This window comes from Knoellia tibetensis, assembly GCF_048606415.1.
Classification (GTDB): domain Bacteria; phylum Actinomycetota; class Actinomycetes; order Actinomycetales; family Dermatophilaceae; genus Knoellia; species Knoellia tibetensis.
Genome location: NZ_JBMBWF010000001.1, coordinates 1 through 456,056 on the forward strand (window position 1 = coordinate 1; position 456,056 = coordinate 456,056).

Genomic DNA, 456,056 nt, shown 5'->3' on the forward strand with positions numbered 1-456,056 from the left:
CCACACTTGGGCGTCAAACCCGGCCTACCGACCGAACCGACCACACTTGGATCTTCGCGGGGCGCCTACCGTAGCAGCCTCTCGGCCGCGTTCCAAACCCGCTTCTCAGCAGGTCCGTGACGGTGGGTCACTCCCAACACTCGCACACTCTCGGGCGTGCTCCGTCCGGCCTCTTGCGAGGACCGAAGTCGTTGGGGTCAGACCCAGGGACCGGCCTACGTCGTGCTGGCCGTGAGGCCTGCACCGTGGTGTCCGTTCCTCCCTCTCGGGCTGACGTCGAGAACAGTAGACGACGTTCTCGCGCATCTCCAAATCGGCCTCGCTCAGGCCCTTCGGGCCCCCTCAGGCCCGTCGGCCGGCGGCCATCGACTTGCGCCCGCGGCGCAGGATCGCGACCGAGCCATGCAGGAAGTGCTCCTCGGCCAGCGCGAACTCGGGGTCGGTCACCTTCTCGCCGTTGACCGAGGCTCCCCCGTCGCCGATCGCCCTCCGTGCGGCGTTGCGCGACTCCACGAGACCGACCGCCACGAGGGCGTCGGTCATCGACATCCCCGGGCTGACCTCACCGCCGGGCAGCTCGGCCGTCGCGTCACCGAGGGTGCGTGCGTCGAGAGCCGCGAGGTCGCCCTTGCCGAAGAGTGCCTCGGACGCCGCCTGGACCGAGGCCGTCGCCTCGGCCCCGTGCACGAGGGTCGTCACGTCCGCGGCGAGCGTGCGCTGGGCAGCGCGGCGGAACGGCTCCTCCGCGACCTGTCGCTCGAGCTCGGCGACCTCCTCCTGCGTGCGGTCGGTGAAGATCCGCAGCAGCTTGACGACGGAGGCGTCCTCCACGTTGAGCCAGTACTGGTAGAACGCGTAGGGGCTCGTCATGTCCGACGACAGCCACACCGCGTTGCCCTCGCTCTTCCCGAACTTGTTGCCGGCGGCGTCGGTCACCAGGGGCGTCGTCAGTAGGTGCACCGACTCCCCCTCGACCTTGTGGATGAGGTCCGAGCCGGCGGTGAGGTTGCCCCACTGGTCCTGACCACCGGTCTGGAGCGTGCACCCGTGCGTGCGGAACAGCTCGAGGAAGTCGAGCCCCTGGAGGATCTGGTAGCTGAACTCCGTGTAGGAGATGCCCTCGTCGGAGTTGAGCCGGGCGGCCACGGCGTCCTTGCGGACCATCTGGTTGACCCGGAAGTGCTTGCCGATGTCCCGCAGGAAGTCGAGCGCCGACATCGGGGCCGTCCAGTCGAGGTTGTTGACCATCGTCGCCGCGTTGTCCCCCTCGAAGTCGAGGAAGGGCTGGACCTGCTGCTGGATGCGCGCAACCCACTCGGCCGTCTGCTCCTTGGTCTTGAGGACGCGCTCGGAACTGGGCCGGGGGTCGCCGATGAGCCCGGTCGAGCCGCCGACGAGGCAGATGACACGGTGGCCGGCGCGCTGGAGGTGGCGCAGCACGATGAGCTGGACGAGGTTGCCGAAGTGGAGGGAGGGCGCCGTCGGGTCGAAGCCGCAGTAGGCGGTGATCGGCCCGTTCATGAGGGCCTCGCGCAGCGCCTGCTCGTCGGTCGTCTGCGCCACGAGGCCGCGCCACTGGAGTTCGGCAAGGATGTCGTTCACGGGCGAAAGCCTGCCACGGGGAACTCGGTGGACGGTGCAGCACGTCGCCCTGTGGGATGGGCGGCATGCCTGCGCTCTTCGACGGTGAGACCCCGGTGACGGACGCCCTCGTGCGATCGCTCGTCGACGAGCAGTGCCCCCGCTGGCGCGACCTGCCACTGCGTGGCATGACGACCTCGGGCACCGAGCACGCGACCTACCGCCTCGGCGACGAGCTCCTCGTCCGTGTCCCGCGCAACGGCGACGCCGAGACGGGGCTGCGCAAGGAGGTCGACTGGCTCCCCCGGCTCCAGGGGCGCCTCCCGCTCGAGGTGCCGGTCGTCGAGCACGTCGGCGCACCCCGCGAGGACTACCCGCACGCGTGGAGCGTCAACCGCTGGATCGAGGGCGCTGACGTCGCCGGGCGCGTTCTCGCCGGGGACATCCCTGCGGGCTGGGCCGACACGCTGGCCGAGACGATCGCGGCCCTGCAGGCCGTCGACCTCCGCTCCATCCCACCCGAGCACTGGCCGCGGGGCTCCAGGGGTGGTCACCTCAGCGAGCGCGCCGACGGCCTCGACGACTCCGACGACGTCGTCTCGGGTCCGCTCGACTCCTCGCACATCCGGCAGGTCGTCGACGACGCCCTCGCTGCCGGCGTCCCCGACGACCGCTGGGTGCTCCTGCACGCCGACCTCATCCCCGGCAACCTCGTGGCCCGCGGCGACGAGCTCGTCGGGCTGCTCGACTTCGGGACGCTCACCACAGGCTACGCCGCCACCGACCTCACGCCGGCCTGGTGGGTGCTCGACGCGCCGGGACGGCGACGCTTCCGCGACCTGCTCGAGGTCGACGACGTCGCGTGGGCGTGGGGTCGGGCGTGCGCCGCCATCCAGGGCTGCTTCGCGCACTGGATCTATGCCCCTCGCGGACACGGCCTCGCCCCGCTCGGCGCCCGCGCCGTCGGCGAGGTCCTCGCGGACTGACAGACTGCGGCGCATGGGTGAGCGGACGGCATACGAGGGTTTCATCGCGGGGCTGCCGAAGGCAGAGCTGCACGTGCACCACGTGGGGTCCGCGCTCCCGGAGACGGTCGCGCGCCTCGCGCAGCGGCACCCGGACTCCGGTGTGCCACAGGACATCGAGGCGCTGCGCGACTTCTACACGTTCTCGGACTTCGAGCACTTCATCGACGTCTACCTCGCCGTCGTCTCGCTGCTGCGCACCCCGGAGGACATTCACCTGCTCACCTACGAGGTCGCCGAAGGCCTTGCGGCACAGCGGGTTCGCTACGCCGAGCTGACGATGACGCCGTTCACGAGCGTGCGCATGGGCATCCCGATCGAGGCCTACACCGAAGCGATCGAGGACGCGCGCCGGGCCGCCGAGCGCGACCACGGGATCGTCCTGCGCTGGATCTACGACATCCCCGGCGAGGCGGGCCTCAGCTCCGCCGACGCCACCCTCTCGTATGCCGTGGAGCACGGTCCCGAGGCCCTGCTCGGCTTCGGCCTCGGTGGCCCCGAGGTGCCGCGGCCGCAGTTCCGCGAGCACTTCGAGCGCGCGCGTGCCGCCGGGCTGCGCTCGGTCCCCCATGCCGGCGAGTCCACCGATGCGCAGTCCGTCTGGGACGCCCTCGACGCTCTCGGGGCCGAGCGCATCGGGCACGGCATCCGGTCGGTGGACGACCCGCGGCTCATCGAGCGGCTCGTCGCGGAGCGCATCCCGCTCGAGGTCTGCCCGACGTCGAACATCGCGACGCGGTGCGTCGAGCGGCTCGAGGACCACCCGCTTCGTGCGCTGCGCGACGCCGGCGTCGTCGTCACCGTCAACAGTGACGACCCGCCGATGTTCGGCACGACGCTGTGCGACGAGTACGCCATCGCCGGCGACCTGCTCGACCTCGACGAGTCCGGCCTTGCCGACCTGGCCACGACCGCGGTGGACGTGAGCTTCGCCCCCGACGACGTCAAGCGTCGCGTGCGCGACGAGATCATCGCGTACGCCGGCGCGTGACCGCCGGGCGGTAGTCGCTCACCGTCGGCTCGCCGTCGATCCAGAAGCGGTACGGGTATGCCGTCCCGTCGCCACCGAGACCACTCACCCCCACCCGTGGTCCGGTCCTCACCCGCGCGGGGTCGACCGGCTCGTCGGGCGCGGCGAACGACACCGACCCGTCGGCGCAGACGTCGATGCCGTCGTGGGCGCGGTCGATGGCCAGGGTCCGGGTGAGCCGCGCCGGGCCGCGCGCCCAGTCGCGCTCGCGCAGCCCCGGCCGCCGGGCTGCCGCGACGTCGTGGCCCGCGACGACCTCACCGGCGCGGAGCAGGACGGCCTGGGCCACGCCCTCCTGGCCGCAGACCGCGTTGGCGCACCAGTGCATGCCGTAGCTGAAGTAGACGTAGAGGTGGCCGGCCTCACCGAACATCACCTCGGTGCGTGGCGTCCGACCGCGGAAGGCGTGCGAGCCCGGGTCGGCGCCCTCACCGGCATACGCCTCGACCTCGGTGAGCCGGACGCTCACGCCCTCGTGCGTGAGGAGGCAACCCAGCAGCTCGGGCGCGACGACGAGCGCCGGCCGGGCGAAGAACGAGCGCGGGAGGCTCACCGCACCACGGGCAGCGACGAGGACCACTCGCGTGCGGTGTCCCGCTGGGCCGAGGCCCGGGCCAGCTGCTCGGCCACGCGGGCCGGGGCGGTGCCACCCTTCGCGTCGCGCGAGGCGAGCGACCCCTCGACGGAGAGGACGCCGCGCACCGCCGGCGTGAGGTGCTCGGAGATGGCGGACAGGTCGTCGTCGGTGAGGTCCCAGAGCTCGATGCCCCGCGACTCGCAGACCCGCACGCACTCCCCCGCGACCTCGTGGGCGATGCGGAAGGGCACGCCCTCACGCACGAGCCACTCGGCGATGTCGGTGGCGAGCGAGAAGCCCTGCGGCGCAAGCGACTCGAGGCGCTCGGTGTCGAACACGAGGGTGTCGACCATGCCGCTGAACGCGGGCAGGAGGACCTCGAGCGTGTCGAGCGAGTCGAAGACCGGCTCCTTGTCCTCCTGGAGGTCGCGGTTGTAGGCGAGCGGCAGGCCCTTGAGGGTCGTGAGCAGACCGGAGAGGTTGCCGACCAGACGGCCGGCCTTGCCGCGGGCGAGCTCGGCGACGTCGGGGTTCTTCTTCTGCGGCATGATGCTCGACCCCGTGGAGTAGGAGTCGTCGAGGGTGACGAACCCGAACTCCTTGGTCGCCCAGAGGATGACCTCCTCGGCGATCCGTGACAGGTCGACAGCGACCATCGCCGTGACGAACGCGAACTCGGCGACGACGTCGCGGGCGGCAGTGCCGTCGATCGAGTTCTCGACCGAGCCGTCGAAGCCGAGGTCGGCGGCGACCGCCTCGGGGTCGAGGCCGAGCGAGCTGCCGGCGAGGGCGCCTGACCCGTAGGGGCTCAGGGCCGCCCGCGCGTCCCAGTCGCGCAGGCGCTCGACGTCGCGCAGCAGCGGCCACGCGTGGGCGAGGAGGTGGTGGGCGAGCAGGACCGGCTGGGCGTGCTGGAGGTGGGTGCGGCCGGGCATGGCGACGTCCGGGTGACGCTCCGCCTGCGCGACCAGAGCGTCCACGACGTCGATGACGAGACCGGCGAGAGTCCGGGCGTGCTCGCGGAGATACATCCGGACGAGGGTCGCGACCTGGTCGTTGCGGGACCGGCCGGCACGCAGCCGACCACCGACGTCGGCGCCCGCGCGCTCGATGAGGCCGCGCTCGAGGGCGGTGTGGACGTCCTCGTCGTCGGGCCCGGGGACGAACGCACCGGACTCGACGTCCGCGGCGAGCCGGTCGAGGGCGCCCAGCATCGTCGCGAGGTCGCCGTCGTCGAGCAGGCCGGCCGCGTGCAGCACGCGTGCGTGGGCGCGCGACCCGGCGACGTCGTGCAGCGCAAGGCGCCAGTCGAAGTGGGTCGAGCGCGACAGCTCCGCGAGGGCGTCGGCGGGTCCGCCGGTGAAGCGGCCTCCCCAGAGGCTGAGGCGGTCCGAACCGGTGTCGCTCACGCGTTCTCCTTGCGGGTGTAGGCCAGCAGGCGGGAGGTGACCTTGCGGGAGGCCGCCGCGCCCGTCGTGATGACCATGATGGTGTCGTCGCCCGCGATCGTGCCGACGACCCCGGGGACGCTGGTGTGGTCGATGGCGGACGCCAGGAAGTTCGCCGCGCCGGGCGGGGTGCGCAGGACGACGAGGTTGCCCGACGCCTCCGCGGTGACGAGCAGCTCGTGGCAGCGCTGGGCGAGCCGGTTGGACGTCTCGACCTCGTCGGGTGCGACGCGGACGGTGCGGTCACCGCCCTCTCCGGGGACGGCATACACGAGGTTCTTGCCGACGCGGACCTTCTCGGCCCCCACGTCGACGAGGTCGCGCGACAGGGTGGCCTGCGTGACGTCGATGCCGTCCTCGCCGAGGATGCCGAGCAGCTCGGTCTGCGAGCGCACGGGGCGGCTCGAGAGGATCTCGACGATCCGCCGCTGCCGACCCGTACGGCTGGACGACACGGTCACCGTCGCTCCCCTCCGCTCTTCTCCAGGAGCCACGAGAGTACGGCCTTCTGGGCATGGAGCCGGTTCTCGGACTCGTCCCAGACGACGGACTGGGGGCCGTCGATGACGGCGGCGTCGACCTCGAAGCCGCGGTAGGCCGGCAGGCAGTGGAGGAAGACCGCGTCGGGCTTGGCCTGCGCCATGAGCTCGGCGCTCACGGCGTAGCGGGCGAAGGGGCTCGCCGAGCCCTGGCGCGACTTCTTCTCCTTCTCGAAGCCCATGGAGACCCACGTGTCGGTGGCGACGACGTCGACCCCCGTGACCGCCTCGACCGGGTCCTCGACGATCGTCACCGACCCACCGGTGGTGGCAGCGATCTCCTGTGCGCGGGCCAGGAGCGGCGGTGAGGGCTGGTAGCCCCCCGGCGTGCCGATCCGGACGTGGAGCCCGGCGGTCGCGCCGCCGAGGAGGTAGCTGTGGCTCATGTTGTTGGCACCGTCGCCGACATAGGCGAAGGTGAGCCCGGCGAGTCTGCCCTTGTGCTCCTTGATCGTGAGGAGGTCGGCGAGGACCTGGCAGGGATGGAACTCGTCGGTAAGCGCGTTGACGACCGGCACGCTCGAGTGCGCGGCCATCTCCTCGATCCGCTCCTGACCGTAGGTGCGCCACACGATGACCTTGGCCTCGCGGGTGAGGACTCGCGCGACGTCGGCGATCGACTCGCGCACGCCGACCTGCGCGAGCTTGCCGTCGATGACGAGCGGGAACCCGCCGAGGTGCGCGATCGCCGCGGCGAAGGACACCTGGGTGCGCAGGGTCTGCTTGTCGAAGAGGACGGCGACGACCTCGGGGCCCTCGAGGCAGCGGTCGCTGAACGGCCGCGCCTTGATGGCCGCGGCGCGCTCGAGGATCTCCGCCTGCTCGGCGGGCGTGACGTCGTCGTCGCGCAGGAAGTGCCTCGGGGTGGTGCTCATGGGTTCGTCTCCTTGACGGCGGCGGCAGCTGTGGCGATGAGGGAGGGCAGGGCGGCGACGAAGAGGTCGAGCTCCTCGCGCGTGACGACGAGCGGTGGCACGAGCCGGACCGCGTCGGGCGCGACGGCGTTGACGAGGAAGCCGGCGTCGCGAGCGGCGGCGGCGATTCCGGCGGAGAGGTCGGAGCGCAGCACGATCGCGCGCAGCAGGCCGCGACCGCGGACCCCGGCGATGTCCGGGTGGTCGAGCGCGTCGACGGCCGTGACGAGGTGCTCGCCCATCGCCCGCACGTGGTCGAGCAGCCCCTCGGCCTCGATCGTCGAGAGGACGCTGAGCCCGGCGGCGGCGACGAGGGGGTTGCCGCTGAACGTCGAGCCGTGCTGCCCGGCGGTGAGCAGGCCGGTGACCTCGGGCCCGAAGGTCACGAGCGCACCCACGGGCAGCCCGCCGCCGAGCCCCTTGGCGAGGGTGATCGCGTCGGGCACGATCCCGCTCTCCTGGAAGCCGAACCAGTCGCCCGTGCGACCGATGCCGGTCTGCACCTCGTCGATGACGAGCAGCGCACCTGCCGCGGTGGTGATCTCGCGGGCCGCACGCAGGTATGCCGGGTCCGCGACGACCGCTCCCGCCTCACCCTGGACGGGTTCGAGGACGACGGCGGCGGTGTCGGTCGTCACGGCCGCCCGAAGTGCCTCGATGTCGTTGAACGGCACGTGGGTGACCTCGGGGATGAGCGGCGCGAAGGGCTCGCGGTAGGCCGCCTTGTGCGTGAGCGCGAGGGCGCCCGTCGTGCGTCCGTGGAAGGCGCCCTCGGCGGCGACGAGCCCGGTGCGGCCGGTGCGGCGCGAGAGCTTGATCGCGCCCTCGACCGCCTCGGCGCCGGAGTTGGCGAAGAAGACGCCCGAGCCCTCCGGCGCACCGGCGATCCGCAGCACCTGCTCGGCGAGCTCGACCTGCACGCGCGAGGTGTAGAAGTTCGAGATATGCGCCATCTCGGCGACCTGCTTCGAGACGGCAGCGACGAGGGCGGGGTGGTTGTGTCCCAGGGCGTTGACGGCGATGCCGCCGACGAGGTCGAGGTAGCGCTTGCCGTCGGTGTCCCAGACCCACGCGCCGTCGCCGCGCTCGAGGACGAGCTGTGGACGGCCGAAGACCGGGATGAGGGAGGTGGCGTAGCGGTCGAGCACCTCGTCCTGCGTCTCGGTGTCACCGGGTGCGTTCATGCGTCCTCCTCGATGAGGGTGCCGATGCCCTCGGAGGTGAAGACCTCGAGGAGCAGGGAGTGGGGTTCGCGACCGTCGATGACGTGGGCCTGGGGCACACCCTCCTCGACGGCGCGGATGCAGGCCTCGAGCTTGGGGATCATGCCGGCGTCGACCTCGCCGAGCAGCTCGCGCGCCCGGCTCAGCGGCAGGGTCGAGAGGAGCGAGGACCGGTCGGGCCACGCGGCATACACGCCCTCGACGTCGGTGAGGACGACGAGCTTGCGCGCGCCGAGCGCGGCGGCGAGCGCCGCGGCGGCGGTGTCGGCGTTGACGTTGAGGACCTGGCCCTCGTGGTCGAGGTCGGGCGCGACGGTGGACACGACGGGGATGCGGCCGGCGTCGAGGAGGTCGTGCACCGCCCGGGTGTTGACCGACACGACGTCGCCGACGAGACCGAGGTCCTCCTCGACGCCGTCGACGACGACTCCCCTGCGGCGGGCGCCGAAGAGGGCGCCGTCCTCCCCCGAGAGGCCGACGGCGAGCGGACCGTGCTGGTTGAGCAGTCCGACGAGCTCGCGCCCGACCTGGCCGGTGAGCACCATCCGGACGACGTCCATGACCTCGGGGGTCGTCACGCGCAGGCCCGCCTTGAACTCGCTCTCGAGCCCGAGCCGGTCGAGCATCGCCTTGATCTGCGGACCGCCGCCGTGGACGACGACGGGACGCAGGCCGGCATACCGGAGGAAGGCGACGTCCTGCGCGAACGCGAGCTTGAGCTCGTCGTCGACCATCGCGTTGCCGCCGTACTTGACGACGACGAGGGCACCGCGGAACCGCTCGAGCCACGGGAGCGCCTCGACGAGGGTGCTCGCCTTGAGCCGGGTCAGGTCGTCGGTCACGTCGGTGGTCCTCACGTGCTGTAGGCGGAGTTCTCGTGGACGTAGTCGTGGGTGAGGTCGTTGGTCCACACGGTGGCGGTGGCCTCGCCCGCGTGCAGGTCGACGACGACCCGGACCTCGCGCGGGCCGAGGTCGACGAGGTCGCGGTCGTCGCCGACGCCCGCTGCCCGGCACACCTGGACACCGTTGATGGCGACGTCGAGCGTCGTGGGGTCGAAGGCCGCCTGCGTCGTGCCGACGGCCGCGAGGACCCGGCCCCAGTTGGGGTCGCCGCCGAAGACGGCGGCCTTGAAGAGGTTGCTGCGGGTGACCGAGCGGGCGACCTCGACGGCGTCGGCCTCGGTCGCGGCGGAGCGCACCTCGACGGCGATGTCGTGACTCGCACCCTCGGCGTCGGCGACGAGCTGGCGGGCGAGCGAGGCGCAGACCTCCGTCACCGCGGCGGTGAGCTCGTCGGCGTCGACCGCCACCCCGGAGGCGCCGGACGCCATGAGCACGACGGTGTCGTTGGTCGACATGCACCCGTCCGAGTCGACGCGGTCGAAGGTCGTCGAGGTGGCCGTCCGCAGCGCGGCGTCGAGGGTTGCCGCGTCGGTGACGGCGTCCGTCGTCACGACGCAGAGCATCGTCGCGAGCCCGGGGGCGAGCATGCCGGCGCCCTTGGCCATGCCGCCGACGGACCAGCCGTCGCGGGTCGTCGAGGCCTGCTTGGCCACCGAGTCGGTCGTCATGATGGCGTGGGCCGCGGCCTCGCCGCCCTCGCGGCCGAGCCCGTCCGCCGTGAGCCCGACGCCGGCCTCGATGCGGTCCATCGGGAGGTACTCGCCGATGAGCCCGGTCGAGCAGACGACGACGTCGAGGGCGCTGCACCCGAGGGCGTCGGCGACGAGCTCGGCGGTGCGATGGGTGTCCTCGAAGCCGCGGGCGCCCGTGCACGCGTTGGCGCCGCCGGAGTTGAGGAAGACCGCGTCGGCCCGCCCGTCCTGGACGGCCTGCCGCGACCACGTCACCGGCGCCGCCTCGACGCGGTTCGACGTGAAGACGGCGGCGACGTGGTGGTCGGGTCCGTCGTTGACGACGAGCGCGACGTCGGAGGAGCCTGACGCCTTGAGGCCGGCCGTCGCCCCCGCTGCCCGAAAGCCCTGTGCCAGCGTGACGCTCACGAGTCGGTCCGGCCGGTGAGGACGGTCGGGGTGACGATGAGGCCGGCCTTGCGCCACGCCTCGGACGCCGTCGTGATGTGCTCCTCCGGCACGAGCACCCAGTCGGTGTCGAAGGTCGACATCGCGAGGACGCTGATGCCGGCCGTCACGAGCGGCGCGAGGATCTCGGCCATGACGCCGACCGCGTCGAAGGCGAGCGGACCCGCGACCTCGACCCCACGGAACGGGCCCTCGGTGAGGACGCCGTCGGGCACGAGCTCGGCGAGACCGACGACCGAGGTCTCCTGCGGCGTGCGGGTGAGGGAGGAGAACGGCCCCTGGGTCCAGTCCCACGACACCTCTGCGCCACCGTCGAGGCGCGCGACGACGAGGGGCTCGGGATGGGTCATGAGGTGCAGTGGCATGGCGCTCACGGCGCCACCCCCGATCCGAGAAGGCCGGTCGCCTCGGGCAGGCCGGCGGAGAGGTTGAGGCACTGGACGGCGGCGCCGGCCGTGCCCTTGGCGAGGTTGTCGACCGCCGCGACGGCGACGACGCGACGGGTGCGCTCGTCGAGCGCGACCTGGACGGTGACGTGGTTGCTGCCGACGACCGAGGCGGTCGCCGGCCACGCGCCGGGCTCGAGCAGGTGGACGAAGGCCTCCCCCTCGTATGCCGTCCGCCACGCCTCCCGGACCACCTCGGCCGTGGTGCCGGGTGCCACTCGTGCGGTGCACGTCGCGAGGATGCCGCGCGGCATCGGCGCGAGGGTCGGCGTGAAGGAGACGGTGACCGGCGCACCGGCGGCGGACGTGAGGTTCTGCTCGATCTCGGGGGTGTGCCGGTGGACGCCTCCGACGCCGTAGGGCGACATCGAGCCCATGACCTCGGACCCGAGCAGGTGCGGCTTGAGGGCCTTGCCCGCGCCGGACGTGCCGGACGCGGCGACGACGACGACGTCGTCAGGCTCGACGACGCCTGCCGCGAGCCCGGGTGCGAGGGCGAGCGAGACGGCCGTCGGGTAGCAGCCGGGGACGGCGATCCGGTCCGCTCCGGCTAGCGCCGAGCGCGCCTTGTCGCCGCCCGCGAGCGGGAGCTCGGGAAGACCGTAGGCCCACGACCCGGCATACGGGGTGTCGTAGAAGGACGTCCACGCCTCGGCGTCACGGAGCCGGAAGTCCGCACCGCAGTCGATGACCGTGGTGCCGCCACCGAGCGCCGAGGCGACGGCGGCCGAGTGGCCGTGCGGCAGGGCGAGGACGACGACGTCGTGCCCCCCGAGCACCTCCGGGGTCGTGTCGTCGAGGACGCGGTCGGCGAGCGCGAAGAGGTGGGGGTGGATCGAGCCGAGACGGGCCCCGGCGTTGCCACCCGCGGTGACGGCACCGACCTCGACCTCGGGGTGCTGGAGCAGCCACCGGAGGACCTCTCCCCCGGCGTACCCGCTCGCACCGGCGACCGCGACTCTCAGCATGTGCATAGTCTTGCATGTCGTCACAACTGTATGCAATTTCGCCACTCGCGTATCAGCCTCCATCGTGCTCTCTCCTCCCCCGTGACGACGCCACACCGGGTGACGTCGACGACCTGAGGGGGAAACAACCATGGCTGGTGTCAACGACGCCATCGGCGCGGCCACGCGCCTGGGCGAGATCGGCTTCGTCGAGTTCACGACGAAGCTCGTGAGCGACGTCTTCGACACGCTCGTCGCCTCGAACCTGCGTCAGCAGCAGGCGTTCATCGAGCTGCTCCAGGCGACGAGCAAGTCGCTCACGGCCTACGTCAACGAGACCAAGGACGACATCGGCCCCGGCGAGATCATGCAGGTCCTCACGGCCATCGCGCCGAGGAACACGGACACGCCGCCGACGAGCGACAGCCCGACCGCGGTGACGAGCGGCGGCAAGCTCAGCGCCGACGAGGCGGCTGCCATCAACACGGCCCTGACGATCACCGACCCGGACACCAACGCCGTGTCAAACGACAAGGCCGCCAAGGCCGGCGCCCTCGACGACAAGGCCATCGACGCCCTGCGCGAGGCCGTCGCGCAGCGGGTCGCCGCGAACAAGTACACGCTGCTCAAGGAGATGGTCAAGCTCGGCATGCTCCGGCTCGTCGTCACCGACGGCACCATCGAGAGCGGGCTCAACTTCCACACCTACGGGTCGGACTTCCTGCGCAACAACTCGAGCCGCTACTCGAGCCAGCAGTTCCAGCTCAAGGCCACCGCGCAGACCGGCAGCATCCTGTCGGCGTGGGTCAAGGCGTCGGCGAGCACGGCCTACACCTCGGTCAACGTCAGCACGAGCAACACCTCGAGCGGCTCCAGCTCGGGGGTCGACGTCACGATCACCGGCGGCGTGAAGATCAACTTCAAGACCGACTACCTGCCGCTCGACACCCCCTGACGCCCGATCCCGAACGGAGCCTGAGCCATGCCTGACAGCGATGTCTCGGACGTCGGCTTCGCGGAGTTCGTGGCGGTCCTCCTCGTGGAGACGCTCGACTCGATCGTCGCCTCCCATGCGAGCCAGGAGGACCGCCTACGGGCCCTCGACGCCGCCGCCGACGTCACTCCCGAGGAGGTCGCGGCGACCTCGATCACGGCGGGCATGGTCGACCTCACGCTCGTCGAGGTGCTCCCCGACGGCAAGGGAGGCACCACCGTCGTCGTCGGGGGTCCCGTACCCTCCCAGGGGACGTTGGAGGAGCTCGGCGCCGCGGTTCCCGACCGCGACAACGGCCTCACGAGCGGCGACGTCGGTGCCATCCGCAACGCCGTCGCCCTCTTCCTCGCCCGTCGCCACCTCGAGTCGGTCCAGGAGGTCCGCAGGAAGGGAGTGCCGCGGGTCGTCGTCGACGGCGGGACCCTGCGGGCCAAGCTCGCCTTCAGCACGACCCGCACCCGTACCACCACCCCGCCGCCGGCGCGGGCGACGGCTCCCGGCCTCTCGCCGTCGGTGACGCGCTCCGTCCTCGGCGGGCTGCCCGCCAGCCGTATTGGGGACCTCATCGGGCCTCGGGCCACCGTGCTCCGGCCCGAGGTCCTCGACGGCATCCGGGACCTGCGGCTGCGCGTCCGCCCGCCGGCGGCCCCGACCGAGCCCGGTGGGCCCACCGAGAAGGCCGACGTCTTCGGCGAGATCGAGATCCGCTTCCGGACGGAGGCCTGACGTGGGTCCGGCCGAGCTCGCGGCGCTCGTCGCCCGCGAGGCCGACGCCGGGGTCGCGGGTGCCCTGCGTGCCGTCGACGCCGCCGGAGTGCTCACCGTCGAGCGGGTCGTCGGCCGCATCGGTTCGCGTCCCGCGTCGGCAACCGTCGCGTGGGAGGACGTCGTGTGGCAGGCCGAGGTCGTCATGCTCCCCAGCGGGAGCGTGCGCGACGAGGAGACGCTGCCCGGTCCACCGTCGGGAAGGGACGCAGCCGACGTCGTGGCCTCGCTGTCGGTGCGGGCCCTGCGTGGCGTCGGGTCACGCTGGTCGGACCTCCTCGCCGAGCGTGGGGTGGTCACCATCGGCGACCTCGCGGCCACGACACCGGCGACGGTCGCGGAGTGGGCGCGCCTGCGCGACGGCGGGTATGCCGTCCAGCTCGTCGCACGTGCCCGCACCTGCGCGGGGCCGTGGCCCTTCGTCGACCCGCACGACACCCGTACGCTGCTCGCGGTGTCCGAGGCGGACCCGGGTGACGTCACCGGGTGGCCGCCGGGCAGCCGCGCCGACGCCCACCTGCTCTGGGGGACGTGCCTGCGGCTGCGCGCGGCTCTCGACGACGACGTGCTGGCCCGGCTGCGCGTCAACGGCAGCTGACGGCGTCAGCCCAGCGGGTCGTCCTGCCCCCAGGCGATGAGCCCGAGGGTGCGGTCGCGCTCGCCCAGACCGGCCTCGGCCCGGGCGACGAGCGACTCGACCGTGTCGACGCCCGCGCGCACCAAGCGGCCGCTCCACGCGTCGAGGTCACCGCGTGCCATCACGAGCACGAGCGCGCTCACCTCGTCGGGAGAGGTCCACTCGGTGCGCCCGCGGTGCATCTGCATCGAGAGCGTCATGTCGGTGCGCACGACCCCGGGTGCGAGGTCGAAGACGAGCGCGGTGCGTTGCGGCCCGAGCCCGAGCTGCGCGGTGATCCGCGACAGCGCCGCCTTGCTGAGGTTGTATGCCGTCGCGCTGTCGGCGTTGCGGTAGGCCGCGCCTGACGTGAGGTTGACGATGCGGCCCGTTTCCGGCGTGAGGTGCGGCAGGACCGTCCTCGTCACGAGGTAGGGGCCGCGTACGTTGGTCTCGACGGTGCTCCACCACTCGTCCGGGTCGCTCTCGCCCAGCGGCACCTCGGCGTCGATTACCCCAGCGTTGTTGACGAGCAGGTCGACGTGACCGTGGCGGGCCACGACGTCCGCGACCCAGGCCTCGACCGCGGCGCGGTCGGTGACCTCGGCCGTGGAGCGCGAGCCGCGCTCCACGGCATACCCCTCGTTCTCGAGGGCCGACGCGAGGTGGGCGCCGATGCCCCGGGAGGCTCCGGTGACGACCGCCACGGGCGCGCTCACCGCTGGACCGCGCCGGTGCGGGTGGCCGCCGCGGCGACCGCCGAGTCGCGCAGGCCCGAGACCTCGTCGGTCGTGAGCGTGCGGTCCGCCGCCCGGAAGGTGAGGCGGTAGGCGAGGGACTTGCGCCCCGGCTCGAGCTGGTCGCCGTGGTAGACGTCGAAGAGGGCGAGCGACTCGAGCGTGGGGCCGGCGCCGTCGCGCAGCGCCGCCTCGACCGACACGGCCTCGACCGCCTCGTCGACGACGAGCGCCACGTCGCTCTGCGCCATGGGGAACGTCGTCAGCGTGCGCGCCTGGACGGTCTCCTCCGCAGCCTGGGTGAGCACGTCGAGGTCGAGCTCGCCGGCCACGGTGCGGGCCGGGAGCCCGAGCGCGGCGACGACCTTGGGGTGCAGCTCGCCGACGTGCCCGACGACGGTGCCGTCGGCGAGCTCGACGCGGGCGCAGCGGCCGGGGTGGAACGGCGCCGCGGTGTCGCGAGCCGTCCGCACCTCGACGCCGAGCGCCTCGCCGAGCACGCGGGCGAGGTCGATGACGTCGGTGACGTCGGCCGTGCGTCCCGCGCCCCACCAGCCGGCGCGGTCGCGGTCACCGGCGAGGAGCAGCCCGATGTGGCGCGGCTGGCTCGGGACGGCGGCGCGGATCGCGTCGAGCACCTCGTCGGACGGGCGGACGCCCACGTCCTCGGTCGGCGCCGGGCGGCGCTCGCCGTCGTGGTCGACGACGAGGCCGATCTCGAAGAGCGCGACGTCGCGGGTGCCACGGGCGACGTTGCGCCGCAGCGCGTCGACCATCGTCGCGAGCAGTCGGGTGCGCATGAGCGGCTGCTCGTCGGAGAGCGGGTTGGCCAGCCGCACGGAGCGCGCGACCTCGGCGTCGACGTCGAGCCCGAGTGCGGCATAGCGGTCGGCACCCACGAAGGGCGCACTCCACACCTCCGACAGGCCCTGGCCGGCGAGGACGTCGGCGACGGTCCGCCGGACGCGCTGGCCGTGCGTGAGGCCCGAGCCACCCGGCGGGGTGGGCAGGACCGACGGGATCTCGTCGTAGCCGTGGATGCGGGCGACCTCCTCGACGAGGTCGGGGGCCGTGGTGAGGTCGGGTCGCCAGGTCGGCGGGACGACGGAGAGCACGTCCGCCTCGCGGGTCACGGTGCAGCCGACCTCTTCGAGGATCCGCACGACGTCGGCCTCCGGGTAGTCCACCCCGGCGATGACCGACGGGAAGCCGACGGGCATCGAGACGGCGGCAGGGGCGTCGGGCGTCCCCACGTCGGTGACATCGTCGTCGGCCACACCGCCGCCGTGCTCGACGAGGAGGTCGACGGCGAGCTGGGCGGCTGCCGCTGCCAGCGCGGTGTCGACGCCGCGCTCGAAGCGGCGCGAGGCCTCCGACGGCAGCTTGTGGCGCCGGGCGGCGCGGGCAATGCTCACCGGATCGAAGTGGGCGGCCTCGATGAGGACGTCACGCGTCTGTGCGCCGACCTCGGTGGCGGCACCGCCCATGACGCCGGCGATCGCCACCGGCCGCTCGCCACCACGGTCGGTGATGAGCAGGTCCCCGGTGTCGAGGGCGCGGTCGGCGTCATCGAGGGTCGTGAGCCGCTCGCCGGAGCGGGCCCGGCGCACGACGATCGGTGCCTCCAGGGTGGCGAGGTCGAACGCGTGGAGCGGCTGGCCCAGACCGAGCATGACGTAGTTGGTGACGTCGACCGGCAGCGAGATCGGGCGCATGCCGGCCTCGGTGAGGCGGGTCGCCATCCACGGCGGCGTCGGGGCGGCGACGTCGATGCCGCGCACGACACGCGCGACGTAGCGGTCGCACCCATCGCGGCCACGGATCGGGGCGTCGTCGCGCAGCTCGACGGCGAAGCCACCGTCGGTCGGCTCCGGCGCCCTGGCGTCGAGGTCGGTCACCGGGTCGGTGAAGGACGCACCGGTGGCGTGGCCGTACTCGCGAGCCACCCCACGAACCGAGAAGCAGTAGCCCCGGTCGGGCGTGACGTTGACCTCGACGGTCTCGCGGTCGAGGCCGAGGAGCGGGATCGCGTCGGTGCCGGGGGTGAGGCGGGCGAGCAGGTCCGGGTCGCCGGCGAACCGGCGGTCGAGGACGAGGATGCCGTCGTGGTCGTCGCCGATGCCGAGCTCGCGCTCGGAGCAGATCATGCCGGCCGACACGTGGCCGTAGGTCTTGCGGGCGCTCACCTCGAGGGGCCCGTGCGGGGTCGTGAGGACGCCGCCCGGGAGGATGACGACGACGAGGTCGCCGGGCTCGAAGTTGTGGGCGCCACAGACGATGCCCTGAGGCTCGCCGGTGCCGTTGGCGTCGCCGACGTCGACCGAGCACCAGTTGATCGTCTTGCCGTTCTTCTGCGGCTCGGGGTCCTTGGAGACCACCCGGCCGACGACGAGGGGGCCGGTGACACCACCGGTGTGCAGGCCCTCCTCCTCGAGGCCGACGCTCACGAGGTCCGCGGCGATGTCGACGCCCGAGGCGTCCTGCGGGACCGCGACGTACTCACGCATCCACTCGACGGGTACGCGCATGTCAGATCTCCCTTCCGACGCAGAACGGTGCACCAGCGCGGGGTGCCCGGATCCCCTGACCCAGCATCAGATCTCCCATCCGAACTGCGCGTCGAAGCGGACGTCGCCCTCGATCATGTCCCGCATGTCGCTCACGCCCGTGCGGAACATGAGCGCGCGGTCGATGCCCATGCCGAAGGCGAAGCCGGTGTAGCGGTCGGGGTCGACGCCGCACGCCGTGAGGACGTTGCGGTTGACCATCCCGCAGCCACCCCACTCGATCCAGCCGGTGCCCTTGCAGGTGCGGCAGTCGGGGTCCTCGCCACGGCAGACGAAGCAGCGCAGGTCCATCTCGGCGCTGGGCTCGGTGAACGGGAAGTAGGACGGGCGCAGCCGCGTCGTGATGCCGTCACCGAAGAGCTCGCTCGCGAGCCGGTCGAGGGTGCCCTTGAGGTGGGCCATCGTGATGCCCTCGTCGACGGCGAGGCCCTCGACCTGGTGGAAGGCCGGCATGTGGGTCGCGTCGAGCTCGTCGGTCCGGAAGACGCGGCCGATCGCGGCGACGTAGACGGGCACGCCGCGGTCGAGCAGGGTGCGCGCCTGCACCGGGGACGTGTGCGTGCGCAGGACGAGGCCGTCCTCGGGCGGGTCGACGTAGAACGTGTCCTGCATCTGGCGCGCGGGGTGGTCGGCGTCGAAGTTGAGCGCGTCGAAGTTGAACCACTCGGCCTCGATCTCCGGTCCCTCGGCGATCTCCCAGCCCATGCCGACGAAGAGGTCGGCGATGCGCTGCGACATGAGCTCGATCGGGTGGCGCCGGCCCAGCGGGCGTCGGCCGGTGGGCAGTGTGACGTCGACGGCCTCCTCGGTGAGGATCCGCTCGTCGCGCTCGGCCTCGAGCTCGAGCTGGCGCGCGGCGAAGGCCTGGTTGACCCGGCCGCGTGCCTGGCCGACGCGCTTGCCGGCCTCGGCCTTCGCGCTCGGGGGCAGCGCACCGATCTCGCGGTTGGCGAGGGCGAGCGCCGACTTGTCTCCCTGGTGGGCGGCGCGCAGCGCCTTGAGCTCGTCGAGCGACGTCGCGCCGGCGACGGCCTCGAGCGCACTCGCCACGGCGGAGTCGACGGCCTCGGGGTCGAGCACTGCGACCTCCACCGGGTCGTAGTTCGTGTTGGGTCCTGACATGGGTTCCACTCTCGTCACGGGCGCGACGAGGTCGCGCCGGAGGGGCTGGGACGGCTGGGGTCGCGGCCCTCGGGCAGTGGTGGACGCCGTGCGCCCGGTCGGCCGGGGCTCAGGCAGGCGTCACCGCACCCGAGGGCACGGTAAATCGGCGCACGGCACGGGGGGTGCGGGAGCCTGCGGCGGGCGACATGGGGCCAGCCTATCGCGCGGGCGCCGAGCGTCGCCGTCGGGTTTGGGCGGCCACGGCCCCGAGGACGGCGACGACGAGGCCGACGGCCGCCGGCGCGACGAAGCCACCGGCTCCCCCCGCCCGGTCGATGGCCACCCCGGCGAACGGGGCCCCGAGCGCACCGCCGAGGGTGAGCGCGGACCCGTGCCACCCCATCGCCTCGCCCCGCGCGGAGGCCGGCACCATGCGGCTCGCCTGGTCGACGCTCGCCGTGATCGTGGGCGCACAGAACAGGCCGGCGACGAACCCGAGCCCGCCGAGGGCGAGCGACCCACCGGCGAGCGCCATCGGGAAGGTGACGAGGGCCAGCGCCGCGAGCAGCCAGAAGGTCGAGATCGACCGGCTGAGCCCGCCGTAGACGAGGGCGCCGACGAGCGAGCCGAGACCCCAGAGGGCAAGGACGAGGCCGATCGCCGTCGGCTGGTCGAGCTCGCGCATCCGCGCCACGATCCCGAGGTCGGTCCCGGACAGGACGAACGTCGCGCACGACGCCGCGAGGCAGACGGCCAGGAAGGGCAGACCGAACCAGTCCGACCGTCGCGGCCGCCCGGCCTCGTCGGCCTCGTCGGCCTCCCCCCGCAGCACGGGGTCGACGAGCCAGAGGATCGCGCCGCCCACGACACCGAGCATCTGGATGACGAAGAGCACCCACCGGGTGTCCCAGTGCGCCGCCGCCCAGATCGACACCGCGGGACCGACGATGAACGAGATCTCGACGGCGACCGAGTCGAGCGAGATCGCCGTGCGGCGCTCCGTCGGCGGGACGGCCGCGATGACCGCCTGCCGGATGATAGAGAACGTCGGGATGACGAAGAGACCGGCGACCCCGGCGAGGACGAGCAGCGGCAGGTAGCCCACCCACGGCGCGACCGACCAGCAGACGAGGGCGACGAGCGTGGACGGCAGGACGACCCTCCGCAGCCCGATGCGGTCGAGGAGCCGGCCGCGCCACGGTCCGCTCACGGCGATGGCCACGGTGGCAACGGCCGCGAGGAGGCCCGCCGCGGCATACGACTCCTCGAGCGTCGTGACGACGTGCACGGTGAGCAGCACGCCCGCCGAGAAGACCGGGATCCGCACGAACGCCCCGAGCACGAGGGCCGACCGCAGACCAGGGCTGGCGAGAGCGGCGCGGTAGGGCGCCACCGACACGACCGACACGACTCTCCTCCCGGCCGCACACCCCTGGCACCGCCCGAAGGCAAGGGTAGGTCGTCCCCTGGCTCCCCCGGCGACGCGTCCTCCCGGGGCCCACCGGAACGGAGCGACCGGACCGAGCGGCTAGACCATCTCCCCCGGGAAGAACGCCCGCACGACCGCCCCGCCACCGGGTGCGTCGTCGATCTCAGCCCACCCGCCGTGGGCCTCGACGACACCGCGCACGATGTAGAGGCCGAGCCCCGTGCCACCGCCGCTCGGCCCGTGCCAGAAGCGGCTGAAGACCGCTCGGCGCTGCTCCGACGGGATGCCGGTGCCGTCGTCGCTCACGCTGAGCATGACACCGGGACCGGTCGGCCCCTCCCACGGCGCCGCCTCGAGGGTGACGCTGGCTGCGCGGTGGCGCACGGCGTTCTCGAGGAGGTTGGCGAGCACCTGGTCGAGCCGGTCGGGGTCGGCATAGATCTCCTCGGCCCCCTCGGCGACGGTGACCGTGAAGTCCTGCGCGTCCTGCCCGGCGTTGACGTGCCGCTCGACGTGGCGGGTGAGGATGTCGCGCGTCACGAGCGGCACCTCGTGGATGCGCAGCCGGCCGGCGTCGATCCGCGAGACGTCGAGCAGGTCGGTGATGAGCCGGGTGAGGCGGTCGGCGTCGGCGTCGATGGCCTCGAGCATCGTCAGCCGCTGCTCCTCGGTGAACTGCGACCAGCGGCGGCGCAGCGTCGAGGTGAAGCCCTTGACGCCGGTGAGCGGCGAGCGCAGCTCGTGGGCGATCGTCGAGATGAGGGCCGCGTGGTCGAGCTCGGCCCGTCGCCGGCCCTCGGCGTCGCGGAGCGAGACGAGGACGGCGGTGAGCGGCCCGGCCCGCCCGCTGCGGAGGTAGCGAGCCGTGACGAGCAGCTCGAGCCCGCTCGGCAGCTGGAGCAGCTTCTCGCGGTGGCCGGTGCGGGTACGCAGGCCGTTCCACGGGTCGGTCATCGCCCACCAGGACTCGCCGTTGCGGGTCTCGAGCGGCAGCGCCTCACGGATGTCCTGTCCGACGAAGGTGTCCGCCGGGAGCCGCAGCATCTGCGCCGCGCGCGGGTTGACCGACGTGATGACCCCGTCGGCGCCGGCTGCGACGAGCCCGTCGGGGAGCATCGCGGCGGCGGCCGCGGCGACCGGGTCCGGCACGGTGAGGACGTCAGCGACGGGTGGCGTCTTCGGGTCCATGACCACATCCCACCACGTCAGGGCCGGCGAGTCGCCCCAGATGACGCAGCGAGGCACACTGTGGCGGCCATCGCGAGGTTGAGCGACTCGACCCGCTCCGAGATCGGGACGCGGACGACGTCGGTGCAGCGGTCGCGGATCTCGGCGGGCAGCCCCCACGCCTCGTTGCCCATGACCCACGCGTGCGGGGTGCTCGTGTCGACGTCGGGCAGCAAGGTCTGGCCGACCCCGTCGGCCGCGAACGTGCGTATGCCGGCCGTGGCCAGCGCGTCGAGCGTCGCCACGACGTCGAGGCCGGCGACGACGGGCAGGTGGAAGATCGAGCCCACCGTCGAGCGGACGACCTTGGGCGCGAGGACGTCGACCGAGCCGTCGGTGACGAGGACCGCGTCGGCGCCGAACGCGTCGGCGCCCCGGATGACGGTGCCCGCGTTGCCGGGGTCGCGCACGTTGCTCAGCAGGACGAGCAGCCGCGGACCGGACGCGAGGACGTCGTCGAGGGTGACCGGTCGCGAGGCGACGACGGCGAGCAGCCCCTGCGGGGACTCGGTGTCCGACATCGCCTCGAGGACGGCGTCGTCGGTCTCGTGGACCCGGATCGAGGCAGCGCGGGCCGCGTCGACGAGGTCGGCGTGCCGCTCGAGGGCCGCGGTGGTGACGTAGAGGTCGTCGATGGAGCTGCCGGCATACCGGATCGCCTCGCGCACGCCCTGGGGACCATCGACGACGAAGCGACCGGTCCGCTCACGCACCGAGCGCCGGGAGAGCGATCGCACTGACCTGACCCGATCGGATCGGACGTTCGTCAGCACGGCTCTCCCGGCGCTTCGACAGGACGCAGCTGTGCGTCCCTGGGGTGGCTCAGGCGGAGGCCTTCTCGGCGACCGGCTGCGCGGGGACGTTGGCCTTGGCGACCTCGACGAGGGCGGCGAAGGCGGCCTCGTCGTTGACAGCGAGCTCGGCGAGCATGCGGCGGTCGACCTCGATCTCGGCGGCCTTGAGGCCCTGGATGAGGCGGTTGTAGGTCATGCCGTTGGCGCGAGCCGCAGCGTTGATGCGCTGGATCCACAGACGACGGAAGTCACCCTTGCGGGCGCGACGGTCGCGGTAGGCGTAGCCGAGGGAGTGGGTGACCTGCTCCTTGGCCTTGCGGTAGAGACGGGACCGCTGTCCGCGGTAGCCGCTCGCGCGCTCGAGGACGACCCGGCGCTTCTTCTGGGCGTTGACCGCCCGCTTCACGCGTGCCACGTGAGTACTCCTTGTTCAGTCTTGGACGTTCGGGGTTTCGGCTCAGATGCCGAGAAGCTTCTTGACCTTCTTGACGTCGGCCTTGGAAACGAGGACGTCCTTGGAGAGGGCGCGGGCCTTCTGCGGGGTCTTCTCGTGGAACTTGTGGACGTGACCGGCCTGCTCGCGCATGACCTTCCCGGAACCGGTGACGCGGAAGCGCTTCTTGGTGCCGCTGTGGGTCTTGTTCTTCGGCATGGCTGCCGATCTCCTTCGCTGTCGGTGCTGCTGTGGTGCTGCTGTGCGGAAAACGTGGGGGTCGCGCCCTACTCGGCGGCGACCGTGTCCTCGGCCGGGGCTGCCTCGGTGGAGGCCTCGGCGGGCGCCTCGGGGGCGGCCTCGGCCGGTGCCTCGGCGGGAGCGGCTTCGCTGTCCTTCTTGCGGCGCTGCTCGGCGCGGGCCTCGGACTTCTTCTTCGTCGGCGCCAGGACCATGATCATGTTGCGGCCGTCCTGCTTGGGCGCGGACTCGACCGTGCCCAGCTCGATGACGTCCTCGGCCAGCTTCTGCAGGAGGCGGTAGCCGAGCTCCGGGCGCGACTGCTCGCGGCCACGGAACATGATCGTCACCTTGACCTTGTCACCGCCGCCCAGGAACCGGACGACGTGCCCCTTCTTGGTGGCGTAGTCGTGCGGGTCGATCTTCGGGCGGAGCTTGATCTCCTTGATGACCGTGTTGACCTGGTTCTTGCGTGCTTCCCGGGCCTTCATGGCGGCTTCGTACTTGTACTTGCCGAAGTCCATGAGCTTGGCGACGGGAGGCTTGGCCATCGGAGCCACCTCGACCAGGTCGAGGTCTGCCTCGGCGGCGAGGCGCAGGGCATCCTCGACGCGAACGATGCCGACCTGCTCGCCGTTGGGTCCGACCAACCGCACCTCCGGAACCCGGATGCGGTCGTTGATACGAGGCTCGCTGATGTCATGCTCCTTGAGATCGAGGACGTCGAGTGGTGCGCGCCGGACATGAGAAGGGGCTCCTCGTGCCGCGCACGAGAAGCCCTCATCCGTCCACCGGTGCCACGGCATACACGAATGCCGTGACCGTGGTGGAGAAGAACCCGGCGACCCTGAGGTCGTCGCGGGTGGAAGCGAGCTTCACTTGCGCACCGCGTCCCGAAGGACACAGCCGGTCAGCGCACAAGGTTAGCAGCAGGCCGCCGACGGGCGAAATCGTCGTATGCCGGCCGCCTGCCTGCCGTGGAGGCCGCACCTTCCGATCCGGTCGGGAGGGACGGTCAGCGGATGCGGAAGGCGAGGCCGTCGATGCGCGCCCGGAGCTCGCCGTCGGTGGCGAGCCGCTCCCCCACCCGGGTCGCGACGGCCTGGACCTCGTCGCCGGCGAGGCCTTCGCGCAGCTCGAGGACGACGCCGAGGACGCCCTGGCCTGCTGGGGCACCCTCCTCGACGTGGTGCGAGACGACGTCGGGCTCCTCGGCGACGGCGCGCGCGACGCCGATGGCGACGAACTCGTCGAGGTGCGGCGGCAGCCACGACCGCTCCTGCGCCAGGGCCCACACCATCGAGGGGCGCAGGACCCGGGTCTGCGGGCCGGCCACGTCGACGACGACGACGTCGCAGCGCTCACTCACCGCGGCCTGGCCGGCGCGGGCCGCCGTGACGGGCACGGGGCGGGCGGCGGGGTCCCAGGCGGCGAGGGCGTCGAGGCTGCTGAAGACCGGCAGGGCGCGTTCCCCGTCGGGAGCGACGAGGGTGACCGCGGCCATGCCGGTCTGCTTGTCGACGGTGAGACCGCCCTCGGTGGCCGTCTCGACGGGCTCGGCGACGATCGGCACGAGCAGCCGGGACTCGCGCAGCGCCGCCATGAGGGCGGCGGGGTCCTCGTTCTCAAGGGCCGCGGTCAGCGCCGGAGGAGCCGAGCCGTCGTCGCCCTCGAACCCGGTGAAGACGAGGTCGCGGGTCACGGGCGGCCCGCGACGTCGAGGGCTTCGGGCAGCGTGAACGCGCCGCGGTAGAGCGCCGAACCGGTGATGGCCCCCTCGACGCCCTCGGGGACCATCGTGCGCAGGACGGCGATGTCGTCGAGGGTGGAGACTCCTCCGGAGGCGATGACCGGGCGGTCGGTGCGCCCGCAGACGTCGCGGAGGAGCTCGACGTTGGGTCCGGCGAGCATGCCGTCCTTCTTGACGTCGGTGACGACGTAGCGGGCGCAGCCCTCGCGGTCGAGCCGCTCGAGCGTCTCCCACAGGTCTCCGCCGTCCTGGGTCCAGCCGCGGGCGGCGAGGGTCGTGCCGCGGACGTCGAGCCCGACGGCGATGCGGTCACCGTGCTCGGCGATGGCCGACGCGGTCCACTCGGGGTCCTCGAGCGCGGCCGTGCCGAGGTTGACGCGGCGGCAGCCGGTCGCGAGCGCACGCTCGAGCGTCTCGGCGTCGCGGATGCCGCCGCTCATCTCGACCTGGATGTCGAGGGTGCCGACGATGGAGGCGAGCAGCTCGGCGTTGTCGCCGCGCCCGAACGCGGCGTCGAGGTCGACGAGGTGGAGCCACTCGGCGCCCTGCTCCTGCCACCGCAGGGCGGCCTCGAGCGGCTCGCCGAACTCACCGCCGCTGCCGGCGACCCCCTGGACGAGCTGGACGGCACGGCCTCCGGCGACGTCGACGGCGGGCAGGAGCTGGAGGCGGGGGGAGGTCATGGCACCTTCACGTTCTCGGGGGTGGGGCTCGGGGTGGTTCGGGGGGGCCGGGTCAGAGCGAGCGGACCCAGTTCTCGAGGAGCTGCAGCCCGGCCTCGCCCGACTTCTCGGGGTGGAACTGGGTGGCCGAGAGCGGGCCGTTCTCGACGGCGGCGACGAACCGGTCGCCGTGGGTCGCGGTCGTCACCCTCGGCGCGACGGCCGCGAAGTGCCCGGTGGGCTCGGGCAGCGTCCAGGACCGGACGGCATACGAGTGAACGAAGTAGAAGCGCTCCGACTCGACGCCGGCGAAGAGCGTCGACCCGCTCGGGACGTCGACCTCGGTCCAGCCCATGTGCGGGACGACGGGCGCCTGCAGCCGCTCGACCATCCCGGGCCACTCCGACAGGCCCTGCTGGGCGACGGCGCTGGGCTCGGTCGAGGAGTCGAAGAGCGCCTGCATGCCGACGCAGACGCCGAGCACGGGCCGCCCGCCGGAGAGACGGACGTCGATGATGCGGGGAGCGTCGGCGGCACGCATCCCGCGCACGCACGCGTGGAAGTTGCCGACGCCGGGCAGCAGCAGCCCGTGGGCGTCGAGCGCGCGCTGGCGGTCTGCGGTGAGCTCGACCGTGGCGCCGACACGCTCGAGGGCCCGGACCGCGCTGTGGACGTTGCCGCTGCCGTGGTCGAGGACGACGACCCTGCGCCCACTCATAGGTCCTGCTCCGCTCGGTGGGCCGACTCCTCGGCGACGAGCGCGTCGAAGGCGGCGATGGATCTGGGGCTGGGGTCGACGCGCACGTGGCTCTCGTCGGCACCCTCGCGCAGCAGGTCCTCGCCGGGCAGCCCGAGGAGACGCATGAGGCCGACGAGGACGTCGAGCGGCTCGCCCCCCGGGTCGGCGAAGTGCTCGGTCACCTCTGCCGGGGTCGTGCGCGAGCGGGCGCCCGCGACGTCGACCACGAGGGCCGCCGGGAGCGCGGGCAGGTCGGGGGTTCGGCGCACGCCGACGCCGGGCTCCCACACGAGCCAGCGCTGCTCGAGCCGCCACCCGCGAGTCTGCACGGTGACGACCGCGCAGCCGTCGATGACGAAGAGCCCGATCGCCGGGCGGTGCCGCGTGGGCACGTGCCGGGCCGCGAGGATCTCGAGACCGACGTCGTAGGGCGCGACGGCGCGCGCGCGGGCCTCGGCGAGGCACACGCCGGTCCAGCCCTGGAGGGGGCAGACCCGCACGGCCGCGAGCCCGCGCCGCACCCAGCGCGCGGACGCGGCGGCGCTGCCGCGCACGAGGACGAGCCCGTGCCCGGTCAGCGGGGTCTGGTCGTCGACCATCGGCTCAGAGCGCACCCTTGGCGCTGGGGATGCCGACGACGCGCGGGTCGCGCTCCACCGCCGCACGCAGCGCGCGAGCGACCGCCTTGAACTGGGCCTCGACGACGTGGTGGGGGTCGCGGCCACCGAGGACGCGCACGTGCAGCGCGATGCCGGCGTGGTAGGCGAAGGACTCGAGGACGTGACGGGTGAGCGAACCGATGTAGTTGCCGCCGATGACGGCGTACTCCTGGCCCGTGGGCTCGCCGGTGTGGACGACGTAGGGGCGTCCGGCGACGTCGACGACGGCGTGCACGAGCGCCTCGTCGAGCGGCACCGTGGCGTCGCCGAAGCGGGAGATGCCGCTCTTGTCCCCGAGGGCCTCGCGGAGCGCGTCGCCGAGGACGATCGCGACGTCCTCGACCGTGTGGTGCGCGTCGACGTCGACGTCACCGGTCGCCTTGACCCGCAGGTCGATGAGTGAGTGCTTGGCGAAGGACAGGAGCATGTGGTCGTAGAAGCGGACCCCGGTGCTCACCTCGCCGACCCCGGTGCCGTCGAGGTCGAGGGTGAGCTCGACGCTGGACTCCGAGGTGGATCGCGTCAGCGTCGCGGTGCGGTTGCTAGTCACGGCTGTCCTTCCAGGTGGTCGGGCCCGAGCGCGGCGACGGCGTCGAGGAACGCGGTCGTCTCCTCCGGGGTCCCGGCGGTCACACGAAGATAGTGGTCGATCCCGACGTCACGGACGAGAACCCCCCGGTCGAGCAGGGCCCGCCACGTCGCGGCGCTGTCGCGCAGCCCTCCGAAGAGGACGAAGTTCGCGTCGCTCGGCACAGGGTCCAGCCCGAGCCCGGGCAGCGACTCGACGATCCGGTCGCGCTGCTCCTTGATGGCGTCGACGGTGCCGAGCATCGTGTCGGCGTGCCGCAGCGCGGCCCGCGCGATGGCCTGTGCCGGCGCGGACAGGTGGTAGGGCATCCGCACGAGGCGGAGGGCGTCGACGAGCTCGGGGTCGGCCGCGAGGTAGCCGAGGCGCCCGCCGGCGAAGGCGAACGCCTTGCTCATCGTCCGGGTGACGACGAGTCGGGGCCGCCCCTCCAGGAGCGTGAGGGCGCTCGGGGTCCCGGCGCGGGCGAACTCGGCGTAGGCCTCGTCGACGACCACGACCGCGCGCGGGGCCGCGTCGTGCACGGCCGTGACGACGTCGAGCGTGAGGGCGGTGCCGGTCGGGTTGTTGGGCGAGCAGAGGAAGACGACGTGGGGGTCATGCCTCTCGACCTGCTCGACGGCCGACTCGACGGAGAGGTCGAACGCTCCCCCGCCGCGACGGTCCTCGGCGCCGACGCCACGCATCCCGTCGACCCACGTCGAGCCGGTCGTCGCCGTGATGATCGGGTGCATCGAGTAGGCCGGGGTGAACCCGAGGGCCTCGCGCCCCTGGCCGCCGAAGGCCTGGAGCAGGTGCAGGAGAACCTCGTTGGACCCGTTGCCGGCCCAGACCTGCTCGGACCGCAGGCGCGTGCCGCTACGCGAGAGGTAGGCGGCGAGGTCGGTCCTCAGGTCCGTGAACTCGCGGTCCGGGTAGCGGTTGAGCCCCGGAGCGACCGCCGCGACGGCGGCGACGATCTCGTCGACGACCTCCGGTGGCACGGCATACGAGCTCTCGTTCGTGTTGAGCGCCACCGGCACGTCGAGCTGGGGCGCGCCGTATGCCGTTCTGCCCCGGAGGTCCTCCCGGAGCAGCTCCTCGATGGCGCTCATCGAAGCTCGGGGAGGCGGGCGATGACGGCGTCCCCGTGCGCGGGCAGGTCCTCGGCCCGCGCGAGGGTGACGACGTGAGCGCCGACGTCGCGCAGCGCCTGCTCGGAGTACTCGACGACGTGGATGCCGCGCAGGAAGGACTGCACCGACAGGCCGCTCGAGTGCGTCGCGCAGCCGCCGGTGGGCAGGACGTGGTTGGAGCCGGCGCAGTAGTCGCCGAGGCTCACCGGCGACCACGTGCCGACGAAGACCGCACCTGCGTTGCGGACCCGCGCGGCGACGACCGCAGCGTCGGCGGTGTGGATCTCGAGGTGCTCGGCGGCATAGGCGTTGACGACGTCGAGGCCGACCTCGACGTCGTCGACGAGCACGACGGCCGACTGGCGCCCGGTGAGCGACTCGGCGACGCGCTCGGCGTGCTTGGTCTCCCCCGCGCGCCGGACGACGGCCGCCTGGACGGCGTCGGCGAGGTCGGGGCTGTCGGTGACGAGCACGGCGGCGGCCAGCGGGTCGTGCTCGGCCTGGCTGATGAGGTCGGCGGCGACGTGCTCGGCGTCGGCGGTGGCGTCCGCGAGGATGGCGATCTCGGTGGGACCGGCCTCGGAGTCGATGCCGATGAGCCCCTTAAGCAGGCGCTTGGCGGCGGCGACCCAGATGTTGCCCGGTCCGGTGACGAGGTTGACCGGGTCGAGCGGCTCGTCGCCGTCGAGGCCGTGGGCGAACGCCGCGACCGCCTGGGCGCCACCCATCGCCCAGACCTCCTCGACGCCGAGCAGCGCGCAGGCGGCGAGGATCGTCGGGTGCGGCCAGCCGTCGTGGTCCTTCTGGGGCGGGCTGGCGACCGCGAGCGAGCCGACCTCGGCGAGGAGCGCCGGGACGACGTTCATGACGACGCTGCTCGGGTAGACGGCGCGGCCACCGGGGACATAGAGGCCGACGCGGTCGACGGGGACCCACCGCTCGCTGACGGTCCCGCCGGGCACGACGGTCGTCGTCGTCTCGGAGCGGCGCTGGTCGGCGTGGACGATGCGGGCGCGGCGGATCGACTCCTCGAGCGCGGCGCGGACGTCGGGGTCGAGCCCAGCGAGGGCCGACGCGACGACGTCCGCAGGGACGCGCAGCGACGTCGGCCGGACACCGTCGAACCGCTCGGAGGCGTCGAGGACGGCCTCGGCACCGCGCGCGGCGACGTCGTCGCAGATGGGACGGACCGTGGCGACGGCGGCCTCGACGTCGAGCTCGGCACGAGGAAGCGTGGCCCGGAGCTCACGGACTCCGGGCGCGCGGCCTCGCAGGTCGAGAACGGGGATCATGCGCCCCAGTCTATTTCGTGCTCCGAGGTGCCCCGGCGGCTGTCCGCCCGCCGACCGTCGGTCAGCCCGGCCTCCACCGGGGCTCGGCCCCGGCGGCGCCGGCTACGCCTCGTAGAACGTCTTCTCGGCAGCGTGCCGAGCCCGGCGGGCGACCCGGCGGTAGCGGTTGGCCAGCTCCTGCCCGGACTTCGGCGGCAGCCCCATGATCCGGGCCATGCCGTCGGCGTCCTTGTGGTCCGACGGCACCGAGTCGACCGCGCGGCCGCGCGAGAGCAGCCCCGCGTTGCGCATCTGGGACGCGAGCCGCCAGGCCTCTTCGAGGGCCACCGCGTCCTCGGCATCGACGAAGCCCGCGGCCCGAGCGGCCTCGAGCGCTCCCATCGTCGAGGTCGTCCGCAGCGCCTCGTGGTCGTGCGCGTGCTGGAGCTGGATGAGCTGGATCGTCCACTCGACGTCGCTGAGCCCGCCGTGACCCAGCTTGAAGTGGGTCTTGCGGTCGGCGCCGCGCGGCAGCCGCTCGGACTCCATCCGGGCCTTGAGTGTGCGGATCTCGCGGACCTGCTTGGCGTCGAGCCCGCCCTCGGGCCAGCGGAGGGGGTCGATGAGCTCGACGAACGCGGCGCCCAGGTCGGGGTCGCCGGCGACGGGGGCGGCGCGCAGCAGCGCCTGCGCCTCCCAGACCAGCGACCAGCGCTCGTAGTAGGCGCGGTAGGACTCGAGCGAGCGGGTGAGCGGACCGTTCTTGCCCTCGGGCCGGAGGCCGGCGTCGACCTCGAGCCGCGGGTCGGGAGCGGCGACGCCGAGGAGGCGGATGAGCTCCTTGACGACCTCGAGCGCCTGCTCCTGGGCCGCCCGCGAGTCCGCGCCCTCGACGGGGTCGTGGACGAAGAGCACGTCGGCGTCGCTGCCGAAGGACGACTCCCCGCCCCCGAGCCGGCCCATGCCGACGACGACGTGACGGCTCAGCGGCGGCTTGCCGCTCTGCTCCTCGACGTTCGCGAGGACCACCTCGAGGGTGACGTCGACGAGGGCGCCGTTGAGGTCGGCGAGTGCGCGACCGAGCTCGTCGAGCCCCACCTGCCCGAGCAGCGAGGCGACCGCGAGCCGGAAGAGCTCGGAGCGCCGCACGGCACGCGCGGCGAGCACCGCCGGCTGCGGCTCGTCCTTGCGCTTGGCGGCTGCTCGCATCCGGCCCTGCACCTCGTCGCGGGTCCGGGGACGCAGCCCGCCCGAGTCGCCGAGGAACTGCACCGACTCCGGCCCCTGCTCGAGCAGCTCCGCGGCGTAGCGGCTGCGACCGAGGGTGTGCGCGAGCCGCTCGGCGGCGCTGCCCTCGTCGCGGAGCAGCCGCAGGAACCACGGCGTCGTGCCGAGCTCGTCGCTGATCCGGCGGAAGGCGAGCAGCCCTGCGTCCGGGTCGGCCTCGTCGGCGAACCAGCCGAGCATGACCGGCAGGAGCTGGCGCTGGATCGCGGCCCGCCGACTCACGCCGTCGGTGAGCGCCTCGAGGTGGCGCAGGGCGCCCTTGGGGTCGCGGAAACCGAGGGCGGCGAGCCGCTCGCGGGCCGCCTCGGGGGTGAGCCGCACCTCGTCGGGCCCGAGCCGGGCGACCGCCGAGAGCAGCGGGCGGTAGAAGATCCGCTGGTGCAGCCGGCGCACCTCCCGCGCGGCGGTGCGCCACTGGCTGACGACCGCCTCCTCCGGGTCACGCTGGTGCCCGAGCGCGCGGCCGAGACAGCGCAGGTCGGACGAGGACGTCGGCATGAGGTGTGTGCGCCGCAGCCGGTGCAGCTGGATGCGGTGCTCGAGCGTGCGAAGGAGCCGGTATGCCGTGGCGAGGGTCTGCGCGTCCTCGCGCCCGACGTAACCGCCCTGGGAGAGGGCGGCGAGCGCCGTGAGGGTGGTCCCGGAACGCAGCGACCGGTCGGCCCGGCCGTGGACGAGCTGGAGCAGCTGGACGCTGAACTCGATGTCGCGCAGGCCCCCGGGTCCGAGCTTGAGCTGGCGATCGGCCTCGCCGGCGGGCACGTTGTCCTCGACCCGGCGGCGCATCGCCTGCACGTCCTCGACGAAGTTCTCGCGACCGGCCGCCTGCCAGACGAACGGTGCGACCGCCTCGACGTAGGCACGGCCGAGGGCACGGTCGCCCGCCACGGGGCGGGCCTTGAGCAGGGCCTGGAACTCCCACGTCTTGGCCCACCGCTCGTAGTAGGACACGTGCGAGTCGAGGGTCCGCACGAGCGGGCCGTTCTTGCCCTCAGGGCGCAGGGCGGGGTCGACCTGCCACAGCGAGCCGGCGGTCGTCGCGCTCGAGCAGATGCGGATGAGCCGGGTCGCGAGGTCGGTGGCGACCGCGAGCGCGGCGTCCTCGTCGGCGCCGTCGGTGCCTTCGGCCGGCTCGGCGACGAAGATGACGTCGACGTCGCTGATGTAGTTGAGCTCGCGCCCACCCGTCTTGCCCATGCCGATGACGGCGAAGCGGCAGCGGTCGGCGGCGTCACCGACCTGGGCCCGGGCGACGACGAGCGCGGCCTCGAGCGCCGCCTCTGCGAGGTCCGCCAACGACGCCGCGACCTCGGGCAGCCGCGCCTGGGGGTCGGGCCGGGCGACGTCGAGCGCGGCGATGCCCAGGAGCTGCCGGCGGTACTCCAGCCGCAGGGCGTCCTCGGGCGTCACGCCGGCGGCGGGCTCGCGGACGGCCCCGGTGAGCAGCTCGATCCGCTCCTCGACCTCGAGCGGGAAGGCCTCGGCGACGGACGTCCAGTGCTCGGGCCGGGCGACGAGGTGGTCCCCCAGCGCCGTCGAAGACCCGAGCACCGCGAGCAGCCGGTCGCGGGCACGACCCGGCTCGCGCAGCGCCGCGACGAGGTCGTCACGGAACGCGTCGTGCGCCGGCGCCGCCACGGCGTCGAGGAGCCGGACGAGGGCGAGCAGCGCCTGGTCGGGGTCGGCGACCCTCGACAACGACACCGCGAGCCCGTCGGACTCGACGCGCTCCCTGTCCTTGATGAGCGGCGCCAGCGACCGGTCCCGGAGCAGCGTGTCCGCGCGGCGGGGGTCGGAGAAGCCGAGCCGGGTGAGGTCCCCCGGGAGGGACGGCATACGGGCGGTCATGGTGCGCGCCTCACAGGCGCGGGAGGTACCGATCGAGCTCGAACGCGGTCACCTGGCCGCGGTAGTCGGCCCACTCGGCACGCTTGTTGCGCAGGAAGAAGTCGAAGGTGTGCTCGCCGAGGGTCTCGGCGACGAGCTCGCTCTCCTCCATGACCTCGATGGCCTCGCTGAGCGACGCGGGCAGCGGCTTGATGCCCATCGCCTTGCGCTCGGAGTCGGTGAGCCCCCAGACGTCGTCCTCGGTCTCGGGGGCGAGCTCGTAGCCCTCCTCGATGCCCTTGAGCCCGGCGGCGAGGAGGACGGCGAAGGCGAGGTAGGGGTTGCACGCGGAGTCGACCGAGCGCACCTCGACCCGGCTGCTCTGGCCCTTGTTGGGCTTGTACATCGGGACGCGCACCATGGCCGAGCGGTTGTTGTGGCCCCAGGTGAGGTGCGCCGGGGCCTCGCCGCCACCCCAGAGCCGCTTGTAGCTGTTGACCCACTGGTTGGTGACCGCGGTGATCTCGGCTCCGTGGTGGAGCAGGCCGGCGATGAACTGCCGCCCGGTCCTGCTCAGCTGGTAGGGCGCGCCCGCCTCGTAGAAGGCGTTGCTGTCGCCGTCGAAGAGCGACATGTGGGTGTGCATGCCGGAGCCGGGGTGGTCGGCGAGCGGCTTCGGCATGAAGGAGGCGTAGATGCCCTGCTCGAGCGCGACCTCCTTGATGACCGTCCGGAAGGTCATGATGTTGTCGGCCGTCGAGAGCGCGTCGGCGTAGCGCAGGTCGATCTCGTTCTGGCCGGGGGCGCCCTCGTGATGGCTGAACTCGACGCTGATGCCCATCGACTCGAGCATCGTGATCGCGGCCCGGCGGAAGTCCTGTGCGGTGCCGTGCGGCACGTGGTCGAAGTAGCCGGCCTGGTCGATCGGGGTCGGGGTCTCCCCCGGGCGCCAGCCCTTCTCGAAGAGGAAGAACTCGATCTCGGGGTGGGTGTAGAAGGTGAATCCCTGGTCGGCGGCGCGGGCGAGGGTGCGCTGGAGGACGTGGCGCGGGTCGGCCATGCTCGGCGACCCGTCGGGCAGGGTGATGTCGCAGAACATGCGGGCGGTGCCGGGGCTCTCACCACGCCACGGAAGGACCTGGAACGTCGAGGGGTCGGGCTTGGCGAGCATGTCGGCCTCGTAGACCCGCGCGAAGCCCTCGATGACCGAGCCGTCGAAGCCGATCCCCTCGGCGAACGCCCCCTCGAGCTCGGCCGGCGCCACGGCGACGGACTTGAGCGCACCGAGCACGTCGGTGAACCAGAGGCGGACGAAGCGGATGTCCCGCTCCTCGATGGTGCGGAGCACGAACTCCTGCTGACGGTCCATGCTCGGCATCCTATGGGGCGGGACGGCAAGGGCCCCGGAGCATCTCGCTCCGGGGCCCTTGTCTCGCAGTGTGGGTCAGCTCAGGGAGGCTGCACCCACCCTTCTTCGGTCAGGTCACTTGAAGGAGACCTGCACCTGCAGCTGGTTGCCGTCGGCGCTGGACTTGTTGACCTTCATCACGGTGCCGGAGCCCGCGACCTTGACCGAGCTCGACGGATTCTTCGCGTCCCAGTAGCGGTTCGGGTCCGAGTCGTCGAAGGTCGGGATGCCGGCCGAGGACTTCACGGTCGAGGGGACGCCGTTGCGGTGGAAGGTGACCTCGTCGGTGCGCTCGAGGCCGAAGGTGGCGTCGAACGGCTGACGACGGTTGCCGAGCAGGTAGCCACCGGGGAAGGTGACCGGCGCCGGGCGGGCGTCGACCGGGAGGGACTGGCCGCCACCCGGGTGGGCGGAGGTGTTGTTGTCGCCGAACTCACCGTCGACGTACCAGACGAGCATGCCGTTCTGGTAGGGGAAGCGCTCCACCCAGTCGGGCTTGGTGTTCGAGAACCCGAAGTTGTACGGACCCGTCTTGAGCGTCGAGTCGTAGCCGGTGTAGTTGCGGTTCTCCGCGAGGTAGTAGTGGCTGACGACCTCGGAGGTCGAGCCACCCATGCGGGTGAAGCCGTTGGCGGTCCAGCCGTTGTCGCCGGACTCGACGTCGTCGGACAGGACGGTCGCGCCGTCAGCGGTCACGGTGATGTCGTCGAGGAACGCGCCCTCGTAGTGCAGACCACCGTCGGTCGCGTAGCGGAAGCGGAACTGGACGTTCTTGCCGGCGTAGGCGCCGAGGTCGAACGACTTCTGCGTCCAGCCGGACAGGCCCTCGTTGCCCTCGGGTCCGTCGATCGGCGTGCCGACCTGGTTCCACGTCGAGCCACCGTCGGTGCTGACCTCGCCGTAGAGGTAGTCGTAGTCGACCTCGATGTTGTACTGCATCCAGGCCGCGACGGAGGCGGAGGTCTTGCCGGTGAGGTCGATCGAGCGGGTCAGGGTGTTCTGGAGGCCGTCGGCCGCACCGCTCCACCACTCGGTCGCGCCGGAGCGCGGCGTGTTGTAGTCCTCGGTGACCGTCTTGTCGGGCAGCGGGACCGCGATGGCCTGGAAGTCGGACTTGCTCGCCGGCTTGTCGGCCGGGCCGAGGTTGACCGTCATCTTCTGGCCGAAGGGGACGACCTTGTAGTCGAGCCAGCCGAGCTGGAGCTTCTCGAGCGGACCCATGTAGCCCGGCTTCGAGCCGATGTCGACGGTGCCGTCGTTGAGCCACGAGCCACCGGACATGAGCGTCCAGAAGCCGGTGCCGTTGTCGCCACCCTGGGTGTCGTAGTAGTCCGGCAGGCCGAGGTCGTGGCCGAACTCGTGCGTGAAGACGCCGAGGCCGCCGTTCTCGGGCTCGGTGGTGTAGTCACCGATCCAGATGCCGGAGCTGCCGAGCTGGACACCGCCGGCCTTGTTCTGCTCCGGGCCGGTCTTGCCGATGTTGGTGGAGTAGGCGTACCAGCGGTGGCTCCAGATGGCGTCCTCGCCCTGGGCACCGCCACCGGCCTCCTCGCCCGCACCGGCGTGGATCGCCTGGAAGTGGTCGATGTAGCCGTCCGGCTCGTTGAAGTTGCCGTCGCCGTCGAAGTCGTAGCGGTCGACGCGGTCGAACTGCTCGAGGTAGGTCTTGATCTGGGCGTCGGTCTTGCCGGCGGCCTTCTCGGCGTTGTACCAAGCGGTCGCCGAGTCCTGGATGAACGGCCAGGCGCCCTGGGCGTCGCTGATCTTGTTGCTGCCGTAGCGGGCCTCGTTGTAGGGCACCTTGACCCAGTCGGAGACGTCGCCCTTGGCGAGGAACTTGCCGTTGGACTGCTTGAGGTAGAAGTCCTTGAACGACTCGCCCTCACCGAACATCAGGTCCTGGTAGTGCTGGCGGTCGAAGTCCTCGGTCCACTCGGTCGAGTTGTCGTCGGTCGCGCCACCGTCCCAGTTGCGGTCAGGCTCGGGGATCTGGTTGCGGACCGGGCCCGGGGTGCCACCGGTGGTCGGGTGGATCTGCGTGCCGAACTCGGAGAGGATCGTGAAGATGTCCTCCTCGCGCTCGACGGGGTAGGACACGTAGCGGTCCTGGGCAGCCTTGGAGCCCTTCGCGGCCTTCTTGTTGCCGGCCAGCTTGATGACGCGCTGGCCACCGCGGGTCTCGGTCGTCGCCTCGCCCTTGACGAGCTTGTCGACGGCCTCCTTGCGCAGGGCGCGCGCGGCGTCGCCGAGCGGGTTGGGCAGGTCGTCCTGCTTGTGGGCCTTCGAGGGGCCGTCGGCAGGTGGGGCGGATTCGGTCGCCTGGGCGCCCATGGGCGCAAGGCTCACTACCAACGCCGCGCCAGCAAGGGCGGCGAGGGCACGACTGTGTCGTGTGGTCACTGTTCCTCCGGGTGTGATCGCCAGCCAGGGGTCAGGCGGGCCCATGCAGAGAAACATGTGCAATCCGATTGCACAATGGTTTGTGCGGTTCTTTTTACCTGCCTTTTACCTTCCACGCACGAGGCCTGTCGGGCAGCGCACACCTCCACCTCACCCCTCACGGTCTCTGACAGGATCGCCCCATGAGCGATCAGCCGACTCCCGCCGCGGAGACGACCAACCCCTACGGCACCGGAGCGCAGGCCGCCCCGCAGAAGCGCATCCGCGTCCCCCACCTCCAGAAGATGAAGGAGACCGGGGAGAAGTGGGCGATGCTCACGGCATACGACATGTATGCCGCCGAGATCTTCGACGAGGCAGGCATCCCCGTGCTTCTCGTGGGCGACTCCGCGGGCAACAACGTCTACGGCTTCGAGACGACCGTGCCGGTCACCGTCGACCACCTCGTCCCGCTCTGCCGCGCCGTGACGTCGGCCGCCCGGCACGCCATGGTCGTCGCGGACCTGCCGTTCGGCTCCTACCAGGCGAGCCCGCAGCAGGCCCTCGCCACCGCGACCCGCTTCATGAAGGAGGGCATGGCCCACGCGGTCAAGCTCGAGGGCGGCAAGCCGATGGTCCCCGAGGTCGAGCTGCTCGTGCGCGCCGGCATCCCCGTCATGGGCCACATCGGCTTCACCCCGCAGAGCGAGCACGTCCTCGGCGGCTACCGCGTCCAGGGGCGGGGCGACGGCGCCGACCGGCTCCTCGAGGACGCCCTCGCCCTCGAGCAGGCCGGCTGCTTCGCCGTCGTCATGGAGATGGTGCCCGCGCCGCTCGCGGCCAAGGTCACCGAGGCGCTGCGCATCCCGACGATCGGCATCGGCGCCGGCCCGCACTGTGACGCGCAGGTCCTCGTGTGGCAGGACATGGCCGGGCTCCGGGGCGGCCGCGCCCCGCGCTTCGTCAAGAAGTACCTCGACATGCGCACCGACCTCGGCAACGCCGCCCGCAGCTATGCCGCCGAGGTCGCCTCCGGCACCTTCCCCGCCTCCGAGCACTCCTTCGAGCAGTAGGCGGGAAAGCGAGAACGAGAGGCGGTATGCCGGGTGCGCACCCGGCATACCGCCTCTCGTTCTCGCCTGTGCCGCAAAGGCTCCGGCGGTCAGTCCTCGGAGTTCTCGCCCTCCCAGGCGCGGTCCTCGGCGTCCCACTGCTCGGTCTTCTCGCGGGCGGAGGCGATGGCGTTGCTGGCCTCGGCCTCGGTCTCGTAGGGACCCATGACGTCGTCGTTGCGACTGCGGTTCTCGTCGGTCTCGACCTGCTTGGTCTGGATGTTGTACCAGTACGCCATGTCGTCCTCCTCGGTGTCGCGGTCGGCGCTCTGCCTAGACTCCACCGTATGCCGCTGACGTACGGAAGTGTCGCTCCGGGAGAGGTTTCCGCGCGGCGGCCCGTCCCCTCCTCGATCGAGCGACCGGAGTACGTCGACAAGGCCACGCCGGACAAGAACCTCTCCCCCGAGGTCAAGGACGCCGAGACCATCGAGCTCATGCGGGTCGCGTGCCGGCTGGCGGCGCAGGCGATGGAGGCGGCCGCCGCGGTCATCGCCCCCGGCGTGACGACCGACGAGATCGACCGCGTGGGCCACGAGTTCCTCCTCGACCACGGGGCCTATCCCTCGACCCTGGGCTACCGCGGCTTCCCGAAGTCGCTGTGCACCTCGGTCAACGAGGTCGTGTGCCACGGCATCCCGGACTCGCGCCCGCTCGAGGACGGCGACATCGTCAACATCGACATCACCGCCTACATCGGCGGGGTCCACGGCGACACCGACGCGACCTACCTCTGCGGCGACGTCGACGAGGAGTCCCGGCTGCTCGTCGAGCGGACGCGCGAGGCGATGATGCGCGGCATCAAGGCCGCGGTGCCCGGCCGGCAGGTCAACATCATCGGCCGGGTCATCGAGAGCTATGCCAAGCGGTTCGGCTACGGCGTCGTGCGCGACTTCACCGGTCACGGCATCGGGCGCTCGTTTCACTCCGGGCTCATCATCCCGCACTACGACGCGGCGCCGTCCTACGACACCGTCATCGAGCCCGGCATGACCTTCACCATCGAGCCGATGCTCAACCTCGGCACCGAGGCGTGGGACATGTGGGACGACGAGTGGACCGTCGTCACCCGCGACCGCCGCCGGTCGGCCCAGTTCGAGCACACCATCCTCATCACCGACTCCGGCAACGAGATCCTCACCCTCCCCTGACCGCACCACCGACCCGACGGACGAAGGAGTCCCCATGAGCAAGAAGACCGGTCTGCCACTGGGCATCGACGTGGGCGGGAGCGGCATCAAGGGCGCGCCGGTCGACCTGGCCAAGGGCGAGTTCGCGGCCAAGCGCAAGCGGATCGACACCCCGGAGCGGTCGACGCCCGACGCCGTTGCCGATGTCATCGACCAGATCGTCGACCACTTCGACGACGTCCGCGGCGACTCCCCCATCGGGATCACCGTGCCCGGCGTGGTCACCCACGGCGTCGTCCGCTCGGCGGCCAACATCGACAAGTCGTGGCTCGACTTCGACGCCGAGCCGATGCTCGAGAAGAAGCTCGGCCACGACATCGTCCTCGTCAACGACGCGGACGCGGCCGGTGTCGCCGAGCTCCACTACGGCGCCGCCAAGGGCCAGAAGGGGCTCGTCATCCTCACGACCCTCGGCACCGGCATCGGCACCGCGCTCATCCACAACGGCACGCTCATCCCGAACTCCGAGCTGGGCCACCTCGAGCTCGACGGGTTCGACGCCGAGAAGCGGGCTGCGTCGTCGATCAAGGACGTCGAGGGGCTGAGCTACCCCGAGTGGGCCGAGCGGCTCCAGCGCTACTACAGCCACCTCGAGAACTTGCTCTGGCCCGACCTCATCGTCGTCGGCGGCGGGGTCTCGAAGGACCACGAGGAGTTCCTGCCGCTGCTCGAGCTGCGGACCAGGATCGTGCCCGCGGTGCTCGAGAACAAGGCCGGCATCATCGGCGCCGCCCACCTCGCGCAGGAGTACCACGACTCGCACTGACGCGGCTGGGTCGGGACCGTCACGGTTCGCGAACCGTGACGTGGCTCGCGAGCCTGGTCGAACCGGCTCGCGGGCAGCTCCGTGGTTCGCCAACCGCTCCCTGAGTGGTCAGCGCTGGCGCGCGAGGACCATCGCCTTCTTGGGGACGTTCTTCTCGACCGAGTACTTCGCCTTCTTGCCCGTGGTGAGCTGCTCGGCGTAGCCCATCTTGCTCAGCCGCATGAGGACCACCGGACACGCCTTGCAACGAGGCTTGTCCTTGCAGCACTTCTTCTTCGCGGCGACCTTGGGCACCCGGCGAGAGTAGGTGAGCCTTACCTATCTCTCCAAACCGGGTCCACGACCCGGGCGCGTCGCCGGCGGCCGTCAGCTCGTGGCGAGTTCGACCGCGCCCCGAGCGGCCAGGTCGCGGATCTCCGTGTCGGTGCCGCCCAGGGAGTCGGCCTGCCCGAGGTAGAGCCGGCGGCCCTCGGCGCTGAGCAGCGCGTCGTGGATGGGTACGGCGACCGGCGGGTTGAGCCGCCGGAGGAAGGCGGCCATGTCACGGCTGGCCTGCCACGGGGCGTTGAGCGGGAAGGCGACGACATCGACCTCGCCCGGGTCTCCGTCGAGGCTGTCGCCGGGGTGGTAGATGCTCGCCTCCCCGAGTGCCCGCAGGACGACCCCGACGTTGGGGATCCGTGGGATGTCCTCGTGGATGAGCGCGTGGGTCTCGCCGACGGGGAGGAGCGACACCGGCCCCACCTTCGTCGGCTCCATGCGCACCTCGGCATCGAGGCCGAGGCCCGAGAGCACCTCGGCGCTGCCGGGGTCGGCGAGCAGCCGCGCCGACCTGTTGTGCCCCATGAGGATCGGCAGCCGACGCTGGTCGAGGTGGTCGGCGTGCTGATGGGTGACGACGACGGCGGAGAGGTCGCGCAGCTGCTCGAAGCCCGGCGTCCACCCACCGGGGTCGACCAGGATCCGCTCACCGGCGATCTCGACGAGAAGGCACGCGTGTCCGAGGTGCGTCAGTCTCATGCACTCACCGTATGCCGGGGCCGCGGCGACGGTGGGGCGGACGAGTCAGTCATAAGCCGGGTTCTGTCGCGTGGCCGGTTGCCCGGGTCACGCTGACGGTCATCCATCTCGGACCACTGTTGCCAGTGGCCTCCAGCGCTCTACCCGTGTGCTCGGGCGGGCCGCCCTCGAACGCACACTGTCTGAGCTTGCTCCGGGTGGGGTTTACCTAGCCGGCTCCGTCACCGGAGTCGCTGGTGGTCTCTTACACCACCGTTTCACCCTTGCCGCCCGGCCGGAGCCGGGAGGCGGTCTGTTCTCTGTGGCACTGTCCCGCGGGTCGCCCCGGGTGGCTGTTGGCCACCACCCTGCCCTGTGGAGCCCGGACTTTCCTCGAAGCGGTTGCCCGCGTCGCGACCGTCGGACTGACTCGTCCGCCCGCACATCATACGTGTCGTATGCCGGTCGCTCACGCGACCGTGAAGCGCACCTGCCCGGTCGCGACGTCGGCCGACTCGAGCCGCACGTCGACGGTCGCACCGAGCTCGGCCTCGCCGGTGGCACGAGCGACGACGGGGACGTCGAGGAGCTGGACCTCGAGGGCCTTGTCGTCGCGGTCGACGACGACGGCGGAGAAGCTCTCGCCGACCCTCGGGTGAAGGACGGCGGCCTCCACGGCGTCGGCACACATGCGCTCGGTCGCACCCGCGCGTCGGTCGGACTCCTTCATCGTCTCGGGCAGCGTCGGCAGCGCCTCGCGCACCCACGACGGGACCTCGGCGCCGCTGCTGATCGCCTCGCAGATGACGAGCCCGAAGCGGTCGACGAGGCGACGCAGCGGAGCCGTGACGTGCGCATAGGCGTCGGCCACCGCGGCCTGCTCGACCTGCTCCGGCACGTCGCCGTCGAAGGGCGTGTAGCCGGCACCGCGGAAGAGCGAGGTGGCGTCGTAGATGAGGGCCAGGTGCTTCGGGTTGGTCCGGTCGAGGCTGCGGAGGAAGTCGCCGTAGGACTGCTCGGCGGGCCACGGCGCGCCGAGCGCCTTGGCCTGGCGACGGAAGCGGGCGACGGCGTTGTGCTCGGCCTCGGGCATCGTGCGCAGGATGCCGACGCGCGCGTGGAGCATCATGTCGGCGGCCGCCATGCCGGTGAGGAGCGAGATCTGCGCGTTCCACTCCTCGACGGTGCGTGGGGGCCGGAACTCGAGCGTGAAGTCGCCGTCCTCGCCGAGGTGGACCTCCTGCTCCGGCATCGGCAGGCTCGCGCCGCCACGCAGCTGTTCCTGGCGGATGCGCTTCTCCCCGATCTCGCGCAGCAGCGCCCACCGCTCGTCGTCGGTGCCTGCGTCGACCAGCTCCTGCACCGCGACGTAGTCGAAGCGCTCGACCGAGCGGACCATGGCGCGGTAGACCTCGGCGCTCGTGCCCTCTCCCTCGGCGTCGAGCCGCATGTCCCAGACGAACGCCGGACGCACCTCGCCCGGCAGGAGGCTCGCCGCGCCCTCGCTCATCACCGTCGGGTGCAGCGGCAGCCGCTTGTCCGGGCAGTAGATCGTCTGGCCCCGGCGCCGAGCCTCGGTGTCGACGGCGCCGCCGGGCGCCACGAAGGCCGGGACGTCCGCGATGGCGTAGCGGACGCGGTAGCCGTCACCGTCGCGCTCGAGGTGCATAGCCTGGTCGAGGTCCATCGAGCTCGCCGGGTCGATGGTGAAGAACGGCACCGCCGTCTCGTCGCGCTCCGGCAGGTCGACGGGCGCGGAGACGACCTTTTCGGCCTCGGCCGTCACCTCGGGAGGGAACTCCTCCGCGACCTCCAGCTCGGCACGGATCGCCGCGAAGCGGGCGAGCAGCGCCTCGCGAACGGCTTCGGAGGTGGTGGCGTCGGTCGGCGGGAGGCTGATCTGGCGCTGGCGCATGCCCGTCAACCTACCCAAGCGGTGCCCCACATAGGGTGTCCGCGTGCTCATCCTCCTGCCGCCGTCGGAGTCCAAGGCCAACAGGCGCCGGGGCAGGCCGGCCGACCCGTCCACGTGGTCGTTCCCCGAGCTCGCCGCGACGCGTGCGCTCGTCGCGCGGCACCTGCGCGAGGTGAGCGACTCCCCCACTGCCACAGCCGATCTCGGCGTCTCGCCCGGTCTGTCCGACGAGGTAGCCCGCAACCTCGTCCTCGACTCGGCCCCCGCCACGCCGGCCGCCGAGGTCTACACCGGCGTCCTCTACGACGCGCTCGACCTCGCCTCGATGGACCCCGCGGCACGGCGTCGCGCCAACGCCTGGCTCGTCGTGGTCTCGGCCCTCCACGGCGCCGTGCGTCCCAAGGACCGGATCACGGCCTACCGGCTGTCGATGGACGTCAACCTGCCCGGCCTCGGACCCGTGGCCTCCGCGTGGCGACCGGTCCTCGACGGCGTGCTCGCCCCCGCCGCCGGTCGCGAGGTCGTCGTCGACTGCCGGAGCTCGACGTATGCCGTCGCGTGGACTCCCACGGGCGAGGTCGCCCACCGCTGGGTGCAGGTCCGGGTCCCCGGCGCGAGCCACATGGCCAAGCACACCCGCGGACTCGTCGCCCGCCACCTCTGCGTGACCGGGCAGCGGGTGCGCACCCCGGAGCGGCTCGCCGCGGTCGTCGGTGAGGCGTTCGACGTCGACCTCACCCCGCCCGCCCGTCGCGGGCGGCCGTGGGTGCTCGACGTCACCGCTCGCTGACGCCCCACTGGTTGCGACGTCGCAGAGCTGCGAGCGCCAGCGAGTGACTCTGCGACGTCGCAATCAGTCGGTGGTGGGCGTGCCGGTCGCGACGAGGGTAGAGCGGCGGCCGGGCCCGCGGTGCAGGCGCCACATGCCACACCGGACGAGCTCGTCGAGCTCGTCCACGAGCAGCCGGGCGACGGCCCCGGCCTCGGCGTCCTCGGCCGCCCGCTCGGACGCGTCCACGACGAACCGCAGGTGCAGCCGTGGCTGCGGGTGGCCCGTTCCCACGCCGGCGACGTCGAGCAGCCGGTCCTCGACGACGTGCGTCTTGGCGAGGACGGCCTCGGCCGCGGGCAGGACGGCCTGCGGAGCCACGCCGGCACGGACGTCGAGCACGTCGACCGTGACGCGATAGGACGGCATCGGCTAGGGCAGCGCCCCGGCGAGGGCGGCCTCGACGTCGTCGACGAGGTCGAGGACCGACTCGAGACCGACCGAGATGCGGATCGTCCCGTCGGTGATGCCGACCGCCGCCCGGGCCTCCTCGGTGAGCCGCCGGTGGGTCGTCGTCGCCGGGTGGGTGACGAGCGACTTCGCGTCGCCGAGGTTGTTGGAGATGTCGACGAGCCGCAGCGCGTTCATGACCCGGAAGGCGACGTCCTTGCCTCCCTCGACCTCGAAGGTGACGACGGTCCCTCCCCCCGTCATCTGGCGCAGGGCGAGCTCGTGCTGCGGATGGCTCTCGAGGAAGGGGTGGACGACCCGGACGATGCCGCGGCGTCCCTCGAGGTGACGGGCCAGCGTGAGGGAGTTCTCGGCCATCTGCCGCACCCGGATGCTCATCGTCTCGAGGCCCTTGACGAGGACCCAGGCGTTGAAGGGCGACATGGCCGGGCCGGTGTGGCGCATGAGGTTCTTGACCGGGCCGTCGACGAACTCTGCCGGGCCCAGCACCGCGCCGCCGAGGACGCGCCCCTGCCCGTCGATGTGCTTGGTCGCGGAGTAGACGACGACGTCGGCGCCGTGCTCGAGCGGGCGCGAGAAGACCGGCGTCCCGAAGACGTTGTCGACGACGACGGTCGCACCGGCCGCATGCGCGAGCGTGGAGACCGCCTCGATGTCGACGAGCTCCTGCATCGGGTTGCTCGGGGTCTCGAAGAAGACGGCTGCGGTCGGCTCGGACAGGGCCGCCTCCCACTGGGCGAGGTCGGGCCCGTCCACGAAGACCGCCTCGACGCCGAACCTCGGGAGGATCTCGTCGATGATGACGAAGCACGACCCGAAGAGGGCGCGCGACGCGACGATGCGGTCACCCTTGCCGCACAGCGCGGCGAGGGCGACCCAGACGGCGGACATCCCCGAGGACGTCGCGTAGCAGGCCTCGGCCCCCTCGAGCTGGCGCAGCCGCTCCTCGAACATCGAGACCGTGGGGTTGCCGTAGCGGCTGTAGATGAACTTCTCGATCTCGTCCTTGAAGGCCGCCTCGGCCTGCTCGGCGGACTCGTAGACGAAGCCCGACGTGAGGAACATCGCCTCGCTCGTCTCGTCGAAACCGGTGCGGGACAAGCCTCCTCGCACGGCGAGGGTCTCGGGGCGGAACGAGCGCCCGGTCTCCTCGCTCACCTCAGCCCTGCTTCCACGGGAGGCCGGCGACCTTCCACCCGGACACCGTCCGGTGGCCCTGCGCGTCGTGAGGACCCTCGAACCCCTCGAGGACGTTGTATGCCGGCCCGAGACCGGCAGCCGTCGCCGCCTCCGCGGCCGCGACCGACCGGACACCCGAGCGGCACACGAAGTAGATCGGCGTGCCCTCGCCGACACCGGCGGCCCGAAGGTCGTCGACGAAGCCGTCGTTGACGCTGCCGTCGGGGTAGCGCTGCCACTCGACGAGCACGGGGAGGCTGCCGTCGTCGAGCAGCGGAACCCCGACGTAGGCCCACTCGGCCCGGGTGCGCACGTCGACGAGGACGGCGTCCTCGGAGGCGGTCACCGCGGCATACGCCTCGGTGGGGGTGACGTCACCGGCATAGGTCATGCGCGCCAGCCTAGGCTCGCGCCGTCGTGCGGTCGCGGGTCGTTCAGAGACCGGACTCGGGGGTGCGCACGAGGATCCGGCGGCACTCCTCGCAGCGCAGCACCTCGTCCTCGGGGGCGTCCTTGATGGTCCGCAGCTCGACGGGGTTGAGCTCGAGCTGGCATCCACCGCAGCGACGCTGGCGCAGGGCCGCGGCGCCGGTGCCGCTCGTCGCGCGGATCTTCTCGTAGAGGGCGACGAGGTCGTCACCCACCTCCTCGACGACGGTGTCGCGCGGGGCGGCGACGGCGGTCTCCTCCGCCGCGAGCTCGGCGAGGCGCTCGTCGCGGGCCTTCTCGAGCGTGGTCAGCCGTTCGGTGAGCTCGGCCCGGCCGCGCTCGAGCTCGGCGACGTCGGACTCGATGGCCTCGGCCCGCTCCATGACCTCGAGCTCGACGTCCTCGAGCTCGCCCTGGCGGCGGGCGAGGGACTCGAGCTCGTGCTGGATCGCGGTGAGGTCCTTGGCCGTGCCGACACCGGAGTCGAGCCGCTGCTGGTCGCGGGTCGCGCGGTCGCGGACCTGCTGGACGTCGGCCTCGGCCTTGCGGATCTCGCGCTGGACGTCACCGAGCTCCGTGCGCGACCGGACGAGCTGGTCGTCGAGCAGGCGGGCCTTGCCCTCAAGGTCGGCGATCTCGGCGAGCTGCGGGATGGTGCGGCGCGCGTGGTCGATCTGGGACAGGCGCGTGTCGAGGGCCTGGAGGTCGAGCAGCCTGGACTGGCGGGTCGGGTCGGCCTTCACGCGGTACCTCCGAGGTTCTCCGCCCCGACCGTGAAGGTCCACGGGTCGGTGCGCACTGTGCTGATGTCGATGTCCACCCTAAGCGCAGCGCCGAGGGCGTCCCGCAGGGTCGTCAGCCAGACCGCCTCGCTCGACCAGTGACCGGCGTCGATCAGGTAGGGCGCTCCCCCGCGCGCCTCCTCACGGGCCTCGAGTGCCGGGTGGTGGCGCAGGTCGGCCGTCACGTAGACGTCGGCGCCGCTCGCGCGCACCGCGTCGAACTGGTCGTCCCCGGCGCCGCCGAGGACGGCCACCGTCTCGACCGGCGCGTCGGCCGGGCCCGAGACCCGCAGGCCGCCGGCGGCGGGTGGGAGGACGGCATACAGGGTGGTGGCGAACGCTCCCAGGGTCGTCGGCGAGGCGAGCCGCCCGACACGACCGAGCGGCTGGTCCTCGACGACCGCGAGCGGCCGCGTGTCCTCGAGCCCGGCTGCTGCGGCGAGGGCCTCGCAGACACCCGTGGCCGCCACGTCGGCATTGGTGTGCGCGACGTAGAGAGCGATGTCGCCCACGACGAGGCCGGTGACGCTCGCGCCCTTGGCGCTCGTCGTCGCGACCGAGTGGATGCCGCGCAGCAGGAGCGGGTGGTGGGTGACGAGGAGGTCGGCGTGCAGCTCGCGGGCCTCGTCGATGACGGCGAGCGTCGGGTCGAGGGCGAGCAGGATGCGCTCGATCGGCTGCTCGGGGTCGCCGGTCACGAGACCGACCTGGTCCCACGACTGCGCGGTCGCGGGCGGGTAGAGACGGTCGAGGACGTCGACGACGTCCCGCAGGGTGGCGGTCACGTGGGCCCGGCCGGCCTCGAACCGACGACACCCGCGGTGTAAACGCGGTGCTCTACCAACTGAGCTACAGGCCCCCACACGGCTCCCGGCCGTGTGCGGTCGCCCATTGTGTCAGGACTCGGTCAGGCCCGGGCGAGGGCGTGGTGGTAGCCGCTGAAGTCGCGGCGCTCCCCGATCCCCGTGACGAGGGACCAGCGGATGACGCCGTCGGGGCCGATGAGGAAGGTCCCCCGCCGAGCGACGCCGGCCGTCTCGTCGAAGACGCCGTAGGCGCGGGCGACCTCGCCGTGCGGCCAGAAGTCGGAGAGCAGCGGGAAGAAGTAGGCGTCGCGGTCGGCGTAGGCGCGCAGCGAGAACATCGCGTCGCACGAGACGGTGAGGACCTGGACGTCCTCGGTGACGTAGGCGCCGAGGTTGTCGCGGATCTCGGTGAGCTCGCCGGTGCAGATGCCCGAGAACGCCCACGGGAAGAAGACGAGGAGCACGTGGCGGTCGCCGAGGTGGTCGGCGAGCGAGACGTCCTGGCCGTTCTGGTCACGCAGCGTGAACATCGGGGCCTGCTCCCCCACGGGGAGACCGGTCAGCACGTCGTCCATGACGAAGAGTCTGCCGCAGGAGGTGTCAGCGCCGCCCCTTGGGGGCGACGAGCTTGGTCGCCCGCCAGTCCGGCGACGCGTGGAACGCACCGGCTGTGTGGAGACCGGCGGTGGCTGCGGCCTCGTCGATCTCGGAGGGGTCGACCGCGCCCTTGTCGCGGTTCTTGGGGGTGAGCGCGACGACGAAGCCACCCTCCTGGAGCACGCCGACGAGGTCGACGAGGGCGTCGGTGAGATCGCCGTCGCCGGACCTCCACCAGAGCAGGACCGCGTCGGTCTCGCCGGTGTAGTCGTCGTCCTCGAGCTCGGACCCGATGACGTCCTCGACGGCGAACCGGAAGTCGTCGTCGACGTCCTCGTCCCAGCCGAGCTCCTGCACGATCTGCTCGGCGACGAAGCCGAGGCGACCGACGGTGCCCGAGCCGTCGGGCCCGGGTTCGGCGGCAGGTGCTGCGGGGGTGTTCACGGTCGGCTACCTCTCATCGTGCGGTGCTGGGGGCTCTAGTTGACTAGGAACGGCGTCCGTCGTGCAAGCGGTTCCAGAGATTTGCCGTGCGGCGCGCGACCGTCCCGCCTCGTCACGCAGCAGACCGGTCGCCGTGCCGGCCTCCAGGTGCTGGACCTGCACGGACACCGGACCGGGCGTGGAGACAAGGGTGACCGTCGCGAGGTCGAGGCGCCGGTCGATCGGCCCCTGCGAGAGCGTGAGCGACTGGACCCGAGCGTGCGGCATGACCGACACCCGTCGCCAGAACCGTCCGGTGCGGACCATGAGCGAGTGCGCGGACACGGCGAACCCGTTGCGCCGCCAGCTCAGCGGGTCGAGGATCCGGGCGCGCTCGGAGACCGTCGTCCACCCGGCCTCGCCGCCCTCGCCGAGCGCGGCCTGCCGGAGGTCGTCGGCCGAGAGCGCGGGGTCGAGCAGGGCGAGCACCTCGAGCGCCTGGTCGAGCGTCCCCACGGGCAGGACGGTCGTGTCGTCGTCGCCGGAGCCGCCGGAGGGGTCCTGACCGATGCCGGCGACGTTGACATGGACCCGCCACCAGCCGACGGGGCGCCACCACAGCGGCTGCACCATGCCGACCGCCTGGATGCGGTGCAGCGGGATCGTCGTCGTGCGCTTGTCGGTGAGCCCGTGCTGGACCCGGGCGGCGGTGCCCGTGTCGCCGAGGCGGAAGTTGCCGTGCTTGAGCAGCTCGCCGACCCGGTTGACCGCGATGCCGAACGCGAGCGGGCCGAGAGCCGGCAGGGCGATCGCCGCTCCCGTGAGTGCCTCCAACGTCGATCCGTATGCCGCGAGCGCCACGCCCGCGGTCACGAGCGCCACCGCGCCGAGAAGGATCGTGCCGCCGTGGAGGATCGTCGCGACGAAGAGACGGGAGTTCGGGACGCGCAGGACCTCGCGCCCCTCGTCGGGGTCGAGGAGGCCGGTCGCGGGGAGGCCGGGTGCGACCTGGCCGGGTGCGGCCTGGCCGGGTGCGACCTGGCCGGGTGCGGCCTGGCCGGGTGCGGCGTGGCCGGGTTCGGCGCGGCCGACGGCGGCCGCGCCGCCCTCGGCGGCCGAGGTCGGACCGGCCTCGTCGCGGCGCCCGGCGAGGGCGAGCAGCTGGCGGCGCACCTCCTCGGCGCGACGCGCGCCGAGGAACGCGAGCCTGAGGTGCGAGTCGCCTCCGCCGGCGGACTGGACGATGACCTGTGAGAGACCGGTGATCTGGGCGAGCAGCGGCCGGCTGATCTCGATGGCCTGGACGCGCTCGAGCGGGACCTGGCGGTGCTCGCGGAAGAGCCAGCCCTTGCGCAGCTCGATCTGGCCTGCGGCGACGCGGAACTTCGAGAAGCGCCACGTGAGCCAGCCGACGAGCCCGATGACGGCGAGCACCGCGACGATCGCGGCCGCGGCGGCGAGCGAGTGGTCGAAGAGGAAGGCCAGCCCCTCGCGCAGGCCGCGCTCAGACCCCTCGTCGCCCTCGCCGCCACCGCCGAGACCGCTGAAGAGGTCGTCGACGAACTGGGAGCCGGCGTAGCCGAGAATCGCGACGCCGACGAGCCCGCCTCGCAGGATGGGCGAGAGCGGGTGGAGGTGCTGCCACTCGTGCAGCTCGGGGACGCGCGGGTCCGCAGCCCGCACACCCGGGTCCGCATCCGGCATACGCGGGTCGGCATCCGGCTCACGCGGGTCCGCCACCGGCATACGCGGGTCGGGGTCCGGCATACGCGGATCCTGGTCCGTCACAGGCCTGCTCGCTGCGCCTCGCCACGCGAGGCGAGGCGACCCCGCAGGGCCTCGGCCTCCTCGAGCGGGAGCCCGGGCAGGGTGCCGCCGCTCTGGGGCGAGGCCGTGTGGAACTCGCACGACGCGATGCCCCGCGAGCGCATGAGCGGACCGGACTCGACGTCGATGTACTGGAGGCGGCCATAGGGGATGCTCACGAGCGACCGGAAGACGCGGCCCTTGCGGATGACGATCTCCTCGGGCAGCTCGATCCACGAGATCGCCGAGACCTGACGGCCGATGAGCCACGCGCCCCATGCGAGGACGGCGGCGGCCACCGCGGCCCCGATCCAGAACCACACCGAGAGCAGGACGGCCAGCACCGCGAAGGCGACGACGAACGGTACGAGGCAGGCGGTGAGGGTGATGAGCCGCACGGTGCGCAGGGCGGGGCTCACGGGGCGCCACGGCAGCTCGTCACCTCGGAGGGTGACGGCGTCCGGGTCGAGCGCGGAGGTCATGGCCACAGCCTGCCAGCCGACCCACGTGTGACGACGGCCACTCCCGAGTGACAGGATGGTCGGGACGACCTCTTGGTCGAATCCGCAAGCAGAAGGGACATCGTCGTGACGTTTCGCGAGGAAGCCGGCCCGATCCTCAATGGCCTCCCGAGCAGCCTCACCGACATCGACCCCGAGGAGACCTCGGAGTGGTTGGACTCGCTGGACCAGGTGATCGACGAGGGTGGCCGCCAACGGGCGCGATACCTCATGCTGCGTCTCCTCGAGCGCGCCCGCGAGAACCAGATCGGCGTCCCGTCCCTCACCGCGACCGACTACGTCAACACCATCGACCAGGAGCAGGAGCCCTGGTTCCCCGGTGACGAGGAGGTCGAGCGGCAGTACCGCCGGTGGATCCGCTGGAACGCCGCGGTCATGGTGCACCGCGCCCAGCGACCCGGCGTCGGCGTCGGTGGTCACATCTCGACCTACGCGTCGGCCGCGACCCTCTACGAGGTCGGCTTCAACCACTTCTGGCGGGGCCAGGACCACCCGGGCGGTGGCGACCAGATCTTCTTCCAGGGTCACGCCTCCCCCGGCATGTATGCCCGCAGCTTCCTCGAGGGCCACCTCGGCGAGACCGACCTCGACGGCTTCCGCCAGGAGAAGAGCCACCTCGTCGACGGTCGCATCCGGGCCCTGTCGTCCTACCCGCACCCGCGGATGATGCCGGACTACTGGCAGTTCCCGACGGTGTCGATGGGCATCGGCCCGATGAACGCGATCTACCAGGCGCAGTTCAACAAGTACCTCCACAACCGCGGCATCAAGGACACGAGCGACCAGCGCGTGTGGGCCTTCCTCGGCGACGGCGAGATGGACGAGCCGGAGTCGCGTGGCCTGCTCCAGCTGGCAGCCACCGAGGAGCTCGACAACCTCACGTTCGTCGTCAACTGCAACCTGCAGCGGCTCGACGGCCCGGTGCGCGGCAACGGCAAGATCATCCAGGAGCTGGAGGCGTTCTTCCGCGGCGCCGGCTGGAACGTCGTCAAGGTCATCTGGGGCCGCGGGTGGGACCCGCTGCTCGCCGCCGACCGCGACCACGCACTGCGGCACATCATGAACACGACGACCGACGGTGACTACCAGACGTTCCGTGCCAACGACGGCGCCTACGTCCGCGAGCACTTCTTCGGGCGCGACCCGCGCACCCGCAAGATGGTCGAGGGCCTCACCGACGACCAGATCTGGCACGACCTGCAGCGGGGCGGCCACGACTACCGCAAGGTCTACGCCGGCTACCAGGCCGCGGTGCACCACACCGGCCAGCCGACGGTCATCCTCGCCCACACCATCAAGGGCTACTCGCTCGGCAAGGGCTTCGCCGGCCGCAACGCGACGCACCAGATGAAGAAGATGACGGTCGACGACCTCAAGGGCTACCGCGACGTCCTGCGCCTGCCGATCACCGACGCGCAGATCGAGGAGAACCCCTACCAGCCGCCGTACTTCCACCCGGGTGAGAACGACCCGACGCTCCAGTACATGCTCGAGCGGCGGCGCGCGCTCGGTGGTCAGATCCCGGAGCGGCGCAGCAAGTACACCCAGGTGACGCTGCCGGGCGACGACGCCTACAAGCAGGTCAAGAAGGGCTCGGGCAAGCAGACCATCGCGACGACGATGGCGTTCGTCCGGCTGCTCAAGGACCTCATGCGGGACAAGGAGTTCGGCAAGCGGATCGTGCCGATCATCCCCGACGAGGCCCGCACCTTCGGCATGGACAGCTTCTTCCCGACGCTCAAGATCTACAACCCGCACGGGCAGAACTACACCCCGGTGGACCACGACCTCATGCTCAGCTACCGCGAGTCCGAGCAGGGCCAGATCCTCCACCTCGGCATCAACGAGGCCGGCTCGGTCGCCGCGTTCACCGCCGCCGCGACGAGCTACTCGACGCACGGCGAGCCGATGATCCCGATCTACATCTTCTACTCGATGTTCGGGTTCCAGCGCACGGGCGACTCCATCTGGGCCGCCGCCGACCAGATGGCCCGCGGCTTCCTCATCGGCGCCACCGCCGGGCGCACCACGCTCACCGGAGAGGGCACCCAGCACGCCGACGGCCACTCGCCGCTGCTCGCCTCGACGAACCCGGCCGTCGTCGCCTACGACCCGGCCTTCGGCTACGAGATCGGGCACATCATGCGCGACGGTCTCGAGCGGATGTACGGCGAGACGCCCGAGGACCTCATCTACTACCTCACCGTCTACAACGAGCCGATCGTCCAGCCGGCCGAGCCCGAGGGCGTCGACACCGAGGGCATCCTGCGCGGCATGTACCTCCTCGAGAAGGCCGACACGTCCGGCTGGACCCACACCCCGGCGCGCGCCCAGCTGCTCGCGTCCGGCGTGGGCGTTCCGTGGGCGCTCGAGGCACAGCGGCTCCTCGCCGACCACTGGGGCGTCGCCTCCGACGTCTGGTCGGTGACGTCGTGGGGCGAGCTCCGCCGCGACGGCCTCTCGTGCGACGAGGAGGCCTTCCTCCACCCGGAGAACGAGGCCCGCGTGCCCTACGTCACGCAGAAGCTCAAGGACGTCGAGGGCCCGGTGCTCGCGACCTCCGACTACATGCGCGCCGTCCCCGACCAGATCGCGCAGTGGGTGCCTGGCGAGTTCCACTCGCTCGGCACCGACGGCTTCGGCTTCGCCGACACCCGTCCCGCGGCCCGTCGCTTCTTCCACGTCGACGGCCCCTCGCTCGCGGTCCGCACCCTCCAGGTGCTCGCCGCCCGCGGTGAGGTCCCGGCCGACGTCCCCGGCAGGGCCGCCGAGAAGTACCAGCTCCTCGACGTCCGCGCCGGCACGAGCGGCAACGAGGGCGGCGACAGCTGACCCTCACCCATCCAGCCGCCTGCGCCCGTCACCCTCCGTGGTGGCGGGCGCAGCCGTTTCCCTCCGTATGCCGTGCCACGCCTCCCTCGGTGCCGTCTCGCGCCCCCGCCCGGCCAGCCACGCCTGTCTGTGCGAGCCAAGGATGGCGGGCTCGCTCGCCAACCGTTGGCTCGCTCGGGGGCGCGGGTCAGAGCCAGCCGCGGTCGCGGGCGTGCACGGCCGCCTCGCCCCGGGTCGAGGTCCCGGTCTTGGCCATCGCCGACGAGAGGTGGTTGCGGACCGTCCCTTCGGACAGGTGCACCGCCCGCGCCACGACCGCGACGGGTGCGCCGCCGAGGGTGGCGCGCAGGACGTCCTGCTCACGGGGCGTGAGCGGGTTCGCCCCCTCGATGAGCGACTCCGCGGCCAGTGCGCCGTCGACGACCCGCTCCCCAGCATGCACGCGCCGCACCGCGGCCGCGAGCTCCGAGGCCGGAGTGTCCTTGACGACGAACCCCGAGGCGCCGGCCTCGAGCGCCCGTCGGACGAACCCGGGGCGGCCGAACGTCGTCACGACGAGCGCGCGCGTCGACAGGCCCGACGCCGCGATGGCCCGGCAGACCTCTATGCCGTCGAGCCCGGGCATCTCGACGTCGACGAGCGCGACGTCGACCTCGTGCTCTCGCAGCAGCCCGAGCACCTCGTCGCCGCGACCGGCCTCGGCGACGACCGAGAGGTCGGGCTCGAGGCCGAGCAGGGTGACGATGGCGCCGCGCACGAGCGCCTGGTCGTCGGCGACGAGGACGCGGATGACCGCTCCCGGGTCGCTCACAGGGTCACCTCGAGCCTCGTGCCCGGCCGCGCGTCCTCGACCCGCAGCACTCCCCCGGCCGCGTCGACCCGCTCGCGCACGCCGCGCAGGCCGTTGCCCTCGCGGAGTCCCGACGCGCCCCGGCCGTCGTCCTCGACGGTGAGGGACGAGGCGCCCAGGGCCACCCGGCATACGGAGGCTCCGCTGTGGCGCACGACGTTGGTGACGGCTTCGCGCAGGACCCACGCGAGGACGACGCGGTGCCGCGGGTCGACGACCGTGAGGTCCTCCGGTAGGTGCGCCGCGATGCCCGCGGCCTCGAGCACCCGTGCGGCAGAGGCGATCTCGTCGTCGAGGCGGGCGGAACGGATGCCACCCACGGCGGCGCGCACCTCGGCGAGCGCCTGTCGGCTCAGCGCCGCGACCTCGGCGATCTCGCGTCGCGCACGCTCCGGGTCGGTGGTGACGAGCCGCTCGGCGACGTCGGCCTTGAGGCTCATCGCCGTGAGGGTGTGACCGACGACGTCGTGGACGTCACGGGCGAGCCGGTCGCGCTCGGCCGAGACGGTGAGCTCGGCGGCGAGCTCGTCGTGCAGGATGCTGCGCCGCTCGATGGTCCGGACGACGGCGGTGACGACGGCGACGAGGATGACGATGCCGGGGAGGTACCACGTGTCGGACAGCTCGCTCGAGACCGAGGTCAGCAACACCGTGAGCCCCACGACGACGACGGCGAGACCGACCGCCGCCCACATCGGCAGGACGAACATCGCGAGCGCGACGAGGTAGGGCCCGCCCCCGACTGAGGCCGCCCCGACGATCAGGTGGATGAGCACGCAGATCGCGACGAGCACCGCGAGGTGGGCAAGACCGCCACGGACGACCTCCTGCTCCGAGCGGGCGCGACCCAGCGCGCGGAACCCGTGGATGTAGACCGCGGCGAAGAGGGCGAAGAGGACGACACCCGTGACCACGCGCGGCCGGCTCGCGCCGCTGTCGACCACCCCGGCGACCGGGAAGGCGAGGAAGACGAGCCAGACGCCGCCCATGACCCACCCCCAGCGCTGCCAGGGGTGGGTCGGTGTGCCGGCCACGCCGCTCACTGCCGCCCGCGGCTGCGCCGCACGAGCCAGGTGGCGAGCACCGCGAGAATCGTCGTCCACGCCGCCACGTTAGCCACTGACATCCACAGGGCCTCACGGACCATCGTTCCGTCGCCGGCCACGACGAAGCCCTCGGTGAGCGGGTAGCGCGCGAGCGAGACGTAGCCGTAGAGCGGGGTGAACCGGGCGATGTCGAGGAGCACACCGCTCAGCGGGAAGAAGATGTTGCCGAGGAAGCCGAGCACGACGAGCGAGCCAGCGGCCGCCGAGACCGCCGCCTCCGACCGGAACGCCAGCCCGAAGACGAGGCCGTAGAGCGCGAAGAGGACGGCGCCCACGACGAGGATCACGGCGCTGCCCAGCCATGCGCCCACCGTGCCCTCGGCGCCGGTGAGGAGCCCGAGGACGTAGACGACGAGGATCGGCAGCGCCGCGACGGCGAGCGCGACCGCGGCCTTGGTCGCGACGTAGGTGCCGTCACTGAGCGGCGTGAGGCCGAGCTGGCGTCCCCAGCCCTGCATCCGCTCGACCGCGGCCGTGCCGCCGATGCCGACGGTCGCGGTGACCGCGCCGTAGGCGGCCATCGAGATCATGACGTAGAGGGCGACGTTGCCATTGCCCGCGTTCTCCTGCGAGTAGCCTGCGCTCGCCCCGAAGAGGAGGTACATGAAGCCGGGGAGGCCGACGACGAAGAACATCGTCACGAGGTCGCGCAGGGTCCGGCGCAGCTCGATCCATGCGTATGCCGTCCGCTTGCCTCGCGTGGCCGTGATGGCGCTCATGCCGCTGCCCCTTCGGTGACAGGGGTCGAGGACCCGGCGAGCGCCGAGGACCCCGTGAGGGCGAGGAAGGCCGACTCGAGCGAGCCGGTGGTGATCTCCACGTCCCTGCCGCCGAGGGTGGTGAGCAGCATCCGGGCGACTGCGTCGGAGTCCGACGTCGTCACCCTGAGGCGGTCGCCGTCGACGCGGACGTCGTGCACCGTTGCGAGGGTGCGGAGCTCGGCGCCCGCGCGGTCGACGACCTCGGGGGCGAGCCGGGCGGCGACGGTCCGGCCGAGCGCCGTGGAGCGGATGACGTCGGCGGGACCGTCGGCGACGACCCTGCCGCCGGCGACGAGGACGATCCGGCTGGCGAAGTCGTCGGCCTCCTCGAGGTAGTGCGTGGCGAAGACGACCGTGCGCCCCTGCGCGGCCTCGTCGTGCATCGCGTCCCAGAAGGCGCGGCGCGCGGCGACGTCCATGCCGGCCGTCGGCTCGTCGAGGACGAGCAGCTCGGGGTCGGGCAGGAGGGCGAGGGCGAAACGGAGCCGCTGTTGCTCGCCGCCCGAGCACTTCGAGACCTTGCGCGAGGACACCGCGGTGAGGCTCGCGCGGCGGAGGACGTCCTCGACCGGGGCGTGGACGGCATACGTGCTCGCGATGAGCTCGACGGTCTCGCGCACGCTGAGGTCGCGCAGGAGTCCCCCGGTCTGGAGGACGGCCGCGATGCGGCCCGCGCGCACGGCCTCGCGCGGTGACCCGCCGAGGACCCTGACCTCGCCCGAGGTCGGGGTGGTGAGGCCCAGGAGGAGGTCGAGGGTCGTCGTCTTGCCGGCGCCGTTGGGCCCGAGCAGCGCGACGACCTCGCCGCGGTCGATCGTGAGGTCGACGCCCCGGACCGCGCGGACGGTGCCCGCGCGGCCGGGGAACGACTTGGTGAGGGCCGTCAGCTCGACGGCTGGGTGCTGTGGTGAGGACATGCCCCAAGGCTCCGCCGGCGAGCACGGCCCGCGACAGTGCCGGACGCCACGACCTCGCCGTGACATCTGTCAGGGGTCAGCGAGCGAGGAACTCCGTGCGGGCCGCCACGCAGATGTCGGGCTGGTCGCAGAAGACGCCGTCGACGCCGGCCTCGAAGTAGCGCGTGACCTCGTCTCCCATGCGGCCGTGCGTGGCCGGGTCGGTGCCGACGCGGTAGTCGACCGGGAGGAACTGGTTCTCGGCGCGGAAGGTCCACGGAGTGACGTCGAGCCCGACGCGGTGGGCGTCGGCGACGATCGTCGTCGGCGTCCCGAGGGTCCCGTCGCTGCGGCGCGGGATGACCCGGCTCTTCTCGACGCCGAGGCCGTCGATGTCCTTGGCGAGCTGCTTGAGGCTCGCCGGGGCGATGAGGTCGGTGTAGCTGCGCGGGTCGCCCTGGGCCTCGAGGTCGTAGGGCCGGCCGCTCGCGCTCACGAGGAAGACGAGGTTGGCCTTGTAGCCGAGCTCGTCGTCGAGCCGGAGGAGCGGGGTGAGCTCGAAGCTCTGCACCCACACGGCGGCGTTGGGTCGGTTGAGGCCGAAGGCCTCGAGCTCCTCGACCACGGCGACGTCGGGGTCGAACCCCGCCTCGTGCAGGAAGGTCGAGTGCTTGATCTCGGGGATGACGCCGATGGTGCGGCCCGTCTCGGCGCTGAGCTGCTGGCGCAGGGCGAGCACCTCGCTCAGCGTCGGCACCTCGAACTGCCCGTCGAAGCTCGCGCTCTCGGTGCGGACGGTGGGCAGGCGTTCCTCGGCGCGCAGCGTCTTGAGCTCGGCGAGCGTGAAGTCCTCGACCCACCAGCCCGTGATCGGCTTGCCGTCGAGCTGCTTGGTGACCCGGCGGTCGGCGAACTCGGGGTGCGCGGCGACGTCGGTCGTGCCGCCGATCTCGGGCTCGTGGCGGTCGACGAGGACGCCGTCCCTGGTCATGACGAGGTCGGGCTCGATGTAGTCCGCGCCCTGCTGCACGGCCAGCCGGTAGGCGGCGAGGGTGTGCTCGGGGCGGTAGCCGGACGCACCGCGGTGGGCGTGCACCAGGGGCTCGGTGAGCTTCGCCCGCCCGTTCGACGAGGGTGGTGCGTCGGCTCCGGCAGGCGCCGTCGTGGCGACGGACGGGAGGGCCACACCGGCCGCGACGACAACGGAGATCAGGGGTCTCATCATGTCCGCCAACGTAGGGCGGTTGGGGTGATCCCGCCTGTCGAGGACGTGGACGCGAGGTGACGGGCGCGCGTCCGGCGAGCCACGGCATCGAGCGGATTTGTGGTTATGCGCGCGGCTGTATAGTCTTGCAACGTGTCCAAGGTCCTCACCTCCCTGCCCGTCGGCCAGCGCGTCGGCATCGCCTTCTCCGGAGGTCTCGACACCTCCGTCGCCGTCGCGTGGATGCGCGAGCGAGGCGCCGTTCCCTGCACCTACACGGCCGACCTCGGCCAGTACGACGAGCCCGAGATCGACACCGTGCCCGACCGTGCCGGCGACTACGGCGCCGAGGTGGCCCGGCTCGTCGACTGCCGCAGCGCGCTCGTCGAGGAGGGCCTGTCCGCGCTTGCGTGCGGCGCCTTCCACATCCGCAGCGGCGGCAGGACCTACTTCAACACCACTCCGCTCGGCCGCGCCGTCACCGGCACCCTGCTCGTGCGGGCGATGCAGGCCGACGACGTCTCGATCTGGGGCGACGGCTCGACCTTCAAGGGCAACGACATCGAGCGGTTCTACCGCTACGGCCTGCTGGCCAACCCCGACCTGCGGATCTACAAGCCCTGGCTCGACCCGGCGTTCGTCAGCGAGCTCGGCGGCCGGCATGAGATGAGCGAGTGGCTCACGCAGCGCGACCTTCCGTACCGCGCGAGCGCAGAGAAGGCCTACTCGACCGACGCCAACATCTGGGGCGCGACGCACGAGGCCAAGACCCTCGAGCACCTCGACGAGTCGATGGAGATCGTCGAGCCGATCATGGGCGTCAAGCACTGGGACCCCTCGGTCGCCATCGAGTCCGAGGACGTCACGGTGCGCTTCGTCCAAGGTCGTCCCGTCGCGATCAACGGCGAGGACCTCGACCCCGTCGCCCTCGTCGACCTCGCCAACACCATCGGTGGGCGGCACGGCCTCGGCATGTCGGACCAGATCGAGAACCGGATCATCGAGGCCAAGTCGCGCGGCATCTACGAGGCGCCGGGCATGGCGCTGCTCCACATCGCCTACGAGCGGCTCCTCAACGCCGTCCACAACGAGGACACGATCGCGAACTACCACGCGGAGGGTCGCCGCCTCGGCCGCCTGCTCTACGAGGGCCGGTGGCTCGACCCGCAGAGCCTCATGCTCCGCGAGGCCATCCAGCGCTGGATCGCGTCGGTCGTCTCCGGCGAGGTCACCCTCCGGCTGCGGCGCGGCGACGACTACTCGATCGTCGACACCCGGGGCGAGAACTTCAGCTACCACCCGGACAAGCTGTCGATGGAGCGCGTCGAGAACGCCGCCTTCGGCCCGCTCGACCGCATCGGGCAGCTGACGATGCGCAACCTCGACATCGCCGACAGCCGGGCCAAGCTCGAGCTCTATGCCGAGCAGCCGGTCGACCAGGGCCAGCTCCTCGTCGAGAACGGGACGCTCTTCGGAGACCTGCCCGCCGGTGGCTACGACCGCATCACCGACAACCCGGCGGCCTCCGGGCCGGACGACAACGCCCTCGACGCGGCGGCCATGGAGTTCGGCACCGACTGACCGACACGCCTGCTGTGCTCGAGCGGAGCCTCTGGCGTCCGCCGACGCACACGAGGCATGCTTCGGCCATGGACAACCGACGGATCCTCGATCGCGTCGTCGCGACGCTCGGCGTGCTGGGGCTCTTCGGGGTCCTGCCCTTCTTCGTCGCCGCCGGGCTGGCCGCTCCACTCTGGGCCGTCGTGCTCCTGCTCGCCTTCTGGCTCGTCCTGCTCGTCGTCGCGATCCGGCAGTTCACCCGCCGGCCGTGGCTCGTCCTCGCGCTGCCCTTCGTCGCCGCCGCCGTGTGGTGGCTGACGATGACGCTCGGGGAGTCGGTCCTCGGCTGGCAGGCCTGACCTCGCACGACTCAGGGCCACGCGGCAACCCGAGAAGGTCACGGGACGGTATACGTGTTGTGCACGGCATACAAATAGACTGCCCTCGTGGCCACGACGCGAACACGCCCCTCGGCGGCGACCCGGCGCCGGGTCGAGCGCGCGGCCGGCGACCTCGGCGCCGCCGCCGTGCAGCAGATGGAGAGCTCGCACGGGTGGTACAGGGCGCTGCCACCCGAGGAGCGGTCGTGGGTCGGCCTCGTCGCGCAGGCCGGCATCCGCTCGTTCATCGAGTGGTTCACCGGCAGCCAGGACCAGGCCCACGTCACCGCCGACGTCTTCGGGACCGCGCCGCGTGAGCTGACCCGCTCGATCAGCCTCGGCCAGACCCTCGACCTCGTCCGCACGGTCGTCGAGGTGGTCGAGCGCGAGTCGATAGGGCTCGCGGCCGGGAACGACGAGGTCAAGGTCCGCGAAGCGGTGCTGCTCTACTCCCGCGAGATCGCGTTCTCGGCGGCGGAGGTCTACGCCCATGCCGCCGAGGCCCGCGGCGCGTGGGACGCCCGCCTCGAGGCGCTCGTCGTCGACGCGGTCATCCGCGGCGAGGCCGACGACTCGATGCAGTCGCGCGCGTCGGCCCTCGGCTGGGGCACGACGAGCGACGTGTGCGTCATCGTCGGGTCCACCCCGAGCACGGGCGCCGCACAGGTGGTCGACCAGCTCCACCGTGGCGCGAAGCGGCTCGGTGTCGAGCTGCTCGTCGCCATCCACGGCCGGCGCGTCGTCTGCATCGCCGGCCGGGTCTCGGACGCGCTCGAGACCGCGTCCCACCTCGGCAGCCACTTCGGCGCCGGCCCGATCGTCGTCGGTCCCGTCGTCCCCCACCTGTATGCCGCCGGGCGCAGCGCGCGGGCCGCGCTCTCGGGCCACACGGCCGCCCCCGCCTGGCCCACGGCGCCTCGGCCGGTGCGCAGCGACGACCTTCTCGCGGAGCGGGCGCTCCTCGGCGACCTGCCCGCTCGGGCCTCGCTCGTGTCGCGGGTCTATGCACCGCTGTCGGCGAGCGGTGGCGGCAACCTCCTCGAGACGGCGGCGGCCTACCTCGACGGCGGTCTCGGGCTGGAGGGCACCGCGCGCACCCTCTTCGTCCACCCCAACACGGTCCGCTACCGCCTCGCCAAGATCGCCGACATCATCGGCTACGACCTCACCGACCCGCACGACGCGCAGACCGTGCGGCTCGCCCTCGCCTACGGACGAGTAGCCCCCGAGCCCGCAACGCGCGTGACCCGACCCTCCGCCCGCGCGTTGTAGGAACCCTACAGAAGTCTGCGGCGAGGTTCGTCGCCGCCACTCGCCCCCCGAGGGTGCCCGGGCGGACACGCTGAAGGGGTGCTCGTGATCGTCTGCCCTGGACAGGGCTCCCAGACCCCCGGCTTCCTCACCCCCTGGCTCGCCATCCCCGGCGTGCGCGAACGGCTCGGCTGGCTCTCCGCCGTCGCCGGCATGGACCTCGTCAAGCACGGGACCGAGTCCGACGAGGAGACCATCAAGGACACGGCCGTCGCCCAGCCGCTCATCGTGGCGTCGGGCCTCGTCTCGCTCCTGGCACTCTTCGAGCACCCGGCCGACGGGTTCCGCCTCGTCGGTGCGGGAGCCGGCCACTCCGTCGGTGAGATCACGGCCGCCGCGGCAGGTGGGGTCATCTCCGCCGAGCAGGCCATGGTCTTCGTCCGCGAGCGCGGCCGCGCGATGGCCGAGGCCAGCGCCGTCACCCCGACGGGCATGAGCGCCGTCATGGGCGGCGATCCCGACGACGTCGCGGCGACGATCGAGCGCCACGGCCTCACCCCCGCCAACATCAACGGCGCCGGACAGGTCGTCGCCGCCGGCACGATGGAGCAGCTCGCCGCCCTCACCGCCGAGCCGCCGGCCAAGACCCGCGTCATCCCGCTCAAGGTCGCCGGCGCCTTCCACACCCAGCACATGGCGCCCGCCGTCGACGTCCTCGCCGGCTACGCCAAGGCGATGTCGACCCACGACGCGCGCGTGCCGCTCGTCTCCAACCGCGACGGCGCCGTCGTCCACAGCGGCCGCGAGGTCCTCGGGCGCCTCGTGAGCCAGGTGAGCAACCCGGTGCGCTGGGACCTCACGATGGAGACCTTCAAGGAGCTCGGCGTCACCGGCATCATCGAGATCCCGCCGGCCGGCACCCTCGCCGGGCTCGCGAAGCGCGTCCTCAAGGACGTCGAGATCCTCGCGCTCAAGAGCCCGGACAACCTCGAGCAGGCGCACCGCATGGTCAAGGAGCACGCCAAGTCCTCCGGTGTCGCCCAGGACCCGACGTGGCGTCTCGTCATCAGCCCCGCCAAGGGCATGGTCTCGTTCACCCACAGCGAGGTGGGTACCGCGGTCGAGGCCGGCAGCGTCGTCGCGACCGTCGGCACCCTGCGCGACACCTACGAGGTCGTCGCCCCGCACGGTGGCCGCGTCGTCGAGTGGCTCGTCGAGGACGGAGACCCCGTCTCTCCCGGCCAGCCCGTCCTCCGCCTCCACCCGAAGGAGGGCTGACATGGCCGGCACCATCTCCCCGTCCACCGGCGCGGCCCACGCCCGGATCGCTGGCGTCGGCGCCTACCGCCCCCGGCGCGTCGTCCCCAACTCCGAGATCGTCGACGCGATCGACTCCTCGGACGAGTGGATCCAGGAGCGCTCCGGCATCAAGACCCGGTACTTCGCCGGCGAGGGCGAGAGCATCATCGACATGTCCGAGGCCGCCACGCGCGACGCCCTCGAGATGGCCGGCATGGAGCCCGGCGACGTCGACGCCGTCGTCCTCGCGACGGTCTCGCACCCCTACCAGACCCCTGCCGCCGCGCCGATGCTCGCCGACCGCATGGGCATGGACAAGCCGGTCGCCTTCGACATCTCGGCCGCGTGCGCGGGCTACTGCCACGGCATCTCGATCGCCAGCGACATGGTGCGTGGCGGCAGCGCCCGCAACGTCGCCGTCATCGGCGTCGAGCGCCTCTCGGACTTCACGAGCCGCACCGACCGCGGGACCGCCTTCATCTTCGGCGACGGTGCGGGGGCCGCGATCGTCACCGCGTCCGACTCCCCGGGCATCGGTCCGACGGTGTGGGGCTCCGAGGGCGACAAGTGGGACGTCATCGCGCAGAACGAGAGCTGGATCGACGTCCACGAGCAGAAGCTCGACTGGCCCACCATCGGCATGCAGGGCCAGAGCGTCTTCCGCTGGGCCGTGTGGAGCATGGCGCCGGTCGCGCAGCAGGCGCTCGACGCCGCCGGTGTCACGGTCGACGAGCTCGACGCGTTCATCCCCCACCAGGCCAACGTCCGGATCATCGACGCCATGTGCAAGCAGCTCAAGGTGCCCGAGCACGTCGCCGTCGCCCGCGACATCGTCGACTCGGCCAACACCTCCGCGGCCTCCGTGCCGCTCGCGACCGAGCGCCTCCTGCGCGAGGGCCTCGCCCCGCGCGGCGGCCTCGCCCTCCAGATCGGCTTCGGAGCAGGCCTCTCGTATGCCGCCCAGGTCGTGACGCTCCCCTAGGGACTCCCGCGGTCCACGGGTCACCTCGGACCACAGCACCACTCGCACCACGCACCACCCCACAGCGTCCGCACCCGGCGGACCGAACGATGAAGGAGCAGCAGACATGGCTCAAAGCGAGCAGGAGATCCTCGCGGGTCTCGCCGAGATCGTCAACGAAGAGACCGGTCTCGACCCGGAGAGCGTCCAGAGCGACAAGGCGTTCACGGACGACCTCGACATCGACTCGCTGTCGATGATGACGATCGTCGTCAACGCCGAGGAGAAGTTCGGCGTGCGCATCCCCGATGACGAGGTCAAGAACCTCCGCACCGTCGGCGACGCCGTCTCGTTCATCCAGTCCAACCAGAGCTGACCCGCTCGCCCCTTCGACTTATTGCGCTTTTGTGCGCCGCATGCAGCGGCACACCCACCGCGGAGCGCGCACAAAAGCGCAATAAGTCGACCCGTCCCACGCCAAGGAGTCATCGAACATGAGCACCGAACGTCGCGTCGTCGTCACCGGACTCGGAGCCACCACACCCCTCGGTGGGACGATCACCGACACGTGGGACGCCATCCTCGCCGGGACCCCCGGCGCGCGGCCGCTCACGGAGGACTGGGTCGAGCAGTACGAGCTCCCCGTCAGCTTCGCCGCCACGATCCACACCTCCCCGGAGGAGGTGCTGACCAAGGTCGAGTGCCGCCGGATGGACCCGAGCGCCCAGTACGCCATGGTCGCCTCGCGCGAGGCCTGGGCCGACGCCGGAAGCCCCGAGGTCGACCCCGAGCGCTTCATGGTCGCGATCGGCACCGGCATCGGCGGCGTCCACACGCTGCTCAACCAGTGGGACAACCTGCGCGAGAAGGGCGTGCGCCGGGTCTTCCCGCTCGCCGTCCCGATGCTCATGCCCAACACGAGCAGCGGCAACGTCTCGCTCGCCCTCGGCGCACGCGCAGGAGCACACACCGCAGTGTCGGCGTGCGCCTCCGGTGCGGAGTCCATGGGGCTCGCCGTGGACCAGATCCTCTCCGGTCGCGCCGACATCGTCATCGCCGGTGGCACCGAGGCCGCGATCCATCCGCTTCCCTTCGCCGGCTTCGCGCAGATGCAGGCGCTCTCGACCCGCAACGACGACCCGGCGCACGCGTCCCGGCCCTACGACACCGGCCGTGACGGCTTCGTCATGGGCGAGGGCGCGGCCGTCATCGTCCTCGAGTCCGAGGAGCACGCCAGGGCCCGCGGAGCCCGGATCTATGCCGAGCTCGCGCCCGCCGGCATGTCGTCCGACGCCCACCACATCACCGCACCCGAGCCCGAGGGCGCCGGCGCGTCCCGCGCCATGCGTGAGGCGGTCCAGCGCGCGGGCCTCACCCCGGCTGACATCGTGCACATCAACGCCCACGCCACCTCGACCCCGGTCGGCGACGTCGCCGAGGCCAACGCCATCCGCCGTGCCTTCGGTGACGCCACCGACGGCATGTGCGTCAGCGGCACCAAGTCGATGACCGGCCACCTCCTCGGTGCCGCCGGTGCGCTCGAGGCGCTCTTCACGATCCTCTCCGTGCACCACCGGATCGCCCCCGCCACGATCAACATCGAGGACCTCGACCCCGAGATCTCCCTCGACGTCGTGCGCGGCGAGCACCGCAAGCTGCCCGAGGGCGACATCGCCGCCCTCAACAACTCGTTCGGCTTCGGTGGCCACAACGTCGCCCTCGCGGTGAAGAGCATCTGATGGCGCACCAGCCCAACGAGGCCTCGGCCACCGCTTCCGCAGCGACCAAGCCCAAGCCGGACCGCGCCACCGACCCGCGCAACCCCCGCCTGCGGCTCGCTGCGTTCTTCGACGAGGGCTCGTTCGAGCTCATCAGCCCCGAGGACGACTCCGGCATGCTCGCCGCCGTCGGCACCTGCCGGGGCACGCGGGTCGCCGCCTTCTGCTCGGACGCGACGATCATGGGCGGCGCCATGGGCGTCGCCGGCTGCAAGGTCATCCTCGCGGCCTACGAGCGCGCGCTCGCGGACGGCATACCGGTCGTCGGCATCTGGCACTCCGGAGGCGCGCGGCTGCCCGAGGGCGTCGTGAGCCTGCACGCCGTCGGCGAGGTCTTCGCGATCATGACCCGTGCCTCGGGCAAGATCCCGCAGATCTCGGTCGTCATCGGCGCGGCCGCCGGCGGCGCGGCCTACGGACCGGCGCTCACCGACATCGTCATCCTCGCCCCCGAGGGCCGGATCTTCGTCACCGGCCCCGACGTCGTCCGCTCCGTCACGGGCGAGGCCGTCGACGCGCTCCGCCTCGGCGGGCCCGAGCCGCACGGCCGTCGCAGCGGTGTCGTCCACGTCGTCACCGAGTCGACCGAGGAGGCCTACGAGCGCGGACGGCAGCTCTGCTCGCTGCTCGCCGACCAGGGCACGCTCGACGCCACGGGCATCGAGGACATCGACCTCGAGGAGACCTTCCCCGAGTCGGCCAAGCGCGCCTACGACGTGCACCCGGTCGTCGACAACGTCCTCGACAAGGGTGCGGACTCCGTTGAGCTGCACCCGCGCTGGGCGCCCAACATCGTCACGCAGCTCGGTCGCTTCGGCGGCCGCACCGTCGGCGTCATCGCCAACAACCCGATGCGCCTCGGTGGTTGCCTCGACTCACCCAGCGCGGAGAAGGCAGCCCGGTTCGTGCGCATGTGCGACGCCTTCGGCGTGCCGCTCATCGTCCTCGTCGACGTGCCGGGCTACCTCCCCGGCGTCGGACAGGAGTGGGACGGCGTCGTCCGCCGGGGCGCCAAGCTGCTCCACGCCTTCGCCGAGGCCACGGTCCCCCGCGTCACGCTCGTCACCCGCAAGACCTATGGCGGCGCCTACATCGCGATGAACTCGCGATCGCTCGGCGCGACGAAGGTCTTCGCGTGGCCGACCGCGCACGTCGCCGTCATGGGCTCGGTCGCCGCGATCCGGATCCTGCACCGCCGGCGTCTCGCCGAGGTCGACGACGCCGAGCGCGCCGCCGTCGAGCAGCAGCTCGCCGACGAGCACGACCTCATGTCCGGCGGCCTGCCGCGCGCCGTGGAGATCGGGGTCGTCGACGAGATCGTCGAGCCGACCGCGACCCGGTCGGCGCTCGCCAAGGCCATCACCGAGGCCCCCCAGCGCCGCGGCCAGCACGGCAACATCCCTCTGTAGGCCGAGCACAGCACGAGGCCCGCTCCCCCTGTACCGGAGCGGGCCTCGTGACGTGTGCGGGTTGTCGGCCGGTTCAGCCGACCTGGTGGAGCCAGCGCACGGGCGCCCCGTCCCCGGCATACCGGAAGGGCTCGAGCTCGGCGTCCCACTCGGTGCCGAGCACCTCCTCGAGCATCTCCTCGATCGCGTCGGGCGAGCCCTGCGCCAACATGAGGATCTCCTTGAGCCGCTCCTCCCCGACGACGGCGTCGCCGCTCGCGGACGTCGTGGCGTGGTGGATGCCCAGGCTCGGCGTGTAGGACCAGCGCGAGCCGTCGCAGCCGGCGCTGGGGTCCTCGGTGACCTCGTAGCGCACGCCCTGCCAGCCGCGCAGCGTCGAGGCGATGTGGGCGCCGGTCCCCTGCTCCCCGATCCACGACCACTCACCGCGGCGCAGGCCGGGGGCGATCGGCTGCTCGGTCCAGTCGATGACCACCCGGGAGCCCGTGGCCTTCTCGAGGGCCCAGGTGATGTGCGGGCACAGCGCTGCCGGGGCCGAGTGGATGAACACCACTCCCCGGGTCGACACACGTCGCGTCGCGACAGACATCCTGGCCTCCTTGGTGTGCAAGGGACGTCTTCCCCAACGCCTTCGCACGTGTCCGGAGGCAACAGATCTGTATGCCGGCCAGCTTGCTATGAGGGCGCCTTGCGCGCCGCTGTTTGTCGCCTCACGAGAGAACTCGTGAACCGTGGGTCACATCATGCCGCACGAACCCCAGCCGCACCACCACGAACACGCGTCACCATGTGAGAAGCGCCCGGAGGACCCGGGAGCCGTTGAGCGCGAACCCTATAGTCCTTTCGGGTCATTTGCTCGCCAAATGACTGATCCGAGTTGCCCAAGGGAACGTCCACCTTGACTATTGGCCTGCCTGACCCGTTCGGGTCACCCCCTGCACCACACCTAGGAGCGCCCTCGATGGGATCCCGCCAACTCGTCTCCCGCCCAGCCCTGGCCGCCCTCGCCGCCACCCTCACGAGCCTCGGTTGCGCCGTCGCCCTGTCGGCCGCGCCGGCAAGCGCCGCCAAGCCGTCGCCGCCCCCGCCCCCGTCGGCCGACGCGCTGCCGACCTACTCGACCTCCGTCGTCGGCATCAGCCCGCAGGCCGCCGCCAAGCCGACCTCCTCCGGCAAGACGATCCGCAGCCTCACCTCCGACGGCGGCAAGTTCTACGTCGGCCACGGTGACTACCTCCAGAACTCCGGGCCGACGAAGGTCAGCACCTTCGACCCGGCGACCCGCACCTTCGCCGAGTCGGGCCTCACCGCCCCGACGGAGGAGATCACGACCTTCCGCAAGATCAACGGCAAGCTCTATGCCCCCTGGACCGACCCCACCGGGACGGCCACCGCCAACCAGGGCTTCTCCACCAACGCGAGCGGCACCTGGACCAACGAGTTCAAGGCACCCGCCGAGCACGTCTTCGACGTCGCCACCCTCAACGGCACCGACCTGTGGATGGTCGGCTCCGCCCGCTGGGGCACCGGTGGCGGCGCTGCTGCCTACCGGTCGACCGACGGTGGCAAGACGTGGGCGCTGGCGATGAAGGACACGTCGGCGACCTACGGTGGCTACGAGCGCTACTACTGGGCAGCCCCCCTCAACGGCAAGATCTACATGCAGGCCCGGGACGTCTACGGCGGTGCGCCGCTGCGTGCGTTCGACGGTCGCAGCTGGACCACCCAGAGCCTCACGCCGTGCACCGCGGTCGAGGCGCGCGCCGTCGAGGTCTTCGCCGGCAAGATCCTGTGCCCGAACTACCTCAAGGGCCTCGTCGCCTTCGACGGCAAGACCGCGACCACGGTCCTGCCGCAGGCGCTGGGCAACGTCCTCGACTTCGACATCCCGGGTGACGGGTTCGTCTACGCCCTCACCCCGACCGGCATCTTCCGCAGCTCCGACGCGATGACGTGGACCGGCCTCGCCCGCACGCCCGACCTCTCGTGGTCGATCGGCGTCCACAACGGCACGGTCTACCTCGGCCAGCGCCTCAACGCGACGATCGTCAAGGTCGACGGCCTCAACGTCGCGACGGCGACGCGGACGGCCACGACGACGAGCTCCTGCAGGGGCAACTCGAAGAACTGCTGACCCACATGCACGAAGGAGGGGCCGGTCCGTCTCGGACCGGCCCCTCCAATATGCGCGGGTGGGGCGGCTGGGGCTTGAACCCAGGACCGACGGATTATGAGTCCGCTGCTCTGACCGACTGAGCTACCGCCCCGTGAAGCCGAGCCGAGCCTACCCGCGGGCGCTCACGGGACACGCACCCTCCGGGCCTCGCGCACACGGACCGGACGGTGGACGGCATACGAGCGGGTAACCGACCGGCAGCGTTGCGAATCGGTGTCGCATCGGGCCAGTCACGCGTGGCAACAGGCACATGACGGTAGGTTTCGCCCCATGACTGAGCCCCTCGTCGTCCTCAAGGACGTCCAGAAGCACTTCGGCGACCTCCACGTCCTGCGCGACATCGACCTGGAGATCGGCAAGGGAGAGGTCGTCGTCGTCATCGGGCCGTCAGGCTCGGGCAAGTCGACGCTGTGCCGCGCGATCAACCGGCTCGAGACGATCGAGTCCGGCACGATCACGATCGACGGCAAGACCCTGCCCGAGGAGGGCAAGGAGCTCGCGCAGCTGCGTGCCGACGTCGGCATGGTCTTCCAGTCGTTCAACCTCTTCGCGCACAAGACGATCCTCGACAACGTCACGCTCGGCCCGATCAAGGTCCGCAAGCAGAAGAAGGCCGAGGCCGAGAAGCGCGCCATGGAGCTGCTCGAGCGCGTCGGAGTCGCGCACCAGGCGCAGAAGTTCCCCGCCCAGCTCTCCGGTGGCCAGCAGCAGCGCGTCGCCATCGCCCGCTCGCTCGCGATGGACCCCAAGGTCATGCTCTTCGACGAGCCGACGTCCGCGCTCGACCCCGAGATGATCAACGAGGTCCTCGACGTCATGGTCGGCCTCGCCAGGGAGGGCATGACGATGATCGTCGTCACCCACGAGATGGGCTTCGCCCGCAAGGCCGCGAACCGCGTCGTCTTCATGGCCGACGGCCAGATCGTCGAGGAGAACACGCCCGAGGAGTTCTTCACCAACGCCAAGAGCGACCGGGCCAAGGACTTCCTCGGCAAGATCCTCACCCACTGATGTCAGTCCCACACAGGAGGAAAACAATGAAGGTTCGTCAGATCGGCGCGGTTCTCGCGGCGTCGGTGCTCACGCTCGGTCTCGCCGCCTGCGGCGACAGCGCCAACGACTCGGGCTCCGGCTCCGGCTCCGGTGGTGACGCCAGCGGCGGCACCGGCAAGGCCGTGAAGATCGGCATCAAGTTCGACCAGCCCGGCCTCGGCCTCAAGAAGGGCGAGGACTACGCCGGCCTCGACGTCGACGTCGCGAAGTACGTCGCCAAGGAGCTCGGCAGCGGCGAGGGCGACATCACCTGGGTGCAGGCCCCGTCCGCCCAGCGTGAGACCCTCATCTCGACCGGCCAGGTCGACATGATCTTCGCGACCTACTCGATCACCGACAAGCGCAAGGAGACCGTCTCCTTCGCCGGTCCGTACTTCGTCGCCGGCCAGGACCTCCTCGTCCGCGGTGACGACAGCTCGATCACCGGTCCCGAGACCCTCACGGGCAAGAAGCTCTGCTCGGTCACCGGCTCGACCTCGGCCCAGAAGGTCAAGGACAAGTACCCCGGTGTCCAGCTCCAGGAGTTCGGCACCTACTCCGAGTGCGTCGCGGCCCTCGTCTCCAAGGGCGTCGACGCCCTGACGACGGACAACACCATCCTCGCCGGCTACGCCTCGCAGGACCAGTACAAGGGCAAGCTCAAGGTCGTCGGCAAGACCTTCTCCGAGGAGCGCTACGGCGTCGGTATCAAGAAGGGCGACACCGCCCTCTGCGAGAAGATCAACACGGCGCTCACCAAGATGGTCGACTCCGGCGACTGGCAGAAGGCCGTCGACGCCAACCTCGGCCCGGCCGGCTTCAAGGTCGACACCGCGGTGAACCCGCCGAAGCCGGACGCCTGCTCCTGATCCTCCCCTCGACCACGGCACCTCGGGTATGCCGTCCGCTCACCCGGGCGGACGGCATGCCTGAGTGCCGGAACGACCACGGCAAGGAAAGGTCTCTGCATGGGTGAGATCCTCAGCAACTACGACGTGCTCGCCGCGTTCTGGGGCACCATCAAGCTGTCGCTCCTCGGGACGTTCGGCGCGCTGGTCCTCGGCACCATCGTCGCCATCCTGCGGCTCTCGCCGGTGCGGGTCTTCCAGTGGATCGGGACGTGGTACGTCAACACCTTCCGCAACACCCCGCTGACCCTGCTCATGGTCTTCAGCATCCTCGGACTGACCTTCATCCTCGGCATCCAGCTCAACTCCGAGGACATCAGCAGCAACGTCTTCCGCTGGGCCGCAGTGATGCTCTCCGTCTACCACGGCGCCTTCATCTGCGAGGCACTGCGCTCCGGCGTCAACACGGTGCCGGCGGGCCAGGCGGAGGCAGCGCGAGCGATCGGGCTCACCTTCGGCCAGAGCATGCAGCACGTGCTGCTGCCGCAGGCCTTCCGTGGGTCGATCGCCCCCATCGGGTCCACGATCATCGCCCTCATCAAGAACAGCACGGTGGCCGCGGTCATCGGCGCTGGGGAGGCAGCCAACCTCATGTCGACCGTCATCGAGAACGAGGGCAGCCGGTTCAGTGTCTTCCTCGTCTTCGCGATCGGCTTCGTCCTCCTCACCCTGCCGCTCGGACTGCTCTTCACGAGCATGTCGCGGCGTCTGGCGGTGAAGCGATGAGCGCCCAGTCCGTCCTCTTCGACGCCCCGGGCCCCAAGGCCCGTCGCCGGCACGCGATCCTCGCGGTCGTCGGCGGCGTGCTGGCCCTCGTCGCGCTCTATGTCGTCATCCGCAAGATGCAGACGGCCAACCAGCTCCAGGGCTACATGTGGGAGCCGTTCTTCACCGACCGGTCGGTCTGGCGCGACTACCTGCTCAAGGGCCTCTGGGGCACCATCAAGGCCGCCCTCATCTCCATCGTCTTCGCTGCCGTCTTCGGCCTCGTCTTCGGCGTCGGGCGACTCTCGACCATCGCCCCCGTGCGGTGGGTGAGCAGTGTCGTCGTCGAGTTCTTCCGGGCCGTCCCGGTGCTCATCATGATGATCTTCGCGTTCGGGGTCTACACCCGCAACGGCGTCTTCGCCAACGACGTCAACCCGCTCGCGGCGGTCGTCACGGCGCTGACGCTCTACAACGGGGCGGTCATCGCCGAGCTCGTCCGTTCCGGCGTGTACTCACTGCCCAAGGGACAGGGCGAGGCAGGTCTCGCCGTCGGCCTGACGACGGGTCAGGTGCTGCGCTCGATCCAGCTGCCGCAGGCCCTCACCGCCATGCTGCCGGCCCTCATCGGCCAGTTCGTCACCATCCTCAAGGACTCGGCGCTCGGCACGGCGATCACCTACACCGAGCTCCTCACGTGGTCCAAGACGCTGGGGTCGGCCTTCACCAACACGGTGCCGGCCTACATCGTCGCGGCGATCCTCTTCATCACGATGAACTACCTGCTCTCCCGTCTCGCGGTCACGGTGGAGAGGCGGCTCAACCGCCGTGGCAAGACCGCCGGCGGCGCACACACGACGGCCGTTCCCGCGGCTCCCCTGCCGGGAGCCGGCGCGACGACCTGACGCCGGCCGCTCGGCCTCCGACGGAGGTGCGGCACGACGAAGGGCCCGGATGCTTGGAGGGATCCGGGCCCTTCGTCGTGAATGCTAGGACAGGCGGGCGCTGGCGCGGTCCAGGTCCGCGCCGGAGACCGTGGTGCGCGCCCGCCCGTGCTCACCGAACCAGTCGAGGAGCAGGATGGTGGCGTCGTCCTTGAGGTTGTGCCCGGTGGCCGCGAGAACCCTGTCGGCCATGTACCGGGCGGCCTCGCGGGGGTGCAGGGCGGAGGTCTCACCGATGACCTCGGTGAGGTCGAGACCGGCGGCGTTGCGATCGAGCATGCCGTCCGTGACGATGACGAGCCGGTCGCCGGGCTCGAGGTCGAGCCGGGTGCTGCGGTAGCCCGTGTCGGCGAAGAGACCGACCGGCAGGTCCGGCGGCAGGTCGACGGCCTCCACCCTGCCCTTGCGGGCAAGGTAGGGCGGCACGTGGCCTGCGTTGACGAGCTCGAGGGCCCCGGTCTCGAGGTCCAGACGTCCCGCCACCCCGGTGACGTAGTCGTCGGCCCCATGCTTGTCCGAGTGCTCGACCAGGGCGGCGTTGGCAGCCGCCACCTGGTCGAGGAGGGAGACACCCCGACGGCGGGCACCACGCAGGGCACCCACGCTCAGCGAGGCCGTGAGGGCCGCCCCCACGCCGTGTCCCATGGCGTCGGTGACCGACAGGTGCAGCTCGTCGCGGGCCAGGCTGTAGTCGAAGCTGTCGCCGGCGATGTCGCTCGCGGGCTCGAGCCAGGCGGCCAGCGTGAAGGCACCGGCCTCACACGTGCGTGACGCGGGCAGGAGGCGTTGCTGGATCTCGGCGGACAGGCTGGACGGCCTGCTGCGCTGACCCCACTCGAAGAGGTCGGTGTGCCGTCGGTTGGCGATGACGACGAACCCCATGAAGTGCGCCAGCTGTCCCGCTGCCGACCGGGTGTCCTCGTCGGGTTCCGACGGCAGGAGCAGCTCGAGCACACCGATGACCTCTCCCCGCTCCGTGATGGGGGCCAGCAGCGTCCACATACCCGCCGTGGGACCATCCTCGGCACCGTCGGGAGCCACCACCTGGACGGCCTGCGTACGCACCGCCTGCTCCCCCGGCCCGCCGTCCAGGGGCAGCACGGTGGCACGCTCCGCGCCGGCCTGACGTTGGTTGGGCTCCAGCGGTTGGGTGTCGCCTGGGTCGGCGTCCTCGGCGAGCGGCACGTGGGCGAGTCGGACGAGGGCACGTCCCGACAGGTCGGCGACGAGGAACGAGACCTCGGTCGCACCGAAGGCCTCACCCAGCTCCCGCGCCACGGACTGGACCGCCTCGACGGGCGAGGCTGCCTCGGCAGCCTCGAGCAACCTGCCCAGTCTCCCCATCAACATCACGTCAGACACGTGGGCAGCATAAATGAGGTCGTCCGCGCCGGCGCGGCTCTCGAGCGACACCGTCATGGCCGCCGACGCCGACGTCGAACCACGTCGTCCCCCCTTCGCGGCGGTGCGCGCCGGCCCCTCGCCCCGTGACCTCCACGACAGCGCGAAGGGCCCGGATCCAGTGCGGATCCGGGCCCTTCGTCGAGGTGCTCCCCCGGTTGGACTCGAACCAACAACCTGCCGATTAACAGTCGGCTGCTCTGCCAATTGAGCTACAGGGGAATGCAATGCATCGGTGCTGACACCGGCGCGGCCACCCGGGGGTGGCGCGCTGCGCAACGATAGCAAAGGGTGGGGCCAGTCACGAAAACGGCTCCCCACCCTGCCGCGAGGGCCGGGATCAGTCGAGCCCGACCTGCTCGCGGAGACGGTCGAGGGCCGCTCGAGTCTGCTCGCGGACCCCCGGGTCGCTCGCCCTCACACCGCGTCCGAGGATCGTCTGACCGAGAAGCGCCTGCGTCTCGAGGTCCTTGCGGACGACGACGCGGGCGCGCCGCTTCTCGCCGAGGTCGACCTCGTCGGAGAGCACGACGCTGGCCTGCACCCGCTCGCGGAAGACCTGCGGGAAGGTCGACGGCAGCTCGACCTGCCACACCGTCGCTGGCGCCCGGTCGACCCACTGGACGGTGAGCCGCCGCGTCTGGTCGTCCCACGAGCCGGTGTCGACCATGTGCCACGGACGGTCGAGGACCACGGAACCGTCGCGGACGGCATACACGTGGGTCGTGGTGGCGACGACCCACGTCGTGGAGCGCTCGTCGTGGCCGAGGCTGAGCACTTCGCTCCCCCGGTCGCCGAGGGCGCCGGCCACCTCGACCGGCACCTCGGGTCCGCGACGACCGAGTCGGGGAAGCCTCACGTCGTGAGCCGATCGCGCAGCCGGGCCCGGCTCATCTCGAGCTCGATGAGCTTGCGGGAGCGTTCACGGATGGCCTCCGGTTCCGGTTCGGGTGAGTTCTGGAGCCGACGGATCGCTGCGGTCTCGTCGGCGATCTGGCGGGTCAGGCCGGCGTCATGGACGCCGATGACGAGCGAGTCGAGGTAGCGCTGGGGCGGCAGGCCCGTCGTCGGGTCGACCTTGGTCGGCAGGGGCGCCACGCTCAGCTCGGCGAGCAGCCCGCGCACGGCGAGCGGACCGGCCTCGGCGACGGCGGCGGTCCACCCGGCGGTGGAGAGCTGCGAGGCGCGGGCCGCGACGGTCCGGACGCCGTCGAAGATCGCCGCGTGCGCGGGCGCGGTGAACGCCACCGTCGGCAACGCGTCGATCGTCTCGGTGCTGAACCGCGTGGGGTACTGCAGCAGCGCCTGGAGCAGCTGGCGCTCGGTGTTGACGACAGGGTCTCGCAGGTTGGGCGCGGGCATCGCCGCGGCGTCCTCGCGCGCATCGGGCTCGGGTACGTCGTCGGTGGACGCGGGGGTGCGCTCGCCGGGTCGGCCGGGAGCGCCGGCCGAGGCGTCGCGGGAGGCGATGCGCCCGGCACGCTGCACCTCGCTGCGCACCTGCTCGACCTCGACACCGAGCATGCCGGCGACGGTCCGCATGTACTCCGGCCGCAGTGACGAGTCGCGGATCGAGTTGATGATCGGCGCGACGGCCCGCATCGCCTGGACGCGCCCCTCGGCGGTCTCGAGGTCGAAGCGGCGGATCGTCGTGCGGACCGCGAACTCGAACATCGGGACGGCGTCCTCGACGAGCGCCTTGACCGCTTCGTCGCCCTTGGCGAGGCGCAGGTCGCACGGGTCCATGCCGTCGGGTGCGACGGCGACGAAGGCCTGCGAGGCCCAGCGCTGGTCCTCGCCGAACGCCTTCATCGCGGCCTTCTGCCCGGCCGCGTCGCCATCGAAGGTGAAGACGACCTTGGCCGGGGCACCGTCGGTCTCGTCACGCATGATGCGGCGCAGGATCTTGATGTGGTCGACGCCGAAGGCCGTGCCACACGTGGCGACAGCACCCTCGACGCCGGAGAGCTGCGCGGCCATGACGTCGGTGTAGCCCTCGACGATGACGGCCCGGCGCTCGGTGGCGATCGACTTCTTCGCGGCGTCGAGGCCGTAGAGGACCGTCGACTTCTTGTAGATGGGGGTCTCGGAGGTGTTGAGGTACTTCGCGGCGATGCGGTCGTCGTCGAGGAGGCGACGCGCGCCGAACCCCACGGTGTCGCCGGTGACGTCGCGGATCGGCCAGACGAGGCGTCCGCGGAAGCGGTCGTAGAGGCCGCGGCTCCCCCGTCCCGAGAGCCCGGCGGTGACCATCTCGTCCTCGGTGAAGCCCTTCTCGCGCAGGTGGCGGGTGAGCTCCTCGCCGCCGCGTGGGGCGAAGCCGACGCCGAAGCGCTCGGCGACCTTGCTGTCGAAGCCGCGGTCACGCATGAAGTCGCGCCCGGGTCGCGCGTCGGGACGGCCGATGAGGACCGAGGCGTAGAACTCCTCGGCGACGCGGTGGGCCTCGATGAGCCGCGAGCGCCGACCGAGCCCGCCCTCGGAGCGGGGACCCCCGCCCTCCTCGTAGCGCAGCTCCATCCCGATCTTCGCCGCGAGCCGCTCGACCGACTCGGCGAAGGTGAGGTGCTCAACCTTCTGCACGAAGGAGATGACGTCGCCGCCCTCGCCGCAGCCGAAGCAGTGGTAGGCGCCGACGGCCGGGCGCACCGTGAAGGACGGAGTCTTCTCGTCGTGGAACGGGCACAGCCCCTTGAGCGAGCCGACACCGGCCGGGCGGAGCGTCACGTGGTCACGCACGACGTCCTCGATCGAGGAGCGCTCCTTGACGGACTGCACGTCGTCAGCGTTGATCCGCCCCGCCACGCGCACCTCCGGTCCTCGTCCGCTCCTGTGAGGGCTTCAGTATGCCGCGTGCCCACCCGGGCGCGTGGCCCCGTCCCCAAGCCGGGAGGGCCGGTCGGCGTGCGACCGAGGTCGGGGGGTCGCAGCGACCGTGGTGGCGCGGTCGCACCGGAATCGCAGCGGATTCGCAGCGTCGGCGCCGAGGGTGGCGGCACTGCCCCGGTCGGACCCGGGGCGAGCGTGCCCCCGGACCGTCCGGGGCGCGCACCGGAGGGGGAACCGCCATGGACAGGACCATCACGCTCGACCGCCGCAGGTTCGCGGCGCTCACGGCCGCGGCCGGCATCGGCCTCGCCAGCGCCGCCGCCGTCGGCGCTCCGAGCGCCCACGCCGCGCAGAACCCGAACAGCGTCTGGGTCGGCACCCACAACTCGCACTACGGCGACGGCAGCTTCCCCGCCTTCGCCGGCGTCATCGGGTGGCAGGAGGTCAACGACCCCGTCGACCGCGACAAGATGCGCAACCGGCTCGGGGCGGAGTACTCGCACGCCGTCTTCAGCGGTGCGGCGTCCGCCGTGCCGATCTCGTGGAACTCGCGCTTCGCCAAGGTGGCGCAGTCGTCGCAGAAGACCCACGACGGCGAGGCCGGCGTGACCCCGGCCCGCTTCGTCAACGCGGTCGTGCTCAAGAACAAGCAGACCGGCAAGAAGTTCGTCTTCGTCAACACGCACTTCATCTCCGGTGCCTGGAACGGCAAGCACCCGGACCGGCAGGGCCGCTGGCTCCGGCACCTCGACATCCTCAAGTCCGAGATCACCCGCCTGCGCCGGCTGCACAACGCGCCGGTCGTCGTCGTGGGCGACTTCAACCGCAGGCGCGCCGTGAACCTGCCGGGGCTGCGCATGCTCGACGTCAAGGACGTCGCGGGCTACACCATCGACCAGATCTACGTGCCCGACAACGCGGTGGCCACGAAGTCCTACCAGCTGCAGGAGTTCGGCTCGGACCACCACGCCTACAAGGCGCGGGTCGACTGGTGACGCATGCGGGTGCACGGGTGACCCGCGCCCGGGAGGGACGGGCGCGGGTCACCCATGCATCCGTGGGTCCTGCGACGGGTCGGCATACATCGCGGGGCAGCCGTCGACCCCGGCGTCGGGTCGCAGCTCCCAGTGCCAGGGCTCGTTGCGGTAGGTCTGGCACAGCCCGTAGCGCGCACCGTGCCGCGCCAGCCACGCCGTCACCCCGGGGCCACCGAGGTCGACGGCGTCACCCGACACGTGCGGCGAGGTCTCCGGGGTGGCGACCCACCGGGCCGCCTCGCGCCACGAGCCGTGGTCGTCGACGGCCTGTCTGAGCAGCTCCTCCTGTCGTGCGGCGGAGCGCCAGCCGCTGTTGACGACGACGGTGAGGCCCTCGGCGGCCGCGTCGATCGCGGCCGTCCGAAGGGCTGAGCGCAGGTCGTCGTCGAGGTTGAGGATCTCGGGAGTCCTCGCGTCGAACGCCGTGCGCACGGACGGCCCCGACCCCACGGCGACCTCGGGAAGGTCCGTCGAACCCGTCCCGGACACCGACAGCGGCCGTGCCTGCGCGTGCCCCGCCCGCCACCGTGTCGACGGCAAACCGGTGGCGAGAGCGGTGGCCGCCAGCAGTGCGCCGACGGCGACGAGGAGGACGGCGCGCCGAGTGCGGCGCAGGGATGGCGCGGCGGGTGCGGGCGTATGTGGCGAGAGCATGACGTCGACCCAACGCGGTCGCGCGTTGCCCTGCCGTATGCCGTTCTGCATACGTCCGCGATACGTCCCGGCTCGTAGCATCGTCGCCATGCGCGTGCTGGTCGTCGAGGACGAGCCCCTGATGGCCGATGCCATCCGTGACGGCCTGAGGCTGGAGGCCATCGCCGCCGACGTGGCCCACGACGGGGACACCGCCCTCGAGCTGCTCGCCGTCAACGCCTACGACATCGCCGTCCTCGACCGTGACGTCCCCGGGCCGTCGGGCGACGAGGTCGCGGCGAGCATCGTCGCCTCCGGCGCCCAGACACCGATCCTCATGCTCACGGCCGCCGACCGGCTCGACGACCTCGCCTCGGGGTTCGAGCTCGGCGCCGACGACTACCTCACCAAGCCCTTCGAGCTGCGCGAGCTCGTCCTGCGGCTACGGGCGCTCGACCGGCGCCGCGGGCACCTGCGGCCGCCGGTGCGCGAGCTTGCCGGCCTGCGCGTCGACCCCTTCCGCCGCGAGGTCTTCCGTGACGGACGCTACGTCGCGCTCACCCGCAAGCAGTTCGCCGTGCTCGAGGTGCTCGTCGCGGCCGAGGGTGGCGTCGTCAGCGCCGAGCAGCTGCTCGAGCGGGCCTGGGACAAGAACGCCGACCCGTTCACCAACGCGGTCAGGATCACCGTCTCGGCGCTGCGCAAGCGGCTGGGCGAACCGTGGCTCATCGCGACCGTCGCGGGTGTCGGCTACCGGATCGACACCGGCACCCCGGACGCGTCGGGGGTACCCGGCATACCTGGCCCGAGCGCGGGCGACGACCGGACGACGCGGTGACGGGCGTGGACCGGCGACCGGGGACGAGCGTGCGCCTCCGGCTCACCCTCAGCTATGCCGGCTTCCTCATCACCGCCGGCGGGCTCCTGCTCGCCACGGTGTGGGTCTTCCTGCTGCGCTACGTCCCCGACGGCGGGCGTCCGGGTCCGGGACCGTTCAGCCCGTCGCGCAGCGACCTCGTCGAGGCGTTCATGCCCAGGGCCGCCCAGGCGATGGTCTTCCTCCTCGTCTTCGGGCTCGTCGGCGGGTGGTTCCTCGCCGGGCGGATGCTCGCCCCGCTGTCACGGATCACCGACGCCACCCGGCTGGCGGCGGCGGGGTCGCTCTCGCACCGGGTCCGCCTCGAGGGGCCGCACGACGAGTTCCGCGAGCTGGCCGACGCGTTCGACGCGATGCTCGCGCGGGTCGAGGCCCACGTCGGTGAGCAGCGGCGCTTCGCGGCGAACGCCTCGCACGAGCTCCGGACGCCGCTCGCCGTGACGCAGACCCTGCTCGACGTGGCACGGGCCGACCCGGACGCCGACCGCGACGCCCTCGTCGAGCGGTTGCGCGCCGTCAACACCCGGGCCATCGACCTCACCGAGGCACTGCTCGTGCTGAGCCGGGCCGACCAGGGAGCCTTCCCGCGCGAGGACGTCGACCTCTCGCTCCTCGCCGAGGAGTCCGCCGAGGCGCTGCTGCCCGTCGTCGAGCAGCGCGGGCTCACCCTCGAGACGGCGGGGGGTGCGGCGCCGACCACGGGCTCGCCCTCGCTGCTCCAGCAGATGACGACCAACCTCGTGCACAACGCGGTCGTGCACAACATGTCCCCCGGCGAGCACGGCACCGTCCGGGTCACGACCGGCGTGACCGGCGACGGCGCCGAGCTCGTCGTCGAGAACTCCGGACCGGTCCTCACCCCCGCACTCGCCGCCACCCTGGTCGAGCCGTTCCGGCGTGCGACCGACCGGGTCCGCAGCGACCACGACGGCGTCGGGCTGGGGCTGGCCATCGTGCGGAGCATCGTCGCCGCACACGGCGGGACGCTCGACGTCGCGCCACGCGCGGGCGGGGGCCTGCGGGTCGTCGTGCGCCTGCCGCAGCGCTGACACCCTCGGACGTCCGGAAAGAACGTTCCGATGGGGTGTCGTATCGGGGCGATCCCGTTCGTGGAGAGGATGACCGTCCACCCTGAACCGGAAGGACACCAACATGCGCACCCTCATCGTCTCCGAGTTCATCTCCCTCGACGGTGTCGTCGACTCGCCCGGCGGTGGCGACCACCCCCACGCGGGCTGGACCTTCAAGGACGTCGAGTTCGACGAGGCGGCCTACGAGATCAAGGGTCGCGAGCAGGCCGACGCCGGCTGCCTCCTTCTCGGCCGCCAGAGCTACGACGAGTTCGCCCCTGTCTGGCCGACGATGGAGGAGTTCGCCGACTACAACGCGATGCCGAAGTACGTCGTATCGAGCACGCTCACCGACCCCGAGTGGAACAACACCACCGTCCTGCGCGGTCTCGACGACGTCTGCGCGCTCAAGGAGTCCGACGAGCCCGGCACGGTCCTCGTCCACGCGAGCCCCACGCTGGCCCAGGGCCTCGCGGCCGCCGGGCTCGTCGACCGCTACCACCTGCTCGTCTTCCCGGTCGTGCTCGGCAGCGGCAAGCGTCTCTTCACGACCGACGCCGAGAAGGCGCGCCTCAGGCTCACCGAGCACGCGGCATACGGCAACGGGGTGCAGCTCAACGTCCTCGACGTCGTGCGCTGAGACGGCGCCCGCTCAGCACCAGCGGCGGTGCAGCTCGAGCGCGCGGACGTCGGTGAGGGAGGCCACCTGGTCGACGACGACGCGCAGGGCTGCACCGTCGTCCGTCGCCGCCTCGTGGTCGGCGAGCAGGTCGGCGTCGAGACGCGACGGGTCCTGCCGGAAGGCGGCGACGAGGTCCGCGATGACGGCTCGCTCCCCCGCCATGAGCTCGACCCGCTCGGCGACGTTCATGACGAAGTGCGCCGCGACCGCCTTGAGGACGGCGCACTCCGCGCGCGTCCCGACGGGGACGACGAGGTCGGCCTCGTGCCGCACGAGCGCACCGGCCCCGTGGTGCTCCCGCGTCGCCTCCTCCACCGAGTGGACGAAGCGGCCGATGATGCGTGAGGTCATGTCCTTGAGACCGGCGAGGTCACCGCGACTGCCCTCGTATGCCGTCGGCACGGTGCCCGTGGCGAGCAGCCGTTCCAGCGCGCGGCCGAGGTCGTCGCGGTCGAGGTCGACGGCATACGAGGCGGTGGCCACGTCGAGGACGACGTCGACGTCGGAGGCGTCGCGCAACCGGCGGGGGTCGAGCCGGCCCGAGGCGATGGCGTCCTCGACGTCGTGGACCGAGTAGGCGACGTCGTCGGACCAGTCCATGACCTCGGCCTCGAAGGCGCGGCGGCCCTCGACCGCACCCTCCCGGAACCACGCGAAGACGGGCAGGTCGTCGGCGTAGACCCCGAACTTCGGTGTAGGCGACGGCGCCCCGCCGCGGGCCCACGGGTACTTCGTCGTCGCGTCGAGGCTCGCCCGGGTGAGGTTGAGCCCGGCCGGACGGCCGTCAACGTGGAAGCGCTTGGGCTCGAGCCGGGTGAGGATGCGCAGCGTCTGGGCGTTGCCCTCGAACCCGCCGATGCCGGCGGCGATCTCGTTGAGCGCGGTCTCGCCGTTGTGTCCGAACGGCGGGTGCCCGAGGTCGTGCGCGAGGCAGGCGGTGTCGACGACGTCGGCGTCGCAGCCGAGCGCCGCCCCGAACTCACGCCCGATCTGGGCCACCTCGAGGCTGTGGGTGAGCCGGTTGCGGACGAAGTCGTCGCTGCCCGGTTGGAGCACCTGCGTCTTGGCGGAGAGGCGACGGAGAGAGGCGGAGTGCACGAGCCGGGCCCGGTCGCGGGCGAAGTCGTCGCGGTCGGCCCGCTTGTGCGCAGGGTCCTCGGCGACCCAGCGCTCACGGTCACGCGCGGTGTAGGTCACGCGCACGACACTAGAGGGTGGTGGGCCGCACGCTTAGGGTTGCACCCGGCGCGGGACAGCAGTCCCCGGCGACGCAGAGGCAAAGGGACCAGAGGTGACGGTGCAGGCACGACTCGCGCGAGCGATGGCCGCGGCGGCCGCCGTCGCGCTCCTCGCCGGGTGCTCCGGGGGCGGCGACGGCGAGGGCTCCACCGACGGGTCCGGCACGACGGACGCGCCCCGCGAGGCCAAGCCCGCGGACACCACCGGGCCGATCAAGGACGCGGCGCTGGCCGCCGGGTCCGTCGCCGTGACGCGGACCGTCCGTCCGGGAGACGCCGACCACGGGATCACCCAGGAGGAGATCGAGGTCGAGCTCACCGAGCCTCCCTCGGGACGCGTCCTGCACGTCGGCGAGGAGATCTGGACCCTCGCCGTCGTCGACGGCGTCGGCTACCTCAAGGACCAGAGCGAGCGGAAGTCGACGAACCGATGGCAGCGGCTGTCGGCAGCCCAGACGACCGAGCGGCTCCAGGACGTCACGCTCGACGGGCTCCTCGGCGTCGTCGACCGGGCGTCCCGGATCACGAAGACGGAGAAGGCGACCGTGGCCGGGACCCCGGCGACCTGCCACTCGCTCACCCTGTCACCGGGTGCCACGGCCGGCGCCGACGACGGACCGGTCCCCCAGTCGGCGCGGATCTGCGTCGACGGCGACCGCCGGCCCCTCGAGCTCGTCGTCACGGCCGGCGACGAGGTGACGACGTCGACGTTCACGTCGTGGGGTCTCGCGGTGGAGGCCCTGGCGCCGCCGCCGGCCCTCGTCGACGGCGACTGAGCCGACCCTCGCCTACCGGGTCGTGGAGCGGGCGGCCTCTGCGGCGGCCGCGGCGCGCTCGACCCACGCGGGCGTCGTGCCGTAGCGCTGGCTGGGGATGAGCCGGCCGTGGGCGCTGTCGTCGATGAGCTGGGCCAGCCTGCTCTCGCGCGTCTCCTCGCGCTTGGCGGTGGCCACCCAGTTCTCGGCGACCCGACGGTAGGACGGGGTCGCGACCTCCCAGAACGCCGCGGCGGCGGGGTCGGCGAGCAGGCGGGCGCGCTGCTCCTCGCCCAGCTCCTGACGCGTCTCGGAGGAGTAGCCGCTGTCGCCGGGCCGGCGGCGCTCGAACGCTGCGAGGCCCGCCGGGCGCATGAGACCGGCCGCGGTGAGCCGCTCGACGTGGGCGATGTTGACCGCGCTCCAGACGCTCGACGCCTTGCGCGGCGTCCACCGCTGACGGCGTGAGTCCTCGTCGATCCGCTGCGAGATGCTGTCGATCCACCCGAAGCACAAGGCCTCGGGGACCGCGTCCTCCCACGTGAGGCCGCGGTCTTCTACGTGCTTCTTGTGCAGGCCCATCCACAGCTCGGTCGCGCTCTCGTGGTGCTCCTCGAGCCAGGCCCGGAACTCGGCCGCGTCGCGGAAGAAGAGCGCCGGACGCTCGGCCGAACCACCCGGCATACCGATGTCAGCCATGGGCGCCAGTCTCGCAGCGCCCACCGACAGATGCACTGCGCGACGTCGCGACCCGTAGGCTCGGAGGGCTGGCCGGACAGAACAGACGTCGTGGAAGGAGGTGTGCGTTGAGCGTGGCCGAGACCCTCGTTGCCGGGCGCTACCGCCTCGTCAGGTTGATCGCGACCGGTGGGATGGGCACCGTCTGGGAGGCAGTCGACGAGCGGCTGGAGCGGTCGGTGGCCGTCAAGCGGCTGCACACGCTGGTGGGTGTGCCCGAGGCCGAGGCTCAGGTCGCCAAGGACCGTGCCATGCGCGAGGCCCGCATCACCGCGCGGCTGCACCATCCGCACGCCGTCACGGTCTTCGACGCCGTCGAGCACGAAGGACAGCCCTGCCTCGTCATGCAGCTGTTGCCGTCGACCCCGCTGTCGGCGGTGCTCCGGAAGCAGGGTCCGCTCCCGGTCGACCGCGTCGCCCGCATGGGGCACGAGGTTGCGTCCGCGCTCGCCGCGGCCCATGCGCTCGGCATCGTTCACCGCGACGTCAAACCCGGCAACGTCCTCATCACCGACGACGGGGCGTCGCACATCAGCGACTTCGGCATCTCGCACGCACTGGGTGACGCCACGCTCACCCGGACCGGGATGCTGCACGGCACACCCGCGTACCTCGCACCTGAGGCGGCCCGCGGGGAGGATGCGTCCTTCCCGGCCGACGTCTTCTCGCTGGGCTCCACGCTCTATGCCGCCCTCGAGGGGTCCCCGCCCTTCGGTGCCGACGAGAACTCGATCGCGCTGCTGCACAAGGTCGCGGCAGCGGACGTGCCCGCACCCACGAACGCCGGGCCGCTCACCGGCTTCCTCCTCGACATGCTGTCGCCGGACCCGGCGGCACGCCCGACGATGCGCGAGGTCGCCGACCACCTCGCCCGGCTGCCCGACGAGGACGTCGCCCACGCGGCACCACCGATGGCGCCGACGACCGTCCTCCCCCGCCGCGACGAGCCGGATGACGTCCTGCCGTGGTTCCCGGCGGAGCCGGACGGGACCGCCGCGGTGACCGGCGGGACGGCGACGACGGCGGGCGGACCTGCTGCGCCGCGGGAGCCTCGGCGCCGCGGCCGCGCCGTCCTGGTCCTGACCGCTGCCGCGGTCCTCCTCGCCGTGCTGGCGGCGGCACTCACGGGCAACCTCCCCGGCAGCTCCGACCGCGAGGCCGGCGACGACGCCCGCGACGCGTCGCCGAGCACGTCGGCCACCTCGGCCACCCCGTCGACCTCCGCGAGCCCGTCGCCCACGCGGTCGGAGCCTTCACGGACCCCGACGACCCGGCCAACCCCGACCACGCCGTCTCCCAGCGCGTCACCCAGCGCTTCACCCAGCGCTTCACCGCCGGCGAGCCGGTCGCAGCAGCTCTCCTCCGCGATCACGGGCTACTACGCCCTGCTGCCGGACGACACGGACGCGGCGTGGTCCCGGCTGACCGCCGGCTACCAGCGGAGCCCGAGCGGCGGCCGGGACTCCTTCGAGTCCTTCTGGAGCCGCGTCGACGACATCCGGGTGAGCGAGGTCCGGCCCCGACCACCGGACGAGGTCGAGGCCACCCTGCGCTACGTCTACGAGAACGGCCGGGTCGACGTCGAGCGCACGAGGTTCCGTCTCGTCGAGGAGGACGGGAGACTCAAGATCGCCGGCTCCGAGGTGCTCTCCAGCGGTCCGGGCTGACGCGGCGCCCGTGCCGACGACCGGGTCGGGGCGCCGTCGCCGAGCGCCCGCGTGGTCAGCCGCCGGAGACCGAGAGCTCCGCGTGCGCGATCTGCGCCCGCTGTGCCTCGTCGAGGTCGCGCGACCGCAGCCAGTTCTCCGGCAGCGCGACCACCCTCGGCGACCCGGCCCGGCCCCGCTGGCCCTCGGCCGGCTCTCCCGGCCACGGGGCGTCGAGGTCCATCGTGCCGATGAGGTCGTCGAGCGCCTGGAGGCTGTCGACGAGCGCGAGCTGGTTGCGCACGGTCGAGCCGGCCGGGAAGCCCTTGAGGTACCACGCGATGTGCTTGCGGATGTCGCGGCAGCCGCGCAGCTCGTCGCCGTCGTAGAAGTCGACGAGGTAGCCCGCGTGGCGGCGCAGCGTGTCGGTGACCTCACGCAGGCCGGGCTGGACCCGCGCGGTCGTCCCCGCGAACGCGGCCGCGAGGTCGGTGAAGAGCCACGGCCGGCCGAGGCACCCGCGGCCGACGACGACGCCGTCGCACCCGGTCTCGGCGACCATGCGCAGCGCGTCCTCGGCCGACCAGATGTCGCCGTTGCCGAGGACCGGCACGCTCGTCACCGCCTCCTTGAGCCGGGCGATGGCGGACCAGTCGGCCTGTCCGGAGTAGGCCTGTGACGCGGTCCGGCCGTGCAGGGCGACGGCTGCCGCGCCCTCACCCTCGGCGATCCGCCCGGCGTCGAGGTAGGTGATGTGGTCGGCGTCGATGCCGATGCGCATCTTGACGGTGACCGGCACGTCGTAGGGGGCGGCCTCGCGCACGACGTTGCTGACGATCCCGCGGAAGAGCTCGGTCTTCCACGGCAGCGCTGCTCCCCCGCCCTTGCGCGTGACCTTGGGGACCGGGCAGCCGAAGTTGAGGTCGATGTGGTCGGCGAGGTCCTCGCTGACGAGCATCCGCGCGGCGAGGCCGGCCGTGGCCGGGTCGACCGAGTAGAGCTGCACCGACCGCGGGTGCTCCTCGGGACCGTGGCTGATGAGCCGCATCGTCTCCGGCGTGCGCTCGACGAGGGCGCGCGACGTCACCATCTCGTTGACGTAGAGGCTCGTCGCCCCGCTCGCCCCACCCGCGGCGGCACCGGCCGAGCCGTACTCGCGGCACAGCCGCCGGAAGGCGCGGTTGGTGATGCCCGCCATCGGCGCGAGGACGACGGGCGACTCGATCGTGTGACGCCCGATCTGCAGTGGGGGCAGAACGGGCGCGTGGGTGGTCTCGGCTGGAGCAGTCATGACCCGTCGATTCTCCCACTGGTTGACTGGCGCCATGTCCACGCTCCTCACCCCCGCCCAGCTCGCCGCCGCGATGGAGGCCGACGAGGTGCGGGTGCTCGACGTCCAGTACTCCCTTGCCGGGGACGGACCGTCCCTGTATGCCGTGGCGCACGTTCCCGGGGTCCCGCACCTCGACCTCGACGCGGTCCTGGCCGGGCCGCCCGGTGCGGGCGGGCGGCACCCCCTGCCCGACCCCGACGTGCTCGAGGCCGGCCTGCGGGCGGTCGGGCTGCGAGAGGGCGAGAGGGTCGTCGTCTACGACCAGCAGACGTCGCTGGCGTCGGCGCGCGCATGGTGGGTGCTGCGGTGGGCCGGTGTCGCCGATGTCCGCGTCCTCGACGGCGGCCTCGCCGCGTGGCAGTCGGCAGGGCTGCCGGTCACGGCGGACGTCCCCGAGCCCGAGGCCGGCGACGTCGTGGTGCGGCCGGGCTCGGCCCCCGTCCTCGACGCGGACGGTGCGGCCCGCGTGGCTCGCGACGGGGTCCTCCTCGACTCTCGGGTCGGCGAGCGGTTCCGTGGCGAGACCGAGCCGATCGACGCCGTCGCCGGGCACATCCCCGGCGCCCGCAACGCCCCGATGGGCGAGCAGCTCCAGCCCGACGGCCGCTTCCGGTCGACCGACGAGCTGCGTGCCTACTTCGCTCGGCTGGGCGCCACGGGCGACGGCGAGGTGGGAACGTCGTGCGGCTCCGGTGTCACCGCCGCCCACACGGCGCTCGCGCTGCACCTCGCGGGTGTCGACGCCACGCCCTACATCGGGTCGTGGAGCCACTGGATCACCGACCCCGAGCGCCCCGTCGAGACCGGACCGAGCTCCTAGGGCGCGAGGGCGACGGTCGCCGCCGGGGTTCCCGGCGCGCTGCCGTCACGGCCGGGCAGCGTCGCCACCCGGAGGAGAGCGCCCGTGGTGGCGTTCCATGACAGGAGCTCGGTCGTCCGCCAGCGCACCAGCACCTCGTCGCGGTAGGCCCAGCCGAGCACCTCGCAGCATCCGACGGACACACCCTCGCTCAGCGGGGCGATCAGGAGCCGCGGCGCACCGCCGTCGGCCACCCCGTCGGCGCCGCCCTCGGTGCCCGGGAGTGCGAGCACACCCTGGAAGAGTCGCTCGGGCCGCCGCTGGTTCGCCGCGAGCGCTGCGTCGCGACCGAGGAAGCCGCCGGTCGCCAGACGACCACCCGGCCCGGTGAAGGTCGAACCCCACACGTCGCTGAGCACGCCCGGGCCGCCGCGGGTGGCCATGTTGGAACCCTTGTCGTCGAAGGTGCTGATGCGCACGTTCTCACCACCCTCGACCGTGATGCGTTGTGGACCCGGGAAGGACGAGAGGGACAGCCGGTGCACCTGGCCCGTGACCCGGTCGACCCGCCAGCGCGCCGTGTCGGACCACGCAATGACCGACGTCGGTGTCCAGCCGGCCTGGTCGAGGTGGCGGTCGGCGACCGGGTGGGTGCGCAGCTCCCCCGTGTAGGCGTCGAGCACGACGACCCTGCCGGGCTGCAGGAACACGACGTGCCGCCGGTCCTCCGCCACCGCGGTGACCTCGAGCGGGGCCGTGACGCGGCCCGCCTCGTCGACGTTGGCGACGAGCGGCAGGGTGTCGACGAGGACGAAGGGGTCGTCGAGCGTCGGCCGCACGAGCACCGCCCGGAAGCCGTCGGACTCGTGGCGCAGGAGCACCGCCCGAACCGGGGCGCTGCTCGCGCCGATCTCGCTCAGGGTGCGCATCCGCGTGCGCGGTCCGAAGGAGAGCACCTCGGACAGGGCGAGCTGGCCGCGGGTGAGGTCGTCGACGCTCGGCAGCCGCGCGAGCTGCTCCTCGCTCGGGCCGACCTGGGCCAGCGTGCCCAGCAGCGCGAAGGTGGAGCCGTCCCAGGCGGACGTCGCGCCGACGCTGCCCGAGGCCGAGGGGGTCGCCGTTGGTCGCGGCACGACCGTCCGCCCGGCACCGTCCGGCAGGGCTACGACGGCGGCCACGAGGACCAGGCCCGCGGCGACCGACCCGGCCCACCCGCGCCAAGCACGCCGTCGCCGCCTCCCGGCGGCGAGCCGAGCCCGGTCGACGTAGTCACGGTCAGGGACGAGCGAGGCCGCGTCGACGAGGACGTCGCGGGTCACCGGCGGCAGCTGACGCCGCAGCGACGCGCGCGACAGCCCCAGCACCTCGGCGGCCTCGACCTCTCCCCTCTCCTCATAGCGAAGGAGCACCGCGAGCGCCCGCTGCCGCCGCGTCAGGGCCGCGAGCTCGGGCGGCAGGCCAGGTCCCGCACCGGTCCCGTCGGACCGGCCGACCCGTCGCAGCATCGCCGCGCGGTAGAGCCGGCGTCGCACGAACGTGTCGGGGTCCTCGTCCCGGAGGCGGCGCCACTGCCCCAGCAGCGCGCCGAACGCGTCCTGCGTGACGTCGTCGGCCAGGGTGACGTCACCACAGACGAGGTAGGCCGCACGCACGAGCTGCTCCTGCCGGGCGCGGACGTAGTCGGCGAACTCGTCGCCGTCCTCGCGTGGTGGGCCGCTCACCCTCCCACTGTCCAACGCGCGAGGCCGCACGCAAAGGGGCGGCGGGCACACGGCATACGAAAACCCCCCGACCGGATGGTCGGGGGGCTTCGACGAGAACGAGGTCTCGAAGGTGGTCCTTGGGTCAGAGACCCTTGACCTTCTCGGCCTGCGGGCCCTTGGGGCCCTGCGTGACGTCGAACTCGACCTTCTGGCCCTCGGAGAGCTCGCGGTAGCCGCTGCTCTCGATCGCCGAGTAGTGGACGAAGACGTCAGCGCCGCCACCGTCCTGCTCGATGAAGCCGAAGCCCTTTTCGCTGTTGAACCACTTCACGGTGCCGGTTGCCACTGGTGTTGCCTATCTGTGTGTTGCGAGCGCTCCCGTGTGGAGAGCTCAGGTGCCGCCTTGAAGGCAACGCGACAACGGTATCAGCGAGAGGGTGTCGGCGTCCCATCGTGCGACGCGTCGGGATCGGCCGGGCTCAGGACGAGGCGCGCCGGAGGAGCTCGCCGAAGTCGGTGACGTCGTCGAACCGGTCCGTGAACCCGGCCTCCCGCTGCTCCTCGTCGGCCGGGAGGAAGCCGGACCGTCCGGCGGCAGAACCGGCCGCCGACCCGAGGAGGGCGGTGACGAGCTCGGCGGCCGCGCGGTCGACCCGGCGGTCCAGGCCCGGCGTGCCGAAGTCGTCCGTGGCCGCCATGACGCCGGTCGGCACGACGGAGGCGTGCAGGTAGGAGAAGAGCGGGCGCATCGCGTGGTCGAGCATGAGCGAGTGGCGTGCCGAGCCGCCGGTCGCGGCCACGAGCACCGGCTTGCCGTCGAGCGCGCCCACGTCGAGGTTGTCGAAGAACGACTTGAACAGGCCACTGTAGGAGCCGGAGAAGACCGGTGAGACGGCGATGAGCGCGTCGGCCGAGATGACCTTCTCGATGGCTCCGGTGAGCTCACCGGTCGGGAAGCGGGTGAGCATCTGGTCGGCGATGAGCCGGGCGAGCGGGCGCAGCTCGACGACCTCGACGACGACCTCCTCACCGTGGGCCGTGACGTGGCGCGCCACGGCCTCGGTGAGGCGGTCGGTGAGCAGCCGGGTCGAGCTCGGCTCGGACAGGCCGGCGGTCACCGCGACGATGCGACGGGTCATCTCAGACCTCCACGGGGGTGCCGTCGAGCGCGACGAGGCGCTCGGCGTGACGGGGTGCGGTCGCCGGCACGTGAGCCGGACGGCGTGCGTCGGCGATTCGGCGCAGCTCCGGGACGACCTCGCCGCCGAGGATCTCGATCTGCTCGAGGACCGTCTTGAGCGGCAGGCCGGCGTGGTCCATGAGGAAGAGCTGGCGCTGGTAGTCCCCGACGTGGTCGGCCATCGTGGCGTAGCGCTCGATGACCTGCTGCGGCGAGCCCACGGTGAGCGGCGTCTCGCGGGTGAACTCCTCGAGCGACGGACCGTGGCCGTAGACCGGGGCGTTGTCGAAGTAGGGGCGGAACTCGCGCACCGCGTCCTGGCTGTTGGGGCGCATGAAGACCTGGCCGCCAAGGCCGACGATCGCCTGGTCGTGCTTGCCGTGGCCGTGGTGCTGGTAGCGGCGGCGGTAGAGGTTGACCATCTGCTTCGTGTGCGACAGCGGCCAGAAGATGTTGTTGTGGAAGAACCCGTCGCCGTAGTACGCCGCCTGCTCCGCGATCTCGGGGCTGCGGATCGAGCCGTGCCAGACGAACGGAGGTATGCCGTCGAGCGGGCGGGGCGTGGACGTGAACCCCTGCAGCGGGGTCCGGAACTTGCCCTGCCAGGTCACGGACTCCTCGCGCCACAGCCGGTGCAGCAGCGCGTAGTTCTCGATGGCGAGGTCGAGGCCGTCACGGATGTCCTTGCCGAACCACGGGTAGACCGGGCCGGTGTTGCCGCGGCCCATCATGAGGTCCATCCGGCCGTCGGCCAGGTGCTGGAGGTAGGCGTAGTCCTCGGCGAGACGCACGGGGTCGTTCGTCGTGATGAGGGTCGTCGACGTCGAGAGGACGATGCGCTCGGTCACCGCCGCGAGGTGCGCGAGGAGCACCGGCGGGTTGGCCGGCGCGGCGAACGGCGGGTTGTGGTGCTCACCCGTCGCGACGACGTCGAGGCCCACCTCCTCGGCCTTCCTTGCGATCGCGACCGTGGCCTTGATGCGCTCGTTCTCCGAGGGCGTCACGCCGGTGGTCGGGTCCATCGTGACGTCCCCGACGGTGAAGATGCCGAACTCCATGCCACTCATTCCTTCGACTGGGTTAGTTGACGATTCATCTACCTGAACGGGAGTACCCGCGTCAACATTCCCGCCCGCCCGCAGCGCCCGTGCTCCGCCCTTGCGGCAGCCGTGTGGACCGCGCGGCGGGCAGCGCGCGGCGGGCAGGCGCGGGGCCCGTTCAGTCCGCGGAGGAACCGGTCGAGGGCTCCGGGAGACGTTCCGCGGCGCCGACCCGCAGCCTTGCGATCCGGCGACCGTCCATCTCGAGGACGGTGAGCGTGCGACCGTCGACCGAGACGCTGTCGCCGACGACCGGGATGTCCTGGAGGTGCTCGAGGACCAGCCCCGCGACGGTCGAGAAGCGCTCGACCGCGACCTCGGTGCCGGTGAGCTCGGCGTAGTCGGCGAGGTGCATGCCGCCGTCGATCTCGGTCGTGGCGTCGAGCGGGAGCTCCCCCGTGGCGGGCTGCGAGGCGCCCGGGCCGTCGCCCTGGGGGTCGTACTCGTCGCGGATGTCGCCGACGAGCTCCTCGACGATGTCCTCGAGGGTGACGATGCCGTCGGTGCCGCCGTACTCGTCGACGACGAGGGCCATGTGCACGCCCTCGCGCATGCGGGTCAGGGCCGCGAGCACGCGGCCGCTGCTCGGCAGCACCGTGATCTCGCGGACGAGCGGGGCGATGGTCGCGCCGCCGTCCCTCCCACCGGCCCCGGCGGCGTCGTCGGCCGAGAGGATGTCGCGCACGTGCACGAAGCCGAGGATGTCGTCGACCGAGTGACGGCGGGTCACCGGGAAGCGCGAGTGCGGCGTGCGGGCGATGACCTCCCGCGCCTGGGCCAGGGTCGCCGACGCGTCGAGGAAGTCGACCTCGCCGCGGGGCCGCATGACCTCCTTGAGGTTGCGGTCGGTCGCCGCGAAGACGTCCTGGAGGATCTGCCGCTCGTCGGCCTCGAGGTCCTTGTGGTGACCGACGAGGTGGCGCAGCTCCTCCTCGCTCATCTCGTTTCCGGCGGCGTCGGGGTTGCCACCGAGGAGGCGCACGACGGCGTTCGTCGATCGCGAGAGCAGCCAGATGACCGGCTTCATGAGCGTCGCGAACCGGGACAGCGGAGGGGCGACCGCGAGCGCGATGGCAGGGGCGCGCTGGAGTGCCAGCCGCTTCGGGACGAGCTCACCGAAGACGAGCGAGAGGTAGGCGATGACGAGCGTCATGAGGACGAGTGCGACCGACCCGGCTGCACCCTCGGGCAGTCCGGCCCGCTCGAGCAGCGGGGCCACGTCGGGAGCGATCGTCGTCGCGCCGTAGGCCGCCGAGAGGAAGCCCGCCACGGTGACGCCGATCTGGACCGCGGCAAGGAAGGTGTTGGGGTCGCGCGCCAGCCGGGCGACCTTGGCGCCCCGCGCGCCGCTGCGCTCCATGGCGCCGAGCTGGGTCTCACGCAGGGAGACCAGCGCCAGCTCGGTCGCAGCGAAGACTCCCCCGACGAGGACGAAGAGGAGCACGAGCCCGAAGGCGAGCGCAGTGTCCTGGTTCACCGGAACCTCCTCGCGACGCTCTCACGGAGGTTCCGGACGGTACTTCGAGGGCGATCCATGCGCATATCCTACGGAGGCAGCTGGACGTTTCCTGTGACCCTCAGGCGTCCTCGGCGTCCGCCGCAGCCACGGCTGCGCGCGCGGCGTCGAGCCTCGACTGCGCGTCGACGACCGCGCGCCGGGCGGTGCGAGCCGCCTTCTCGGCCTCGTCGAGGGCCTCCTGCGCGGCGGACATCTCGGCCTGCGCCTCCGCGAGCTCGGTCGCGGCCCGGCGCCGCTCCTTCTCGAGGGCCCGCGCCCTCGCCTTCGCCTCCTTGGCCTCCGCGACCGCTCGGGCGAGCTCCTCCTCGGTGAGCTCGTCGTCGTCGTCCTCGTCGGCGTCGGCGTCCTCGTCACCGGCGCCTGCGTCGTCGCCTTCGGTGCCCCCCGCCGGCGGAACCCCGCCCGCCAGAACCGAGACGACAGACCCCGAGCTCGTCACGCCGACCGCACCCGAGAGGTCGACCTCGCCGAAGCCGCTGTAGCTCAGCGCCCGGGTGAGCTGCCCGGACGCCACCGCCTCCGACGCGCTCTCGTCGGCGAGCGCCGCGATCGCCGAGGCGCGCACCTCCTCGCGCGCCGCCGGCGAGAGACTGGCCCCCTCCGCCTCCGCGGCGTCCGCCACCGTCTCGACGTATGCCGTGAGCGCGGCGTCGCGCTCCCCCCTCACCGACGTGAGGGTCGCCGTGTCGAGCCGGGACTGGGCGGCGCGCATGCGTGCACCGAGCCCGACGAGGTCGGCGAGGGCCTTGGAGTCGCCGCGGGGCACGAGGTTCATGGCCCAGGCGGGCAGCGTCGGCTTGCGCAGCGCGACGACGGCCTTGGCCGCGACCGGGCCGGCCGCCGCCTTCACCTCGGCGGCGAGCGCCTTGCGGGAGGAGACGAAGTCGGCGAGCGGGACGGCATACAGGCGTCGTGCGGCATCGGCGACGGCCTCGTCGACCGCGCCCTCGTCGTCCGTGTCAGCCATGAGCCGACGATAACGGCCGGGGCGACAGCGGCGTCAGGAGTGCGGCGCCGGCTCCGACGGTCGCGCCGTTCCGCGGTCGACCGCGAGGTGCCAGACCCACATGAGGCACCCGAGGGCGACGATGACCAGGCTCGTCACCGCCAGCGTCGTCACCGAGCCGGTGACGAGCGGGGTGAGGAAGGCCGCGACGACGGCGTTGGTGGCGAGCGGCATGACGCCGGCCACGGAGGCCGCGGCTCCGCGCACGTGCGGGAAGAGGTCGAGCAGCGCCACCTGGATCGTCGGGAAGGCCGCTCCCGTGCCCACGGCGATGAGGCTCGGGCCGACGACGGCCCACGGGAGGGAAGGGCCGAACGCCGCGGCGAGGACGACGTTGACGACAGCCGCGAGCGCGGACAGGGCGAACGACACCGTGATGAGCCGGCGGGCGCTCACCCGGCCGGCCGTGCGACCGCTCACCCACGAGCCGATGATGACGCCGCTGATCATCGGGACGAAGAACTGCCAGAAGTCGCTTTCGCCCTTGCCGAGGAGGTCGACGACGAAGATCGCGGCACCGCCGATGTAGATGAACTGCCCCGCGAAGACGAGGGTGATCGCCCACCCCATGCGCTCGAACCGCCCGTCGCGGGCCACGTGGACGAGGTCGCGCAGCATTGGCCCGACCCGCAGCGGACGCCGCCGCTCGTGCGGGTGGGTCTCGGGCACGACGACGAGGACGACACCGGCGAGCACGAGGGCGAAGGCGCCGATGAACCAGAAGATCGTCGGCCACGGCCCGAGCCCGAGGAGGAGGCCACCGATGATCGGCGCCACCGCCGGCGCGAGACCGAAGATCATCATGACGCGGCTCATGACCCGCTGCGCTTCGGCGCCGTCGAAGAGGTCGCGGATGATCGTGCGGCCGATGATCGTCGAGCCACCGGCCGAGAGGCCCTGGAGGACGCGGAAGAAGAGCAGGACCCCGAGGTTGGGCGACAGGGCGCAGCCGATGCTTGCGAGTGTGTAGGACGCGAGCGCCCCGACGACGACGGGCTTGCGCCCCACGGCGTCCGACAACGGTCCGTGGAAGGGCGTCATCACCGCGAAGGCGAGCATGTAGGCGCTGACGACGAGCTGCATCTCGTCGATGCCCACCCCGAACTCGCCCCGCATCTGCGCGAACGCCGGGAAGGGCGTGTCGATCGAGAACGGCCCGAGCATCGCCATGCCCGCGAGGACGAGCGTGAGGAGCAGCCCGGCGTGGCGCCGGGAGGCCCTCTCGGGACGGGCGCTCCTCAGCACGTCATGCGCCGACCCGGCGCGGCAACCGCATCAGCAGCCGACGAGACGCTGCGCGAGGTACCCCTCGACCTTGTCGAGCGAGACCCGCTCCTGGGCCATCGTGTCGCGCTCGCGGATCGTCACGGCGTCGTCCTCGAGGGTGTCGAAGTCGACGGTGATGCAGAACGGCGTGCCGATCTCGTCCTGACGGCGGTAGCGCTTGCCGATGGCGCCGGCGTCGTCGAAGTCGACGTTCCAGTTCCTGCGCAGGGTGGCGGCCAGGTCGCGGGCCTTGGGCGAGAGGTCGGCGTTGCGGCTGAGCGGGAGCACGGCGGCCTTGACCGGCGCCAGGCGGCGGTCGAGGCGCAGCACGACGCGCTTGTCGACGCCGCCCTTGGTGTTGGGGGCCTCGTCCTCGGCGTAGGCGTCGACGAGGAAGGTCATGAGGCTGCGCGAGAGACCGGCCGCCGGCTCGATGACGTAGGGGGTGTAGCGCTCGCCGCTCGTCTGGTCGAAGTAGACGAGGTCGGTGCCCGAGTGCTGCGAGTGCGTCGACAGGTCGAAGTCGGTGCGGTTGGCGATGCCCTCGAGCTCGCCCCACTCGCTGCCGGCGAAGTTGAAGCGGTACTCGATGTCGACGGTGCGCTTGGAGTAGTGCGAGAGCTTGTCGGCCGGGTGCTCGTAGTGGCGCAGGTTCTCGGGCTTGATGCCGAGGTCGACGTACCAGCGGGTGCGCTCGTCGATCCAGTACTGGAACCACTCGTCGTCGTCGCCCGGCTTGACGAAGAACTCCATCTCCATCTGCTCGAACTCGCGCGTGCGGAAGATGAAGTTGCCGGGCGTGATCTCGTTGCGGAAGCTCTTGCCGGTCTGGGCGATGCCGAACGGCGGCTTCCTGCGCGAGGTCTGCATGACGTTGAGGAAGTTGACGAAGATGCCCTGCGCGGTCTCGGGGCGCAGGTAGTGCAGGCCCGACTCGTCCTCGATGACCCCGAGGTGGGTCTTGAGCATCATGTTGAACTCGCGCGCCTCGGTCCACTGGCCGCGGGTGCCGCAGTTGGGGCAGGCGATCTCGGTGAGCGGGATCGAGTCGGGGTCGACCTCGGGCTTGTCCTCGCCCTTCTTCGCGTTGGCCTTGGCGGCGATGGCCTCCTGCATGTGGTCGACGCGGAAGCGCTTGTGGCAGCTGAGGCACTCGGTGAGCGGGTCGGTGAAGGTGCCGACGTGGCCAGAGGCGACCCACGTCTCGCGCGGCAGGATGATCGAGGAGTCGAGGCCGACGACGTCGTCGCGACCGATGACCATGGCCTTCCACCACTGGCGGCGGATGTTCTCCTTGAGCTCGACCCCGAGCGGCCCGTAGTCCCAGGCCGAGCGGGTGCCGCCGTAGATCTCACCACTGGGGAAGACGAAACCTCGCCGCTTGCAGAGGTTGACGACGGTATCGACGGTGGAGGTCTCCTTGGCCATGCGCGCAAGGATACGGTCCGCGAGGAAGCGTTCCCGCACCGGTTTCGGCGCCGGAGTCGCCGGGCGCGCGACCTCCGCGCCACGCCGCTCCCGTAGGCTCTGCGCTCGTGCCCAGCCTTCGCGAGTCCCTCGAGAACGCGAGCGCGCCCGCCCTGCGGACGATCGCCTCGCTCCCCCGCGCCGTCCCCTTCCTTCTCATCCTCGGCCTCATGGTCGCCGGGGCGCTCATCCCGGGCTGGGGCTGGGTCCTCCTCGCGATCGTCACGCTCTTCCTCGCGTGGCTGCTCGTCCTCGGCTGGCCGCGGCTCACGGCGCCCGAGCGGCTCATGCGGATCGCTGTCGTCGCCATCGCGCTCGCGATCACGGTCACCCAGGCCGTCCCCCGCTAAAACCCTGTTTGACAATCATTCTCAACTGAGTTGAGAATGATTGTCATGAAGCGACCTCTCGCCGCCCTGCCCCTCCTCGGCCTGCTCGCCCTCACCGGCTGCGGCTCGGGCGCGGACGCTGGGTCCTCCGGCTCGGAGGGGAAGGTTGCCGTCACCGCCGCCTTCTACCCCCTCGCGTATGCCGTGGAGCGCGTCGGCGGTGACCGCGTCACCGTCGCGAACCTCACCAAGCCGGGTGCCGAGCCGCACGACGTCGAGCTCACTCCGAAGGACGTCGCCGGCCTCGCCGAGGCCGACCTCGTCGTCGTCGAGAAGGGCTTCCAGCCGGCTGTCGACGAGGCCGTCGAGCGCGTCGACGGCGACCGGGCGCTCGACGTCTCGACCGCGGTCGACCTCTCGATCGAGGCGACCGAGGACGGGCACGACCACGGCGGCGAGGAGCACGCGGACGAGCACGGCTCGACCGACGGAGCGGTCGACCCGCACTTCTGGCTCGACCCGACCCGCTACGCCAAGGCCGCGAAGGCGATCGCCGACAGGCTCTCGGAGGTCGACCCGGCCGGCGCGACGGCATACGGGCAGAACGCGGACGCGTTCGTCGCGGAGCTGACCACGCTCGACGAGGAGTTCCGGACCGGGCTCGCGAGCTGCGCCAACCGCGACCTCGTCACGGGGCACGTGGCGTTCGCCTACCTCGCCGACCGCTACGACTTCCACCAGTCGGGCATCGCCGGCCTCTCCCCCGACGCCGAGCCCAACGCGGCCGCTATGAAGGAGATCGTCGAGCACGTGCGCGAGCACAAAGTGACGACGATCTATGCCGAGACGCTCGTCGGCCGCGACCTCGCCGACACGATCGCCAAGGAGGCGGGCGCGACCGTGGCCGTCCTCGACCCGATCGAGGGGCTCACCGAGGCGTCGGCGGGCAGCAACTACCTTGAGGTCATGCGCTCCAACCTCGCGACCCTCAAGAAGGGGCAGAGCTGCCGATGAGCGCGGGCACCCTCATCTCCCTGCGGTCGGCCTCCTTCGGCTACGCCGACCGCAAGGTGGTGGACGGCGTCTCCCTCGACCAGGGACCCGGTGAGGTCATCGCGCTGCTCGGCCCCAACGGCTCGGGCAAGACGACGCTCGTCAAGGGCCTCCTCGGCCTGTCCGAGCACCTCGGCGGGGAGGTGAACCTCTTCGGCACACCGCTCGCGCAGTTCCGCGAGCGCCCCCGCATCGGCTACGTCCCGCAGCGGCACTCGCTGTCGACGTCGGTGCGTGCGACCGTCCGCGAGGTGGTCGAGATCGGCCGCCTGCCGCTGCGCCCCTGGTGGCGCCCGTCCGGCGCCGAGGACGCCCGGCTCGTCGACGAGGCGCTCGACGCCGTCGGCCTTCGTGACCGCGAGCGCGAGGACGTCGCCGCCCTCAGCGGCGGCCAGCAGCGCCGGGTGCTCATCGCCCGGGCGCTCGTCGCCGAGCCCGAGGTGCTCGTCATGGACGAGCCGACGGCCGGTGTCGACACCGACAACCAGCGCGTCCTCGCCGAGGTCCTCGGGCGCCTCGCCGCCCGCGGCACCTCGATGCTCGTCGTCACGCACGAGCTCGCTGCCCTGCGCGACGTCGTCACGCGCATCGTCTGCATGGACGGCGGGCACGTCGACTTCGACGGCAGCCCGGGCTCCTACGCCCGCGGCCACCGCGGCCACGAGCTCGGTGACGGCCACCACCACGAGTCCCCGTCGCAGGACCACCCCGCTCCGGGCATCGGGGCGATCCTCACCGACCCTCTCCCCGCGAGGGAGGTCCAGCCGTGAGCGGCCTGCTTGCCCTCGACTTCATGCGCCAGGCGCTCGTCGCCGCGGTGCTCGTCGGCCTCGCCGCGCCCCTCGTCGGCGCCTTCCTCGTCCAGCGCCGGATGTCGCTCATCGGCGACGGCATCGGGCACGTCGCCCTCGCCGGTGTCGCCGTCGGCATCCTCACCGGCTCGATGCCCGTCGTCACCGCCCTCGTCGCCGCGGTCGCCGCCGCTGTCGGGGTCGAGCTCATCCGGGCCGCCGGCCGCACGAGTGGTGACATCGCCCTCGCCGTCATGTTCTACGGCGGCATCGCGCTCGGCGTCGTCCTCATCTCGAAGTCGAGCGCGACGTCGCCCGCCAACCTCACCGGCTATCTCTTCGGTGCCATCCTCACGACGAGCCGCAGCGACATCGTCGTCTTCGCCGCCCTCGCCGTCGTCGTCGTCGCCGTGACGTGGGTGCTGCGGCAGCGGTTCTTCGCGGTGGCCAACGACGAGGAGTACGCCCGCGCCGTCGGCCTGCCGGTCATGGGCTACAACATCGCGCTGTCGGTGCTCACCGCCGTCACCGTCGTCGTCTCGATGCGGGTCGTCGGGCTGCTGCTCATCACCGCGCTCATGATCATCCCCAACGCGACCGCCCAGCTCGTCTCGCGCAGCTTCCGCAGCAGCCTGCTCTGGGCCTCGCTCGTCGGTGTGCTCGCCAGCGTCGGCGGGGTCGTCACGTCGTTCTACGCCGAGACCCCCTCGGGCGGCACGATCGTCCTCCTCGCCATCGGTGCCTTCCTCGTGGTCAGCGTCGTCTCCGGTGCCGTGGCCCGGGCCCGGCGGGCCGCGCACGAGCGGGCCGAGCGGCACGACCACGAGCACGGACCCGCCTGCGGGCACCCGGCGATCCCGCACGACGGCCACGTCGACTACCTCCACGACGGCCACCGGCACGCGCCGCACCGCGACCACTACGACGAGCACGACGAGCACGACGACCACGACGGGACCGGCGACCACGACGCACCCGGCCAGCAGGACCACGACGAGCAGGAGGTCGCGCGATGAGCCCCGCGCACACCGAGACGGCGGCCGGGACCGCTGCACGCCGGCCGACGCGACAGCGGGCGGCCCTGGCCGAGCTCATGTCGAGCACGACGGAGTTCCTCTCGGCCCAGGACCTCCACGCCCGGCTCCAGGAGCGTGGCGAGTCGGTCGGGCTCGCGACCGTCTACCGCAACCTCCAGGCGATGGCCGCCGACGGCGACGTCGACGTCCTGCGCACCGACGACGGCGAGTCCGTCTACCGCTCGTGCGGCACCGACGCCCACCACCACCACCTCGTGTGCCGCGAGTGCGGACGCACCGTCGAGGTCGAGGGCCCCGCCGTCGAGAGGTGGGCGGCCGAGGTCGCCCGCCGGCACGGGTTCAGCGACGTCACCCACACGATCGAGCTCTTCGGGACCTGCACCTCCCACTGACCCACACCCCGACTGGTTGCGGTGCAGAGCGGTCGAGGTAGCAGGACCTGCCGGGGGCCGGGCGCCGGGGCGGCGTGTCGTGCTATCTCGACTCGGCCGAGGTCCCGTCCGGGCCCGCCGTCGTGGCGGCCGCGTCGACGGCGCCGCCATAGCGACGGTCGCGGTCGGCATAGATCTCGATGGCCCGCCACAGGTCGCGACGGTCGAAGTCGGGCCACAGCGTGTCGAGGAAGACCATCTCGGCGTAGGCGCTCTGCCAGAGCAGGAAGTTGCTCGTGCGCTGCTCCCCCGAGGACCGGACGAAGAGGTCGACGTCGGGCATGTCGGGCTCGGGCAGGTAGCGGGCCAGCGCCTTCTCGTCGACGTTCCTCGGCTTGAGACGCCCGCGGGCCACGTCCTCGGCCAACGCCCGCGCGGCGTCGCCGAGCTCGGCCCGCCCGCCGTAGTTGACGCAGAAGTAGAGGGTGAGACCGGTGTTGTGCTGGGTGAGCTCCTGGGCGATCTCGAGCTCCTTGATGACCGAGCTCCACAGCCGCGGACGCCGGCCCACCCAGCGCATCCGCACGCCCCACTCGTGGAGCTGGTCGCGGCGACGGCGGATGACGTCGCGGTTGAAGCCCATGAGGAAGCGGACCTCCTCGGGCGAGCGCCGCCAGTTCTCCGTCGAGAAGGCATAGGCGGACAGATGCGTCACACCGGCCTCGATCGCGCCGGCCACCACGTCGAGCAGCGCCCCCTCGCCCGCCTCGTGACCCTTGGTGCGCGGCAGCCCGCGCTGGTTGGCCCACCGGCCGTTGCCGTCCATGACGATGGCGACGTGGCCGGGAACCTGTTGAGCCGGGAGGGACGGGGGCTGCGCGCCACTCGGGTGCGGGAAGGGACGGCTCGTCACCGCTCCACCATACGGAGCGAGCGCACACCGCGTTCGAGGTGCCACTGGAGGAACGCCGTCGTCAGGCCGCTGCCCTCGCGGCGGTGGCGGAGCTCGGAGCCGTCGGCGATCATCCAGTCCCCCGCGAGCAGCGCCGCCAGTAGGCGGAGCGTCTCCGGCGCGGGCGCGCTCGAGCCGGGCGGACGGCATACGGAGCACACCGCGCCACCTGAGACGACGTGGAACGCGCGGTGTGGACCCTCGGCGCCGCACTTGGCGCAGTCGTGGAAGCTCGGCGCCCAGCCGGCGATCGCGAGCGCGCGCAGGAGGTAGGCGTCGAGGACGAGGTTGGGGTCGTGCTCCTTGCCGGCGAGCGAGCGCAGCGCACCGGTGACGAGCAGGAACTGCTGGAGCGCCGGCTCGCGCTCCTCGGTGAGCCGGTCGCACGTCTCGAGGACGGCGTTGGCCGCGGTCCACGCGTCGTAGTCGCGGGCGCAGACGTCGCCCCACGACTCGATCGTTTCGGCCTGCGTCACGGTGTCGAGGTTGCGCCCCTCGTAGCACTGGAGGTCGACGAGCATCCCCGGCTCGAGCCGGGCACCGAAGCGCGACTTCGTGCGCCGCACACCCTTGCCGACCGTGCGGACCTTGCCCAGGCTGCGCGTGAGGACCGTGATGATGCGGTCGGCCTCACCCAGCTTGTGGGTGCGCAGGACGATCCCCTGGTCACGGTAGAGCGGCACACCCCATTGTCTCCCGAGCCTCCGACAATCCCTGTATGCCGTGCCGTCCCGGCCGTCTCCCGCCTCCGCGAGCGTCCGGCATACATCGTCCGGGAATGGCTCGCCACCGGGGCGGAGGGGTAGCGCTCCCCATGTACGCGTGACACCCACGCTCCTAGGTTCGGGTGCGGCAGCAGCCGACCGACACGCGAGCGAGGGGAACACGACGATGTGCGAGCAGCACCACGAGCAGGGACCGGACGAGGCGTTCGCGGAGAGGCCCGATGTGGGGAGGCGGGCGCTCGTGCGCGGCGCGGGCGGCCTGATCCTCGGCGGCGGCCTCGTCGTCGCGGGGGCCGGTGCGGCACAGGCCGCCACGTCGCAGAACGGCTGGCCGGCGAGCAGCAGCCCGAGCGCGATCGGCATCACCGGGCTCACCGTCGTTGGCCACGCGTTCCCGTCGGGTGTGCGCGGCGGGCAGGTGCACACGATCCTCGGCTACGTCGCCCGCCGCTTCCACAACGAGGTGGAGGCCCTCGTGACCCCCGGCAACTGGGGCTACAACTACCGCGTCATCTCCGGCAGCACGAGCCTGTCGAACCACGCCTCCGGCACCGCCATCGACGTCAACGCGCCGCGACACCCGCTCGGCGCGTCGGGCACCTTCAGCTCGACCCAGGTGAGCCGGATCCGCTCGATCCTCAACTCCTGCAACGGAGTCGTGCGCTGGGGCGGCGACTACTCGGGCCGCAAGGACGAGATGCACTTCGAGATCAACGTCCGCCCCGGTGACTCGAGGATCGCGCCGCTCGTCGCGAAGATCAGCGGCTCCCCCGCCCCCTCTCCGACGATCGCGTGGTCGACCGTGCGCTCGGGCGCCACCGGCTTCCGGGTCACGGTCATCCAGCACCTGCTCCGCGCCCGCGGCCAGTCGCTCACCGTCGACGGGGTCTTCGGGTCGGTGACTGTGAGCCGGGTCAAGGCCTTCCAGTCCTCCCGTGGCCTCTACGCGGACGGGATCGTCGGACCGAAGACCTGGGCGGCGCTCGTCGTCACGGTCCAGAACGGATCGACCGGACAGGCGGTCGTCGCGGCGCAGAAGGCCCTCAGGGCCCGCGGTTACTCGCTCACCGCCGACGGTGTCTTCGGCGCGACCACGCTCGCGCGGACCAAGGCGTTCCAGACGAGCCGCGGCCTCGTCGCCGACGGCGTCATCGGTCCGCGTACCTGGGCCCTGCTCACCATCTGACGCGACCCGTGCGAGAGGCCGGCGCGTGCAGACGCGCCGGCATGCCGCCGGGTCTAGAACAGGTGTTCGATCTGCGCTAGGCTCGGTGCCATGGACGCCGTCCTGCAGCACTCGCTCTTCGACACCGGGGACTCCATCGAGCTCGGCCCGGTGACGCCGACGCGCACCCTGCTCGACCGCGGCGCCTGGGTCGACTACCAGCCGAGCTGGCTCACCGGCGCCGACCTGCTCTTCGACGCCCTCCACCACGACGTCCCGTGGAAGGCCGAGCGACGCGAGATGTACGAACGCGTCGTCGACGTGCCGCGCCTCCTCAAGTTCTACGAGGAGGGCGAGGCCCTCCCCCACCCCACGCTGACCCAGGCGCGAGATGCGTTGTCCGACAGGTATGCCGGCGAGCTGGGCGAGCCGTTCGTCAGCGCCGGCATGTGCCTCTACCGCGACGGCCGCGACTCGGTCGCGTGGCACGGCGACCGGATCGGCCGGGCGCGTGACATGGACACGATGGTCGCGATCCTCTCGGTCGGTTCCGCGCGCTCGCTCATGCTCCGGCCGCGTGGCGGCGGCGCCTCGATCGGCTTCTCGCTCGGCCACGGCGACCTCGTCGTCATGGGCGGTTCGTGCCAGCGCACCTGGGACCATGCCATCCCCAAGACGAGCAAGCCCGTCGGACCCCGGATCTCGATCCAGTTCCGGCCCCGCGGCATCCGCTGACCCGCGGCCCGGGCACCCCGTTACCGCTCGACGAGCGCGCCGCTCCGGGTCGTGCCATCCTCATCGTGTGAACAAGTCACGTTTGCTCCACGTTGGCCGCAAGCTTGTTCCTACGTCATCGGGGTCGGGTGGGATCGGGGGCATGACCTCCCTCCCGCGCCCTCGCGCGCGCACCGTGCTCGTCGCGTCCCTCGCCGCTCTCCCCCTCGTCGTGGCAGCGCCGTCCGCGCATGCCGCTCCGGACGGCCCGGGCGCCGATGGGCTGGCCCCGGTGACGAGCGGCGTCGACCCGGGTGCAGGGCGCGTCGCCGCCGGCAGCTCCGACACCACCGAGCCCAGGGTCCTCGCGCCCGCCGCGGTGCAGACGCAGGACCGGCTCTGGCTGCGCGACGTCACCCGCCCGGTGGCACCGGCCGTGAGCCTGCGCTCCTTCGAGTGGCTGGACGCCGGCGGGTTCATGCGCGGCGACCTTCTCGAGGTCGACCTCGCCGCAGGGTCGGTCAAGCCCGACTACATCAACAACGGCCAGGTCGCCTCCACCAGCCCCCTCACCGAGCAGGCGGACCCGCGACGGGTCGTCGCGGCGGTCAACGGCGACTACTTCGACATCAACAACTCGGGCGCTCCCCAGGGTGGCGCCAAGAAGCTCGACGGCACCGTCGTCAAGGGACCCAACCCCGGCCACAACCTCGCCGTGGGCGTCGGCGCCGACAACCTCGGCCGGATCACGTCGATGTTCCTCGAGGGCACGGTGACCCTGCCCAGCGGTCCGGTCAAGCTCGACGGGCTCAACCAGTTCGCGATCCCCACAGGCGGCATCACGGCCTTCACCTCGCAGTGGGGCGCCTACACCCGCACCCGCGTCACCGGGGGCGCCACCGAGGTGCGCGAGGTCGTCACGCGCGACGGCGTCGTGGAGTCGGTGGCGACGAAGGCCGGCGAGGGTCAGCTCGCCGACGGCCAGGTCGCGATCGTCGGCCGCGGGGAGGGCGCCACCCGCCTCGCCGCGGTCAAGGTTGGCGACCGCGTGGGTCTCGAGTACGCGCTGCGCAACGACGGGGCCAACCTCGCCATGGCGATCTCCGGCAACACCATGCTCCTGCGCGACGGCGCGGTCCTGCCCCAGACCGACAAGGCGATCCACCCGCGGACGGCCGTCGGCTTCGACGCCGACGGCTCGACGATGTTCCTCCTCACCGTCGACGGTCGGATGGCGGACTCGCGGGGCATGACCTACGCCGAGACCGGCGCCTTCCTCAAGGAGGTGGGAGCGGACGACGGCATCAACCTCGACGGCGGCGGCTCGTCCACGCTCCTCGCCCGCGAGGCCGGTGAGGACGACCTCGACGTCGAGAACCAGCCCTCCGACGGCTACCTCCGCTCGGTGCCCGACGGCATCGGCCTCGTCGCCGACGGCGGCTCCGGCGAGGTGCGCGGCCTACGCCTCGTCACCACCTCGGACGAGGAGAACGAGCAGCTGCGCCGCGTCTTCCCCGGGCTCACGCGGCAGCTGACCGGTCTCGGCCACGACGAGACCTACGCACCGGTCGACGCGCGGCCGGCATACCGGGCGACGAACGGCGCGACGGTCACTTCGACCGGTCTGCTGCGCGCCGCGGCCCCCGGCGCGGTCGTCGCGACCGCACAGATCGGGAGCGTCAAGGAGGACCTCCCCCTCACGGTGCTCGGTGCGCTGCAGCGCACGAGGTCGAGCGTCGACAAGGTGTCCATCCTCGACCCCGCCGAGCCGGCGACATTCCGGATCGTCGGAGCCGACGCCAACGGCTTCGAGACGCCACTCGAGACCGGCGACGTCACGCTCGACTACGACCGTTCGCTCGTCGAGGTCACGGGCAGCGGGGTCGACTTCACCGTCCGGGCCAAAGAGGGTGTCACCACCGGTGCCGTCGTCGTCAGGGCCACCGCGGGCGGCGTGACGACGCACGTGCCCGTCGCGATCGGCTCGGTGAGCACGACCCTGGCGAACTTCGACGACGCCGCGTCGTGGCGGTTCACCCAGGCCCGCGCCGCCGGGTCGGTCGAGCCCGCGGCGGGCCGCGAGGACGCCACCGGCCTGCGGATGAGCTACGACTTCACGAAGTCGACCGCGACCCGCGTCGGCTACGCCCGGCCGCCGACGCCGATCACCATCACGCAGGGCCAGCCGCTCGCGCTCGGCGTGTGGGTGCTCGGTGACGGCAGGGGCGCCTGGACCTCCTTCGGCATCAGCGACGGTGAGGGCAAGGCCGCCTCGCTCTACGGGCCCTACGTCACGTGGACCGGATGGAAGTACATGGAGGTGCCCGTGCCCCAGACGCTGCCCGGGCCCATCACGCTCAACTTCGTCGCCACGATCGAGGTCGGCGCCTCCCGCTCCTACACCGGCTCGGTCGTCTTCGACGACCTCACCGTCAAGACGGCGCCGCCCGTCACCGCACCGAAGGCGCCCCTGCTGCAGGACCCCGTGGTCCAGCAGCACACCGCGCTGAGCACCTCGGGCGAGCAGTTCACGTATGCCGTGATGTCGGACGGGCAGTTCACCGCCGACAACCAGTCGCTCGTCCCGGCCGTGCGCCGCACGATGCGCGAGGTCGTCGCGAGCCGGCCGGACTTCGTCGTCATCACCGGCGACCTCGTCGACACCGGCTACCCGGCCGACTTCGCCCTCGCCAAGAAGGTCATCGACGAGGAGCTCACCGCCAAGGGGCTGCGCTGGTACTACCTGCCCGGCAACCACGAGATCTACGGCCCGGGCTCGACGAGCAGCTTCAGCACGGTCTTCGGCGAGACGCACCACAGCTTCGTGCACAAGGGCACGCGGTTCGTCCTGCTCGACTCCTCCACCGGCACGCTGCGCGGTGGCGGGTTCGACCAGTGGCAGATGCTCCGCTCGGCGCTCGACGACGCCGAGGCGAACGATGACGTCCACGGTGTCGTCGTCGGCTGGCACCACCCGCCGCGCGACCCGAGCCCGGTCAAGGGCTCGCAGATGACCGACCGGGTCGAGGCCGAGACCGTCGAGCGCTGGCTCTCCGACTTCCGGATGTCCACGGGCAAGGGCGCGCTCTTCGTCGGCGGCCACGTCGGGGCGTTCTCGGCCGGCCGCGTCGACGCCGTCCCCTACGTCGTCAACGGCAACTCCGGCAAGGCCCCGTCGACCTCGCCGGCCGAGGGCGGCTTCTCGGGCTGGACGACGGTGCGCATCGACCCCGAGGCGACGCGCACCCCGGCGCCGCAGCTCTTCCGCGTCGACCCGACCCGCCCCGGTCCGCACCCGTGGGCCCGGGTCCAGGTCCGGCCGCACGTCGACTCGCTCGCGGTGTCGGTGCCCGGCGTCGCGGTCGGTGCGACCACGGCCGTGACGACGACCGTCACCCAGGGCACCCGCTCGTTCCCGCTCGCCTACCCGGTGAGCGCGAGCTGGTCGGGGTCGGCCGTGCACGTCGGCCCCGGGAACCCGCCCGGGAGTGCCGTCGCGTCCTACGACCCGGCGACCGGCAGGCTCACCGGCCTGCGCGCCGGCACCGGCTCGCTGAGCGTCACCGTCAACGGCGTCACCCGGGAGGCCGCCGTCACCGTGGGGTGAGCGGACGGCATACCCGCTTTTGCTCCCCATGAGGGAAGGTTCGGGGTCCGGAGGGAACACTTCCCTCCGGACCCCGAACCTTTCCTCCGGTCGGGTCGCGCCGAGCCGCGGGGCGTCAGGCCGACGCGGCGTCGCGCTCGGCGCGGTTGACCGCCGAGAGCACCGCCGTGAGCGAGGCGCGCACGATCGAGGAGTGCATCCCGACGCCCCAGAGCACCCGGTCGCCGACGGCGCACTCGACGTAGGCCGCGGCCTTCGCGTCGCCACCGGAGGACAGCGCGTGCTCCGAGTAGTCGAGGACCCGCACGTCGACGCCGACCGACGCGAGGGCGTCGATGAACGCCGCGATCGGGCCGTTGCCGAAGCCGTCGACGGTGATCTCCTGGCCGTGGTCGAGCATGACCGCGGTGATGTGGTCACGGCCGTCGCCGGCGCTGACGAGCGTGTGGCTCACCGGGGTGAACCGGCCCCAGTCGTTGCGCTTGCCGGGCTTGGCCGGGAGGTACTCGTCGCGGAAGATCGACCACAGCTCCTTGGCCGTGACCTCGCCGCCCTGCTCGTCGGCCCGGCGCTGGACGACCTGGCTGAACTCCACCTGGAGCCGGCGAGGCAGGTCGAGCCCGTGCTCGGCCTTGAGCAGGTAGGCCGAGCCGCCCTTGCCCGACTGGCTGTTGACACGGACGACCGCCTCGTAGGACCGCCCGATGTCGTGCGGGTCGATCGGGAGGTAGGGCACGCCCCAGTCGAGCTCGTCGACGGTCTTGCCGGCGGCGCGGCCGCGGCGCTCCATGTCCTCGAAGCCCTTCTTGATGGCGTCCTGGTGGGAACCGGAGAAGGCCGTGTAGACGAGGTCGCCGCCCCACGGGTGCCGTTCGTGGATGGGCAGCTGGTTGCAGTACTCGACGGTGCGCCGGATCTCGGCCATGTCGGAGAAGTCGACCTGTGGGTCGATGCCCTGGCTGTAGAGGTTCATGCCGAGGGTGACGAGGCAGACGTTGCCGGTGCGCTCCCCGTTGCCGAAGAGGCACCCCTCGATGCGGTCCGCGCCGGCGAGGTAGCCGAGCTCGGCCGCCGCGACGCCCTCACCGCGGTCGTTGTGCGGGTGCAGGCTGACGACGACGGACTCGCGCCGGTCGAGGTGACGGATCATCCACTCGATCGAGTCGGCGTAGACGTTGGGCGTGGCCATCTCGACGGTCGCCGGCAGGTTGACGATCATCTTGTGGTCCGGCGTCGGGTCGATGACGGCGATGACCTCGTTGCAGACGCGGACGGCGAACTCGAGCTCGGTGCCGGTGTAGGACTCGGGCGAGTACTCGTAGTAGACCGTCGTCTCGGGGATCGTCTCCTCGAGCTTCTTGCACAGGCGCGCGCCCTGGAGGGCGATGTCGATGATCCCCTCCTCCGGCAGGTCGAAGACGACCCGCCGCTGGAGCACCGACGTCGAGTTGTAGAAGTGGACGATCGCCTGCTTGCTGCCCCGGATCGCGTCGAAGGTCCGCTCGACGAGGTGGTCACGGCACTGGGTGAGCACCTGGATCGTCACGTCGTCGGGGATGTGCCCGCCGTCGATCAGCTCGCGGCAGAAGTCGAAGTCGGTCTGGCTCGCGCTCGGGAAGCCGACCTCGATCTCCTTGTAGCCCATCTTCACGAGGAGCTTGAACATGCGCATCTTGCGCTCGGCGTCCATCGGGTCGATGAGCGCCTGGTTGCCGTCGCGCAGGTCGACCGCGCACCAGCGCGGTGCCTTGCTCATCACCTGGTCGGGCCACGTGCGGTCCGGCAGGTGGACCGCGATCTGCTCCTGGAACGGCACGTACTTCGTCGCCGGCATCCCCGAGGTCTGCTGCGGGTGGATCATCGTCTCTGCTTCCTACTCGTCAAGGGTGCTCAGCCGGGCACAGCGAGCTCCGCGACGAGGAGGGCCGATTCAGGCCTCGCCGCGGCAGAGAAGGAGGAGTCGCGAGTAGCGCACACCTCGAGTATGCCGTCCGCCCACCCGGGTGCGTGGCCCCGGTCCGCAGTGTGGTCACCCCACGCTCCCTTGCGTCCGCAACTGTGGTGGCCAGCGCGCCATCTCGCCGGACGCAAGCAGGGGTCGTGCCGAGTAGGTTGCCGGTCATGATGATCCGCCCGGCCACCCTGGCCGCGATCAGGGACGGTGAGGTCGACCTCGCGTTCCGGCGCTGGGACCGGCCCCGCGTGCTCGTCGGCACCCGGCTCCGCACCGGCGTCGGCCTCGTCGAGGTGACCTCCGTCGACCGCGTGGTCACGTCCCGGATCACCGCCGGTGAGGCCCGGAGGGCCGGTGCCCCCTCGCTCGCCGACCTGCTCCGGATGCTCGAGGCGAAGGCCGACCGGCCCGTGTGGCGGGTCGGTCTGCGCCACGCCGGGGCCGATCCGCGAGAGGCGTTGCGGGTGACCACACCCGACGCAGCCGAGCTCGAGGGCCTGCGCGCCCGGCTCGACCGGCTCGACGCCGCGTCGTCCATCGGGCCCTGGACCCGGGCGACCCTCGCGATCATCGACCGCTCCCCCACGGTCCGGGCGCCCGAGCTGGCCGCGGAGCTCGGCCGCGACACGCCCAGCTTCAAGCGCGACGTCCGCAAGCTCAAGGAACTCGGCCTCACCGAGTCGCTCGACATCGGCTACCGGCTCTCACCACGCGGAGCCGCGGTCGTCGACGCCGAGTCCGGCGACGGCCCTCGCGTGCGGGAACCGAGGCCGAGCGGCACGCCGATCCCCCGCATCGGCGCGGCCGCGACCCGCGCGCTGCGTGCCCGCGACGTCTGGACGCTCGAGCAGGTCCGCGACCTCCGCAAGGGCGACCTCGCCGAGCTCAGTGGGGTCGGTCCCGTCGCCCTCCGTCGACTGGGCGAGGCCCTTGCCGATCGCGGCTGGTCGTTCGCCGACTGTCCCGAGTGACCCTGCCCGTCGTCAGCCGCGGCAGCGGACCGAGAGACAGGTGACGCAGCCCTCGAGCTTCTCGAACTCGCTGATGTCGACCGTGACGACGTCGAGCCCGCGTGCACTGAGCAGCTCGGCGGTCCGGGGTGCGCTGGCCGCCATGAGGACCGTCGACTCGTCGAGGAGCACGACGTGCGCGCCACCCTCCTCGGGCATCCCCTCGTAGGCCGGGAACGCGCCGGGCCAGTCGACGACCGGGTCCCAGCCGATGACGGTGCCGTCGGGCAGCGCGGTCACCGCGGACTTGAGGTGCAGCGCGCGCTCGACCGTGACGGCCTGCGTCCGCATCCCGACGGTGGCCAGGTGCCCCGCGAGCTGCTGGATCCCGGCGCCGTTCGTGCGACCACCGAGCCCGACGTATGCCGTGTCGCCCACCTTGAGCACGTCGCCGCCGTCGAGCGTCCCCGGGCCCTCGACCCGGGCGACGCGGTAGCCGAGGTCGCGCACGACCGCCTCGACGGCCTCGACCTCGGGCTTGCGCTCGTCGGCGCCGGGGTTGGTCAGCACGGCGAGGTCGCCCGCGACGACGACGGCGTCCTCGATGAACACGGCGTCGGGGCAGTCGTCGGCGGCGGGGACCTCGACGGTCTCCCAGCCGGCTGAGCGCAGGCACCCGGCATACGCCTCCCACTGCTCCCTCGCGAGGTCGAGGTCGACGACCGACTTCTCGAGGTGGGTGACGAGACCGTCGGCGAGGCGGGGACCGGGACGGCGGACGAGGGCGGTGCGGCGGGTCACGCAGCGACCCTACGTGGGCTCAGGCGGTCTGCGGCGCCGGGTCCGGCAGCCGGTCGTCGAGCTCCTCGATGGTGCGGGTTCCGGGGATGGGCGAGCCGAGGAGCCAGAGGACCGACAGGGTGCCTCCGACGGCCGCGACGACCATCGTCGGCCTGATCCCGACCCACTCACCGAGCAGCCCACCGAGGACGGCACCGAGCGGGCGGATGCCGTAGTTGACCGTCGAGAACGCCCCCACGACCCGGCTGCGCACGGCGTCGGGAGTCACCGCGGTCTGCAGCGCGTTGAGCGGGACGTCGAGGAGCATGACGCCGAACCCGGAGACGAACTCGACGAGCCCGAGGACTCCCATCCGCACCCACAGCGGCCCGCCGGCGAGCGTCAGCAGGGCGAGGGGTGCGCTGAAGAGGACGGCGCCGACGCAGATCGTCCGGCCCACGCCCAGCCGACGGGTGACGCGACCCGCGAGCACGGCGCCGAGCACCCCGCCGGTGGCACCGATGCCGAGGGTGAGGCCGATGGCGCCGGCGGACAGCTCGAGCTCCCGGCTCGCGAAGAGGATGAGCAGCGCCGCGGCGACGAAGTTGAAGAAGTTGATCGTCGAGACGCAGGCAAGCGAGGCACGCAGGTAGCGGTGCCTCAGCACGAGCCGCATCCCCTCGCGTGCCCGGCGCAGGAGGCTCTCGCCGCTCGGTTCGACGGGCCGGTCCTCGACCTTGACCCGGCCGATGAGGACGGCCGAGACGACGAATGACAGCGCGTCGACGACGAGGGCCACCGGCGCGGTGAGCGCCTGGATGAGCGCGCCCGCCAGCGCGGGCCCGCCGACGAACGAGACCGACCGCGTGGAGCTGAGCAGCCCGTTGGCCTCGACGAACTGGTCACGGCGGACGAGGGAGACGAAGAAGCTCGGGTAGGCCGTCTGGTAGAGCACCTGTCCCAGGCCGGCGACGAGCGCCACCGCGAAGAGCTGGCCGAGGGTCACCGCGCCCAGCCAGTGGGCGACCGGCAGGCTGAGGAGCACTGCGGCACGCAGGAGGTCGGCGACGACGAGGAGCCGGCGCTTGCGCGTCCTGTGGTCCACCCACGAGCCGATGAGGAGCGAGATGACGTTCGGCGCCCAGACCGCGGCCGTGAGCAGCCCGACCGTCGGTGCGCTGGCGTGCAGGGTCGTCACGGCGAGGAACGGGATCGCCAGCTCGGTGATCCGGTCGCCCACCTGCGAGATGCCCTGCCCGGCCCAGTACGTCGCGAACCGGCGGTCGCGCCACAGCGGCGTGGCCGCGCTCATGATTCGCCTCCCGAATCGTCGGCAGCGGTGGTGTCGGGGGCGCTGGGGAGGACGTAGCGCAGGAGCCGGACCCGCCGGGCTCCCTCGGCGACCTCGCCGCCCGCCTTGCGCAGGACGTAGGGAGCGAGCAGCTCCTCGATGGCTGCCTCGACCTCGGCGAGCTCGTCGGCGGTGATGGCGACCGTGGTGTTCGACAGACCGGCCGACCGGCGCCACTCCGGCTCGAGCAGCGGCTCGGCGTCACGGGCCCACTCGTCGGGCAGCCCGGCGGCCTGGTCGAACATCACCCTCGACAGCAGCGCAGCCGCGGAGTCGTCGTCGCCGCCCCCCGCTGGAGTGAAGCGGATGCCGGTGCCGGCGGCCTCCCACCACCGCTGGCGCCCGTCGGACTCGACGTCGGCGTCGCGCACGAGACCGTGCTCGGCGAGGTGGCGCAGGTGCCAGCTCGTCACCGACGGGGTCGCACCGACGAGCGGCGCGAGCGCCGTCGCGGTGCTGGGGCCGTGGCCCTGGAGGCGGCTGAGGATCGCCAGCCGGACGGGGTGGGCCAGGGCTCGCATGCTCCGGGGGTCGAGCTCGATGTCGCCGTAGGGGTTCGTCATGGACTGCTCCGCCACTGGTGTCTATATGAGAGAACTCTCTCGATAGAACTCTCTCACATCTGGGGCCCGGTGGCGACCCCCGAAAATCCCGAGACAGCGACCCGGCCGCTCGGGCACGCTCACCGTCATGGACCTGAAACCACTCCCCGCCGGGCTCGAGGGGCTCGTCGCGCGCCCCCACACCGTGGGCGACGCGCAGGCGGTGTGCGACCTCGTCGCCGCGACCGAGGTCGTCGACGCCGGCGAGGCGGCGATCGAGGTCGAGGACATCCAGGGCGACTGGGCCCGCAGCAGCTTCGACCTCGCCACCCAGAGCATCGGCGTCTGGGACGGCGACCGGCTCGTCGCCGCCGCCGAGATCTTCAAGGGCCGTCGGGCCGACGCGGGCGTGCACCCTGACCTCCGCGGACGCGGGCTGGGCACGTGGCTCGCAGACTGGGTCGAGGACTGCGCGCGGTCGACCGGCTCCCGGCTCGTCGGGCAGACCGTCCCCTCCTCGAGCAGCGCCGAGGACTTCTTCCGGGCCCGGGGCTGTCGCGAGGGCTGGACCTCGTGGGTGCTGCAGCTGCCGTCGGGCACCGCGATCGAGCCCCAGCCCCTGCCGCCGGGCTACGCGCTGCGCGAGTTCGCCGGCGGGGAGGACGGCCGGACGACGTTCCGGCTCATCGAGGACGCGTTCAACGAGTGGCCCGACCGCGACCCGTCGAAGTATGACGACTGGGCGCCGCGGGGCCCGCTGCGTCCCGGGTTCGAGCCGTGGCAGATCCGCTTCGTCACCGACGCCGACGGCACCGACGTCGGCACGTGCTACACGATCCTCGCCGCGGACACCGGCTACGTCGACGCCATCGCCGTGCGCCGTGACCAGCGCGGGCTCGGTCTCGCCCGCGCCCTCCTCGCCGACGCCTTCGCCCGGGCCCGCGAGCACGGCGCGAGCGTGAGCGAGCTCTCGACCGACTCGCGCACGGGCGCGCTCGGGCTCTACGAGCACGTCGGCATGAAGGTCACGCAGACGTGGCGGCACTGGATGACCGACCTCTGACCTGCTGGCTCCGGCGGGTCGGCGCGGTCAGCCGGGGGTCGGGATCCCGAAGGTCGTGCCGTGGTCGGCGAACTCACGCACCGTCTGCGTCATGACGCCCGAGATCGACAGGGTCGCGGTGTGCCGCACCGGTGTCCAGTCCTCACGGACCCACACCGTCGCGGTCGTCGTCGTCGCACCCGACAGGTCGAACCGCGCCGTGCACTCGAGCCGCACGAGTCCGGTCTGCTCGGCACCGTCCCTCAACGTGACCTGCTCGCGCTCGGCACCGACCCGCCACGACGGACACTCCCCCACTCCCTGCGTCATCCCCTGCGGCGAGAACGCCACGGTCGCGAACTCCCCCGTCGCCGCCGCGAGCGCCTGCTCCTCGTCCTCGGAGTTGAGCACGCCCGGCACCCACCGGCCGTCGACCAACGAGAACGCCGAGCCGTCCGCGACGACGACCACGCGCCCGTCGGAGGCCGCCGTCCGCAGCCGGTCAGTCGGCGACAGCTGGACCTCGGCCTCCATCTCGGGCGGTCCGCTCGTCCACGCGCGCACCGACCCGTGGGCGGCGAGCGCGTCCCGCCAGCACGTGGCGAGCGCCGGACCGGGCAGCGTCGAACCCGCGTCGACCGCCAGTGCCGCGCACGACTCCGGCACGGCGTATGCCGTCCGCCCGCCTCCCCCGTCCGCCGCACCTGCCGTGGCGGTCGCCGACCTCGACGCCGAGGGACCCGACCCGGACCCGTCGGAAGGGTCCGAGGTGCAGGCCGTGAGGGCGACGAGCAGCGTCAGCCCAGAGGCAATCGGCCGCAGGCGCAGAGTTCCCGCCCGGCGGACGGGCATCGGCGAGGTCACCGGCGCCGGAGGAGCTCCTCGGCGACCTGCACGGCGTTGAGGGCCGCGCCCTTGCGCAGGTTGTCACCGACGACGAAGAGGACGAGCCCCTTGCCCTCCGGAGCCGCCTGGTCGGCGCGGACCCGGCCGACGAAGACCTCGTCGCGACCGGCCGCCTCGAGCGGGTTGGGCACGTCGGCGACGACGACGCCGGGCGCCTTGCCGAGGAGCTCGAGGGCACGCTCGGGCGAGATGTCGTCGTCGAACTCGGCGTGGATCGCGAGCGAGTGGCCGGTGAAGACGGGCACGCGCACGCACGTCCCGCTGACCCGGAGGTCGGGTGCGTGCAGGATCTTGCGCGACTCGTTGCGGAGCTTCTGCTCCTCGTCGGTCTCCAGCGACCCGTCGTCGACGATCGAGCCGGCGAGCGGCACGACGTTGAAGGCGACCGGGACGGCATACACATTGGGGTCGGGGACGGCGACCGCACGTCCGTCGAGCGCGAGGTCGGCGGGCGAGCCGGCGGCATACGCACCGCGCAGCTGGCCGTCGAGCTCCTGGACGCCCTTGCCGCCGGAGCCGGAGACCGCCTGGTAGGACGCGACGTGGAGCCGGACGAGGCCGGCGACGTCGTGCAGCGGCTTGAGGACCGGCATCGCGGCCATCGTCGTGCAGTTGGGGTTGGCGACGATGCCCTTGGGGATGGTGTCGAGGTCGTCGGGGTTCACCTCGGCGACGACGAGCGGCACGTCGGGGTCCTTGCGCCAGGCAGAGGAGTTGTCGACCACGATCGCGCCGGCCTCGGCGACGCGCGGAGCCCACTCCTTCGACGTCGAGCCCCCGTTGGAGAACAGCGCGATGTCGAGCCCCGAGAAGTCCGCGGTCGCGGTGTCCTCGACCGTGACCTGCGTGTCCTTCCACGGCAGCGTCGTTCCTGCCGAGCGGGCGGACGCGAAGTAGCGCACCTGCTCGACCGGGAAGTCACGCTCCTCGAGGAGCGCGCGCATGACATTGCCGACCTGACCGGTCGCACCGAAGACACCGACTCGCATGGCCCCGATTCTAGGAGCCATGCGAGTCGGGTGCGTCGGCCGCTCAGGTCGTGGGCGTCGACCCGACCACGACGTCCTCCGTCTCGGCCTCGTCGTCCGGGGTGCGGCCGGACCCGTTCGTGCCGCTCGAGGAGCCGGGCAGGGTGACGAGCTCACCCACGCCCTCGCCGGGCGCGGCCTCCTCGAAGGTGAGGGTGAAGTCGTCACCGTGCTCGGTCACACCGGCGACGACCGCCTGCTCGACGGCCGCGACGGCATACGCACGGCGGACGACGAGCGGGTCGCTCGCGAGGTCCTTCACGAGCGAGACCGCGAGCCCCACCATGACGAGCACGAAGGGCAGGGCCGCGACGATCGTGATGTTCTGCAGGCCGGACAGCGCGTCGGCGCCCCCGACGAGGAGCATGACCGCGGCGACCGCACCGGTGGCGGCGCCCCAGAAGATCACCGTCGGGCGGCTCGGCACGAGGGTGCCGCGCTCGGAGAGCGTGCCCATGACGATCGAGGCGGCGTCGGCGCCGGAGACGAAGAAGATCGCGACGAGCAGCATGACGAGGATCGACGTGATCGTCGACAGCGGCATGGTCTCGAGCATCCCGAAGAGCGTCGCCTCGGGCGTCTCGGCCCCGGCGAGGTCGGTGCCACCGCGCTGGGTGGCGATGCCCGCGCCACCGAAGATGGCGAACCAGACGAGCGAGACGAGGCTCGGAACGAGGAGGACGCCGGTGACGAACTGGCGGATCGTGCGGCCGCGCGAGATGCGCGCGATGAACATGCCGACGAACGGGGTCCACGAGACCCACCAGGCCCAGTAGAAGATCGTCCAGCCCGACAGCCAGGTCTGCATGGCGTCGCCACCGGCGGCGTCGGTGCGGGCGGACATCATCGCGAGGTCCTGGAAGTAGCTGCCCACGGCGGTCGGCACGAGGTTGAGGATGAAGACCGTCGGACCGACGACGAAGACGAAGACGGCGAGGACGAGCGCGAGCACCATGTTGGTGTTCGACAGCCACTGGATGCCCTTGGAGACACCGGAGACCGCCGACAGGATGAAGCACAGGGTCAGGACGGTGATGATGGCGACGAGGACGCCGTTGCCCGTGCGGTCCAGCCCGGCGACGATCTCGAGGCCCGAGCCGATCTGCAGGGCGCCGAGGCCGAGCGAGGCAGCCGAGCCGAAGAGCGTCGCGAAGATCGCGAGCATGTCGATGACGCGGCCAGCCGGGCCGGAGGTGCGGCGCTCACCGAGGAGCGGCGTGAAGGCCGAGCTGATGAGCAGCGAGCGACCGCGGCGGAAGACGCCGTAGGCGACGGCGAGGCCGACGACCGCATAGATCGCCCACGGGTGCAGCGTCCAGTGGAAGAGGGTCGTCGCCATCGCGGTCTGGACGGCCTGCGGGTTGCCCTCCACACCGGTTCCGGGAGGCGGTGTGACGAAGTGCGACACCGGCTCCGAGACGCCGTAGAACATGAGGCCGATGCCCATCCCCGCGGAGAACATCATCGCGATCCACGAGACCGTGCGGAACTCGGGCTGCTCGTCGTCGCGACCCAGCGGGATCCGGCCGAACTTGCCGGCGGCGAGCCAGATGACGAAGACGACGAAGCCGGAGGCGACGAGCGAGAAGAGCCAGCCCATGTTGTGGACGACCCAGCCGAGTCCGGCGCTCGACGCCGAACCGAGGGTCTCGGTGCTGAGGAAACCCCAGGCGACGAAGCCGATGGCGATGAGGGCGGTGACGCCGAAGACGACGGTGTCGAGCCTCTGCGGCTCCTCGGCGGCGTGCTCCGCGACGTCGTGGTCGAGGGCGGGGTGGGGCGGCTCGTCGCGCAGCGGTCCGTCGAGGATCTCGCGCTCTCCCGCGGCGTCCCCCGGCGCGGTCGGGCCTGTCTTCATGAGTTTCGTGGTCACGGGTGATTCGGCGCGGACGCCGCTCCTTCGTTCGTTCTCGTCAGCTACGTGTGCGGCATGTATGCCGTGTGGTTCCGGTCAGGGTGCAACCTGCCCACCATGCCGAAGGTGACCCCGCGGTCGCAAACTGGACGTGCGGGCGAGAACGTGTCTCCGGAGTCCTGCGGACTCAGAAGCCCAGTCGCTGCAGCTGCTTGGGGTCGCGCTGCCAGTCCTTGGCGATCTTGACGTGGAGGTCGAGGTGGATGCGCTGCCCGAGCAGCTTCTCGATGCCCTGTCGGGCCGTGGCTCCGACGTCGCGCAGCCGCGAGCCGCCGCGCCCGATGATGATCGCCTTCTGCGACGAGCGCTCGACGAAGACGTTGACGCGCACGTCCATGAGCGGCTTGCCCTCGGGCCGGTCGGCGCGCGGCACCATCTCCTCGACGACGACCGCGATGGAGTGCGGGAGCTCGTCGCGCACTCCCTCGAGCGCTGCCTCGCGGACGAGCTCGGCGATCATGACGACCTCGGGCTCGTCGGTGAGGACGTCGTCGGGATAGAGCGGTCCCGGGGACGGCGGCAGGTAGCTCGCGAGGACGCTCGCCACCGTGTCGACCTGGTCGCCGCGGGTCGCCGAGCAGGGCACGATCTCGGCCCATTCGCCGAGCTGGTCGATGGCGATGAGGTGCTCGGCCAGACGCTGGCGGTCGACCTTGTCGGACTTGGTCGCGAGGGCGACGACGGGCGTGCGCCTGGCCTGCCGGAGCTCGGCGAGCTCACGCGCGATGAACTGGTCGCCCGGGCCGATGCGCTGGTCCGCGGGGAGGCAGAACCCGACGACGTCGACGTCGAGCAGGGTCTCGCGGACGAGGTCGTTGAGCCGCTCACCGAGCAGGGTCCGTGGCTTGTGCAGGCCGGGCGTGTCGACGAGGACGAGCTGGCTCGTGGGCGCGGTGACGATGCCGCGGATCGTGTGCCGGGTCGTCTGCGGCTTGCTCGACGTGATGGCGACCTTCTCGCCGACGAGCGCGTTGGTCAGCGTCGACTTGCCCGCGTTGGGGCGGCCGACGAGGCAGGCGAACCCCGCGGCATACGGCCGTTCCTCGCCCGCGGAGGGCGAGGAGGCCATCGGGCCGGGAAGCGCGCCCGCGGGCGCGGCGTCGGGTGCAGCCTCGGCTGCGGCGTCGTCACTCATGGGTACTCCCGGTCTCGGCTGGCTCCATCATGTCGTGCTGCGCCGGCACGACCCGCTCGACGATGACCGTCGCGATGCGGTGCCGGCGTCCGGCCATGCGCTCGGCCGTGAGCCGCAGCCCCGCGACCTCGCAGGTCGAGCCGAGGATGGGGACCCGGCCGATGGTCTTGCCGATGAGCCCGCCGACGGTGTCGACCTCGTCCTCGTCGATCGTGACACCGAGCTCCTCCTCGAGGTCGTCGATGTCCATCGTGGCGTCGACGCGCCAGCGCCCGTCCCCGAGGTCCTCGAGGTCCGGCGTCTCGCGGTCGTACTCGTCGGCGATCTCGCCGACGATCTCCTCGATGATGTCCTCGATCGTGACGAGGCCGGCGGTGCCGCCCCACTCGTCGACGACGAGTGCGAAGTGCGTCTGGTCGCGCTGCATCTCGCGCAGCAGGGCGTCGACGGGCTTGGACTCGGGGATGAAGGGCATGGGTCGCATGAGGTCGACGACCGGCGTCGCGGCGCTCGTCGGGTCGGCGGTGACGCGACGCACGACGTCCTTGAAGTAGAGGAGGCCGAGCACGTCGTCGGAGTCCTCGCCCGTGACGGGGATGCGCGAGTAGCCGCTGCGGAGGAAGAGGTTCATCGCCTGCTTGGCGACGCGGTCGCCACCGATGGTCACCATGTCGGTGCGCGGCACCATGACCTCGCGGGCGAGGGTGTCGCCGAGCTCGAAGACCGAGTGGATCATCTGCCGTTCCTCGGCCTCGATGAGCGAGGACTCCCCCGCGAGGTCGACGAGGTCACGCAGCTCGGACTCGCTGTCGAACGGCCCGTCGCGATAGCCACGGCCGGGCGTCACCGCGTTGGCGAGCAGGACGAGGAGGCGCGCGAGCGGGCCGAGCACCCGGCGCAGCCAGATCGCGACCGGGGCGGCGACGAGCGACACCCGGGAGGCGTGCTGCCCGCCGAGCGTCCGCGGCGAGACGCCGACGAGCGCGAACGAGACGACCGCGAGGACCGCGATCGCGATGAGGAGCGGCTTCCACGTGCCGTCGACGACGCGGTAGACCGCGGTCGTCACGAGGACGGCGGTCGTCATCTCGGCGATGACCCGGACGAACGAGAGGACCGAGAGGTATGCCGCGCTGTCGCCGACGACCTTGGCGAGCGCACGCGATCCGGGGCGCCCCTCGTCGAGCAGCTCCTGGGCGCGCACGCGCGACATGCGGTGCAGCGCGGCCTCGGCGGCCGAGAGGACGAAGGAGAGGACGACACCGACGACGGTGAGGACGACGAGCCGGGTCATGACCGCCGCCCAAGCGTTCCCGGCACCGAGCGGGCGCCGGGACTGGCTGGGTCAGGCACCGGGACGGCCCCTCGTCGCGAGGAAGGTGAGGAGGAGCTGGCGCTGCAGCTCGAACATCTCCTTCTCCTCCTCGGGCTCGGCGTGGTCGTAGCCGAGGAGGTGCAGGATGCCGTGCGTCGTGAGGAGCAGGAGCTCCTCCTCGGTCGCGTGCCCCGCGGTCGCCGCCTGCTTCTCGGCGACGCTCGGGCACAGGACGATGTCGCCGAGGACGCCCTCCTCGGGCTCCTCGCCGTCGTGTCCGGGCCGCAGCTCGTCCATCGGGAAGCTCATGACGTCCGTGGGGCCGGGCAGGTCCATCCACTGCACGTGCAGCGTCTCCATCGCGGCCTCGTCGACGAGGCGGAGGCAGAGGTCGGCCTGCGGGTGGACCTTCATCTCGCTCATGACGTAGCGGGCGCAAGCGACGAGCTCGAGCTCGTCGAGCTCGAACTCGGTCTCGTTGAGGACGTCGATGCTCACGCGTCACCCTCCGCGGCCTCGGGGGTGATGTCGCCCGCGTCGTGGGTGGCCTTGTGGGGACGGCGCGTGGCGCGCTTGGGCGAGCCGCCGGTACGCGGCTGGTGCCGGGCGTCCCACCGTCCGTAGGCGTCGACGATCTCGCCGACGAGACGGTGGCGCACGACGTCCTGGGCGCTCAGCTCGGCGAAGTGGACGTCGTCGAGGCTCTCGAGGATCTCGCGAACGACGCGCAGCCCGCTCTGAGTGCCACCGGGCAGGTCGACCTGGGTGACGTCGCCGGTGACGACCATCTTCGAGCCGAACCCGAGGCGGGTGAGGAACATCTTCATCTGCTCGGGCGTGGTGTTCTGCGCCTCGTCGAGAATGACGAACGAGTCGTTGATCGAGCGACCGCGCATGAACGCCAGCGGGGCGACCTCGATCGTCCCGGCCGCCATGAGCCGCGGGATCGAGTCGGGATCGACCATGTCGTGCAGCGCGTCGTAGAGCGGGCGCAGGTAGGGGTCGATCTTGTCGTTGAGCGTGCCGGGGAGGAAGCCCAGCCGCTCCCCCGCCTCGACGGCCGGACGGGTGAGGATGATCCGGTTGACCTGCTTGCCTTGGAGCGCGGCGACCGCCTTGGCCATCGCGAGGTAGGTCTTGCCCGTGCCGGCGGGTCCGATGCCGAAGGTGATCGTGTGCTCGTCGATCGCGTCGACGTAGCGCTTCTGCCCCAGCGTCTTCGGGCGGATCGTGCGGCCGCGCGAGGAGACGATGTTCATCGTCAGCACGTCGGCGGGGCGCTCGCTCGTCTGGGCGCGGAGCATGGCGATGGAGCGCTCGACAGCGTCCCGGTTGAGCGGCTGGCCGCCGTCGATGACGGCGAGGAGCTCGTCGATGACGCGCTCGACGAGCGCGACCTCGGCACTCGGGCCGGAGATGTGGAACTCGTTGCCGCGCACGTGGATCGCGGTGAGCGGGACGTTGCGCTCGATGGTGCGCAGGAGCTCGTCGCGCGGCCCGAGCAGGGCCACCATCGACACGTCCCCCGGGATCGTGACGGTGTGAACCGGCGTGTGCTTCGGCGAGCTGTCGGAGGTGGGCGTATGCGGTGCGTCAGTCATGTCGTCGCCAAGTCTACGGTTCGGCTCAGCCGGGAGGCCATTTCATCGACCGCCCGCCGAGAAGGTGGAGGTGGGCGTGGAAGACGCTCTGCCCCGCGCCCTCACCCGTGTTGAAGACGAGCCGGTAGTCGCCGTCGAGCTCCTCCTGCTCCGCGACCGTCCGCGCGAGCAGCACGACGTCGGCCAGCTCGTCGGCCGAGGCCTCCGCCAGCTCGCCCGCGTTGGCGACGTGCCGGCGCGGGACGACGAGGACGTGCGTCGGCGCCTGCGGGTCGAGGTCGCGGAACGCGAGGCTGTGCCCGCTCTCGCCCGCGACGTCGGCCGGCACGCTCCCGGCGACGATCCTGCAGAAGAGGCAGTCCGGGTCGGTGGTGGCGGCGCTCATGCTCCGACAGTAAACCGAACGGCCTCCTCGGGCGTCTTCCCGGCGTGACAATGACCTCCGTGGGCACCCGACGTGACGCCGCCGCGCGCGCCGCCGCCGATGACGGCGTGTCGAGCCTGTATGCCGTCCACTGGGCTCCCATGGTCCGGCTCGCCTGGCTCTTCGTCCACGACGACCTCCTCGCCGAGGAGATCGCGCAGGACGCCTTCGTCGCGCTCCACCGGAAGTGGAACGAGGTCGAGGAAGGCCGCGGGCCGGCATACCTGAGGCAGTGCGTCGTCAACGGTGCACGGTCCGCCCTGCGGCACCACAAGGTCGAGCAGCGCTACCTCGACTCGCTGCGGGAGCGGCGCAGCCAGCCGACCCTGGTGAGCGCCGAGGACGCGGCGATCTCGGCGGCCGGGACCGCGGAGGTCTTCCGGCGGCTGCAGCGCCTGCCCGCGCGACAACGAGAGGTGCTCGTGCTTCGCTACTACCTCGACCTCAGCGAGGCCCAGATCGCCGACGCGCTCGGCATCGCGCCGGGGTCGGTCAAGGCCCACGCCCACCGCGGCCTCGCCGCCCTGCGCACCGAGATGGAGGCACGGCCATGACGACGCACCAGGACGAGTCGCAGACCGAGCGCGAGCTGCGGGCGGCGCTCGACCAGAGGGCACGCGAGATCCGTCCGTCGTCGCGCCTCGACGCCATCCTCGACGAGGCGTCGGGTCCCGGGCACGGCACCGTCCGCAGGAGCTGGTGGGCGGTCGCCGCGGTCGCGGCCACGGCGGCCCTCGTCGGCGGCATCGTGTGGGCCGCCCGCCCGGACGACGACGGGACGCTGCCCGCCACGCCGGCGCCGACGACCTCGGTGCCATCGCCCTCGGCCAGCCCTTCGCCCACCCCGTCGTCATCGTCCTCGGCGTCGCCGTCGGCCTCGCCCTCGGCAACCGGCACCCCGACCGGCACGGGGACGGCGACGCTCGGGATCTACGTCGTGGGCAGCAACGGGGGTGAGCAGGCCCGGCATGGGCTCGTCCGGGAGTTCTCGACGCTGCCCATGCCCGAGAACGCCACCGAGTCGGACCGGGCCACGCTCGCGGTCGTGGAGTCGATCCGGAGCACGGATGAGCAGTCGGACCCCTGGAGCGGAGTGGCCCTCGACAGGCTGGTCGTCGAGCGTGGGCGGATCACGATCGAGCTCACCGGCCCCGGAGGGACCGCACCCGACGCGCGGCGGGCCGAGCTGGCTGTCTCGGCGCTGGTGTGGACGGCGCAGGCGGCCGTTGGTCGCGGCGACCTGCCGGTGACCGTGCGCACGCCGGGTGGGCAGCGCCTCTTCGGACACCTCGACCCTGCACGCGTCTGGACGCGTGCCAGCACGCCACCGGAGTTCCTCTGCGATCTCTGGGTCGACAGCCCGGCCCCGGGCGCGTCGGTGCGAGCCACGCAGCCGGTCGTCGTCCGCGGACAGGCCGTCGCGTTCGAGGCGGCCCTCGAGTGGGACCTCCGGCGCGGGGCGACGGTCGTCAAGGACGGGTTCACCACGGCGTCGATCGGCGCGCCATCACGGGGCACGTTCTCGGTGGACCTGGGCCGGCTCGACGCCGGCACCTACACGTTCCGCGCGTTCACGACGTCGGCCGAGGACGGGTCAGTCTTCGCCGAGCGGTCGGTGACCTTCACGGTCCGCTGACCGACGTGCGGGTGTTAGCGCCAACGCGCAGCGGCACTGAGGACGGCCAGGGCCGCAGGGCCGGCGCTCGACGAGCGCAGCACCGTGTCGCCGAGCCGGACGACGTGGGCACCGGCCGACCTGAAGGCCTCGAGCTCGTCCGGCGAGATCCCGCCCTCCGGGCCGACGACGAGGAGGACGTCGCCCTCCCCGGGCAGCTCGAGCGAGGCGAGCGGCACGTCGGCGTCCTCGTGCAGGACGTATGCCGTGGCGCCCGTCGCGATGCGGTTGGCCAGACCGGCCGTGGTGACGACCGGGGCGAGGTGCGGGCGGCGGGGCCGGCGGGACTGCTTGGTGGCGGCGACGAGGACGGCGTCCCACTTGCGCCACGCCTTCTCGCCGCGGTCGCCACGCCACTGGACGATGCTTCGACCGGCCTGCCACGGGACGACCTCGTCGACGCCGAGCTCGGTCGCGGCCTCGATGGCCTGGTCGTCGCGGTCGCCCTTGGCGAGGGCCTGGACGAGGACGAACCTCGGGGAGGGCTCGGGCGCGGCTGCGACCTCGTCGACCCGCAGCGCGAGCTCGGCCCGGTCGACCGACTCGACGGTGCCCGTGACGACGCGGCCGGCGCCGTCGGCGATGCGGAGCTGCTCGCCGGTCTGCGTCCGGCGAACGGTGGCGGCGTGGCGACCCTCGGCACCGTCGAGCACGACGACGTCGCCGGGTCCGGTGGCGTCGAGCGACCCGGCCGGCACGAGATAGAGCGCGAGGCTCATCGCCCGCTCCCCCTCACGCCGCCTCGCCCACGCGCCACCCCAGCCCCGGCACACCCCGACTTCTTGCGCAGGAGCGACACGGAACGGTTCGAAACGACCCGCAGAGTGTCGCTCCTGCGCAAGAAGTCGGGCATCAGCGGGCCTTGAAGGCGTCGCGCAGCTTGCCGAAGATCGAGCCGTCGGTCGGGTCCGCGATGCGACCGGTGGGCTTCTCCTCGCCGCGCAGGGCGGCGAGGCGTCGGAGCAGGTCCTCCTGCTCCGAGGTGAGCTTGGACGGGGTGGCGACCATGGCGTGGACGATGATGTCGCCGCGACCGGACCCGCGCAGGTGGGTGACGCCGAGACCCCGGAGGCGGATCTGCTCGCCCGACTGGATACCGGGACGCACGTCCAGCTCCTGCTCGCCGTCGAAGGTGTCGAAGGGCACCGTCGCGCCGAGCGCGGCCGCGGTCATCGGCAGCTCGAGCGTGGCGTGCAGGTCGTCGCCCTGGCGCTGGAAGCGCTCGTCGCGGCGGACCGCGACCTCCACGTAGAGGTCACCGGCTGGACCCGCACCGGGACCGACCTCGCCCTCGCCGGCCAGCTGGATGCGCGTGCCGGTGTCGACACCGGCAGGCACGCGGATCGTCAGCGTCCGGCGGGTGCGGACCCGGCCGTCGCCGGAGCACTCGTAGCAGGGCGCCTCGATGACCTGGCCCGTCGCCTGGCAGTTGACGCAGGGGCGCGAGGTCATCACCTGGCCGAGGAAGCTGCGCTGCACGCTCTGGACCTGGCCCTGCCCCTGGCAGACGTCGCAGGTGCGGGTGCCGGTGCCGGGCTGGGTGCCCTCCCCGTGGCAGGTGGAGCAGCCGACGGCGGTGTCGATCGTCAGGTCCTTCTCGGCGCCGAACACGGCGTCGACGAGGTCGAGGTCGAGGCGCACGAGGGCGTCCTGGCCGCGGCTCTGGCGCGAACGCGGACCGCGGCCCTGGGCCGCACCGGCCCCGGCACCGAAGAACGCGTCCATGACGTCGCTGAACGAGAAGCCCTGGCCGAAGCCCGCGGCACCGGCGCCCGAGTAGGGGTCGGCGCCCATGTCGTAGCTGCGCTTCTTCTCCGCGTCGGAGAGCACGTCGTAGGCCTGGGAGACCTTCTTGAACTGCTCCTCGGCCTCGGGGCCGGGGTTGACGTCGGGGTGGAGCTTGCGGGCCGCGCGACGGTAGGCCTTCTTGATGTCGTCGGCAGTCGCGTCACGGGCCACGCCGAGGTCGGCGTAGTAGTCGTTCACTTCGGTGGACGTCCTTCGCTGGGGGCTGTTCGGTTCAGGGGAAGCGGCACAAGGTGCAAGGTCCGGGAGTCACCCGGTCATTCCGCGAGGATGCGGCTGACGTAGGTCGCGACGGCGCGTACGGCCGCCATCGTCGTCGGGTAGTCCATGCGGGTCGGGCCCACGACGCCGAGACCGGCGACGAGGTCGGAGCCCGCGCCATAACCCGAGGTGACGAGCGAGGTCGTCTGCAGGCCGGCATACGGGTTCTCCGCACCGATGCGGACGGCGACGGCCGAGCCCTGCTCGGTCACGGTGCCGAGGAGCTTGAGGAGGACGACGTGCTCCTCAAGGGCCTCGAGGACGGGGCCGATCGAGCTCGGGAAGTCCTCGCCCGCGCGCACGAGGTTGGAGGTGCCGGCCATGACGACCCGCTCCTCGCGCTGCTCGACGAGGACCTCGGTCAGCTCGGCGGCGATGGCGGCGAGGAGGCCGCGCGCGGCGGGGTCGACCTGCGTCGGCAGCTCGCCGAGACCGCCCGCGGCGTCGGCGAGCGTCTTGCCCACGGTGGCGCCGTTGACGTCGGAGCGCAACGAGGCGAGCATCCGCTCGGTCTCGGGGTCCGCCAGGTCCATGCCGGTCTCGAGGACGCGCTGCTCGACCCGGCCCGTCGTCGTGATGAGGACGACGAGCAGGCGCGAGGCGCCGAGCGGGACGAGCTCGATGTGGCGGACCGAGGACCGGGTGAGCGAGGGGTACTGGACGACGGCGACCTGGCGGGTCAGCGACGCGAGCAGCCGGACGGTGCGGTCGACCACGTCGTCGAGGTCGACGGCCCCGTCGAGCAGGGTGCTGATGGCCTTGCGCTCCGGGCCGCTCAGCGGCTTGACCGTGCTGAGCCGGTCGACGAAGAGCCGGTAGCCGGCGTCCGTGGGGATGCGGCCCGCGCTCGTGTGGGGGGCTGCGATGAGGCCCTCCTCCTCGAGGACGGCCATGTCGTTGCGCACGGTCGCGGCGGAGACGCCGAGCGAGTGGCGCTCGAGCAGGGCCTTGGAACCCACTGGCTCGGACGTCTCGACGTAGTCCTGGACGATCGCCCGCAGCACCGCGAGCCGACGGTCCTCACTCACGCGCGACACCTCCTCCCGTTGCTGGCACTCATGCTTGGTGAGTGCCAATTCTACGTCTACCCTCGCGCAGGTGACTGATCGCTACGGCTCGGACGTGCTCGCGGGTGACTGGAAGGCACCGCGTGGGGGCCGCTCCACCCCGCTCGCCGCGGAGAACGGGATCGTCGTCGAGGACGTCGAGACCGGATGGGTCGGCGCCGTCGTCCGCGTCGAGAAGGCCGGCGGCATCCACGTCGTCCACCTCGAGGACCGTCGCGGCCGCACCAAGGCGTTCCCGCTCGGGCCGGGCTTCCACGTCGACGGCCGGCCGGTGACGCTGACGAAGCCCGAGGCCGCGAACAGCGCGCGGCTCGCCGAGGCTCGCCAGGCCGCGTCGCGCACCGCGAGCGGCTCGCGCACGGTCCAGGGCGTCAAGGCCAAGGTCGCGAGCGCCTCGCGGATCTTCGTCGAGGGCACCCACGACGCCGAGCTCGTCGAGAAGGTCTGGGGCCACGACCTGCGTGTCGAGGGCGTCGTTGTCGAGCCGCTCGACGGCGTCGACGATCTCGAGGCCGCGATCCGCGACTTCTCCCCCGGCCCCGGCCGGCGCATGGGCGTCCTCGTCGACCACCTCGTGCCCGGCACCAAGGAGACACGCGTCGTGGAGGCGGCCTCGCGGCTCCAGCCGTTCGCGCCGCACGTCCTCATCGTCGGCCACCCCTACGTCGACGTGTGGCAGTCGGTCCGGCCGGAGCGCCTCGGCATGGCGCAGTGGCCCGTCATCCCCCGCGGCACGTCGTGGAAGCACGGCATCTGCGCCCACCTCGGCTGGCCGCACGACACCCAGGCCGACATCGCCCGCGCGTGGAAGCAGATCCTCGGCACCGTGCGCTCCTACGCCGACCTCGAGCCCTCGCTCCTCGGCCGGGTCGAGGAGCTCATCGACTTCGTCACCGCGCCCTGACGGTCGCCCGACCTCGTGCGTCTGCGGATTCGGCGGTGTTCGCCGCCGTTTCCGCAGACGCGACCAGCGCGGTATGCCGGCTGCGCGCCGTGAGTGGGAACCGCGCGTGGGCCCCGGGCGCGCCTCCCACGGCAGGGTCGCCCCTGACCGCACCCTGAACGCACCCCGAAGTGGGGATCAACGAGCGCTGCGATGGGTTTGACTGGGTGACAGCACCCCGTCCCCTGAAGGAGGACACACCATGAGCACCACTCCGGACCCCGAGTTCCACGGACAGCACCGTCCGGACCCGACCGCCGACCCGTCGGGTGAGCGGCCCGCCTCGCAGGCGCAGGCTCCGCAGGGGCAGGTCCCGCCGCCCCCGCCCTCGTCGCAGGGATCGGCCCCGCCCCCGCCGCCCGGTCACGGCCACTCCCAGCCCACGCCGCAACCGGCCTACCCACAGGGCGGGTACCCGCAGGGCGGCTACCCGCAGACGGGACAGACGCACCCCGGCCAGGCCACGGCATACGGTCAGCAGGTCCTCGACCCGGCGCAGCAGCGGCAGTGGGGCATGTTCGCCCACCTCGTGCCGCTCATCGCCATGGTGCTGAGCGCCGGCCTGCTCGGCTTCGTCGGATCGCTGGTCATCTACGTGCTCTACAAGGACCGAGGCGACTTCGTCCGCCAGCACGCGGCGAACTCGCTCAACATCCAGATCCTCACCGGGATCGTCCTGCTCGTCTCACTGCCGCTCATGCTGGTGCTGGTCGGCTTCCTCACCTACTTCGCCGCGCTCGCCGTGGCGTTCGTGCTCCACATCATCGGGGCACTGCGCGCCAACGAGGGTCAGCTCTGGACGCCGCCGATGACGCCGTCCTTCGTCAAGTGAGCCGCTGACTCCGACGTGACCGTCGGTCGACGTAGCACGACACGCCGTCCGGGAGCCTCCCGGGCGGCGTGCCCTGCTCTCTCGACCGGCTCAGACGCCGCCCTTGAGGAGCAGGCCGCCGTCGACGACGACGAGCTGTCCGGTCATCCACGCCGCATCGTCCGAGAGCAGGAACGCCACGACCCCGGCGATGTCCTCGGGCACACCGAGCCGGCCGAGCGGGTAGCCCGCTGCGACCTTCTCCTCGCGTCCCTCGTAGAGCGCCGTCGCGAAATGCGTCTTGACCACGGCCGGCGCGACGGCGTTGACGCGCACCGACGGCCCGAGCTCGACCGCGAGCTCCTCGGTGAGGTGGGTGAGCATCGCCTTGCTCGCGCCGTAGAAACCGATCCCGGGTGCCGCGCGCACGCCCGCGACCGACGAGACGTTGACGATGGCGCCGCCGCGCTCCTCGAGGCCCGCTTTCACGGCCTTCTGCACCCACGACAGCGCCGCGATGCAGTTGACCTCGACGATCTTGCGGGCCGCGTCGAGGTCGAGGTCGACGAGCCGTCCGTATGCCGGGTTGATCCCGGTGTTGTTGACGAGCAGGTCGAGCGGTCCGAACCTCTCGGACACCGCGGCGAGCACCTCGTCCTGGTGGTCGGGGTCGTCGGCGCGACCGGCCACGGCCATGGCGACATCGGGTCCGCCGAGGGACTCGACCGCCGCGTCGAGCGCGTCCTGCTTGCGCGCGGTGACGCAGACCCGGGCGCCCTCGGCGACGAGGCGCTCGGCGATTGCGAGGCCGATGCCCCGGCTCGCTCCGGTGACGATCGCGGTGCGGCCCTCGAGCCGGCGGCTGTGCGTGGCAGTCATGCGCGCCACCCTACGAGCGACGGTTCAGCACGGACGCAGTGACAGCACCTGCGCCCAGATCATCATCGAGGCGAGGGTGCCACTGACCATCGTCACGGCCGCGGTCACCCGGCGGGCCGCGGTGAGCGCCAGGCGCCAGCCACCGACCATCCGCAACCCCCGTCGTGCCAACCACCTGCGTCGCAGGACCAGCACCACGACGGGAGAGACGAGCAGCCACCAACCGAGCACCGTGCCGATCCCCCGCAGCAGCCCGTCCCAGCCACCGTGGAAGGCGTACTCGCCGTAGAGGAAGTATCCGGTGTTGAGCAGGTAGAGCGCGGCGAGGGGGAGGCCGGTCCGCCAGCTCCAGTCCGACACGTTCGGGCGCGCCATGAGGACCACGAACATGATCGCCGCGACACCGCAACAGGCTCCAGCCGTGAGCATCGTCCCGAACACCCACTCGGGCGTCGTCGTCCCCAAGCACCCCCCGTCCTCCATGCCGCGCACTCTCGCACGGCACGAGGCGGTCAGGAGGTCATTCGGGACAGCCGACTTCAACCATCGTGCCGATCGACAGGCCGAAGGAGGCCACGCACACGAGCACGCTGAAGGAGAGCGCCACTGCCGTCGACCATCGGGCCCTGCCGACCCGTGACCGCTCGGCGGGGGTGAGCGGACGGGCATCCGCCATGGCAGCGAAGCGCAGCTCGCCGAGTGTCACGGCGGGCTGCAGGGCCTTCGCAACCGCCGGTACAACGACGACGACTGCCGCCGCCATCGCGGCGCCGGCCCCGACGAACGGCCAGTCCCCTCGCCGAGCGGCTGACAGCAGCAGCCACGCCCACACGACCAGACCCAACGCCGCGGCGCCATGGTCACGGAGGACGCCCTTCCACCCCGGCTTCGACGGCTCCTCCGCGACGGGCCTCGACGACGGCAGGACGCCCGACCACAGGCCGATCGTCACACCGACGAGGAGGAGGGACAGGACGCCGCTGCCGAGGGCAAGTGGGAACCACCACCACTGACCCGCGCCCTCGTCGCACGCCCCCATGCCGGGAAGTGTGCCAGCCGGCGACCCCGCCGCGAGCCGGTTCGGTCAGGAGGCGAGGCCGAGGAGGCGGCGGACGACGGTGTCGGCGAGGAGCCGCCCGCGCAGGGTGAGGACGACCCGACGGTCGCGGACCGCGGCCGCGCCGTCGACGAGCCCGTCGGCGACGAGACCCGCCACCGCACGCCGCCCGACCTCGTCGAGGTCGTCGACGACGAGCCCGTCGCGAACGCGCACCCCGAGCAGCACGCGCTCGTCGCGCACCTGCTCGTCGGTGAGCCTCTCGCGCCCGGCCGCCGGCGAGCCACCGGACGCGAGCCGACCGGCATACGCCCTGGGGTGCTTGACGTTCCACCAGCGCACGCCGCCCACGTGGCTGTGCGCGCCGGGACCCACGCCCCACCAGTCACCGCCGGTCCAGTAGCCGTCGTTGTGGCGGCAGCGTCCGGCCGGCGTGCGGGTCCAGTTGCTCACCTCGTACCACCCGAACCCGGCCGCGGACAGCACCTCGTCGGCGAGCTCGTACTTCGTCGCCTCGTCGTCGTCGTCCGGCCGAGCGACCTCGCCCCGGCGGACCTGGGCCGCCAGCTTGGTGCCCTCCTCGACGACGAGCGCGTAGGCGGACACGTGGTCGGGCTCGAGCGCGACGGCGGCGTCGAGCGAGCGGCGCCAGTCGTCGAGCGACTCCCCCGGTGTGCCGTAGATGAGGTCGACGCTGGTGACGAGACCGGCATCCTTGGCGGCGCTCACGGCCCGCCCGACCCCGGCCGGCTCGTGCGTCCGGTCGAGCGTGGCGAGGACGTGCGGCACCGCCGACTGCATGCCGAGCGAGACCCGGGTGAACCCGCCGTCGGCGAGCTCGCGCAGCGACTCGGGCGTCACCGAGTCGGGGTTGGCCTCGGTCGTCACCTCGACGTCGCCGGCCAGCCCGAACCGCTCGCGTATGCCGTCCACGACCCTCACGAGGTCGGCCGCCGGCAGCATCGTGGGCGTGCCGCCACCGACGAAGACCGTGTCGACGCGAGGCACGCCACCGCCGAGCACGGTGCCGGCAAGGTCGAGCTCGGCCAGCGCGGTGTCGGCGAAGGTCGAGGTGCTCGCGCCGGCACCCAGCTCGGTGAGCGTGTAGGTGTTGAAGTCGCAGTAGCCGCAGCGCACCCGGCAGAACGGCACGTGCAGGTAGATTCCGAACGGCCGGCTCCCCAGGCCCGCGAGCGCCCCAGCGGGCAGCTCGCCCGAAGCGGGTGCGGGATCTCCATCGGGCAGCTGGGGCACCGACGAATCCTCCCACTCTCGCCCGCATGGGCTCGCCGCGAGGTGGCCGGGCGGCGTGTCCACTGCGACACGCCGTCGCCCGAGAAGTTTGTCGAAGAACTTCACCCAAAGGCCTTGCGCACCCCTGGAGGCGCGACTACAAATACCTCTACGCACTCACCTCGGTGAGAGCGTCGAAGCAGGAACTTCGGTTCGTGTTTCGTCGAGGGCCTCGGAAACTCATACTTTCCGAGGCCCTCACCTATGTGGCGGATCGTGCTGTGCCACAGGGCAATTCACGCCGGCAACATCTCGGCACCTTCCTTCCCGAACGGCTTGCGACCCCGACCCGGAGCGACGAGGAATGTCCTACGCACCCACCTCGGTGGGAGCGTCGGGACACGCACTTCGGTTCGTGCTTCGTCGAGGGCCTCGGAAACTCGTACGTTCCGATGCCTCACCTTTGTGCCCCGATAGGTTGGCGCGCGTGCGCATCCTCACCGACGCCGACGTCCGCGCCAGCCTGCCGCCGCTCGTCGAGGTGGTCGACCTCGTCGCGGACGCCCTCACGGCCCTCGCGGAGGGTCGCGCCGACGTCCCGCCCAAGCCCACGGTTCGCACCTCCCCCGGCATGTTCGCCAATGCGATGCCCGCCGCCTACCCCGAGCGCGGCCTCCTCGGCTGCAAGTGGATCAGCCTCGTCCCCGACAACCCGGTCCGCGGCCTGCCGACCGCGACCGGCGTCATGGTCGTCAACGACGGCACGACCGGTATGCCGTCCGCCCTCCTCCCGGCGGCCGAGCTCACCGCCGTGCGCACGGCCGCCGTCACCGGCGCCTGCGTCCGGGCGCTCGCCCCGCGGGACGCGCGCATCGCCTTCCTCGGAGCCGGGGTCCAGGCGGCGTCGCACCTGCGGGTCCTCGAGGCACTCGGTCACGAGGAGGTCCACGTCTGGGCCCGCCGACGCGAGGCGGTCGACGCGCTGGCGACCGAGACCCGAGAGGCCGCACCCGGCATACGGGTCGTGGCGTCCGCGTCGCGGGAGGCCGCCGTGCGCGACGCCGACGTGGTCATCACCGGCCTGTCGATCGGCCTCACCGACATGGCGATCGCGGTCACGTGGCCGCGCGAGGACGCGCTGCTGCTGCCGATCGACTACGCCAGCTCGGTCGACGGGCGGCTCGCCGACACCGCCGTCCTCGCGTCTGACGACCCGGCACAGTTCGCAGCGATGCGGGAGGTGCGCGGCAAGCTCGATGGCTACCCGACGGCGACCGCCTGGACCGGCCATCTGCTCCGGTCGGGCCGACCCGAGGGCCGGCTCGTCGTGTCGAACCTCGGCACCGGCATCACCGACCTCGTCGTCGCCGACGCCGTGGTGCGGCGCGCCGAGGCAGCCGGAGCCGGCAGCGTCGTCGATCTCTGATCGACCTACGATGGCCGCGTGAGCGAGAACCGGATCCCCGACGTGTCCGCCACCGAGCGCTGGATCGAGCTCGAGGGGGTCGTCAACATGCGCGACTCGGGCGGACTGCCCACGCGGGACGGCGGCACGGTGCAGCCGCTGCGTCTGCTCCGGTCCGACAACCTCCAGGACCTCAGCGAGGCCGACGTGCGGCACGTCGTCGACGTCCTCGGGGTGAGCGACATCGTCGACCTGCGCAGCGACACCGAGGTGAGCACCGAAGGTCCGGGCCCTCTCTGGCACGTCGAGTCGCTCACCCACCACCACCACTCGCTCTTCGCCGACGGCCACCCCGTCACCGCCGAGCAGGCCCTCGCCGTGCCCGAGCACTCGACCCGTCCGGTGCGGGACGCGACCTTCTGGTCCGAGCACTACCTCGGCTACCTCACGACACGGCCGGACTCGGTGTCGGCGGCCCTCGACGTCGTCTCACGCAGCACCGGCGCGACGGTCGTGCACTGCGCGGCGGGCAAGGACCGGACGGGCACGGTCGTCGCTCTCGCCCTCGCCGCCGCCGGTGTGCCGCACGAGGTCATCGTCGAGGACTACGCGCTGACGGGTGAGCGGATCGAGCGGATCATCGCGCGCCTCCTCCCCCGCGACCTCTACGGCACCGCCCTGCGCGAGCAGAGCGTCGACGACCAGCGCCCCCGCCCCGAGACGATGCAGACGATCCTCGACACGCTGCAGGAGGAGTTCGGCGGCGCGACCGGGTGGCTGCGGGAGCAGGGCTGGGGCGACGACGACATCGAGCGCCTGCGCCGCCGGCTGACGACGTGACCCGTCTGCCGGTCCTCGCCGCCCCCGACCCGGACGCGCGACCGCGCAACCGGCGGCGGGCGATGCGGGTGCTCCTCGTCGACGAGGCCGACCGCATCCTGCTCTTCCGCGACAGCGACCCCGGCATCACGCCCGTGCCCGTCTTCTGGATCACGCCCGGCGGGGGCGTCGACCCGGGTGAGAGCGACCTGCAGGCCGCCGTCCGCGAGGTCGCCGAGGAGACAGGTCTGGCGATCACCGAGGACGACCTCGTCGGGCCGCTCGCCGAACGCGTCGTCGTCCACGGCTACAGCGACATCGTCACGACGCAGGACGAGCAGTTCTGGTTCGTCCGGTGCTCGTCGTTCGAGGTGTCGACCGCCGGGCACACCGCGGTCGAGCTCGCCACGATGACGGCCCACCACTGGTGGACCCGGGCCGAGCTCGAGGCGACGACCGAGGAGATCTGGCCACGCGACCTGCTGACGATCCGCGACCTCGTGCCGGAGAAGGGCTCACCCCAGGGCGACCCACTCGACCTCGGCGACGTCGACGAGTCGACGGTCGCGCCGGACTAGAGCCGCACACGCGGGCGGCCTCAGTCCTCGACCGGCTCCAGCACGAAGACGGGAATGAGGCGGTCGGTGTTGCGCTGGTACTCCGCGTAGTTCGGGAAGGCGGCGACGCAGCGCTCCCACCACTGCTCGCGCTCCTCGCCGTCGAGCTCACGAGCGCGCGCGACCCACGTGCGGGTCCCGTCCTGAAGCTCGAGGACCGGGTTCTTGCGCAGGTTGGCATACCACTTCGGGTGGTCCGGCGCGCCGCCCTTGCTCGCCACCGCGGCATAGACGCCGTCGTGCTCCACCCGCATGAGCGGGACCTTGCGCACCGAGCCGGTCACGCCGTTCATCGTGAGCAGCACGACCGGCCGGCCCTGGATGTCGACGGATCCGGTGGTGCCGGTCTCCTCGATTGTCTCGACCTGCTTGCGGACCCAGGCGCTGGGGCTCGGGAGGTACGTTCCGGTGATCGTGGTCATGTGCGGGACAACATCACGACGGGCGCGCCCATTTCGTCAGGCCGACTTCTTCTTGTCGCTCACGTAGATCGTGATGACGCCCTCCACGACGACCGTGCCGTCGTCGCGGATCGCCCGCACCCGCACGGGCACGTCGCCCGGCTCGACCCAGTCGGCCGGGTCCGTGTCGGCGGTGCACAGCAGGTCGGTCGTCGACTTCGCGGTGTAGGCGACCTCCATGCCCTTGGGGATCCAGCGCCGTCCGGGCGGGGTCGTCGCCTCGGCGAGCAGACCCATCGCCGCCTCGAGCCCGTTGCACACGGCGATGGCGTGCACGGTGCCGATGTGGTTCTGCACGGCCCGGCGCTTGCGGATCGTCAGCTCGGCATGGTTCTCGCGGACCTCACGGACCTGTGGTCGCACGGTCCAGAAGTAGGGCGCCTTCTGGGCGAAGAGGAACGAGAACGCCTTGCGCCCGAGGGGCAGCGAGGTGAGCTGGCGGTACAGGGCGAAGGTCTCCGGCATACGGCGATGTTACTTCCCGGTATGCCGGCCGCCCGCCACCCGTGGCGCCCCTCACCCCCAGCCCGGGGAGTCGAGAGGGGAGGACACCCCGTCGAGGCTGGACGGCATACGGCGCGTTCTCTCCTCTCGACCCACGACGGCCGAGGCGGCTACTTCTTCTTGGGCTCGGCGGCGTCGGAGGAGAGCGCGGCGATGAACGCCTCCGGCGGGACCTCGACGGTGCCGATGTTCTTCATCCGCTTCTTGCCGGCCTTCTGCTTCTCGAGCAGCTTGCGCTTGCGGCTGATGTCACCGCCGTAGCACTTGGCGAGGACGTCCTTGCGGATGGCGCGGATGTTCTCGCGGGCGATGACCCGCGCGCCGATGGCGGCCTGGATCGGCACCTCGAACTGCTGCCTCGGGATGAGCTCTTTGAGCTTGCCGGCCATCATGTTGCCGTAGGCGTAGGCCTTGTCCTTGTGGACGATCGAGCTGAAGGCGTCGACGTTCTCGCCCTGGAGCAGGATGTCGACCTTGACGAGGTCGGCGGCCTGGTCGCCGGACTCCTGGTAGTCGAGCGAGGCGTAGCCGCGGGTGCGCGACTTGAGCTGGTCGAAGAAGTCGAAGACGATCTCGGCGAGGGGCAGCGTGTAGCGCATCTCGACGCGCTCCTCGGAGAGGTAGTCCATGCCGAGCAGCTGGCCGCGCTTGCCCTGGCAGAGCTCCATGATCGCGCCGATGAACTCGCTCGGCGCGAGGATCGTCGCCTTGACGACCGGCTCGCGGACCTCCGCGACCTTGCCGTAGGGGAACTCGCTCGGGTTGGTCACCTCGATGAGGGTGCCGTCGTCCATCGTCACGTCGTAGACGACGTTGGGCTGGGTCGAGATGAGGTCGAGGTCGAACTCGCGCTCGAGCCGCTCGCGCACGATCTCGAGGTGGAGCAGGCCGAGGAAGCCGCACCGGAAGCCGAAGCCGAGCGCCGCCGACGTCTCGGGCTCGTAGACGAGCGCGGCGTCGTTGAGCTTGAGCTTGTCGAGCGCGTCGCGTAGCACCGGGTAGTCGGAGCCGTCGATCGGGTAGAGCCCCGAGAAGACCATCGGCTTGGGGTCGCGGTAGCCACCGAGGTCGGTCTCGGCCGGCTTGCGCTCGTTGGTGACGGTGTCACCGACGCGCGACTGGCGGACGTCCTTGACGCCCGTGATGAGGTAGCCGACCTCCCCGACGCCGAGGCCCTTGCCCGGCATCGGCTCGGGGCTGATGACGCCGATCTCGAGGAGCTCGTGCGAGGCCCGCGTCGACATCATGATGATCTTCTCGCGCGGGTTCAGGTTGCCGTCGACCACGCGGACGTAGGTGACGACGCCGCGGTAGGTGTCGTAGACCGAGTCGAAGATCATCGCGCGCGCCGGGGCGGCCGGGTCGCCGACCGGGGCCGGGATCTGCCGGACGATCTCGTCGAGCAGCGGCTCGACGCCGACACCGGTCTTGCCGGAGACGCGGAAGCAGTCCTCGGGCTCGCATCCGATGAGGCCCGCGAGCTCCTCGGCGTACTTCTCGGGCTGTGCGGCGGGCAGGTCGATCTTGTTGAGCACCGGGATGATGGTGAGCTCGTTCTCCATCGCCAGGTAGAGGTTGGCGAGGGTCTGCGCCTCGATCCCCTGCGCGGCGTCGACGAGGAGGACTGCGCCCTCGCAGGCGGCGAGCGAGCGCGAGACCTCGTAGGTGAAGTCGACGTGGCCCGGGGTGTCGATCATGTTGAGGATGTGGCTCACCGGCGCGCCCGTCTCGCCCGCGACCTCCCACGGCATGCGCACGGCCTGGCTCTTGATCGTGATGCCGCGCTCGCGCTCGATGTCCATGCGGTCGAGGTACTGCGCGCGCATGGCGCGCTCGTCGACGACACCGGTGATCTGGAGCATGCGGTCGGCGAGGGTCGACTTGCCGTGGTCGATGTGGGCGATGATGCAGAAGTTGCGGATCGCCTCCGGCGGCGTGGCGTGCGGCTGCAGCACGGTGCGGGCGCGGGGAGACACAGTCGTTGACGTCCTCGGGAAGTGCGGATCGGGCTTCCGGACAGTCTCCCATGGCGGCGCCGCCCCACCGAACCGGCGCCACCTCTCCCCCGCCCACCTCACGAGCCGAACCCCGTGTGCCGTGGCGCGTCACGGCATACGGGCGGGTGTCCGTCTCGGTTAGCGTCAGGTGCATGGCGAGCTATCCGGGCGACTACGACGGCCCCCTCGACCTGCGCTACGCGCCGGAGACCGACGGCCAGCCGGACCCGGGCGAGGTGGTGTGGGCGCACGTGCCCTTCGAGGAGGACTTCACCCGGGGCAAGGACCGACCGGTCCTCGTCGTCGGCCGCGACGGGCGCTGGGTTCTCGGGATGCAGCTGACGAGCAAGGACCACGACCGCGACGCCGCCCAGGAGGAGCGCGCCGGCCGCTTCTGGGTGGACGTCGGCGTCGGCGGCTGGGACGGCGCCCGCCGCCCCTCCGAGGTCCGGGTCAACCGCGTCGTGCGCATCGACCCCGCGACGATCCGGCGCGAGGGCGCCGTGCTCGACCCTGCACGCTGGGAGGACGTCGTCGCCGCGCACACTGCCCACCCGCACCCGCAGACCGGTGGACGGGGCCCCGCAGCACGTCGCGTGCCGGATGCAGCGCGGCGGCCCTCACCGCTGCGGCGGCTCCTGCGGCTGCTCTCGCGCCGGTAGCACGCCGGGTTCGCGGCCGTCCTGCTTGGGTAGCAGCCAGAGGTGACGAGCCGCACCCACCGATCAGACGTGAACCCCGACCGTCTCCCCTCGACAGCGCCTGGGCTGCTCTTCGGTCTGGGGCTCGGGGGCTTCGTCGACGGCATCGTCCTGCACCAGCTGCTGCAGTGGCACCACATGGTGAGCGACGTGGAGGCGTGGCCGCCGGCCACCGTGTCCGGACTGGAGGTCAACACGCTGGCGGACGGGCTCTTCCACCTCGGCACCTGGGTGCTCGTGCTCGTGGCGTCGCTGCTCACCGTGCGGGAGTGGCGTCGCGGGTCCTCGGCTCCGAGCTGGCGCTTCCACGTGGGCCTGCTGCTGGCGGGATGGGGCGGCTTCAACCTCGTGGAGGGCGTCGTCAACCACCTACTTCTCGGGGTGCACCACGTCCGCGACGACCTCGGTGGTCCACTGTCCTGGGACGTGGGGTTCCTTCTGCTCGGCGCGGTCCTTCTCGTCGGGGGCTGGTCCCTGCACCGGCGCGGTCGCGAGTCGGCGCGCACCTGACGACGGCATCGCAGAGGGCCCGTCACCATGGTGGTGACGGGCCCTCGTGCGTTGCGGTCAGGAACCGCGGTGCGGCTGGCTCAGAGGCCGGCGGCCTTCTTGGCCATGGCCGACTTCTTGTTGGCCGCGTTGTTCTTGTGCAGCACGCCCTTGCTGACGGCCTTGTCGAGCTTCTTGGACGCGAGCTTGAGCGCGTCCTTCGCCTCGTCGGCCTTGCCGGCGTCGGCAGCCTCGCGGAACTTGCGGACCGCGGTGCGGACGTCCGACTTGACGGCCTTGTTGCGCTCCGTCGCGACCTTGTTGGTCTTGATGCGCTTGAGCTGGGACTTGATGTTTGCCACGAAGAGATTCTTTCTGAGAGGTCGGTGGTTGCCGTGAGAGGGCGGCAGATGCGGCTCGGGACCGGGAGTGGGGACACCCTTGCTGAACCGCTCTGGATGGATCTACGTACGCGCACGACCTGAGCGCGCACGCAAGGGGCAAATCTACCAGCGGGCGGCGCACCGAGGCAAAACGCCTCGGACCAGCCCGTATGCCGGCCGCTCCCCAACGCTCAGCGGTCGCCCTCGGCCTTCTCGCGGGTGATCGTGAGAACGGCGCGCTCGACGGCGTAGACGGGGTCGCGGCCCCCGCCCTTGACCTCGAAGTCGGCGGCGGCGACGGCCTTCAGCGACCGGGCGAGCGCCTCGGCGGTCCACCCTTGGAGCGAGCGCCGAGCCTTGTCGACCTGCCACGGCGCCATCCCGAGGTCGCGGGCGAGGTCGGCCGAGCGGCCGCGGCCGGCGGAGCCGACCTTGATGAGCTGGCGCAGCTGCTGGGCGAGGACCGCGACGATGGGCACCGGGTCGACGCCGACGGCGATGGCGTGGCGCAGCAGACGCAGCGCCTCCCCCGCGTCACCGGCGACGGCGGCGTCGGCGACCTTGAAGCCCGTCGCCTCGACCTTGCCGCCGTGGTAGGTGAGCACGACGGGCTCGTCGATGACCCCGGTCGTGTCGGCGATGAGCTGCTGACAGGCGGCCGCGAGCTCGCGCAGGTCCTTGCCCACGGCGTCGACGAGGGCCTGCACGGCCTCACCGGTGGCCCGTCGCCTGGCCCGCCGGAACTCGTTCATGGCGAAGTCGGCCTTGTCGCGGTCGGTCTTGATCGCGGGGGCGTCGATGACCCGAGCCCTGGACTTCTTGAGCGTGTCGAGGACCTTCTTGCCGCGGTTGCCGCCCTTGTGGACGACGACGAGCGTGACGTCGTCGGGTGGGGCCGCGAGGTAGGCGAGGAGGTCCTGCTGGAGCTCGTCGGTCGCCTCGTCGAGGTCGTGGACGACCACGGTCTTGTCGCCGCCGAAGAGCGACGGGCTCGCGTGCACGATGAGCTCGCCGGGCTCGTAGGTCGCGGCGTGGAGCCGGATGACCTCGACGTCGGGGGTCCGCTCGCGCACGGCCTGGAGCACCTCGGCGAGGCCGCGCTCGGCGAGCACCTGCTCGGGTCCGGCGATGAGGACGAGCGGCGGCATCCGGCGCTGCACGTCGACGAGATCACTCACGGCGGTCACTCTGCCACGCGGGTCCGACCGAGGGTCCGGGCACGGCGGGCATGTCAGTCGAGGCTCAGGGTGGAGCCGGCGCCGGCCTCGAGACCGAGGCCTGCGAGCCTCGCGGCAATGACGTCGGAGGGCATCTCGAGCGACTCCCCCAGCTCCTCCACACTGAGGCCGAGCTCCACGCCGTCGCGCAGCTCCTCGTCCTCCTCGTCCGTCCAGGCATGGCCCTGCGTGACGGCCGTGCGCGCGGACGGAGCGGCCGGAGGGGCGGTCGCGACGGGGCGGGTGTCGGTGGCGTCGACCTCGCCCTTGACCTCGGCATCGCCCATCGACGTGCCCTTGAGGGCGCCGGTGAGCCCACGCAGCGCCGGGTCGGCCACGGGCAGCGGCGGCGGCGCCGTGGCGTCGAGGCGCTTGAGCGCGTTGAGGACGAGGTCGCGGTCCGAGGTCGGCCAGAAGGGGGGCAGCGAGCGCTGGAGGAACCCGGCATACCGGGCACTCATCATCCGCGAGTCGAGGAAGGCGACGACGCCACGGTCGTCGCCGCGACGGATGAGGCGGCCTGCGCCCTGGGCGAGGCGGAGCGCGGCGTGGGTCGCGGACACGGCCATGAAGCCGTTGCCACCCATCCGGGCGATGGCCTGCGAGCGCGCGGATGCGAGCGGGTCGTCGGGACGCGGGAAGGGGATGCGGTCGATGATGACGAGCTGGCAGCTCGAGCCCGGGACGTCGACCCCCTGCCAGAGGCTGAGCGTGCCGAAGAGGCAGGTGCGCGGGTCGCGGGCGAACTGCCGCACGAGCGTTGAGATCTGGTCCTCGCCCTGGCAGAGGACCGAGACCTCGCCGTCGAGGTCCTTGAGGCGCTCCCTCATCTCGTCGGTCGCGGCGCGGGCGGCGCGCATCGACGAGAAGAGGCCGAGCGTACGGCCGCCGGCGGCGCGGACGAGCGTCTCGATCTCGTCCATCGCCTCGGGCGACGCGCCGTCGCGGCCGGGTGGCGGCAGGTGCTTGGCGACGTAGGCGATGCCCTGCTGGGGGTAGTCGAACGGGCTGCCGACGTCGAGCCCGGTCCACGACGGAGAGCCCTCGCCGCGCAGCCCGATCGTGCCGGCGACGGCGTCGAAGGTGCCGCCGAGCTCGAGGGTCGCGGAAGTGAGGATGACGGTGCGGTCCTCGAAGACCTTGTCGCGCACGAGCATCGCCACGCTCATCGGCGCCACCCGCAGCACGCTCCCCCGCCGCGGGTCCTTGCTCACCCACACGACGTCGAGCTCTCGCTCCTCGAGGATGCGCGAGGCGTTCTCGTTGAGCTCGTCGACGGCGGCTCGGGCGACCTGGCGCGCACCGTCGACCTCCTGGCCCTGCGCCGGCTTGAGCTCGGTCTGGACCTGGCGGGTCGTGTCACGCAGGCGGGCGAGCGCCAGCGCGAGGTTGTCGGGGACGCCGGTGAGCCGGCCCTCGGGGATCTCGTCGAGGACGGACTCGAGGAAGGTGCCGGCGTCGTCGATGGTCTCGCTCGAGTCGGCCTGCCTGCCGGCGCGCTTGGCGGCGGTGCGCGCCATCGCTGGGGTCACCTCGTCGGTGATCGTGGCCGTGACCCGGTCGACCAGCTCGTGCGCCTCGTCGACGACGAGGACGTCGTGCTCGGGCAGCATCTGCCGCCCCTCGAACGCGTCGATCGCCATGAACGAGTGGTTGGTGACGATGACGTCGACGTCCTTGGCCGCATCGCGCGAGCGCTCGACGAAGCAGTCGGCGACCATCGGGCACTTGCTGCCCATGCACTCGTGTGCGCTCACCGACACCTGGCGCCACGCCCGCTCGGAGACACCGGGAACGAGCTCGTCGCGGTCCCCGGACTCGGTCTCGCCGGCCCACTCGCGCAGCCGGACGACCTCCTGACCGAGGCGGCCGGCCTGCTGGTCGACGGCGCCGACACCGAGGAGGCTGTCGGCGTCGTCGTCGGGGAAGCCGCCCTCGAGCTTGTGGGCACAGAGGTAGTTGCGGCGGCCCTTGACGATCGCGTAGGTCGGTCGCCGGCCGAGCAGCGGGGCGAGGGCGTCGGCGACGCGTGGCATGTCGCGGTCGACGATCTGCGCCTGGAGGGCGAGGGTCGCGGTGGCGACGACGGCCGGCTTGCCGGCGTCGATGGCGTGCTGGACCGCGGGGACGAGGTAGGCGAGTGACTTGCCGGTGCCGGTGCCCGCCTGCACGAGCAGGTGCGTGCCGGTGTCGATCGCGTCGGCGACGGCCTTGGCCATCGTCACCTGTCCGGCCCGCTCGCTTCCCCCGACCGAGCTGACCGCTGCGGCGAGGAGGTCGTCGAGGGTCGGCACCGACACAGGGTATGCCGTCCCGCCGACACCGACGTCGTGCCCTCCACAGCCGTACCGAACCCGAGGAATTGGCGAGTTGTGCACGGAGGTGGGCCGACGGCATACCGGCGTGTCCCGTGCCGAACCCGAGGAATTGGCGAGTTGTGCACGCAGGTGGGCCGACGGCATACCGGCGTGTCCCGTGCCGAACCCGAGGAATTGGCGAGTTGTCCACGCACGGTCATCCGCTCAGGTGTCCACCTCCTCGCGGAGGCTGTCGGGCGGGGTGCAGACGAGGTGCGCGACGAGCGCGGTCCAGCCGGTCTGGTGGGAGGCCCCGAGACCCACGCCGGTGTCGCCGTTGAAGTGCTCGCTGAAGGTCGGGTGCGGGTCCCAGAGCGGGCCGCCGGGGTATTCGCGCGGGGTGCCGGGCCGGCGCCCGTCCGCCCCGGGGAGGAAGAGGTCGATGAGCCGCTGCCGCAGCCCGATCGCCGCCTCCTCCAGCGGAACCGGCCGCCCCGAACCGGTGGGGAACTCGACGCGGAGGTCGCCGTCGGCCCCATCGGCGAGGACGAGCAGCGCGTCGAGGATGAGGACGTTGACGGGGAACCACACCGGTCCGCGCCAGTTGGAGTTGCCACCGAACATGCCGGTCGAGGACTCCCCCGGGTCGTAGGCGATGTGCACCGTTGTGCCACCCGCGTCGACCTCGGTGCCACCGCGGTAGGCCGCCGAGAGCGAGCGGATGCCGTGCGGCGAGAGGAACTCGTCCTCGTCGAAGAGCCGTCGCAGGATCGCCTCGAGGCGCGGCCGGACGACCGGGGTGAGGCTGTTGTGGACGACCTCGCCGTCCTGGCTGTGCAGCAGCGAGTCGGTGAGGTCGGGTCGGCGGTCCTGGAGCCAGCGCAGCCTTGACGTGAAGTCGCCGAGCTCGTCAAAGGCCCAGGCGGGCACGTTGGCGACGGCGATGAGCGGCAGCAGCCCGACGAGCGAGCGGACCCGCACCGGCGAGCCCCTGCCCTCCTCGTCGACGAGGACGTCGTAGAAGAACTCGTCGGTCTCGTCCCAGAGTGAGACCTGCTCCGTGCCGAACGCCTCCATCGCCTCGGCGATCGAGAAGAAGTGCTCGAGGAACGTCGTCGCGAGCCCGTCCCACGCGCGGTCGACGCGGCTCAGCTCCAGCGCCATTCGCAGCATCTGGAGGCACGTGAAGGCCATCCAGCTCGTCGCGTCGGACTGCTCGAGCCGCCACCCCTGCGGCACCTCGCGCGAGCGGTCGAAGACGCTGATGTTGTCCATCCCGAGGAAGCCGCCCTCGAAGAGGTTGGACCCGTCGGAGTCCTTGCGGTTGAGCCACCACGAGAAGTTGAAGAGCAGCTTGGTGAAGACCCGCACGAGGAAGCCGTGGTCGCGCGCGCCGTCGAGGACGTAGACGTGCCACGCGGCCCACGCGTGGACCGGCGGGTTGACGTCGCCGAACTGCCACTCGTATGCCGGCAGCTGGCCGTTGGGGTGCTGGCTCCACTCCCGGCACATGAGCAGGAGCTGGTTCTTGGCGAACTGCGGGTCCATGTGCGCGATGGCGACGGTGTGGAAGGCCAGGTCCCAGGCCGCGAACCACGGATACTCCCACTCGTCGGGCATCGAGATGACGTCGGCGAGCGCGAGGTGGGTCCACGACGTGTTGCGGCCGGCGGGCTCCCGGGCCCCTCGCGAGTCCGGCGGGGGCGGGTAGGCCGGGTCGCCCTCGAGCCACTCGCGCACGTCGTAGCGGTAGAGCTGCTTGCCCCAGTTGAGCCCGGCGAACGCCCGCCGGGCCACGAGCCGCTCCTCGTCGCCCACAGCGTCGGGGATGACGGCGGCATAGAACGCGTCGGCCTCGGCCCGGCGTGTGGCGAGCACCTCGTCGAACTCCGGCCCGAAGGCGTCGTGCAGCGAGGACGGGTCGGGCACGACCCGCGCGGCAGTGCCCTCGGCCCAGGCGTCGTCGAGCAGCCGAAGGCGGACCCGCACGGTCTCACCCGGCGCGACCGCGTCGAAGGAGTGCCGCAGCGCCACCTTGGTGCCCCGGCCGTCGGTCTCGAGGAGGCTCGGGTCGCCGTGAACGACCGCACGGTCGACCGCGTCCTTCGGGTGGGGGCTGCGGCTCTCGCCCTCCCCGAAGACCGCCTCGACATGCGTCTCGTTGTCGCACACGAGGACCTCGGGCGACCCCTCGGCGACGAGGTGCACGACACCGAGGTGGGCGTGTGTCGCGCGAAGCACGACCATCCCGGCGGGCGCGTCCTCGACGACCTCGATCGTCGGGGTGCGGTCGTCACGACCCCAGGCCCACGTGTTGCGGAACCACAGCTGCGGCACGAGGTCGAGGGGCGCCGGGTCGGGTCCGTGGTTGGTCGCCTCGATGGTCATGAGGACGTCTCCCGGCGACGCCTTCGCGTGCGTCGTGACCACGTCGAAGAACCGGTCCTCGTCGAGCACACCGGTGTCGACGAGCTGGAACTCGGGGTCACCATGACCGCGACGCGCGTTCTCCTCGCGGAGGACGGCATACGGGAAGGCGGCCTGTGGGTAGCGGTGGAGGTGCTGGGCCCAGCTGTGCGTCGGGGTGGCGTCGAGGTGCCACCAGTACTCCTTGGCGTCCTCGCCGTGGTTGCCCTCGCCGTTGGTGAGGCCGAAGCAGCGCTCCTTGAGCCGGTCGTCCTTGCGGTTCCACATGGCGACGGCGAGGTTGAGGAAGCCGTAGCGGTCGCAGAGCCCGGCGATGCCGTCCTCACCCCAGCGGTAGGCCCGGGCGTGGGCGTGGTCGAAGGGGAAGAACGACCACGCGTCGCCGTCGTCGGAGTAGTCCTCGCGCACGGTCCCCCACTGGCGTCCCGAGACGTAGGGACCCCAGGCGCGCCACGGGTCGCCGTCGTCGGGCGAGTCCCGCAGCCGGAGGTGCTCCTCGGTGAGGGCGGGCTCCTCCGGCTCCACCGACGTCATGCCCCCACCTTGGCACGGGGGTGCCGAGGTGGGGGCGGGACGCCACGGCGGGCTACGCCTGCCGGGCGAGGACCGAGGTGTCCGGAGCGGCAGGTGCCGCAGGCAGCGCGGCGTCGTGGCCGGCATACGCCTCGTCGGTCATCCGCAGGATGCGCAGACCGAGGTGGGCGAGGACGCCGGTGCCGGCGAGCCACAGCGGAATCGCGGCGGGGCCGTAGGGGACGGTGAAGCTGCCGGCGACCCACGCGGCGAACAGGAGCGGCACCCAGACTCGCACGAAGCCGGCCCGCCACAGGATGACGAAGAGCGCCACCGTGCCGCCGAGCGCGAGGAACGGGCCGGGGACCATGAAGCCGAAGATCACGCCCGGGATCTCGAGGACCTCGTTGGTGAGCCGCTCGGCCTCCTCCGGCGCGTAGCGCTCGCCGAACCACCAGTTGACCGGGTCGGTGAGCAGCAGGGCGGAGAGGTTGATCCAGCCGATGGCGGCCACGCCGGCGACGACGTGCCCGGCGAGGACCGCCCGGCGGCGGGTGAAGTGGGCGAGGCCGAGGACGGCGACCGCCATGAGGAGGTAGCCCCAGTGGTAGAGCGCGGACTGGAGCTGCGCGAGGGCCGGGTTGTCCTGGTAGCTGACGACCTCGCGGTCGTCGCCCCAGGTGCCGGGGTCGACGAAGAGGGCGGTGACCATGAGGACCGCGGCGAGGCACAGGGTCGTCCCGGTCGTGAGGCGGCGGATCCGATGGGGGTTGGTGCGCATCGCGCTGTCCTTTCGTGGAGGGTGGATGCGTCGAGAGTGGCCCCGGGAGCGTCCCGTTCGGCAGGGGTCGGTGTCCCGACTCCGCGGGCAGTTCCGGGTGGTCCCCGCTCTGCCTCGGACGTGCCCGGCGCGGGATGGGAGGATTCCCCGCAATGACCTCCCACCCGCTGGCCGAGCGCGCCCTCACCTCCGTCACGACCGACCCCGACACCCTGTATGCCGTGTTCTCGGCCTGGGCGGAGGAGTCCGGGATCGCTCTGTACCCCCACCAGGACGAGGCGGTCATCGAGGTCGTGTCGGGCCGTCATGTCGTGCTCGCCACCCCCACGGGCTCGGGCAAGTCGCTCGTCGGCGTCGCCGCCCACTTCGCCGCGCTCGCCGGTGACCGGGTGAGCTTCTACACCGCACCGATCAAGGCTCTCGTCAACGAGAAGTTCTTCGCGCTGTGCGACGTCTTCGGCGCCGAGAACGTCGGCCTCCTCACCGGTGACGCGTCGGTCAACGCCGATGCCCCGATCATCGCCTGCACCGCCGAGGTCCTCGCCAACATCGCGCTGCGAGAGGGCTCCTCGGCCGACGTCGGCCTCGTCGTCATGGACGAGTTCCACTACTACGCCGACGGCCAGCGGGGGTGGGCGTGGCAGGTGCCGCTGCTCGAGCTGCCGCAGGCGCAGTTCCTCCTCATGTCGGCGACCCTGGGTGACATGGCGTCGATCTCGGACGACCTCACTCGCAGGACCGGGCGCGAGGTCGCGTTCGTGACGACGGCAGAGCGTCCGGTGCCGCTGTCCTTCACGTGGTCGCTCACACCGCTCGCGGAGATGGTCGAGGAGATCGTCACGACCCACCAGGCCCCGGTCTACGTCGTCCACCCGACCCAGCAGCTCGCTGCCGAGCACGCCGCCTCGCTCGTCACCCTCAAGCTGCTCACGCCGGAGGAGAAGGTCGCCATCGCGGAGCGCCTCGCACCGGTGCGCTTCGCCGCCGGGTTCGGCAAGACCCTGTCCGGTCTGCTGCGTCGCGGCATCGGCGTCCACCACGCCGGGCTGCTCCCCCGCTACCGCCGGGTCGTCGAGCAGCTCGCACAGGCAGGCCTGCTCAAGGTCATCGCCGGGACCGACACCCTCGGCGTGGGCATCAACGTCCCGATCCGCACGGTGCTGTTCACCGGTCTGGCGAAGTTCGACGGGCAGCGCGACCGCGTCTTCCGCTCGCGCGAGTTCCACCAGATCGCCGGCCGCGCCGGACGGGCCGGCTTCGACACGAGCGGCTCGGTCATCGTCCAGGCGCCGCCGCACGTCATCGAGAACGAGCGCAACATCGCCAAGGCCGGCGACGACCCCAAGAAGCTCCGCAAGGTCCAGCGCCGCAAGCCACCCGAGGGCTCGATCGTCTGGACCGAGCAGACCTTCGACAAGCTCGTTGCGAGCGAGCCGGAGCCGCTCACCTCGAGGATGCGGATCGACAACGCGATGATCCTCAACCTCATGGCCCGACCCGGCGACCCCGTGGGGGCGGTGAGCCGGCTCGTGCGCGACAACCATGAGTCACTCGCCGGTCAGGCCAAGCTGGCCCGACGCGCGATCCGGCTCGGGCGCTCGCTCCTCGACTCCGGGGTCGTCGTTCGGTTGCCGGAGCCCGCAGCCGACGGTCGCACCGTCGAGCTCACGGTTGACCTGCCGGCGGACTTCGCGCTCAACCAGCCGCTCGCCCACTTCGCGCTCGCGGCGCTCGACCTCCTGGACGCCGAGTCACCGACGCACGCGCTCGATGTCGTCTCGGTCGTCGAGGCCGTCCTCGACTCACCCCGCCCGGTCCTGCGCGCGCAGCAGTGGGCGGCCCGCGGCGAGCGCATCGCCGAGCTCAAGGCCGAGGGCGTCGACTACGACGAGCGCACCGCCATCGTCGAGGAGATCACCTGGCCGCGCCCGCTCCTCGAGCTGCTGGAGCCGGCATACGAGACCTATCGCCAGACCCACCCGTGGCTGCACGATGACGCCCTCGAGCCCAAGAGCATCGTCCGGGAGATGTGGGAGCAGGCGATGAGCTTCGGCGACCTCATCCGCCGCTACGGGCTATCGCGCTCCGAGGGCGTCGTCCTGCGCTATCTCTCCGACGCCTACCGCACGCTGCGCCAGACCGTGCCCGAGGCACACCGCGGCGAGGAGCTCGACACGCTCATCGAGTGGCTCGGCGAGACGATCCGCCAGACCGACTCCTCGCTCATCGACGAGTGGGCCGCGCTCACCGACCCGGAGTCGGTGCGCAACGCCGCGGCAGCGCACGGAGAAGCGCCACCGCCGCCGCGCCCGATCACGGCCAACGACAGGGCCTTCCGCGCCATGGTGCGGCAGGCGATGTGGCGCCGGGTCGAGCTCGCCGAGCGCGACGACATCGAGGCGCTCGCTCGGCTCGAGGCCGACGCCGCCGCCGTGCCTGAGGACGGTCGGTCGCGGGTCATGGACCTGGATGCCTGGGACGTCGCGCTCGGTGCGTATTGGGACGAGCACGGCACCATCGGCACCGATGCCGACGCGCGTGGCCCCCAGCTGCTCCAGATCACGCCCGCCCGCGATGTTGTGCCGGGGCTGGACGACGACACCGAGCACCGCATCTGGCGCGTTCGTCAGGTCCTCGCCGACCCCGCCGACGACCACGACTGGGGCATCGAGGCCGTCGTCGACCTCGACGCCAGCGACGCCACAGGAGAGCTCGTCATCACAGCCACGGATCTGAGGCGGCTCTGACCCAAGGCCGAGGGCACGGGCGCTGCGTGCCCGAGCGTGCCATCTCAACGCGCACGCACGAGGACAAGCTCAGTCAGCCAGGTCAAGAGTTCGAAGCGCTCGCCGGAATCGAACGTCTGGATCTACCGAGGTCCGGTCGACATTAGACGCGTCATTCCGCCCACTATGGGGCTACCCGTGTGTCGGGCGTTCGATTCACCCACATGCCGATGAGCGCTAGATGTCGTTCCGGGTCTCTTCGCCCACTTAGGCGCACCTCGACCGCGGGTCCCCTCGGCCGCTCGTGCCTACAGACCGACGTTCGTGAGGATGGAGAGGTATGCCCGAGCGTGGAAGGTGATGCATGCATGAGTACAGCCGAATCGTGTGACAGCGGCCAGGCGCCAATCTTGAGTTCAGCGTGGTGAGCGCCCTTCGTGGAGCAACGGGTACCCGCAATACGTCCGCCCTCCCGGGTTCGACTCGGTGGGATAAGCCTGTGGTTCGTCGTCGAGGTGATCCAGCGCGCGGTAGCGCGGACCGTGATCAGTGCCGTCCCCGCAGCAGGGACCGAAATGCCAGAAACTGCTGAAGGTGTTCCCGTGACGCTGCTACGTACGCGTCCTCGAGCGGTTTTATACCGCGCAAGTCGACCACAGACAGGGGAATATTCATGTCGGCATCGGTGGTCGTGGCCGGCGCGAGCCACGCGTCGTGACAGGCCGACCCGGCGACCCGGCGAAGCTCATTAACTAGGTCGGCGTATGCGCTGCCGACCTGCTCAGACTCAGCAGTTGTCCACGCGAGGTAGTAGGACAGCTTCGCTTGGACGCCGGACATCGCCTCGGCGAGACGAACCCGTTCGGCTTCAGGCTCGTCGTGGCGCCGGCGGCGAATCGAGTACGGGAACTCCTTATAGGCAGCGGCGGCCTCGAACGCCTCGGCGAAGACGCCCCGCACTCGGGCACGTTCTTCTTCCAGACTCTTGCGCCGAGCCAAGACGGTGTTCACGATGGCGCCGATGACGGCGGCTAAGACGGCGCCGGTCAACAGCAGTCCCAGCACCCCGCTTCCTTCGGTGCCTACCGTTGTCGCGGCCGGGACCCCCGTCGTCGTTGAGGTCGAAGCCGTGGTGGTGGGCCAGGGCGTCGCGGTCACAGTGTGTCTCCCTTCGTGCGGTCGGGTCGTGCCTAGTCCAGTCGAGCTTGGCCTGGGCTGGGAGAGTGCGGAGCTTCGTCCCCGACCCACTGCCCGCTCTCGCGCCACCACGCCTCCTTGAGCAGGTGCGTCTGCACCATGCCGAACAGGCGCAGCAGTCCGTCGTCGGGGACCCAGCGACGTCCCGATGGGTCCGAGGGCAACCAGACGCACAGGCGTGTGCCACCACGACCGTCGAACCGGTGCGGGGACTCAGTCGGCCCGTCTGCGTACACCTCGGGGTGACTGGCGAAGCGGCGGTCGAACTCGGCGGTCACGACGCGCGACGGGTAGCCGGGCACGGCCACCGTGGCGGTGTACACGTGCACCCACGAACGGCCGGCGCGGCGACGCCGAACGCGCAGGTCGGGGTAGGCGGCACGCAGCTCGGCCTCCACCCGAGACCGGGTGGGGTAGTCCTGCAGCCACGACTGCGGGTGTCGCGGTCGAGGCGGGCGACCCCTCAGCGGGATGTCCCGAACGACCGGGGGTTCTTCAACTCGAGCCCCGTGCTTGCACTGAGAACCCCGCCCGTGGTGACCGACAGCGGTGCGGCGCTCTTCAGTGCGGCCAAGGCGCGGGCCTTGGTGACCCCGCTCCGGTCGCCGGCCACGAACTCCGGCCACAGGGAAGCGAGCTGCTGACGCACCCAGGTCTCGTTCTCGTCGTGGGCCAGCGCCGCCTCCAAACGAGACGCGGCAGTGTCGAACCGGTCAGCAGCCGCGTACCGGTCGGCGCACTTGATCGGTGCTGACACCCCTGCCGGATCCGGGGTGAGCCGAGCCCGCAAGTCAACCGCACCATCGCGCCACAGCCGCACCAAGGCCTGCGGGACTCCGGCGCCGGGGGCCACGAACATCAGGGCGAGAGCCTCAATGTTGAACGAGCACAGCAGCGGTTCCGGGACGCGCTTGTTCTCGGCCTTGGCCAGGCGGATGGCCCGCGCTCGGGTGACGCGCAGGCTCTTGGGCTCCCCCGTCAGGAGGCTGGTGTGCCCCTCGGGGTGAGAGGCGTTCCACTCGTTGGTCTCGGTGTTCGGAATCCACAAACCCTGGGCGCTGACCCGGTCCAAGCCGACGACAAGGTCGACCGTTGGGTCCTGCCCGCTGGCCAGCGGCTCGTGAAACTCCAGCAGGATGGCACGCTTCGTCGTCGTGACCTCCACCTTGGGGTAGCTGCGTCCGACCTCGTTCTGGATGTGGAACCGCAACTCCTCCACGATCTCGTTCGGTCCCTCATCCGAGGCGGAGTCCGGCCCCAGCCACGGGTAGACACGACGGTCGAGGACGACACCGCAGTCGGCATCCAGCCCCTTGTCCCGAAGATGGATAGGGCAGTTCGCAGTTCCGTGCGCCAAGGAGCCGGAGGCGAACGTGCGGCGACCTCCGTTGAAGCTCAGCGCTGCGCCGCGGACCGCTTCGCGGCGAGCCCGGGCCTCGTCCAGCGAGGCCTGGTCCGGTGCCAGCTGGGCACGGACGTCGTCCAAGAGCTGTGCGGTGAAACCCATCGGGTGTCCTCATCTCTACACGTGGGCGGAATGGTGCCGCCTCCACGCTGAGACGCCATACCCCGGCGTAGCCACCCCGGAGAGAGATGAACTACAACCATGTGATAAGGGTACTCCGCCCCACCGACAGACCCCCCGCGTCTCCACCGGCCCGCCCCGTTCAGGCATCTGGGATGGCCGCGCCCTGGCCCCGAAGGTCACTAGTCCGCGGCGCGTCAAAGCTTCCACCTCACGTTGTTGCCAGGGGCGCGACCGTGTAGTCGTCGTCTCGGCGAATCGGCCGTCCCCTTGACCGCGCATGACGCGGGTACGAACGTCCGCTCATGCCGCGACCCGCTCCTGAGTCAGAGGTGCGTCCAACCACGCGGGTGCGGCGCCTCCGACGGCCGCTCATAGGGCCTGAATCGTGCATCCTGTCGTGAGCCACTTCACGGCGGCCAAGCTTTCGAGGCGTGAGGCCCGTCAAACCTGCTGGCCGACGGGTTCGGTCAGCCGCGCGCGTCGGGGATGAGCGTGCGGCCGTCGAGGCGGCGGGTCATGGTGATGTTGTCGCGGTCGTCACCGTCGCCGACCCGGATGCCGCCGAGGATGCGCCCGGACTCGCGGTAGCCGCAGGCCTCGTAGAACGCCGTCGTGCCCATGCCGCTGCGGACGCCGAGGGTGAGGATCTCGATGTCGGCCTCGCGGGCCACCCGGTGCGTGCCGGCCATGAGGAGGCGGCCGAGGTTCTGTCCGCGGCGCTCGGGCTCGGTCATGACGGTGTAGACCCAGCGCTCGTGCGCCTGGAGCCGCCCGCCGGCATCCGCGAGGAACGCGAGCCCGAGCAGCCTGCCGTCCGCAGCGGAACGCTGGACGACGGCGACACGAGAGCCCTCGGCCATCCGCTCCTCCGAGGCGTTCAGCGCCGCCTCGACCCGCGCACGCGGCGCACCCGGCAGGAAGCCCACGGCCCCGCCCGCCTCGTTGGTGCGCACCCACAGGTCGAGCACCTCCTCATGGGTCCCGGCGTCGAAGGTCGTCGCAGCCTCGATGCTTGGCGCCTCGAAGACGGTCGACGGCGGCTCGTCGGGCAGGTCGTCGTGGAGCACGCGGGTGCCGGCGCGCTCGAGACCGGTCCCCAGGGCGGTGGCGACCGACGGCGTGTTGACCTCCTTGACGAGGGCCCGGACGGGCAGCCGCGGCAGCCACTCGACCGCGTGGGCCACCGACGCCCGCGACATCTCGCGACCCAGGCCGCGTCCGAGGCTGTCGTGGGTGAGCCGGTAGTAGAGGTTGAGGAAAGCGTCCTCGATGACCTTGAGCCCGCAGACCCCGACGACGTCACCGGTCCCCCGGTCCTGTGCCAGCCAGAAGCCGAACCCGTGCTCGTCCCAGTGCGCGAGCGTGCGGTCGAGGAAGTCCGCGGCGTCGTCGTCGCTCTGCGACATCGCGTGTGGGGCGTGCCAGTAGGTGCGCGGATCGCGGTGCAGCCGCACCCACGCGTCACGGTCGCCCGACGTCGGCGGGCGCAGGGTCAGGCGGGAGGTCTCGACGACCGACGGGGACGGCATACGAGCATCCTATTGCGAAGGATTCGCAACAAGACCTCAGACCCCGTATGCCGCGAGCTCGGCCGCGAGGTCGGCGTTGACGCGCGCCGTGACGCGGGTGCCCTCGCTCACGTGGTCGCTCGCGAGGATCTCGCCCTCGTCGTGGATCCGGCTCAGGAGATCGCCCCGGCCGTAGGGCAGGAGGACGTCGACGTCGATGTCGGGCTGCGGCAGCTCGTCGGCGATGAGGGCGCGCAGGGCGTCGAGCCCTTGGCCGGTACGGGCCGAGACGGCGACGGCGTGCTTCTCGTGGCGCAGGATGCGGTCGACGACCTCGGGATCGGCGATGTCGGCCTTGTTGACGACGATGACCTCGAGGACGTCGGTCGCGTCGACGTCGGCGAGGACGGCGCGGACCGCGGAGATCTGGCCCTCGGGGTCGGGGTGCGAGCCGTCGACGACGTGGAGCAGGAGGTCGGAGTCAGCCACCTCCTCGAGCGTCGAGCGGAAGGCCTCGACGAGCTGGTGCGGCAGCTGGCGGACGAACCCGACCGTGTCGGTGAAGGTGAACTCGCGCCCGTCCGGTGTCTCGCTGCGGCGCACCGTCGGGTCGAGGGTCGCGAAGAGCTGGTTCTGGACGAGCACGCCGGCACCGGTGAGCCGGTTGAGGATCGAGGACTTGCCGGCGTTGGTGTAGCCGGCGATGGCGACGCTCGGGATGCCGTTGGCCCGGCGGCTGCCGCGCTTGGTGTCGCGGTGGGTCTTCATGCCGGCGATGTCGCGCTTGAGCTTGGCAATGCGGCTGTTGATGCGTCGGCGGTCGAGCTCGATCTTGGTCTCACCCGGGCCACGCGAGCCCATGCCCTGGCCGCCGGCCGCCTGGCCACCAGCCTGCCGCGACATCGACTCACCCCAGCCGCGCAGGCGCGGCAGGAGGTACTGGAGCTGGGCCAGCTCGACCTGGGCCTTGCCCTCACGGCTCTTGGCGTGCTGGGCGAAGATGTCGAGGATGAGGGCGGTGCGGTCGATGACCTTGACCTTGACAACGTCCTCGAGGGCACGTCGCTGCGAAGGAGCGAGCTCGGTGTCGCAGATGACGGTGTCGGCGCCCTCGCTGATGACGATGTCGCGCAGCTCCTCGGCCTTGCCCTTGCCGAGGTAGGTCGCGGTGTCGGGCTTCTGCCGCCGCTGGATGAGGCCCTCGAGGACGTGTGCGCCCGCGGTCTCGGCGAGGGCGGCGAGCTCGCGCAGCGAGTTCTCGGCGTCGACGAGCGAACCCTCGGACCAGACGCTCGCGAGGACGACTCGTTCGAGGCGGAGCTGGCGGTACTCGACCTCGGTGACGTCCTCGAGCTCCGTCGAGAGGCCCGCGACGCGGCGCAGGGCCGCGCGCTCCTCGCGCTCGAGCTGGTCACCGTCGTACAGAGCGGAGGGGCGGTCGGTGTCGTCCTCGCCCTCGAGAAGGAAGCCGTCGTCGTCGTAGGCCTCGTCGGAGAGGGCCTCGGCCTGGCCGGAGAAGATGTCGTGTCGTGCAGTCATGTTCCCTCTAGGGTCTCACCTATGACCGACTCGGGGCGAACGGATTCGCGCGAGCACTACTTCACGGCTCGGCCGGCCACCGCCGACGAACGCCGTCCGCTCGACGTCACGCTGGCCGGCCGGCGGGTGCGGGTGGAGGTCGCACCGGGCATCTTCAGCCCCGGCGGGCTCGACAAAGGCACCGCCGTGCTCCTCGAGGAGGTGCCCGACCCCCCGCCCTCCGGCCGGTTCGTCGACCTCGGGTGCGGCTGGGGCCCGATCGCCCTCACCCTCGGCCTGCTGTCGGAGCACGCCGAGATCGTCGGCGTCGACGTCAACGAGCGCAGCGTCGAGCTCACCAACCGCAACGCGAGCGCCCTCGGGCTCGACCATGTGCGCGCGGTGACGCCGGACGCGGTCGCGGACGAGACGGCATACGACCTCATCTGGTCGAACCCGCCGATCCGCATCGGCAAGACCGCCCTCCACGAGCTGCTCCGGACGTGGCTTCCGCGCCTCACGCCGGAGGGCGTCGCCTACCTCGTGGTCCAGAAGAACCTCGGCTCGGACAGCCTCCAGCGCTGGGTCGAGTCCGATCTGCGTATGCCGTGCACCCGCCATGCGTCGAGCAAGGGCTTCCGCGTCCTCGAGGTCCGCCACCCCTGACGTGATGCGGAGCGGGGCACCGCGTCGGACGACCGACGCGGTGCCCCGCTCCCCTGCTCAGCGCGTCACTGAGGGTCGACGACCATGGCCGACCCGCCGCCCCGACGCACCGGCTCGGCCGCGGCCGTCCAGAGCGACGGTGACAGGCTGCGGATCGCCGTGGCGTTGCCGATGACCGGCCGCGAGCGCAGGACGTGTCCCTTGGCGCGCAGCTCGTCACCGATGGCCGTCGCGAAGATCGCCGTCTCCGCCTCCTCGGTGCCGTTGCGCGAGGACAGGCGCGGGGCAGCCACGGCGTCGTCGACGGGCAGCCCGCGGTCGACGACCCCGGCGATGACCTGGGCGACGGTCGTGATGATCGTTGCCCCTCCGGGGCTGCCCGCGGTGAGGAACGGCTTGCCGTCATCGAGCACGATCGTGGGGCTCATCGAGCTGCGCGGCCGCTTGCCGGGGCCGGGCAGGTTGGGGTCGGGCACGCCCTTCATCGTCGGGGCGAAGTTGAAGTCGGTGAGCTCGTTGTTGAGCAGGAACCCCCAGCCGGGCACGACGATGCCGGAGCCGCCGTACTGCTCGATCGTCAGCGTGTAGGTGACGACGTCGCCCCACCTGTCGGCCACGGTGAGCGAGGTCGTCGACTGACCGTCCTTGGGCAGCCGCGTGGTGCCCGCCGGTGCGCACGTGTCGTCGTAGTCGCCGTCGGGAGTGCCGAACGGGACGGGGCGCTTGAGCGCGGTGTCGTCGCTGAAGAGGCAGGAGCGCTCGTCGGCGAACGCCTGGGAGGTGAGCTCGGCGGTCGGCACCCCCGGCACGTCCCCGACCCAGCGATTGCGGTCGGCGAAGGCCAGCGCCGACGCCTCGCTGAACCAGTGGAGGTACTCCGCCTCGCTGAGGTCGCCCACCGTGCGGCCGGTGCGCTCCTCGAACGACTCGAGGAGGTTGAGGATCTGCGAGACGGCGATGCCGCCGCTGCTCGGGGTGTCCATGCCGTAGACGTCGAGGCCGCGGTGTTCACTGTGCGTCGGGGCCTTGTGGTTGACCCGGTAGGCGGCGAGGTCGGCCGCGGTCATCTGTCCCTTGGGGACGGTGACCCCCGGCGCGGTCGTGGGGTTCTGCACCTCGCGCACGAGGTCCTGTCCCATGCGGCCGGTGTGCAGCGACGCGATCCCGTGTGTGCGCAGCTCGCGGTAGGCCCTGGCGAGGTCGGGGTTGCGTTGGACGCCCCCGACGGGAACCGGCTGACCGCCCGGCAGGTAGATCGCGGCCGTCGCAGGGAACATCGAGAACCGCTCGGCGTTGTCGAGCGTGTCCTGGCGGAAGGTCGCGTCGACGACGAAGCCCTTGCGGGCGATCTCCTCGGCGGGCTTGAGGACCTGGTTGAGGGTCATCGAGCCGTGGGTGCGCAGGGCCGCGTCCCACGTCGCCGGGGTGCCGGGGACACCCACCGAGAGGCCGGAGTTGACGACGGTCATGAAGTCCATCGGCGTGCCGTCGGGGCGGAGGAAGACCTTCTCGTCGAAGGACGCCGGCGCCGTCTCGCGCCCGTCGATCGTCGTGACCTTGCGGGTCTGTGCGTCGTAATGGACGAAGAAGCCGCCGCCACCGATGCCCGACGAGTAGGGCTCGACGGCGGCGACGGCGGCTGCCGTTGCGACCGCGGCATCGGCGGCGGTGCCGCCCTTCTCGAGGATGTCGATGCCGACCTGCGAGGCGACGGGGTCGACCGAGGCGACCGCGCCGCCGCCGCCGGTCATGACCGGGACCTTGGGGAGCTCGTGCCCCACCGGTGGTGGACCGGTGCGACCCGGTGGCGCCTGTGGTGCGGCGGTGGCCGGGAGCGCGAGTGCTGCCGCCACTCCGCTGGCCGTGACGAGGGCGAGGACCGTTGCGGGAGTTCTCATGTCCTCGACGCTAGAAGTGACTCGCTGGTACCGCATGTCGAGCAGCGGGCCGGGGCGTCAGAGGGCGGAGAGGTCGACCTCACCGTCGGCGACGAGGGCGGCGGGTCCGGCGAGCTCCACCTGGTGGCCCGGCAGGGCGCGCACGCGCAGCCGGCCACCCGGGACGTCGACGGTCCAGTCGCGGGTGGGCTCGGGGTCCCCCGCCCAGAAGCTCGTCGCCAAGGCGGCGGCGCACACACCGGTGCCGCACGAGCGGGTCTCCCCCACGCCTCGCTCGTGGACGCGCATCGTGATGTGGGCCGGTCCGACGAGCCGCACGAACTCGACGTTGGTGCCGTGCGGCGGCACCGGCCGCACCTCGGGGACATGGAGCAGGTCGAGGCCGTCGAGGTCGACGCCCTCGGGCAGCGCGACGACCGTGTGCGGGTTGCCCATGTCGACCGACAGGGCGGACCACGGGTCGCCGTGCCCGGCGACGTGGACCAGGGCGTCGAACCCGTCCGCGCGCGCCCGGTCCTCGTCCGCCAGGCGCCACGGGCCCATGTGGGTCGCAACGAGGTCGCCCTCGAAGCGGATGCCCTTGATGCCGGCACGGGTGGCGATCTCGAACTCATCGGCGGTCTCGATGCCCTCGCGCCGGAGGAACGTCGCGAAGACGCGGGTGCCGTTGCCGCACATCTCGGCGACCGAGCCGTCGGCGTTGCGGTAGTCCATGAACCAGGGCGCGCGGTCAGCCAGCGCCCGCACCGACTCCTCGTCCGCCGAGGCCGTCGGGACGACGCGGATGACCCCGTCGCCGCCGATGCCTGCGTGACGGTCGGCCAGGCGCCTCGTGAGGTCGGCGTCGAGGTCGAGGCGCGCGTCGACGTCGGCGAGCACGACGAAGTCGTTCTCGGTCCCGTGCCCCTTGGTGAAGCGCAGGCTGCGCGAGTCGGCTGGCATGTCAGCCATTGTCCGCGACGGCGCGGCGGACGTGGGCGAGGGCCTCGTCGAGCGCGCCCTCGGCAGTGGGGTCGAACCACGTCGTGCGCGGGTCGGGCCGGAACCACGACTCCTGCCGCCGTGCGTAGCGCCGGGACAGCCGCGCCGTCTCCGCCCTCGCCTCCTCGGTGCTCATGACCTCGTCGATCTCGGCAAGGGCCTGCGCGTAGCCGAGGGCGTGCGACGCCGTGCGTCCCTCCCGTATGCCATGGGGCAGCAGCTCGCGAACCTCGTCGACGAGGCCGTCCTCCCACATCCAGTCGACCCGCGTGTCGATGCGCTCGTCGAGCACTTCGCGCGGCGGGAGCAGCCCGACGGTCACCGTCGGGTGCAGGCTGCGTCGCTCCGGCATCGAGGCGCTGAAGGGGCGACCGGTGATCTCGACGACCTCGAGCGCCCGGATGACCCGCCGCACGTTGCGTGGCTCGATCGACTGTGCCGCAACGGGATCGCGCTCGGTGAGGAGCGCGAACATCACCTCGGCGCCGAGGTCGTCCGCCTGCTCCTCGAGCCGGGCGCGCACCGCCGGGTCGGTCGGCGGGATGTCGAGGTGGTCGAGGGCTGCCCGGACATAGAGACCCGAGCCGCCCGCCACGATCGGGTGCAGTCCACGAGCCCGGATGTCGTCGATGTCGGCCCGCGCCTCGACCTGGTAGCGCGCGACCGACGCCTCGTCGGTGACGTCGAGCACGTCGACCTGGTGGTGCGGGATGCCGCGACGCTCGGCCGGGGAGAGCTTGGCGGTGCCGATGTCCATGCCGCGGTAGAGCTGCATGGCGTCGGCGCCGACGACCTCGCCGCCGATCACCTCGGCGACGCGCAGGGCCAGCTCGGACTTCCCGCTGGCGGTCGGGCCGACGACCGCGACGACGAGCGGACCGTCAGCGGGCAAGCTCGTCCTCGGTCGCCTCCGTGTGCCCGCCCTCGGGGACGGTGCCGAAGTCCTCGGACTCCTCGTCGACGTCGTCGTGCCCGAAGGGGTCGCGGTCGGTGCCGGGCATCCACGTCTGGCCGGGCGTGCCCCAGCCCTGCGACTTCACGGCCTTCTTGGCCTTGCGCGCCCACTTGCCCTGCAGCCGGTCGACGTAGAGGAAGCCGTTGAGGTGGTCGTACTCGTGCTGGAACATCCGCGCGAACCAGCCAGTCGCGGAGTAGGAGATCTCGTTGCCGTCGAGGTCGAGACCCGTGAGGGTCGCGGTCTCCCCGCGGCGCAGCGGGAACGACTCCCCCGGCACCGAGAGGCAGCCCTCGGACTCGTCGTGCGGGTCGGGGTCGCCGACCGGCGGCTTGCTCGAGGTGACGAAGGGGTTGATGACGACGCCACGAGCCGGAATGCCGTCACGGTTGTCCATCTGCCAGGTGAAGATCCGCAGCCCGACACCCACCTGGGGAGCCGCGAGGCCGACTCCGCGGGCGGCGTCCATCGTCTCGAACATGTCGGCCACGAGCTCGCGGATGCCGTCGTCGATGACCTCGACGGGCTCGGCCCGGCGGTGGAGCACCGGCTCGCCGGTGATGGTGATGGGACGGATCGTCATGCGGGGATTCTCTCAGATCGCCCGAGATGCCCTGCGCCTCCCGGGTCCACCGGACGACGGCTGCGGCACAGTGGGAAGGGTCCTGAAGTCCCACACGAAGGAGCGAACCATGAGCATGTTCGACAAGGCGAAGGACCTGGCCGGGGAGCACAGCGACAAGATCGAGGAGCACAGCGACCGCGGCCTGGACCAGGCCGGCGAGTTCGCCGAGGGCAAGGGAGTCGGCGCCGAGCACGTGGACTCCGGGCGCGACCTCCTCGACGACCGCATCGGCGACTCCGGCCAGGCCGGCGAGGCCGGGACGGCCGAGCAGTCCTGAGCGACGCCAGGAGGGCCCGACCACGTCCGCGCGGTCGGGCCCTCCTGCTGCGTGCGTCCGAGGGGCGTCCGAACGGTTCGTATGCCGGTCAGACGCCGCAGGATGGAGCGCTCACCGGAGCGGTGGCCGGCTTCCCGATCGACGGCATACCGAGGCTCACGGCCGGCTTGCCCGGGACGGGGGCGTCCTGGAGCGCCTCCCAGGCGTCGCCACCGGAGGTGCGGCGGACGGCATACGTGCCGCCGTTAAGGGCGCCGTCTGCGACGAGGTGATGCGGGGCGCCGTAGGTGACGTCAACGCTCACCATGTCGCCGGGACGGGGGCGCTCGCCACCCTCGGGGACGGTGAAGTGGACGAGGCGGTTGTCACGGGCGCGACCGCTCATCCGCGAGGTCTCGCGGTCCTTGCGGCCCTCGAAGGGCGCGACGAGGACCTCGACGGTGCGCCCCTGGATGGCGCGGTTCTCGGCCCACGACACCTCGTCCTGGAGGGCGACGAGCCGCTCGAAGCGCTCCTGGACGACGGCCTTGGGAACCTGGTCGTCCATGGTCGCGGCGGGGGTACCGGGACGGATGGAGTACTGGAAGGTGAAGGCGCTCGAGAAGCGCGACTGCTCGACGACGCGGAGGGTCTCGGCGAAGTCCTCCTCGGTCTCGCCGGGGAAGCCGACGATGAGGTCGGTCGTGATCGCAGCGTCGGGGATCTGCTCGCGCACGCGGTCGAGGATGCCGAGGAACTTCGCGCTGCGGTAGGAGCGGCGCATGTCCTTGAGCACCTTGTCGGAGCCGGACTGCAGCGGCATGTGCAGGCTCGGCATGACGTTGTGCGTCTCGGCCATCGCGGTGATGACGTCGTCGGTGAACGCGGCCGGGTGCGGGCTCGTGAAGCGGACGCGCTCGAGGCCGTCGATCTCGCCGCAGGCACGCAGCAGCTTGCCGAATGCGAGGCGGTCGCCGAACTCGACGCCGTAGGTGTTGACGTTCTGGCCGAGCAGGGTGATCTCGACGACGCCCTGGTCGACGAGCGCCTGGATCTCGGCGAGGACGTCGCCGGGCCGGCGGTCGGTCTCCTTGCCGCGCAGGCTCGGCACGATGCAGAACGTGCACGTGTTGTTGCAGCCGACCGAGATCGACACCCACGCGGCATACGCGGAGTCGCGTCGCGTCGGCAGGTTCGAGGGGAAGGTCTCGAGCGACTCGAGGATCTCGACCTCGGCGCGCTTGTTGTGACGGGCACGGTCGAGCAGGGCCGGGAGCGAGCCGATGTTGTGGGTGCCGAAGACGACGTCGACCCACGGGGCGCGCTGGACGATGCTCGCGCGGTCCTTCTGGGCCATGCAGCCGCCGACGGCGATCTGCATGTCGGGGTTGCGGGTCTTGGCCGGGCGCAGCTGGCCGAGGTTGCCGTAGAGCTTGTTGTCGGCGTTCTCGCGCACGGCGCACGTGTTGAAGACGACGACGTCGGCGGTGTCGGGGCGCTCGGTCGCGGGCACGCTCGCGAGGTCGACGTAGCCCGCCGTCTCGAGCAGCCCGGCGAGCCGCTCGGAGTCGTGGACGTTCATCTGGCAGCCGTGGGTGCGCACGTCGTAGGTCTTGAGGTCAGTCATCGCACCGACAAGGGTACGTGCTGCTCAGCCGTCCACTCCCCACAGCGCAGCGACGTGGCGGACATCGGTGCCACAGCAGCCACCCACCACGTCGAGGTTCGGGAGCCGGGCGGCGAGGCGCTCGTGCTCGGCCACGAGATCGGGGATGTCGCCCTCGTCGAGCTCCTCGGCGGCGTCGAGCTCGGCGTGGGACTGGCGCGAGGCGTTGACCCGCAGCCCGGTCACGCTGCTCGTCCACGAGTCATCGCCCTCGAGCGCGCGGGCGATGTGGCCCGGGTGGGCGCAGTTGACGAGCAGCCCGTCGGGCGCGGCCTGCTCGTTGAGCTCGGCGACCGCTTGGGCCAGCGGCGTCCCGTCGGGCAGGCGACCGTCGGTCTCGACGGTGAACGACACCGCGACGCCGATGCCGTGCGCCCGGGCGGCCCGGACGACGCCGACTGCCTCGGCGACCGTCGTCAGGGTCAGCGCCGTCACTTGAGAGGCTCCGCTCTCGGCGAAGGTCGACACCTGGGCCGAGTGGTAGTCGGCGAACTCGTCCGCGGTGGTTTCCTGTCCGGGGACGTAGCCGTCGCCGCGAGGGCCCACCGTCCCGCACACTCGGAACCCGCTTGGCCCGTCCCCGTCGGGCGTCAGGGCGCCGGCGGCCGTGAGCGACTCCCCCAGGGCTGCGAGAAGCACGACGCTCTCGAGGTTGACCCGCCGGACGTCGTCCGGGCTCCCGCCCACGGCGGCGACCCAGTCCGGGTTGGCCCGCCACGTCGGCGTCTCGAGGAGGAGCCCGGCCCCGGCCCGGCGCGCCACCTCGGCATAGCCGGAGTAGTAGTCGGTGAGCAACGCACGGCCGTCCCCGGAGTCGAGGAGCGGGTACGCAGCGAAGTGGGACAGCTCGACCCCGTGGTGGAAGATCAGGTCCGTCTCGAGGCCTCCGTCGGTGACCCAACGCGGACCGGTGCCTGCAATGACGGCCCCGCGCGAGGGCCCCGACTCCATGTGCGCGCTCATGTCCCGGGCCGCCTTTCTCGTGGCTGCCCTCCAGAGTGCTCCCGTCCGAGCCGTTGGCGCATGACCTTCACGACATCCAATACTTGACACGACAACTTTCATCTGTCATCGTTTAGTTGAACCAACAACCACTTACTCGAAGGACGCGCATCATGGGCCTCTTCTCCCGCTCCCCCAAGACCACGACCACGACCGCCGCCGCCCAGCCGGCCCCGGCCTCGAGCTCGGCCTACGTCTCCGACATCGCCGGCGACTACGTCCTCGACCCGAGCCACTCGCGCCTCGGCTTCTCGGCCCGCCACGCGATGGTCACCAAGGTCCGCGGCAGCTTCGAGGAGTTCGAGGGCACCGCCCACGTCGACACCGTCAACCCGGCTGCCTCCTCGGTCACCGTCACCATCGCTGCCGCCTCGGTCACGACCGGCAACGAGCAGCGCGACGGCCACCTCAAGACCCCCGACTTCTTCGACGTCGAGAACCACCCGTCGATCACCTTCGTGTCGTCGAAGGTCGCCCGCCAGGGCGCCGTCTGGAGCATCACCGGCGACCTCACGATCAACGGCCGGAGCAACCCGGTCACCATCGACTTCGAGGAGACCGGCTCGGCCAAGGACCCCTACGGCAACACCCGCATCGGCTTCGAGGGTGCGACGACGATCGACCGCGGCGACTGGGGCCTGGCCTTCAACGCCGCCCTCGAGACCGGCGGCGTCCTCGTGAGCGAGAAGGTCACGCTCGAGTTCGACATCTCGGCCATCGCCCAGGTGCCGGCCGCCGTCTGACGACGCGCAGCAACCGCCGAAGGGGCGGGGACCACCACGGTCCCCGCCCCTTCGTCGTCCCTCGGATCAGTCGCGCCGGTGCTCGTCGGCCGTGGCGATCGCCTCACGGATGACCCGCATCGACACCTCCGACGGGTAGCCCTTGCGCGCGAGCATCCCTGCGAGACGGCGCATCTGGACGGTGGCGTCGAGGCCGTGCAGGCGACGCAGGCGCTTCTCGACGAGCTCGCGGGCCCGCTCCTCCTCGACAGCCGGGTCGACGTCGTCGAGCACCGTCTCGGCGACCTCGTCACTCACGCCCTTCTGGCGCAGGGTCTGGGCAAGCGCGCGGCGGGCCAGCCCGCGCCCGGCCTGCTGGGAGCGGACGAGCATCCCGGCATAGGCCTCGTCGTCGACCAGGCCGACCTCCTCCATGCGGTCGAGCACGGTTGCGGCGACGTCGGGGTCGCAGCCCTTCCTCGCCAGGGCCTGTTCGAGCTGCGAGCGCGACTTCGGCGCGTTGGTGAGCTGGCGCAGGACGATCTGGCGCGCGACGTCATGGGCGTCGGGCTCGACGCCCTCGACCGCCGGGTCGGGTGGCGGCGGCGCCGACCGTCGCCCTCCCTGCCGGCGCGCCCGACCTCGATCGGCAGGCGTCGACGCGTGCTCGTCGAGCGCGGCCCTCAGCGCGTCGACGGGCTGCGGACCTTCATGCGCGCCGGGTGCGACCTTCTGCCCGCCGGGCGAGACCGACTCGGTGGACGGGGCGTCCGCTGCCCACTCGGGAGACGGGGTCGTCCCCGCCGCCCACGAGGGCGGCGGGGACGACGAGGACCAGGAGTCCGGGGACGGCATACGAGGTCTGGTCCGGCTCAGAAGTCGACCGGAACCTCGGGAACGACCTCGAGGGGCTTGTCGACCTGGGGACCGATGCCGAGCTTCTCCTTGATCTTCTTCTCGAGCTCGTCGGAGAGGTCGGGGTTGTCCTTGAGGAAGTTGCGGGCGTTCTCCTTGCCCTGGCCGAGCTGGTCGCCGTCGTAGGTGTACCAGGCGCCGGCCTTGCGGACGAAGCCCTGCTCGACGCCCATGTCGATGAGGCCGCCCTCGCGGGAGATGCCCTGTCCGTAGAGGATGTCGAACTCGGCCTGCTTGAACGGCGGCGAGACCTTGTTCTTGACGACCTTGACGCGGGTGCGGTTGCCGACGGGGTCGGTGCCGTCCTTGAGCGTCTCGATGCGGCGGACGTCGAGGCGGACCGAGGCGTAGAACTTGAGCGCCTTGCCACCGGTCGTCGTCTCCGGCGAGCCGAACATGACGCCGATCTTCTCGCGGAGCTGGTTGATGAAGATCGCGGTCGTGCCGGTGTTGTTGAGCGCACCGGTGATCTTGCGCAGGGCCTGGCTCATGAGGCGGGCCTGGAGACCGACGTGGCTGTCACCCATCTCGCCCTCGATCTCGGCGCGGGGCACGAGCGCGGCGACGGAGTCGATGACGATGATGTCGAGGGCGCCGGAGCGGATGAGCATGTCGGCGATCTCGAGCGCCTGCTCACCGGTGTCGGGCTGGGAGACGAGCAGGTTGTCGGTGTCGACGCCGAGCTTCGCGGCGTACTCCGGGTCGAGGGCGTGCTCGGCGTCGATGAACGCCGCGATGCCACCGGCCCGCTGCGCGTTGGCCACCGCGTGGAGGGCGACGGTCGTCTTGCCCGAGCTCTCGGGGCCGTAGACCTCGACGACACGGCCGCGGGGCAGCCCGCCGATGCCGAGGGCGACGTCGAGGGCGATCGACCCGGTGGGGATGACCTCGATGGGCGGGCGCACGTCGTCGCCGAGGCGCATGACCGCACCCTTGCCGTGCTGCTTCTCGATCTGCCCGAGGACCACTCCCAGGGACTTCTCGCGGTCGTTCGTGACGGCTGCTGCAGCCATGTCGCACCTGCTCTTCCTGTGTCGTTCGATGTGCGCGCCCGCCGGCGACCTCTGTCCGCGGTCGGTCTCGTCGCGATCTCGGGTCAGACGCTAGGTCTCCGCACCGACAGCCGTCCGCAGCTGCCGTGAGCCTGTGGACAGGTGCTGGGGGTTCGGCGACCTGTGGACAACAGTAGACGAACACGTGTTCGACGGCGGGAGCGACACGACGACACGCCGCGAACCTCCCGACGTCGCTCAGCCGGCCCGTCCCTCGCGCCGCATCGGCACGTGCGGCATGCCGTCCTCGTCCTCGAAGACCGGACCCGACGGGACGAAGCCGAACCCGGCATACCAGCCCTCGAGGTAGGTCTGCGCGTCGAGGACGACCGGCTCGCTCCCCCACCGGTCCAGCACCTCGCGCATGAGTCGACCGGCGAGCCCGCGCCCGCGGTGGCCGGCGTCGGTCGCCACCCGGCCGACCCGCCACGCCTCGCCGTCGTCGAGCACCCGCAGCGTCGCGACGGGAACGCCGTCCTCGTCGGCGCACCACAGGTGCCACGTCCCCGCCTCCGTGTCCCGGCCGTCGAGGTCGAGGTAGAGCGCCTCCTGCTCGATGACGAAGACCCGCGAGCGCAGCGCCCACAACCGGTAGGCCACGAGGGGGTCGAGGTCGGCGAAGCGCTGGACGCACAGGTCGGTCGGCGGTCGGTCCACGGAGCCACCCTAGGCAACTGGCAGACTCCTCCGCCGTGACGATTCATGCGGCAGCGGACGGCTCGGCCCTCGGCAACCCCGGACCCGCCGGCTGGGCCTGGTACGTCGACGCGGAGCACTGGGCAGCCGGCGGCTGGCCGCACGGCACGAACAACCAGGGCGAGCTCACGGCGGTCCTCGACCTGCTCCAGCAGACGGCGGGCACCGACGAGGACCTCGTCATCCTGTGCGACAGCAAGTACGTCATCAACTCCGTCACCCAGTGGATGGCCGGCTGGAAGCGCAAGGGCTGGAAGAAGGGCGACGGCAAGCCGGTCCTCAACGTCGAGATCATGAAGGCGCTCGACGAGGCGATGACCGGCCGCTGGGACCGTGTCCGGTTCGAGTGGGTCAAGGGCCACTCCGGCCACGCGCTCAACGAGGAGGCGGACCGGCTCGCGAACAGTGCGGCGACGGCATACCAGAGGGGAGCCACGCCCGAGCCGGGTCCCGGCTGGGCCGGTCCCGGCGAGGCCCCCACCGCTCACCCCGCCCCCGCGGCGCCGGCGGTCGAAGCCGACGAGCCGGACCTCTTCTCCGCACTGGCGGACGACTCGACGCCGTCGGACGCCGAGCAGGTCATCGCGCTCGAGCGCTCGCTCCTCACCGACGAGGTCCGAGGCGACGCAGCCGCCGTCGCCGCCCTGCTCCACCCGCAGTGGTCCGAGGTCGGCCGCTCCGGTCGCCTCTGGACGCGCGAGGAGATCCTCGACGAGATCGGACCCCTCGATGAGGAGGCCTCCCTCGACGTCCTCTCCTGTATGCCGGCCGGTCCCGACGCGATGCTCCTCCTGTGGCGCTCGGTGACGAACTCGGGCTCGACGCTGCGCTCGTCGCTCTGGGTGCGCGAGCGCGGCCACTGGCAGCAGCTCTTCCACCAGGGCACCGCCGAGGCCTGAGCCCGCGAGCGGCTCGGGTCAGAGGCGCGACTGGAGGTCGGCGACGATCTCGGCCGCCGGCGCCTGCCGGGCGCTGCGGTGGCCCGTGCCCGCCCAGAGGTGGACGAGATCGGGCTGCCCGGTGGCCTTGCCGTGCGAGCGCAGCGGCGCGGTGAGGTGGTGCACCTGCGGGTAGGCCGCCGGAGCGATCTCGGTGAAGACCTCAGTCCACGACGTGACCAGGGCCCGGGCGCTCCGCCCGGTGAAGGCCCGGGTGACGACGGTGTCGGACCGGACGCCGAGCTCGTGGCGGTGCACCTCGGCCGTTCCCGCCTCGTCGGCTCGGAGGAAGGCCGTCCCGCACGCGACCGCATGGGCTCCCGCGTCGAGCAGGGCCGCGACGTGGGCGCCGTCGCCGACGCCACCGGCGGCGACCACGGGCAGCGAGGTGAGCTGGCGGATGTTGCGGAGCAGCATCCGGGTGGGCGCCTGGTGGTGGCCCGTGTCGACGGGTCCGCCACGGTGCCCGCCGGCCTCCCAGCCCTGGGCGACGATCGCGTCGACCCCGAGCGCGTCGGCCCACGCCGTCTCGCCGGCGTCGTTGAGCGTCACCCACACCTCGATCCCCGCGGCCCGCAGCCGGTCGACGACGTCGGCGGGCGGCCACGCGAAGGCGAAGGAGACGACGGCCGGGCGCTCCGCGAGGACGACCTCGATCTTGGCGTCGAAGGAGTCGTCGTCGTGGACCGACTCCCCCAGCCCCACCCCGGCCTTGTCGGCCAGCGGCTGGAGACGCGCGGCGTACTCGAGGACGCGCGCGGCGCTGCCCGGCTCGTAGGGCGACGGCGCGAAGAGGTTGACTCCGAAGGGCGCGCCTCCCACGGCCGCGCGCAGCAGGACGATGTCGTCGCGCAGCCGGTCGGGCGCGAGGTAGGCGCCGGCGAGGAAGGCGAACCCTCCGGCGGTCGTCACCGCGGCGGCGAGCCCGACGGTGCTCGGGCCGCCGGCCATGGGCGCGAGCACGAGCCGCCGGTCGAGGAGGGTCACGGGTCAGCCGTGCCGGGCGGGGTCGTCCCGGCCGAGCCGCCGCTCCTGCGGGACGTCCATGTCGTCGCAGAGCGCGAGCCAGACGATCCTCGGGTGCACGCCGTCGTCGAGGGCCTGGGCGACGGTCCGGCCGCCGAGCACGCCGAGCACGTGGTCGCGCGCCAGGGTGGGCGCATAGGTCTCGCCGAACTCGTCGTTCATCAGCGTCCAGAAGTGGCTGATCCGCATGTCGGCGAGTCTGTCACACCGCCCTTTCGGGTCCTTCAACCCGCGCAGGACCGCCCCTATACTGCGTCCACATAATTTCCTTTGTAAGGTCATCGACATGTCGCGTGCAGTGGAGCCGGACCCGAGGCGGGACCTCGTCCTCACCGCGACGACCCTCAAGGCGCTGACGCACCCGCTGCGCCCCCGGATCCTCAGCGCACTGCGCCTTCACGGACCGGCCACGGCCTCGCGCCTCGCGGAGCACCTCGGCGTCAACACGGGTGCGACGAGCTACCACGTCCGCCAGCTCGCCGAGGCCGGCTTCGTCGTCGAGGCGACCGAGATGGGCAACGCCCGCGACCGCTGGTGGCGGGCCGCCCACGCGCGCACCTACTTCGACACCCACGACGCCGACAGCGAGACCTCGGCGGCCTACCTCTCGGCCGTCGCCGCCGGCTACGCCGACAGTGCGCAGCGCGCCATCGCCGAGATCGCCACCCTCCCGCCCGAGTGGGAGGACGCTGGCACCTTCAGCAACTTCACCCTGCGCCTCACGCCCGACGAGGCGGCCACCCTCATCACCGAGCTCACGACGCTCATCCGCGGCTACCGGCCGCACCAGGGCACGACCGACGCACCCGAGGACGCGCGCCCCGTGTCGGTCAACCTCGAGGTCTTCCGTGCGCCGGGGATGCCCGCGGAGTGAGCACCAACCCGCCGCCCTCCCGGCGCAGTCTGCACGGCATGCTCCTCGCCTCGGGCATGTCGATCGCCGGGTCCCGCGTCGCGACGATCGCCCTCCCCTGGCTCGTGCTCTCGGAGACCGGGTCGGCCGCCTACGCCGGTCTCGTCCTCACGGCCGAGATGGCCCCCTACGTCGTGTCGAAGGCCCTGGGCGGACCCCTCGTCGACCGCTACGGCCCCCGCCTCATCAGCGTCGTCGGCGACGTCGTCAGCGGTGCGCTGCTCGCCCTCGTCCCGATCCTGTATGCCGTGGGGCAGCTCACGCTCCCCGACCGCCTCCCGCTCCTCCTCGCCCTCGTCGCGCTGGCGGGTGCGGTGCGCGGACCGGGTGACGGCGCTCGCAACGCCATGATCCCCGGCGTCTCCGACGCGACCGGCATCCCCGTCGAGCGGATCACCGGTCTCGACAGCACCGTCGACCGGGCGAGCGGCCTCGTCGGCGCCGGTGTCGGTGGCCTCCTCGTCACGGCATTCGGGGCGGCCGAGACCGTCGCCGTGACCGCGGGCGCGTCGTTCCTCAGCGCCCTCGTCGTCGCCACCCTCATCCCGCACATCTCCCACCGCGACACCGAGGAGCCCGGGACCTACCTCTCCCAGCTGCGCGCCGGGGTCGACTACCTGCGCCGCGACCGGCTGCTGCGCAGCATCCTGTTCATGGTCACGGTGACCAACCTGCTCGAGGCCGCCTACCTCGGCGTCATGCTTCCGAAGTGGGCGTTGGACAACGGCTACGACGCGAGCCTCGTCGGGCTCGTCGGCGTGCTCTACGGCGGCGCCGCCGTGGCGTCGAGCCTCGTCGCCACGACGATGGCGGGACGGTTCAGCCGGCGCACCGCCTTCCTCACCGGCTTCGTGCTCTCCGGCGCGCCCCGCTATCTCGCCCTCGCACTCGGCGCCCCTCTCTGGGTCATCATCGCGGCCAACGTCGTCTCCGGCCTCGGGGCGGGCTTCGTCAACCCGACGGTCAACGCCCTCTTCTTCGAGCGCGTGCCGCGCCACCTCGTCGGCCGCGTCGGGTCGCTCGCCGACGCTCTCGCGTGGGCCGGCCTGCCGGTCGGCGGCGTGGTCGGCGGTGTCGTCGTCACCGCGCTGGGAGCCGCGCCGGCCCTGGGAGTCGCGGGGACGGCATACCTCGTCTCGACGGTCCTGCCGGGCCTGAGACCGGAGTGGGGCGAGATGGATCGGACCCGGGCGGGTGTCGGACGCGAGTGAGAGGGTGGTCCTCTCATGACCTCTGACGTGCTCGAACGCTTCTCCCCCGCCACCGCGACGTGGTTCCGGGACTCCTTCAGCGCGCCCACCGCCGCCCAGGCCGGCGCCTGGGAGGCCATCAGCTCGGGGCACCACGCCCTCGTCGTCGCACCGACCGGCTCGGGCAAGACGCTCTCGGCCTTCCTCTGGGCGCTCGACCGTCTCGGCACCGAGCCGCTGCCCGAGGAGAAGCTCCGGCGCTGCCGCGTCCTCTACGTCTCGCCGATGAAGGCGCTCGCCGTCGACGTCGAGCGCAACCTGCGGAGCCCGCTCGTCGGCATCGGCCACGCGGCGACCCGGCTGGGCCAGACCGCACCCGACATCACCGTCTCGGTCCGCAGCGGCGACACCCCTGCGGGCGAGCGCCGGGCCTTCGCGCGGACGCCGAGCGACATCCTCATCACGACGCCGGAGTCCCTCTTCCTCATCCTCACGTCGCAGGCGCGCGAGGCCCTGCGTGGCGTCGAGACGGTCATCATCGACGAGGTCCACGCCGTCGCCGGCACCAAGCGCGGCGCCCACCTCGCCCTCTCGCTCGAACGACTCGACGCGCTCCTCGACGAGCCGGCGCAGCGCATCGGGCTGTCCGCAACCGTCGAGCCGGTGGACGAGGTGGCCCGCTACCTCGCCGGTGGTCGGCCGGTCGACGTCGTCCGCCCGCCGTCGACGAAGGAGTGGGACCTCGACGTCGTCGTGCCCATCGCCGACATGTCCTCGCTCGGTGAGGTCGTCGAGGGCGACCTCAGCGGCCCGGCCGCGGGTGCCGAGCGGCGCGCGTCGATCTGGCCGCACGTCGAGGAGCGCATCGTCGACCTCGTCGCGACGCACCGCTCGACCCTCGTCTTCGCCAACTCGCGACGGCTCGCCGAGCGCCTCACCACCCGTCTCAACGAGATCTGGGAGGAGCGGCTCACCGCCGCTGCCGAGGCGGTGGCCGTCGACGGGAACGGTGAGGGATCGGGCGACGCGGCGGACGGCTCGGGCGGACGGCATACCGGCGGTTCGCGGACCCCCGCCCAGGTCATGGCGCAGTCGGGCTCCTCGTCCGGCGCTCCACCGGTCCTCGCGCGGGCGCACCACGGCTCGGTGAGCAAGGAGCACCGTGCGGTCATCGAGGAGGACCTCAAGGCCGGGCGGCTCCCCGCGGTCGTCGCGACGTCGAGCCTCGAGCTCGGCATCGACATGGGTGCCGTCGACCTCGTCGTCCAGGTGGAGTCGCCACCGTCGGTGGCGAGCGGGCTCCAGCGCGTCGGTCGGGCCGGCCACCAGGTCGGAGCCGTCTCGCGGGGCGTGCTCTTCCCCAAGTTCCGCGGCGACCTCGTGCAGACCGCCGTCGTCGTCGAGCGCATGCGTGCCGGCGCCATCGAGTCGCTGCGCGTGCCGGCCAACCCCGTCGACGTCCTCGCCCAGCAGGTCGTCGCGATGACCGCCCTCGACGACTGGACCGTCGACGACCTCGAGCAGGTCGTGCGCCGGGCCGCGCCGTTCGCCTCACTCCCCCGCTCGATCCTCGAGTCCGTGCTCGACATGCTCTCGGGCCGCTACCCGAGCGACGAGTTCGCCGAGCTCCGACCGCGCATCGTCTGGGACCGCGTCACCGGGGTGCTCGCCGGCCGGCCCGGTGCACAGCGCCTCGCCGTCACCTCCGGCGGCACGATCCCCGACCGCGGCCTGTATGCCGTCTTCCTCGCCACCGGCGAGGGCACGGGCCGGCGGGTCGGCGAACTCGACGAGGAGATGGTCTACGAGTCGCGGGTCGGCGACCTCTTCACGCTGGGCACGTCGACGTGGCGGATCGAGGACATCACCCACGACCGGGTGCTCGTCACCCCTGCGCCGGGGCTGCCCGGCAAGCTCCCGTTCTGGAAGGGCGACCAGCTCGGGCGACCCGCCGAGCTCGGCAAGGCGGTGGGCGCGTTCGTGCGCGAGGTGGCGGCGGCGACGCCCAAGGCCGCCCGCAAGCGGGTCTCCGAGGCCGGCCTCGACGAGTGGGCCACCGACAACCTCGTCGCCTACCTCGACGAGCAGCGCACCGCCACCGGGCACGTGCCCGACGACCGGACGATCGTCGTCGAGCGCTTCCGCGACGAGATCGGCGACTGGCGGGTCGCGGTCCACAGCCCCTTCGGGGGGCAGGTGCACGCACCGTGGGCACTGTGCGTCTCGGCGCGCATGCGCGAGCGCTTCGGGGTCGACGTCCAGGCGATGCACGGCGACGACGGCATCGTCTTCCGGCTGCCCGACCTCGAGCTCGACGGTGAGGGGTCGAGCGGGCGCGGGGCCGCTGCCGAGCTCCTCGACCTCGTCCGGCTCGACCCCGACGACGTGCACGACCTCGTCACCGGCGAGATCGGCGGGTCGGCGCTCTTCGCCGCGCGCTTCCGCGAGTGCGCCTCAAGGGCGCTGCTGCTCCCACGCCGCCGGCCCGACCGTCGCCAGCCGCTGTGGCAGCAGCGCCAGCGGGCCGCCCAGCTGCTCGAGGTGGCGAGCCAGTACGCCTCGTTCCCCATCGTCCTCGAGACGGTCCGCGAGTGCGTCCAGGACGTCTTCGACGTGCCCGGCCTCACGGCGCTCATGTCGGCCATCGAGTCCCGCGAGGTGACCCTCGTCGACGTCGAGTCGGCGCAGCCCTCGCCCTTCGCCCGCTCGCTGCTCTTCGGCTACGTCGCCCAGTTCCTCTACGAGGGCGACTCGCCGCTCGCCGAGAAGCGGGCAGCCGCGCTCTCCCTCGACCCCACGCTGCTCGCCGAGCTGCTCGGGCGGGGCGAGGGCCTCTCGCTGCGCGACCTGCTCGACCCGGAGGCCGTCGCCCGCACCGAGTCCGAGCTCCAGCGCCTCGCCGAGGAGCGGCGCTGCCGAGACGGCGAGGACGTCGCCGACCTGCTGCGCACCCTCGGCCCGCTGTCGTTGCCCGAGATCGAGCGCCGCACCCGCGACGGGGTGACGACCCGCGACATCGGCTCGTGGCTCGTCGACCTCGAAGGGGCTCGGCGCGTCATCCGCGTGCGCGTGGCCGGGGAGGAGCGGTGGGCCGCCATCGAGGACGCCTCGCGACTGCGAGACGCCCTCGGCGTCTCGCTCCCCGTCGGCGTGCCCCAGGCCTTCCTCGACCCCGTGCCCGACCCGCTCGGCGACCTCGTCGCGCGCTACGCCCGCACCCACGCGCCGTTCCCGGCGTCGGCCGTGGCGCAGTGGTGGGGCGTCGGGCCTGCAGTGGCGCTCGACGCCCTGCGCCGCCTCGTCGCCTCCGGTCGCGTGGTGGAGGGTGAGCTGCTGCCCACCGAGAGCGGCGGAGGCGCGCACGGCCTCGACTACTGCGACGCCGAGGTCCTCCGCACCCTGCGCCGTCGCTCGCTCGCGGCGCTGCGCGCCGAGGTCGAGCCGGTCGCCGCGGTCGAGCTGGCTCGCTTCCTGCCGCAGTGGCAGTCGGTCGGTGGCGGGCTGCGCGGCCGGGAGGGGCTGGTCCGCGCGATCGAGCAGCTTGCCGGTGCCGTCCTGCCCGCGAGCGCCCTCGAGACGCTCGTCCTGCCCGCCCGGGTCGCCGGCTACTCCCCCGCCCTGCTCGACGAGCTCATGAGCGTCGGCGAGGTCGTCTGGCGCGGCCACGGCTCGCTGCCGGGCGATGACGGCTGGGTCTCGCTCCACCTCGCCGACACCGCGCACCTCACGATGGCCGCCCCCGACGACACCGAGCTCGGCGACCGGGCCCAGGCGCTGCTCGACGTCCTCGCCCGCGGCGGCGCCTACTTCTTCCGGGCGCTCGCCGACGCCGTCGACGGCTCCGACACCGACGTCCTCGACGACCTCTGGTCGCTCGTCTGGTCGGGGCACGTCTCCGGCGACACCTTCGCGCCGGTCCGCGCCCTGCTCTCCGGCGGACGCACCGCCCACCGCCGCGCCGCCTCCGGCCCGCGCTCGACGAGGTATGCCGGCCGCGCCGGTTCGCTCGGCACCCTCGGTGGGCGCGGAGGCGCCTCCCGGGGGATGCCCGTGGCTCGGTCGGCGCCGGGCACCGCTGCCGGGCGCTGGTCACTGCTGCCGGAGGTCGAGGCCGACACGACGGTGCGCACGCTCGCGACGGCCGAGATCCTCCAGGACCGCTACGGCGTCCTCACCCGGGGCAGCGTCGTCGCCGAGGACGTCACCGGCGGGTTCGCCGCCGTCTACCGCGTCCTCGCCGCGGCCGAGGAGTCGGGCCGGGTGCGCCGCGGCTACTTCGTCGAGTCGCTCGGCGCCGCGCAGTTCGCGACGACCGGTGCGATCGACCGCCTCCGCGCGGGGGCTCGTACCCTCGGCGCCGCCCCCGACACGGCTGCTCCACGGGCGCTCGTCCTCGCCGCGACCGATCCCGCCAACGCCTACGGCGCGGCCCTGCCATGGCCCGACCGGCCGGTGAGCGAGTCCGAGGACGACTCGGCGACGACGGGGCGCAAGGGTCACCAGCCGGGCCGCAAGGCCGGAGCCCTCGTCGTCCTCGTCGACGGCGACCTCGTCCTCTACGTCGAGCGCGGCGGCAAGACGCTGCTCTCGTGGACCGACGACGCCGCAGCACTCCAGTCCGCAGCCGACGCCCTTGCCCTTGCCGTCCGCGAGGGCGCGCTCGGCCGGCTCACCGTGGAGAAGGCCGATGGTGGCGCCCTGCTCGGTTCGGGCCACCCCCTCGTCGACGCCCTCGCCCAGGCCGGCTTCCACGCGACTCCCCGCGGCCTGCGCCTGCGCCGATGAGCACGCCCATGGTCCGGGGCCGAGCGCATGCCTGAGGGCGACACCGTCTGGCGCACCGCCGACCGCCTCCACCGTGCCCTCGCCGGTGAGCCGATCACGCTGAGCGACTTCCGCTTCCCCGAGATCGCGACGCTCGACCTGCGCGGCGCCAGCACCGTCGAGGTGGTGAGCCGCGGCAAGCACCTTCTCCACCGCGTCGACTCCGGTCTGACGATCCACTCGCACCTCAAGATGGAGGGCCAGTGGCGCGTCGAGAGCCCGGAGGACACTCCGCGCTGGCTCCGCCGGGCCGACCTGCGGGCCGCGGTCGGCACGGCACACTGGACGGCGCTCGGCCTGCGGCTCGGGATGCTCGAGGTGCTGCCGACCCCACGGGAGGACGAGGTCGTCGGCCACCTCGGTCCGGACGTCCTCGGCCCCGACTGGGACCCGGTGGTCGCCGCGGCACGCCTCCGGTCCTCGGGCACCGTCGTCGGTGCGGCCCTGCTCGACCAGCGCGTCCTCGCCGGTGTCGGCACCCTGTGGGCGTCGGAGTCGCTCTTCCTCGAGCGGATCGGCCCGTGGACCCCCACCGCAGAGCTCGACCCCGAGCGCACCGACGCGCTCATCGCCCGGATCAGCCGGCTCATGGACGCCTCACGCCACCACGCCGTCCAGTCGAGCACCGGCGTGCGCCGCAGGGGTGAGGAGCACTTCGTCCATGCCCGCTCGGGCCGTCCGTGCCGCCGGTGCGGTGACCCGGTGAGGGTGTCGATGATCGGCCCCGCCGGGCGGGAGCGGACGATGTTCTACTGCCCCACCTGCCAGGGCGGTCTGGCTCCGAACGACGACGGTCGGCGCCAGAACCCGCTCGGCTCCTCCGGTGGCCGGACCTCCCCCTACCGCAGGGTCTGACCCGCACCACAGACCGGTCGTCGTGACCAGCTCCCGACGTGGGCGAGCCGATCACCGGCGCTGAGGTCGACGAGTGGCGCCCCCATGGGTGCGCCGGCCGCCACGCTCTGCGCCGGTCGCGCCACCGACGCCCAAGCCCTGCGGCTATCCGGGAGCCCGAGCGACCTTCGCGAGGATCGACTCGACGACCGCGGACTTGGCGTCGGCGTAGTCCTGGACGTAGCGCCACGACCGGGCGGCCAGCCGGCGCTTCTCGGCGGCATAGGCGTCGCGGTCCTCGGGGTGCGAGCGCAGCCAGTCGCGGAACCCGAGGAGCCGCGCGACCTCCTCCTGCCCGGTGTCGGGTGCGAGGACGTGCACGTTGACGTCGTGCGGGCAGCCACGCTCGGTCCGTTGGTAGAGCACACGGTGCTCCAGCCACTCCGGCTCCCGGATCTGGAGCCAGTAGCCCAGCGCGACGAGCGCAGGCACGTAGGCGTCCTCGTCGGCCGGGTCGGCCACCTGGAGCAGGATGTCGATCACCGGCTTGGCGGGCAGCCCCGGCACCGACGTCGACCCCACGTGGTCGACCCCGAGCGCCCGCTCGCCGAGGGCACCGCGGATGAGGGCCGCGTCCGCCTCGAAGAGACGGGGCCACTCCGGGTGGGGCTCGTGCAGGACGACGGGCACCGACCACGGGGCCGGACGTCCACCGACGTGCTCGGCCGGCACGGCGACGAGGGTCAGGCCGCGGAGGCAGACACGACGTCGGCGCGACCTGCGACCGGCAGCGACACCGGTGCACCGAGCGACTCGACGTGGGCGGCGCGGCGGCTCACGTCGTCGAGGACGACGGAGAGCGGCACGTCGAGTGCCACGCAGATCGCGGCGAGCAGCTCGGAGGAGGCCTCCTTGACGCCACGCTCGATCTCGCTGAGGTAGCCGAGGGACACCGACGCCGCGGCGGCCACGTCGCGCAGGGTGCGGCCCTGCTGCTGTCGCCGCTCGCGCAGCGACTCACCGAGCTCGTGTCGGAGCAGGATCATCGGGCCTCCCTTCGTCGTGCCGCTGGTCGTTTCGCCCTCCACGCTACATCGCGAGGGTGTCACTTCGTCGAAGACTTCCCCGACCCGGGCTATTCCCCCTGCCTGGCGACACCGGCCAGCTGCTCGTCGAGCAGGGCGAGGACGGCGTCGACGGTGGCCGCGCGCACCTGCGCGCGATCGCCGGTGAGGGCGAGCCGGCGGCTCGTCACCCCGCCCGGCCACGGACCGCAGGCCGCGACGAAGACGGTGCCGGCCGGCATACCGTCGGCGGGTCCGGGACCGGCCACCCCCGTCGTCGCGAGGCCGACGTCGGCCCCGAGGACGCGGGCGACACCCACCGCCATCTGCTCGGCGACGAGGGCGTCGACCGGCCCGACCGAGCGCAGCCGCTCGGCGTCGACACCGAGCACGTCGGCCTTGACATCGGTGGCGTAGGACACGACTCCGCCGCGCACGGTGGCCGACGAGCCGGCGACGGAGGTGAGGGCCGCGCAGACGAGGCCACCCGTGAGCGACTCGGCGCAGGCCACCGTGAGACCGCGCGCGACGAGGTCGGCCACGAGCGCCTCCGGCGAGCTCACGCCTCGGGCCGCCGGTCGCGGGCTGCCGCGCGAGCCGCCTTCTTGGCCATCGCGCGCGGGCTGGTGCGCCGCAGCCGGAAGGCGTCGACGGCGTAGTCGACGCCGGTGACGACCGTGACGACGAGGGCGGCGACGAGCGTCACCCACGCGATGAGGTCGAGCGCGCCGCTGAAGGGCAGGGAGAAGCGCGGGATGACGAAGAAGCCGAGGGCGAGCGCCTGGAGCAGCGTCTTGACCTTGCCCCCGCGGCCGGCGGCCATGACGCCGTGCCGGATGACCCAGAAGCGCATCGCCGTGATGCCCCACTCGCGCACCGTGATGACGAGCGTGATCCACCACGGGATGTCGCCGATCATCGAGAGGCCGATGAGGGCCATGGTCACGAGCGCCTTGTCGGCGATGGGGTCGGCGACCTTGCCGAAGTCGGTGATGAGCCCACGGCTGCGGGCGATGTCGCCGTCGATCCGATCGGTGACCATCGCGATGGTGAAGACGACGAAGGCCCACCAGCGCGGGCCCGCCTGGTGGCCGTCGTCCCAGAGCAGGAGCCAGCCGAAGACGGGCACGAGCAGCAGGCGCAGGACGGTCAGGCCGTTGGCGATGTTCCAGGCACTGGGCGCCATGCGCGCGACCGGCGACGGCCGCTCGCTCATGTCGCTTCCGCGACGAGGTCGATGCCCTCGGTCCCCACGACCGTGGCGACGACGGTCTCCCCCACCGCAGCGGTGACGCCGAGGACGCGGGTCGTCCCGTCGACGTCGGGTCCCTGGTGCTCGCTTCGGCCGACGACGGACCCGTGGCCGGAGCCGTCGATGCCCTCGGCGTGCTCGACGTCGACCTCCTCGACGAGCACCCGCACCGTCTCGCCGATGCGGTCCTCGGCTCGCTGCGCGGTGAGCTCCTCGACGAGGTCGGTGATGCGCGCGACCCGCTCGGCGATGGCGTCGGGGTCGACCTTGCCGGTGAGGGTCTCACCCTCGGTGCCGTCCTCGTCGGAGTAGCCGAAGACGCCGACGACGTCGAGCCGGGCGGCGGTGAGGAACTCGGCGAGCTCGTCGACGTCGTCCTCGGTCTCGCCCGGGAAGCCGACGATGACGTTGCTGCGGATGCCCGCGAGCGGCGAACGACGGCGCACGTCCTCGACGAGCCCGAGGAAGCTCTCGGTCCCGCCGAACCGGCGCATCCGCCGCAGCAGGGGCGCGGCGGCGTGCTGGAAGGAGAGGTCGAACCACGGCATGACCTCGGGCACCGCGACCATCGCGTCGAGCAGGCCCGGACGCACCTCGGCCGGCTGGAGGTAGGAGACGCGCACCCGCTCGATGCCGTCGATGCCGGCGAGCTCGGGGAGCATCGCGTCGAGGAGCGCGAGGTCGCCGAGGTCCTTGCCGTAGGACGTCGAGTTCTCGCTCACGAGGAAGAGCTCGCGCACGCCCTGCCCCGCGAGCCAGCGCGCCTCGTCGAGGACGTCGGTGGGGCGGCGCGAGACGAAGGACCCGCGGAACATCGGGATCGCGCAGAAGGCGCAGCGCCGGTCGCAGCCGGACGCGATCTTGAGCGGCGCCCACGGCCCCGTGCCGAGCCGGGTGCGCGGCGCGGCGTGCCCGGGCAGCGCGACGTCGGCCGCGGCGTCCTGCCGGACGGCGGGCGAGAGCGGCAGCAGCTTGCGGCGGTCGCTGGGCACGTGGCTCGGGACGCTGCCGCCGTCGAGGATCGTGCGCAAGTGGGTCGACATGTCGGCGTAGGAGTCGAAGCCGAGCACCGCGTCGGCCTCGGGCAGCTCGTCGGCGAGGGTCTGGCCGTAGCGCTCCGCGAGGCAGCCGACGGCCACCACCTTCTGCGTGCGCCCGTGGTCCTTGAGCGACGACGCCTCGAGCAGGCTGTCGATGCTGTCCTTCTTGGCCTGCTCGACGAACCCACAGGTGTTGACGACCGCGACGTCGGCGTCGGCGGCGTCCTCGACGAGGGTCCAGCCCCCGGCGGACAGCCGACCGGCCAGCTCCTCCGAGTCGACGTCGTTGCGCGTGCACCCCAGCGTCACGACGGCCACCGAACGTGAGGTCGTCTCGGGTGCGGGCATGCGCTCAGTCTAGGTGTCCGCGAGATCGCTCCCGGCACCGCGCGGGCGTGCGGGCCGGCGCGCCCCCGTGACCTAGGTTGGGGCGATGACCTCGACCGCGCAGCGCATCTCGGACCTGCTCGCGAGCCATCCCGTCTGGGACGGCCACAACGACCTGCCCTGGGCCGCGCGCGAGCAGGTCGCCTACGACCTCGACCGCCTCGACATCGCCGGCGAGGTCGGCTCGACCCACACCGACATCCCGCGGATGCGCCGCGGCGGCATGGGCGCGCAGTTCTGGTCGGTCTACGTCGACGCCAAGTGGGCCGGCGAGAGGGCCGTCACCGCGACCCTCGAGCAGGTCGACTTCGTCCGCACCCTCACGACCCGGTATGCCGGTGAGCTGGCTCTCGCGGTGAGCGCGGCCGACGTCCGCGCGGCTCGCGAGTCGGGCCGCATCGCCTCGCTCATGGGGGCCGAGGGCGGCCACAGCATCGACAGCTCGCTCGGGGCGCTGCGGATGCTCCACGCGCTCGGGGTCCGCTACATGACGCTCACCCACAACGACAACGTCCCGTGGGCCGACTCGGCGACCGACGAGCCCGTGCTCGGCGGCCTCTCGCCCTTCGGCCATGAGGTCGTGCGCGAGATGAACCGTCTGGGCATGGCCGTCGACCTCTCGCACGTCTCCGCCGACACGATGGGTCATGCCCTCGCCACGACGCAGGCGCCGGTGATGTTCTCGCACTCGTCGGCGCGCGCCGTCTGCGACCACCCGCGCAACGTCCCCGACGACGTCCTCGCCACCCTCGCCGACAACGGCGGGGTATGCATGGTCACCTTCGTGCCGAAGTTCATCTCGCCCACCGTGCGCGAGTGGGACCTCGAGGCCGCGGACGCGGCGGCCGCCGAGGACGTCCACTGGGCCGACCACACGGCATACAGCGCGTTCCTCGAGCGGCACCGCGAGGCGCACCCGCCGCCCGAGGCGACGATCGACGAAGTCGTCGCGCACGTCGAGCACGTCCGCGAGGTCGCCGGTGTCGAGCACATCGGGCTCGGAGGCGACTACGACGGCGTGGGCCGGCTCCCGCGCGGGCTCGAGGACGTGTCGTCCTACCCGAGGCTGCTCGAGGCGCTGGCCGAGCGCGGCTGGTCCGACGACGACCTCGGCCGGCTCACGTGGGGCAATGCCCTGCGCGTGCTCGAGGGCGTCGAGGCGACCGCCCGTGACCTGACCGACCGCGAGCCGAGCATCGCGCGGATCGAGAACCTCGACGGGGCGTCCGCCACCTGAGGGCGGCGGACCATCGCGTCAGCGCTGGTTGCGCATCACCGTGAGCGCGACGAGGCGCGAGATGACCATCGCGACGTACATGACGCCGGCGAGCTGCTCGATGATGGCGACGGCGCGGGCCTGAGACCCGACCGGCAGGACGTCGGAGAGACCGACGCTCGTGAGGTTGGCACCGGAGAGGTAGAGCAGCTCGAGGAAGCTGCGCCTCGCGCCGTCGGTGTGGCCGACGAAGGACCCCGGCCACAGCTCCTGCACGGCGAGGAAGAGGTAGGCGAACGCGAAGAGCAGCACCGTGAATGCCGCCCCCACGGCGAAGAGCTCGTCCTTGGTCACCCAGGCGTCCTCGAACATGTAGGAGACGAGCCCGTATGCCGTGTAGAAGTAGAAGAGCGACAGGGCCGTGTGCGCGAGGGCCACGATGACGGTGCTGTCGGTGTCGATCGAGGACCAGACCTCGAGGACACCGGCGGGGAGGCCGAGCCCGACCGAGAGCCAGGTCAGCGCAGGGGTGCTGCGCACCGTGAAGACCGCGACGGTGAGCGCGCAGAGGCTGAGCACGGTGAGCGCGAGGCGGCCGTACTCGAGGTCCTGGAGCCACGGCAGCAGGACGATGACGACGAGCTGGACGCCGAGGAGGAAGGCCGACGGCTGCTTGCGGAGCACCGCCCGCCAGCGTTGCGCGCGGGTCGGCGGCTCGCGCAGGTCGTCCCAGACACTCGTCTCCATGGGTGTCACTCTAAGCGCCGGACGGTGGGGCGACGCCGACCTAGGATGACGCCATGCAGCACCCTGCGTGGGTCGTCGCCCCCCTCGCGCTCGTCGCCGTGCTCGGGTTCAGCGCGACCACCAAGCTCGGCCGCGGCGAGACCCTGCGCACCATCGTCCGCAACCTCGAGCTGCCGGACTGGGTGCTTCCCCGGCCGCTGGCGCGGGCGATCCCCGGCCTCGAGCTCGTCCTCGCGGTCTTCCTGCTCGCACCGTCGCGGTTCCTCTTCACCGCGGCAGCCGTCGCGACCCTCGGGCTCATGCTCGTCTACTGGGCGCTCATCGCCCGGGGCCTCACCCTCACCCCCAGGCCGCAGTGCGGGTGCTTCGGGCAGGTCGGCGACCAGAGCATCTCGGGCCGCACCCTCGCCCGCAACACCGTGCTCGTCGCCGCCGCCGTGGCCACCGTGGCCTTGGGCGCCTCGGGTCGCACGGCCTGGTCGCTGTGGGACGGGAGCGACAACGGCGACCTGCTCTGGCTCGCCCTCACGGCCGGCGCCTGCGTGCTCACCGCGCTCGTGCTCGGCGGGCGGCAGGGACAGGCGGACGAGGTGGCGCACCCTCCCGCGGCTGTGGCGACCGAGCCGGCGAGCGCGGACGCGGACGACTACGTCCGCACCCCGACGCCGCACCTCGTCGTCCACGACGTCGACCTCGGCCAGCCCGTGACGCTCCAGGAGCTGGCGAAGCACCGGGCCCAGCTGCTCGTCTTCGTCAACTGCTACTGCGCGTCGACGAAGGAGGTCATGGCCGACATCACCGCGTGGGACGAGCGGAACCCGCTCGTCGACGTCCGGCTCGTCTTCTCCGTCCCGATCGCCGAGAAGTTCGTCGGTCCACCCCCGGCCCGCACCCTGCTCGACCACCGCGGCATCGTCTGGGAGGCGCTCGGCCTGCGGGGCTCCCCCACCGCGGTCCTCCTCGGGGTGGACGACCACCTCGCCGGGGGCCCGGTGTCGGGCAGCGATGACGTGAGGCGTTTCGTCGATGACGTCGAGGAGGCGTTGCGCGAGGCCACCACGTCAACCGAGGCGACGACCGAGCCGGCCCCCGTTCTCGGTGAACCCGCAGAGCCCGCCGAACCCGCCCAACCCGCCGAGCCCGCCGACACGCTCGGCGGGAGGCAGCTCACCGGCGACCGGTGAGCTCCCAGGCGTCCTCGCTGTCGTCCTCGTCGTCGTCCCAGGCCTCGACCTGCGGCCGGCGGTCGAGGTCGGCTGCGACGGCGTCGCTGCCGTAGCGGTCGGCGGGAGCCCGCGGCGCGGCGGCCGGCTGCCCCTCGTCGTCCCCGTCGTAACCGGCGCTCGAGTCCTCGGCCTCGTTGTCGAAGGCCTCCTCCGCCTGCGGCACGTCCTCGCCCCGCATGATCGCCAGCGTCGTCGGCAGGTCGTCGGGTCGCACGAGCACGTCGCGGGCCTTCGAGCCCTCGGACGGGCCCACGACGCCACGGGACTCGAGCAGGTCCATGAGACGACCGGCCTTGGCGAACCCGACGCGCAGCTTGCGCTGGAGCATCGAGGTGGAGCCGAACTGCGTCGTCACGACGAGCTCGGTCGCCTGCAGCAGCAGGTCGAGGTCGTCACCGATGTCGTCGTCGATCTGCTTCTTGGCCGCGACGACCGTGACGTCCTCGCGGTAGGTCGGCTTGAGCTGGCCGGTGACGTGCCCGACGATCTCCTGGATCTCGGACTCGGTGACCCAAGCGCCCTGGACGCGCATCGGCTTGCTCGCGCCCATCGGGAGGAAGAGGCCGTCACCCTGGCCGAGGAGCTTCTCCGCGCCGGGCTGGTCGAGAACGACGCGGCTGTCGGCGAGCGACGAGGTCGCGAAGGCCATCCGGCTCGGCACGTTGGCCTTGATGAGGCCGGTGACGACGTCGACGGACGGACGCTGCGTCGCGAGGACGAGGTGGATGCCGGCGGCGCGCGCGAGCTGGGTGATGCGGACGATGGACTCCTCGACGTCGCGGGGGGCGACCATCATGAGGTCGGCGAGCTCGTCGACGACGACGAGGAGGTAGGGGTAGGGGTGGATGACCCGCTCCGAGCCGGGAAGCGGCTGGACCTTGCCCGACTTCACCGCCTTGTTGAAGTCGTCGACGTGCTTGTAGCCGTAGTTGGCGAGGTCGTCGTAGCGGGCGTCCATCTCGCGCACGACCCACTGGAGTGCCTCGGCGGCCTTCTTGGGGTTCGTGATGATGGGCGTGATGAGGTGCGGGATGCCTTCGTATGCCGTGAGCTCGACCCGCTTGGGGTCGACGAGCACCATGCGGACCTCGTCGGGCGTCGACCGCATGAGGACCGAGGTGATCATCGAGTTGACGAAGCTCGACTTGCCCGAGCCCGTGGCGCCGGCGACGAGGAGGTGCGGCATCTTCGCGAGGTTGGCGATGACGTAGCCGCCCTCGACGTCCTTGCCGACGCCCATGACCATCGGGTGGTGGTTGTCGCGCGCGACCCGGCTGCGCAGGACGTCGCCGAGGCAGACCATCTCCTTGTCCGGGTTCGGGATCTCGATGCCGATGGCGGACTTGCCCGGGATCGGGCTGAGGATGCGCACGTCGGCCGAGGCGACGGCATACGCGATGTTCTTCGAGAGCGCGGTGACGCGCTCGACCTTGACGCCGGGACCGAGCTCGACGACGTAGCGGGTGACCGTCGGGCCACGGGTGAAGCCGGTGACCTGGGCGTCGATGCCGAACTCGTCGAGCACCGTCGTCAGCGACTCGACGACGCGGTCGTTGGCCTCCGAGCGCTCCTTGTGCGGGGCGCCCTGCTTGAGCGCGGCGTTGTCGGGCAGCGTGTAGGTGATGTCGCCGGCGAGCGAGAGCTGCTCCACGCGCTGCGGCAGCGGGGTCGTCGGTGGCGCCTCGAGCTTGACCTGCTCCACGGGCGCCTTGGCGGCGGGCGCGAGGACGCCGGGCGCGGTGGGGCGCTTCGCCCCAGGCCTCGGCTGCGCCGCGTCCTGGGGACCCCGGCCCGGGCGCGGGCCGCCCTCGTCGGTGTCGGCGGGCGGCGGCAGGCGCCGCGACTTGCGCCCCTTGGTGTCCTCGTAGTCGACGATCGCGGCCTGCTCGTAGGCCTCGTCGCCGACCATCGGCTCGTCGGCCTTGGCACGCGAGCGCCGCGGCTTCTTGACTGGCACCTCCTCGGTCGCGTCCTCGTCTGCGTATGCCGGCCGCCCCAGGAGCGTGGACCGCAGCAGCTCGAGCCGGTCGGGGATCTCGTGCACGGGCGTGGCCGTGAGGACGAGCAGTCCGAACATGCCGACGAGGATGAGGAGCGGGATGGTGCCGTAGATCGAGACGGCGGCCTCGAGCGGGCTCGACGCGAGGAAGCCGATGATGCCGCCGGCCGCGCGCATGCCGTCGGCGCCGGCCGGGGGCTCGGGGATGCCGGCCGCGACGTGGACGACACCACAGGCGGCGAAGGCGAGGATGGCCGTGCCGATCGCCATGCGGTTGGTCGCGGGGTGCTCGCGCGGGGTGCGCCACAGGTGGAGGCCGAAGAGCAGCAGGACGATGGGCAGGGCGTAGCCGACCCGGCCGAAGGTCCCGGCGACGACGGCGTGCGTCGCCTCGCCGACGATGCCGGCGAGGCCCCACCACTCCCGGGCGGCGACGACGACGGCGAGCGCGATGAGGGCGAGCCCGGCGCCGTCGCGGCGGTGCTCCGGCTCGAGGTCCTGGCCGACGTGCGAGACCTTGCGGACGGTGCCGCCCGTGACGTGCGCGAGGCCCATCCACGCGCCGCGGACGGCGGCGACGGGCATCGGCGTCGTGCTGCCCTTGGCCGGCGCCTTCTTGCGGCTGGTCGTGCGGGCAGGCGCGCGGCGGTTCGCGGGGCGCGACGACGCCGTGCGGGAGCGCGCAGGGGTGGTCGAACGGGAGGCCATGCTCGCACCCTAGGCCACAGTCACACCGTTCACACGGAGCACACGCGCACCACCGAAGCTGTGGTCAGGCCTCGATGACCACCGGAATGATCATCGGGCGGCGGCGGATCTTGCGGCCCACCCAACCGCCGACGGCTCGCCGCATGACCTGCTCGAGCTGGTAGGTGTCGAGGACGCCCTGGGCGGTGGCCTCGTCGAGCGCCCTTGTCAGCTGCGGCATGACGTCGTCGAAGACGACGTCGTCCTCGACGAACCCGCGCGCGGTGATCTCGGGTCCGGCGACGATCTTGCCGGTCGAGGAGTCCATGACGACGATGACGGACACGAACCCCTCGTCGCGAAGGATCCGGCGGTCCTTGAGCAGGGTCTCGTCGGCCTCGCCCACCGACGAGCCGTCCACGTAGACGTAGCCGCACTCGACCGCGCCGGCGACCTTGACCTTGCCGTTGACAAGGTCGACGACGACGCCGTCCTCGACGACGACGACGCCCTTGGGGTGGACGCCGGTCGCGAGCGCGAGGTCGGCGTTCGCCCGCAGGTGCCGCCACTCACCGTGCACCGGCATGACGTTGCGCGGCTTGACGATGTTGTAGCAGTAGAGGAGCTCGCCGGCGCTGGCGTGGCCGGAGACGTGGACGCGTGCGTTGCCCTTGTGGACGACGTCGGCCCCGAGCCGCATGAGCCCGTTGATGACGCGGTAGACGGCGTTCTCGTTGCCGGGGATGAGCGAGGACGCGAGGAGGACGGTGTCGCCCTCCCCCACCTCGATCTGGTGGTCGCGGTTGGCCATGCGCGACAGGGCCGCCATCGGCTCACCCTGTGACCCGGTGCAGATGAGCGTCACCTTGTCGTCGGGCAGGTCACCGAGCTTCTTGAAGTCGACGAGGATGTTGTCGGGCACGTGGAGGTAGCCGAGCTCGGCGGCGATCCCCATGTTGCGCACCATCGACCGGCCGACCATGGCGACCTTCCGACCCGACTTCTCGGCCGCGTTGAGCACCTGCTGGACGCGGTGCACGTGCGAGGAGAAGCAGGCGACGATGATCCGGCGCTGCGCGTCCCGGAAGACCCGGTCGATCGCGGGCGCGATGTCCTTCTCGGGCGTCGTGAAGCCCGGGACCTCGGCGTTGGTCGAGTCGGTGAGGAAGAGGTCGACCCCCTCCTCGCCGAGGCGGGCGAAGGCGCGCAGGTCGGTGAGCCGGCCGTCGAGCGGCAGCTGGTCCATCTTGAAGTCGCCGGTGTGGAGCAGGTTGCCGCCCGAGGTGCGCACGAAGACCGCGAGCGCGTCCGGGATCGAGTGGTTGACGGCGACGAACTCGCAGTCGAAGACCCCGAGGTTCTCGCGGTCGCCCTCCTTGACGGAGAGCGTGTAGGGCTTGATCCGGTGCTCCTTGAGCTTGGCCTCGATGAGGGCCAGCGTCAGCTGGGAGCCGACGAGCGGGATGTCCGGCTTGAGGCGCAGGAGGAACGGCACCGCGCCGATGTGGTCCTCGTGCCCGTGGGTGAGGACGATCGCCTGGATGTCGTCGAGCCGGTCCCTGATGTAGCTGAAGTCCGGGAGGATGAGGTCGATGCCCGGGTGGTGGTCGTCCGGGAAGAGGACGCCGCAGTCGATGACGAGCAGCTGCCCCTTGTGCTCGATGACGGCCATGTTGCGGCCGACCTCGCCGAGCCCTCCGAGGGCGACGACGCGGACGCCGCCCTCCTTGAGCGGACCGGGCAGCGAGAGCTCGGGATGCGGGTGGCTCACGCGAGACCCGACCCGGCCAGGCCCTTGCGGAGGGTGTCGAGGTGCTCCGGTGGTGACTCCACGAGCGGCAAGCGCACGGTCGCTGACGCAATCACTCCCAGCTCCACGAGCGCGGCCTTGGCCATGATGGCGCCCTGCGAGGTCGTCATGATGGCGTCGACGACGGGGATGAGGCGCTCGTGGATCTCGCGCGCCCGGGCGAGGTCACCCGCGTCGACGGCGGCGATCATCGCGGCGTACTCCTTGCCGGCGACGTGCCCGACGACGGAGACGCAGCCGACCGCGCCCTGGGCGAGGTGCGCGAGGGTGAGGACGTCGTCGCCGCTGAACCACAGCAGGTCGGTCGCGGCCATGACGTGGGTCGAGGCCCACAGGTCGGCCTTGGCGTCCTTGACGGCGGCGATCCGCGGGTGGCTCGCGAGCTCGACGAGGGTCGCGGTGTCGAACGCCGTCCCCGTCCGCCCCGGGATGTCGTAGAGCATGATCGGCAGCTCGGTGGAGTCCGCGACCGCACGGCAGTGCGCGAGGAGCCCGGCCTGAGTGGGCTTGTTGTAGTAGGGCGAGACGAGGAGCAGGGCGTCGGCGCCGGCCTCGGCAGCCCGCTCGGCCATGAGGATCGAGTGGGCGGTGTCGTTGGACCCGATGCCGGCGGTGATCGCCGCCCGGTCGCCCGCGGCCTCCTTGGCCAGCCGGACGGCTGCGATGCTCTCGTCGTCGCTCAGGGTGGCCGACTCCCCCGTCGTACCGTTGACGACGATGCCGTCGTGGCCACTCGCCAGCAGGTGCTCGACGACCGCCCGCAGTCCCGCCTCGTCCAGTGATCCGTCGGGGTGCATGGGCGTGACCATGGCCGTGATGACCCGGCCGAAGGGGTTCGTCGTCATGCCCCTCAGGGTAGTCGGTGCCCGAGGCGAGGCCTCCCCGGCGCCGTCGGTGCCCGCGGCTACGCTCTCGCCATGCGCCAGTACCTCGACCTCCTCGACCGCATCCTCGACGAGGGGGTCGAGAAGTCCGACCGCACCGGCACCGGCACGCTCTCGGTCTTCGGCCACCAGATGCGCTTCGACCTCGCCGACGGCTTCCCCGTCGTCACGACGAAGAAGCTCCACCTCCGGTCGATCATCGGCGAGCTCCTCTGGTTCCTGCGCGGCGACACCAACGTCCGCTGGCTCCAGGAGCGCGGCATCTCGATCTGGGACGAGTGGGCCGACGAGCAGGGCGACCTCGGCCCGGTCTACGGCCACCAGTGGCGCTCGTGGCCGACCCCCGACGGCCGGCAGGTCGACCAGATCGCCAAGGTCGTCGAGTCGATCCGCACCAACCCCGACAGCCGCCGCCACATCGTCAGCGCCTGGAACGTCGCCGACGTCGACGACATGGCCCTGCCCCCGTGCCACGCGCTCTTCCAGTTCTACGTCAGCCCCGCGACCGAGGGCCGTCGTGCGCGGCTGCACTGCCAGCTCTACCAGCGCTCGGCCGACGTCTTCCTCGGCGTGCCCTTCAACATCGCCTCCTACGCCCTGCTCACGATGATGGTCGCCCAGCTCACCGACCTCGAGCCCGGCGAGTTCGTCCACACGCTCGGCGACGCGCACCTCTACTCCAACCACCTCGAGCAGGCCCGGCTCCAGCTCACCCGCGAGCCCCGCCCGCTGCCGACGATGCACATCACGCCCAGGACGGCGATCGACGACTACGACCTCGGCGACTTCGAGCTCGTCGGCTACGACCCCCACCCCGCGATCAAGGCCCCCATCGCGGTCTGACCCACCCGCCCGTATGCCGGCCGCCCACCTCGCGAGGCGCGTCGGCCTCGCGAGGTGGGCCGGCCTGCCGAGGTGGGCGAACGGCATACCGTGACGTCGTGGGTGCCACGGTCCTAGGGTGAGGCGCATGACCCAGGTGACGCTCATCGCGGCGGTCGGGCGCAACGGCGTCATCGGCGCCGACAACGACATGCCGTGGCACCTGCCCGAGGACTTCGCGTTCTTCAAGCGGACGACGATGGGCCACGCGATGGTCATGGGACGCAAGACCTTCGACTCGATCGGGCGCGTCCTGCCGGGGCGGCGGACGATCGTCATCACCCGCCAGGCCGACTGGCACCACCCCGACGTCGAGACGGTGCACTCGCTCGACGACGCCCTCGGGCTCGCCGGCCCGGTCGGCGAGGTCTTCGTGGCCGGTGGCGGCGACGTCTACGCACAGGCGATGCCCTTCGCCCAGCGGCTGCTCATCACCGAGGTCGACCAGGAGCCCGAGGGCGACGTCCGCTTCCCCGACATCGACGCCGACATGTGGCGCGAGACCGAGCGCGAGCAGCGCGACGGCTTCGCGTGGGTCACCTACGAGCGCCGCTGACCCTCTTGGGTTGCGTCCGCAACGGTGGTGGGTATGCCGTCACCTCGCCGGACGTCGCGGCTCACCTCGACATTGCGTCCGCAACCGTGGTGGGTATGCCGTCACCTCGCCGGACGTTGCGACTCTCCCGGCCGGACTCAGCGCTTGCGTGGGTCGATCGGTCCGGTCGAGGTGAACCGCTCGCGGTGGATGTGGTCGGCGCCGACGCCCTCCCCCCCGAGCCACGCCTCGGCGTCGGAGATGAGCCCCTCCGGGCCGCAGAGCCACCAGTCGTCGACGCCCTCGAGCCCGCCCACGTCACGCAGCACGTCCCTGATGACGAGCGGGTCGATGCGGCCGTGGCGCACACTTGGCACGCGCTCGCGGCTGAGGACGTGCTCGACGCGCAGCCGACCGCCGGACGCCTCGGCCAGCTCCGCGAGCTGGTTGCCGAGGACCGTCGACTCCCGCGTCCGGTTCGCGACGACGAGGTCGACGGTCGAGCCGGGGTCCTGCTCGAGAGCGGCGGCGGCGATGGCGAGGACCGGCGTGATCCCGGACCCGCCGACGACGCCGACGTGGTGGCGCGGGCCGGCCACCTCGTCGAGGACGAACTCGCCGAGCGGCGGCAGGACACCCATGACTTCCCCGACGCCGACCTCGTTGGCGAGCCACGGCGACATCCGCCCGCCCTGCACGGCCGCAGCCGCGACCCGGATGACACCCTCGCGGCGGGCGCGGCTCGGCGGCACCCAGATCGAGTAGGACTGGCGCACGTCCTCGTCGCCGACGAGCGCACGCAGCGTGACGTACTGCCCCGCCCTGTAGTCGAGGAACCCGGGCATCTCGCTCACGTCGAAGCCGATCGACACCGCGTGCTCGGCCACGGGTTCGACCTCCGCCACGGCGAGCGGACGGAAGACGGGGTGCGGCTTGGCGGGACGGCGGAGCAGGGACACGCGCTCCATCCTCACAAACCCGCCGCGGTTAGGCTCGACCGCGTGGCGATCACCTCATCCACCTCAGACCGGGTCACCGTCCTCACGATCGACCGACCGGAGCGGCGCAACGCCCTGGGCCACGAGGCCCTCGACGAGCTCGACGCGGCTCTCGAGGCCGCGCTCGTCGACTCCCGGGCGCTCGTCGTCACCGGAGCGGGCGGGCACTTCTGCGCCGGGGCAGATCTCACCGAGCTCGAGGACGTGGGCTTCACCGACCGGCTCGCCGAAGTCCTGACCCGCCTCTCGCGGGCGCCGATCACGACGGTCGCGGCGATCTCGGGCTCGTGCATGGGGCTCGGCATGCAGCTCGCCGTCGCCTGCGACCTGCGGGTCGTGTCCGACGACGCCGCCTTCGCCCTGCCCGTCGCCAAGCTCGGTCTCATGGTCAACCACTGGACGCTGGAGCGCACGACGCGCTGCTGGGGCGAGGGCGCCGCGCGGCACATGGTCCTCACCGGCGCCGTCCTCACCGCCGACGACGCGTGGCGCCTCGGCTTCACCCAGGTCCGCGGAGGTCTCGACGAGGCCCTCGAGCTGGCCCGCCGCGCGGTCGCCCTCGCGCCGCTGACGCAGGCTGGGTCCAAGCTCGGCTTCGACGCCCACGGCGGTGACTCCGCCGGCGTCGCCCGCTACGAGGCCGCCTTCGCCACCGCGTGGTCGAGCGACGACCTCACCGAGGGACGCTCGGCCTTCCGTGAGCGCCGCGCCCCGGAGTTCCAGGGCTCATGAGCCACGACCACTCCCACGACCCCGGCCCGGTCGCCGACGCGAGCGTGCGCGTCGCGAAGCCGACCGACGCACCCGCCGTCGGCGTCGTCCAGGCCGCGGTGTGGACCCAGGCGTATGCCGGCCGCGTCCCCGACGAGGTCGTCGCGCTCTTCGAGCCGCCCGCCTTCGCCAAGGCCTGGCGCCAGTCCCTCGAGAACCCACCGGAGGGGGTGCACCGGCTGCTCGTGGCCCGGGCCGGTGAGCAGGTCGTCGGCTTCGCCGCAGTCGGCCCCAGCCAGGACGCCGACGCCGGGCCCGCGCGCGGCGAGGTGACGGCGATCGGCGTCCATCCCGGTGCCAGGCGGCTGGGCCACGGCTCCCGCCTCCTCAACGCCTGCGTCGACACGCTTCGCGGGGCCGGCGCGGACGACGTCGCGATCTGGGTCCTCGCCGACGACGAGGCCACCCGCGCCTTCCTCACCGCCTCCGGGCTCGGTCCCGACGGCGCCTTCCGCGACCGGGTCGTCGCGCCCGACGGCGCAACCTTGCGGGAGGTGCGTCTCGTCGCCTCCCTCGCGACGGACGAGCCCGGGTGAGCTCGGCAACGCCCGCGTCGCACGACGAGGGTGGGCACCCGGCATACGCGGCACTGACGGCTGGTGACCGCAGGGCCGTGCTGCGGCAGTCGCTCTCGGTCGGCATCGCGACCGGGGCCTACGGCATCAGCTTCGGCGCGCTCGGTGTCGCCTCCGGCCTCACGACCCTCCAGACGGTCGCGTTGTCGCTGCTGCTCTTCAGCGGCGGCTCGCAGTTCGCGCTCGTCGGCATCCTCGGCGCCGGCGGCACCGGGTCGGCAGCGGTGGCGACCTCGACCCTCCTCGGCGTCCGCAACGGGCTCTATGCCCTGCAGACCTCACGCATCCTCGACCTCGGCGGGCTCCGGCGGCTCGCGGCGGCCCAGATCACCATCGACGAGTCGACCGCCGTCGCGGTCGGCCAGGAGAAGCGGCGTGCCGGTCGGCTCGGGTTCTGGGTCACGGGCATCACCGTCTTCGTCTTCTGGAACCTCATGACGTTCGCCGGCGCCGTCGTCGGCAACGCCCTCGGCGACCCGCAGCGGTGGGGGCTCGACGCGGCGGCCGCTGCGGCGTTCACCGCCCTGCTCTGGCCGCGTCTGCACAACCGCGACGCCGCGGCGACGATGGTGCTCGCCGTCGCGATCGCTCTCGTCGCGTCCCCGTTGCTGCCCGTCGGCGTGCCGGTCATCCTCACTGTCCTCGCTGCGGTCGTCGTCGGGCTCGCCGCCCACGGCCGGCACGAGCGCACCGACCCGGAGGTCGAGTCGTGAGCGCGTGGACCGTCGTGCTGCTCGCCTCCGGGCTGGCCTTCGCGACCAAGCTCGCCGGCTACCTCGTACCCGAGTCGTGGGTCGAGGGCCCGCGTCGCAGCCGCGTGCTCACACTCCTGCCCGTCGCGCTGCTCGCCGGGCTCGTCGCGATCCAGACCTTCGGCGGGGAAGGCGGCTCCCTGCACCTCGACGCGCGGCTCGCCGCAGTGGTCGCTGCGGTCCTGCTCCTCCTGCTGCGCGCGAACTTCCTCGTCGTCGTCGTCGGGGCAGCGGCCGTGGCCGCGGGTCTGCGCGCGCTCGGCTGGGGCTAGATCCCGAGGTAGTGCTCGAGGCCGACCGTGAGGCCCGGGTGCTCCCCGACGCGGCGGACGGCGGCGACGACACCGGGCATGAACGACACCCGGTCGAAGGAGTCGTGACGGATCGTCAGCATCTCGCCCGTCTGCCCGAAGAGCACCTCCTGGTGCGCGACGAGCCCGCGCAGCCGCACCGAGTGAACCGGTATGCCGTGTGCCCGCGCCCCGCGCGCACCGTCGGGGTCGTGCGTGGTCGCGTCGGGGACCTCGGTGAGGCCGGCCTGCTCGCGTGCGGCACCGATGAGCTCGGCGGTGCGGGCGGCGGTGCCCGACGGCGCGTCGACCTTGTCAGGGTGATGGAGCTCGATGACCTCCGCCGACTCGTAGAACTCGGCCGCCTTGGCGGCGAAGGCCATCATGAGGACGGCGCCGATGGCGAAGTTGGGGGCGATGAGCACGCCCACCTCGGGGTGGCCGGCGAGCTGGTCGCGCAGCGCGTCGAGCCGGTCGGCACCCCACCCGGTGGTCCCGACCACGACGTGCACGCCCTGCTCGACGCAGTGCGCGACGTTGGCCGGTGAGGCGTCGGGGACCGAGAACTCGACGACGACGTCGGCACCGGCGAGGTCACCGAGGTCGTCATCGACGTCGAACCTCCCGACGAGCTCGAGCCCGTCGGCGGCCTCGACCGCACGGCACACCTCCGATCCCATGCGTCCGGAGGCTCCGATGACCGAGACCGAGGTGACACTCACGCCCCGCACTCTAGTCATCCCGAGAGTCGTTCACCTGTTGTTCACCTTCGGGGTACCATAGGGTGAACAACAGGTGAACGGACGCACGATCGACGCCTCTCGCGTTCACCTTCCGCAGGTCCACCGAAGGAGCCCACATGAAGAAGGTCGCCACGACCGCCACGGGTCCGGCCTGCCTGACGATGCGTTGGGTGCCGGTCACCACCAAGGACGGCCGCACCCACATGGAGATGCGCTGGAGCGCGCCCGCCACGGTGCAGCGCCTCCGCCCCACCGCCTGACGACTCGCGCCGGCGGCCCTCGCCGTCGGTTGCGCCGCACGCTGCCCTCGCCGTCCTGCCGGCGGGGGCAGCGGCGTCGTGCCCCGGACGGCGGCCCGGGGAGGGCGCTGTGGTGGCCCGTGGGACGGGCGGGCCATCTTTCGCAGGAAGTCCCGGCCCCCGTGGCCCGTTGGACCTAGCCTGTGGTGGCCGCTTCGGTCACGGCTAACCCGTCCGTCCGACCGACCCGGTCGAGATCGGGAGTCCACATGGCACGAGAGCGCGAGCTCGCCCTGGGCCGTCCAGCGGGGGTCGACCGGAGAGCCGTCCTTCGCACGGGGCGGCACGTCGCCTGGTCGCTGCCCGCCGTCCACGTCGTGCTCCAGTCCCCCGTCTACGCCACGTCGGGCCCGGCCGCCCTCTCGGTCACCGCGGTAGGTCACGCCCTCGAGGGCCGAGCGGAGTCGCCGAGCCGGTTCGTCGTCACGACGACGGTCGCCAACCTCAGCAGCGAGGCGACCGACGACCTCAGGGTGGCCTACCGGATGGCCGACGGTGTCTCGGCCACCGTGTCGCCGCCCCTCGGCTGGACCGTCGTCTCGGGCGACGGCACCGGGCTCATCGTCCTCAGCGTCGACACCGAGCTCGCCGGCAGCGCATCCACGGGGCCCTGCGAGTGCGTCTTCGTGAGCACGGGGGTCACCGGCGGCCAGCCGGTCCCCGTCACGGTCGTCGCGACCCCCGGCGTCGCCGGCCGTCCCGGGACGGCGATGACGACCGTGACCGTCTGAGAGGCACCCGAGAGGCACCCACCGGAGCCGGGGGACGCACGGTCGTCCCCGGCCTCGACGACGCACAGGGCGTCCACTGCACGTAACCTCTCCCCCGTGGGAGCCGATGCCACGGACGACAAGGGGGTGCTCGTGCAGGACAGGACGGGCATGCCCTCCTACGTCGACGTCGTCCGGACTCCGGGCTTCCTCCCCACCTTCGTGGCCCTCAGCCTGTCCACCTGGGGCGACTACATCGCCAGGATCTGCGTCGCGCTCGTCGTCCGCGAGCGCACCGGCTCCGACCTCGCGATGGCGGCGACGTTCGCGGTGAGCCTGCTCCCGAGCATCCTCGGGCGCAGCCTGCTCAGCCCACTCGCCGACCGCATCCCCTACAAGCACGTCCTCGTCGGGTCCGACGTGGTCCGTGGCGCCCTGGTCGTCGCCCTCATGACCGCGGTCGGCCAGGACACCCATGTGGCGGTCCTGCTGGCGCTCCTCTTCGGGCTGGAGCTGTTCGGCGGGCCGGCGGGAGCGGCTCACCAGATCCTGCTCACCGACCTCTTCCCCGACCGGCGCCAGTTCATGCGCGCCCGGGGGATCTCGACACTGGCCGAGCAGGTCAACCAGGCCATCGGCCTCAGCGTCGGTGGCATCGTCGTGACTGCCCTCTCCGCGCGTGGCGCCCTTCTCGCGGACCTCGCCACCTTCGTCGTGTCGGCAACGCTCTACGCACTGGCCGTCCGTGCCCGTGCCGTCTCGGGCGTGCCGAGCCCCGGCATCACCGGCTTCTTCCGGGACTTCGGTGGCGGGGCCAGCTACCTCTTCCGCAACCGCGTCCTGGTGTCGCTGCTCGCCCTGAGCCTCGTGGCCATGCTGGGTGTGATCGCACCCGAGGCGGTGGCGATCCCCTACGTGCTCGACCACCAGCTGCCCGAGTGGCTCGGCGGGATGCTCATGGCGGCGCCCGTCGTGGGTGCCGTCGTGGGAATCGTCGTCGTCGGGCGCTGGCAGCCCGAGGTCGCAAGCGCCCGCATCATCATCATGGCCCTTCTCATGCCGGTGCCGCTGGTCGTCACCCCACTGGTCCCGACGACCGCGGAGTGGTTGACCGTCGTGTGGCTCCTGTGGTTCACCAGCGGCGCGCTCCAGGCATTCATGCTCCCGCTTCAGGCGACCTTCGCGCTCGTGGTCTCGCAGGAGCTGCGAGGGCGGGTGATCGGGTTGGCGGGTGCCGCGGCGATGGGCGCCTCGGCCGTGTGCTACCTGGTCGCGGGCTGGCTCTCGGAGACCTTCTCGCCGACCGCAGCGGTGTCGATCTGCGCCCTGGTCTGCTTCACCGGTGTGGCCATATTGGCGCGGAGCTGGCCGAGGCGCGCCCTGCAATCAGCAGTCGACCACGCTTTCAACGAGCCCACATCGGAGGAAGAGCGATGACCGAACCAGACGTCCCAGAGGCACAGAGGGACGGCGGACACCCCGGACCCAGTCGGCAGCGACTGCCCGTCACGGGCCCGCAGATGCGCTTCTACCACCTCTTTCCCGAGGGCCCCATGCCTGTGCCGGCACGGGCGATCCTGCGCGACCTGCTTCCGGCGAAGGCCGTCAAGCGGTGCCCGCCGGTGACGGCCGCGAGCTCGTTCGGATGGCTGCTCTTCCCGCCCACGGCCTTTGCCGTGCGCTGGGTGGGGCAGAGCCTCGAGTTCAGCCTCCTCGACGACGACGGCGGCCTCGGTCCCTGGACCGTCCTCGGCCCCGACCGGCCCGGCCGCCACCCCGGCACGGCCGCGGCTCTCGCCAGCGTCCCGGACCATCGGGTCGCTGAGCTGGGTGCGAGTCTCGACGACCACGGGGTCCCCCTGGTCGACCCGAACCCCGCGGACCCCCGCGAGTTCCAGCTCTTCACCGGCGTCACTGCCCGCACCGCTCCGGGGTGGGCCTCGCTCGTGCGACCGGTGCCCAACCTGCCGGTCCCCCCGGGCACCTTCGACGTCGTCGACGGGGTCGTGGAGACGGCGTGGTACGGCAACGGACTGCCGGTGATGGTGCGGCTGCGTGCCCGGGACGAGATCGTCCGCTTCTCCCCCTCCTTCCCGGTGGCCGCAGTGCAGCCGGTCCCTGTCGCTGCCCTTGCCCAGGAGAGCTCTCACGCCGAGATGTCCGAACCCGGCATCGGCAGCTGGCCGGACGACGAGTGGAACCGTTTCGTGGCGACTCGCCGGGGTCGCCTCGACGCGCTGCCGGGCTCCTACCGGCGCGCCCAGCACGCCTACCACCGTGAGCCCCCGCCCGAACAGGACTGACACCCGCGCGGCCACTCCCCTGTCAGGTCAGGCCCCGGCGCCCCTGCCGGACCACAGCCGCCACAGGGTACGTTGGTCCTCCGCGACGTCCTCGCGGTAGGCGGTGTAGAGGGGGTCGAACGGGGTGCGCATGTGGTACGCCCGCACCGTCTGCGCCTGCACCGAGACGATCGTCCCGGCGGCCCGTGAGAAGAAGTCCCGGTGGTCCACCATCCGCAGACGCTCGTCCCACCGCACCTTGTGGACCGACGCGGTCCGGGCGAGATAGAGCTGCGGCGTCTTGGGCACGACCGGCAGTCCGTCGATCACGGTGCCGTAGGCCACGAGGGGGGCGGCGGCACCGGCGAAGAGGGCACGCGCGTCGCGCGACTCCACCGCCCTCCACCGCGGAAGGTCGACCCTGGTGAGCGCGACGAGGTCCACTCCGGGGTTGTCGTCGAGGTAGTGCATCGCAGCAACGAGGTCGCTGGCCGCGGTGAAGACGATGTCGTCGTCCGAGACGAAGACGTACTCGGTGCGGACCTCGTCGAGCGCGGCGTTGCGCCCCACCGGCACACCGCTGTTGAACGGCAGCGCCACCACGTCGACGCCCGGCCCGAGGTCCCGGGCGGGCTCCCGCGAGTCGTCGGCAACGACGACTCGGCCGTCGAAGACGGTGCGGGCGCTCGCGAGGCACCGGCGCAGGACGGCCGGCCGCTCGAAGGTCTTGACCGTCATCGTCACCCGACGCGCGACCTCGGCCCGCTCCTCCGGCGTGGGACTGCCGTGGCGAGCACGGTCGAGCGGTCGCACCGCGGCGAGCTGGGCCGTCTCGGCCAGCCGGTAGGCCGCGCGGAGCGGGCGCCCGAACCGGCCACGCAGGGCGCGCTTGATCCTGCGGACGTCCACATTCCCTCCCTCACGGCCTGCGGGCTCCCATGATGACCCCCACAACGACCGCTGGGACGGCATACGGCAAAAGCCGACGGGACGGCATACCTCGAGAAGAGGTATGCCGTCCCGTCACCAACGGTCCCGAAGGGACCTGGGCTCACTCGTCGCCGGAGGCGTCTCCCGAGTCCGAACGCTGGCCGCGACCACGGCCACCGCGGCGGCGGTTGCGCTGGCGACGCTCGCCATGCTCCTCGCCACCCTCGCCCTCGCCGGCCTCGTCCGAGGCCTCCGGTGCGTCGGAGGCGTCGACGTCGGCGTCGTCCGTGTCGTCCGCGTCGTCCGAGCCGCCGTCGGCGGGGGCGTCGCCCTCACCCTCGGCGAGGACCGCGGCGAGCGAGAGCTTGCCGCGCGGGTCGATCTCCTTGAGCTCGACCTGGACCTTCTGGCCGACCGCGAGGACGTCCTCGACCGCGTCGATCCGCTTGCCGCCGACGAGCTTGCGCACCTCGGAGATGTGCAGCAGACCGTCCTTGCCCGGGAGCAGGGAGATGAACGCGCCGAAGGTCGTCGTCTTGACGACGGTGCCGAGGAAGCGCTCGCCGACCTCCGGCATCTGCGGGTTCGCGATGGCGTTGATCGCCGCGCGGGCCGCCTCGGCCGAGGGGCCGTCGGTCGCACCGATGTAGATGGTGCCGTCGTCCTCGATCGAGATCTGGGCGCCGGTGTCGTCCTGGATCTGGTTGATCATCTTGCCCTTCGGGCCGATGACCTCTCCGATCTTGTCGACCGGGACCGTCACCGAGATGACGCGAGGAGCGAAGGGGCTCATCTCGTCGGGCGCGTCGATGGCCTCGTTCATGACGTCGAGGATGTGCAGGCGGGCCTCACGGGCCTGGGTCAGCGCGCCACCGAGGACGTCGGCGGGGATGCCGTCGAGCTTGGTGTCGAGCTGGATGGCCGTGACGAACTCGCGCGTGCCGGCGACCTTGAAGTCCATGTCGCCGAAGGCGTCCTCCGCACCGAGGATGTCGGTGAGCGCGGCGTACTGGGTCTCACCGTCGACCTCGGCGGTGACGAGACCCATGGCGATGCCGGCGACCGGGGCACGCAGCGGCACACCGGCGTTGAGCAGCGACAGGGTGGACGCGCAGACCGAGCCCATCGACGTCGAGCCGTTGGAGCCGAGGGCCTCGGACACCTGGCGGATCGCGTAGGGGAACTCCTCGCGGGTCGGGAGGACCGGCATGAGCGCACGCTCGGCGAGCGCCCCGTGGCCGATCTCGCGACGCTTCGGGGAGCCGACGCGGCCGGTCTCGCCCGTGGAGAACGGCGGGAAGTTGTAGTTGTGCATGTAGCGCTTGCGCGTCACCGGCGACAGCGTGTCGAGCTGCTGCTCCATGCGGAGCATGTTGAGCGTCGTCACACCCATGATCTGGGTCTCGCCGCGCTCGAAGATCGCCGAGCCGTGCACGCGCGGCAGCACCTCGACCTCGGCGGAGAGGGCGCGGATGTCAGCGAGGCCACGGCCGTCGATGCGGACCTTGTCCTTGATGATGCGCTCGCGGATGAGCTTCTTCTGGACGGCGCGGTAGGCGGCGGAAAGCTCCTTCTCGCGGCCCTCGAACTGGTCGGCGAGGGCGGCCTTCATGGAGTCCTTGATCTCGTCGAGGCGGTCCTCGCGCTCCTGCTTGCCCGCAATCTGCAGCGCGGCAGCGGCGTCCGAGCCCACGTGGGACTCGACGGCGGCGTAGGCGTCGTCCTCGTAGTCGAGGAAGATCGGGAACTCCTGGATCGGCTTGGCAGCCTTGGCGGCGAGCTCGGCCTGCGCCTCGCAGAGGGCGCGGATGAACTTCTTCGACGCCTCGAGACCCTCGGCGACGACCTCCTCGGTGGGAGCCGTCTTGCCCTCGTTCTTGACGAGGTCCCAAGTGTGCTCGGTGGACTCGGCCTCGACCATCATGATCGCGACGTCGTCGCCCGCGACCCGGCCGGCGACGACCATGTCGAAGGTCGAGCGCTCGATGTCGGAGAACTGCGGGAAGGCGACCCACTGGCCGTCGATGAGCGACAGGCGGGTGGCGCCGATCGGGCCGGAGAACGGCAGACCGGAGATCTGCGTCGAGGCCGAGGCGGCGTTGATCGCGAGGACGTCGTACTGCGCGTCCGGGTTGAGCGCGAGCACGGAGATGACGACCTGGACCTCGTTGCGCAGGCCCTTCGTGAAGGTGGGGCGCAGCGGGCGGTCGATGAGACGACAGGTGAGGATCGCCTCGGTGGACGGGCGGCCCTCGCGACGGAAGAACGAGCCGGGGATCTTGCCCGCGGCATACATGCGCTCCTCGACGTCGACCGTCAGGGGGAAGAAGTCGAAGCCCTCGCGCGGGGACTTCCCGGCCGTGGTGGTGGAGAGGAGCATCGTGTCCTCGTCCAGGTAGGCGGCGACGGCGCCGCCGGCCTGCTTGGCCAGGCGTCCGGTCTCGAACCGGACGGTGCGGGTGCCGAACGAGCCGTTGTCGATGGTGGCTTCGGCGAAGGTGATCTCAGGACCCTCCATGGGTCCTCCTTTTCTTGAGTTCCTACGAACCTCGTGCATCGTCGTTGTGCACGGGCGGTCTTCTGGTGGTGCTGTGTGCTGGTGTCGCTATGAAGTTGTCGCAGGGCAGGGCCCTACACATCCGAAAGAGCGGCCCTCCAGGAGTGGAGAGCCGCTCCGACGGACAATCGGGGGCGTCAGCGACGCAGGCCGAGGCGCTTGATCAGCGAGCGGTAGCGCTCGATGTCGATGTCCTCCAGGTAGCGGAGGAGGCGGCGGCGCTTGCCGACGAGGAGCAGCAGGCCACGACGGCTGTGGTGGTCGTGCTTGTGCTCACGGGAGTGCTCGGTGAGGTCGAGGATGCGCTGGGTGAGGAGCGCGATCTGCACCTCGGGGGAGCCGGTGTCACCCTCGGTCGTGGCGTACTCGGACATGATCTTCTGCTTGACGTCTGCGTCCAAAGGCATGGGCGACTGACTCCTTCTGTGGCGGTTGCGCGGCGCTCCCGGGCTGGTTCACCGGGGCTCTCTGGGTCCGCGGCCGGTTCTCACGGCTCCCCAAGGTTAGCAGCGGGGCTCGTGCGCCCCTAATTGCCGGAGGCGACGCGTATGCCGGCCAGTCGCGGCACGATGACATCGAGCGCCTCGTCGATCTCGGCGGCGCAGCGGCGCGCGGCCGCCGACCCCTGCCCGAAGGGGTCGGTCACGTCCCAGCCGAGGCTGTCGGGGCCGGCCACGGCGAGCGCGGCGTCGAGGGCCGCCAGCCCGCCGTCGTCGGCGGTGCTGCGGGTCAGGGCGTCCGCCAGCTGGCGCAGGCCGAAGACCTTGGGGGCGTGCTCTGGCCAACGCTCCGTGATGCGGAGCCGGTGGGCGAGCTCGAGGGCGAGAACGACGTCCGCGGCGGCGAGGATCTCGCCCGACACGGCGCGGCTGAGGTGACCACGACCGTCGGCACCGCGGGCCTCGAGCTCATGAGCCATCGCAGGGTCCATGGCGTTGCCCGGGAAGCCCGGGACGCCGGCGCTCGAGAGGTCGAGGGGCGACGGCGTCGACGACTCCTCCGCCAGCTGCCTCGCCCGGCGCTCGGCGTAGGGCGACCGGCTGATGTTCGCGGTGCACACGAAGAGCACGCGCAACGTCTCGGGTCGCCGCTCGCGCCGCGTCCGCCGGCGGGTCGGGTCGTCGGTCAACATCTCCCTCCCTCTCTGCTGGTCGGCGTGAGAGCCCCGACGCCACGGGCATCATGGGCGTCACGGGCGGACGTGCGAAGGACGCCGAGCGGCGGAGGCACGCCCGGCGTCCTTCGGTGGAGCCCCGTCCCTGATCGGGGCACGTTCTGAGTCAGACGCCGCAGTTTGGCGGGAGCGTGACCTGGCACTTCGGGCTCTGCTGCGGCGGCGTCGAGGGGTAGGTCGCCGAGCCCGTGGCGGGCGGGTGGTTGTCCGGGTCGCTGCCGGCGGGGAGCGTGTGGCCCCACGGGATGCTGATCCCCACCGTGATGTTCTGGACGTTCTGCGAGTTGCCGTTCTCGCCGGCGTTGAGGACGAGGACGATCGTGTTGCCCGGGGGCAGCAGGACGGGGAAGGTGACGACGTCACCGACCTGGATCGGACCCGCGCCGTCCGGGTCCGTCGCGTAGACGGCTGCCTGGAAGAAGAGGCTGATGTCCGGCGAGTTCTCGGTGATGAGGATCTCGAAGCCGGCCTGGTCGAAGAGGTAGATCGGCTTGTCGGTCGTGTTCGTGATCGCGACGTCGAAGATGTAGCCCTTGACGAACACGTTGCCGCAGGAGTTGCCCGGCAGCTTGCACGCGTCGCCGAGGTCGACGCTCGGTCCACCCCCCGACGCCGCGTATGCCGGTGTGGCCACGACGAGCGGCACGGCGGGAATCGCCCACGCTGCCCCCTTGGCGATGGTGCGCCGTGAAATGCGCCGGTCCTCGCGCTGCTCGGTCATGGAACTCTCCCCTGGGATGGTCAGTCGGCTCAGCACGTCGAAAGTAGCCCCGGGGCTAGCCCCTTCGTCCCGCGTTGGCGGGGTGGGGGCTAGAAAAAGGCCCGTCCTGACCAGCCGGGCATGCCGAGCGGGCTAGTCAGCGCAGGTGAGCAGACCGGTCTCGACGAGGTGCACGAGGTAGGCCTCGACGTCGTCGGCGATCTCCTCGCGGGGCAGACCGACGGCCTTGGCGACAGCGGTGGCGACGTCCGCCTCGCCCTCGGCGGCGAAGGTCCAGATGAGGGCCGCCGTGCCCTCCAGCGCGACCGGCGGGCCGTCCGGCAGGCGCATGAGGAAGACCTGCGGCAGGCCGTCGGCGTCGCGCTCGACGTGGGCGACTCGCTCTGGGACGGAGTAGGCCGTCACCGGCCCCTCCTCTCCCGGGCGGCGGCCCGGAGCAGTGCGACCAACTCGTGCGTCCCCGCTCGGGAACGCGAGAAGTATGCCGCAGCGACCTCGCGTGTCGTCGGAGGCCGTCCCAGGCGCGTCTCCATGCGTCGCCGGTTCGGCACCACGAGGTGGACGGCCGTCCGCACCTTCGCCCGACGCGTCGGTGCCGCACGGACCCTGGCCAGCAGGATGCGCGCTCGTGACGTCTCGCGGGTCGAGAGCACGCGCCAGAGGTCGTGGCCCGGTCGGTCGTCGAAGGCGGCGAGCCGGCCGGTCCCCGCGGCGAGGGCGACCTCGGCCCCGACGTCCCGCGCCAGGGCCATGAGCTCCTCCCGCTCCTGCTCGCTCGCGTCGTCCCAGCTGCGCCGGATGTCGGGTGAGCCGAGCGAGCCGCCGCGGGCCGCGTGGAGGATGAGGAGGAGGCGCTGTGCCGCGAGGGACGGCACCGGGCAGGCGATGCCGGCGATGGACACCGTGTGCCGGTCGGCCCACAGCCGGTCGAACGCGTGGTCCCCGCCGTCGATGCCCGGAAAGCTACGGTGGACGTCGACCGGGGCGAGCACCCCGTGGACGAGGGTCGAGGCGTGCTCGAAGGCGGAGCCGTCCTCGAAGCGGTACATCGTCGTCCAGCCGTGAGCGTGCATCGCTGCGACGAGGCGGTCGACGTGAGCGGGCCGCACGAGGACGTCGGCGTCGATGCTCTGCCGCTCCCCCTCCGTGAGGCGGTCGTCGACGGCGGGTCCCTTCACGTGGAGCAGGTCGACCCCCGAGTCCTCGGCGAGCACCTGGAGGGTGGCGTGCGAGAAGCGGATGCCGACCGACCAAGGCATCACGGGGTCGTCCACGCCCCGACATTACCGAGTCGCCGGTGCGCCTGTCCGGCCGCTGATAACCTGCGATCGTCGGGCCCGGCGAGGGCTTCTTCCCGTCGTGGGGGTGGCACGTGAAGGTCGTCGTGACCGGTGGCGCGGGGTTCATCGGCGCCAACCTCGGGCGCGAGCTGCTGCGCCGCGACGAGGTCGACGAGGTGGTGGCTCTCGACGACCTGTCGACCGGCTCGAAGGACAACCTCGCCGGCACCGGGATCACCCTGCTCGAGGGCACGATCCTCGACCCCGACGCCCTCGACGCGGCCTGCCAGGGCGCGAGCGCGGTCGTCCACCTCGGCGCCCTCCCGTCCGTGCCCCGCTCGGTGCGCGACCCGCTCGCCTCTCACCACGCCAACGCGACGGGAACGCTCGAGGTCCTCCAGGCCGCACGCCGTGCCGGTGACCTGCATGTCGTCTCGGCCTCCTCGTCGTCGGTCTACGGTGCCAACCGTGAGCTGCCCAAGCGCGAGAGCATGCGCACCGCCCCCATCTCCCCGTATGCCGTGAGCAAGCAGGCGACCGAGGCCTACACCCTGTCGTTCGGCCACACCTACGGCCTGCCGACGATGGCCTTCCGCTTCTTCAACGTCTACGGCCCGCTCCAGGCGGCCGGCCACGCCTACGCGGCGGTGCTGCCGGCGTTCATCGACGCGGCCCTGCGCGGGCGCCCGCTGACGATCCACGGCGACGGCGAGCAGACACGCGACTTCACCTTCGTCGGCACCGTCACCCGGGTGCTCGCCGACGCCGTCGTCCGCCGGGTCGCCGACCTCGAGCCGGTCAACCTCGCGTTCGGCAGCCGCACGTCGCTCAACACCGTCGTCGACGAGCTCGAGGGGATCCTCGGCTTCCGGCCGGAGATCGAGTACGTCGAGTCCCGCGCCGGCGACGTCCGCGACTCGCAGGCCGACAACGCGCGGCTGCTCTCGCACTTCCCCGAGGTGCAGCCGGTCCCGCTGCGCGAGGGCCTGCGGGCGACGGTCGACTGGTTCCGGACGCTGCCCGACCACGACGGCTGACGCGGCGGGTCGTCATGGGCCGGCTGTGGCGCCTCGTCGCGTGGCCCGGTGTGCTCGCGCTCAGCCTGCTCGGCGCGTGGATGGCCTGGTCGGTGGCGAGCGCCGTCGTCGGCGACGGCGACGGCGGAGTGCGGCCGGTGCTCCCCTACGTCCTCTGTCCGCTCGTCCTCGTCGCCGGCGTCGCCACCGGCGCGGCCCTGCACCGGCGCGCACACTCCCCCGCCGTGCCGGTCGCGCTCGTCGTCACGTCGACGGCCCTCGTCCTCGGTGCGCTCCTCGTCGTCGACCCCGGCAAGGCGCCTCTCGGCTACCCCAACGCCAACGCCGCGCTGGGCGTGCAGCTCGTCGCACTGTCGGGACTCGCGCTGCTCGCGACACCGGTGGAGGCGGCACGCGGCCGCGTGCTCCTCGCCCTCTCGGCGCTCGCCGCAGCGCTGGCCGTGGGCCTCAACCGGTCGGCCGCGGGGATGGCGGTGCTCCTCGCCGTCGGGCTCGTCACCCTGCTAGCCGTGTGGTGCCGGCCCGTGTCGCAGGGGTGGCGGCTGGCGGCGGTCGTCGTGGGCGCGGTCGCATCGGTGGCCGCCGGGGGACTCATCGTGGCCGCTGCCCGGGAGCCGGTCTTCCCCGCCTGGGCGCGGACCGCCTTCGACCCCGCGCGTGAGCAGCTGTGGGAGGACGCCGCGGCTCTGTGGCGGCAGCGGCCGCTCACGGGGTCCGGCCCCGGTTCCTTCGCGGGAGCGACCTCGTTGGCTGCCGACGCCGACACCGTCGCGGCGCACTCGTCCGTGCTGCAGGTCGCCGCCGAGACGGGGTGGGTCGGGGTGGGTTTCCTCGCCCTCACCGGTCTGGCCGGCCTCCTCTGGGCCGCGCGCGGCCGGACGCCCGAGGCGGTCGTGGGTGCGGCGGCGTGGGCGGCACTGCTCGTGCACTCGACGGCCGACCACCTCGTCGAGTTCGGTCCGGTCGTGCTCCTCGCGGGAGCCGTCGTGGGCTGGGCGGGGGCAAGCGGTCGGTCGAGCACCCGGCCGGAGGGCTCAGAAGAGCTCGACGTCCCCGAGCGTGAGCGCCCACTCCCCCGGTGACGGCGGCGACGCCGCGAGCGGACGGGTCGTGAGGAGCGGCCCCTGCTTGGGCAGCGGCAGCAGGCCCGCGGAACGCCCGGTGCGCAGGCCGATGGCGTAGTCGGCGCCGGTGTCGGCGAGCACCCGGCGCACGAGACGCGCCCCCGTGGCGACATCGGGCACGAGCTGCTCGAGGATCGCGGCCTCGACGGCCGCCCCACGCCGCCGCAACCGGAAGACGAGGCCACCGGCCGCCGGGTCGTCCTCGGACGCGAGCGCCACCCGGTAGTGCAGCGGCTCGAAGCCGGTGCGCCACGCGAGGTAGTCCGGTGTCCGGCGCGTGCGCACCCCGCTCGCCGGGTCGTGGCGCAGCAGCTGCTCGGCGAGGTCGGGTGTCGCGAAGGCCTCGCGTGCGTCGAGCCCGACGTCGGTGGGCTCGGACCAGAGGCTGGCCGGCACCTTGGACGTGGCCATCGAGACGAGGGCGCGCGGACCGCGGGGCAGGACCCCCACGGGCAGCCGCCGGGCGACGGTCCAGCCCATCTTGAGGTAGCCGGGCCGGCTCTGGTCGTTGGGCGTGTTGAAGACGATGCCGTCGCCGGCGAGCGTCAGCTCGGCCACGCCCTGGAGGGTGAGGGTGCGGAAGATGCCGAGGCCGCGGTAGCCCGGGTCGGTCGCCGTGTCGACGGCACGCACCGCCCGCAGCACCTTGCCGTCCGGCCGGTGGAACTCCCACCGCAGGAAGGTCCGGTAGCCGACGACGACGCCGTCGTGCAGGGCGACCCACGCGGGCGACGGCCCGAAGGCGTTGTCGCGGTGCTTCCACGTGAGGAAGGCCTCGTAGTGCGGGTCGTCGACCTTGCCGAGCGAGGCTCGCAGCATAGGGAGAGCGGTGGCGTCGTCGCCGGGCTCGGCCCGTCTGACGACGAGGTCCTGCGCCGTGACCGAACCCATCCCTGCCCCCGTCCGTCGTTGGTAGCCTCAGCGAGTCTAGGGCGGCGCACGGGGCGCCCGCCGGGCTTCGGCGACGCGAGCAGGGAGGGCGCGAGTGGCTGCTGCTCCCTCTCCCGCCCGGCGCGTGCGCGTCCTGTGGCTCGTCAAGGGCCTCGGCCCCGGCGGCGCCGAGCAGCTGCTCCTGCTCGCCGCGGGGGTCGTCGACCGGGAGCGCTTCGACTACCGGGTCGCCTACGTCCGGCCCGACAAGACCCACCTCGTCCCCGAGCTCGAGGCTGCCGGCCTCACCCCCGAACGTCTCGGTGCGCGCACCACCCGCCCCGGCGGCTGGGTCGCCGACCTGGCCAGGGCCATGACCGAGGTCGACGTCGTCCACGCCCACTCACCCTTCCTCGCGTCGGCGGCACGCCTCCTGGCGCGGGCCATGCCGCGGTCACGCCGCCCTGCTGTCGTCACGACCGAGCACAACGAGTGGACGAGCCACCGGCGCCCGACCCGGCTGCTCAACGCGGCGACCGCCCCGCTCGACGCGCACCATTGGGCCGTGAGCGAGCAGGTCCGCGACACGGTCTGGCCCTCGCGCCGCGACGGCTTCGAGGTGCTCATCCACGGCATCGACCCCGACGTCGTGCGACCGCGCGAGGACGCCCGCCGCACCCTGCGCGCCGCGCTCGGAGCCGCTGACGACGACGTCGTCTCGCTCACCGTCGCCAACCTGCGCCGCAACAAGGACTACCCCACCCTGCTTCGGGCCGCCCGGATCGCGCTCGACCGCGAGCCGCGCCTGCGCTTCGCCGCGGTCGGCCAAGGCCCGCTCGTCGAGGAGGTGGCGGCCCTGCACGCCTCCCTCGGGCTCGGCGACCGGTTCCGCCTGCTCGGCTTCCGACGCGACGTCCACGACCTCATGGCCGCGGCCGACGTCTTCACCCTCGCCTCGGCGCACGAGGGGCTTCCGGTCGCGGTCATGGAGGCCTTCGCCAGCGGGCTGCCCGTCGTCGCGACGACCGTCGGCGGGCTGCCGCAGCAGGTCGAGGACGGCGTCCACGGCCTCCTCGTCCCACCCGGCGACCCCGAGGCCCTCGCCACCGCACTCACGACCGTGGCCGGCGACGCACACCTGCGCCGACGCATGGGCGAGGCGGCCCGCGAGCGGTCCACGGCATACGACATCCGGCGGGCCGTCGCGGAGCAGGAACGCATGTATGCCGTCCTGTCCCGTCGCGCGCGGGGCTAGCCGCCGAGCCCCGCGGCCTTGCCGAGCCGCACGGCGGCGGCGTAGGCGCGCTCGGGTCCGAGGCCCCCGGTGAGCTTCGCGCGGAAGAACTCGATGGGGTCGGACTGTCGCACGGGCACGCGGGCGAGGCGCATGCGGTCGGTGTCGGGGACGTTGCGCCCGAGGCGGCCGGTCGAGGCGCTGCGGAACCGGGCGGCCAACGCCACCTCCATCGACGGGACGGGAATGCCCCAGGGGTAGGTGAAGTGGCGGGTCGTCACGCCGAGGTGGTCCTCGACGGCCTCGGTGCACCGGTCGAGGTCGTCCTCGCCGAGCACATCGGGCCGCACGTGGCCGTGGGTGTGGTTGCCGACGGTGCAGAGCCCGGAGGCGACGAGCTCGCCGAGCTGGTCCCACGTCATGCCCCGGCCGGCCGGGCCCTTGGCGGTCGAGCCCTCCCAGACCATCGTCTCGCCGACGAACCCGGACGCGAGGTAGACGGTGAACGGGAGCCCTCGCTCGCGCAGCAGCGGCCACGCGTTGGCGTGGACGTCGTCGAAGCCGTCGTCGAAGGTGAGCACGACGCTCGGTCGCGTGTCGCCCTCGTCGAGCCGGTCGAGCGCGGTGTCGAGGGAGACGACGTCGTGGTCCGCGAGGACGTCGAGCTGGCGCTCGAAGGCCGCGGTGGGCAGGTCGAGCTCGTCCGGCGTCCCGCCACCGATGCGGTGGTAGATGAGCAGGCTCGCACCGGTGGCGGGCGAGGCGCGCGAGGTGTGGACGAGGGCCTGCTTGAGGCGGCGGCGCAGGCTCGCCTGGTCAGCGACGGGCACGGGCCAGCTCCCTCACCCGCTCGGCGACGTCCTCCTGCATCTTCTCGACGCTCGGCAGCGCGAGCAGGACGAGGAAGAAGGGGATCATGAGGACGCGCTGCCGCGCGAGGATGCCGAAGTTGCCGAAGCCCGAGAACGCCCAGACGAAGGCCGTCGTGTAGGTGAGGGCGAAGGTGACGTAGGGCGTGCGGCGCAGGACGCTCGGCAGCCGGCGCAGCTGCGGCCAGGCCCGCACCGCGAGGACGAGCAGCACGAGGCCCTCGAGGCTCTGCACGAGCATCTGCGCGTTGCGCGCCTCCCACGGGAAGGGGCGGAAGAGGACGGTGACGATGGCGCCCGGGATGTCCGCGGGCGAGCTGATCGGGGTCGGGTCGAAGGCGGACGTGCCGCCCTCGCTGGCCTGCTCCGAGGCGGAGCTCACGGTGTCGGAGACGGCCTGGATCGAGAGGTCGTCGATGCCGAGGAAGGACGCCGACTGGCTCGTGAGGATGACAGCGGAGACGCCGAGGACGACGACCCCGAACGCCTTGCTCAGGATGCCGGTGCTGCGCGCCGGAGTGGGGCGGAAGAGCTGGGCGACGAAGAGCGAGGCGAAGAGCAGCACCGACAGGTGCGGGCGGAGGAGCGCGGTGCCGGCGGCACCGACGAGCAGGAGCGCGAGGGCGCCGTGCTGGCGGGCGAAGAACTTCGCCGCGCCGAGGGCGGTGGCCCCGACGAAGAACATGAGCCACGCCTCCTTGCCGATGCTCGACGGCCAGAAGATGAGCGAGGGCAGGACGAAGACGAAGACGGCATACCTCTTGTGGTTGCCGTCGGGCACGGCGATGCAGAACGCGCGGTAGAGGAGGTACTGCCCCCAGAAGGCGAAGGCGGAGAAGATGACGAACGCCGCGAGCGGCGAGGGTCCGATCACCGTGTAGAGGGCGGTGGTGATGACCTCCATCCACTGCGTTCCCTGCTTGCCGCCGATGGCGAAGGTGACGTTGCCGTTGCGCCACTGCTCGTACTGGATGGCGGCGACGAAGTTGTAGCGCTGCGCGTCCGCGGCCCCGCCGTAGACGACGTAGGCGACGAAGTAGCGGGCGACGGCGCCGAGCATCTTGAGCCCGAAGCCGGCGGCGAGCAGCCCGGCGAACCACGGCTCCTCGTGCTTCCTGGCCACGTGCCTGATGAGGGCGATGTTGGCGGCCAGGACGACCGGGACGACCATGACGGCGCCCCAGAAGTTGTAGGACTGCGTGCCGACCGCGACCCGGAAGAGCGCGGCGACGCCGAGGCCCGCGAGGACGGCGAGCGCGACGGCGAGGACGCGGCGCCCGGTCGGCGACCTCACGGCGGCCTCAGGCCGAGGAGGAGGTGCGTCGAGGTTCGCGGTCAGCGTCCTCGAGCGCCGCCGGCTCGGCGTCCACCTGGTCGGCTTCGACCATCCTCGTCCCGGCGGTCGCGCGCCCGCCGCGGGACCTGGCCGCCTTGGCTGCGCGCTTGGCCTTGCGCTTGGACTGGCGGTTCTCCCCGTAGCCGTATCCGTAGCCGTAGGCGTCCGCGCGCTTCGCGGGAGCGCCGAGGAGGATCACGCCGCTGACGGGGACCTGGAAGCGACCGATGAGCTCGGCCACGCGGTTGCCCGCCGGCTCGGTCAGGCGTCCGCTGCGGACGACGAGGAGGAGGGTGTCGACCATCGGGAGGATGTCGAAGACGTCGCTCGCCTCGAGGAGCGGGGCCGAGTCGATGAGGACCACGTCGGCCATGCCGCGTGCCTCCTCGAGCAGCGAGCCCATCCGGCTCGCGAGGGACGCGGGGTGGGCCAGGCTCGTGCCGGCGGTGATGATCCGCACGCCCGGGACGCTCGTGGGGCGCACGACCGCGCTCAGCGAGGCGTCGTCGCTCGGGTCCCTGAGGTAGTCGGAGATGCCGGCACCCTGGGGGACGTCGAAGAGGTTGTGCGCGTCCGGGGAGCGCAGGTCGGCATCGAGGACGAGGACGCGCTGGCCGGTCTCGGCGAAGCTCGCGGCGAGGTTGGCGACCGAGGTCGTCTTGCCCTCCGCGGCGTGCGCTGAGGTGACGAGGACGAGCCGGGCTCCCTCGGCCGGACGTGCTCCCGCGGCGGAGCGGCGTGGGGTGTAGTCGCCGGGCATGATCTGGCCCGTCGTGTGCACGAGCGCCGTGCGGGCGGCGCGGTAGCCGTCGCTGTAGTTGCTCAGCGGGTCCTCGGCCACGGCGATCGAGCCACGGTGGCGCTGCGAGCGCTTGAGCCGCGGGATCTCGGCGATGATCGGCATCCGCAGCGCGTCGTGGATCTCCTGGCGGGTGCGCAGGCGGGAGTCGAGGCGGTCGAGCAGCAGCGCGAGCGAGAGTCCGGCGAGGAGGCCGAGGACCGTCGCGATCGCGGTGCGGGGACCGCGCCCCGGAGGCACGACGAAGCCGCCGTCAGCGTTGGTGACCGGGATCGGCGTCGCGGTCTGGAGGATCGACAGGGCGACGTTCTCGGCACCCGGGCGGGGCTTCTCCCTGAAGAACTTCACCGTCTCGGTCGCGAAGGCGTTGGCGACCGCGGCCGCGCGGGCGCCGTCGGAGGCGGTGGCGCCCACCGTGATGGCCTGGGCAGCGTTGTCCGGCGTCACCGTGAGCCCGCCTGCGAGGAGGGCAGGATCGCCGTCGTAGTCGACGACCGCAGCCGCGCGGCGTGGGATCTCACCGGTCGTCATGTAGAGCGGGATGCGGCCCATGTTGGCGACGGGGTTCTCGGTGTCGGTCGACCCGACGAGGATCGTGGCGGTCGCGGTGTAAGAGCCGATCTTCTTCGTCGTGTCGGCGCTCGCCGGGGTGACGAACCAGGTCGCGGCCCCCGCGACGAGGGCGCACACGACGATGACGATCCATCGGTGCCTGAAGACCTTGATGTAGTCCTGAAGCGTCACTGCGTCACTCCCTGTCTGTGCGCCGTCGACATCCCCCGCGTCACCGTGTCGGCACGTGCGCCAGCGGGACGGCCGGTGCCCGAGTTTAGCCGCGGGACCTGAGCCGCACAGGGGCTTTGCGCGAACCCGCCACGCCGGTGCCCGCCGCTTGTCAGGATGGTCCCGGCAGGACTCTCGACCAGGACGAAGGGGGTGCTTCAGCCCTGCGCATCGCCCATCTCACGACGGTCGACATGAGCCTCGCGCTGCTCCTGCCGACCGAGCTCGAGGTCGACGTCGAGGCCGGCCACACGGTCTTCGGGATCAGTGCCCCGGGGCCCTACGTCCCGCGCGTCACGGCGCTCGGCGTCACGCACGTGCCCCTGCCCGAGCTCACCCGCTCGTGGGACCTCCGGCGGGACGCCCGGGCCTTCCGCAGCCTCGTGGGCACCCTGCGCGCGCTCGAGCTCGACGTCCTGCACACCCACAACCCCAAGACCGGGGTGATGGGTCGCATCGCGGGCCGGCTGGCCGGCATACCCGTCGTCGTCAACACGTGCCACGGCCTGTGGGCGCGACCCGAGGACCGGCTGCGCAGGCGGGCTCTCGTCTACGGCGCCGAGGCGCTCGCCATCCGGTTCTCCGACTACGAGCTCTTCCAGAACGCCGCCGACCGCGACACGATGCGCCGCGTCCTGCGCCGGGGCCGGCACGAGGTCGTCGGCAACGGCGTGGACCTGGTCCGGTTCACGTTCGACCCCGAGGGCCGTCGGCGGGTGCGCGCCGAGCTCGGCGTGGGCGACGACGAGCTACTCGTGGGGACGATAGGCCGCCGGGTGCGCGAGAAGGGGCCGGCGGAGTTCGCCACCACGGCCGCGGCCCTCGGCGACCGGGCGCGCTTCGTGTGGGTCGGGCCGGACGACAACACGGATGCGAACACCGCTGTGCCACATCAGGACTCCGTCACCTTCGTCGGAGAGCGCACCGACATGCCCGCGGTCTACTCCGCCCTCGACGTCTTCGTCCTCGCCTCCCACCGCGAGGGCTTCTCACGCGCGTCGATGGAGGCGGCCGCCTGCGGAGTCGCCATGGTCCTCACCGACATCCGCGGCTGCCGCGAGGTCGGCACCTCCGGGGAGCACCTGCTCCTCACCCCTGCCGGGGACGCCGAGGCGATGACGTATGCCGTGCAGCGCCTCCTCGACGACGCGCCCCTCCGCGAGCGGCTGGGTCGCGCGGCGGCCGAGCGGGCGCGGGGCCACTTCGACCAGCGAGCGGTGGCGGCGCGGTCGCTCGCGACGTATGACCGGGTCCGGGCGTGGGGGCAGTCCGGGCGGCACGGACGAGCGTCCTTCCGGGCGTCGCAGGTGCGTCCTATCCTCGGGATGACCCGGCAGCGAGCCGGGAACCCGCGTGGGACCGCGACGAAGGACCGTCACCGATGACGCAGAAGGCGCCCGGCGCAGAGGGCCGAGGGGGCTGGTCGGCGCTGTGGCGACTCGGCCGGGGGCACCGCGGGCGGATCGTGCTGCTCGCCGCGGCCTCCTTCGGCGCCGCGATGGTCGAAGCGGTCTTCCTCGTCCTCGTGACCGGGCTGCTGCTCGCGCTCACCAGCGGGCGCGACGTCATCGGGCCGGTCGCGGGACGTGAGCTCGGCATCGACGTCGCCCTCGTCGCGGCGCTCGTCGGCCTCGTCCTGCGGTTCGCGCTCAACATGCTCGCGCTGCGGGAGTCGGCGGCGCTCAGCGCCTTCGTGCGCACGAGCCAGCGCCGTCGCCTCGCCCACGCCTACCTCGGGGCGGCGTGGGCGGTGCACCAGCAGGAGCCGTCGGGGCGGCTGCAGGAGCTGCTCACGTCGTTCGTCGCGCGTGTTCTCGTCGCGGTCGCGGCGGCGACCCAGGGTCTCACCGCCGCCCTCAGCGTCGTCGCCTTCCTCGGCGCCGGGCTCGTCATCCAGCCGCTCGCGACCTTCGCCGTCCTCGGCTTCCTCGGCGTCCTCGCCGCCCTCCTCGGCCCGCTACGCGGGGCGATCCGGCGGGCGGCCGTGCGGTCGAGCGAGGCCGATCTCGACTTCGCGACCTCGGTCGCCGAGCTCGGCGGGCTGGGTCGGGAGATGCAGGTCTTCGGTGCCCGGCGCGCCTTCCTCGACCGGGTCGACTCGCTCACCGACGTCGCGACCGAGCGACAGCGACGGGTCCAGGTGCTCTACGGCTCGCTGGCCCCCACCTACACCTTCTTCGCCTACGGCGCGGTCCTCGCCGCGATCACCGGACTGAGCCTCGTCGACGCCCGCGACCTCACCACGGTCGGCGCCGTCACGCTGCTCATGCTCCGCTCCCTCACCTACGGCCAGCAGCTCGTCTCGGTGCACGGCACCGTCGTCTCCTCGCTGCCGGCGCTCGAGGAGGTCGAGGCCACCGCGCGCCGCTACGAGTCGCTCCCCGCGCCGGCGGGCGACCGCCGGCCGGACACCGTCCTCCCCGTCGTCGTCGAGGCGGCCGGCTTCTCCTACGACGGCGAGCGGCCGACGCTGAGCGACGTCGACCTCACCCTGTCGGCGGGCGAGATCCTCGGCGTCATCGGACCGTCGGGCGCCGGCAAGTCGACCATGGCCCAGCTCCTCCTCGGGCTGCGCGAGCCGGTGACGGGCGGCATCACCGTCGCCGGGGTCCCGCTGCCCGAGGTCGACCGCGACTGGTGGACCGGGCAGGTGTCCTTCGTCCCTCAGGACCCCGCGCTCTTCACGGGGACGGTCGCCGACAACATCAGGTTCTTCCGCGACGGCATCGACGACGCGGCGCTGCGCCACGCGGCCGAGCAGGCCAACGTCCTCGACGACGTCATGGCGCTCCCCCAGGCGTTCGACACCCACCTCGGCGAGCGCGGCAGCGCGCTCTCCGGCGGTCAGCGGCAGCGACTCTCGATCGCCCGCGCGCTCGCCGGCGCTCCCCGGCTCGTCGTCCTCGACGAGCCGACCTCGGCCCTCGACGGCCACAGCGAGCGGCTCATCCGCGAGACCATCCTCGGGCTGCGCGGGCGGGTCGCCATCGTCGTCATCGCCCACCGGATGTCGACGATCGACATGTGCGACCGCATCATGGTCGTCGAGCACGGACGGGTCACCGCTCTGGACTCACCCGCCGCCCTCGCGGCGTCGAGCGAGTTCTACCGCAGGGCCCTCGCCACGGCCGGGATGGTCGCCGACGAGGGGCCACGCCCGTCCGGCAGCCAGCCGACTCCGTCGGGCAGCCAGCCGACGCCCCCGGGCGGTCAGCCTGCAGCGTCGGGCCGCCGCACCACGTAGATCGAGGTCTCCCCGACGAAGAGCGCACCCCGGGTCCCGGACGCGGGTGGCTGCACCGGCCAGCCCGCGACGCGGACGACCTGCTCGGCACCGCGGGTCGCGTAGCCCACCCGCACCCACCCGGTGCCACGCAACCGCCGACGGACCCGGCGCGCCACCTCGAGCGGCCCGCGCGACGGGCGTTCGACGCTCGTCGTCGTCGCCTCGGCGAGCACGAGTCCGTGGCGCTCGGCCAGCTCGGCGATCCCGCTCGGGAAGGCGAAGAGGATGTGGTCGGCGTTCTCCCAGCAGTCCCCGCGCTGCCCGGCCGAGACCCGGTGCGGGGCCCACGGGTTGGGCGTGGTGATGATGAGCTGGCCGGACTCGCTGAGCAGGTCGCGAGCGGTCGTGAAGAGCATGTCCATCGACGGCACGTGCTCGATGAGCTCGCCGGCGACGATGACGTCGAACGGCCCCTTCTCGGCCACCGGTCCCGGCCCGTCGCTGAGGTCGTGGGTGACGGCGTCGAAGCCCGCGCGCCGCATTGCCGCGACGCCGTCGGGCAGGACGTCGACGCCGAGGCAGGACGCCGCCGCGGCGGCCACCTGCCCGTGGAGCCAGTCGGGCGACGACATCCGCTCGACGTCGTGGGCGACGCATCCGATGTCGAGGACCCGGCGGCCGCGGCAGCGCTCGACGATGAAGGCGCTGCGGTCGGGGACCGGTTCGCGCCAGGCGGCTCGCAGGGTGAGTGCACGTCGCGCGAGGGCGCGCGGGTCGTTGGGGTCGTCGGCGACGTCGCTCCATCGGGTCGCGGTGCCCACCGTCGCTCCGAGCGCCTCGTCGTAGGCCCGTGCCCTGCTGTGCCTCATCGGATCCTCCTCGCCCGGGGCGGGCCCGGTCTGCTCAGCCAGAGGTGGAGAGAACGGTGTCGTAGACCTCTCGGAGCCGCTCCCCCGTGCGTTGCGGCGACCTCTCCGCGCGCACCCTCTCGGTGGCGACCGCGAGGCGGGCCCACTGCGTGGGCTCGAGCGCGGCCGCGATCCGCGCGGACAGGTCCTCCGGGTCCGCCGGCGCGGCGACGAGCCCGGTGCCATCCTCCCTGACCGAACGTCCCAGCGCGCCCACTTCGGTGACGACGACCGGACGGCCGTGACCGTAGGCGTCGTGGAGCACCCCCGACTGGGACGCGAAGTCGGTGTAGGGCAGGACGACCACCGAGGACCGGGTGAAGAGCTCCTGCTTGCGATCGAGCGAGGCGAACCCGATCTCGGCGGTCACGCGCGCGTCGGTGGCAGCCGCACGAGCGGCCACCTCCTCGACCTCGCGGTCGCCGCGTCCGGCGATGACGAGCCGGGCGTCGAGGTCGGGCAGTCGGGCGAACGCCTCGACGAGGACGTCGAGCCCCTTGTTGCGGCGCAGCGCCCCGAAGAAGAGGACCACCGGCGGCTCGTCGGCGGGCGGCGGGCCCGCGGGTGGCGCCGGGAAGACCTGGTGCTGGACGACGTGCACGCGCGACGGGTCGACGTCGAAGTCCTCGACCAGCTTCGCCGCGAGGTTCTCGTGGTGGACGACGAGCCCGTCGCCTCGGTGGTAGAGCCGGCGCAGCAGCCGCTCCTCGGCCCGGCCGAGCCGTGGTTGGTGCGGCACCACGTCGTGGACGCTGAGCACGACCGGTGACGGCAGCGGAACCACGGCGTCGGTGAAGCGGTTGAGGTAGTGCAGGTGCACGAGGTCGAAGTCGCCCGTGCGCCACGTCTGCCGTCGCACGCCGGCCCGGCCGAGGTAGGTGCGGGCGCGGGACGGGAGCCAGCGCACCGGTGAGACCCCGCGCTCGACGTCGGGCAGGTCCCGGACCACCGTCACGGCGCCGTGCTCCCCCGCCTCCGGCGCCGCGGGGCGGTCGATCACCTGCACGAGGACCGACTCCCCCGGCCTGGCGGTGGCCGCTGCCCACCCGATCTCCTCCGGACGCGCGAAGGGCCAGTACCAGTGGAATCGCACGGCTCATTGCTATCACGCGGACCCTGCCGCCGGAGCCTGCTAGCGTCCGGTCCGTGACGGGGTCAGAGCAGCGAGGACCTGCCCGGACGGCCGGCACCCGGGTGTCGGTCGTCGTCCCCGTCCACGACGTCGAGGAGTTCCTCGAGCAGTGCGTCGAGTCGGTGCTCGCACAGACCCACACCGACCTCGACGTCGTCCTCGTCGACGACGGGTCCACCGACCGCAGCGGCGAGATCTGCGACGCCCTCGCCGATGCCGACCCCCGTGTCCGTGTCGTCCACCAGCCCAACGCCGGGCTCAGCGCGGCGCGCAACACCGGGCTGTCCAAGGTGGTCGGCGACTGGGTGACCTTCCTCGACTCCGACGACTGGTGGGACCCGGAGTTCGTGTCCACCCTCCTCGGCGCCGTCCGCCTCCACCCCGAAGCGGCGACGGCCGTGGCGGGGTTCGCGCGCGTGCCCGGTCGGCCGTCCTCGATGCCCACCACGTCGACCCGGCTCCACACGATCGGCGAGGCCCTCGGCCTCTTCGCCGGCCCGCACCACACGCTGATGACGATCACCTGCGCCAAGCTCTTCCGCCGGGACCTCCTCGACGGCGTCACCTTCCCCGAGGGCCGGCTGCACGAGGACGAGTTCACGACCTACCGGCTCCTCGCCCGGGCTCCCGTCGTCGTCGTCCCGCAGCCGCTCTACCTCTACCGCCAGCGTCCCGGCACCATCGCGTCGTCGGTGCTCACGCCGGAGCGGCTGCTCGACGCCCTGGAGGCCGCGGACCAGCAGGCCGTCGACCTGGCGGCGTGGGGGCACCCGGCCGCCGCTTCGTGGGCTGCCGACCAGGCGCTGCGCAAACGGCTACGACTCGTCCGGCTCCTGCGTGCCGCCGGCCGGGTCGACGAGGCGAGGGAGCACGAGCGGATCCTGCGCTCGGCGACCGCACCCACCGGTGGCACGCTCCCGTTGCGGGGGCTGAGCGCCGCGGCGCGGGTGTCGCCCCGGGCGGCGGCGCTCGGCCTCGAGCTGTCGGGCCGGGTCAGGCCCGGGCTCGGACGGCCCGCACCCGGGCGCCCACGACGGTCCTGAGCCGGCGCACGGACCGGGCGGAGACGGCATACGGGCGTGGCGCGGTGACCGCAAGGCGCCAGGCCGCGCGGGTGGGGGCGTGCACGGCACCGGTGGCGGCGGCCTCGGGCAGGTGGTCGCGGAGCAGCTCGCGGCACGCGCGGACGTAGGGCTCGTTGCGGCGCCACGCGTCGGCATCGCCGATGCGCTCGAGCTGCCGGACGGCGTGGCGGAGGTAGGCAGCGAGGTAGCGGGCGAAATCCCGTGCGGGAGTAGTCCGCCGAGCGAGGTCGATGTTGCCGCGCAGGATCGTCACGAGGTCGGGCGACAGGGCGACACGTCGCACGGTGTCGGTGACGCTGCCCCGGCGCTGGCGGTAGCCGTAGACGACGGCATCGGTGCGCGCGACGAGGGTTGCCCGCCCGAAGACCCGTGGCGTGAAGGCCAGGTCCTGGTGCAGCAGGCCCTCGGGGAAGCGCGGCCCGTCGACGAGCAGGTCACGCCGCAGCAGCTTGGCCACCGGCCCCCACTGGGGGCGCACGCACATGACCTGCATCGTCTCGACGGCGGCGGGTGAGACCGTCACGGTCGAGCCGGGTGTGAAGGCAACCTGCTCGCCCTCCTCGAACGCGACGTGCTCGCCGAGCGCGATCTCGGCGCCCGACCCGACGGCCGCAGCGAGGAGGATGGCGACGAGGTCCGGCGAGAGGACGTCGTCGGAGTCGGCGAAGGTGAGCCAGTCGCCGTGAGCCGCGTCGATGCCGACGTTGCGCGCCACCGACGACCCCTGCGCGGCCTGGTGGACGACGCGGACCCGCAGGTCGCGCTCGGCCCACGCGTCGCAGAGCGCCTCGCTGCCGTCGGTCGAGCCGTCGTCGACGAGGACGACGTCGAGGGCCGTGTGGGTCTGGCCGACGATGCTGCCCACGCAGGCGTCGAGGTAGTCCACGACGTCGTGGACCGGGACGACGACACTGACGAGCGGCCCTGTCACGAGGCGCCATTCAGCAGTGCGACGAGCCCGGCCCGGAACGCCTCGGGTGACTGGAACGAGAGGTCGCGCTGTGGCAGCTCCCCACGGCGTGTCGGCAGGGCCGACCAGTCCGGGCCCCAGTCGTCTCCGACGCGGACGACGCCGGGCAGGTCCCGGGCGGCAGGGTGGGTGAGGATGCCGATGTCGCGCGAGACGACGACCGGAGCGTGCCGGAGGCCGTCGGCGATGCTCCACCCGAAGCCCTCGGTCTTGGAGAAGCAGAGGTATGCCGTGCACCGCTCGTAGAGCCAGCGCAGCTCCGCCTCGCTCGGGTCGGGGACGTGGACGACGTTCGGGTGGCCGCGCAGCGCCTCCGGGACGTGGTTGACCACTCCCCTGTCGCTGTGGCACCACACGATGGGCAGGCGGGCGTGCTGGACGGCGCGCTCGAGGTCGTCGGTGCCCTTGACCGGCCCGTAGGGGTTGAACGCCGTGAGGTAGAACTCGCCGGGCACGTCGGCCGAAGGGCGCTGCGCCTCCTCGCTCAGGGGATAGAGCGGGGGTGGCAGCAGGGTCGCCGCCACACCGTCGGGGACGAACGCCGCGTTGTCCGGCGCCTGCATCGCGACGTAGTCGAACGGCGCACCGGTGGCCGCGTCGATGGCGTTGCCCGACGGCACGAGCAGGCGCAGGCGGGCGCGGACGGCAGGGTTGAGCTCGGCGCCCTGGTAGAGCCGGATGTGGACGTCGTATGCCGGGAGGACCCGCGCCCGCACCGGGTTGAGGACCGATGCGACGCGTCCGTTGAGGCCGACGGTGCTCTTGGAGCCGACCCACCTCCAGTGCCGCCAGTCCCAGACGTGGCGCGGTGAGCCGGGTCCCGACGGCGGCTCGCCGACGACCTTGCGCGCGACGACGTCGACGTCGTCCAGCGCGCAGGCCCGCAGGATCGAGGACAGGGCGCGCTGAGCACCGCCCGGCCCTCCGAGGGTTCCGGCGCTGATGAGGATCCGCAGACCTGCGGCGTCGGTCCCTGCCACAGCCGGGACGTTACCAACCAGCCGCGTCGCGCACGGCCGGTTCGACGGCGCGTCCACGAGGGTGCCGACGACGATGTCCTCCGTCGGGTCGGCGCCTCAACCGCCGCCGGACGAGGTGAGTGCCGCGGCGAACTGCGGCGCCAGCGCCTCGCTGCGCGCGACGGTGAGGTGGTTGGTGTCGCGGTAGGCCGTCACGCCGTCCATCCGGTTGGAACACCACCCGTCGGGGCAGAGGGTGGCGGTGACGTCGAGCACCTCGGCACCCGTCGTCCGGCCGACCTCGCGCAACACCTCGGCGAACTCCCCCTGACGCGCCTCGACATGGCTCAGCGGCATCTCCCTCTCGCACGACCCGACGGCGAGAACGAGGGAGACCACCGTGCAGTCGACCGGGGTCCAGCTGTCGGCGCCGTCCCACCGCGGGACGTCGGCGACGAGGATGACGGAGTGGCCGGAGCCCTGCAGCGTCCGCACCGTCGACGCGAGCCCGGTGGTCGCCACCCGCAGCTTGACCTCCGGGTCTGTTGACACCGTGCCGCCGACCGGCCCGGCGGCGAAGCCGGGGTCGGTCCAGTAGCGGTCCGAGGCCGCGAGCACGACGAGACCGGGCGGCGCACCGTCGAGGAAGCGCAGCGTGCCCTGCACGAACCGGCGACAGCCCGTGTCGTGTCCCGGCGGTCCGCCGACCTTCGACACGGCGATGTCGAGCACCGGGCAGTTCGTCGCAGTCGAGACGGTCACCGGACGGCCCGACGACCGGCCGGCTCCGCGCACCGCCTCGGTGAGGTGCTGGGCGTGCGAGTCGCCGACGAGGTAGACGGGCACGCCGTCGGCGACGTGCACCGTGCAGCGAGCGCTCGACGCATCGGTCATCGGGACGTAGCCGTAGCACCCGACGTGCGGCTCGAGGACCGCCGCTTGGTGCGCCCGCACTGTCGATGACCAGAACCCCTGCGAGACAGCGACTCCGAGCACTCCGGCGAGCAGGACGGGTGGACCGAGGCACGCGGCGACGAGCCACACGACCCCCGCCCGGTTCGGCGGCTGCCACCGGCGGACCGGGTCCTCGACGAGCCTGAACGACACGACGGCAGCCCCGAACGAGAGCACTGCAGCGACGGGTGCTGCGGCTGCCCAAAGGGGCCAAAGCGCGGTGGCGAAGACGATGAACGGCCAGTGCCAGAGGTAGACCGAGTAGGACCAGTCGCCGACGCGGACCATCGGCGCCGCGCGCAGCGCCCGCGACGTCGCCGTGCCCGGCACGCCCCCCGCACGGAGCAGGAGCATCGTCGCGACGACCGGCAGGAGCGTCCACGGTCCCGGGAACGGCGTCCGCTCGGAGATGAGCACCACCGAGGCGAGCAGCAGCACCGCGCCGACAACCCCGGCGACCCGTGCGCGACCGCGGGTCCGGAGGGCGAGCAGTCCCGGGCTCAGGGCGAGCAGCGCCCCGGCCCCGAACTCCCACACCCGGGTCAACGGTCCGTAGAACCCGACGAGCAGCTCGCCCACCTCGAGCCGCCACCCGCGGCTGACGACGACCGCGACAAGGAGCGAGCAGGTCGACACGACCACGACGACGAGGGCCGGCAGCCGCCGCGCACCCCGACGACGAGTCGCCAGCAACGAGAGCGCGAGCAGCAACGGGAAGCCGAGGTAGAACTGCTCCTCGACCGACAGCGACCACGTGTGCAGCAGCGCGTTCTGCTCGGCCGGCCCGTCGAAGTAGCCGCCCGTCGTCCGGGCGATGACGGCGTTGGCGACGACGAACATCGCGCCGGCTGCGGTCTGGGCCGTGGCTTGCTGCGGCCCGAGCGGCGAGAGCAGCAAAGTGGACAGCAGCAACGTCACGGAGACCATGAGCGCGAGCGCCGGGGTGAGCCGCCGAACCCGCCTCAGGTAGAAGCGCGCGAACCGGATCCGGCCGTGGGCGCGCCATTCGCGCAGCAGCATCCCCGTGATGACGAACCCCGAGATGACGAAGAAGACGTCGACGCCGACAAACCCGCCCGGCAGCGGCAGCCCCGCGTGGAAGGCGACGACGAGGAGGACGGCGACCGCGCGCAGGCCCTGGATGTCGGGACGTCGCGTGCCATCCGTGGGCGCCCTCTCATCGGGCCGCGGGAGCGGACCCGGAGGCGTATGCCGTGCTGGCCGCTCCCGTTCCGACTCCCCGACACCCGTCGTCAGGTCGAGAGCCACGTCCCCACCCTCGGCGCCGGATCAGAGGCGGAGGTCGGACTCGGACCGGCCGAGGGCGTACTTGAGGTCGTAGAGGATGTGCCCGTTCGGGTCGCCGAAGGCGCGCATCGCGTCGGCACCCATCGCGACGAACTGCTCGTGCCGGACCGCGAGGATGACCGCGGCGTAGGCGCCCTGCTCGGGCTCCTCGACGAGGTCGATGCCGTAGTGCAGCCGGGCCTCCTCGGGCCGCGCCCACGGGTCGTGGACGTCGACGTCGATCTCGTAGTCGGCGAGCTCGGCGAGGATGTCGACGACGTGCGAGTTGCGCAGGTCCGGGGTGTTCTCCTTGAAGGTCAGCCCGAGCATGAGCACACGCGCCCCGCGGACCGGGATGCGCTCCTTCGTCATCCGCTTGACGAGCTGCGAGGCGATGTAGGAGCCCATCGAGTCGTTGAGCCGGCGGCCCGCGAGGATGATCTCGGGGTGGTAGCCGACCGCCTGCGCCTTGTGCGTGAGGTAGTAGGGGTCGACGCCGATGCAGTGACCGCCGACGAGTCCAGGGCGGAAGCCGAGGAAGTTCCACTTCGAGCCGGCCGCCTGCAGCACCTCCTCGGTGTCGATGTCGAGCCGGTTGAAGAGGATCGCGAGCTCGTTGATGAGCGCGATGTTGACGTCGCGCTGGGTGTTCTCGATGACCTTCGCCGCCTCCGCGACGCGGATCGACGAGGCCCGGTGCGTGCCCGCGGTGATGATCGACCCGTAGAGCGCGTCGACGAAGTCGGCGGCCTCGGGCGTCGAGCCCGACGTCACCTTGACGATCGTCGGGAGCCGGTGCTCCTTGTCGCCGGGGTTGATCCGCTCGGGGCTGTAGCCGACGAAGAAGTCGACGTTGACGAGCAGCCCGGAGAGGTCCTCGAGGACCGGGACGCACTGCTCCTCGGTGGCGCCCGGGTAGACCGTCGACTCGTAGATGACGGTGTCGCCCGGCTTGAGGACCTTGGCGATCGTCTCGGTCGCCGACAGCACGGGCGTGAGGTCCGGCTGCTTCGCGGCGTCGATCGGCGTCGGCGTCGTGACGATGTAGACGTTGCGGTCGGCGATGTCGTCGGGGTCCTCGGTGAACCGCAGGTGGGTCGCGCCGGCGAGGGCCGCGTCCTCGACCTCGAGGGTGTGGTCGGTGCCGGTCGACAGCTCCTTGACGCGGGTGCTGTTGATGTCGAAGCCGACGACGTCCATCGTCCGCCCGAACTCGACGGCGAGCGGGAGCCCGACGTAGCCGAGCCCGACGACGGCGAGCCGGACGCCGCCCGGCAGGGCCGGGAACGTGGGGGTGGTGGTGGGTGCGTGCAGGGTCATCGCGTTCCCTTTCCTGCAGTGGTGCCGTGGGCGGGCATGGCCGGAACGATCCGGATGAGGTCGAGGCCGTCGGTGTGGCCGGGGAGGCAGGTCCCGAGGTCCGCCGGCGCGAGCCGGGGCACCTCGACCTGGGTGATGAGCGGGTGGGCGGTGCCCTGCCCACGCTCGGCCGCGCTGAGCAGCACCTCGTGGAGCTTCTCGCCGTCGCGGAGACCGCTGAAGGTGATGTCGACGTCCTTGCCGGACTCCTCGATGAGCCGGCGGGCGACGTCGACGATGCGCACGGGCTCCCCCATGTCGAGCACCAGAACGTCGCCGGGGTGGCCGATCGCCGCCGCCTGGAGCACGAGCTCGCAGGCCTCGGGGATCGTCATGAAGAAGCGGGTCACCTCTGGGTCGGTCACGGTGACCGGACCGCCGCGGTCGATCTGCGCGCGGAAGGTGTCGAGCACCGAACCGCGCGACCCGAGGACGTTGCCGAAGCGCACCGAGAGGTATCGCATGCCGGTCTGGCCGGCATACCAGGCGGTGAGGCGCTCGGCGAGCCGCTTCGTCTGTCCGAGGACGCTCGTCGCGTCCGCCGCCTTGTCGGTCGAGATGTTGACGAAGTGCTGGACCCCGTTGGTGGCGGCGCACTCGAGGACGTTGCGCGTGCCGAGGACGTTGGTCTTCCAGCCCTCCTCCGGGAAGCGCTCCAGCATCGGGAGGTGCTTGAGCGCCGCCGCGTGGAAGACGACCTCGGGAGCGAGCCGGTTGAAGACGGCGCACACGGCCTCGCGGTCGCGGATGTCGCAGAGCACCGTGTCCTCGGTGTCGAGCAGCCCGTCGCCGTCCAGCGACAGCTTCGTCGCGTGGAGCGCGGACTCGTCGCGGTCGAGGAGGAGCAGCTTGGCCGGCTGCAGCGCCTTGACCTGCCGGGCCAGCTCGGACCCGATGGAGCCGCCGGCGCCCGTGACGAGGACGACCTTGCCGGTGACCCGGTCGGCGATCTCGGTGAGGTCGGTCTCGACCTGCCGGCGGCCGAGGAGGTCGGCGACGTTGAAGGCGCGCAGGTGGTCGAGCTCGATCCGCCCCGCGATCATCTCGCGCACCGGTGGGACGACGACGAGCTCGAGACCCGCCTCGGTGCACCGGTCCGACACGTCCTGGATGAGCTGGGGTGAGGCCTCGGTGATGGCGAGCACGACGGCCTCGGCGCCCTTGGCGCGCGCGACGGCGATGAGGTCGGCGCCGAGCCCGAGGACGCGGTAGCCGCGCACCCGGAGGAACCGCAGCGACGGGTCGTCGTCGACGAAGCCGACGATCGTGTAGGGCGGGTCGTCCGAGGAGTCGACGAGGCCGGCGAGCTGGTGGCCCGCGTCCCCCGCGCCGTAGACGAGGGCGGGCACGCCCGGCACCTCCGGCACCCGGCTGCTCTTGCGACGGTCGCTCCCCCGCGTGACCCGCAGGACCCAACGGCCCGAGGCCATGATGAGGAAGGCGAGCATGGGCATGATGAAGGCGATCCCGCGGGAGAACAGCGGTGCCGCGATGAAGAAGACCGCGCCCAGGACGACGCTGATGGTCACGACGAGCCGGGCCAGCGAGGTCACCTCGTCGAAGCTCCCCACCTTGCTCCGACCGAGGTAGAGGTGCGTGACGAAGCCGCCGACCACCTGCAGCACCATCGCGGCGGCGACATAGCTCGCCGCGATGACCCACATGCGCTCGCTCAGCGTGAGCTCGTGCCGCACGAGGACGAAGCCCCCGAGCGCGAGCACCCACGCGATGGCGTCCCAGCCGATCATGACCGTCCGCCGAGCGAGGATCTGCGATCTCGACATACCTACACACCCCTGAAGACCTGCCGTGCCGTCAGTTCCTGACGACGCAAATGACGCTAGGGGGGCCCGATTGCGCGCGAACGACAAACCGGTGGAAGTGAACACAAGTGGTCACCGGTCTCGCTGACCTGACTAGCGCCGGGCTAGTCAGGGGTGATCAGAACGCGTCTCGGGTGGTCACACCAGCCACGACAGTCGCAGCGACGCGCATCGCGCGGAGACGGGCTGCTGCCTCCGGGCCACGGCTCGGACCGCCCAGCGGGTCTGCGTCGAGGAGCACGAGGTCGCCCGGACTGCCCACGCCCACGGTGGTCGCACCGTCGACGCTGCCGGCGAGAGCCTGCTCGACCGTCAGCGTCTCGGCGGCGTTCCACTCGTCCCGCTCGTCGGCGGTGCGGTGCACCGCGGCGGCCATGGCCTCCCACGGGTCGAGTGGGGCGACGGGCGCGTCCGAGCCCAGTGCGAGGCGGACGCCGGCGTCGAGCATCGAGCGCAGCGGGAAGCACCGGTCGGCGCGGTCCGGCCAGCACTGGAAGGTCACGTCACGGTCGTCGAGAAGGTGCGCGGGCTGGACGCTCGCGACGACCCCGAGCCGTCCCATCCGCGCCACGTCCTCCGTGGCGACGAGCTGGGCGTGCTCGATGGAGCCGCGGGCGCCGGTGCGCTCGAAGGAGTCGAGGGCCACGCCGACCGCCGCGTCGCCGATGGCGTGGACGGCGACGTCGAGCCCGTGCGCGGTCGCCTCCGCGAGCAGCTCGGCGAGCTCCTCCGGCGAGTTGTTGGGACGCCCGTGCGGGTGCTCGAGGACGTCGGTCCCGATGTAGGGGTCGTGGCAGAAGGCGGTCCGCGTGTTGAGCGACCCGTCGCTGATGATCTTGAGCGGGCCCATCGTCACGAGCCCCGCCTCGTCGAGGACGTCACCCGAGCGACGACCGTCCGCGATCGTCTCGGCCAGCCCGACGGCATACGTCGCCGTGCGCACGCGCAGGACGGCGAGCCCGGAGTCGGAGCGCTGCGCCCACTCGGTCGCGTTGTCGGCCCACTCCATCTCGCGCACCCCGACGACGCCGCGGCGCACGGCCGCGTCGAGGACCTTCGCGTATGCCGTCCGCTTGCCCTCCGCGGTCTGCGTCACCTCGTCGAGGCGCGCGAAGACAGGAAACCAGTCGTTCTCCTCGACGACGCCCTCGCGTCGTGGGAGGCCCAGCAGGCGCAGGGCGGCCGAGCTGAGCCAGCCGTGGTGCGCGTCGCCGCTGATGAGGACGACGGGCACGTCGCCCGCCACGGCGTCGAGCTCGGCGACCGTGGGCTGCCGATCCCAGCCTGCGGTGCGGTGGCCGAACCCCTGGACGACCGTGTCGCGCGCTCCCCCGGCGCGGGCGGCGATCTCGGCGGCGACGACGCGGACGGCGTCGTCCGGGCTCGTCGTCGACGAGAGGTCGAGCCGCGAGGAGTTCGCGGCCCACTGGCCGAGGTGCACGTGCTGGTCCCACAGTCCCGGGACCAGCCAGCGCCCGTCGGCGTCGAGCACCTCGTCGACGCCGTCGGTGCCGCCGGTGCGGCCGGTGCTGCCGGCTCGCAGGTTCGGGGCGATCTCGGTGACCCGGCCGCCGACGACGCGCAGGTCCAGGGTGCCGGCGGGCGCGGCGACCCCGCCGACGGGGACGAGGCGGGCCTGGCGGATCAGCAGCGAGCTCACCCGGCGATCGTAGGAGCCGTCGGCCGTTCGCGGGGCACTGCCCTCGAGGGGGTGTGGGCGGTGCCCCGCGAACGGGGTCAGGGGTTCGCGGTGAGGGCCGCGTTGACGCCGGTCTTCGTCGTCCCGCTCGCCACGGTCACCTTGGTCGCGGTCGACTCGTCGGGCTGGTTGTCCCAGCACTCGTAGGCATAACCTGTCGTCGAGGGTCCACCGGTGGCGAAGGTGCCGTCGAAGCAGACGACGTAGTCGTTCGCCGGGGGCAGGCCCGGGACCGACCAGGTCCCGTCGGCGGCGGTCGTCGCGAACTCGAAGACGAAGGTCGAGTCGGAGGAGACCGTCACCTCGACGCCGTCGAGCGCCGCGCCACCCGAGGCGGCCGTGACCTTGCCCGACATGCCTCCGGCGGACCCGAGCGTGCCGTTGATGTTCGCGGTCGTCGCGCCGCCGGTGACGGCGACCTTGGTCGCCGTGGACTCGTCCGGCTGGTTGTTCCAGCACTCGCCGAAGTAGGTCACGCCGGCAACCGTCGTCTCCGAGAAGCAGACGACGTAGTCGCTCGCGGGCGCGAGGCCCGGGACCGAGTAGGTGCCGTCGGCGGCGGTCGTCGCGAACTCGAACGTCGAGTCGTTGCTCACGCTGACGTCGACGCCGGCGAGGGCGGCCCCGCCCGTCTGCGCCGTGACCTTGCCGGAGATGGTGCCGGCCCGCTCGAGCGTGCCGTTGACGTTGGCCACGACCGCACCGGCCGTCACGACGACCTTGGTGGCCGTCGTCTCGTCCGGCTGGTTGTTCCAGCACTCACCGAAGTAGCTGAGACCTGCCACCGTCGCGCTCTCGAAGCAGACGACCCAGTCGGTCGCGGCGGCGAGCCCGGTGACCTTCCAGGTCCCGTCGGCGGCCGTCGTCGCGAAGCCGAACCCGGACCCGGTGGCCCGCTGCACGATGACGTCGACACCCCCGAGCGCCGCGCCACCGGTCGCCGCCGTGACCTTGCCCGAGATCCCTCCGGCCGCGGCCACGGACGCACCGACGCCGGTCTTCATGACCCCGGCCGTCGTCGCGACCTTGGTCGCCGTCGTCACGTCGGGCTTGTTGTTCCAGCACTGCTCGACGTGACCGGTCGTCGACGTCCCGCCGGTCGAGAAGCTCGGGTCGAAGCAGACGGTGTAGTCCGCCGCGACGGGCAGGCCCCTCACCGACCACGCACCGGTGGCGGACGTGCTCGCGAACTCGAAGATGTTGAGCGAGTCGGACTCCACCTGCACCGAGACGTCCTCGAGCGGCTTGCCCGACCCCGCCTCCGTGACGACGCCGGAGATCCCGGATGCCGGGCTCAGCGAGGCGTTGATGTTGGGGGTGGCAACGCCTGCCGTGACGGTGACGGGCGTGGCGCCGACCTTGGTGAAGGGCTTGTTGTTCCAGCACTCCGACAGGTAGCCGACGTTGTCCGCGGCGCCACCGAGAGCGGCCTGGGCTTCGAAGCAGACGACGTATGCCGTCCCCGGCGCCACACCGCTCACCTGGTAGGTGCCGTCCGCGCCGGTGAAGACCGACTGCGTGCTCGACGTGCCAGTGCTCACGGTGACCTCGACGCCGCGGAGCTTGCCCGTGCCGGCGTCCGTGACGGTGCCCTTGATCCCGCCGGCGTCCGCCAAGGCCGCGTTGACCCCGGTCCGGGTGCTCGCACCGGCGACGACGACGGCCGTCGGGGTCTGTCCGAGCGGCTTGTTCTGCCAGCACTGCTCGACGTAGCCGAGGGCGTCGTTGGTGCCGCCGTTGCCGCCGAAGGTCTGGCTGAAGCAGACCTGGTAGTTCGACGCGGGTGCGAGCACGTTGATCGTGTAGGTCCCGTCGACGTCGGTCACCGCCCGCTCGGTCGTGAAGCCGGTCGCTGTCCGGGCCGTGACGCTGACGCCGGCGAGGGGCTTGGCCGAGCTCGCCTGCGTGACCTTGCCGGACACGGCCCCGGCCGGGGCGAGCCCCGCGTTGATGTTGGCGGTGGTGCCGCCCCCGGTGACCGTCACCGGGTCGCCGGAGCCCGACGCCTTGTCGTTCCAGCACTCGTCGACGTAGCCACGGACGTCGTTCGCGCCGCCGGTGCCGTTGCGGCCCGAGAAGCAGACGCGGTAGTCCGTGCCCGGGTTGAGTCCGGCGACGCGGTAGGTGCCGTCGGACAGGGTCCGGGTGAAGCCGAAGGTGTCGGTCGTGTTGGAGCTCACGCTCACCTGGACGTCACCGAGCTTCTTGAGCGTCCCGGTGGCCTCGCTCACCGTGCCCGTGATGGCGCCACCGAGGGCGAGCACGGCGTTGATGTTGGCCGTGGTGCCGCCCGCGGCCACGGTGATCCCGTTGGCGGTCTCGAGGGTAGGCTTGTCGTTCCAGCACTCGCCCGACCAGACGTCGTCGTTCGGCGCGAAGCAGACCTTGTAGCCGGTGCCCGCGACGATGCCCTTGAGCGCGTAGGTGCCGTCCGCGGCGGTCCGGCCCGAGGTGACGTAGCCACCGTCGGCCTCGTAGAGGTCCACGCCGACGTTGGCGATGGCCGCTGCCGCCGGTGACGTCACCTTGCCGGTGATCCGGCCACCGGCGAGGAGGCCCGCGTTGATGCCGGTCTTCGTCGCGCCGGCCGTCACGGCCACCTCGGTCCCGGAGCCCTGCGGCTGGTCGTTCCAGCACTCACCCAGGTAGCCGTTGGCAGCACCACCGGTGACGTTGCCGAAGTCGTCGAAGCAGACCTCGTAGGTCCCGGTCTCGAGACCTCGGACCGTCCAGGTGCCGGTCGCCGACGTCGTGGCGAAGCCGAAGCTCGGACCCGAGATCTGGACCGAGACGCCCGCGAGGGGCAGACCGGTCGTGGTGTCGGTGACCTTGCCGGTGACCGCCCCACCGGCGGCGAGTGCCGCGTTGACGCCCGTCTTCGTCGTGCCGGCCGTCACGACCACCGGCGTCGGGACCCCGAAGCCGTGCTGGTCGTTCCAGCACTCGTCGAGCCAGCCCGTCCCCGAGGTCGCGGTGAAGTTGGCCGAGAAGGAGTCGAAGCAGACTCCGTAGGTCCCCGGCCGGAGGCCCTTGATGAGCCACGCGCCGCTCGTCGACGTCACGGCGTTGTCCTGGAAGATCGACGAGTAGCTGCTGGCCGACTCGTCCGCACTCACCGAGATGCCGGCGATCCCCGCGGGCGTGGCGGCGCTGTTGGTGACGGTCCCGCTCATGGCGGCGCCGGCCTTGAGGGCTCGGTTGATCGTCTTCGTCGCTGCTGAGGGGAGGTCGATGTGGCCCGGCGTGCCGGTCGCGGTGTTCTCCGCGTGGCAGGACGCGGCATAGCCGGTGGCGTCGGTGGCGCCGCCCGTGGCGTTCGCCCCACCGAAGCAGACGGTCCAGTCGCTCGTGGCCGGGAGCTTCGTGAACGAGTAGGCCCCGGCCACCGTCGTCGTCTCACGGCTGATGGCACGACGGGTCGAGCGGAGGACCACCCGCACGTTCGTGAGGGCCTTGGGCGTCGCGCTCGTGTCCGTGACGGTGCCCTTGATGGTGCCGGAGCCCACGGGGTCGACGATGATCGACAGGGGCTGCGCGTCGACCTTGGCCGTCGCGTCACGGACCTGGACCGTGAAGAACGAGGTCCCGGTCGACGTCGGCGTCCCGGTGATCCGGCCGGTCGACGCGCCCAGGCTGAGGCCGGTCGGGAGCGTCCCGGACGTCACCGACCAGGTGTAGGGCGTGGTTCCGCCCGTCGCCGTGATCGCCACGTCGTAGCCCGAGCCGACGGTCGCGTTGGTGAGGGTCGTCGTCGTGATCTGCGGTCCCGGCGGTGCGGGTGACACGGTGATCGTCAGTGACTTCGTCGCGGTGAGTCCGCCGGCGTCCTTGACCTGGACGGTGAAGGTCTTCGTCTCCGCGGTCGTGGGCGTGCCCGAGATGAGGCCCGTCGAAGGCGCGAGCGCCAGACCGGCGGGCAGCGTGCCCGACGCGAGGGACCACGTGTAGGGCGTCGCCCCACCGCTCGCCGCGAGGGTCTGGCTGTAGGCCGAGCCCACGGTAGCGCCCACGAGGGATGTCGTCGTCACGGTCGGACCTGGGGTCGTGGACCCCTCGCCGAACCAGCCGGCGACGTCGGCGAGCAGGTTGACGCTGCCGCCGGCGTTGAAGAGCGAGACCTTGCCGCCCGTGCCGACCTTGACGAAGACGAGGTTGGGCCGGGTCTCGCCCCGCACGAGGTTGAGGTTCGAGGCGTTGGGCCGCGGCTCGCCCGTCGGGTAGGCCGTGACGTAGGTCGATGCCGTCGGGCCGACACCCGTCACGTTGAGGACCACGGCCGACACCCCGGTGGACGGGATGCCGTGGCGGCCGGTCACCTGGATGTTGACGCTGGACCCGGCGCCCACCGCGCCGCTGCGCTGGTTGAGGCCGTCGACGGTCGTTCCCGTCGGACGGGTGTCGAGCAGGCGCGCCGGCGTGAGGGCGCTGTAGCTCGTGCCGGTCGGGATCCACCCGGCGACGTCGGCGAGCACGTCGACCTTGCCACCGGCGTTGAAGAAGGAGACCTTGCCGCCCGTGCCGAGCTTGGCCACGACGAGGTTGGGCTTGGTCTCGCCGGCGGCGAGGTTGAGGTTCGAGGCGTTGGGTCGCGCCGATCCGGTCGGCCACACCGACAGGTAGGTCCCCGCCGTCGGCCGCACGCCGGTCACGTTGAGGACGACCGCGTCGACGCCGGTCGTCGGGATGCCGTAGCGACCGGCGACCTGGAGGTCGCGCGTGCCTCCGGCGCCGATGGCCCCACCGGCCTTGGCCTGTCCGTCGACCGTCGTGCCCGAGGCGCGCGTGTCGAGGAGGCGGCCGGGTGAGAGCGAGGTGAAGCTGCCGTCCGCAGGGTAGTAGCCGGCCACGTCGGCGAGCATGTCGCTCGAGCCGGCGCTGAGGAAGAGCGAGACCGACCCCGACGCGCCCACCTTGACGACGACCGCGTTCGGCGACACGTCACCGGCGACGACGTTGATGTTCGACGCGTTCGGGCGGGTCTCCCCCGCGGGGAAGACGGTCACGTAGGCGCTCGTCGTGGCCTTGACGGCCGTGACGTTGAGGACCACGGCCGCCACACCCGTCGTGGGGACGCCACCGCGCCCGGTCACCTTGACGGTGCGGGTCGCACCCGGCCCCAGCGGGCCACCACCCCTGGACTGCCCGTCGACGGTCGTGCCGGCCCCCCGGGTGTCGAGGAGCCGGGCCGGGCTCAGCGCGACGTAGCCGCCGGTGGCCGCAGCCGCAGCGGCCTTGGCTGGAGCTGGCGGTGGGCTCGCCGCGCCTGCGGGCCCGGTCGTCGTGAACGCGACCGCCGCCGCCACCAGTACAGCTCCCGAACGCCGAGTCCAGTTCATGGCCAGGCCATCCTCTCCATCGAGCACTACCTGAAAGCGGAAGGTAGTGAGGCCTGCGAGGGCACCCGGGGCGTATCGGCAAAGTCGGCCCGATGGGAAGCGACGACCTCCCGTCGTGACTGCCACCGCACCCCCTCGGACGGGGCATGGAGGTGCCGACCGGACGGAGCATTGTGCAGCGATGCGGCGTTGGGCGTGCCCTCTGGCGAACCTCCGGCAGGCGAGATGCCCTGTGTGGCACAGCGATTCGCGTACCGCCCCCTGCCATGCCCGCCACGGGTGCGCCCGCCGCGTCCGCGGACGCAGGTCTGGCGCGGCCGCCACCCTCGGGAGGACACTGCGGTTCATGGTGAGCACCCCACCCGAGAGCATCGCGCCGCTGTGGCGTCGGGCGTGCGAGGCGGCCATCGCGTTCCGCCACGACGTACCCCACCGCGCGGCCGCACCCATGGACGACTACGCGACCTCGCTGGCCGGCTTCGAGGCCCACCTGCCCGAGACGGGCGCCGACCCGGACGATGTCCTCGGCGACCTCGTCAGGCTCGCCGACCCCGGTCTCATGACACCGACCGGCCCACGGTTCTTCGGCTGGGTCATCGGCGGTTCCCACCCTGCGGGTGTCGCGGCCGACTGGCTCACGAGCGCGTGGGGTCAGAACGCCGGCAACCACCAGGCCTCGCCGGCCGCCTCCGCCGCCGAGACGGTCGCGTCCCGCTGGCTCCTCGAGCTGCTCGACCTCCCCCGCGAGGCGTCGCTCGGGTTCGTCACCGGAGCGACGATGGCGAACTTCACCGCCCTCGCCGCCGCTCGCAGCGCCGTCCTGCACGACGTCGGGTGGGACGTCGAGCGCGACGGGCTCTTCGGCGCTCCACCCATCACGGTGCTCATCGGCGAGGAGGCCCACGCGACGGCGTATGCCGCCCTCCAGCTCCTCGGTCTCGGTCGCGAACGCGTCGTGACCCTCCCGGTCGACGACCAGGGCCGCATCGTCGTCACCTCCGCCCTCGATGCCTTCGCTGAGCTCCGCCGTCCGGCGGTCGTCGTCCTGCAGGCGGGCCAGCTCAACACCGGCGCCTTCGACGACTTCGCGACGCTCGTGCCGGCCGCCAGGGCTGCCGGGGCGTGGGTGCACGTCGACGGTGCGTTCGGGCTCTGGTCGCGCGTCTCACCGCGGACCCGGGCGCTCACCGAGGGCGTCGACGGCGCGGACTCGTGGGCGGTGGATGGCCACAAGTGGCTACAGACGCCCTACGACTGCGGCTACGTCATCGTGCGCGACGACGCCGTGCACCAGCGGGCGATGACGATCGCGGCGAGCTACCTCCCAGTCTCCGAGACCGGCGAGCGCGACCCGTCGCACTACGTGCCCGAGCTGTCGCGCCGGGCCCGGGGCTTCGCGACGTGGACGATGGTCCGCACGCTCGGGCGTGAGGGGATCGTCGCCCTCGTCGACCGGCACTGCGCGCTGGCTCGGCTCGTGGCCGACCTCCTGCGCGGGCAGCCGGGCATCGAGGTGCTCAACGACGTCGGCCTCAACCAGGTCCTCGTGCGCTTCGGCGCGGACGCCGACGAGGACGAGGGCGACCGCCTCACCCGCGAGACGATCGCCCGGGTCCGCGCCGACGGCGTCTGCTTCGTCGGCGGCGCCTCGTGGCGCGGGCGCGAGGCGATGCGCTTCTCCGTCATCGGGTTCGAGACCGACGAGGACGAGGTGCGCCGGAGCGCGGAGGCGATCATCACGGCATACCGGGTGGTGACGGAGCAGTCTTGACATGTGACCGTATGGTCACACAATGGAGGCATGGACGAGGAGCAGGTGGTCTTCCGGGCGCTCGCCGACCCGACCCGCCGCGCCCTGCTCGACGCCCTCTTCGCGCAGGACGGCCAGAGCGTCGGGCAGCTCGTCTCGCTCTTTCCCGCCGTGACGCGCTTCGCGGTGATGAAGCACCTCACCGTCCTCGAGGAGGCCGGCCTCGTGACGACCGAACGGGTCGGTCGCGAGAAGCACCACCACCTCAACCCCGTCCCCATCGCGCAGATCGCCGACCGCTGGGTTGGCAAGTATGCGCAACCGTTCACCCGCGCCCTGCTCGACGTCCGGAGCGCCGCGGAGGGCACCCACCGCCCCCAACAGGAGCAGCCATGACCGACCGCCACGTCTACGAGATCGACATCCGGGCCGACGTCGAGGAGGTGTGGCGCGCCCTCACCGACCCCGAGGCGACGCGGCAGTACTTCCACGCCACCCATTGGACCTCACCCCCCGTCGCGGGCGAGTCGTTCGAGACCCACCTGCCCGACGGCAGCGTCGCGATCGAGGGGGTCGTCGAGGAGGTGGACCCACCCCACCGGCTCGTCCACACCTGGCACCCGCTCTACGACGACGAGCTCGCCGCCGAGCCGGCCAGCCGTGTCTCGTGGGAGCTCACCGAGGTCGAGGGCGGTCGGACCCGGCTGCGCCTCGTCCACGACCGGCTCGACGGCAGCCCGCTCACAGCGGAGAACGTCCGCGACGGGTGGACCGCGATCCTCGAGTCGCTCCGCTCCCTCCTCGAGACCGGCGCTGCGCTCCCCCGGCCGACCACCGCCTGACCTCCAGGTCGCGCGCGACATGGGCTGGCCCGCCAGAGCCCCCGGCACGACCGCTTCGACCCATGGCGCCGTGGCGCCGCGGTCCCTAGTCTCGGTGGTGGGCCGACCGCGCGAGGGTCGTCCGGTCCGCCCGTGGAGCAGCGATGATCGGTGACCACACACCCGTCCCCACCCTCGGCGTCAAGGACCTGGCACGCGCCCGCGAGTTCTACGAGGGCGTGCTCGGGCTCGAGCCCGGACCCGACATGCCCGGCGGCGTCTCCTACAAGGCGGGCTCCGGAGGGCTCTTCGTCTACGAGTCCGAGTACGCCGGCACCAACCAGGCGACCGCGATGATGCTCGAGGTCCCCGACGGCGACTTCGACGACCAGATCGCCGACCTGCGCGACAAGGGTGTGTCGTTCGAGACCTTCGACCTGCCGGAGACCGAGTGGCAGGACGGCGTCGCCACGATGCGCATGGGCGACTCGTCGTTCCGCAGCGTCTGGTTCAAGGACCCCGACGGCAACATCCTCAACGTCGGCACCGGAATGGGGTGAGAACGCCGTATGCCGGCCGCCCCAGGCGGGCGGCCGGCATACGAGCAGCGTTGCGGCACAAAGCCGCTCGGCTCAGCGCGTGATCACGCTCAGAGGTTGATCATGTGTCCCGCGATGCCCTCGATGGCCTCCTTGACCGACTCGGACAGCGTGGGGTGCGCGAAGACGTTGCGCGCGACCTCGTCGGCGGTGAGGTCCCACTTCTGCGCGAGCGTGAGCACCGGCAGGAGCTCGGTGACGTCGGGGCCGATCATGTGCGCGCCGAGGATCTCGTTGTGCTTGGCGTCGGCGACGATCTTGACGAAGCCGACGGCGTCACCGAGCCCCATCGCCTTGCCGTTGGCGCTGAAGGGGAACTGCGCGGTCTTGACGTCGTAGCCCTTCTCCCGGGCCTGCTCCTCGGAGTAGCCGAAGGAGCCGATCTGCGGGTGGCAGTAGGTCGCCCGCGGGACGAAGTCGTACTCGACCGGCATCGTCTCGGCGCCGGCCATCGTCTCGGCGGCGACGACGCCCTGGGCCTCGGCGACGTGGGCGAGCATGAGCTTGCCGGTGACGTCGCCGATGGCATAGACGTTCTCGACGTTGGTGCGGCAGTAGTCGTCGATCTCGATCGCGCCACGGTCGGTGACCTTGACGCCGGTCGCCTCGAGGCCGTAGCCCTCGAGTCGCGGGGCGAAGCCGATCGCGGACATGAACTTGTCGGCCTCGATGACCTGGCCGTCGCCGCCGGCAGCCGGAGAGACCGTGACCCTGACGCCGGAGCCGGTGTCCTCGACGCCGTCGACCTTGGTCGAGAGAAGGACCTTGACGCCGAGCTTCTTGTAGTGCTTGAGCAGCTCCTTGGACACGTCGGCGTCCTCGGTCGGCACCATGCGGTCGAGGAACTCGACGATCGTCACGTCGACACCGAAGTTCTTCATGACGTAGGCGAACTCGACGCCGATGGCACCGGAGCCTGCGATGACGATCGAGCCGGGGAGCTCGTCGGTGAGGATCTGCTCCTCGTAGGTCACGACGTTCTTCGAGACCTCCATGCCGGGCAGCATCCGGGTCACGGCGCCCGCGGCGATGATGAGCTTGTCGAAGGTGATCGAGCGCGAGTCGCCGGAGTTGAGCTTGACGTCCATCGAGGTCGGGCTCGTGAGCGTGCCCCAGCCGTCGATCTCCTCGATCTTGTTCTTCTTCATGAGGAAGTGGACGCCCTTGACGATGCCGGCCGACACCTGGCGCGAGCGCTTGTGGGTCGGGCCGAAGGACATCGTCGCGTCGCCCTCGATGCCGAACTTCGCCTTGTCGTGCTGGAGCACGTGCGCGAGCTCGGCGTTCTTGATGAGCGCCTTGGACGGGATGCACCCGACGTTGAGGCAGACGCCGCCCCAGTACTTGCTCTCCACGACGGCGGCCTTGAGACCCAGCTGCGAGGCGCGGATCGCCGCGACGTAGCCACCGGGTCCGGCACCGAGAACGACAACATCGAAGTCAGCCATGGTGCAGAGCCTAGTTGTATGCCGTCCGCCCCCGTCGCGCTCCCCCGTCACCCCCCTCGTTGCGTCCGGCAGGGTGACGACGGAGCCACCACAGTTGCGGACGCAACGCCCCGTGGGTCAGCGATGGAGGGTCAGCGCGGGAGGAGGCGGAGGGCCTCGTGCACGGACCGGGCCACCGGTGCCGCGGTCTCGCTGCCGTGGCCGCCTTGGCTCACGGCGACCGAGACGGCATACCGGGGCCTGTTCGCGGGGGCGTAGGAGAGGAACCACGACGTGTCGGAGCGGTCGAAGACCTCCGCGGTGCCCGTCTTGCCGGCCACCGGCCAGTCGGCCGGCATGCCGCGGAACGCCTGCGCGGCCGTGCCGCTGTCGACGACGGCCCGCAGCCCGGACCTGACGTAGGCGCCGACGTCGGCGCGCAGCGCGGCCCGGTGCGACGCACCGGCGGGTATCGGCTCGGCCGCACCGCTCACGGGGTCGACGACCCGGACCCCGACCCGGGGCTCGCGCACCACGCCGCCGTTGGCGATCGCGGCGTAGGCCACCCCCATCTGCAGCGGGGTCGTGGCGACGTCGCCCTGGCCGATGGAGAAGTTCGCCGCGTCGCCGGCGCGGAACTGCGCGCCGCTCTCGCAGTTCTCCCTGGCGAGCGAGGTGAGGTAGGCCGCGCGGGCCGGGTCGGTCCTCGCGACGTCGGGGTAGCCGCTCTTCGCCCGCGTGCAGGTCTCGTCCTTGGTGTCCTGCCACACCTGCTGCTTCCAGGTGCGGTCGGGGATGCGCCCGGCGGTCTCCCCCGGGAGGTCGATGCCGGTGCGGGCGCCCAGGCCGAAGTCGCGCACCGTCGTGATGAACGGGTCCCCAGCGTCGCGGCCGTTGAGCCCACCGAGCGCCAGCCAGGAGCGGTAGGCGACGTCGTAGAAGACGGTGTCGCACGAGACCTCGAGCGCGCGGTGGAAGGTGATCGGGCCGAAGCCACGGGACTCGAAGTTGCGGAACGAGCGGTTGCCGATGCGATAGCTCGAGCCGCACTCGTAGCTGCGGGTGAGCGAGTTCCCCGCGGCGACGGCGGCGGGCACGCTGAGCGCCTTGAGGGTGGAGGCCGGTGCCATCGCCGACGCCGTCACCCGGGAGATCAGGGGCGTGCCCGCCCCGGCAGCGGTCAGGGCCGCATAGCTCTTCGCGGAGATCCCACCGGTCCACACGTTGGGGTCATAGGTGGGGGCACTCGCAGAGGCGACGACCTGGCCGGTCGTCACGTCGAGGACGACGGCCCCGCCCGAGTCCGCCGGCAGGCCGCGCTTGCGGGCGGCGGCCATCTCTCGCGCCAGCGCCTTCTCGGTCGCCGTCTGCACGCCCGCGTCGAGGCTCGTCACGAGGTCGCGTCCGGGCACGGGTTCGACCCGCGAGACCACCCCGGTGACGAGCCCGCGCGGGTCGACCGACACGACGGTGCGGCCGGGAGTCCCCCGCAGGACCGCGTCGTACTGCTGCTCGAGCCCGGCCCGACCGACGAGGTCGTCCGCGGTCACCGTGCCCGACGACGCCGCCACCTCCTGCTCGGTCGCTCGTCCGAGGTAGCCGAGGATATGCGCGGCGTTGACCCCGGACGGCGCCGGGTAGCGGCGCACCGGCACGGCCTCGACGGCGATGCCCGGGAAGCGGTCGGGCTGCTCGACGAGGCTGAGCGCCCGCTGCGGGTCCACGCCGCTCGCGACGGGGATGGGGACCTGTGGCGACCCGGCCCAGCACGCCGGGGCCCTGGGCGCGCCGGCCTCCCCGCACAGGTGCGTGCGCCCGACGAGCTCCTCGACCGGCCGGTTCACGACCTCGGCGACCCGTGCGAGCAGGGCCCTCGCGCGGTCGGGGCTGTCGGCGACGACCCGGCGCTCGAGGGTGACGACCGTGACGGAGGTGTTGTCGGCGAGGGCGCGACCGGACCGGTCGAGGATCCGGCCGCGCACCGCAGGCACGACGACCTCGCGCGTGTTGAGCAGCGCCGCCGCGGCGGTGTAGTCGGAGTGCTCGGTGAGCTGGACCTGCCCGAGGCGCCCGAAGAGGACGACGAAGAGGAGCCCGACGACGGCGGCGACGGCGACGAACCGGCCCTGGTGACCAGACCCGTCCCGGGGGCGCAGGCCGACGTCGGTCACGCGAACCGCCGCCTCTCCGAACGCCGTTCGACGGCGCTGACGAGCGGCACGACGACGAGACCCGCTGTCGCCGTGGCGAGCATGCGCAGTGCCGAGGAGACGACGTCGACGGGCACGCCCTGGGCGAGGGCGAGCGCGCCCCGCACCACCTCGAGGCCGCTGGCCGCGCCCGCGACGACGAGGACGACCCAGACGACCGAGACCGGCCCGGGACGGCGCAGCGCGCCGACGGCAAGGCCGCACACGGCATACAGCAGGGCCTGGGTGCCGAGGACCGCGGAACCGGGGGGCAGCAGGTCGAGGAGCCAGCCGCCGACGAGCCCGGTGAGCAGACCCGCGCGCGGGCCGGCGCGCAGGGCGGCGGACGCGACGACGACGAGGACGAGGTCGGGCAGCGGCGAGAGGTGGCGGGCGGCGAGCGTCACGCCGAGGACCGCCCCGAGGAGCAGCAGCGTGGCGCGAAGCAGGGCGCCCGTCGGCGTCACGACGCCCCGCCCGTCGCCCCGCCCGTCGCCGCCGTCCGTGGCGTCGACCGCGGCGGGCTGAGGAGGACGCCGACGACGGAGAGGGTGCCCACGTCGACGGCCGGCCGGACCGTGCCCGACGGTGCGAGGCGTCCGCGCTGCGGCTCGACGGCGGTGACCCGACCCACGAGGACGCCCGGCACGAACGGCCGCCCGCCGACGCTCCCGAGGGTGTGGACCTCGTCGCCGACGGTGAGCGTGCCGGTCTGGACCAGGGTGAGCCCGAGCTCGCCGGCCTCGCGTCCCGTCGCGGTGGTTGTCGCGCCACCGACGGTCGCGAGCGCACCTGCGCCGCCCACCCGGGCGCCGATGACGACCTCGGGCCCGCCGACGACGAAGACGTCGCTCGTCCACGGCGCCACCGACGCGACGCGACCGACGAGCCCGCCGGAGGCCACGACGGTCCGGTCGACGTCGACCCCGTCACGGCTGCCGACGTCGATCGTGACGCGGACGACGCCCTGGGGTCCCGGGGCGCCGACGCCGACGACCCGGGCCGGCACGACCCGCGCCCCGGCGGTCGCGGGCGACGACAGCAGCGCCGCCAGCTCCGCCGACTCGCGCCCGGCCACCTCGGCCTGGCGCAGCGCGCTCTGCAGCTCCTCGTTGTCGCGCCGCAGCTCGTCCTCGCCGGCCCGACCGGCCGGCGCGAGGACCCTCTCGAGCGGCCCGAGGACGGTCGCGGCACCACTGCGCAGCAGCCCGGTCCCGGGACCACCCACGAGGTCGACGACGAGCAGCGCGCAGGTCATGGCGACGGCGAGCGCGACGAGGCGACGCCGGCGCCGGTCCGCCGCGTCGCCCCTCACAACCGGCGGTTGTCGACGAGGACGCGGTGCAGGGTGTCGAACTCCTCGACGCAGCGACCCGCTCCGCGCGCCACGGCCCGCAGGGGGTCCTCGGCCACGACGACGGGGACACCGAGCTCGTGGCGCATCCGCTCGGCGAGCCCCCGCAGCAGCGCCCCACCGCCGGTGAGGGTGATGCCGCGGTCGAGCACGTCGCCGGCCAGCTCGGGCGGGCAGACGTCGAGGACGGCCCGGGCGAGCTCGACCATCTGGAGCACGGGGCCCTCGATGGCGCGGCGCACCTCGCCCGAGGAGATCGACACGGTCTTGGGCAGCCCGGTGACGAGGTCGCGCCCGCGGACCCGCTCGCTCAGCTCCTCGCGGAGCGGGAACGCGGAGCCGACGGCGATCTTGATCTGCTCGGCGCTGCGCTCGCCGAGCAGCAGCGAGTACTCCGACTTCACGTGGGCGATGATCGCCTCGTCGACCTCGTCGCCGCCGGTGCGGATCGACCGGCTCGTGACGATGCCGCCGAGGCTGATGACGGCGACGTTGGTCGTGCCTCCCCCGAGGTCGACGACCATCGACGCGTTCGTCTCCTCGATCGGCAGCCCGGCGCCGATCGCGGCGGCCATCGGCTCCTCGATGACGTGGACCCGGCGGGCCCCGGAGCGCAGCGTCGAGTCCTCGAGGGCGCGCCGCTCGACGCTCGTGATGTCGCTCGGCACGCAGACGACCATCCGCGGCCGGAAGATCCTCGACGGCGAGACCTGGTCGACGAAGTAGCGCAGCATGCGCTCGGTGACGTCGGCGTCGGAGATGACGCCGTCGCGCAGCGGGCGGACCGCGGTCACCGAGTCGGGTGTGCGGCCGAGCATCTCCTTGGCGCGGTGGCCGGCGGCGAGCAGCTCGGAGGTCCCGGCGCGCACGGCGACGACGGAGGGCTCGTCGAGGACGACCCCGCGGCCGCGCTCGTGGATGACGGTGTTGGCGGTCCCCAGGTCGATGGCGAGGTCGCGCCCGCCCGTCCACCGGTCCCATCCAGCCACGCTCGCGATGCTACGCGCGCACCCGTGCCCCTCCCGGGCCTGACACGCGCGTCCGGCCGCCTTGCGTCCGGCGAGATGACGCCCTGGCCACCACAGTTGCGGACGCAAGCGCACGGGGCGTGTCCGGCATATCCACTGCGTCCGGCGAGATGACGCCCTGGCCACCACAGTTGCGGACGCAACGCCCACGGACGCAGGTATGCCGTCCACGCGCGATGCGTGGACGGCATACCTTCTCGTTCGGTCAGGCGCGGGTCACTCGTTGGTGGAGGCGACCTTGCCCCGGTTGCAGGGGTTGCCGACGTCGACGCTCTGGCCGCGGTCGACGACGATGCTCCGGGTCCCGAGGACCTTGCCCTGCTTGGTGGTGCAGGTGAGGTTCCACGACTCCTTGACGCCGGTGACGATCGCCGGGTCGGGCGGGAGGAACGACATCGTCCCCGACCAGTCGGTCGACGTGGAGCCACCGTCGTAGTTGTTCGCCTCGATCCGGTAGCCGCCGGGCACCGGGTCGAGCGCAGTGGCCGTCTCCGGGTTGTCGGCGGTCGCCGCGGACGCGACCTGGTTGCCGTCCGCGTCGTAGATGTAGAAGTCCCAGTCGACGGCGGTGCCACCTGGCCAGCTGAAGTCGAAGACGACCTTGCCGTTGTCGTAGGCCGGGAGACCCTGGACCGTCACGTTCGTGTACTCCGACTGCCCGACGGCAGGCACGCCCGCGGGGTTCGTGATGGTCTGGCTCGGGGCCGTCGGGGCCACCGGGTCACGGCCGTAGCGACCCACGACGAGCGGACGCGTCGACGGGTTGACCGCCCACGAGAACGCCCCACCCTTGCCGGCGAGCGAGGACGAGAGGACGTCGGTGTACGGGATCGGCGGGGTCGTCGTGCCACCCGGCTGGATGACGGGCGAGGTCATGCCCTGGTAGGTCTTGCGGACCGACAGCGTCGTGTTCGCCGGCGCCTTGCCGGTGATCGTCGAGTGCATGGCCTTGTCCATCGCGGCAGCGGCGGCGCGGTAGTAGGCCTCGCGGTTGCCGCCCTTGCCTGCACCCGCGGCGGGTGCGAGCCCGGCGTACTCGGCGACGACACCGGTCTCGTAGGGCGGGTGGAAGCCCTCGGTGCCGATCTCGAAGGTGAAGCCGTAGCCACCGGTGTTCCAGTAGCTCCAGTCCTCGACCGAGCCGGAGGTGTCGTAGAGGCCGAACGAGGGGATGTTGGCGTAGCCGTTGTGTTCGGCGAAGTCGGCACCGAGCGCGCGGTACTGGATCTCGTCGGGGCTGAACCCGGTCGAGGCGAGCGACGGCGGGCGCAGCACGAGGTTGCTGTAGGTGTGGTTGGTGATGAGGGTGGTCACCTGGCGGCTGCTGATGAGCTTGCGCACGGCGTCGACCTCGGGCTCGCTGCCGGGGCCGTCACCGCGGTAGGTGTCGCTGCTCCAGCTCGTCGACGCGCCGGGGCCGCCCCAGAAGCCGGGGTAGTTGCGGTTGGGGTCGGTGCCGCGCAGTCGTCCGGCGAGGTTGTTGTCGCACGTGCCGGTCGTGTACTGCGCCGGCGTCTTGCTGCTGATCGAGCAGTTCTTGCGCTTCATCTCGTAGTCGAACGTGCTGAAGTCGCCGAGCGGGGCGGCCGAGCGCGAGATCTGGAAGCCGTCGACGTTGACGACCGGCACGACGATCGTGCGCACGCCCTTGAGGATGCCGGCGTTGCGGGCGTCGCCGCTCTCGAGGAGGTCGTAGGCGAACTCCATCGAGTGCTCCGACGACGGCCACTCCCGCGCGTGATGGGCGCCCATCATGAGGAAGACCGGCTTGCCGTCGGCGGTGTTGGCCGCGCCGTCGGTGATCTCGATGCCGTTGATCGGCTTGCCGAGGACCGACGGGTTCGCGAGCGTGAGCGGCTTGACCTTCGTCGGGTACTTCGCGGCCAGCGCAGCCATCTCCGCGTTGTAGTCGGCGAGCGTGCGATAGCCGGTTCGGCCGCTCGGCAGCGCGGACTCGGCGACGCTCGCGGCGTAGGCCTTGTCCTTCTTGGCGTTCGCGCGCTCGACGGCGGCGAGGTCGGCGACCTTGACGGTCCACTTCTTGCCGGCAGCCCTCAGCTTCGCCACGTCGGCCGCACCGTGGAGGACGACGTCCACCCCGTGCTCGTCGGCGTGCTCGGTGGTGTCGAGGCCGAGGGCGTCCACGGCCGAGCGCTCCTTCTGGCTGGCCGCGTGGACGGTGACGATCTGCACCTTCTCGTCCTGGGCCGCCGGCTGCGGCGCCGCGGTGGCGACTCCGGCTCCGGCGAGGCCGGCGGCCACCAGCGCGACCGCCGAGACCACCCCCGGCCCGACTCGGGTGATCCTCATGCTGGCTCCTTCGATCAGGGATGCGCGGACGCCGTTGTCACGCGCGGTCCTCAACCTAGGGCGCTGGCGGCGAGTTCGCTCGGCGAGATCTTTCGGGCCCCAGACGCAGGTATGCCGGCCGCTCCGGGTCCCACGCTCTGCGTGGGCGGTGAGCGGCCGGCATACCTGCGACGTGGGTCGGGTCAGAGCTCGGGGAACCAGATGGCGATCTCGCGCTCGGCGGACTCCGGGGAGTCGGAGCCGTGGACGATGTTCTTCTGGACCTTCTCGCCCCAGTCGCGGCCGAGGTCGCCGCGGATGCTGCCGGGCGCGGCCTCGGTGGGGTTCGTCGCGCCGGCGAGGGAGCGGAAGCCGGGGATGCAGCCCTGGCCCTCGATGACCGCGGCGGTCACCGGGCCGGACGACATGAACTCGAGGAGCGGCTCGTAGAAGGGCTTGCCCTCGTGCTCGGCGTAGTGGCGGGCGAGGTTCTCACGGGTGGGCGTCGTCACCGCGAGCGCGACCAGGGTGTAGCCCTTGGCCTCGATGCGGCGCAGGACCTCACCGGAGAGGCCACGGGCGTAGCCGTCGGGCTTGACGAGGACGAGGGAGCGTTCGGCAGTCACGCGGGCCAGCCTAGCGAGCGGCCTCGGGGTCGCTCTCGCGGGCCGCCATCATCGCGTCGACCTGCTGCCCCTTGACGAGGCACAGCACCCAGAGCCCGGTGAAGACGAGGCCGACGCCGATCATCGCCGGGACGACGACGGCGCTGGCCCAGGTGAGGAGCTGCACGACCCACCCGAGCGGGAGCCCGAGGGGCGAGCGCATGAGCCCGGCGCCGACGAACGCGAGGACCGCGAGCGCGACACCGAGCCAGAGCAGCGTCCGGGCGTTGTCGGCGCCCTCGGCGAGCGCGGTCGCGCGGGCGACGAGCGCTCCGAGGAGGATGACGAAACCCTGGCCGCCGAGCACCGTCGCGAGCATCCGCCAGGCGAAGGTGCCGAGAGTGCCGGTGAGCGGGAGGCGGGTCATCCGCGCTTCCACTCGCGCACGTCGATCGCCGCCTTCGCCGCCTCTGCGGGCGCCCGTGTCGCCTGGCGGTAGAGCTTGACCGCGGTGGCCTTCTTGTCGTGCGAGAGCGCGAGGTCGATCGACTGCTGCACCTCGAGCGGCAGGTCCTCGACCGGCCGGAAGCTCACCTTGTCGCCGCGCGCGCTGTCGCGGAAGCGGGTGACGAGCCAGAACACCACCGCCACGACGGCGATGATGAGGACGAGCCTGGCGATGGGATGCATGGCACGAGCGTATGCCGGGTGCGCTGGTTGGATGGACGGGTGCCCCTTCCCGCCGAGCCCACAGCTCCCCCGCGCCTCGAGATTCCCGCCGGAAGTGGGTTGCTCGGGGTTCGCAGCGACAAGGAGGTCCGGTGAGGTCCGAGGAAGCCACTCGTAGGGCCACCCTCGAGCTGCGGCGAGTCGTGCTCACCGTCGCCGGGCTCAACTTCGCGTGGTTCTGGGTCGAGGTGGCCGTGGCCCTCTCGATCGGCTCGGTCGCCCTCTTCGCCGACAGCGTCGACTTCCTCGAGGACACCGCGATCAACCTCCTCATCGCCCTCGCTCTGGGCTGGGGCATGCGGCACCGCGCGCTTGCCGGCCGGGTCATGGCGGGGATCCTCCTCGTCCCCGCCGCGGCCGCGGTCTGGCAAGCGGTGTCCAAGTGGGGCGACCCCAATCCCCCGGACGTCGGCTGGCTCGCTGCGACGGCCGGGTCGGCGGCGGTCGTCAACAGCGTGTGCGCCTGGCTGCTCACCCGCGTGCGCACGTCGGGAGGCAGCCTGTCCCGGGCGGCATACCTGTCCGCCCGCAACGACGTCCTCGTCAACGTCGCGATCATCGCCATGGCGCTGGTAACGCTGTGGACAGCTTCGGGGTGGCCCGACCTCGTGCTCGGTCTCGGGATCGTCGCCCTCGCGGTGCACTCGGCGCTCGAGGTGTGGGAGGTGGCGGGCGAGGAGCACCTCGCCGCCAAGGCGTTGGCCGGGGAGCCGATCGACTGATACGCGGTTGCTTGCCTCCGGCGAGGTGACGGCCTGACCACCACAGGTGCGGACGCAAGCCCCCTTGCGCTCTCAGGCGTCGGTGACGCCGAGGAGCATGCGCACCTCGGCGGCGGTGATGACCGAGCCCGTGGCGAGCACGCCCCCGCCGACGCCCCCTTGGTCGGCGAGGGCCGCGGCCTGGTCGAGCGCGTCGGGCAGGTCCTCGACGACGGTGACCCGTGAGTCGCCGAAGACACCCCGGGCGATCTCGGCGAGGTCGTTCGGGCGCATCGCTCGCGGCGAGGTCGTGCGCGACACGACGACCTCGTCGAGCACCGGCTCGAGGACCTCGAGCATCTCGGTCGCGTCCTTGTCCTTGAGGATCGCGATGACGCCGACGAGCCGGGTGAAGGTGAACGCCTCGTTCAGCCCGTCGCGCAGCGCCCTGGCCCCGGCGGGGTTGTGGGCGGCGTCGACGAGCACGGTCGGACTGCGACGGACGACCTCGAGCCGTCCCGGCGACGTCGCGGCTGCCAACCCTGCGCGCAGCACCTCGAGGTCGAGCGGCTGCTCACCTCCCCCGAGGAACGCCTCGACCGCGGCGATGGCGACGGCGGCGTTCTGGGCCATGTGGGCGCCGTGGAAGGGCAGGAAGAGGTCCTCGTAGGTCGCCGCGAGACCGCGCACGCTGACCGCCTGCCCACCGACCGCGACGTCGGCCGCCTCGATCCCGAACTGCTCACCCTCGACGGCGAGCTGCGCCCCGACCTCCTCGGCCCGGTCGCGCAAGATCGCCGACACGGCCGGGTCCGCCTGGAGCGCGGAGACGGCGATGCCGTCGGCCTTGATGATCCCCGACTTCTCGAGGGCGATGTCGGTCTCGGTGTTGCCAAGGAAGTGCTGGTGGTCGAGCGCGATCGGGGTGATGACCGAGACGGTGCCGTCGGCGACGTTGGTCGCGTCCCAGCTGCCGCCCATGCCGACCTCGACGATGGCGACGTCGACCGGGGCGTCGGCGAACGCGGCATACGCGACCGCGACGAGCACCTCGAAGTAGGTCATTCGTGGGCCGCCCTCGGCGACCGAGCGCGCATCGACAAGGTCGACGAGGTCGATCACCTCGTCATAGGCCCTGAGGAACTTCTCGGCCTCGATGTTGCGCCCGCCGATGGCGATCCGTTCGAGCATCGTGTGCAGGTGCGGCGACGTGAACCGCCCTGTGGTGAGCCCCATCTCGCGCAGCACCGACTCGACGACCCGGGCCGTCGTCGTCTTGCCGTTGGTGCCGGTGACGTGGATGACGGGGAAGGTGTGCTGCGGGTCGCCGGCGAGCTCCATGACGGCGCGGATCCGGTCGAGCGAGGGCTCGAGGTCGTGCTCGGGAGCCCGGGCGAGGATCGCCTCCTCGACCTCGCGCAGCCGCTTCATGATCTCGAGGTTGCGAGCAGCCTCGCGCTGGGAGGAGTCGGGAGCCGGTGCCATGCGCCCCATTCTCCCGGACTTCTTGCGCAGCAGCGACGCCGAGGGTGCCGATCCGGCCCTCCGGACGTCGCTGCTGCGCAATCAGTCGGGGGCGGGTCAGTCGAAGGAGGCGCCGTCGAAGTCCTCGGGCGTGTAGTCGCGGGGCTCGACGAGGACCATCCAGTTGCCGGAGTTGTCGCGCATGAGCGCCTCGACGCCGTAGGGCCGGTCCTCCGGATCCTGGAGGAACTCGACGCCCTTGCCCTTGAGCTCCTCGACCGTCCGGCGGCAGTCGTCGACGTGCAGCCCGACGCCGGGGAGCCCGCCCTCGAGCTGCGCCCGCTGCATCGCCGCGATGAGGTCGTCCGACAGCGGCTTGCTGGGGGTCGTGAGATGGAGCGAGAGCTCGGGCTGCGAGGGGTGGGTCACGGTGACCCAGCGGAAGTCCTCCCCCAGCGTGATGTCGTCGCCGGCGGTGAAGCCGAGGACGTCGGTGTAGAAGGCGAGGGACTCGTCGAGGTCCTTGACCCAGACGGACACGAGGCTGACGTTGGTGATCATGGGCTCGACGCTAGGCGTCAGCCCCCGTGGGCGCTTCTCCCCGATTGCTCCGTATGCCGTCCGCTCCCCCGCCGGGCCCGTCGCGCCTCTCGACGAGGCCGGCCATGAAGACCCAGCAGCCCGGGATGCGCGGGGCGCCGCGGACGGCATACCGGGCCTGAAAGGCGCTGGGCGTCTCGCCGACGATCTCGCGGAAGCGGCTCGAGAACGAGCCGAGGCTGGAGTAGCCGACGGCGTGGCAGACCTCGGTGACCGTGAGGTTCGTCGTGCGCAGCAGGTCCTGGGCGCGCTCGACCCGGCGCTCCCCGAGGTAGGCGAGCGGGGTCGGGCCGTAGACCGCCGCGAAGGACCGGAGGAAGTGGAACTTGCTCAGCCGCGCCGTCGCCGCCAGCGCGTCGAGGTCGAGGTCCTCGGCGAAGTGCCGGTCGATGTGGTCGCGAGCGCGCCGGAGGTGGATGAGGACGTCGCCGGGGACGCGTCGCACGGGTTCGGGCACGCGACCAGCCTAGGCGGGCTGGCCGGCCGCGGACGACGGCTCACGGGTGGCGACGATGATGTGCCACGCGAGCCCTCGATGCAGGTGGCGCGCGGCGAAACCGTTGTCCCGCAACGTCGCCAGCATCGACATGGGTGCGTGCGCGAACGTGCGGTACTCGCGTCCGAGGACGCGCATGACGACGTTCTGCGAGGCGAGCATCGCACGGGAGACGGCGTTGCGCGGCGGGTGGCTCAGCACGACCGAACGCCGAGCGTGACCGGCCGCGGCCGTGAGCAGCCGCTCGGCATCGGGATAGCAGCAGACAACGCGGTGCAGCACGACGACGTCGGCCGGCGCGGCCACCGAAGAGTCGACGGCGACGTCCCCCATCCGTCGGTCGACGCGGTCGGCCACACCGTGCTCGCGCGCGAGCTCGGTCGCCTCGCCCTCGTAGGCGGGGCTCAGCTCGAGGTTCGTCGTCGACGCGGCGCCACGCTCGAGCAGCTCGAGCTGGATCTCGCCGACGCCGCCGCCGATCTCGAGGACCGTCGCCCCGTCGAGGCCCTCGGTGGCAAGCCAGTCGACCATCCGCCGCGCGGTCCGGTCGACTCCGCGCCTGCGGTAGCGACCCGCGACGTGCCGGGCGAACCGCGGCCCGAACACGCGGTCGCACCCTCGGGGGTCACAGCAGCCGGCCACGTCACCGAGTATGCCGTCCGGCCCGGGCTCAGGAGGGCGGCTCGGCGGGACGCCACCCCGGCGGGCCGAAGAGGTGGCCGGCCCGGTCGCGCCACGTCCGGGCGGCCCGGACGTGGCGCACGGCCGCGAGGAGCTCGCCGTACTGGATCCGCAGCGGGTTGTGGGTCGTCACCGGGACCGTGAGCCCGTAGACCGGCACGTCCTCCTCCTCGGCGTAGGTCCCGAAGAGCCGGTCCCAGACGATGAGGATGCCGCCGTAGTTGCGGTCGAGGTACTGCTTCTGGCTCGCGTGGTGCACCCGGTGGTGGCTGGGCGTGTTGAGGAGGTACTCGACCGGCGCCCACAGCTGCGGGATCGTCTCGGTGTGCACCCAGAACTGGTAGATGAGGTTGAGCGAGAACGCGAAGAAGATCATCCACGGCGGCACGCCGAGCAGCGGGAGCGGCGTCCAGAAGAGCAGCTCGCCCCACGGGTTCCACTTCTGCCGCAGCGCCACCGAGTAGTTGAAGTGGACCGACGAGTGGTGCGCCTGGTGGGCCGCCCAGAGGATCCGGACCCGGTGGCTGGCGCGGTGGTAGGCGTACCAGAGCAGGTCGACGGCGAGCAGCGTGAACACCCAGGTCCACGGGCTGCCGGCGTCGAGCTGCCACGGCGCCACAGAGAACAGCGCGAAGTAGAGGATGAGAGCAGCGAACCGCGCTCCGAGGTTGATGACGACGGACCCGACGCCGCTCGCGAGGTTCGCGGCCGTGTCGGGCGCCGAGTAGCCCATGCGCGTCGGGGTCTCGTCGTCGTGGTCGCCGAGGAACCGGATCGCGAGCAGCTCGAGGACGATGAAGAGCACGAAGAACGGCACGGCGAAGAGGACCGGGTCGTGCGTCGGGTCGCTGATGATCGCCCACGGTGAGTCCATGGCCGGGCACCCTACTGGCGCGTAGGTCCCGCCGCCGTAACCCCCGTCACCCCGCCCCGCCTCCCGACTGATTGCCCCAGGACCACCGCGTCACCCCGGTTTCGGGGCGTCTGCGGTGGTCTTGGGGCAATCAGTCAGACAGAGGTATGCCGGTCAGGCGAGCTTCTTGACGAGGATCCGGGCGCGCTCGCCGGCGCCGAGGTCCGCCTCGCTCACACCGTCGCCAAGCGGCAGCGCGTCGAGCTGGGGCGCCGAGCCGAACTGCGTCGCGAGGGTCTCGTCGACGATGAGTGCCTGGTGGGCCACCGTCGCCTCCCAGACCGCCTGCGAGCCAGTCACGGTGAGCGAGATCCGGTCGCTCACGTCGAGGCCGGCCTCGCGCCGGGCCTGCTGGACGGCGCGGATGACGTCGCGCGCCAGGCCCTCGGCGGCCAGCTCGGGCGTGACCTCGGTGTCGAGGACGACGAACCCGCCACCCGGCAGCACGGCGGTCGCCCGCGAACCGGCGTCCCCACCCGACACGACGGTCTCGAGCGAGTACTCGCCCTCGACGAGCTCGAGACCGCCGCTGACGACGGTGCCGTCCTCGGCCACGGACCAGTCGCCGGACTTCGAGCCCTTGATCGCCGTCTGGACCTCGCGGCCGAGCCGGGGCCCGGCGACGCGGGCGTTGACGGTGAGCTTCTGCGTCACGCCGAAGTCGCTGTCGCCGACGGCGTCGAGGTCGAGGAGCGAGACCTGACGGACGTTGACCTCGTCCGCGACGATGCCCGCGAAGTCGGTGAGGCCGGCGGCGTCCGGCACGACGACCGTGAGGTCGCGCAGCGGCAGGCGCACGCGCAGCTTCTCGGACTTGCGCAGCGACGACGCGACCGAGCAGATCGTCCGCGCCTGGTCCATCCGGGCGACGAGCTCGTCGTCGGACGGCAGGTCGTCGGCCGACGGCCAGTCGGCGAGGTGCACCGAGCGCTCGCCGGTGAGCCCACGCCAGATCTCCTCGGAGACGAGCGGCAGCAGGGGCGCGGTGACGCGGGTGAGCACCTCGAGCGTCGTGTAGAGCGTGTCGAACGCCGCGCGCGCGTCGGCACCCGAGTCCGAACCGTCACCAGAACCGGTGTCCCAGAAGCGTTCCCGCGATCGGCGGATGTACCAGTTGGTGAGCACGTCGACGAAGCCGCGGATCGAGTCGCAGGCACCGGCGACGTCGAGGCCGTCGAGCTGCTCGGTCGTCGTCTCGACGAGCTGGCGCAGCTTGGCGAGCAGGTAGCGGTCGAGAGGCGAGGTCGACGCGGTCGACCACTGGGCGGCATACCCCTGTCCGCCACCGCCGTTCGCGCCGTCTGCACCGTCAGATCCACCGCCACCGAAGGCGTTGGCGTAGAGGGTGAAGAAGTACCAGCTGTTCCACAGCGGGATCTGCACCTGGCGCACGCCCTCGCGGATGGCCTCCTCGGTGACGATGAGGTTGCCACCGCGCAGGATCGGCGACGACATGAGGAACCAGCGCATCGCGTCGGCGCCGTCGCGGTCGAAGACCTCGCGGACGTCGGGGTAGTTGCGCAGCGACTTGCTCATCTTCTGGCCGTCGTTGCCGAGGACGATGCCGTGGCAGATGACCGAGGTGAACGCGGGACGGTCGAAGAGCGCAGTCGCGAGCACGTGCAGCGTGTAGAACCAGCCGCGCGTCTGGCCGATGTACTCGACGATGAAGTCGCCCGGGAAGTGGTGCTCGAACCACTCGGCGTTCTCGAACGGGTAGTGCACCTGCGCGAACGACATCGACCCCGAGTCGAACCACACGTCCATGACGTCCTCGACGCGGCGCATCGTGGACTTCCCCGTCGGGTCGTCGGGGTTCGGACGCGTCAGCGAGTCGACGAACGGCCGGTGCAGGTCCGGCTCACCGGACGCGTTGAGGGGCAGCCGGCCGAAGTCGCGCTCGATCTCCTCGAAGGAGCCGTAGACGTCGATGCGCGGGTACTCGGGGTCGTCGGAGCGCCACACCGGGACGGGGCTGCCCCAGAACCGGTTGCGCGTGATCGACCAGTCGCGGGCGTTCTCGAGCCAGCGGCCGAACTGGCCGTCCTTGACGTGGTCGGGAACCCACTGGATCTGCTGGTTGAGCTCGACCATGCGGTCGCGGAACTTCGTCACCTCGACGAACCACGACGAGACGCCCTTGTAGATGAGGGGCTCGCGACACCGCCAGCAGTGCGGGTAGGAGTGGTCGTAGGTCTCGCGACGCAGCAGCACGGTCCCCGGCGACACCGCGCCCGCCGCGCCCGCCTCGCCAGAGCCGCCCGCGCCGCGCGTGGCGGCCTTGAGGTGCTCGATGATCGGCGCGTTGGCGTCGAAGACGAGCATTCCCTCGTACTCCGAGACGGGGAACGTGAAGGCACCGTCGGCACCGACCGGCATGACCGGCTCGATGCCCTCGCGGTCGGTGACCTCCTTGTCGACCTCACCGAACGCGCCCGCGGTGTGCACGACCCCGGTGCCGTCGGTCGTCGTCACGGCATCGTCGGCGGCGACGATCCGGAAGGCGTTCTCGTGCCCGGCGTAGTAGGTGAACGGCGGTGTGTAGGACCGTCCGACGAGCTCGGCGCCCTTGTAGCGGCCCACGACGGCGGGCTCGTCACCGAGCTCGCGCGCGTAGTGCCCCAGCCGCGCCTCGGCGAGCACGTAGCGGGCGGGTGCCGCGTCCTCGCGCCCCGGCACCGGCGCCTCGACGACGACGTAGTCGATGTCCGAGCCGACCATGGCGGCGAGGTTGCTCGGGAGGGTCCAGGGCGTCGTCGTCCACACGAGCAGGTGGGCACCGTCCAGCACCGGGTCCGACCCGGTCGAGTCGAGCAGGTAGCCGACGGTGACCGCCGGGTCCTGGCGCATCTGGTAGACCTCGTCGTCCATCCGCAGCTCGTGGTTGGACAGCGGCGTCTGGTCGTTCCAGCAGTAGGGCAGGACGCGGAAGCCCTCGTAGACGAGACCCTTCTCGTAGAGGGACTTGAACGCCCAGATGACCGACTCCATGTAGGGCGCGTTGAGCGTCTTGTAGTCGTTGTCGAAGTCGACCCAGCGCGCCTGGCGGGTGACGTACTCACGCCAGTCGTCGGTGTACTTGAGCACCGAGGTGCGGCAGGCGTCGTTGAACTTCTCGATGCCGAGCTCGACGATCTCGTCCTTGGTCTTGATGCCGAGCTGGCTCATCGCCTCGAGCTCGGCGGGCAGGCCGTGGGTGTCCCAGCCGAAGCGACGCTCGACCCGGCGTCCGCGCATCGTCTGGTAGCGCGGGACGAGGTCCTTGACGTAGCCGGTGAGCAGGTGGCCGTAGTGCGGCAGGCCGTTGGCGAAGGGCGGACCGTCGTAGAAGACGAACTCGTTCTCGCCGTCCTCCCCGGCCTCGCGCTGCTCGACCGAGGCACGGAACGTGTCGTCGGCCTCCCAGTGCGCGAGGATCCGCTCCTCGATCTCCGGGAACCGCGGGCTCGGGGACACCCCTGCCGGCGGCAGGCCGAGGGCGGCGCCGGGCTCGTGGGTGCTGGTGGTCGAGACCTTGGGGTAGGTCATGTCGAAGGCTCCTGCGGGTCGTCGCGTCGTCGTCTCGACGAGGACGAAGGGCCTCCTGCCGTATGCCGGCCGGCTCCCTCCGCGGTACCACCTCGCTTGCCGCAGCCACGCGCCCCACGGGGCCACGCGGCATACGACCGCTCTTGTTTCCCAGGTCGTGACGTGACCCGGACGTCCGGTTCTAATGGGCTCCCCACGAGGTGGCGCCGTTCTTCCGGAGGCTCGCCGCTGATGACGGCTCGAACGCCTGTGACCCCAGTCTAGCGGTTGTCAGGAAGCACTCAGGATGGCGCTAGAGTGGGGCCGGTCGCCGAGCACTCGGCGGCACCAACCGCGTCCGCGGGGGGAAGCCGGTCCAAGTCCGGCGCTGACCCGCAACCGTAGGCCACCCGAGAGGGGGGCGAGCCGGACTGCCCCGCAGACGCGAGCGGCTCCACATCACCCGTCGAGGTCACGGGACGGAGCCCGGACAGCCACTGTGGCCGGTCGGGCGTTCGTCACGAACCGCTCAGGAAGGCTGTCCCCCACATGCACCGCTCCTCCCTTCGCGGGCGCGTCGCGCCGCTCGTGCTGGCCGCCCTCGTCCTCGGTATGCCGGCCGCCGTCGCCGCCGAGACCGACCCGAGTCCCAGCGCCAGCGCCTCCGCGAGCAGCGCCACCCCCAGCACGTCCCCGTCGCCCTCCGCGACGAGCACGCCCCGCTCGGCGGCAGGGCTGCCTCCGGCTGCGGGCACCTCGTGGACCGAGGGCGTCTGCGCCCCCGACGCCGACGGCGTCACCGCCGTCGTCGACCTCCAGGGCTCCGCGGCCGCCGTCGCGCGCTGCGTGACGAGCACGGGTGGCCCGGCCTACTCGTCGACGAACGCGCTCCAGACCTTCGCCGACGCCGGGTTCGACGTCCTCACCAAGGCCACGAGCTTCGGCCCGCAGATCTGCCAGGTCGACGGCGCCCCCTCGACGGACCCGTGCGCCGCGTGGACCGGCGTGTGGTGGTCGTTCTGGACCGGCACCGACGCGGGCTGGAAGCAGGCCATGACCGGCGCCCACGAGACCGCCGCCCCGACCGGCACGTTCGTCGGCCTCTCGCTCGTCGACAACGTCGACGACGCACCGGAGCCGCGGGTGGACACGACGCCGGCGACGAGCACGCCGACGCCCACCCCGACCGTCTCGGTGACGCCGACCCCAGAGCCGAGCACCCCGGTCGGTCCGGGTCGCGCCGACCTCGCCTCCGACTGGCTCGTCTCACGCGCGGCCAAGGGCGACGGCACCTACGACCTGCAGTCCTTCGGCTTCAACCCCGGCCTCATGATCGACATGCTCTTCGCCCTCGTCGCTGAGGACCCGAAGCACGAGGCCATCCCCGGTCTCTGGGCCTCGATCGAGAAGCAGATCCCGGAGTGGGTCGACTTCACCGCGGACAACGGCACGCGCTACGTCGACGGGCCGTCCGCCGCCAAGGCGATGCTCGCGGCCGAGGCCGTGCGTGACGACGTCCACGACGTCGGCGGCCTCGACGTCGCGAAGACCGTCGAGTCCAAGATCGACGACGACGGCAAGGTGCTCGACTACGGCGACGCACCGGCATACGGCTTCGGCCAGACCCTCGCCGTGCTCGCGCTCGCCCGCGCCGACGCCCTCGACACCAAGGTCCTCGACGCGATGCTCACCCAGCAGTGCCCGTCGGGAGGGTTCCGCCTGAGCCACGGCGCCTCGTGCACCGACGACAAGGACTCAGGGGTCGACGCGACCGCGATGGGGCTGCAGGCGATGCTCGCCGCCGAGCGCTCCGGTGTCGACGTGGCGGACGCCGACCTCACCCGCGCCGTCGGCTACCTCACCTCCGCCGCGAAGACGAGCGGCGGGTGGGCCAACGACGCCTTCACGACGACGGTCAACACGAACTCGACCGGTCTCGCCGTGCAGGCCCTCCAGGCCTACCTCGACGAGCACCCGGGCTCGGCTGCGGCCGAGGGCGCCGTCACCAAGGGTCGTGCGTGGGTCGCCGGCCTCCAGGTCCTCCCCGCCACGGGTGCCGCTGCGGCGACGAACGTCGGCGCGATCGCCTACTCCCCCGAGGCCTTCGCCGCGGGTCCGGCGACGAGCACCGACCAGTGGGAGCGGGCCACTCCCCAGGCGATGCTTGCCTTCGGGCTCCCCGGCTTCGACACCCTCGTCGTCGCCGCGGCCCCCACGACGACGCCGACGCCCACGCCGACGACCAGCGCCAGCTCCAGCGCCACCCCGACCGGTGGCACGACCGACCCGACCACGCCCGCCACCGGGGGCTCCGGTGACGGCACCGCAGGCGGATCCGGGACCGACGCGGGCTCCGGCTCGGGCTCGGGCTCGGGCGAGGGCCTGGCCTACACGGGTGCCGAGCTCTGGCCGGCCCTCGCCGTGGCCCTGCTGCTCCTCCTCGCGGGCGCCGGCTTCGTCCTCGTCTCGCGCCGTCGCGGGGTGCACGCCTGATGCTGCGTCGCCTCCTCTCGTTCGGCGCGGCGACCGCGCTCGGGGCAGCCGCGCTTGCCGGCGCGGCCGCCCCGGCGCAGGCGGCCGCCTGCTCGACGACGAGCGGGGTGACGGTCGTCGTGCAGAGCCCACAGGGCACCCAGGTCCGCTGTGCGAGCGGTGACCCGTCGTCGGCGTGGTCGGCGCTCCAGAGCGCCGGGTTCTCGCTCACCGCGGTGCAGCGCTTCCCCGACGCCCTGTGCCGGATCGACGGCTACCCCGCGTCCGACCCGTGCATCAACATGCCTCCGGCGAGCGCCTACTGGTCGTTCTGGCACGCACCCAACGGCGGCTCGTGGACCTACAGCCAGGTGGGCATCAAGGGCTGGAACCCCAAGCCGGGCAGCTCGGTCGGCTTCCGCTTCGGCTCCGGGTCGGCCCCGAGCACCCGCCCTGCCACGGTCTCCGCGCCGGCACCGACCACCGCTGCGCCCAAGCCCACTGCGGCCCCGAAGCCCGCGCCCAGGACGACGACGAAGGCACCGAGCGCCCCGCGGCCGCCGGCCAAGGCACCGGCCGGGCGCGCAACCACGGCGGCACCGGCCGCACCCCGGACCACCGCGGCGCCGGGTGCCTCTGCGGCGCCCACGCCGGGCGTCCCCAGCCCGTCCGCGAGTGCCTCCGTCTCGGCGTCAGCCCCGGCCTCCGCGACCGCGAGTCCGACCGCCTCGGAGTCCGACGACGTCGTGGCCGCGGCCCCCGAGGGCTCCGACGGCGGCTCGTCCGGCTCGTCGGACAACGGCTCCTCGGACGGGTCGTCCCTCGGCCGCCTCCTCGGCGGCGGGGCGCTCCTCGCCGCCCTCGCCTCGGCCGTCGCCGTCGTGGGTCTGCGCCGACGTCAGGCCGCGGCGTCCGTGTGACGCCGGACGCCGGTGCCGCCCCCTCTCGACGGGAGGGCGGCGTCGGCGTGACCCCTCCACGGGCGGGAGGCCCAGGTGCGTCCGGGCCGCTCGCCCCGGCGCTGCCGAGGTCGCTCCACCCGGTGGCGTGGTGGCTCTGGGCCATCGGCCTCGCGGTGGCGGTGAGCAACGTGACGAACCCGTTCCTCCTCCTCACCGCGCTGGGCGTCGCCGCCCTCGTGGTGCTGTCCCGGCGCGGGTCCTCGCCGTGGGCCCGCTCGTTCCGGCTCTACCTCTGGCTCGGCGGCTTCATCGTCGTCGTGCGGGCGGTGCTCCACGTCCTCGTCGGGCTCAAGTTTGGCAGCCCCGTCGTCCTCCCCCTGCCGGAGGTCTCGCTGCCGTCGTGGGCGGCCGGGATCAACCTCCTCGGCGACGTGCGCCTCGGCGGGCTCGTCGGCGCCGTGACCGAGGGCCTGCGCCTCGCGGTGATGATCGCCTGCATCGGTGCCGCGAACTCCCTCGCCAACCCCAAGCGCCTGCTCCGCACCCTGCCGGGCGCGCTGAGCGAGATCGGCTCGGCCGTCGTCGTGACGATCAGCGTCGCCCCCCAGCTCGCCGAGAGCGTCCAGCGGGTCATGCGGGCGCGAGCGCTGCGCGGCGACACCGCCAAGGGGATCCGGGCTGTCCCCCGGGTCGCCCTCCCGGTCCTCGAGGACACCCTCGACCGCTCGCTCATGCTCGCCTCGGCGATGGACTCGCGCGGCTACGGCCGTCGCCGCGAGGTGGGTGCCGGGCGCCGTGTCCTCACCGCGGCCTGCACGCTCGGTGGTCTGCTCGCGAGCGCAGTCGGCATCTACGGCGTCCTCGACGCGACCACCCCCGGCTGGATGGGCCTGCCCGCGCTCGCCGCGGGCATCGGCCTCTCGCTCGCCGGCATCTGGCTCGGCGGCGCGGCCAACGCCCGCTCGACCTACCGCCCCGACCCGTGGCGCGGCGCCGAGTGGCTCACGGTCGCCTGCGGCGCTGCCGCAGCGGTCGCGGTGCAGCTCGTGCGGCGCAACGACGCCGCGTCGCTCGGCATCCCGCTCGATCCGCTCGCCGTGCCCGCCCTGCCCCTGCTCGCTCTGGCGGGCCTGCTCGTCGCAGCCCTGCCCGCCTTCCTCACTCCCCCGCCACCGCCTCCCGCTCCCCGGGGCGTGGCCCACCCCCGACCGGTTCCCGCCGAGGTGCACCCGTGATCGAGCTCGACCGTGTGTCGGTGTCCTTCGAAGCCGAGGTGGAGCCCGTGCTGCGGGACGTCTCGCTGCGGATCGACGAGGGTGAGCTGGCCCTCGTCGTCGGTCGCACAGGCTCGGGCAAGTCGACCCTGCTCGGCGCCATCACCGGGCACGTGCCCCACTTCACCGGCGGCACGCTCGCCGGGTCCGTCCGGGTCTTCGGCCGCGACACCCGGGAGCACCGTCCCCGCGACCTCGCCGACCTCGTCGGCGTCGTCGGGCAGGACCCGCTCGCGGGCTTCGTCACCGACACCGTCGAGGAGGAGCTCGCCTACGGCATGGAGCAGTTGGGCCTCGGCGCGACGACGATGCGCAAGCGGGTCGAGGAGACCCTCGACGTCCTCGGCATCGCCGACCTGCGGGGCGCGGCCCTGCGAGAGCTCTCGGGCGGCCAGCAGCAGCGCGTCGCGATCGGCTCGGTCCTCACCACCCACCCCAAGGTCCTCGTCCTCGACGAGCCGACCTCGGCCCTCGACCCCACCGGCGCCGAGGACGTGCTCGCCACGATCACCCGTCTCGTGCACGACCTCGCGGTCACCGTCGTCGTCGCCGAGCACCGGATCGAGCGCGTCCTCCAGTACGCCGACACCCTCGTCCACGTCGGCGCCCACGGCGTCGTCACACAGGGCGACCCCGCCGAGGTCATGCTCACGGCCGACGTCGCACCACCCGTCGTCGAGCTCGGCCGCTGGGCGGGCTGGTCGCCGTTGCCGCTGTCGGTGCGCGACGCCCGTCGTCGCGCCACCGCCTGGCGGTCGCTGCCCGCCGGGCCGCGACCCGGGGTCGCGGCGCCCGGACCCGTCCTGCTCGACGCCCGCCGTGTGGCCGTCACCCACGGCGCCGTCGTCGCGGTCGCGGAGGTCGACCTCTCGCTGCGTGCCGGCGAGGTCACCGCCCTCATGGGCCGCAACGGCGCCGGCAAGTCCTCCCTGCTCTGGGCGGTCCAGGGATCCGGCCCCATGCGCTCGGGGACGGTCCGGCGCCGGCACGGCACCTCCCACGAGGAGACCGACGTCCGCGCCCTCGACGCGGCCGAGCGGCGTCGCCACGTCGGCCTCGTCCCCCAGTCCGCCGCCGACCTGCTCTACCTCGACACCGTCGGCGCCGAGTGCACCCAGGCCGACCACGAGAGCGGGCGCGAGCCCGGCACCTGCCGCAGCCTGCTCGACGACCTCGCACCCGGCATACCGGACGACCGTCACCCGCGGGACCTCTCCGAGGGACAGCGGCTCGCGGTCGTCCTCGCCGTGCAGCTCACCGCCGACCCGCCCGTCCTCCTCCTCGACGAGCCCACGCGCGGGCTCGACTACGCCGGCAAGGCCGCGTTGCGCGGCGCCCTCCGCCGGCTCGTCGACCGAGGTCGCAGCGTCGTCGTGTCGACCCACGACGTCGAGTTCGTCGCCGAGTCCGCCGACCGGGTCGTCGTCATGGCCGCCGGGGAGGTCGTCGCGGACGGCCCGACCGCCGACGTCGTCGTCGCCAGCCCCGCCTTCGCGCCGCAGGTCGCCAAGATCACCTCCCCCCAGCCGTGGCTCACCGTCGACGACGTCCGGTATGCCGTCCGGGAGCCGTCGTGACGACCCTCGCCCCGCCCTCCACACCCGGTGGGTCCGGCGCTCCCGGTGACCGCACCCGGGCGATCCGGCTCCGTCCCCGCTCGGTCGCGGCCATCGTCATCGTCAGCCTCGCCGGCGTCGTCGCCTTCGGGTGGCCGCTGCTCGTCGACCCGGGCACCGCCTTCGCGCACTCGACCGACGCCCCGCTCGTCTTCTCGCTGCTCATGCCGCTCCTGCTCGCCGTCGTCATGGCGGAGGTGTCCGAGGGCGGGCTCGACGTCAAGGCCATCGCCATGCTGGGCGTGCTGTCGGCCGTCGGCGCTGCGCTGCGCCCGCTCGGCGCAGGGACCGCGGGGCTCGAGACGGTGTTCTTCCTCCTCGTCCTCGGCGGGCGTGTCTTCGGCGCCGGCTTCGGGTTCGTCCTCGGGGCGACGACGCTCTTCGCCTCCGCGCTCATCACCGGTGGCGTGGGGCCGTGGCTGCCCTTCCAGATGCTCGGCGCCGCGTGGGTCGGGCTCGGCGGCGGTCTCCTCCCGCAGGTGCGCGGTCGCGCCGAGATCGCGCTGCTCGCGGCCTACGGCGCGGTGTCCGGGCTGCTCTACGGCTTCGCGCTCAACCTCATGTTCTGGCCGTTCGCGGCCGGGCTCGACACCGAGCTGTCCTTCGTCGCCGGGGCGCCCGTGCTCGAGAACCTCCACCGGTTCGGCATCTTCTCGCTCGCCACCTCGCTCGGCTGGGACCTCGGGCGCGCGCTCACCAACGTCGTGCTCATCTCCCTCACCGGGAGCGTCGTGCTGCGCACCCTGCGCCGGGCCGCACGCAAGGCCGCCTTCGAGGCCCCCGTCGAGTTCACCGCACCTCCAACGTCCGGCAGAACGACGCCCTGACCACCACAGCTGCGGACGCAAGCGGTCGGGGGCGGCCGGCATACCCCTTGCGTCCGGCACGGTGACGACCTGACCACCACAGCTGCGGACGCAGGCGATCGCGGCGTGGGCCGCGCGACCGCGGGCGGAGCGGTGTTGGCACAATCGCGCCCATGGGTCCTCTCGAGCTCGACAACACCCCGTCCTGGCTGAGCCGGGAGGAGCTCGACAGTGCGCGTGAGCGGCTGCCCATCCTCTATGTCGACGCCGTGCCCGTCCGCGTCGACGAGCGCGGCGCCGTGACCGCCGTCGGCCTCCTCCTGCGCGCGTCCGCGGACGGCGAGATCCTGCGCGAGGTCGTCTCGGGCCGCGTGCTCTACCACGAGCGGGTGCGCGACGCCCTGCTCCGGCACCTCGAGAAGGACCTCGGCCCGATGGCCCTGCCGCGGGTGCCCGCCTCGCCCGTGCCGTTCACCGTCGCGGAGTACTTCCCGACCCCCGGCGTCACGCCCTTCCACGACCCGCGCCAGCACGCGGTGTCACTGGCTTTCATCGTCCCCGTGTCGGGCGACTGCGCCCCCCAGCAGGACGCCCTCGACCTCGCCTGGCTCACCCCCGAGGAGGCCCTCGACCCCAGCGTGCTCGCCGAGATGGACCGCGGCCACGGAGTCCTCCTCCGCCAAGCCCTCAGCCACCTCGGCCACCCCGTCTGAGACCTCGCGGGAGCAGCCGACCGAGGTTGAGACTTGGAAGCTCGCCCGCGGAGCGCGCACGGACCCGGTGCGCCGCTGGCTGGGTCTGGCGGGAGCACGGAGCGCGCTCAGCGCGCGGAGTGCGGATGGAAGCGGCGCACCGGGTCCGTGCGCGCGACCCAAAGGTGAGCGCAACGAAGCGAACCGAACGTCAGCGCGACTCGCGCCCCTTGTTGAACTTGTCCGTCGTGCGCGTCATGTCGGCGTGGTCCTGTGCCGCGGCCTCGTCGGGCGTCGGGGCCTTCCCGCCGAGCCGGGCCGGCTGGTAGACGAGGTCGTCGCCGGTGAGGGGCGGGTAGGCCTCCTGCTGGGCGTGGAGCTGGGCCTGCATGACGGCCTGGAGCCGCACCGTGGCCTCGTTGCGGTTGTCGTCGGGGCTGACGTGGAAGGGCTCGCCGACGACGATGGAGATCGGGATGTGGTGGCGGCCGAGGTGCTTGGGGAGGTTCTTGCTCCACACGCGCTGCGAGCCCCAGATCGTCGTCGGCAGGATCGGGACGCCCGCCTCCTGCGCCATCCGGGCGGCGCCGGGCTTGAACTCCTTGAGCTCGAACGAGCGCGACATCGTCGCCTCGGGGAAGACGCCGACGATCTCGCCGTCGCGCACGGCCTCGACGGCGCGCATGAAGGAGGCGCGCCCGTCGCGGCGGTCGACAGGGATGTGGTGCATGCCGCGCATGAGCGGGCCGGCGACGGGGTGGGCGAAGATCGACTTCTTCGCCATGAATCGCACGAGGCGACCGGAACGACGAGCGGCGAGGCCGGCATACGTGAAGTCGAAGTAGCCCGTGTGGTTGATCGCCATCACGGCACCCCCGGTGCGGGGGACGTTGTCCTCACCCTCGATCCGGAACCGGATGCCCTGGGCGGCGAAGACGCCGCGGGCGAGGGTGATGACGGGGCTGTACACGGGTTCCATGGGTCGCAGCCTACGGCTCCGTAGGTTCGACTCCGAGAGCGTGCCCGGGTGATGTTGGTTATCGTCGTGCCGGTGAGCCAGCCGACCGCCGGGCCAGACGTCGCCACCGCCGAAAGGCCTGCGGAGCCGGGCATGCGCCGCTCGCGCCGGGTCGCGCTCGTCGCCCTCACCGTCCTTGCGTTCCTCGCCGCGCTGTGGACCTCGCTGCGCCCGGACCTCGATGACGGCTGGCTCGCGATCGGCCTGCCGAACCCGGTGGCGGCGCTGCTCTGGTTCGTGCTCTTCGTCGCGCTGCTGCTCCAGGTGAGCTCGCGGGTGCCGGCCTTCGCGATCGGCATCGCGTTCCTCCTCTTCTGGCCGACGCCCGTCTATGCCTCGATGGCGACGATGGCGCTGCACGGCCAGTTCGTCATGGAGCGCACCCCGGCGACGGTGACCGCCGCCGACGCGCCGCGCGAGGGCGGTCCGGCGGCGGTGACGTTCGCGTTCGACGACGGCACGTCGGAGCGCGGTGTGTCGCTGCTCAGCCAGCGGTTCGGGTCGCGCACCGAGTACGTCGCACCCGACGTCGGCACCCGGCTCGACGTCCTGCGCGACCCCACCGGCTGGCTCCCACCGCGCACCGCAGGCAGTCGCGAGGGACTGCCCGAGGGCGTGGGCGGCCCGTTGCTGCTCGCGCTCCCCGGCCTGCTCGGCGTGGCGGTCCTCGCCGCTGCGTCGGCCTCCGCCCTGATCCGGCGGGAGAGCTTCATCGTGGTCGCCGGCCGGCCGGCGACGCCCGACGAGGTCAGTCCAGAGGTCAGTCCAGGGGCGGGAGCGGCAGGCCCCTGATCTCGGAGAGCATGCGCAGGATCTCGGCCTGCTCGGCGCGCACGGCGGCGAACGTCGACATGTTGAGCTCGAGGTCGCGCTCGGCGTCGGGCTCGACCTGCAGCTCGAGGATCTTCCCTGCCTTCTCCTCCGCGACGCCGCGGACGAACTCGGCCTCGCTGCTCGTGTCGTCACCGGAGAACACGCGGTCGAGCGAGGTCTCGTCGAGGTCGACGCGACGCTGGAGCCGCTGCCACTCGGGTCCGAGCTCGCCCGCACGGGCCTTGTCGCTCATCTGCTCGTAGTCGCCTCGGTGGTCGGTGCTCGGGTCGGAGACGAACTGCTCGACGAGCTCGTCGCGCTCGGCGTCGATCTCGTGCCGCAGCTCGAGCAGCTCGGCGAGGATCGCCTCGACCTCGCGGCTCGCGTCCTCGAGGCCCGCGCCACCACCGGTGCCGAAGCCGCCGCCGGCGCCGCTCATGCGGGCACCGCCCCCGGGTCGACGCCGAAGTTGTTGACCTGGGCGTCGTCGATGTCGCGGCCCGTGCCGTAGTTCTGGAGCGCGATGAGGGTGTTCGACAGGACGGTGAGGACGCGCAGCACGTTGACCACGGCGTAGCAGCCCTTGACGAAGCTGTTGATCGCCATGAGGACGCGGCGGATCGCGTTGTAACCGCGCTGGATGAGGCTCCAGTACTTGCGGATGCTCGTCGCGATCTTGGCGCCGCCGACGAGCCAGCCCGGGCCGGGGATCGACGCGCACGCCGCGAGGAAGGTGATCTCGTCGACGATGAAGCCGATGATCGTCGCGATCGTGCTCGCCACGGACTTCGTGATGTCGATGAGCGCACCGACGAGCCGGCCGATCTGGTCGCAGCCGGTGCCGTACTTCGTGTAGTTGTCCTCGAGCTTGCCCATGCGGTCGCGGAGGGCCACGGCCGAGGGACCGGTCCACTCCGTCGTCGACGTCTTGAGCGCGCCGAAGTTCTTCCCCACACCGTTGCACGCGATCTCGGTGCGCCCCCAGGCGTCCTTGGCCCTGCTCAGCTGGTTCCAGTCGCCGGCGATCGGCTTGACGAGCTCCTCGATGGGGCTGACGCCGAACGCCTGGCGGATGAACCAGAGGATCGGCCGCAGCACGAGCCCCGAGCTGGCCTCGAGGTCCTCGACGAAGTTGCCCTCGTCGCTCGCCGGCGGGACGAGCGCGCTCGACGCGTCCACCTGCTCCGCGATGGTGCTCACCACTGTCCTCCGTTCCGGTTGGCCCACCGTGCCGAGCCGTCGTTGGACGGCCCGTCGATCGAGTCGTTGACGTCGCTCCGCAGGTCGGCGGCCTCCTGGCCGTGCTGCCACGTGTTGACGAGGCCTTCACCGGTGCCGATGAGCGCGCCGGGCAGACCCACCGCCCGCTGGGCCGCGCCGAAGGTCTGGTTGGCGTCCCAGGTCGTGCCGCGGCTGTCGGTCGGTGCGGGGTTGCGGTACTGGCTCTCGCGCTCCCGCCTCATGTCGTCTGCGGTGAACGAGCTGTTGCCGGTCGTGTCCGCGCCGTTGCGGCGGTCGGCCTCGGCCCAGTCCACGCGCTCCCAGAAGTCGTCGCGCGCCTGCTGCCGGTCGCGGGTCCAGCCGTCCTCGCGGGCACGCCGGGCGTCGTCCTCGGTCCACGAGTCGTTGCCGCTCGTGTCGCGCGCGTTGTGGTCGGCTGCCGACCGGGTGTCCCAGCGGTTGGTCATGCTGTCGTAGAGACGCTTGTTCATCGCGTACTCGCGCCACTTGGCCGGGTTGAGGCTGTCGGGGTACTCCGGCGGCTTCGGCGCCTCGAGACCCGGGCCGAACGGGCCGAGGCTGCGCACCTTGTCCGCATAGCTCAGGGCGTTCGTCGTCTCGGACAGCCCCTGCTTCGTGTACTTCCACCAGCTGTTGTCGCCCGACGGCGCATTCGCGACCGAGGCGCCCGGACGTGGCGCGGGTCCGTCGCCGGGCGCGCGGTAGGGCGGTGGGGTCTCCCCCGCGGCGCGCATCCTCGCGGCCATGCGGTCGTATGCCGCCCGGTCCTGTCGGAGGTACTCCGCCTTGGTCCCGTTCATCGTCGTCGTGCAGCTCTCGGAGATCGACCTGCCCTGACCGGTGCCGGTGTCGGCGATCTGGTAGGCCCGGTCGTAGTGACCCTGGAGCGGCGCGACGGCGAGGCCGGTGAAGCCGCCACCCGCGTTGCAGTTGGTCTGCACGTAGGACTGGACCTTGCCCAGGTGCCCCGTCTGGAGACGGAACACCCCGTTCACCGTGTCCAGCTGGCTGATCTCGACCCTGAAGTCGTTCACGGTCCCCCCTCACCACGTCGGTTCGTCCAACGGTAGTGAGAGGACGCCGGGAGGGCGATGGGGAGGACTCCCCGCCGGAGACCCCCTGCACGGGTCCGTCGGTGCCTCCGTCAGCTGTGCTTCGCGGGGTGCCAGGCGAGCTGGACGACCTGGTTGCCGTGGTCGCGCGTGACGAGGCGACCACGACCTGCCGGCTGGAGCGATCCGCGCACGTTGCCGACCAGGGCACCCTCGTCCGGCGGGGTGCTCAGCTGGATGCCGGGGCTGGCGAGGTCGCGCAGGGCCTGGAGCACCGGCTCGTAGCTCGCTCGCGAGGCACCACCCGAGCGGCGGGTCACGACGAGGTGGAGACCGACGTCCGTGGCCTGCGCGAGGAGCGGGACGAGCGGACGCAGCGGCGAGCCCGAGGACGTGACGACGAGGTCGTAGTCGTCGACGAGGATGAACGCCTCCGAACCCGTCCACCACGAGCGCGAGCGCAGCTGCTCCGGGGTGACGTCCGGACCCGGGAGACGAGTCCGGAGGAAGGCGGTGAGGCCCTCCATCTCCGCGGTGACCTGCTCCTCGGTCGTCATGTACTCGGCGAGGTGGTCCGGCGGCAGCTCGCCGAGCAGGGCCCGGCGGTAGTCGACGACGAAGAGCTTGGCCTGGTCCGGGGTGTAGAGACGAGCGATCTCGCTCGCGTAGCCGCGCAGCATCGCCGACTTGCCCGAGTCCGAGTCACCGAAGAGATAGAGGTGGGACTCCTCGGAGACGTCGACGCCGACCGGCTCGAGGTTGTTCTCGTCGATGCCGAGGAGGACGCGGCGTTCTCCGGGACCGGCCTGCTCCCGGATCGCCTCGAGGGTGATCCGCTCGGGCAGGAGGCGCAGCTTGGGCCCGCGCGGGCCCTGCCACGCGGCCGACACCCTGGCGACCATGTCGTCGACGCCCTCGCCCAGGTCGTCGACGCGGCCCGAGTCGTCGATGCGCGGGATGCCCGAGAGGAAGTGGTGCTTGGTCATCGTGATGCCTCGGCCCGGGCGCCCCTTGGGCACGTTGGCCGCGACCCGGCGGTCGATCTCGGAGTCGCCGGGGTCACCGAGCCCGAGCTCGACCCGGGTGCCGAGGACGTCGCGGATCTGCATGCGGAAGTCCATCCAGCGCGACGTCGTGATGACGACGTGGATCCCGAAGGTGAGACCGCGACCGGCGATGGCGCTGATCGACTGCTCCAGCTCGTCGAACTCGGCCCGGATCGTCGGCCAACCGTCGACGACGAGGAAGACGTCGCCGTAGCCGTCGTCCGCGCGACCCTCCGCGCGACGACGGCGGTAGGTCTCGATCGAGTCGATGCCCTGCGAGCGGAAGTAGGCCTCGCGCTTGTCGATGATGCCGCTGATCTCGGCGACCGTGCGGCGCACGACGTCGGGCTCGTTGCGGTTCGCGACCCCGGCGACGTGCGGCAGCGCGGCGAACGGCGTGAACGTGCCACCGCCGAAGTCGAGGATGTAGAACTGCGTCTCGAGCGGGGTCGTCGTGAGGGCGATCGAGGTGACGAGCGTGCGGGCGAAGGTGCTGCGTCCGGTGCGGGGACCGCCGACGACGGCGACGTGACCCGCCGCACCACCGAGGCTGAGGACGAAGATCTCGCGCCGCTGCTCGAGCGGGCGGTCGACGATGCCCATCGGGAAGACGTAGCTGCCGCGCTCGCGCCAGCGCCGGCTGACGAGGCCGAGCTGCGGGTCGGGCGCGAGGTCGCCGAGGAGCTGGTCCAGCGAGTTCGGGATGTCGAGCGGCGGTAGCCACACCTGGTGGGCGGGCCGGCCCTTGCCCTTCATCCGCGAGACGGCGATGTCGAAGACCGCACGGGTCTCCTCCGGCTCGTTGGTCGGTGCCGGCGCCTCCTCGACGCGCTGAACCGCCGAGACCGCCCGGGTCGACGTGAACGGCAGCACCTGCATCGCCGTGCCACCGGTGCCGGCGGCCGAGCGGCGACGACGCCCCTTCGGCGGGCCGGAGACGTAGGCCGCCTTGAACTTGAGGAGGGTCGTCTGGTCGGGCTTGAGGTAGCCCAGGCCCGGGACGGGCGGCAGCTCGTAGGCGTCGGGAACGCCGATGACGGTGCGCGACTCGCCGGCCGAGAAGGTCCGTAGACCGATCCGGTAGGACAGGTGCGACTCCAGGCCGCGCAGGCGGCCCTCCTCGAGCCGCTGCGACGAGAGGAGCAGATGCATCGAGAGCGAGCGGCCGAGGCGGCCGATCGCGACGAAGAGGTCGGCGAACTCCGGCTTGGCCGAGAGCAGCTCGGAGAACTCGTCGGCGACGATGAGCAGGGCGGGCAGCGGCTCGAGGTCGGCCCCTGCCGCGCGGGCCTTCTCGTAGTCGGTGACGTTGGCGAAGTTGCCGGCCGACCGCAGCAGCTCCTGACGACGGGTCATCTCGCCCTGCAGCGCGTCCTGCATGCGCTCGACGAGGGTGAGCTCCTGGCCGAGGTTGGTGATGACCGCCGAGACGTGCGGCATGTCGGCCATGCCCGCGAAGGTGGCGCCACCCTTGAAGTCGACGAGGACGAAGTTGAGCTGCTCCGACGAGTGCGTCATCGCGAGCGCGAGGACGAGGGTGCGCAGGAGCTCGGACTTGCCCGAGCCGGTGGCGCCGATGACGAGCCCGTGCGGGCCCATGCCCTGCTGGGCGGACTCCTTGATGTCGAGGGCGACGACCTGACCGCTGCCACCGACGCCGATGGGCACGCGCAGCCGGTCGCGCTGGAGCCGGGGCCTCCACGCGGTCGCCGGGTCGAAGTCGCGCACGTCGCCGAGCCCGAGGAGGTCGACGAGCTCGGTGCTGCTCGTCAGTGCGTCGCGGACCTCGACCTCCCCGCTGACGAACATCGGGGCGAGGCGACGTGCCGTGGCCTCGGCCTCGGTGACGCTCATCTGGTCGGCGAGGCCCTTGGCGCCACCACGGCTCAGGCTGAGGATCTCGAACGGGACCTGGCCGGCCGGCATACCGGCTCGTGCGGCGTCGACCGCGAGCCGCAGGGTCGAGGTCGAGTCGAGCTCCCCCCACTGCTCGGGCAGGTCGAGGACGGTGACCCCGAGGACACCGTCGTCGGTGACGAGCGGGTTGTGCCGCGGCAGGCGGGCGCCGTCGACGACGACGAGGACGTGCGGCGCCGGGGGCTGCGCGCTCGGCCCGAACCGCGGGCGGTCGGTGAGGTCGTCGGGGAGCAGCTCGAGCAGCTCGTCGATCGACTCGGCGACGAGCCGCATCGGTCCGACCGCGTCGCGCTCGCGCGGGCTGAGTGCGTGCGGCAGCCACTTGAGCCAGTCCCACTCCTCGCGCGCGTCGGGCCCGACGAGGGCGGCGACGACGAGGGTCTCGGGCGAGTGCATGACCGCGGCGTTGACGACGAGGGCGCGGGCGAGCGCGCGGGCCGGGGCCGCCTCACCGGTGACCTGGACCCGGGCCCACGCGGGCAGCGACACCGAGGCAGGCAGCCCCTGCTGGACGCGGTGAGTGGTGAGGAGGCGGTGCAGACCCGAGGCTGCGACCGGGTCGAGCTGAGCCAGGGGCGGGGTCTCGGCGGGCTCGAGGGTGAGGCACAGCGGCTGCGACGTCGTGCCCATCCGGACGTGGAGGAAGTCGTCGTCCTTGGGCAGCCGCTCCCACACGCGGCTCTTCTCCTCCGCGAGCAGCGCGAGCGAGGCCGGGGCGGGGTAGTTCCACAGGCCCGCCTCGCGCTGCTTCGACGCGGCGTCGCGCACCGTGCCGCGCACCTCGGCGAGGTAGGCGAGGTACTCGCGCCGGTTCGAGATGACCTCTGTCGTGTGCTGCTGGCGCTGGCGCACCCCGCTCGCGAAGACGAAGCCGAGCGACGCCACGAGGAACATGCCGGCGCCGATGATGCCGCGAGGGCCGGGCTGCGAGAGGGCGACGAAGCCCATCGAGCCGACGCTGCCGAGCATCGGCACCGCCTGCATGAGGAGGTTGCTGAGCCCTTCGGCCGGGGTGATCTCGGGCGGCGGCTGCAGGACGATGCGTCCCGACGGGACGGGCGGCGCCTCCTGGCGCGTGCCTCCGACTGTCGCGGTCACGGATCCCCTCCCCGAATGTGCTGATGCGTGGGCCAACCTATCCGGTGCACCCACCCCGCGCGGAGGTGGCGCACCACCGCCGTGCGCAGCCGCCTATTCTTCGTGGTGACCGTGACGCAGGAGACGGAGGGGGACGGTATGCCGGGTACCGACACGTCCGCGGGGCTCCAGATCAGCCTCAACGCCGGGGGCCGGCGCTACGACCTCGTCGTGCCCCACGGCGCCCGCGTCACCGACGTGCTCTCCGTCCTCGGCATCGCCTCGCGCGCCAACCCGCACGCCATCGCCACGCCGAGCGGTCGGGTCCTCGGTCCGCACGACGCGTTCGACGAGACGGTGCCGACCGGGTCGATCCTCAGCGTCGTGCCCGTGACGACCCACGCGGTGACGCGCGACATCCTCAACCTCGACCGCGGGCGCAGCGCCGGTGGTGCCCGGTCGAGCGCACCCGCGGGCTCCGGCGGGAGGCACCACCCCGAGCCGGAGGCGCCCTCCCTTGCCGACGTCGACGAGTCCACCCGCCGACGCGGCGAGGCCCTGCCCTCCCCCGCGCCCGATGTCACGGGACCGCGGTCGGCCCTGACGACCGTCGACGAGGTGCGCCGACGTCCCGTCGCCGCACCGGTGCCGTCGACGGCCTCACAGCTCATCTGGCTCGCGGCCGCGCTCGGCGCGGTCATCAGCCTCGTCGCCGCGTGGGGCCTGGCGCTCGCTGCCGGCCGTGGCGACGAGCCGGTCGTCTGGGGGGCGTCCGCCGCGTGGATGCCCGCGGTGGCCGGGGCCCTCCTCGCGGTCGGGGCGATGGGCCTCGCCGCCCTCAGCAACGACCGGGCACACCGGTTCACGGCCGCGGCGACCGCCCCGGCCCTCGGTCTCGCGGCTGGTCTCTCGCTGCCCCTGCCCGACTCACCCGGTCGCGAGTCGGTCGCCGTCGTCGTCGGTTGTGCCGTCGCCGTGCTCGCCCTGGCCGTGACGCGCTCCCGGGTGGCCGTCGAGTCACCCGGCGACCGCACCGTCATGGCCGCTATCGGGGGGATGGGTCTGCTCGTCGGCCTCGGGACGCTGCTCGACTGGCCGGGCGCCGCCATCGCCGCGGTCGTCACCGGCCTCGGCCCGCTGCTCATGCGACTGCTGCCGACGACGAGCCTCACCGTCGACGCCAACCAGCTCGTCGACACCGAGCGCCTCTCCACGACCATCTGGTCGGTGCGCGAGCGCGGTCTCGGCCGTCGCCGACGGGTGACGCGCGGTGACATGCGTGACCGCTTCGACGCGGCGCGCGAGATCGTCGCGATCGGCACGGCATACCTCTCGCTCACGACGGCGGTGGGTGGCTGGCTGCTCGTGACGTCGCCGGCCGGTGACACCGTGACGCGCTGGGGGTCGGTGGCGATGCTCGTCGTCGCAGCGATGGCGTGCGGCTACCAGTCCCGGTCGGTGCGCGACCGCCTCCCCCGCTACAGCATGCTCGCCGCCTGCGGGTCGCTGCTGTTGTCCGCCGGGCTCGCCCTCCTCGCGACCGGGTGGTCCGGCGCGACGGTGCTGCTCTTCGTCGTCGCGACGGCGGTCGCGTGGGTGAGCGTGCTCAGCGCCACGGCGATCGTGCGTGGCTACCGCTCCACCCGGATGTCGCGGTTCGCCGACACCATCGAGACGGCCACCGTCGCGCTGTCGCTCCCTCTGGGGATCGTCGCCGCCGGTGGGGTCGAGGCGATCCGGCGGATGACCTCGGGCTGAGGCCATCCGCCGGACGGCGTGGTCGGTTCGGTCCTACTCCCAGACCTGGGGGCTGGACTCCTCGGTCCCCTCGAACCAGGTCTCCTCGTCCTCGTGGGTGAGCTTGTCGGTGTCGACCGCCTTGTCGCGCTCGCCACGCGAGCCACGGGAACCAGCCGCCCCCGCCGCCGCGCCGCCACGCCCCGCGGCACCACCACGCCCCGCCGGACCGCCACGACCACCGCCCTTGGCGCCCTGTCCCGAGCCCGCGACGCCACCGTTGGCGCGACCGTCGAGCTTGGGCACGCCGTAGCGTCCGGAGCCGGTCGCGCCCTTGACCGCGGACCCGCGGGCCGACGTCGCCGCCCGCCCCTGTCCGCCTCCGGCGACGACCTGGCCACCGCGCCCGCCCACTCCGCCGGAGCGCACGGTCGAGGAGCCGCTGCCCCCGCGCCCTCCGGCACCGGTCGTGCGTCCCTGGGTCCCGGAGCCCGGGACGACGCCCGCGCCGCCACGACCACCGAACATGCCGCCACCGCGGCCACCGAACATGCCACCGATTCCCGCAACCCCGGCGCCGACGCCTCCGGCGGCGATGGAGCCGGCTCCCAAGCCGCCGCCGCCACCACCGGCCGCGCTCGACGCGCCGGTGGCCGGGGGCCCGGTGACACCGGTCGTGCCGGTGACGTCACCGTCGGAGCTGATGGGATCGACGTAGGTCGGGTCGGGGTCCGGGCCCTCGGGGTCGCCGATCGTGATCTCCTCCGGCTCCTCCGGGTTGGGGATCGGGGTCTCCTCGCCGCCGGGGTCGCTGCCGGGGTCGGTGGGGTGCACGTCGTGGACCGGCTGGCCGTAGGAGCCGACGTGGTAGCCGCCGCTGGTCGACGGCGTCGTCGAGCCCGTGGGGTAGTTCGTGCTCGGGCCCGGACCGGTCGGCGCGTAGGGCGCCTCGGACTTCGTCCTGGTCTCGATGGGCATCGTGCCCGTCGCCGTCTGCGTGTCGGCGCCGAGCTGCTCGAGCACCTTCTTGGCCGCCTGGTTGCGCTGCTCCCACTTGGCGTCCTCGGCGGCGGCCGCAGCCTCGGCGTCGGGGACGCTGTACTTGTCGCGGTTCTCGGCAGTCGGCAGGTAGGGCGCGGGCAGTCGCATGTGGTCGTTGGGGTCGACGTAGGTCGAGATGCTCGCGACGTCGGAGTACCAGGCAGCCTTCGCGTCGCTGATCGCCTTGTAGACCTGCCCGAGGCTCGTGTCGACGTCGCCGATCTTGGTCGCGTGTCCGTCGAGCGTCGTGCTGAGCTTCTCGAGGCTCGACAGCGCGGCCTCGGCGGCCGGCCCCTGCCAGCCCTTGCCGCCGTCGCTCGGGGCCTGCAGCTCGGACCGGACCTGCTGGACGTCCTTGGCGAGGTCCTCGAGCTGGGTCCTGGCGCCCTTCCAGTCCTCCTGGGTCAGCCAGATGGTCGACGTGTTCGACGAGAAGACCTTGAAGAGCTCACGTTCGAAGTGCTTGGCCTTGGGGTCGAGCGTGGGGCCGCCCCCGCCGCCGTCAGCGATCAACACCATTGCTGTGCTCCTTCGTCGTGGCCGCGACCCCATCCGTCGCAGCCGTCCTGTCGTGCGTGCCGTGCGTGTCCTGTATGCCGTGCGTGTCGTGTATGCCGTGCGCGCCGGACTCGTGCCCGTCCCCGCCGCGGGCGGGGGCGGCTCCTCCGGCGCGGCGCCGGAGGAGGAGGGCCAGCGGAACGAGCGCGGCGAGAACGACCGCGGCCGCGAGCCACACGAACGCAGAGCCCTCGCCGGTGTCCTCCTCGTCCCCGCCCGTGTCGTCCGAGGTCGCCGGCGCGGCCTCAGCGCCGGAGGTCGACGGCGACGCGCTCGGCGACGCTGTCGTCGACGTGCTCGGTGATGCGTTCGCCGTGCCCGCCGTGGCCTGCGCGATCTGCTCGGCGGTCGGCTCGACGACACCCTTGTCGGCGACCATCGGGTTGGTGTTCGGCAGCGACGTCACGTCGAGCTTGACGGCGTCCGCGGGGGCGAAGATGCCGAAGCCGTAGGACTCGGTCTTGCCCGTCGGCACAGGCAGGTTGCTGCCGACCCGGCGGAACCAGGTGAAGTACTTGCCGTCCTTGGCGCGGATGCCCACGGCCTGTCGCGCCGCCTGGAGGACCTGGTTGCCGGTCGCGTCCGGGTGTGCGGACCAGATGGCCGCTAGTCCTCCTGCGGTGATGGCGGTGGCCTGGGAGGCACCGTCGGCGATGACGTCGCTGCGCCACCCCGACGATCCTGACCCGCCGGACGCGACCTTGCTGCCCGGCGCCGCGAAGTCGAGCATCGGACTCTTGCGGAGGGCACTCGAGTCGAGGTTGCCCTTCGCGTCGACGTGAGTCACCGTGACCACCCCGTTGCCGATGCCGGGCCAGAAGACGTTCTTCGTGTCGTTGTTGGTGGTGCCCACGACGATCGCGCCAGCCTTGTAGGCGTCGAGCAGCGCGCCGACGAGCTCCGAGTCGTAGTCCACGGACAGGCTGATGCTGAGCACCCGCGCGCCGTCCTTGACGGCCTGGCGGATGGCCCGGGCGGTGGCTCTGCCCGACTGGTCGAGGCCGGAGACGTCGAGGCGGCAGCCGTCCCGTCCGCCGTCCGTCGTGTCGGCGAACAGCACGGCGTAGTGGCGCACGGTCGCCCTGGGAGCGATCCCCGCGATTCCGCGGCCGCCCGCGGCGGTGCCCTTGCCGCTGCCGACGACGAGGGAGGCCATGCTCGTCGCGTGGTCGGCGGCCCTGCCCTTGGCCCCAGCGGACTGCGGACCGCCGGTCTTCGTGAGGCACTCGGTGGTCGAGGACGCGACCCGGCCCCTCAGCTCGGGGACGCCGGCGTCGATCGGTCCGTCGATGACGGCGACGGTGACGCCCTGACCCGCCCCGGTCCGATTGAGCTCGTCGACGCCCATCGCCGTCCGCCACCACTGCCCGTCGTCGAGCGGGTCGGCGTGCGCGGTCGGCACGCCGACCAGCGCGACGGCGGCGACCGTCGAGACTGCGGCCGCGGCGAGCGCGCGGCGGAGGTGAAGCGGACGCGAGGTCATGGTCACGGGAGGTAGGGCGACTGCGGCTGGCCGGACGTGGCGTCGTGGGTCGTGTCGTCCTCGCCGGAGGCGGGTGGGACGTCGCTCGTCGGCATCTCGCCCTCGGACTGCGTGTCCGGGTTGTCGCCGGTCGGGATCTCACCACCCTCGCTGCCGGTCTGCCCGGGCTGACCCGACTCGCCGCCCTGCGGGTTCTCGGCAGCGTCGGCCGTCTCGGCCGCCGTCTGGGCGGACTCGGTCGACGAGGCGGTCTCGTGGTTGCGGGTGCTTTCGAGCGGCCCGTTCTCCCACCGCTGCCAGAGCTCGACGAACGCGGCTCCGGCCTGGTCGTCGCGGTCCTTCATCTGCTGGGCGGAGGTGCGGATCCCCTGGGCGACGGCCTCGAGGTCGGCCCTGGCGCCGCGCATCGTCTCGAGATAGATCGTGCGGACCTCCTCGAAGACCGAGCCGTAGGAGGCGAGCACGGGGAGGTCGCCGAAGGAGCTCTTGTCCGCGAGCGCGTCCCGGATCTTCTTGACGCCCTCGGTGGCGTCCGTGTCCCACTTGGTCTGCTTGGTGTTGGCCAAGGTGGTCATCGTCTCGGTCGGGTACTCGACCTCGTTCTCGCCTGCCACGGCTGGTTCCTCCCCTGGAACGCTTCTGTCACTGCTGTCGTGCGTGCTGCTGCGGCGCGGCCCTGCCACGCCGACCTGCGGTGCGGCCGTCACGTGGACGGCCGGCAACGAGATCCGTGCCGGCACCCCGTCGCAGGGGTGCCGGCACGACCATCAGGTCAGGACCCCGGGGTCAGGACCAGCTGTTCTTGTTGCGGAGCTCACCGGCGAGGTAGGCCTCCTTGGACTGCTCGACGGCCTTCTTGATGTCGAGGAGCAGCTCGTTGAGGTCCTGGACCTCGGTGCCCCACTTCTTCTTGATCTCCTCGAAGGCGCCCTTCGCCCCGGCTTCCCACTCGCCCATGTGCGGGCGGAGGTCGCTCTCCATGTCGGAGACCTTCGTCTTGAGGTCGTTGACACCCTTGACCATGTCGGCGATCAGCGTGTCGAGACCGCCGCTGCCGACCTTGATGTTCTGGCCGCTCATCACTTGCCCCCCATCTGCGAGGTGTACTTGCTCAGCAGGTCGGACGACATCTGGTCGTCGGACGTGTACTGCTTGTCGTTGCTCACGAGGTTCTCGCGGAAGTGGTCGAGGATGTCGACCAGGTCCTTGGCCTGCGCGGTCCACGCGACCTGGACGTTCTGGAACGCGCCGGCACCGGCACCCTCCCAGTGCGCCTTGACCTGCTCCATCTGCCCCTGCAGCGTGTTGAGCTTCTGCTTGAGGTCAGTCCGTGCCTGGTCGACGATCTGGGCACTCTTGGCGATGGAGCCTGCGCCGACCTTGATGTTCTGGCTTCCCATGTCACTTCCCTTCTCTCCTGGTCCCATGGACCTCGCGGTGGTCCTCCCGACCACTCATGGTGGTTGGACCCCGGCTCTGCTTCCCCCGAAGTCCTGACAGGGATGACCATACGGGGGCAGTTGCCGCTGACCAATGGGGAGAACTCCCCGTCTATGCTCGGGTTCGGCCTCGGTCGACCGGGGCGCCAGCAGGTGTGCACGTTTCGGGGAGGAACACTCGTGAGCCAGAGCGCGGCAGCGTCGCTCGTCAGGCTGTCCGTGTCGTCGGGGACCAGGCGAGCCGACCTCGGCATCCCGGGGTCCATCCCGGTCGCCGAGATCATCCCGGACCTCGCGCGCGAGCTCGGGGTCCTCGAGCCGCACTCGGCCAGCCTCGGCTTCCGCCTCCTGCGCGCAGACGGCTCGACGGTCGACAGCGACAGAAGCCTTGCGGCACAGGGCATCGAGGACGGATCAGTCCTCGCGCTCGAACCCAACCGCGTCGACGGCGAGAAGGTCTACGACGACGTCGTCGAGGCCGTGGCCGACCTCGTCGAGACCCAGTTCACGCCGTGGACCGCGGCCAACAGCGCGGGGACCGCCGTCGGCGCGTCGGTCGTCCTCTTCGTCGCCGCGGCCTACGCGCTCTTCACCGCCCGCGACAGCGGCGTCCTCGTCGCGGCGCTCGCCGGTGCGTGCGCGCTCCTCCTCATCGGTGCCGCCGCCGTGCTCGCCCACGTGCGCAAGCAGCCGGCCGCGGCCGTGGCGCTCGCGCTCACCGGCGTCGTCTATGCCGTCGTCACCGGCTACGCCGCGGTCCCCGAGGCTCGCCTCTGGGGCGAGGGACTCCTGTATGCCGGCGCCGGGGCTGCCGTTGTCGGCCTCCTCGGTGCGGTGGCCGTGACGCGGCACCGCCTCCTGGTGGGTTCGACCGCGGTGCTCGGGCTCGCCATGGTCGTGCTCGGCGCCCTGACCCACACCGTCGGGTGGAGCATGACGACGGTGGCCGCCGCGACCTTCGTCGTCGCCGCCCTCGTCGGCAACGTCCTGCCCTGGGTCGGCATCTCCACGAGCCGGCTCACGACGCACCCGCCCAAGACCGACCTCGAGATCTTCGAGGACGTGCCCGAGGTGCAGCGCGAGGAGGTCCGTCGGCAGGTGGCCGCCGGGCACGAGCTCATGGTCGCCCTCGGCGTGGCCAGCTCGGCCGTCATGGTCCTGTGCACACCGCAGCTCGTCTCGGCGGGCGCCACGGGCGCGCTGCTCACCTTCGTCGGGTTCGTCGTCACGCTGCTCCGCACCCGGCACAGCCGCACCCGCACCACCGTCCTCATCGCCATGGTCGGGGGCATCGTCGGCATCGCTGTCGCGTCCGTCGCGGCGGCGCAGACCCACCCGGACTGGCGCCCCCTGCTCGCGCTCGGGCTCGCCGGTGCGGCCGCGGTCGTCGTCGCGCTCGCCCTCGTCCTGCCGCGCACCCGGGTCCAGCTCGGCCGGGTCGCCGACGCGGTCGAGGGCGTCGGCCTCGTCGCTCTGCTCCCGCTCGCGGCCTTCGCCGTCGGGCTCCTCTGAGAGGGCGCGATGGCCACCAAGAAGGACCTCGTCGAGGCCCAGTCGTTCAGCAAGCGACGCCTCACCACCGCCTTCGTCAGCGGCAGCCCGGGTGGCCGCGAGGTGGAGCCCCACCGACCCATGAAGGCCGTCATCGGCGGTCTCGCGCTGACCGTCGTCCTCGTCCTCGGCAGCATGGCCTTCGGCTGGCTCAAGGGGTCCCTGCCGCAGGACTGGGGTGACAACAAGCTCGTCATCGCCAAGACGAGCGGTGCCCGCTACGTCTCCATCAAGGAGACGCTGCACCCCGTGCTCAACACGACGAGCGCCCGGCTGCTCATCCCCGCAGGCGGCTTCGAGGTCATCACGGTGGCCGACGACAAGCTCGCGAAGCAGAAGCGTGGCGCGACGATCGGCATCCTCGGCGCGCCCGACTCGCTCACGCCCCCCGACGCCCTCACCAACAGTGGCTGGGTCTCCTGCCTCGGCAGCGAGGGCGGTGTCTCAACCGCCGTCGGCGCCTCGGTGCGCAGCACTCCCGCCGCCTCCGGCGCGACGGTGGTCACGACCGACAAGCAGACGTTCGTCATCGCCGGGGGCATGCGCTACCCCGTCGCCGCCGCCAACGTCAGCGCCGTCATGCTCGCCCTGGGCCTCGACGGCGAGGCCCGCCAAGCCGCACCGGCCGTGTGGACCAACCTCTTCGCCCTCGGCCCTGCACTCCAGCCGCTGCGACTGCCCGACTTCGGCAAGCCCGCACCGGGCCTGCCCCCGGGCGCCAACGTCGGCTCGGTCCTCGCGGTCGGCAACGCCGGCCAGGAGGCCCGCCGCTACCTCGTCAACCAGGCGGGCGAGCTGGAGCCGCTGCCCGACCTCGCGCACGCCCTCTACCGCATCGGCTCGGGGAGCACGACCGAGGACCTCCCGGTGACGCCGGCCCAGGTCACCCAGCTCGCGGCCCGCCCGCAGCGGGTCGCGCCGTCTGCGTGGCCGGCAGACCTCCCCACCCCGGTCGACCAGGCCCCGTGCGCGACGCTGACGACCGCTCGAGGCGCCGAGCCAGAGGTGGCGCTCTCCACGTCGTCGACCGTCCGCCCGGAGCCCGGCACGTCGAAGGCTGCAGTCGACCTCGGCACCGGAGCACTCGTCCGCGCCATCGGCGCCGGGTCCCCCTCGGCCGGGCCGCTGCTCGCCATCGACCAGACCGGCACGTCCTACGCCCTCGACGCCTCGACGCCGGACCTGCTCCAGCGTCTCGGCTACTCCCCCGAGGACGTCGCACCCGTGCCTCAGTCGTGGGTGGAGCTCTTCCGCAGCGGCCCCGAGCTGAGCGTCGAGGCCGCCCGGACCACCGTGGCCGCCGCGTCGTGACGATGCGTCGCACGGCGGTCATCGCCGGGATCGCCGGGCTCCTCGCGGCCGGTCTCGTCGCGCCGGTGGCCACCCCCCTCGCGGCTCCGGCGCATGCCGGGGTGCGCGAGTGCACGGAGGGTGTCACCCGCTTCGTGCCGCAGCCGCCGCCGGCGCTCGAGCGGCTCGGTGCCCGCACGGCGTGGTCGCTCTCGCGGGGCCGGGGTGTCGTCGTCGCGGTCGTCGACTCCGGCGTCGCCGCCACCAACGTCCACTTCCCCAAGGGCTCGGTCCTCCCCGGTCGCAGCTTCGTCGGCGGTGCGGCCACGACCGACGAGAGCGGGCACGGCACGGCGATCGCCGGCATCATCGCCGCCCGAGACATCGGTGAGCGGTCGGGCGTCGTCGGCATCGCCCCCGCCGCGACCATCCTCCCGGTCAAGATCACCGGCGGGGAGTCCGGCGGAGACGAGGAACAGCAGCGCTCGGCCAACCTCGCGCCCGGCATCACGTGGGCCGTGTCCGCCGGGGCCGACGTCATCAACCTCTCGCTCTCGACGACCGCCAACCGCCCCGACGTGCGGGCCGCGATCGCTGCGGCCGTCCGCGCCGGTGTCCTCGTCGTCGCCTCGGCGGGCAACCGGGAACAGGCGGCCGACTCCAAGGACGGGGTGCGCTACCCCGCCGGCTACCCCGGCGTCCTCGGCGTCGCCGCGACCAACGCCGCCGATGTCGTCACCGAGAACTCCATCCGCGGGCCGCAGGTCGACCTCGTCGCGCCCGGCGACAACGTCGTGTCGACCTTCCGGTCCTGGGGTGACTGTGTCTTCTCGCAGGACCAGCAGTCGAGCAGCTATGCGACCGCCTACGTCTCCGGTGCGGCCGCGCTCCTGCGCGCGCAGCTCCCGCGCGCCACGGCTGCGGTCGTCGCCCACCGGCTCGAGGCCACCGCCTCACGCGGCTCGCGCACGGTCCGCAACGACACCTCGGGCTGGGGCGTCGTCCAGCCCTACGAGGCCCTGACGGCCGTGCTCGACGACAGCGTGGCCGGCCCCGTGGCACCCGGCGGGGTCGCCCGCCCGACCCCTCCGCCCGAGGTGCGGGCCATCGACCTCACACCTGCACCCGACCCCCGCGAGCCCGACCGCGCCGCGGTGCTCTGGCTCCTCCTCGGCGTGGGCGCCGCCGTCCTCGCCCTCGGCATGGCCCGGATGCTGCGTCTCGGCCGCAGCGCCTGAGCCGCGCGTTCGCGCACGCAAGGTGGGCGCGGGTCCCACGCTCTGGGTGGGCCGGCATACGGGGAGCGTGGAACCGGATTGGGACGCCCGGTGACGTTCTGGGAGAATCGCGCGCATGTCTGCAGACCTCACCTCATCTCGCGCTGCCACGATCCCGGAGCGTCCCTCTCTGGACGGTCTCGAGGACAAGTGGGGGCAGGTATGGGCCGAGCAGCAGACGTTCGCGTTCGACCGTGAGGCGGCGCTGGCCGGGCCGCGATCGCAGGTCTTCTCGATCGACACGCCCCCACCGACCGCGTCGGGCAGCCTGCACATGGGCCACGTCTTCTCCTACACGCACACCGACTGCATGGCGCGCTACAAGCGGATGGCCGGCTTCAACGTCTTCTACCCGATCGGCTGGGACGACAACGGCCTGCCGACCGAGAAGCGCGTGCAGAACTTCTACGGCGTGCGCGGCGACGCCTCGCTCCCCCACGACCCGGACTTCGTGCCGCCGCACCGCGGGGACGCCAAGAGCCTCAGGGCCGGCGACGCGATGCCGATCTCGCGGCAGAACTTCATCGAGCTCTGCGACGAGCTGACCGTCGAGGACGAGAAGGCGTTCGAGTCGCTCTTCCGCCGCCTCGGCCAGTCCTTCGACTGGGACATCTCCTACCGCACGATCGACGACCACTCGCGCGCGACGGCGCAGCAGGCGTTCCTGCGCAACCTCGCCCGCGGCGAGGCTTACCAGGCCGAGGCCCCCGGGCTCTGGGACGTCACCTTCCAGACGGCCGTCGCGCAGGCCGAGCTCGAGGCCCGCGACTACCCCGGCGCCTACCACCGCGTCGCGTTCCACCCTGCGGGCAACGACGGCCCAACCGAGCCCGTCTTCATCGAGACGACGCGTCCTGAGCTCATCCCCTCGGTCGTCGCGCTCATCGCCCACCCGGACGACGAGCGGTATGCCGGCCTCTTCGGTTCCAGGGTCCGCTCACCGCTGTTCGGGGTCGAGGTGCCCGTCGTGGCGCACCCGCTGGCCGAGATCGACAAGGGCTCCGGCATCCTCATGTGCTGCACCTTCGGTGACCTCACCGACGTCATCTGGTGGCGCGAGCTGCAGCTGCCCACCCGTTCGGTCATCACCCGCCAGGGCCGGGTCCAGGCCGAGACGCCCGAGTGGATCGCCGGTGGCCCCGGCGCCGAGCTCTTCGGCGAGCTCGCCGGCAAGACCGTGCACTCCGCCCGCGAGCTCGTCGTGGCCGCGCTGCGCGAGACCGGCGACCTCGACGGCGAGCCCAAGCCCACGCAGCGCAAGGCGAACTTCTACGAGCGCGGCGAGAAGCCGCTCGAGATCGTCACCTCGCGCCAGTGGTACATCCGCAACGGTGGCCGCGACGCCGACCTCAACGCCAAGCTCATCGGGCAGGGCCAGTCGATCGACTTCCACCCGTCGTTCATGCAGGCCCGCTACGCCAACTGGGTGGCCGGGCTCAACGGCGACTGGCTCGTCTCGCGCCAGCGGTTCTTCGGCGTGCCGATCCCCGTCTGGTACCCCCTCGACGCCGACGGCGATCCGGTGTGGGACTCCCCCATCCTGCCGTCCGAGGAGTCGCTGCCGATCGACCCCGTCTCTCAGGCTCCCGAGGGCTACGACGAGTCGCAGCGGGGGCAGGCGGGTGGGTTCACCGGCGACCCCGACGTCCTCGACACGTGGGCGACCTCGTCGCTCTCCCCGCAGATCGCCGCGGGCTGGCGCAGCGTCGACGAGTCGGGCGCGGTGACGACCGACCCGGTCTTCGAGAAGGTCTTCCCGATGGACGTGCGCCCGCAGGGTCACGACATCATCCGCACCTGGCTCTTCGCGACCGTCGTGCGCGCCTACTTCGAGCACGGCACGGTGCCGTGGACCAACGCCGCGATCAGTGGCTGGATCCTCGACCCGGACCGCAAGAAGATGAGCAAGTCCAAGGGCAACGTCGTCACGCCCGAGGACGTCCTGCGGGAGCACTCCGCCGATGCCGTGCGCTACTGGGCGGCCTCGGGTCGCCTCGGCACCGACGCGGCCTACGACGTGGGCCAGATGAAGGTGGGCCGCCGCCTCGCGATCAAGGTCCTCAACGCCTCGAAGTTCGCGCTCTCGTTCGGCGAAGCCGAAGCAGGAGTTCAGCGCAGCGGCGAAGCCGAAGCAGGAGTTCAGCGCAGCGGCGAAGCCGAAGCAGGAGCTCAGCGCAGTGGTGATGTCGAGGGTGACCTCGCAGCCCAGGTGACGAACCCGCTCGACCGCGCGCTGCTGGCCGGGCTGCGCGACGTCGTCGAGAAGGCCACGTCGGGCTTCGAGTCGTGGGACTACACCCGCTCGCTCGAGGTCACCGAGACGTTCTTCTGGACCTTCTGCGACGACTACCTCGAGCTCGTCAAGGACCGTGCCTACGGCTCGCAGGGTGACGCCGAGGCCGCGTCGGCCCGGGCCACGCTGCGCATCGCCCTCGACGTCGTCCTGCGCCTCCTCGCGCCGTTCCTCCCCTACGTCACCGAGGAGGTCTGGTCCTGGTGGCACGACGGGTCGGTCCACCTCACGTCGTGGCCGAGCGTCGACGAGGTCGCCGTCGCCGGTGACGCCGTCGACCCCGCGATGCTCGCCGCCGTCGGAGCGGCCCTCGCGACGGTCCGCAAGAGCAAGTCCGAGGCGAAGCTGTCGATGCGCGCCGAGGTCGCCCGGATCACCCTCGCTGGGCCCGAGCAGCTCCTCGACCACGTTCGCGCGGGCGAGGGCGACCTGCGTTCCGCCGGACGGATCACCGGCCCCCTGGAGCTCGTCCCCGCCGAGGCCTGGGGCGCGAGCGACGTGGAGCTCATCCCCGTCGAGAAGCCCAAGCCCCAGCAGTGACAGCGCGCCGCTGCCCGTGACCGGTCCCGGACCGGCACGGGCAGCGGTCGGTGCGCACCCGGCATACGCGAGGGTCGCCGACCCGGTGGGCCCGCGAAGGGCTCAGGCGTTCGACGGTGCCCGTACGCCACTCAGGGACCGCTTGGCCGCCCACGAGCGGATGCGGCGGTGCCCGGTGGGCTGGACGACGAACCATGGCACGTCCCACCCGCTGAGGCCGATGCGGTGCTCGACGACCGTGTCGCGGCGCAGGTGCCCGACCCGGCCGGTGCCGGGGTCGTAGACGTCGAGGACCCGGTCGCCGTCACCCGGCAGGACGAGGACGACGTGGCGCGGCAGGGTCGCGTTGCCGACGTAGAGCAGGGCCGGCTCCCCCTCGGCGACGACGTCGACGAGCCGCTCGAAGGCCCGTCGCAGCGTCGAGCCCGACAGTGGGCGCACGGCGTCGACGTCGTAGAGCGTGCCGGTCGTCGCCGCGCCGTACTCGAGCTCGCGCTTGGCCCCCCACGGTGGCGTCCCGAGGGCCCGCGGCCACGGGAGGTTGAGGCGGTTCGGGCCGGCGAGGAGACCGTTGGTCCGGCGCATGACGACGCGTTCGTATGCCGCGAAGCGCTCGCCCTCGGTGTCCCCGGGCGGCGACCCCGGCGGGCACGGATCGCCGGTGCGCACCCAGCTCGCGAAGACGGGGTCGACGAGCATCCGGGCGACGGTGAGGCAGGCCGAGCCGCACGTCACCGGTGACTGCTGCACCGGGCCGACGTCACCGGCTCGGAGGCGGAAGGGTGGGGCCACGTCGCCCACCCTGCCAAGTCCCTCGCGCGTCCGCCAGCCCCTCCCGCCGGAGCGTCGCGCGCGACCTTCGCGAGGACTCTGTCAGGACTCCCCCGGGCGCCGGCGTTCTCGACCGCGGGGCGGGGCGGAGGCATAGGGTTCCGTGCCATGGAGCGACGCGGCTGGGCCTGGTCGGCGGGGACCGCTGCTGCCCTGCTGCTGGCCGCCTGGGTGTCCGGTGCCGGACCCATCGCGGCCTTCACCACTCCCGGCCTCAGCCCGCCGACCGACGACGAGTTCGGCGAGCTCGTGGAGCCTGACGCCGGTGACAACCGCACCCCCCAGGGTGAACGCGCCCGAGGCCTCGAGGACAACGAGCTCGTCGCCGACGTCGTCGCGTGGACGCTGCGGGTCGTCCTCGTCCTCATCGTCGCCGTCGTCGTCCTCCTCGTCGTCCGTGCGCTGCTGCGACGGCTCCGGCGCGACCCCGTGACCCCCAAGGACGAGGTCGAGGCGCCGGTCCTGCCCGACGTGCTCGTCGCGGGGGTGCGCGCCAGCGAGGCCCAGCTCGACCGGGGCTCGTCGAGCGAGGCCGTCATCAACGCCTGGCTGACCCTCGAGCGGACGACCGCCGAGGTCGGCCTCGAGGACGACGTCGCCAGGACACCGGCCGAGCTCGTCGGTGCCGTCCTCAGCGGCTTCGACGTCGACCGCGCGGCGATCGAGCGGCTCGCCGAGCTCTATCGGGAGGCGAGGTTCTCGGCGCACCCCATCGGGGAGCCCCAGCGAGAGGACGCGCGTGAGGCGCTGCGCTCGGTCCGCGAGGACCTCACCCGGCCCCTGCGCGCCCTGGGCGGCGGTGTGGCGCGGTGACCGGGCGGCTGGCCCGCCTCGTCGAGGGCAACGAGGTCGTGGCGGCGGTCGGCGCCGCGGCCGTGCTCGGCGTCGTCGTCGGCCTCGTCCCGGCCCTCGACCGCATGCTGCTGCTCCTCGTGTCGACGGGGCTCGTCGTCCTCCTGGGCGCGCTGCTCGTCTGGCTGCTGCGCAGCCACCGCGAGGTCGAGTGGACGACGAGCGCGGGCACGCCCGAACGGGTCCGGGGCAGCGACCGCCGGGTCACCGTCCTCGCCCGCACCATCGACGCCGCCGTCGCCGGTGACGCGTCGGCGCGCCTAGAGGTGCGGTCCCTCGTCCGCTCGGCCGCCGAGGCCGGCCTCGGCGCCCGGGGTCTCTCGCCCGACCTCACGAACGACGCGACGCAGGCCGCGCTGGGACCGGCGCTCACGGCATACCTGACCTCCGCGACGGCTCGTCCGGTGACCCGCGACGAGCTCTCCGCCTTCATCACCACCCTCGAGGAGCACTGAGTGAGCGACACCCCCACCCTGCACGAGGTCGGCGACCTCTCCGCCCGCATCCTGTCCGCCGTGGAGAAGGCCGTCGTCGGCAAGCGAGGGAGCCTCGAGCTCGTCCTCGCGGGCCTGCTCTCGGGCGGGCACGTCCTCATGGAGGACTTCCCGGGGCTCGGCAAGACGCTCGCGGCGCGCTCGTTCGCGCAGGCGCTCGGCATCGACTTCGCGCGGGCGCAGTTCACCCCCGACCTGCTGCCCAGCGACCTCACCGGCGCCTTCATCTACGACCAGCGCTCGCACGAGTTCGTCTTCCGTCGCGGCCCGCTCTTCACCCAGCTGCTCCTCGCCGACGAGATCAACCGCACGCCGCCCAAGACCCAGGCCGCGCTGCTCGAGGCGATGCAGGAGGGGCAGATCACCGTCGAGGGCGAGACCTTCCACCTCGAGCGGCCCTTCCACGTCCTCGCCACCGCGAACCCGGTCGAGTACGAGGGCACCTACCCCCTGCCCGAGGCCCAGCTCGACCGATTCCTCATCCGGGTGTCGTTCGGCTACCCCGGCGCGGCCGACGAGTGGGAGGTGCTGCGCCGCCGTATCGACCGCCGGCAGGAGGCACAGACCGTGCCGGCCGTCACCGATGCCGACGGGTTCGTGGGCATGCAGCGTGCCGTCGAGACCGTCACGGTCGACGAGAGCGTGGGCCGCTACTGCGTCCGGCTCGCCGCCGCGACCCGCTCGCACGCGAGTCTCGTCATGGGCGCCTCTCCCCGCGGCTCGCTCGCGCTCATGCTCGTGAGCCGGGCGTATGCCGTGATCCGCGGCCGTGACTACGTCACCCCCGAGGACGTCAAGGCCGTGGCCCACGCCGCCCTCGACCACCGCGTCACGGTCCGGCCCGAGCTGTGGATCAACGACGTCACCGCCGAGAGCGTCGTGAGCCAGGTCCTGTCGTCGGTGCCCACCCCCTCGCCCACCGAGGGCGAGAGGCGTACCGGGTACGAGGGACCGTGACCGACGGACCCGGCCCCTCCGACCCCGGCACGACCGTCCCGGAGGGCAGCGCGCTCACGGCCGCGTGGCGGCCCACCGCCGCCCACGTGCGGGCCGTCGTCGTCGGGCTCGCCCTGCTCGGGATCGGCGTCATCATGCGCCGACCGGACGCCGTCGCGCTCGGCGCCCCGCTCGCCGTCGTCGCGGTGTGGGCGCACCTGCGACGACCCGAGGTGGCGCCGGTCGTCCACACGTGGCTGCGCCACGGCGTGCTGCGCGAGGGGCAGACGACCGCGTGGACGGCCACGGTCGAACCCGGGCCCGGCGTCGAGGAGGTGGCGCTCGCCGTCACCGAGACCGAGTTCACCCGCTACACCCCGGCCCCGCAGTGCGTGGCCGACGGCGACGTCACCGGTGCCACGGCCGAGCTCGACGTCTTCTGCCAGAGCACGCGCTGGGGCCTGCGCCGCCTCGGACCGGCCACGTGCGCCGTGGGGTCGGCGTTCGGTGCCCACGTCTGGGAGCCCGCCCCGGTCCATGCGCCGCTCGTCCCGACGGTGCCGCTGCCCGAGGCGTTCTCGGCGCGCACCCCCGCGCCCGACCCCGACGGCCTCGTCGGGCGCAGCCGCTCGCGCCACCACGGCGACGGCAGCGAGCTCGCCGACGTGCGCGCCTTCCGCTTCGGCGACCGCCTGCGCCGCATCCACTGGCCGGTGTCGGTCCGCACCGGCGATCTGCACGTGACGACGACCTACGCCGACGAGGACAGCGAGATCCTGCTCCTCGTCGACGCCATGCAGGACCTCGGGCGCAGCAGCGGCTTCGACGGTGAGGGCAGCAGCCTCGACAACGGCGTCCGTGCCGCCGCGGCCGTGGCCGAGCACTACCTCCGCGCCGGCGACCGCGTCGGCCTCCAGGTGCTCGGCGCGCACCAGAGCCCGCGCCTCTCCCCCGGGCTCGGCACCAACCAGCTGCGCCGCCTCCTCGACGTCCTCGCCCGGGTCCGCGTCGCCGACGGCGGCGTCGTCGACGAGAAGCGGCTGCGCGGCCAGCTGCTCCACCCGGTCTCGGCCGGGACGCTCGTCGTCTTCCTAACCCCCGCCGTGTCGGTGAGCGTCCTCGCCCACGCCGCCCAGCTGTCGCGCAGGGGCACGTCGACGATCGTCGTCGACACGCTGCCCCGGGCCATGGCGACCGGCGACCTCACCGACGAGCAGCTCGCCGGCCTCGTGCCCGAGCAGGCCGCGTCCCCCTCGGCCCGGCTGGCCTGGCGGCTCCGGCTGCTCGAGCGGTCGCGCGAGGTGTCGCGCACGCGGCTCGCCGGAGTGCCGATCGTCCCCTGGGTCGGTCCCGGGACCCTCGACCTCGTCATGCGCGACATCGCCCGGCAACGGCGCTCACCCAGGGTGGTGACCCGATGAGGTCGACCTCGCAGACCGTCCTGCGCGTGGGCATCGGCGTCGTGTCGGTCGCGCTCGCCCTGCTCACGGTCGCCGTCGGCCCGCTGGGCTCGGTCGTCGCCGCACTCGTCCTCGTCGGGCTCACCCCGTTCGTCGTCCTCGACCCCGGCTCACGGCTCACCGCCCTGCTCGTCGGCCTCCACGGCCTGCACTGGCTCATGAGCCACCGGGGTCCGCAGGACCTCGGCGACTGGGTGCTCACCCTCGTCGTCGCGGTCGGGATGCTCGCCATCCACCTCGGGGCGGCGCTCGCGGCGGCCCTGCCCGCCGCGGCGCCGGTGCCGCGGGCCAGCGCCGTGCGGTGGACCCGGCGAGGGCTCGTCGTCGTCGTGCTGTGCGTCCCCGTGTGGGCGCTCCTCGTCACCCAGACCGTCGCGCGACCCGACGGGGACACGCTCGCGACCTACTCCGCCCTCGCGGCGCTTGCCGTGCTCGGCCTCGCCCTGTGGCTCTCACTCCTCCGCCCGCGGGGACGGCCCACCGGCTGAGCCGGGAGCGGTCGGTGGCACCTCGTTGCAGATGGTCAGGTCGGCGGGCGGAGACCCGTCCCTCGCAGGGTGTCGGACATCCGGGGCATGACAGGCACCCGCAACCCCGGATCGCCGACACCTGACCTCGTCGCGACGCAACGTGGGCGCGGGTCCCACGCTCTGCGTGGGCCGGAAAACGGGCGTGCGCCCGCGGGCCTCGGCGGGACGTCGGCAGACGTCAGGCGGTGCGCTTGCGGCGCTTGGGGCCCGCGTCGCGACGGACGATCGTCGGCAGGACGTTCTTGCGCACGACCTCGTCGGTGACGACGACCTTGGTGATCTCGTCGTCGCTGGGCACGTCGAACATCACAGGGAGGAGAACCTCCTCCATGATCGCGCGCAGGCCGCGGGCGCCGGTGCCGCGCGCGAGCGCCTGCTCGGCGACGGCCTCGATGGCCTCGTCCGTGAATTCGAGCTCGACGCCGTCGATGCGGAACATCTTCTGATACTGCTTGATGAGGGCGTTGCGCGGCTCGGTGAGGATCTGCACGAGGGCGCTCGTGTCGAGCGGCGAGACCGTCGTGATGACCGGGAGGCGGCCGATGAACTCGGGGATGAGCCCGAACTTCATGAGGTCCTCGGGCATGACCTCGTGGATCGACTCGGCGAGGTCCTTGGGCCTGTGCAGCTCGGAGCCGAAGCCGAGGCCCTTCTTGCCGTTGCGCGACTCGATGAGCTTCTCGAGGCCGGCGAAGGCGCCGCCCACGATGAAGAGCACGTTGGTCGTGTCGATCTGGATGAACTCCTGGTGAGGGTGCTTGCGACCACCCTGCGGTGGGACGCTCGCGGTCGTTCCCTCGAGGATCTTGAGCAGCGCCTGCTGCACGCCCTCGCCCGACACGTCGCGCGTGATGCTCGGGTTCTCGGACTTGCGGGCGATCTTGTCGACCTCGTCGATGTAGATGATGCCCGTCTCGGCCTTCTTGACGTCGTAGTCGGCGGCCTGGATCAGCTTGAGGAGGATGTTCTCGACGTCCTCGCCGACGTAGCCGGCCTCGGTGAGTGCCGTTGCGTCGGCGATGGCGAAGGGGACGTTGAGCATCTTGGCCAAGGTCTGGGCGAGGTAGGTCTTGCCGCAGCCGGTCGGCCCGATGAGGAGGATGTTCGACTTGGCGATGTCGACGTGGTCGGCGTCCTTCTTGCCGATCGCGTCACCCGCCTGGATCCGCTTGTAGTGGTTGTAGACGGCGACGGCGAGCGACTTCTTCGCGACGTCCTGGCCGATGATGTACTGCTGGAGGAACTCGAAGATCTCGCGGGGCTTGGGCAGCTCGTCGAGCCCGCCCAGCTCCGAGGACTCGGCCAGCTCCTCCTCGATGATCTCGTTGCAGAGCTCGATGCACTCGTCGCAGATGTAGACCGCCGGGCCGGCGATGAGCTTCTTGACCTGCTTCTGGGACTTGCCGCAGAAGGAGCACTTCAGCAGGTCGCTGGTTTCTCCGACTCGTGCCACTGGGCCTGGTCCCTTCACCTCGACAACGGGTGCCGCCGTCCCGACTGGGCCGGGGATGCGGCGACGTCAACGACGCTACCCCGAGGGAGCGTCGTCTCCACCCATTCAACGCCTCCGACACGGCGCGAGTCGCGCTTGTCCGCTCTCGGCAGAACGACACGCCACGGGCCGCGCGACACCCCGACGGACGGAGCCGGATCCTGCCGGGACCGTGACGTCCGCCACTTCCTCCCATACAGTGCCTGCGCGGGCCAACGGGGGCCGGCCGACTCGGAAGGAACCACCAGCATGTCCCACAGGACCACGATCCTCGCGGCCACGGCCGTCACAGCCACGGCGCTCGCCGCCCTCACCGGAGCCGCCGCGCAGGCCGCCCCGACCAAGGCGTCGACCGCCGCCCGCGCGATGAACACCCCGTTCGTCGGGGCCCAGGGCACCTACCGGCACGTGACGCCGGCGCGCATCCTCGACACGCGCAGCGGCAACGGGGCGCCTCAGGGCCTGGTCGGTGCAGGCCGGGAGGTCTCGGTCCTCGTCGCCGGTCGCGGCGGCATCCCCGGCGGGGTGAGCGCCGTCGTCCTCAACATCACCGCCGTCACGCCGAGCACCAACACCTTCCTCACGGCCTACCCGTCCGGGACCACCCGCCCCTCGACCTCGAGCCTCAACGTGGCGGCGCGCACCAACCGCGCCAACCTCGTCACCGTGCCGGTGGGCTCGGACGGCCGCGTCCGCATCTACAACTCGACCGGGACGACCCACATCCTCGCCGACGTCGTGGGTGCCTACCACGGCGTCGCCAGCCCCACGACGGGCGTCGGCAGCCAGTACTACACCGTGGAGCCCGAGCGCTTCTACGACTCCCGCCAGGACGGCGGCGCCTACGTCGCCGGCGAGTGGGTCTCGGTCTGGGCGGACTGGGGCGCAGGGGTCAACGAGAAGGTCACCGCCTACGCCGCGAACATCACCGTGCTGCAGGGCACGAGCTCCGGCTACGTCGCCGCCGGACCCACGTCGAACCCGTCGACCTCGACCGTCAACTACGGCAAGAACCAGGTCATCGCCAACATGAGCGTCGTGCCGTCGTCGATGGTCGAGGGCTTCCCGGGCTTCTATGTCATCAACCGCGGCCCGGGCAGCGTCCAGATCATCGTCGACGTCGTCGGCATCTACACCACCGAGGGCGGCGACGGCCTGCGCTTCCGCTCGCTCCCGCCACGCCGCATCGTCGACACCCGCTCGGGGATCGGCGGCAACGCCACCCCGATCGGCGCCAACGTGGCCCGGCAGTACGCCGCACCACCGGAGGTCGCCGGTGACGCGACCTACACCCTCGTGGCCAACACGACCATCGCCCGGCCGACCGCGGCGACCTACGTGACGACCTACTCCAACGACATCCCCAAGCCCGGGGTGAGCAACCTCAACGCCGCAGCAGGCGAGACGTCGGCGAACTCGACCTTCGTCGGGCTCGGCGCCGGCAACCTCTTCCGGATCCACAACGCCGCCGGACAGGCGCCGGTCATCATGGACGTCATGGGCTCGTTCGAGCTCTTCGCCGCCCCGCCGGCCTCCCCGTCGCCGCAGGGCGCACCAGCCCGTCAGACCGGGTCGGCGGCGACGTCACACACCCCGAACGGGTTCCACGGCTCGCGCGGCTGAACCGACCCGAGAACGCGTATGCCGTCCGCTCGACGGTGAGCGGACGGCATACGCGCGTTCGGGGGTCGTGCGGGAGGTCAGCTCTCGAGAGCGGCCTTGCGCGAGACGAGCACCTCGTCGATGAGGCCGTACTCCTTGGCGTCGGCCGCGGAGAGGATCTTGTCGCGCTCGATGTCCTTGCGGACGAGCTCGACGTCGCGGTTCGAGTGCTTGGCGATGGTGTCCTCGAGCCACTCACGCATACGGAGCACCTCGTTGGCGTGGATCTCGAGGTCGGAGGCCATGCCGCCCGTGCCCTCGATCGCCGGCTGGTGGATGAGCACGCGCGAGTTCGGCAGCGCGTAGCGCTTGCCCGGCGCACCGGCGCCCAGCAGCACGGCCGCGGCCGACGCGGCCTGGCCGACGACGAAGGTCTGCACATCGGGCCGGATGTACTGCATCGTGTCGTAGATCGCGGTCATCGCCGTGAACGAGCCACCGGGGCTGTTGATGTACATGAGCACGTCGCGGTCCGGGTCCTGGGACTCGAGCACGATGAGCTGGGCGATGATGTCGTCGGCCGACGCGTCGTCGACCTGCACGCCGAGGAAGATGATGCGGTCCTCGAAGAGCTTGGTGTAGGGGTCGGTCCGCTTCATGCCGTAGGAGGTGCGCTCCTCGAACTGCGGCAGGATGTAGCGGCTCGACGGGGCGGGGACGGCGAGGCGGCCCTGCGGGGTCAGGTGGTTCGCGTTCATGTGTGGGATCTCTCCTGGTCGCCGGGTCAGTCGGTGACCGGGTTGTCGGACGAGGGGCCGGCCTGGTCGGCGCGCGAGAAGACGTGGTCGACGAAGCCGTACTCCTTGGCCTCCGCGGCGGTGAACCAGCGGTCGCGGTCGGAGTCGGCCTCGATCTGCTCGGGCGTCTGGCCGGTGTGCTCGGCGATGAGCTCGGCCATCTGCTTCTTGATGTGGAGCAGCTGCTCGGCCTGGATCTTGATGTCGGACGCCGTGCCGCCGATGCCGCCGGAGGGCTGGTGCATCATGACGCGCGCGTGCGGCGTCGCGTAGCGCTTGCCCGGCGTGCCCGCGGAGAGCAGGAACTGCCCCATCGAGGCGGCCATGCCCATGGCCACGGTGGCGACGTCGTTGGGCACCCACTGCATCGTGTCGAAGATGGCCATGCCCGCGGTCACCGACCCACCGGGGCTGTTGATGTAGAGCCAGATGTCCTTGTCGGAGTCCTCGGCGGCGAGCAGGAGCATCTGCGCGCAGATCGCGTTGGCGTTCTCGTCGCGGACCTCGGAGCCGAGGAAGATGATCCGCTCCTTGAGGAGGCGGTTGTAGATGCTGTCGTCGAGGCCGAGCTTGTCGCCCGGACCGGCTGCGACGATCTCGTTGCTGCTCACGCTGGTCGCTCCTGCCGTGATCGTGGGTCGTGCCTTTCGCTGACCCTAACGCGCGGGTCGGCCGGGACACTCCCGCCCCCGGGCGATGTTCGCCCTGAGCACAATGCCCCGGAACGACCCCGTATGCCGGTCAGCCGCGACCGCGCGCCGGCTCGGCCTCGGCGGTCGTCGCCGCCTTCGCGGGCTCGCGCACGCTCTCGAGGATGAGCTGGACGAGCAGCGCCATCGTGCCGACGGCGAGCAGGCTGCGCAGGACGCCGACGTGGTCGCCGAGGAAGCCCAGCGCCGGCGGACCGGCGATGAAGGCGAAGTAGCCGATGGTCGCGACGACCGACATGCGGGCCGGGGCGCGCTTGGGGTCGTCGGCGCTGGCGCTGAGCCCGACCGGGAACCCGAGCGAGACGCCGACACCCCAGACCGCGGCACCGACGAAGGCCATCCAGTCGTTGCCGAAGATCACGAGCAGGGAGCCCACCACCGCGAGGACGAACGTGGCGCGCAGCACGGGAACCCGCCCGTAGGTGTCGAGCCAGCGCGTGCCGAGGAGGCGTCCGATGGTCATGAAGGACAGGAAGGTCGCGAAGGCGAGCACTCCTGCCCACGTGGGCAGGTCGTGGCCCTCGACGAAGGCGACCGCGAGCCAGTCGTTGGCGGTGCCCTCGGTGAACGCCGCGACGAGGACGACGAGACCGATGAGGAGCGTGCGGGGCTCGAGCCAGGCCGACCGCACCAGAGCCGCGGCGACGGCGCCCTCGGCACGGGCGTCCGCCTCGGCGGCCTTGTCCCTCTCGTGCTGCGCGTCCTCGATCTCACGCGGGAGGAAGGCGCGCATCGCCACGAAGCCACCGGCGGTGACGAGCAGCGCGGACCCGAGCAGATGCGGCAGGAGCGGGACCGACGCCCACGACATGCCCGACCCGATGAGGGCGGACAGGACCGTGCCGCCGCTGAAGGCGGCGTGGAACTGCGGCATGACGGTCTTGCCGAGGAGCCGCTCGACCGAGGCGCCCTCGAGGTTCATCGCGACATCCCACACGCCGACGCCGGAGCCGATGAGGAAGAGGCCCACCGCCACGACGAGCCGGGACTCCGCCAGGTCGACACCCGCACCGACGACACCGAAGCCGACGATGCCGATGAGCATGCCCACGCGGATCGTCGGGACGACGCCGAACCGCTCGGCCAGGCGGCCGGTCGACGGCATGGCGAGCATCGAGCCCGCCGACATGGCGAAGAGCGTCGCGCCGAGCTGACCCGCCGAGAGGTCGAGCCCGGCCTTGGCGTCGGCGATCCGCGACGCCCACGTGGCGAACGCGATGCCCGCGAGGGCGAAGACGACGAAGACGGCGGTGCGGGCGGCGACGACGCGCTCGCGGGGCAGGGCGGTGGTGGTCAAGGAGCGGATCTTCCGGATCGGGGCGGAGTGGTGCGTGTCGAATCGATTCGATAGTCTCCCGCCCATGGCCCCTCCACGTCAAACGCGCAAGGCGACGCTGCGTGGTGTCGCCGACCGGGCCGGCGTCTCGATCAGCACCGCCTCGCTCGTCTTCAGCGGCAAGGGGCCGGTGGCCGAGCCGACGGCCGACAGGGTGCGCACGGCGGCGACCGAGCTCCGCTGGACCGGCCCCGACCCCTTGGCGAGCTCGTTGCGGCAGGGGCGCGCCGGAACCGTCGCCGTCATCGTCGAGGAGCGCCTCCTCGACGCCTTCCGCGACCCGTTCGCTCTCACCGTCCTCGACGGCCTCGCCCAGGAGCTCGACTCGATGGGGACGAGCATGCTCCTCGTCGCCGACCACTCCGCGGGCGACGAGGACGCCCGCAACCCCCTCGCCGGCCACGCGATCGACGCCGCCGTGTTCCCCCTGTGCGGCCGCATCGACAGTCCCCTCGTCGACCACCTCGTCGCCCGAGGCGTCCCCGTCATCGGCTCCGGGGCTCCCGACCATGACGCCGTCGTGCACGTCGTCGTCGACGAGCACGGGGCCTCGGCCGCCGCGACCCGCCACCTGGTCGACCTCGGCCACCACCGGCTCGCCCACGTGACGATGCCGCTCGGCCCGACGCGGGTCACCCGGCGGATCCAACCGCGCGACCTGGGGCAGGCGGCCTATCCCGACGCCCGCGACCGCGCCCGGGGCTTCCTCGACACCGCGCCCCGTGGCAGCACCCTCGTCGAGACCGAGCGCGCCGACGTCGTGCAGGGCGAGGTCGCCGGCCGCCTGCTCCTCGACGTGGCGCCGGACGACCGCCCCACCGGCGTCGTCGCGCAGTCGGACCTGCTCGCCGCCGGGGTGGTCCGCGCCGCGGAGTCCCTCGGGCTGCGCGTGCCCGAGGACGTCTCGGTGACGGGCTTCGACGCCGTCGAGCTTCCCTGGCTCGACCGCGTGCTCACGACGATCGAGCAGCCCGGCGAGGCCAAGGGGCGCCTGCTGGGCGACCTCACCCGCCGCGCGCTCGCCGGTGAGTCCCCGGCCAGCACCCCCTTCGAGGTGCGCCTGCGCGCCGGGGACACCACCGCTCCCCCAGCGCCGACGTCCCCCTGACGCACGTATGCCGTGCGCTCCCGTCAGCGGGAGCACACGGCATACGACGTGGTGCCGGGAGAGGCGTCAGGCCTTCGCGGTCTCCTCGGACTCGGTCTCGTCGGACTCGGTCTCGACGGCCTCGGCCTCGACGACCTGGGTCTCCTCGTCGGACTCGACCTCGGGGTCGACCGTCTCGGCCTGGGGCACGAGCTCGTTGAGGTCGATCGCGTTGCCGGCCGTGTCGGTGACGACGGCCTTCTCGAGGACGGCCGCGAGCGCCTTGCGGCGGGCGACCTCCTGGACCATGGCGGGGACCTGGCCCTGCTGGTCGACGGCCTGGGCGAACTGGTTCGGGTCCATGCCGTACTGCTGCGCGCTCATGATGAGGTACTCGATGAGCTCGGGCTGCTCGACCGAGATCTCGAGCTTCTCGGCGAGGGCGTCGAGGAGGAACTGGCCCTTGAGCGCCTTGCGGGTGCTCTCGTCGACCTCGGCGCGGTGGACGTCGTCCTCGAGGCGGTCCTCGCCCTCGAGGTGGCTGTTGACCTCGGCCTCGACGATGCCGTCGGGGAGGGGGACGTCGACGGCGTCGAGGAGGTGCTCGAGGACCTTGTCGCGGGCCTGGACGCCCTGCTCGAACTTCTTGGCCTGCTCGGCCTGCTTGACGACGTCCTCACGGAGCTCGTCGAGGGTGTCGAACTGCGAGGCGAGCTGGGCGAAGTCGTCGTCGAGCTCGGGCAGCTCGCGGACCTTGACCGACTGGACGGTGACGGCGCACTCGGCGTCCTGGCCCTCGCGGTCGCCACCGGCGAGCGGGGCGGTGAAGGTGACGGTGTCGCCGGCCTTGGCGCCGGTGACGGCCTCGTCGAGGCCCTCGAGCATGTTGCCGGAGCCGACCTCGTAGGTGACGCCCTCGACGCTGTCGATCTCCTCGCCGTCGATGACGGCCGAGAGGTCGATGGAGAGGACGTCGCCGCTCTCGACGGCGCGGTCGACGCTGGAGAGGGTGCCGAAGCGCTGGCGCAGGTCGGTGAGCCGCTCCTCGACGTCCTCGTCGGAGGCCTTGACCTCGTCGACCTCGACGGCGATGCCCTCGAGCTCCGGGAGCTCGATGTCGGGACGCACGTCGGTCTCGACGGTGAACTCGAAGTCCTGGCCGTCCTCGAGCGGCACGGCGGTGACGTCGACCTCGGGCTGACCGATGGCCTTGATGCCCTCGGTGTCGACGGCCTCGGCGAAGAAGCGCGGCAGGGCCTCGTTGACGGCCTCCTGCACGACGGCGCCACGGCCGACGCGCTGGTCGATGATGCGCGCGGGGACCTTGCCCTTGCGGAAGCCGGGGATCTGGATCTGGCTGCCGATCGTCTGGTACGCCTTGTCGAGGTCGGGCTTCAGCTCGTCGAAGGGCACCTCCACGATGAGCTTGACCCGGGTCGGGCTGAGGGTCTCGACGGCACTCTTCACTTCAGGCACTCCACACGTGTTGGGATCAGTGGTTGGTGCGGGCCAGGCCCGCGGGTGGACGTCCGTCCCGGTCTTTCAGTCCCGCGAGCTGGAGGCGCGGGCGTGGGCGTGAGCACACGGCATACCGGGGGATGTCGCAATCCCGTCCATGCTAACGGCCCGCGGCAGCGGCGCCGAATCGCCCTTCGCCGAAACAGCCCGCGGGCTCTCCTGCGGGAGTACGTTCCAGCGAGTGGCCGGAACCGGCCCGCATCCCTGAGGAGATCCCATGTCACGACGTCTCATCCGGCCCGCGCTCGGCGTCATCGCGCTCGCGGCCTCCACCCTGATGGTGTCGGCCCCCGCGGGCATCAGCGCGGCGGGCACACCCTCGCCCGCCGTCGCCGAGTGCGACCCGGCCACCGGTGCGGCCTCCGCCGCGCGCGTGCGCGACGACGCCAAGGGCGCCAAGGAGCCCGAGCTCTACAGCAAGAACGAGGCCAACGCCTACGGCGTCATCAAGGACAGCCCGCTCATGGCCGCCGGCTCTGTGACGATCCCGACGATCTTCCACGTCGTGTCCAAGGAGACGCTGACGCCGACCGCGAAGACGCGCATGGAGACGATGATCGGCGCGCAGATGAAGGTCCTCAACGACTCCTTCTCCGGCGCCACGGCCGAGGACGCCGCGGACACGCCGTTCCGCTTCGACCTCACCGACACCACGTGGACCGTCAACGCGGTCTGGAACACCGTCGTGCCCGGCAAGGTCGAGCGCGACATGAAGAAGGCGCTCTACCGGGGCGACTCGCGCACCCTCAACGTCTACGTCGCCGACATCGGCGCCGGCCTCCTCGGCTGGGCGTACTTCCCCAAGGGCTACAACAACGGTCGCGACTTCATCGACGGCGTCGTCATGCTCGACGAGTCGATGCCGGGCGGCACCGCCGGCAAGTACTCCCTCGGCGACACCCTCACCCACGAGGTCGGCCACTGGCTCATGCTCGAGCACACCTTCGCCCACGGCTGCTCCGCCTCGGGCGACTTCGTGGCCGACACCCCGCGCGAGGCCGTGCCGCAGTTCAACTGCCCGACCGGCGCCGACACCTGCACGGCACCCGGTCTCGACCCGATCCACAACTTCATGGACTACACGCAGGACTCCTGCATGAACATGTTCACGCCCGGCCAGGCCGAGCGCATGAGCGACGCCTGGCTCGCCTTCCGAGCCTGACGCCCCACCACAAACAGGTATGCCGTCCGCTTCTTGGGCGGTTTCAAGGGGTCGGCGCAACACCGTCGGTTTGTGTGGATGAAAGTAGCTTGGCAAGAGCCTCGGCTGGGGTGTCCCAGCCGAGGCTTTTGCGTGGTCGACCGTTGAGGCGGGCAGCGACCTCGATCAGCTGCTCTTGGTTGTGCTGGCTGAGGTCGGTGCCTTTGGGGAAGTACTGGCGCAGCAGCCCGTTGGTGTTCTCGTTCGTGCCGCGTTGCCAAGGGGATCCGGGGTCGCAGAAGTACACCGGGATGCCGGCGCGGATCGTGATCTGGTGGTGCAGGCCCATCTCGCTGCCCTGGTCCCAGGTCAGCGAGCCGCGCAGCTGCTCGGGCAGTGTGGTGATCGTGGCGACCACCGCGTCACGCACCGCGATGGCGTCGTGGCGCTGCGGCAGGTGCAGCAGCATCGTGAACCGGGTGCTGCGTTCGACCAACGTCCCGATCGCGGACGTGTTCGGGGTACCGATGATCAGGTCCCCTTCCCAGTGGCCGGGAAGGGCGCGGTCCTCAGCCGCGGCGGGGCGGTCGCTGAGCATGACCATCGGTTCGCTGAACCGATGCTGACGTTCATGGGGTTGGCGGTGGCGTGTGCGGCGGGCCCGGCCGGTACGCAACGCCTTGGTCAGCTCCCGACGCAGCTCGCCACGCCCCTGCATGTACAGGGCTTGGTAGATCGTCTCGTGGGACACCTGCATCTCCGGGTCGTCGGGGAAATCCCGCCGCAGCCGGCAGGCGATCTGCTCCGGACTCCACTGCAGCTCCAGCCCGGCCTCGACCTCTTGCCGCAGCCGCGGGCACGATCCGATCTTGCCCGGTTTGGGACGGGACCGACGCGCCTCGGCCTTGCGTTGCGCCGCATGCGGTCGATAACCCGTCACCGTCCCGTTGCGGCGCAGTTCCCGACTGACCGTCGACGGGTCCCGCCCAAGCTGGCGCGCGATCGCTCGCACCGACCATCGCGCCAACCTCAAGTCTGCGATCTGGATCCGCTCATCCACCGTCAAACCAGGACCAGACGGACTGAGGAGCCCGGCAGGCACACGCCCACCAGACTCCTCAACCCATCGATGCCCGGTTCGAGGGTGAACACCCACCTCGACAGCCGCAGCCTCCGACGCCATGCCAGCCAGCTTCAACTCCCAGAAGCGACGACGCTCCGAATACAGCTTCTTCCCACCACGCGGCATACAACGCCCCATTCGTCATCAGGGTGTTGCACCGACCGCTTGAACCCAAGCTTGAAGCGGACGGCATACCTGTGTTCGGAGCGGGCGACGAGAATCGAACTCGCGTAATCAGTTTGGAAGACTGAGGCTCTACCATTGAGCTACGCCCGCAATGCTCGTCGGGAACGGCGTGGACCGTCCGGCTCGGAGCAGGGGTTAGCCTAGTGGCCGCCCTCGCGGGAACCGAAATCGGCCGTCACTGCTCGTGTCGCCCGCCCTCGGCCCGTGAGACGCGGGGTATGGCGCAGCTTGGTAGCGCGTCCGCTTTGGGAGCGGAAGGTCGCCAGTTCGAATCTGGCTACCCCGACAGCACGACCGGCCGGCTCAGCGCGGCGTGAGGGAGAACTCCGCCACCGTCCGGCCCGCCGCCAGGCCCTTGGCCTCGAACCCGTCCTGCGGGCGCCAGTCCGGCCGCTCCCCCTCGACGACGTCCCACCCACCGTGGGCCGCGACCTGCTCGCGGACGTGCTCGGCGTAGACGGCGTGGTCGGTGGCGATCCGGAGCACCCCGCCGGGGGCGAGCCGGTCGGCGAGCAGGGTGAGCGTGTGCTGCTGGACGAAGCGACGCTTCGCGTGCTTGGCCTTGGGCCACGGGTCGGGGAAGAAGAGGTGCACCGCCGCGAGCGAGCCGGTGGGCACACGTGAGGTGAGCAGGGGCATGGCGTCGCCACGCTCGACCCACAGGTTGGTCAGCCCCAGCGGCTCCGCCGCGGCGAGCATCCGGGCGACGCCGGGGACGTGGACCTCGACCGCGAGCAGGTCGTGCGCGGGGTGCGCGTCGGCGTAGGCAACGGCCGCGGCCCCGTGCCCGGACCCGATCTCGAGGACGACGGGTGCGGTACGCCCGAACCAGGCCTGCGGGTCGAGCGGCCCTTCCGCGGGGATCGTGTGCCGCGGCAGCAGCCGCTCCATCCGCTCGGCCGTGAGGGGCGAGGTCCGCCAGCGCGGGGTGAAGGTGCGCACGCCGTCGCGCGGGGTGTGCTGGAGGACCGATCGGGAGGAGGACACGACACCGAGGCTATCCGCGACGTGAGGGACGTCCGACCACCGATGGCGGGAAGTGCTCCAGGGACGCACCGAGTCGACGACAGGCGTCAGAGCCTCAGAGCGTCAGTGGCGGGCGATCGAGAAGACTGCGCGGTCGTCGGCCTCGCCCGAACGCGCCTGGGAGACAACGGCATCCACGACCGACCCGCGTCGCACCATCGCGTCGGCGGCGGCACCGAGCATGCGGTCGGTCCCCTCCGTGAGGTCGTGGCGACGGGACTCGATGATGCCGTCGGAGTAGAGCATGAGCGCGTCGCCCATCGCGAGCGTGCCGCTCGTGCGCGGGAAGTTGACACCGTTCATGATGCCGAGCACCGGACCCCGACCGCCCTCCAGCACCTGCCACGTGCCGGCACCGTTGGACCAGCGGACCGGTGCGGGGTGGCCGGCGTTGCCGATGGTGTAGTCGCCCGTGTCGAGGTTGATGTCGAGGTGGACCGCGGTCGCGAAGCCCTCCTCCCAGCCCTGGCGCACGAGGTAGCTGTTGGCCGCCGACAGGAACGCGCTCGGGGAGAGCGAGCCGAGCAACGCACCCAGGGCGCCGGAGAGGAGCAACGAGCGGGTGCCGGCCTCTCGGCCCTTGCCGCTCACGTCGACGAGGGCCACCTCGAGGTGACGTCCACCGTGGGTGGAGTCGACGACCATGAAGTCGCCTGAAAAACCCTCACCGTGGGCCGAGAGCACCGCTGACTCGGCGGTCCAGCCCAGCGGCAGGGCCGGGATCCGGGCGGCCCGGGCGAGGCGGTCGCGCAGCTCGACGAGGAGGTCCTCGCCGTGGAACCCGATGGAGCCGACGCGGACCCGGGACGCCGAGACGACGAGCATCATGAGCATGAGCATCGAGTAGGCGGTGAGCATGACCGCCTTCGTCGAGGCCGACAGCGACAGCTTGGGGATGACGAGGCTGAGCCCGATCGCGATGAAGACGAAGAGCCCGACGAGGTGCCGGTTGGGCAGGTAGAGCCCGCTCACGAGGATGAGCGGCGCGATCGTCACCGGAGGGAAGCGGCCGGGGTAGGCGAGCATGAGGCTCACGAGCGTCGCGGCGACTGCGAAGAAGAGCGTGAAGACGACCCAGTCCCGTCGGGGCCCCGTGAGGACGTAGGAGTAGAAACGCCGAGCGACCGTGATCGGTCGTCTGCGCACGAGGACGGTGACGTCCGTAGCCACCAGTCATTCTCCTGTCGTGGGTCCTGCTCCACTCACACTAACCGAGCAGCAGCCCGCGGCATACACCCTTTGGGATACGGCCCTGTGGTATGCCGCACGTCGGGCGCGTCACACACGCGCGTGACGTCACGGCAGGTCAGGCAGGGTGCCGTCCGTCTCGTAGGCGGTGACCATGTCGATCCGGCGCTGGTGGCGCGGCTCCCCGGAGAAGGGCGTCTCCAGGAAGGTCCGCACCATCGAGCGTGCGTCGAGGGCGGTCGCCATCCGGGCGCCGATGGAGATGACGCGGGCGTCGTTGTGCTCGCGCGCGAGCTGGGCGAGCTCCTCGTTGTAGCAGAGCGCGGCACGGACCCCGGCCACCTTGTTGGCGGCCATCTGCTCACCGTTGCCGGATCCGCCGAGGACGATGCCGAGCGACTCCGGGTCGGCCGCGACCGCCTCGGCGGCGCGGAGCACGAAGACCGGGTAGTCGTCGACGGGGTCGAGCTCGAACGGGCCGTGGTCGACGACGTCGTGACCCTCGGCCTCGAGGAAGGTGATGAGGTCCTTCTGGAGGTCGTATGCCGCGTGGTCGCCGCCGATGTGAACGCGCATGGTGTCGGGGTGCTCCTGTGTCGAACGTCGGTGGTCGAGGTGGGGTCAGTCGAACTGCGGGCCGGCGGTGCGGCTGCGCTTGATCTCGAAGAAGCCGGAGGTGGCGGCGACGGCCACGCAGCCGTCCCAGAGCCGGCCGGCGTCCTCACCCTTGGGCGCCGGGGTGACGACGGGCCCGAAGAAGGCCGTGCCCTCGACGGCGACGACCGGCGTGCCGACGTCGTCGCCGACGAGGTCGAGCGCCTTCTGGGTCGAGGCGCGCATCTGCACGTCGTACTCGTCGGTGTGGGCGAAGCGGGCGAGGTCCGCGGGCAGGCCGGCCTCCTCCAGACCGGCCTTGATGGCCTCGTCGTAGTCCTCGGTGCCACCGGGGTGGATCGCGGTGCCGATGGCGTCGTAGAGCGGCTTGACGACGTCCTGGCCGTGCAGCTCGCGGGCCGCGGTGACGACGCGGGCCGGGCCCCAGCCGCGGTCCATGAGTGCGCGGTACTCCTCCGGCAGGTCGCGGCCCTCGTTGAGGACGGCGAGGCTGAACGGGTGCCACGTGACGTCCACCGCGCGGACCTGCTCGACCTCGCCCATCCAGCGCGACGTCATCCACGCCCACGGGCACAGCGGGTCGAACCAGAAGTCGGCGGTGTTGCGCTGCTCGTCGCTCATGGCCTCATCGTGCCACCCACCCGCGGCCCCGGAGACGGCGAGGTCGCGTGCGAGGATGACGGGACCGAGAACACCCTCCCCACGCCCCCTGCAGACCCAGGAGACTCCCCCGTGCCCGGCAAGAACCTCACCCGTGTCGAGGCCGAGGAGCGCGCAGCGCTCGTGTCGGTCGACGCGTATGCCGTCGAGCTCGACCTCACGACGTCGGAGACGACGTTCGCCACGACGAGCACCGTCACCTTCACCGCCACCGAGGGGGCCTCGACCTTCGTCGACTTCCTCGGTGCGTCCGTCGAGAAGGTGACGCTCAACGGCGAGGTGGTCGAGACGGCATACGACGGCAGCCGGATCGGCGTCGAGGGGCTCGCGGCGACCAACGAGCTGCGGATCGAGGCGACCGGCCGCTACATGAACACGGGCGAGGGCCTGCACCGCTTCGTCGACCCGGTCGACGGCGAGGTCTACCTCTACAGCCAGTTCGAGGTCCCCGACAGCCGCCGCATGTACCCCGTCTTCGAGCAGCCCGACCTCAAGGCGCGGTTCTCGTTCACGGTGACGGCGCCGAGCCACTGGCAGGTGCTCTCCAACTCCCCCACGCCCGAGCCGTCGGCGACCGACCGCGACGGGGTCGCCACCTGGGTCTTCTCGGCGACCGAGCCGATCTCGAGCTACATCACCGCGCTCGTCGCCGGCCCCTACGACGTCGTGCGCGACACCCTGACGAGCCGCAAGGGCGAGATCCCGCTCGGCATCTTCTGCCGGAAGTCGCTCACGCAGTTCCTCGACGCCGACAACCTCTTCGACCTCACCAAGCGCGGGTTCGAGTTCTTCGAGGCCGAGTTCGACCAGCCCTACCCGTTCGAGAAGTACGACCAGATCTTCACGCCGGAATACAACATGGGCGCGATGGAGAACGCGGGCTGCGTGACGTTCAACGAGATGTACGTCTTCCGGTCCAAGGTCACTGACGCCATCGTCGAGCGCCGCGCCCTCACCGTGCTCCACGAGCTCGCCCACATGTGGTTCGGCAACCTCGTGACGATGAAGTGGTGGAACGACCTGTGGCTCAACGAGTCCTTCGCCGAGTGGGCGTCGACGACGTGCCAGGCGGAGGCCACCGAGTGGACCGAGGCATGGACGACCTTCGGCACCCACGAGAAGGACTGGGCCTATCGCCAGGACCAGCTCTCGTCCACGCACCCGATCGTCGCGCCGATCCGCGACCTCGAGGACGTCGAGGTCAACTTCGACGGCATCACCTACGCCAAGGGCGCCTCCGTCCTCAAGCAGCTCGTCGCCTACGTCGGTCGTGAGCCGTTCCGCGACGGCCTGCGGGCGTACTTCGCCAAGCACCAGTGGGGCAACACGACCCTCGACGACCTCCTCGACGAGCTCGAGGCGACGTCGGGTCGCGACCTGCGCACGTGGAGCAAGGCGTGGCTCGAGACCGCCGGCGTCAACACGCTGCGCCCCCTCATCGAGGTCGACGACCGCGGCCGCATCTCCAGCGCCGTCATCGAGCAGACCTTTGCCAAGGGCTTCGAGACGATCCGCCCGCACCGCCTCGCGATCGGCCTGTATGCCGTCGAGCTGGGTGGCCCGACCGGCTCCCGCCTCGTGCGCACCGACCGTCTCGAGATCGACCTCACGGGCGAGCGCACCGAGGTGCCCGCTCTCATCGGACGCTCGCAGCCCGACCTCGTCCTCGTCAACGACGACGACCTCACCTACGCCAAGCTGCGTCTCGACGAGCGCTCGCTCTCGACCGCGATCGAGCACGTCCGCGGCTTCGAGAGCTCGCTGCCGAAGTCGCTCGTCCTCGCCTCGGCGTGGGACATGACCCGCGACGCCGAGATGAGCCCGCGCACCTTCGCCGAGCTCGTCCTCGAGGTGCTCCCCGGCGAGTCCGACTCGACCCTGCTGCGCACCCTCTTCGCCCAGCTCGCGACCGCCGTGCACCTCTACACCGCACCGGAGAACCGGCACGAGACGCGGCGCACGACCCTGGCGCGCCTCTGGGAGATCGCGAGGAAGGCCGAGCCCGGCAGCGACGCGCAGCTCCAGCTCGTCACGGCGGCAGCCGGCATGACGACGACCGGTGACGACACGGCATACCTGCGGGGGCTGCTCGAGGGCACCGAGGTGCTCGAGGGCCTCGCCCTCGACACCGACATGCGCTGGACGCTCCTCACCGGTCTCGCCGGCGCGAACGCCCTGCGAGACGGCGAGGTCGAGGCCGAGCTGGATCGCGACCCCACGGCCACCGGGCAGGAGCGCGCTGCTCGCGCGCGGGCGTCGGTCCCGACGGTCGAGGCCAAGGAGGCGGCATGGAAGGCAGCCGTCACCGAGGACGGGCTGTCGAACTCGATCGTCGACGCCTACGGCCTCGGCTTCGGCCGCCTCGGCGACGTGAGCGCGCTCGAGCCGTTCGTCGCGCGCTACCACGAGGCACTCGACACGGTGCAGGACAAGGGCTCGATGGCCCTCATCGAGTCGATCGTCGCGGGCTTCTACCCCCGCGGACTCGCGACCGCCGAGCTGCGCGACGCCACCCAGGCGTGGCTCGACGCGAACCCGGACGCCCCGGACGCGCTGCGCCGCCTCGTCGCCGAGAACCGCGACCCCATCACCCGAGCCCTCGCCGCCCAGGAGCGTGACGCACAGGGATGACCGATCTCGACCTCAAGACCACCTTGCTGACCGCCGAGCGGGTGCAGGACTGGCTCCTCACCGACGGCCTTCGGATCCTGCTGACGATCGTCCTCGCGCTCGTCGTGCGCTGGCTGCTGCACCGGCTCATCGCCCGCGTCGTGCGGACGATGACCGAGCGCACGAGCACGCGGCACGACGATACCGACGCCTCCCGCGCCGGGCGCATCTGGGCCCAGGCCACCGGCCAGGCACGGGCACGCCACCAGCAGCGGATGGCGACCCTCGGGTCGCTGCTGCGCAGTGTCGTGACGTTCGTCGTCGGGCTCATCGCCACGCTCACCGTCATGGACCTCGTGGGCATCCCGCTCGGCCCGCTCCTCGCCTCGGCGGGGGTCGGCGGTGTCGCGCTGGGCTTCGGCGCGCAGAGCCTCGTCAAGGACTTCCTCTCCGGGATCTTCATGATCCTCGAGGACCAGTACGGCGTCGGCGACGTCGTCGACACCGGCGAGGCCATCGGCACCGTCGAAGAGGTCTCGCTGCGGGTGACGCGGTTGCGCGACGCCGACGGGGTGACCTGGTACGTCCGCAACGGCGAGGTCCTGCGGATCGGCAACCTCAGCCAGCACCGGGCGACCGCCATCGTCGACGTGCCGGTCGCCTACGACGAGGACGTGGCGCGGGTCACCGAGGTCCTGCGCGAGGCGAGCGAGCGGATGATGGCCGACGCGGCCTGGGAGGGCAAGCTACTCGACGCGCCCAACGTCGCCGGCGTCGAGTCGATCACCGGCCAGACGATGACGATCCGGGTGCTCGCCGAGACCTCTCCGGGTGCCAAGGTCGAGGTGCAGCGCGAGCTGCGCCAGCGGCTCAAGTCGGCGCTCGACGAGGCGGAGGTCAAGGCGCCACCGGTCGGGCCGTTCGGCTACGGCGGGTTCGGAGCGGGGACCGGAGGCAAGGCATGAGCTTCTACGACGAGATCGGGGGCACGGCGACGTTCGAGAAGCTCGTCCACGAGTTCTACGTCGGGGTGGCGGGTGACCGCGAGCTGCGGGCGCTCTACCCCGAGGAGGACCTGGGCCCGGCCGAGCGTCGCCTGCGCATGTTCCTCGAGCAGTACTTCGGCGGGCCCAACGCCTACAGCCAGGAGCGCGGACATCCGCGGCTGCGGATGCGTCACGCTCCCTACCCGGTGACGCTCGACATGCGCGACCGCTGGATGCGACACATGCTCGCGGCGATGGACACCCTCGACCTCGACGAAGCCCACGCCGAGGCGATGCGCGACTACTTCATGCGCGCCGCGCACATGCTCGTCAACACCGACGAGACCGCGGGGCCCGCGCCCGAGGGGCGCACGACGCTCTGAGTCACGGTAGGACTGGGGTGTGGACACCCCGGACCTCGTCGATCACGCCCACGCGCTGCTGGAGCAGAACCGCTACGTCACCCTCGGGTCCGTCGGCGGGGACGGTCGGCCGTGGACCTCGCCGGTCTACTTCGCCGCGGACGGGCTCGCCGACTTCTGGTGGGTGTCGAGCGAGAGCTCGCGGCACTCGGTGAACCTCGGGGCGCGGCCGGACGTCAGCCTCGTCGTCTTCGACTCGACCGTGCCGGCCTACCACGGGCGCGCCCTGTATGCCGTCGGGCGGGCGTCCGTGGTGGTTGGGGACGGCCTCGATCGGGGCTTGGCGATCTACCCGGGGCCCGAGTCGCGGGGCGGCAGCGCCATCACTGCGGAGGACGTGACGGGCGAGTCGCCGTGGCGGCTCTGGCACGTGCCTGCCGACGAGGTGTGGGTGCTCTGCCCGCGCGAGCCGCGACAGCCCTGCCCGCTGCACGGACGCACCGACGACCACCGCGAGCGCATCCACCCCCTCCCCTGACGCTTGCGTCCGCAACTGTGGTGGCCCCGCCGTCATCTCGCCGGACGTTGCGAATGCCGTCCGCTTGCGTCCGCAACTGTGGTGGCCCCGCCGTCGCCTCGCCGGACGCAAGGGGGCCCGAAAGGCGAGCGCTGCGAGTTGGAGGGGCGGACGGCATACGCAACGATGGGTGGGGTGACCCAGACGACGACTGACGCCACGTCCACGGACCTCCTCCACGCCGCCGACCCCGCCGATGCGCCCTGGTGGCGCGACGCGGTGATCTATCAGATCTACCCGCGATCGTGGGCGGACTCCGACGGCGACGGCATCGGTGACCTGCCCGGCATCACGGCGCGGCTGCCCTACCTGCGCGACCTCGGCGTCGACGCGATCTGGCTGTCGCCGTTCTACGTCTCGCCGATGAACGACGCGGGCTACGACGTCGCCGACTACCGAGACATCGACCCCGTCTTCGGCTCGCTCTCCGACGCCGACGCCCTCATCTCGACCGCGCACGGCCTCGGGCTCAAGGTCCTCGTCGACCTCGTCCCCAACCATTCCTCGAGCGAGCACGAGTGGTTCCGAGCGGCGCTGGCCGCCGGACCGGGCAGCCCGGAGCGGGCCCGCTACATCTTCCGCGAGGGCAAGGGACCGGGTGGCGAGGAGCCGCCGAACAACTGGCCCTCGGTCTTCGGCGGCGAGGGCTGGACGCGGGTCACCGAAGCCGACGGGACGCCGGGTGAGTGGTACCTCCACATCTTCGACACGACCCAGCCCGACTACGACTGGAACAACCCCGAGGTCGGCGACGAGTTCGCCTCGATCCTCGAGTTCTGGTGTGAGCGGGGAGTCGACGGCTTCCGGGTTGACGTCGCTCACGGCCTCGTCAAGGAGGATGGGCTGCCCGACTGGGACGGCCCGATCCAGATGCTCGACGCGAGCGACATGAGTGCCGAGGCCGCGCTTCCGCCGTCGCACGAGGAGTCGGCGCGGATCCACGAGACCGGTGAGGGACGACGCCCGCCGATGTGGGACCAGGACGGCGTGCACGACATCTACCGCCGCTGGCGCTCCGTGCTCGACGCGCAGCCCGCGCCCGACCGGATCCTCTGCGCGGAGGCGTGGGTCAAGCCCGAGAGCCGGCTCGCGCAGTACGTCCGCAGCGACGAGATGCACCAGGCGTTCAACTTCGACTTCCTGGACACGCACTGGGCGGCCGGTCCGCTGCGCGAGTCCATCACGACGTCCTTCCGCGAGAACGACAACGTCGGTGCGCCGACGACGTGGGTGCTCTCCAACCACGACGTCGTCCGGCACGCCTCGCGCCTTGGGCTCGACCAGTCGCTCCCCCGGCCCAACGGCATCTCCGCCGACCGCGCCCAGCCCGACGCTGAGCTCGGTCTGCGCCGCGCCCGGGCAGCGACGATGCTCATGCTCGGGCTCCCGGGCAGCTCCTACGTCTACCAGGGCGAGGAGCTCGGCCTCCCGGAGTCGACCGAGATGCCGCACGAGTTCCGCCAGGACCCGACGTTCCACCGGACGGAGGGCAAGGAGATCGGTCGCGACGGCTGCCGCGTGCCGATCCCGTGGGTGCGCGACGCGCCGAGCCTGGGTTTCGGTCCTTCGGACGCGACCTGGTTGCCGCAGCCGGAGTCCTACGGTGCGTATGCCGTGGACCAGCAGGCCGGCGTCGAGGGCTCGACGCTCGAGCTCTACCGGTCGCTGCTTGCGGCCCGGCGGGCCGACCGCCTGGGTCTCGGGTCGGCGTCGTGGCACTCGCTGTCCGGTGGTGACGTGGTGGCGATCGTCAACGCGTCGGGTGACGGGGGCCGGCGGACGCTCGTGCTCGTCAACCTCGGCACGGGGGCCGTGGAGCTGCCCGAGGGCGCGACGGTGACGCATTCGTCGGGTGACCTCACCGCGGACGGGCGCGTACCCACCGATGTGGCCGTGTGGGCCAGGCTCTGAGCCATGGCACGCGCGGGCGACTTCGCCTACTTCGAGCACAGCGGACCGATCGCCATGGCGCATCGGGGCGGTGCGGCATACGAGCCGAACGTCGGTCTCGAGAACACCGTCCGGGCCTTCCGTGAGGCCGTCTCGATGGGCTACCAGTACCTCGAGACCGACGTCCACGCGACCTCGGACGGGCACCTCGTCGCCTTCCACGACACCCACCTCGACCGCGTCACCGACGCCGAGGGTGCGATCGTCGAGCTCCCGTATACCGCCGTGGCCAAGGCGCGGATCAACGGCACCGACGCGGTGCCGCTGCTCACCGAGCTGCTCGAGGAGTTCCCGACGACGCGGCTCAACATCGACATCAAGGCCGACACTGCGCTCGCGCCGACGGTCGAGACGATCCGCGCCCACAACGCGGTCTCGAGGGTGTGCATCGGGTCGTTCAGCGAGCGACGGTTGCGGGCGGCGCGACGCGCGCTGGGTCCGGGTCTCGCCACCGCGGCAGGGCAGGTCGGGACGGGTCTGCTCCGCTACAGTCCGGCGATGCTGTCGCGCTGGCTCCACACCTCGGCGCCGGTGCTCCAGATCCCGGTGGCCTACCGGACTCGCGGACGTGAGCTGACTCTCGTGACACCGGGTCTGCTGCGCATCGCCCACCGACTCGGCAAGCAGGTGCACGTCTGGTTCCACCCGTGGAGCGACGAGGACGCGACCGAGATGCACCGTCTGCTCGACCTGGGCGTCGACGGCATCGTCACCGACCACATCGACGTGCTGAGGGATGTGCTCGCTGAGCGCGGCCACCCGCTGCAGCCGACTGCCTGAGGGCGGAGACGGCCCGCGCCGGCGTCACGGCTGGCTGGCGGCGGGCTCGCGTTGGGGCTGCGGCGGGCCCACGAAGACCTCGCGGCGCACTCGCGTAGCGTGACCGCGTGAGCACACGGGGACTGGCCGAGACGGGGGTCGAGCAGCGCCGGGGCGGTGGGTTGTTCGGGTCGGAGTTCGCCGCTCTGACGTTCGCCATCGTCGCCCTCATCACCGTCATCGCCTTCGAGTCGATGGCGGTGTCGACGGCGATGCCCGAGGTCGCCGTCGAGCTCGACGCGGTGCGCTCCTACGGGCTCGCCTTCTCGGTCATGCTGACGACCCAGCTGCTCGGGATCGTTCTCGCCGGGGTGTGGTGCGACCGGTCGGGTGCGCTGCCGTCGCTGCTCGCCGGGCAGCTGCTCTTCGCCGTCGGGTGCGGGCTGTGCGGTGGTGCGACGGAGTTCTCGGTCTTCCTGGCCGGGCGTGCGGTGGCGGGACTGGGTGCCGGACTGACGTTCGTGGCCGGGTTCGTCGTCATCGGGCGCGCCTACCCGGAGGCGTTGCGGCCCAAAGTTTTCAGCGTCCTCAGCGCGGCGTGGGTACTGCCCTCGCTCGTCGGTCCGGTGCTCGCCGGCTGGGTGGCCTCGACCTGGTCGTGGCGATGGGTCTTCTGGATGGTCGTGGCACCGGTCGCCGTGGCGCTCGTGGTCCTCGTGGTGCGGCGCGGGCAGATCCGCGCGGCGGACGCCGGGGTCGAGCCCTCGAGCCGTGACCACCGGGCGCACGTGCGGGCGGCGTGGCTCGGGCTGGGGATCGCGGTCTCGGCCGGGGCCATGCAGTGGGGCACGCACGAGCTCGAGCTCGAGTGGTCGCCGCGCACGATCGGTGGGTTGCTCGGACTGCTGGGCGTGGTGCTGTGCGCGCCGCGGCTGCTGCCGGCGGGGACGTTCACGCTGCGGCGCGGGCTGCCGTCGGTCATGCTCAGCCGCTTCTTCCTGCCGTGTGCCTTCTTCGGGACGATCACCTACATCCCCCTCATGCTCACCGGCGAGCGTGGCCTCACCCTGGCGCAGGCCGGCTCGCTGCTCGCGATCGGGTCGATCGGGTGGTCGCTCGGGTCGTGGGTGCAGGGGCGTGACACCTTCGCGGGACGACGCGACCGGTTGGTCGTCCTGGGCGGTGCGACGTTGGCCGTGGGGCTGGCCGGGGTCGTGCTCGTGACCTGGGCCGGGTGGTGGCCGTGGCTCCTCGCGCTGCCGCTGGCGGTTGCCGGACTGGGGATGGGGCTCGGGACGGCGAGCCTGTCCGTGCTCGCGCTGTCGCTCACTGCGCCGGCCGACCACGGCTCGGCGTCGTCGTCGCTCCAGCTCTCCGACGTACTCGGGTCGGTCATCGGGATCGCGGCGACGGGTGCGGTCTTCGCGGCGCTGCACACGCGGGCCGGCGAGGACGTGCCGGCGTTCGTGGCGATGTGGTGCGGGACGGCTGTCGTGGCGACGCTCGTCGTCATGGCGGGTCGCCGCATCCGCACCTGAGCGCTGGGCTCCTCTGCAAGGATTTGGGCACCAGCGGGGCCTCGGACCAGCCGCGCTTCGACCTCGGAGGCACGGTGAACCGACACGCTCTTCGCCTGACCGCCGGTGTTGCGGCGCTCGGGGTGGCGACCTCTGTGTTCGGTTGGCTGGCGGGCGGGATGTTCATCGCCGCGGCTGGCATCCCTGTGGCCCTCGCCGGTCTGGTGGGGATGCTCTGCGTCGCGGTGGCTGGCGCGGTGTCGCGAGTCCGTCGCTGACGCGGACACGGCCGATCCGTCGAAGGCTCGATGTATGCTCATCCATTTTTCTGCGTGACTTTCCCACCTGAAGCGCAACGCCTGCGACGTGTGTGACGGGCGTGGCTCGAACCATGCAGGCCGGCGAATAAGCCTGCGCTGCAGTCGTATTCGACGGACGGCGACTGTCAGTGGTCGCTTCTAGGGTGGGTGCATGACGGAGGGGACCACGCCAGCAGCGAGCCTGGGGTACGCCGAGTGCCTGCGCCGGCTCGAGGCCGCACGTGAAGCCGCCGCCGCGCTGCCGTCGGTGCTGTGGCAGGCCTCCGGCGCCGACCTCGCCGCCGGGATGGAGGCTCTCGGAGAACTGTCGGCCGCGTGCGAGGGCGCCGAGGTCGCGGTCACCGTCGAGGCGATCGACCGCGGCGAACCCGGCTGCTCCTCACCGCCGCAGACGCCGCGCGAGTGGGTGGTCGCGCACCACCGCCGGTATGCCGTCGCCGGCGCCTCCCGCCTGGTCGACGTCGCGCAGGCCTGCCGCCAGCCCTCGAACCACATTCTGCGCGAGGCCGTGGTCATCGGTCGGGTCAGCGTCGATGCCGCGCAGGTCGCCCTCAAGGAGATGCGCCTGCTCGCACCTCATCTCAACCCGGACGCGGTGGACACCGTCTGGGACGGGCTCATGACCCTAAGTGAGCGGCAGGACGCCCGCACCGTCCGGCAGCTGCGCGAACGGCTGCTGGCCGCCCATGGCGTCGATGGCGCGTTCGACGACACCGGGGTCAAGGCCCGCGCCGGTACCGCCCTCTCTGCGGGGAAGGAGATCGCGCCCGGCCTGTACGAGTACCTCCTGCGCGTCACCCGCGAAGGACGCGCCATGCTCGAGGCCGCGATCGGTCCCGGGTCAGCGCCCGTGCCCGGACCCGACGGCGAACCCGACGAACGACCGGTGGCGCAACGCCGAGCCGAAGCGCTGGTGTCCGTGGTCGGTCGTGCCCTCACCGCCGGAGACCGCACCTGGTCCTCCACCAAGGCGCAGGTGTTCGTCGGCATCGCCCTCGCAGACCTCCAGACCCGTCACAAGGCAACCGGCCGCGGGTCAGCGCACGCCGACGCAAGGCTCGGCGTCCCCGGCGCCGGGACACTGCTCGGGGCGCTCACCAGCGGCGACCTCGTCACTCCCGACACCGTCCGGCGGTGGGCCTGCGACGCCACCATCATCCCCACCGTCCTGAACTCGTGCGGTGAGGTCGTCGACCTCGGCCGCGCGACCCGCCTGTTCACTCCCGCCCAGGTCAAACGGCTCTGGCTGCGCGACCGGCACTGCACCTACCCCGGCTGCGACGCCCCAGCCGCCTGGACCGACGCCCACCACCTCACCCACTGGGCCGACGGCGGCCCGTCCGACCTGACCAACGCAGCCCTGCTGTGCCCACGCCACCACACCGTCGTGCACAGCCGACGCCTCCACGGCCGCGTCACCACCAACGAGCACGGACGACAGCAGGTGACCTGGGACCTCACCCGCGGCTCCTACGACGCCGTCCTCACCGGCCTCGACACCGGCCACGGCCACGGCCACGGCGGACCCGGGCACAACCACACGGCCCTCACTCACCTCGACACCGGCCCCGAAGACGGCGATACCGGACCTGGTTACCGCGAGAGCGGGGCGGGCCAACGCGTCTCCGGCGACGACACCACGTGGCACCGACCATGACCCAGCCCCGCCCCCGACGCGAGCCACGTCGGGCTGTCCACCGAGTGCGTCGCGAGGGGGTCAGCGACGAGTGAGCGCGTGTCCCGCCGACGTCGTGAGCCGGGTCCAGCGTCCGTTGGTCGCGATCGTGGACTCTGCACCGGCAGTGAGGAACCCGAGCGCGTACCCGGCGAAGGCGAGAGCTGCGGGATACGCCGGTCCGCCCTTCTCGAGGTCGCTCGCCCCGCCGCCGACGTCCCCGTCGGCCGTCCCGATGATCCGCCCCCAGACGCGTTCGCGCAGCGCCGCCACGGCAGCCGAGCCCGCGCCTTCCGGTGTCCCGTCGGCGACCTCGGCGATGCCGTCCGACGCCACCCGCTGCAGCGCCTCCGAACCCACCGACCCGACGACTTGCCACCCCGACCGGGGCGGAGACACCGCGGCCCACGCGGCCGACCCCGTCATCGGGGGCACCGGCAGTACGGCCCGCTCCCCCGGCCGCGCAACTCTGTCCGACACAGCCGCCAGCGGCACGAGGACGTCGAGCTCGGCCGGCACATCGAGCGCCGACGTCCGCAGCCCGAGCGTCGTGCCGGTCCCCATGAGGCCCGCCCCGGGCAGGACGCACACCCACGACGCGAGCACCGACCCCACGGCCTGGAGCCGCACGGCACCGTCGGCGTCGAGCGCACGGGCGCGGGCGGCATACCGGCCGAGGTCCTGGAGCGACTCGGGATCGGCGAGGACGAGCTCGGAGACGACCGCGCCGCTCACCGGCGCGACCACCGGAAGGCGACCGGTCCGCCGACGTGCTCGTCGAGCACCGCGCGCTCCTCCGGGCTGAGCCGGCGAGGCCGTGACGTCGTGAAGTCGTAGACGACGAGTCCGGTCTCGGCGACGGCATACACGCGTTCGCCGAGCGACTCGGGGTCGCGCACGACGTAGCCGAGGTCGAAGCCCGCGCCGTGCACCCGCGTGACCCACATGTCGACCTCGATGGGAGCGTGCCGGTGTGTGAGAGGCGCGACGTACTCGATCTCGTGGCGCGACACGATGACGCCGGTGTCGAGCAGTGAGCGCTCCTCGCCGAACCACTCGCGGAAGCCGATGACTCGCGCGTCCTCGAGCAGCCGGAGGTACTGCACGTTGTTGACGTGGCCGTAGGCGTCCATGTCGGACCAGCGCAACGGCACCTCGGTGCGGTAGGGACGAGCGGTGGGAGCGGCGTCGGACACGGACATGCGCCCAGTCTCCCAGCCCGGACCAGCCGTCGGCGACCGCGGTCCTAGGGTGGACGGATGCCGCTCTCCCCCACGACGAACGCCCACCTCGACCACATCCTCGCCACCGGCCAGCGCGACCACCGACTGCCCTCCGTGGCGGCCGGTCTCGTCCGCGGCGGCGAGCTCGTCTGGTCCGGAGCCGTCGGAACGGTCGACGGCCGCGCGGACGGCGCTCAGGTCGACGCGGACACGCAGTTCCGGATGGGGTCGATCACCAAGACCTTCGTCGCCGTCGCCGTGATGCGGCTGCGCGACGAGGGCCTGCTCGACCTCTCCGACCGGTTCGGCACCCACGTGCCCGGCAGCGGCCTGGCCGACGTGAGCATCGAGCAGCTCCTCAGCCACGCCGCGGGCGTGCAGGCGGAGACGCAGGGCGACTGGTGGGAGCGCACGCCCGGCGGCGGCTGGGACGACCTCGTCGGGTCGGGCGTCGGCACCCGGTTCCGCTCCGGCCGCCGATTCCACTACTCCAACACCGGGTATGCCGCCCTCGGTCGCCTCGTCGAGGTGCTCCGCGAGCGCCCGTGGTTCGACGTCGTGCGCGACGAGCTGCTCGAACCGCTCGGGATGACGCGGACGACCCCGCGGCCGAGTGGCGTTGCGGCACAGGGACTTGCAGTGCATCCCTTCGTCGACGTGCTGCTGCCCGAGCCCGAGCACGACGCCGGTGCGATGGCCCCTGCCGGCCAGCTGTGGACGACGGTCGGCGACCTCGCGAAGTGGGCGGCCTTCCTCGGCGGCGAGACTCGCGACCTGCTGTCGCCCGACACCCTCGCCGAGATGGTCGAGCCCCACCACGTCGTCGACGAGCCGGGGCAGCCGTGGACCGGTTCGCACGGGCTCGGCTGGCAGGTGTGGAACGTCGACGGTGCGCGGTTCGCCGGCCACGGAGGCTCGATGCCCGGCTTCCTCGCGAGCCTGCGCGTTCACCTCGACGAGAGCGGCGGCAACGGCGATGGCGCACCGGGTGCCGCGGGCGACGGCGTCGTCCTCTTCACCAACACGACGTCGAGCAAGGTGCTCAAGGACCTGCCGCGCCAGCTGCTCCGCACGATGCGCGAGCTCGAGCCGGCACCGGTGACGCCGTGGGTCGCGGCGGGCTCCCCTGACGTGCTCGAGCTGGCGGGCACCTGGCACTGGGGTCCGGCGGTCGAGACGGCGCGGTTCGTCGGCGAGCACCTCGTCCTCGGCGAGCCCGGCGCCGGTCGCGGGTCCCGCTTCCGCCACGTGTCGGACGACGAGTGGGTCGGCCTCGACGGCTACTACACCGGCGAGCCGCTGAGGGTGCTCCGCCGTGAGGACGGCACGGTCTCGCACCTCGACGTCGCGACCTTCCGCTTCACGCGCACGCCCTACGACCCGAGCGCAGACGTGCCCGGTGGCGTCCACGAGCGAGGCTGGGCCTGAGCCTGTCGGGCGTCACGCCTACGGTGGGAGCACCATGACGAACGAGACGTATGCCGGAAGCGCGCCGCCCCTGGGCGGCGCACCGACCGACGTGGCCGCGGAAGCCAGAGCGGCCCTGCGACGGCTCGTCGGACGGGACGACGTCGACTTCCGCGACGGCCAGCTCGAGGCCGTCACGGCCCTCGTGTCCGAACGGCGACGGGTGCTCGTCGTGCAGCGCACGGGGTGGGGCAAGTCGGCGGTCTACTTCGTCGCGACGGCGCTACGTCGCGCCCAGCGAGCGGGCCCGACGGTCATCATCTCGCCGCTGCTCGCGCTGATGCGCGACCAGATCGCGGCGGCCGAGCGGGCCGGCATACACGCCGTGACGATGAACTCCGCCAACGCACAGGACTGGGACGAGGTGCGCGGCGCACTGGCCTCCGACGCCGTCGACGTCCTCCTCGTCAGCCCGGAGCGGCTCAACAACCCGCGGTTCCGCGACGAGCAGCTCCCCGACCTCGCCCGCAGGTGCGGCCTGCTCGTCGTCGACGAGGCGCACTGCGTCTCGGACTGGGGCCACGACTTCCGGCCCGACTACCGGCGGATCCGCGACCTGCTCACCGACCTGCCCGACGACATCCCCGTCCTCGCGACGACGGCGACCGCCAACCAGCGCGTCGTCACGGACGTGGTGGAGCAGCTCGGCGTCGGTGGTCGCGACGTCCTCACGGTGCGTGGTGGGCTGGCGCGCGACTCGCTGCGGCTCGGGGTGCTGCGCTCCATGTCGCCCGAGCAACGCCTCGGCTGGCTGCTCGCGCATCTCGACGAGCTGCCCGGCAGCGGCATCGTCTATGCCCTCACCGTCGCCGCGGCCGAGGAGGTCGCGTCGGCCCTGTCGGAGGCGGGCCACCGGGTCGCGTCCTACACCGGCCGCACCGACCCCGCCGACCGCGAGCGGCTCGAGGGCCAGCTGCGCGACAACGAGGTCAAGGCGCTCGTGGCGACCTCCGCGCTCGGGATGGGCTTCGACAAGCCCGACCTCGGGTTCGTCGTCCACCTCGGGGCGCCGTCGTCACCGGTCGCCTACTACCAGCAGGTCGGACGTGCCGGCCGCGCCACCGACCGCGCCGACGTGCTCCTGCTCCCCGGACCCGAGGACAAGGACATCTGGCTGTACTTCGCGTCGGTCTCCATGCCCCGCCAGGAGCAGGCCGACGCGGTGCTCCGCGCCCTCGCCGAGGCCGGGCGACCGCTCTCGACGGCGGCGATCGAGACGATCGTCGACGTGCGCCGCACCCGCCTCGAGCTGCTCCTCAAGGTGCTCGACGTCGACGGCGCTGTCGCCCGCGTCCAGGGCGGCTGGGCGTCGACAGGGCGCCCGTGGACCTACGACGCCGAGCGCTACGCCCGGGTCGCCCAGTCACGCAGCGACGAGCAGCAGCTCATGCTCGACTACGAACGCACGACCGAGTGCCGGATGGCCTTCCTCCAGCGCACGCTCGACGACATGAGTGCGCAGTCGTGCGGGCGGTGCGACACGTGCGCAGGCCCTTGGTATGCCACCGATGTGCCCGACACCGTCGTCGGCGCCGCCCGAGAGCGCCTGGCCCGCGTGGGAGTCGACCTCGACCCAAGGGCACAGTGGCCGACGGGCATGGACCGCCTCGGCGTGCCGGTCAAGGGCAAGATCCCGGCCGACGAGGCCCTGTCGCCCGGCCGTGCCCTCGCCCGCCTCAGCGACCTCGGCTGGGGCCAGCGGCTGCGCGAGGTTCTGCGCGAGGACGCACCCGCCTCACCCGAGCTGCTGCGCGCGTGCGTCGGTGTCCTCGCCGGATGGGGCTGGAGCGAGCGCCCGGCCGGCATCGTCGCCGTCCCTTCGCGATCGCACCCCCAGCTCGTCCAGTCGCTCGCGCACGGACTCGCCGAGATCGGCCGACTGCCCCTGCTCGGCACCCTCGACCTCGAGCACGGCGGGCCCACGGGCGAACCGGGTGGCAACAGCGCGTTCCGGCTCGCGGGCGTGTGGGAGCGCCTCGTCGTCGGGCCCGACCTCCGTGCCGCCCTGGCGGGGGTGCGGGGTCCGGTCCTGCTCGTCGACGACCTCGTCAGCTCACGCTGGACGCTCACCGTCGCAGGTCGCGAGCTCCGCCGAGCGGGGGTCGACGGTGTCCTGCCCTTCGCCCTGGCGGTCGACGGCTGACCCGGCCTCCCGAGCGGCGAGCCGCGCCGGCGGGTGGACGCGCACGGTCACGAGCGGCAGGAACGCCTGGACCGCCGGACCGATGAGAAGCGCATAGAGCACGGTGCCGACGCCGACGACGCCGCCGAGCAGCCAGCCGACGGCGAGCACGCTCAGCTCGAGGGCCGTGCGGATGACCCGGATCGACAAGCCGGTGCGGCGCGCCAGTCCGGTCATGAGCCCGTCACGAGGGCCGGGGCCGTACTGGCTGCCGATGTAGAGCGCTCCGCCGAGCCCGTTGACAAGGATGCCGCCGAGGAGGAACGCCCACCGCACCCAGAGTGACTCCGGCGTCTCGAGCACGGCGAGCATGACGTCGGTGGCGATGCCGATGACGAAGACGTTCGCGACCGTGCCGAGCCCCGGCCACTGTCGGAGCGGGATCCAAAGGAGCAGGACGAGGAAGCCGACGACGACCACGACGGTGCCGAAGCTCCAGCCGACCTTCTCCTGCACACCGTAGTGGAAGACGTCCCACGGGTCGAGCCCGAGCTCGGCGCGGATGAACATCGCCATCGCCGTGCCATAGAGCCAGAGCCCGACGAGGAGCTGGGTCACGCGGCGCACGGTGTGGCCGGCGCGCAGCTGCTCCATCGGGGTCATCGGGACGAGGTCGACGCGCCGGGCGGCACCTGCGCGAAGGGACTGGATCGGGCTCATGCCGAGCATCCTCCCCCACAAGTGGCCTGACGATCCATGGCCACTTGTGCGACAGTGGCCCCATGCCCGCGCCCGTCCTCTCCGCCGTCCGTGCCGCCGACCTCATCGGGCCCGCGCGACGTGAGGGTCCGGCATACCAAGGCGTCGCGGACGCCCTGCGGCTCCTCATAGCGGACGGCCGCATCGCGGTCGGGACGCGGCTGCCGAGCGAGCGCGACCTCACCGCCGCGCTGGGGCTGAGCCGCACGACCGTGAGCAGCGCGTATGCCGTGCTCCGCGACCGTGGCTACCTCACCTCGCGTCGCGGGTCGGGCAGCGTCGCGAGCCTGCCCGCGGGCGTCGTGCGACGCGACACGGGCCTGCACCTGTCGCCGCACGTGCCCGAAGGGGCGATCGACCTCACCTGCGCGGCCCAGCGCGCGCCCGCCGGGATGACCCAGGCCGCGGAGGCGGCGATCGCGGCCTCGCCGGACTACCTCAGCGGCAGCGGCTACCACGTCGACGGCGTGCCCGAGCTGCGCCGGGCCATCGCCGACCACTACACCGAGCGCGGGCTTCCGACGAGCGCCGACGAGGTGCTCGTGACAACGGGGGCCGTCGTCGGCACGGCCATCGCCGCGCGGGCGCTTCTCTCCGCCGGCGACACCGTCGTCATGGAGACGCCGACCTATCCGAACATCTTCCCGACGCTGCGCCAGCTGCGCGCCCGCATCGCCGCCGTGCCCGTCGAGCCCACCGGGTGGGACGTCCCGACGATGACGTCGACGATCCGGGCGGCGGGTGCGCGGGCAGCCTTCCTCCTGCCGGACTTCCACAACCCGACCGGCAACCTCATGTCCGACGAGCAGCGCGCCGAGGTCGCACAAGCATTGCGGCACACCAGGACCACGGCGATCGTCGACGAGACGGTCGTCGAGATCGCCCTCGACCACGACGGCCCGATGCCGCTGCCCTTCGGCGCCCACCACCACGACACGGTCTCGGTGGGCAGCGCATCGAAGTCACACTGGGGCGGGCTGCGGATCGGGTGGATCCGCGCACCCCAACATCTGCACGAGCGCCTCCACGCCGCGCGTGTGCCACTCGACATCGGTGCGCCCGTCATCGACCAGCTCGTCCTGCTCCACCTCATGCGTGCCGCGCCGGGCATCACCCAGGAGCGCCGTGCGCTCCTCGTCGAGTCGCGCGACGCTCTGGTCACGGCCCTGCGTACCCGCTGCCCCGGGCTGCGGTTCGTCGTCCCACGCGGCGGGCTGTCGCTCTGGGTCGAGCTGCCGAAGCCGGTTGCGCTCGAGGTCACCCTGGCCGCCGAGGACGAGGGGCTGCTCTTCGCCGACGGTCCGCGCTTCGCCGCGGCCGGTGGGCTCGACCGCTGGATCCGCCTGCCCTACGTCCTCGGCCCGGACGAGCTCACCGAGGCGGTCGAGCGGCTGGCCCGCGCACTCGCGACCGTCGCCGACGGGTCGTCGGCGCGGCATCGTGGCACCCGCCGACCACCACGCGGCCCCCTCGTCGCCTGAGCACGGGCGTCGTTAGGGTGACGCCTGTGAACGATGCCGCAGCCGATACCCCTCCCGCGCTGGCCGAGCTGCTCGCCGTCCTCGACCTCGAGGAGGTCGGCCGGGCGGACATGAGCGTCACCGCCTCCCTCGGGGGCGGCTCGGGCGCCACGACGTCGCCGCTGGCGTTCGCCGAGGAGATGACACTCTTCCGCGGGCAGAGCCAGAAGATGCCGCACGGCCGCGTCTTCGGCGGGCAGGTGCTGGCGCAGGGCCTCGTCGCCTGCGGCCGCACCGTCGGGCCGGGCGAGGGCGACGCACCGCGCCCGATCCACTCGCTGCACGCCTACTTCATGCGTCCCGGCGACGACACCCAGCCAATCACCTTCGCGGTCGAGCGGATGCGCGACGGCCGTTCGTTCTCCACCCGCCGCGCGCACGCGATCCAGAACGGCAAGCCGATCCTGTCGATGAGCTGCTCCTTCCAGGAGCCGGCCGACGGGCTCGACCACCAGGACGAGATGCCCGACGTGCCCGGGCCCGAAGGGTTGCAGTCGCTCAGCGACGTCTTCGGCGGCATCGACCACCCCGGCGCCAAGCACGTCGCCGACCGCGCCATCGAGCAGCGCCACGTCGAGGGCCAGCTCTTCCTCGCACCCGCCGAGGAGCGGGTCGCGCGGCAGAGCGTGTGGACCCGCGCCGTCGGCCGCCTGCCCGACGACCCGCTGCTGCACTCAGCGGTCCTCGCCTATGCGTCCGACTACGCGCTCCTCGAGCCGGTGCTCCGCAAGCACGGCCGTCAGTGGGTCGGCGGCGGGCTCAACGTCGCGAGCCTCGACCACGCGATGTGGTTCCACCGGCCGGCGCGTGCGGACGACTGGCTGCTCTATGCCCAGCAGTCGCCGTCGGCGCAGGGCGGACGCGGCCTGTCCATCGGCCGGATGTTCACCGCCGACGGCACGCTCGTCGCCTCGACCGCCCAGGAGGGCATGCTCCGCGTCCGCGACTGACGCACGCGGACTGATTGCGCACCAGCGACATCCGATGGCCGAAATCCGGCCTGCTGACGTCGCTCCTGCGCAATATGTCAGGGGTAGGTGAGGGACGTCGGTATGCCGTCCGCCCCCGTCGCCCCCGTCGCCCCCGCCGTCGTGACCGTCACCGTGTCGTTGGCCAGGTCGGAGCGCACCTCGATGCCGCGGTGGGTCATGACGAAGGTGTCACCGCCGTCCTCCACGGCGCACGTCACGTCGGCGAAGCGGGTCTCGGACGTTCCGATGACGGCGCGACGCAACGCGATGAGGTCGCGGTACCACCCGAGCAGCGACGCGTGCGGCTCCGACGACAGCTCCTCCCAGCGCAGCACGCTGGCATCGCGCGTCGCGTGTGACTGCGGGTCGGGCACCTCGGACTCGGACCAGCCGTGGGCAGCGAACTCGGCCCGGCGCCCGGCCCGCACCGCCTCGGCCATGCCCTCGTCGGTGAAGTCGGTGAAGAACTGCCACGGCGTCGACGCCGCGAACTCCTCACCCATGAAGATCATCGGCGTGCCGGGCCCGAGCAGGTAGAGCGCCGCACCAATTGCCGCGCGCCCCGGAGGCATCCCGGCCGAGATGCGGTCGCCCGTCGCGCGGTTGCCGACCTGGTCGTGGGTCTGGAGGTAGGTCACGAGGCGGCGCCCGTCGAGCGCGTCGACGTCGACCGGCCGCCCCCACTCCCGCTCGCGGAAGGTCGACCACGTGCCCTCGTGGAGGAAGCCCCGGGTGAGCACGTGGGCGAGCACGTCGAGCGGGCCGCCGTCGGGCATCGTGCGCGTGCCGCCGCCGAAGTCCTCGTAGTAGCCCTGGGTCTCGCCGGTGAGCGCGACGTGCAGCCCATGGTGGACATCGTCGGCCCACTGGGCCGTCATGCCGAACCCGCCCTCGGTTGTCGGCGTGACCATCGCCGTGTCGTTGAGGTCGCTCTCGGCGATGAGGTCGAGCGGGCGCCCGAGCTCGCTTGACAGCGCGGCCACGGCGTCCGAGAGCTCCGCGAGGAGGTGTCGCTCCCCCTCGTCGACGAGCGCGTGCACGGCGTCGAGCCGCAGCGCGTCGACGTGGAAGTCGCGCAGCCAGCGCAGCGCGTTCTCGACGACGAACGCCCGCACCTCCTCGGAGCCGGGGGCGTCGAGGTTGACCGCCGGGCCCCACGGCGTCATGTGCGAGTCGGTGAAGTAGGGACCGAACCGGCCGAGGTAGTTGCCGCTCGGCCCGAGGTGGTTGTAGACGACGTCGAGGCAGACCCCGAGCCCGCGTGCGTGGCACGCGTCCACGAACCGCTGGAAGGCGGCCGGACCACCGAGGGCGTCGTGGACGGCATACAGGTCGACGCCGTCGTAGCCCCAGCCCCACCGTCCCGGGATCGCGGCCACGGGCAGGATCTCAACGACGTCGACTCCGAGCTCGACGAGGTGGTCGAGACGCTGGACCGCGGCGTCGAACGTGCCCTCGTCGGTGAACGTCCCGATGTGGCACTCGTAGACGACACCACCGAGCGTCCCGGCACCGTCTCGCGGCCCGCGCCATCCGCCGTCGGCCCAGTCGTAGGCGCCCACGTCGAAGGTGCGGCTCGGCCCGTCGACGCCGTGCGGCTGCCACGCGCTGCGCGGGTCGGGCAGCGCGGGCTCCTCACCGTCGAGGACGAAGGCGTAGTCCACGACGTCGTATGCCGTGCCCTCCTCCCAGCGCCACCAGCCCTTGTCGTCGCGCACCATCGGTGCACGCTCCGGCGCCTCGTCAGGAGCACCGACGACGATCTCGACCGTCTGCGCCTCGGGTGCCCAGACCTTGATCACGGCTGCCTCCTCAGGAGCGCGACGGGAAGATCGGCCAACACGTCGGACAGCGTCGCCTCGCCCCCGAACACACCAGTTGCACTCTCGGACAACACATTTCGCCACTCACCCTCGGGCAGGGACACCGTGGCGTCACCGAACCCTCCCGCCTCGGCGAGCCGGTCGGCTTCGCGCGTCACCACGACCACGACCTGCGGCCCCGAGTCGTCGCCACGGGCGAGCGCCAGCGCGTGCGGCGAGCTCGTGACGACGGCCTCGTAGGTCGAGCCCGACCCGACGAACACCTCGGGCAGCTCCCGGCGCACCCGCAGCCCGGCGGCCGTGACGAGGAGCTTCTCGTCATCGAGGTCCCGCGGGCGCTCGCCCGCGTCGAGGCGACCCAGCCGCTCAACGCGCTCGTCATAGTCGACGGCTCCGCGGTTGTCGGGGTCGACGAGGGTGAGCGCCTGGAGCTCGGCGCCCTGGTAGACATCAGGCACACCGACCGCGACGAGCTGGAGCAGCTTCTGCCCGAGGACGTTCGCGCGCACCGACACCGAGTGCTCGGCCAGCCACAACTCGACGTGTCGCGCCACCGCGTCATCGACCACGGCGGACCGGGCGAACGCCACCACGGCCGCCTCGTAGTCCGCGTCACCGTCCACCCAGGCCGTGTGGTCCTTGGCCTCGCGGACCGCCTTGAGGACGTAGCCCTCGATCCGGTCGGGAGAGATCGGCCACGCGCCGAGGACGGTCTGCCACACGAGGTACTCGGTGGCAGGGTCGACGAGCGGGTCACGCTGTGCCGCAACAAGATCGGACGCCTCATGCACCCACGTCGCCCAGTCGTCCGCCGACTCGGCGAGGGTCATGAGCCGGGCCCGGACGTCCTCGGAGCGCTTGGTGTCGTGCGTGGTGAGCGTCGTCATCGTCGTCGGCCAGGTGGCGAGCTGCCGTGCCTCGAACGCGTGGAACTCGTCGGCACTGATCGAGAGGTGCGACGGGTGCCCACCGACCTCGTTCGCGCCGCTGAGGCGGAACCAGCGATAGAAGGCCGTGTCCTCGATGCCCTTGGCCATGACCGGCCCACAGGTCTGCTGGAAGCGCACCATGAGCTCGACGGCAGCGGCCTCGCTGCCCTCGGCCGCCTCGGGCAGCGTGGCCCCCGCGACGAGGCGCAGGACGAGGTGCAGGGCGTCGCGGTCCTCGTCACCCAGCAGGGCACCGGCGCGCTGCCCCGCCCCGTGAAGGACCGCCCGTTGGGCCGGGTCGGGACGGCCGCCGGGCACGAGGTAGGCGCGGTAGCGGTCCATCGAGACGAGCAGCGCGCCGAGCGCACGCCTCAGCGCGTCGAGGTCCTCCCCCGGCACGATGACCCCGACCAGCCGCATGAGGCGGTTGAGCTCGGCAGCCTGCACCGTCTCGACGACGAGCTGCTTGGACTCGAGGACGACGTCGTCCAGTGCCTCGCGCCCGGCCGGTGCCTGCTCGGCCCAGAGCCGGTCGAGCACCGTGTCGCCGGCCCCTGACGTCAGGACCTGCTGGACCCGGAGCAGCGTGTCGTAGCCGGTCGTCCCGGCGCACCGCCACGACTCCGGCAGCTGCTCCTCGCCCTCGAGGATCTTCTCGGCGACGACCCAGGCGTCGCCGGTGGCATCGGCGAGCCGGGCGAGGTAGCCACCCGGGTCGGCGAGCCCGTCCGGGTGGTCGATCCGGAACCCGTCGACCGCCCCCTCCTCGAAGAGCTCGAGGAGCAACCGGTGCGTCGCCTCGAAGACGTCGGGGTCCTCGACCCGCACGGCCTTGAGCGAGGTCACGTCGAAGAACCGGCGGTAGTTGAGGTCGGTCGCGCCGTCGCGCCAGAAGGTCAGCCGATAGGGCTGCGCCGCAACGAGATCCGCGAGCGGCAGGTCTTCGGTTCCGACGGCCACGGGGTACTCGTGGTCGTAGTAGCGCAGCACGGTCTCGTCGCCACCCGCACCACCGTCGCGGGCCACCGACAGCTCGCCCGCGGACAGCGCCTCCTCGAGCGACCCGCCGAGGACGGGCATGAGCACCCGCCCCTCCTGCGCGTCCCAGTCGATGTCGAACCAGCGCGCCGCCTCGGACGCGCGGCCCTCGCGCAGCAGTGACCACAGTGCCCCGTTACGCCACGTCGCGTCGGGCACCGTCATGTGGTTCGGCACGACGTCGACGACGATCCCGAGCCCCGCGGCGTGCGCGGCCGCAACGAGCCGGTCGAACGCCTCGCGCCCACCGGCCTCCTCGTTGAGTCGCGTGTGGTCGACGACGTCGTAGCCGTGCGTCGAGCCGGGGGCGGGCTGGAGGATCGGCGACAGATAGAGGTGCGAGACACCGAGAGACGCGATGTATCCCGTCTGCTCCGCTGCCGCGTCGAACCCGAACCCGCCGTGCACCTGGAGGCGGTAGGTCGAGGTGGGCACGGCGCGGCCGGAGGGTCCGACCACGACGGGGGCTGCCGGCATACGCATCAGACCGTTCGCTCGGACGTCGCGGCGCCGGTCGGCACGGTGACCTCCTCGCGCGGGCACCGGAGGACGACGACAGCGCGCGGACCGACGGCGACCTGCGACCCGGCGTCGCGCCAGCCCGGGTCGACGATGTCGGCGCAGGTGTCGATCTCGGTCAACCAGCGCTCGCCCCAGGTCGACGACGGCAGGGTGAACGCCACCTCCTCCGCGTCCGCGTTGAAGAGGACGAGGAAGTCGTCGTCGGTGATCGTCTGGCCGCGCGTGTCGGGCTCGTGGATCGCGCCGCCGTTGAGCCACATGGCGACCTGGAGGCTCTCACCGTCCCAGCCGCCCTCGTCCATGGGCTCGCCGGACGGCTGGAGCCAGTAGATGTCACCGAGGGTGGACTCGCCGCCGTGCTCGGCGGAGCCGGCGAAGAAGCGCCGACGGCGGAAGACCGGGTGCCTGCGGCGCAGCCGGACCGCGGCCTTGGTGAACTCGAGGAGCTGGAGCTGCTCCTCGCTGAGCCGCCAGTCGACCCACGAGAGCTCGTTGTCCTGGCAGTAGACGTTGTTGTTGCCGTCCTGCGTGCGACCGATCTCGTCGCCGTGGCTGATCATCGGCACGCCCTGCGACAGGAGCAGGGTGGTGAGGAAGTTGCGGAGCTGGCGCAGGCGCAGGGCCTTGATCTCCGGGTCGTCGGTCGGGCCCTCGACGCCGTGGTTCCACGACCGGTTGTGCGACTCGCCGTCGTTGCCGTCCTCGCCGTTGGCCTCGTTGTGCTTCTCGTCGTAGGAGACGACGTCGCGCAGGGTGAAGCCGTCGTGGGCGGTGATGAAGTTGATCGAGGCGATCGGCTTGCGGCCGCTGTGCTCGTAGAGGTCGCTCGAGCCGGTGATGCGCGAGGCGAACTCGCCCAGGGTCGCCGGGACGCCGCGCCAGAAGTCGCGAACGGTGTCGCGGTACTTGCCGTTCCACTCCGTCCACAGCGGCGGGAAGTTGCCGACCTGATAGCCGCCGTCACCGACGTCCCAAGGCTCCGCGATGAGCTTGACCTGCGAGATCACCGGGTCCTGCTGGATGAGGTCGAAGAACGCCGAGAGCTTGTCGACCTCGTGGAACTGCCGGGCCAGGGTCGCCGCCAGGTCGAAGCGGAAGCCGTCGACGTGCATCTCGGTGACCCAGTAGCGCAGCGAGTCCATGATGAGCTGGAGCACGTGCGGGTTGCGCATGAGCAGGCTGTTGCCCGTGCCGGTCGTGTCGTAGTAGTGCTGCTTGGCGTCGTCGACGAGCCGGTAGTAGCTCGCGTTGTCGATGCCGCGGAAGCAGATCGTCGGGCCGAACTCGTTGCCCTCGGCGGTGTGGTTGTAGACGACGTCGAGGATGACCTCGATGTCGGCCTCGTGCAGCGCCTTGACCATGGCCTTGAACTCGGTGACCTGCTGCCCGCGCTGGCCCTGGGCATAGGAGTTGTGCGGCGCGAGGAAGCCGATCGTGTTGTAGCCCCAGTAGTTCGTCAGTCCCTTGGCCTGGAGCGAGGTGTCCTGGACGAACTGGTGCACCGGCATGAGCTCGATCGCGTTGATGCCGAGCTCCTTGAGGTGCTCGATGATCACCGGGTGGCCGATGGCGGCGTAGGTCCCGCGGATCTCCTGGGGCAGGTCCGGGTGCGTCATCGTCAGGCCCTTGACGTGCGCCTCGTAGATGACGGTGTCGTGGTACTCGTGACGCGGCGGGCGGTCGTGGCCCCAGTCGAAGAAGGGGTTGATGACGACGCTGAGCATCGTCTTGCCCAGCGAGTCGTCGGTGTTGCGCGTCTCCGGGTCGAGGAAGTCGTAGGAGAAAAGGGACTGGTCGTTGCTCACCTGCCCCTCGATCGCCTTCGCGTAGGGGTCGAGCAGGAGCTTGCTCGGGTCGCAGCGGTGCCCCTCCTCGGGCGCGTAGGGCCCGTGGACGCGGTAGCCGTAGCGCTGCCCCGGCTGCAGGTTGGGGATGTAGCCGTGCCACACGAAGTGGTCGACCTCGGGCATGTCGATGCGGGTCTCGGTGCCGTCGTCGTCGACGAGGCACAGCTCGACGTTCTCGGCCACCTCGCTGAACAGCGCGAAGTTCACTCCGCTTCCGTCATAGGTCGCTCCGAGCGGGTACGCCGATCCGGGCCAAATCTCCAAGGCCGCCTCCAACATCGTGTTCTGGGTCAAGCTCGATTTCCTCTCACGGGACGACGGCGGCCCGCGGGGCGCGGACGACAAGCCGGTGGGACGTGGCTGGGTATCGTTCGGCGCAGTACGCCAACCTACCCAACGTCTTGCACCTCCCCGTACCCCGAAGGACCCCACGTGACCCATACCCGCACCGCCGTCGTCACCGGAGCCGCTCGCGGGATCGGCGCGGCCACCGCTCGGCGCCTCGCCAAGGACGGGTATGCCGTCGCGGTCGCCGACCTCGACGAGGCCGCCTGCGAGGTGGTCGCCTCCTCGATCCGCGAGGACGGCGGGTCTGCCGTCGGGGTCGGGATCGACGTCTCGCACACAGAGCAGGTCGAGGCGGGGGTGGCCCGCATCGCCGACGAGCTGGGCCCGCCGGTCGTGCTCGTCAACAACGCCGGCATCATCCGCGACAACCTCATCTTCCGCATGACCGAGGACGACTGGGACTCGGTGATGAACGTGCACCTGCGCGGTGCCTTCCTCATGACGCGGGCCTGCCAGGCGCACATGACGGCGGAGAAGTTCGGACGGATCGTCAACCTGTCGTCGTCGTCGGCGCAGGGCAACCGCGGTCAGGCCAACTACTCCGCCGCGAAGGCGGGGCTCCAGGGCTTCACCAAGACGCTGGCGATCGAGCTCGGCACGTTCGGGGTCACGGCCAACGCGGTGGCGCCCGGGTTCATCCAGACGGACATGACGGCCGCCACGGCCGAGCGGATGGGCGTGTCGTTCGAGGACTTCCTCGCCGGCGCGGCGAAGCAGACGCCCGTGGGGCGCGTGGGCCAGCCGGAGGACATCGCGGCCACGATCTCGTTCCTCTGCTCGGAGGAGGCTGGCTTCGTCTCGGGCCAGGTGATCTACGTTGCCGGGGGCCCCCTCGACTGAGCGCGAGAACGCACCGGCGCGAGGGGCCGCGCCCGCACGGGACCGCGCCTTCGACGTCGCCCGTGGCATCGCGATCCTCGCCATCGTCATCGGTCACGTCCTGCGCGGACTGACCGCGGCGGACCTCGTGCCGCGCACGTCCCCGGTCGTCCTCGAGGTGGACGACGCCTTCTATGCGTGGCACCTCACGATCTTCGCCGTGTTGCTCGGCGTCTTCCTCCGACCGGGTGTCGAGAAGCACGGACCTCGCCGCTACATCCGCTCACGGGTCGCCCTCTTCGCCTGGCTGTATGCCGTGTGGACCGTCCTCTTCGGCGTCACCCGCCGCTTCACCGACGTTGCGGCCCAGGCAGCCAAGGAGGGTGTCGACGCCGTCGAGCCCGAGGTCGTGGCCGGACGCTGGGACGGCTTCGTCGGCGACCGGCTGCACGCCCTGCTCGTCGCCGACGGACCGTTGTGGTGGCTGGGGTTCCTCGTCCTCGTCACCGTGGCGGGCGCGCTCGTGAGGCCGTGGAGCAGCCGGGCGCGGGCGGTCGCCTCGTCGGTCGTCGTCGCCGCGGGCTGCCTGCTCGCCTGGGGCTGGACCGGTCCGTGGGTGTTTCTGGAGGGCCTCGCACTGCTCGCGTTCGTGTGGGTCGGCATGCTCGCCGGGCGCGAGCGGCTAGCCGCCCTCACCCGCTCCGCGCGCGCCAGGTGGGTCGCGCTGGTCGGAATCGGCGCCGGTGCGGCCGCGCTCTGGTCGACCGACCCGATGCCACCGACGTCGTGGATGGGCCCGCGCACCCTGTGGGCCTGCGCCTGGGGCGTCCCCACGTCCATCGCGCTGTGCCTCGGCGTCTTCGCCCTGTCCGCGAGCATCGGGCGGCGGGCCGTGGGGCGGCCACTGGCGTTCCTCGGCGAGCGCTCGCTCGAGATCTTCCTCGCGCACGTCGTCCTCACCGGCATGGCCCGCAAGCTCCTCAGCGTCGCCGACGTCACGGACCTCACCGTCCACATGGTCGTCGGGACCGTCGCCGGCGTCCTCGGACCGCTCGGCCTGTGGTGGCTCGGCCGACGGCTGCACGCGCCGTGGCTCTTCCAGCTCCCAGGTCGCCGGCACTGACTCTCTTCCAACGGCGAGAAAGTTCTTGACCTATCGGTTAATTAACCGCTACGTTAAGTGACATGGCCGATCCGCTCAGCACCACGTTCGCCGCCCTGGCTGACCCGACGAGGCGGGCCATCCTGGCCCGGCTCTCGTCCGGTGACGCCACGGTCGGCGAGCTCGCCGAGCCGTTCGACATGTCCCTGCCCGCCATCTCGAAGCACCTCACCGTGCTCGAGAAGGCCGGGCTCGTCACGAAGAGCCGGGATGGGCAGCGGCGCCACTGCCGCATCTCGGTCGCGCCCCTCGAGGACGCGACGTCGTGGCTCGAGCTCTACCGCAAGCACTGGGAGCAGCAGCTCGACCACCTCGGCGGCTACCTCGCCACCATCCAGCAGCAGCCCTCGACCGAGGGCACACCCAAGGAGAACCCGTCATGAGCACGACCGCCGCCACGGGCGCCCACGAGCGCGCCACCATCACGACCAACGGCTCCGAGATGGTCATCACCCGCACCTTCCCCGCCTCCGCCGACCTCGTCTTCGAAGCCATGACCAACCCCGAGCACATCCGCAGGTGGTGGGGTGCCGGCCACGGCGAGATGACCGTCTGCGAGGTCGACCTGCGCGAGGGCGGCGCCTGGCACTTCGCCCAGCGCGCCGACTCCTCCGGCGAGGAGGTCTCCTTCTCCGGTCACTACAGGTCGATCGACCGGCCCGGCCGCCTCGTCCACACCGAGCGGTTCGACAACATCGACAGCCCCTACTCGGTCATCGACACGACCTACGTGGAGGAGGCGGGGAGGACGACACTTCGAGCCGTCATCACCTACGACTCCCCCGAGACGGTGCAGGCCGTCATCGACTCGGGCATGGAGCACGGACTGCAGAGCAGCTACGACGCCATCGACGACGTCCTCGCCGAGCTCACCGCCGCCCGCTGAGCAGCAGTCGAGAGGAGAGAACACGCCGGATGCCGGACGGCATACCCGGCGGGTTCTCTCCTCCCGACCGGTCCTGTGCATAACTCCGCAGGAGAATCCGCCGAGATGGCCATGCTCGCGGGGTGCATGCCAAGCCACTTCCCGAGGGGCTCGCGGGCGGACCGTTCAGCACGGCTCGAGCCCGTGAGCTGGGCGTCGGGCCCTCGCGGCTGCGCCGCGCCGGCCTGGTGCATCCCACCCGAGGCGCCCACGCGGTCGAGGCACCCGTCACCTTGACCGAACGCGCTGCGGCCTTCGCCGCGGGTATGCCGTCCGCCCGCGCCTTCTCCCACCTCACCGCCGCGCGTCTTCTGGGTCTCCCACTGCCGGGCGGGCTGGCCGTCGAGGCCGACGCAGGCGCTCTCCACGTCATGGCACACACGGACGACGGACAGGTGCGCCGGAAGGGTTGCGTCGGTCACCGCGGGCTGGAGATCAGGGCCACCTCGGAGGTCGACGGCCTCCAGGTGGTGGACCCAGCCCACAGCTGGGTCGACCTCGGAGAGCTGCGATGCGGTCGGCTGACCAGGGACGACCTTGTGGTGCTCGGTGACGCAGCGGTCGCCCTTCTCGACTCGTGGTCCGGCCAGCAGGTTCGTTCCGGTGCCAGGACCTCAGCCGGCGTCCGGGCGCTGCACGAAGCCCTGCACGGCCGGGTGCGGCCACGGGGCAAAGTCATGCTGGCGCACGCACTCGAGGTGATCAGACCGCGCGTCCGCTCACCGATGGAGACCCGGGCGCGACTGATGTTCGTCCGCGCAGGCTTCCCTGAGCCCGAGGCCGGTGGCCTCATCACGGACGAGGACGGCGAGTTCCTCGCCGAAGGCGATCTGGTGTGGCGGGCGCGACGCGTCGTGGCCGAATACCAAGGCGCTCATCACGCGGAGATCGGCCGGCGCAGCGCCGACTCGGGTCGACGTCACCTGCTGGAACGCAGCGGGTGGCAGGTACGCGAGCTCTTCGCAGAGGACGTCTACCGCGCTCCACGACGTCAGGCTGCGCTCGAGGCAGTGGCCGCCATGCTCGGCCTCGACCCGTCGACCCTGCACATCACCTGACCACAAGCAGTCGAGAGGAGAGGACGCGCCGGATGCCGGACGGCATACGCGGCGTGTTCTCTCCTCTCGACTGAATGGGCAGGGGCTCGTCAGAGGCCGAGGTCGCGGCCGATGAGCTCCTTCATGATCTCGTTCGAGCCGGCCCAGATCTTCGTCACGCGGGCGTCGCGCCAGGCGCGCGCCACGCGGTACTCGTTCATGAAGCCGTAGCCACCGTGCAGCTGGACGCACTCGTCGAGGACGTCGTTCTGGACCTGCGCGCTCCACCACTTCGCCTTGGCGGCGTCGACGGCGGTGAGCTTGTGCTCGGCGTGCGCGGCGACGCAGTCGTCGACGTAGGCCTCGGCGACCTCGATCGCGGTGACGAGCTCGGCGATCTTGAACTTGTTGTGCTGGAAGGCGCCGATGGGCTGGCCGAAGGCCTTGCGCTCCTTGGCGTAGGCGATGGTCTCCTCGAGGATCGCCTTGGCGTGGGCGACGTTGGACACTGCGGCGCCGACGCGCTCCTGCGGCAGGCGCTGCATCATCGCGACGAAGCCCATGCCCTCCTCGCCGATGAGGTTCTCGGCGGGCACGCGGACGTTCTCGAAGAAGAGCTCGGCCGTGTCGGACTCCTCCTGACCCACCTTGTCGAGCTTGCGGCCGCGGCTGAAGCCCTCCATGCCGTCCTCGACCATGAGCAGCGAGATGCCCTTGGCGCCCTTGCTCGGGTCGGTGCGGGCGGCGACGATGACGAGGTCGGCCTGGTAGCCGTTGGTGATGAAGGTCTTGGAGCCGTTGAGGATCCAGCCGTCGCCGTCCTCGGCGCGGACGGCGGTCGTCTTGAGCGCGGCGAGGTCGGATCCCCCGCCCGGCTCGGTCATCGCGATGGCGCAGATCTTCTCGCCGGCGGCCATGGGCGGGAGCCAGCGCTGCTTCTGCTCCTCGGTGCCGAGGTCGACGATGTAGGGCGGGCAGACGTCGCTGTGGATGCCGAAGCATGACGAGGTGGCGGCGTTGAACCCGGAGATGACCTCGGCCGAGATGGCGTTGAAGCGGTAGTCGCCGGCGCCCGCGCCACCGAACTCCTCGGGGATGTCGAGGCCGAGCAGGCCCTGCTTGCCGGCCTCGAGCCAGATGTCGCGGTCGATGCTCTTGGCCTCGAGCATCTGCTCGGCACGCGGCTTGAGGGTGCGGTCGACGAACTCCTGGACCGACTCGCGGAAGGCGAGGTGGTCGTCGTCGTAGAGGTTGCGGGGCATGGCTCTCCTCGGCAGAAACACGATTGACTAAGCGCTTGCTTAGTCTCACGCGGGTCAGGCATGCTGTCAACATGTCGGCCACCACAGGCGCTCCACGGTCGGAGCAGAGCATCCTCGCGACCCTCGAGGACTCCGGGGACACCGCCGGCGCCACCGCCGTGCGGCTCATGATGGCCGCGGCCGACGCCTTCGCCGACAAGGGCTTCCACGCGACGACGACCCGCGACATCGCCTCCCGCGCGGGCCTCTCCCCCGCCGGCGTCTACGTGCACTTCACGTCGAAGGAGGACCTCCTCTTCCAGCTGAGCCGGCGCGGGCACCAGACCGCCCGTGACCAGCTCGTCGCCGCCGCCAGCGCCGCGGCCTCCCCCACCGACGCCCTCCGCTCGATCGTCGGCGGCTTCTCGAAGTGGCACGCCGAGCACCACCAGCTCGGCCGGATCGTCCAGTACGAGTTCCGCCACCTCACCCCCGAGCACCGCGAGACCGTGCTCTCGCTGCGTCGCGAGATCGACAAGGTCGTGCGCGGCGTCCTCACCGACGGCGTCGAGACCGGCGACTTCGAGGTCGACGACATCCCGAGCACGGCGCTGGCGCTGCTGTCGATGGCCGTCGACGTCGCGCGTTGGTACTCCCCCGAGATCCGCCGAACGCCGGACGACATCGCCCGCACGAACGGGGACCTGGCGGTCAGGCTCGTCGCGCGCCGCTAGGCTTCCGCACCATGACCGACGCCGGAGGACACGGGGGCTCCCCGTCGATCGCCCAGCCCGACTACTGGTGGTACGTCGCGCGCACCGACCTGTTGCACGCTGCGCTCAGCTCGTATGCCGAGGGCCGCACCACGGTGCTCGACATCGGCAGCGCCGACGGCCCGAGCGCCGGCTGGCTGCACGACGGCACCCGCCACCTCGCCTCCCTCGACATCGACCCGCGCGGGCTCGGGCGCAACGGCGTGTGCGGGTCGGCCCTGTCGCTCCCCTTCGCCGACGGCAGCTTCGACATGGTGTCGGCCTTCGACGTCATCGAGCACTGCGACCCCGAGGCCGACGCCCTCGCCGAGGTGGCGCGGGTGCTCCAGCCCGGCGGCACGTTCCTCATGGCGGTGCCGGCCTACCAGTGGGCCTGGACCGACTTCGACGTCGCCAACGGCCACTTCCGCCGCTACACGAAGCGACGTGCCGTGACCGCGCTCGAGCGTGCGGGCTTCCGGGTCGAGCGCGCGACCTACGGGTTCACCTCGGTCTTCCCCGGCTTCCTCGCGGAGCGGCTCGCCCGTCGCCTCAAGGAGCGCAAGCACACGAGCGCGGTCGACGTCGTCGACGTGCCGCAGGTCCCCCGCGCTCTCCACCACGCCCTGCTGGCCGCGACCAAGGTCGACGAGGCCCTCCTGCGCCGCCGGGTCGACCTGCCTTTCGGCAGCTCGGTCTTCGTCGCGGCGACGAAGATCGGCAACCCGGCCTGACGTCGCCTCGTCGCGAGGCGCCAAACCAGCGACAGGTATCGGGAACCAGGACAATGACGCGGTGCGCATCTTCGCCGCGGTCGTGCCGCCACCGGACGCCCACGCCGACCTCGAAGGCTTCGTCGAGCCACGGCGGGACGTCCACTCCGACCTGCGCTGGACGCCGTCCCACCTGTGGCACGTGACGCTGGCGTTCATGGGTGACGTGTCGGAGCACCTGCTCGACGACGTGTGCGACGAGGTGGCGGGGGTGGCGGCGGAGCACGAACCGATCCCGTTGCGGCTCAGCGGTGCCGGCACCTTCCCCGACCCGAGCCAGGCCCGCGTCGTGTGGATGGACGTGCGCTCCGACTCCGCCGACGGCCTCGCCCGGCTGGAGTCGCTCGCGCTCGGCGTGAGGCGGGCCTGCAACCGCATCGGGGCGTCACCGGCGGGTGGCGCCTACCGCCCGCACCTCACCCTCGCGCGCGTGCGTCGCCCCTTCGAGGCGACGCACTGGCTCCGCGTCATGGATGCGTATGCCGGCCCGTCCTGGACCGCGGACGAGGTCACCGTCTTCGTCTCCCACCGGGGAGAGGGAAGGGGCAGACCGCACTACGAACCCGTGGCGGTCTGCCCCCTCGGCGCGGACGTCGTCCGCGCGTGAGCCCTTGGTGAGCTGACGCTCAGTCGCGGGTCAGCTTGCGGTAGGTGACGCGGTGCGGACGGGCCGCGTCCTCACCGAGGCGCTCGATCTTGTTGGCCTCGTAGGCCTCGAAGTTGCCCTCGAACCAGTACCAGCTCGCGGGGTTCTCCTCGGTGCCCTCGTAGGCGAGGATGTGCGTCGCGACCCGGTCGAGGAACCACCGGTCGTGGCTGATGACGACGGCGCAGCCCGGGAACTCAAGCAGCGCGTTCTCCAGCGAGCTGAGGGTCTCGACGTCGAGGTCGTTGGTCGGCTCGTCGAGGAGGAGCAGGTTGCCGCCCTCCTTGAGGGTCAGCGCGAGGTTGAGGCGGTTGCGCTCTCCACCGGAGAGGACGCCGGCCTTCTTCTGCTGGTCAGGGCCCTTGAACCCGAACTGCGAGACGTAGGCGCGCGACGGGATCTCGACGTTGCCGACCTGGATGTAGTCGTGGCCCCCGGAGACGGTCTCCCAGAGGTTCTTGTTGGGGTCGAGGCCGCCACGGCTCTGGTCGACGTAGGAGATCTTCACGGTGTCGCCGATGTCGACGACACCACCGTCGGCCGGCTCGAGGCCGACGATCGTCTTGAAGAGCGTCGTCTTGCCGACGCCGTTGGCGCCGATGACGCCGACGATGCCGTTGCGCGGGAGCGAGAACGACAGCCCGTCGATGAGGACGCGGTCACCGAAGCCCTTCTTGAGGTCCTTGACCTCGATGACCTTGCTGCCGAGGCGCGGGCCCGGCGGGATCTGGATCTCCTCGAAGTCGAGCTTGCGGGTGCGGTCCGCCTCGGCGGCCATCTCCTCATAGCGGGCGAGGCGCGCCTTGGACTTCGTCTGGCGGGCCTTGGCGTTGGAGCGGACCCACTCGAGCTCCTCCTTGAGGCGCTTGGCGAGCTTGGCGTCCTTCTTGCCCTGGACCTCGAGACGCGCTTGCTTCTTCTCGAGGTAGGTCGAGTAGTTGCCCTCGTAGGGGTAGGCGCGGCCGCGGTCGAGCTCGAGGATCCACTGCGCGACGTTGTCCATGAAGTAGCGGTCGTGCGTCACGGCGACGACGGCGCCGTGGTAGGCCGCGAGGTGCTGCTCGAGCCAGAGCACCGACTCCGCGTCGAGGTGGTTGGTCGGCTCGTCGAGGAGGAGCAGGTCCGGCTTCTGGAGCAGGAGCTTGCACAGCGCGACGCGACGACGCTCACCACCGGAGAGGACGCTGACGTCGGCGTCCGGCGGCGGGCAGCGCAGCGCGTCCATCGCCTGCTCGAGCTGCGAGTCGAGGTCCCACGCGTCGGCCGCGTCGATCTCCTCCTGGAGCTTGCCCATCTCGGACATGAGCGCGTCGAAGTCGGCGTCGGGCTCGCCCATCTCCTCGGAGATGGCGTTGTAGCGGTCGAGCTTGGCCTTGATCTCCCCCGCGCCCTCCTCGACGTTGCCGAGGACCGTCTTCTCCTCGTTGAGCTCGGGCTCCTGCATGAGGATGCCGACGCTGTAGCCCGGCGTCAGGCGCGCCTCACCGTTGGACGGCTGGTCGAGCCCGGCCATGATCTTGAGGACGGACGACTTGCCTGCGCCGTTGGGGCCGACGACGCCGATCTTGGCGCCGGGCAGGAACGACAGGGTGACATCGTCGAGGATGACCTTGTCGCCATGGGCCTTGCGGGCGCGCGACATGACATAGATGAACTCGGGCATGGGGCAAGGCTAACGACTGCCCGCCCCATCCCCGAATCGGTTGTGGCCCCTGCGGGCCCCTCAGGCCGCGGGCTCCTCGACCAGCGGGCCCGTCGACGCGTCGGTGGGTCGCTCGGCCAGGAGGTAGTCGTCGCGCTGTGGGTCGCCGAAGCTCCCACTGCCGTCCGACTGGCCCTCGGTGGGCTCCTCGCCGTCGAAGGCGTCGTCCATGCGGTCGCCGGTGCCGTAGGACGGCTTGACCACCTTCTCGTAGGCCGCCTGCCCCCAGCTGAGGTCGTGGCCGGCGCCGCTGGCATCGATGTTGACCGACGTGCCGTAGGACTTGTCGTCGCGCTGGTACTCACGCACGCGAAGGCGGCCGTGGACGATCACCGGCTCGCCGCGGCGGAACGACTTGACGAGGTTGGCGCCGAGGTTGCGGAAGGCGTAGACGGTGAAGAAGGAGGTGTCGCCGTCCTCGTAGGCGCCGGGCTGACCCTGCACGGGTCGCCGGGGCGTCGACGCGATGCGGAACCGGGCATAGGGCTGGCCGCTCTTGCCCACGCAGATCTCGGGGTCGGCGACGAGGCGTCCGTGGACGGTGACGGTGGTGTCCTGCATGGGTGGTCCCCTTCTGGTCGGGCTCCGCTCGTGCGGCGGAGCACTGCGACCAGCCTCAGCGGGTCGCCCGACGTCGGCAACGCCCGCAGGCCACGCCTGTGGACGGCGCGATGCCCACGGCGTGCCTGTGGACGACGGGTCATGCTCGACGGCCCTCGGTCAGACCTTGGCCGCGGTCTCGAGGTGCTCCCGGGTGGCCCGGTGGCGCTCGAGGACGGCGGTGACGGGCGCGAGGATCCGCTCGTCGGCGACCGTGGAGATCGACTCGCGCAGGCGGCCGTCGATGACGCGGGCCCGCCGACGCGCCCCGATGCCGGCGAGGAAGCGGGAGACGAGGGCGAGCAGCAGCCCGGCCAGCACTCCCCCGACGAGCAGGACGAAGGGCCACGGCAGCGGACCGAGCGTCGGGGTCTCGATGCTGGGGAACTGCAGCCAGCCGAGCAGCATGAGGACAAGGAGCCACGCGAGCCCGGCCACGGCCACGAGCGCGAGGACGACCTGGGCGATGCCGACGACGCGCCACCACACAGGGGTGCGCGAACGGAGCGACGTCGAGATGACGGCCTGGTCGAGCGCGTCGGCCATCGCGTGACCGGGAGGTGCCGCAGCGGCGTCGACGGCGTCGCCCCACGCCGTCGGCAGCGCCGAGCCCGCACGGTCGGCGAGGCTGCGCGTCGCGAGGTCGACCGCAGCGCGGGCCGCAGGGGTCGGAGGGGGCAGCGAGGACCGCCCGAGGACCGAGCGCACGTCGGCGTCGCTCACGGTGATGGCCGCACCGCCGTTGTCCAGGCGCAGCCGGCGCAGCGGGCGTGGCCTGAAGCGCTGGACCCAGCGCGTGAACGGCCACCCGGTGTGGCTCACGGCCTGCATGCGGTAGTCGCGCTCCACAGCGGCGACGACGGTGGGTACACCGGCAGCTCGTGCCAGGGCGTCGACGAGGTCGCCCTCACCCTTGGCCTTGACCTGCGGCTCGGAGTCGGCGACGGCAGGACGCAGCGCTGCGGCGGCCTGCCGCACGTCGGCGGCGAGGCGGGTGCGGGCGGCGTTGGCGCCCGACACCGCGTTGCTGAGCCGTTGGCCGAGGACGTCGATCCCCCGACCGGTCCGGGCCGAGGTGGGGATGACCGTCGCGTCGGGCATGCCGTCGCGGGCCATGAGCCGCTTGAGGTCGGCGACACAGCGGTCGACGTCGTCCTCGTGGAGGCGGTCGACCTGGTTGAGGACGACGACCGTCACGGCGTCGTGGGTGGCCAGGGCGGCGACGTAGTCGTCGTGGAGGCGCGCATCGGCGTACTTCTGCGGGTCGGTGACCCAGACGAAGACGTCGACGAGGTCGAGCACCCGCTCGGCCTCGGCCCGGTGCGCGGTCTCGCGCGAGTCGAAGTCGGGCAGGTCGAGGAGGACGAGGCCGTCGAGCGAGCCGACGGTCCCCGAGACGGTGGCGTCGCCCGCGACGTGGTGCCGGGTCGCGACGTCGAGCCAGTCGAGCAGCGGACCGGCGGGCTCGTCGCCCCAGACGGCGGCGGTGGGCCGCGACGTCGTCGGCCTGCGGGCACCCACCGAAGCGACACCCTCGCCGACGAGGGCGTTGAAGAGCGAGGACTTGCCGCTGCCCGTGGCCCCGGCGAGCGCCACGACGGTGTGCCCGCCGACGATCGACGTGCGCTGCTCGACCTTGGTGACGACGGTGCGGGCCCGGGTCGACGCGCCCTCGGGCAGCTCGTCCCCACCGCTCACGAGCGCCTGCTCGAGCGACCCGGAGGCGGACGTGAGCGACTCGGCGGTGACGCTGCTGACCTTCGCGCTCCCCATGCGCAACGGGCTCATGCAGCCACCTCTCGGACTCGGGTCGCGGCACGGGCAAGGGTGGCCGACTGGCCGGTCGTGTCGCCGAGCGACGCGAGCGCCTCGGCGTAGCGGCTCTGCTCCACGGCATACAGGTCCTCGACACGGGCGAGGAGGCTCTTGCGCGCCTTGGCGGCCATCTCGCGGACGGCCTGGTCGCCGAAGATCGCCTCGAGGACGCGCTGGGCGAGGACCGACGTACCACCGGCGATGCCGACCTCGGCGCCGGTGAGGCCGCCGGTCGCCGCGAAGGAGACGAGCATGAGGAAGAGGCCGATCCCGTTGACGCCGTATGCCGCGATCCTCGCGTTGGTGCGCCGGTTCCCGCCTTCGCTGCGCACGATGTCGAACACCTCTCCCTGCCACTCGCGCACGAGCGCCTCGACGCGGGGGACGAGGTCGGGCGACGGCTTGGCCAGCTCGGGGTACGACGCCACGAGGGTCTCGCCCCCGGGGAGGCGACGCCACGCGCGGGCGGTGTCGGCAGCGGCGGCGGACGCGTGGGACACGAGGAGGTTGGCCACCCCGGACTGGAGCGCCTCGCCGAGGTCCTCGGCCGGCGCCGGCTGGCCCTTGATCGCCGCAGTGACACGGTCACGCCACTTCGACAGGGTCGACTCGACCTGCCGGAAGAACTCACCGGTGCCGACGAACTCCTGCCAGCGGGCGAGGACTTCACCGCGGAGCAGCGTCCCGTCGGTCATGCCGTCCTTGACTCCTTGGGTCGCGGCGCCGTAGCTCTCGTCTGTGGCGCGCAGGAGGCCCTCAGCGGCACGGTCCTGCTCGATCGAGGCGGAGACGAGGGCGTCAGTGCGACCCGAGAGCGACCCCATGGCCCCCTTGAGCGTCTGGCTCACGACGACGGCGCGGGCTCGCGAGTCGCTCGCGAGCGCGTCGAGCCATGCACGGAGCCGGCCCATCGCCTCCGGCGGGAGCGAGCCGTCACGGGTCAGCTCGGTCTCGGGGACGGTGAAGATCGGCGCGGTCGGCAGGCCCTGCTCGCGGAGCATGCCCGCGAGGTGCGGGCGGATCTCCTCGACTGACTCCGGGGCGATGCGGTCGAGCACGATGGCGACTGAGGTGCCGCGCTCAGCCGCGGTGCGGAGCAGGTCCCACGGAACCGCGTCGGCGTAGCGGGCGGCCGTCGTCACGAAGAGCCACAGGTCGGCGGCGGCGAGCAGCTGGTTGGCGAGCTCCCGGTTGGCCTGGACGACGGAGTCGATGTCAGGGGCGTCGAGCAGCGCCATGCCGGCCGGCAGGCTCGCCGACTCGACGAGGCGCACGGTGCCGGGCTGGGTCTCCTCGCCCGGGCTCCCCGTGACCCGGGACAGCGTCGGGAGGATGCGCTGGTCGGCGAACCACCGCTTGTCGTCGGGGTGGTGCACGAGGACGGGGCTCGTCGTCGTGGGCCGGAGCACGCCGGACTTGCTGACGACCGAGCCCACGATGGAGTTGACGAGGGTCGACTTGCCCGCACCGGTCGACCCGCCGACGACGGCGAGGAGAGGGGCGTCGATGGAGCGCAGGCGCGGGATGACGTAGTCGTCAAGTTGATGAATGAGCTCGCGCCGCACGGCCTGGCCCTGGCCCTGGCCCGGGGTGTGCAGCGGGAGCGAGGAGGCGGCCACCGCGTCCCGGAGTCCGGTCACGGCCCCGACGAGCTCGTTCGCCCTGGTCGCCTCGGATGTCGTCACTGGCTCAGCCTAACGAAACGGCGGGGGCCCGCGCGCCGACGTGCCGACGCGCTGACCTGCAGTTGCTCGGAGAGGGCTAGATCTCCGGAAACCGGCGGAAGCCCGCTGCCGCGAGGACGTTGTGGACCTGGCCGTTGCGGGCAGGAACCACCCGAACTGTCACGGACTGCAGGTGGTCGTCTGGTCGGACGTAGTAGCAGGCGTCGGTTTCGGGGCAGTAGATGCAGAGAACGTCCACCTGCGTCTTGTCAGCGGGTCGGGTGTGGGTGCCGTGCCGGTCGGCCCACACAGAACGAAAGCGAACCGACACCGCTCCCTGACGCTGGGAGCGGTACTTCACCTGAACGCGATAAAAGGTCGACTGCTTGTAGGCGACGAGGTCGAACTCGGCATGCTCTGTGGCTGGAAACAGCACCATGAAGCCCTGTGCGACCAGATCCGCATGGGCTTTCGCGGTGCCCAGGTCCACCTTGTCCTTCGTGTGGTGTGCCCCCAAGTGCCGAAGGTATGACCGCGCTCTGACACCCTCGGCGAACGACTAGTGTCCATGCACAAAGGCCTCCGTAGCTCAGCGGATAGAGCGAGTCACTTCTAATGACTGGGTCGCAGGTTCGAGTCCTGCCGGGGGCGCCTCAACCGGTCCGATGACGACGGACGAAGTTCCGCACCACCTCGTTGACCCGTTCCGGCTGCTCGAGGTTCGACATGTGCCCGGCGCCCTCGATGACGGCGAGCTCGGCACCGGGGATGTCGGCGGCGAACCGCCGAGCCACCGAGTCGACAGGCGAGCGCGCGTCGGCCTCACCCCACACGAGCAACGTCGGCACGGCGATGGTCGGTAGGACCTCGCTGAGGTCCGCGTCCGCCATGATCCCGAGCTCCAGCGCGAGGGTCTCGGGCCGGACGTCCGCCGCCATCTCCGACATGAGGGCGACGACCTCGGCGGACGGCTCCTCCGAGAAGAGGCCCGGCAGGGTGGGGTCGAACTCTTCCGGCGGCGCCGCGAGGCTCTCGCGCACGCTCTCGACCCGGTGGCGCACCTCGTCAGCGGGGAGCGATCCCTTCCACCCGGCATACGTGTCGACCAGGACGAGCGATGCGGCGAGATCGGGATGACGTCGGTAGCACTCGAGGACGACCGTCCCTCCCCACGACAGCCCCGCGAGGTGGACCGGGCCGAGGCCGAGGTGCTCGACCAGCCCGGCCAGCGCGTCGGCGAAGTCGGCGAGCCCGAAGCCGTCGGGCACCGGTGACGAGAGCCCGACGCCCGGCTCGTCCCATGCGACGACGGTGAGCTCGTCGGCGAGGACGACGAGCTGTGGCTCCCAGCTGCGCGAGTCGAGTGCGGCCCCGTGGACGAGCACGAGCGGCGGTCCGGACCCGGCGCGCCGGAAGGCGATCTCGACGCCACCCACCTCGGCGCGGCCCAGCTCGACGTGCCCCAGCTCGTGCCCGGTCATGTCCACGACTCGCAACCTACGCGCCACGACGGCACCGGGGCAGGCCCGCGCGTCGCTGATGACATGATCGGCTCATGGCCGTCGTGATCCGCACCACAGAGGTGAGCGACGACCCCCGCCTGCGCGACCTGCTCGACGCCACCGAGCTCGAGCGCGCCGGACGCCGGCCCAACCCGCTCCCCTTCGTCACGGCTCACGCACTGCTCCGGCGGCTCGTCGCCGACGAGACCGGGGTCGACCCGCGTCGCCTGGTGTTCGAGCGGCGCTGCGCCACGTGCGGTACGGACCGACACGGCAAGCCGCACCTCGCCGGGATGCGCGACCTCCACGTCTCCGTCTCCTACGGCGAGCACATGGCCGTCGCGGTCGTCACCGACGTCGGCGAGGTGGGGATCGACGTCGAGGACCTCGAGTCGGCCGACTTCGACGGCTTCGGGAGCGTGACCCTCGACGAGAGCGAGACGCCCCACCTCGCCGGTCTCGACGGCGACAGGCTCCTCGCCGCGCGGGCCCTGCTGTGGGCGCGCAAGGAGGCGATCCTCAAGGCGACCGGTCACGGGCTCGTCGTCGACCCGAGCCAGGTCGTCGTGTCGGCACCGGACGCACCCGCCGCGCTCCTCGAGTGGAAGGCCCGCGAGCACCCGCCGGGTCCGACGCAGGTGAGCGACGTCGACCTCGGTCGCGACGACCACCGCGCCGCCGTCGCCGTGCTCACCGGCCACCCGGTCACGGTCCGCGTCCAGCGCGGCTGAGCCCCCGCGCCCCGCACGCGGGGCGGGCCACCCGAGCCGCGCAGACGGCAACGTCAGCCCGGCGCGGCCAGGGCTGCCGTCCGGCGCAGCGCCAGCTCGGCGAGCAGCGCGGCGATGTCGGGCACGACCGAGTCGTCGTAGAGCGCCCGCGGCGAGTGGTTGTCCTCGGCGGTCGTGTGGTCGTCGACGACGCACGCGCCGACGTTGAGGTAGGCGCCCGGCACCTCCTCGAGGACGAACGCCATGTCCTCGGCGCCCGCCTCCGGCTCCGGCATGTCCGACCAACGGTCGTCGCCGAAGAGGTCGACGACGGTGTCCCGCGCGAAGGCGAACTCGTCGGGGTCGTTGACCGTCACCGGGTAGCCACCGCCGATGTCGACGGACGCCGTGAGCCCGTGGGCTGCGCTGATGTGCTCGGCCACCCGGCGGATCTCGGTGTGGGCGCGCTCGCGATGCTCGGGTGAGAACGTCCGCAGCGTCGCCTCGATCTCGGCGGCGTCGGGGATGACGTTGTTGACCGTCCCCGACGCGATGCGACCGACCGTGAGGACGACGGGGTCGAAGACGTCGAAGCGCCGGGTCACCATCGTCTGCAGCGCGAGCACGAGCTCGCATGCCACCGGCACCGGGTCGAGCGCGTAGTGCGGCTGCGACCCGTGACCGCCCTTGCCCTGCACGGTGATCCGCACCTCGTCGGCCGCGGCCATCTGCGGCCCCGGTCGCCCGAACCACACGCCGCGCGGCCGCTCCGCGGCATACACATGCGTCGCGTATGCCGTGTCGACCCGTCGGCCTGCTGCCTCAAGAAGCCCTTCGCGCAGCATGGGCTCGGCCCCTCCGGGGCCCTCCTCGCCGGGCTGGAACATGAGGACGACATCTCCGACGAGCTCGTCGCGCAGCTCGTGCAGGATACGCGCCGCACCGACGAGCCCGGCGGTGTGGAGGTCGTGGCCGCACGCATGCATGAGACCCGGCTCCTGGGAGGCGTAGTCGAGCCCGGTCGCCTCGGTGACGGGCAGGCCGTCCATGTCGCCGCGCAGCAGGACGACGGGACGCTCCTCGCCGGCCGCGCGCGAGCCGCCGCGACCCCGCAGCACCGCGACGACGCTGCTCACCTCGCGACCGGTGGTGATCTCGAGGTCGAGCCCGTCGAGCGCGTCCAGGACGGTCCGCTGCGTGCGGGGCAGGTCGTTGCCGAGCTCGGGGTGCCGGTGCAGCTCGCGACGGAGCGCGACGAGCTCGGGCGCCATGGCCTGCGCCAGCCCGAGGGCCGAGGCGACTCGCTGCATCAGAGCACCTGGCCCGCGAACTCGTGGCGGCGGCGCGCGAGGATGCCGAGCAGCTCGCGCTCCTCGGTGAGCGCCCGCGCGTCGGCGGCGGAGTGGTGCATGCGCCGGCGCAGCAGGGCGAGCTCGCTCGCGGCGTCCTGGAATTCCTCCATCGACCGCAGCGCGGCGCGGCCCCCGTTGAGCCGAGCCCACTGACGGGCCTCGCGCCGCTTCGGCATCGAGGCGAGCATCGCGACCTCCGCCGGTGAGAGCCAGCCGGCGTCGGCATAGGCGCTGAGGAACTGGCCGATGAGCCGCCCCTCCCGCCGTCGGACCCAGACGACGAAGCCGAGGAAGGCGAGGAAGAGCGGCACCTCGACGAGCAGGTAGACGGCGATGAGGCCCTGGCCCCCGCTCACGGCAGCGAGGTTCCACACGGCGTGGGCGAGGACGGCGATGACGTAACCGCCGAGCGGGGCGAGGATGCGCACCGCACCGGACCGCGACATGGCCGCCATCCCGATGCCGATGCCGATGCAGATCGTGAACATCGGGTGCGCGAAGGGCGAGAGGAGGCAGCGCCCCACGAACGTCGCCGTGAGGCCTTCCTGCCCGTGCTCGACCCAGGCGATCGCGAGGTACTGGATGTTCTCGGTGAAGGCGAAGCCGGCCGCGGTGACCCCGGCGTAGACCATGCCGTCGGTGATGCCGTCGAACTCGCGCTTGGCCAGGCGCCACACGAGGAGGACGAAGACGCCCTTGGCGGCCTCCTCGACGAAGGGGGCGACGAAGACCGCGGTGAGCGCCAGCGACTCGTCCTCGGGGATCGACCCCCACAGGACGAGCTGCCCGGCCGTGTTGAGGGTCATCGCGATGACGACGGCGATGAGCGCACCCCAGAGGAACGCGCGCACGAGGTAGCGGGTCGGCTCGGCCTCGAACCGGTCGAGCCACATGAAGGTCGGGACGACGATGCCGAGCGGGATCGTCGCCGCGACGAGGCCGAGGAGGGCGGCGCTCACGCCGGCCGCGGCGCCGATGGCCGTGGCGACGACGAGGGCCGCGAGACCGAAGCCGACGGTCGCAACCCCGGCGATGACCCACCGCCGGATGACTGAGCGACCGCGGTGCGCTCCCGCTCCGCGCACGGCATCCGTCGGTGGCGGGACGGGGCTCTGGACGTCGACGGCGTGGTCCCCACTCATGGTCAGCGAGCCTAGTGCTTCGCCCTAGGCTGATCCTCATGTCCGCCACGCCTGACCGAGCCCTCACCGACCGCATCGTCTGGATCGACTGCGAGATGACCGGGCTCTCCCTCGAGGACGACGCGCTCGTCGAGGTCGCTGCCCTCGTCACCGACTTCGAGCTCAACATCCTCGGCGAGGGCGTGGACGTCGTCATCCGCCCCACCGACGAGGCGCTCGCCCAGATGAACGACTTCGTGCGCGAGATGCACACCACCTCGGGGCTGCTCGACGAGCTCGCCGGCGGCGTGACGATGGAGGAGGCGCAGCAGCGTGTCCTCGACTACGTGCGCGAGTGGGTGCCCGAGCCGCGCAAGGCACCCCTGGGCGGCAACACCGTGGGCACCGACCGGGGCTTCCTCGCCCGTGACATGCCCGAGCTCGAGGCCCACCTGCACTACCGGATCATCGACGTGTCCTCGATCAAGGAGCTCTCGCGCCGCTGGTACCCCCGCGCCTACTTCTCGGCCCCCGAGAAGTCCGGTGGGCACCGCGCCCTCGCCGACATCCGCGAGTCCATCGCCGAGCTCCGCTACTACCGCCGCGCGGTCTTCGTCGACCCGCCCGGTCGCACGTCCGAGGAGCTCAAGGCGCTGGCGAGCGAGCACGTGGTCGACCACTCCACCCCGGCGTCCGGCACTGCCGCGGACGTGGTCAGGAGCACCCCCGGAGAGCAGGTACGATAGTCCGCGCTGCCTCGGCCGCCGGAGCATCCGGTATGCCGTGCAGTCACCCTTGGTGGGCGTAGCTCAGCTGGTAGAGCACCGCGTTGTGGTCGCGGGGGTCGCGGGTTCAAGCCCCGTCGCTCACCCCAAGGTCGAAAGCCCCTGCAGAGCAGGGGCTTTCGTCATGTCCGGGCGAGTTTGTGACACTGGGTCCATGCGCCTCACCCTTCGCGGACCCGTCCTGCTCCTCCTCACCGCCCTCCTGGGGCTGAGCGTCGGGATCCTTCCCGCGAGCGCGCACTCCCGCCTGCTGTCGATCACCCCGAAGGACGGCGCCTCGCTGCCGACGACCCCGACCGAGGTCGTCCTCACCTTCAACGAGGCGGTCAACCCGCAGTTCGTCACGGTGCGGGTCACCGACGGCGAGGGGACCGTCGTCGCCGAGGACGCCACGGCGGAGGGCGCCCAGGTCACCGTGCCCGTCACCGAGCCGCTCGCAGCCGGCTCCTACAAGGTCACCTACCGGGTCGTCAGCGCCGACTCGCACCCGATCTCCGGCGCGACCGCCTTCAGCATCACCGGCGACGGCGTGGCCTCCCCCACTGCGGCCGCGACGACCCCGTCCGCCTCGCCCACGCCCTCTGCGTCGCCCGAGAGCTCCTCCGCCGCGGGGTCGCCGAGCACGACGGACGCCGCCTCCGACACCCAGGACAGCGGCTCCGGAGGCCCGTCCGCCCTCGTCTGGGTCCTCGTGGTCGCCGGGCTCGCCGCAGCCGTCGCCGCTGTCCTGTATGCCGTCCGCTCAGGTCGCGAGAGCCCCTGACCTGATCCCGCATCGGGACGACGAAGGCTCGATTTCGCAACCGGGCATGGCCGCTGCTAATGTCTCTCCTCGCGCGCCATTAGCTCAATTGGCAGAGCAGCTGACTCTTAATCAGCGGGTTCGGGGTTCGAGTCCCTGATGGCGCACCATCACTGCAGGTCAGAGCCCGGCGCCATCGCGCCGGGCTCGACCTGTGTCCGGCGCCATCGCGCCGGCTCGACCTGAATCCGGGACATTGCCCGAGGGGTAGAACTGTCCCGTGGCTCCAGCCCGCGTCTTGACGCTGCGATTCCTCGCGGCGCCCGGAGCCCAGTCGCGGAGGACCGCGCCCTCGATCGCCATGGCACCGACCTCATGGCCCTGCGGGCAGAAGGCACTCCTTCCTGGTCCCCCGGGGAAGGGAAGGGGTTCGAGGCGAAGAGTCAGCCGTACTGGACAGCGGCACGTTCGACCGGCAGCGCCTGCACATAACGCTTCATGAACGCGGAGAAGCCGCGGACGTCCTCCCGCTGCGGTTCTACGGTTGTCAGCGCAGCGTGAGCAAAGACCTCGCAGTCGAGGAACTCCCCCAGGGAGGCGGGATCACGGAGACGGTGAAGGGTGAATGCCGCGAGGACGGCGGCTCCCCAAGCACCACCCTCGGCGGCCGCGTCGCCCACGCAGACCGGAGTGTCGAGGGCAGCCGAGAGGAATGTTTGCGCGACACCGGCCGTCCGGAAGAGTCCGCCATGGGCGAACATGCGCTCGACCCGGACGTGTTCGTCCCTTTGAAGCACGTCCATGCCCATCCTGAGGGTCGCCAGCGCCGCGTACAGGTGGGTGCGCATGAACGTCGCGAGATCCATGCTGCTTCCGGGCGCCCTGAAGAACACGGGGCGTCCCTCCTCCAGGTCGGTGATCGGCTCGCCCGACAGATAGTTGAAGGCCATGAGGCCGCCGCAGTCCGCGGCTCCGTCCCGGGCTGATCCGAGGAGGACCTCGAAGACCGTGCCGACGTCGACCGGTACGCCTGCTGCGCTGGCGAACTCGCCGAAGAGGCCGGCCCATGCGTTGAGCTCGCTCGCCCCGTTGTTGCAGTGCACCATCGCGACGGGGTCCCCCGCGGGGGTCACGACCAGGTCGATCTCACGGTGGGGGCGGCTGAGCGGGCTCTCGAGGACCGTCATTGCGAAGATGCTGGTTCCGGCACTGACGTTGCCGGTGCGGGGGGCGACCGAGTTCGTGGCGACCATTCCGGTGCCGGCGTCGCCCTCAGGTGGGCACATGGGGGCGCCCGGGCTGAGTCGTCCCGTCGGGTCCAGAAGTAGCGCGCCGTCCGGGCTGAGCTCACCCGCGGGCTGTCCGGCCACCAGCACGAGGGGTAGCAGGTCAGCGAGCTTGCTGGGAAGCGGGCTGTCAGCTGTGAGCCGGTCGAACTCGTGGAGCATCACGGCGTCGTAGCCGCCCGTGGTGGAGTCGATGGGGAACATGCCGCTGGCATCACCGATCCCAAGACATTGCCGACCGCTGAGCCGCCAGTGGACGTAGCCGGCGAGCGTGGTCACGTGCGCGATCCGGGCCACGTGCTGCTCGTCGTCGAGGATCGCCTGGTAGAGGTGGGCGACGCTCCAGCGGTGCGGGATGTTGGCACCGAACGCATCGCTCAGCTCATCGGCGGCTCGGCCGGTGTTGGTGTTGCGCCAGGTGCGGAATGGGGTCAGCAGGTGGCCGTCAGCGTCGAACGCCAAGTAGCCGTGCATCATCGCGGAGATCCCGAGTCCGCCCACTGAAGAGAGCTCGACGGCATACGTGCGCTGCACGTCCGCGAGCAGCGCGGAGTAGCACTGCTGCATCCCGGTCCATATGGCGTCCAGCGAGTAGGTCCACACGCGGTCGACGAACTGGTTCTCCCATTCCGCGGTGCCCACGGCCAGGGGACGGTGGTCCGGGCCGATGAGGACGGCCTTGATCCTGGTGGAGCCCAGTTCGATGCCCAAGGTGGTTCGGCCCGCGAGGATGTCGGCGACGCTGTCGGTACTCATGCTGAACCAGGTCGGTTGGAGAAGGTCCATCGCGTGTGCGCACGGTACGTCTCCCCCGGTCGCAGCACCGGTGAAGGGAACTGTGGCTGGTTCGGCGCGTCCGGAAGCTGTTGCGTCTCGAGACAGATCCCGTCACCTTGCCGCAGGAGTATGCCGTCCCGCCCGATGAGCGAGCCGTCGAGCCTGTTGCCGGTATAGACCTGCAGCGACGGCTGGTCGGTGCTGACCTCGAGGGCGCGACCGCTACCGGGGTGCTCAAGCTTGGCGATGGTCCTGTCACCGCTGACGGGAAGGACGTAGGTGTGGTCGATGCCGCTGACGAGCGCCACCTGTGGGTGCCCGGTCCTGACGCGGTCCCGGAGCGGGGCGGGTGCCGTGAGATCCAGGGGCGTGCCGTTCACGGACGCGACCGGGCCCTCGGGGAGCGAGCGGGCATCGACGGGAAGGTATGCGTCGCAGCGAACGGTGAGGCTGTGTGCGTCCACACCCCCTCCACCGGGCCCGCCGAGATCGAAGTAGGCGTGGTTGGTCAGGCTGACGACGGTGGGGGCGTCAGTCGTGGCCTCGTAGAGGAGCATCACCGAGTCGCCCTCGAGCCGGTAGGTCGCCGTCACCGTCAGCTCGCCGGGAAAGCTTTGGTCGCCGTCAGGGCTCACGAGCTGGAGGGTGACGCTCGTCGGCGTGGAATCCACGAGCGACCACATCCTGGCGTGGAACCCGTCCATACCGCCGTGCAGGCACGTCGGTCCCTCGTTGGCGGCGAGGTCGTGTCGGGTGCCGTCCAGGACGAACGAGGCGTCGGCGATCCGGTTCGCGTAGCGTCCGACGGTTGCTCCCAGATAGGGGTTGCCCGCCTGCAGGTAGCCGCCCACGTCGTCGAAACCGAGCGTCAGCTCGACGAGCTCGCCCCGCTTATCCGGGACGCAGAGGCTCTGGAGGGTGGCCCCGAGGTCGAGCACCGTAAGCTGAAGTCCCCGGTCGTTCTCGAGGGTGAAGGCGGTGACGGCCTCGCCCGAGGGCAGGGTGCCGAAGTTCCGACGCATGGGCGATGTCCGTCCGGTCGCTCTAGAGCCGGGCCGCAAGGCGTTCGTATGCAGCGTTCCACCGAAGCTCGCGCCGAACCGACTCTGGCGTGGCCTCGGCGTCGATGACCACGAGTTCGGTGCCGATGATCTCAGCCAGGTCCCGGAACTCCTGGGTCGTCAGGGCCGACGACAGCACCGTGTGGTGCGGTCCGCCGGAGAGCAGCCAGCACTCTGCTGCCGTGGACAGGCTCGGCCGCGGCTTCCAGACCGCACACGCCACAGGCAGCCTGGGCAGGGCCTCGTCGGGCTCGACCACGTCGACCTGGTTGAGGGTGAGGCGGAAGCGGTCCCCCATGTCGCTGATCCCCACGATCACGGCAGGACCCGGCGAACCCGTGAACCGGAGCCGCACGGGATCCTCACGGTCGCCGATGCCCAGTGGGTGAATCTCGAGCGAGGGCCTGGCGCTGGCGATGCTCGGGCAGACCTCGAGCATGTGTGCACCGAGGATCTTCTCCTCCCCCGGCACCAGGTGGTACGTGTAGTCCTCCATGAAGCTGGTGCCGCCGTCGACACCCTCGGCCATGACCTTCGCGGCGCGCAGCACGACCGAGGTCTTCCAGTCCCCCTCCCCGCCGAAGCCGTAGCCGTCCGCCATCAGACGCTGGACGGCCAGTCCGGGCAGCTGGCGCAACCCTCCCAGATCCTGGAAGTTGGTGGTGAAGGCGCGGAACCCGCCCTCGGTGAGGAACGTCCGTATGCCGGCCTCGAGCCGAGCGCCGTACCGCAGGGACTCGTGGCGCTCACCTCCTGGACGGAGCTCGGGCGCGACGTCGTAGGCCTCGACGTACTCGTCGACGAGCTCGCCGACCGCCGAGTCGGACACCTGCTCGACGACGTCGACGAGCTCGTTGACGCCGTAGGTGTTGACCGAGACGCCGAAGCGAAGCTGGGCCTCGACCTTGTCGCCCTCGGTGACAGCGACGTCTCTCATGTTGTCGCCGAAGCGGGCAAGCCGGAGCGTCCTCAGCTCGTGCGCGCCCTTCGCCGCACGGGCCCACGTCGCGACGCGGTCCACGACGGCGGGGTTGCTCACGTGGCCGGCGATGATCTTGCGGGCCACCCCGAGGCGGGCCCCGATGTAGCCGAACTCACGGTCGCCGTGCGCGGCTTGGTTGAGGTTCATGAAGTCCATGTCGATGGTCGACCAGGGCAGCTCGGCACCGGCCTGCGTGTGCAGGTGCAGCAGTGGCTTGCGCAGGGCATCCATGCCCGCGATCCACATCTTGGCCGGCGAGAAGGTGTGCATCCACGTGATGACGCCGATGCAGTTCGACGCGGCGTTCGCAGCCAGGACCTGGGCGTGGATCGCAGCCGAGTCCGCGAGAATCGGCTTCCAGACGACGCGCGCGGGGATGGCGCCGCTGGCGTCCAGCTCCTTGACGATCACCTGCGACTGCTCGGCGACCTGGCGCAGCGTGTCCTCGCCGTAGAGGTGCTGGCTGCCCGTGAGGAACCACAGCTCGGGCTGCGCGGACGGGTCGGTGGTCATCGGGTCTCCTCGAGGTGGCGTGCGGTGGTCAGGGTCATCGCTGCCCGTAGACGTTCTGGTAGCGGTCGAACAGTGCGTCGACGTGGTGCTGCTCGATGGGCCGGGGGTTCCCCAGCTGACGCGAGACGTGGACGGTGCGGGCGACGTCCTCGCACATGACCGCGGCCTTCACGGCGCTGCGGGCGTCCTTGCCGATCGTGAACACGCCGTGGTTCCTCATCAGCACGGCCGGGGAGCGACTGCCGCGCAGCGTCTCGACGATGCCGCGCCCGATCGAGTCGTCTCCGATGAGCGCGAACGGACCGACCGGCACGTCGCCGCCGAACTCGTCGGCCATCATCGTCAGCACGCAGGGAATGGGCTCACCGCGCGAGGCCCAGGCCGTCGCGTAGGTGGAGTGGGTGTGCACGACCCCTCCCACGTGCGGCAGGTGCCGGTAGACGTACGCCTGGGCGTCGGTGTCCGAGGAGGGGGCGTGGTCACCGTCGACCACGGTGCCGTGCAGGTCGCAGACCACCATGGAGTCGGGGGTCAGGTCCTCGTAGGCGACCCCGGACGGCTTGATCACCATGAGGTCGCGGCCGGGCACCCGCGCGGAGACGTTGCCGGCCGTCCAGACCACCAGCTGGTACTTCGTGAGCTCGGAATGCAGCTCCGCGACCTCGGCGCGCAGGCCTGAGAGCGTGTCGCGGACCTCTGACAGGACGGTCATGGAGCCTCGTCCAATCTGGGAGCGGTGCTGTTTCGCACCACGAGGCTCGGGTCGAGCAGCGGTGAGGGCGTCAGCTCGCCGCCCTCGATGGCCTGCTGGATCACCTCGATGGCGCGACGGCCGACGGCCGGGAAGTCTTGGCGCACCGTCGTCAAGGGAGGGATGAGGTACTCGGCCTCGGGCACGTCGTCGAACCCGACGACGCTGATGTCGCCCGGCACCCGCCGTTCGCACTCGTGCAGGGCTCGCAGGACGCCGATGGCCATCTGGTCGTTGGCGGCGAAGACCGCCGTCGCCTCCTTCATCGTGCAGACGGCGAGCCCTGCGGCATACCCGCTCTGCGAGCTCCAGTCCCCGATGATCGGTTCGGCGGGTCGCACCCCCGCGTCGAGCAGGGCACCACGCCACCCCTCGAGCCGGGCGCGGGCCTCCGTCCAGTCGAGCGGGCCGCTCACGTGGACGATCTCGCGGTGCCCCAGGTCCAGGAGGTGCTGCGTGGCCATTCGGGCGCCGGCGACCTGGTCGACGCCGACGGTGAGTGACCCCTTGCTCAGGTCGCCCTCGACCACGACGAAAGGGATTCCGGACCGCTGTGCTCGAACGATCTCGAGCGCGGCGTCGTGGCCGGCGATCATGACGATGCCTTCGACCCCGACGGTCATGAGGTGCTCGATGGCGCTGTCCAGGGACTCGCGGGTCATCTCGGCCAGGTTGACCGAGCTGGCGAAGAAGCCGGCCTCGCGGGCTGCCTGCTCCACGGTGCGGTGGATGCTCGTCGGCCCGAACTCGACGGCGGCGGTCCCGATGATCCCGATGATCCCGGTGCGTCCACGAACGAGGGCGCGGGCGGCGGTGTTGGGGCGGTAACCGAGGCGCTCGATCGCCTCGAGCACCTTCTCGCGCGTCTCCGGCCGGAGCTTGGGAGAGCCGTTGATGACTCGCGACACGGTCTGATGCGACACCCCCGCGAGGCGGGCGACGTCGGCCATGACCGGAGCCTTCATCGTGTCGGTCACGACTGCCTCCGGACGATGATCCGCTGCATCACGATGAACATCAGGAGAAGGGTGCCGATCGCGATTTTCGTCCACCATGAGCTGAGTGTGCCTTGGAACGAGATGAGGGTCTGGATGACACCGAGGACCATGACGCCGAGGACACTGCCGGCCACGTAGCCGACGCCTCCGGCGAGCAGCGTGCCGCCGATGACGACTGCAGCGATGGCGTCGAGCTCCATCCCCACGGCGTGCAGCCCGTAGCCAGAGAGCATGTAGAGGCTGAAGAGAAGTCCGGCGACGGCCGAGCAGAGGCCGCTGACGACGTAGACGCCCACCTTGACCTTCGCGACCGACAGGCCCATGAGCATCGCGGACGACTCGTTGCCGCCGATCGCGTATGCCGTCCGCCCGAACCGGGTCTTGTGCAGGACCCACGCAGCGGCCAGTACGACGACGAGCGCGATGACGACGCTCCACGTGATGGTGACCCCGCCGGGGAGCGGCACTGCGGCGGTGGCCAGTGACCGGAAGGCCGAATCCTTGATCGGGACCGACTCGACCCCAACGACGAAGCACAGTCCTCGGGCCAGAAACATGCCGGCAAGCGTGACGATGAACGGCTGGATCTCGAAGTGGTGGATCACGAGCCCCATGAGCAAGCCGAAGGTGGATCCCATGGTGAGCACGATGAGGACCACGACAGGCGCCGACCAGCCCGCTTGGAGCAGCGCAGCGGTCACCATCGTCGAGAGGGCAACGACCGCCCCGACGGAGAGGTCGATGCCGCCCGTGAGGATCACGAAGGTCATGCCGACAGCGAGCACGATGAGGAAGGCGTTGTCGATGAAGAGGTTCGCCACGACCTGACCCGAGGAGAAGCCCTCGAATCGCGCCGACCCTGCCCCGAAGAGCAGCAGGAAGAGCAGGAACGTCGCGAGGGTCGGCAGGATCCGAGCAGGGACGGATCGCCCACCGAGCGAGGAGGTGAGGCCACGGGCTCGTCGGACTGACGTGTTGGCGGTCATGACCTGCCTGCTTTCCGGCTCGGGGCTGCCGCAACGGCGACCGGGCTGCGACCGGCCGGCTCCTGGGGCGGTGCAGCAGGGTCGCTCACCGTGGGTGGCGGCGTGTCTGGTTTCCGGCGACTCCTCGTTCCGCTAGTCCCCCGGGCGACGAGAGCGCGGAACTTCGGGGCCTGGAGGAGGCACACAGCGACGACGACGACGGCCTTGAACACGAGCGTGATCTCCGGGGCGATGCCCATGCTGTAGACCGTCGTCGTGAGGGTCTGGATGGTCAGGGCACCTATCAGCGTGCCGACGAGGCTGTACCTTCCGCCGGTCAGTGAGGTGCCGCCGATGACGACCGCCAGAATGGCGTCCATCTCGATCCACAGCCCGGCGTTGTTGGCGTCCGCGGCGCTGACGTTGGAGCTGATCATCAGCCCGGCGACTCCGGCGCACAGGCCGGCGAACACGTAGACGGTCCACCGGATCGTGCGGGCGTGGATGCCCGTGAGGCGGCTCGCCTCCGGGTTGACGCCGACGCTCTCGATGAGCAGGCCCAGCGCCGTCCTCCTCGTGACGAGGGCCACACCGACGAGGACGGCAAGCGCGATGAGGATCGAGACGGGCAGGATCAGGAAGCCGGCGCCGACCGTCCGGTATGCCGGGTTGTTGACGGTGATGATCTGGCCGTCGGTGATGAGCATGGCGATGCCGCGCCCTGCGGTCATCAGGACCAAGGTCGCGATGATCGGCTGTATCCCCAGGACGGCCACGAGGAACCCGTTCCACACCCCGAGGACGACGCAGAGCAGCAGTGCGACCGCCATGCCGATGAGTGCGGCCTGGGCGCTGCCTGGGTCAGGAGCGCCGGCGATGTAGGTGCAGGTCACCGCACCGGAGATGGCGACGACCGCGCCGACCGACAGGTCGATCCCCCGGGTCGCGATGACGAGGCACATGCCAAGGGCGATGAGCAGCGTCGGAGCGCCGTTCTTGAGGATGTCGATGAGGCTGCCGTAGAGGTGGCCGTCCTGGACCCGCAGGGACAGGAAGGACGGCCGGACCACGGCGTTCGCCACGAGCAGAGCGACCAGCGCGAGGAGGGGCCAGAGGAGTCCGCTGGTACGGAGACGATCGATGCGTCCTTCGTTGCTCATGACGCCACCGCCGCACGGCCGGCGTCGATCCCGGGTTCGAGAGCGTCGTCGACGTTCGCGATGAGGTGCATGATCTCGTCGACCGTTGCGGTGTCGTCCAGCTCGGCCACCTTGGCCCGGTCCTTCATCACGACGACGCGGTTGCTGAGCCGAACGACTTCCTCGAGCTCAGCCGAGATGTAGAGCACGGCCATGCCTTGGGTGGCGAGCTCGGCGACCAGCTTCTGGATCTGCGCCTTGGCACCGACGTCGATGCCGCGAGTGGGTTCGTCGAGGATGAGAAGAGCCGGTTCGGTGACGAGCCAGCGCGCGAGCAGCACCTTCTGCTGGTTGCCTCCCGAGAGTCGGCCGACGAGCGCGTCCGGGTTCGCCGGGCGGATGTCCAGCGCGGTGATCCACTTCTGGACGATCTCGTCCTTCGTCCGCCGAGGCAGCGGGCGGGCCCAGCCTCGCGAGGCCTGGAGCGCCAGCACGATGTTGTCGCGGATGCTGAGGTCTGCGATGACGCCTTCTCCCTTGCGATCCTCGGAGCAGAAAGCGATCCCGGCGGCGATGGCCGCGCGTGGCGTGCGGATCGACCGCGCGCTACCGTCCACCTCGATCTCGCCGGAGTCGGCGCGGTCCGCGCCGAAGAGCAGTCGGGCGACCTCCGTGCGCCCCGACCCCAGGAGCCCTGCCAGACCGACCACCTCACCTCGGTTGACGTGGAGGTCGAACGGGGCGACCGACCCCTTGCGGCCGAGTCCGGTGGCGCGGATGACGGGGACTTCGGAGGCGTTGCCTGCGGCCTGCTCGGCGATGCGCTCGACCTCGGCGAGCTCCCCGAGCTCACGACCGACCATGAGCGAGACGAGCTGGATACGGCTGAGGTCGGAGGTCTCGTACTCGCCGACGAGTGCGCCGTTGCGCAACACCGTCATTCGGTCGGAGATCTCGTAGACCTGCTCGAGGAAGTGCGAGACGAACAGGATCGCCACACCCTTGGCACGCAGCACCCGCATGATCCGGAAGAGCTCGGCCACCTCGTCCTGGTCGAGGCTCGACGTCGGCTCGTCGAGGATGAGGACCTTCGCATCGACGGCCACCGCGCGGGCGATGGCGACGAGCTGCTGGATGGCGATGGGGTGCTCGGCGAGCGTCGAGACCGGATCGATGTCGAGCCCCATGTCGGTGAGCAGCTGTGCGGCGCGGCGCCGGGTGGCCGCAGCGTCGATCGAGCCGAAGCGGCGAGGTTCCCGGCCGAGGAGGATGTTCTCGGCCACGCTGAGGTTGGGGCAGAGGTTCACCTCTTGGTACACGGTGCTGACGCCGTGCTCCTGCGCGTCAGCAGGTCCGGTGAAGGACACGGGTACGCCGTCGAGGTGGATGGTTCCGGACGTCGCCCTGTGGACCCCGGTGAGGACCTTGATGAGGGTGGACTTGCCAGCCCCGTTCTCGCCCATGAGGGCGTGGACCTCGCCGGGCAGGAGGCGGAAGGCCACGTCGTCGAGAGCCTTCACCTGACCGAAGTGCATCCGGATGCCACTCATCGAGATCACGGGTTCGGGGGCGGCGGACTGGCCCGCGCGGGTCGAGGCTGTCATGGGTGGACCTCCGTGGAACGTCATCGGTCGGAAGGGGTCGGCGGGTGGGGGTGCCTCCTCCGTCACGCGATCTCTGCGCGCGACGGAGGAGGCACGACTGAGGGTCGACCTGCTCAGTACTTGCGGGTCGGCAGGGCGGCCTTGGCCTGCTCCTGGTCGAAGGCGGACTCCTCGGTGACGACCCGCTCGGGGACCGTCTCACCGGCGAGCACCTTCTTGCTCAGGTCCATGAGCTGGTCGCCCAGCAGCGGGCTGCACTCGACGATGTAGTTGATCTTGCCGTCAGCGAGCGCCTGCATGCCGTCCTTGACCGCGTCGACCGTGATGATCTTGATGTCCTTGCCCGGCACCTTGCCGGCTGCCTCGATGGCCTCGATCGCGCCGAGACCCATGTCGTCGTTGTGGGCGTAGACGACGTCGATGTCCGGGTTGGACTTGAGGAAGGCCTCCATGACCTGCTTGCCGCCGGACCGGGTGAAGTCACCGGTCTGCGAGGCGATGACCTTGATCTGGGGGTTGGCCTTGATGGCCTCCGCGAAGCCCTCCTTGCGATCGATGGCCGGGGCCGCGCCCGTGGTGCCCTGGAGCTCGACGACGTTGACGGCGCCGCTGCCCTCGGAGTTCTTCACCAGCCACTCTCCGGCCTTCTTGCCCTCGAGAACGAAGTCGGAGCCGAGGAACGTCTTGTAGAGCGTCTTGTCCTCGGAGTCGACCGCACGGTCGGTAAGGATGACCGGGATGTTGGCGCGCTTGGCCTCGAGCAGAACGGTGTCCCAGCCGGTCTCCACGACCGGGCTGAAGGCGATGACGTCGACCTTCTGCTGGATGTAGCTGCGGATCGCCTTGATCTGGTTCTCCTGCTTCTGCTGTGCGTCGGAGAACTTCAGGGTGACCCCGGCGGCCTTGGCCGACTCCTGGATCGACTTGGTGTTGGCAGTGCGCCAGCCCGACTCGGCGCCGACCTGGGCGAAGCCCATGACGATCTCGTCGCTGCCGCCGGCAGCAGCGGCGCTGTCCGTGGTGCCCGAGTCCGAGCCGCAGGCCGTGAGAGAGGCGGCGAGTGCGATGCTCGCGGCCACCGGAAGGAACTTCTTGAACACTGGTGCCTCCATGTGTGTGACGCCGTCGTTGGCGTCGCCCAAGCGGCCGACCGAGGTTGCCGCCGTGACATCGTCGTCACGTTGCGGTCGAGTGTGAACGTTAACATTTCGCCGTGTCAAGCGATTCGACAATATTCCCACCAGTTTTGGTCGGGAACAGAATTCCCCAGCAGCGCCGGATGTTAACGCGAACGACGGCGGTTCCCCATCACTTCGACGCAACAGCCAAGGCAGGGTCGAGGGCAGTGGTCGTGGCTCCGGGGTTGTCGCTTCAACTACCACCGCACGGAGCGTCGTGGGTCAGCGCAGACTGGCCCGCCACCTGCGGTGGCAGTCATCGGCTTACCGCCCCACTCTGAACGAAAGCGACCGAAACGAGGCGTGGCACCCAGGACGCCAGTGGACCGCATACGGGGCAGTCAGCGCCCCTCTTCGGAGGGTGGCGCGCAGAAGTGCGAACCGCATGCTGAGGCTCAGCCCTTACGGGTTCGGGTCCCTGATGGCGCACCGAAGAGAAGCCCCGCAGAGTCACCGTGCGGGGCTTCTCGCCTGTTCGGGACCAACGGCCCTGTGGCGCCGTGAGCCGGCGGCGCACGGTGGAGGCAGGAACTCCCCAGGAGGTGCGTCATGCGGCTCCGCACACCGCTCGTCGTCGCCGTGCTGGCACTCGTCGCCAGCCTGTCCGGATGTGTCGTCCAGCAGGGCCCGAGGACGCACATGGGGGCGCGCGACGGCTACGGCCACCCCGCGGTGGGGATGGCGTGGTCCGAGCCCGCGTGGCTCGCCGAAATGATCCCGCACCACGAGGAGGCGATCCGCGCAGCCACAGAGCTGTCGCGCTCGAAACGGCCCGAGATGCGCGATCTCGGAGCCGCGATCGTGCACAGCCAGAGCGCCCAGGTCGCGAAGATGCGCGACTGGCTCGCGAGGTGGTGGACCGACCAACGTGAGGACACGGCATACGTGCCGATGATGCGGGACCTCAGGGGCCTCGAGGGAGACGCGCTCGACCGAGCGTTCCTCGACGACATGGTCGGGCACCACTTGATGGCCGTCATGATGTCGCAGCACCTGCGCAGCGGAGGAGGCGCAACGCACACGGAGGTCGCGGACCTCGCGCGCACCATCGTCTTCGAGCAGCGGGCCGAGATCGTGACGATGCGCCGGTGGCTGTCCGAGTGGTTCGGTCAGCGCGCGCCGGGCATGCCGATGATGCGCTGGAGGAGCTGGACCTGACGCGGGAGTGGGCGCGAGGGATCAGCGCCGGCGGCGCCGCAGCACCTTGAACGCGACGATGACCGCGACGACCGCCACGGCGGCGGCGACGCGCTCGACTCGGAGGTCCCCCTCGGGGGTCGTCGTGGCGTCGGCGAAGCGCGCTTTGGCCTTCTCGACCTCCCGCTTGGCGATCGCCGACGGCGTGGCCTTGGCGGTGATCTCGTCGAGTGTGCGGGCCAGGCGCACACGGCGCTCGGCGATGTCGGCCTCGAGGGCGGAGATGGAGGTCATCGAATCAGTCCTTGCTCAGTCCGAGGTCGCGCCGCAGCTTGGCGACGTGTCCTGTGGCCTTGACGTTGTACCAGGCGTGCTCCACCTTGCCGTCCTCGTCGACGACGACGGTCGAGCGGAGGACGCCCTGCACGACCTTGCCATAGAGCTTCTTCTCGCCGAACGCACCCCACTCGGTCATGACCGACTTGTCGGCGTCGGAGAGCAGCGTGAGTGAGAGGTGCTCCTTGTCGCGGAACTTCGCCAGCTTCTCGGGCTTGTCCGGCGAGATGCCGAGGACGGTGTAGCCGTCGGTCTTGAGCGACTCGAGCGACTCGCTGAAGTCACACGCCTGCTTCGTGCACCCGGGCGTCATGGCCGCCGGGTAGAAGTAGACGATGACCTTGCCACCACGCAGGTCCGAGAGGGTCACGCTCTCGCCGGTGTCGGTGCTCAGGGTGAAGTCCGGTGCGGCGTCGCCCGGCTCGAGTCGGTCGGTCACGCAGGTCTCCTGGGGTCGTCGGGCTCTCGTCACGAACCTATCAGCGAGCGGTGCGCGAGGCGGGACTCGAACCCGCACACCCGAAGGCACCAGAACCTAAATCTGGCGCGTCTACCTGTTCCGCCACTCGCGCGCGCAGACAGCGTATGCCGTCCGCTCCCCTCCGCCGCCGAAGCCCTTGCGTCCGGCAGGATGACGACCTGGGCACCACAGTTGCGGACGCAACGGCAGGGGCGGGAACGGCATACGCCAACGTCCGGCAGGGTGACGACCTGGCCACCACAGTTGCGGACGCAAGGGGTCGGGTCAGCGGGTGAGGTGTTCGCGCAGGATCGGCACCATGGCGCGGAAGGCGAGGCCACGGTGCGAGATGGCGTTCTTCTCGACATCGGTGTACTGGGCGAGCGAGCGGGTGTCGCCGTCGGGCACGAAGATCGGGTCGTAGCCGAAGCCGTTGTCCCCCACCGGCTCGCGGCGGATGGTGCCGGTGACACGACCCTCGACCGACTCGACCGACCCGTCGGGCATGGCGAGGACGGCCGCGCAGACGAACGCTGCCGAACGGTGCTCGTCGGGGACGTCGCCGATCTGCTCGAGGAGGAGCTCGAGGTTGGCGCGGTCACGCTGGGCACGGGGCGCGTCGACCCCGGCGTGGGTGCCCGACCAGCGAGCGGAGAAGACGCCCGGCGAACCGCCGAGGACGTCGACGGCGAGCCCGGAGTCGTCGGCGACGCTGGGAAGACCCGTGGCCTTCGCGACGGCGACGGCCTTGAGCCGGGCGTTGCCCTCGAAGGTCACCTCGCTCTCGACGACGTCGGGTGCGTCGGGGAAGTCGGACGCGCCGACGACCTCGAGGCCGACCTCCTCGGCCAGGTCGGCGAGGATCTGGCGCAGCTCGTGGACCTTGTGCTCGTTCTGGGTGGCGAGGACGAGGCGGGTCACCGCTGGCGCTCCCGCGGCGTCTCGGACAGCGCCTGCTGCTGGAGCTCGGTGAGCCGCGCGCAGCCGGCGGTCGCGAGGTCGAGCAGGGCGTCGAGCCGCTCGCGGTCGAACGCCGCGTCCGCGCCCTCCGCGGTGCCCTGCACCTCGACGAACCGGCCGGAGCCGGTCATGACGACGTTCATGTCGGTGTCGGCCGTCGAGTCCTCGGGGTAGTCGAGGTCGAGCACCGGCACACCCTTGACGACACCGACGCTCACCGCGGCGATCGAGTCCACCAGCGGCTTGGCGCTCGCGGCGATGAGGCCCTTGGCCCGGGCGTCCTCGACGGCGTCGACGAGGGCGACGTAGGCACCGGTGATCGAGGCGGTCCGGGTGCCACCGTCGGCCTGGAGGACGTCGCAGTCGACGACGATCGTGTTCTCGCCGAGCGCCTTGGTGTCGATGACGGCACGCAGGGCGCGACCGATGAGGCGGGAGATCTCGTGGGTGCGTCCGCCGACCTTGCCCTTGCGCGACTCGCGGTCGGAGCGGGTGTTCGTCGAGCGGGGCAGCATCTCGTACTCGGAGGTGACCCAGCCGGTGCCCCGGCCCTTGAGCCAGCGCGGCACGCCTTCGGTGAAGGACGCGGCGACGAGCACGCGGGTCTTGCCGAACTCGACGAGGACGCTGCCCTCGGCGTGGTCGAGCCAGTTGCGGGTGAAGCGGACCTCGCGGAGGTCCTCGGGGCTGCGTCCGTCGTGGCGGTTGTGGGTCGAAGTCACACCCAGCAGGCTAGACGGCGGCGCGCTGCCCGGCTGCGCCGAGGTCGTAGACCGCGCCCGCCTCCGCGATCTCGACGGTGCCCGGCCAGTGCTGCTCGGCCTGGGCCCGGCACAACGCGGTGTCGTTCCACGAGGGCATGTGCGTGAGGACGAGGCGCTGCACTCCCCCGGCGTCGACGGCCGCGCGTGCCGCCCGGCTGCCGGAGAGGTGGATGCCGCGGATCTCGTCGCGCCCGTCGACGAAGGCCGAGTCGGCGAGGACGAGGTCGGCGCCGGTCATGAGCGGGCTGAGGTTCTCGCAGGTGTCGGTGTCGCCGGTGTAGGCGACCACGGCCCCGTCGGCCTCCACGCGGAAGCCGAACGACTCGACGGGGTGGTGGACGGCATACGGCGTGATGGTGACGGGACCGACCTCGACGGCGACACGGTCCACGAGCTTCTCGAAGGAGAAGACCTTGTCCATGCCGCCCTCCTCGAGCCCGTGGTACATGAGCGAGAGCCGGGTCCCGGTCTCGCTCGGGCCCCACACCGGCAGCCGCTCCTCTGGTGCGCCCTGGGGTGCGTAGTTGTGGGCGACGTAGAGGCCGCAGAGGTCGGCGCAGTGGTCGGGGTGCAGGTGGGTGAGGAAGACGGCGTCGAGCGTGAGCGGGTCGACGTGGCGCTGGAGCGGGCCGAGCGACCCCGACCCCAGGTCGAGCAGGACGTTCCACGTGCGGTGGGCGTCCTCGACCGTGACGAGGTAGCTCGACGCCGACGACGACGGGCCGGCGAAGGAGCCGCTGCACCCGATGACGGTGACCCTCACGCGACCACTCCCGGAGCGAGGCCGACGCGCGACGCCGGGGACGAGGGGGCGACCGGCGCGATTGGCGCGCCGGGCGCGACGGGCGCAACCGGCGAGGTGAAGACGTGGCCCACATCCGGCCCCAGACCGAGGAAGCGCAACGCGAGCCGCCGGAACTCCTCGGGGTCGCCCGTGGTCGTGAAGCCGTGCTGGGGCGGCGGTGCGTCGTCGGGACGCAGCCCATCCGCGTCGGCAAGCACACGGTAGAGCTCCTTGGCGGTCTCCTCCGCGGACGAGACGAGCGTGACGTCAGGACCCATGACGTAGGAGATGACGCCGGCGAGCAGGGGGTAGTGGGTGCAACCGAGGATGAGCGTGTCGACGTCGGCCTGCTGGAACGGCGCGAGGTAGTCACGGGCGACCGCACGCAGCTCCTCGCCGCCGGTGACCCCCGACTCGACGAAGTCGACGAACCTCGGGGCTGCCCCGCTCGTCACCGTGAGCTGCGGGGCGGCAGCGAACGCGTCGAGGTAGGCCCGGGACTTGTGGGTGCCCTCGGTGGAGATGACGCCGATGCGGCCGGTGCGGGTGGCCCCGACGGCGCGCCGCACGGCCGGTCGGATGACCTCGACGACGGGCACGTCATAGCGCTCGCGGGCGTCGTGGAGGACGGCGGCGCTTGCGGTGTTGCACGCGATGACGAGAGCCTTGACGCCGTGGTCGACGAGGCGGTCGAGGCACTCGAGGGCGAAGGCGCGGGTCTCGGCGATGGGGCGGGGGCCGTAGGGGGTGCGGGCCGTGTCGCCGAGGTAGGCGACGGACTCGTGCGGGAGCTGGTCGATCACGGCCCGGGCGACCGTGAGTCCCCCGTAGCCCGAGTCGAAGATCCCGATGGGTGAGTCAGCCACCGTGCAAGGTTATGCGGTGCCGGGGTCACCGGGGAGCATCGCCGTGGCGAGCGTCTCCTGCAGCCACGTGAGGAAGTCGTAGACCGACATGGCGTGCAGGCGGGGGTCGTCGTCGTCCATCGTGGCGAGCTCGGACTCGAGCCGGTCGACGTCCGCGTCCTCGCGCAGGCCGAGGCGCTCGCCGAGGACGAGCCGGACGTCGGTGAGGGCGACGACCATGTCGATGGCGGTCCGCTCGTCGAGGTCGACGCCGGTGCCGGGGGCACGCAGGGCGGCGATCGCCGAGGCGAGGTGACGCGCCTTGCGCGTCCGCAGCCCGTGCTCGGTGAGTCGGCGGAACTCGGCCGACGCCTGGTCGTCGGCGCGGTTGCCGGCGGGCAGCAGACGCTCGAGCGCCGGGTCGCGGTCCCCGAAGGAGCGGGCGTCGGAGGGGACGGGGCGCTCGTCGGGCGCCTGGTCCTCGGCCGAGACCGAGACCCCCATGCCGAGACCGCCGAGGCCCGAGACGATCGCGTCGAAGGGGTCCTCGTGACCGGCGCCGCTGTCCTGCGTGCTCGGGGGGACCTCGGGAGCGACGAGGTCGTGGACCTGCTCCATGAGCCCGGCGACGACGGCCCGCTCGACGGCGTCGAGCTTGGCCGTGTAGTGGACCGGCTTGCGGCCGCCACCGCGACGGGAGAACGCGCGCGCCATCAGTCGTCCTTCTGGAAGGTGGCCCACAGCCCATAACCCTGCAGCGCCTCGGTGTCGATCTCCATCTTCTCGCGCGGTCCGTGCGAGACGACGGCGCGGCCCTTGGTGTGCACGTCCATCATGAGCTTCTCGGCCTTGGCCCGGTCGTAGCCGAAGTAGGTCTGGAAGACGTAGGTCACGTAGGACATGAGGTTGACGGGGTCGTTCCAGACGAGGGTGATCCACGGGAGGTCCGGCTCGACCACGGAGTCGGAGGAGACGACCTCCTCCTGCACGGGCGCGATGGACACGGCTCCCACAATAGGCTGCCGAGAGTGAGCCCCCACTCCCCCGCTCCCGAGCCCCACGCGGCGTATGCCGTCCCCGGCCAGTCGGCCGCGCTCCTCACCGACCACTACGAGCTGACGATGGTGCAGGCTGCGTTGCGCTCCGGTGCGGCCAGCCGCCGGTGCGTCTTCGAGACCTTCGCTCGGCGGCTGCCGGACGGCCGCCGCTACGGCGTCGTCGCAGGCACGGGCCGGCTGCTCGAGGCGATCGAGCGCTTCCGTTTCGGCGACGAGGAGATCGCCGCCCTTCGCGCAGCCGACGTCGTCGACGCCGACACCCTCGACTTCGTGGCGGGCTACCGCTTCGAGGGCGACATCTGGGGGTATGCCGAGGGCGAGGCCTACTTCCCCGGCTCCCCCGTGCTCGTCGTCGAGTCCGACTTCGCCCACGGCGTCGTGCTCGAGACCCTCGTGCTCTCGATCCTCAACCACGACAGCGCGGTCGCGAGCGCGGCGTCGCGCATGACGGGCGCGGCGGGCACCCGGCCGTGCATCGAGATGGGCTCGCGCCGCACCCACGAGGAGGCCGCGGTGGCAGCCGCGCGGGCGGCATACATCGCGGGGTTCGCGACGACCTCGAACCTCGAGGCGGGCCGCCGCTGGGGGGTGCCGACGGCGGGGACCGCGGCGCACGCGTTCACGCTGCTGCACGACGACGAGCGCGAGGCGTTCGCGGCCCAGGTCGAGGCGCTCGGTGTCGGCACGACCCTGCTCGTCGACACCTACGACGTCCCGCGTGCGGTCGAGATCGCCGTCGAGGTGGCCGGCACCGACCTCGGGGCGGTGCGGCTCGACAGCGGAGACCTGCTCGTGCAGGCGCGCGAGGTCCGCGAGCAGCTCGACGACCTCGGCGCGACGAAGACCCGGATCGTCGTCACCTCCGACCTCGACGAGTTCGCCATCGCGGGGCTCGCGGCCGGACCGGTCGACGCCTACGGCGTGGGGACGCAGCTCGTCACGGGGTCGGGCGCGCCGACGGCGGGCATGGTCTACAAGCTCGTGGCGCGCACCGACGACTCCGGCGAGATGGTCGGCGTCGCCAAGGCGAGCAAGGACAAGACGTCGGTCGGCGGCCGCAAGTTCGCTCTGCGTCGCCGCAACGAATGGGGCACGGCCGAGGCCGAGATCATCGGCATCGGCGAGCCACCCGCCGACGACGGCGACGACCGCGCGCTCCTCGTCGACCTCGTCCGCGGGGGTGAGGTCGTCGGCGGCGAGCACGTCTCGCTCACCGCGGCTCGCGAGCGCCACGAGGCGTCGATGGCAGAGCTGCCCCGAGCCGCGCACCAGCTGAGCCGCGGCGAGCCCGCGATCCCCACGTCCTACCTCTGACGCCGGCCGCTTCTCACAGGACCGCTCCTGCGGCTGTGCGGTGACTGTTACGGATGGTTTACCTGCGCCGTCGCGACGTGAAACACCGGGTCGGCAACGTCTGTCGGCATGGAGACCACCACCCCCGTCGCGAGCCCCGCCACCGGCGCCGCTCCCGTCACGTCCTCCTCCACGAGCCGCCCGGGCCGGTGGATCGAGCACTGGGACCCCGAGGACACGGGCTTCTGGCAGGCCACCGGACGGTCGGTCGCCCGCCGCAACCTCGTCCTGTCCGTCTTCGCTGAGTTTCTGGGCTTCTGCGTCTGGGCCCTGTGGTCCGTCGTCGTCCCGCTGCTGCCCGCGGCCGGCTTCGACCTCAGCCTCGACCAGCAGTTCTGGCTCATCGCCGTGCCGAGCCTCGTCGGCGCGACCCTGCGGATTCCCTACACCTTCGCCGTCCCCGCGTTCGGCGGTCGCAACTGGACGGTCCTGTCGTCCCTGCTCCTCCTCCTTCCCGCCACGGCCCTCGCCGTCGTCGTCACGCGTCCCGAGACGTCGTTCGGCGTCCTGCTGCTCTGCGCAGCGCTCGCCGGGTTCGGTGGAGGCAACTTCGCGTCGTCGATGACGAACATCTCGTTCTTCTACCCCGAGGCCGAGAAGGGCAAGGCGCTCGGCCTCAACGCCGCCGGCGGCAACCTCGGCACCGGGGTCGTCCAGATGGTCGTGCCGGCGATCATCGCGATCGGTGCGGGGGTGCACCTCGAGCGCGCCGGTCTCGTCTTCGTCCCGCTGGTCCTGCTGTCGGCCCTCGCCGCATGGCGCTGGATGGACAACCTCGGGGGCGTCAAGGCGGACTACCGCGCCTTCGCCCTCGCGACCCGGAACCCCCACACGTGGGTCATCTCCTTCCTCTACATCGGCACCTTCGGCTCCTTCATCGGGTATGCCGGCGCGTTCCCGACGCTGCTGCGGACCCAGTTCCCGACGGCGCCCCTCGGCCTGGCCTTCCTCGGCGCGCTCGTCGGCGCCCTGGCGCGTCCCCTCGGCGGCGCCATCGCCGACCGGCTCGGCGGGGCCCGCGTCACGGTCGCGTCGTTCGCCGTCCTCACCGCCGGAGCGCTGGCCGCCGTCGAGGGCCTGCGGAGCGGCAGCTTCCCGCTCTTCTTCGGTGCGTTCCTCGTCCTCTTCACCGGCGCCGGGATCGGCAACGGCGCGACCTACCGGATGATCCCGGCGGTCTTCCGGGCGGGCGTCGACGCGGCGTCGCTGCCCGTGGCCCGCAAGGCCGCCGCCGGCTGCATCGGCATCGCCGGAGCGGTCGGCGCCTACGGCGGGTTCCTCATCCCCCGCGGCTTCGCGATGGCCAAGGACGCCTACGGCTCGCTCGTGCCCGCGCTGCTCGTCTTCGTGGTCGCCTACTGCGTGATGGCCCTGACGACGTATGCCGTCTACCAGCGTCGCGGGTCCGCTCTCGCCTCGGAGACGATCTGAGTCGCAAATGAGCACTGTCGCAACACACTGCCCCTACTGCGCGCTCCAGTGCGCCCAGTCCCTCACGCCCGGTCCCACCGGCGTCGAGGTCGCGGGCCGCCAGTTCCCGACGAACCGGGGAGGGCTGTGCCAGAAGGGATGGACGAGCGGGTCCGTCCTGCGCGCCCCCGACCGGCTCACCTCACCGCTCGTGCGCGGCACGGACGGGGAGCTCGCTCCCACGACCTGGGAGGTGGCCCTCGACCTCGTCGCGGAGCGGCTGCTGGCCATCCGCGCCGAGCACGGCGCCGACGCCGTGGCGGTCTTCGGCGGTGGTGGGCTGACCAACGAGAAGGCCTACCAGCTGGGCAAGTTCGCGCGCGTGGCGCTGCGCACCGCGAACATCGACTACAACGGGCGCTTCTGCATGAGCAGTGCCGCAGCCGCGGCGAACCGGTCGCTCGGCATCGACCGTGGGCTGCCGTTCCCGCTCACCGACCTCGGCGGCGCGCAGGCCGTCCTGCTGCTCGGCAGCAACCTCGCCGAGACGATGCCGCCGGCCGTCGCCCACCTCGCGGGGGCCCGGGCCGCCGGGGGGCTCGTCGTCGTCGACCCGCGCGTCAGCCCGACGGCGTCCCTCACCGACGACGAACAGGGCCTGCACCTGCAGCCCGTCCCGGGCACCGACCTCTGCGTGCTCCTCGGGCTGCTCCACGTGGTCCTCGCCGAAGGACTGGACGACACGGCATACGTCTCCTCCCGGACGACCGGTCTCGACGAGGCGCGGCGGCTCGCGGCGACGTGGTGGCCCGAACGGGTCGAGCGGGTGAGCGGCGTGCCGGCCACCCTCCTGCGCCGGACCGCGCGGCTGCTCGCCGACGCCAGCCCGGCGCGCGGCGGCTCCGGCGCCTACGTCCTCACCGGGCGAGGTGTCGAGCAGTCCTCGCAGGGCACGGCCACCGTCAACGCCGCGATCAACCTCGCCCTCGCCCTCGGCCTGCCGGGCCGCATCGGCTCGGGCTGGGGCGCGGTGACCGGCCAGGGCAACGGGCAGGGTGGGCGCGAGCACGGCCAGAAGTCCGACCAGCTGCCCGGCTACCGCATGGTCGACGACCCCGAGGCACGCGCCCACGTCGCAGCCGTCTGGGGCGTCGACCCGGCGGCCCTGCCGGGCAGGGGTCGCCCCGCCGTCGAGCTGCTCGACTCGCTCGGACGTGCGGGCGGCGCCCGCGCGCTGCTCGTCCACGGCGCCAACCTGCGCGTGTCGGCTCCGAACGCCCGACACGTCGGGGCTCGGCTCGACGCCCTCGACCTGCTCGTCGTCTGCGACGTCGTGCCGAGCGAGACGGCCCGACGCGCGCACGTCGTCCTGCCCGTGCTCCAGTGGGCCGAGGAGGAGGGCACGATGACGTCGCTCGAGGGCAGGGTGCTGCGCCGCCGCCGGGCGGTCGACCCTCCCCCGGGTCCGCGCTCCGAGCTCGAGGTGTGGCGCGAGCTCGCCGCCCGGCTCGACGCTCCAGGCATCTGGGAGACCGACGCCGCCCTCGTCTTCGACGAGCTCGCCCGGGCCAGTGCAGGCGGGCGCGCCGACTACGGCGGGCTCAGCCACGCCCGCCTCGACGCCGAGCCAGACCTCTTCTGGCCGTGCCCGGCGACCGACGGCGCTCCGCACCCGGGCACACCGAGGCTCTTCCTCGACGACTTCCCGACCCCGGACGGTCGGGCCCGGTTCGTCGCCGTCGACGACCACGGTCCCGCCGAGGACGTGCGGGACGGAGCACCGGTGCACCTCGTCACCGGGCGGGTGCTGCAGCACTACCAGTCCGGAGCGCAGACGCGCCGGGTCGACGAGCTCGTCGCCGCCTCGCCCGCGGCGTTCGTGGAGATCCATCCCCGCCTGGCTGACCTGCACGCGATCGCGGCCGGTGACCTCGTGCGGCTCACGAGTGCGCGCGGCACTGTCACGGCCCCGGCGAGGGTCACCGACCGCGTGCGCCCGGACACCGTCTTCATGCCCTTCCACTGGCCCGGCGACGAGTCGGTCAACGCCGTGACGAACGACGCCACCGACCCGGTCTCGGGCATGCCCGAGTTCAAGGTCTGCGCCGTCGCGGTGTCCCGTGTGGGCGCGCCCAGTGACCTCGCCCCCGTTCCCACCCCCACCGTGGAGGTCCCCGCATGAGGCTCGTCGTCATCGGCAACGGCATGGTCGGGTCCCGCTTCGTCGAGGACCTCCTCGCCCGCGACACCTCGGACAAGTACGACGTCACCGTCCTCGGCGCCGAGGGCTGTGAGCCCTACAACCGGGTCCTGCTCAGCGAGGTCGTCGCCGGTCGCCACGACCTCGCCTCGCTCGCCCTGACGACACCCGACCACCCGCGGCTCAGGGTGCTGCGCGGCACGGCCGTCACGGCCGTCGACCGAGAGGACCGCGTCGTCACGACCGACGACGGCGGACGCCACCGATACGACCAGCTCGTGCTCGCCACCGGCGCGAGCGCGAGGATCCCGGCCCTCGCCGGACTCGACACGGGCTCGGGCGAGCTTCCCATCGGGGTGCACGCCCTGCGCACGATCGACGACGCGAGGGAGGTCGTCGCCGCTACCCTCAACGCGCGTCGTGCGGTCGTCCTCGGCGCCGGCGTCCTCGGCATCGAAGCGGCCAGCGGCCTGGCCCAGCGCGGCTGCGCGGTCACCGTCGTCCACCCGATGGACGCCCTCATGGAGCGTCAGCTCGACGGCGCGGCGAGCCGGATGCTCGCCGCCACCATGCCGCGTGCCGGCATCCACCCGCTCATCGGGACCGGAGCGGAGGCCGCAGTCGTCGCGGACGGGCGGCTCACCGGCATACGGCTCACCGGTGGCGAGGTGCTGGAGTCCGAGCTCCTCGTGCTCGCGACGGGCACGGTCGCGAACACGTCCCTCGCGAGCGCGTCCGGACTGCCGTGCGAGCGGGGCGTCCTCGTCGACGCCGCGTCGGCCACCGCGGACCCGCGCGTCTTCGCGATCGGCGACTGCGCCCAGCCGCCCGACGGCGCGATGGGTCTCGTCGCGCTCGGGTGGGAGCAGTCGCGAGCCCTGGCCGAACGGCTCACCGGCACCACCGGCCGCCGACGTGCGCGTGCCGCCCGGTCCAACGACGTGGTCCGGGTCAAGGCGCACGGCCTCGACGTCGTGACGATGGGGGTCTGTGGTGGGGTTCGGCCGGACGACCCCAGCCACCGTGCGCTGAGCCTCTCGGATCCCTCGGCCGGCCGGCACGTCGAGGTCGTCGTCGCCGGGGGCAGGCTCGTCGGGGCGACGTGCGTCGGTGCGGGGACGGTCGCGGCGGACCTCGTCGCGGCCTACACGCGAGGCACACCCGTCCCCCACGACCCCGCCCACCTGCTGCTCCCCGCGCTCGCGCCGGCGGGTGTGGGAGCCGACGACGGCAGCGCGGCCGGCCACGCGACCGTGTGCCGATGCAACGGCGTGACCCGCGACGAGATCGAGCGGGCCCACGCCGACGGTGCGCGCGGGATCGACGACGTCGCGAAGGCGACCCGTGCCACCACGGGCTGCGGCGGCTGCACCCAGGAGGTCTGCGACCTCCTCGCCCGGCTCGGCGCCGCGACCGGTGGTTCCGACACGGCACCGGATCTCACCATCGCCGGAAGCACGCTGTGAGAACCGTTTTACGCAGGAGAAACAGATGAACCACAGTTCCGAAACCGCGCGTCCCTAGCGTCGTCGACATGGTCCAGCACCTGCACCCCAAGCAGCTCGTCGTCGTCGGTGGCGGCATGGTGGCACGCCGCCTCGTCGACGCCCTCCGCTCCCGCGACGAGCCCGGGCAGTGGGCCGTCACGGTCCTCGGCGAGGAGCCGCGAGCGCCCTACGACCGTGTCGCGCTCACCTCCTACTTCACCGGGCGCCACCCGGAGGATCTCGCTCTCGGGAGCCAGGACCTCTGGGACGACCCGCTCGTCACGCTCCGCCGCGGGGTGCGCGTCGACGCCATCGACCGCGGTGCCCACACCGTGACGACGAACGGTGGCGCCGTCCTCCCCTACGACGCGCTCGTCCTGGCCACCGGCTCGTATGCCGCCGTGCCCCCGGTCCCGGGTCACGACCTGCGGGGGGCCTTCGTCTACCGGACGATCGACGACGTCGCCGACCTGCGGGCGCACGTCGAGCGTCGGCGCGGGGAGGTCGACCGCCCGGTGCGCGGAGCCGTCGTCGGGGGCGGGCTGCTCGGGCTCGAGGCCGCGGGAGCCCTGCGGGCGCTCGAGGTCGACACGGCCGTGGTGGAGTTCGCGCCGCGGCTCATGCCACTCCAGGTCGACGACGGTGGCGGCGAGGCGCTCAAGCGGCTCATCGAGGGTCTGGGGGTCACGGTGCGCACCTCGACGGCGACCTCACGAATCGTGGGCGACCGGGGCACCGTCTCGCGCATGGAGTTCGACGGCGGCGGCTCGGCCGACGTGGACGTCGTCGTCTTCGCCGTGGGAGTCCGGCCCCGTGACGAGCTCGCCCGGGCCAGTGGACTGGACGTCGGTGAGCGCGGTGGCGTCGTCGTCGACGACGCCTGTGCCACAGCGGATCCGGCGGTCTGGGCGATCGGCGAGGTCGCGTGCATCGAGGGTCGCTGCCTCGGTCTCGTCGCTCCTGGCTACACGATGGCGGAGGTCGTCGCCGACCGGCTCCTCGGTGGCGCCGGGACCTTCCCGGGAGCCGACCTGTCCACCAAGCTCAAGCTGCTCGGCGTCGACGTCGCGAGCTTCGGCGACGCCTTCTCGCAGGAGCCCGGTGGCCTCGAGGTCGTCATCAGCGACCCGGTCGCCGGTGTCTACAAGAAGCTCGTGATGTCCGACGACGCCCGCACCCTGCGCGGCGGCATCCTCGTCGGCGACGCCAGCGCCTACGCAGCACTCCGGCCGATGGTGGGCCGCGCCCTGGGGGGCGACCCCGCGGCATACCTGCTTCCCGAGGGCGCCGCTCCGGTGACGAGCGGGGACCTCCCCGAGGACGCGACCGTCTGCTCGTGCAACAACGTCACGGCCGGAGCCGTCCGGTGCGCGGTGACCGACGGAGGCTGCACCGACCTCAGCGGGGTCAAGGCGTGCACGAAGGCCGGGACGAGCTGCGGCTCGTGCCTGCCCCTCGTCAAGAAGCTCGTGACGACCGAGCTGGAGCGTGCGGGCGTCGAGGTCGGCAACGCGCTGTGCGAGCACTTCGACCTGTCGCGGGCACAGCTCTTCGACGTCGTGCGCGTCCAAGGCCTCACGACTTTCACCGAGATCATCGGCCGCCACGGACGCGGGCGCGGCTGTGACATCTGCAAGCCGGTCGTCGGCTCGATCCTCGCGTCGCTCGGCACCGGTCACATCCTCGACGGCGAGCGAGCAGCGCTGCAGGACACCAACGACCACGTGATGGCCAACCTCCAGAAGGACGGCTCCTACTCGGTCGTCCCGCGGATCCCCGGCGGCGAGATCACACCGGAGGGGCTCATCGTCATCGGCGAGGTCGCCAAGGAGTTCGGCCTCTACACGAAGATCACCGGCGGGCAGCGCATCGACCTCTTCGGTGCACGCATCGAACAGCTCCCCCAGATCTGGAAACGTCTGGTGGACAACGGTTTCGAGTCGGGCCACGCCTACGGCAAGTCGCTGCGCACGGTGAAGTCGTGCGTCGGGTCGACGTGGTGCCGCTACGGCGTGCAGGACTCGGTCGGGCTCGCCATCGCGCTCGAGCTGCGCTACCGCGGGCTCCGCAGCCCGCACAAGCTGAAGCTCGGGGTGTCCGGGTGCGCCCGCGAGTGCGCCGAGGCACGCGGCAAGGACGTCGGTGTCATCGCGACCGACAACGGGTGGAACCTCTACGTCGGCGGCAACGGCGGGTTCACGCCGCGGCACGCCCGACTCCTCGCCGAGGACCTCGACACAGAGACCCTCGTCCGGACCATCGACCGGTTCCTCGTCCTCTACGTCCGCACCGCCGACCGGCTCCAGCGCACCGCAGCCTGGGTCGAGGACTACGAGGGTGGGCTCGACGCCATCCGGGCGGTCGTCGTCGACGACTCCCTCGGCATCGCCGCCGACCTCGACGCCGCGATGGCCACGCACGTCGACGACTACGAGGACGAGTGGGCCGCGGTACTCGCCGACCCCGAGAAGCTGCGCCGGTTCGGCTCCTTCGTCAACGCGCCCGACCTCGCCGACGACTCCTTCGCCTACGTCGCCGAACGCGGGCAACCCCGACCGGCGACCCCCGACGAACGCGCCGGTGGCGTCCTCGTCGCCGGCACCACCCTGGAGGTCCGCCGATGACCGTCGACGTCACCCAGCCACGCTCGGACAGCGCGCCCACGACGTGGGTCGCGGTGTGCCGTCTCGACGACCTCGCCCCGGAGCGCGGCGCGGCCGCGATCGTCGCGGGCGTCCAGGTCGCCCTCTTCCGCACCGTCGACGACACCGTGTATGCCGTCCAGCAGCTCGACCCCTACTCCGGCGCCCACGTCATGTCGCGAGGCATCGTCGGCACCCGAGGGGAGGCCTCGACGGTGGCCTCACCGATGTTCAAGCAGGTGTTCGACCTGCGCAGCGGCGAGTGCCTCGACAGCGTCGGGCGCGACCTCCGGACGCTGGACACGTGGGCCACCGAGGTCCGTGGGGGCGTCGTCCACGTCGCCCGGCCCGACGCGGTGATGGCGCCATGACGACGCTGCTGGGCGTCGACCTCGTGGGTCGGCCGGTGCTGGTCGCCGGAGGCGGGCCGGTGGCAGCGACCAAGGCTGCTGCCCTCGTCGCCGAGGGTGCGCTCGTGCACGTCGTCACCCCGGTCGTCTGCGAGGCGATGCTCGACCTCACCCGCGACCCGCACGTCGAGTGGTCGCAGCGCGAGGTCTCGAGCGGCGACGCGGATGGCGTGTGGCTCGTGGTCGCGGCCACGGGCGACCTCACCGTCGACCGGGCCCTCTGCGCCCGCGCCACCGCCCAGCGCATCTTCAGCGTCTGCGCCGGAGCCGCGCGTGAGGGCACCGCACGCAACCCGGCCACCACCGAGCACGCCGGTCTGCGCGTCGGTGTCGTCTCGACCGGCCGGCCCGATCCGGCACGCGCAGTCTCCGTGCGCAACGCTCTCGCCGCCCACCTCGCGACGGCGGACCTCGACCTCCGGACACGGCGACGCGGGACCCATGCGCGCGGGCGGGTCGTCCTCGTCGGCGGTGGCCCGGGCGCCGACGACCTCGTCACGGTGCGCGGGCGTCGCGCTCTTGCCGAGGCCGACGTCGTCGTCACCGACCGGCTCGGGCCCACCGGCCTGCTGCGCACCCTGGCGCCGGACGTCGAGGTCGTCGACGTCGGCAAGACAGCCGGCCACCACCCGGTCCCCCAGCACGAGATCAACCACATCCTCGTCGATCATGCCCAGCGCGGGAGGACCGTCGTCCGGCTCAAGGGTGGCGACCCCTTCGTCTACGGCCGTGGCGGTGAGGAGGTGCTCGCGTGCCGTGAGGCCGGCGTCGACGTCGAGGTCGTCCCGGGCGTGAGCTCGGCGCTGAGCGCGCCGGGGGCGGCCGGCATACCGCTCACGCACCGCGGCACGTCCGCGGCCGCCCACATCGTGTCCGGCCACGAGCCGCTCGCACCGCACACCCTCGCGTCCGTCGCGAGCGAGGAAGCCACGCTCGTGGTCCTCATGGGCGTGGCGATGCTCGCCGGCCACGTCGCCGCCCTGAGGGCGCGAGGTGCGGCGGACGACCTGCCCGTCGCCGTCGTCGAGGAGGCGACCACCGACCGCCAGCGGGTGACGCGGGCGGGACTGTCCGAGATCGTCGACGTCGCACGCGAACGTGGAGTCCGCGCGCCGGCGGTCGTCGTCGTCGGGCGCGTCGCCGACCCTCGGCTGCTCGTCCCCTCCGTCAGGGACGGCGCATGAGCGCGAGCCGGGCAAACCCGGCCCTGAGCCAGGTCCTCACCGGCTGCGTCGTGCTCGTCACCGCGGACCGCCGATCCGGCGAGCTCGCGTCGGCGCTCACCCGGCGCGGCGCCACGGTGCGTCATGCCCCGGCGCTGACGATCGTCCCGCACGAGCACGACGAGGAGCTCGTCGTCGCGACCAAGGAGGTCGTCGCCGACCCGCCCGACGTCGTCGTCGTCACGACGGGCATCGGGCTGCGCGGGTGGATCGAGGCGGCGGACGCCGCCGGGCACGCCGACGAGCTGCTCGACGTCCTCGGCCGGGCCCGCATCGTGGCTCGCGGCCCCAAGGCACGCGGCGCCATCCAGGCCGCCGGTCTCACGGCCGACTGGGTCGCGGAGTCGGAGACCTCGGCCGAGATCCTCGAGCTGCTGCTCGACGAGGGGGTCGCCGGGCTGCGGATCGCCGTCCAGCACCACGGCGCCGGAGCGGACGGCCTCGACACCGAGCTCGCAGCGGCGGGTGCCGACGTCACGAGCCTCGTCGTCTACCGGTGGGGTCCCACGCCCGACCCGGTGGCGCTGCGCCAGTCGGTGCGCGACGCGGCTGCCGGCGAGATCGACACGGTCGTCTTCACGTCGGCGCCGGGGGCCGCGGCCTGGCTCGCCGCGGCCGACGACGAAGGGGTCGTGGACGGCATACGGGCGCGGGCCGGGAGCGGCTGCCTCGTCGCGGCAGCGGTCGGGCCGGTGACCGCCCGCCCGCTCCAGGAGCGGGGCATCGAGCCGATCCAGCCCGACCGGGGTCGCCTCGGCGCGCTCGTGCGGCGCCTCGTGCACCACTACGAGGTGGCGCAGTCGAGCGCGGTCCTCACCGCGGCCGGCCACCTCCAGGTCCGCCGGACGGTGGCCCTGCTCGACGGGCGGGTCCTGCCGCTGTCACCCAGCGGCCTCGAGGTGCTGCGCCTGCTCGTCGACGCGCGCGGCGAGGTCGTCTCGCGGGCAGACGTCCTGCGCGTCCTGCCCGGCGACTCGACCGACCCGCACGCAGCCGAGGTCGCCGTCGGGCGCGTACGCGACGCCGCCGGCCGCGGCCTCGTGCAGACCGTCGTCAAACGGGGCTACCGCCTGGCGCTGGCCTGACGACAACGAACCGCGGCGTCAGTCAGTCGATGCTGTGGACCTCGCCCGCGGCGCTGCCGCCGCCTCGGCCACCGCTCCACGACAGGTGGTACTTGCCGTCGTCGCACGCCAGCCCGCCCTCGCCCAGGTCGAGCGGACGGAAGGTGTCGACCATGACGGCCAGCTCGTCGAAGTACTCCGCACCGATCGACGCCTCGGCCGCTCCCGGCTGCGGACCGTGGGCGTGGCCGCCCGGGTGCAGGGAGATCGAGCCCTGGCCGATGCCCGAGCCCTTGCGCGCCTCGTAGTCGCCCTCGACGTAGAACATGACCTCGTCCGAGTCGACGTTGGAGTGGTAGTAGGGCACCGGGATCGACAGCGGGTGGTAGTCGACCTTGCGCGGGACGAAGTTGCAGACGACGAAGTTCCACCCCTCGAAGACCTGGTGCGCCGGCGGCGGCTGGTGGACCCGCCCGGTGATGGGCTCGTAGTCGCGCACGTTGAACACGTAGGGATAGAGGCAGCCGTCCCAGCCGACGACGTCGAGCGGGTGGAAGGGCAGGGTGTGCACCGTGCCGACGATCCCGCCCGAGGAGACCGGCCCCGACCCCCGGTGCTTGATGTAGACCTCGGACTCGGCGTCCGCCTTCTCACCGACGTCCTCGGCGAGCAGCGGCCCCTGCGGCAGCCGCAGGTCTCGCTCGCAGTAGGGACTGTGCTCGAGGAACTGGCCGTACTTGGAGAGGTAGCGCTTCGGCGGGGCGATGTGGCTGTTGCCCTCGATCGCATAGGCGCGCAGCGGCTCCTTGCGGGACGCGACGGGCAGCCAGCGGTGGGTGGTCGCCCGCGGGATGACGATGTAGTCGCCCTGCGCGACGTCGAAGGCCCCGAAGACGGTCTCGACCCGCGCGGCGCCGCGCTCGATGTAGACGCACTCGTCACCGATGCCGTTGCGGTACCACGGGCTCGGCGCGGCGGCGACGGCATACGAGATCCGCACGTCGCCGTTGCCGAGGAGGAGCCGGCGACCGGTGACGACGTCGGTGGCCTTGATCGTCTTCGCGTCGGGGAAGAGCGCGTGCGGCTGGAGGTGCAGCGGCTTGAGCGGGTGGTTGGGCGTCGTCGACAGGTTGCCGACCTCCCAGACCTGAGCGTCGACGATCGTCGAGGGGATGTTGCGGTGGTAGAGCAGCGACGAGTCGGAGGAGAAGCCCTCCTCCCCCATGAGCTCCTCGTAGTACAGCTCCCCCTGCTTGCCACGCCCCGCCGGTCGGCGGTGCTGCGTGTGCCGCTTGGGCGGGATGCTGCCCATCGACTGGTAGTGCGCCACTTCTCTCCACCTCACTGTGGGCCGAAACGTGCCGGTTGGCCGGTCCGACCAGCCTAGTAGCGTGTCCGGCATGTCAACGGCGCCCCCCGCCCTGCTCGCAGGGCTCATCGACGACGCCGCCGTCTTCCCTCCCGGCAACGCCCCGCTCGACGTCGCGGTCGCGCGCCATCGCGCCCACCGCAGAGCCGCGTATGCCGGTCTCGTCGGTCCGCTGCTCGTGCCGGTCGCCGACGTGGAAACGCTCGTGGCCGAGGCGTCGGGCGACCACGCTCCGCTCGCCGTCGGGCTCATCGCCCGCCCCGGCGTCGAGCCGCGAGCCGTCGCCGACGCTGTTGCCCGGCTCCGCGACGAGGACGTCGTCGAGGTCGTCGGTGCCGAGCTCGGGTGGTTCGCCGGCTGGCGCACGTTGCCGGTCGACGGCCTGCCCCTCACGCTGGAGGTCCCCCGTGGCGCCGACCGCGACCGCGCCCTCGACGACGTGCGGGCCGGTGTCGACGAGTCGGGCCGGGTCGTCCAGGCGAAGTTCCGCACTGGGGCGACGCCGACCTGGGAGTGGCCCGACGAGGTCGAGCTCGCCGCCTTCCTCCACGACTGCGCCCGCCTCGGCGTGCCCTTCAAGCTCACCGGTGGGCTGCACCACGCGGTCCGCGCCGAGCATGACGGTGAGCCGCAGCACGGACTGCTCAACGTGCTGCTCGCGGTGCACTCCGCTGTCCACGACGGCGCGCGCGCGGCCGTGGAATCCCTTCTCGCACAGCGGGACCCGCGCCTGCTGACCGACGCCGTTCTCGACCTCGACGACGAGTCGGCGAGGCGCGTGCGCAGCCTGTTCACGGCATACGGATGCTGCGAGGTCACCGACCCGATCGGTGAGCTCGACGACCTCGGCGTGCTCGACCTCGCCGCACTCGCCCCAGATGAGGAGACCCCTTCATGACCTGGCTCGACGTCCCCGCCGACTCGCCCTTCGGCCTGCACAACCTGCCCTATGGAGTCTTCTCCACCGACGGCACGTCGCCGCGGGTCGGGACCCGGGTCGGCGACCACGTCCTCGACCTCGCCCCGTGCGCGGAGCAGGCCGGCATGGAGTCGTATGCCGTGTGGGCGCAGCCGTCGCTCAACGCGTTCCTCGCGCAGGGGCGTCCGGCGTGGTCGGCGGCGCGTGAGTGGGTCACCGAGGTGCTGACGAACCCTGCCCGCCGGGACTGCGTCGAGCCGCACCTCGTGCCCGTCGCCGACGTGACGATGCACCTGCCGGTCGAGGTCGCGGACTACGTCGACTTCTATGCGAGCGAGTACCACGCGAGCAACGTCGGCCGGATCTTCCGCCCCGACTCCGAGCCGCTCACCCCGAACTGGAAGCACCTGCCGATCGGCTACCACGGACGGTCCGGCACGGTCGTGGTCTCGGGCACCGACATCGTCCGACCCAGCGGCCAGCGCAAACCCCCGACGGAGGACGCGCCGGTCTTCGGGCCGAGCGTCCGGCTCGACATCGAGGCCGAGCTCGGGTTCATCGTCGGTGGCGGCACCGAGCTGGGTTCGCCTGTCTCCGTGGGGGACTCGGACGACCACCTCTTCGGTGTCGTGCTCCTCAACGACTGGAGCGCGCGCGACCTGCAGGCGTGGGAGTACGTCCCGCTCGGCCCCTTCCTCGGCAAGTCGTTCGCGACGACGATCTCGCCGTGGGTCGTGACCACGGACGCCCTGCGCAGCGCGCGCGTGCCGCTGCCCGGTCAGACCGACCCTGCTCCCCTGCCCTACCTGCAGGGTGAGGCGACCGACGACGGTGCGGGGACGGCGTACGGGCTCGACATCACCTACGAGGTCGAGTGGAACGGCACTGTCGTGTCACGGCCGCCCTACCGGACGATGTACTGGTCCCCCGCGCAGATGCTTGCGCACATGACGGTCAACGGCGCGACCCTGCGTGACGGCGACCTCTTCGGCTCCGGCACGATCTCGGGGCCCGACAAGGACCAGCGCGGGTCGTTCCTCGAGCTGTCGTGGAGCGGGCAGGAGCCGCTGACCCTCGACGACGGGTCCGAGCGCACCTTTCTGGAGGACGGCGACACCGTCGTCCTGCGCGCAACGGCGCCGGGTCCGGGTGGTTCGACGATCTCGCTCGGCGAGTGCGTAGGGACCATCCGCCCCGCCCGCTGAGGTCGTCCGCGGCGCGCGTCAGCGCTGGGCGCGGCCCCGCACGACGATGGTCTTCGCGACCTTGTCGTGCAGGGCCTGCCGCCGCGCGTCGGCGATCGGCCAGACGAGGTCCATGACGACCACGACCGTGCCGAACAGCGACAGGTAGGGCACGTTGCCCAAGGCCTGCGCGACGGCCTGGAAGCCGGTGCGGCGGATGGCGGTGTCGGCGTCGAGCGGTCCCGGCCGGTCGAGCCGCCGAACGCTGATGCCGACGAGGAGCTTGCCCGGGGTCGCGCCCCAGCGCACGAGACAGGCCACGTGGTAGGCGAGCATGAGCACGAGCTGGATGCCGAGGAACAGCGCCAGGTAGCCCAGGCGCGCCTCACCGAGGGCGGCGCTCACCGCCTGGACGTCGCCGCTCGTCATCGCGGTGTCGACGCGGTCGACGATGGGCTCGATCGCCTTCCACAGGAACCAGCCACCGACGATGAGCGCCACGAAGCTCACGATGATCGCGTCGACGAGGTAGGCGACGACCCGCAGCCCGTAGGGCGCGAGGACCGGCTGGCCCGGCACGTCGGTGAGCACCGCCTGCGAGGGGCGAGGCTGCTGCGGGTGGGGGCCGGGATACTGCTGGCCCGGACCCGGCCCCTGGTGCTCCCACTGGCCCGGCTGAGGCTGCTGGCCCTGCTGGTGCGGGGCCGGAGCACCCGACGGTTGCTGACCGGGCTGAGCCTGCGGAGGCGTCGGCTGGGCCGCCGGCGGCTGGGCACGGCGGGTGCGCAGCGGCGTCGTGTGTGACGTCCACAGGATGCCGTCGAAGTAGCGCAGCTCGTCGGGGTTGTCGGGGTTCTCGTACCACCCGGGGCCACTCGGCGTGCTCATGCCCGCAGGATGTCACACCGGCCCGGGCGTCCCCGCATCGTGGCCCTCGAGCGCCGATGCGAGGTCGAGGACCCTCGACACCACCCCGTCGGCGTCGTGGAGGAAGTGCAGGTGGAGCGCGCCGTGGAGCTGTGCGACCGGCCAGCCGAGCCGGCGCGCGCGAGCCAGCTCGACGGCATACGTCCCGCCGAAGGCCAGGTAGGCGCACGGCCCCGACTGCCACCCATCGGGCACGGGCACGGTGGTGCGGAAGTAGCCGAGCGGCAGCCGCGACTCGGACGCCTCGACCCCCGCGCGCGCCGACCGGTCGGGGAAGAGCGGGGCGACGTCCTCCTCGCCCCACCACCGCGTCCACGGCGGCAGGAGCCCGTCGTCGCCGACGAGCGCGTCGAGGTGCCCGAGCATGGCGGGTGGTGCCATCGGCGACTCCCCCGACTCCGGAGGAAGGGCCGCGTCGACGAAGACGATCGGCGCCCCGTCGGCGACCCCCGGACCGACGATGCCGGCGTTGCTGTGGGCGACCACGAGTCCCGGCTGGACCTCGGCGAACGCCTCACGGTAGGCGGCGAGGACATCTGTCCCGGACAGCGCGCCGCGAGGTGGCACGGCGACCGACGCGTCACGGCCGCGGTCCCGGAACGCCTCTGCGAGAACGGCATACGCGGCCGCCCCGACGAGCGGACTCGGCAGGAGGAGGACCGGACCCGGCGCGGTCGTCAGCCGACCTGACGCTCGAAGGTGACGAGCACGCCCTCGACCCCACCGGGTCCGATGCGGCCCTTCACCTCGACCGAGGTGATCTGCTTGAGCTGCCAGCCCTGGGAGGCCCACTCGTTGAGGACGGACTCGAGCTTGCCGGCCGACATCTTGCCGCCGATGAGTCCCTCACGGATCTGCACGACCTTGTACTCGTATGCCATGGACCGAGCGTATGCCGTGCAGCGGGCCGAACGGCACGGGTTCGGCGTCCCGGGAGCGCGCCTTCACTGCTGGGCGGCGACGCTCCCGCGGTAGGCCCGGGCGGCCACGGCCCACGCGACGACGAGGATCCCGACGCACCACGCCATTGCGACCCAGACATCCCCGCCGACCGGCTGCTCGGCGAAGAGCCGACGCAGCACGTCGATGATCGTCGTCACCGGCTGGTGCTCGGCGAAGGCCCGCACCGGGCCGGGCATCGTGTCGGTCGGCACGAACGCCGAGCTGATGAAGGGCAGGAAGATCAGCGGGTAGGCGAAGGCGCTGGCGCCGTCGACCGACCTCGCCGTGAGACCGGGGATGACGGCCACCCAGGTGAGCGCGAGGGTGAGCAGCACGAGGATGCCGAGGGCAGCCAGCCATGCGAGCGGCCCTGCCCCGGAACGGAACCCCATCGCCAGACCGACGATCAGGACGACGACGAGCGACGCGAGGTTGGCGACGACCGAGGTGAGCACGTGCGCCCACAGCACCGACGAGCGCGCGATCGGCATCGACCGGAAGCGCTCGACGATCCCGCCCTGGATGTCGAGGAAGAGCCGGAACGCGGTGTAGGAGATGCCCGACGCGATGGTGAGGACGAGGATGCCTGGCAGGAGGTAGTCGACGTAGGACCCGGCGCCGGTGCGGATCGCCCCACCGAAGACGTAGACGAAGAGGAGCATCATCGCGATCGGCATGACGAGCGTCGAGATGATCGTGTCGGGGCTGCGGGCGATGTGGCGCAGCGAGCGCTGGAGCAGGACCGCGGTGTCGGCCAGGGCGTGGCCGCGGGCCCGGCGGTGGACGTGGGCCCGGGCATTGCTCGTCATCGGTCTGCTCCCCTGTCGGAACCGGCGCCGACGACCGCGAGGAAGACGTCCTCGAGGGTCGGCTGTTTCTGGACGTACTCGACCTCCGCCGGCGGCAGGAGGGCCTTGAGGTCGGCGAGGGTCCCGTCGACGATGATGCGGCCGCCGTGGAGGATCGCGATCCGGTCGGCGAGCTGCTCGGCCTCGTCGAGGTACTGCGTCGTGAGCAGCACGGTCGTGCCCTGCGACGCGACCTCGCGGACGGCCTGCCACACCTCGAGTCGCGCCTGCGGGTCGAGGCCCGTCGTCGGCTCGTCGAGGAAGATCACCCGCGGGTCGCCGATGAGGCTCATCGCGATGTCGAGCCGGCGCCTCATGCCGCCGGACCACGTCGCGACGCGGCGTCCACCGGCGTCGGCGAGAGAGAAGCGGTCGAGCAGCTCGTCGGCGATGCGGCCGGCCTCGGGCAGGTGCCGCAGCCGGGCGACGAGGACGAGGTTCTCGCGCCCGGTGAGGACCTCGTCGACGGCGGCGAACTGCCCGGTGAGGCTGATCGCTGCACGGACGTCCGCACCGCGGGTCGCGACGTCGAGGCCGTCGACCGAGGCCGTGCCCGAGTCGGCGTCGAGGAGGGTCGAGAGGATCCGCACGAGGGTGGTCTTGCCCGCGCCGTTGCTTCCGAGCAGCGCGACGATGCTCCCCCGCTCGACGTCGAGGTCGACGCCGCGGAGGACGTCGAGGTCGCCGTAGCCCTTGCGCAGGTCGCGGACGGAGATGGCGGCGGTCATGACAGCGCCCTGCGGATCGTGATGGTGCCGTAGGTCGTGCGTGCGCCGACGGTCGCGTAGCGCTGAGCGTCGTCCGGGCGGTCGCCGGTGGGCGCCAGCTCGCTGCGGACCTGGCCGTGGTCGGAGGTCACGTCGAGGCGCACGGCCGTGCCGTCGCGGACGCCGATGTCGATCGAGCCATAGCCCGTCGCGAGCGTGAGGTCGCCTTCGCTGACGGAGTCCACACGCAGCTGCCCGTATGCCGTCCGGGCGTCCAGCCGTCCTCCGCTGCGATGGACAGTGACGTCACCCGAGCTCGTGCGCAGGGTTGCACGCCCGGTGCTCTCACCGAGGGCGACGTTGCCCGCGCTCGTCGTGAGGTCGGCCTCGATGCTGGCGCGGCGGACGTCGACGTTGCCTGCGGAGGTCCGCAGCCGGGCCCGCTCGGTGTCGTCGGCGCGCACGTTGCCGGCCGACGTGCGCATCGTGCACTCACCGAGCCGACCGGTGGACTCGATGTCGCCGGCCCCCGTCTCGGCGTCGAGGTGCGAGAAGTGGGGCAGCTCGACGAGGACGTCCACCGAGGCCGGGCGCCACACGAGCCCCAGGCCGCGGTCGCGGGGAGCGACCACGTCGAGCACCCCGTCGAGCAGGGTGACGGTCGTGCGCCCGGCCGCATCGACGTCGCCGGGGCGGTCGGGGCGCGTCGGCGTCACCGTGACGACCGTGGTGTCGGTCTCGGACGCGATGACGCGGACCCCGCCGGCGTGGAGGCGGACGCGGGCGCGGATGGGTTCGGGGGTGTCGAAGGTGGTCACGGCGAGCTCCTGGAGGGACGGAGAGGTGGTCATGACGGCGTCACCGGACCCAGCCGGACAGCCGCTGGCCGCCCCGGGGGGTCGCGACCGGCGAGGCTCCGAGGTGTCTCGCGCCCGCCTCGGAGACGCTGCTGCGCACCGCGAGGGTGAGCATCCGGACGAGGAAGGCGTTGACCGAGAGCCCCTCGCGCTCGGCGGCCGCCTCGATGTCGGCCTTGAGCCGGTCCGAGGGTCGGAAGGTGATCCGGGAGGTCCCGCCCTCCTCCTCGCCGGGCGTAGGGACGGGTGACGTCACCGGTGGCGTCACTGTCGGCGCCTCGGTGGCCGGTGGGGTCACGACGAAGGCGAGACCGCGACCGGCGAGACGCACGTCGACCGAGCCCGGCGCGAGCGCGACCGTGATCTCGGCGGCCGCGTCGACGACGGCTTCCTGGAGCGTGAGGCGGACCGCCGACTCGAGCGCCGCGGTGAGCCGCTCCGCGAGCGACTCGGCCTCCGGCCCACCGGCCGCGGCGGCCACGGCAAGCTCGCGCTGGAGCGAGTCCACGAAGGGAGTGAGTTCCATGGCGTCATAGTGACATCACTATGACGTCACTGTCAACGGCCCTGGCGTCACCATCGCGGCGCGACAGCGCGCCGACCCCTCCTCAGACCCCAGCACGACGAACGGCGGGGCATGCGCGGGTGGCGAGCACCCGGCATACCCCGCCGTCACGGAGCGGAACCCGTCAGAGGTTGCCGCGCTTGTCCTGCTCTCGCTCGATGGACTCGAAGAGCGCCTTGAAGTTGCCCTTGCCGAAGCCGAGCGACCCGTGGCGCTCGATGATCTCGAAGAAGACCGTCGGGCGGTCGCCGAGCGGCTTGGTGAAGATCTGGAGGAGGTAGCCGTCCTCGTCGCGGTCGACGAGGATCTTGCGGGCCTTGAGCTCCTCGATCGGCACGCGGACCTCACCGATGCGGGCGCGCATCTCGGGGTCGTCGTAGTAGGCGTCGGGGGTGTCGAGGAACTCGACGCCCTCCTTGCGGAGCTCGTCGACGGTGCGCAGGATGTCGTTCGTCGCGAGCGCGAGGTGCTGGGCGCCGGGGCCGTTGTAGAACTCGAGGTACTCGTCGATCTGGCTCTTCTTCTTCGCGATCGCCGGCTCGTTGAGCGGGAACTTCACGCGGTGGTTGCCGTTGGCGACGACCTTTGACATGAGCGCGGAGTAGTCGGTGGCGATGTCGTCACCGATGAACTCGGCCATGTTGACGAAGCCCATGACGCGGTTGTAGAACGCGACCCACTCGTCCATCTTGCCGAGCTCGACGTTGCCGACGATGTGGTCGAGCGCCTGGAAGAGACGCTTGGGCGCACCATCGCGCTTGACGAAGGTCGACGTGCGCTCGACGTAGCCCGGGAGGTAGGGGCCGGCATACGTCTGGCCGTCGACGTCGCGCTGCACGAGCGTGTGGCGCGTCTCGCCGTAGGTCGCGATGGCGCCGATCCGCACCGAGCCGAACTCGTCGGAGACGGTCTCGGGCTCCTGCACGACGGTGGCGCCTGCGGCCTTCGCCTGCGCGATGCACTTGTCGACGTCAGGCACCTCGAGCGAGATGTCGACGACGCCGTCGCCGTGCTTGGCCTGGTGGGCGATGAGCGGGCTGTCGGGCATGACCGCGCCTTTGAGGACGAAGCGGATCGAGCCGGACTTGAGGACGAAGGCCTTGTGGTCGCGGTTGCCGGTCTCGGGGCCGGAGTAGCCGACGAGCTCCATGCCCCAGACGTTCTGGTAGTACTGCGCGGCCTGCGTCGCGTTGCCGACGACGAAGACGATGGCGTCCCAGCCGGTGACCGGGAACGGGTCCTTGGTCTCGTCGTAGTCGACCAGACCCACGAGGCGCTTGAGCTCGTGGATGTCGAGGTTCGCCTCCCGCTCCTGGGCGGTGAGGTCGATGTGGCTGTCCTGCGGCGTTGCAGTCGTCGTGTCGGTCATGCGTGCAGGCTGTCCGATCCGCGCAGGATGTGCAACGGTATGCCGCCGCGCTGCACAGTCTGCGCACGATGTTGCCTGCATTGGGGGTTGGGGTCGACACTGTGCCCATGATCCGACCCGACGGCATCGACACGCTCGACGCCCGCCTCATCGACCTCTTCACCGAGAACCCGTCCGTGGGAGTGCTCGGTGCCTCCCGGCGCCTCGGCGTCGCGCGCGGCACGGTCCAGGCCCGGCTCGACCGGCTCCAGAGCCGGGGCGTCATCGCCTCGATGGGACCGCAGATCGACCCGGCCGCGCTCGGCTACCCCGTCACCGCGTTCTGCACCCTCGAGATCCGCCAGCGGCAGGGTCACGCACCCGTCGTCGCGCACCTCGCCGCGATCCCCGAGGTCCTCGAGATCCACTCCACGACCGGTGCGGGCGACCTCATCGTGCGCATCGTCGCGCGCGACAACGCGGATCTCGGACGGGTCATCGACGAGATCATCGACGACGTGCACGTGCTCCGGGCCAACACCTCGATGTGCCTCGTCACCCACCTCGACCACCGCACGGGGCCGCTCGTCACCGCGGCCGCCGAGCGCGGCGAGCGCCACGTGGACTAGAAGGCGAGCAGGACGCCGACGACGCCGCCGACCATGAGCGCGGACGGCAGGATCATCGCCACCGTCGGCGTGAGGTCGGCGCGGCTGCCCGGCATCGACGAGAAGTGCCGAACGAGCATGACCGCCCACGCGAGGACCCAGCCCACGAGGGCGACGACCGACCACCACACCATCGCCCACCGCTGGGGCTGCGTCATGAGCCCGGTCGCCATGAAGAGCAGCGGCCCCAGCCAGAAGATGCACATGCCGACGACGAAGCGGAACCCGAAGATGTTGTCGCTCGCCGCGCTGCGCCAGAAGTCGCGGAACCTCACCAGGTGCCACCCTCGTGCAGCGGACGCTGCCGGCCCGTGCCGTCGGTGTCTTCGCCCGAGGCGCGGTCGTCGCTCGTGGGGAACCCGCCGCCCGCGGAGCCGGGGCGCGGCCCGTCGTCGGCCGTCCGCGGAGCGTCCTGGCGCGCGTCGGTCTCGCCGTCGTCGCCCTCCTCGGCGAGGACCTCGTCGACCCGTCGCCCGAAGATGTCACGCAGCGCGTCGGCGGACCATTGACCGTCACGGCCCGACAGGACGTCGGCGAGCGTGGTCTGGTCGAGGTCGATGCGCTCCTGCAGCTCCTTGAGCCCCTGACCGTGCCGACCCGCCCGGATCTCGCGCTCGACCTCCTTCTGCTCGGCCTGCGCCTTGGGGTCCTCGCGCTCCTCCTCGAGCTCGAGGCGGAACTGGTGCAGGGCCTCACGCATCTCGCTGACCTCGCGCAGGTAGGAACCCATCGCGCGGTCCATCTGGCGCTCGGCCCCACGCAGCTCCCCCTCGGCCGCCGCGAACTCCTCCTCGACCCCCATCAGAAGGCCGACTCGGCGGTGTTGTCGGAGTTCGTGCCGGCAGCCATGTTGCCGCCGACGGCGAGCATGCCGAAGAGCAGCTTGAAGGCGATGGCCATGCGCGAGAAGGCGCGGGCAGCGGTGAGCAGCGGGGGCACGATGTCCTTGAGCTTGTCGATGTACTCGATCGCGCGGCGGATGAGGCTGATCCAGCGCTTGATCTTGGCGGCGCCCTTGAGGATCCAGCCGAGCAGCTTGGCGAGCGGGACACCGATGAGCTCGTCGACGACGAGGCCGATGATGCCGACGACGAGCTTGACCCCCTCGTAGGTCGCGGTGATGAAGTTGCCGACCTGACGGGCGATCATCGTGAAGGCGTCGCCCTGGCGCTCGCACGCGCGCGACGACTTGTGGAAGACCGAGGTCGCCTCACGGGCGGACGGGGCCTGCCACGAGTGCTCGACACCGTTGCCGATCTCGCTCCAGTTGACCCCGACCGCGCGCGTGCAGCTGCCGAGGCGGTCGAGGTTGCCGCGCAGCTGGTCGGCGTCGGCGAAGCTGCCGGCGATCGGGCCGAGGATCTTGTCCATGAGGTTGAACCCCAGCTTCTCGAGGGCCCAGTTGATGCCGCCGATGAAGGAGCCGAGCTCGGACTTGAGTCCCTCGATGAGCGGTCCGGTGTCGGACTCGCCCACCGGGGTGAGCGAGGACGAGACGTCGAAGAGGTTGATGGCGCCGGCCTGCTTGTTGGCGAAGGTCGGGGTGTTCCCGTCGAGGCCACCGCCGGCCTCGAACGCCTCGTAGTCCTCGTTGTCGCTGAGCCCGTTGCCGAGGGTCTGGGCGTTGTTGATGCCGTCGGCGCCGTCGAAGGTGGCGCCGAGCAGGTCGCTGAAGCCACCGCGTCCGCCGATCCCCCGCGGACCCGGCATCTCGTGGACCGAGTCTATCGGCCAGCTGCGCTCCATGGCGCCGTCGATGGCCCAGCCGCTCCACGAGCCGGCGTTCTTGCCGTTGCCGTTGTAGTTGAAGACCGCTCCGTTGCCCTGGGCGATGGCGGGCGGGGTGTAGTCGGCCGTCGTGACCCGCCACGACTTGGTGAGCAGCGTCGAGGCCTGCACGTCGTCCTCGCGGTAGCGGTTGCGGTTGTCGCGGACGTTGTCGCGGAAGCGCTCGGCGGCGTCGCGGCCCTCGGCGAGCCCGTCCGTGACGACGGCCGCGGCGTCCGAGTAGACGGGGCTGAAGAGCGCGAGCACGGGGATCGAGGAGAACTTGGACGCACCGCAGTTGTCGGTGAAGAAGCCCTCCATCTTCGCGAACGTGCGCATCTGGTCACCGCAGGCTGTCTGCAGGTTGCGCATGCCCTCGTAGTTGACCTCGATCTTCGTCATCGACGACCCCCTCTGTCCTGTGCTGTCCCGTGCAACGTCTGTCGTGCCTGGTGGAACCCTCTCAGCGGCCTGCGCCCGCCGCAATGGGGAGCATTCCCCGCGTGTCGGCGAGCGCCGGCATGCCCGCGCCCGACGCGACCCCGGCCTCTGCGCCGCCGCTCACCGCCGGCCGACGAACCAGAGCCGGACCTTGTCGATGCGGGCCGCCACCTGCTCGGAGGACGCGGCCGCGAGCTCGGGACCGCCGCAGGCGCGCCGCAGCTCCATGTGCACGTTGGCGTGTGGCGCGCCGGTCTTCTTCGCATAGGCCGCGACGAGCTTGTTGAGCTCCTTGCGCTGGGCGGCGAGCGCGCGGTGGGCCGACAGGGGCGCCTCCGCCGTCCGCTGCTTGCGTCCCGGCGCCGCGGACTGCTTGGCCTGGCGCTCGTGGAGCAGTGCCGAGACCTGGTCGGGCTCGAGGAGTCCGGGCAGCCCGAGGTAGTCCTGCTCCTCGTCGGAGCCGACGTCGGCGTGCAGCCCGAACTGCTGCGCGTCGAAGAGCACGTGGTCGAAGTGCGCGTCGGACTCCAGCGCCTCGAAGCTCTCCTCCTCGAGGCCGAGGGTCTTCTCGGTGCGGTTGGCCGCCGCGATGAGGCCCTCCTCCTCGGCCCACATGGAGGCCTCGGACTCGGGGTCGCTCTTGCGGTTGAGCGCGTGGTCGCGCTCGACCTCCATCGTCGCCGCGTGCTCGAGGATGACCGGCACGGACGGCAGGAAGACCGACGCGGTCTCGCCACGCTTGCGGGCACGCACGAAGCGGCCGACCGCCTGCGCGAAGAAGAGCGGGGTCGACGTCGACGTCGCATAGACGCCGACGCACAACCGGGGCACGTCGACGCCCTCGGACACCATGCGCACCGCGACCATCCACCGCGAGTCACCGGCCGAGAACTCCTCGATCCGGGCGCTCGAGCCCGCGTCGTCGGAGAGGACGACCGTCGTCTTCTCGCCGGTGATCGACTCGAGGATCCGCGCATAGGCACGGGCCGTCGTCTGGTTCGTCGAGATGACGAGCCCGCCCGCGTCGGGCACGTGGCGTCGCACCTCCGTGAGCCGCTTGTCGGCGGCGGCGAGGACCGAGGGCACCCACTCGCCCTTGGGGTCGAGCGCCGTGCGCCACGCGTGCGCCGTCTGGTCCTTGGTCATCGGCTCGCCGAGGCGCGCGGCGATCTCGTCACCGGCCTTGGTCTTCCACCGCATCGCCCCGCCGTAGGCGAGGAAGAGCACCGGTCGGACGACCGCGTCACGCAACGCCGCGGCATACCCGTAGGTGTAGTCCGACGCGGAGCGGAGGATGCCCGCCTCGTCCATCTCGTAGCGCACGAACGGGATCGGGCTCGTGTCGGAGCGGAAGGGCGTGCCGGTGAGCGCGAGGCGGCGCACGGCTGGCGTGAACGCGTCGCGGATCGCGTCGCCCCAGCTGCGCGAGTCACCGCCGTGGTGGATCTCGTCGAGGATGACGAGGGTCGGGGTCGCCTCGGTGCGGCGGCGGTGGAGATCGGGGCGCGAGGCGACCTGCGCGTAGGTGAGGGCGACGCCGTCGTACTCGTGCGAGTGCACCGCCGTCGAGTTCGAGAACTTCGGGTCGAGCTGGATCCCGACCCGGGCCGCGGCCTCGGACCACTGCGTCTTGAGGTGCTCGGTCGGCGCGATGACGGTGACCGCGCGGACCTCGCCGCTCTCGAGGAGCTCGGTGGCGATCCGCAGCGCGTAGGTCGTCTTGCCGGCACCCGGCGTCGCGACCGCGAGGAAGTCCTTGCTCTCGGACTCGAGGTATGCCGTGAGCGCCTCCTGCTGCCACGCGCGCAGCTTCGCGGCGGTACCCCACGCGGCCCGCTCCGGGAAGGCGGGACTGAGGTGGCTGGCGGCTGAGGTACTCATCGGCTCGGCAAGGTTAACGGGGTTCTCGCGACGACATGCCGAGGGTCCGCCTGCGCCGAAACCGGCTCCCGATGTGCTGCGCTCCCCCACCCCCCACGACAGGGCCCGCCACGTCGTCGTGGCGGGCCCTGTCGTGCACTGCTGCGGGCGAGAAGCCCTCGGGCTCAGGCGCGGTAGGCGACCCAGGCTGCCTTCATGCGCTCGATCTGACCCGCGGAGAAGTGATCCATGCACGCGTCGGTCGTGTAGTCCATGAAGTTCTTGATGGGGTCGAGACCGGGGAGGGTGCAGGTGTCGCGGCCGGTCGGGCAGCCGGAGGCAGGGCTCGCCTCGGCGGGGGTGTCGGTGACGTAGTCGCCGGCGGTGTCCGAGCAGCCGCCCTGGAAGGTGTGGTAGAGGTTCAGCCAGTGGCCGACCTCGTGGGTGGCGGTGTCACCGAGGTTGTAGGGCGACGCGGAGCCGCCGGGCAGGCTCTCGTCGAGCAGGACGACGCCGTCCATGTCGCTCACGCGCGACTTCGGGAACGTCGCCCAGCCGAGCAGGCCACCGGCGAGGTCGGCGGTGTAGATGTTGAGGTCGGCGTTGGTGCCGGTGTGCAGCGACGTCTTCATCGCGCGCTCGGCGCTCGTGCCGTAGTCGAGCTGGTTGTACCAGCTGGCGTTGTTCGTCGTCGTCGTGCTGGCGAGCACGAAGGAGAAGCCGGCGCTGGAGTAGGCGTTGTTGAGGACGGTGATCTGGCTGTTGATCTCGGACGTGCTCAGCGCGCCCTTGGTGCCGTCGGTGATCGTGTGCCAGTGCACCTTGATCGTCGCCGGGGTGAAGGCGCCGCCGCCACCGGGCTTCCTGGCGCCGCCCGAAGCCGTGCGCGTGTAGCCCTTCGCGGCGAGCGCCTTGTCGAGCTGGGCCTCCATCGCCTTCGCCTGGGCGGGCGAGACGTCGTGCGGGTCCTTGGCGTGCGGACCACGGCCGGCGACCGCCTCGTCCGCGTGGACGTCGGTCGCACACTCGGCGGCGACGCTGCGCTCACCGGCCATCGTGACGGCAGAGGCGCTGCTGGCGCCAAGCCCGATGCCCGCGGCCGCGAGGACCGAGGCGGCGAGGAGCGCCACGGGGCGCAGAGGACGAACAGACATGGGAGTCCCTTTCGGTGTGCACAGAACCCTGTGAGGTCCGTGTTCCTCCGAACCTAGCCAGCGGCGAACGAGCCGGAGAACCCGTGTTCTCCCAGAACTGGGTCAAGGTTTGGCAAAGTGCCCGTATGCCGTCCGCGCGCCACGCGGGCCGGGCTACCGTCCGTCGTCTCCGCCGTCCTGGGGAGCACGCAGACCTTCGTAGATCTCCTTGCACGTGGGGCACACCGGGAACTTCTGCGGGTCGCGCCCGGGGATCCAGACCTTGCCGCACAGGGCCGTCACCGGCTCACCCGACAGCGCGGACTCGAGGATCTTCTCCTTGCGGACGTAGTGCGCGAAGCGCTCGTGGTCGCCCGGCTCCTGCACCTGGGGGACGGTCTCCTCGCGCTCGAGGACGGCCGTGCGGGTCGAGGGGCCGGACGGCTCGGGCTGCGGGGAGCTCGGGTCGTTGAGGGGCTGCTGCGGGTCGCTCACCCCGCCAGACTACGTGCCGCGTGAGCGCAGCCCCAGACCTCGGACTCAGTTGAGCTCGGGGTCGGAGGGGTAGTAGGCGACGAACGCGAGCTCGTCGCGCTGGCGCCGCAGCACCTGCTCCCAGAGGTGGTCCGGGTCGGCCGTGAGGAGGTCACCGGGAAGTGAGTCCACGACGAACCACGACCCACGACGCAGCTCGCCCTCGAGCTGCCCGGCGGACCACCCGGCATACCCCGCGAAGATCCGCAGGCCGCCCACCTCGGGCATGACGAGCAGCGGCGGGGTGTCGAGGTCGATGATGGCGACCGACCCGAAGAGGCGCTGGCTCCCGGGAGGTAGGTCGTCGTCGCTGACCATCACGAGTCCGAGCGCGGAGTCGAGCTGCACCGGACCGCCCTGGAAGAGGGTCTGGGGCGAGGCGATGTGCTCGCCCCAGCCGGGCAGGACGGCGTCGACCTCGGCGCCCATGGGCTTGTTGAGGACCACACCCTGGGCACCGTTGTCGTCGTGCTGGAGCATGAGGATGACGCTGCGGTGGAACACCCCGTCGTCGAGCTGGGGCGTCGAGACGAGAAGTCTCCCCGTCGTCCGGTCAGCGGTCACGCTTCCATTCTGCACGTCCGGCCTGTCCACGGCGGTCGCCTCCACGGGAGCCGCCACGGCTCCCGCCGTGCTGCCCGCGTGACGCGCCCTGGAACCGGCGCGGCGGGCCACCCGGACGGCGACCACGCTGTTGCTGCTTGGCCTCGAGCAGCGGCTTCCACTCCTCGTCGGGAACCGGAACCATCGTCGGCGTGCGACCGCCGGCCGCCGCGACGTGCTCGTCGCCGGGGCGCACCCGGACCGGCGCCACGTCGAGACCGGCAGCCCCGGCGAGGCGCTCCATCGTGCGCTTCTGGTGCGGCAACGCGAAGGTCACGACCGTGCCCCGCTCCCCCGCCCGCGCGGTGCGACCGGCCCGGTGGAGGTAGTCCTTGTGGTCGGCGGGCGGGTCGGCCTGGAGGACGAGCCCGATGTCGTCGACGTGGATCCCGCGGGCGGCGACGTCGGTGGCCACGAGGACCGGCAGAGAGCCGTCGCGGAACGCGCCGAGCGCTCGGTTGCGCAGGTTCTGCGAGAGGCCGCCGTGGATCGCGGCGGCGAGCACGCCCTTCTCGCGCAGCTCGCGAGCGACGCGGTCGGCGCCGAGCTGGGTGCGCACGAAGACGACCGTGCGCCCGTCGCGGGCGGCGAGCTCGGCCGTGAGCTGCTTCTTGTTGTTGGGGTCGATGAGCATGATGTGGTGGCTCATCGTCGACACGCTGGCCTGCGCGTCCTCGGTCGAGTGGGTCACCGGGTCGGTGAGGTAGCGCTCGACGAGCTGGTCGATCCCGCGGTCGAGCGTCGCCGAGAAGAGCAGGCGCTGGCCACCGGTCGGGATGCGGTCGAGGATCTCCGTCACCTCGGCCATGAAGCCCATCTCGGCCATGTGGTCGGCCTCGTCGAGGATCGTCACCTGCACGTCGTCGAACTCGACCGCGCCGCGCTCGTGGAGGTCGGCGAGGCGACCGGGTGTGGCGACGAGGATGTCGATGCCCTTGGCGAGCGCCTTGATCTGCGGCTCGTAGGACAGGCCGCCGGCGACGAGCTTGTGGCGCAGGCCGGTGACGTGGACGAGCGGCTCGAGCGCGTCGCTCACCTGCATGGCGAGCTCGCGGGTCGGGACGAGGATGAGCGAGCGGGGGCGCTTACTCGTCGGCTTGGTGCCGTCGGCGAGACGGGTGATCGTCGGCAGGCCGAAGGCGAGCGTCTTGCCCGAGCCGGTCTGGCCGCGGCCGAGGACGTCCCGACCGCTGAGGGCGTCGGGGATCGTCGCCGCCTGGATCGGGAACGGCTCGGTGATGCCGTCGCGGGCGAGGCGCTCGACGAGGCGGGGGTCGAGCGACAGGGCCGCGAAGCCGTTGTCCTCGGTGACGGCAGCGGGGCCGCCCTTGGCCTTCGACTCGTACTTCACCCAGGTGTCGGCCTGCGCGCGCTCGGCCTCCGCCTCCTCGAAGGTGCGCTGCTCGGGCAGGTCGTGGCGGTGCTCGTCGTAGTGACGGCCCTCGTGCCGGTCACGGCGAACGGGGTCGGCGACCCGGCGGGCCGGGCGGTCGTCGTCGCGACGGAACGGCGGGCGCCCGTCACGGCGCTCGCCGTAGGCCGGCCGGCCGCCGCGGTCGTCACGACGCTGGCCGTATGCCGGCCGGTCACCGCGGTCGTCACGACGCTGGTAGCCGCGGTTCTCACCGCGGTCGTCGCGACGCTGGTAGCCGCCGCGCGAGTCGCTGCGGTCGTCGCGGCGCTGGCCGTATGCCGGCCGCTCGCCGCGGTCGTCACGCCGCTGGACGTATGCCGGCCGGTCACCGCGATCGTCACGACGCTGGTAGCCGCCGCGCGACTCGCCGCGATCGTCACGACGCTGGCCGTATGCCGGCCGCTCACCGCGATCGTCACGACGCTGGTAGCCACCACGCGAGTCACCGCGGTCGTCGCGGCGCTGGCCGTATGCCGGCCGCTCACCGCGGTCGTCACGACGCTGGTGGCCGCCGCGCGAGTCGCTGCGGTCGTCACGGCGACGGTCGGCACCGCGGTCGTCCCGGCGGTCACGACGCTGTGCGCCGCGCTCGGCGCGGTCCTCGTCGGTCCAGCGCGGGCTGCGCTCGGAGCGCGGCGCCTTGGTGCGCGGGCCCTCGGGCTGTCCGCGGTGGTGGGGCTTCTTCGTGGCGCCGGTCTTCGCGGCCTTCGCCTTCTGGGAGGCGGTCCAACGCGGCTTCTTGCCGCCGGAGGGGTTCTTGGGCATGGAGAATCACTCGATCCGAGTCGATGGTGGGGGCGTCAACGGCCCTCCACGACGACTTCTGTGTCAACGAGATTCAACGGGCTGGAACGCGGCGCCGGACGTGGCGCAAGGAGTCGATGTTACCAGCGGTCCGTGCTCAGGCCGACCATGAAGCCCGGGACCGGCCCTCGCGGTCCGCGGCACCCCGGCTCCGGCGCAGCACGGCGGTCGCCACCACCACGCCGAGGGCCACCCCGACGAGGTCGGCGACCGCGTCCCACGGGTCACCCGACCGCTGCGGCAGCAGCGTCCCCTGGATGACCTCGCTCACCGGTGCGTGCAGCGCCATGACGGCGACGACCGGCACGAGCGGCAACCGGGCGAGCAGCCCGAAGAGGACGGGCAGCGCGAAGACCGCCGCGTGGACGAGCTTGTCGAGGTGCGGCACGGCCGGCGCTCCCCCGGCCGAGGGCGCATAGACGACGGCGAGCTGCACGACCATCGCGACCGCGGCCGGCAGCACTGACCGGACCCGGGAGCGAGCCGGTGACGACGCCGGAGACGGACCTCCGGTCACGCCGACGGCTGGGAGGTCGCCGCCTTGGCGACGGCCGCGGCCACGACCTCGGCGACGTCCGGGTGGAAGACGCTCGGGATGATGTAGGTCGCGTTGCGCTCGTCCTCCTTGACGACGCCGGCGAGGGCCTCGGCGGCCGCGAGCAGCACCTCGGGGGTGAGCACCTTGGAGCCGGAGTCGAGGAGACCGCGGAAGACACCGGGGAAGACGAGCACGTTGTTGATCTGGTTCGCGAAGTCCGAGCGGCCCGTGGCGACGACGGTGGCGTGCTTCGCCGCCTCGACCGGGTCGACCTCGGGCGTCGGGTTGGCCATGGCGAAGACGACGGCGTCGTCGGCCATCGTGGCGATGTCGTCGCCGGTGAGGATGTTGGGCGCCGAGACACCGAGGAAGACGTCGGCCCCCGCGAGCGCCTCGACGAGCGTGCCCGAGAGGTTGTCGGGGTTGGTGTGCTCGGCGATCCACTCGTGGTTGGGGTGCTCACCGGACAGCACGTCCTCGCGGCCCTTGTGGACGACGCCGTGCATGTCGGCGACGACGACGTTGCGGGCACCCGCGTAGAGCAGGAGCTTGAGGATCGCGGTCCCCGCGGCACCGGCGCCGCTCATGACGAGCTTGACGTCCTCGAGCTGCTTGCCGACGACGGCGAGGGCGTTGCGCATCGCGGCAAGCGCCACGATGGCGGTGCCGTGCTGGTCGTCGTGGAAGACGGGGATGTCGAGCTCGGCCCGCAGCCGCGCCTCGATCTCGAAGCAGCGGGGGGCCGAGATGTCCTCGAGGTTGATGCCCGCGAAGACCGGCGAGATGGCCTTCACCGCGGTGATGATCTCCTCGGTGTCGGTCGTGTCGAGGCAGATCGGGAAGGCGTCGATGTCGGCGAACCGCTTGAAGAGCGCGGCCTTGCCCTCCATGACCGGCATCGCGGCGAGGGGGCCGATGTCGCCAAGGCCGAGCACCGCGGTGCCGTCGGTGACGACGGCGACGGTGTTGCGCTTGATCGTGAGGCGGCGCGCGTCCTCGGGGTTCTCCGCGATGGCCATGCAGACCCGTGCGACACCGGGCGTGTAGATGAGCGAGAGGTCGTCGCGGTTGCGGATCGGGACCTTCGACTCGATCTGGAGCTTGCCGCCGAGGTGCATGAGGAAGGTCCGGTCCGAGACCTTGCCGATCTCGACGCCAGGGACCGTGCGCATCCTCTCGACGATCTCGTCGGCGTGCTCCGGGTCCCGCGTCATGAGCGTGACGTCGATGCGCACCGCGTCGTGGCCGGAGGCGGTGACGTCGAGCCCGGTGACGACTCCTCCGGCCTCCTCCACGACCCCGGTGAGCTCGCTGACGGCGGTGGCTCGGGCCGGGACGACGAGACGGACGGTGACGGAGTTCGCAGCGGAGGGAAGGGCCATGGGGAGATTCAACCTGCTACCGGTGAGTTCGCGACAATCGGCCCGCCACCCGGGACCGTCGCGCCGCCGTCGCCTCCACTCGCCCTCGGCATCACCCGCTTCCCCGCCCACGCGACACCTGTTCCGGCGTCCTCCGCGTCGTCGTCGGCGGTCCCGTCGCGGACCTACAGTTGCCCCCATGAGCGAGCACGTCGAAGTCACCGGTCAGGGCGCGCACCACGTCGTCCCCGACCTCGTCATCGTGAGGGCGCGGGTGCAGTGCGATGCCCGTGACGTCGCCGGCGCGCTGTCCGCGTCGTCAGACCGAGCCGCCGCCGCGCTCCAGGCCGCCGCCGACCACGGCGTCGAGGCGAGGGACCGTCGCACCGAGGACGTCGGCATCCACCCGCGCCACGACCAGAACGGCCGCAAGGTCATCGGCTACACGGCATACCAGGCGTTCACGCTCACGGTCCGGGACACGACCCGGGTGGGTGACCTCCTGCAGGCCCTCGCGGGAGCAGCCGGTGACGCGCTCGCCGTCGACGGCATCGAGATGACGGGCGAGGAGACGACCGAGGCCGTCGAGGCCGCACGCGAGGCGGCCTTCGAGGACGCCCGCGCCCGGGCGACCCAGTTCGCGCGGCTCGCCGGCGTCGAGCTCGGTCCGGTCGTCTCGATCCACGAAGGCGGCCTCGAGCACGGGCCGCGGCCAATGATGGCGCGCGCGGCCGACGCCTTCGCCGGTGGCATGCCGGTCGAGGGTGGCACCCGGGCGATCCGGAGCACCGTCACGGTCCGATGGGCGCTCACATGAGCTGGCTCGACGCGCTCGGCTGGTTCGGCTCGGCGCTCCTCGTCTTCTCGCTCCTCCAGGCCCGGATCCTCCGGCTGCGCGTGCTCAACACGGTCGCCTGCGTCATCCTCACCGTCTTCAACGCGCTCATCGGCGTCTGGCCGATGGTCGCGATGAACGTCGTCCTCGCCGCGATCAACCTGTGGTTCATCGCGAAGATGCTGCGCGAGAAGGACGACGCCGACGCCTTCCGCGTCATCGAGGTCGAGGAGGACGACGCCTACTTCCAGCACTTCCTCGACGTGCAGGGCGCCGACATCGCGAAGTTCAACCCGGGCTTCGTCGGCGTCACCGAGTCTGCCTCGCGCTACGCCTACCTCGTCCTCCACGGTCACGAGACGGTCGGCGTGGTCGTCGTTCGCGACGCCGGCGGTGGCGTCGGCCAGATCGAGCTCGACTACGTCACCGAGCGCTACCGCGACTTCACTCCCGGCGAGTTCGTCTGGCGCCACAGCGGCCTCTTCGCCGGCCACGGCTGGCGGACCGTCCGCACCCCCGACGACATGGTCGGCGCCTACTACGAGCGGCTCGGCTTCCGCCGCGACAGCGGTGCCTGGGCCCTCGACATCGCCGGCGTCACCCGTCCGGGGGCCTAGCCTCCCGGAGCCGGGTCGGGTGCGTCCTCCAACCCCAGTTGCCGGCGGACCGCCGGTGCGAACGGGCTCCAGGCGAACCAGTGCGGCAGCGCCCGGGTGAGGTGCGACGGTCCGGTCAGGGTGAGGCTTCCCTCCCCCAGCGCCCTCGGGTAGGTGACGATGCCCGAGAAGACGCGCATGAGCGCGACCGGTTCCGTGGTGACGACGAGGTCGCTCTCGAAACCCGGAGGGTCGGTGCACACGGACGTCCCGCGCCGCTCGATGACCATCCAGATCGTCGTGGGGTCGGCGCCGGTGTAGGCGAACTCCACGACGACACGCTCGTCGGGCAGGGCGTCGGCGACGAGCCGGCGCGACATCCACCACGTCAGCGTGACCGGGTCGACCTCGCGCGGCTCCGGCTCGCTGAACATCCAGCGCACGGCCCACTCGCCGGCGGCCATGATGACGCCCTCGAGGTCCCGGCCCGCGGGGGTGAGCTGGTACTCGTGCCCCGGCGGCCTCGCCACCCGCTGCACCACGCCCTTGCTCTCGAGGTGGTCGAGCCGCTGCTTGAGCAGCGAGCGCGAGATCCCCGGCAGCCCCCTGTCGATCTCGTTGAAGCGACGGCCGCCCAGGACGAGCTCGCGGATGATGAGCGGGGTCCAGCGCTCGGCGATCAACGAGCTCGCCAGCGCGACGGGACAGTACTGGGCGTACTCCTTCACGCTCCGAGTGTGGAACCGCCACGGGCTGAAGTCCAGAAACTGGTCCGCACGGGTCCACTTTGCGTTCTGGAGGGCGACCGACGTCCGGAGGCACGCTCGTGGCATCGACAACCGAGGAGGAACCATGAGCACCACATTCGACGCCGACACCTTCAAGAGCACGACCCGCGCCCAGTGGGAGACCGCGGCGGAGGCCTGGCACCGCTGGGGGCCCGCGATCGAGGGCTGGCTCGGCCGGGCGACCGAGCAGATGCTCGACGACGCCGGCGTGGGCCCGGGCTCGCGCGTCATCGACGTCGCTGCGGGCGCAGGTGGCCAGAGCCTGGTCGCCGCGCGCCGGGTCGGGCCGGCGGGGCACGTTCTCGCGACCGACATCTCCCCCGCCATCCTCGACTTCGCCGCCTCCGAGGCCGCCGCGGCAGGCCTCGGCCAGGTCACCACGCTCGAGGCGGACGGCGAGGACCTCTCGGCGGTGGAGGCGGGCACCTTCGACGCCGCCATCTCGCGGGTCGGCCTCATCTACTTCCCCGACCGCGGCCGCGCGCTCGCCGAGATCCTGCGCACACTCCGCCCCGGAGGACGGCTCTCGGCAGTGGTCTACTCGACGCCGGACCACAACGGCTTCTTCTCGGTGCCCGTCGGCATCATCCGCCGCGTGGCCGGCCTGCCCGCGCCTGGTCCCGGGATGCCCGGTCCGTTCAGCATGGGCGCTCCCGGGGTCGCAGAGACGGCCTACCGCGAAGCAGGGTTCGTCGACGTCACGACGCGCACGATCCCCTCGCCGGTGCGGATGGCGAGCGCAGCCGAGTGCCTCCGTTTCGAGCAGGAGTCCTTCGGGGCCCTGCACCAGATGCTCTCCGGCGTCGATGAGGCGGAGCGAGCCGCCGCTTGGCGCGAGATCGAGGAGGCGCTGCGTCAGTTCGAGGGACCGGACGGCTTCGTCGGTCCCTGCGAGATGCTCGTCGTGTCCGGCTCACGGCCCTGACCTCCGGTCCGGGGTCGCTGCAGGGTGAGCCGCACGCGGTGCCCGGTGACGACGCAGGCCAGCCAGCCGAGGCCGATCGCCCAGCCCGCGACGACGTCGGTGAGCCAGTGGTGGCCGAGATAGACGCGTGAGAGTCCCATCGCGACGACGAACACCCCGAGCAGCACGACGACCCCCGTGCGCCACCGTTTCCTCCGCAGCCAGATGGCGAGCAGATATGCCGTGAGCCCCAGGACCACGGTCGCGTTGAGCGTGTGCCCCGAGGGGAAGCTCGCGGAGGTCTCGTAGGGCGGCACGGCCAGGGACTGTGGCGGTCGCGCGCGGCCGGCGAGGTCCTTGCCGGTGAGGGTCATGACGAGTGAGCCGCCCGCCCCGATGAGCATGAGGACGACGGGGGTCCAGGCACGCCAGAGGAGCGCCAGGCCGACGGTGGCGACGACGGCGATGACCGGCATGCCGATGGTGCCGCCGAGGTCGGTGAAGTCGGTGGCGAGGCGCTCCGTCCTCGGCGTGCGTGCGGCCACGGACCAGTCGAGCACGGGCTGGTCGACAACCGAGATGCCGTCGCGGTCGACGACGTTCTCGTAGACCTCGGCCGACGTCGCGGCGAAGCCCCAGACGACGGCGAGCCCGATCCCGACCGTGAGGACGAGGGCGAGGTTGGCGATCGACCAGCGCCCCACCCGGGCGATCTCGGCGGCACCGCGCGCGGTCCACCGGAGCACGAACCGGCCGGTGTCGGTCCGCCAGTCGGCGAGGTCGCGTTCGCCGATCCGCTCGTCCTCGGGAGGTGACGAGGAGGGCGGGAGGTCGGCGGACGGCATACGAGATCGTCACACACGACCCCGCGCGCAGACGCGAGCACCCGGTCGACCGGCTAACCGGCCGACCGGGTGCGGTCGCTCGTGGGATGAGCTCGGTGGTGGAGGTGGCGGGAATCGAACCCGCGTCCACTGACGGGAAACCAAGGCTTCTCCGGGTGCAGTGCGCTGTGGATTTTCTCGGCCCCGGGGCTCGCGCGCACACGTTCCCCGACAGGCCCAGTCGGATTGGAGTCCCACGACTCCCCCCGACAAGGGAGCCGCAGCAAGATCTCTAGCTGACGCTGGGAACTAGGCCGAGATCGAGCCTAGGCCAACGGACTTCGGGCTCGCTCAGGCGGCGAGGGCGAAGTCGGTGCGCTTGGAGTTGGCACCTATTGGTTTGCACGGAGCGTTGACGAGATGACCGTGCATCCTCGACCCGCTTCCCTTGATCCGCCGACCAATGTCGAAACCGATCACCCCCCTGAGGGGGCTCATCCCACGCTGTTGAGTTGTGTCTGAAACTCTACCTGCCAACGTGTGACAGCCCCGAATCAATTCCCGGGCGGGCGCACAGCCTGCCCGCAGCCGGGGCGTCGGGCGCGGGAAACCGCTCGCCGAGCGGACCCACCGGTAACTCGTTAGCGTCCCAGGGACCAGGCAGGACGCGGCTGCGCGCCACCCGAACTGCGGCGAGGAGCCCGTCCGGCATCCGACCGACCGGAGGACCCGCCCATGTCAGCACGCCACCCGTCCCGCCTCAGGTCAGCGATCGCCGTCGGCGTCACCGCCTGCGCGCTCGCCGCCGCCCCGGCCGCCACCTCGGTGGCGGACCCGCCACCGACCACGCCGGGCGGCCCATGGGGCGGGACCAACCTCAACGGCATCCACTCCTACGAGCAGCTGTGGTCGACCCTGCGCCAGGTGGACGCGTCAGCCCAGGGCGCGTTCGACCTCGAGCCCGCTCCGCTGCAGAGCAACACCGGGCGCGACATCCCGGTCGTGACGATCGGCGACGGGCCGACGGACGTCATGTTCATCGCGAACCAGCACGGCGACGAGTTCGTCGTCAGCGAGGGCATGCTCTCGCTCATCCGCACGCTCGCCAACGGGTCGAAGGCCTCGCAGGAGATCCGTGACGAGCTCACGGTGACGATCGTGCCGCGGGTCAACGTCGACGGGTTCGACGCGGACGTCACCGACACGGCCGGACGGACCACGCCGTGGCGCCAGAACTTCGACACCCGCTGCAAGGCCGCACCCTGCGACCCCTTCTACCAGGTGGGTCGCGGCTACGACATCAACCGCTACCACTCCTACTCGGAGTCGGCCTACGACCACCCCTACATCGCGGGTGAGGACGAGCTCAACCCGGTGCCGGAGGCGATCGCGATGCGGCTCCTCTGGGACGAGCGCCAGCCCGCCCTCGTCGTCGACTACCACCACCAGGGCACCTACGTCGACGACGACGGCCGGATGATCACCGGCTCGATCATGTGGCCCAACGCCGACGAGGAGGCAGAGCGCCTCGGGCTGGGCGACGCGTGGACGCAGGACGTCGAGGACTCCCAGCGCGCTGTCGCCGTGATGCTCAACTCGGTCGAGAGCAAGGGCTACGCCAACATCACGCGCTACCCGAGCACGACGACCCCGGGCATCGCCCGCAACGCCTACGCCCTGCTCGGCTCGGCCTCAGTCCTCTTCGAGCTGCGCGGTGACATCGGCCAGAAGTCTGCCGGCTACATCGCGAAGACCGCCGAGACGACCGGCTACGCGCTGCTCAGCTCGGTGGCCGACGGGTCGTGGCTCTCGACCGACCTCGCACCGGTCGAGAACCTGCCGGAGCGGGGCGAGCCGGTCGAGGCGCCGGAGCACCAGCACGGCTGACCTCGGCATCGACCCGAGCGCCCGTGCCCGGCGCGACGGACGACGGACGGCCTCCCCGATCCCGCGGGGAGGCCGCCCGTTCGTCGTCAGCGAAGCGCGCTGCGCACGGCCTCGTCGAGGGAGGTCGTCGGGCGACCGAGGAGGCGCGAGAGGTCGCCGGTCTCGACGAGGAGCGCGCCGTCGCGCAGGCCCGCGTCGCTCTCGGCGAGCACCTGGGCGTAGCCCTCGGGCAGCCCGGCCGCGACGAGTGCCGCCGCGTAGTCCTCGACCGAGAGGTCGCGGTAGGCCACCGGTGCACCCGCGGCCTCGGAGAGCGTGGCGGCGTACTCCCCGAGCGTGAACGCCTCGTCGGCGCCGAGCTCGAGCACCTGCCCGGCGAGGTCGTCGGACAGGACGGCGACGGCGGCCGCCTCGGCGTAGTCGGCCCGTGTCGCGGCGCTGACCCGGCCCTCGCCTGCGGCGCCGAGGACGACACCGTGCTCGAGCTGCTGGGCAGCCTGGGCGGTGTAGTTCTCGACGTACCAGGAGTTGCGGAGCAGGACGTGCGGCACGCCCGAGGCGGCGAGGGCCTGCTCGGTCGCCACGTGCTCGGGGGCGAGGCCGAGCGGCGAGCTGTCGGCCCGCGTGATGCTCGTGTAGGCGACGAACCGGACGCCCGCCCGGACGGCCGCGTCGATGACGTTGCGGTGCTGCTCGACCCGGCGACCGACCTCGGAGCCGGAGACGAAGAGGAGGCGGTCGACTCCCTTGAGGGCGACGTCGAGGGAGTCGGGGTCGTCATAGCTGCCGACCCGGACGTCGACACCGAGGTCGGCGAGGTCACGGCCGCGCTCGGCGTCCCGCACGAGGACGGAGACGGCGGCGGGGTCGACGCCGCGGGCGAGGAGGGCGTCGACGGCGAGCCGCCCGAGGTGTCCGGTGGCGCCGGTGACGAGGATCGAGGTCATGGGAAGGCCTTTCGAGGGGTGGTGACGAGGTGCTGACACCACCGACCAACGAGGGAGCCGACGGCATACTTCCCATGGGGAAGTACCCACTTTGAAGTAAGGTACCTACATGAAGGTGAGCAACCCCCTGGAGCGCCACTTCCCCGACGCCGTCTTCGCCGCCGGGTGCCCGAGCCGCACCGTGCTCGACCACGTCATGAGCAAGTGGGGCCTGCTCGTCCTCCTCTCGCTCTCCGACGGCGAGGCCCGACGCTGGAGCGAGCTGCGCCGGCGAGCCGAGGGTGTGAGCGAGAAGATGCTCGCCCAGACCCTGCGGACCCTCGTCGCCGACGGCCTCGTGCTGCGCGACGCGCGCCCGGTCGTGCCGCCGCACGTCGAGTACTCGCTCACCGAGCGTGGTCGCGAGCTCGCTGCGCTGCTCGTGCCGCTCATGGACTGGGTCGTCGTCCACGCCCCCGACATCCTCGAGGACGCCGCCGCCTCGGCGTGACGGCGGCGTCCTCGGTGGACGTGTCGGTGAGCCCGGACGACCCCGGGCCGAAGGGTCAGGCGGCGGCCTCCTCCGGGTCCTCGGCGAGGAGGAACGACTGCAGCCCGGCGAGGTCGTCGGTGTTGAGCACGTCGACGTCGGCGGCGACGAGCTCTCGCCACAGCGCCTCACGGTTCGGCAGCGCGGCGTCGGGCGTGGCCCAGAAGCGGATCTCCTGCCCGCGGGCGTGCGCGGTCGCGACGATGGTGCGCAGCTTGGCGCGCTCGGCCTCGGGCATCGGGCCCGCCCCGAGCCAGGTGAAGTGCTTGGTCCAGTTGTCGCTGATGAGCGGCACGAGGTCGGCGCCGAGCGGACCGCCGAGGTCGCCCATCCGCCCGTCGTAGAAGGAGAACCTCGTCGTCGCCGACTGCATCGCGGCGAGGTCGCGGTTGCCCGAGATGACGGCCGTCACCGCGCGCTCGTGCACCCTCCCCTGCCGGTATGCCGTGAAGAGCTGCGGGTGGTCGGCGAGCTGGCGTTCGATGACCGGCCACGCGGCCGTCCCCTCGCTCTTGACGTCGACGAGCAGCCGGAACGTGTCGCGCCACTGACGGTGGATCGACCCACCGTTCTCACGGAAGCGCTGCGCCAGCGGCTCGAGGTAGGTGCTGCGCAGCGTGCGCGCGAGGTCGGGTCCGTCGTGGCCGATGTAGAGCTCGCCGTCGACGAGCCAGACGTCGGCCTCGGCCGAGGTGAACCCGTGGTCGAGGGCGTCGAGCAGGGGTCGGTCGTGCTCGTAGTCGTTGTGGGCGTGGGCACGCTCGAGCGGCTGAGCGGTCGAGAACGGCGCAGCGGCCGCGACGGAGGTGTGGGGTGCGGCGGCGGAGGCGGACGGTGCGGCGGCGGCCGGACCGGCGAGAGCCGCGCCGAGCGCGGCGGTGGTGGCGACGAGGAGGCGGGCGAACGGCATACGGGTCATGGAGCCACACTTCCGCGCGAGGGCGGATCCCGCGCGTCGAGAAGGTGACGGGCGTCCGCACTGTGGGCGAACGGTCTCACGAGCTGGTCCGTCACTACGCTTTCGCGAAAGCCGCCCCTTCCGCCGGAGGTATGCCGTGTTCCGCAAGGTCCTTGTCGCCAACCGGGGCGAGATCGCCGTCCGCGCGTTCCGCGCCGCCACCGAGCTCGGAGCCAAGACGGTCGCCGTCTTCCCGCACGAGGACCGCAACAGCGAGCACCGGCTCAAGGCCGACGAGTCCTACCAGATCGGCGAGGAGGGCCACCCGGTGCGCGCCTACCTCGACCACGAGAACATCGTGCGCGTCGCGGTCGAGTGCGGCGCCGACGCGATCTACCCCGGCTACGGCTTCCTCTCCGAGAACCCGCTGCTCGCCGAGGAGTGCGCCGCCCACGGCATCACCTTCATCGGCCCGCCGGCCGAGGTCCTGCACCTCACGGGCAACAAGGCCAAGGCGATCGCCGCCGCGCGGGCAGCCGGGCTGCCGACGCTGCGCGGGTCCGAGGCGGGCACCGACCTCGATGCGCTCGAGGCCGCCGCGGCCGACATCGGATTCCCCGTCTTCGTCAAGGCCGTCTCCGGTGGTGGCGGGCGCGGCATGCGCCGGGTCGAGGAGCCGTCAGCGCTGCGCGAGGCCCTCGAGGCCGCCCAGCGAGAGGCGGACGCGGCCTTCGGCGACCCGACCCTCTACATCGAGGAGGCCGTGGTCGACCCGCGGCACATCGAGGTGCAGGTGCTCAGCGACGGCAGCGGCGGGGAGGGTGGGGTCCTCCACCTCTTCGAGCGCGACTGCTCGCTGCAGCGCCGTCACCAGAAGGTCGTCGAGATCGCACCGGCGCCGAACCTGGACCCGGCCACCCGTGACGAGATGTGCGCCGACGCGGTGCGCTTCGCCCGCGAGATCGGCTACGTCAACGCGGGCACCGTCGAGTTCCTCCTCGGCCAGGACGGCCGCTACGTCTTCATCGAGATGAACCCGCGGATCCAGGTCGAGCACACGGTGACCGAGGAGGTCACCGACGTCGACCTCGTCGTGTCGCAGATGCGCATCGCCTCGGGCGAGGACTTCACCGACCTCGACCTGCGCCAGGAGGACATCCGGCTGCGCGGCTTCGCCCTCCAGTGCCGCATCACCACCGAGGACCCCGCCAACGGGTTCCGCCCCGATGCCGGGACCATCACGGTCTACCGCTCCGCGGGCGGCGGAGGCGTGCGGCTCGACGGCGGCACGGTCTTCGTCGGGGCCCGCGTCTCCGCGCACTTCGACTCGATGCTCGTCAAGCTCACCTGCCGCGGACGTGACTTCCCGATGGCGGTCCGGCGGGCACGAAGGGCGTTGGCGGAGTTCAGGATCCGCGGCGTCTCGACGAACATCCGCTTCCTCGAGGGCGTGCTCGCCGACCCGGTCTTCCAGGCCGGGCGGGCGACGACGTCGTTCATCGACGAGCGCCCCGAGCTGCTCAACGCCCGCACGCCCGCCGATCGCGGCACCAAGCTGCTCACCTACCTCGCCGACGTCACGGTCAACCAGCCGCACGGCCCCGCCCGCACGCGGATCCGCCCCCGCGCCAAGCTGCCCGTGCTCGACCTCGACTCCCCCGTGCCGCCCGGCTCGCGCGACCTGCTCCAGCGGGTCGGCCCGGCCGAGTTCTCGCGGCGGCTGCGCGAGCGCACCGAGGTGTCCGTGACCGACACGACCTTCCGCGATGCCCACCAGTCGCTGCTCGCCACCCGCATGCGCACCCGCGACCTGCTCCACGTCGCCGGGCACGTCTCACGGCTCACTCCCGAGCTCCTGTCCATGGAGGCCTGGGGCGGCGCGACCTACGACGTCGCGCTCCGCTTCCTCAGCGAGGACCCGTGGGAGCGGCTCGCGCTGCTCCGCGAGGCGATGCCCAACATCCCCCTCCAGATGCTCCTGCGCGGCCGCAACACCGTCGGCTACACGCCCTACCCGACCAAGGTGACCGACGCCTTCGTCCGCGAGGCCGCACGCTCCGGGCTCGACATCTTCCGCATCTTCGACTCGCTCAACGACGTGAGCCAGATGCGCCCCGCCGTCGAGGCGGTGCTCGACACCGGCACGGCGGTCGCCGAGGTGGCGCTCTGCTACACCGGCAACCTCAGCGACCCGGGCGAGAGGCTCTACACGCTCGACTACTACCTCCGCCTCGCCGAGGAGATCGTCGACACCGGCGCCCACGTCCTCGCCATCAAGGACATGGCCGGGCTGCTCCGCGCCCCCGCGGCCCGCACCCTCGTCACGGCCCTGCGCGAGAGGTTCGACCTCCCGGTCCACCTCCACACGCACGACACGGCCGGTGGGCAGGTCGGCACGCTCCTCGCCGCCATCGACGCCGGGGTGGACGCCGTCGACGCAGCCTGCTCGGCGATGGCGGGCACGACGAGCCAGCCCTCGCTGTCGGCCCTCGTCGCGGCCACCGACGGCACCGACCGCGCGACCGGTCTCGACATCGACCACGTCTTCGCGCTCGAGCCCTACTGGGAGGCGGTGCGCCAGCTCTACGCCCCCTTCGAGTCCGGGCTCCCCTCCCCCACGGGACGCGTCTACTTCCACGAGATCCCCGGCGGCCAGCTCTCCAACCTGCGCCAGCAGGCGATCGCCCTCGGACTCGGCGACCGGTTCGAGGACATCGAGGACACCTATGCCGCTGCCAACCGCATCCTCGGCAACATCGTCAAGGTGACCCCGAGCAGCAAGGTCGTCGGCGACCTCGCCCTCGCGCTCGTGGGCGCCGGAGCGGACCCCGCGGAGTTCGAGGAGAACCCGACCCGCTACGACATCCCCGACTCGGTCATCGGCTTCCTCGAGGGCGAGCTCGGCGACCCGCCGGGTGGCTGGCCCGAGCCGTTCCGCACCAAGGCGCTTCAGGGCCGCCAGGGCAAGCCGCGGGTCACCGAGCTGACCGCCGAGCAGGAGGCGGCTCTCGACGCCCACCCCCGCGCGACCCTCAACGAGCTCCTCTTCCCGGGGCCGACGAAGGACTTCCTTTCCTCGCGCGAGCGCTTCGGCGACCTCTCCGTGCTCGGCACCGTCGAGTTCCTCCACGGCCTCGACCAGGCCCGCGAGTACGAGGTCGAGATCGAGGCCGGCAAGCGGCTCCTGCTCGGCATCTCCTCGATCGGCGAGGCGGACGCCAAGGGCATGCGCACCGTCATGTGCACCCTCAACGGGCAGTTCCGCCCGATCACGGTGCGCGACAGTGCGATCAAGGTCGACGTCAAGGCCGCTGAAAAGGCCGAGCCGGGCAACCCGGCCCACGTCCCGGCTCCCTTCGCCGGTGTCGTCACGCCCGCGGTGGCCGAGGGCGACGCGGTCGAGGCGGGTGCCGTCGTCGCGACGATCGAGGCCATGAAGATGGAGGCGAGCATCACCGCGCCGTCGTCCGGCACGGTCGAGCGCCTCGCCATCGGCGCCCACCAACAAGTGGAGGGCGGCGATCTCCTTCTGGTGCTCTCGATCGGCTAACGTGAAGGAGCATCCCCGGCGTCAAGGAGCGGCGCCCCCAGTCGATGCAGATCCTTCATCCGCAACACCAAGGAGCTTCACCATGGGTATCGGAGACAAGATCGACAACATGTCCGAGGACGCCAGCGGCAAGGCCAAGGAGGCCACCGGCAAGGCGACGGACAACGAGCGCCTCGAGGCCGAGGGTCGCACGGACCAGTCCAAGGCTGACATCAAGCAGGCCGGCGAGAAGATCAAGGACGCCTTCAAGAACTGAGGCGCCCACCCGGCATACAGGAGGACCGGCCCCCACAGGGAGGGGGCCGGTCCTTCGTCGTGCGGGGGCTGGGGCTCGCGCCCGGTCAGCCGACCGCGTCGAGCAGGGCCTTGGTGAACGCGGGGATGTCGTCGGGGTTGCGGCTCGTGATGAGGTTGTCGTCGACGACGACCTCCTCGTCCTTCCACGTGCCGCCGGCGTTGCGGATGTCGGTCTGAAGGCTCGGCCACGAGGCGAGGGTGCGGCCCTTGAGGACACCGGCCTCGACGAGGGTCCACGGTGCGTGACAGATGGCGGCGACGGGCTTGCCCGACTCGACGAACGCCTTGACGAACGCGACGGCGTCGGCGTCCATCCGCAGCGCGTCGGGGTTCGCGACGCCACCGGGCAGCACGAGCGCGTCGTAGTCGTCGACGGACGCGTCCTTGACCAGTCCGTCGACCGGCCGGGTCTCGGCCTTGTCGAGGTGGTCGAAGGTCTGCACCGTGCCGGACTCGGTGCTGAGCAGCGTGGCCGAGTGGCCGGCGCCGGTGACGAAGTCCCAGGGGTCGGTGAGCTCGACCCGCTCGATGCCTTCGGGTGCGGTGAGGAACGCGATCTTCTTGGTCATGTCCTCAGGCCATCACACGATGGTCCTCGATCGGGCGCTAGGACGTGGCGAAAACCCACGTATGCCGTCCGCCCGCCTACCAGGACCCGCCGCCGCCTCCGCCGCCACCGCCGCCGGAGAAGCCGCCCCCGCCCGAGAAGCCACCGCCGCCGAGGCCCGAGCCGCCGGACGAGCCCGGCGTCGAGACGAAGGTGCCGGCGGCCTGGGTCGAGAAGGAGTCCATGCTCGAGGCGACGTGGCCGAAGTTCCAGCCCGTGATCGGCCCGGCATACCAGGTCGGCGCGGCGATGACGTGACCCGCGGCGGCAGCGGCCGTCGCGACCTCCTCGAAGACCGTCGCCCAGCGGTCGGCGAGCCCGAAGACGATGGCGTAGGGCAGGAACCGCGAGAAGACGTCCTGCGCCTCCTCCCAGCGGATCTGGTTGGCCTCGGCCGTGGCGATGTAGCGCTCGAAGCCCTGCGACTGGGCGAGGACGGCGCTGCCCTCAGCCGTGCGGGACGCCATCCGCCGCCCGAGGAGCTGGACGATGAGGCCGGCGATGACGAGCCCGATCCCGAAGACCCAGCCCTTGGCGACGAGCGCGCCGCCGCCGAGGGCCCCGAGGGCGCCCGTGCCGAAGAAGAGGGCCAGGACGCCGACACCCATGACGAGGAAGCCGAGCCCGACCCAGCCCGCCCGCTGCGCGTCCGGAGAGCGCCGGAACCAGTGCCGCTGGACGGCCTCGGTGTACATCATCGACTGGACCTGCTTGAGGGTGGTCGCGAAGTGGTTCTTGAGCGCAGACAGCCGGGTCTCGTTCGCGGTGGAGAAGATGCCGTCGAGCAGCCGCTGCTCGTAGGGCGCGAGCGCCGAGGCGCCGGCGGGCGGGGTCTGGCGGCGCAGGATCCAGTCGTCGCTGCGGAAGCGGCCGCGCTCCTCGTTGGTGATCGTGAGGTGGCCGCGGACGGCGAGGTCGATGAGCGTCGCCGTGACGTCGACGACGTCGGCCTTCTCGTCCATGACCGTCCCGACCATGCCGGGCTGGACCCCCGGCGGAGGGTTGAACTGGACCGCCACGGTGGGCGCGCTGCCGCGCACGACCGGCGCGCTCTCGCCCACGCCCGGCGACAGGCCCGGGGTGAGCCCGGCATAGACCTCGTCGCGACCGCGGGTCCACACGAGCAGGCCCATGAGCCCGCCCGCGAGGAGCGGCAGGAGCACGCCACCGCCGGCGAGGGCGGCGCCGAGCGCACTCGACTGCTGCGGCGTGAGCGACGGTCCCGGGTCGTAGCCGCCCCCGTAGGCGCCGTCGTCGCCGGTCTCGCGCAGGTCAGGGGTGAGGTCGCCGAACGCGGTGCGCGGCCACGACACGACGATCGTCGCGCCCTGACCGGGCGAGATGTCGGGGATGGTGAAGCGCGAGGTCGCGCCCGCCGTCCCGGTGCACGTCGTGTCCTCGTGGAGCGCGCCGTAGTAGCAGGCGACCTGGGTCGCCGGCACCGGTCCGGTGACGTCGGCGCTGACGTTGCGGTAGGCGTACTCGTTCGAGGGGTCGATGTGGTTGTAGTAGAGCTCGGCTGTGCCGTCACCGATGTCGTTGACGACGTGGGCGAGGGTGTAGGTGAGGACGTAATCATGGACGCCCTCGACGGTCTCGTCGGGGCTTCCGATCCGGACCTGCTCATAGGCGCCGAAGTCGGAGACGTCGGTGTCGGTCGGCGCCCCCGTCGGCGAGGTGACCTCGACGTCGGACAGCTCGTAGTGGCGGTACTGCGTCGTCGAGTCCTGGTAGCCGGCCCGGGTCTGGATCGTGCGGTAGATCCCGTGCCGCTCCTCGCCGTCCGGGAAGTCCCAGCGGATGCGCTGGGTGACGCGCATCGACCCGTCCTCCCGGACGGCATACGTGACGTTGAAGGCGGCCGCGTCGTCGTCCATCGGGACGAAGCCGACGACGGATGCGGGTGCGGCGAGCGCCGGGGGCGCGACGACGGTGGCTCCGAGCGGGATGGCGACGCATGCGGCAGCGGCCAGTGCCGCCGCCCAGCTCCGAAGCCGACCGGTCACTGGCTACCCCCTGTATGCGCCGAGCGTGCGCTCGGTCTCACGACGGTCCTGGCGCTCACGCAGCGCGTGGCGCTTGTCGTACTCCTTCTTGCCCTTGGCGATGGCGATCTCGACCTTGGCCCGGCCGTCCTTGAAGTACAGCTGGAGCGGGACGATCGTGTGGCCGCTCTCGCGGGTCGCCTGCAGGATCTTGGTCAGCTCCTTGCGGTGGAGCAGGAGCTTGCGGCGGCGGCGCGGCGTGTGGTTGGTCCACGTCCCCGAGACGTACTCCGGGATGTGCACCCCCTCGAGCCACAGCTCGTCACCGCTGAAGCTCGCCCAGCCGTCGACGAGGCTCGCGCGCCCCATCCGCAGCGCCTTGACCTCGGTGCCCATGAGGACGAGCCCGGCCTCGTACGTGTCCTCGATGAGGTAGTCGTGTCGCGCCTTGCGGTTGCTGGCGACGAGCTTGCGCCCGTCATCCTGCTTCTTGCTCCCGGCCTTTGCCATGGGCGCCCACCTCCTCGAGTTCGTGCGACACGCTACGTCAGCGTATGCCGTCCGCGCGCCCGGGTTTGCACGGCGCCCCGTGGGGGACGTCCCGGTCAGAGGTAGTTGCGCGGGTCGACGAAGTTGCCGTCCTCGTAGACCTCGAAGTGGAGGTGGCAGCCGTTGGAGTTGCCGGTGCTCCCCTCGTAGCCGACGACGGCACCGCGGCCGACTCGACCGCCCCAGGTCTTGATCGACTTGAGGTGGTTGTAGGTCGTCGCGAGGTGAACGCCGCCGATGACACCGTGGTCGATGATGACGCGGTAGCCGTAGCCGGTGTTGTAGCCGGCCTCGATGACGGTGCCCGCGGCGGCCGCCTTGATCGGCGTCCCGCACGGGGCGGCGTAGTCGCGGCCGCTGTGCAGCTTCCAGTAGTGCTGGATCGGGTGGAACCGCATGCCGAACTCGGAGCTGATCCAGCCCTTCGTCGTCGGGGCGCTGAGCGGTCCACCGCTCGAGCCGCCGGTGGAGCCGCTGGAGCCGCCGGAGCCGCTGGAGCCGCTGGAGCCGCCGGGTGAGCCGCCGCCAGGCTTGCGCTTGTTGCGGGCGGCGCGGGCCGCGGCGTCGGCCTTGGCCTTCGCGTTCGCGGCGGCACGGATCTTCGCGGCGCGCAGGGCTGCGGCGGCGCGGGCCTTGATGACGGCACCGAGGCGGGCGGACTCCGCCTGGGCGGTGGCGAGGCGTGCGCTCTCGGCGACGGACTGCGCCTTGACGGTGGCCGCCTGCGTGCTCTGCTGCGCGGCGAGGGCGTCGAGCGCGACCTTGGCGGCGGTGGCCTTGTCGCGCGCGGCGTTGGCGGCGGCGAGCGTGGCCTCGGCCTTGCGCTTGGCCTTCTCGGAGTCGGCCCGCAGCGCCGAGAGGTGGTCCTCCTGCGCGGTCTGCGTCGCCTTGGCGGTGGCGAGCTTGACCATCGACTGGCCCTGGAGGTCCATGACGGTGCCGATGAGGGCGATGCGGTCGGCGAACTGCTGCGGCGTCGTCGACGTCATGGCCATGTCGAGCTCGCCGAAGCCCTGCTCCTGGTAGATCTGCGCGGCGAACTGGGCCACCTGGCCGCGGCTGTCGCGGATCTCCTTGCTCGTCGCCGCGAGCTCGTCCTGCGCCTTGGTCTCGTTGGCCTGTGCGACCTCGAGCTCCTGGGCAGCCATGGCGTTGGCGACCTCGGCCCGCGAGGCCGCGGCCTCCGCCTGCGTCAGCGCCGCCTGGGCACCGGGCATCTTGGCCTGGGTCGTCCTCAGGGCGATGTAGGCGTTGGCGAGGTCCGCGTTGGTCTCGTGGAGGTCCTCACGGAGCTGGTCGATCTGGGCGTCGACGCTGCGCTTCTGCTTCGACGGGTCCGGGTCGGCGCTCGGGTGCGCCGAGACGGGAGCCACGAGGGCGAGGGAGGCCAGCAGGGCCACCGACATGCCGGTCACTCGGCGCGCGGAGGCGGTGCGGGGCGCAGGGGTTCGCCACATGGTCACCATTGGTAACACGAGTCACCTCCGTTTGGAAACACTTCCCGGCAAAGTCCGGCCTCGGATTTGTGGCGGCGGCTCGTCCACGTGGCGTCGAGGGCCACGTCCATGGTGGCTGACTAGTCACCCGCCCGCTGGCGATTCGCGGCTTTTGGTGCGCAGCCGGTCGCGAACGCGAGCAGCCTCAGACGCGGAGGTAGCGGCGCAGCGTGACGACGCTCGTGAGCACGGCGATGAAGATGACACCGCCAAAGAGCCACGGCGTGAGCGCCCAGACGTCCCCGGCGCCGATGAGCGCCTTGTTGAGGACGACCTGGTTGAAGCCCGCGTTGAAGATGAGTCTCAGCCCGACCCAGAGCATGCCGACCGCGAGCGCGACGCCGAGGGTGGCCACCACGAGCATCTCGAGGATGAACGGCATACGGATCGTCCAGTTCGAGGCGCCGACGAGACGCATGATCCCGATCTCTCGTCGTCGGATGAAGGCGGCCTGGCGGATCGTCGTCGCCATGAGGAGCGTCGCGCAGATGACCATGAGCCCGGCGAGGAAGACCGAGAAGCCGGTGATCCAGTTGATGATCTGGAAGAAGCGCTTGAGCACCTTCTCCTGGTCCTGGACGCTCGCGACGCCCGGTGCACGTTCGAACTGGCTCGTGACGACGGCATACTTCGTCGGGTCCGAGAGCTGGACGCGGAAGCTCTGCGGGATGTCCCCGAGCTGGACGTTGCCGGTGATGGGGCTGTTGCGGAACTGCTCCTTGAAGCGCGCGAACGCCTCCTCCTCCGACTCCTGGAAGACCGCCTTGACCTCGGGCAGCGCCTCGAGCTGGGTCCTGATGCTCTGCTCCTGCGCCTCGGTCGCCGCCTGGCCCTGGCAGTTGGGCTGGAGGGAGTTGTCGGTGCAGAGGTAGATCGAGACCTGGATGCGGTCGTACCAGTAGCCCTTCATCGTGTCGGCCTGACGCTGGGCGAGGAGCCCGAGACCGAGCAGGAACATCGACACCATCGTCACGAGGATGACCGAGAGGGCCATCGAGAGGTTGCGCCGCAGGCCCGACCAGACCTCGCCGGCGATGAACCCGGCCCTCATCGCTCCTCCCCTCCGAACCGCTCGGGATCGAGGTCGCCGATCTCCTCCGCGACCTCGGCGTCCTCGACGGCGTCCGGATCCTCGACGGGAGACTCCTCGGGGACGACGGGCGCGAGGTAGGTGCCGTGCTGCTCGTCACGCACGATCTGGCCCTCGTCGAGCTGAACCACCCGTCGGCGGAGCTGGTTGACGGTGTCGGCGTCGTGCGTCGCCATGACGACCGTCGTGCCGGTGCGGTTGATGCGGTCGAGCAGGCGGACGATGTCGAGGCTGATCTTGGGGTCGAGGTTGCCGGTCGGCTCGTCGCACAGCAGGATCTGCGGCTTGTTGACGACGGCGCGGGCGATCGCCACGCGCTGCTGCTCACCACCGGAGAGCTGGTGCGGCAGGCGCTTGCCCTTGCCCTCGAGACCGACCATCTCGAGGGTCTCGGGGACGAGCTGGCGGATCGCCGAGGACGGCTTGCCGATGACCTGGAGCGCGAAGGCGACGTTCTGGTCGACGGTCTTGCCCGGCAGGAGGCGGAAGTCCTGGAAGACGGCCCCGATCTCGCGGCGGAAGCGCGGGACCTTGCGCGCCGAGAGCGACCCGAGGTCCTGGCCGGCGACGAGGACCGTGCCCGAGGTCGCCCGCTCCTCGCGCAGCGCGAGGCGCAGGAGCGTGGACTTGCCGGAGCCCGACGGCCCGACGACGAAGACGAACTCGCCGCGCTCGACGTTGACGTTGACGTCGGAGAGCGCGGGTCGGGTCGACCTCGGATAGACCTTGGTGACGTTGTCGAAGCGAATCATCGCTGGTGGCTGGCCTCACGGCTCGGGAGTGGGATCGCCCCGAGCATAGGTTCCGCGTCTGTGGCGTCGTGGCACCTGCTGGGCCGACGGCGTGTGAGGGCGCAGGGCGCCGCGTGAAGCGGAGGACGGCGGGCGGGACGTGTCGGGACCGGGGTCCCCCGCTCCGCGTTGTCCGCATCGCACCACATCAAGTTGCTTGACGCAACCAAAAGGCGTTAAATGGTTGACGTGGTCAAGCAATCCTCCGCCGACGAGTTCGAGCTCTTCGCCTCGAGCCTCTTCCGGCTCACCCGCTCGCTGCGGGCGGCGTCGCACCTCTGGCTCCAGCTGCCGGGCGGCCTCTCTCCAACCGACGTCACGCTGCTCAAGGTCCTCGAGGACCACGGGGACGCCCGGTCGGGCTTCATCGCCGAGCGGCTCCACGTCGGGCCCTCGGTGATCAGCCGGCAGCTCGTCACCCTCACCGCCGAGGGCCTCGTCGAGCGTCGACGGGACCCGGCCGACGGTCGCGCCGAGCTCGTCTCGCTCTCCGAGGAGGGCCGCGCGCGCCTCGCGTCGCTGCGCCGGGCCTACGTCGAGCGGATGCGCGAGCACTTCACCGACTGGGACGGCGAGACCGCGACCGGCGCGGCCCGCACCCTCGACGAGATCACCGACCACATCATCCCCGCGCTCGGCGGCTCCTCCCCCGCCGCGCGGACCCGAGCCACGACCGCACGACCCGACACCTCGGGCACCTCCCACGACGACACCGACTCGCGCACCGACACCCAAGGACCCGCATGACCGCCACCGCCTCCCCCACCTTCACCCGGGAACCCGAGCTCAGCCACAAGGAGGTGCTCGAGGTCCTCACCGGCCTGCTCTCCATGCTCTTCGTGGCCATGGTGAGCTCGACGATCGTCAGCACCGCCCTGCCGACGATCATCGGCGACCTCCAGGGCAGCCAGACCTCCTACACCTGGGTCGTCACGACGACCCTGCTGGCGATGACCGTCTCCAGCCCGATCTGGTCCAAGCTCGCCGATCTCTTCGACAAGAAGCTCCTCGTCCAGGTCTCGGGCGTGCTCTTCCTCCTCGGCTCGCTCGCCGCCGGCTTCGCGCACAACGTGCCGCAGCTGCTCGGCGCCCGCTCGCTCCAGGGCCTCGGCGTCGGTGGGCTCATGGCCCTGGCCCAGGCCATCATGGGCTCGATCATCCCGCCGCGTGAGCGCGGTCGCTACAGCGGCTACATGGCCGCCGTCATGGCCGTCGCCACCGTGTCCGGGCCTCTACTGGGTGGGCTGCTCGTCGACAGCGTCGGCTGGCGCTGGTGCTTCTGGGCGGCCGTGCCGATCTCGCTGCTCGGCCTCGCCATGCTCCAGCGCTTCCTGCACCTGCCCCGCGTGCGGCGCGAGGTGCGCATCGACTGGTGGGGCGCGGTCCTCATCTCGATCGCCGCGAGCCTGCCGCTCATCTGGGTCTCCTTCGCCGGGCGCAGCTTCGACTGGGTCTCGGTCGAGACCGCCGAGTTCCTCGTCCCCACCGCGCTCGCCGTCGTCGCCCTCGTGCTCGTCGAGCGCCGCCACCCGGAGCCGCTCATCCCGCCGAAGATCCTGCTCGAGCGCACGACGACACTGGCCGTCATCGCGAGCATCGCCGTCGGCATCGCGCAGTTCGGTACCTCGGTCTTCCTCAGCCAGTTCTTCCAGGTGGCGCAGGGCTTCTCGCCGACCGAGGCCGGGCTCCTCATGCTCCCGCTCATCCTCGGCAGCATGGTCGGCGCCACCGTGTCCGGGCAGCTCATCACCCGCACCGGGATCTGGAAGCCGTGGATGCTCGTCGGCACGGTCGTCCTCATCGCCGGCCTCGCGCTCATGGGCCCGACCGACCACACGACGCCGATCTGGCACCTGTCCGCCTACATGCTCCTCATGGGCCTCGGTCAGGGCACGCTCATGCAGAACCTCGTCCTCGTGGTCCAGAACACCGTCGACGTCCGCGACATCGGGGCGGCGAGCGGCGTGGTGAGCTTCTTCCGCTCGCTTGGCGGCACCGTCGGGATCGCCGTCCTCGGCGCCGTGCTCGCGAGTCGGGTCGGCGACCACGTCGCCACCGGCCTGCGGGACGCGAAGCTCCCCGTCCCGGCCGAGACGAGCGGGGGCGGCGGAAGCCTCGACCTCAGCGCGCTGCCGGAGCAGGTCGTCACCATCGTCCGTCACGCCTACGGCGACAGCACCGGCTACATCTTCCTCATCGCCGCGGCGGTGACGGTCATCACGCTCGTCGCCGTCGCACTCATGCCGCACACCGAGCTGCGCACGACGGTCGCAAAGCACGACGAGAAGGACCCGCTCGGTCTCGAGCAGCCCATCGACTGATTGCCAGTTCCAGCGTCACCACCCGACTGATTGCCCTTTTCGTCCGTCACCGCGGTCCGGCTGCGGTGCCGTCTCGGGACGAAAAGGGCAATCAGTCGTTCAGCGGCTCAGGAGAGCACGCAGGTGTGGAGCAGGTCGCCCGAGCTTGGGCGCGCCACGGTGGCGTCGGGCGGCGGGGCGGTCCCCTTCTCCACCCACGCGGTGAGCGCGTCGAAACCGGTGCGGGCGCACGGCAGCAGCGGACGCAGCCGGTCCGCGAACGCCGGCACGAGCGCGTCGGTGTGCGTGCCGTCCTCGACGCGGTAGTAGCGGTGCAGGTCGCCCTTGCCGGCGTCGTCGATGAGCTCGTCGTAGACGTCGGAGTCGGTGCCGATCGGCAGCAGCGTGTCCATGTCGCCGTGCACGGTGATGAGCGGCTTGCCGATCCTGCCGGTGAGCTCCACCGAGCGGATCGCCTCCTTGACCGACGCCGGACGGCTCTCGTAGTCGTAGTCGGCGTCGCACTGAGGGGTCCCGCTGGCGCAGTAGGGAGTGCCGGCCTTGGTGTCACCGTCGAAGGTCGGGTCGAACTCCTCGCGGTAGATCCGCTGCGTCAGGTCCCAGTAGACCTGGTGGTGGAAGGGCCACAGGAACTCGCTGCCGGGGGCGAAGCCGGCCGCGATCATGGCCGCGTGTGCCTCGGGGCTTCCGGTCGCGGCATACGAGGGGTAGTGCTTGAGCGCGGTCGGCAGGTAGGTGAGGAGGTTCGGGCCGTCCGCGCGGAAGAGCGTGCCCTCCCAGTCGAGGCCGCCGTCGTACAGGTCGGGGCGGTTCTCGAGCTGCCAGCGGACGAGGTAGCCACCGTTGGAGATGCCGGCCATCCATGTGTGCTTCGGCTTGCTCGCGCGCACCTGCTGGAGGACCTTCTTGGTCGCCACGGTGAGCTCGGTGACCCGCGAGTTCCATTCGCGCACACTGCCGCCCGGCGTCGAGCCGTCGTCGAAGAAGTTGAGGCCGATGTTGCCCTTGTCGGTGCTCGCGAAGGCGTAGCCCTTGGAGAGCACCCAGTCCGACCAGATGAAGTCGTTGGCGTACTGCGTGCGGTTGCCCGGTGCGCCGGTGACGACGAGGCCGCCGTTCCAGTCGTCGGGGATGCGGATGACGAACTGGCTGTCGTGGTTCCAGCCGTTGTTGGTGTTCGTCGTCGAGGTGTCGGGGAAGTAGCCGTCGACCTGGATGCCGGGGATGCCCGTCGGGTTGACCGTGCCGGGCGTGTGCAGACCGGCGAAGTCGGCAGCCTTGCTGTGTCCGGTCGCGACGGTGCTCGCCGTCGTGAGGTCGTCGAGGCAGGCGACCTTCTGCATCTCGGCGCCGGGGACGGCGATCTTCGACTGGCGGGCGCAGTGGCCACCACCGGGCTTGTCGCTGGCCCGGTCGGCCGAGGCCTCGGGTGCGGCGACCGTGAGGGTCAGGGTCGTGGCGAGGGCGGCCACGGCCGCCAGGAGGGTGCGTGGAGACGTCGTTGTCGGGCGCATGCGGGTCAGCATCCTCGCGCGGCGACGCCGCTCCCATGTGCTGCGACCCCACTTGGCGTCGCGCTGACCTGTGCTTTCGCGCCTGAGCCGTCCTGCGATCAGGCCTCGGCGGCGTAGACGACGTCGCGCAGGGTGCGCGTCACGAGGTCGGCGGCGGCTTGCGCGTCGGCCCGCGAGAGGTATGCCGTCTGCGTCACGTCGTCGGGGAACCAGCGGTTCCAGACCCGCTCCTCCATGGAGATCGGGCCGGGCTCGCGCCACCCGATCCCCGCGAGCGTGGACTCCTCGTCGGGGCTGAAGAAGAAGTCGCCGCCGAACTCCTCGCTGCCGACGAGCTCGCAGACGGCGTGGTCCTCGTCGCGGCGCACCCGGACCCACGGCGCCATGTCCTCGTAGCGGGCCGGGATCACGCCGAAGAACCTCGCCTTGCGCACGAGGTGCGGCCGCGGGTGCTCCGAGACCGTCACCGTGACGGAGTCGCCGTCGGCGAGCGAGCGGATCGTGGCGGCGAGGTCACGCGACCACGCGACCCAGTCGACCGGTCCTCCGGGAGGCGGCTCCACGGCATACGTCATGGGTGGTTCCCCTCAGGTCCGGTGTCCCGCAACGGGACTCAGTCCTCGGCCTTGCGCTCGGCGATCTGCCAGCGGATGCCGGCCTCGATGAAGCCGTCGATGTCGCCGTCGAAGACCGCGGTCGGGTTGCCGGTCTCGTACTCGGTCCGGAGGTCCTTGACCATCTGGTAGGGGTTGAGGACGTAGGAGCGCATCTGGTCGCCCCAGCTCGCCTTGACGTCCCCGGCCATCTCCTTCTTGACCGCCGCCTCCTCGGCCCGCTTGATGAGGAGGAGGCGCGACTGCATGACGCGCAGGGCGGCGGCGCGGTTCTGGATCTGCGACTTCTCGTTCTGCATCGAGACGACGGTGCCGGTGGGGATGTGCGTCATGCGGACGGCGGAGTCGGTGGTGTTGACCGACTGGCCACCGGGGCCCGAGGAGCGGAAGACGTCGATCTTGAGCTCGTTCTCGGGGATCTCGATGCTGTCGGTCCCCTCGATGAGCGGGATGACCTCGACGGCCGCGAAGCTCGTCTGGCGCCGGCCCTGGTTGTCGAAGGGGCTGATCCGCACGAGGCGGTGCGTGCCGCCCTCGACCGAGAGGTTGCCGAAGGCGTAGGGCACGTTGACCTCGAAGGTCGCCGACTTGATGCCGGCCTCCTCGGCGTAGGAGGTGTCCATGACCTTGGTCGGGTAGCCGTGGCGCTCGGCCCAGCGGAGATACATGCGCATGAGCATCTCGGCGAAGTCGGCGGCGTCGACGCCACCGGCGCCGGCGCGGATCGTCACGACGGCCTCGCGCTCGTCCCACTCGCCGCTGAGCAGGGTGCGGACCTCGAGCTCGCCGACGGCCTTCTTGACCTTGACGAGCTCCTTCTCGGCCTCGGCGAGGGTCTCGGCGTCGTTCTCCTCCTGGCCCATCTCGACGAGGGCCTCGAGGTCGTCGACGAGGGTGTCCATGCCGGTGACGCGGTCGTACTCGGACTTCGCACGCGAGAGCGCGGAGGTGACGGCCTGCGCCTTCTCCTGGTCGTCCCAGAGGTCGGGGGCCGCGACCTGCGTCTCGAGCTCGTCGATGCGCGCCTGGAGGGCGGTCAGGTCGGTGACGTCACGCACGGACGTCATGGTCGTGCGCAGGTCCTTGATCTCTTGCTGGAAGTCGGTGGCCACGAGAGCCAAGACTACGTGCCCGTATGCCGTCTCCTCACCACACGCCGTCCGCTCACCACCGCGTGGAGCTGGGCCGACGGCTGCCCCGCCGGCGACGGAACCGTCACCGGCGGGCAGTCAGGTCAGCAGGTGCGGGTCAGAACTCGACGCCGCAGCTCACGTAGCCACCGACGATGACGTCGCCGTACGCCGCGAAGGCGTGGTCGATGCCGTTGCCGTCGTGGAGCAGCTCGTGACGGGTGACTCCTCCGGCGAGCAGCCCGTCCTTCCCGCCGACGACCTTGATGACGAAGGACTCCGGCAGGCCGCCGGCCTCCCACTCGGCGAGGATGCAGTCGCCGGTGGCCTCGTCGTACATGCCCGCGCCGATCTCCTCGGCGATGATCGAGGAGGGGACGAGGGTGAACCACGTGTTGGACTTCGTGCCGGCCATCTCGTTGCCCTTGTCGGAGCGGCTGGCGTTGTAGCACTCGTGGGCTGCGGCGGTCGTCGCGGTCGCCAGTCCGAGGGCTGCGGCGAGCGCCACGGACTTGGCCAGGCGCGAGGCGATGTGGTGCATGACGGATCTCCTTCTCGGAGCACCGCCGTGGTGACGGGAGCGTCGCCTGGGCGCGGCAGGCTCCTGACCGACGATCGTTCTCCTGCACGCGAAGGACTGTCCGCGGTTTGCAGGAAATACCCGTAGCCCGTCGGAGGCATTTTGGTTTCCTCCGTACGGGTCAGGGTCGGCGGCACATTCTGCACGTCAGGCCGCACCCAGCATCCGGATCTCGCACCGCGACCAGCACGCCGGGGCGAGCGGCTCCCCCTGTCCACCACCCGCCCCGGCGCGTTCGTGCTGGGCCCCTAGCCCTCCTCGGGGAGCGGTCCGAAGGCCTCGATCGCCACCGCGACCTCGCAGGTGTCCTCGACAGCGAAGTCCGAGCCCTGGTCACCGTTGCACACGTCGTTGGAGATGCCGGACGGGCCCGGGCCCGGGTTGTCACCCGTCATGAGGTCGTCGCCGCGACCACCGGACAGGTTGTCGTCGCCGAAGTTGCCGACGGTGATGTCGTTGCCGTTCTCGCCCCGGACGACGTCGTTGCCGGGACCACCGAAGATGGTGTCGTCGCCGTTGCCTCCGAGGACGCTGTCGACGCCCATCTGACCGGTCGCGAAGTCATCGCCGCTGCCGCCACGGAGGGTGTCGTTGCCGCCCTCGCCGAAGATCTGGTCGTCACCCGCACCGCCGTCGATCACGTCGGCGCCCCCGGGCACGCTCATGCCATCGGGGTTGCCCAGGAGGATCGACTCGGCGGTGTCGCCGATGACGACGTCGTTGCCGTCACCGGCGTTGATCGAGTCGTTGCCGGCGCCACCGCAGATGAGGTCGTCCCCTCCGAGACCCATGATGACGTCGTTGCCGGCGCCGGCGAGGATGACATCGGGCCCGTCGGTGCCGGTGAGGGTGTCGTTGCCGGGCGTTCCCATGATCGTCGCCTCCTCCGCGCCGAGGATGATGAGGCAGGGATCGGGCTCGACCGCGCTGGCCGTGGGGGCCAGGGCCAGACCGAGCCCGAGGACGAGCCCGCTGGCCGCGACCACTGGTGTCAGGCGCATGTCGTCTCCTTCGAGCGGAGATCCGAGAGTCGATGCATGACCGCATCTCCCTTCACGAGCCCGTCGTGGCGACCTCGTTGTCGCCAGCTCTCGACAGGGCTCCTTGCCCGTCGAGTTTTCTCCTCGCGCGAGGCCCCCACCTGCCGGAACGGCAAACTACCCGCGCGTTCCGCGGGTCATTTCGCGACCATCCCAACGGGTCAGTGGCGACTCTGCGGAAGTCGTCGGTCGGCCGCCATGAAACCCCACGTCAGCGCCACGAAGAGGACGGCGACACCGGCGCAGGCGGCGAGCGCGCCGCCGTAGCCGTGCAACCCGACGTCGAGGAACGGGTAGGGGTACCAGCCCGTCACCGCTCCCCTGACCAACGTGTAGACGAGCCACCCGACGGGGTAGGCGAGCGAGGCGAGGAGCAGGCGGCGCTCGGCCTTGCCGCGCGGGCCGAAGGCGGCCCAGCCGATGACGGCGAGGAGCGGCACGGCGACGTGGAGCAGCTTGTCGGCGAGCCAGTCGGCGCCGTCGAGGTCGAGCAGCGGCCGCAGGAGGAACCAGTGCACCAGGCCGGTCACGGTGATGCCGACGATGGCGTTGAGCCGCAGCACCTTCCACCACGTCGGGAAGCGGTCCTGCCGCAGCGTCAGCGTCGTCGTCGTCACGGCGACGAGCAGGTTGGTGAGGATCGTGAAGTAGGAGATGTAGCGGATCAGGCGCGTGCTCAGCCCCGGCGGCGCGGCGTCGTCGAGGACGACACTGCCCTGGATGACGAGGACGAGCTGCAGCAGCAGCGCGACCCACGCGACGGCAGCGGTGAGAAGGTGCCAGGAGCGGGCCGTCCGCGCGGTGTCCACGGGCTCATTGTGGCGGCGACAACCTTCAAGGGCCCGCAACCGCCGCTCCCCCGCGTCGTCCATGGCGTGTCGCCGTCACGGCACGAGGTCGGCGCGGGCTCTGGAAGTCACGGTGATCGTCACGCCGTCGCCCAGCATCCAGCCGACGAACGGAACGTCCGCGACCCCAGTCATGGTGACGACGGCGCTCGTCCCGTCGGGGCTTCCGGTACCGCTGCCGAGCCCCCACTGGGTCAGCGTCTCGGGCCGCGGCCGGCGCGACACGTAGTCCGCCGCCGCCTGCTGCACCGTCGCGTTGCTCAGCGGGACCGCCTCGCCGACACCCCCTCGGTATGCCGTGTCGTCCAGTGCGTTCGCGGCCGCAAGTGCCGCTCCGTCGGACACGTCGAGCAGCCGCATGCGTGAGAGGTGCACCGACGTCACCGCGATGACGCCGGTGACGAGCAGGGTGCAGATCATCGAGAAGACGAGGACCAGCAGCATCACGCGACCTTCCTCGTCACGGTGGACCTCCCCGCCACCGATGCGCAGCCGGGCGGGCCACACGACCGCCGATGCACGCCGCCGGCTCACGACGCACCCCGGAAGCGGTCGACGACCGACAGGTGGCTCGCCGTGAGAGGGATCTCGAGCGGCACGACGTCCCGGGCGAACTCGGGGGCGAGCGGCAGCGGAACCGTCACCCGCGTCGTCGTCTCGATCCGGGCGTCGGGGGTGAGGCATGGCGAGGCGGAGCACGCGATGCCCAGTGACCCCAGCCCGGTGAAGCCCTGATCGCGGAACGCGACCTCCGACGCTGCCCTGGCCCGCGCCGCTGCGTCATCCCCCGCCTCTGCGGTGACGAACGCACGGCCGGCCTCACGCGCGGCGGTCGTCACGGCATACGAGCCGGCCTGGATGCGAGCCACGGTCATCGTGAGGTAGACGAGTGGGACGAGCAGGAGCACGCCGAGGAAGACGAACTCGATGATCGCGCTCCCCTCCTCGCCCCGGGACCCGGCCAGCCGCGCACGCCAGGTCACTGGCGCTCCAGGAACGCGCGGCCGGTGACGTCGAGCTCGCCGTCGGGACCGAGGAGCCCGATCACGGGGAAGGGCGCGCGCACCCGGACCTCGACGACCTGCACTCCCCCGACCATGCCGGTGCCGACCGTGACGTCGTCGGCGTAGTCGTCGTCGAGAGACGCCGTGATGAGCTCGCGGGCCCGCGTCGCTCCCATCCCGGGCTCGGCGTCGGCGCGCGCACCGAGCCGCGCACCCTCGCTCGCGCACGAGATGAGGGTGTTGCGGATGTGCAGCACGAGCCCGAGCTGGAACACGGCCATGAAGAGGAACACGACCAGTGCCGAGACCATGACGAACTCCGCCACGGCCGACCCGCGCTCGCCCCGCCGGGCGACGCGCGTCACCTCAGCGGCGGACGCGGTTCATGGCGTCGCGGAAGAGGGTCTGCAGCTGGTCCTCGGCGACGGTCCAGATGACGGCGACGAGCCCGGCGGTCATGAGCGTGATGAGCACCCAGCCCGGGACGTCGCCGCGCTCGCGACGGCGCCCCGAGCCGTCGACGAGATCCTGGGCGGCGAGCTGCGCCCGGATGAGGGAACGGGTGATGGTGTGCATGGTCGTGCCTTTCCAGTGGTGTCACATCGAGAAGTTGAGGAACGAGAAGCCGGGGAAGACGGCGAAGAGGACCGTCACGGGCAGCACGAGGAAGACGACCGGGACCATCATCACGATCTCCTTCTTGCCGCCGGACTCCATGACGAGGCGGCGACCCTCCTCGCGGACGTCCTGGGCCTGCGCGCGCAGGACGTCGGCGAGGGGCGTGCCGCGCTCGACGGCGATGACGATGCCGTCGACGAAGCGGGTCAGGCTGATGAGTCCGGTGCGGTCCGCGAGTCCGTGTAGCGCCACCGGCAGGCTGGCGCCGGCCCGGGCGTCGGCGAGGCATCGGCGCAGCTCGTCGGACAGCGCACCGCGGGAGAGCCGGCAGACGCGCTCGAGCGCACCGACCGCCCCCTCGCCCGCACCGACGGCAAGCGCGAGTAGCTCGGCCACCGTGGGGAACTCGGCGAGCATGCGCTGCTCCCGCTTCTTGGCGCGGTGGCTGAGGAACCAGTCCGCCCCGGCGACGCCGGAGACGACGCCGATGCCGGTGAGGAGCACGACGAGGACGGGGCTCGAACCGCGGGTGACCGCTGCGAGCGTGCCGAAGGCGAGCATGAGGACCCCGCCGCCCACGCCCCAGATGACCTGCTGCGCGCGGAACCGGTCGACGTCCGGCGACTGGCCGGCCCGCAGGAGCCGGCGGCGCACCGAGGCGGCGCCACCCATGACGCGCTCGACGTGACGGCCGAGCTCGGCGATGACCGGCGCGAGGAGAGCGGCGAGCACGCCCTGGGGTGGACCGTCCCCGGCGAGGAGGTTCGACGGGCGCGGGGTGTCCCGCAGGTAGGGAAGCACGCGGTCGGCCAGACCCGCCTGGCGGTGGCGCGGCAGGCCGAGCCACACGAGCAGCAGGCCGAGACCGGCGAGCAGGCCGAGGATGGCGCCGGAGCGGGCGAGGTCGCTCATCGCAGAACCCGCTCGTCCTCGGGAAGGCGGCCGATCCGGACCATGAGCCAGTAGGCGACCCCGGTGACGACGGCGCCGGAGAGCAGCACGAGCGCCCCGGTCGTCGACGAGTAGGCCTGCACCGACTCCGGACGCGTCGAGAGCATCGCGAGGACGATCCACGGCGCCGCGACGGCGAGCCGGGCGGCGTTGACGGTCCACGACTGACGGGTCTCGAGCTCGGCCCGGGTCCGTGAGTCCTCGCGCAGGAAGACCGACAGGGTGCGGAGCAGCCGCCCGAGGTCGCTGCCACCGACCTCGCGGGCGATGCGGAGCGACTCGATGAGCCGGTCCGCGACGGGGTCGCTCAGCCGCTCCTTGAGGCGGTCGAGGCAGTCATGGAAGCGACCGGTGATCCTGTAGTCCTGTGCGAAGGCGGCGAACGCCGGCCGCAGCTCCTCCGGGCCGCGCACACCGAGCTGGGAGACCGCCTCGGGAAGTGACATGCCCGCCCGCACCGCCGAGGTGATGTTGTCCACGGCGTCGGGCCAGAGGTCGCGCAGCCGGTTGCGCCGCTGCCGGGCGCGTATCCGCACGAGGGCGTAGGGCCCCCACGCAGCCATGAGCGCGAAGCAGGACGCAATCGCTGGGACGCCGACGACGGCATACACGAAGAGGAACACGAGGAGGAAGGCGAGCGAACAACCGACGAGGAGCGTGCGGGGCGTGACCGTCGGATAGCCGGCCTGCACGAGGTCGTCACGGAGGCGGCGGATGAGCAGCGGAGGCTCGGGCTGGCGGTCGGGCTCGGCCTCGCGCACCCAGAAGCTCCACCAGATGCAGAAGAGCCCGGTGCCGAAGAGGAGCCCGACGACGATGCCGGTCACATCGACCCCTGAGCGAGCAGCGCCGGGAGGTCGTACCCGGCGCGCTCGAACCGGTCGCGGTGCGGCGGATAGCCGTCGGCGCGCACGAGCTCGCCGCCCCGCTGCACGAAGAGGTCGGCGATCTCGACGACGTCACCCTCGACCCGGCCGGGGACGGCTGCGATCTCGCGGACGCGACGCGTGCCGTCCCGCTCCAGTGCGGCGTGCACGACGATGTCGATCGATCCGGCGACGGTCGGAACGACGAACCGAGAGCCGACGTTCTCGCCGGCGAGCAACGGCAGCGTGCACATCTTGGTGATGGCCTCGCGGGCGCTGTTGGCGTGGATCGTGCACATGCCGGGCAGACCGGAGTTGAGGGCGATGAGCAGGTCGAGGCTCTCGGCCTGGCGCACCTCGCCGACGATGATGCGCGACGGCCGCATCCGCAGCGCCTCCTTGACGAGGCGTCGCAGCGGCACCTCGCCGGTGCCCTCGAGCGACGGCTGGCGGCACTGCATCGACGCAACGTCGCGCAACGGGATCTTGAGCTCGAACACCTCCTCGCACGTGACGACGCGCTCGCGCGCGGGGATCGCCGCCGCGAGGCAGTTGAGCATCGTCGTCTTGCCGGCCTGGGTGCCACCGGCGACGAGGACGTTGAGGCCGGAGGCGACGGCAGCCTCGAGGAAGGTCGCGGCCTGTCGCGTGAGGGTGCCGAGCCGGACGAGGTCGTCGAGGTTGTCGGCCTTGACGATGAACTTGCGGACGTTGACGTGCCAGTGCTCGCGGGTGATGTCGGGGATGACGACGTGGAGCCGGGAGCCGTCGGGCAGCACCGCGTCGACGAAGGGGCTGGACAGGTCGACTCGCCGTCCCGAGGACTTGAGCATCCGCTCGACGAGGTCACGCACCTCGTCGGCCGTGAGCAGCGTCGTCGTCAGCTCGGGCACGCCCCCGCGGGCGATGAAGACGCGGGTCGGCTCGTTGATCCAGATCTCTTCCACGGTGGGGTCGTCGAAGTACTGCTGCAGGGGTCCGAACCCGGCGACGGTGTCCCACACCGACTTCTCCGCCTTGTCGACGTCCGCGAGGACGGGCATGCCGCCGTGCATCGATCGCTGGTCGTAGTCGGCGACGGCGTCGCGCACGAGCCGCTGGACGGCCTTGGGGTCGCGGGCCGGGTCGAGGCCGGAGCGACGGATGAGCTCACGGACCTCGGCCTCCACAGTGCGCACGGCGTCCACAGCGCCCCCTTCCCCACGTGCTTGCGCGCGCTCGCCTCCCCGGCTCACGCGCGACCTCCGACCCTGACCGTCGACCTCGCCGACCCGGCCATGCAAGCAGGATTCGCCGTCAGCGCCGTGGCGTTGTCCACAGCCCCTCCGTCGACCCCTGACCAGAGGGTAGCCAGCCACCGGGGACCCAGCCACTCGAGCGACGGCTTGCCACCACGGACCCCACGCCCACCCGCCGACGTCACCGGCCGCGCGGTCAGCCTCAGACCCGCCGACCACCCGCCGTCCGACGACGTTCTCGCGGCGCGCCCCGGTGCACCATCCGGCGCATGACGAGCACGACGACGGCCGTCGTGACAGCACCTGAGAGCAGCACCTCGTCGCGCGCCAGCCCGTCGACGTCGGGCTGGAGCTCGACCCCGGTCGCCGAGCCGAAGACGACCTCGCTGACGACGAGCCCGACGATGACGCACGCGACCGTGGTGACGGCCATGGCGTCGAGCCGGTGGGCGACGTCGTCACCGGCGAGCAGGCCGGCCAGTGCGCCGAAGGCGAGCGAGAGGGCGACGAGAACGCCCACGCCCTGGAGCCCAAGGTCCCACTCCATCGCGCACCTCCTCGATGTCTGTGTCCAGCGTGGGCCGTGCGCCGTCACCGAGACCAGAGACCTTCGACCCCGTTGGTGCACCCTCAGATGGGCCGCCCGCCACCGGCCCGAACGGCCCATCCTCTGACTAGGTTTGACGCCATGGGTCGACCAACGGAGGTCACGCAGTCCGGCGACGGCATGGAGCGGACGGTGCCACCGGACCCCGCCTCCGACTCGACCGCCAACGGCCTAGACCGTCGAGCCAGCGGCTCGACGAGCCTCCGCGAGGTTCGCGACGAGAACACCACCGACGTCGAGGGGCTCATCGGCGAGTACGACGAGGAGCGCCCCGGCCGCCGCCTCTCGCACCGGCTCAACGAGGTCCTCACCGCCGTCTGCTTCCTCGTGTCGATGTTCGTCCTCTACCAGGTGTTCTCGCCGCTGCGGCAGGGCGGGCAGTACTACCTCATCCTCTTCCTCGCCGCCGTCCTCCCCCTCGTCTTCGTCTGCTACCGCGCCACCCGCAGACGCGCGCGCACGACCGAGACCGAGCAGGACGGCATACCGGCAAGGACAGAGGCGACCACACAGCGAGCGGCGCCCGGCAAGGACAACCCCGGCATCCTCGACTGGGCCCTCGCGGCGCTCGCCCTGCTCGTCTGCCTCTATCCCGTCCTCCCGGTGACCATCGGTGACGGTGGCGGCGGCTTCAACGCGTTCCTCGACCGGCAGGGCTCGCTCGGCGCCGTCGACGTCGCGATGGGCACGCTGCTCCTGCTCCTCGTCATCGAGGCGACCCGACGCACGACCGGCCTCGTCCTGCCGATCGTCTGCGCGGTCTTCCTCGCGTTCGCCTACTACGGGGGGTTCCTGCCGGTGTCGTGGTCGATCAGCCACGCCGGCATGAACTTCGGCGACATCATCAACGGCCTCTACAACGACGCGTCCGGCTTCTTCGGGATCCCGCTCGACGTCGCCGCGACCTACATCGTCCTCTTCACGATCTACGGCGCCGTCCTCGAGGCGACCGGCGCGAGCCGCTTCTTCATCGACATCTCGTTCGCGGCGTTCCGCAAGAGCTCGTCGGCGCCGGGCCGCACGGTCGCGCTGAGCGGCTTCCTCCTCGGCACCGTGAGCGGCTCGGGCACAGCGACCGCCGTGAGCCTCGGCTCGGTCTCGTGGCCGATCCTCAAGCGGGCCGGCTACCCCCGCGAGGCCGCAGGCGGCATGCTCGCCGCGGCCGGCATCGGCGCGATCCTCTCGCCGCCGACCCTCGGCGCAGCGGCGTTCATCATCGCGGAGTACCTCGGCGTCAACTACCTCGAGGTCCTGCTCTGGGCGACGGTCCCGACGTTGCTCTACTACCTCGGCATCGTCCTCGCCGTCGAGATGGACGCCCGTCGCTTCGGCGCCCGCGAGGTGCACGTCGCGACACGCAGCGCGCTGCAGCTGCTCCTGCGCTTCGGCTACCACTTCCTCTCGCTCTTCGTCATCGTCGCCTTCCTCGCGCTGGGCATCCCGCCCTTCAAGGCGGTCGTCTACGCGACCGGCGTCGCCGCCCTCTTCGGGCTCGTCGAGCGCCTCGTGTCGGGCCGCGACCCGCTCGATCCCGACGCGACTCGCCTCCCGCTCCCCCAGGCACTGCGCGCGTATGCCGTGGAGCTCTATCGCGGTCTCGCCATGGGGGTGCGTTCGGTCCTGCCCGTGGCCTCGGTGTGCGCCGCGGCAGGCATCATCACCTCGGTCATCGTCAAGACCGGGATCGGGCAGTCGCTCGCGTCGATGCTCGTCTCCGCCGCGCAGGCACTGACGAGCAACGAGACCGGGGTGCTCGTCCTCACCGCCGTCTTCGCGGCGGTCGCGATCGCCGTGCTCGGCCTCGCCGTGCCGGTGACGGCGTCGTTCATCATCGCGTGGGTCGTCATCGGCCCGGCCCTGCAGACGCTCGGCGTGAGCGCGCCCGAGACCGCGATGTTCATCTTCTACTACGCCGTGCTCTCCGAGGTGTCGCCGCCGACCGCGCTCGCCGCGGTCGCCGCGTCCGCGATCACCGGCGGTGACGCGATGAGGACGATGTGGAACGCGTGGAAGTACACGCTTCCCGCGTTCCTCGCGCCGCTCGCCTTCGTCATCACCGACAACGGCTCGCACCTGCTCATGCAGGGCGACGCGCTCTCGATCGTCTGGACGACCGTGGTGTCGATGCTCGCCGTCGCCGCCCTCGCGGTCATCACCGGCGGCTGGCTCTTCGGACCGGTCAAGCCCGTCGTCCGCGCCCTCTGCGTCCCCGCCGCCGGGCTCCTGCTCTACCTGCAGCCCTTCTCGATCGGCGTCGGGCTCGTCTTCCTCGCCGTGGCCGTGGGCCTGGCGTGGTTCACGAGAGCGAGCGGCCGGCATACGCCCACAGCTGACGAAAGCACCACCAAACTGGAGGAAAAGGCATGAGTCGCAACCGAGTTCGCACATCCGTCGTCGCGGTGGCCGCCGTGACCGCGCTCGCCCTCGCGGGCTGTGGCGGCAAGCAGGACCGCACGAGCGACACCGCGGCGAGTGGGGGTTCCGGGGGTGACGACTGCACGGCGAGCGCCGGCCAGATCACCATCGCGACGGGCAACAGCACGGGCGTCTACTACGCGCTCGGTGGCGGTCTGGCGCAGGTCATCAGCGCCAACACCGACCTCAAGGCGACCGCGGCCGAGACCGGGGCGTCGGTGCAGAACATCCAGCAGCTCGTCGACAAGAAGTACGACATCGCGTTCTCGCTGGCCGACACCGCCGCCGACGCCGTGACCGGCAAGGGCGCGTTCGAGGGCAAGAAGGCCGACGTCAAGGCGCTCGCGCGGATCTACTCGAACTACACGCAGGTCGTCGTGTCGAAGAAGTCGGGCATCACCAAGATCGAGGACTTCAAGGGCAAGCGCATCTCGACCGGGTCGCCGAAGTCGGGCACCGAGGTGATCGCGAACCGGCTCATCGAGGCCGCCGGTCTCGACCCGGCCAAGGACGTGCAGGCGCAGCGGCTCGACCTCACCAAGACCGTCGACGGCATGAAGGACGGCAGCATCGACGGGCTCGTGTGGTCCGGCGGCCTGCCGACCGGCGGCATCACCGACCTCATGACGTCGATGGGCGACCAGGTCCAGTTTCTCGACATCACTCCCCTGCTGCCCCAGCTCAAGGAGGTCAACCCGGTCTATGCCGAGGACGTCATCCCGGCCGCGACCTACAAGACGCCTGCCGATGCCAAGACGGTCGTCGTGCCGAACGTGCTCCTCGTGCGCTCGGACATGTCCGAGAACAACGCGTGCGCGCTGACGAAGCTGCTCTTCGACAAGAAGGCCGACCTCGAGAAGGTGCACCCCGCGGCCAAGGACCTCGACCCGGCGACGGCCAAGGAGTCCGACCCGGTCGAGCTGCACCCGGGGTCGCAGAAGGCCTTGGACGAGCTCGGCTGAGCGCGGCGGTCGGTCGGCGGGGACGGCAGGGACGGGGATGTCGGTGGGCAAGGTCGTCGCGCGGCCGCTCGTGCTGCTGCCGCTCGGCGTCGTCGCCCTCGTCGTCAGCCTGCTGACGGCCCTCAACGCCGTGGCCGCTGCGCGGTGGGGTGACGTCGTCGAGGAGGGACGGGCGTGCGGCAGCGAGGCGAGCGGGATGTGCCTCGTGCGCACCGACGTGTCCGTCGACGGGCCGCGCTACTCGCGGCGGGACGCGGGTGACGACTGGGACCTGCGGCCGTCGTCGGGGCGTGCCCATGAGGTGTCGTTGCCGGACCGTGCCTCCGACCGACTCCGCGAGGCTGACGTGACCCAAGGCGTCATGCTGTCGCAGCCCGACGGCGACGTCGTCGGTCTCGAGGCCGGCGGCGAGCGGGTGGCGACGACATGGAATGGGACCTACGGCGCCCTGCAACGGGTCGGGCTCGGGCTCCTGGGTGCCGGACTCGGCGCAGGGTTGGTCGTCGTGGCGCTGCGGATGCGGCGGGCGGTGGGCTGGACCGGGCACGAGCCCGTGCAGAAGCACGGCTCGGTCGCCGTCGCCCTGCCCGTCCTGCTCGGCTTCGTCCTCTGGACGGCGCCCCGCTTCATCTGGTGACGCGTCCCAGCGGCGCGGGTGCGGGTCCCGGGCTCTGCGTGGCCGGCATACGGAGGAAAGGTTGAGGGTCCGGAGGGAAATGTCCCCTCCGGACCTTCAACGTTCCCGCATGGGGAGCAAAAGCTGGGTCAGGCGGTGGCGACGAGGCCGAGGCTGGCGGGCGTCGCGAGGCCGGCGTGCTTGGGCACGACCCGCACGGTGTAGCCGAACGCGCCACTCGTCTTGAGCACGAGGTCGCCGGAGAACTGGTGACGGCCCTGCTCGTAGGTCTCGGAGTGCTGCAGCGGCAACGTCGTCACGTCGTGCAGCTCGTCGCCGCGGTGGTTCGTGCGCCCGTGCGCCACCTGGACCTCGACGTCGGCGGGGCCGAGCCCGTCGAGCGAGACGTAGGCGTTGACGTGCAGCGTCTCCCCGATCTCGGGGCTGTCGCCGAGACCGGTCGACTCGACGTGGTCGACGCTCACCTTGGGCCAGGCCTCCTTGACCTTCGTCGCGTATGCCGCGAGGTCGCGTGCGCCGGCGAAGTCACCTTCGCGCAGGGCCCAGCCGGAGCGAGCGGCGGGGACGTAGAGGCGCTCGGTGTACTCGCGCACCATGCGGCTCGCCCGGACCTTGGGGCCGAGGGTCGACACCGTGTGCATGACCATGGCGAGCCAGTTCTGCGGGAGGTTGTCCTCGTCGACGTCGTAGAAGCGCGGCGCGACCTGGTTCTCGATGAGGTCGTAGAGGGCGTTGGCCTCGATGTCGTCACGACGGTCGGGGTCCTCGACGCCGTCGGCGGTCGGGATCGCCCAGCCGTTGTTGCCGTCGAACCACTCGTCCCACCAGCCGTCGAGGATCGAGAGGTTGAGGGCGCCGTTGAGGGCGGCCTTCATGCCCGAGGTGCCGGACGCCTCGAACGGGCGCAGCGGGTTGTTGAGCCACACGTCGCAGCCCGGGTAGAGGTGCTGTGCCATCGCGATGTCGTAGTTCGGCAGGAACGCGATGCGGTGACGGACCTCGGGGTCGTCGGTGAACTTGATCATCTGCTGGATGAGCTGCTTGCCGGTCTCGTCGGCCGGGTGCGACTTGCCGGCGATGACGATCTGGATCGGGCGCTCGGGGTCGAGCAGCAGCTTCTTGAGGCGCGCGGGGTCGCGCAGCATGAGCGTGAGCCGCTTGTAGGTCGGCACCCGGCGGGCGAAGCCGATCGTGAGGATGTCGGGGTCGAGGATCTCGTCGGTCCAGCCGAGCTCGGCCGAGGACGCGCCGCGCTGGACCCACGACGCCCGCATGCGGGCACGGGCCTCGCGGACGAGCTGCTCGCGCAGCTCGCGCTTGGTCGCCCACACCTCGTCGCGCGGCAGGTCGGCCATGGCCCTCCACGAGTCGGTGTTGTCGAGCACGGTCGTGTCGATGTTGACCGCGTCGGAGTGACGGTCGGCGAGCTCGAAGACCTTGCGGTCGACCCAGGTCGGGCTGTGGACGCCGTTGGTGATGCTCGTGATCGGCACCTCGTCGGCGTCGAAGCCCGGCCAGAGGCCGTCGAACATGTCGCGGCTCACGACGCCGTGGAGCTGGGAGACGCCGTTGGCACGCTGGGCGATGCGCAGCCCGAGGACCGCCATGTTGAAGACCGCGGCGTCGCCGCCCTCGTAGGTCTCGGCGCCGAGCGCGAGGAGGCGGTCGAGCGGCACGCCGGCGGGGGCCAGGTCGCCACCGAAGTAGATCTCGATGAGGCGGCGCTCGAACCGGTCGATGCCGGCGGGCACGGGCGTGTGCGTCGTGAAGACGGTTGCGGCCCGCACGGCCTCGAGGGCCTCGTCGAAGGAGAGGTCGGAGCCGGTGACGAGCTCGCTGATCCGCTCGACGGCGAGGAAGCCGGCGTGGCCCTCGTTGGAGTGGTAGACGTCCGGCGTCGGGGCGCCGGTGAGGCGGGACCACAGGCGCAGGGCGCGGACGCCGCCGATGCCGAGGAGCATCTCCTGCTGGAGGCGCTGCTCGCCGCCACCGCCGTAGAGGCGCTCGGTCACGGCCCGGGCCGCGTCGTCGTTGCCGGTGACGTCGGAGTCGAGGAGGAGCAGCGGTACGCGGCCGACCTGGGCGCGCCACACCTGGGCGCGCAGCTCACGGCCGCCGGGGAGGCCGAGGACGATGTGGCACGGAGTGCCGTCCTCCTCGCGCAGCAGCGACAGCGGCAGGCCGTCGGGGTCGAGGACGGGGTAGTCCTCCTGCTGCCATCCGTCGCTGTTGAAGCTCTGGCGGAAGTAGCCGGTCTTGTAGAAGAGGCCCACGCCGACGATCGGCACGCCGATGTCGGAGGCCGACTTGAGGTGGTCGCCGGCGAGGATGCCGAGGCCACCGGAGTACTGCGGCAGCGCGGCGGCGATGCCGTACTCCGGGCTGAAGTAGGCGATCGACGACGGCGCACCGGCCTCACCCTGCTCCCCGGACCACTGCTGGTACCAGCGGTCCTCCCCGAGGTAGCGGTCGAGGCCCTGCTTGGCCTCCTCGACCCGGGCGACGAAGGCGTCGTCGGCGGCGAGGGCCTCGAGCTCCTCGACCGTCGTCGCCGAGAGCATGGCCACCGGGTCGGCGCCGACCGAGGCCCACCGCTTCGGGTCGATGCTCTCGAAGAGGTCGCGCAGCGGCGGGTGCCAGCTCCAGCGCAGGTTCATCGCGAGGTCGCCCAGCGGGGCGATGCGGGCGGGCAGGACGGGGCGGACGCTGAAGCGACGGATGGCCTTCACGAGGGTGCACCCTAGGTCACACCGGGCCTTGGCGGAAACGTTTCCGCCGACTGTTTCCTCCCGCGGTCACAACTCGTCCCCGACGGCGACGGGACGATAGCGTCGGCACGTGACCGCCACGCCACTGAGTACTCCTCCCCAGTCCCCGATCGGCCGCATCCCCGTCCTCGACGTCGAGCCCCTCGTCGACGGAGGGGCCCGACCCACGAAATGCGTGGTCGGAGAGCAGTTCGTCGTCACCGCGACCGTCCTGCGCGAGGGGCACGACGCCGTCGCGGCCTCGGTCGTGCTCACCGATCCCGACGGTGTCGACCACGTCTCGCCGATGGTCTGCACCAACCCCGGGCTCAACGCCTGGGAGGCCACGGTCTCCGCGGATCGTCCCGGCATGTGGACGTTCCGCGTCGAGGGATGGTCCGACCCGTTCGGCACGTGGGAGCACGACGCGACCGTCAAGATCCAGGCCGACGTCGACACCGACCTCATGCTCGCCGAGGGCGCGCTCCTCCTCGAGCGCGCCGCCGAGTCCGCCGGCCGGCTCCCCGAGGGCCGCGACGTCGTCCTCGCCGGGCTCACCGCCCTCACCGACGACAGCCGCCCCCCGCTGGTGCGCCTGTCGGCCGTGACGCACGGACCCGTGCACGAGGAGCTCACCACCACCCCGGTGCGGGACATGGTGAGCCCGAGCACGGCATACCCGTTGCTCGTGGAGCGGGAGCTCGCGCTCACCGGCGCGTGGTACGAGTTCTTCCCCCGCAGCGAGGGCGCGGTCTACGACGACACGACGCACGAGTGGCGCTCGGGCACGCTGCGCACGGCCGCCAAGCGCCTCACCGCCGTCGCCGGCATGGGCTTCGACGTCATCTACCTCACCCCGATCCACCCGATCGGGTCGGCGGCCAAGAAGGGCCCCAACAACACCCTCGACGCCGGACCCGAGGACCCGGGCAGCCCCTACGCCATCGGCTCCCCCGACGGCGGGCACGACGCGATCCACCCCGACCTCGGCACGTTCGAGGACTTCGACGCCTTCGTCGCCGAGGCGCGCCGGCTCGGGCTCGAGGTCGCCATGGACATCGCGCTCCAGTGCTCCCCCGACCACCCGTGGGTCCAGGAGCACCCCGAGTGGTTCACGACGCGCGCCGACGGGACGATCGCCTTCGCGGAGAACCCGCCGAAGAAGTACCAGGACATCTACCCGCTCAACTTCGACAACGACCCCGAGGGCGCCTACGCCGAGATGCGCCGGATGGTCCAGGTCTGGATCGACCACGGCGTGACGCTCTTCCGCGTCGACAACCCGCACACCAAGCCCGTCGAGTTCTGGCAGTGGCTCATCCAAGACGTCGCCCGCGACCACCCGGAGATCATCTGGCTGTCGGAAGCGTTCACGAAGCCGGCGATGATGCGCACCCTGGCCAAGGTCGGCTTCCAGCAGAGCTACACCTACTACGCGTGGCGCAACACCAAGCCCGAGCTCCAGGAGTACGTCGAGGAGCTCGCCACCGAGACCGCGCACTACATGCGGCCCAGCTTCTGGCCGACGACGCACGACATACTCACGCCCTACATGCAGTTCGGCGGGCCGGCGGCGTGGAAGCTGCGCGCAGCACTCGCCGGAACCCTCGTGCCGACCTACGGCATCTACGCCGGCTACGAGCTCATGGAGCACGTCGCCCGCCCGGGCGCCGAGGAGCAGATCGACAACGAGAAGTACCAGTACAAGAACCGGCACTGGGAGGACTACGAGCCCGGCGGGGCCAGGGAGGGCCAGTCCCTCGCGTGGTACCTCAGGCGGCTCAACGAGATCCGGCGCGCCCACCCGGCGCTGCACTGGCTGCGCAACATCACGTTCCACCACGTCGACGACGAGAACATCATGGCGTTCAGCAAGCGCCGCGTCGTCCCGGCTGACCCGACGACCGGCGCCCCCGAGCACGAGGACGTCGTCATCGTCATCGCGAACCTCGACCCGCACAGCACCCGCTGGAGCCGCGTCGTCTTCGACATGCCCGCCCTCGGCCTTCACCCCGACGAGGGCTTCCGCGCGCACGACCTCATCACCGACCAGTGGTGGGACTTCCTGCGCGAGAGCATGGTCCACCTCGGACCGGACCACGAGCCGGTCCACATCATCGAGCTGAAGAGGTACTGAGAACGTGACGGCGACGCAAGGACTCGGACTCCACCAGCCGGGGCTCAAGCACGACCCCGAGTGGTTCAAGACGGCCGTCTTCTACGAGGTGCTCGTCCGAGCCTTCGGTGACTCCAACGGGTCCGGCGCCGGCGACTTCCAGGGCGTCGTCAACCGGCTCGACTACCTTCAGTGGCTCGGCGTCGACTGCCTGTGGCTGCCGCCCTTCTACGCGAGCCCCCTGCGCGACGGCGGCTACGACATCGCCGACTACACGCAGGTGCTCCCCGAGTTCGGCACCATGCCCGAGTTCCAGCAGCTCATCACCGAGGCGCACGCCCGCGGCATCCGGATCATCACCGACTTCGTCATGAACCACACGAGCGACCAGCACCCGTGGTTCCAGGCCTCCCGGTCCGACCCCGAAGGCCCCTACGGCGACTTCTACGTCTGGTCCGACACCGACGACAAGTACACCGACGCGCGCATCATCTTCATCGACACCGAGACCTCGAACTGGACCTTCGACCCGATCCGGCGCGAGTTCTTCTGGCATCGCTTCTTCTCGCACCAGCCGGACCTCAACTTCGAGAACCCGGCGGTCCACGACGCGATGTTCGAGGTCGTGCGCTTCTGGATGGACATGGGCATCGACGGCTTCCGCCTCGACGCCGTGCCCTACCTCTACGAGGAGGAGGGCCACAACGGGGAGAACCACCCGAAGACCCACCAGTTCCTCGCCAAGCTGCGCAAGATGGTCGACGAGGAGTACCCCGGCCGCATCCTGCTCGCCGAGGCCAACCAGCCGCCGGCCGACGTCGTCGACTACTTCGGCACCGAGGACGACCCCGAGTGCCAGATGTGCTTCCACTTCCCGGTCATGCCGATGCTCTACTACTCGCTGCGCGAGCAGCGGGCGCAGCCGATCATCGACGTCCTCGCCGAGACGCCGTCGATCCCGTCGGGCACGCAGTGGGGCACCTTCCTGCGCAACCACGACGAGCTCACCCTCGAGATGGTGACGCCGGAGCAACGCGCCGCGATGTACGGCTGGTACGCCCCCGACCCACGCATGCGCGCCAACGTCGGCATCCGCCGGCGCCTCGCTCCCCTGCTCGACAACAGCCGCCCCGAGATCGAGCTCATCCACGCGCTCCTGCTCTCGCTGCCGGGCTCGCCGTGCCTCTACTACGGCGACGAGATCGGCATGGGCGACAACATCTGGCTCAACGACCGCGACGCCGTCCGCACGCCGATGCAGTGGACGCCCGACCGCAACGCCGGCTTCTCCGCGGCCGACCCGGGGAAGCTCTACCTGCCCGTCATCTCCTCGCTCGTCTACCACTACAACGGCGTCAACGTCGAGGCGCAGATGGCGACCGGCCACTCGCTGCTGCACTGGCTCCGCGGCATGCTCGGCGTCCGCCGGCTGCACCCCGCGTTCGGCCTCGGCGACTTCGTCATCACCCCGACCGACAACGAGTCGATCCTGGCCTTCACCCGTTCGTGGGGCGGTGACCGCGACCACCCGGGCGAGACGGTGCTCTGCATCAACAACCTCTCGGACAAGCCCCAGGCGGCGACGATCCAGCTGCCCGAGGACATGGGCGAGAAGGAGCTCTTCGACCTCTTCGGCGGCGCGAACTTCCCGTGGATCGCCGCCGACGGCCGTGTCACGATCACGATGGGCAGCCGTGACTTCTTCTGGCTGCGCGTCGGTCAGGAGAGCCGTTCGGAGGCGCAGCACCGTGGCTGAGCTGCACAAGGGCGCCACCCTCACGCCGACCAAGGTCGAGCTCGTCGCGTCGTGGATGGGCTCACAGCGCTGGTATGCCGCCAAGGGCACCTCCCCGGTCGTCCATCGCCTCGCGTCGTGGAGACTCGGCGACCCGGCCGGCGAGGTCGGGGTCGAGGTGCTCGTCGTCTCGGACGCCTCGGGACCCGCGCCGGTCGTCTACCAGGTTCCGCTCACCTACCGCGGAGCCCCTCTCGAGGGTGCCGAGCACGCCCTCGTCGGGACGATGGAGCACTCCGTCCTCGGGCGCCGCTGGGTCTACGACGCACCCCACGACCCCGTGTATGCCGGCCAGCTCCTCGAGCTCGTCCAGGGCCGGGTGCGTGCGGAGTCCACCGCGCAGAGCGATGCCCACGACGACACGGTCGTGGCGACTCCGGGCGCCGCCTGGTCGCGCGACGTGCGCGTCGTCGGCTCGCGCGTGCTCTCGGGCGAGCAGTCCAACACCTCGGTCATCCTCGACTGCGAGGACACGTCCGGTGCGCCGGTTCCGGTCATCGTCAAGGTCTTCCGCATGCTCTCGACCGGCGAGAACCCCGACGTCGTCCTCCAGTCGGCGCTGCGCGAGGCCGGCTGTGCCCGCGTGCCGGCCGTCGTCGGGTCGGTCGCCGGGCAGTGGCCCGAGCCCGACGCGTCGGGTGAGGCGTCTGCGGAGGGTGGGCGAACGGCATACGGGCACTTCGCCTTCGCGCAGGAGTTCCTGCCCGGCGTCGAGGACGCGTGGCGCGTGGCCGCTGCGGCCGTGCGCTCGGGCGAGGACTTCAGCGGCCCGGCACGCGCGCTCGGCGAGGCGACAGCCGAGGTGCACGCGACGCTCGCCGAGTCGCTCGGCACCACCCCCACCGACCCGCAGGTCGTCCGCGAGATCCTCGGCGGCATGCGTCTGCGCTATGCCGCGGCGGCAGCCGAGGTCGGCGCGCTCGAGGAGCTGGAGGACGCCGTCGGGGCCGTGCTCGACGCGGCCGAGGGCGCGAGCTGGCCTGCGCTGCAACGGATCCACGGTGATTACCACCTTGGTCAGGTGCTCCACACGCCCGACGGCGGGTGGGTGCTCCTCGACTTCGAGGGCGAGCCGCTTCGGCCCCTCGCCGAGCGCAACCAGCCCGACCAGTGGATCCGCGACATCGCCGGCATGCTCCGCAGCTTCGACTACGCCGGAGGCGCCGTCGAGCACGAGAGCGGCGGCTCGGCCCGCGAGTGGGTCACGAGCGCGCAGCAGGCCTTCCTCGACGGCTATGCCGCGACGGCCGGTGAGGACCCCCGTGACCGCGCGGCCCTGCTCGCGGCCTTCGAGCTCGACAAGGCGATGTACGAGGTCGTCTACGAGGTTCGCAACCGACCCTCGTGGGTAGACATCCCCCTCGCCGCCGTCCAACGGCTCGCATCCGGCTTCCATCAGGACGCCGACGCCCAGCACTCCCCGGCACACCAGGAGGACACCCCGTGACCCCGACCCCCGCGCACGACGTCAGCGGTGCGATCAACGCGCTCATCCACGGGCGCCACCAGCAGCCGCACGACCTGCTCGGCCAGCACCTCGAGGACGGCGGGCTGCGCATCCGAGCGATGCGCCCGATGGCCGCCTCGGTGCGGGTGCGCTTCGCCGACGGCGAGGAGCTCGCGCTCGAGCACGAGGCCGAGGGAGTCTGGTCGGCCGTGCGTCCGGGAACGACCGAGACGATGGACTACCGGCTCCTCGTGGACTGGGGCGACGGCTACGAGCACGTCCAGGACGACCCCTACCGCTTCGCGCCCACGCTGGGCCAGATGGACCTTCACCTCGTCAACGAGGGGCGGCACGAGCAGCTGTGGACGGTGCTGGGTGCGCGGGTGCACGAGTACCCCGGACCGCTCGGCACGGTTCGAGGCACGTCCTTCGCCGTGTGGGCCCCGCGCGCCAAGGCCGTCCGGGTCGTCGGCGACTTCAACGGCTGGGACGGCCGGATCCACCCGATGCGGCTCATCGGCAGCAGCGGCGTCTGGGAGCTCTTCGTGCCGGATGTCGGTGAGGGTTCGGTCTACAAGTACGAGATCCGTGGCGCCGACGACATCGTGCGCACCAAGGCCGACCCGATGGCGCGCCGCACCGAGGAGCCACCGCTCACCGGCTCGGTCGTCGACGAGGCGCGGCACACGTGGAGCGACTCCGAGTGGATGACCAAGCGGGCGGAGTCGAACCCGCACTCCGGGCCGATGAGCGTCTACGAGGTCCACCTGGGCTCGTGGCGCCAGGGCCTGACCTACCGCGAGCTCGCCGAGCACCTCGTCAACTACGTCGTCGACCTGGGGTTCACCCACGTCGAGTTCCTGCCGGTCATGGAGCATCCCTACGGCCCGTCGTGGGGCTACCAGGTGACCGGCTACTACGCCCCGACCTCGCGGTTCGGCACGCCCGACGACTTCAAGTTCCTCGTCGACGCACTGCACCAGGCGGGCATCGGCGTCATCCTCGACTGGGTGCCCGGCCACTTCCCGCGCGACGAGTGGGCGCTGGCCCGCTTCGACGGGCTCCCCCTCTACGAGCACCCGGACCCCAGGCGCGGCGACCAGCCCGACTGGGGCACCCACATCTTCGACTTCGGCCGCCTCGAGGTGCGCAACTTCCTCGTCGCCAATGCGCTCTACTGGCTCGAGGAGTTCCACATCGACGGGCTGCGGGTCGACGCCGTCGCGTCGATGCTCTACCTCGACTACTCGCGCAAGGACGGCGAGTGGCTGCCCAACGTGCACGGCGGCCGTGAGCACCTCGAGGCGATCGGGCTGCTCCAGGAGACCAACGCCACGGCCTACAAGCGGGTCCCCGGCATCGTGACGATCGCCGAGGAGTCGACGTCGTGGCCGGGCGTCACCAAGGCGACGAGCGAGGGTGGCCTCGGCTTCGGGCTCAAGTGGAACATGGGATGGATGAACGACTCGCTGCGCTACCTCGGCGAGAACCCCTACGACCGCCAGCACCACCACGGTCTGCTGACGTTCGCGCTCATGTATGCGTTCAGCGAGAACTACGTCCTGCCCATCAGCCACGACGAGGTCGTCCACGGCAAGGGCTCGCTCGTCAACAAGGCACCGGGCAACCGCACCGACCAGCTCGCCACCGTGCGCGCCTTCCTCGCCTACATGTGGGCGCACCCGGGCAAGCAGCTCCTCTTCATGGGCAACGAGTTCGCCCAGCCGAGCGAGTGGGCCGACGGCAAGTCGCTCGACTGGTGGCTGCTCGACCAGCCCGCGCACTATCGCGTGCACAACCTCGTCAAGGAGCTCAACCGCGTCTACCTCGAGCACCCGGCGCTCTGGGCGCTCGACAGCCAGCCGGCCGGTTTCGAGTGGCTCGACGCCGACGACAACACCGGCAACACCTACTCGTTCGTCCGCTTCGCCGAGCCGTCGCGCCATGGCGGCGACGTCGTCGCGTGCGTCGTCAACTTCGGTGGCGACTCGAAGGAGTGGCTGCGCGTCGGGGTGCCCTCGGGTGGGCAGTGGCGGGTCGTGCTCGACACGAGCGGCTACGACCAGCACGGCACCCCGAGCCAGGCCGACCTCGTCCTCGACGCCGTCGAGGAGCCGTGGAACAACCAGCCCTTCCACGTCGTCGTGCGGGTCGCCGGACTCACCGCCATCTACCTGGCGCCCGTCGTGGAGGACGGCGCCGGCGACGGACAGGACACCGCGGAGGAGCCGGTCGTCATCGAGCCCGCCCCGTCCCGCCCCCCGGCCCCGCAGGAGTCGGTGAAGGCGGACGTGCCCGCGCCAGGGACGGCGTCGAAGATGCGGCACAGGACCGTCACCATCCCCACCCCGGCGATCGAGGAGCAGGAACGATGACCGAGTTGCGCGCGGGACAGCCGGCCCAGCCCTCCGACCTCGTCGACGTGCCGCACCTCGTCACGTCCTACTACGCACTCAAGCCGGACCCCGACAACGTCGACCAGAAGGTCGCCTTCGGCACCTCGGGCCACCGCGGAAGCTCGCTCAACACGGCCTTCAACGAGGACCACATCCTCGCGACGACCCAGGCGATCGTCGACTACCGCCGCGAGCAGGGCTTCGACGGGCCGCTCTTCCTCGGGCGGGACACCCACGGCCTCTCCGAGCCGGCGTGGGCCTCGGCCCTCGAGGTGCTCGCGGCCAACGACGTCACCGTGCTCGTCGACTCGGCCGACCGCTACACCCCCACCCCCGCGGTGTCGCACGCGATCCTCGTCGCCAACCGTGGCATGGTCACCGGCGTCGACCGTATGCCGACCGGCGCGGGTCTCGCGGACGGCATCGTCGTCACGCCGTCACACAACCCGCCCAGCGACGGTGGCTTCAAGTACAACCCGCCGCACGGCGGCCCCGCCGACTCGGACGCGACGAAGACCATCGCCGCCCGCGCCAACGAGCTGATCAAGGGCGGGCTCAAGGACGTCAGGCGAATCCCGTTCTCGCGAGCGCGTGCCGGCGCGACGGCATACGACTTCCTCGGGACCTACGTCGACGACCTGCCCTCGGTCGTCGACATCGCGCGGATCAAGGAGGCGGGCGTCCGCATCGGTGCCGACCCGCTCGGTGGTGCGGCGGTCGACTACTGGAGCGCCATCGCCGACCGGCACGGCATCGACCTCACGGTCGTCAACCCCCTCGTCGACGCGACCTGGCGCTTCATGACGCTCGACTGGGACGGCAAGATCCGGATGGACTGCTCCTCCCCCAGCGCCATGGCCTCGCTCATCGGGCGCAAGGACGACTACGACATCGCCACCGGCAACGACGCCGACTCCGACCGCCACGGCATCGTCACGCCCGACGCCGGTCTCATGAACCCCAACCACTACCTCGCGGTCGCGATCCAGTACCTCTACGGCGGAGCGCGACCGCAGTGGCGCGACGACGGGTTCGTCGGCAAGACGCTCGTGTCGAGCTCGATGATCGACCGGGTCGCCGAGGACCTCGGTCGACGCCTCGTCGAGGTGCCGGTCGGGTTCAAGTGGTTCGTTCCCGGACTGCTCGACGGGTCGGGCCCGTTCGGCGGCGAGGAGTCGGCGGGTGCGTCGTTCCTGCGGATGGACGGCTCCGTGTGGACCACCGACAAGGACGGGATCATCCTCGCGCTGCTCGCCTCCGAGATCCTGGCGGCGACCGGCAAGAGCCCGAGCGAGCACTATGCCGAGCTGACAACGAAGCACGGCGCACCGGCATACGCCCGCATCGACGCCCCCGCGAACCGCGAGCAGAAGGCCCGCCTGGGGGCGCTGACCCCCGACGCGGTGAGCGCCGAAAGTCTTGCGGGAGAGGCGATCACGGCCAAGCTCACCGAGGCGCCGGGCAACGGTGCCGCCATCGGCGGGCTCAAGGTCGTCACCGAGTCGGCGTGGTTCGCGGCCCGGCCGAGCGGCACCGAGGACGTCTACAAGATCTATGCCGAGTCGTTCAAGGGCGAGGAGCACCTGGCGCAGGTGCAGGCCGAGGCCAAGGAGGTCGTCGGCGCGGCCCTCGGGAGCTGACCGCGACCGGGCGAGCCAGACGTCGACGAACCGACCACCCAGAGGTGGTCGGTTCGTCGATGTCTGGCTCCCTCGGCGAGCTCGCCTCAGCCGGCGCGCACCCGCGTCTGAGCGAGAGCGACCAGCGCCACCCGCTCGCCCGTCGGCTCGGTGGTCCCGGTCGCCGACGTGGTGAGGACGGCGCGCCCGGACATCGTGACCCGCCCTCCCCCGCCGACGACGCGGATAAGGACGCACGGAGGCGTCGCCGGACAACCCACGACGGTGTAGACGGTGTCCACGGTCATCACCGGCGCTCCGCCCGCGCCCACCCGTGACGGGCCACCGCCCACGGGCATCGCCCGGCCCCCGTGGGGACAGGTGACGACAGCGGCGGCGGTGACCACCTGGTCGGCCATCAGGTCACCTCGAGCGCACCGTCGTTGACCTCGACTGCCGGCCCGCGCATCCGCACGACGGCACCCTTGCCGTTGTCGAGCGTGATCCCGTCGTCGTCGAGCGTGATGCTGGCGCCGCCCCTCACCCGGACCGTGATCGTCTCGGGCAGCTCGTCCTCGCCATCACGCTCGCGGTCGTCGCCGTCCTCGTGGCGACCTCTGTCCCGGCTCACGACGCCAGCCGGTGCTGCTCGTCGCTGAGCCACATGCCGAGCAGCCCACCGAAGTGACCCTCGAACTTCTCCCACTCGTGTGTCGGGTAGGTCTGGTGGATCGTCGTCTGGAGCAGCTTGCGGAACTCGTCGGACCCGACCCACTCGTGCACCATCTCGTCGACGTGCGGAAGCGAGGTCTCGCAGAACTCCCGGTAGCGCTCGGTCTCGAAGTGGTCGTCCGCCAGACCTTGGTATGCCGTGAGCTTGGCCGAGTAGTCGAGCCCCTCGTCGTCGGCGACCGCGAACCACGGGTCGGTGTCGACCTGGGTGCGCGCCTTGCGGCCGGTGACGACGCAGAAGACCGACCAGCGCAGCAGCGCCTTCATCGCCCAGGGGAAGTAGTAGTGGAGCGAGGTCACGGCGACGTCGGGACAGGCGTTGGCGTAGTCGATCGGATAGACGACGCCGTCGCGCACGAGCATCTCGCAGGAGTTGAACTCCCACCGGAAGAAGGCGTTGACGGTCTGGGCGATGGTGACCGCCTCGCGGCCGGTCTCCTCGGCGAGGAAGCCGTGCTCGACGGCATACCGGTTGTGCATCGGCTGGTCGGGCTGGAACTTCATCGTCATCGTCTCGGGCCCGATGGTGAGCGCGCGGGCGAAGACCTCGAACCCGTCGACGGCCTTCTGGAGGTGCATGAGCATCTCGCCGGAGTCGTCGTAGGCGTGGTGCAGCGCCTCGCGGTCCTTGATCATCGAGACGCCGCGCCAGGCCCCGCCGTCGAAGGGCTTCATGAACATCGGGTAGCCGAGCTCGTCGGCGATGGCGTCGAGGTCGAAGCCCTTGTTGTAGCGGCTCGACGTGTAGGCCCAGCGCGCGTTGTCGACGGGGTTCTTGTAGGGCACGAGCACGGTGTCGGGCACGTGCATCCCGAGCCGCATGAGCGCGCAGTAGGCCGAGTGCTTCTCCATCGACTGGAACGTGAACGGGCTGTTGAGCAGGTAGACGTCGTCCATGAGGGAGACCTTCTTGAGCCACTCACGGGGGTGGTAGTACCAGTGCGCGAGCCGGTCGATGACGAGGTCCTGCCGCGGCCGGTCACGCAGGTTGAAGGGCTCGATGGTGAGCCGCTCCGAGCTCACCCGGTGGTCGGCACCGTCGGCCGTGCGGATCACCCCGAGCCGCCTGGCCAGCGCCTCGAACGCCGTCGGCCAGTCGTCCTCCGCGCCGAGCAGGAGCCCGATGAGGTGGTCGGTCTTCGGTGCCATGTGCGGTCCCTTCGTCAGGTGCTGGGGTGGTCCGGTCGGGCGGTGCTGCTCTCGGTCGAGCGGTCAGACGAAACGTGGCAGGTGGTGGGCGAGCTGGCGGCGCCACCACGGCCAGTCGTGGGCGCTGTCGTGCCCCCAGACGTCGAGCTCGTGGCGAATCCCCCTGTGCGCCAGCACGTCCGCGAAGGCGCGGGTCTGCGGCAGTGCCTGCGTGGGAGACACCTCGAAGGGCCCCTCCCCCACGACGAGCAGCACCGAGAGCCGCGAGCGCAGCCACTCGAGGTGCTCGCCGTGCAGACCGGGCACGTATGCCGTCGGGTTGGCTAAGTAGGTCGCCTCACCGAGGTCGCCCCACGAGTTCCACGTCGTCGGGTCGTAGTTGCCCGAGAAGCCCATCGCGAGCGTCGCGACGTCCGCGCGCTGGAGCGCGAACTGCACGGCGTGGTAGGCGCCGAGGGACACCCCGAAGGTGATGAGGTCGAGCGTCCCGCCGGTCTCCCTTGCGATCCAGGGAACGACCGACTCGTCGAGCCATGCCTGGTAGGTGCCGTGGCGGGCCGCGCGCTCGTCGGTGGGCACGGTGTTGTCGGACCACGTGAAGCCGTCGATGGAGTCGACGGCGAAGATGCTCACCCGGCCGGCGTCGACGAGGTCGCGCACGGCGTCGAGCATGCCGTTGGCCTCGAAGTCGTCCGCGCTCCCGCGTTCGCTCGGGAAGGCGAGCAGCGGTCGGCCCCAGTGGCCGTGGCGCACCACCCGGAGGCGGGCGTCGTGGCCCGGCACGGGGAGGAGGACCTCGGCCTGTGGCATGCGCCCTATCCTTGCGCGTTCCCCCACAGGTCGCGCAACACCTGGGTGAGATGTGGGTCGAGCGCGTCGCGCCACGCGGTGTAGTTGTGCAGGTCGGCGACCTCGGTGTGGGTGACGTCGTGACCGGCTCGGCGCAGCGCCGCCGCCATGTCGCGGTTGTTGGCGGCGTTCTCCTCGAGCGCCCCGCACGTCATGCCGATCCGCAGCGGGCGGTCGGTCTCGCGGGTGTCGATGATCTCCTGCACGCGGCGCGAGATCCGCCCGAAGTACTTGTAGTCGCTCTCCTGACCGTCGTGCCGGGCCTGGAAGAACGAGCCGGACTGGCTGAAGACGCCGCCGATCTCGGGCACGTCGAGCATCCCGACGAGCAGCGCGGTGAGGCCGCCGAGGCTCGCGCCCATGACGACGACGGGCCCGTCGATGGGTCCGTGCTCGTGCAGGCGTGAGATCCCTTGTCCCGCAATGGTCCTGAGGTACTTCGGCGAGCCGGAGTACCACGCGTCGCGCAGGACGGGATGGGTCAGGGCGACCCGGTGCGGCGGCAGCTCCCCGGCGGCGATCTTGGCCGCGGAGAACTGGATGATGGAGGCGAGCTGGTCGTACTCCGGCCCGTCGTGGACGAGGAGCAGCGGCAGCGGCCGGCCCTCCGTCCCCTCCGGCGCCCACACGGTCACCGGCACGTCGTCCGTGGTCTCGCCCTCGAGCGCCATCGGGGTGAGGGTCCCGGCAACCGCAGGGGCCGACAGCCAGGACGGGACGGCATACCCGGGCATCTCCATGACCGAGCGGGAGCCGAACGCGGTCTCGACAGTGACCGGGTTGTCCGGGTCGAGGACCGTCTCCATGCCGATCCCCATGGGGAGCGTCCGGGTCACGGTGAAGCGGTACTCGATGCGCTGGAGGTCCGGGCGCGGCAGCGCGAGCTCCCAGTGGTCGTCGACGAGGGTGAGCTCACGGCTGCCGGCGATGACCGGGTCGCAGTCGAGCAGCACGGCGACCACGTCGTCGCTCGCGGGGTAGCGGAAGCGGACGTGGTCGTCGAGCAGCTTGGGAGGCACCTCAGAAAAGGGCGTTCATGAGCGCGGTGCGGCCCTTGCGCACGCGCTCGTCGTGGTTGCCCACGACGCTGAACAGCTCGAGGAGGTGGGTGCGGACCTTGTCGCGCTCGGCGCCCTCGGTGGCCCGGACCGTGTCGATGAGGCGGGTGAAGGCGTCGGCGACGTGGCCGCCGAGGACGTCGAGGTCGGCGACGGCGATCTGCGCGTCGACGTCCTCGGGCGAGGCCGCGGCCGCGGCCCGCACCGCTTGGGCGTCGATGCCGTCGGTCCGCTGCATGAGACGCACCTGGGCCAGGCCGAGCTCCGCCTCGTGGTCCTTGGGGTCGGCCGCGAGGGCTTTCTCGTATGCCGTGGCGGCCGCCTCGAGGTCACCCCGGTCGATCGCGTCGTAGGCCTCCTGGATGAGCGGCGGCAAGGGCGGCATCTCGTCGTCGTCGGCGGAGGCGTCTCCGGCCGGACCGAGGTCGACGCGGCCGGTGATGCCGTTCTGGACCGCTGCCTGGACGAGCTGGTCGAGCACGAGGCCGATCTCCTCGTCCGGCGGGATGCCGGGGAAGAGCGGCACCGGCTGGCCCTGGAGGAGGCCGAACGTCACCGGCACGGTGAGCTGGCCGAAGGCCTGGACGATGACCTGCTGGAAGGCCTGGAGGATCGCCGGTGAGGTCTGGACGTCGGCCGAGACGACGAAGACGCGCCCCTCGAGCCGGGCCGCGGCGGCGGCGACGCGCTCGGCGAGACCGACGGTCTGCTCGTGGGCCGACGACCACAGGACGAGGACGGCCGGGACCTTGAGGGTCCGGTTCATGACCTCGGAGAAGGTCGCGTCCGTGACGTCGACGAGCAGGCCCTCGGGCAGGCCGTTCGGCGCCGGGGCACCGGCCGAGCCGGCCGGCGCGGAGGGCGCACCCGGCGCACCCGGCGCACCGGCGGGTCCGCGGCCGGCTCCGGGCTGTCCGGCAGGGGCGGCGCCGCGGCCGAGGGCCGAGAGGTCGATGGCGCCTCGCGCGCCCGAGGGAGGAGTGGGGGTGCTGCTCATGGGCTCGATTCTGTCAAAGGCCGACCCGACCTCGCGCCCGGGGCGCGAGGTCGGGTCGTCAGGGACCTGCGTGGTCACTCAGCCGTGGCGGAGACGATCTGCTCGTCGGCCCCGACGGTCGTCGCGGCGCCCTTGGCGGGCACGACCATGACGATGCTCTCGAGGCTCGTGACCGTCAGGCTCTTGCTCGCCTTCGACCTGCCGACGAGCTTGCTGTAGGTCGCCGGGATGACGAGCTCCTTGGCAGCGGCGCTCGCCGTGACGACGTCGCGACGCGTGAGCTGGCCGAACGTCACCGTCCCGCCGTCGGCCAGGCGGAAGGCGATCGTCGCGTTGGCGACCGGGGCGTGCGCCTGGCTGAAGCTCGCGAGCGTGCCGAGCGACTTCACCTGGGCCGCGGTGGACGTGCGCAGCGCGTTGGCGTAGGCGTCCTTGGTGCCGACCGCCGGGTTGGCGACCGGCTTCGGGTAGGCCAGCCCACCGGCATACGCGGCGATCGCCTGGGCGGGAGCGATCGGTGCACCGGCCTTGTCGTCGGCCTTGACGAGCGGCGCGCCCTGGGCGAGGTCGCCCATGCCGGGCACGCTCGTGCCGGCGAGCATCGGGACCGAGGCATAGACCTTGAACGGGTCGGTCGCCGCCTTCGACATGAGGACGTGCAACGTCTGGGTCTTGCTCGCCTCGTCGAGGGTGCCGACGAGGATCGCCCGCGGCCACTCCTTGCCGCGGGAGACGGCGACGACCTGCGGGTCGGTGGCCTTCTGCAGCGGGTCGGACGCGACCACCGAGCCGAGCTTGGTCGCGGCCTGCGCCTGCGCCAGCGCGGCGTCGGCGAGGACGGCGCTCTGGGCCTTGGCGGCCTCGGCGCCCTTGGCGGCGCGGGCGGCGGCGGCGGCGTCGAGGACGCGGCTCGCGACGTTCTCGGCGCCGTCGACGTTGAGCGGGGCGACGTCGGTGCGCTCGGCCGGAGCGTCCTTGACGCCGACCACGGCGTTGCCGACGCCGCAGCCGGTGAGGGCCAGCGCGGAGACGAGGACGACGAGGGGGGCGGTCGTCGCACGACGGGTGGTTCGGGTCCTCATGCGTTCTCCTCCTCGCGCGTCGCGGGCAGCGTGGCGGCGGGCTCCGTGTCGGCGTGCGCCGTGTCTGGGGTCGTCGTCGCGATGCGGCGCCGGCGGGTGCTCCACAGCAGGCTCGCACCGCTGAGGAGGAGGAAGAGGCCGACGAGGGCCGCGATGACGGACTGGACGAACCAGGACTTGCGCTCCCACGTGACGTCGACGCGCTCGATCTGGCCCTCGGTCGCCTGCGCGATGACGGTCTCGGGCGCGTTGGCCTGCTCGATGGTCATCGTGACGGCGCCGTCGCCGGTCTCGGTGTTGCGCCACACGTCGGTGCCCGCGAGCGCCGGGGCGGCGCCGTTGCCGGTGTTCGCGGTCTCGAGCTGCCACGGGCGGGTGCTCACTCCGGTGACGGTCGTGTGGGCGCTCTGGCCCAGCACCGCCTTGGCGTCCGACGGCGCGGCCGCGGCGAGCCACACGGTGCCACCGCTGCGCGGGGTGGCCGTGACCTTGACGTCGCCCTCGACGCGGTTGAGGACGGTCTGGGGGACGAGCACCGGCGTGGTGCCGGAGGCCGGCGAGCTGAAGGTCGCGGTTCCGCTTCCACCGAGGTGGGCGGCGTACCAGAGGCCGACGGCGGTGAGCACCACGCCCAGGAGGGCGAGGAGGCCACCGGCGACCCGCTTGGCGAGCGTGGGCATGCGTGGTCCTTTGGTTGCATCAGGGATGGGACCGAAATGTCTCATTTCGGTCACGGACTTCCCTCAACCATGACAAAGGACGGTGGCCGGGGCCAAATCCCGGGGGGCCGGGAACCTCGCAACCCCACACCGCGCGGGGCGGCGACGAGGCGGGGGCCGCGCGTCAGGAGGACCGCGCGTCCGGTCCCTCGACGAAGTCGCCCGCGGCCACGCGCACGCCCCTGAGCAGGGAGAACAGCGCGTCCTGTTCGTCGGGCGACAGCATCCCCAGACCGAAGTTGACCGACTCGAGGTCGGCCGTCGTCGCCTCCATGGCCGCCCGGCCGGTGTCGGTGATCACAGCGATCGCGCCACGGCGGTCCTGCGGGTTGGGGACCCGCTCGACGAAGCCCTGCGCGACGAGTCGCTGGATCGTGTTCGTCGCGCTCGTCGGGTGCACCATGAGGCGCTCGCCGATGCGACCCATCGAAAGCCGCCCCTCACGGCTGAACGCGAGCAGGACGAGCGCCTCGTAGCGGGCGAAGGTGAGGCCGTGGCGGCCGGCGATGGCGTCGAACTCGGTGATGAGCAGCTGCTGGACGCGCATGATCGACGTCGCCGTGACCATGGGGCGCGAACGGCTGCCCTCGCCCCACCGCGCGCGCCAGAGGCTCCCGGCACGCGCGATGGGGTCGAAGGGCAGCCTGAGGTCCTTGGGCACAGGAGCAAACTAGCCGCCCGTCACCTCACTTCGGAGTCGCCGTCGACGAGAACGTCCCTCCCGTCCCGTCGTCCCAACCGAGCAGGACCGACGCGTTCGCGCCGAGCGCCCTCGTCAGGGGCACGGTGACCGTGACGAGGCCGGAGCGCGGGCGGTCGACGGCGGTGACGAGGCGTCCCGCGATGCCGTCGGCGTCCTGGACCGTGATGTGCACCGTCCCGGGGTCACGCACCCGCAGCCGCAGCTCGACGGAGGCGCCGCGCACCTTGGCCTTGTCGACCCACGCGATCTCGTCCTCGCTGGACGAGGGACGGCCGGCGAGAGCGACGTTGGTGCGCACCGCCTGCTCGATCGACTGCGGCGAGTCCACCGACTGCAGCGCCTCGGTCGGGATGACCGGGTCGGCCGGTGTGGTCGGACGCCCGGCCGGCGGGACGTAGCCCACGAGCCGCACGTCGCCCCAGCGGTAGGGGTCGCCCTGCACGCCGCCCCAGACCGACCAGCCGATGCGGGTCTGCCCGGTCTTGTCCTGGGTGTCGGAGTCATACGGCAGCACGTTGAGCCCCATGTGCCCCGGGTCGACGGCGCTCGGGAGCAGCGACATCGGGATCGAGGTCTCGACGACGTAGCCGGTGTAGGGCTGCGTCACCGTCGAGGCGACCTTCATGCCGGGGGCCGTCGTGGGCCCGTCACCCTGGTGGGCGTCGGCGTCACGAAGGTGGCAGGGGCCACCCTCCGCGGTCCACGGCAGGATCGCCGCCTTGAAGGTCGTCGACGTGTTCTCCGACGTGCCGCGCGGGTCGATGGCGATCTCGACGGCGTCGGTGCGCCAGTGCCGCTTGCAGTCGCTCGTCGCGAGCGGCGTGCCCTTGACGTCGTCGGTGACGGTCACGGCGACGAAGAGCGTGTCGTCGCGCCAGGCGACCTGCGCCGTCGCCGAGCAGTCGGCCGCCGACGAGCAGGCCTCACCCTCCCAGCGACGCGAGACGTCGAGGACGGGGCCGGCATACTCCCCCGCGGAGACGACACCGTCCACGGTCGGTGCGGTGGCCGCCTGCGGGACGGTCGCGGTGGGCACGAGCTCGAACGCCTGCTGCGTCGTCCCTGTGGCCCCGCTGCTCGTCGTGTCGATGGTGTAGAGGTAGTCGCCACCGGTCCCGCCCTCGACCGAGGTCCGGAGCGAGGTGTCGGTGTTGGTCGCGGTGAACGTCACCTTCGTCGTGGCGCCCGGAGCCAGACCGGCGTATGCCGTCGTCGCCGGCGTCATCGTGAACCCGGCGGGCGGGCGCGGGGTCACCGTGCCGGACTGGACCGCCGCGCTGTGGTTCGTCACCGCGACCTCCACCGTCCGGCTGCCCCCGGAGGCGAGGGTGAGGACGGGACGGACGATGTCGGCGAGGGCGTCGGCGCCCACCTCGCGGGTCCACGCGTGAAACTGCGCGACCTGCGGCAGGAGCTGCTGCGTGGCCGTGACGGGCGCGCTGACGAGGACGGGCTCGTCCTGGTATCCCGTGCCACCGGCGGCGTCGACGAAGGCCTGAACCCGCACGCGGGTGCCGACGGGAGCACCGGCGGCGGGAGTCACGGTGAAGCTGGCCTCCCGAGTGGCGCCGGCCGGGACGGACCCGAGGGCGCCGCTGCCCGCGACGGTCCACCCCTCGGGAACCGCGAGGCGGGCCATGGCGGCACCCAGCGCGGAGCCGGCCGGTGAGGTGGCGCCCACCGTGACGGTGAAGGGCGCACCCGGCTGGACCCGGAAGCGGTCGGTCTCGACCGTCATGCCACTGCCGAGTGGCAGCCCACCGGCGACCGGCAGGAGCGAGCCCTCGAGCGGCGCCGAGTTCGTGAAGGCCGCGTCGGCGCCCCAGCGGGGCAGCGGCGTGCGCGAGTCGACAAGTGTGAGGTAGTCGCAGCCGAGCTGAGCCGGGTTGGTCGACACGTCGGGGAAGCCGGCCCAGCCCTGCGAGGCGTAGACCCGCTGGGCGTCGCGCTCGACCGCGGCCCACGTGCGGCCATCGGGCGACGGCGTGCCGGACCAGACGCCGTGGACGGTCTGGCTCGGGTCGGCGGGGACGAACGCCTTGGCGCAGCCCGGACCGTTGGCGCTCGTTCCGTTGGCGGCCCGCATCCAGATCCGGTCCGGCGAGAAGGGCTTGAGCCCTTCCTTGGTGATCTGCTCCGGGAACCGCGAGGGGTCACCGGCCGCGTGGTAGGCCTCGACGGCGATCCGGGCCGCCTCCTGGTGGTTGCCGTGCTGGCCCGGCGACGGCGCCGGGTTCATCGTCACGAGCACCTCGGGCCGGGTCTGGCGCAGGATGCGCACCGTCTTGGCGAGGGTCTCCTCGTGACCCCACACCTGGGCGGTGAGCGGCTCGCTCACGGTGTAGTAGAAGTCGACCTCGTCGAGGTTGTAGACGTCGGTGATGCCGGCCTTGGCGACGGCCTGCCGCTCCTCGCGCTCGCGGATGAGCCCGAGGGCCGGGCCCTCCTCCGGGCCGACGGCGTTGCCGCCACCCTCACCGCGGGTGATCGTGACGACTCCGGTCGAGACGTCGTGGTCGGTGCCCCACTGGCCGAAGGTCGAGAGCGTGCTCGCCTCGTCGTCCGGGTGGGCGCCGATGAACATCGCGTCGAGGTCGGCGGGTGGGCCGGAGGACGTCGTCGCGTCCGGTGGATTCGGGCCCTGCGCCGCGATGGCGGCGGTGGGCAGGGCGAGGGCGGCGACGACGGCGGCTGCCGTCGCGACGCCTCTGCGGCGCTGTGCGTGTGACATGGGTTCCTCCCCATCGGGTGCGCTCGCGCGGTCCTGCCGGGGGCCGTCGTCCTCGCGAGCGCTGTGGGGGCGGCGGCGTTCCTCAGTCCTTGACCGCCCCCTCGAGCATCCCGGCGATGAAGTGCCGTTGGAGGAAGAGGTAGACGATGACGACGGGCAGGGCGACGATCGTCGCGCCGGCCGCGAGCAGGGCGTAGCCCTGGGTGTACTGGCCCGAGAAGAAGCCGAGTCCGAGCGGCGCCGTGCGCAGGGCCTCGTTCGTCGGGACCATGACGAGCGGGATGAGGAACTCGTTCCACGTCCACATGAAGGTGAGGACGACGAGCGTGACGATCGCCGGGCGTGACAGCGGCACGAGGACCTGCCAGAGGATCCGGCTCGTCGACGCCCCGTCGAGCCGGGCGGCCTCGATGATCGAGCGCGAGCTCGCCCGGAAGGCGGCTCGCAGCCAGAAGGTCCCGAACGCCACCGACTGCGCGACCTGGGGCAGGGCGACCGCCCAGAAGGTGTCGGTGAGGCCGACCGCGCGCAGGTCGAAGAACAGCGGGAC

Annotated in this window: 412 protein-coding genes, 9 tRNA genes, 2 other RNA genes and 2 pseudogenes (1 of these 425 running past the window's edge); 157 read left to right on the plus strand and 268 right to left on the minus strand. The window is 71.8% G+C overall.

Annotated features, from left to right (window positions below):
• Nucleotides 1–342: 342 nt before the first annotated feature.
• Nucleotides 343–1,602 (minus strand): tyrosine--tRNA ligase, encoded by a 1,260-nt coding sequence (tyrS, locus tag ACOJV7_RS00005; protein ID WP_420188106.1) that lies wholly within the window; start codon nt 1,600–1,602, stop codon nt 343–345.
• A gap of 65 nt (nt 1,603–1,667) precedes the next feature.
• On the opposite strand from tyrS, the gene ACOJV7_RS00010 reads away from it, so the two are divergent.
• On the plus strand, nt 1,668–2,567 hold the full coding sequence (locus ACOJV7_RS00010; RefSeq protein ID WP_420188107.1) for an aminoglycoside phosphotransferase family protein: 900 nt from the start codon (nt 1,668–1,670) through the stop codon (nt 2,565–2,567).
• A gap of 13 nt (nt 2,568–2,580) precedes the next feature.
• The gene (locus ACOJV7_RS00015; protein WP_420188108.1) at nt 2,581–3,597 is read left to right on the plus strand and encodes an adenosine deaminase; all 1,017 of its coding nucleotides are present in this window, start codon (nt 2,581–2,583) and stop codon (nt 3,595–3,597) included.
• Here ACOJV7_RS00015 and ACOJV7_RS00020 read toward each other — a convergent pair.
• Genes ACOJV7_RS00020 through argC form a run of 9 tightly spaced genes read right to left on the minus strand, consistent with a single transcriptional unit; the run spans nt 3,575 to nt 11,795 of the window.
• Nucleotides 3,575–4,189, minus strand: a complete 615-nt coding sequence (locus ACOJV7_RS00020; protein WP_420188109.1) for a DNA-3-methyladenine glycosylase — start codon at nt 4,187–4,189, stop codon at nt 3,575–3,577. The two genes, ACOJV7_RS00015 and ACOJV7_RS00020, sit on opposite strands and share 23 nt — an antisense overlap.
• Nucleotides 4,186–5,622 (minus strand): argininosuccinate lyase, encoded by a 1,437-nt coding sequence (argH, locus tag ACOJV7_RS00025; RefSeq protein WP_420188110.1) that lies wholly within the window; start codon nt 5,620–5,622, stop codon nt 4,186–4,188. Before argH ends, ACOJV7_RS00020 begins: the two co-directional genes overlap by 4 nt.
• Nucleotides 5,619–6,122 (minus strand): arginine repressor, encoded by a 504-nt coding sequence (locus tag ACOJV7_RS00030; RefSeq protein ID WP_420188111.1) that lies wholly within the window; start codon nt 6,120–6,122, stop codon nt 5,619–5,621. The genes argH and ACOJV7_RS00030 overlap by 4 nt, the downstream gene beginning before the upstream one ends.
• On the minus strand, nt 6,119–7,075 hold the full coding sequence (gene argF, locus ACOJV7_RS00035) for an ornithine carbamoyltransferase (RefSeq protein ID WP_420188112.1): 957 nt from the start codon (nt 7,073–7,075) through the stop codon (nt 6,119–6,121). Before argF ends, ACOJV7_RS00030 begins: the two co-directional genes overlap by 4 nt.
• Complete coding sequence (locus ACOJV7_RS00040) at nt 7,072–8,298, minus strand: acetylornithine transaminase (RefSeq protein ID WP_420188113.1); 1,227 nt, start codon at nt 8,296–8,298, stop codon at nt 7,072–7,074. Before ACOJV7_RS00040 ends, argF begins: the two co-directional genes overlap by 4 nt.
• Nucleotides 8,295–9,179, minus strand: coding sequence for an acetylglutamate kinase (gene argB / locus ACOJV7_RS00045; RefSeq protein ID WP_420188114.1), 885 nt, complete (start codon nt 9,177–9,179; stop codon nt 8,295–8,297). Before argB ends, ACOJV7_RS00040 begins: the two co-directional genes overlap by 4 nt.
• An 11-nt stretch (nt 9,180–9,190) precedes the next feature.
• A complete protein-coding gene (gene argJ / locus ACOJV7_RS00050; RefSeq protein ID WP_420188115.1) occupies nt 9,191–10,342 on the minus strand; it encodes a bifunctional glutamate N-acetyltransferase/amino-acid acetyltransferase ArgJ in 1,152 nt (383 codons plus the stop codon).
• Nucleotides 10,339–10,746: an ACT domain-containing protein gene (locus tag ACOJV7_RS00055; RefSeq protein WP_420190351.1), complete on the minus strand. Its 408-nt coding sequence runs from the start codon at nt 10,744–10,746 to the stop codon at nt 10,339–10,341. Before ACOJV7_RS00055 ends, argJ begins: the two co-directional genes overlap by 4 nt.
• Nucleotides 10,747–10,751: 5 nt before the next feature.
• Complete coding sequence (gene argC / locus ACOJV7_RS00060) at nt 10,752–11,795, minus strand: N-acetyl-gamma-glutamyl-phosphate reductase (protein WP_420188116.1); 1,044 nt, start codon at nt 11,793–11,795, stop codon at nt 10,752–10,754.
• Nucleotides 11,796–11,925: 130 nt separating this feature from the next.
• Between argC and ACOJV7_RS00065 the strand changes: the two genes are divergently transcribed.
• Genes ACOJV7_RS00065 through ACOJV7_RS00075 form a run of 3 tightly spaced genes read left to right on the plus strand, consistent with a single transcriptional unit; the run spans nt 11,926 to nt 14,131 of the window.
• Nucleotides 11,926–12,729, plus strand: a complete 804-nt coding sequence (locus tag ACOJV7_RS00065) for a hypothetical protein (protein ID WP_420188117.1) — start codon at nt 11,926–11,928, stop codon at nt 12,727–12,729.
• Nucleotides 12,730–12,756: 27 nt separating this feature from the next.
• Complete coding sequence (locus ACOJV7_RS00070) at nt 12,757–13,494, plus strand: hypothetical protein (protein ID WP_420188118.1); 738 nt, start codon at nt 12,757–12,759, stop codon at nt 13,492–13,494.
• Between the two features lies 1 nt (nt 13,495).
• Complete coding sequence (locus ACOJV7_RS00075) at nt 13,496–14,131, plus strand: hypothetical protein (protein ID WP_420188119.1); 636 nt, start codon at nt 13,496–13,498, stop codon at nt 14,129–14,131.
• 5 nt (nt 14,132–14,136) lie between these two features.
• On the opposite strand, the gene ACOJV7_RS00080 is transcribed toward ACOJV7_RS00075, so the two are convergent.
• The 19 genes from ACOJV7_RS00080 to ACOJV7_RS00170 all read right to left on the minus strand — a co-directional run bounded on the left by ACOJV7_RS00080 (nt 14,137) and on the right by ACOJV7_RS00170 (nt 36,315).
• On the minus strand, nt 14,137–14,868 hold the full coding sequence (locus ACOJV7_RS00080; RefSeq protein ID WP_420188120.1) for an SDR family NAD(P)-dependent oxidoreductase: 732 nt from the start codon (nt 14,866–14,868) through the stop codon (nt 14,137–14,139).
• Nucleotides 14,865–17,414, minus strand: coding sequence for a phenylalanine--tRNA ligase subunit beta (pheT, locus tag ACOJV7_RS00085; RefSeq protein ID WP_420188121.1), 2,550 nt, complete (start codon nt 17,412–17,414; stop codon nt 14,865–14,867). The genes ACOJV7_RS00080 and pheT overlap by 4 nt, the downstream gene beginning before the upstream one ends.
• A 66-nt stretch (nt 17,415–17,480) precedes the next feature.
• Nucleotides 17,481–18,575, minus strand: coding sequence for a phenylalanine--tRNA ligase subunit alpha (gene pheS, locus ACOJV7_RS00090; protein WP_420188122.1), 1,095 nt, complete (start codon nt 18,573–18,575; stop codon nt 17,481–17,483).
• 199 nt (nt 18,576–18,774) lie between these two features.
• Nucleotides 18,775–19,965: an MFS transporter gene (locus ACOJV7_RS00095; RefSeq protein ID WP_420188123.1), complete on the minus strand. Its 1,191-nt coding sequence runs from the start codon at nt 19,963–19,965 to the stop codon at nt 18,775–18,777.
• Nucleotides 19,966–20,085: 120 nt separating this feature from the next.
• Nucleotides 20,086–21,174 carry a PAS domain-containing sensor histidine kinase gene (locus tag ACOJV7_RS00100; RefSeq protein WP_420188124.1) on the minus strand — a complete coding sequence of 363 codons (1,089 nt, stop codon included), beginning with the start codon at nt 21,172–21,174 and terminating at the stop codon, nt 20,086–20,088.
• A 17-nt stretch (nt 21,175–21,191) separates the two neighbouring features.
• Nucleotides 21,192–21,986, minus strand: a complete 795-nt coding sequence (locus ACOJV7_RS00105; protein ID WP_420188125.1) for a TrmH family RNA methyltransferase — start codon at nt 21,984–21,986, stop codon at nt 21,192–21,194.
• A gap of 49 nt (nt 21,987–22,035) precedes the next feature.
• Nucleotides 22,036–22,422 (minus strand): 50S ribosomal protein L20, encoded by a 387-nt coding sequence (rplT, locus tag ACOJV7_RS00110; RefSeq protein ID WP_035946030.1) that lies wholly within the window; start codon nt 22,420–22,422, stop codon nt 22,036–22,038.
• Between the two features lie 42 nt (nt 22,423–22,464).
• Nucleotides 22,465–22,659 carry a 50S ribosomal protein L35 gene (rpmI, locus tag ACOJV7_RS00115; protein WP_009775194.1) on the minus strand — a complete coding sequence of 65 codons (195 nt, stop codon included), beginning with the start codon at nt 22,657–22,659 and terminating at the stop codon, nt 22,465–22,467.
• 68 nt (nt 22,660–22,727) lie between these two features.
• Nucleotides 22,728–23,336 carry a translation initiation factor IF-3 gene (infC, locus tag ACOJV7_RS00120; protein WP_420188126.1) on the minus strand — a complete coding sequence of 203 codons (609 nt, stop codon included), beginning with the start codon at nt 23,334–23,336 and terminating at the stop codon, nt 22,728–22,730.
• A gap of 359 nt (nt 23,337–23,695) precedes the next feature.
• A complete protein-coding gene (locus tag ACOJV7_RS00125; RefSeq protein ID WP_420188127.1) occupies nt 23,696–24,382 on the minus strand; it encodes an SseB family protein in 687 nt (228 codons plus the stop codon).
• Nucleotides 24,379–25,113 carry a bifunctional 1-(5-phosphoribosyl)-5-((5-phosphoribosylamino)methylideneamino)imidazole-4-carboxamide isomerase/phosphoribosylanthranilate isomerase PriA gene (priA, locus tag ACOJV7_RS00130; RefSeq protein WP_420188128.1) on the minus strand — a complete coding sequence of 245 codons (735 nt, stop codon included), beginning with the start codon at nt 25,111–25,113 and terminating at the stop codon, nt 24,379–24,381. The genes ACOJV7_RS00125 and priA overlap by 4 nt, the downstream gene beginning before the upstream one ends.
• Before the next feature lie 52 nt (nt 25,114–25,165).
• Nucleotides 25,166–25,810, minus strand: a complete 645-nt coding sequence (gene hisH / locus ACOJV7_RS00135) for an imidazole glycerol phosphate synthase subunit HisH (protein ID WP_420188129.1) — start codon at nt 25,808–25,810, stop codon at nt 25,166–25,168.
• On the minus strand, nt 25,807–26,430 hold the full coding sequence (locus ACOJV7_RS00140; protein ID WP_420188130.1) for a hypothetical protein: 624 nt from the start codon (nt 26,428–26,430) through the stop codon (nt 25,807–25,809). Before ACOJV7_RS00140 ends, hisH begins: the two co-directional genes overlap by 4 nt.
• A gap of 4 nt (nt 26,431–26,434) precedes the next feature.
• On the minus strand, nt 26,435–27,040 hold the full coding sequence (gene hisB / locus ACOJV7_RS00145; RefSeq protein ID WP_420188131.1) for an imidazoleglycerol-phosphate dehydratase HisB: 606 nt from the start codon (nt 27,038–27,040) through the stop codon (nt 26,435–26,437).
• The gene (locus ACOJV7_RS00150) at nt 27,037–28,170 is read right to left on the minus strand and encodes a histidinol-phosphate transaminase (RefSeq protein WP_420188132.1); all 1,134 of its coding nucleotides are present in this window, start codon (nt 28,168–28,170) and stop codon (nt 27,037–27,039) included. The genes hisB and ACOJV7_RS00150 overlap by 4 nt, the downstream gene beginning before the upstream one ends.
• Nucleotides 28,167–29,483, minus strand: coding sequence for a histidinol dehydrogenase (gene hisD / locus ACOJV7_RS00155; RefSeq protein WP_420188133.1), 1,317 nt, complete (start codon nt 29,481–29,483; stop codon nt 28,167–28,169). The genes ACOJV7_RS00150 and hisD overlap by 4 nt, the downstream gene beginning before the upstream one ends.
• Before the next feature lie 102 nt (nt 29,484–29,585).
• On the minus strand, nt 29,586–32,597 hold the full coding sequence (locus ACOJV7_RS00160) for a bifunctional [glutamine synthetase] adenylyltransferase/[glutamine synthetase]-adenylyl-L-tyrosine phosphorylase (protein ID WP_420188134.1): 3,012 nt from the start codon (nt 32,595–32,597) through the stop codon (nt 29,586–29,588).
• 10 nt (nt 32,598–32,607) lie between these two features.
• Nucleotides 32,608–33,945 (minus strand): glutamine synthetase family protein, encoded by a 1,338-nt coding sequence (locus ACOJV7_RS00165; RefSeq protein WP_420188135.1) that lies wholly within the window; start codon nt 33,943–33,945, stop codon nt 32,608–32,610.
• A 114-nt stretch (nt 33,946–34,059) separates the two neighbouring features.
• A complete protein-coding gene (locus ACOJV7_RS00170; RefSeq protein ID WP_420188136.1) occupies nt 34,060–36,315 on the minus strand; it encodes an immune inhibitor A domain-containing protein in 2,256 nt (751 codons plus the stop codon).
• 251 nt (nt 36,316–36,566) lie between these two features.
• On the opposite strand from ACOJV7_RS00170, the gene panB reads away from it, so the two are divergent.
• Nucleotides 36,567–37,436 (plus strand): 3-methyl-2-oxobutanoate hydroxymethyltransferase, encoded by an 870-nt coding sequence (gene panB, locus ACOJV7_RS00175; protein ID WP_420188137.1) that lies wholly within the window; start codon nt 36,567–36,569, stop codon nt 37,434–37,436.
• Between the two features lie 89 nt (nt 37,437–37,525).
• Here panB and ACOJV7_RS00180 read toward each other — a convergent pair whose 3' ends face one another.
• Nucleotides 37,526–37,759, minus strand: coding sequence for a methionine aminopeptidase (locus ACOJV7_RS00180; RefSeq protein WP_420188138.1), 234 nt, complete (start codon nt 37,757–37,759; stop codon nt 37,526–37,528).
• Between the two features lie 3 nt (nt 37,760–37,762).
• On the opposite strand from ACOJV7_RS00180, the gene map reads away from it, so the two are divergent.
• Nucleotides 37,763–38,626 carry a type I methionyl aminopeptidase gene (map, locus tag ACOJV7_RS00185; protein ID WP_420188139.1) on the plus strand — a complete coding sequence of 288 codons (864 nt, stop codon included), beginning with the start codon at nt 37,763–37,765 and terminating at the stop codon, nt 38,624–38,626.
• 34 nt (nt 38,627–38,660) lie between these two features.
• Entirely contained in the window at nt 38,661–39,431 is a 771-nt protein-coding gene (ppgK, locus tag ACOJV7_RS00190) for a polyphosphate--glucose phosphotransferase (RefSeq protein ID WP_420188140.1), read from the plus strand.
• A gap of 108 nt (nt 39,432–39,539) precedes the next feature.
• Here ppgK and ACOJV7_RS00195 read toward each other — a convergent pair whose 3' ends face one another.
• The 4 genes from ACOJV7_RS00195 to ACOJV7_RS00210 all read right to left on the minus strand — a co-directional run bounded on the left by ACOJV7_RS00195 (nt 39,540) and on the right by ACOJV7_RS00210 (nt 42,345).
• Complete coding sequence (locus ACOJV7_RS00195) at nt 39,540–39,725, minus strand: hypothetical protein (RefSeq protein WP_420188141.1); 186 nt, start codon at nt 39,723–39,725, stop codon at nt 39,540–39,542.
• Nucleotides 39,726–39,797: 72 nt separating this feature from the next.
• A complete protein-coding gene (locus ACOJV7_RS00200; protein WP_420188142.1) occupies nt 39,798–40,451 on the minus strand; it encodes an MBL fold metallo-hydrolase in 654 nt (217 codons plus the stop codon).
• 37 nt (nt 40,452–40,488) lie between these two features.
• Nucleotides 40,489–40,863: RNase P RNA component class A (gene rnpB, locus ACOJV7_RS00205), an RNA gene on the minus strand.
• Between the two features lie 36 nt (nt 40,864–40,899).
• On the minus strand, nt 40,900–42,345 hold the full coding sequence (locus tag ACOJV7_RS00210; RefSeq protein WP_420188143.1) for an RNB domain-containing ribonuclease: 1,446 nt from the start codon (nt 42,343–42,345) through the stop codon (nt 40,900–40,902).
• A 43-nt stretch (nt 42,346–42,388) separates the two neighbouring features.
• On the opposite strand from ACOJV7_RS00210, the gene ACOJV7_RS00215 reads away from it, so the two are divergent.
• Complete coding sequence (locus tag ACOJV7_RS00215; protein ID WP_420188144.1) at nt 42,389–43,135, plus strand: YaaA family protein; 747 nt, start codon at nt 42,389–42,391, stop codon at nt 43,133–43,135.
• A gap of 63 nt (nt 43,136–43,198) precedes the next feature.
• Here ACOJV7_RS00215 and ACOJV7_RS00220 read toward each other — a convergent pair whose 3' ends face one another.
• The 10 genes from ACOJV7_RS00220 to ACOJV7_RS00265 form a co-directional block, all read right to left on the minus strand.
• The gene (locus tag ACOJV7_RS00220; protein WP_420188145.1) at nt 43,199–43,543 is read right to left on the minus strand and encodes a hypothetical protein; all 345 of its coding nucleotides are present in this window, start codon (nt 43,541–43,543) and stop codon (nt 43,199–43,201) included.
• Between the two features lie 3 nt (nt 43,544–43,546).
• The gene (locus tag ACOJV7_RS00225) at nt 43,547–44,743 is read right to left on the minus strand and encodes an O-succinylhomoserine sulfhydrylase (RefSeq protein WP_420188146.1); all 1,197 of its coding nucleotides are present in this window, start codon (nt 44,741–44,743) and stop codon (nt 43,547–43,549) included.
• Nucleotide 44,744: 1 nt separating this feature from the next.
• The gene (locus ACOJV7_RS00230; protein ID WP_420188147.1) at nt 44,745–45,155 is read right to left on the minus strand and encodes a rhodanese-like domain-containing protein; all 411 of its coding nucleotides are present in this window, start codon (nt 45,153–45,155) and stop codon (nt 44,745–44,747) included.
• Nucleotides 45,156–45,198: 43 nt separating this feature from the next.
• Complete coding sequence (locus ACOJV7_RS00235; protein WP_420188148.1) at nt 45,199–45,936, minus strand: zinc ribbon domain-containing protein; 738 nt, start codon at nt 45,934–45,936, stop codon at nt 45,199–45,201.
• Nucleotides 45,933–46,760 carry a Nif3-like dinuclear metal center hexameric protein gene (locus ACOJV7_RS00240; protein ID WP_420188149.1) on the minus strand — a complete coding sequence of 276 codons (828 nt, stop codon included), beginning with the start codon at nt 46,758–46,760 and terminating at the stop codon, nt 45,933–45,935. Before ACOJV7_RS00240 ends, ACOJV7_RS00235 begins: the two co-directional genes overlap by 4 nt.
• A gap of 1 nt (nt 46,761) precedes the next feature.
• Nucleotides 46,762–46,834 (minus strand) — tRNA-Val (locus ACOJV7_RS00245).
• A 48-nt stretch (nt 46,835–46,882) separates the two neighbouring features.
• Nucleotides 46,883–47,356, minus strand: coding sequence for a peroxiredoxin (locus ACOJV7_RS00250; RefSeq protein ID WP_420188150.1), 474 nt, complete (start codon nt 47,354–47,356; stop codon nt 46,883–46,885).
• 25 nt (nt 47,357–47,381) lie between these two features.
• Nucleotides 47,382–47,822 carry a DUF3052 domain-containing protein gene (locus ACOJV7_RS00255; RefSeq protein WP_420188151.1) on the minus strand — a complete coding sequence of 147 codons (441 nt, stop codon included), beginning with the start codon at nt 47,820–47,822 and terminating at the stop codon, nt 47,382–47,384.
• Between the two features lie 6 nt (nt 47,823–47,828).
• Entirely contained in the window at nt 47,829–49,568 is a 1,740-nt protein-coding gene (locus ACOJV7_RS00260; protein WP_420188152.1) for a PH domain-containing protein, read from the minus strand.
• 17 nt (nt 49,569–49,585) lie between these two features.
• Nucleotides 49,586–50,089: a PH domain-containing protein gene (locus ACOJV7_RS00265; RefSeq protein ID WP_420188153.1), complete on the minus strand. Its 504-nt coding sequence runs from the start codon at nt 50,087–50,089 to the stop codon at nt 49,586–49,588.
• 105 nt (nt 50,090–50,194) lie between these two features.
• On the opposite strand from ACOJV7_RS00265, the gene aceE reads away from it, so the two are divergent.
• Nucleotides 50,195–52,960 carry a pyruvate dehydrogenase (acetyl-transferring), homodimeric type gene (aceE, locus tag ACOJV7_RS00270; protein ID WP_420188154.1) on the plus strand — a complete coding sequence of 922 codons (2,766 nt, stop codon included), beginning with the start codon at nt 50,195–50,197 and terminating at the stop codon, nt 52,958–52,960.
• A 187-nt stretch (nt 52,961–53,147) separates the two neighbouring features.
• Here aceE and ACOJV7_RS00275 read toward each other — a convergent pair whose 3' ends face one another.
• From ACOJV7_RS00275 to ACOJV7_RS00295, 5 genes are all read right to left on the minus strand, one after another.
• Nucleotides 53,148–53,771, minus strand: a complete 624-nt coding sequence (locus ACOJV7_RS00275; protein WP_420188155.1) for a response regulator — start codon at nt 53,769–53,771, stop codon at nt 53,148–53,150.
• On the minus strand, nt 53,768–54,913 hold the full coding sequence (locus tag ACOJV7_RS00280; protein ID WP_420188156.1) for a sensor histidine kinase: 1,146 nt from the start codon (nt 54,911–54,913) through the stop codon (nt 53,768–53,770). The genes ACOJV7_RS00275 and ACOJV7_RS00280 overlap by 4 nt, the downstream gene beginning before the upstream one ends.
• Entirely contained in the window at nt 54,850–55,635 is a 786-nt protein-coding gene (locus tag ACOJV7_RS00285) for an ABC transporter permease (protein WP_420188157.1), read from the minus strand. The genes ACOJV7_RS00280 and ACOJV7_RS00285 overlap by 64 nt, the downstream gene beginning before the upstream one ends.
• Nucleotides 55,632–56,594, minus strand: coding sequence for an ABC transporter ATP-binding protein (locus ACOJV7_RS00290; protein WP_420188158.1), 963 nt, complete (start codon nt 56,592–56,594; stop codon nt 55,632–55,634). The genes ACOJV7_RS00285 and ACOJV7_RS00290 overlap by 4 nt, the downstream gene beginning before the upstream one ends.
• 76 nt (nt 56,595–56,670) lie before the next feature.
• Nucleotides 56,671–57,798 (minus strand): glycerophosphodiester phosphodiesterase family protein, encoded by a 1,128-nt coding sequence (locus tag ACOJV7_RS00295; RefSeq protein WP_420188159.1) that lies wholly within the window; start codon nt 57,796–57,798, stop codon nt 56,671–56,673.
• A 132-nt stretch (nt 57,799–57,930) separates the two neighbouring features.
• Between ACOJV7_RS00295 and argG the strand changes: the two genes are divergently transcribed.
• From argG to ACOJV7_RS00335, 8 genes are all read left to right on the plus strand, one after another.
• Nucleotides 57,931–59,358, plus strand: a complete 1,428-nt coding sequence (gene argG, locus ACOJV7_RS00300) for an argininosuccinate synthase (RefSeq protein WP_420188160.1) — start codon at nt 57,931–57,933, stop codon at nt 59,356–59,358.
• 68 nt (nt 59,359–59,426) lie between these two features.
• Entirely contained in the window at nt 59,427–59,696 is a 270-nt protein-coding gene (locus tag ACOJV7_RS00305; RefSeq protein ID WP_420188161.1) for a hypothetical protein, read from the plus strand.
• Nucleotides 59,697–59,783: 87 nt separating this feature from the next.
• The gene (locus tag ACOJV7_RS00310) at nt 59,784–60,989 is read left to right on the plus strand and encodes a PucR family transcriptional regulator (RefSeq protein ID WP_420188162.1); all 1,206 of its coding nucleotides are present in this window, start codon (nt 59,784–59,786) and stop codon (nt 60,987–60,989) included.
• A gap of 78 nt (nt 60,990–61,067) precedes the next feature.
• Nucleotides 61,068–62,246, plus strand: a complete 1,179-nt coding sequence (locus tag ACOJV7_RS00315; RefSeq protein WP_420188163.1) for an acyltransferase domain-containing protein — start codon at nt 61,068–61,070, stop codon at nt 62,244–62,246.
• A gap of 1 nt (nt 62,247) precedes the next feature.
• The gene (locus ACOJV7_RS00320; protein ID WP_420188164.1) at nt 62,248–63,249 is read left to right on the plus strand and encodes a beta-ketoacyl-ACP synthase III; all 1,002 of its coding nucleotides are present in this window, start codon (nt 62,248–62,250) and stop codon (nt 63,247–63,249) included.
• Between the two features lie 106 nt (nt 63,250–63,355).
• Complete coding sequence (locus tag ACOJV7_RS00325; protein WP_035946101.1) at nt 63,356–63,604, plus strand: acyl carrier protein; 249 nt, start codon at nt 63,356–63,358, stop codon at nt 63,602–63,604.
• Nucleotides 63,605–63,722: 118 nt separating this feature from the next.
• Nucleotides 63,723–64,967 (plus strand): beta-ketoacyl-ACP synthase II, encoded by a 1,245-nt coding sequence (gene fabF, locus ACOJV7_RS00330; RefSeq protein ID WP_420188165.1) that lies wholly within the window; start codon nt 63,723–63,725, stop codon nt 64,965–64,967.
• A complete protein-coding gene (locus ACOJV7_RS00335; protein ID WP_420188166.1) occupies nt 64,967–66,415 on the plus strand; it encodes an acyl-CoA carboxylase subunit beta in 1,449 nt (482 codons plus the stop codon). The genes fabF and ACOJV7_RS00335 overlap by 1 nt, the downstream gene beginning before the upstream one ends.
• 73 nt (nt 66,416–66,488) lie before the next feature.
• On the opposite strand, the gene ACOJV7_RS00340 is transcribed toward ACOJV7_RS00335, so the two are convergent.
• On the minus strand, nt 66,489–67,004 hold the full coding sequence (locus ACOJV7_RS00340) for a DUF3145 domain-containing protein (protein WP_420188167.1): 516 nt from the start codon (nt 67,002–67,004) through the stop codon (nt 66,489–66,491).
• A 372-nt stretch (nt 67,005–67,376) separates the two neighbouring features.
• Here ACOJV7_RS00340 and ACOJV7_RS00345 point away from each other — a divergent pair, with 372 nt between their 5' ends.
• Nucleotides 67,377–68,549, plus strand: a complete 1,173-nt coding sequence (locus ACOJV7_RS00345; protein ID WP_420188168.1) for a beta propeller repeat protein — start codon at nt 67,377–67,379, stop codon at nt 68,547–68,549.
• A gap of 59 nt (nt 68,550–68,608) precedes the next feature.
• Here the strand turns inward: ACOJV7_RS00345 and ACOJV7_RS00350 are convergent.
• Nucleotides 68,609–68,682, minus strand: a tRNA-Ile gene (locus ACOJV7_RS00350).
• Between the two features lie 179 nt (nt 68,683–68,861).
• On the opposite strand from ACOJV7_RS00350, the gene ACOJV7_RS00355 reads away from it, so the two are divergent.
• The 4 genes from ACOJV7_RS00355 (at nt 68,862) to ACOJV7_RS00370 (ending at nt 72,141) form a co-directional block, all read left to right on the plus strand.
• Nucleotides 68,862–69,602: an amino acid ABC transporter ATP-binding protein gene (locus tag ACOJV7_RS00355; RefSeq protein ID WP_420188169.1), complete on the plus strand. Its 741-nt coding sequence runs from the start codon at nt 68,862–68,864 to the stop codon at nt 69,600–69,602.
• Between the two features lie 26 nt (nt 69,603–69,628).
• The gene (locus tag ACOJV7_RS00360; RefSeq protein ID WP_420188170.1) at nt 69,629–70,492 is read left to right on the plus strand and encodes a glutamate ABC transporter substrate-binding protein; all 864 of its coding nucleotides are present in this window, start codon (nt 69,629–69,631) and stop codon (nt 70,490–70,492) included.
• 99 nt (nt 70,493–70,591) lie between these two features.
• The gene (locus ACOJV7_RS00365) at nt 70,592–71,257 is read left to right on the plus strand and encodes an amino acid ABC transporter permease (RefSeq protein ID WP_420188171.1); all 666 of its coding nucleotides are present in this window, start codon (nt 70,592–70,594) and stop codon (nt 71,255–71,257) included.
• Nucleotides 71,254–72,141, plus strand: coding sequence for an amino acid ABC transporter permease (locus ACOJV7_RS00370; protein ID WP_420188172.1), 888 nt, complete (start codon nt 71,254–71,256; stop codon nt 72,139–72,141). Before ACOJV7_RS00365 ends, ACOJV7_RS00370 begins: the two co-directional genes overlap by 4 nt.
• Nucleotides 72,142–72,225: 84 nt before the next feature.
• On the opposite strand, the gene ACOJV7_RS00375 is transcribed toward ACOJV7_RS00370, so the two are convergent.
• From ACOJV7_RS00375 to dnaG, 4 genes are all read right to left on the minus strand, one after another.
• Nucleotides 72,226–73,542, minus strand: a complete 1,317-nt coding sequence (locus tag ACOJV7_RS00375; RefSeq protein ID WP_420188173.1) for a PP2C family protein-serine/threonine phosphatase — start codon at nt 73,540–73,542, stop codon at nt 72,226–72,228.
• Nucleotides 73,543–73,730: 188 nt separating this feature from the next.
• A tRNA-Asn gene (locus tag ACOJV7_RS00380) sits at nt 73,731–73,803 on the minus strand.
• Between the two features lie 118 nt (nt 73,804–73,921).
• Nucleotides 73,922–74,440: a hypothetical protein gene (locus tag ACOJV7_RS00385; RefSeq protein WP_420188174.1), complete on the minus strand. Its 519-nt coding sequence runs from the start codon at nt 74,438–74,440 to the stop codon at nt 73,922–73,924.
• On the minus strand, nt 74,437–76,386 hold the full coding sequence (dnaG, locus tag ACOJV7_RS00390; RefSeq protein WP_420190352.1) for a DNA primase: 1,950 nt from the start codon (nt 76,384–76,386) through the stop codon (nt 74,437–74,439). Before dnaG ends, ACOJV7_RS00385 begins: the two co-directional genes overlap by 4 nt.
• 263 nt (nt 76,387–76,649) lie before the next feature.
• On the opposite strand from dnaG, the gene ACOJV7_RS00395 reads away from it, so the two are divergent.
• Nucleotides 76,650–77,405: an endonuclease/exonuclease/phosphatase family protein gene (locus tag ACOJV7_RS00395; RefSeq protein ID WP_420188175.1), complete on the plus strand. Its 756-nt coding sequence runs from the start codon at nt 76,650–76,652 to the stop codon at nt 77,403–77,405.
• 48 nt (nt 77,406–77,453) lie between these two features.
• On the opposite strand, the gene ACOJV7_RS00400 is transcribed toward ACOJV7_RS00395, so the two are convergent.
• On the minus strand, nt 77,454–78,191 hold the full coding sequence (locus ACOJV7_RS00400) for a M15 family metallopeptidase (RefSeq protein ID WP_420188176.1): 738 nt from the start codon (nt 78,189–78,191) through the stop codon (nt 77,454–77,456).
• Between ACOJV7_RS00400 and ACOJV7_RS00405 the strand changes: the two genes are divergently transcribed.
• From ACOJV7_RS00405 to ACOJV7_RS00415, 3 genes are all read left to right on the plus strand, one after another.
• Nucleotides 78,190–78,918, plus strand: a complete 729-nt coding sequence (locus ACOJV7_RS00405; protein ID WP_420188177.1) for a response regulator transcription factor — start codon at nt 78,190–78,192, stop codon at nt 78,916–78,918. The two genes, ACOJV7_RS00400 and ACOJV7_RS00405, sit on opposite strands and share 2 nt — an antisense overlap.
• A gap of 5 nt (nt 78,919–78,923) precedes the next feature.
• A complete protein-coding gene (locus ACOJV7_RS00410) occupies nt 78,924–80,006 on the plus strand; it encodes a sensor histidine kinase (RefSeq protein WP_420188178.1) in 1,083 nt (360 codons plus the stop codon).
• A gap of 103 nt (nt 80,007–80,109) precedes the next feature.
• The gene (locus ACOJV7_RS00415; RefSeq protein ID WP_420188179.1) at nt 80,110–80,667 is read left to right on the plus strand and encodes a dihydrofolate reductase family protein; all 558 of its coding nucleotides are present in this window, start codon (nt 80,110–80,112) and stop codon (nt 80,665–80,667) included.
• Nucleotides 80,668–80,679: 12 nt separating this feature from the next.
• Here the strand turns inward: ACOJV7_RS00415 and ACOJV7_RS00420 are convergent, their stop codons facing one another.
• Complete coding sequence (locus ACOJV7_RS00420; protein WP_420188180.1) at nt 80,680–81,906, minus strand: deoxyguanosinetriphosphate triphosphohydrolase; 1,227 nt, start codon at nt 81,904–81,906, stop codon at nt 80,680–80,682.
• 94 nt (nt 81,907–82,000) lie between these two features.
• Between ACOJV7_RS00420 and ACOJV7_RS00425 the strand changes: the two genes are divergently transcribed.
• Entirely contained in the window at nt 82,001–82,723 is a 723-nt protein-coding gene (locus ACOJV7_RS00425) for a hypothetical protein (RefSeq protein ID WP_420188181.1), read from the plus strand.
• Nucleotides 82,724–82,735: 12 nt separating this feature from the next.
• Here the strand turns inward: ACOJV7_RS00425 and ACOJV7_RS00430 are convergent, their stop codons facing one another.
• Nucleotides 82,736–83,401: a YdeI/OmpD-associated family protein gene (locus ACOJV7_RS00430; protein ID WP_420188182.1), complete on the minus strand. Its 666-nt coding sequence runs from the start codon at nt 83,399–83,401 to the stop codon at nt 82,736–82,738.
• Between the two features lie 113 nt (nt 83,402–83,514).
• On the opposite strand from ACOJV7_RS00430, the gene ACOJV7_RS00435 reads away from it, so the two are divergent.
• The gene (locus ACOJV7_RS00435) at nt 83,515–85,107 is read left to right on the plus strand and encodes a serine/threonine-protein kinase (RefSeq protein ID WP_420190353.1); all 1,593 of its coding nucleotides are present in this window, start codon (nt 83,515–83,517) and stop codon (nt 85,105–85,107) included.
• 55 nt (nt 85,108–85,162) lie between these two features.
• On the opposite strand, the gene dusB is transcribed toward ACOJV7_RS00435, so the two are convergent.
• Nucleotides 85,163–86,377: a tRNA dihydrouridine synthase DusB gene (gene dusB, locus ACOJV7_RS00440; RefSeq protein ID WP_420188183.1), complete on the minus strand. Its 1,215-nt coding sequence runs from the start codon at nt 86,375–86,377 to the stop codon at nt 85,163–85,165.
• A 34-nt stretch (nt 86,378–86,411) separates the two neighbouring features.
• On the opposite strand from dusB, the gene ACOJV7_RS00445 reads away from it, so the two are divergent.
• Entirely contained in the window at nt 86,412–87,239 is an 828-nt protein-coding gene (locus ACOJV7_RS00445; protein ID WP_420188184.1) for a sulfurtransferase, read from the plus strand.
• Here the strand turns inward: ACOJV7_RS00445 and ACOJV7_RS00450 are convergent.
• The 8 genes from ACOJV7_RS00450 to ACOJV7_RS00485 all read right to left on the minus strand — a co-directional run bounded on the left by ACOJV7_RS00450 (nt 87,236) and on the right by ACOJV7_RS00485 (nt 96,420).
• Nucleotides 87,236–88,939, minus strand: a complete 1,704-nt coding sequence (locus ACOJV7_RS00450) for a SigE family RNA polymerase sigma factor (RefSeq protein WP_420188185.1) — start codon at nt 88,937–88,939, stop codon at nt 87,236–87,238. The two genes, ACOJV7_RS00445 and ACOJV7_RS00450, sit on opposite strands and share 4 nt — an antisense overlap.
• Before the next feature lie 124 nt (nt 88,940–89,063).
• On the minus strand, nt 89,064–89,267 hold the full coding sequence (locus tag ACOJV7_RS00455; protein WP_420188186.1) for a cold-shock protein: 204 nt from the start codon (nt 89,265–89,267) through the stop codon (nt 89,064–89,066).
• A 133-nt stretch (nt 89,268–89,400) separates the two neighbouring features.
• On the minus strand, nt 89,401–90,060 hold the full coding sequence (locus ACOJV7_RS00460) for a CE1759 family FMN reductase (RefSeq protein ID WP_420188187.1): 660 nt from the start codon (nt 90,058–90,060) through the stop codon (nt 89,401–89,403).
• 1 nt (nt 90,061) lies between these two features.
• Nucleotides 90,062–91,159, minus strand: a complete 1,098-nt coding sequence (locus ACOJV7_RS00465) for a CE1758 family FMN-dependent luciferase-like monooxygenase (RefSeq protein WP_420188188.1) — start codon at nt 91,157–91,159, stop codon at nt 90,062–90,064.
• A gap of 160 nt (nt 91,160–91,319) precedes the next feature.
• Nucleotides 91,320–92,678 (minus strand): hemolysin family protein, encoded by a 1,359-nt coding sequence (locus ACOJV7_RS00470; RefSeq protein WP_420188189.1) that lies wholly within the window; start codon nt 92,676–92,678, stop codon nt 91,320–91,322.
• A 100-nt stretch (nt 92,679–92,778) separates the two neighbouring features.
• Nucleotides 92,779–93,687 (minus strand): hypothetical protein, encoded by a 909-nt coding sequence (locus ACOJV7_RS00475; protein WP_420188190.1) that lies wholly within the window; start codon nt 93,685–93,687, stop codon nt 92,779–92,781.
• Nucleotides 93,688–93,720: 33 nt separating this feature from the next.
• A complete protein-coding gene (locus ACOJV7_RS00480) occupies nt 93,721–94,971 on the minus strand; it encodes a multidrug effflux MFS transporter (protein ID WP_420188191.1) in 1,251 nt (416 codons plus the stop codon).
• 30 nt (nt 94,972–95,001) lie between these two features.
• Nucleotides 95,002–96,420, minus strand: coding sequence for a glycine--tRNA ligase (locus ACOJV7_RS00485; protein WP_420188192.1), 1,419 nt, complete (start codon nt 96,418–96,420; stop codon nt 95,002–95,004).
• An 80-nt stretch (nt 96,421–96,500) separates the two neighbouring features.
• Here ACOJV7_RS00485 and ACOJV7_RS00490 point away from each other — a divergent pair.
• The 5 genes and pseudogenes from ACOJV7_RS00490 to ACOJV7_RS00510 form a co-directional block, all read left to right on the plus strand.
• Nucleotides 96,501–96,809, plus strand: a pseudogene (locus tag ACOJV7_RS00490) (DUF6703 family protein); the annotation flags it as partial.
• A gap of 45 nt (nt 96,810–96,854) precedes the next feature.
• Entirely contained in the window at nt 96,855–97,802 is a 948-nt protein-coding gene (locus ACOJV7_RS00495; protein WP_420188193.1) for a metal ABC transporter substrate-binding protein, read from the plus strand.
• Nucleotides 97,799–98,611, plus strand: coding sequence for a metal ABC transporter ATP-binding protein (locus ACOJV7_RS00500; RefSeq protein ID WP_420188194.1), 813 nt, complete (start codon nt 97,799–97,801; stop codon nt 98,609–98,611). Before ACOJV7_RS00495 ends, ACOJV7_RS00500 begins: the two co-directional genes overlap by 4 nt.
• The gene (locus ACOJV7_RS00505) at nt 98,608–99,648 is read left to right on the plus strand and encodes a metal ABC transporter permease (RefSeq protein ID WP_420188195.1); all 1,041 of its coding nucleotides are present in this window, start codon (nt 98,608–98,610) and stop codon (nt 99,646–99,648) included. The genes ACOJV7_RS00500 and ACOJV7_RS00505 overlap by 4 nt, the downstream gene beginning before the upstream one ends.
• Nucleotides 99,645–100,061 (plus strand): Fur family transcriptional regulator, encoded by a 417-nt coding sequence (locus ACOJV7_RS00510; protein WP_420188196.1) that lies wholly within the window; start codon nt 99,645–99,647, stop codon nt 100,059–100,061. The genes ACOJV7_RS00505 and ACOJV7_RS00510 overlap by 4 nt, the downstream gene beginning before the upstream one ends.
• Nucleotides 100,062–100,143: 82 nt before the next feature.
• Here the strand turns inward: ACOJV7_RS00510 and ACOJV7_RS00515 are convergent, their stop codons facing one another.
• Both ACOJV7_RS00515 and recO read right to left on the minus strand, forming a co-directional pair.
• Nucleotides 100,144–100,953 carry an isoprenyl transferase gene (locus ACOJV7_RS00515; RefSeq protein ID WP_420188197.1) on the minus strand — a complete coding sequence of 270 codons (810 nt, stop codon included), beginning with the start codon at nt 100,951–100,953 and terminating at the stop codon, nt 100,144–100,146.
• Nucleotides 100,950–101,675, minus strand: a complete 726-nt coding sequence (gene recO, locus ACOJV7_RS00520; protein ID WP_420188198.1) for a DNA repair protein RecO — start codon at nt 101,673–101,675, stop codon at nt 100,950–100,952. The genes ACOJV7_RS00515 and recO overlap by 4 nt, the downstream gene beginning before the upstream one ends.
• A gap of 208 nt (nt 101,676–101,883) precedes the next feature.
• Here recO and ACOJV7_RS00525 point away from each other — a divergent pair, with 208 nt between their 5' ends.
• From ACOJV7_RS00525 to ACOJV7_RS00535, 3 genes are all read left to right on the plus strand, one after another.
• The gene (locus tag ACOJV7_RS00525) at nt 101,884–102,903 is read left to right on the plus strand and encodes a peptidoglycan-binding protein (protein ID WP_420188199.1); all 1,020 of its coding nucleotides are present in this window, start codon (nt 101,884–101,886) and stop codon (nt 102,901–102,903) included.
• A 90-nt stretch (nt 102,904–102,993) separates the two neighbouring features.
• Nucleotides 102,994–103,617 carry an alpha-ketoglutarate-dependent dioxygenase AlkB gene (locus ACOJV7_RS00530; protein ID WP_420188200.1) on the plus strand — a complete coding sequence of 208 codons (624 nt, stop codon included), beginning with the start codon at nt 102,994–102,996 and terminating at the stop codon, nt 103,615–103,617.
• A gap of 142 nt (nt 103,618–103,759) precedes the next feature.
• Nucleotides 103,760–107,203 (plus strand): phosphodiester glycosidase family protein, encoded by a 3,444-nt coding sequence (locus ACOJV7_RS00535; protein ID WP_420188201.1) that lies wholly within the window; start codon nt 103,760–103,762, stop codon nt 107,201–107,203.
• 115 nt (nt 107,204–107,318) lie between these two features.
• Here ACOJV7_RS00535 and leuA read toward each other — a convergent pair whose 3' ends face one another.
• Nucleotides 107,319–109,064, minus strand: coding sequence for a 2-isopropylmalate synthase (gene leuA / locus ACOJV7_RS00540; protein WP_420188202.1), 1,746 nt, complete (start codon nt 109,062–109,064; stop codon nt 107,319–107,321).
• Nucleotides 109,065–109,324: 260 nt separating this feature from the next.
• On the opposite strand from leuA, the gene ACOJV7_RS00545 reads away from it, so the two are divergent.
• The gene (locus ACOJV7_RS00545; protein WP_420188203.1) at nt 109,325–110,128 is read left to right on the plus strand and encodes an ASCH domain-containing protein; all 804 of its coding nucleotides are present in this window, start codon (nt 109,325–109,327) and stop codon (nt 110,126–110,128) included.
• Between the two features lie 12 nt (nt 110,129–110,140).
• Here the strand turns inward: ACOJV7_RS00545 and ddaH are convergent, their stop codons facing one another.
• Genes ddaH through ACOJV7_RS00560 form a run of 3 tightly spaced genes read right to left on the minus strand, consistent with a single transcriptional unit; the run spans nt 110,141 to nt 112,801 of the window.
• Entirely contained in the window at nt 110,141–110,908 is a 768-nt protein-coding gene (gene ddaH, locus ACOJV7_RS00550; protein WP_420188204.1) for a dimethylargininase, read from the minus strand.
• A 19-nt stretch (nt 110,909–110,927) separates the two neighbouring features.
• Entirely contained in the window at nt 110,928–112,199 is a 1,272-nt protein-coding gene (locus ACOJV7_RS00555) for an MFS transporter (protein ID WP_420188205.1), read from the minus strand.
• Nucleotides 112,196–112,801 (minus strand): ArsR/SmtB family transcription factor, encoded by a 606-nt coding sequence (locus ACOJV7_RS00560; protein WP_420188206.1) that lies wholly within the window; start codon nt 112,799–112,801, stop codon nt 112,196–112,198. Before ACOJV7_RS00560 ends, ACOJV7_RS00555 begins: the two co-directional genes overlap by 4 nt.
• Nucleotides 112,802–112,928: 127 nt before the next feature.
• Here ACOJV7_RS00560 and ACOJV7_RS00565 point away from each other — a divergent pair, with 127 nt between their 5' ends.
• Nucleotides 112,929–113,843 carry a GNAT family N-acetyltransferase gene (locus ACOJV7_RS00565; RefSeq protein ID WP_420188207.1) on the plus strand — a complete coding sequence of 305 codons (915 nt, stop codon included), beginning with the start codon at nt 112,929–112,931 and terminating at the stop codon, nt 113,841–113,843.
• Between the two features lie 27 nt (nt 113,844–113,870).
• Here the strand turns inward: ACOJV7_RS00565 and ACOJV7_RS00570 are convergent, their stop codons facing one another.
• The 8 genes from ACOJV7_RS00570 to ACOJV7_RS00605 all read right to left on the minus strand — a co-directional run bounded on the left by ACOJV7_RS00570 (nt 113,871) and on the right by ACOJV7_RS00605 (nt 122,107).
• Entirely contained in the window at nt 113,871–114,686 is an 816-nt protein-coding gene (locus tag ACOJV7_RS00570; protein WP_420188208.1) for a hypothetical protein, read from the minus strand.
• Entirely contained in the window at nt 114,683–115,717 is a 1,035-nt protein-coding gene (locus tag ACOJV7_RS00575) for an aspartate-semialdehyde dehydrogenase (RefSeq protein ID WP_420188209.1), read from the minus strand. The genes ACOJV7_RS00570 and ACOJV7_RS00575 overlap by 4 nt, the downstream gene beginning before the upstream one ends.
• A 43-nt stretch (nt 115,718–115,760) precedes the next feature.
• Nucleotides 115,761–117,614, minus strand: coding sequence for a BCCT family transporter (locus ACOJV7_RS00580; protein WP_420190354.1), 1,854 nt, complete (start codon nt 117,612–117,614; stop codon nt 115,761–115,763).
• 184 nt (nt 117,615–117,798) lie between these two features.
• The gene (gene era / locus ACOJV7_RS00585; RefSeq protein ID WP_420190355.1) at nt 117,799–118,740 is read right to left on the minus strand and encodes a GTPase Era; all 942 of its coding nucleotides are present in this window, start codon (nt 118,738–118,740) and stop codon (nt 117,799–117,801) included.
• A gap of 58 nt (nt 118,741–118,798) precedes the next feature.
• Nucleotides 118,799–120,100 carry a hemolysin family protein gene (locus ACOJV7_RS00590; RefSeq protein ID WP_420188210.1) on the minus strand — a complete coding sequence of 434 codons (1,302 nt, stop codon included), beginning with the start codon at nt 120,098–120,100 and terminating at the stop codon, nt 118,799–118,801.
• A 51-nt stretch (nt 120,101–120,151) separates the two neighbouring features.
• A complete protein-coding gene (ybeY, locus tag ACOJV7_RS00595; protein WP_420188211.1) occupies nt 120,152–120,619 on the minus strand; it encodes an rRNA maturation RNase YbeY in 468 nt (155 codons plus the stop codon).
• Nucleotides 120,616–121,722: a PhoH family protein gene (locus tag ACOJV7_RS00600; protein WP_420188212.1), complete on the minus strand. Its 1,107-nt coding sequence runs from the start codon at nt 121,720–121,722 to the stop codon at nt 120,616–120,618. The genes ybeY and ACOJV7_RS00600 overlap by 4 nt, the downstream gene beginning before the upstream one ends.
• Before the next feature lie 25 nt (nt 121,723–121,747).
• Nucleotides 121,748–122,107, minus strand: coding sequence for a histidine triad nucleotide-binding protein (locus tag ACOJV7_RS00605; RefSeq protein ID WP_420188213.1), 360 nt, complete (start codon nt 122,105–122,107; stop codon nt 121,748–121,750).
• Between the two features lie 59 nt (nt 122,108–122,166).
• Between ACOJV7_RS00605 and ACOJV7_RS00610 the strand changes: the two genes are divergently transcribed.
• Together ACOJV7_RS00610 and ACOJV7_RS00615 are read left to right on the plus strand one after the other, a co-directional pair.
• Nucleotides 122,167–122,700 carry a SigE family RNA polymerase sigma factor gene (locus ACOJV7_RS00610; protein WP_420188214.1) on the plus strand — a complete coding sequence of 178 codons (534 nt, stop codon included), beginning with the start codon at nt 122,167–122,169 and terminating at the stop codon, nt 122,698–122,700.
• Entirely contained in the window at nt 122,697–123,782 is a 1,086-nt protein-coding gene (locus ACOJV7_RS00615) for a Gmad2 immunoglobulin-like domain-containing protein (RefSeq protein WP_420188215.1), read from the plus strand. Before ACOJV7_RS00610 ends, ACOJV7_RS00615 begins: the two co-directional genes overlap by 4 nt.
• 14 nt (nt 123,783–123,796) lie before the next feature.
• On the opposite strand, the gene ACOJV7_RS00620 is transcribed toward ACOJV7_RS00615, so the two are convergent.
• The 3 genes from ACOJV7_RS00620 to hrcA form a co-directional block, all read right to left on the minus strand.
• Nucleotides 123,797–124,540: a 16S rRNA (uracil(1498)-N(3))-methyltransferase gene (locus ACOJV7_RS00620; protein ID WP_420188216.1), complete on the minus strand. Its 744-nt coding sequence runs from the start codon at nt 124,538–124,540 to the stop codon at nt 123,797–123,799.
• Nucleotides 124,541–124,673: 133 nt separating this feature from the next.
• Entirely contained in the window at nt 124,674–125,807 is a 1,134-nt protein-coding gene (dnaJ, locus tag ACOJV7_RS00625; RefSeq protein WP_420188217.1) for a molecular chaperone DnaJ, read from the minus strand.
• Between the two features lie 77 nt (nt 125,808–125,884).
• Nucleotides 125,885–126,916 (minus strand): heat-inducible transcriptional repressor HrcA, encoded by a 1,032-nt coding sequence (hrcA, locus tag ACOJV7_RS00630; protein WP_420188218.1) that lies wholly within the window; start codon nt 126,914–126,916, stop codon nt 125,885–125,887.
• Nucleotides 126,917–126,986: 70 nt separating this feature from the next.
• Between hrcA and ACOJV7_RS00635 the strand changes: the two genes are divergently transcribed.
• Both ACOJV7_RS00635 and ACOJV7_RS00640 read left to right on the plus strand, forming a co-directional pair.
• Nucleotides 126,987–127,859 carry a DUF3097 domain-containing protein gene (locus tag ACOJV7_RS00635; protein WP_420188219.1) on the plus strand — a complete coding sequence of 291 codons (873 nt, stop codon included), beginning with the start codon at nt 126,987–126,989 and terminating at the stop codon, nt 127,857–127,859.
• A gap of 241 nt (nt 127,860–128,100) precedes the next feature.
• The gene (locus ACOJV7_RS00640; RefSeq protein ID WP_420188220.1) at nt 128,101–128,730 is read left to right on the plus strand and encodes a DUF4870 domain-containing protein; all 630 of its coding nucleotides are present in this window, start codon (nt 128,101–128,103) and stop codon (nt 128,728–128,730) included.
• A 90-nt stretch (nt 128,731–128,820) separates the two neighbouring features.
• Here the strand turns inward: ACOJV7_RS00640 and ACOJV7_RS00645 are convergent, their stop codons facing one another.
• From ACOJV7_RS00645 to hemW, 4 genes are read right to left on the minus strand one after another with little or no spacing between them, the layout of a single operon-like run.
• Nucleotides 128,821–129,588, minus strand: coding sequence for an SDR family oxidoreductase (locus ACOJV7_RS00645; RefSeq protein WP_420188221.1), 768 nt, complete (start codon nt 129,586–129,588; stop codon nt 128,821–128,823).
• 24 nt (nt 129,589–129,612) lie between these two features.
• Nucleotides 129,613–130,071, minus strand: coding sequence for a hypothetical protein (locus tag ACOJV7_RS00650; RefSeq protein ID WP_420188222.1), 459 nt, complete (start codon nt 130,069–130,071; stop codon nt 129,613–129,615).
• A gap of 37 nt (nt 130,072–130,108) precedes the next feature.
• Entirely contained in the window at nt 130,109–130,627 is a 519-nt protein-coding gene (locus ACOJV7_RS00655) for a hypothetical protein (RefSeq protein WP_420188223.1), read from the minus strand.
• Nucleotides 130,628–130,672: 45 nt separating this feature from the next.
• Nucleotides 130,673–131,899 carry a radical SAM family heme chaperone HemW gene (hemW, locus tag ACOJV7_RS00660; RefSeq protein ID WP_420188224.1) on the minus strand — a complete coding sequence of 409 codons (1,227 nt, stop codon included), beginning with the start codon at nt 131,897–131,899 and terminating at the stop codon, nt 130,673–130,675.
• Nucleotides 131,900–132,365: 466 nt separating this feature from the next.
• On the opposite strand from hemW, the gene ACOJV7_RS00665 reads away from it, so the two are divergent.
• The 3 genes from ACOJV7_RS00665 to ACOJV7_RS00675 are packed head-to-tail and all read left to right on the plus strand — an operon-like array spanning nt 132,366 to nt 134,680.
• Nucleotides 132,366–133,304 (plus strand): ornithine cyclodeaminase family protein, encoded by a 939-nt coding sequence (locus ACOJV7_RS00665; protein ID WP_420188225.1) that lies wholly within the window; start codon nt 132,366–132,368, stop codon nt 133,302–133,304.
• 18 nt (nt 133,305–133,322) lie between these two features.
• Nucleotides 133,323–134,123, plus strand: coding sequence for a tyrosine-protein phosphatase (locus ACOJV7_RS00670; RefSeq protein ID WP_420188226.1), 801 nt, complete (start codon nt 133,323–133,325; stop codon nt 134,121–134,123).
• Nucleotides 134,120–134,680 carry an NUDIX hydrolase gene (locus ACOJV7_RS00675; protein ID WP_420188227.1) on the plus strand — a complete coding sequence of 187 codons (561 nt, stop codon included), beginning with the start codon at nt 134,120–134,122 and terminating at the stop codon, nt 134,678–134,680. Before ACOJV7_RS00670 ends, ACOJV7_RS00675 begins: the two co-directional genes overlap by 4 nt.
• A gap of 20 nt (nt 134,681–134,700) precedes the next feature.
• On the opposite strand, the gene ACOJV7_RS00680 is transcribed toward ACOJV7_RS00675, so the two are convergent.
• The 3 genes from ACOJV7_RS00680 to lepA all read right to left on the minus strand — a co-directional run bounded on the left by ACOJV7_RS00680 (nt 134,701) and on the right by lepA (nt 137,660).
• A complete protein-coding gene (locus tag ACOJV7_RS00680) occupies nt 134,701–135,141 on the minus strand; it encodes a nitroreductase family deazaflavin-dependent oxidoreductase (RefSeq protein WP_420188228.1) in 441 nt (146 codons plus the stop codon).
• Nucleotides 135,142–135,177: 36 nt separating this feature from the next.
• Entirely contained in the window at nt 135,178–135,645 is a 468-nt protein-coding gene (locus ACOJV7_RS00685; protein ID WP_420188229.1) for a hotdog fold domain-containing protein, read from the minus strand.
• 149 nt (nt 135,646–135,794) lie between these two features.
• Complete coding sequence (gene lepA, locus ACOJV7_RS00690; RefSeq protein ID WP_420188230.1) at nt 135,795–137,660, minus strand: translation elongation factor 4; 1,866 nt, start codon at nt 137,658–137,660, stop codon at nt 135,795–135,797.
• A gap of 173 nt (nt 137,661–137,833) precedes the next feature.
• Here lepA and ACOJV7_RS00695 point away from each other — a divergent pair, with 173 nt between their 5' ends.
• Both ACOJV7_RS00695 and ACOJV7_RS00700 read left to right on the plus strand, forming a co-directional pair.
• Nucleotides 137,834–138,343 (plus strand): type II toxin-antitoxin system PemK/MazF family toxin, encoded by a 510-nt coding sequence (locus ACOJV7_RS00695; RefSeq protein ID WP_420188231.1) that lies wholly within the window; start codon nt 137,834–137,836, stop codon nt 138,341–138,343.
• Between the two features lie 69 nt (nt 138,344–138,412).
• Nucleotides 138,413–138,892 (plus strand): DUF2243 domain-containing protein, encoded by a 480-nt coding sequence (locus tag ACOJV7_RS00700; protein ID WP_420188232.1) that lies wholly within the window; start codon nt 138,413–138,415, stop codon nt 138,890–138,892.
• Between the two features lie 80 nt (nt 138,893–138,972).
• Here the strand turns inward: ACOJV7_RS00700 and rpsT are convergent, their stop codons facing one another.
• The 5 genes from rpsT to ACOJV7_RS00725 all read right to left on the minus strand — a co-directional run bounded on the left by rpsT (nt 138,973) and on the right by ACOJV7_RS00725 (nt 146,489).
• On the minus strand, nt 138,973–139,233 hold the full coding sequence (gene rpsT, locus ACOJV7_RS00705; protein WP_420188233.1) for a 30S ribosomal protein S20: 261 nt from the start codon (nt 139,231–139,233) through the stop codon (nt 138,973–138,975).
• Nucleotides 139,234–139,445: 212 nt separating this feature from the next.
• Entirely contained in the window at nt 139,446–140,402 is a 957-nt protein-coding gene (gene holA, locus ACOJV7_RS00710) for a DNA polymerase III subunit delta (RefSeq protein WP_420190356.1), read from the minus strand.
• A gap of 83 nt (nt 140,403–140,485) precedes the next feature.
• The gene (locus ACOJV7_RS00715) at nt 140,486–142,765 is read right to left on the minus strand and encodes an ATP-dependent DNA helicase (protein ID WP_420188234.1); all 2,280 of its coding nucleotides are present in this window, start codon (nt 142,763–142,765) and stop codon (nt 140,486–140,488) included.
• A 228-nt stretch (nt 142,766–142,993) separates the two neighbouring features.
• On the minus strand, nt 142,994–145,729 hold the full coding sequence (locus ACOJV7_RS00720) for an MGH1-like glycoside hydrolase domain-containing protein (RefSeq protein WP_420188235.1): 2,736 nt from the start codon (nt 145,727–145,729) through the stop codon (nt 142,994–142,996).
• Between the two features lie 52 nt (nt 145,730–145,781).
• Complete coding sequence (locus ACOJV7_RS00725; RefSeq protein ID WP_420188236.1) at nt 145,782–146,489, minus strand: hypothetical protein; 708 nt, start codon at nt 146,487–146,489, stop codon at nt 145,782–145,784.
• Nucleotides 146,490–146,641: 152 nt separating this feature from the next.
• On the opposite strand from ACOJV7_RS00725, the gene ACOJV7_RS00730 reads away from it, so the two are divergent.
• On the plus strand, nt 146,642–149,236 hold the full coding sequence (locus ACOJV7_RS00730) for a DEAD/DEAH box helicase (protein ID WP_420188237.1): 2,595 nt from the start codon (nt 146,642–146,644) through the stop codon (nt 149,234–149,236).
• 525 nt (nt 149,237–149,761) lie between these two features.
• On the opposite strand, the gene ACOJV7_RS00735 is transcribed toward ACOJV7_RS00730, so the two are convergent.
• The 4 genes from ACOJV7_RS00735 to hflX form a co-directional block, all read right to left on the minus strand.
• Nucleotides 149,762–150,373 (minus strand): hypothetical protein, encoded by a 612-nt coding sequence (locus ACOJV7_RS00735; protein WP_420188238.1) that lies wholly within the window; start codon nt 150,371–150,373, stop codon nt 149,762–149,764.
• Nucleotides 150,374–150,875: 502 nt separating this feature from the next.
• On the minus strand, nt 150,876–151,919 hold the full coding sequence (locus tag ACOJV7_RS00740; protein ID WP_420188239.1) for a nucleotidyltransferase family protein: 1,044 nt from the start codon (nt 151,917–151,919) through the stop codon (nt 150,876–150,878).
• Between the two features lie 488 nt (nt 151,920–152,407).
• Nucleotides 152,408–153,469, minus strand: a complete 1,062-nt coding sequence (locus ACOJV7_RS00745; protein WP_420188240.1) for a GNAT family N-acetyltransferase — start codon at nt 153,467–153,469, stop codon at nt 152,408–152,410.
• A 36-nt stretch (nt 153,470–153,505) separates the two neighbouring features.
• Complete coding sequence (hflX, locus tag ACOJV7_RS00750) at nt 153,506–154,987, minus strand: GTPase HflX (RefSeq protein ID WP_420188241.1); 1,482 nt, start codon at nt 154,985–154,987, stop codon at nt 153,506–153,508.
• Between the two features lie 21 nt (nt 154,988–155,008).
• On the opposite strand from hflX, the gene ACOJV7_RS00755 reads away from it, so the two are divergent.
• Entirely contained in the window at nt 155,009–155,632 is a 624-nt protein-coding gene (locus ACOJV7_RS00755; RefSeq protein WP_420188242.1) for a class I SAM-dependent methyltransferase, read from the plus strand.
• A 65-nt stretch (nt 155,633–155,697) separates the two neighbouring features.
• Here the strand turns inward: ACOJV7_RS00755 and ggt are convergent, their stop codons facing one another.
• From ggt to def, 4 genes are read right to left on the minus strand one after another with little or no spacing between them, the layout of a single operon-like run.
• Nucleotides 155,698–157,530, minus strand: coding sequence for a gamma-glutamyltransferase (gene ggt, locus ACOJV7_RS00760; protein WP_420188243.1), 1,833 nt, complete (start codon nt 157,528–157,530; stop codon nt 155,698–155,700).
• Nucleotides 157,531–157,587: 57 nt separating this feature from the next.
• On the minus strand, nt 157,588–158,481 hold the full coding sequence (gene dapF, locus ACOJV7_RS00765) for a diaminopimelate epimerase (RefSeq protein WP_420188244.1): 894 nt from the start codon (nt 158,479–158,481) through the stop codon (nt 157,588–157,590).
• A complete protein-coding gene (gene miaA, locus ACOJV7_RS00770; protein WP_420188245.1) occupies nt 158,474–159,403 on the minus strand; it encodes a tRNA (adenosine(37)-N6)-dimethylallyltransferase MiaA in 930 nt (309 codons plus the stop codon). Before miaA ends, dapF begins: the two co-directional genes overlap by 8 nt.
• Nucleotides 159,393–160,049 (minus strand): peptide deformylase, encoded by a 657-nt coding sequence (def, locus tag ACOJV7_RS00775; protein WP_420188246.1) that lies wholly within the window; start codon nt 160,047–160,049, stop codon nt 159,393–159,395. Before def ends, miaA begins: the two co-directional genes overlap by 11 nt.
• Before the next feature lie 109 nt (nt 160,050–160,158).
• Between def and ACOJV7_RS00780 the strand changes: the two genes are divergently transcribed.
• Nucleotides 160,159–160,368: an antitoxin gene (locus ACOJV7_RS00780; protein ID WP_420188247.1), complete on the plus strand. Its 210-nt coding sequence runs from the start codon at nt 160,159–160,161 to the stop codon at nt 160,366–160,368.
• Nucleotides 160,369–160,456: 88 nt separating this feature from the next.
• Here ACOJV7_RS00780 and miaB read toward each other — a convergent pair whose 3' ends face one another.
• Nucleotides 160,457–161,974: a tRNA (N6-isopentenyl adenosine(37)-C2)-methylthiotransferase MiaB gene (gene miaB, locus ACOJV7_RS00785; RefSeq protein WP_420188248.1), complete on the minus strand. Its 1,518-nt coding sequence runs from the start codon at nt 161,972–161,974 to the stop codon at nt 160,457–160,459.
• 24 nt (nt 161,975–161,998) lie between these two features.
• A complete protein-coding gene (locus tag ACOJV7_RS00790; protein ID WP_420188249.1) occupies nt 161,999–162,976 on the minus strand; it encodes a homocysteine S-methyltransferase family protein in 978 nt (325 codons plus the stop codon).
• A 152-nt stretch (nt 162,977–163,128) separates the two neighbouring features.
• Between ACOJV7_RS00790 and ACOJV7_RS00795 the strand changes: the two genes are divergently transcribed.
• On the plus strand, nt 163,129–163,758 hold the full coding sequence (locus ACOJV7_RS00795) for a YceI family protein (protein WP_420188250.1): 630 nt from the start codon (nt 163,129–163,131) through the stop codon (nt 163,756–163,758).
• 66 nt (nt 163,759–163,824) lie between these two features.
• Here ACOJV7_RS00795 and ACOJV7_RS00800 read toward each other — a convergent pair whose 3' ends face one another.
• The 3 genes and pseudogenes from ACOJV7_RS00800 to ACOJV7_RS00810 form a co-directional block, all read right to left on the minus strand.
• The gene (locus ACOJV7_RS00800; RefSeq protein WP_420188251.1) at nt 163,825–164,592 is read right to left on the minus strand and encodes a regulatory protein RecX; all 768 of its coding nucleotides are present in this window, start codon (nt 164,590–164,592) and stop codon (nt 163,825–163,827) included.
• A 74-nt stretch (nt 164,593–164,666) separates the two neighbouring features.
• Nucleotides 164,667–165,665: pseudogene (gene recA, locus ACOJV7_RS00805) on the minus strand (recombinase RecA); the annotation flags it as partial.
• 237 nt (nt 165,666–165,902) lie between these two features.
• Nucleotides 165,903–166,361 (minus strand): GNAT family N-acetyltransferase, encoded by a 459-nt coding sequence (locus ACOJV7_RS00810; protein WP_420188252.1) that lies wholly within the window; start codon nt 166,359–166,361, stop codon nt 165,903–165,905.
• 35 nt (nt 166,362–166,396) lie between these two features.
• Here ACOJV7_RS00810 and ACOJV7_RS00815 point away from each other — a divergent pair, with 35 nt between their 5' ends.
• The gene (locus ACOJV7_RS00815; RefSeq protein ID WP_420188253.1) at nt 166,397–167,299 is read left to right on the plus strand and encodes an RNase H family protein; all 903 of its coding nucleotides are present in this window, start codon (nt 166,397–166,399) and stop codon (nt 167,297–167,299) included.
• Nucleotides 167,300–167,317: 18 nt separating this feature from the next.
• On the opposite strand, the gene ACOJV7_RS00820 is transcribed toward ACOJV7_RS00815, so the two are convergent.
• On the minus strand, nt 167,318–168,325 hold the full coding sequence (locus ACOJV7_RS00820; RefSeq protein WP_420188254.1) for an NAD(P)H-dependent flavin oxidoreductase: 1,008 nt from the start codon (nt 168,323–168,325) through the stop codon (nt 167,318–167,320).
• Between the two features lie 3 nt (nt 168,326–168,328).
• Nucleotides 168,329–168,553, minus strand: coding sequence for a DUF3046 domain-containing protein (locus ACOJV7_RS00825; RefSeq protein ID WP_420188255.1), 225 nt, complete (start codon nt 168,551–168,553; stop codon nt 168,329–168,331).
• A 97-nt stretch (nt 168,554–168,650) separates the two neighbouring features.
• Here ACOJV7_RS00825 and ACOJV7_RS00830 point away from each other — a divergent pair, with 97 nt between their 5' ends.
• From ACOJV7_RS00830 to ACOJV7_RS00845, 4 genes are read left to right on the plus strand one after another with little or no spacing between them, the layout of a single operon-like run.
• Nucleotides 168,651–169,238, plus strand: a complete 588-nt coding sequence (locus tag ACOJV7_RS00830) for a helix-turn-helix domain-containing protein (RefSeq protein WP_420188256.1) — start codon at nt 168,651–168,653, stop codon at nt 169,236–169,238.
• A 38-nt stretch (nt 169,239–169,276) separates the two neighbouring features.
• On the plus strand, nt 169,277–170,488 hold the full coding sequence (locus tag ACOJV7_RS00835) for an MFS transporter (RefSeq protein ID WP_420188257.1): 1,212 nt from the start codon (nt 169,277–169,279) through the stop codon (nt 170,486–170,488).
• 15 nt (nt 170,489–170,503) lie between these two features.
• On the plus strand, nt 170,504–175,252 hold the full coding sequence (locus tag ACOJV7_RS00840) for an ATP-dependent helicase (protein WP_420188258.1): 4,749 nt from the start codon (nt 170,504–170,506) through the stop codon (nt 175,250–175,252).
• Nucleotides 175,253–175,279: 27 nt separating this feature from the next.
• A complete protein-coding gene (locus ACOJV7_RS00845; RefSeq protein WP_420188259.1) occupies nt 175,280–176,146 on the plus strand; it encodes an Fpg/Nei family DNA glycosylase in 867 nt (288 codons plus the stop codon).
• A gap of 144 nt (nt 176,147–176,290) precedes the next feature.
• Here the strand turns inward: ACOJV7_RS00845 and ACOJV7_RS00850 are convergent, their stop codons facing one another.
• From ACOJV7_RS00850 to rimO, 5 genes are all read right to left on the minus strand, one after another.
• Nucleotides 176,291–176,857 (minus strand): GrpB family protein, encoded by a 567-nt coding sequence (locus ACOJV7_RS00850; protein WP_420188260.1) that lies wholly within the window; start codon nt 176,855–176,857, stop codon nt 176,291–176,293.
• An 11-nt stretch (nt 176,858–176,868) separates the two neighbouring features.
• Nucleotides 176,869–177,171 (minus strand): helix-turn-helix domain-containing protein, encoded by a 303-nt coding sequence (locus ACOJV7_RS00855; RefSeq protein WP_420188261.1) that lies wholly within the window; start codon nt 177,169–177,171, stop codon nt 176,869–176,871.
• Nucleotides 177,172–177,260: 89 nt separating this feature from the next.
• The gene (locus ACOJV7_RS00860; RefSeq protein WP_420188262.1) at nt 177,261–177,752 is read right to left on the minus strand and encodes a CinA family protein; all 492 of its coding nucleotides are present in this window, start codon (nt 177,750–177,752) and stop codon (nt 177,261–177,263) included.
• The gene (gene pgsA, locus ACOJV7_RS00865) at nt 177,749–178,405 is read right to left on the minus strand and encodes a CDP-diacylglycerol--glycerol-3-phosphate 3-phosphatidyltransferase (protein ID WP_420188263.1); all 657 of its coding nucleotides are present in this window, start codon (nt 178,403–178,405) and stop codon (nt 177,749–177,751) included. The genes ACOJV7_RS00860 and pgsA overlap by 4 nt, the downstream gene beginning before the upstream one ends.
• A complete protein-coding gene (rimO, locus tag ACOJV7_RS00870; RefSeq protein ID WP_420188264.1) occupies nt 178,402–179,829 on the minus strand; it encodes a 30S ribosomal protein S12 methylthiotransferase RimO in 1,428 nt (475 codons plus the stop codon). The genes pgsA and rimO overlap by 4 nt, the downstream gene beginning before the upstream one ends.
• Before the next feature lie 85 nt (nt 179,830–179,914).
• On the opposite strand from rimO, the gene ACOJV7_RS00875 reads away from it, so the two are divergent.
• Entirely contained in the window at nt 179,915–181,105 is a 1,191-nt protein-coding gene (locus tag ACOJV7_RS00875) for a dipeptidase (RefSeq protein ID WP_420188265.1), read from the plus strand.
• Nucleotides 181,106–181,123: 18 nt separating this feature from the next.
• Here the strand turns inward: ACOJV7_RS00875 and ACOJV7_RS00880 are convergent, their stop codons facing one another.
• Complete coding sequence (locus ACOJV7_RS00880) at nt 181,124–181,831, minus strand: ion channel (RefSeq protein WP_420188266.1); 708 nt, start codon at nt 181,829–181,831, stop codon at nt 181,124–181,126.
• A 53-nt stretch (nt 181,832–181,884) separates the two neighbouring features.
• Between ACOJV7_RS00880 and ACOJV7_RS00885 the strand changes: the two genes are divergently transcribed.
• Nucleotides 181,885–183,015 carry a MauE/DoxX family redox-associated membrane protein gene (locus ACOJV7_RS00885; RefSeq protein ID WP_420188267.1) on the plus strand — a complete coding sequence of 377 codons (1,131 nt, stop codon included), beginning with the start codon at nt 181,885–181,887 and terminating at the stop codon, nt 183,013–183,015.
• On the opposite strand, the gene ACOJV7_RS00890 is transcribed toward ACOJV7_RS00885, so the two are convergent.
• From ACOJV7_RS00890 to dapA, 3 genes are all read right to left on the minus strand, one after another.
• Nucleotides 182,999–185,764, minus strand: coding sequence for an FtsK/SpoIIIE family DNA translocase (locus ACOJV7_RS00890; protein WP_420188268.1), 2,766 nt, complete (start codon nt 185,762–185,764; stop codon nt 182,999–183,001). The two genes, ACOJV7_RS00885 and ACOJV7_RS00890, sit on opposite strands and share 17 nt — an antisense overlap.
• Nucleotides 185,765–185,828: 64 nt before the next feature.
• Complete coding sequence (locus ACOJV7_RS00895) at nt 185,829–187,514, minus strand: ribonuclease J (protein WP_420188270.1); 1,686 nt, start codon at nt 187,512–187,514, stop codon at nt 185,829–185,831.
• Nucleotides 187,511–188,398, minus strand: coding sequence for a 4-hydroxy-tetrahydrodipicolinate synthase (dapA, locus tag ACOJV7_RS00900; RefSeq protein ID WP_420188271.1), 888 nt, complete (start codon nt 188,396–188,398; stop codon nt 187,511–187,513). The genes ACOJV7_RS00895 and dapA overlap by 4 nt, the downstream gene beginning before the upstream one ends.
• 72 nt (nt 188,399–188,470) lie before the next feature.
• On the opposite strand from dapA, the gene ACOJV7_RS00905 reads away from it, so the two are divergent.
• Both ACOJV7_RS00905 and ACOJV7_RS00910 read left to right on the plus strand, forming a co-directional pair.
• Complete coding sequence (locus ACOJV7_RS00905; protein WP_420188272.1) at nt 188,471–189,280, plus strand: thymidylate synthase; 810 nt, start codon at nt 188,471–188,473, stop codon at nt 189,278–189,280.
• Between the two features lie 127 nt (nt 189,281–189,407).
• Complete coding sequence (locus ACOJV7_RS00910; RefSeq protein WP_420188274.1) at nt 189,408–189,875, plus strand: dihydrofolate reductase; 468 nt, start codon at nt 189,408–189,410, stop codon at nt 189,873–189,875.
• A 137-nt stretch (nt 189,876–190,012) separates the two neighbouring features.
• Here ACOJV7_RS00910 and ACOJV7_RS00915 read toward each other — a convergent pair whose 3' ends face one another.
• Nucleotides 190,013–190,822, minus strand: a complete 810-nt coding sequence (locus tag ACOJV7_RS00915; RefSeq protein ID WP_420188275.1) for an FAD-binding oxidoreductase — start codon at nt 190,820–190,822, stop codon at nt 190,013–190,015.
• A gap of 33 nt (nt 190,823–190,855) precedes the next feature.
• Between ACOJV7_RS00915 and ACOJV7_RS00920 the strand changes: the two genes are divergently transcribed.
• The 4 genes from ACOJV7_RS00920 to ACOJV7_RS00935 are packed head-to-tail and all read left to right on the plus strand — an operon-like array spanning nt 190,856 to nt 193,222.
• Nucleotides 190,856–191,584: an enoyl-CoA hydratase-related protein gene (locus ACOJV7_RS00920; RefSeq protein ID WP_420188276.1), complete on the plus strand. Its 729-nt coding sequence runs from the start codon at nt 190,856–190,858 to the stop codon at nt 191,582–191,584.
• Nucleotides 191,581–192,159, plus strand: a complete 579-nt coding sequence (locus ACOJV7_RS00925) for a GNAT family N-acetyltransferase (protein WP_420188277.1) — start codon at nt 191,581–191,583, stop codon at nt 192,157–192,159. The genes ACOJV7_RS00920 and ACOJV7_RS00925 overlap by 4 nt, the downstream gene beginning before the upstream one ends.
• The gene (locus ACOJV7_RS00930; protein ID WP_420188278.1) at nt 192,156–192,911 is read left to right on the plus strand and encodes an AzlC family ABC transporter permease; all 756 of its coding nucleotides are present in this window, start codon (nt 192,156–192,158) and stop codon (nt 192,909–192,911) included. Before ACOJV7_RS00925 ends, ACOJV7_RS00930 begins: the two co-directional genes overlap by 4 nt.
• The gene (locus ACOJV7_RS00935; protein WP_420188279.1) at nt 192,908–193,222 is read left to right on the plus strand and encodes an AzlD domain-containing protein; all 315 of its coding nucleotides are present in this window, start codon (nt 192,908–192,910) and stop codon (nt 193,220–193,222) included. Before ACOJV7_RS00930 ends, ACOJV7_RS00935 begins: the two co-directional genes overlap by 4 nt.
• Here ACOJV7_RS00935 and dapB read toward each other — a convergent pair.
• Entirely contained in the window at nt 193,219–193,980 is a 762-nt protein-coding gene (dapB, locus tag ACOJV7_RS00940; RefSeq protein ID WP_420188280.1) for a 4-hydroxy-tetrahydrodipicolinate reductase, read from the minus strand. The two genes, ACOJV7_RS00935 and dapB, sit on opposite strands and share 4 nt — an antisense overlap.
• Nucleotides 193,981–194,099: 119 nt before the next feature.
• On the opposite strand from dapB, the gene ACOJV7_RS00945 reads away from it, so the two are divergent.
• From ACOJV7_RS00945 to ACOJV7_RS00960, 4 genes are all read left to right on the plus strand, one after another.
• Nucleotides 194,100–194,243, plus strand: coding sequence for a hypothetical protein (locus ACOJV7_RS00945; protein WP_420188281.1), 144 nt, complete (start codon nt 194,100–194,102; stop codon nt 194,241–194,243).
• Between the two features lie 248 nt (nt 194,244–194,491).
• Entirely contained in the window at nt 194,492–195,013 is a 522-nt protein-coding gene (locus tag ACOJV7_RS00950; protein ID WP_420188282.1) for a hypothetical protein, read from the plus strand.
• 96 nt (nt 195,014–195,109) lie between these two features.
• Nucleotides 195,110–196,429 (plus strand): MFS transporter, encoded by a 1,320-nt coding sequence (locus tag ACOJV7_RS00955; protein WP_420188283.1) that lies wholly within the window; start codon nt 195,110–195,112, stop codon nt 196,427–196,429.
• Nucleotides 196,426–197,295 carry a hypothetical protein gene (locus tag ACOJV7_RS00960; protein WP_420188284.1) on the plus strand — a complete coding sequence of 290 codons (870 nt, stop codon included), beginning with the start codon at nt 196,426–196,428 and terminating at the stop codon, nt 197,293–197,295. The genes ACOJV7_RS00955 and ACOJV7_RS00960 overlap by 4 nt, the downstream gene beginning before the upstream one ends.
• Nucleotides 197,296–197,322: 27 nt before the next feature.
• Here ACOJV7_RS00960 and ACOJV7_RS00965 read toward each other — a convergent pair whose 3' ends face one another.
• From ACOJV7_RS00965 to ACOJV7_RS00995, 7 genes are all read right to left on the minus strand, one after another.
• Nucleotides 197,323–198,183, minus strand: a complete 861-nt coding sequence (locus ACOJV7_RS00965; protein WP_420188285.1) for a glycosyltransferase family 2 protein — start codon at nt 198,181–198,183, stop codon at nt 197,323–197,325.
• A 142-nt stretch (nt 198,184–198,325) separates the two neighbouring features.
• The gene (locus tag ACOJV7_RS00970) at nt 198,326–200,722 is read right to left on the minus strand and encodes a polyribonucleotide nucleotidyltransferase (protein ID WP_420188287.1); all 2,397 of its coding nucleotides are present in this window, start codon (nt 200,720–200,722) and stop codon (nt 198,326–198,328) included.
• A gap of 176 nt (nt 200,723–200,898) precedes the next feature.
• On the minus strand, nt 200,899–201,168 hold the full coding sequence (rpsO, locus tag ACOJV7_RS00975; protein ID WP_404381897.1) for a 30S ribosomal protein S15: 270 nt from the start codon (nt 201,166–201,168) through the stop codon (nt 200,899–200,901).
• Between the two features lie 119 nt (nt 201,169–201,287).
• Nucleotides 201,288–201,893 (minus strand): arsenate reductase/protein-tyrosine-phosphatase family protein, encoded by a 606-nt coding sequence (locus tag ACOJV7_RS00980; protein WP_420188288.1) that lies wholly within the window; start codon nt 201,891–201,893, stop codon nt 201,288–201,290.
• Nucleotides 201,894–202,041: 148 nt separating this feature from the next.
• Complete coding sequence (locus tag ACOJV7_RS00985) at nt 202,042–202,656, minus strand: hypothetical protein (RefSeq protein ID WP_420188290.1); 615 nt, start codon at nt 202,654–202,656, stop codon at nt 202,042–202,044.
• A gap of 132 nt (nt 202,657–202,788) precedes the next feature.
• A complete protein-coding gene (locus ACOJV7_RS00990; protein WP_420188291.1) occupies nt 202,789–203,061 on the minus strand; it encodes a PqqD family protein in 273 nt (90 codons plus the stop codon).
• Nucleotides 203,058–203,930, minus strand: a complete 873-nt coding sequence (locus tag ACOJV7_RS00995; RefSeq protein WP_420188292.1) for a nucleotidyltransferase family protein — start codon at nt 203,928–203,930, stop codon at nt 203,058–203,060. Before ACOJV7_RS00995 ends, ACOJV7_RS00990 begins: the two co-directional genes overlap by 4 nt.
• Nucleotides 203,931–204,028: 98 nt before the next feature.
• Here ACOJV7_RS00995 and ACOJV7_RS01000 point away from each other — a divergent pair, with 98 nt between their 5' ends.
• Both ACOJV7_RS01000 and ACOJV7_RS01005 read left to right on the plus strand, forming a co-directional pair.
• Nucleotides 204,029–204,973 (plus strand): NAD-dependent epimerase/dehydratase family protein, encoded by a 945-nt coding sequence (locus ACOJV7_RS01000; protein WP_420188293.1) that lies wholly within the window; start codon nt 204,029–204,031, stop codon nt 204,971–204,973.
• A 14-nt stretch (nt 204,974–204,987) separates the two neighbouring features.
• Entirely contained in the window at nt 204,988–206,055 is a 1,068-nt protein-coding gene (locus ACOJV7_RS01005) for an O-antigen ligase family protein (protein WP_420188294.1), read from the plus strand.
• Here ACOJV7_RS01005 and ACOJV7_RS01010 read toward each other — a convergent pair.
• Complete coding sequence (locus tag ACOJV7_RS01010) at nt 206,008–206,988, minus strand: GNAT family N-acetyltransferase (RefSeq protein ID WP_420188295.1); 981 nt, start codon at nt 206,986–206,988, stop codon at nt 206,008–206,010. The genes ACOJV7_RS01005 and ACOJV7_RS01010 overlap by 48 nt on opposite strands.
• Before the next feature lie 94 nt (nt 206,989–207,082).
• On the opposite strand from ACOJV7_RS01010, the gene ACOJV7_RS01015 reads away from it, so the two are divergent.
• Nucleotides 207,083–208,222 (plus strand): glycosyltransferase, encoded by a 1,140-nt coding sequence (locus ACOJV7_RS01015; RefSeq protein WP_420188296.1) that lies wholly within the window; start codon nt 207,083–207,085, stop codon nt 208,220–208,222.
• Here the strand turns inward: ACOJV7_RS01015 and ACOJV7_RS01020 are convergent.
• Genes ACOJV7_RS01020 through ACOJV7_RS01030 form a run of 3 tightly spaced genes read right to left on the minus strand, consistent with a single transcriptional unit; the run spans nt 208,219 to nt 211,949 of the window.
• Entirely contained in the window at nt 208,219–209,031 is an 813-nt protein-coding gene (locus tag ACOJV7_RS01020; RefSeq protein ID WP_420188298.1) for a polysaccharide deacetylase family protein, read from the minus strand. The genes ACOJV7_RS01015 and ACOJV7_RS01020 overlap by 4 nt on opposite strands.
• On the minus strand, nt 209,018–210,364 hold the full coding sequence (locus tag ACOJV7_RS01025) for a hypothetical protein (protein WP_420188300.1): 1,347 nt from the start codon (nt 210,362–210,364) through the stop codon (nt 209,018–209,020). The genes ACOJV7_RS01020 and ACOJV7_RS01025 overlap by 14 nt, the downstream gene beginning before the upstream one ends.
• A 7-nt stretch (nt 210,365–210,371) precedes the next feature.
• Nucleotides 210,372–211,949 carry a polysaccharide biosynthesis tyrosine autokinase gene (locus tag ACOJV7_RS01030; protein WP_420188301.1) on the minus strand — a complete coding sequence of 526 codons (1,578 nt, stop codon included), beginning with the start codon at nt 211,947–211,949 and terminating at the stop codon, nt 210,372–210,374.
• 233 nt (nt 211,950–212,182) lie between these two features.
• Between ACOJV7_RS01030 and ACOJV7_RS01035 the strand changes: the two genes are divergently transcribed.
• Nucleotides 212,183–213,373: a glycosyltransferase gene (locus ACOJV7_RS01035; protein ID WP_420188302.1), complete on the plus strand. Its 1,191-nt coding sequence runs from the start codon at nt 212,183–212,185 to the stop codon at nt 213,371–213,373.
• Entirely contained in the window at nt 213,370–215,232 is a 1,863-nt protein-coding gene (locus tag ACOJV7_RS01040) for an ABC transporter ATP-binding protein (RefSeq protein WP_420188304.1), read from the plus strand. The genes ACOJV7_RS01035 and ACOJV7_RS01040 overlap by 4 nt, the downstream gene beginning before the upstream one ends.
• Here the strand turns inward: ACOJV7_RS01040 and ACOJV7_RS01045 are convergent.
• On the minus strand, nt 215,199–216,083 hold the full coding sequence (locus tag ACOJV7_RS01045) for a class I SAM-dependent methyltransferase (protein WP_420188305.1): 885 nt from the start codon (nt 216,081–216,083) through the stop codon (nt 215,199–215,201). The genes ACOJV7_RS01040 and ACOJV7_RS01045 overlap by 34 nt on opposite strands.
• A 34-nt stretch (nt 216,084–216,117) precedes the next feature.
• Complete coding sequence (locus ACOJV7_RS01050; RefSeq protein WP_420188306.1) at nt 216,118–217,215, minus strand: glycosyltransferase family 4 protein; 1,098 nt, start codon at nt 217,213–217,215, stop codon at nt 216,118–216,120.
• Between the two features lie 53 nt (nt 217,216–217,268).
• Here ACOJV7_RS01050 and ACOJV7_RS01055 point away from each other — a divergent pair, with 53 nt between their 5' ends.
• Nucleotides 217,269–218,297, plus strand: coding sequence for a glycosyltransferase family 2 protein (locus tag ACOJV7_RS01055; protein ID WP_420188307.1), 1,029 nt, complete (start codon nt 217,269–217,271; stop codon nt 218,295–218,297).
• Here ACOJV7_RS01055 and ACOJV7_RS01060 read toward each other — a convergent pair.
• The 7 genes from ACOJV7_RS01060 to ACOJV7_RS01090 all read right to left on the minus strand — a co-directional run bounded on the left by ACOJV7_RS01060 (nt 218,248) and on the right by ACOJV7_RS01090 (nt 232,726).
• Nucleotides 218,248–219,270: a glycosyltransferase gene (locus ACOJV7_RS01060; RefSeq protein WP_420188308.1), complete on the minus strand. Its 1,023-nt coding sequence runs from the start codon at nt 219,268–219,270 to the stop codon at nt 218,248–218,250. The two genes, ACOJV7_RS01055 and ACOJV7_RS01060, sit on opposite strands and share 50 nt — an antisense overlap.
• Entirely contained in the window at nt 219,267–220,289 is a 1,023-nt protein-coding gene (locus tag ACOJV7_RS01065) for a glycosyltransferase family protein (protein WP_420188309.1), read from the minus strand. The genes ACOJV7_RS01060 and ACOJV7_RS01065 overlap by 4 nt, the downstream gene beginning before the upstream one ends.
• 96 nt (nt 220,290–220,385) lie before the next feature.
• Entirely contained in the window at nt 220,386–222,491 is a 2,106-nt protein-coding gene (locus ACOJV7_RS01070) for an acyltransferase family protein (protein ID WP_420188310.1), read from the minus strand.
• A 21-nt stretch (nt 222,492–222,512) separates the two neighbouring features.
• Entirely contained in the window at nt 222,513–223,829 is a 1,317-nt protein-coding gene (tviB, locus tag ACOJV7_RS01075; protein WP_420188311.1) for a Vi polysaccharide biosynthesis UDP-N-acetylglucosamine C-6 dehydrogenase TviB, read from the minus strand.
• Nucleotides 223,826–225,652 (minus strand): polysaccharide biosynthesis protein, encoded by a 1,827-nt coding sequence (locus ACOJV7_RS01080; protein WP_420188312.1) that lies wholly within the window; start codon nt 225,650–225,652, stop codon nt 223,826–223,828. Before ACOJV7_RS01080 ends, tviB begins: the two co-directional genes overlap by 4 nt.
• 157 nt (nt 225,653–225,809) lie before the next feature.
• On the minus strand, nt 225,810–227,351 hold the full coding sequence (locus ACOJV7_RS01085; RefSeq protein ID WP_420188313.1) for an amidohydrolase: 1,542 nt from the start codon (nt 227,349–227,351) through the stop codon (nt 225,810–225,812).
• A 77-nt stretch (nt 227,352–227,428) separates the two neighbouring features.
• The gene (locus ACOJV7_RS01090; RefSeq protein ID WP_420188315.1) at nt 227,429–232,726 is read right to left on the minus strand and encodes a beta strand repeat-containing protein; all 5,298 of its coding nucleotides are present in this window, start codon (nt 232,724–232,726) and stop codon (nt 227,429–227,431) included.
• 346 nt (nt 232,727–233,072) lie between these two features.
• Here ACOJV7_RS01090 and ACOJV7_RS01095 point away from each other — a divergent pair, with 346 nt between their 5' ends.
• The 4 genes from ACOJV7_RS01095 to ACOJV7_RS01110 all read left to right on the plus strand — a co-directional run bounded on the left by ACOJV7_RS01095 (nt 233,073) and on the right by ACOJV7_RS01110 (nt 235,857).
• On the plus strand, nt 233,073–234,497 hold the full coding sequence (locus tag ACOJV7_RS01095) for a pyridoxal phosphate-dependent decarboxylase family protein (protein ID WP_420188316.1): 1,425 nt from the start codon (nt 233,073–233,075) through the stop codon (nt 234,495–234,497).
• Nucleotides 234,498–234,527: 30 nt separating this feature from the next.
• Complete coding sequence (locus ACOJV7_RS01100) at nt 234,528–234,872, plus strand: ArsR/SmtB family transcription factor (protein WP_420188318.1); 345 nt, start codon at nt 234,528–234,530, stop codon at nt 234,870–234,872.
• Nucleotides 234,869–235,318, plus strand: coding sequence for an SRPBCC family protein (locus tag ACOJV7_RS01105; RefSeq protein WP_420188319.1), 450 nt, complete (start codon nt 234,869–234,871; stop codon nt 235,316–235,318). Before ACOJV7_RS01100 ends, ACOJV7_RS01105 begins: the two co-directional genes overlap by 4 nt.
• Nucleotides 235,319–235,461: 143 nt before the next feature.
• On the plus strand, nt 235,462–235,857 hold the full coding sequence (locus ACOJV7_RS01110; RefSeq protein WP_420188320.1) for a VOC family protein: 396 nt from the start codon (nt 235,462–235,464) through the stop codon (nt 235,855–235,857).
• Nucleotides 235,858–235,946: 89 nt separating this feature from the next.
• On the opposite strand, the gene lpdA is transcribed toward ACOJV7_RS01110, so the two are convergent.
• The 9 genes from lpdA to ACOJV7_RS01155 all read right to left on the minus strand — a co-directional run bounded on the left by lpdA (nt 235,947) and on the right by ACOJV7_RS01155 (nt 245,478).
• Nucleotides 235,947–237,344: a dihydrolipoyl dehydrogenase gene (gene lpdA, locus ACOJV7_RS01115; RefSeq protein WP_420188321.1), complete on the minus strand. Its 1,398-nt coding sequence runs from the start codon at nt 237,342–237,344 to the stop codon at nt 235,947–235,949.
• A gap of 131 nt (nt 237,345–237,475) precedes the next feature.
• Nucleotides 237,476–239,494: a penicillin-binding protein 2 gene (mrdA, locus tag ACOJV7_RS01120; RefSeq protein ID WP_420188322.1), complete on the minus strand. Its 2,019-nt coding sequence runs from the start codon at nt 239,492–239,494 to the stop codon at nt 237,476–237,478.
• On the minus strand, nt 239,491–239,979 hold the full coding sequence (mreD, locus tag ACOJV7_RS01125; RefSeq protein ID WP_420188323.1) for a rod shape-determining protein MreD: 489 nt from the start codon (nt 239,977–239,979) through the stop codon (nt 239,491–239,493). Before mreD ends, mrdA begins: the two co-directional genes overlap by 4 nt.
• Nucleotides 239,976–240,827, minus strand: coding sequence for a rod shape-determining protein MreC (gene mreC, locus ACOJV7_RS01130; RefSeq protein WP_420188324.1), 852 nt, complete (start codon nt 240,825–240,827; stop codon nt 239,976–239,978). The genes mreD and mreC overlap by 4 nt, the downstream gene beginning before the upstream one ends.
• A complete protein-coding gene (gene mreB / locus ACOJV7_RS01135) occupies nt 240,824–241,855 on the minus strand; it encodes a rod shape-determining protein (protein ID WP_420188325.1) in 1,032 nt (343 codons plus the stop codon). The genes mreC and mreB overlap by 4 nt, the downstream gene beginning before the upstream one ends.
• Before the next feature lie 255 nt (nt 241,856–242,110).
• Complete coding sequence (locus ACOJV7_RS01140; protein ID WP_420188326.1) at nt 242,111–244,204, minus strand: M14 family zinc carboxypeptidase; 2,094 nt, start codon at nt 244,202–244,204, stop codon at nt 242,111–242,113.
• A 182-nt stretch (nt 244,205–244,386) separates the two neighbouring features.
• On the minus strand, nt 244,387–244,809 hold the full coding sequence (gene ndk / locus ACOJV7_RS01145) for a nucleoside-diphosphate kinase (protein ID WP_420188327.1): 423 nt from the start codon (nt 244,807–244,809) through the stop codon (nt 244,387–244,389).
• A 10-nt stretch (nt 244,810–244,819) separates the two neighbouring features.
• Nucleotides 244,820–245,215 (minus strand): DUF4233 domain-containing protein, encoded by a 396-nt coding sequence (locus ACOJV7_RS01150; RefSeq protein WP_420188328.1) that lies wholly within the window; start codon nt 245,213–245,215, stop codon nt 244,820–244,822.
• Nucleotides 245,212–245,478 carry a hypothetical protein gene (locus ACOJV7_RS01155; protein WP_420188329.1) on the minus strand — a complete coding sequence of 89 codons (267 nt, stop codon included), beginning with the start codon at nt 245,476–245,478 and terminating at the stop codon, nt 245,212–245,214. The genes ACOJV7_RS01150 and ACOJV7_RS01155 overlap by 4 nt, the downstream gene beginning before the upstream one ends.
• A 131-nt stretch (nt 245,479–245,609) precedes the next feature.
• Here ACOJV7_RS01155 and ACOJV7_RS01160 point away from each other — a divergent pair, with 131 nt between their 5' ends.
• Nucleotides 245,610–246,239, plus strand: a complete 630-nt coding sequence (locus ACOJV7_RS01160; protein WP_420188330.1) for a cation efflux transmembrane domain-containing protein — start codon at nt 245,610–245,612, stop codon at nt 246,237–246,239.
• Nucleotides 246,240–246,311: 72 nt separating this feature from the next.
• On the opposite strand, the gene ACOJV7_RS01165 is transcribed toward ACOJV7_RS01160, so the two are convergent.
• The 6 genes from ACOJV7_RS01165 to ileS all read right to left on the minus strand — a co-directional run bounded on the left by ACOJV7_RS01165 (nt 246,312) and on the right by ileS (nt 253,900).
• Nucleotides 246,312–247,703, minus strand: coding sequence for a bifunctional folylpolyglutamate synthase/dihydrofolate synthase (locus ACOJV7_RS01165; protein WP_420188331.1), 1,392 nt, complete (start codon nt 247,701–247,703; stop codon nt 246,312–246,314).
• A 96-nt stretch (nt 247,704–247,799) separates the two neighbouring features.
• Nucleotides 247,800–248,243, minus strand: a complete 444-nt coding sequence (locus ACOJV7_RS01170) for a VOC family protein (protein ID WP_420188332.1) — start codon at nt 248,241–248,243, stop codon at nt 247,800–247,802.
• Between the two features lie 10 nt (nt 248,244–248,253).
• A complete protein-coding gene (locus tag ACOJV7_RS01175; protein ID WP_420188333.1) occupies nt 248,254–248,739 on the minus strand; it encodes a helix-turn-helix domain-containing protein in 486 nt (161 codons plus the stop codon).
• Nucleotides 248,740–248,748: 9 nt separating this feature from the next.
• Nucleotides 248,749–249,384, minus strand: coding sequence for a methyltransferase domain-containing protein (locus tag ACOJV7_RS01180; RefSeq protein WP_420188334.1), 636 nt, complete (start codon nt 249,382–249,384; stop codon nt 248,749–248,751).
• Nucleotides 249,385–249,448: 64 nt separating this feature from the next.
• Complete coding sequence (locus ACOJV7_RS01185; RefSeq protein WP_420188335.1) at nt 249,449–250,333, minus strand: sterol desaturase family protein; 885 nt, start codon at nt 250,331–250,333, stop codon at nt 249,449–249,451.
• Between the two features lie 153 nt (nt 250,334–250,486).
• A complete protein-coding gene (gene ileS, locus ACOJV7_RS01190; protein WP_420188336.1) occupies nt 250,487–253,900 on the minus strand; it encodes an isoleucine--tRNA ligase in 3,414 nt (1,137 codons plus the stop codon).
• Nucleotides 253,901–254,428: 528 nt separating this feature from the next.
• Here ileS and ACOJV7_RS01195 point away from each other — a divergent pair.
• From ACOJV7_RS01195 to ACOJV7_RS01220, 6 genes are all read left to right on the plus strand, one after another.
• On the plus strand, nt 254,429–256,372 hold the full coding sequence (locus tag ACOJV7_RS01195; RefSeq protein WP_420188337.1) for a prenyltransferase/squalene oxidase repeat-containing protein: 1,944 nt from the start codon (nt 254,429–254,431) through the stop codon (nt 256,370–256,372).
• A complete protein-coding gene (locus tag ACOJV7_RS01200; protein WP_420188338.1) occupies nt 256,372–257,271 on the plus strand; it encodes a hypothetical protein in 900 nt (299 codons plus the stop codon). Before ACOJV7_RS01195 ends, ACOJV7_RS01200 begins: the two co-directional genes overlap by 1 nt.
• Nucleotides 257,272–257,393: 122 nt before the next feature.
• A complete protein-coding gene (locus tag ACOJV7_RS01205) occupies nt 257,394–258,488 on the plus strand; it encodes an energy-coupling factor transporter transmembrane component T (RefSeq protein WP_420188339.1) in 1,095 nt (364 codons plus the stop codon).
• Nucleotides 258,485–260,104 carry an ABC transporter ATP-binding protein gene (locus ACOJV7_RS01210; RefSeq protein WP_420188340.1) on the plus strand — a complete coding sequence of 540 codons (1,620 nt, stop codon included), beginning with the start codon at nt 258,485–258,487 and terminating at the stop codon, nt 260,102–260,104. The genes ACOJV7_RS01205 and ACOJV7_RS01210 overlap by 4 nt, the downstream gene beginning before the upstream one ends.
• Nucleotides 260,101–260,970, plus strand: coding sequence for an ECF transporter S component (locus tag ACOJV7_RS01215; protein WP_420188341.1), 870 nt, complete (start codon nt 260,101–260,103; stop codon nt 260,968–260,970). The genes ACOJV7_RS01210 and ACOJV7_RS01215 overlap by 4 nt, the downstream gene beginning before the upstream one ends.
• 152 nt (nt 260,971–261,122) lie before the next feature.
• Complete coding sequence (locus ACOJV7_RS01220) at nt 261,123–261,662, plus strand: NUDIX hydrolase family protein (RefSeq protein WP_420188342.1); 540 nt, start codon at nt 261,123–261,125, stop codon at nt 261,660–261,662.
• 190 nt (nt 261,663–261,852) lie between these two features.
• On the opposite strand, the gene ACOJV7_RS01225 is transcribed toward ACOJV7_RS01220, so the two are convergent.
• Entirely contained in the window at nt 261,853–262,620 is a 768-nt protein-coding gene (locus ACOJV7_RS01225) for a lysophospholipid acyltransferase family protein (protein WP_420188343.1), read from the minus strand.
• A gap of 72 nt (nt 262,621–262,692) precedes the next feature.
• Here ACOJV7_RS01225 and ACOJV7_RS01230 point away from each other — a divergent pair, with 72 nt between their 5' ends.
• Nucleotides 262,693–263,451: a hypothetical protein gene (locus tag ACOJV7_RS01230; RefSeq protein WP_420188344.1), complete on the plus strand. Its 759-nt coding sequence runs from the start codon at nt 262,693–262,695 to the stop codon at nt 263,449–263,451.
• On the opposite strand, the gene ACOJV7_RS01235 is transcribed toward ACOJV7_RS01230, so the two are convergent.
• From ACOJV7_RS01235 to eccCa, 4 genes are all read right to left on the minus strand, one after another.
• Nucleotides 263,420–263,911, minus strand: coding sequence for a hypothetical protein (locus ACOJV7_RS01235; protein WP_420188345.1), 492 nt, complete (start codon nt 263,909–263,911; stop codon nt 263,420–263,422). The two genes, ACOJV7_RS01230 and ACOJV7_RS01235, sit on opposite strands and share 32 nt — an antisense overlap.
• Nucleotides 263,908–264,672: a hypothetical protein gene (locus ACOJV7_RS01240; protein ID WP_420188346.1), complete on the minus strand. Its 765-nt coding sequence runs from the start codon at nt 264,670–264,672 to the stop codon at nt 263,908–263,910. Before ACOJV7_RS01240 ends, ACOJV7_RS01235 begins: the two co-directional genes overlap by 4 nt.
• Nucleotides 264,669–265,748: a hypothetical protein gene (locus tag ACOJV7_RS01245; protein ID WP_420188347.1), complete on the minus strand. Its 1,080-nt coding sequence runs from the start codon at nt 265,746–265,748 to the stop codon at nt 264,669–264,671. Before ACOJV7_RS01245 ends, ACOJV7_RS01240 begins: the two co-directional genes overlap by 4 nt.
• Before the next feature lie 110 nt (nt 265,749–265,858).
• A complete protein-coding gene (gene eccCa, locus ACOJV7_RS01250; RefSeq protein WP_420188348.1) occupies nt 265,859–269,827 on the minus strand; it encodes a type VII secretion protein EccCa in 3,969 nt (1,322 codons plus the stop codon).
• Nucleotides 269,828–269,938: 111 nt separating this feature from the next.
• Here eccCa and ACOJV7_RS01255 point away from each other — a divergent pair, with 111 nt between their 5' ends.
• Entirely contained in the window at nt 269,939–271,564 is a 1,626-nt protein-coding gene (locus tag ACOJV7_RS01255; protein ID WP_420188349.1) for a hypothetical protein, read from the plus strand.
• 33 nt (nt 271,565–271,597) lie between these two features.
• Here ACOJV7_RS01255 and ACOJV7_RS01260 read toward each other — a convergent pair whose 3' ends face one another.
• The 5 genes from ACOJV7_RS01260 to ACOJV7_RS01280 all read right to left on the minus strand — a co-directional run bounded on the left by ACOJV7_RS01260 (nt 271,598) and on the right by ACOJV7_RS01280 (nt 276,025).
• Nucleotides 271,598–273,103 (minus strand): hypothetical protein, encoded by a 1,506-nt coding sequence (locus ACOJV7_RS01260; RefSeq protein WP_420188350.1) that lies wholly within the window; start codon nt 273,101–273,103, stop codon nt 271,598–271,600.
• A complete protein-coding gene (locus ACOJV7_RS01265; RefSeq protein ID WP_420190357.1) occupies nt 273,087–274,625 on the minus strand; it encodes a S8 family peptidase in 1,539 nt (512 codons plus the stop codon). Before ACOJV7_RS01265 ends, ACOJV7_RS01260 begins: the two co-directional genes overlap by 17 nt.
• 2 nt (nt 274,626–274,627) lie before the next feature.
• Nucleotides 274,628–275,239, minus strand: a complete 612-nt coding sequence (locus tag ACOJV7_RS01270) for a hypothetical protein (RefSeq protein ID WP_420188351.1) — start codon at nt 275,237–275,239, stop codon at nt 274,628–274,630.
• A 172-nt stretch (nt 275,240–275,411) separates the two neighbouring features.
• Nucleotides 275,412–275,705, minus strand: coding sequence for a WXG100 family type VII secretion target (locus ACOJV7_RS01275; RefSeq protein WP_420188352.1), 294 nt, complete (start codon nt 275,703–275,705; stop codon nt 275,412–275,414).
• Nucleotides 275,705–276,025, minus strand: a complete 321-nt coding sequence (locus ACOJV7_RS01280; protein WP_420188353.1) for a WXG100 family type VII secretion target — start codon at nt 276,023–276,025, stop codon at nt 275,705–275,707. Before ACOJV7_RS01280 ends, ACOJV7_RS01275 begins: the two co-directional genes overlap by 1 nt.
• Nucleotides 276,026–276,244: 219 nt before the next feature.
• Between ACOJV7_RS01280 and eccD the strand changes: the two genes are divergently transcribed.
• From eccD to valS, 4 genes are all read left to right on the plus strand, one after another.
• Nucleotides 276,245–277,576 (plus strand): type VII secretion integral membrane protein EccD, encoded by a 1,332-nt coding sequence (gene eccD, locus ACOJV7_RS01285; RefSeq protein WP_420188354.1) that lies wholly within the window; start codon nt 276,245–276,247, stop codon nt 277,574–277,576.
• Between the two features lie 9 nt (nt 277,577–277,585).
• Nucleotides 277,586–278,926, plus strand: coding sequence for a type VII secretion protein EccB (gene eccB, locus ACOJV7_RS01290; protein WP_420188355.1), 1,341 nt, complete (start codon nt 277,586–277,588; stop codon nt 278,924–278,926).
• A 2-nt stretch (nt 278,927–278,928) separates the two neighbouring features.
• Nucleotides 278,929–280,143 (plus strand): S8 family serine peptidase, encoded by a 1,215-nt coding sequence (locus ACOJV7_RS01295; RefSeq protein ID WP_420190358.1) that lies wholly within the window; start codon nt 278,929–278,931, stop codon nt 280,141–280,143.
• Between the two features lie 115 nt (nt 280,144–280,258).
• Complete coding sequence (gene valS / locus ACOJV7_RS01300) at nt 280,259–283,015, plus strand: valine--tRNA ligase (protein ID WP_420188356.1); 2,757 nt, start codon at nt 280,259–280,261, stop codon at nt 283,013–283,015.
• A gap of 102 nt (nt 283,016–283,117) precedes the next feature.
• On the opposite strand, the gene ACOJV7_RS01305 is transcribed toward valS, so the two are convergent.
• A complete protein-coding gene (locus ACOJV7_RS01305; protein ID WP_420188357.1) occupies nt 283,118–283,807 on the minus strand; it encodes a hypothetical protein in 690 nt (229 codons plus the stop codon).
• A 147-nt stretch (nt 283,808–283,954) separates the two neighbouring features.
• Between ACOJV7_RS01305 and ACOJV7_RS01310 the strand changes: the two genes are divergently transcribed.
• The 5 genes from ACOJV7_RS01310 to ACOJV7_RS01330 are packed head-to-tail and all read left to right on the plus strand — an operon-like array spanning nt 283,955 to nt 288,076.
• Nucleotides 283,955–284,659: a DUF4129 domain-containing protein gene (locus tag ACOJV7_RS01310; protein WP_420188358.1), complete on the plus strand. Its 705-nt coding sequence runs from the start codon at nt 283,955–283,957 to the stop codon at nt 284,657–284,659.
• A complete protein-coding gene (locus ACOJV7_RS01315) occupies nt 284,656–285,153 on the plus strand; it encodes a hypothetical protein (RefSeq protein WP_420188359.1) in 498 nt (165 codons plus the stop codon). Before ACOJV7_RS01310 ends, ACOJV7_RS01315 begins: the two co-directional genes overlap by 4 nt.
• Entirely contained in the window at nt 285,154–286,149 is a 996-nt protein-coding gene (locus ACOJV7_RS01320; RefSeq protein WP_420188360.1) for an AAA family ATPase, read from the plus strand.
• Nucleotides 286,146–287,549 (plus strand): DUF58 domain-containing protein, encoded by a 1,404-nt coding sequence (locus ACOJV7_RS01325; protein WP_420188361.1) that lies wholly within the window; start codon nt 286,146–286,148, stop codon nt 287,547–287,549. Before ACOJV7_RS01320 ends, ACOJV7_RS01325 begins: the two co-directional genes overlap by 4 nt.
• Nucleotides 287,546–288,076: a hypothetical protein gene (locus tag ACOJV7_RS01330; protein WP_420188362.1), complete on the plus strand. Its 531-nt coding sequence runs from the start codon at nt 287,546–287,548 to the stop codon at nt 288,074–288,076. Before ACOJV7_RS01325 ends, ACOJV7_RS01330 begins: the two co-directional genes overlap by 4 nt.
• A 220-nt stretch (nt 288,077–288,296) precedes the next feature.
• Here ACOJV7_RS01330 and clpX read toward each other — a convergent pair whose 3' ends face one another.
• Nucleotides 288,297–289,571: an ATP-dependent Clp protease ATP-binding subunit ClpX gene (gene clpX, locus ACOJV7_RS01335; protein ID WP_420188363.1), complete on the minus strand. Its 1,275-nt coding sequence runs from the start codon at nt 289,569–289,571 to the stop codon at nt 288,297–288,299.
• Nucleotides 289,572–289,859: 288 nt separating this feature from the next.
• Between clpX and ACOJV7_RS01340 the strand changes: the two genes are divergently transcribed.
• On the plus strand, nt 289,860–291,233 hold the full coding sequence (locus ACOJV7_RS01340; protein WP_420188364.1) for a hypothetical protein: 1,374 nt from the start codon (nt 289,860–289,862) through the stop codon (nt 291,231–291,233).
• Nucleotides 291,234–291,310: 77 nt separating this feature from the next.
• Here ACOJV7_RS01340 and ACOJV7_RS01345 read toward each other — a convergent pair whose 3' ends face one another.
• From ACOJV7_RS01345 to ACOJV7_RS01355, 3 genes are all read right to left on the minus strand, one after another.
• A complete protein-coding gene (locus tag ACOJV7_RS01345) occupies nt 291,311–291,970 on the minus strand; it encodes an ATP-dependent Clp protease proteolytic subunit (protein WP_420188365.1) in 660 nt (219 codons plus the stop codon).
• A gap of 26 nt (nt 291,971–291,996) precedes the next feature.
• Complete coding sequence (locus ACOJV7_RS01350) at nt 291,997–292,620, minus strand: ATP-dependent Clp protease proteolytic subunit (RefSeq protein ID WP_420188366.1); 624 nt, start codon at nt 292,618–292,620, stop codon at nt 291,997–291,999.
• Between the two features lie 130 nt (nt 292,621–292,750).
• Nucleotides 292,751–294,016 carry an MFS transporter gene (locus ACOJV7_RS01355; RefSeq protein WP_420188367.1) on the minus strand — a complete coding sequence of 422 codons (1,266 nt, stop codon included), beginning with the start codon at nt 294,014–294,016 and terminating at the stop codon, nt 292,751–292,753.
• A 64-nt stretch (nt 294,017–294,080) separates the two neighbouring features.
• Here ACOJV7_RS01355 and ACOJV7_RS01360 point away from each other — a divergent pair, with 64 nt between their 5' ends.
• The gene (locus ACOJV7_RS01360) at nt 294,081–295,163 is read left to right on the plus strand and encodes a LacI family DNA-binding transcriptional regulator (protein ID WP_420188368.1); all 1,083 of its coding nucleotides are present in this window, start codon (nt 294,081–294,083) and stop codon (nt 295,161–295,163) included.
• A gap of 66 nt (nt 295,164–295,229) precedes the next feature.
• Here ACOJV7_RS01360 and tig read toward each other — a convergent pair whose 3' ends face one another.
• Nucleotides 295,230–296,609: a trigger factor gene (tig, locus tag ACOJV7_RS01365; protein WP_420188369.1), complete on the minus strand. Its 1,380-nt coding sequence runs from the start codon at nt 296,607–296,609 to the stop codon at nt 295,230–295,232.
• Nucleotides 296,610–296,877: 268 nt separating this feature from the next.
• On the opposite strand from tig, the gene ACOJV7_RS01370 reads away from it, so the two are divergent.
• Nucleotides 296,878–297,822, plus strand: a complete 945-nt coding sequence (locus ACOJV7_RS01370; RefSeq protein WP_420188370.1) for a zinc metalloprotease — start codon at nt 296,878–296,880, stop codon at nt 297,820–297,822.
• Nucleotides 297,823–297,865: 43 nt separating this feature from the next.
• Here ACOJV7_RS01370 and ACOJV7_RS01375 read toward each other — a convergent pair whose 3' ends face one another.
• Nucleotides 297,866–298,984, minus strand: coding sequence for an IS30 family transposase (locus ACOJV7_RS01375; protein WP_420188371.1), 1,119 nt, complete (start codon nt 298,982–298,984; stop codon nt 297,866–297,868).
• Between the two features lie 145 nt (nt 298,985–299,129).
• A tRNA-Gly gene (locus ACOJV7_RS01380) sits at nt 299,130–299,200 on the minus strand.
• Nucleotides 299,201–299,322: 122 nt separating this feature from the next.
• Between ACOJV7_RS01380 and ACOJV7_RS01385 the strand changes: the two genes are divergently transcribed.
• Nucleotides 299,323–299,396: transfer RNA gene (locus ACOJV7_RS01385), tRNA-Pro, on the plus strand.
• A gap of 17 nt (nt 299,397–299,413) precedes the next feature.
• Here the strand turns inward: ACOJV7_RS01385 and trmB are convergent.
• The 4 genes from trmB to ACOJV7_RS01405 form a co-directional block, all read right to left on the minus strand.
• Nucleotides 299,414–300,097, minus strand: coding sequence for a tRNA (guanosine(46)-N7)-methyltransferase TrmB (gene trmB, locus ACOJV7_RS01390; protein ID WP_420188372.1), 684 nt, complete (start codon nt 300,095–300,097; stop codon nt 299,414–299,416).
• Nucleotides 300,098–300,199: 102 nt separating this feature from the next.
• Nucleotides 300,200–301,306 (minus strand): PP2C family protein-serine/threonine phosphatase, encoded by a 1,107-nt coding sequence (locus ACOJV7_RS01395; protein ID WP_420188373.1) that lies wholly within the window; start codon nt 301,304–301,306, stop codon nt 300,200–300,202.
• Between the two features lie 126 nt (nt 301,307–301,432).
• A complete protein-coding gene (locus ACOJV7_RS01400; protein ID WP_420188374.1) occupies nt 301,433–301,900 on the minus strand; it encodes a ribose-5-phosphate isomerase in 468 nt (155 codons plus the stop codon).
• Between the two features lie 45 nt (nt 301,901–301,945).
• A complete protein-coding gene (locus tag ACOJV7_RS01405) occupies nt 301,946–302,560 on the minus strand; it encodes a mycothiol-dependent nitroreductase Rv2466c family protein (protein WP_420188375.1) in 615 nt (204 codons plus the stop codon).
• A 111-nt stretch (nt 302,561–302,671) separates the two neighbouring features.
• On the opposite strand from ACOJV7_RS01405, the gene pepN reads away from it, so the two are divergent.
• From pepN to ACOJV7_RS01445, 8 genes are all read left to right on the plus strand, one after another.
• Nucleotides 302,672–305,230, plus strand: coding sequence for an aminopeptidase N (pepN, locus tag ACOJV7_RS01410; protein WP_420188376.1), 2,559 nt, complete (start codon nt 302,672–302,674; stop codon nt 305,228–305,230).
• Complete coding sequence (locus tag ACOJV7_RS01415) at nt 305,227–306,174, plus strand: mechanosensitive ion channel family protein (protein ID WP_420188377.1); 948 nt, start codon at nt 305,227–305,229, stop codon at nt 306,172–306,174. Before pepN ends, ACOJV7_RS01415 begins: the two co-directional genes overlap by 4 nt.
• The gene (locus ACOJV7_RS01420) at nt 306,171–306,578 is read left to right on the plus strand and encodes a globin (protein WP_420188378.1); all 408 of its coding nucleotides are present in this window, start codon (nt 306,171–306,173) and stop codon (nt 306,576–306,578) included. The genes ACOJV7_RS01415 and ACOJV7_RS01420 overlap by 4 nt, the downstream gene beginning before the upstream one ends.
• 19 nt (nt 306,579–306,597) lie before the next feature.
• Nucleotides 306,598–307,095 (plus strand): pyridoxamine 5'-phosphate oxidase family protein, encoded by a 498-nt coding sequence (locus ACOJV7_RS01425; protein WP_420188379.1) that lies wholly within the window; start codon nt 306,598–306,600, stop codon nt 307,093–307,095.
• Between the two features lie 165 nt (nt 307,096–307,260).
• Nucleotides 307,261–309,045, plus strand: coding sequence for a glycoside hydrolase family 13 protein (locus tag ACOJV7_RS01430; protein ID WP_420188380.1), 1,785 nt, complete (start codon nt 307,261–307,263; stop codon nt 309,043–309,045).
• Nucleotides 309,046–309,048: 3 nt separating this feature from the next.
• Nucleotides 309,049–309,864 (plus strand): glycerophosphodiester phosphodiesterase family protein, encoded by an 816-nt coding sequence (locus tag ACOJV7_RS01435; RefSeq protein ID WP_420188381.1) that lies wholly within the window; start codon nt 309,049–309,051, stop codon nt 309,862–309,864.
• 107 nt (nt 309,865–309,971) lie between these two features.
• The gene (locus tag ACOJV7_RS01440) at nt 309,972–311,381 is read left to right on the plus strand and encodes an MFS transporter (RefSeq protein ID WP_420188382.1); all 1,410 of its coding nucleotides are present in this window, start codon (nt 309,972–309,974) and stop codon (nt 311,379–311,381) included.
• Between the two features lie 450 nt (nt 311,382–311,831).
• A complete protein-coding gene (locus tag ACOJV7_RS01445) occupies nt 311,832–313,337 on the plus strand; it encodes an HNH endonuclease signature motif containing protein (RefSeq protein WP_420188383.1) in 1,506 nt (501 codons plus the stop codon).
• A gap of 60 nt (nt 313,338–313,397) precedes the next feature.
• Here ACOJV7_RS01445 and ACOJV7_RS01450 read toward each other — a convergent pair whose 3' ends face one another.
• Together ACOJV7_RS01450 and ACOJV7_RS01455 are read right to left on the minus strand one after the other, a co-directional pair.
• A complete protein-coding gene (locus ACOJV7_RS01450; protein ID WP_420188384.1) occupies nt 313,398–314,090 on the minus strand; it encodes a DUF8185 domain-containing protein in 693 nt (230 codons plus the stop codon).
• Entirely contained in the window at nt 314,087–314,557 is a 471-nt protein-coding gene (locus ACOJV7_RS01455) for an acyl-CoA thioesterase (protein WP_420188385.1), read from the minus strand. Before ACOJV7_RS01455 ends, ACOJV7_RS01450 begins: the two co-directional genes overlap by 4 nt.
• Nucleotides 314,558–314,614: 57 nt before the next feature.
• Between ACOJV7_RS01455 and ACOJV7_RS01460 the strand changes: the two genes are divergently transcribed.
• Together ACOJV7_RS01460 and ACOJV7_RS01465 are read left to right on the plus strand one after the other, a co-directional pair.
• Complete coding sequence (locus ACOJV7_RS01460; protein WP_420188386.1) at nt 314,615–316,006, plus strand: serine hydrolase domain-containing protein; 1,392 nt, start codon at nt 314,615–314,617, stop codon at nt 316,004–316,006.
• A 34-nt stretch (nt 316,007–316,040) separates the two neighbouring features.
• Complete coding sequence (locus ACOJV7_RS01465) at nt 316,041–318,188, plus strand: RecQ family ATP-dependent DNA helicase (RefSeq protein WP_420188387.1); 2,148 nt, start codon at nt 316,041–316,043, stop codon at nt 318,186–318,188.
• Here ACOJV7_RS01465 and yczE read toward each other — a convergent pair.
• The gene (yczE, locus tag ACOJV7_RS01470) at nt 318,099–318,887 is read right to left on the minus strand and encodes a membrane protein YczE (RefSeq protein ID WP_420188388.1); all 789 of its coding nucleotides are present in this window, start codon (nt 318,885–318,887) and stop codon (nt 318,099–318,101) included. The two genes, ACOJV7_RS01465 and yczE, sit on opposite strands and share 90 nt — an antisense overlap.
• 62 nt (nt 318,888–318,949) lie before the next feature.
• On the opposite strand from yczE, the gene yczR reads away from it, so the two are divergent.
• Nucleotides 318,950–320,407, plus strand: coding sequence for a MocR-like transcription factor YczR (gene yczR / locus ACOJV7_RS01475; RefSeq protein ID WP_420188389.1), 1,458 nt, complete (start codon nt 318,950–318,952; stop codon nt 320,405–320,407).
• Nucleotides 320,408–320,433: 26 nt separating this feature from the next.
• Nucleotides 320,434–321,396 (plus strand): acyl-CoA thioesterase, encoded by a 963-nt coding sequence (locus tag ACOJV7_RS01480; RefSeq protein ID WP_420188390.1) that lies wholly within the window; start codon nt 320,434–320,436, stop codon nt 321,394–321,396.
• A gap of 77 nt (nt 321,397–321,473) precedes the next feature.
• Here ACOJV7_RS01480 and treZ read toward each other — a convergent pair whose 3' ends face one another.
• Genes treZ through glgX form a run of 3 tightly spaced genes read right to left on the minus strand, consistent with a single transcriptional unit; the run spans nt 321,474 to nt 327,840 of the window.
• The gene (gene treZ / locus ACOJV7_RS01485; protein WP_420188391.1) at nt 321,474–323,219 is read right to left on the minus strand and encodes a malto-oligosyltrehalose trehalohydrolase; all 1,746 of its coding nucleotides are present in this window, start codon (nt 323,217–323,219) and stop codon (nt 321,474–321,476) included.
• Nucleotides 323,216–325,684, minus strand: coding sequence for a malto-oligosyltrehalose synthase (gene treY, locus ACOJV7_RS01490; RefSeq protein WP_420188392.1), 2,469 nt, complete (start codon nt 325,682–325,684; stop codon nt 323,216–323,218). The genes treZ and treY overlap by 4 nt, the downstream gene beginning before the upstream one ends.
• Before the next feature lie 5 nt (nt 325,685–325,689).
• Complete coding sequence (glgX, locus tag ACOJV7_RS01495) at nt 325,690–327,840, minus strand: glycogen debranching protein GlgX (protein WP_420188393.1); 2,151 nt, start codon at nt 327,838–327,840, stop codon at nt 325,690–325,692.
• Nucleotides 327,841–328,008: 168 nt separating this feature from the next.
• Between glgX and fabG the strand changes: the two genes are divergently transcribed.
• From fabG to ACOJV7_RS01520, 5 genes are all read left to right on the plus strand, one after another.
• Entirely contained in the window at nt 328,009–328,764 is a 756-nt protein-coding gene (fabG, locus tag ACOJV7_RS01500) for a 3-oxoacyl-ACP reductase FabG (RefSeq protein WP_420188394.1), read from the plus strand.
• Nucleotides 328,742–329,866 carry an acyltransferase family protein gene (locus tag ACOJV7_RS01505; RefSeq protein WP_420188395.1) on the plus strand — a complete coding sequence of 375 codons (1,125 nt, stop codon included), beginning with the start codon at nt 328,742–328,744 and terminating at the stop codon, nt 329,864–329,866. The genes fabG and ACOJV7_RS01505 overlap by 23 nt, the downstream gene beginning before the upstream one ends.
• A gap of 62 nt (nt 329,867–329,928) precedes the next feature.
• Nucleotides 329,929–330,288 carry an ArsR/SmtB family transcription factor gene (locus tag ACOJV7_RS01510; RefSeq protein WP_420188396.1) on the plus strand — a complete coding sequence of 120 codons (360 nt, stop codon included), beginning with the start codon at nt 329,929–329,931 and terminating at the stop codon, nt 330,286–330,288.
• Nucleotides 330,285–330,791 carry an SRPBCC family protein gene (locus tag ACOJV7_RS01515; protein ID WP_420188397.1) on the plus strand — a complete coding sequence of 169 codons (507 nt, stop codon included), beginning with the start codon at nt 330,285–330,287 and terminating at the stop codon, nt 330,789–330,791. The genes ACOJV7_RS01510 and ACOJV7_RS01515 overlap by 4 nt, the downstream gene beginning before the upstream one ends.
• 122 nt (nt 330,792–330,913) lie before the next feature.
• The gene (locus ACOJV7_RS01520; RefSeq protein WP_420188398.1) at nt 330,914–331,888 is read left to right on the plus strand and encodes a hypothetical protein; all 975 of its coding nucleotides are present in this window, start codon (nt 330,914–330,916) and stop codon (nt 331,886–331,888) included.
• 89 nt (nt 331,889–331,977) lie between these two features.
• On the opposite strand, the gene ACOJV7_RS01525 is transcribed toward ACOJV7_RS01520, so the two are convergent.
• Nucleotides 331,978–333,129 carry an acyl-CoA dehydrogenase family protein gene (locus ACOJV7_RS01525; RefSeq protein ID WP_420188399.1) on the minus strand — a complete coding sequence of 384 codons (1,152 nt, stop codon included), beginning with the start codon at nt 333,127–333,129 and terminating at the stop codon, nt 331,978–331,980.
• A gap of 71 nt (nt 333,130–333,200) precedes the next feature.
• Here ACOJV7_RS01525 and ACOJV7_RS01530 point away from each other — a divergent pair, with 71 nt between their 5' ends.
• The 3 genes from ACOJV7_RS01530 to thpR all read left to right on the plus strand — a co-directional run bounded on the left by ACOJV7_RS01530 (nt 333,201) and on the right by thpR (nt 335,240).
• Complete coding sequence (locus ACOJV7_RS01530; protein ID WP_420188400.1) at nt 333,201–333,842, plus strand: TetR/AcrR family transcriptional regulator; 642 nt, start codon at nt 333,201–333,203, stop codon at nt 333,840–333,842.
• Between the two features lie 11 nt (nt 333,843–333,853).
• Complete coding sequence (locus ACOJV7_RS01535; protein ID WP_420188401.1) at nt 333,854–334,594, plus strand: class I SAM-dependent methyltransferase; 741 nt, start codon at nt 333,854–333,856, stop codon at nt 334,592–334,594.
• Between the two features lie 61 nt (nt 334,595–334,655).
• Nucleotides 334,656–335,240, plus strand: coding sequence for an RNA 2',3'-cyclic phosphodiesterase (gene thpR / locus ACOJV7_RS01540; protein ID WP_420188402.1), 585 nt, complete (start codon nt 334,656–334,658; stop codon nt 335,238–335,240).
• Nucleotides 335,241–335,259: 19 nt separating this feature from the next.
• Here thpR and ettA read toward each other — a convergent pair whose 3' ends face one another.
• The 5 genes from ettA to ACOJV7_RS01565 all read right to left on the minus strand — a co-directional run bounded on the left by ettA (nt 335,260) and on the right by ACOJV7_RS01565 (nt 341,577).
• Complete coding sequence (ettA, locus tag ACOJV7_RS01545; protein WP_420188403.1) at nt 335,260–336,942, minus strand: energy-dependent translational throttle protein EttA; 1,683 nt, start codon at nt 336,940–336,942, stop codon at nt 335,260–335,262.
• Between the two features lie 60 nt (nt 336,943–337,002).
• Nucleotides 337,003–337,542 carry a single-stranded DNA-binding protein gene (locus ACOJV7_RS01550; protein WP_420188404.1) on the minus strand — a complete coding sequence of 180 codons (540 nt, stop codon included), beginning with the start codon at nt 337,540–337,542 and terminating at the stop codon, nt 337,003–337,005.
• Between the two features lie 159 nt (nt 337,543–337,701).
• Nucleotides 337,702–339,369: a YfjP family GTPase gene (locus ACOJV7_RS01555; RefSeq protein WP_420188405.1), complete on the minus strand. Its 1,668-nt coding sequence runs from the start codon at nt 339,367–339,369 to the stop codon at nt 337,702–337,704.
• Entirely contained in the window at nt 339,366–341,081 is a 1,716-nt protein-coding gene (locus ACOJV7_RS01560) for a dynamin family protein (RefSeq protein ID WP_420188406.1), read from the minus strand. Before ACOJV7_RS01560 ends, ACOJV7_RS01555 begins: the two co-directional genes overlap by 4 nt.
• A gap of 76 nt (nt 341,082–341,157) precedes the next feature.
• Complete coding sequence (locus ACOJV7_RS01565) at nt 341,158–341,577, minus strand: group I intron-associated PD-(D/E)XK endonuclease (protein WP_420188407.1); 420 nt, start codon at nt 341,575–341,577, stop codon at nt 341,158–341,160.
• 61 nt (nt 341,578–341,638) lie between these two features.
• Here ACOJV7_RS01565 and ACOJV7_RS01570 point away from each other — a divergent pair.
• Nucleotides 341,639–341,711, plus strand: a tRNA-Arg gene (locus tag ACOJV7_RS01570).
• Between the two features lie 2 nt (nt 341,712–341,713).
• Here ACOJV7_RS01570 and ACOJV7_RS01575 read toward each other — a convergent pair.
• A complete protein-coding gene (locus ACOJV7_RS01575) occupies nt 341,714–342,541 on the minus strand; it encodes an alpha/beta fold hydrolase (RefSeq protein ID WP_420190359.1) in 828 nt (275 codons plus the stop codon).
• A 74-nt stretch (nt 342,542–342,615) separates the two neighbouring features.
• Here ACOJV7_RS01575 and ACOJV7_RS01580 point away from each other — a divergent pair, with 74 nt between their 5' ends.
• Nucleotides 342,616–343,293, plus strand: a complete 678-nt coding sequence (locus ACOJV7_RS01580) for a 4'-phosphopantetheinyl transferase family protein (RefSeq protein ID WP_420188408.1) — start codon at nt 342,616–342,618, stop codon at nt 343,291–343,293.
• 53 nt (nt 343,294–343,346) lie between these two features.
• Here ACOJV7_RS01580 and ACOJV7_RS01585 read toward each other — a convergent pair whose 3' ends face one another.
• Nucleotides 343,347–344,582, minus strand: a complete 1,236-nt coding sequence (locus tag ACOJV7_RS01585; RefSeq protein ID WP_420188409.1) for a M20 metallopeptidase family protein — start codon at nt 344,580–344,582, stop codon at nt 343,347–343,349.
• Nucleotides 344,582–345,766, minus strand: coding sequence for a PrsW family intramembrane metalloprotease (locus ACOJV7_RS01590; RefSeq protein WP_420188410.1), 1,185 nt, complete (start codon nt 345,764–345,766; stop codon nt 344,582–344,584). The genes ACOJV7_RS01585 and ACOJV7_RS01590 overlap by 1 nt, the downstream gene beginning before the upstream one ends.
• Nucleotides 345,767–345,804: 38 nt before the next feature.
• On the opposite strand from ACOJV7_RS01590, the gene orn reads away from it, so the two are divergent.
• The 4 genes from orn (at nt 345,805) to ACOJV7_RS01610 (ending at nt 347,442) form a co-directional block, all read left to right on the plus strand.
• The gene (orn, locus tag ACOJV7_RS01595) at nt 345,805–346,491 is read left to right on the plus strand and encodes an oligoribonuclease (RefSeq protein ID WP_420188411.1); all 687 of its coding nucleotides are present in this window, start codon (nt 345,805–345,807) and stop codon (nt 346,489–346,491) included.
• A 52-nt stretch (nt 346,492–346,543) separates the two neighbouring features.
• Nucleotides 346,544–346,619: transfer RNA gene (locus tag ACOJV7_RS01600), tRNA-His, on the plus strand.
• A gap of 65 nt (nt 346,620–346,684) precedes the next feature.
• Nucleotides 346,685–347,293, plus strand: a complete 609-nt coding sequence (locus tag ACOJV7_RS01605) for a copper resistance CopC family protein (protein ID WP_420188412.1) — start codon at nt 346,685–346,687, stop codon at nt 347,291–347,293.
• Between the two features lie 73 nt (nt 347,294–347,366).
• Nucleotides 347,367–347,442: transfer RNA gene (locus ACOJV7_RS01610), tRNA-Lys, on the plus strand.
• 273 nt (nt 347,443–347,715) lie between these two features.
• Here the strand turns inward: ACOJV7_RS01610 and ACOJV7_RS01615 are convergent.
• From ACOJV7_RS01615 to ACOJV7_RS01655, 9 genes are all read right to left on the minus strand, one after another.
• Complete coding sequence (locus ACOJV7_RS01615) at nt 347,716–349,314, minus strand: xylulokinase (protein WP_420188413.1); 1,599 nt, start codon at nt 349,312–349,314, stop codon at nt 347,716–347,718.
• Nucleotides 349,311–350,357 carry an aldose epimerase family protein gene (locus ACOJV7_RS01620; protein ID WP_420188414.1) on the minus strand — a complete coding sequence of 349 codons (1,047 nt, stop codon included), beginning with the start codon at nt 350,355–350,357 and terminating at the stop codon, nt 349,311–349,313. The genes ACOJV7_RS01615 and ACOJV7_RS01620 overlap by 4 nt, the downstream gene beginning before the upstream one ends.
• Before the next feature lie 22 nt (nt 350,358–350,379).
• A complete protein-coding gene (gene araA / locus ACOJV7_RS01625; RefSeq protein WP_420188415.1) occupies nt 350,380–351,891 on the minus strand; it encodes an L-arabinose isomerase in 1,512 nt (503 codons plus the stop codon).
• Nucleotides 351,892–351,925: 34 nt separating this feature from the next.
• Nucleotides 351,926–352,603, minus strand: coding sequence for an L-ribulose-5-phosphate 4-epimerase (locus ACOJV7_RS01630; protein WP_420188416.1), 678 nt, complete (start codon nt 352,601–352,603; stop codon nt 351,926–351,928).
• Nucleotides 352,600–353,619 (minus strand): LacI family DNA-binding transcriptional regulator, encoded by a 1,020-nt coding sequence (locus ACOJV7_RS01635; protein ID WP_420188417.1) that lies wholly within the window; start codon nt 353,617–353,619, stop codon nt 352,600–352,602. Before ACOJV7_RS01635 ends, ACOJV7_RS01630 begins: the two co-directional genes overlap by 4 nt.
• A complete protein-coding gene (yjfF, locus tag ACOJV7_RS01640; RefSeq protein WP_420188418.1) occupies nt 353,616–354,626 on the minus strand; it encodes a galactofuranose ABC transporter, permease protein YjfF in 1,011 nt (336 codons plus the stop codon). The genes ACOJV7_RS01635 and yjfF overlap by 4 nt, the downstream gene beginning before the upstream one ends.
• Nucleotides 354,623–355,765, minus strand: a complete 1,143-nt coding sequence (locus tag ACOJV7_RS01645; RefSeq protein ID WP_420188419.1) for an ABC transporter permease — start codon at nt 355,763–355,765, stop codon at nt 354,623–354,625. The genes yjfF and ACOJV7_RS01645 overlap by 4 nt, the downstream gene beginning before the upstream one ends.
• Nucleotides 355,762–357,348, minus strand: a complete 1,587-nt coding sequence (locus tag ACOJV7_RS01650) for a sugar ABC transporter ATP-binding protein (protein WP_420188420.1) — start codon at nt 357,346–357,348, stop codon at nt 355,762–355,764. The genes ACOJV7_RS01645 and ACOJV7_RS01650 overlap by 4 nt, the downstream gene beginning before the upstream one ends.
• Before the next feature lie 113 nt (nt 357,349–357,461).
• The gene (locus ACOJV7_RS01655; RefSeq protein ID WP_420188421.1) at nt 357,462–358,460 is read right to left on the minus strand and encodes an ABC transporter substrate-binding protein; all 999 of its coding nucleotides are present in this window, start codon (nt 358,458–358,460) and stop codon (nt 357,462–357,464) included.
• Nucleotides 358,461–359,075: 615 nt separating this feature from the next.
• On the opposite strand from ACOJV7_RS01655, the gene ACOJV7_RS01660 reads away from it, so the two are divergent.
• On the plus strand, nt 359,076–359,684 hold the full coding sequence (locus tag ACOJV7_RS01660; protein WP_420188422.1) for a DUF305 domain-containing protein: 609 nt from the start codon (nt 359,076–359,078) through the stop codon (nt 359,682–359,684).
• Nucleotides 359,685–359,705: 21 nt separating this feature from the next.
• Here the strand turns inward: ACOJV7_RS01660 and ACOJV7_RS01665 are convergent, their stop codons facing one another.
• The 9 genes from ACOJV7_RS01665 to clpS all read right to left on the minus strand — a co-directional run bounded on the left by ACOJV7_RS01665 (nt 359,706) and on the right by clpS (nt 364,816).
• On the minus strand, nt 359,706–359,957 hold the full coding sequence (locus ACOJV7_RS01665; RefSeq protein WP_420188423.1) for a DUF3618 domain-containing protein: 252 nt from the start codon (nt 359,955–359,957) through the stop codon (nt 359,706–359,708).
• Nucleotides 359,958–359,961: 4 nt separating this feature from the next.
• Nucleotides 359,962–360,438 carry a thioredoxin-dependent thiol peroxidase gene (gene bcp, locus ACOJV7_RS01670; RefSeq protein WP_420188424.1) on the minus strand — a complete coding sequence of 159 codons (477 nt, stop codon included), beginning with the start codon at nt 360,436–360,438 and terminating at the stop codon, nt 359,962–359,964.
• 51 nt (nt 360,439–360,489) lie between these two features.
• A tRNA-Leu gene (locus ACOJV7_RS01675) sits at nt 360,490–360,571 on the minus strand.
• A gap of 173 nt (nt 360,572–360,744) precedes the next feature.
• Nucleotides 360,745–361,380, minus strand: a complete 636-nt coding sequence (gene rdgB / locus ACOJV7_RS01680) for an RdgB/HAM1 family non-canonical purine NTP pyrophosphatase (RefSeq protein ID WP_420188425.1) — start codon at nt 361,378–361,380, stop codon at nt 360,745–360,747.
• Nucleotides 361,377–362,141, minus strand: a complete 765-nt coding sequence (rph, locus tag ACOJV7_RS01685) for a ribonuclease PH (RefSeq protein WP_420188426.1) — start codon at nt 362,139–362,141, stop codon at nt 361,377–361,379. The genes rdgB and rph overlap by 4 nt, the downstream gene beginning before the upstream one ends.
• A 10-nt stretch (nt 362,142–362,151) precedes the next feature.
• Nucleotides 362,152–362,946 (minus strand): MBL fold metallo-hydrolase, encoded by a 795-nt coding sequence (locus ACOJV7_RS01690; protein ID WP_420188427.1) that lies wholly within the window; start codon nt 362,944–362,946, stop codon nt 362,152–362,154.
• Nucleotides 362,943–363,833: a glutamate racemase gene (gene murI / locus ACOJV7_RS01695; protein ID WP_420188428.1), complete on the minus strand. Its 891-nt coding sequence runs from the start codon at nt 363,831–363,833 to the stop codon at nt 362,943–362,945. Before murI ends, ACOJV7_RS01690 begins: the two co-directional genes overlap by 4 nt.
• 9 nt (nt 363,834–363,842) lie before the next feature.
• On the minus strand, nt 363,843–364,526 hold the full coding sequence (locus tag ACOJV7_RS01700; RefSeq protein WP_420188429.1) for a DUF2017 family protein: 684 nt from the start codon (nt 364,524–364,526) through the stop codon (nt 363,843–363,845).
• Nucleotides 364,526–364,816 (minus strand): ATP-dependent Clp protease adapter ClpS, encoded by a 291-nt coding sequence (gene clpS / locus ACOJV7_RS01705; protein WP_035947232.1) that lies wholly within the window; start codon nt 364,814–364,816, stop codon nt 364,526–364,528. The genes ACOJV7_RS01700 and clpS overlap by 1 nt, the downstream gene beginning before the upstream one ends.
• 24 nt (nt 364,817–364,840) lie before the next feature.
• Between clpS and ACOJV7_RS01710 the strand changes: the two genes are divergently transcribed.
• The 8 genes from ACOJV7_RS01710 (at nt 364,841) to ACOJV7_RS01745 (ending at nt 376,680) form a co-directional block, all read left to right on the plus strand.
• The gene (locus ACOJV7_RS01710) at nt 364,841–366,184 is read left to right on the plus strand and encodes a nicotinate phosphoribosyltransferase (RefSeq protein WP_420188430.1); all 1,344 of its coding nucleotides are present in this window, start codon (nt 364,841–364,843) and stop codon (nt 366,182–366,184) included.
• Between the two features lie 108 nt (nt 366,185–366,292).
• On the plus strand, nt 366,293–367,654 hold the full coding sequence (locus ACOJV7_RS01715) for an MFS transporter (RefSeq protein WP_420188431.1): 1,362 nt from the start codon (nt 366,293–366,295) through the stop codon (nt 367,652–367,654).
• Nucleotides 367,655–367,661: 7 nt separating this feature from the next.
• Complete coding sequence (locus ACOJV7_RS01720) at nt 367,662–369,815, plus strand: molybdopterin oxidoreductase family protein (protein ID WP_420188432.1); 2,154 nt, start codon at nt 367,662–367,664, stop codon at nt 369,813–369,815.
• Nucleotides 369,812–371,299 (plus strand): FAD-dependent oxidoreductase, encoded by a 1,488-nt coding sequence (locus tag ACOJV7_RS01725; RefSeq protein ID WP_420188433.1) that lies wholly within the window; start codon nt 369,812–369,814, stop codon nt 371,297–371,299. The genes ACOJV7_RS01720 and ACOJV7_RS01725 overlap by 4 nt, the downstream gene beginning before the upstream one ends.
• A gap of 68 nt (nt 371,300–371,367) precedes the next feature.
• Nucleotides 371,368–373,944, plus strand: coding sequence for a nitrite reductase large subunit NirB (gene nirB, locus ACOJV7_RS01730; protein WP_420188434.1), 2,577 nt, complete (start codon nt 371,368–371,370; stop codon nt 373,942–373,944).
• Nucleotides 373,941–374,333 (plus strand): nitrite reductase small subunit NirD, encoded by a 393-nt coding sequence (gene nirD / locus ACOJV7_RS01735; protein WP_420188435.1) that lies wholly within the window; start codon nt 373,941–373,943, stop codon nt 374,331–374,333. The genes nirB and nirD overlap by 4 nt, the downstream gene beginning before the upstream one ends.
• On the plus strand, nt 374,330–375,556 hold the full coding sequence (gene cobA / locus ACOJV7_RS01740; protein WP_420188436.1) for a uroporphyrinogen-III C-methyltransferase: 1,227 nt from the start codon (nt 374,330–374,332) through the stop codon (nt 375,554–375,556). Before nirD ends, cobA begins: the two co-directional genes overlap by 4 nt.
• Nucleotides 375,553–376,680, plus strand: a complete 1,128-nt coding sequence (locus ACOJV7_RS01745) for a uroporphyrinogen-III synthase (protein ID WP_420188437.1) — start codon at nt 375,553–375,555, stop codon at nt 376,678–376,680. Before cobA ends, ACOJV7_RS01745 begins: the two co-directional genes overlap by 4 nt.
• A 22-nt stretch (nt 376,681–376,702) precedes the next feature.
• On the opposite strand, the gene ACOJV7_RS01750 is transcribed toward ACOJV7_RS01745, so the two are convergent.
• Nucleotides 376,703–377,989, minus strand: coding sequence for a homogentisate 1,2-dioxygenase (locus ACOJV7_RS01750; RefSeq protein WP_420188438.1), 1,287 nt, complete (start codon nt 377,987–377,989; stop codon nt 376,703–376,705).
• 70 nt (nt 377,990–378,059) lie between these two features.
• Here ACOJV7_RS01750 and ACOJV7_RS01755 point away from each other — a divergent pair, with 70 nt between their 5' ends.
• Nucleotides 378,060–378,926, plus strand: a complete 867-nt coding sequence (locus tag ACOJV7_RS01755; RefSeq protein WP_420188439.1) for a hypothetical protein — start codon at nt 378,060–378,062, stop codon at nt 378,924–378,926.
• A complete protein-coding gene (fahA, locus tag ACOJV7_RS01760) occupies nt 378,923–380,152 on the plus strand; it encodes a fumarylacetoacetase (RefSeq protein ID WP_420188440.1) in 1,230 nt (409 codons plus the stop codon). The genes ACOJV7_RS01755 and fahA overlap by 4 nt, the downstream gene beginning before the upstream one ends.
• A gap of 18 nt (nt 380,153–380,170) precedes the next feature.
• Here fahA and ACOJV7_RS01765 read toward each other — a convergent pair whose 3' ends face one another.
• The 8 genes from ACOJV7_RS01765 to hppD form a co-directional block, all read right to left on the minus strand.
• Nucleotides 380,171–381,019, minus strand: coding sequence for an RDD family protein (locus ACOJV7_RS01765; RefSeq protein WP_420188441.1), 849 nt, complete (start codon nt 381,017–381,019; stop codon nt 380,171–380,173).
• 12 nt (nt 381,020–381,031) lie between these two features.
• Nucleotides 381,032–381,625: a hypothetical protein gene (locus ACOJV7_RS01770; RefSeq protein WP_420188442.1), complete on the minus strand. Its 594-nt coding sequence runs from the start codon at nt 381,623–381,625 to the stop codon at nt 381,032–381,034.
• Nucleotides 381,626–381,735: 110 nt separating this feature from the next.
• On the minus strand, nt 381,736–381,939 hold the full coding sequence (locus tag ACOJV7_RS01775; RefSeq protein WP_420188443.1) for a DUF4177 domain-containing protein: 204 nt from the start codon (nt 381,937–381,939) through the stop codon (nt 381,736–381,738).
• 63 nt (nt 381,940–382,002) lie between these two features.
• Nucleotides 382,003–382,809, minus strand: coding sequence for an ABC transporter permease (locus tag ACOJV7_RS01780; protein ID WP_420188444.1), 807 nt, complete (start codon nt 382,807–382,809; stop codon nt 382,003–382,005).
• Entirely contained in the window at nt 382,806–383,576 is a 771-nt protein-coding gene (locus tag ACOJV7_RS01785; RefSeq protein WP_420188445.1) for an ABC transporter ATP-binding protein, read from the minus strand. The genes ACOJV7_RS01780 and ACOJV7_RS01785 overlap by 4 nt, the downstream gene beginning before the upstream one ends.
• On the minus strand, nt 383,573–384,373 hold the full coding sequence (locus ACOJV7_RS01790) for a DUF4097 family beta strand repeat-containing protein (protein ID WP_420188446.1): 801 nt from the start codon (nt 384,371–384,373) through the stop codon (nt 383,573–383,575). Before ACOJV7_RS01790 ends, ACOJV7_RS01785 begins: the two co-directional genes overlap by 4 nt.
• 40 nt (nt 384,374–384,413) lie before the next feature.
• Nucleotides 384,414–384,938 carry a histidine kinase gene (locus ACOJV7_RS01795; protein ID WP_420188447.1) on the minus strand — a complete coding sequence of 175 codons (525 nt, stop codon included), beginning with the start codon at nt 384,936–384,938 and terminating at the stop codon, nt 384,414–384,416.
• 163 nt (nt 384,939–385,101) lie between these two features.
• Nucleotides 385,102–386,346 (minus strand): 4-hydroxyphenylpyruvate dioxygenase, encoded by a 1,245-nt coding sequence (gene hppD / locus ACOJV7_RS01800; RefSeq protein WP_420188448.1) that lies wholly within the window; start codon nt 386,344–386,346, stop codon nt 385,102–385,104.
• Nucleotides 386,347–386,453: 107 nt separating this feature from the next.
• On the opposite strand from hppD, the gene ACOJV7_RS01805 reads away from it, so the two are divergent.
• The gene (locus ACOJV7_RS01805; RefSeq protein ID WP_420188449.1) at nt 386,454–386,954 is read left to right on the plus strand and encodes an Lrp/AsnC family transcriptional regulator; all 501 of its coding nucleotides are present in this window, start codon (nt 386,454–386,456) and stop codon (nt 386,952–386,954) included.
• Here the strand turns inward: ACOJV7_RS01805 and ACOJV7_RS01810 are convergent.
• From ACOJV7_RS01810 to ACOJV7_RS01855, 10 genes are all read right to left on the minus strand, one after another.
• Entirely contained in the window at nt 386,951–387,268 is a 318-nt protein-coding gene (locus tag ACOJV7_RS01810; RefSeq protein WP_420188450.1) for a hypothetical protein, read from the minus strand. The two genes, ACOJV7_RS01805 and ACOJV7_RS01810, sit on opposite strands and share 4 nt — an antisense overlap.
• Complete coding sequence (locus ACOJV7_RS01815; protein ID WP_420188451.1) at nt 387,265–387,795, minus strand: hypothetical protein; 531 nt, start codon at nt 387,793–387,795, stop codon at nt 387,265–387,267. The genes ACOJV7_RS01810 and ACOJV7_RS01815 overlap by 4 nt, the downstream gene beginning before the upstream one ends.
• Nucleotides 387,795–389,162, minus strand: coding sequence for a hypothetical protein (locus ACOJV7_RS01820; protein WP_420188452.1), 1,368 nt, complete (start codon nt 389,160–389,162; stop codon nt 387,795–387,797). Before ACOJV7_RS01820 ends, ACOJV7_RS01815 begins: the two co-directional genes overlap by 1 nt.
• 159 nt (nt 389,163–389,321) lie before the next feature.
• Nucleotides 389,322–391,082 (minus strand): DEAD/DEAH box helicase, encoded by a 1,761-nt coding sequence (locus tag ACOJV7_RS01825; RefSeq protein ID WP_420188453.1) that lies wholly within the window; start codon nt 391,080–391,082, stop codon nt 389,322–389,324.
• 164 nt (nt 391,083–391,246) lie between these two features.
• On the minus strand, nt 391,247–392,215 hold the full coding sequence (locus ACOJV7_RS01830; RefSeq protein WP_420188454.1) for a zinc metalloprotease: 969 nt from the start codon (nt 392,213–392,215) through the stop codon (nt 391,247–391,249).
• 153 nt (nt 392,216–392,368) lie between these two features.
• A complete protein-coding gene (locus ACOJV7_RS01835) occupies nt 392,369–392,689 on the minus strand; it encodes a DUF3039 domain-containing protein (protein WP_420188455.1) in 321 nt (106 codons plus the stop codon).
• Between the two features lie 45 nt (nt 392,690–392,734).
• Nucleotides 392,735–393,292 carry a YqgE/AlgH family protein gene (locus ACOJV7_RS01840; RefSeq protein WP_420188456.1) on the minus strand — a complete coding sequence of 186 codons (558 nt, stop codon included), beginning with the start codon at nt 393,290–393,292 and terminating at the stop codon, nt 392,735–392,737.
• The gene (locus tag ACOJV7_RS01845) at nt 393,282–395,510 is read right to left on the minus strand and encodes a DEAD/DEAH box helicase (protein WP_420188457.1); all 2,229 of its coding nucleotides are present in this window, start codon (nt 395,508–395,510) and stop codon (nt 393,282–393,284) included. Before ACOJV7_RS01845 ends, ACOJV7_RS01840 begins: the two co-directional genes overlap by 11 nt.
• 136 nt (nt 395,511–395,646) lie before the next feature.
• A complete protein-coding gene (locus ACOJV7_RS01850; RefSeq protein WP_420188458.1) occupies nt 395,647–396,012 on the minus strand; it encodes a VanZ family protein in 366 nt (121 codons plus the stop codon).
• Between the two features lie 50 nt (nt 396,013–396,062).
• Complete coding sequence (locus tag ACOJV7_RS01855) at nt 396,063–397,469, minus strand: NAD-dependent malic enzyme (protein ID WP_420188459.1); 1,407 nt, start codon at nt 397,467–397,469, stop codon at nt 396,063–396,065.
• A 178-nt stretch (nt 397,470–397,647) separates the two neighbouring features.
• Between ACOJV7_RS01855 and ACOJV7_RS01860 the strand changes: the two genes are divergently transcribed.
• Together ACOJV7_RS01860 and ACOJV7_RS01865 are read left to right on the plus strand one after the other, a co-directional pair.
• Nucleotides 397,648–398,265 (plus strand): SIMPL domain-containing protein, encoded by a 618-nt coding sequence (locus ACOJV7_RS01860; RefSeq protein ID WP_420188460.1) that lies wholly within the window; start codon nt 397,648–397,650, stop codon nt 398,263–398,265.
• Nucleotides 398,262–398,900, plus strand: a complete 639-nt coding sequence (locus ACOJV7_RS01865) for a hypothetical protein (protein ID WP_420188461.1) — start codon at nt 398,262–398,264, stop codon at nt 398,898–398,900. The genes ACOJV7_RS01860 and ACOJV7_RS01865 overlap by 4 nt, the downstream gene beginning before the upstream one ends.
• Here the strand turns inward: ACOJV7_RS01865 and ACOJV7_RS01870 are convergent.
• Entirely contained in the window at nt 398,897–399,607 is a 711-nt protein-coding gene (locus ACOJV7_RS01870; protein WP_420188462.1) for a winged helix-turn-helix transcriptional regulator, read from the minus strand. The genes ACOJV7_RS01865 and ACOJV7_RS01870 overlap by 4 nt on opposite strands.
• Before the next feature lie 124 nt (nt 399,608–399,731).
• On the opposite strand from ACOJV7_RS01870, the gene ACOJV7_RS01875 reads away from it, so the two are divergent.
• Nucleotides 399,732–400,592 carry a class I SAM-dependent methyltransferase gene (locus ACOJV7_RS01875; protein WP_420188463.1) on the plus strand — a complete coding sequence of 287 codons (861 nt, stop codon included), beginning with the start codon at nt 399,732–399,734 and terminating at the stop codon, nt 400,590–400,592.
• Here the strand turns inward: ACOJV7_RS01875 and ACOJV7_RS01880 are convergent.
• Together ACOJV7_RS01880 and ssrA are read right to left on the minus strand one after the other, a co-directional pair.
• Complete coding sequence (locus tag ACOJV7_RS01880; RefSeq protein ID WP_420188464.1) at nt 400,523–401,416, minus strand: phosphatase PAP2 family protein; 894 nt, start codon at nt 401,414–401,416, stop codon at nt 400,523–400,525. The genes ACOJV7_RS01875 and ACOJV7_RS01880 overlap by 70 nt on opposite strands.
• 96 nt (nt 401,417–401,512) lie before the next feature.
• Nucleotides 401,513–401,879: a transfer-messenger RNA gene (gene ssrA / locus ACOJV7_RS01885) on the minus strand.
• Between the two features lie 251 nt (nt 401,880–402,130).
• On the opposite strand from ssrA, the gene ACOJV7_RS01890 reads away from it, so the two are divergent.
• A complete protein-coding gene (locus ACOJV7_RS01890) occupies nt 402,131–403,282 on the plus strand; it encodes a M14 family zinc carboxypeptidase (RefSeq protein ID WP_420188465.1) in 1,152 nt (383 codons plus the stop codon).
• An 86-nt stretch (nt 403,283–403,368) separates the two neighbouring features.
• On the opposite strand, the gene ACOJV7_RS01895 is transcribed toward ACOJV7_RS01890, so the two are convergent.
• Entirely contained in the window at nt 403,369–404,229 is an 861-nt protein-coding gene (locus ACOJV7_RS01895) for an SDR family oxidoreductase (protein ID WP_420188466.1), read from the minus strand.
• Between the two features lie 109 nt (nt 404,230–404,338).
• Here ACOJV7_RS01895 and ACOJV7_RS01900 point away from each other — a divergent pair, with 109 nt between their 5' ends.
• A complete protein-coding gene (locus ACOJV7_RS01900; RefSeq protein WP_420188467.1) occupies nt 404,339–404,719 on the plus strand; it encodes a winged helix-turn-helix transcriptional regulator in 381 nt (126 codons plus the stop codon).
• 55 nt (nt 404,720–404,774) lie between these two features.
• Here the strand turns inward: ACOJV7_RS01900 and ACOJV7_RS01905 are convergent, their stop codons facing one another.
• Nucleotides 404,775–405,677 (minus strand): phosphatidylinositol-specific phospholipase C/glycerophosphodiester phosphodiesterase family protein, encoded by a 903-nt coding sequence (locus ACOJV7_RS01905; protein WP_420188468.1) that lies wholly within the window; start codon nt 405,675–405,677, stop codon nt 404,775–404,777.
• A gap of 136 nt (nt 405,678–405,813) precedes the next feature.
• Between ACOJV7_RS01905 and ACOJV7_RS01910 the strand changes: the two genes are divergently transcribed.
• Both ACOJV7_RS01910 and ACOJV7_RS01915 read left to right on the plus strand, forming a co-directional pair.
• On the plus strand, nt 405,814–409,206 hold the full coding sequence (locus tag ACOJV7_RS01910) for a pyruvate carboxylase (protein WP_420188469.1): 3,393 nt from the start codon (nt 405,814–405,816) through the stop codon (nt 409,204–409,206).
• An 82-nt stretch (nt 409,207–409,288) separates the two neighbouring features.
• A complete protein-coding gene (locus tag ACOJV7_RS01915) occupies nt 409,289–409,462 on the plus strand; it encodes a CsbD family protein (protein WP_420188470.1) in 174 nt (57 codons plus the stop codon).
• An 85-nt stretch (nt 409,463–409,547) separates the two neighbouring features.
• On the opposite strand, the gene ACOJV7_RS01920 is transcribed toward ACOJV7_RS01915, so the two are convergent.
• From ACOJV7_RS01920 to ftsE, 6 genes are all read right to left on the minus strand, one after another.
• Nucleotides 409,548–410,072 (minus strand): type 1 glutamine amidotransferase domain-containing protein, encoded by a 525-nt coding sequence (locus ACOJV7_RS01920; protein ID WP_420188471.1) that lies wholly within the window; start codon nt 410,070–410,072, stop codon nt 409,548–409,550.
• Nucleotides 410,073–410,148: 76 nt separating this feature from the next.
• Nucleotides 410,149–412,116: a DUF2207 domain-containing protein gene (locus tag ACOJV7_RS01925; RefSeq protein WP_420188472.1), complete on the minus strand. Its 1,968-nt coding sequence runs from the start codon at nt 412,114–412,116 to the stop codon at nt 410,149–410,151.
• A gap of 3 nt (nt 412,117–412,119) precedes the next feature.
• Nucleotides 412,120–412,605, minus strand: a complete 486-nt coding sequence (gene smpB / locus ACOJV7_RS01930; protein ID WP_420188473.1) for an SsrA-binding protein SmpB — start codon at nt 412,603–412,605, stop codon at nt 412,120–412,122.
• 95 nt (nt 412,606–412,700) lie between these two features.
• The gene (locus ACOJV7_RS01935) at nt 412,701–414,050 is read right to left on the minus strand and encodes a peptidoglycan DD-metalloendopeptidase family protein (RefSeq protein WP_420188474.1); all 1,350 of its coding nucleotides are present in this window, start codon (nt 414,048–414,050) and stop codon (nt 412,701–412,703) included.
• Between the two features lie 235 nt (nt 414,051–414,285).
• On the minus strand, nt 414,286–415,191 hold the full coding sequence (gene ftsX, locus ACOJV7_RS01940; RefSeq protein ID WP_420188475.1) for a permease-like cell division protein FtsX: 906 nt from the start codon (nt 415,189–415,191) through the stop codon (nt 414,286–414,288).
• Nucleotides 415,188–415,982: a cell division ATP-binding protein FtsE gene (ftsE, locus tag ACOJV7_RS01945; RefSeq protein ID WP_420188476.1), complete on the minus strand. Its 795-nt coding sequence runs from the start codon at nt 415,980–415,982 to the stop codon at nt 415,188–415,190. The genes ftsX and ftsE overlap by 4 nt, the downstream gene beginning before the upstream one ends.
• 228 nt (nt 415,983–416,210) lie before the next feature.
• On the opposite strand from ftsE, the gene ACOJV7_RS01950 reads away from it, so the two are divergent.
• A complete protein-coding gene (locus ACOJV7_RS01950) occupies nt 416,211–416,768 on the plus strand; it encodes a MarR family winged helix-turn-helix transcriptional regulator (RefSeq protein ID WP_420188477.1) in 558 nt (185 codons plus the stop codon).
• A complete protein-coding gene (locus ACOJV7_RS01955) occupies nt 416,765–418,342 on the plus strand; it encodes an MDR family MFS transporter (RefSeq protein ID WP_420188478.1) in 1,578 nt (525 codons plus the stop codon). Before ACOJV7_RS01950 ends, ACOJV7_RS01955 begins: the two co-directional genes overlap by 4 nt.
• A gap of 107 nt (nt 418,343–418,449) precedes the next feature.
• Here ACOJV7_RS01955 and ACOJV7_RS01960 read toward each other — a convergent pair whose 3' ends face one another.
• The 14 genes from ACOJV7_RS01960 to ACOJV7_RS02025 all read right to left on the minus strand — a co-directional run bounded on the left by ACOJV7_RS01960 (nt 418,450) and on the right by ACOJV7_RS02025 (nt 429,292).
• Nucleotides 418,450–419,856, minus strand: coding sequence for a 3-hydroxybutyrate oligomer hydrolase family protein (locus ACOJV7_RS01960; protein WP_420188479.1), 1,407 nt, complete (start codon nt 419,854–419,856; stop codon nt 418,450–418,452).
• A 98-nt stretch (nt 419,857–419,954) separates the two neighbouring features.
• Nucleotides 419,955–420,431, minus strand: coding sequence for a TY-Chap domain-containing protein (locus ACOJV7_RS01965; RefSeq protein ID WP_420188480.1), 477 nt, complete (start codon nt 420,429–420,431; stop codon nt 419,955–419,957).
• A 38-nt stretch (nt 420,432–420,469) separates the two neighbouring features.
• Nucleotides 420,470–421,582 carry a peptide chain release factor 2 gene (gene prfB / locus ACOJV7_RS01970; RefSeq protein ID WP_420188481.1) on the minus strand — a complete coding sequence of 371 codons (1,113 nt, stop codon included), beginning with the start codon at nt 421,580–421,582 and terminating at the stop codon, nt 420,470–420,472.
• A gap of 136 nt (nt 421,583–421,718) precedes the next feature.
• A complete protein-coding gene (locus ACOJV7_RS01975) occupies nt 421,719–422,141 on the minus strand; it encodes a hypothetical protein (protein WP_420188482.1) in 423 nt (140 codons plus the stop codon).
• Nucleotides 422,142–422,428: 287 nt separating this feature from the next.
• Nucleotides 422,429–423,181 (minus strand): calcium-binding protein, encoded by a 753-nt coding sequence (locus tag ACOJV7_RS01980; protein ID WP_420188483.1) that lies wholly within the window; start codon nt 423,179–423,181, stop codon nt 422,429–422,431.
• Nucleotides 423,182–423,381: 200 nt separating this feature from the next.
• A complete protein-coding gene (locus tag ACOJV7_RS01985; RefSeq protein ID WP_420188484.1) occupies nt 423,382–424,029 on the minus strand; it encodes a Pr6Pr family membrane protein in 648 nt (215 codons plus the stop codon).
• 75 nt (nt 424,030–424,104) lie between these two features.
• A complete protein-coding gene (locus ACOJV7_RS01990) occupies nt 424,105–424,512 on the minus strand; it encodes a pilus assembly protein TadG-related protein (protein WP_420190360.1) in 408 nt (135 codons plus the stop codon).
• An 86-nt stretch (nt 424,513–424,598) separates the two neighbouring features.
• Nucleotides 424,599–425,051, minus strand: coding sequence for a pilus assembly protein (locus ACOJV7_RS01995; RefSeq protein ID WP_420188485.1), 453 nt, complete (start codon nt 425,049–425,051; stop codon nt 424,599–424,601).
• Nucleotides 425,048–425,437: a TadE family protein gene (locus ACOJV7_RS02000; protein WP_420188486.1), complete on the minus strand. Its 390-nt coding sequence runs from the start codon at nt 425,435–425,437 to the stop codon at nt 425,048–425,050. The genes ACOJV7_RS01995 and ACOJV7_RS02000 overlap by 4 nt, the downstream gene beginning before the upstream one ends.
• 1 nt (nt 425,438) lies before the next feature.
• The gene (locus ACOJV7_RS02005) at nt 425,439–425,648 is read right to left on the minus strand and encodes a hypothetical protein (protein WP_420188487.1); all 210 of its coding nucleotides are present in this window, start codon (nt 425,646–425,648) and stop codon (nt 425,439–425,441) included.
• A 21-nt stretch (nt 425,649–425,669) separates the two neighbouring features.
• Nucleotides 425,670–426,602, minus strand: coding sequence for a type II secretion system F family protein (locus ACOJV7_RS02010; protein WP_420188488.1), 933 nt, complete (start codon nt 426,600–426,602; stop codon nt 425,670–425,672).
• The gene (locus ACOJV7_RS02015; protein WP_420188489.1) at nt 426,599–427,468 is read right to left on the minus strand and encodes a type II secretion system F family protein; all 870 of its coding nucleotides are present in this window, start codon (nt 427,466–427,468) and stop codon (nt 426,599–426,601) included. Before ACOJV7_RS02015 ends, ACOJV7_RS02010 begins: the two co-directional genes overlap by 4 nt.
• Nucleotides 427,465–428,694 (minus strand): TadA family conjugal transfer-associated ATPase, encoded by a 1,230-nt coding sequence (locus ACOJV7_RS02020; protein ID WP_420188490.1) that lies wholly within the window; start codon nt 428,692–428,694, stop codon nt 427,465–427,467. The genes ACOJV7_RS02015 and ACOJV7_RS02020 overlap by 4 nt, the downstream gene beginning before the upstream one ends.
• 253 nt (nt 428,695–428,947) lie before the next feature.
• On the minus strand, nt 428,948–429,292 hold the full coding sequence (locus ACOJV7_RS02025) for a hypothetical protein (protein WP_420188491.1): 345 nt from the start codon (nt 429,290–429,292) through the stop codon (nt 428,948–428,950).
• Nucleotides 429,293–429,433: 141 nt separating this feature from the next.
• Between ACOJV7_RS02025 and ACOJV7_RS02030 the strand changes: the two genes are divergently transcribed.
• The 3 genes from ACOJV7_RS02030 to ACOJV7_RS02040 are packed head-to-tail and all read left to right on the plus strand — an operon-like array spanning nt 429,434 to nt 433,366.
• Complete coding sequence (locus ACOJV7_RS02030; RefSeq protein ID WP_420188492.1) at nt 429,434–431,719, plus strand: TRAP transporter permease; 2,286 nt, start codon at nt 429,434–429,436, stop codon at nt 431,717–431,719.
• Nucleotides 431,716–432,729: a TAXI family TRAP transporter solute-binding subunit gene (locus tag ACOJV7_RS02035; protein WP_420188493.1), complete on the plus strand. Its 1,014-nt coding sequence runs from the start codon at nt 431,716–431,718 to the stop codon at nt 432,727–432,729. The genes ACOJV7_RS02030 and ACOJV7_RS02035 overlap by 4 nt, the downstream gene beginning before the upstream one ends.
• 37 nt (nt 432,730–432,766) lie before the next feature.
• A complete protein-coding gene (locus ACOJV7_RS02040) occupies nt 432,767–433,366 on the plus strand; it encodes a hypothetical protein (RefSeq protein ID WP_420188494.1) in 600 nt (199 codons plus the stop codon).
• A gap of 128 nt (nt 433,367–433,494) precedes the next feature.
• On the opposite strand, the gene glgP is transcribed toward ACOJV7_RS02040, so the two are convergent.
• The gene (glgP, locus tag ACOJV7_RS02045; RefSeq protein WP_420188495.1) at nt 433,495–436,095 is read right to left on the minus strand and encodes an alpha-glucan family phosphorylase; all 2,601 of its coding nucleotides are present in this window, start codon (nt 436,093–436,095) and stop codon (nt 433,495–433,497) included.
• Between the two features lie 109 nt (nt 436,096–436,204).
• Between glgP and ACOJV7_RS02050 the strand changes: the two genes are divergently transcribed.
• The 5 genes from ACOJV7_RS02050 to pgm are packed head-to-tail and all read left to right on the plus strand — an operon-like array spanning nt 436,205 to nt 445,507.
• Nucleotides 436,205–438,250, plus strand: coding sequence for an alpha-1,4-glucan--maltose-1-phosphate maltosyltransferase (locus ACOJV7_RS02050; RefSeq protein ID WP_420188496.1), 2,046 nt, complete (start codon nt 436,205–436,207; stop codon nt 438,248–438,250).
• 4 nt (nt 438,251–438,254) lie between these two features.
• Complete coding sequence (treS, locus tag ACOJV7_RS02055; protein WP_420188497.1) at nt 438,255–439,985, plus strand: maltose alpha-D-glucosyltransferase; 1,731 nt, start codon at nt 438,255–438,257, stop codon at nt 439,983–439,985.
• The gene (locus ACOJV7_RS02060; protein ID WP_420188498.1) at nt 439,978–441,471 is read left to right on the plus strand and encodes a maltokinase N-terminal cap-like domain-containing protein; all 1,494 of its coding nucleotides are present in this window, start codon (nt 439,978–439,980) and stop codon (nt 441,469–441,471) included. Before treS ends, ACOJV7_RS02060 begins: the two co-directional genes overlap by 8 nt.
• Nucleotides 441,468–443,846, plus strand: coding sequence for a 1,4-alpha-glucan branching protein GlgB (glgB, locus tag ACOJV7_RS02065; RefSeq protein WP_420188499.1), 2,379 nt, complete (start codon nt 441,468–441,470; stop codon nt 443,844–443,846). The genes ACOJV7_RS02060 and glgB overlap by 4 nt, the downstream gene beginning before the upstream one ends.
• Nucleotides 443,843–445,507, plus strand: a complete 1,665-nt coding sequence (gene pgm, locus ACOJV7_RS02070) for a phosphoglucomutase (alpha-D-glucose-1,6-bisphosphate-dependent) (RefSeq protein WP_420188500.1) — start codon at nt 443,843–443,845, stop codon at nt 445,505–445,507. The genes glgB and pgm overlap by 4 nt, the downstream gene beginning before the upstream one ends.
• Before the next feature lie 86 nt (nt 445,508–445,593).
• Here pgm and ACOJV7_RS02075 read toward each other — a convergent pair whose 3' ends face one another.
• The 11 genes from ACOJV7_RS02075 to ACOJV7_RS02125 all read right to left on the minus strand — a co-directional run.
• Complete coding sequence (locus ACOJV7_RS02075; protein WP_420188501.1) at nt 445,594–445,905, minus strand: hypothetical protein; 312 nt, start codon at nt 445,903–445,905, stop codon at nt 445,594–445,596.
• A complete protein-coding gene (locus tag ACOJV7_RS02080; protein WP_420188502.1) occupies nt 445,905–446,117 on the minus strand; it encodes a hypothetical protein in 213 nt (70 codons plus the stop codon). The genes ACOJV7_RS02075 and ACOJV7_RS02080 overlap by 1 nt, the downstream gene beginning before the upstream one ends.
• Nucleotides 446,114–447,367, minus strand: coding sequence for an ATP-grasp domain-containing protein (locus tag ACOJV7_RS02085; protein WP_420188503.1), 1,254 nt, complete (start codon nt 447,365–447,367; stop codon nt 446,114–446,116). The genes ACOJV7_RS02080 and ACOJV7_RS02085 overlap by 4 nt, the downstream gene beginning before the upstream one ends.
• Nucleotides 447,368–447,430: 63 nt before the next feature.
• Complete coding sequence (locus ACOJV7_RS02090; RefSeq protein ID WP_420188504.1) at nt 447,431–448,177, minus strand: esterase family protein; 747 nt, start codon at nt 448,175–448,177, stop codon at nt 447,431–447,433.
• Between the two features lie 5 nt (nt 448,178–448,182).
• A complete protein-coding gene (locus tag ACOJV7_RS02095; protein WP_420188505.1) occupies nt 448,183–449,235 on the minus strand; it encodes an alpha/beta hydrolase in 1,053 nt (350 codons plus the stop codon).
• Nucleotide 449,236: 1 nt separating this feature from the next.
• On the minus strand, nt 449,237–450,271 hold the full coding sequence (locus ACOJV7_RS02100) for a tetratricopeptide repeat protein (RefSeq protein WP_420188506.1): 1,035 nt from the start codon (nt 450,269–450,271) through the stop codon (nt 449,237–449,239).
• A 74-nt stretch (nt 450,272–450,345) separates the two neighbouring features.
• Nucleotides 450,346–451,353 (minus strand): hypothetical protein, encoded by a 1,008-nt coding sequence (locus ACOJV7_RS02105; protein WP_420188507.1) that lies wholly within the window; start codon nt 451,351–451,353, stop codon nt 450,346–450,348.
• Nucleotides 451,350–452,033 carry a hypothetical protein gene (locus ACOJV7_RS02110; protein WP_420188508.1) on the minus strand — a complete coding sequence of 228 codons (684 nt, stop codon included), beginning with the start codon at nt 452,031–452,033 and terminating at the stop codon, nt 451,350–451,352. Before ACOJV7_RS02110 ends, ACOJV7_RS02105 begins: the two co-directional genes overlap by 4 nt.
• 163 nt (nt 452,034–452,196) lie before the next feature.
• Nucleotides 452,197–452,733, minus strand: coding sequence for a MarR family winged helix-turn-helix transcriptional regulator (locus ACOJV7_RS02115; protein ID WP_420188509.1), 537 nt, complete (start codon nt 452,731–452,733; stop codon nt 452,197–452,199).
• A gap of 25 nt (nt 452,734–452,758) precedes the next feature.
• On the minus strand, nt 452,759–455,506 hold the full coding sequence (locus tag ACOJV7_RS02120) for a sugar-binding protein (RefSeq protein ID WP_420188510.1): 2,748 nt from the start codon (nt 455,504–455,506) through the stop codon (nt 452,759–452,761).
• Nucleotides 455,507–455,588: 82 nt separating this feature from the next.
• Nucleotides 455,589–456,056, minus strand: the 3' portion of a protein-coding gene (locus tag ACOJV7_RS02125; RefSeq protein ID WP_420188511.1) for a carbohydrate ABC transporter permease. 336 nt of this gene lie beyond the right edge of the window; 468 of the gene's 804 nt are visible here — the last part of the coding sequence; its start codon lies off the right edge, out of view — the gene reads right to left on this strand; it ends in the stop codon at nt 455,589–455,591.

Excerpts from the sequence above, each read along its gene's own strand:
- ACOJV7_RS01465 (WP_420188387.1), top strand. The coding sequence starts at position 316,041 with ATGACGAACGAGACGTATGCCGGAAGCGCGCCGCCCCTGGGCGGCGCA.
- ACOJV7_RS00580 (WP_420190354.1), bottom strand. The coding sequence starts at position 117,614 with ATGAAGACAGGCCCGACCGCGCCGGGGGACGCCGCGGGAGAGCGCGAG.
- map (WP_420188139.1), top strand. The coding sequence starts at position 37,763 with ATGCCGCTGACGTACGGAAGTGTCGCTCCGGGAGAGGTTTCCGCGCGG.
- ACOJV7_RS00615 (WP_420188215.1), top strand. The coding sequence starts at position 122,697 with ATGACGACGCACCAGGACGAGTCGCAGACCGAGCGCGAGCTGCGGGCG.
- ftsE (WP_420188476.1), bottom strand. The coding sequence starts at position 415,982 with ATGATTCGCTTCGACAACGTCACCAAGGTCTATCCGAGGTCGACCCGA.
- ACOJV7_RS01920 (WP_420188471.1), bottom strand. The coding sequence starts at position 410,072 with ATGACCAAGAAGATCGCGTTCCTCACCGCACCCGAAGGCATCGAGCGG.
- pheS (WP_420188122.1), bottom strand. The coding sequence starts at position 18,575 with ATGTCAGGACCCAACACGAACTACGACCCGGTGGAGGTCGCAGTGCTC.
- ACOJV7_RS00345 (WP_420188168.1), top strand. The coding sequence starts at position 67,377 with ATGGGATCCCGCCAACTCGTCTCCCGCCCAGCCCTGGCCGCCCTCGCC.
- ACOJV7_RS00210 (WP_420188143.1), bottom strand. The coding sequence starts at position 42,345 with ATGCGCCAGCGCCAGATCAGCCTCCCGCCGACCGACGCCACCACCTCC.
- ACOJV7_RS00890 (WP_420188268.1), bottom strand. The coding sequence starts at position 185,764 with ATGGCCTCCCGTTCGACCACCCCTGCGCGCTCCCGCACGGCGTCGTCG.
- ACOJV7_RS01700 (WP_420188429.1), bottom strand. The coding sequence starts at position 364,526 with ATGGCGCGCGCGTTCTCCCGTCGCGGTGGCGGCCGCAAGCCGGTCCAC.
- ACOJV7_RS01400 (WP_420188374.1), bottom strand. The coding sequence starts at position 301,900 with ATGCGCGTTCACATCGGCGGCGACCACGCGGCATACGACCTCCAGAAG.
- ACOJV7_RS01720 (WP_420188432.1), top strand. The coding sequence starts at position 367,662 with ATGAGCACTGTCGCAACACACTGCCCCTACTGCGCGCTCCAGTGCGCC.
- ACOJV7_RS00535 (WP_420188201.1), top strand. The coding sequence starts at position 103,760 with ATGACCTCCCTCCCGCGCCCTCGCGCGCGCACCGTGCTCGTCGCGTCC.
- ACOJV7_RS01605 (WP_420188412.1), top strand. The coding sequence starts at position 346,685 with ATGCGCCTCACCCTTCGCGGACCCGTCCTGCTCCTCCTCACCGCCCTC.
- eccB (WP_420188355.1), top strand. The coding sequence starts at position 277,586 with ATGGCCACCAAGAAGGACCTCGTCGAGGCCCAGTCGTTCAGCAAGCGA.
- ACOJV7_RS00755 (WP_420188242.1), top strand. The coding sequence starts at position 155,009 with ATGACCGACTCGGGGCGAACGGATTCGCGCGAGCACTACTTCACGGCT.
- ACOJV7_RS00465 (WP_420188188.1), bottom strand. The coding sequence starts at position 91,159 with ATGGAGTTCGGCATCTTCACCGTCGGGGACGTCACGATGGACCCGACC.
- ACOJV7_RS02010 (WP_420188488.1), bottom strand. The coding sequence starts at position 426,602 with ATGAGCGACCTCGCCCGCTCCGGCGCCATCCTCGGCCTGCTCGCCGGT.
- ACOJV7_RS00840 (WP_420188258.1), top strand. The coding sequence starts at position 170,504 with ATGACCTCTGACGTGCTCGAACGCTTCTCCCCCGCCACCGCGACGTGG.
- ACOJV7_RS00680 (WP_420188228.1), bottom strand. The coding sequence starts at position 135,141 with ATGACCACGATCACCGGAACGTACCTCCCGAGCCCCAGCGCCTGGGTC.
- ACOJV7_RS01785 (WP_420188445.1), bottom strand. The coding sequence starts at position 383,576 with ATGACCGCCGCCATCTCCGTCCGCGACCTGCGCAAGGGCTACGGCGAC.
- ACOJV7_RS01875 (WP_420188463.1), top strand. The coding sequence starts at position 399,732 with ATGAGCACCACATTCGACGCCGACACCTTCAAGAGCACGACCCGCGCC.
- ACOJV7_RS00140 (WP_420188130.1), bottom strand. The coding sequence starts at position 26,430 with ATGGTCGACGACCAGACCCCGCTGACCGGGCACGGGCTCGTCCTCGTG.
- ACOJV7_RS01905 (WP_420188468.1), bottom strand. The coding sequence starts at position 405,677 with ATGACCCGTATGCCGTTCGCCCGCCTCCTCGTCGCCACCACCGCCGCG.
- ACOJV7_RS01340 (WP_420188364.1), top strand. The coding sequence starts at position 289,860 with ATGTCCCACAGGACCACGATCCTCGCGGCCACGGCCGTCACAGCCACG.
- ACOJV7_RS00530 (WP_420188200.1), top strand. The coding sequence starts at position 102,994 with ATGGACGCCGTCCTGCAGCACTCGCTCTTCGACACCGGGGACTCCATC.
- ACOJV7_RS00985 (WP_420188290.1), bottom strand. The coding sequence starts at position 202,656 with ATGACCGAGCAGCGCGAGGACCGGCGCATTTCACGGCGCACCATCGCC.
- ACOJV7_RS01415 (WP_420188377.1), top strand. The coding sequence starts at position 305,227 with ATGACCGATCTCGACCTCAAGACCACCTTGCTGACCGCCGAGCGGGTG.
- ACOJV7_RS01435 (WP_420188381.1), top strand. The coding sequence starts at position 309,049 with ATGGCACGCGCGGGCGACTTCGCCTACTTCGAGCACAGCGGACCGATC.
- ACOJV7_RS01655 (WP_420188421.1), bottom strand. The coding sequence starts at position 358,460 with ATGGAGGCACCAGTGTTCAAGAAGTTCCTTCCGGTGGCCGCGAGCATC.
- ACOJV7_RS00475 (WP_420188190.1), bottom strand. The coding sequence starts at position 93,687 with ATGGCTGACACGGACGACGAGGGCGCGGTCGACGAGGCCGTCGCCGAT.
- ACOJV7_RS02075 (WP_420188501.1), bottom strand. The coding sequence starts at position 445,905 with ATGGCCGACCAGGTGGTCACCGCCGCCGCTGTCGTCACCTGTCCCCAC.
- ACOJV7_RS00325 (WP_035946101.1), top strand. The coding sequence starts at position 63,356 with ATGGCTCAAAGCGAGCAGGAGATCCTCGCGGGTCTCGCCGAGATCGTC.
- ACOJV7_RS00100 (WP_420188124.1), bottom strand. The coding sequence starts at position 21,174 with ATGGACCCGAAGACGCCACCCGTCGCTGACGTCCTCACCGTGCCGGAC.
- ACOJV7_RS01765 (WP_420188441.1), bottom strand. The coding sequence starts at position 381,019 with ATGAGCACGCCGAGTGGCCCCGGGTGGTACGAGAACCCCGACAACCCC.
- ACOJV7_RS01780 (WP_420188444.1), bottom strand. The coding sequence starts at position 382,809 with ATGACGAGCAATGCCCGGGCCCACGTCCACCGCCGGGCCCGCGGCCAC.
- ACOJV7_RS00915 (WP_420188275.1), bottom strand. The coding sequence starts at position 190,822 with ATGGAGCGCGTGTCCCTGCTCCGCCGTCCCGCCAAGCCGCACCCCGTC.
- ACOJV7_RS00875 (WP_420188265.1), top strand. The coding sequence starts at position 179,915 with ATGACCTCGACCGCGCAGCGCATCTCGGACCTGCTCGCGAGCCATCCC.
- ACOJV7_RS01150 (WP_420188328.1), bottom strand. The coding sequence starts at position 245,215 with ATGACCCGCCTCCCGCTCACCGGCACTCTCGGCACCTTCGCCTGGCGG.
- ACOJV7_RS00040 (WP_420188113.1), bottom strand. The coding sequence starts at position 8,298 with ATGAACGCACCCGGTGACACCGAGACGCAGGACGAGGTGCTCGACCGC.
- ACOJV7_RS00980 (WP_420188288.1), bottom strand. The coding sequence starts at position 201,893 with ATGTTGACCGACGACCCGACCCGCCGGCGGACGCGGCGCGAGCGGCGA.
- ACOJV7_RS01510 (WP_420188396.1), top strand. The coding sequence starts at position 329,929 with ATGGCCGATCCGCTCAGCACCACGTTCGCCGCCCTGGCTGACCCGACG.
- ACOJV7_RS00830 (WP_420188256.1), top strand. The coding sequence starts at position 168,651 with ATGTCGCGTGCAGTGGAGCCGGACCCGAGGCGGGACCTCGTCCTCACC.
- ACOJV7_RS01405 (WP_420188375.1), bottom strand. The coding sequence starts at position 302,560 with ATGAGCGACGAGCAGCGCAACACCGCCGACTTCTGGTTCGACCCGCTG.
- dapB (WP_420188280.1), bottom strand. The coding sequence starts at position 193,980 with ATGACTAGAGTGCGGGGCGTGAGTGTCACCTCGGTCTCGGTCATCGGA.
- ACOJV7_RS01045 (WP_420188305.1), bottom strand. The coding sequence starts at position 216,083 with ATGAGGCACAGCAGGGCACGGGCCTACGACGAGGCGCTCGGAGCGACG.
- hflX (WP_420188241.1), bottom strand. The coding sequence starts at position 154,987 with ATGACTGCACGACACGACATCTTCTCCGGCCAGGCCGAGGCCCTCTCC.
- ACOJV7_RS00295 (WP_420188159.1), bottom strand. The coding sequence starts at position 57,798 with ATGATGAGACCCCTGATCTCCGTTGTCGTCGCGGCCGGTGTGGCCCTC.
- ACOJV7_RS01935 (WP_420188474.1), bottom strand. The coding sequence starts at position 414,050 with ATGTCGGTGGCCCTGCTGGCCTCCCTCGCCCTCGTGGCTCCCGTCTCG.
- ACOJV7_RS00055 (WP_420190351.1), bottom strand. The coding sequence starts at position 10,746 with ATGCCACTGCACCTCATGACCCATCCCGAGCCCCTCGTCGTCGCGCGC.
- pgsA (WP_420188263.1), bottom strand. The coding sequence starts at position 178,405 with ATGAGCGAGCGGCCGTCGCCGGTCGCGCGCATGGCGCCCAGTGCCTGG.
- ACOJV7_RS00485 (WP_420188192.1), bottom strand. The coding sequence starts at position 96,420 with ATGGCCAAGGAGACCTCCACCGTCGATACCGTCGTCAACCTCTGCAAG.
- ACOJV7_RS00160 (WP_420188134.1), bottom strand. The coding sequence starts at position 32,597 with ATGACCGCCCGTATGCCGTCCCTCCCGGGGGACCTCACCCGGCTCGGC.
- ACOJV7_RS01585 (WP_420188409.1), bottom strand. The coding sequence starts at position 344,582 with ATGCAGCGAGTCGCCTCGGCCCTCGGGCTGGCGCAGGCCATGGCGCCC.
- ACOJV7_RS01880 (WP_420188464.1), bottom strand. The coding sequence starts at position 401,416 with ATGCCGTCCGCCGACCTCCCGCCCTCCTCGTCACCTCCCGAGGACGAG.
- ACOJV7_RS00600 (WP_420188212.1), bottom strand. The coding sequence starts at position 121,722 with ATGACTGACGCACCGCATACGCCCACCTCCGACAGCTCGCCGAAGCAC.
- ACOJV7_RS01010 (WP_420188295.1), bottom strand. The coding sequence starts at position 206,988 with ATGGGTTCGGTCACGGCGCAGGACCTCGTCGTCAGACGGGCCGAGCCC.
- ACOJV7_RS01960 (WP_420188479.1), bottom strand. The coding sequence starts at position 419,856 with ATGCGCCCGACAACGACGTCTCCACGCACCCTCCTGGCGGCCGTGGCC.
- ACOJV7_RS01420 (WP_420188378.1), top strand. The coding sequence starts at position 306,171 with ATGAGCTTCTACGACGAGATCGGGGGCACGGCGACGTTCGAGAAGCTC.
- ACOJV7_RS01515 (WP_420188397.1), top strand. The coding sequence starts at position 330,285 with ATGAGCACGACCGCCGCCACGGGCGCCCACGAGCGCGCCACCATCACG.
- rpmI (WP_009775194.1), bottom strand. The coding sequence starts at position 22,659 with ATGCCGAAGAACAAGACCCACAGCGGCACCAAGAAGCGCTTCCGCGTC.
- ACOJV7_RS01830 (WP_420188454.1), bottom strand. The coding sequence starts at position 392,215 with ATGTCTGTTCGTCCTCTGCGCCCCGTGGCGCTCCTCGCCGCCTCGGTC.
- ACOJV7_RS00845 (WP_420188259.1), top strand. The coding sequence starts at position 175,280 with ATGCCTGAGGGCGACACCGTCTGGCGCACCGCCGACCGCCTCCACCGT.
- ACOJV7_RS01975 (WP_420188482.1), bottom strand. The coding sequence starts at position 422,141 with ATGCACCACATCGCCTCGCGCCTGGCCAAGTCCGTGGCGCTCGCCGCA.
- ACOJV7_RS00365 (WP_420188171.1), top strand. The coding sequence starts at position 70,592 with ATGGGTGAGATCCTCAGCAACTACGACGTGCTCGCCGCGTTCTGGGGC.
- ACOJV7_RS00720 (WP_420188235.1), bottom strand. The coding sequence starts at position 145,729 with ATGACGTCGGTGGAGCCGGAGGAGCCCGCCCTCACCGAGGAGCACCTC.
- ACOJV7_RS00650 (WP_420188222.1), bottom strand. The coding sequence starts at position 130,071 with ATGGAGGACGGGGGGTGCTTGGGGACGACGACGCCCGAGTGGGTGTTC.
- fabF (WP_420188165.1), top strand. The coding sequence starts at position 63,723 with ATGAGCACCGAACGTCGCGTCGTCGTCACCGGACTCGGAGCCACCACA.
- ACOJV7_RS00905 (WP_420188272.1), top strand. The coding sequence starts at position 188,471 with ATGCGCCAGTACCTCGACCTCCTCGACCGCATCCTCGACGAGGGGGTC.
- ACOJV7_RS01140 (WP_420188326.1), bottom strand. The coding sequence starts at position 244,204 with ATGAGGATCACCCGAGTCGGGCCGGGGGTGGTCTCGGCGGTCGCGCTG.
- ACOJV7_RS00525 (WP_420188199.1), top strand. The coding sequence starts at position 101,884 with ATGTGCGAGCAGCACCACGAGCAGGGACCGGACGAGGCGTTCGCGGAG.
- ACOJV7_RS02120 (WP_420188510.1), bottom strand. The coding sequence starts at position 455,506 with ATGTCACACGCACAGCGCCGCAGAGGCGTCGCGACGGCAGCCGCCGTC.
- treY (WP_420188392.1), bottom strand. The coding sequence starts at position 325,684 with ATGCCGGCAGCCCCCGTCGTGGTCGGACCCTCCGGCCGCGCCGTGCCC.
- ACOJV7_RS01955 (WP_420188478.1), top strand. The coding sequence starts at position 416,765 with ATGACCGCCACCGCCTCCCCCACCTTCACCCGGGAACCCGAGCTCAGC.
- ACOJV7_RS00305 (WP_420188161.1), top strand. The coding sequence starts at position 59,427 with ATGGACAACCGACGGATCCTCGATCGCGTCGTCGCGACGCTCGGCGTG.
- ACOJV7_RS00565 (WP_420188207.1), top strand. The coding sequence starts at position 112,929 with ATGGACCTGAAACCACTCCCCGCCGGGCTCGAGGGGCTCGTCGCGCGC.
- ACOJV7_RS02025 (WP_420188491.1), bottom strand. The coding sequence starts at position 429,292 with ATGGAGTGGGACCTTGGGCTCCAGGGCGTGGGCGTTCTCGTCGCCCTC.
- ACOJV7_RS01040 (WP_420188304.1), top strand. The coding sequence starts at position 213,370 with ATGACGCAGAAGGCGCCCGGCGCAGAGGGCCGAGGGGGCTGGTCGGCG.
- yjfF (WP_420188418.1), bottom strand. The coding sequence starts at position 354,626 with ATGACCGCCAACACGTCAGTCCGACGAGCCCGTGGCCTCACCTCCTCG.
- ACOJV7_RS01220 (WP_420188342.1), top strand. The coding sequence starts at position 261,123 with ATGGGTCCTCTCGAGCTCGACAACACCCCGTCCTGGCTGAGCCGGGAG.
- tviB (WP_420188311.1), bottom strand. The coding sequence starts at position 223,829 with ATGACCCTGCACGCACCCACCACCACCCCCACGTTCCCGGCCCTGCCG.
- ACOJV7_RS00645 (WP_420188221.1), bottom strand. The coding sequence starts at position 129,588 with ATGACTGCCACGCACAGCCGCCGGCTCGAGGGCCGCACCGCGATCGTC.
- ettA (WP_420188403.1), bottom strand. The coding sequence starts at position 336,942 with ATGCCCGAGTTCATCTATGTCATGTCGCGCGCCCGCAAGGCCCATGGC.
- ACOJV7_RS01370 (WP_420188370.1), top strand. The coding sequence starts at position 296,878 with ATGTCACGACGTCTCATCCGGCCCGCGCTCGGCGTCATCGCGCTCGCG.
- fahA (WP_420188440.1), top strand. The coding sequence starts at position 378,923 with ATGACCTGGCTCGACGTCCCCGCCGACTCGCCCTTCGGCCTGCACAAC.
- ACOJV7_RS01225 (WP_420188343.1), bottom strand. The coding sequence starts at position 262,620 with ATGGAACCCGTGTACAGCCCCGTCATCACCCTCGCCCGCGGCGTCTTC.
- ACOJV7_RS00655 (WP_420188223.1), bottom strand. The coding sequence starts at position 130,627 with ATGGGGGCGTGCGACGAGGGCGCGGGTCAGTGGTGGTGGTTCCCACTT.
- ACOJV7_RS00395 (WP_420188175.1), top strand. The coding sequence starts at position 76,650 with ATGGACAGGACCATCACGCTCGACCGCCGCAGGTTCGCGGCGCTCACG.
- ACOJV7_RS00835 (WP_420188257.1), top strand. The coding sequence starts at position 169,277 with ATGCTCCTCGCCTCGGGCATGTCGATCGCCGGGTCCCGCGTCGCGACG.
- miaB (WP_420188248.1), bottom strand. The coding sequence starts at position 161,974 with ATGACTGACCTCAAGACCTACGACGTGCGCACCCACGGCTGCCAGATG.
- ACOJV7_RS00640 (WP_420188220.1), top strand. The coding sequence starts at position 128,101 with ATGAGCACCACTCCGGACCCCGAGTTCCACGGACAGCACCGTCCGGAC.
- ACOJV7_RS02090 (WP_420188504.1), bottom strand. The coding sequence starts at position 448,177 with ATGCCACAGGCCGAGGTCCTCCTCCCCGTGCCGGGCCACGACGCCCGC.
- ACOJV7_RS01345 (WP_420188365.1), bottom strand. The coding sequence starts at position 291,970 with ATGAACGCGAACCACCTGACCCCGCAGGGCCGCCTCGCCGTCCCCGCC.
- lpdA (WP_420188321.1), bottom strand. The coding sequence starts at position 237,344 with ATGGCTGACTTCGATGTTGTCGTTCTCGGTGCCGGACCCGGTGGCTAC.
- ACOJV7_RS01035 (WP_420188302.1), top strand. The coding sequence starts at position 212,183 with ATGAGCCTCGCGCTGCTCCTGCCGACCGAGCTCGAGGTCGACGTCGAG.
- ACOJV7_RS01295 (WP_420190358.1), top strand. The coding sequence starts at position 278,929 with ATGCGTCGCACGGCGGTCATCGCCGGGATCGCCGGGCTCCTCGCGGCC.
- ACOJV7_RS01090 (WP_420188315.1), bottom strand. The coding sequence starts at position 232,726 with ATGAACTGGACTCGGCGTTCGGGAGCTGTACTGGTGGCGGCGGCGGTC.
- ACOJV7_RS01360 (WP_420188368.1), top strand. The coding sequence starts at position 294,081 with ATGGCCCCTCCACGTCAAACGCGCAAGGCGACGCTGCGTGGTGTCGCC.
- pgm (WP_420188500.1), top strand. The coding sequence starts at position 443,843 with ATGACCGAGTTGCGCGCGGGACAGCCGGCCCAGCCCTCCGACCTCGTC.
- ACOJV7_RS00555 (WP_420188205.1), bottom strand. The coding sequence starts at position 112,199 with ATGAGCGCGGCCACGCCGCTGTGGCGCGACCGCCGGTTCGCGACGTAC.
- ACOJV7_RS00885 (WP_420188267.1), top strand. The coding sequence starts at position 181,885 with ATGCAGCACCCTGCGTGGGTCGTCGCCCCCCTCGCGCTCGTCGCCGTG.
- ACOJV7_RS02085 (WP_420188503.1), bottom strand. The coding sequence starts at position 447,367 with ATGGCACCGAAGACCGACCACCTCATCGGGCTCCTGCTCGGCGCGGAG.
- ACOJV7_RS02030 (WP_420188492.1), top strand. The coding sequence starts at position 429,434 with ATGGGTCGACCAACGGAGGTCACGCAGTCCGGCGACGGCATGGAGCGG.
- ACOJV7_RS00370 (WP_420188172.1), top strand. The coding sequence starts at position 71,254 with ATGAGCGCCCAGTCCGTCCTCTTCGACGCCCCGGGCCCCAAGGCCCGT.
- yczR (WP_420188389.1), top strand. The coding sequence starts at position 318,950 with ATGCCCGCGCCCGTCCTCTCCGCCGTCCGTGCCGCCGACCTCATCGGG.
- ACOJV7_RS01280 (WP_420188353.1), bottom strand. The coding sequence starts at position 276,025 with ATGGGAAGCCAGAACATCAAGGTCGGCGCAGGCTCCATCGCCAAGAGT.
- ACOJV7_RS02035 (WP_420188493.1), top strand. The coding sequence starts at position 431,716 with ATGAGTCGCAACCGAGTTCGCACATCCGTCGTCGCGGTGGCCGCCGTG.
- rpsO (WP_404381897.1), bottom strand. The coding sequence starts at position 201,168 with ATGCCTTTGGACGCAGACGTCAAGCAGAAGATCATGTCCGAGTACGCC.
- ACOJV7_RS00510 (WP_420188196.1), top strand. The coding sequence starts at position 99,645 with ATGAGCCCCGCGCACACCGAGACGGCGGCCGGGACCGCTGCACGCCGG.
- ACOJV7_RS01580 (WP_420188408.1), top strand. The coding sequence starts at position 342,616 with ATGGCCGTCGTGATCCGCACCACAGAGGTGAGCGACGACCCCCGCCTG.
- ACOJV7_RS01775 (WP_420188443.1), bottom strand. The coding sequence starts at position 381,939 with ATGGCATACGAGTACAAGGTCGTGCAGATCCGTGAGGGACTCATCGGC.
- ACOJV7_RS00355 (WP_420188169.1), top strand. The coding sequence starts at position 68,862 with ATGACTGAGCCCCTCGTCGTCCTCAAGGACGTCCAGAAGCACTTCGGC.
- argF (WP_420188112.1), bottom strand. The coding sequence starts at position 7,075 with ATGAGCACCACCCCGAGGCACTTCCTGCGCGACGACGACGTCACGCCC.
- dapA (WP_420188271.1), bottom strand. The coding sequence starts at position 188,398 with ATGACGACGAACCCCTTCGGCCGGGTCATCACGGCCATGGTCACGCCC.
- ACOJV7_RS00010 (WP_420188107.1), top strand. The coding sequence starts at position 1,668 with ATGCCTGCGCTCTTCGACGGTGAGACCCCGGTGACGGACGCCCTCGTG.
- ACOJV7_RS01165 (WP_420188331.1), bottom strand. The coding sequence starts at position 247,703 with ATGGCACCGGCTCCCGACTCCTCCCAGCGCGAGGCTGCTCGCAACCTC.
- hisH (WP_420188129.1), bottom strand. The coding sequence starts at position 25,810 with ATGAGTGGGCGCAGGGTCGTCGTCCTCGACCACGGCAGCGGCAACGTC.
- ACOJV7_RS00745 (WP_420188240.1), bottom strand. The coding sequence starts at position 153,469 with ATGCCGTCCCCGTCGGTCGTCGAGACCTCCCGCCTGACCCTGCGCCCG.
- ACOJV7_RS00340 (WP_420188167.1), bottom strand. The coding sequence starts at position 67,004 with ATGTCTGTCGCGACGCGACGTGTGTCGACCCGGGGAGTGGTGTTCATC.
- ACOJV7_RS01665 (WP_420188423.1), bottom strand. The coding sequence starts at position 359,957 with ATGACCTCCATCTCCGCCCTCGAGGCCGACATCGCCGAGCGCCGTGTG.
- ACOJV7_RS00730 (WP_420188237.1), top strand. The coding sequence starts at position 146,642 with ATGACCTCCCACCCGCTGGCCGAGCGCGCCCTCACCTCCGTCACGACC.
- ACOJV7_RS01110 (WP_420188320.1), top strand. The coding sequence starts at position 235,462 with ATGATCGGTGACCACACACCCGTCCCCACCCTCGGCGTCAAGGACCTG.
- ACOJV7_RS02100 (WP_420188506.1), bottom strand. The coding sequence starts at position 450,271 with ATGAGCAGCACCCCCACTCCTCCCTCGGGCGCGCGAGGCGCCATCGAC.
- ACOJV7_RS00685 (WP_420188229.1), bottom strand. The coding sequence starts at position 135,645 with ATGCCGGAGACCTTCGCCCTGTACCGCCAGCTCACCTCGCTGCCCCTC.
- yczE (WP_420188388.1), bottom strand. The coding sequence starts at position 318,887 with ATGAGCCCGATCCAGTCCCTTCGCGCAGGTGCCGCCCGGCGCGTCGAC.
- ACOJV7_RS01590 (WP_420188410.1), bottom strand. The coding sequence starts at position 345,766 with ATGAGTGGGGACCACGCCGTCGACGTCCAGAGCCCCGTCCCGCCACCG.
- ACOJV7_RS01820 (WP_420188452.1), bottom strand. The coding sequence starts at position 389,162 with ATGACGAAGATCGAGGTCAACTACGAGGGCATGCGCAACCTGCAGACA.
- nirD (WP_420188435.1), top strand. The coding sequence starts at position 373,941 with ATGACCGTCGACGTCACCCAGCCACGCTCGGACAGCGCGCCCACGACG.
- ACOJV7_RS01575 (WP_420190359.1), bottom strand. The coding sequence starts at position 342,541 with ATGACCGGGCACGAGCTGGGGCACGTCGAGCTGGGCCGCGCCGAGGTG.
- ACOJV7_RS01430 (WP_420188380.1), top strand. The coding sequence starts at position 307,261 with ATGGGTGGGGTGACCCAGACGACGACTGACGCCACGTCCACGGACCTC.
- ACOJV7_RS01860 (WP_420188460.1), top strand. The coding sequence starts at position 397,648 with ATGAGCGAGCACGTCGAAGTCACCGGTCAGGGCGCGCACCACGTCGTC.
- ACOJV7_RS00445 (WP_420188184.1), top strand. The coding sequence starts at position 86,412 with ATGTCCACGCTCCTCACCCCCGCCCAGCTCGCCGCCGCGATGGAGGCC.
- ACOJV7_RS00265 (WP_420188153.1), bottom strand. The coding sequence starts at position 50,089 with ATGACCTCCGCGCTCGACCCGGACGCCGTCACCCTCCGAGGTGACGAG.
- ACOJV7_RS01310 (WP_420188358.1), top strand. The coding sequence starts at position 283,955 with ATGGAGCGACGCGGCTGGGCCTGGTCGGCGGGGACCGCTGCTGCCCTG.
- ACOJV7_RS00970 (WP_420188287.1), bottom strand. The coding sequence starts at position 200,722 with ATGGAGGGTCCTGAGATCACCTTCGCCGAAGCCACCATCGACAACGGC.
- ACOJV7_RS01715 (WP_420188431.1), top strand. The coding sequence starts at position 366,293 with ATGGAGACCACCACCCCCGTCGCGAGCCCCGCCACCGGCGCCGCTCCC.
- ACOJV7_RS00320 (WP_420188164.1), top strand. The coding sequence starts at position 62,248 with ATGGCCGGCACCATCTCCCCGTCCACCGGCGCGGCCCACGCCCGGATC.
- pheT (WP_420188121.1), bottom strand. The coding sequence starts at position 17,414 with ATGCGCGTACCCGTCGAGTGGATGCGTGAGTACGTCGCGGTCCCGCAG.
- rimO (WP_420188264.1), bottom strand. The coding sequence starts at position 179,829 with ATGCCCGCACCCGAGACGACCTCACGTTCGGTGGCCGTCGTGACGCTG.
- ACOJV7_RS00400 (WP_420188176.1), bottom strand. The coding sequence starts at position 78,191 with ATGGCGACGATGCTACGAGCCGGGACGTATCGCGGACGTATGCAGAAC.
- smpB (WP_420188473.1), bottom strand. The coding sequence starts at position 412,605 with ATGGCAAAGGCCGGGAGCAAGAAGCAGGATGACGGGCGCAAGCTCGTC.
- ftsX (WP_420188475.1), bottom strand. The coding sequence starts at position 415,191 with ATGAGGGCCGGGTTCATCGCCGGCGAGGTCTGGTCGGGCCTGCGGCGC.
- ppgK (WP_420188140.1), top strand. The coding sequence starts at position 38,661 with ATGAGCAAGAAGACCGGTCTGCCACTGGGCATCGACGTGGGCGGGAGC.
- ACOJV7_RS01660 (WP_420188422.1), top strand. The coding sequence starts at position 359,076 with ATGCGGCTCCGCACACCGCTCGTCGTCGCCGTGCTGGCACTCGTCGCC.
- ACOJV7_RS00880 (WP_420188266.1), bottom strand. The coding sequence starts at position 181,831 with ATGGAGACGAGTGTCTGGGACGACCTGCGCGAGCCGCCGACCCGCGCG.
- ACOJV7_RS01805 (WP_420188449.1), top strand. The coding sequence starts at position 386,454 with ATGATCCGACCCGACGGCATCGACACGCTCGACGCCCGCCTCATCGAC.
- ACOJV7_RS00925 (WP_420188277.1), top strand. The coding sequence starts at position 191,581 with ATGAGCCACGACCACTCCCACGACCCCGGCCCGGTCGCCGACGCGAGC.
- ACOJV7_RS01080 (WP_420188312.1), bottom strand. The coding sequence starts at position 225,652 with ATGTCGAGATCGCAGATCCTCGCTCGGCGGACGGTCATGATCGGCTGG.
- ACOJV7_RS01460 (WP_420188386.1), top strand. The coding sequence starts at position 314,615 with ATGCCGCTCTCCCCCACGACGAACGCCCACCTCGACCACATCCTCGCC.
- ACOJV7_RS01890 (WP_420188465.1), top strand. The coding sequence starts at position 402,131 with ATGTCAGCACGCCACCCGTCCCGCCTCAGGTCAGCGATCGCCGTCGGC.
- ACOJV7_RS01550 (WP_420188404.1), bottom strand. The coding sequence starts at position 337,542 with ATGCAGGACACCACCGTCACCGTCCACGGACGCCTCGTCGCCGACCCC.
- panB (WP_420188137.1), top strand. The coding sequence starts at position 36,567 with ATGAGCGATCAGCCGACTCCCGCCGCGGAGACGACCAACCCCTACGGC.
- ACOJV7_RS01980 (WP_420188483.1), bottom strand. The coding sequence starts at position 423,181 with ATGCGCCTGACACCAGTGGTCGCGGCCAGCGGGCTCGTCCTCGGGCTC.
- ACOJV7_RS00855 (WP_420188261.1), bottom strand. The coding sequence starts at position 177,171 with ATGATCCTGCTCCGACACGAGCTCGGTGAGTCGCTGCGCGAGCGGCGA.
- ACOJV7_RS00960 (WP_420188284.1), top strand. The coding sequence starts at position 196,426 with ATGACCGAACCAGACGTCCCAGAGGCACAGAGGGACGGCGGACACCCC.
- ACOJV7_RS01845 (WP_420188457.1), bottom strand. The coding sequence starts at position 395,510 with ATGCCCAAGAACCCCTCCGGCGGCAAGAAGCCGCGTTGGACCGCCTCC.
- ACOJV7_RS00430 (WP_420188182.1), bottom strand. The coding sequence starts at position 83,401 with ATGGCTGACATCGGTATGCCGGGTGGTTCGGCCGAGCGTCCGGCGCTC.
- ACOJV7_RS00605 (WP_420188213.1), bottom strand. The coding sequence starts at position 122,107 with ATGAGCGCCGCCACCACCGACCCGGACTGCCTCTTCTGCAGGATCGTC.
- ACOJV7_RS01375 (WP_420188371.1), bottom strand. The coding sequence starts at position 298,984 with ATGGCGTCGGAGGCTGCGGCTGTCGAGGTGGGTGTTCACCCTCGAACC.
- ACOJV7_RS01455 (WP_420188385.1), bottom strand. The coding sequence starts at position 314,557 with ATGTCCGTGTCCGACGCCGCTCCCACCGCTCGTCCCTACCGCACCGAG.
- ACOJV7_RS01535 (WP_420188401.1), top strand. The coding sequence starts at position 333,854 with ATGACCGACGCCGGAGGACACGGGGGCTCCCCGTCGATCGCCCAGCCC.
- dusB (WP_420188183.1), bottom strand. The coding sequence starts at position 86,377 with ATGACTGCTCCAGCCGAGACCACCCACGCGCCCGTTCTGCCCCCACTG.
- ACOJV7_RS01260 (WP_420188350.1), bottom strand. The coding sequence starts at position 273,103 with ATGGTGTTGATCGCTGACGGCGGCGGGGGCGGCCCCACGCTCGACCCC.
- ACOJV7_RS01990 (WP_420190360.1), bottom strand. The coding sequence starts at position 424,512 with ATGCTGCTGGTCCTCGTCTTCTCGATGATCTGCACCCTGCTCGTCACC.
- priA (WP_420188128.1), bottom strand. The coding sequence starts at position 25,113 with ATGACCTCCCCCCGCCTCCAGCTCCTGCCCGCCGTCGACGTCGCCGGA.
- ACOJV7_RS00740 (WP_420188239.1), bottom strand. The coding sequence starts at position 151,919 with ATGGGTTTCACCGCACAGCTCTTGGACGACGTCCGTGCCCAGCTGGCA.
- ACOJV7_RS00795 (WP_420188250.1), top strand. The coding sequence starts at position 163,129 with ATGGGCCTCTTCTCCCGCTCCCCCAAGACCACGACCACGACCGCCGCC.
- ileS (WP_420188336.1), bottom strand. The coding sequence starts at position 253,900 with ATGACCTACCCCAAGGTCTCGACCACCAGCACCCACGAGCCCGGCGCC.
- ACOJV7_RS00460 (WP_420188187.1), bottom strand. The coding sequence starts at position 90,060 with ATGACCCGTCGCATCGTCGCGGTGACCGCCGGCCTGTCCGAGCCGAGC.
- ACOJV7_RS00415 (WP_420188179.1), top strand. The coding sequence starts at position 80,110 with ATGCGCACCCTCATCGTCTCCGAGTTCATCTCCCTCGACGGTGTCGTC.
- ACOJV7_RS01005 (WP_420188294.1), top strand. The coding sequence starts at position 204,988 with ATGGGCCGGCTGTGGCGCCTCGTCGCGTGGCCCGGTGTGCTCGCGCTC.
- ACOJV7_RS01170 (WP_420188332.1), bottom strand. The coding sequence starts at position 248,243 with ATGATCACCAACGTCAGCCTCGTGTCCGTCTGGGTCAAGGACCTCGAC.
- ACOJV7_RS01530 (WP_420188400.1), top strand. The coding sequence starts at position 333,201 with ATGTCGGCCACCACAGGCGCTCCACGGTCGGAGCAGAGCATCCTCGCG.
- ACOJV7_RS00620 (WP_420188216.1), bottom strand. The coding sequence starts at position 124,540 with ATGAGCCTCGCGCTCTATCTCGTGCCGGCCGGGTCGCTCGACGCCACC.
- ACOJV7_RS01865 (WP_420188461.1), top strand. The coding sequence starts at position 398,262 with ATGAGCTGGCTCGACGCGCTCGGCTGGTTCGGCTCGGCGCTCCTCGTC.
- ACOJV7_RS00260 (WP_420188152.1), bottom strand. The coding sequence starts at position 49,568 with ATGCCGGACCCCGACCCGCGTATGCCGGTGGCGGACCCGCGTGAGCCG.
- ACOJV7_RS00200 (WP_420188142.1), bottom strand. The coding sequence starts at position 40,451 with ATGAGACTGACGCACCTCGGACACGCGTGCCTTCTCGTCGAGATCGCC.
- ACOJV7_RS00065 (WP_420188117.1), top strand. The coding sequence starts at position 11,926 with ATGGCTGGTGTCAACGACGCCATCGGCGCGGCCACGCGCCTGGGCGAG.
- ACOJV7_RS00800 (WP_420188251.1), bottom strand. The coding sequence starts at position 164,592 with ATGCCGTCCCCGGACTCCTGGTCCTCGTCGTCCCCGCCGCCCTCGTGG.
- ACOJV7_RS01615 (WP_420188413.1), bottom strand. The coding sequence starts at position 349,314 with ATGAGTACCGACAGCGTCGCCGACATCCTCGCGGGCCGAACCACCTTG.
- ACOJV7_RS00165 (WP_420188135.1), bottom strand. The coding sequence starts at position 33,945 with ATGGACCGTCAGCAGGAGTTCGTGCTCCGCACCATCGAGGAGCGGGAC.
- ACOJV7_RS01185 (WP_420188335.1), bottom strand. The coding sequence starts at position 250,333 with ATGGACTCACCGTGGGCGATCATCAGCGACCCGACGCACGACCCGGTC.
- hisD (WP_420188133.1), bottom strand. The coding sequence starts at position 29,483 with ATGATCCCCGTTCTCGACCTGCGAGGCCGCGCGCCCGGAGTCCGTGAG.
- ACOJV7_RS00695 (WP_420188231.1), top strand. The coding sequence starts at position 137,834 with ATGGCGAGCTATCCGGGCGACTACGACGGCCCCCTCGACCTGCGCTAC.
- holA (WP_420190356.1), bottom strand. The coding sequence starts at position 140,402 with ATGCCGCCGCTCGTCCTCATCGCCGGACCCGAGCAGGTGCTCGCCGAG.
- ACOJV7_RS01795 (WP_420188447.1), bottom strand. The coding sequence starts at position 384,938 with ATGGAACTCACTCCCTTCGTGGACTCGCTCCAGCGCGAGCTTGCCGTG.
- ACOJV7_RS00495 (WP_420188193.1), top strand. The coding sequence starts at position 96,855 with ATGAAGCGACCTCTCGCCGCCCTGCCCCTCCTCGGCCTGCTCGCCCTC.
- ACOJV7_RS02105 (WP_420188507.1), bottom strand. The coding sequence starts at position 451,353 with ATGAGGACCCGAACCACCCGTCGTGCGACGACCGCCCCCCTCGTCGTC.
- ACOJV7_RS00500 (WP_420188194.1), top strand. The coding sequence starts at position 97,799 with ATGAGCGCGGGCACCCTCATCTCCCTGCGGTCGGCCTCCTTCGGCTAC.
- ACOJV7_RS01330 (WP_420188362.1), top strand. The coding sequence starts at position 287,546 with ATGAGGTCGACCTCGCAGACCGTCCTGCGCGTGGGCATCGGCGTCGTG.
- ACOJV7_RS00560 (WP_420188206.1), bottom strand. The coding sequence starts at position 112,801 with ATGACGAACCCCTACGGCGACATCGAGCTCGACCCCCGGAGCATGCGA.
- ACOJV7_RS00285 (WP_420188157.1), bottom strand. The coding sequence starts at position 55,635 with ATGAGCGCCATCACGGCCACGCGAGGCAAGCGGACGGCATACGCATGG.
- nirB (WP_420188434.1), top strand. The coding sequence starts at position 371,368 with ATGGTCCAGCACCTGCACCCCAAGCAGCTCGTCGTCGTCGGTGGCGGC.
- ACOJV7_RS01745 (WP_420188437.1), top strand. The coding sequence starts at position 375,553 with ATGAGCGCGAGCCGGGCAAACCCGGCCCTGAGCCAGGTCCTCACCGGC.
- orn (WP_420188411.1), top strand. The coding sequence starts at position 345,805 with ATGTCCGCCACGCCTGACCGAGCCCTCACCGACCGCATCGTCTGGATC.
- ACOJV7_RS01265 (WP_420190357.1), bottom strand. The coding sequence starts at position 274,625 with ATGACCTCGCGTCCGCTTCACCTCCGCCGCGCGCTCGCCGCGGCCGCA.
- ACOJV7_RS01105 (WP_420188319.1), top strand. The coding sequence starts at position 234,869 with ATGACCGACCGCCACGTCTACGAGATCGACATCCGGGCCGACGTCGAG.
- ACOJV7_RS00590 (WP_420188210.1), bottom strand. The coding sequence starts at position 120,100 with ATGACCCGGCTCGTCGTCCTCACCGTCGTCGGTGTCGTCCTCTCCTTC.
- ACOJV7_RS02110 (WP_420188508.1), bottom strand. The coding sequence starts at position 452,033 with ATGCCCACGCTCGCCAAGCGGGTCGCCGGTGGCCTCCTCGCCCTCCTG.
- ACOJV7_RS01620 (WP_420188414.1), bottom strand. The coding sequence starts at position 350,357 with ATGCGTCGGAACTTCGGCACCCTGCCCTCGGGCGAGGCCGTCACCGCC.
- hppD (WP_420188448.1), bottom strand. The coding sequence starts at position 386,346 with ATGACCGACACGACGACTGCAACGCCGCAGGACAGCCACATCGACCTC.
- ACOJV7_RS01630 (WP_420188416.1), bottom strand. The coding sequence starts at position 352,603 with ATGACCGTCCTGTCAGAGGTCCGCGACACGCTCTCAGGCCTGCGCGCC.
- ACOJV7_RS01100 (WP_420188318.1), top strand. The coding sequence starts at position 234,528 with ATGGACGAGGAGCAGGTGGTCTTCCGGGCGCTCGCCGACCCGACCCGC.
- def (WP_420188246.1), bottom strand. The coding sequence starts at position 160,049 with ATGACGATCCGTCCCATCACCATCACCGGCGAGCCGGTGCTCCACCGC.
- dapF (WP_420188244.1), bottom strand. The coding sequence starts at position 158,481 with ATGGCTGACATGCCAGCCGACTCGCGCAGCCTGCGCTTCACCAAGGGG.
- araA (WP_420188415.1), bottom strand. The coding sequence starts at position 351,891 with ATGACCACCGACCCGTCCGCGCAGCCCGAGCTGTGGTTCCTCACGGGC.
- ACOJV7_RS01755 (WP_420188439.1), top strand. The coding sequence starts at position 378,060 with ATGTCAACGGCGCCCCCCGCCCTGCTCGCAGGGCTCATCGACGACGCC.
- ACOJV7_RS01825 (WP_420188453.1), bottom strand. The coding sequence starts at position 391,082 with ATGAGTACCTCAGCCGCCAGCCACCTCAGTCCCGCCTTCCCGGAGCGG.
- ACOJV7_RS00790 (WP_420188249.1), bottom strand. The coding sequence starts at position 162,976 with ATGAGCGCGCACATGGAGTCGGGGCCCTCGCGCGGGGCCGTCATTGCA.
- ACOJV7_RS01095 (WP_420188316.1), top strand. The coding sequence starts at position 233,073 with ATGGTGAGCACCCCACCCGAGAGCATCGCGCCGCTGTGGCGTCGGGCG.
- ggt (WP_420188243.1), bottom strand. The coding sequence starts at position 157,530 with ATGAGAACTCCCGCAACGGTCCTCGCCCTCGTCACGGCCAGCGGAGTG.
- ACOJV7_RS00405 (WP_420188177.1), top strand. The coding sequence starts at position 78,190 with ATGCGCGTGCTGGTCGTCGAGGACGAGCCCCTGATGGCCGATGCCATC.
- ACOJV7_RS01855 (WP_420188459.1), bottom strand. The coding sequence starts at position 397,469 with ATGGCCCTTCCCTCCGCTGCGAACTCCGTCACCGTCCGTCTCGTCGTC.
- ACOJV7_RS00220 (WP_420188145.1), bottom strand. The coding sequence starts at position 43,543 with ATGCCGTCCTATCGCGTCACGGTCGACGTGCTCGACGTCCGTGCCGGC.
- ACOJV7_RS02040 (WP_420188494.1), top strand. The coding sequence starts at position 432,767 with ATGTCGGTGGGCAAGGTCGTCGCGCGGCCGCTCGTGCTGCTGCCGCTC.
- ACOJV7_RS00825 (WP_420188255.1), bottom strand. The coding sequence starts at position 168,553 with ATGCGGATCAGCCACTTCTGGACGCTGATGAACGACGAGTTCGGCGAG.
- ACOJV7_RS00290 (WP_420188158.1), bottom strand. The coding sequence starts at position 56,594 with ATGTCCTCACCACAGCACCCAGCCGTCGAGCTGACGGCCCTCACCAAG.
- ACOJV7_RS00230 (WP_420188147.1), bottom strand. The coding sequence starts at position 45,155 with ATGACCTATGCCGGTGACGTCACCCCCACCGAGGCGTATGCCGCGGTG.
- ACOJV7_RS01650 (WP_420188420.1), bottom strand. The coding sequence starts at position 357,348 with ATGACAGCCTCGACCCGCGCGGGCCAGTCCGCCGCCCCCGAACCCGTG.
- ACOJV7_RS01900 (WP_420188467.1), top strand. The coding sequence starts at position 404,339 with ATGAAGGTGAGCAACCCCCTGGAGCGCCACTTCCCCGACGCCGTCTTC.
- ACOJV7_RS01915 (WP_420188470.1), top strand. The coding sequence starts at position 409,289 with ATGGGTATCGGAGACAAGATCGACAACATGTCCGAGGACGCCAGCGGC.
- ACOJV7_RS00780 (WP_420188247.1), top strand. The coding sequence starts at position 160,159 with ATGAGCATGTTCGACAAGGCGAAGGACCTGGCCGGGGAGCACAGCGAC.
- ACOJV7_RS00150 (WP_420188132.1), bottom strand. The coding sequence starts at position 28,170 with ATGAGCGCCATCGAGGAGCTGCTCCGGGAGGACCTCCGGGGCAGAACG.
- ACOJV7_RS00070 (WP_420188118.1), top strand. The coding sequence starts at position 12,757 with ATGCCTGACAGCGATGTCTCGGACGTCGGCTTCGCGGAGTTCGTGGCG.
- ACOJV7_RS01815 (WP_420188451.1), bottom strand. The coding sequence starts at position 387,795 with ATGGGGGTCGAGGAGGAGTTCGCGGCGGCCGAGGGGGAGCTGCGTGGG.
- ACOJV7_RS01235 (WP_420188345.1), bottom strand. The coding sequence starts at position 263,911 with ATGAGCGGCGCCGGCGGCGGCTTCGGCACCGGTGGTGGCGCGGGCCTC.
- ACOJV7_RS00945 (WP_420188281.1), top strand. The coding sequence starts at position 194,100 with ATGAAGAAGGTCGCCACGACCGCCACGGGTCCGGCCTGCCTGACGATG.
- ACOJV7_RS00170 (WP_420188136.1), bottom strand. The coding sequence starts at position 36,315 with ATGGGCGCCCAGGCGACCGAATCCGCCCCACCTGCCGACGGCCCCTCG.
- ACOJV7_RS01445 (WP_420188383.1), top strand. The coding sequence starts at position 311,832 with ATGACGGAGGGGACCACGCCAGCAGCGAGCCTGGGGTACGCCGAGTGC.
- ACOJV7_RS01725 (WP_420188433.1), top strand. The coding sequence starts at position 369,812 with ATGAGGCTCGTCGTCATCGGCAACGGCATGGTCGGGTCCCGCTTCGTC.
- ACOJV7_RS00910 (WP_420188274.1), top strand. The coding sequence starts at position 189,408 with ATGACCCAGGTGACGCTCATCGCGGCGGTCGGGCGCAACGGCGTCATC.
- ACOJV7_RS01200 (WP_420188338.1), top strand. The coding sequence starts at position 256,372 with ATGCTGCGTCGCCTCCTCTCGTTCGGCGCGGCGACCGCGCTCGGGGCA.
- ACOJV7_RS00250 (WP_420188150.1), bottom strand. The coding sequence starts at position 47,356 with ATGGACGACGTGCTGACCGGTCTCCCCGTGGGGGAGCAGGCCCCGATG.
- ACOJV7_RS01895 (WP_420188466.1), bottom strand. The coding sequence starts at position 404,229 with ATGACCTCGATCCTCGTCACCGGCGCCACCGGACACCTCGGGCGGCTC.
- era (WP_420190355.1), bottom strand. The coding sequence starts at position 118,740 with ATGGCCTCCTCGCCCTCCGCGGGCGAGGAACGGCCGTATGCCGCGGGG.
- ACOJV7_RS00575 (WP_420188209.1), bottom strand. The coding sequence starts at position 115,717 with ATGCGAGTCGGTGTCTTCGGTGCGACCGGTCAGGTCGGCAATGTCATG.
- valS (WP_420188356.1), top strand. The coding sequence starts at position 280,259 with ATGTCTGCAGACCTCACCTCATCTCGCGCTGCCACGATCCCGGAGCGT.
- ACOJV7_RS00725 (WP_420188236.1), bottom strand. The coding sequence starts at position 146,489 with ATGCGCACCAACCCCCATCGGATCCGCCGCCTCACGACCGGGACGACC.
- ACOJV7_RS01525 (WP_420188399.1), bottom strand. The coding sequence starts at position 333,129 with ATGCCCCGCAACCTCTACGACGACGACCACCTCGCCTTCCGCGAGTCG.
- argC (WP_420188116.1), bottom strand. The coding sequence starts at position 11,795 with ATGCTGAGAGTCGCGGTCGCCGGTGCGAGCGGGTACGCCGGGGGAGAG.
- ACOJV7_RS00360 (WP_420188170.1), top strand. The coding sequence starts at position 69,629 with ATGAAGGTTCGTCAGATCGGCGCGGTTCTCGCGGCGTCGGTGCTCACG.
- ACOJV7_RS00015 (WP_420188108.1), top strand. The coding sequence starts at position 2,581 with ATGGGTGAGCGGACGGCATACGAGGGTTTCATCGCGGGGCTGCCGAAG.
- ACOJV7_RS00545 (WP_420188203.1), top strand. The coding sequence starts at position 109,325 with ATGATGATCCGCCCGGCCACCCTGGCCGCGATCAGGGACGGTGAGGTC.
- ACOJV7_RS00335 (WP_420188166.1), top strand. The coding sequence starts at position 64,967 with ATGGCGCACCAGCCCAACGAGGCCTCGGCCACCGCTTCCGCAGCGACC.
- ACOJV7_RS00950 (WP_420188282.1), top strand. The coding sequence starts at position 194,492 with ATGGCACGAGAGCGCGAGCTCGCCCTGGGCCGTCCAGCGGGGGTCGAC.
- ACOJV7_RS01155 (WP_420188329.1), bottom strand. The coding sequence starts at position 245,478 with ATGCATCCCATCGCCAGGCTCGTCCTCATCATCGCCGTCGTGGCGGTG.
- ACOJV7_RS01195 (WP_420188337.1), top strand. The coding sequence starts at position 254,429 with ATGCACCGCTCCTCCCTTCGCGGGCGCGTCGCGCCGCTCGTGCTGGCC.
- ACOJV7_RS01645 (WP_420188419.1), bottom strand. The coding sequence starts at position 355,765 with ATGAGCAACGAAGGACGCATCGATCGTCTCCGTACCAGCGGACTCCTC.
- ACOJV7_RS01965 (WP_420188480.1), bottom strand. The coding sequence starts at position 420,431 with ATGACGTATGCCGTGGAGCCGCCTCCCGGAGGACCGGTCGACTGGGTC.
- leuA (WP_420188202.1), bottom strand. The coding sequence starts at position 109,064 with ATGATCCACCCGCAGCAGACCTCGGGGATGCCGGCGACGAAGTACGTG.
- ACOJV7_RS02005 (WP_420188487.1), bottom strand. The coding sequence starts at position 425,648 with ATGCACACCATCACCCGTTCCCTCATCCGGGCGCAGCTCGCCGCCCAG.
- ACOJV7_RS01275 (WP_420188352.1), bottom strand. The coding sequence starts at position 275,705 with ATGAGCGGCCAGAACATCAAGGTCGGCAGCGGCGGTCTCGACACGCTG.
- cobA (WP_420188436.1), top strand. The coding sequence starts at position 374,330 with ATGACGACGCTGCTGGGCGTCGACCTCGTGGGTCGGCCGGTGCTGGTC.
- ACOJV7_RS01555 (WP_420188405.1), bottom strand. The coding sequence starts at position 339,369 with ATGAGCCCGTTGCGCATGGGGAGCGCGAAGGTCAGCAGCGTCACCGCC.